Source organism: Paenibacillus xerothermodurans, from assembly GCF_002220865.2.
GTDB lineage: Bacteria > Bacillota > Bacilli > Paenibacillales > NBRC-103111 > Paenibacillus_S > Paenibacillus_S xerothermodurans.
The window spans coordinates 230,686-692,058 of sequence record NZ_NHRJ02000002.1 but is presented as its reverse complement, the minus strand read 5'-3'; the positions used below and the strand labels follow the sequence as shown (position 1 = coordinate 692,058).

Sequence of the window (461,373 nt, the reverse complement as noted above, 5' to 3'; positions counted from 1 at the left end):
AAAAAAAGTTATAGAAGGGAGTTGCGGAGACATGGGCTATGGTGCAGGTGCAGCTGGTGCTTACGGCGGTCTGTTCACTTCCGTCGGTGTGATTTTGGTCCTCTACATTCTTTTGGTGATCATTGCCAAATCTTGGGTCATCTAATCTTGCCAGAGACATCCAATCCTATACGGAACACTGGGCGCTTGTCTAAACGAGGAGCATGTAGAGATGCCTCGTTTTCCAAAGGTTTAAGTGTCAAAGGCGTGAGCTTGGGGGTCACATGGCCCCCCATAGCTCACGCTGTTTGGTGTCTGTAAGGAAACCAAGTACCGCCGTGAAGATGCTTCGCAGCACGTCTTTCATCCCGTTCGGAACGGAGTAGATTAATAGTACGGAAATCAGGCCGTTGGGTCATTCAAATATTGTTTCACTTGCGTTAACACGCGCGATCTAGCAAAAAAGAACGCCTACAAGCTGTCGCTAATCGCTGTCAAAGAAATAATTTGGTCCTGCGCGGCAGTGTCTCTGTCCCAGACATAAACACTGATCGTTTTACCACAAGCGAAAGCAGAGCTGTTAGACGGTTATATTTCTATGGGAAAATGGGGGAGTCTATCATCAATGGGGAATTTAGAACGAAATTCGCCAATAGCATTGACTTGAACTGAATCTAAGTTTAGAATTTATATAAATGAACTATGATTACCGGAGGTCTATTCCATGAGCAGAAAAGGGCAGTTAACCATACAACGCAAAGCGATTTATGATATTTTGCAGGAGAGTGAGGATCACCCGACGGCTGCAGACATTATGGAACGGCTCCGGCAGCGGGACTACAGTTTTGCTTACGCAACGGTGTACAATTCACTTCGCTATTTAACGGAGGAGGGTTTGATCACCGAGCTCAAATTGGATGGGGACGCCAGCCGCTATGATGCATGTACGGAGGAGCATCAGCATATTGTATGCAGGCGCTGCGGCAGGGTGGACGAAGTGTTCACGAAAATTCCCGAGGATTGGCTGGAAGCAGTAGCCAAGGAAGTCGGCTATGACGTTGAACATGAGCGCGTGCTGTTGAAGGGAGTGTGCCCCACATGCAAAGGGAAAACGCAATGAATGGGCTTCGCGGCTCCAGAGTAACGCCGTTTAGGCCGATCGCTCCCGCAAACGACCAAGCGGCGGGGATGTACTGTGCGAGCACCAATCGAATCGTCGTCATTAGTCCGTATCCTTACTCACTTCGGGAGCTCGTGGGTCAGCTCACCGCCAAGTGCTATGACGTTATGGTGTTCCACTATCTGGATGAGGAAGCGTTAGCCAAGCTTGATGTGGATTTGATAATCATAGATCTCACCCAGGAATCACTCGTGACGCCCGGAGCGACCAACCGGCCGCTGCTGAACCACACCCCGGTGCTGCGGCTCGTTAATTCCCGGGACGAGCAGTCCCCGGCGCCGTTCAGTCCGCTGATGCACCATGCCGACTGGTCTTGGACGGAGGACGGAGTGGACGAGGTACTCGAACGCATACGGTCCTTGCTGCTGCACAGCAGCCGTCCGGCTGAGCAAAGGGCGGATCAAGTGTACTTGAAAGATATGCTGGTGGATTACAAGCGAGTCTCTGTGTATGTAGGCGATTCGCGCATTGAGGTGACCAAGACGGAGTTCGATCTCCTCAAAGCGTTGTTGGATGCCGGAGGCAGTGTGTTAAGCCGTCAGGAGTTGATGGATCGTGTATGGGGTGAGCATTACTTCGGAGGCAGCAACACCGTCGATGTTCATGTGAAAAGCCTGAGGCATAAGCTGAAGGACAATCCCAAAGTACCGAAATACATCGAAACCATACGGGGTGTCGGGTACCGCATCGCAGATTGACGCATGAAAACAAGTCCGCAGCCGGTTGCATTATAGCATGCAGTGCTGCGGACTTCTTTGTTTGTGTGGCCGAACCACGCAGATGGGCAGTGTTAACCCGTCAGCCGGACCGGTGAGCCTGCTCCCTCTCTCGGCTTAACAAATTCTTTGCATGGAGTTAACTTCGCGTAAACATGTCCACGCTATCATTGTCATGATGAAAACACACCGATCCGCGCCGCATGCTGGCACACATCGACGTGCTAGGACGGCGGCAAAAAAGAGGGGGTTCCCATGACAAATGCAGGGACAGCGTTGAAGAAATCTATCATTGTTGCCAGTGTCACATTGCTCTTGGCCGTACTCGTCTTCATGGCTGGTCACACGCCGATATCTGCGAAACGGGAGAAAAATCCAAGCTTTCAGTTCGGATTAATTGCGGATGTGCAATACTGCGATTGCGACACAAATAACACGCGATTTTACCGAGAGTCCCCAGGTAAACTGGCGGAAGCGGCAAAATTGTTCAACAAGCATGATCTCGCGTTTACCATCCAGTTAGGTGACATCATCGACCGGGATGCAGCGAGCTTTGAAAAAATTGTGCCTATGTACAACCAGATTAACGGACCGAAGTATCATGTGCTTGGCAACCATGACTTTCCCGTCGCGAGCGATAAGGTGGTCGGCCTGCTTGGCATGACGAAGCAGTACTATGATTTCAGCCGTGACGGTTGGCGCTTTGTCGTGCTGGACACGAACGATATAAGCACTTATGCCAACGCGGAAGGCACGACCAAACACAAGCGGGCTCAAGACGTGTATGATGTCTTAAAATGGGCCGGTGCACCTAACGCGGAAACTTGGAATGGCGGCTTGGGTTCGGAGCAGATGGACTGGTTGCGCGGGGTACTTCAACGGTCGGCACAGGCAGGAGAGAAAGTGGTGGTAATCGGTCATATGCCGATCTACCCTAAAAACATGCACAATGTGTGGAATGATGAAGCAGTACGTCAGCTGTTGGAGTCCTCCCCCAACGTTGTTGCGTACTTCAACGGACACAATCATGAGGGAAATTATGAACGGAAGAACGGAATTCACTATGTAAACTTCCAGGGCATGGTGGAGACGAAGAACACCAATGCGTACTCTATCGTCCGTGTGTTCCCTGACCGGCTGGAGATCGACGGCTATGGCCGGGAGCCGGATCGTGTGCTCGAGCTTCGCAATGACAAAATAGAGATGAATGACCACGCAGATGGGAGCGAAAACGCTGCGGCCCGGCAGCCGGGCAAAGATAACCACTAACAGCAAAATCAAAAGCAATTTTAACCCGACAATCGTTGGGTTTTTTGTTGTTATGCTTACGCAGCATCTTTAGATGGCGGCCACAGGGGCTGCATACAATGCTTCCTCACTTTAGGCACAGCCTTATGCCACCGAGCCTATAGCTATCAGAGCGCCAAGCAGCGCGGTCCCCACTGCGAGACAATATTTGTCCAATGGTTGAAGCACTATTTTTCCGCTGGAATCGCCAATGAGACGTTTCAGTTTATAGCCTCGGGCTTCCAGAGCAAAGGCCAGATCTTCCGCATGCTTCATCATCGAAAGGATGAGCGGAATCATAAATACCGGCATATCTCGCATCCGAATGGAACCTGCCTTGACGTAAGATTTCCCCCTTGCTCTTGTGATTAGAGACATTTTTTCCATCTCGTGGAAGAACATCGGGATGAATTTTAGCAGCAGAGCAGTGGCGAATGTGAAGATGGATACCGGCAGCTTAAACCTCTCCAGTACAGAGAAAGCTTGCTCCAAGCCGCGCTGCATCACTTGTGGCCCGGTGGTCGCTGCGAACAAAACGCCAAGTATCATAATAAGAAGGATTTCGGATAGTTTTTGCACCGTTTGTGCCGCCGCCACGAGTGAAAACTCAAACGCCCTCGGAATCAACGAGTCCGGCTGAAAGCTCAGCGTGACCCCGGAGATGCAGGCCGATATGGCAATAAAGATCAAGAGCGGCTTGCCTGGCTTCAGAATGGTATGGACGGACTCTCGTGACAGTATAAGGCACACCAAGGTAATAACTGCAGCAGCGCCGACACCAGCCCAAGAGTGCTGCAGCAAAATGCCTGCCGAAAGCATCATGTATAGAAGCCATTTGGTGATCGGATGCAGCCGTTGTGCGCTGCTGCCCGCTGCGTTGGCAAGTGTTGTGCCGGCGGATTGTGGCAATGCCGGGGCCTCGCCGTCCGGCACAGATCTCGCAGCGCCAATCTCGCGGGCTGTACCCGTATCGACTGCGTTCGCCGTGCCAGCGGCGGTTGCAGTCCCGGCGGAGGCAGCAGCGCCGGCGCCAGTGCCATCGAGAGGTGTACACGTGGCAGTGTGAGCTGTAGTGGAAGCCGCGCCACCGGACGCTGCATAGTGGGCGCAGTGAGCAGCGCTGGCAGCCGTGACAGTGACGGCTGACGTCTTAGCTAAGTGAGCTGTATTGCCGGCAGACACGTCGGCTGTGGCAGTCGCGATGCCTACGGTCATCGTCGATGCTTGAATTTGCCTGATGATCTCATCAGCCGCGGCTTGCGGAGACACACACGCAGACTGGAGAAACACCTCATGCTCCCGAAGCTCTTGCGCTAACTTTACCGCAGACGGCAGGCCAACGTTCGCCTGAAGCAGTATGTCCGGATTGGCACACAGCTGCTCCGGTGATACATCTGCGGCGAGTTTCCCTTTCGCCAGCACGAGCACCCGGTCCGCTATCGGGAGAAACGTGTCAAGATCGTGACTCACCACGATCACGCCCCCGTCACTGCCGCCTTTGCGGGACTCGAGCATCGTAAGCAGCAGAGGGATGCTGCGTGGATCAATCCCCGCCGTAGGTTCATCCAGCAGCAGCCAGTCCGGTTTCACGGCAAGGGTTGTGGCGGTTGCAACTTTCCGCTTTTGTCCGTCTGACAAAGCGAAAAACGAAGAGTCAAGCAGCCGTTCAGGCAGACGCATTTCATGCATGACCTCGCGAATGCGTGCCTGCTGCTCCTGCTTCGTCAAGCGCAGCGGCCGCAGAGAGTAGGCAAACTCCTTACGGATGCTCTCGGCGAACAACTGTCGTTCAGGATATTGAAACAGCAGGCCGGATTTAAATTTTACCGCATCGTTGACGTGCTTGCCCTTCCACAAACTTTCACTCCCGTATTGAACGGTGCCGGAATGAAGTGGGATGAGACCGGCTATCGAATGCAGCAGCGTCGACTTGCCTGAGCCCGTTTGGCCCACCACCAGCGTAAGAGTTCCGGGGGCACAGACAATGCTGATGTCAGATAAAATAGGAACGTCTGACCGGTTCGCGGGGTATACGGTTAACTGGCTGACAGTGAGCGTCATAACGCTCTCACCGCCTGTCCCAGCTGGGTCGTGGACACCGGCAGCGGATCGAGCTGAAAGCCTTGTTGGAGCAGAGCACGCGCGGTCTGCACCGAATAGGGCGGAACAAAACCAAGGCGCTCACAGCAGCTCGACCACCCATCCCTTGGAAGATGATGAAATTCTGTTGAATCATTGGGCGATGATGTCTCGGCAGCGGCTATGTCTAGGCCGCCCGCATACGATCTATCTGTCCGTTCAGCCCAATCACTGTCGCTAATACTTCCGTAGAAGAACTCCTTTGTCGACCCGTCAAACACAATTCCGCCGTTATGTAGGGCGACGACACGATCGGCATACGCCAGCTCATCGAGCCACTGGGTGATCCAGATGACCGTTTTTCCTTCACGATGCAGCTGCTGAGCCACCGCGGCGATCTTGGTGCGTGCTAGAGGGTCCAACATCGAAGTGGCCTCGTCAAAGAGAACTACCGCCGGTTGGAGTACAAGACAGGCGGCGATGCAAAGCAGCTGCTTTTGTCCGCCCGACAGCTGGGAGACCGGGGCGTCCGCGTGAGCTGCTAATCCCACTTTGGACAAAGCTTCTAATGCTCTTTCTCTCATTATTTCCCTCGAAATCCCGTAATTTTCCATGCCGAAGCAGAGATCCTCATAGACAGTTTCACCGATGATTTGTGCATCCGGGTTTTGAAAAATCAGCTGGATAGGCGGCCGCTCCTGCATATGATAACTGACGGCGCCGCGAGTGGCAGTGAACAGCTTGGCGATTAATTTGGCCAGCGTGCTTTTACCGCTTCCGTTCGAGCCCACTATAGTAACCCATTCACCGCGCTGTATTGAGAGATTAATATCGGTCACAACATCTGTATCGCCCCCGCCGGATGGGTAAGCGAATGAGACATGTTCTAACTCTATCAATGTTTGAGGATGAAAATTCACTGCAATCATACTCTTTTCTATGCCTATTGTTTGTGCTAGAATAGCAATTGTCAACCTTGGTTGGCAATAATAGGTTAACAAATAAAAGGAGAATTTGCAATGAAAATCGATCTTCATCTGCGCGGCGTTGTGTTCAGTGCGCTATTCGCTGCGCTGCTCGCCGCGTCGAGCTATTTCAACATCAATCTTGGCATTTCACCGGTGCCGATTTCGATGCAAAACTTTGTAGTTATGCTTGCCGGAGCCATACTGGGTCCATTGTACGGCTTCTTCAGCATGGCTCTGGTGATAGTGCTGACGGCACTCGGGATTCCTCTCATCCATGGCAGCGGGGGAATTGACTTGATTTTGGGGCCAACCGGAGGCTTTCTGTGGGCTTATCCGTTCGCTGCGCTGCTGATCGGGCTGGCCGCCAAGCGGATCAAGGGTCGGGGCACGGCCGCTTTTGTTGCCATGTTCGTTGCGATGGAACTGTTTGGTTCCCTGCTCCTGTACATAACGGCAGTTCCGTGGCTGGCACATGTAGCAGGTTATTCCATGCAAAAGGCAATGGTACAGGGCTGTTACCCTTTTCTTCCGGGTGACGCGGCGAAGGCTGTGCTTGGTGCGTTAATCGTCTTGCCGATACGTCAGGTTTTTCCAATGGCACGCATTGTCGGCGCCGGCGCGACCAGATCAGCATAATGATTTTGTACAAGGATTCCGGATAGCCGGCATCCTTTTTTTTATCTCACCTTGATCAGATACCCATACCCATGGGTGAAAAACGATATCTTGTGCAATGACAGAAAATTTTTATCATTTGAGGTGAATCTGTTCAGCAGGCCAGGGTGGTATGATAGAAAAGAATTAGCCTCGGGAATGCCATCAGATCTCCCTTTGTGTATGCGCATACAAAGTGCTAATGATATTATTCCGGGTGAAGGGATGGAAGCGGGCAAAAATATTCTGGAGCAGCTGATTGAAAAATGCTCAATTAGCCGCTGAGGAGGACAGGCCTTATTGCCACGATGCCGGGCTGACTGTGGTGTACGCCGATGTCGGACAAGATGTACATATTCAGGGAGGCGATTTCACCAGCGCCATACATGAAAGCATCCGGAAAGGCTACAAGGAAGGGTATCTCCGCAATTCGATTGTGTCGGACCCCCTGCTGCGTAAAAATACAAACGATAACACGCCGGGTGTGATTCACACGAGAATAGTGCCGGGCGAGCAAATGAAGCTCACAGTACTGCCAAAAGGCGGCGGCAGCGAGAACATGAGCGCTATGAAATTTTTGCTGCCGGGAGAAGGCGTCGCCGGAGTGAAAAAATTCGTGCTCGATACGATTATCGCTGCCGGCGGGAGAGCCTGTCCACCGCTTGTCGTCGGCGTAGGCATCGGCCCGCAAGGCCTGGGAGGAACTAATACGGCGATATGGGTCGCGGTTGAAACATACGGCTGTCATATCACAGCTCTTCCTGTCGCGGTCAACATTCAATGTCATGCAGCGCGCAAAACATGTAAGGTGATTTGACAGTTCACACTTGAAAGGGAGGTGTCAGGGCCATGGCCAAAGTAAGTTTGCAAACCCCTTTAACACGAGAGAAGGTCTTGTATGAGCAGGAAATCGCCAAATATAGAAGAGTCTGAGCCTGGACTGGCCTTATCGTAATTCTGCCTAAGCAACAGCCGTGGAGCACAGCGAAACCTCCGGGCGCATTGACTGGATTCACTTGAATGGATTCACCAATTGCGCTCGGAGGTTGTTGTTTTACTTTGGATCGATGCGGCCCAGATTTGCCTAACTGGAGGTGCCGTGGTTGGCACGCTGGTGGATCGCAGTTAGGATGATGTCGGTAGCAGAGTAACGGAGTTAGCATGTATCGGGACATAGGCGCCGGGCTAGTTCATGTCGCTATCCGTGAGAAGTCGCAGGTTACGGCCTCTGCCTGGTTAGATTACCGTGCCGTTGTCTTTTCTGGTACCATAGCCGGCATCATGATAATCGGGGTTTAATAACCGTCCGAGAATCCCCGTCTGTTCAATGTGCCGCTTGGCCTTATCGTCACCCAGCTGATAGATCATGTTATACATGTTCAGCATGTCACTGTTGAAGTCTTCCGTCGCTTTGTCGTGCTCTGCTGACTTATAAGGAATCGGTGCGCGAATGTGTGTGTTCTCTTCGTCATCCAGCACTTTTTGCATCAGCTCGCGGAGCTCGCGGATTTCCTCGTCGTTCGCCCGGATTCGGAATTCATAATCGTCCTGTAAAGCATCGTTCATGGTGGTCTCATCTTGAATCAAGCCGTTGGCGACGGAAACGTAGTACAGCGTTTTAGGCATATCATCGTCCTCCCAAATGAACAGATTAGTAAATATTAACCGCCCTCAAATGGGATGAACCTCAGATGTATGCCGGCATCGCAGTCAAAAACATTCGTAGCATGTACGCTGGATCCGCTAACAAACAGAAAACCGATGCGATGCCCCATATAGGGCAGCGGTCCGTAGGTCTATTATAAGCATCTCGCGCAGCTGTAAATAGCGGATACGTTACGATCTTGGCAGAGCGAACGTAACTGTCTCATCTTTGAACAATCCTTTGCCGTCGGCACCATAGAACGGCCCGAATTCCAAATCGAACTTTTTGAATATTTCGAACTCATCTTTTCGGAACATAAACACGTGATATTTCTCGCCTTGTGCGCCGGCTTTTATGTCTTGCGGTTCGCGTGGCTCAGCCATTCCTTCAGATAGTACGGTGCCACGGTTTTCATCGATACGCAGCTTGGAACCGATATTGTATATACTGATATCCTGTGATGACTGGTTGTCGAGCTTCAGCTTGACCGTCAACGCCACAATTCCGCTGTCCCCAAAGTTGCGATACCGCTCTTTGTTTGCCTCGGTCGGTATGATTTCAGTGTACTGAACGCCGTCCAACGTCACTTTCACGTCGCCCAGCTGTTTCGTTTCATTGATGCCGGTTTTGTCAAAAATCATTTTTTTATCGGCCAAGTTATCGACGGTGAGCCGGTCCGGGTAAAATTGCGGCTGACTGGCGACCTGCTGCTGCTGCTCGGCACTGTATATGAAATCAAAGGAAGCATTGCCTCTGAACGTTCCTTTAAATTCTTTGTTATCGGCAGCGCCGCCTTCGATGATAAATTTGGGCTTCACCGATTTTAAAGCATCGAATTCCTGGTTGGTCAATGTGAATGTGACGAGGCCCGTAACTTTCTCTTCTGCCGAATACTTGGACGCTTCAGTTTCCTGTTTGGATTTGACTTGATCTTCTTTTTTCACGAACGTTTTGTTGCTGTCCGAAGGGATGTAATCCGTGGCATTGCTTAATTGGATCCGATAATTGTTCGTGTAGTACATAGGCTTGCCGGTGGCGTTATCCAGGGTTACCTTGGCGGTTACGACATAGCCGTCTGTCTGATCGTCAAACGGAATCGCAAAGGACTTGCTCATGCCGGTCACTTTACGATCTGATACTCATGTACGGTCACCTTGAAGCCGTTCATATCATGGCTGTACTGCGGGTCCTTGTTCGTGAAGACCACCTGAACATCACCTTCAGATTCTTCAGCGATGGTTGGATTCATTAACTCGCCCACGCCCTCAGACGGTCCCTGCGCCGACGCAGGTTCAGGTGTTGGGCTGGCCGGTTTCTCTGTATTCGGCGCTGCGGCTTCTTCTGTGTTCGTTTTAGGACTGCTGTCGCTTGGCGGGGCTGCAGCCGGCTGATCTTTACCGCATGCAGTAAGAAGCAGCGCCGCCGATAGCATGATAGGCCAGAACAATTTCTTTTTCTTCAATTTTTTTCCCCATCCCTTTTTTTAATGTACGTCGTTCTTATTATAGAAAAAGGGTTTTGTATTACAATGGTTCCAGCGCACGAAATATTGGGCCTAATTTCCAGTTCTGACAGCTGTATTCTTCTGATTCCATCCAAAATTCTGGATTTTATAGGTAAATATTCACAGAGTGCTTGCCAGTTTGCCGTAGCACCGGCGGTGGCATGTGACGGCCTCAGGACCGAGGAGATACAATGGTTGACGAGGGGAGACAGGACAGAAACAGAACGCGACCGAGCGAGCAAGTCCCTGCAGAAATGGACGGTTATTGGAAAAAAATGCAGCTGTCCTCAAACGGAAGAGGAAGCTGCATTGGTCAAAGCAGTTCTAAGTGCGGGGCCGCGCACGATTGGTCGGTGCGGCAGTTAGCGGGTCTTCAGGCCAGTAGTGCTTGGGATAACGGCCTTTTAAATCTTTTTTCACTTCAAAATAAGTATTCCGCCAAAAACTCGCCAAGTCGCGTGTCACCTGTACAGGACGTTGGGCTGGCGAGAGCAGATGCAGCGTAAGCGCAACCTTGCCTCCGGCAATTCTGGGAGTTTCCTGCAGGCCGAACATTTCCTGCAGCCGAACGTGGAGAGCCGGAGCGGCAGGCTCGATGTAGTCGACCGGGATACGCGAGCCGCTAGGGACGACAATGTGTGTTGGAGCGTGGTCATCCAATGTGCGGCGCTGTTCCCATGTGAGCGCCGACTGCAGTACTTCGACCATGGACAGCCGCTGCAGATCGCTTCTGCTCTTCATGCCATAGGCATGAGGCCCGAGCCAATCTTCGAGGGAGGCAAACAGAGCCTCATCGGACACATCCGGCCAGCGGCTGTCATGCAGATGCATAAAACGCAGCCGCTCCCGGTACTGCAGTGCCGCCTTGTTCCACGGGAGCAGCGCCAGTCCTTCCGCTGCGATCCCGTCGAGAAGCGCCGTGAGAGTCTCTTCGGCAGCCGGCGCCGGGAGAGGTACTTCCTGCAGCAGCAGAGCGCCAAGATGGATCTGGCTGCGTCCCCGGACCGCCTGCGCCGTGCGATCCCAAGAGATGATGCGCTGAGTTTGTACTTGCCGCTCAAAGTGGCGCTCGAGCTCCTCGCGCTCCACAGGCGCGGCGAGATAAATACGGCTCTCGGTACCCGTATCGTCCAACTCGGCGGCCACTAAAAATGGTGCAAAGCTGAGCTGCTGCTGACGTGGCAGCACGGCGCCCCGCCCGCCGCTCAGCAAAAAACGCCCGTCAGACCGGCGTTGTCCGATCCGATCGGGGTAGGCGAAGGCGAGCAGTAGGCCGCACTTGTCGACGTCATTTGACATATTCGTCGGCACATGGAGCGCGTGTTTCCATTGGTCTGCCTGCGAGATAATTCGCCTGCACACGCTGATGTCCACCTGTGCTCCCACTGGCTCTGCGTGCTCCCCTGACTTCGCACCTGCAATGCTCCGCAGCACTTCTAACCGCCGCCGAAGATCCGCCTCCGCACCTACGCGGAAGATGTCCCGCTCGTTTAACAACGCGGCCAGCTCGCAGGCCAGCGCTCCTAGCTCCGGGCTCAGCGCGCAGGCTTGCAGCAGCATGTGCGCCAGCCGTGGATGCAGGCCAAGGTCAGCCATTCGCCGGCCTTCCGCGGTAATTGCGCCATCCGTACCGAGCGCGCCGAGACGGCCGAGCAGCTCGCGGGCCTGCGCATAGGCAGCCGCCGGCGGCGGGTCCAGCCACGCGAGCTCGTCCGGATCGGCTGCGCCCCAGGCGGCGAGCTCAAGCGCAAGCGGCGCGAGGTCCGCATCCAGCATCTCGGGCGTGCCGGATGGGGCCAATCGCCGGTCGTCGTGCGCGGTCCACAGCCGGTAGCATACGCCTGGTGCGAGCCGGCCGGCACGGCCGCGCCGCTGATCCGCCGAGGCGCGCGATACCGCGACTGTCTCCAATCGGGTCATGCCGGTTCGCGGTGAAAACCGCGGCACCCGCATCAACCCGCTGTCGACCACGATCCGTACGCCCTCCACAGTCAGGCTGGACTCCGCGATGGAGGTTGCGAGGACGATCTTGCGCACCCCTTCCGGGCTGGCCGCGATAGCCGCATCTTGCGACGCTTGCGGAAGGCTGCCGTGGAGGGGTGCAATCCGTACGCCGCTTCCAAGCTGCATCGCACGCAGAAGATGCTCAGTCCGTCGAATCTCCGGCGCCCCCGGCAGGAATACCAACAGGTCGCCGTTGGCATTTGCAGCCAGCGCTTCCTCAACGCAGCGAGCTGCCGAATGCTCAATGGGCCCGTCCACGCGCCGGTCTAGATAGACGGTGTCTACCGGGAAGCTGCGGCCCTCGCTTCGGACGATCGGCGCATCGCCCATCAGCGCTGCTATTGGCTCCGCATCGAGCGTCGCCGACATGACAAGGATACGCAGGTCGTCCCGCAGCAGTGCTTGTGATTGCAGACATAGCGCAAGCCCCAGATCCGCGTGCAGGCTGCGTTCGTGAAATTCATCGAATATGACCACGCTGACCTGCTCAAGCGAAGGATCGTGCTGCAGCATTCGGGTGAGCACTCCTTCTGTGACCACCTCGATCCTGGTGGCCGGGCCGACCCTGCTGTCCATCCTGACGCGGTAACCGACGGTTTCACCGACTTGTTCGCCCAGCGCTGCGGCCATGAAGCGCGCTGCTGAACGCGCAGCCAACCGCCGCGGCTCAAGCATGAGAATGCGGCCCCCGGCCGACACGGAGTCATCTAACAGCGCGAGCGGAATCCGTGTTGTTTTTCCCGCGCCCGGCGGGGCTACAAGCACTGCGTTTGGCCAGCTGCGAAGCACTCGGAGCAGGTCCGGTAAAACGGCTTCTATTGGTAATTTATTCATTGGCTCACTCCATAGCACATAAATTGTATCGTAATCTACGCCCGATTTCCGAATCGATTCTATGATTGTAGCTTATCGCGCAAGACATAAAATACGCAAAAAAAAATCTCTCTTAATAGAGAGACAAGGCAAGCGTATCTTTTTCGTTATAAGAATGCAGAATCGCCTCACAACCGACGATCTCGATGCTGATTAGTGATGCCAGACATTTCTTGATGGCTTTTCTTCCTTTTACGAGCTTCGCTTCCAATGCTGAAGTTAGTAGATTCAATTTCTTTTTATTTTTTTCGTCTGAATATACAGGTACGGTCTTGTTGTGAACAGTTATAAACAACTTCATTCTCTTCACCCACCTAATAATTGGATATGTTAAATAGTTTATATTACGATTATTAAAATAACATTAAAAATCTATGACAAATTCATAACATCGCAACAATGAACTGCTGAGATTATCATGTCATGTTCACACCATTTTACCCGTAAACCGGTTGTCGCACCAGCCCCCAAAACCATAAATTCTACAAGCATTTGCTGCCGATGCAGTCAACAAAGCGCAATCCAGGAAAAAAATACGTTCTGGCAGATGAGGACGAATATTTCTGGCAGTAAGGGAAAATCCATGTAATTTTTCATGGTGCTTTTAACTGGGACTCATCTCTTCTTAAGGTTGGCGGTTTACACTTGCCTTGCTAAGCCAATCCAACACATAGAGGTGGAAAGAACATGAAAGCAATCGAGAAAAAATTATTAGCCAGTGCGATCGCCGCGAGCTTCCTATTGGGCACTGCCGGTGTGATGACGCAGGCCCAAGCTGCCGACAACGCGTCGGGTGACGAAGTGCGGCCGACAGGCACAGAGCAGCGCGCTGAGTCATCGCACATAGACGGAAGAGCTGACTGGCACCACAAGGTCAACAATGTAGTGGCGCAGACCGCGACCATTCTCGGCGTGGAGCAAGACGTGGTGAAGGAAGCTCTCAAGCAAGGTAAGAGCTTGCTGCAAATCGCGCAGGACAAAGGCATAAACGAGGACACGCTGATGCAAAAGCTGATCGATGCCGAAAAAGAAGCGCTAGCCGCGGCGGTGAGCTCCGGTAAACTGACCCAGGAAAAGGCGGATAAAATCAGCTCGGGCATGGAAGACCGAATTCGCAAACAAGTGCATGGTACCGGTTGGGGCAAAGTGTTTAACGTCGATAGGAAGCACATGCACCAAGGCTTTGCTAAGCATGAGGTAACCCTCGGCCATGATACGGCTGAGATTCTTGGCGTAACACCAGAGGCTGTGAAGGAATCGTTGAAGCAGGGCAACACATTTGCACAAATCGCTCAGGGCCATGGCTTAAGCGAGGCCGATTATTTACAGAAGCTGACCGACCGTCATAGTCAAAAGCTGACGGCAGCGGTTAGTGCGGGTCGCTTGACTGAAGAGCAGGCGGAGCGGATTAAATCGAAGATCTCTGAGCATTTGCAAGAAAGAATCAATCAAGCGAATACTAAGGAGTTTCACCTGGAGAAACGCGGTTTGGCTCATGCCGCAAAACCTGAGGCATTAGCTGAGGCGATTGGCATCTCTGAGGACCAGCTGAAATCAGGACTGCAGGCGGGTAAGAGCCTATCCGAGCTCGCCCAAGAGCAAGGCATTAGCGAAGACCAGCTTATACAAAAATTAAAGGACGGTATGACAGACCAGCTGCGCCAATTCGTCCAGCATAAAAAAGACACTGTAAATTAAAGTGCGGTCATCGTTTATCGCACTGGCCCAGGCAGTGCTATAGCGTTACTGATTATACTCCCAACAATCCTCCCTTTCGTATCTTCTCGATCATTATTTGTGCCGTCCGTCTATCGGGCGGCTTTCTTTTTGGCCGTGTGCCTCGCCGAAGCAGCGTATAACGGCCGCATTGGATCATTCCTCGACCGGCCCCACGGGACGTCAACTTGTCGCACACGCCAGTCCTATCACCCTTGGGACGGCCGACCGCCTCGGCAAGATCGGCAAAGTCTGGCGCACTTTCAGCAATATTGATCGTTTTCATAATACCATTTTGTGCTAGAATAGGTCATGCCGGTCATAGTTTACTAGATCGGCCAAACGTCATAATTCGAGCGCAAATGAGGGTTTCCAATGATAAACATGCTTAACAAAGCATTAGAAAAGTTTATGCCGTTGCTTACGCCAAGCGGGGTCATACTCGGCTTGCTGTTCTCCGCACACCTGCACTCATATAGTTTTTTAGCTGCTTGGATTTTCGCAGGTATGTCCTTCGCGGGAAGCTTAGGTTCAAGTTTTAAGGATTTGGGCAAAGTGCTGATGCATCCGATGCCGATCATAGTCAACTTCGTCATTCTTCATCTGTTTATGCCGTTGTTTGGATGGGCTGCCGGTACCATCTTTTTTCCCGGTGATGATTTGACCCAGACCGGATTTGTGCTGCTGTTCGTGATCCCTACGGGCGTGATCAGCTTGCTTTGGGTGACCTTATACAAAGGTAATATGGCGCTAACGTTAGCTCTGATTTTGTTGGACACGCTGTTATCTCCTCTCGTGGTACCTTTCAGTCTTTCCGTTCTGGTCGGAGCTAAGGTGCAGATGGACGTATGGCACATCATGCAAGGACTGCTGTTTATGGTCGTTGTGCCGTCATTGCTTGGCATGGCCATGAATCAATGGACCAAGGGAAACATCAAAGTGGTATGGGGACCGAGGTTGGCTCCCTTTTCGAAAATCGGCTTATTCATAGTGGTCGCGTTGAACAGTGCGGTCGTTGCGCCATTTTTGAGCGAGATGAATACGAAGCTGATTGCCATCATGCTGCTTGCTCTAGTGTGTGCCCCTATAGGCTACCTGGCCGGGTGGGCGGCATCGGTTGCGCTAAAGTGGCAGCCTGAGGTTACCGTAGCGCTGACGTTCAATTCCGGCATGCGGAATTTAAGTGCGGGCGCTGTGCTAGCAGTCAGCTTTTTCCCACCCCCGGTGGCTCTTCCGGTCATTGCTGGTATGCTCTTTCAACAGATTATCGCCTCGTTGTACGGGCAGCGTTTGGGCAAAACGTATGGGACGGGCAGATTGGCAGTCACAAATGCCGCATGATATCAGTCGTGCCAAGATTTCGCAGCATCATTCAGGCGTTCCGACCTCTCTTGCCAGGGGCGGGACGTTTTTTCGCATTTGCAGGTCAGTCAGAAAACTGGATGTTTTTGTGTTATGACTAGCATTGTGTGCCCTGTGTCCGCTGGCGTGTTGATCTGAGGCGCCAAAACACGGGGCGTGGGTTTTATGTCCGAATTTGTTGTATTATATATAATTAGATACAATCTATAACAAGCTTGATGCAGAGGAGACTAACATAGTGCGAAATTCCAAACATACCGCAACCATCTCGCTTGCTGTGATGGCGGCTGGATTTATAGGGACTTTACTGATAGAAGGGCCGCCATGGGTGCGCTTTTTGCAGACCGGCTTCGAGGCCGGGCTTGTGGGCGGGCTGGCGGATTGGTTTGCCGTCACAGCGCTGTTTCGGCACCCTCTGGGCATTCCGATTCCGCATACGGCTCTACTGCCTAACAACAGGGACAAGGTGGCCAAGGCATTTATTTCTACGATACAAAATGACTTATTGAGCAAGCAAAGTATCACTAACAAGCTCGCTGAGATTCCTCTACTGCCGCGGCTGCTGAGCGCTGTCCAGGAGCAGCTAACGGTTGACAGCACTAAGGCGGCTATTGCAAAAGCGTGCGAGTTTATCATTCGGCAGCTGCCGCTGGATAAGCTAGCGGATTATGCCGAAAAGGAAGCGGCCCGTCTGATCCGTGAGTTGGATATGCGCCAGCTGTTGGAAAAGGGGTTGGCACAGGCGTACGCCAAGGGCTACGACGAGAAAACCTTTGATTTTGCGCTGGATATGGCGGAGAGGCTTGTGAGTAAGACTGAAATCCGTGATCGTATGGGTGCGATGGCAGCGCAAGCACTTACGCATATGAAAACGAACGGGCTCATGCAGTTTGCGATGAATGCCTTTGTGGGATTCTTTAACGAAGAAAAGCTTGGCCAACTCATTCAACAGTTTATTCTGAGCGGAATTGCCGGCATGCGTGACCGGGAGAACCCGAATCGCCAAGCAGTGCTCGAGTCGCTGCGCGGCTGGTTGAACGAGCCTGAACACCGAAGCGGCATCGCGGCTGAATTGGAAGGCTTGAAGGCACAACTGGCAGAGGAAATGCAGCTGAGGGGCAAAATAATGGATTTACTTGTGCGGCTGCAAGAGCAGGCGGTGAAGAGTGTAGGTCAGCCGCTGTTTGTGGACACGCACGTGGTGCCGTTCGTACAACGGCTGATCCAACGACTCGAGAATGATCCTGAGCTGCTCAAACGATTGGAGACTGGTTTGAAGGAGCAAATTGCCCGGTTGATCGAAGCCAACCATCATAGAATCGGCGTGTTGATTAAGGAGAACATCGACCGTTTCGACGATGAAACGCTCATTGAATTGATGGAGGATAAGATTGGAAGCGATCTGCAGTGGATTCGTGTGAACGGGGCTGTTTGCGGGTTTTTGATCGGGCTTGTACTGGCAGGCCTAGAGAGCGTTCTGCGCTGACGTCGGCGGACTAACACAGCAAGTGTAAGAAAAGAACTACGACCTGGTCCCATGACTAGGTCGTTTTGCACTTGCCCGGCACCGCCGCGGCACGCTGGGCGTACAACGCCCGGACAGTGCCCGGACGGTGCGCGCGGTGACAAGCCGAGCACTATGGGGGGTGTGCTGTCGCGCGCGGTAACCGCCGCATCGAGCTGTCGTACGCGCAATGGCTACCGGCCGAACGAGCATACCGTGCCCCGTGGGCTGCTCGTGTCACCACAAGCATGCCGTGCCCCGTGGGCTTCTCGTGTCACCACAAGCATGCCGGGCCCCGTGCGGCTGTTTGTGTCGCCATAAGCATGCCGTGCCCGCGCGGCCCCGACCGAACACATCGGGCGGCCGAGCTCCCGCTGCGCACTGTCGAGCGCGGCAGATGAGCGCGGCGGCTGGCTCACAACTCCGTCTCAGGCCTGCCGTTATCTCTGGGCCATCGACAGGAGGAAAGTCTTGGATCTAGCCAGAATTGTGCCTTTTTCATCTATAACCCGAACTTCCACTCCGAGCTGTTCCGGATTGCTTTGCAGCTCCTTCGGCAGTACAGCCGAGATGGTTTCCTCGCTGTGCCACGTGGTTTCCAGCTCTTTACCATTCACGCATACAACGCTGCCCATCCCGAAACGTCCGCCTGTTACCGTAATGGTGGCTGCCGCTGACTCACCGATATCGAGTGGGGAAGGGGAGACCGATTCGATGACAGGCTCGCCGTAACCAAGAATGAAATTCGCCGAAGCATGAGTCACAGTCGAAGACTCGGAGGCACCTGTGCGTCCGCCGGTTTGGTGTTTGAGACCGGTCCCTACTTCGGCAGGGGCATGCGGGCGATACACCTTTTCATACACGGAACCGGATACGTCCGGGGAACCGCTGTCAGGCACTCCGCCTGGAACCCCACTGGAACCGGCACCGGAATCCGCGCCTGCACCGGTCAAAATGCTCCGCTGCCACGCTTCGTAAGGCGCCAGCTCCGCTGGATTGATTTGCATTGCTTCGTAATACTTTCTCGGCGGTATAACGGGCGTTCGCTGGGACAAGTCTGCTAAGTAATCCGTATAGGCGCTGCCTGGTTTCTTAGCGAGTTGCAGAATATAAGGACTCAAAAAAGATGGGCTTATGTATAAATTGTCCTTGGGCCCAGTCATGTAATTGTTCCAGATAAGCACGGGAACGTTGTACATTTTCGGCAGGAAGTCCGGATCGTTCTCGCTTTCAATGTACTTGGTTTCACGATAAACGTAATAATCTTTCTCTAATTGCGGGAGATGGTCTCCGAAAAACACAAGGATTGTCGGCTCTTTCAACCTGCTGTAATGCTCAACCAGCTGCTGAAGCATGGCGTCCGCGCCGCTAGCCCCCTGGGCATAGGTCTCCAGTATTGCGAGGGCTGCACCGGGCACTTTCCCTTTGATCTGTACCGTGTTATTTTTAAATTTATTAGGCCAGTAATGATAATGGTTCTCCATGGTGTTAGCAAATATAAAATCCGAACCGCCGCTGCGCCTTGTTTCCTCGATAATTCTTCTGGCTACGGCATGATCGCCGATGTATGGCCCCACATATTCATCGGGGTTGAAAAACTCCAAACTGATATATCGGGAAAAGCCAAAACGGCGATACACGTTCGTGCTGTCAAAATACCAGTTATGAAACGGAGTAATCGCCGTTGACGTGTACCCCTGCCGCCCCAATATGCCCGCAAGTGAATCGACGTTATGTTTAACAGCGGTTTCATAAGCAATGTCATCCTCGGGCAAAAAGCGCATTGAGTTGCCGGTTAGCACCTCAAATTCAACATTGGCCGTGCCCCCGCCATACTGCGGAGAAAGCATTGTGCCGCTGGTGTATACCTTCTGCAGAGCATGATACACCGGGATGGGGTCACGGCTGAATTGCAGGCCTGCGATTTGGGTCGGGTCCCAGAACGCCTCGCTCAGCACGACGATCACATTCGGATCGCGCCGCAGTTCCTCCTCAGTCCATTCAAGAGTCGGTGCCATTATAGGTATAACGCTTGTGTCGCTGCCCGGTCCGGCAGATCGCAGCAGCGGGAGCATGAGCACGGCCAACAGAAGTCCGGCCAAGCGCCGTAAAACTAGTTTGTTCACACGCATCTGTGAAACTCCTATTCTGAGGAAACTATGGCCATTATAGCATGGCGCCGCACGGGCTGACATAAGAAAAACGCAGCGAGAGGGAGCGGGCTTGGAGCAACAGCTGCAGTAAAAAAGCCGTTGACGCCTTTGCAGCCATCCACTAAAGTTACAACCAAACGCAATTCGGTCGTTTCACACAGCGAATTACGGGCTTATAGAGAGAATACAAGGGGAGTGAGGGAATTGAACCGGAAAATACCGCTCAAAGAATACGCCGGGCTGCTGCGAAGCTATCTCAAGCCGCAGCGCAAAAGCATCATATGGTTATCTGTCCTATTAATCTCGGGCATTATCATGCAGCTCATTAACCCGCAAATTATAAGATACTTTATCGACACGGCTAAAACGCAGGAAAGCACGACTCCATTAGTGTACGCTGCCGTACTGTTCATTGTGGTCTCGCTGGTGCATCAGGGACTGACGGTCGCAGCCGCATATATCGGTGAGAACGTCGGCTGGATCGCCACTAACAAACTGCGCGGCGACGTTGCGGAGCACTGTATGAAACTGGATATGTCGTTTCATAAATCGCACACGTCGGGAGCAATTATCGAACGTGTCGACGGGGACATCAACAATCTGGCGAACTTCTTTTCGAATTTTGCCGTTTCCCTGCTTAGTAATCTTTTATTAGTAGCCGGTATGCTTGTGCTGCTGTTCCGGGAAGGATGGGCGGTGGGGCTTAGCATGACGGGCTTCATCGTCTTTGCCATTTATGCGATCCAATATATTCGCCGCTTCGCCGTGCCCCACTGGGGTAACTTGCGGGCGATGAGCTCGCGGTTTTACGGCTTCCTGGGTGAACATCTCGAGGGTACCGAGGATACGAGGGCTAACGGGGCGACGGGCTTCGTTATGCAGCGATTTCATTCACTTCTAAGGGAATGGCTCCCTCTGCGCGTTAAGGCTTTTCTCGGCTGGGCTTCGATGTGGATTACTACATTACTGGTGTTTGCCATAGGCAATGCGGTCGCCTTTGCGGTGACGGCTTATTTGTGGAAGCTTGGTTCGATCTCGCTTGGAACGGTTTACATGATCTTCTATTACTCTGAGCTGATGGCCAAACCCATAGAACAAATCCGCACGCAAATGGAAGATCTGCAAAAAGCTGACGCCAGCATCGTCCGGGTGCGTGAGCTTCTGCAAACACAATCGGCCATTCGCGACGGAGTAGGGGTGCCCCTGCCGAGCGGACCGCTGGCCGTAACGTTTGACGATGTCAGCTTCGGCTATGACGATGATTTAACTACGTTAAATCATATCCACTTCCATCTGCAACGCGGAAAAGTGCTTGGGCTGCTGGGCCGCACGGGCAGCGGCAAAACCACGCTGGCACGTATGCTGCTTAGATTTTACGATCCTCGCTCCGGCGCCATCCGGTTGGATGGGATAGATGTACGTGACACGACTCTGCCAGAGCTGCGAAGCCGGGTTGGATTTGTGACTCAAAACATTGAAATTTTCCAAGGCACGGTCCGCGACAACCTGACTTTTTTCCAAGATGACATAGATGATCAGCGTATTATCGCCGTGCTGGAGGGACTCGGTCTCGGACAGTGGTACCAGTCGCTGCCCAAAGGTCTCGACACTCCGCTGGAATCCAACGGCGGCGGGTTGTCGGCCGGTGAAGCCCAGCTGATCTCGTTTGCTCGTGTGTTTTTATCGGACCCCGGGTTGATTATTTTGGATGAAGCATCATCCAGGCTGGACCCTGCCACGGAGCAGAAGCTGGAACATGCAATCAGCCGGCTGCTGGTTGGCCGCACCTGTATTGTGATCGCCCATCGGCTGGCTACCATTCAGCGTGCCGACGAAATTCTTATTTTGGAGGAAGGGCGGATTATCGAGCTTGGCGACAGAGTCCGGTTGGCGGCCGACACGCGCTCCCGCTATAATCAAATGCTGCAGGTCGGGATGGAGGAGGTTTTGGTATGAGCACATTCGCTTTTCTCATGAAGCTGACTCGTTACCGTATCGGATTATATATACTGAACGCAACTGCATGGGCTTTGATTTACCTGGCACCGATAGCCCCGGGCTGGATAACGAAACAATTCTTCGATTCGCTGTCCGGCCATGCCGCATACGGCTTCGATGTATGGTTGCTGATAGCGCTGCTTTTGGCGGCGACGCTGGCGCGCGCTATGATGATTATTTTCGGCTTTATGACCGATGTGCATTCCCGGTTTCGTATCGGCAGCCTGCTGCGCCGCAATATGCTGAGCCATATTCTCAAGGAGCCGGGCGCCAAAGCCATTCCCTGCTCACCCGGTGAGGCGATCAGTAATTTTCGCGACGATGTCGAGCAGATCGAGGAGACTTTCAGCTGGTCGGTGGACGCGCTGGGGATGACTATGTTTGCATCGGTCGCTTTTTACATTTTGTATGACATTCACGCTGCCATGACGATGTGGGTATTTTTGCCGTTGGTGGTGGTTGTTACGGTGGCGCAGATATCGACTACGCTGCTGCAAAAATACCGGGCTGCCAGCCGGCATGCGACAAGCCAGGTGACAGGTGCGATAAGTGAGATGTTCAGCGCTGTACAATCGATTCAGGTGGCGGGCGCCGAGGAGCGGGTTATCGGCCGCTTCAGGAGGCTTAACGATAACCGGAGACAAGCGATGCTCAAGGATAAGCTGCTCACGCAGACGCTTGATTCCGTATTCTCTAACACGGTCCACATCGGTACCGGTTTTATCCTTCTGCTTGCGGCCGGCTCGATGCGCGAAGGAAGCTTTACGGTAGGGGATTTTGCTTTGTTCGTCTATTATTTGACGTTCGTCACTCAATTCATCCAAAATTTTGGAAAGTTTCTCACCTGCTTCAAGCAGAGCACAGTGTCGAAACAGCGCCTCGCTGATTTGCTGCAAGGAGCGGAGACGGAGAAATTAACGGAATACCATCCGCTGCATCTGAGTGCAGCAGTAGAGGAAGCACCGGGGGAAATATCGTCGGATAAAATACAGCGCGGTCACGGTGCCATCACGGCTCACCGCTCCGATGAGCAGCTGCACATGCTGGAGGCGGAGGGCCTCACATATCATTATCCGCAGACGGGCCGCGGTATAGATAATATCAGCCTCCGCGTGCCCCGCGGTTCGTTTACCGTGATCACGGGGAGGATAGGGTCCGGGAAAACAACCCTCGTGCGTGCACTGCTCGGGCTTCTTCCAAGGGAAGCCGGAGAGATCCGTTGGAACGGGCAACGTGTCGCGCAGCCGGGCGAATTTTTCGTGCCGCCGCGGAGCGCGTACACTCCACAGGTGCCTCGGCTTTACAGCGATACGCTAAAGAACAATATTCTGCTCGGCATCAACGCACGCAGGGAGCAGCTCGCCGCGGCCGTGCACGCCGCCGTGTTAGAAGACGACATCGCGCGGTTGGAGCACGGATTGGATACGATCATCGGACCGCGCGGGGTGAAGCTGTCCGGCGGTCAAGCACAGCGGACGGCAGCGGCCCGCATGTTCGTGCGTAACGCTGAACTGCTTGTGTTCGATGATTTGTCCAGCGCTCTCGACGTTGACACCGAGAGCAAGCTGTGGGAGCGGCTGCACGAGACGAGGCAGGCGACCTGTTTGGTGATATCTCACCGCAAAGCCGCGTTGGCGCATGCGGATCACATTATTGTGATGAAGGACGGCTGCATTGAAGCGGAGGGGACACTCAACACACTGCTGCAAACGAGCGAGGAGCTGCGCCATCTGTGGAACCGGGAGGAGACCGGAGGCGCAGCGGCCAACGGTTGAGCAGGTGAAAACGCATTTCCATGCAGCTTAGACCACATGGTCTTCGGCAATTATGCATGCTAAAGAAGCACCTCATCATCCTGCTGTTGGCAGGGATGTTAAGGTGCTTCTCTGTTTCGTTACCTTCGGCACTGTTTGTTCATTTCCCGGGGAAGCGCAAAAGCCGACATGTTTCTACAGCCGCTCAGTTGACGACTCTGAGCAGATTGGTGATTTTGGTTTCCGTTTCGGAGTCCTCAATCGGCGTGTATATACAGCAGCGCAAATCTGCTTGGGCATACACCTGAAACGAAGTAAGCTCGAATCTCATGTTCCCCGCTTGCGGGTGGTTGACTTCACGAATTGTATTGGGATCGGTTGAGGATTCACCCATATGCCATAGCTGGCTGAAATGCGGGCTCGCCTGCTTACAGTGCCGGATGAAATCATCGTACCAGGGATCCCAGCGATACTGTCCTTGGTAATTGCGCAGCATGGTCAGAAAGTCCCCCGCAAAATCCTCCCAGTTGACGACCAATTCCCGGAGCTCCTGCTTCATTAGCGACAACCACACTATGTTGCGATCCTCCCGGATGAGCGGTCCAATCTGGTCCAATATGAGGCCGGCCGCTTTGTTCCAGCCGAGCAGAGTGCAGTAGCGGTCGGCGATGAAGGCCGGGCAGGGATTTAAGTAATCGAGGATGCGCTGCAGCGTAGGATCTATTACCGGCGGCTCGGCATCAAAAAAATGTTCTAAGGTATGTATCCGATCAATGTCGAAATATGCCAAGTCATGTCACTCCAAACATAGTCGTAAGGCTTGATTATAAATTATGCAGGCCGAAAAAACAATCCGTAATCTGATACGTGTTGTTGGCATGCGGTGACAATTCAGTGAAGAGGCGTGCTGAAAGTAAGGATAGAGCAGCAAAATTGGAAAGTTATGGCCCGGCCACATTGCGGGATCGAACAATCCGACATTTTGTGAGTAGGCTCACCGGCTTTTTGGGTAAGGAAATATAAGGAACCAAATGAAGTATACCTATCTGAATAGAAGCAAAGGAGCGATGTGTGATGACTGTGCCAATTCAAGCGTATTTCAGGACGGAAGACGACGCGGAAGCCGTAAAAATACTGCTGCAAACGTATGATGTCCATAATTTGGAGACCGGCAGTGCCGGTACGGGGGAATACGACCGCCGCGGCGCCATAGTGTCCCCTCTAGCCGCGGGGCTCGGTACCTCTGGAACCGGATATGGGACTGATACCACCGACGTGCCCGGGCAAACACGAGGTTTGGCTCCGATCGCAGCGTTAGATGCGATGGATAACGGGGAAGACGACATAACAGATCGCAAACATGTGCTGTCGGTGCAGGTGCATGAGAAGGACTACGATGAAATAGCGCATGTGATCAGGAGAAACGGCGGCCATATTCCCGAGAAAACGGAGTAATGGGTTCGCTGGCGATTAACTTTGCAATCGTCCGGGTGATGGATGCAGCCAGTACCGAACAAAAAGACCAGCAGATCCAAGCCGACGCCGAAGCTGGCGCACGTGTGCGATCAGGCTGGTCTTTCAACATACATGCCAATTTTATATCTAGCCGCTAGACCAACTTATCCGGATTAAGGTTCTCCAGCTCCGGCACGACAAAGCGGCCGTCTTTGCGGATCAACCTGTCGTCGAAATAAATTTCACCGCCGCCCCATTCAGGCCGTTGGATGAGCACCATATCCCAATGTATGCTCGATACGTTACCGTTAAACGCCTCATCATATGCTTGCCCAGGGGTGAAATGCAAGGATCCGTCAATTTTCTCGTCGAACAGAATATCTTTCATCGGCTCTTTGATAAAAGGATTTACACCAATGGCGAACTCACCCACATAACGGGCGCCCTCGTCCGTGTCCAGAATTTTGTTCAGACGTTCCGTATTATTCGCAGTCGCCTCCACGATCCGCCCGTTTTCAAACCGCAATGTCACATTTTCATATACAAAGCCGTTGTATGGGCTGGGTGTGTTGTATGCGATAATCCCGTTTACGCTGTCTTTAACAGGCGCAGTGAACACCTCTCCGTCAGGTATGTTCATCGTTCCCGGGCATTTGATAGCGGGGATACCCTTGATCGAGAAGGTCAGGTCGGTACCGTTTCCTTTGATCTGAACCTTGTCCGTGTTGTTCATCAGTTCGACCAGCGGGTCCATCGCCGCGCTCATTTTGGAATAATCCATCGTGCATACGTCAAAATACAGCTTTTCAAATTCCTCTGTGCTCATTGAAGCCAGTTGGGCCATCGACGGGTTCGGATACCGGAGAACAACCCATTTCGTATTTTTGACCCGGATCATCGAGTGAACTTTGTGGTTGTACAGCTTGTTGTAAAACTTCATCTGCTCATCCGGCACGTCGGACAGCTCATAAATGTTATAGCCGCCGCGCACCCCGATGTAAGCCTGCATCATCTTCATTTGATTCGCGTCATATTCCGCCCATGTCGTAATTTGCTCTTCGGTTGCATCAAGCAGCAGCTCGCGGATCACTTGATGATCGCGCAGATTAACGTACGGCCGTCCGCCGGCCTTATGTACTTTCTGCACCAATGCCCGCACCAGGGCGTTATCGATGCCAAAGGCTTCTATCAACACATTCTCACCGGGCTGAACCTTTGTTGAGTAATTCACAAGCACGTCAGCCAAACGTTCTAATCTTGGATCTAACATTCCACTCACCCTTTGCTTTGGATTTTGTATTATTATATTCCTTTTCGCCGGATAACTCTAATCGCGCGGTGTGTTCCATTTGCGATACTGCAGAGGGGACATGCCGCACAGCGCTTTGAAAATACGTCCGAAATGCGTGCTGCTGTCAAAGCCTACTCTTTCGGTAATCTCGGTCACGGACAAGCGGGTTGTCTTTAGCAGCCGCTGCGCATCCTGCACACGAAGCTGATTCACATATTCGATTACGGTGAAACCGGTGACTTCTTTGTAGATACGGCATAGGTAAAACGAGCTGATATGAAAATGGTCGGCTAACGTCTTCAGTGACAGCGGCTGACGGAAATTTTCGTTAATGTGCTTAACCATATCCGATACTTTGCGGTGAAGCGTGGTAGGATGCTCGGCGATTTTGTTTTTGCGGTCGGTATGGCGGATGTGGCGGCTAATGAGCAGCAGCAGTTCGCCAAGCAGCACCTTGATGTAACCCTCGGCGTCCGGCTCCGCGTGTTTTTGCTCCCAAAGCATTTTTTCCATAATAGATTCGATCATCATCAACTCGCGCGCATCAGGGTGAAGCACAGGCCCTTCTTCAAACACAGTCAACAGTCCCGGGGCCACCTCATCATATAAACCTCGCATGAATACTTCTTTAAAATTGATCAAAATGCGCTCGTGGCTGGGTGAATCCGATTCCATGGTTTTATGCAGGACGTTGGGCGGAATCAGCACCAGATCGCCTCTTTTTACCCAATAGGACCGGTCCTTAATAAAATAAAAGCGCTCTCCGGAACGCATATAGTAGATTTCATACGAGTCGTGAGCGTGATTTTGCGTCATATTAAAAGGCCCGGTGCGTACCGAGTGGTGCAGGTGAAAAGGGTCTGTAGGGGCGAACAGCGCCCGCTGCGGATCCGTCGTGCTCTGTATATCCATCTCAACTACCTCCAGAGTCGGTCTCGTGCGATAGCAATATAAGTAGAATTTGTTGCAATGAAAGCAATTAACGTGCTGTTTTCACATATTTATTGCGGTATACTCACCATAGCATAAAGGAGGAGGTTGAAACAATGTCAAACCGCAAAAAATATGCGCTGATCGGCACCGGCGGCCGGGCAGGCTTCTTTTACAATGCGATCGCCCGTGATTTCAGAGATTCGTCCGAGCTGGTCGCCTTCTGCGACGTGAATCAGACACGGATGGATTTTGCGAATAAATCTGTAGGGGAGTTCGGTGTCGGACCGCTGCCGACATACAAAGCTCACGACTTTGATCGCATGATCGAAGAGACGAAGCCCGATGTCGTCATTGTCACCACAGTGGACCGGACGCACCATACTTACATTATCCGTGCCATGGAGCTGGGCTGTGATGTAATAACGGAGAAGCCTATGACGGTGGATCAAGAGAAATGCCAGGAAATTCTCGATGCGGTAAAAAAGACAGGCCGCAATCTGCGGGTAACATTCAACTACAGATACTCTCCACACAACACCAAGATCCGCGAACTGATCGAAGACGGCACCATTGGAGATGTGCATGCGGTTCACTTTGAATGGCTGCTGAATACGAAGCATGGGGCGGACTATTTCCGCCGATGGCATCGCGACAAGCGCAATAGCGGCGGGCTGCTGGTTCATAAATCCACCCACCATTTTGACTTGGTCAACTTTTGGCTCGGCACACAGCCGGCGACGGTATTCGCATTTGGCGACTTGATGTTTTACGGACGGGAAAATGCGGAAAAACGGGGTGTGACGAGCTTTTATTCCCGCGCCCATGGCAGCGAGCATGCAAAGAACGACCCGTTTGCGCTGGATCTCGCAGCCAATGATAAGTTGAAGGCCATGTATCTTGATGCGGAGCATGAAGACGGTTACTTCCGTGACCAAAGCGTGTTCGGGGACGGTATCAGCATTGAAGACACGATGGGAGTTATGGTGCGATACCGCAGCAAGGCAATTTTGACGTACTCGCTTTACGCCTACGCCCCTTGGGAGGGGTTCCGCGTCGTGTTTAACGGCAGCAAGGGCCGCATTGAGATGAACGTGGTCGAGTCATCGTATGTGAATTCCGGAGGTGAACAAGCATTGGAGGGCGCGGTGAAAGGAAAATCGATCATCGTCCATCCGATGTTCGATGCTCCGTATGAAGTTCAGGTGGAAGAGCGGGCAGGCGGCCATGGCGGCGGTGACCCGGTGCTGCTGAACGATTTGTTCGGCACACCGGAGCCGGACAGGTTCAAACGGGCGGCGTCCCACGTTGACGGAGCTATGTCGATCCTGACCGGCATTGCAGGCAACCGTTCGCTGAAAACCGGTCTCCCGGTGAAGGTTTCTGATTTGGTGCAGTTTTAAGCAGCAAGCCAATGTATCGGTCAGCTTGCAGGGTGAGAGCCGTTCAACGCAGCTTGCGATGGACGGCTTTTTTCACTTGTCCGTTCACATTAACGCGGCTTGGGAGTGAGCAATCTGGGTGTCACCGGCACGGGGATGAAAAGAAAGACCACAACCATGTAAGTAACTCAGATGCCGATGCCGCGCGGGTATTCCGCTGGAATTCGTTTTGCTATAATAAGCACAGTGTTTTAACGTCCGGAAAAGAGGAATCACACCATGAGTCGGATCACGGAAACAATCTGCGTTACTTTTATCGGTGGAGTGCTGTTCACTCTTCTGCATGTACCGCTCAGCTGGATGCTGGGTCCTCTGACCGCTGCGGTTGTGTGGTCGTCGCTGGTCCGCCGCCGGTTGACGTGGCCCGGTGGGCTGCGCAATGCGGGCTTGGCTCTGCTTGGCTACAGCATGGGCCTGTCATTCACGATCGACAGCGTAATCTCTTCACAGCTGCCGCTCATGTTGCTGGCAACTGCGCTCACTCTGGTGTTCAGTCTGGGTGTCGCTTACATCACCGCAAGGCACACTGGCATCAGCGGTGCAAGCAGCGTCATTGGCAGCGTGCCGGGAGGATTGTCACAGATGGTGGTGCTGAGCGATGAAGTAGAAGGCGCGGACACGGCTGTGGTGGCCTTTATGCAGACCATCCGGCTGCTCGCGGTGGTGTTTGTGGTGCCTTTCTTAGCCGTGCACGGTTTGGCTGGGGGTGAAGGTACCGGTTACGCACCTGTAGGGAATGGGGAAGGCGGATACGCTATGCCGCTAGGAGCGCTGCCTGGGGCGGGCGGACACACTGCGATGCAGGGAGTACCAGCCGTGACGGGTGGAGACACTGCGATGCAGGGAGTACCAGCCCTGACAGGCGGAGACAGTGGGCTGCTAAGTTCGCTGGCTGTGGCAGCACACACGGTGGTAGACAGGCCGCTGTTTTGTCTTCTGTTGATGGCGGCCGTGATCGGCGCAGCGTGGATGGCGGGGAAGCTGCGCTTTCCCACGCCTTATTTTCTGGGCCCCATAATTGCGGCTGGAGTGATCACCGTGCTCGGGCTTGATCCGCCGACGCTGCCGCCCTTGGTGGTGATACTCGCACAGTGGTGCCTAGGTGTTTCGATGGGTTTAGGAATCAAGCTCAACAGCTTGAGCAATTGGCGGCGCCTGCTCCCGTATTCACTGCTAGGCAGCATAAGCGTAGTTGCCTTTTGTTGGACTTTATCCTATGCTTTTAGCCTGCTGCAGCCTGTCTCTATGGTCACAGCATTTTTAAGCACCGCTCCAGGCGGTATGACTGAAATGGGCGTGACGGCTACCCTCGTGGGCGCTGACGTGTCGTTAGTGGTCGCATACCAAATGTTTCGCATTTTGTTCATCTTGTTCATTGTGCCCTACGCACTGCGCTGGGGCTTCCGGCGTTACGGCGGCGGTGGCAAAGCCGCCGGCACAACAGCGGACAGGTGACCCTAATCTCGCAGTGATTTATCGCCAGCTAAAACGCCCTGGCTGTCCGTTGAAGCCTTCCTGAACTTCGATCACTAATTGGCGGGGTATGCTCTGCACCGCATCGAAAGCGGCGCCTTGGACATCCCGGAATTCCGACAGCGGGAGACTCGAGGGGCCGCGCGGCACAATAGGGCTGGAGTAGAAGTACTGTTTGTTTAGCGTGATCGAGACATTTTTCCACACGTAGTCGTTTTGGTTATCCACGATAATATGCCGCTTGGTGAACGATATCGATGGGAGCAGGTCCTGCGTTTCAATGGCTGTCGGTTGATGCGTGCAACCGGACACAACAATCGGGCACGCAATGACGCATAACGCGATTAGCAGCGCACGTACAGTTGACAGCTGAGGGTGAGCGCAAGGTGGATGCATGAAGAAACGCGGTCGTACTGCACAAAATTTACTTGTATCCCCGTGAGGTGGCCTTACTGGGTTTAAGCTCATGCTTGAATTCGGCTCCTTTCGCTGACAAAGGTGAGTTGGAGACCGCAATGCACTGACAGCTGGGCACCGCCTTTGTGATAGCCTGATATGGGGCGGTTGGCTGACCTATTTTTTATAAGATAAACTCATGTCAAACCACATCTCCGGAGAGTCCGGGTGGCTCGTATGAACCTCCACTGCTAGCGTGTTCACGCCCGGAACGAGCAAACTCCGGTAGTTCGCGATGGAAATTGTTTCGAAAATGCCCCCATCGTGAGGGGACGCCAGGGAGCGGTGGTCAACCAGACCTGCTTGAATTGAGTCGCGTGCGATTTCCACTCCGTTTAGGTAGGCGACAAAGCCGTCTTCGAACGCTGTATGCAGCAGCCATTCTTTGGCGCCGGTCGCTTCTTGGTCGAGTACGAACGTTTTGCGGAAGTAATACACCGGCGACTGCTGCTGCGGGGGGAGCGGTGTGCGGATATTCCGGCTCCGTGTGCCATCCACGGAGCGGCCGAATGGCGCGCGCGCCCAGTGCCAACCGGAATCATCATATTCCGGGCTGCGCCAGTCCTCGCGCGAGGGGGGGACCTGACTCCGGGCAGGCGTCTCCCCGGTCAGGTCCAGCCCTTGCGGTACCTCGGCGCGGACATCGGGTCCGCCCGCGCGGTACCGCCACATGGCGCCGATGCTAACCGGCGCCTGTTCCTGCACAGCAGCCGTCTGGCGCAGCCCGGCTGCATCAAGCACCAGCCGGTCCGCGTCGCGACCGGCGCTGTCTGCGGGCAGCGACGCCTCCAGGCGGCTGCCCTGGCCGTGGACCATGAGCGGCTGCCCGCCTTGGCTGCCGCTCATGGTCCACTCCGCCCACCCGTGGTGGGCGGAGCTGCGGTAACCGGCCTCCGGCCGCACGGTTACCGCGCTTTCCGGCGCGTACAGACGCGCGCCGATGAGCACCAGATCGGCGCCGCTGGCGGCGAGCCGATCCCAAACCTCCGGCTGCGCCGGCTCCTGCTGGAGCAGCACGATCCGGTGCAGCTGCGGATTGTCCGCGGCGGTGCGATCCAGCCAATCGAGCTGTGCCGATGGCTCCTGTGCCAAACGCGCCGCGTTGAGAAACCAGAACCGCGCTTCGCCGTAGTCGACGAAGTACACGGTTCGGCCATATCCCGGCAGCTGTCCGTCCGGGATATGCGGAAACCGCTGCGCATCCGCTGCACCCGCGCCGCCTCCGTCGAACACCGGAAAGAATGAACGCGGCACTGGCTGTAACCCAACTTCATTTTGCTGCAGCCCCGGCACGGCTCCTGTCACTGCTTGATCCTGCTGCGCTGCATGGTTGACAGAGCCCGCCCAAAAGGAAACATGCGGATGCTGCTCCATTAACGCCAGCAAATGCTGCGTATCATGCGGCACTTGGGCGGCGCCGAGGTAAGCGAATGTCCAAGCGACTGCCGTGTGAGCGTGTTGCCCCCTTTCCATTACGCCGGTCAATGGGGGCTTGGAGACGAGCAGCGTCACACATAGGGCTGCAAATAAGCCGCCGAACAACAAAGTGATCGTATATCTTCGCCATCCTCGTGATTTTCTTCTCCCTTCGCGAGCCGTCATCATACCACTCCCCAATCAGTTCGCGTTATGCGGGCCAGCCGAAGATACGATGATAAACCGGCGGCCAGAGAAGCAGCCACAGGAGCAGCATGGCGCCGATGAAAACATACATCGTGAGCTTTAAATTGAGCTCCACCCGCTTTAAAGCGAAAAACAACACAAGCCAGCTGCCCAGCCATACCACAAGGGCAGCCATTTCTTTGCCTGCGTACGGCCCGATCCGCAGCCCTGCCGGCAGCCACGATCCCCAGCGGAGCAGTGTTGGATTGGCTTGGGCCGGGTCTGCGGCACTCCACCAATGAGCCGCTGTCAGCGCCGCCGCTCCCAGCCATACCGCTGCCAAGGCTGCGACCACTTCCCCGGATTTCGGCTGTTTGGCAGCCGCGGTTCGCCGCGGAGGGGAGGTAATTTTGTTCTCCCGTTCTCCGGATTCGTGTCCGAGCATATGATTTTCCCCCTTGCCTGATCAAACATATCTTATCTTCGCGAAGGCAGGCCTCCGCTCGTCTGCATGGAAACCTTTTTTGGTAGAATCCGCAGAACCCAGTCTCGTTTGGGCGTGGGGTAGCTCCGTCCGGATCCCGGAGTCGTTCGCCCATGGCGGCAGCTCCGTCCGGGTCCCGGAGTCGCTCGGCCATGGCGGTTGCATCACCCACTCAGGTTGCTACGCGAGCTTCCATTTGGCTAAAACCAAACCAAAGGAGAAACCGACAAATAAACAAAACCACATCATTGTGAGCAGCAGACCGATCACCGAACGAATGTGCCATGAGGTACTTGCGCACGCTGCAAATCTGCGAAGCAGTACGCTTGCTGCAATCCCCGGCGGGAAAGCGAGCAAACTGACGAATTCCTTGTATTCCATTATTACCCAATGCCCGGCTGGGGCGTGCAGTTTGAACCACTCCGCCGCTCCTTCCGGAGCTTGGTATCCGATGTAGAGCCAATTGCCTGCGATGAGAGTTGCGAGTATAAGCACATTAGTCATCCACAGGCGCCGCTCAAGTGTCGGCCGTACCGCGTCATTTCCTTTGGCATAGCCGTAATAAGCGTGCCATGTGTAAGTGGCCAGCAATAAGGTAAGAGTAGCCCCGAGACCGTGCAGCACTCCTTCTAACCGGTGAACGCCGGGAGCCAGAGCACTGGACAACGGAATAAGCAGCAGCGACACGAGAGCGATAAGCCCCTGCGCAAAAGCCAAGTCGCGGTAAGGGGAACTCAGCTTCATATTCATCCGCCTTCCTGCAGCCGGTCGTTATTTAACGCCGTACTGTGAATGAATCGATTTCATTTTGCTGCAGATCGTAGGTCTTGAACCTGGCTGTAGCGCCCGCCACATCCACGATCATATAATGATAACTGGCTTTGGGACCGGACAAGACCTGCTTGGTTTCCTTGCTTCCCGCATACAGTGGGGCACCGGCCCCGCCCAGCGTCAATTGATAAATCACGTTTTTAAAATGGTGGCCGCTCCCGTCGAAGTTAGCGTCAATCCGTCTACGGTTGTAATTGTGTTCATGACCGACAAACACCGCCGTCACATTATACCTGTCAAGAACTTCCCATAGAGCGTCGCGGGCGGCCGGATCACCGTCCAAAGAGTTGCCCAAATGTGCACCAACAGGGTACGCAGGCACGTGGACTTGCACGAAATAATGTGTTTTCTCCCGTGATTTGAGCAAACCTTCCAGCCAATCGAGCTGCTCCTTCCTGATTATATATTTGCCGCTTGCGTTCTTCCGGTTAGAGTTGAGAGTGATGAACCGGGCATTGCCGTGATCGAAGAAATAGGCGGTTCTACCGTACCCCTCCAGCTGTTCATTGGGGAGGGTTTGAAAAGCATCGGTAAATATTTTCTCATCATGCTCGTGATTGCCCAACGCGGGAAAGACAGAGGTCATAGGAAAGTAATCGTCTACCGCATTTCTCCACGCAGCAAGCTGGCTGGCGACATCCGATCCGCCCATTACCTGGTCGCCCGTGAACAGCACAAATTCAGGCGCTGGAGACTGCTTTTTGGCCATCTGCATCAACGTGCGCAGAGTGCTGTCATTCAAACCATTGGACAAGCCCCGGCTGTCACCCATCACCGCAAAACGGAACGGTTTGTCCAAAGGCGCCGTTGGCTGCGCAGGCGCGCCCGATCCCAAGCCCGGTAATTGGTCGGAATGCGCCGACCCGGGGGCCGGACGCTGCGGGTCTGCTCCTCCGGGGGATGAGGATGCAGCGTCCTGCCGGGACGTATGCTGTGATCCGGCGGGCGGAGCGCACCCGGCGATGAAGATCGCTGCTGCGATGACCGCCGCCACAGCACCAGTGCTAAATCGGCGGCGCGCTGCGGCAACTGCCACTTTAATCCCTCCTCCGTAACGCCAAACAATATTTTTTTGGCCTATGAGATGAAACTTTCCCGATGTCTACTGCGCCACTGCCGAATTTAGATAGCGCGGTGGTATTCCATGGTCGGGGGGGGTAAGTAAAGAGTAACAAGAAACATATTCAGAGACTACAACCTTAATAACCGAATAGCAGGAAGGACAAACAAATCGAATGTTCAGAGAGGTGAAGAGACTATGAAACGCATACTGAAAGCTTGTTTTTCGTTAGTGTTGGCAGCCGGAATGCTGGTGTCCGCGGGAACAACAGGCAGCGCCGCAGACGCTTCTCCGGAGTGGACCCGGTATCCGTTGATCGCCCATGCCTTGGGCGGAATCGATGGCGTTGACTATACGAACAGCCGGCAAGCTTTTACCCGCAACTATGATAAAGGGCATCGTGTATTCGAGATCGATTTGTCGTTGACAGAAGATGGACAATTGGTCGGACGCCATGACTGGATGCGGTACCTGGCCCAAAAGCTGGATCAGGAGATTCCGCAGGAGAAGCTGGATGAACCACTCACTTTGCGGGAATTCAAAAGCTATAAAATATTGGACAAGTATACTCCTTTATCGTTCAAAGATGTAGCACAGATCTTGCATGAACACCCGGACGTATATTTTATTACCGACACAAAGGAAACGGATCCGGAGCTTGTCAAACAGCAATTCACAATCATTAGGGATACGGTTGAACAAGTCGACCCTGCCATACTTGACCGGCTGATTCCTGAGATATATACGCCGCAAATGATGGACACGGTCAAAGGTATTATTCCATTCAAAAATGTGATCTTCTCCTTGTATTTAACTGAAATGACGCCGGATGAGATTGTGAGATATGTTCAGAACAACCAAATCCGCGTGGTAGCAATGCCTCCGGAGCGGGCACAAAAACAGTTTCTGCAAGATTTGAACAATGTGGGTGCTGTAAATTATGTGCACTCCATCAACGAGGCCGCAGAGGTGAAAAGACTGATGGATAACGGCGTCCACGGGGTTTACACGGATTTCTTGTCCTATCAGGATTTAGGCATCGACCCGACACCTTTGTATGCCGCTGCCGCTAAAGCAGCAAACGACAGCAGCGGCAACGAAGTACAGAAGCTGGACGCTGGCACAGCTGACGCCGGCTCCTCACCGGAGACGCAGGATATAGCGACGGGAGCTCCGCCAACCGTATGGGATAGACTGAAAGGCTTGTTCGCACAACTACTCTACTGACCGGGGGCTGGGTGTCACGCCGCATACCACGGTGAGCGTCTCCGTGATCAACTGCGATGGCGGCGCATCAAAACACCCAGGCGTGTCGCCCGCAAAACGGCTGTGCCCCGGTTACTTCACAAATGAGTGACCGGGGCAAAGCCATGCTCAGCTGTATTACTTCGTATGGAACGAATACACTTCCGACCTGCTTTGTCCGCCATACTGATCCCGCGCCACCGCAAACCAATGATGGGTTTGTCCGGGAGCGAGGCCGTGATACGCAACGGTGGCAGTGCCGCCGCTTGGGATTTCATGCACCTCGCCGATGAGGTCGTGCGTGCGCGAGTAGACGGCTATATAGTCAGTGGCCACTTGCTTTTCAATAGGCTTCAGTGTAATCGGGAGCACGAGCTCATCGTCCTCCGGCTTGAAGAAATTGTGTTTATTCAAGTAAGGGGAGTAGGTGTTGACGAACAACTGGCTGGTGCCCAAGTCAAATTGCAGCAGCCGCATGAAGCCCTGGCCGCCTTCAGGACCATTCTGGTAATCGCTTAACATCTCGAGCACATGACGGTCTCCGATTTTCTTCACATTGTGGGCAACACCGGGATTATGCCCGCCGAGCACCATAAATACGTTTGAGTTCGGCACGACGAGCTCATCCCATATCTGCTGTCCCTGACCGTAATAAGCTTTATTTGGTTTCAGGTATTCATGGGTGGCGATAATAGCGTTGCGGTCGGCATGCTTCTTGAGTACCGCATCCGCCCAGTCGAACGTTTTTTGATCGATCAGCCAGCCCAGATAAATGATGACAAAGTCGTTCCCGTTCACCGAGACCAAATCATAGTGATCCCGGTTATTGTTTAAATCCCCGCTAAAGGTAGGCTGACCTATGAAGCGGTCCCTTCCAAAGTACTTCCAGTAATCATCGTAAATTCCCGCATCATAAGCGACATCATGGTTACCGGCCACCACGCCATATGGAATGCCGGCATCATCCAAGTTACGCATACTTCCGGAGGCTCTTTCCCACTCTTCTTTGCTGTTCCAGTTGTTGACGATGTCCCCGGTATGAATCAGATAGCTCAGCTTTCTCTGCTTCCAATTCGCCACAGCCCATTCGATCATCCGGTCGAAGATGTTTGGATACTTTTCCGCGTAGTATTGAGTGTCCGACATCCATAGAAACGCGAAATCGTAATCTTCAGCGGTTGGAATTCGATCCTGAATCAGGACCTCAACCCGGCCGTTACGTATGAAAGGAGGGGAGAGCTTCCCATGCAGCGTGAAATCCTCGGTTCCTTTGTTCGAGTCCATGTCCTCCCAAACCGACTTATCGTGGTTCCACAAATACATGGTCACCAACCGCTCAGGCAGCGAATGGCCGCTCCAAACGACCTCGTCGTCGCCGGTTAGATTGTCCCCGACCTCTATAGAAAAACGGTGGTACGGAAATCTCTCCTTATCGTTGTTGACCAAATACTGCCCATCCCGGGAGGCCACCAAGCTGCGCTCTGCGGCGCTGAGGGCGTTTTCGCCGTCAAGCACCATCTGCAGCGGCGGTTCTCTGTCAGCGGCATGGGAGAAGGCTGCATGTGCGACTGCTTGCCCGAGATCGAAGCGGCGCGCTTTATAAAAAGACACATCGAGCGCATCGTCGGCGGTGTCACTCACCTGCACGCTCAATTCCGTACGGTCCGCATCCACGACGCTCAGGTCTGCCGGATGCACCGCCAATGGAGGTTTGGGCATCTCGTCAATTACTTGAAAGCTCACGGCAGCCTCTGTTTCATTGCCGGCTTTGTCCGAGGTCATAACCTCCAGTTTATGTGCGCCTGCCGTCAGTTTTTCAGTCAACACCTCCTCCGGCAGCACGATGACTTTGCCGTCCAGCTTCACAACGGTGTCGGCAGTGCCGGATCCCGCGTCATTGACTTTTAACGAAATGTTTACACTGTTTTTGTAGGTGTTGCCTTCTGCGGGTGACACGATCTGAACGCTGGGAGCGGTGTTATCCACCTGCACGGTGACAGCTTTGGATTTTTTGCCCGTTGGTTCATCGGCAATTAATTCCACCTGATGTGCGCCTTCCGGAAGCTGCCGTGTGTCCCAGATATGATAGTACGCACGGAATTTCTCGTCCTTTATCGTAAAAGTGAACCTTTTCTCGAGGGAGTTCGGCAGTCTGGAGGAGGGTGACCCGTCGCCGACCACATAAGTGGTAGATGTGTTATAGGCAGGGGCCTCCAGAACCGTTCCGTCTCCCAACTCGAATTTGAGAGAGCGAAAGCGCCAGTCATCATGCTCCATGGCTTCGTCCTCTGGCGACACCGTGCTTCCTGAGCGCATTATTACCTCGTTTTCGCCGGGCTTCAGCAAGTCTGCCGGAACGGGTATCAGCACTTTGGTGAATGTGGTCATATTTTCATTAAAAGTGTGAATACGCGCGCCGTTAAACCATACTGCATTGACATAACCGTTACCGCTTTCAAGATCACTGACTTCGAGCGTCAACAGTGCCTGCTGCTCCATCACCGGCTTTAATGGCGCTTTTATTCCGTCGATCAGCAATTCCATCTCCTGCTCGGCGGATGAAGCGGTCGCCAGTATCGTTTTTGATCCTTGCACGAAGTCGCCGTCATCCAACGACAGTGAGAATGAGGTGTCCTCGGCTGACAATTGCCGTACCCCGGGTTTATCGAACACGGTCCATCGCACAAGCCAGACAAGCGTGATAACGGAACAAATGACGGCAAGCGTGATCATTAATTTTTGTCCGGTCCGGATATGCTGGGTGTTCATGAAAGCGTTCCCCCTTTTAAAATTAAACGTGATCCTGCGGCTTTTTGTTACAATACTAGACAATTAGGCCACGAAAGACGAAATTCCAGAGCAAAAGCAGAAGAGCTCAGAAGGCAGGGCAAGCCGGCCAACTGGACCGCAGGTGCGGTCTTCGTCACCATTTTGGACCGTCGGTGCTTTGGATTTGTTGGCTGGTTTACCGCGTCACGTTGACATTAACCGTTCCGCTGCCTTTTTCATTAATAACCAATGCTCTGATGCACTAGACCCAAGGATAAGGGTGTATGATTGGTCCACGCTGAGCAGGGTTAATTAAATCATAAGCTTCCGCATTTGCCTGTCGATCAGGATCCACGGAAATGGAGGGTTAACATGCAAACGATATGGAAAGGCGCTATTAGCTTCGGTTTAGTCAACGTGCCGGTGAAAATGTACACGGCTACCCAGGATAACGATATCCCCATGAGGATGCTTCATAAGAAATACAACGTACCGATCCGTTATTTGCGCACCTGCCCGAAGTGCGAGCAGGAGGTCAACTGGAGTGACATTGTGAAAGGCTACGAATATGAGCCGGGGCACTATGTCACCTTTGACAAAGAAGAGCTGGAGAAGCTTGCTTCCGAGAAATCCAGAGAAATCCGAATTCTTGATTTTGTTCAGCTGGAAGAAATCGATCCGATTTATTTTCAAAAAAGCTATTACCTCGCCCCGGAAGAAAACGGCCAGCACGCCTATCAGCTGCTGGTGAAAGCATTGGAGACGACCAAAAAGATCGGCATCGCCAATATCACTTTGCGGTCGAAGAGCAGCTTGGCGGCGATTCGTGTGGTCGACGGTGTGTTAACGATGGCGACGATGTTTTATGACGAGGAGATACGGCCCAAAGAAGAAATTCCGAAGTTCCCGAAGGAGCAGCAGGTGGACGACCGAGAGTTGGAGATGGCCAAGATGCTGATCGGACAGCTGACTACCGAATTTGATCCTGGCAAGTATGAGGATGCTTACCGCGAACGTTTGCTGGACGCGATTGAGGAGAAGGTCGAGGGCAAAGACGTTACCTTCGCTCCGGAAGAAGAAAAAACACATGTTATCGATTTGATGGATGCCCTGCAGGCCAGCTTGAAACAGATGAAAGGCACGACCGACAAAGGGACAGCCCGGAGAGAAGCCAAATCCAAAGAGAAACCGAAGGCCGCAGGCAAATCCTCCGCCAAATCCGCTTCTAAATCCACCGCCCGCAAGCGCGCCAAAAAAACAGGAGCCTAACCAATGCGATCGTTTGTGCCGATGTCCCCTATTTTGACGGACCACCTGCCTGAAGGAGAAGGACATGGGGATACAGTCCGTGCCGAAAACATCGGGGGCGACAGGTGTGCAAATTTTTATACCGGTTACAGAAGCCCAGGGGATGACGCCTCAAGCTGTTAAGATGTCAGGGAAAATCACGTTGTTACAAAGTAAAGGGTGTGAGTATGATGCAACCGACTGTGGAAGCTTCGACCAGTTCGTCCATGCAGCTCACGGAAGGATGGGCAAAGGAGCTGCAAACGCTATATTGCAATGCAATAAAGTATGCCGATGCAGCAGTTTCATTCAAACATCCGGAGGACGTGCACCAAGCGCGAGTGCATATCCGCAAGCTGATGAGCCTTTTGAAAGTCACCGGAGATAGCGTAGTGCGCGACAGCCTGCTTTCTTCGCTGCGGAAGGCGCATAAGCTGCTCGGCCGGATCCGGGATCGGGACGTGCTCATTGCCTCGTTCAAGCAAAGGCGGAGGGCGGCCGTTCACAAGGAGCGTCGTAAGCTGCTGAAAGCGTTCATCCGTCATCAGAAGGACGAGCGCAAGCAGGCGCGCAGCCGGGCGAAGGCGAAGCTCCCCAAACTGACAAAAAAGCGGATTGCAAAGCAATGGGCTGCCTTCGTCAAACATGAATTGGGCGGCTCGCCGCAGCACGAACAAATGAACAACTATCTGCTTCAACTCGAGCGGCAATTCGATGAACACCGTATTCACTATGAGCAGAGCAAGCAGGGCCGGGGGATGACTGACGCCGAGACGCTGGAGGCTCTGCACAAGGTGCGGCTGCAGGTAAAGGAACTGCGCTATTTTCTAAAACATGTGGATTTGGCCGACAGTGTAGATATACAGCGCAAACGCCAGTACTACGAGCAGCTGCAGGAGTCGCTCGGACGGATCAATGACCGCAGGGTGTGGATTGCCCGTTGGAACGACATCGGTCCGCGCAAGCTGGAAGCTGATCCGGCGGCTTACCGCGCAATGGTGAGAGAGCTGGAGGAGGAGCTCACTCAGGAAATAGGGCGGCTGCAGATCGAGCGGCCTGCTATCGATTCGCACACGGCCTGTTACCAGATTAGGGGGGAAACGGATGAGCAGAAGGCTATTGGTTACCGGAGCGAGCGGCAGAATCGGAAAATGTCTGACTGAGGGATTACGAGGCCATGGCTATGAGATCATAGCTGCAGATATAAAGCCCGACCCGGAGCTAGGGGTAGTGGAGCTTGATATCGTTAATGCCGGCAGGCTGATAGAGCTTACCGAAGGTGTGGACACTGTGCTGCATTTCGGCTGGGCCAAGGATGATGAGGATTTTCTCGGCAAAGTGCTGCCGATCAATGTCACAGGCGCGTATAATTTGTATGAGGCAGCTCGGCACAATGGGGTGAAACGGGTTATTTTTGCAAGCTCCAACCATGCCACGGGCTTTTATGAGGTGCGCGATCAAGTGTACCCGGACGAGCCCTGCCGGCCCGATAGTTTTTATGGCTTAAGTAAATGCTACATCGAGCTATTGGGTAGGCTGTACGCGGATAAGTATGGCGTGTCGTCAATCAACATTCGCATCGGCAATTTCTCGGGCGATCACCACCCGCATTCTGAACGTGCGGCGCATATCTGGATATCCCCTCGTGACATGGTGCACCTGGCGGTGTGCTGCATTGAGACCGACAGCCGCATCGATTATCTCACTTTGTATGGTACATCCGACAACAGGGACAATGACTACAACATCCATTATTTAAAAGAAGTCATCGGTTATCAGCCTGTGGATGACGCAGCAGATTTACTGGCACAGGCAAAGCTCCGAAACGAGCGGATTGCGCAGGATGAGACTTATTATCAGGGCGGCGCGATGGTGGATAAAGAGCAGCCGGTCGACCGGTAGAGAGGCTTTCACACAGCTTCGTTTCCTACGAATGGGTAGAAGGACCTCTCCTAACCTGCTATAATGGTGGGTAAAACTGAGGTGAATGCAATGGCTCACAAAAAAAGCCGGGCTCACGCGGCGAAGCCTGCCGCCCAGGAGAAAGCTGCGACACTGAAAGATCTGCTGAACCCTGACGTGCTGAATAAGCTGAAAGAGCAGTCGGAACAATTGAAGACGGAAGAGCAGGGTCGCCGGGAAGCACAAAGGGCGCATGCTGAAGCGGCGCGCAAAGCCGAGCAAAAACGGCTGGACAATGATTTCGAGTATCTGCTTAACAACAGCAACGTTGATTGGCGTAAATATAAATAATTCGGCTGTGCGCTGGGCTGCTGTGCTGGTGACAATGAAATAAGATTGGTGTAAAATCCGCGTATGTAAGCGGATTTTTTTGCGGAGCACGGCAGGTTGTTTGCCCTGTGCTTCGAGGTGATTTGTTTTCCGCACTTGCGATGGTCATCGGAGGCCAGCGGTTAAGCGATGATCCATTGAATTCGTGCTTGTTCGTCCATAGGGAGGGGTATTTCTGACTTGTTCAACTAGAGTAGGCCTGGATGTGGGAGGCACGCTCATCAAAATCGCCTATTACAATAATGAAAAGCTGGAGCTGCTTAAATTTCCAGCTGTACATATGGATGCCGCCGCAGAATGGATTCAACTGCACTGCGCTCACGCAGAGATACACATGACGGGCGGCAGAGCGGAGATGTTCCAAAAGCTGATTCCACACAGCGTGCTGATTATGAATGAATTTGACGCGACCTGCCGCGGAGTATTGCATTTATTGTCCGAGTCTGGTCAAAGCGTCGATTCTTTTATTTTAACCAATGTGGGAACGGGGACTTCGATCCACTACGTGAGCGGTAAGGTGCAAACAAGGGTTGGCGGAACAGGTGTCGGCGGTGGCACTATGATGGGGCTATCCACGTTATTGGCCGGGATTAGCCGGTTCGAGGACATCGTTCGTCTGGCCCCTGAAGGCGACCGCGGCAACATCGACCTGAAGGTCAGCCATATTTACGAAGGCTCCGAGCCTCCGATTCCCGGAGATCTGACGGCCAGCAACTTTGGCCGGGTTGTGCAAGTCCCGACGGCAGAGAGAACCGCGGCCGACTATGTGGCGTCGGTCATAGGACTCATCGGCGAAACGGTCACCACCGCCAGTATTTTCGCCGCCGCCCAGTACAGCGTCTCTAATGTTATTTATATCGGCTCTTCCTTCGTGGACAACGCAATGCTCCAAGAAGTGGTGATCGATTACACCAAACTGAGGGGCGCACAGCCGCTCATATTGACCAACGGCGAATTTAGCGGGGCCATAGGGGCTTTATTGGCATTCAATTAATTCATGCCGTCGCACCATAAGAGAACGTGAGAACTCCTCGCCCAACGTGAGAGCTTTTGGCACGGCCGGGCGAATCAATATTGGGCATGTCACAACTACCAGTTACAGCGAGCGTTTGGTGATTTGGCGTAATCTTGATATCATACAAGTAGACGACGTAGTCCTATAGATGAAAAAACAGTTGCGTGACGCGGCGAACATAAATGCCACGCGGCACTTGACGCAGAGGAGGAAGCGAGAGTATGGAGCAAAATAAATTCGAATTAGCCACATTCGCCGGCGGATGCTTTTGGTGCATGGTGAAACCGTTCGATCAGATGCCAGGCATAATCAAGGTGATTTCCGGATATACCGGCGGACATAAAGAAAATCCGTCGTATGAAGAGGTGTGCGAGGAGACAACGGGGCATGCGGAAGCCGTGCAAATCGTGTTCGATCCCAGCATCATGTCGTATTCCAAGCTGGTTGAGATTTTTTGGCAGCAAATTGATCCCACGGATATAGAGGGGCAGTTTCACGATAAGGGACATTCGTATCGAACCGCTATCTTTTATCATAATGAACAGCAGCGGCAGATAGCGGAAGAGTCGAAGCAGGCGGTCCAGGCAAGCGGAAGATTTGACAAGCCGATCGTCACCGAGATCGTACCGGCAGGCACATTTTACCCAGCCGAGGAGTATCATCAGGACTACTATAAGAAAAACCCTTTACGTTACAAAATGTACCGGAAAGGCTCGGGCAGGGATGATTTCCTCAAACGACATTGGGCTCCGAAGAAAGACGAAGCAGAGCTCAGCAAATTGACTCCTATGCAATTCGAGGTCACTCAAAATAACGGTACAGAGCCGCCCTTCCACAACGAGTTTTGGAATCACAAGGAAGAGGGCATTTATGTCGACATAGTGTCCGGACAGCCGCTGTTTTCTTCGAAAGACAAATTCGATTCGAGCTGCGGATGGCCGAGCTTTACCAAGCCGGTAAAAGAGTCAGCGGTGCAAGAAGAAATCGATTTGACCCACGGAATGGTGCGTACCGAGGTTCGCAGCCAAGAAGCCGATTCACACTTGGGGCATGTTTTTAACGACGGCCCGGGACCTACCCGATTGCGCTATTGCATCAATTCCGCGGCGCTGAGATTTATACCGAAGGATCAGCTGGAAAAGGAAGGCTATGCCGAATACTTAGCGTTGTTCAAATAAATAGTCATATTCAGTCAGCGCCCTTCATCGTCGTAGGGTGCTTTTTTTCATTCGGGGCATTATTGACAACGATGTGGGAGAAAATTATACTCATAATTAGCACTAGATACTAATACTAGGTAATAATTCGAATTGAGGAGTGGACGGACTTGTTCCTGCAGAAAGCGAGCATTACCGCCCTTGGCACCTACGTCCCAGAAAGAAAATTGACCAATTATGATTTGGAAGGGCTCGTCGACACAAGTGACGAATGGATCGTGCAGCGCACCGGCATCCGTGAACGCCGAATTCGCCGGCCGGATGAATATACCAGCGATTTATGCGTGGCTGCGGTGGCCGATTTGGTCCACCCAACTCAACGGAGTCGAGCTCGGCTCCAGCCGATATCTGGTGCAAAATGGCAAGGAAGTGTTTCGATGGGCGGTGCGTACAGTCCCTGACGGCATTCGCTCATTATTAGAAAAAGGCGGACTCACCGCAGGCGAGGTGGATTGGTTTATTCCGCACAGTGCGAATTTGCGGATCATCGAGCCGCTCTGCGAGAAAAGCGGATTTTCCATGGAAAGGACTTTATACAGTCTGGTTCGTTTCGGCAATACGTCGGCGGCAACCACGCCGCTCGCGCTGGATCTCGGGCTTCGTGCCGGCAGAGTCAAGAGCAGGGACCGCGTGCTGCTGTACGGGTTTGGCGGAGGCTTGGTTCAGGCCGGCTTACTGTTGGAGCTGAAACTGCCTGCGCCGGTGAATCCACCTCGCATTTCCTACGAAATTGACTGAGTAAAGCGGGCCCCTCTCGCTTTCAACAAATGAGTTGATGACATGTCTAACTCATGTTTATGTATTTCTGATAGAACAGCAACGCAAACAAGCGCATCGTAAACTGCATTGATGTCCAGGCAGCCGACGATGCGCTTGTTTATTGACCAATTCTTTTATAACATGGAATTCGTACATAAAATAGAAAATATCATAAACAATTCCAAAAATTGCACTTGGAGGCATCATGTCTAATTCGATTTTACTGCTGCTCACGGGAGATATCAGGTCCGTTGATCCCGTGCTGCAGGAACAGGTATATGCTGAGTTTTACCGGTTGGTCATCCTATGATTATGTATGTAGTGAAAGAACATACCGCGGCGGAGGATATCATTCAGGACTCATTTATAGGGATCATCCGCAAATGCCCGCACGATGTGAACCGGGCCCGGCTGAAACCGTGGCTGCGTGCCATCGCCCGGAATACAACGATCAGCTATTTACGGAAAAATAAAAAAAAGCGTGACGAACTCCTTTCCGAGGACGTCTACATGGAAAACGCCATTCCTTTAATGACTGGCCACATAAATTCCACAGAATCTCAAATTGAAGCGAAACTGTTGAAGGAAGCTATCATTCATTATATTCATCAATTGAAACCGATTCACAGGCAGGTTATCCAAATGCGTTGGATCGAACAATTATCCTATAAGGAAATGGCAGAAAGACTGGGTGTGTCGGAGGAGAAAATACGCCAATCATTATTCCGGTCGAGAGAAGCAATTAAGCGAAAAGTGCAGCAGGAATGGAGGGTGGATGACACATGAGCAATTCCGATTTCGATGCCGACTTTGAACGGTTGTTCGATGAAGCGGCCGAAGATAGTGACCGAATGATGCCCTTCGTCATCCCAGAGCCACGCCCTTCTTGGATGGCCTTGCACACGAAACTGCAGAGGGAGTTGCGCACAGCAGCTTGGATTCGAACGGCCAAGTGGGGCACGCCGGGCAGTGGAAATCGAACTGACCGGCGGTGAATTGCTCAAGATGGTGCAACGGCTCGAACGAGCTCCGGTTTTGATTGTGATGACGCGCCCCGCTCAAGAGACATGCTCGATTTTCCAACAGAAAGGTGCTACAGTAAATGATATCCACACGATGTTGACAAAAGGAGACAACAGCTGCAATGATTATACTTTTCATTTTGTTCATCCTGATTATGGGGTCTTTCTACAGCGGGGCAATGCTCACCTTGTTTCAGAAGAAGCACAAGCTCAGCCTTTTGCTTTTTGTGTTAGGCATAATCACGACATTCCTTTTTTATTACGCGATTTTTGCAGGTTGGGTAACGCCTCCGCAGCTAGGCTGAAGCGAGCTTGCCAGCGGAAGCACATTTTGCTTGTTAATGGTCCAAGGCACAACCCTTTCTTCCTCCCGTCACATACAGTATCAGAGACAAGTAGGTTATTGCAGGCGATACCGCTTGAACAAGATTACTGGCAAAGGACTGGGATCTGTATGGAAAAAGGAAGTAGGGCACGGCAGAGTCAAGCTTCCAAGCGTTCATCCAAATACCGAATAAAGGCGAAGCCCGCGCGCATCAACCAACGTCCCGCCGTGAAACGTCCCAAACCGCGGTACGGGGCATCCCCTGAATTTGACGGGCTGTTCAACGTGCCGCCGGAACCGGCATATGATCGCGAACAGGCGAATCTGAGCGCGTGGAACGCGATTTCCACCGGGTGGTCATTTTTCAACGGCATCGGTGGTCTCGACGGGATTATGGCGTGGATGACGAAGGTGCAGAAATTCTATAAGCTGTGTCAGCAGATGGGACCGATGTTCAAATTGATCGGGTTGATCGGCGGGCCGAAGGCACAAACGGCGAGTCTTCGGGCGCTCCCAGCGGCTGCCCGGACGACCGCCGGCAAAAAGAAGACAATCAAAAAAAGAGGCAGCTAATGTGCAACTGAACTGGGTCGTTCAACGTGCACGTTAGCTGCCTTTTTTCCTAATCTGCGGGAGCTCATTGCTGCAAGATGTCTTCGATCGATTGCAGCACGTCGGCCGACAGCTCGATGCCGGATGCGGCACAGTTCTCGATCACTTGTTCCGGCCGGCTCGCACCCACAAGCGCGCTCGAGACGTTAGGCTGTCTGAGGGTCCAAGCTAATGCCAGCTGCGACACTTTCATGCCCAGCTCATCGGCAATACCGGCTAATTTCTCGACTTTGTCCAATTGGTCTGCCGTTAATTTGTCTTCGCCCCAATTTTTGCTCGCAGCGCGGCTTTCTGCCGGCACTCCGGCTCCTTTGCGGTATTTTCCGGTGAGGATACCCTGCGCAAGCGGCGAGAACACGACTTGGCTGATCCCCTTGGCTTCTCCTGTCGGAATGATTTCTTTTTCTATGTAACGGTTAAACATGTTGTATACCGGCTGATTCACGATGATGCGGTCCAACAAGTATTTATCGGCTATCGCGAGCGCTTCCACCATCTGAGCCGCCGTCCATTCGCTCACGCCGACATACAATACTTTGCCCTGCGTGACGAGATCATCCAGCGCGCGCAGTGTTTCTTCCAAAGGCGTTTCAGGATCGAAACGGTGGCAATAGTAAAGATCTACATAGTCGACTCCGAGACGCTGCAAGCTGGCGTTACACTGCTCTATCACGTGCTTGCGCGAGAGCCCGCGGTCGTTCGGTCCTTCGCCCATTGCCCCGAACACTTTGGTCGCCAGCACATATGATTCTCTCGGATAAGCTTGAAGTACCTTGCCCATCACTTTCTCGGCTTCGCCCCGCTCGTACACATTGGCGGTATCGAAAAAGTTCACGCCTAGATCATAAGCTTGCTCGATTGATTTTACCGACCTGTCGTTGTCAACGTATCCGCCGTAAGTCATCCAGCTGCCTAAGCTAATCTCACTTACTCGTAGCCCGCTGTTGCCAAGTTTGCGATACTTCACAGGATACCCTCCAATATACTTGATAGATGTGACGTAGTGCCATTATAGAGAACCGGCAGGTATTTGTTAAGTACTGAAAATTACTTGCCTTACTATCTCACCGGTTCTATCCTTACGCCGGGGTAACTTAATTAACTGATCGTCACTCCTTATATTTTCCATCATTTTTCTATAGAATGGAGACGGTGTGAGACCCAAAGGAGGGAAATGCTGATGCGGTATCGTACGTTGGGGAAAACAGGCATACAGGTATCCAGCTTATGCTTTGGCACGATGTCATTCGGGGGCAATGCAGACGAAGCGGAGTCAATCGCCATGTTCCGACGATGCAGAGAGGCGGGTATTAACTTTTTTGACTGTGCTGATGTTTACAGCAAAGGTCGTGCGGAGGAGCTCCTCGGGCGGTGTATAGCTGATTGCCGGGATGAAATCGTTCTCACGTCGAAAGTGTGCATGCCGATGGGTAAGGATGTCAATGCCCGCGGGGCATCACGCAGGCATATTATGCTCTCTGTCGAACGAAGCCTGAAGCGGCTTGGGACGGACAGGCTGGATTTGTACTTCATCCACCATTTTGATGCCGACACGGCGATAGAAGAAACGCTGCGGGCATTGGACGACCTGCAGCGCCAGGGCAAAATCCTGTATCCTGCAGTCAGTAACTGGGCAGCGTGGCAAATCGCTAAAGCGCTCGGCGTATCGGACAAAGCCGGGCTGGCCCGCTTTGAATGCATTCAGCCGATGTACAATCTCGTCAAACGACAGGCGGAAGTAGAAATTCTGCCGCTTGCGCAATCGGAACAGGTCGGAGTTATTGCGTACAGCCCGCTCGGCGGGGGTCTTTTGACCGGTAAGTATGGCAAACAGAAGAGGCCTGCCCAAGGTCGTCTGGTGGATCAGGAACTGTACGGTAAGCGATACGCAGAGCACATGTACTATGAGGTAGCGGAACGTTTCGCGGAGTATGCGGCGCTGCGGGAGCTGCACCCGGCAACTCTGGCGGTTGCCTGGGTAATGTCTCATCCGGGCGTTACCGCTCCGATTATCGGAGCTCGCAGCATAGAACAATTGGAGCCCTCTCTGGCGGCACTGGAGATTGAGATGTCACCGGACTGGCGCAAGGAGATCGACGCCTTAACGATCGCCCCGCCGCCCGCGACGGACCGGAGTGAGGAAAAATAAGTGTTCCGGGAGGAGAAGTACAATGGAAAAACGAAGGATGGGACGTATCGGCTACAACAGCTCGGTTGTGATGTTTGGCGCGGCCAGTCTTGGACAGGTGACTCAAGAGGAGGCCGATGCTTCCATAGCACATGCTCTCAAGCATGGAGTCAATCATTTCGACACTGCGGCTAGCTACGGCGATGCGGAACTGAGAATGGGGCCTTGGATGCCGCGCATGCGGGATGACATCTTTCTCGCGACCAAAACGGGCGAGCGCACCAAAGACAAAGCCAAGGCAGAGATTTACCGCTCGCTGGAGCGACTTCAGGTCGACGGCATCGACCTCCTGCAGCTGCATGCCGTCGGTACGATCGAGGAATTGGATAAATGCACGGCCAAGGGAGGATCGCTGGAAGCGGCATTAGAGGCGAAAGAAGAAGGGATCGTGAAACACATAGGTATTACCGGCCACGGCCACCAAGCACCATCGACACATTTGGAAGCGCTTGGCCGCTTTGATTTCGACACCGTGCTGCTCCCGCTCAACTACCGGCTGTACTCGCTGCCGGAGTACCGTGATCCGTTTGACCGGCTTCTTGAGGAGACCGGAAAGCGCGACGTCGCCCTGCGAGTGATCAAGGCGATCGCCAAAGGACCGTGGCCGGCGGATGCACAGCGCCCATACTCCACCTGGTATGAGCCCTTTGATAATCAGGCAATCATCGACGCATGCGTCCATTTCGTCATGTCTTTCCCGGGTGTGTCAGGATTCGCTACCGCCGGCGACGTACACTTATTCCCCAAAATCGTGGATGCGGCGCAGCGGTTCGGCTCGATGAGCGACGATGATGCCCATCGCATTTTGAGCGGAATTATTGGATACGAGTCTCCTTTTGGAGCACCGACATCTATAGCCTGATGAGAAAATGGATCAGGATAAGCGGATACCCGATTGTGGTAGCCGCTTTTTTTGCCATACTGTGCACATTATTTTTCATTCTTTCCTTATGATCTCCTATACTTCCACAAACCAAATCCCCGCAACACAGCCGCCGCGCCATTTTTTAACGTGTACTCACTGCAATTCAAAGTAGATTTACCGACACGCTAGCCATATGTAGGTCTAAGGTTTGATACTTATTATGCCACATCTAGTTCTTAAGTTGCTTTTTGTCACACTATGACTGGGTCTACTGTCTTAAATCCAACAGGGTGATCGTAAATTGTTATATGCAACACTGTAAATCGTTAATCACCTGTTATAAAATGAGGTAGACTGACCAATGCTGAACATCAGTAACAATGCACTCTGATTTGGCGGTCGTGCGATACGACTATTTTGAAGAGAAGGTAGGTCGTTGTCATTGAAATACATACAAGTTCAAAAATCAGGCCCGCTGCACGGGACTGTTTCGATACAAGGCTCTAAAAACAGCTCACTTGCCCTGCTGGCCGCTTGTTGTTTGGCTGATGCTGTGGTAACGCTGGAAGGCATTCCGGACATCTATGACTTTCGTGTCATTCGGCAAATAGGCAAAGATATCGGCTTGCATCTGGACCGCTTGCCGTCGGGAGACGTGGTATTGGATCCCCGCTTCCTGCACAGCACGATTATCGATCCTGGCAAAGCTTCCTCTTACAGGGCGTCCTACTATTTCGTCGGAGCGCTGCTGGCGAAGTTCGGCAAGGTCACCGTAGGTTTTCCCGGCGGAGATGATTTTGTGTCACGGCCGATCGATCAGCACATTAAAGCGTTTCGTCTGCTGGGCGCGGAAGTTACCTTTCACAAGGATTATTATGTGGTGGAAGCGAGAGCGCTGCGCGGCGCAGACATTTATTTCGACACCATTACGTCGGGCGCAACAATCAACGCGATGTTGGCGGCGGTGCGGGCGCAGGGCAAAACTCGTTTGTTCAATGCCGCGTTAGACCCGGAAGTCGTGGATACAGCCAACTTCCTCAACCAGCTAGGTGCCAAGATATCGGGGGCGGGGACGGAACAAATACGTGTCGAGGGCGTGCCTTTCTTGGGCGGTGGCTGCTACACGGTCATACCCGACCGGCTCATCGCCGGCTCGCTCCTCATGGCGGCAGGTATTAACGGGGGGAGCATCACAGTGAACAACGTCATCCCCGAGCATATGAGCTCGTGCACCGCCAAATTGCAGGAGATCGGTCTGGAGATCGAGGTAACCGACCAGAGCGTGACTGCACATTCGACAGGGCGGCTGCGGGCAACACGTGTCAGAACGGGCATGTATCCGGGCTTCGCGACGGATCTGCAGCAGCCTTTAACCGCGCTGCTCACGCAGGCACAGGGCAAGAGCATCGTAACGGAGCGGGTGTATCCGCAGCGATTCAACCACTTGCAACAGTTGAAGCGATTAGGTGCCAATGTGGAGCTTCGGAAAGAGAGTGCGTTTATCAAGGGCGGCGCTCCACTCAGAGGCAGCTGGGTGCATGCGACCGACGTAAGAGCAGGCACGTGTCTGCTGCTGGCCGGGTTGGCTACGGAAGGCATTACCCGCATATCCGGTGTTGAACATATCGAACGAGGCTATGACAACGCGATACAACTGTTCCGCTCACTCGGAGCGAAAGTGTCGTTGCATAGCGAAGCGGACAATGCGTACGACGGCAGCCGGAGCCAGCCGCTGTGAGCGGCTTGCCCGGTTAACCCCGTGCCGGAGGCTCTAATGAAGCGGACGCTGCAAGCTATGGTAAAGTTCTACCGCAAATTTATTTCGCCGCTGAAGCCGCCCACCTGCCGCTTTTATCCCACCTGCTCGCAGTATGCGCTGGATGCTTTGGACATCCATGGTTCGGTGAAGGGCACGTGGCTGACTGTAAAACGTATATGTAAATGTCATCCTTTTCATCCGGGAGGCATCGATCATGTTCCGCCTGCGGGTGACCCGCCTGGGAATGCCGACAAATCCGAGCAGGAGTAGCACATTGTGTCGTGTGCCCAGCCGGTACGGAGGTTGCCGAGCTGTCAGACATCGACAGCCGGGCTGACTTGACATAGAGCGGCAATGTCCGCTATATTTGGCTTAACCCTGAATATGGGATAACCGATGAACGGATGAGTACTTCGCAGGGAGTCACACAGAGAGCCGGCATGCTGAGAACCGGCAGGCTGATAGCGGAGGAAGATGGTCCCGGAGGTTACGACGGTAAGCAGTACGAGCGGCATACATCGATGCCGTTTTAATCAGTAAGCCGTCGTCGTGGTTCCGGCGTTAACGGAAAGTCGCTATATGACTGCTGAGCCCTGTCTTCCGTTTTGTGAGGAACAGGGGAAGTTGGGTGGTACCGCGTGGGCACAAGCTCTCGTCCCAAGATGGACAGGGCTTTTTTTGTTTTCTTTTTGACCGATCCATTTTTCGCATTATGTTAAGGAGGAGCGTTTTACATGCCAGAACAACAAAAATCGTTTTACATCACAACGCCGATTTATTATCCGAGCGACAAGCTGCACATCGGACACGCGTATACGACTGTGGCGGGTGATGCCATGGCCCGCTACAAAAGGCTTCGCGGCTTTAACGTAATGTACTTGACGGGCACTGATGAGCACGGACAGAAAATCGAACGCAAAGCTGAGGAAAAAGGCGTCACACCGCAGCAGTTCGTCGATGACATTGTCGCCGGTATTCAAGATCTGTGGAAGAAACTAGATATCTCCTATGACGATTTTGTCCGCACCACTGAGCCGCGGCACAAGGAATCCGTACAGAAAATTTTCGCCCGGCTAATGGAGCAGGATGATATTTATTTGGGTACCTACGAAGGGTGGTACTGTACCCCCTGCGAATCATTTTTCCTGGAAAACAAGCTGGTTGACGGCAATTGCCCGGACTGCGGACGTCCCGTCGAGCTGATCAAAGAAGAAAGCTACTTCTTCCGCATGAGCAAATACGCAGACCGGCTGCTGCAATATTACGATGAAAACCCGGATTTCATTCAACCGGAATCCCGGAAAAACGAGATGATCAATAACTTTATCAAGCCGGGGCTCGAGGATCTGGCTGTGTCCCGCACGACGTTTGACTGGGGCATCAAGGTGCCGAATGATCCGAAGCACGTTATCTATGTTTGGATTGATGCATTGACCAACTACATCACCGCGCTCGGCTACGGCAGTGGAGATGACAGCAAATACCATACCTATTGGCCTGCGGATGTGCACTTGGTGGGCAAAGAGATCGTGCGGTTCCATACTATTTACTGGCCTATCATGCTGATGGCGCTAGGGCTGCCTCTGCCGAAGAAGGTATTCGGCCACGGCTGGCTGTTAACCAAGGACGGTAAAATGTCGAAATCCAAGGGCAATGTAGTCGACCCGGTTAAGCTGATCGATCGCTACGGACTGGATGCGCTGCGTTACTACCTGCTCCGTGAGGTACCGTTCGGTTCTGATGGAGCGTTCACACCGGAGAGCTTTGTTGAGCGTATTAATTTCGACTTGGCCAACGATCTTGGCAACCTGTTGAGCCGGACCGTTGTGATGATTGACAAATATTTTAACGGCGTCATTCCTGCGTATATCGAGGGAGCCACAGAATTCGACGGCGCGCTGTTGGAGACGATCCGGTCGACGACGGCTAAAGTTGAGGAGGCTATGGAGAGAATGGAGTTCTCCGTTGCGTTAAGCTCGATTTGGCAGATGGTAAGCCGGACGAACAAATATATAGACGAAACCCAGCCATGGTCGCTGGTCAAGGATGAAGCGAAACGTCCGGTGCTCGGCTCGGTGCTATACTGTTTGGCCGAATCTTTGCGGATTACTTCGGTGATGCTGCAGCCGTTCTTGACACAGACACCACAAAAAATGTGGGCGCAGCTTGGCACCGCAGACCCTGCTCTCACGGCATGGGAAACGATCCACCGGTTTGGCTTGCTGCCGAGCGGAACGCGGGTTGAGAAGGGCGAAGTGATGTTCCCTCGTCTCGACTTAGAGAAGGAAGTTGCTGCAATCGTAGCTGCGATGGAGGGTACTGCCCCAGCCGCGCCGCAAAATGAGGCAGCCGGCGAAGGGAAGAAAGCCGCTCCGACCAAGCCGGCAGAGGCAGTGGAAGGCGTGCACGAAATCTCTATCGACGACTTCTTCAAGGTTGAGCTGCGCGTAGCGGAAGTGCTGGCGGCTGAACCGGTGAAAGGCGCCGACAAGCTGCTTAAGCTGCAGCTCGACCTCGGTACGGAGCAGCGTCAGGTTGTGTCCGGCATTGCCAAATTCTACACGCCTGAGCAGCTGCTTGGCCGTAAGGTTATCTGTGTGACAAACCTGAAGCCGGTAAAGCTGCGGGGAGAGCTGTCTCAGGGCATGATTTTGGCAGCGTCCCATGGGGATCAATTGACCTTGGCTACGATTTCTGATGCGCTTCCAAACGGATCCGTGGTAAAATAAGGATGCATTGTTCACGTTAACATGAACTGCATGCAATGATCCCATTTTATCAGGAGGTCTCAGCCATTTATGCAAACCAAAGACGGAATGAATTACGCACCGAAGGGCAAGCCGAATCCGGTGGTCGGTCCGGGTGAATTCGCGTTCGCCGCTATCGCCTTGGATCACGGCCACATTTATGGAATGTGCAACGGACTTATCGAAGCCGGGGCGGAATTAACCGCTGTGTATGATCCCGATCCGGCAAAAGTTAAGGAGTTTATCCAGAAATTCCCACAGGTTAAAGCAGTCTCCTCGGAAGAGGCAATTTTAAACGACCCCTCGATTCGACTTGTCGCCGCTGCGGCAGTACCGTCTGAGCGTTGCGCACTGGGACTTCGTGTTATGGAGCACGGCAAGGATTACTTTACTGATAAGACGCCGCTGGTCTCGCTGGAGCAGTTGGAGCAGGCGAAGGCTAAGGTCGAGGCTACCGGGCGCAAATATATGGTGTATTACAGTGAGCGTCTGCATGTAGAGAGCGCCGTTTTTGCCGGCGATCTCGTTCAGCAGGGTGCCATCGGCCGCGTGGTGCAGGTTATTGGCTTTGGCCCGCACCGGTTAAACGCTCCATCGAGACCTGATTGGTTTTTCAAGCATGAAAATTACGGCGGTATTTTGTGCGACATCGGCAGCCATCAGATCGAGCAGTTCTTGTTCTACACTGGCGCGAAAGACGCACAGGTCGTCAGCAGCAAGGTGGCGAACTACAAGAACAAGAACTACCCTGAGCTCGAGGACTTTGGGGACGCAACTTTGATTGCGGACAACGGTGCGACTAATTATTTCCGTGTCGACTGGCTGACACCTGATGGCCTTGGCACTTGGGGAGACGGCCGGATGACCATTCTAGGGACTGAGGGGTACATCGAGCTGCGCAAATATATCGACATCGCGCGTGATCCGCAGGGCGATCACCTGTATTTGGTCAATGGAGAAGGTGAGCGTCATTACTCGCTGCGCGGGCAAGTAGGTTACCCGTTCTTCGGGCAATTGATTCTCGACTGCATCAACCGTACGGAAAATGCGATGACACAGGCGCATGCGTTTAAGGCCGCTGAATTATGCGTCAGGGCGCAGCTTCAAGCGGTCCGAATCGAATAGAACTGACGTATTCATACGCAGTCACTGACCGGTCAGTTGTTTGGCCGGTTTTTGCTTGGTGCTTAATCGTAATAATTATTAAGAGTTGACAGTGTTCACGGGATGGACGTATAATCTTTTACGGAAGTTATTAATAAAAATAATTACGATTAACAATCGGGGAGCTACTGTAACATGAATGTTATGAGGAAACATAAAACTATATTTGTTTTGGCTTTATTGCTGCTCTGCTGCGCAGTGACCGCAGCCGGCTGCTCTAAGCCCCAAGCGGTGCTCGTGCCAGACAAGGTCAATGTGGTGACCAGCTTTTATCCGCTGTATGATTTCACCAAAAAAATCGGCGGTGATCACGTTAACGTGATCAATTTGGTCCCCACTGGTGTGGAGCCGCACGATTGGACACCGAAGGGCCGGGACATGCAAAATATATCCAGCGCAGAGATGTTCGTTTATTTGGGGGCGGGCTTTGAAGGCTGGGTCGAGGATACGATCCAAAGCTTGCCCAAGGATTCGAACGTTACTGTGGTAGAAGCCAGCAGCGGTGTTGAATTGATTCCAGCCGCGGAGGGAGACGGCCATGATCATGGAGCACCCGCCGCCGGGCATGATGGTAAGGAACACGGCGCTGGTGCGCATGGCGCACATTCCAACAAGGCGGATGCGCATGATGAACACTCTAACGAGGCGAACGCACACGAACACGAGGATCACTCTCCAGAGGCACAACCGAACGATGCACAGGCTCAACACGCGGAGGCGGAAGATGCACATGCTGCCAACGCACAAACTAGCGACGCGCATGCCGGCGATGAACATCAGGCGGATACCGCCGAGGGACACATGGATCCTCATGTATGGCTGAGCCCTATTACAGCCAAGCAGCTTGCGCTTAACATCAAAAACCACCTGGTAAAGGTGGATGCAGCACACCAAGCAGATTATGAGGCGAACTTCGACCGTTTCGCGGCACAGCTCGATGAACTTCACAACAAGTATGAGCAATCGCTCAGCGGGCTGCCAAGGAAAGAAATTGTGGTCACACACCATTCGTTTGGTTACCTGGCCAAAGAATACGGCTTGACACAAAAGCCAATTATGGGCTTGGCACCGGACGCAGAGCCGACCTCGAAGGATTTGATGGAGATCAACGAATTTATTCGGACGAATGGCGTGAAGTACATCTTCTTTGAGGAGCTTGTCTCCGACCGTCTTGCCAAGACATTGGCGAAGGATGCTCAAGTGGAGACACTTGTGCTGAACCCAATCGAGGGTGTAACAGAGGAACAAGAGAAAAACGGCGCAGATTATATCCAGATCATGAATAATAATTTGAATAATTTAATAAAAGCATTACAATAGACATAACAGTACAACCCTTTCAAGAAGGAGCAGCATCTATGGATTCTAATGTGAATGCTATCAACGGATGTCATCAAAGCATCGTCACTATTGATGATGTCTCTTTTTTTTACGAGAACAAAAAGGTAATAGAGCGGCTGAATTTCGACATTTATGAGCGCGACTTCGTCGGATTGATAGGCTCGAACGGAGCCGGCAAAACTACACTGCTCAAGATGATAGTCGGCCTGCTGAAGCCCTCGGCGGGGGAGGTTCGGCTGTTCGAGCAGCCGGCAGGAAGCTTCCGCGACTGGGAACGCATCGGATACGTGCCGCAAAAAAACGCCTTCAATCCGCTGTTTCCCGCCACGGTGCGGGAGGTTGTCCTATCGGGATTATACGGCAAGAAAAAGATGCTCCGCCGGTTAACAAAAGCAGATCACCAAAAATGTGACGACGCACTGTATGCGATGCGGATCGAGGATCTGGCAGACCGCCGCATCGGGCAGCTGTCGGGCGGACAGCAGCAGCGTGTGTTCTTGGCGCGTGCGCTGATCAATAACCCCGAGCTGCTTATACTCGATGAGCCCACGGTGGGCATTGATGCCGAAACCCAGGCAGGATTTTTTAATATGATCAAACACATGCATCAGCACCATCATATTACTTTTATCATGGTATCCCATGACATTGATATGGTACAATCTTATATCGGTCCCGAGCCTGCGCAGAAAAGCGGAGGATTATCATTCTATGTGAAACACACGCATGAGCTGCAGGATTGCAAAGAAACGAATTTGACGCATTCCATGCAGCAGCTGCGGGAGACAGCGGAAATGCTCGGATAACGAAGGCTAGAGATTAGGGGAGAATCGGGTGGATATTTTTTCAGAATATTTTTTTCAACGCGCGTTAATCGGAGGCGTGCTTATCGGGCTGACTGCACCGCTCATGGGTGTGTTTCTCGTATTGCGGAGACTGTCCATGATCGGGGATACGCTGGCGCACGTGTCGATCGCGGGTGTCGCTCTAGGATTTTTGATCAACGTGTATCCCATCGGCATCGGCTTGGTATTTGCGCTGTTGGCGTCCTTTGCCATTGAGAGGCTGCGCAAGGCCTACAAAACATATGCGGAATTATCGATAGCGATCATTATGTCGGGCGGCATTGCCCTGGCAACACTGCTGTTCACACTGGGCAAAGGATTTAACATTAACGTGATGAGCTACTTTTTCGGCAGTATCTATACACTCGACAGCTTCGATCTATGGGTTGTGTTTGGCGTGACAGTGCTTGTCGTTGCAGTCATCGCACTAAATTACAAAGAACTGTTCCTCATGTTTTTCGATGAGGATGCTGCGGGTGTGAGCGGACTGCCGCTGCGGTTTTATAACATTGTTATCACGATGCTTACGGCGTTGGTCATTAGCGTCTCGATTAAAATCGTAGGAGCGCTGCTTGTTTCCTCGCTGCTCACGATTCCGGTGGCCTGCAGCTTGCTGGTAGCTAGAAGCTTCCGGCATTCGCTGTTTTGGGCGGTGCTTTTTTCTGAAGCGGCTGTCGTCACTGGCTTGTTTGCCGCAGGCGTGTGGGACCTGGCTCCGGGTGCAACGATCGTATTGGTGCTGATCGGTCTATTGATCGTCAGTATGTTTGCTAAAAGGGGATTGCGGCTGTAAGCGGCCGTGACACACAATATTCAGATTCGAAACAATACTGTGTGTGCCAGTTCGCTATAATAAAGGGTACAAGGCTTAATTCGTTGGACGTAGGAGGCTCTTTATCGTGGAAATTAATTTGTGGATTGCGCTATGGGCCGGCATCGCTTCATTCATATCACCCTGCTGTCTTCCGTTGTACCCTTCCTATTTGTCGTACATTACCGGCATCTCCGTAAGTAAGCTGCAAGACACTGACGCGGGATCAGGTGTGCGCAGCAGAACTGTGTTACACACGTTGTTTTTTACTATCGGCTTTTCCATTATCTTTTACAGCTTGGGTTGGGGAGCCAGCTTTGTCTCCAACCTCTTTGTCGATTACAGAGATTTGCTGCGGCAGGTTGCGGCATTGTTAATTTTAGCGATGGGTCTGTTCCTGCTTGGCATATTTCAACCGCAGTGGCTGCTCAAAGAGCGGAAGCTGCAGTGGAAATGGAAGCCGGCCGGCTATCTCGGCTCGGCATTAATAGGCATGGGGTTCGCGGCGGGTTGGTCTCCCTGCGTGGGGCCGATTTTATCCGCGATTCTTGCGTTGGCGGCGACGGATCCGGACTCATGGATGCCGCTTATCACAGCTTACTCGCTTGGATTCGCAATACCATTTCTCGTCCTATCGTTTTTCATCGGTACGACGAAATGGATCCTGCGCTATTCAGCGCAGATAATGAAGGTCGGCGGGGCGTTAATGATCGTGATGGCGGTCCTGCTGTACACAAATCAAATGACACGAATCACGATGTGGCTGAACGGGATGACTCCGGAATGGTTGAAATTTTAAGCAACCACGCGCAGGGGCCGCTGGGCGGCGTTCGCGTTACTTTCTACTATCTCAGTTCCAGTATGGCCGATCAGCCTGTCAGGTCGTCTACGCATCGTCGCCTTGGTGAGCCGTTACCTAACCACACAAGGGATATGCTTGCGGCACGCCGTCGAGCATATCCCTTTGTTTTTACGTGAAATAATCAATATTGGCTTTCGGGAATTTTTCAAATATTTGCTCCGTGATGAACTCGCGCAGTGCGGTCGCCTGCTCATCAGGATACACATATTTGCCCTGACCCCAACGGCCCCATTTATATTTGCGCTTCGTCTCATCCAGCTCCAATTTGGTTTTGGGGTAACGCTGCTGGATCACCCGCTTTGCCGTTTTGGTGAACCGGTGCTGGATTAGCTCGAATGTCAGGTCGTCCGCGGCTTCCTCGGGCACGGCTTCTTTTAATTTCGCCAGAAGCTCACGATACCCATCCTGCCAGCCCTCGTGCCAAATGATCGGGGCGATGATAAATCCTAGCGGATAGCCCGCGCGTGCGACCTTTCCCGCCGCGCTTATGCGTTCCTGGAAATTGGATGTCCCGGGCTCGAAGTTCTTGATTACATAGTCCGCATTGACACTGAACCGAAAGCGGGTGTGTTTGTTGTGCCGGACGTCGAGCAGCGGCTCGACATGGTGGAATTTGGTTACAAACCGAAGCCTTCCCAGCGGCTGGTCAGCCATAAATTCTATGAGCTCTTTAAGCGACCCGCTAATATGCTCCAGCCCTACCGGATCGGACGTGCAGGCTGCTTCAAAACGGGTAATTTCCGGTGCCCGCTCTTCGATATATTGCTTCGCTGCGCTCAGGATATCGTCGGTATTCACGTAAACACGTATATAGGGTTTGGCGCCCAGAGTGGTTTGCAAATAGCAGTAATGGCAGTGAGCCATACAGCCGGTTGCGATAGGGATGGCATATTCGGCGGACGGCTTCGATGTGTCAAATTTCAAAGTTTTGCGTATACCTACTACCAGCGTGCGTTTGGCAATCCGGTATTTCGCCAGGTCGGTGTCGCCCGGCAGATCGGTAATCCGGTTGTGCGACGTCGTCATGTGAATCGGCAGGCCCTCGGCCTTGGCCCACTCGAGAATTTTTTGCCCTTTCGGATAATTCAGAGCGTCCGGCTCGAAATACACCAGCTCAGGGACGAATACCTGCGTTTGGCGCATGGGAGGCAGGAGTACTTCAGTCGACATCGGCGGACCTCCTTGTTTTTTATGTGACAGCGGGTGCACCGCGGCCAGCCAATAGCGTTCTACGGGTGTGCGGCTGCGAACAGCGGGTAAGCTTGCTTCCCGTGTAAATGCTGTGTTATAGTAATAGGCGCTTATAATAAGGTTATTTTCGCTGGAATACATACATTTTAGTCATGGAAAAAGGTTGTGTGCCGCCATGGCCTATGCAGTTTGATGATTTATGGGAGGAAAGCACAATGGCTACCCCAAGCATGGAGGATTATCTGGAAAGGATCTACAAGCTCATTGACGAAAAAGGCTACGCACGCGTATCCGACATCGCTGAGGGACTTGAGGTGCACCCCTCTTCCGTCACCAAGATGATCCAAAAATTGGACAAGGACAACTATCTGGTATACGAAAAGTATCGCGGTCTCATACTGACATCCAAAGGACAAAAAATGGGTAAAAGGTTGGTCGATCGCCATAAGCTGCTGGAGCAATTTCTGACTTTAATCGGGGTGTCCGAAGATACCATTTATAAAGATGTGGAAGGTATAGAGCACCATCTGAGCGAAGAATCTATCGCCTGCATTGAAACACTAATTGAGTTTTTCGAACGCGATCCGGAGCGATCGCAAGCCCTGATGAGACTGAAAAAAGAATTGGATGAATCCTGATTTATAAAATCAACGCAATCAAGCATTCCATCTGTGCGGATGGGTGCTTTTTTTGTTGCCCTGCGAAAACCGACATACGGCCAAGCCTGCTCCGCATATAGTGCTGTAAGCTATACGGCTCATGCCACTTCTAGCTGGGGGAAGGGATGATGGTGAAAATTAATGCGGTGTTCGAGGGCGGAGGGGTGAAGGGCATTGCACTGGCGGGAGCCGTGCTAGCAGTAGAACAGCGAGGCTTGCAGTTTCATCAGGTGGCAGGCACGTCATCAGGCGCCATTGTGGCATCATTGGTTGCGGCAGGCTACAGAGCTGGGGAAATTCGCTCGGTAATCGAGCAAACCCCGTTCAGAGCCTTTCTTAAGCGCTCCAAGCTGTTTGACACGAAGCTGCTCGGGCCTCTGACTCGTTTGCTGCTGAAAAAAGGACTATATTCCGGGGAAGCGTTGGAGAGCTGGATTTATGCACTTCTAGCGTGTAAAGGGATTCGCACGTTCGGTGATTTGGCGCCCGGGCAGCTGCGCATCATCGCCTCGGACATTTCGCATCGCAAGCTTCTTGTTCTGCCGGATGACATTGAGCAATATGGCGTGGACCCAAAGAAATTCGTCATTGCCAAAGCGGTGCGGATGAGTACGAGCATACCGTATTTTTTCGACCCTGTCATCATCCGAAAAGGGCCCGCGATGCGTAAGGTCGGCGAGTCCTTCGCAGAGCAGTTCGTCTACATCGTAGATGGTGGGCTGCTGAGCAACTTTCCGCTGTGGCTGTTTGATCACGCCTCGGCTCCGGCACTGGATTCAATGATTCCCACGATAGGCTTCCAATTGGTGGGCCGCGGCGCCAACCAACCGAATAAAATTGCGGGGCCGGTAACGATGATGAAGGCGCTGTTCTCCACGATGATGGACGCTCACGACGAACGTTATATCGAGGATGTGAACCGATTTCGAACTGTTAAAATTCCGACATTAGGGGTGACTACCACCCAGTTCGATATAACCGCCGAGCGGAGTCGGGAGCTGTATCAATCTGGTTACCGGGCAGCAGAACATTTTTTTACTAACTGGAAGCGAGCGGACTATAAACAAGGATATGTGCAGCATGTGCTCGCCAATGCAAGAACGCCAAAAGCATGAAAAAAACGGCGATCATATCGCCGTTTCAATGATACTTCGGGGGCTCATCCGAGCCGTCCTTGTTTCCGTCTATCACGCGAAATGAAGCATTTTTGCTCCTGCGCGGCCTCGCGCTGCCTGACGTGCGTCGATTCCTTTTGCCCCACGTGTTGGGAGGGAATTTGTACAGTAAAAAGATCACTCCAAACACCACGATTGGCACAATGAGCTTCGCCGCCTGGGCCGCCACCCCGATGAGCGCCAGTCCCAAAATGATATACACTGCAAGCGGATAACGTCGTTTCATCGAGGATTCCTCCCAAGTTCCATCTGTATACCTGTGCTCGTCACTGCAGTGCGCTCAAACACTTGTTGATCCAGCGCCCTCATACGGTTGAAGGAAGCGATAGAAACTTCCACTTGAGAATCATCGGGCTCTTTGGTGGTCAGCAGCTGCAGCCATAGCCCCGGGTAGCCCAAGACACGCAAAACGGGAACGTCGCGGAGACTGTTGGTGAAACGGAGCACCTCATAGGATACGCCGATGACCAGAGGCAGAAGTACGATCCGCTGCACGATACGCTCGATAAACGAATTGTATTCAAAGAATGAATAGATCACCACGCCGACAAGCACGGTAAACACGATAAAGCTGCTGCCGCAGCGATAATGCAGCGTGCTGAACTTCTGCACATTTTCTACGGTTAGCTCGACGCCTGCTTCGTACGCACTGATGACTTTATGCTCTGCGCCGTGATATTGGAACAGTCTACGGATCATTGGCGTTAAAGAAATAAAATAAATGTATGCAATCAACAGAATAATTTTAATTAGACCCTCCAGCAGATTATGGCCGATTTGACTGACAAAAAGGCGGCCGAACAAGACCTCCTCTATGATAGTCGGTACCAGAGTAAACACGAACTTACCGAATAAAAATGATAAAATTCCGACTACCGCCACGCCAAGTATCAGCGACAGCCGACCTGTCAGCGATTCCTTCTGTTCCGCTTTCGGCGATTCGGCCTCATCCTCGCCCTCTGCGAACGTCTCGGCGGAAAAATTCAAATGCTGTGCGCCTTTGGCGCTGGCTTCTACAATTCCAACAATGCCGCGGATGAGCGGCACCTTCTTTAAGGCTTTGACCCAACCGACCTCGGTTTTCGGCACTTCGAGGAAGTGGATGGAGTTATCTTTTCGGCGGACGGCCGTGACATGCACGGTTTGCCCCGCGAACATTACACCTTCAATCACGGCTTGACCGCCGTATATAGCACATGGCTGTTCATTTTGCGACAACGATTACACCTTCTCTTATAAAATGTATATGTGGATTCCTTATTCTATTGTATAAGATTCAAGCCCGGAAAGCTACCGGTGGGCGGTGAAATAGGTGTGCCAGCGCGAGCGCTGCGCGGCACATGGGTGAGCTGGCCCTAAGTGGCGGTGAACGCTGCGCCGGCATTGTGTGCTGCGGATTCGAAAAGGCGTGGTTTTAGCCTGGCAATAATTGCGCATAATAGCTTGTATCCATCTAGAAAGAATAGACCGATATTCCACGCCCGGACCGCGCGAGTCGACGGTGTCGCCCGCTGTTGCCGGCACACCGCAAGTTCATATAAAAAGAGTTCTCAAACCAAAGAAAGTTATGGTAAAATGTTTTGCATATGCCTTTTTTGGCATGGTTGATTGTGAGGGAAGGGCTGATCTTGTTGCGAATATTGGTTTTAAATGGCCCAAATTTGAACATGTTAGGCGTCCGCGAACCAGGCATTTACGGTTCTTCGTCACTACAGGCGATCGAGGCTGACTTGAACAAATTGGCCGCAGAGCTTGGCGTCGAGCTGGAATGCTACCAATCGAATCATGAGGGAGCACTGATTGATAAGATTCACGCAGCCTTCGGCACCAAGGACGGTATCATTATGAATCCGGGGGCCTTTACTCATTACAGCTATGCCATTCGGGACGCTATCAGTGCAGTGCAGCTGCCAACTATCGAAGTACATATCTCTAATATTCATAAGAGAGAACAATTTCGGCATGTTTCCGTCATCGCGCCTGTCGCTTTAGGGCACATTGCGGGGCTCGGCGCGGAAGGTTATCAACTTGCTCTTCAAGCTATCGTAAGCCACCTCAAGCCGTAGGAGGGAAAGACAATGCAGGAGACACGTTTGGATCGTTTACGCGTCGTGATGGCGGAGCAAGGCTTGACTGCACTGCTGATCACGAACGCTACCAACCGGCAGTATATAACCGGTTTCACGGGCAGCGCCGGCTACGTTCTCATTACCGAGGACGAGGCTTTTCTGCTGACGGATTTCCGGTACATGGCGCAGGCGCCTGCGCAAGCAGCCGGGTTTCAAGTGATCGAGCACGCTCCGAAAGCAATGGAAACCGTGCGTGATCTACTGTTGAAGCACCGTCTGTCCAACGTTGGATTTGAGCAGTTTGATATGAGTTACGGGAGCTACCTGTCCACAGCCGAGGCATTGCAGGGCATCGAACTTATCCCAAGCGGCGGGTTGGTTGAACGTCTGAGAATGGTAAAGGACGATCGTGAGCTCGCGATTATGCAGGAGGCCGCCGACTTGGCAGACCGCACCTTCACGCATATCCTGCCATTTTTGAAACCGGGCGCGGTAGAAAGAGATATCGCATTGGAAATCGAGATTTTCGTTCGCAAGCACGGAGCGGCATCCACTTCGTTTGATACGATAGTAGCCTCCGGCGAACGGTCTGCTCTACCGCACGGCGTCGCAAGTGATCGCGTAATGCAGAACAACGAGTTTGTTAAATTGGATTACGGGGCTTATTATAAAAGCTACTGCTCGGACATCACCCGCACGGTTGTGCTAGGTCAACCGACGGATAAACACAAAGAGATCTACAACATCGTCCTTGAAGCGCAGCAGACGGCCCTCGACCAAATCAAGCCCGGTATGACGGGGCAGCAGGCGGATGCCATAGCTCGCGACGTCATTAAGCGGTATGGGTATTACGAGTATTTCGGTCATGGGCTCGGGCACGGACTCGGCCTCGAGATCCATGAAGCCCCCAGATTGTCCATGCACGGGGATGTGGTTCTGACGCCCGGTATGACGGTGACGGTTGAACCCGGCGTTTATTTGCCGGAATTCGGCGGAGTGCGTATTGAGGATGATATTGTGATCACCGACTCCGGCAACAGGAGATTGACACATTCGAGCAAAGACTTGATTGTGCTTGATTAACATCATATAAATACCAGCAGCGCTTGTGTCGAACAGCATGTCGCTCAAGCCGTCTGCTCAATTTTTTAGGGAGGTTTTTCGCAGTGATTTCAGTTAACGATTTTAAGACAGGTCTGACTATTGAAGTGGATGGCGATCTATTCACCGTGCTAGACTTTCAACACGTGAAGCCGGGCAAAGGGGCCGCATTCGTACGCTCCAAGCTCAAAAACCTCCGTAACGGCAACACCGTAGAGCGCACTTTCCGCGCCGGTGAAAACGTCGGCCGTGCGCATATCGAAAACCGTGAAATGCAGTATTTGTATGCAAGCGGCACGGAGCACACATTCATGGATACCGAAACCTACGACCAAATCAGTTTATCCTCGAAGCAGCTGGAGTGGGAATTGAATTTCCTTAAGGAAAACATGATGATCAATATCATGAGCTACCAAGGTGAGATTCTTGGAATCAACCTTCCGAACAGCATTGAGCTGAAAGTGGTTGAGACCGAGCCGGGAATCAAAGGGAATACTGCGACGGGCGCAACGAAAAACGCGAAACTCGAAACCGGCCTGAACGTTCAGGTGCCACTGTTCATCAACGAGGGTGACATGCTGTTGATCGACACCCGCGACGGCAAATATATTTCCCGTGCGTAAAGCCTGAGATACTTGAGGTGTAGAAAAAAGGATTCACTGCTTTTGGACGAGCACTGCAACCGAACCGGTTGGAGCGGCGTCTGGAGGGGGTGAATCCTTTTTTGCAAGTATAGGGTATTGTGGTAATATATTCCTTGTACCAAAAATTTTAATATAAAGGTGTGGACTGGATTGCCGTCGGCTCTGCGCAAGCAACTGTTGTCTTTAGCAGCATGGATTTCTTTGATCAGTTATTCCTTGTTTATGATGTATTGGCTTTTTATTGGCTTTTCCAGAGAGCACAGGTCGGGATACATGTACAATCTCATCCCTTTCAAAACAATCAACAACTACATAACGGAATATCATCATTACAACTTTCACACGTGGGCCATTAATTTGTTTGGCAATGTTGCTGCGTTCATGCCTTTCGGCTTTCTTGTTCCCCTGCTGTTTCCCCGGTTTGCTAAAGCCAATCGGCTAACAGCACTTTTTTTGCTTGTCTTAGTTCTCATCGAAGCACTCCAATTTGCAGCTCAGGTAGGCAGCTTCGACGTCGACGACATTATTCTGAATATGGTCGGTGTGTGGCTCGGGACAATCCCTCATGTGAAGACGCGACTGAAGAGGAGGCAGGTTAGACCTGAGCAGGGAAGGGGTAATAATACTAAAATACTGTAACCGCTGTCGTTTGTCGGCTGAAAAAATATAGCCCCTCATCGCCGTCACAGATGTAAGATGAGGGAATCAGGCATACAATGAGATTATCGACTAGAGGCGAGGTGAAAGCTCGTGGAAATCATCTTTGTACGTCACGGCGAGGGAGAACATTCGGCACAAATACCTGAGAGCTATCAATTAACGGATCCCGGACTGACGGAACACGGCATACAGGAGGCGAAGCAGTTAACATCGACCCTGCCTCTCTCGGAGACAGATGCCGTGATAGCTAGTCCGACAAGGAGAACGTTGCAGACGGCCCAACTGTGGTGTGCCGGCACGAATGCCGAGAGGTATGTTCACCCTGCGATTGGTCCACGGCAATTTCCTATACGGTATGATTTTACAACGCTTCCTTGTGATACCACTTTTGAGCCGCAGCGGCTGACCAAGCTGTTCGGCGATTTTTTGCTGCCGAATGATGTTCCTGCTTATTTGTGGCTGCAGGGCATTAACACGGTGCCGGCGCTGCTGTTCAACAAATGGGCGGAGCAATTCATTGCATGGTGCAAACGGCTGAACAAGGACAAAGTATATTTGGTCACTCACGACGGCACCATTGCCGCTTACATGGAGTATTTGCAGGGTACGAAGGTTGCCCGCACCGCTCAGTTGAGCCAATCCGGCTGGGTTCCCCTGTCGGTTTAATCGACATTTTCCGCTTCAACCTCACCGGCGCTTGTGCTATAATGAGACATTGTTATGTAAAAGTATCGGTAGGGAGTGAACAGCGTTGTCTCTTAAAGTAATGAAATTCGGCGGGAGTTCCGTTGGTGATCCGGAGCGGATGAAGCGGGTGGCCTCCCGTATCGTGGAGACGCAGCGTGCGGGCGATCAATGTGTAGTGGTCGTGTCGGCGATGGGGGATACCACAGACGATTTGATCGATCTGACCAAACAAATCAGCGACGTGGCACCTCCGGCTCGTGAGATGGATATGCTGCTGACCACCGGGGAGCAAGTTTCTGTGGCTTTGTTGTCGATGGCTATACATAGCTTGGGCCAATCGGTTGTGTCGTACACAGGGTGGCAGGCAGGTATGTATACAGAAGCGGTACATGGCAAGGCGAGAATTACGGATATTCAGCCCAAGCGCATTTTCGATGCGTTGGAGCAGGGGAATGTGGTCATTGTCGCCGGCTTCCAAGGTATGACCGAGGATGGCGAAATTACGACATTGGGACGCGGCGGATCTGATACGACGGCTGTTGCCCTGGCTGCTGCGATTAAGGCTGATGTTTGCGAGATTTTTACTGACGTGGACGGCATTTACTCCACGGATCCTCGTGTGGTGAAATGTGCCCGCAAGCTGCCGGAGATCACCTACGACGAAATGCTTGAACTGGCGAATCTGGGCGCGGCGGTGCTGCATCCGAGAGCCGTAGAATATGCGAAAAATTATAATGTGCTGCTGGTCGTAAGATCCAGCTTTAATCATAACGCCGGTACGAATGTGAAGGAGGAAGCAGCGATGGAGCAAGGGATCGTTGTTCGCGGAATTGCAAGCGATAAGAATGTGGCAAGAATCAGTATCCTCGGGGTGGCAGAAAAACCGGGGCAGCTGGCAAAAGTATTCACCGCGCTGGCGGCAGCGCAGATTGACGTTGACATTATTGTGCAGAGCGGCGTGTTAAACGGCCTGGCTGATTTCTCCTTTACGGTAGCCTTGTCCGACAAGGAAAGAGCCGTGCGCGTGCTCGAAGGTATCCAATCGGAAGTCGGCTTCCGTGAGGTCACCTCGCAAGAAAACCTGGTGAAGGTTTCGATCGTGGGTGCGGGAATGGTGAGCACACCAGGCGTTGCCGCCAAAATGTTCGAAGTCATTTCGGAGTTAGGCTTAAGCATCAACATGGTCAGCACTTCAGAGATCAAAACATCCTGCGTTATCGACAGCGGCCGTCTCAACGAAGTCATTCAGGCGTTGCATACGGCTTACGGCTTGGACACCGATCAGCAGGCATTTGTGGGCGGACCGGCCGAAAGACGTTAATTTTGCCTTGGCGTAACGTGATTTCCATTAACTTGTAATTTATTCGGTCTTATCTGATTTTATCAAAGACAAAAGTGAACAGCTTTAACAAAAATGCGGTAATTCCCGCTGCCATGAGAGGGCCGACGGGAATGCCTCTGAGAAAAATAATACCGAAGATTGATCCAATCACCAGACCCACAATTAATTGTGGGTCTATTTTTAATAGTTCTAACCCTTTCCCATTCATATAAGTGGCGATAGCACCGCCAAGCAGCGCCAATATACCAGGCCATGAAGTGAACACGCTGGTGACATCCTTGACCGAGATTTTTTCGCTCGCAAACGGGACGAGCACCCCCATCGTCAAGAAGAGAAGTCCCAATTCCAGTCCTCTGCGTTCAATGGACGGAAGAAAGCGGTCGAGGCTAATGAGCTTGACAATGAGCAGTACGCAAGCTGCTGTCGTTATGATGTGGGAGCGTCCGATAAGTCCGATAATAATGAGCAGTACGAGTAGTATGTCTCCGTTCATTTGCCAGACCCCTTGTCTCATGGATTTCTTTCTAAGTGTACTGAGGGGGGGCTTGTTTTAGAACCGTTCAAATGAATTGATTGACGGGGATGCGATTAATTTACCGTCCTGCACGATGGGAACCAGACGGATTAAATTCATGCGGGAACAATAAATAATATCCTCAGTGAACCCTAAGCTGCATAACCGCCTTCCGTTCGCGCAATCCAGCAGAGCTTTTGTCATATCGCCCTGCACCTGCCGGAAGGCGTAAAGCATGCTTAGGCCGAAATCGTTAATGTTCAGCTCAACGCCCTCAGCCTGTAGACAATTCTGCAGCTCCTCAACGATCTGCCCCGCGCAGATGCCATCCTCCAGAGAATACACATCCTGTGTACCGGAACATATAATAACGATATTTCGCTTCAATGCGGCAGCTTCCTTGGCGCACGCTTTGCCGTTAAGCAATGAGGCTGCAATGATGGTGCTTGCCTTGAATGCCTTTTGTATGGCCCGAGTGCCGTTCGTGGTGGTCATGATGATGGTTTTTCCGGCAACTTGATCATCCATAAATTCAAACGGCGAGTTACCGAGATCAAATCCCGGGATTTTTTTGCAGCCCCGCTCTCCGCCTAGCAGATAACCAGGCTGTTGAAGCTGTTTCGCCTGCATTACCGTTTCCACAGGGTAGATTGCACTGCACCCGTGCGCCAAAGCCGTCAGCATAGTGCTTGTTGCGCGCAGCACATCAATGACGATGACGGTTTTATTCGCAAGGTTATCCGTGCGCGCCTCATTGACGCTGGGAATTACCATGATGTCCACAAGTTATTACCTCCTAAAACGTTCCCGCAGGAAAATCGATGCCTCACTAAGCCGCCAAGCCATGTTTCGCTAGTTTGACCTCAGCCGCACTCAGTTCAATTCCCGCGAAAAAGGTCGAGTTCGTAACACCGGCCACGCTCCGGCTGTTTGCGCCGTTCACAGCAAAGCCAAGTAGATTGCTCCCCGCTGATCTGCGGCAAAGGGGCAGGGCGTGCTATGCTCAATCAGTCTGCTGCAGCCCCGACAACATCCGAAGCTTCATCGTCAGCCTGCTCCTGCCCGTGCTGGAATCCGAATTGCATGGTGTCCGACCGCAAGCCCCGACGCAGCGCTTCCAGCGAAATCACCTCGTGGGGAGCGATGTTGCCCAGATTGATGTCTGTGCCGAGCATATTCAAGAGATGCACCTGTTGATCTTTGTGCGGAGCCTCCCAGAGCAGCGCATGTTTGCTGGGCACCTGCTGCAGCACTTGCTCGATCGCGTCGTCTTTGCAGTCCCCATTTTCGTCATAGATACCCACACCCTTACCGGACTCCCGTCCTTCGATCGTAATCAGACTCGCGCCCATCTCGGAATCGGTGATCACCGTTTCTATCAAAGCCTCGATCTCGATCGACGATCCCCAGCATTTTTTGCCGTATTCCGTGATCACTGTATAACCTGACTCACAGGCCCTGTCAATCAATTCATTGCGGAGGCTGCGGTCGATTTGAATCGTTCCGTCCGATACTTCAATTCCATTGAAGCCCAAGTATCCGATCATATCAAAGAAAGCGTCTACCTGGCCTTGCTGTATAGCGACCTCGAGGAAGGTGCCGCCGGGGTACACTACAATTTGATGCGATTTCGCCATAGCGATTTTACGTTTCAGCAGATCCGTTTGATACAGAGGGGATGTGCCGAAGCCCATTTTTAACATATCGAGATGATCTCCCGCCGTCTGCAGCAGATCCTCCAGCGCATGGATGCCCAAGCCCTTGTCTATAACCATAGTCTTGCCCAACATTCTTGGTTTGCCTGTGCGTGTGCTTGACGGATCGCTAAGCAGCGGATGCCACTTCAGTTGTGACGTTACCTCCATCTTGTTATCGCCTCGCTGTTTTTTGATTGGATTTCTGTTCATCATATGCAGTTCGAATATGTGGTGTGCCCACCATGCCTAAAATGAGACGGGCCTGCATAGATTGATAGAGAAGCTTGTCATGGCTGTAAAAACGCTGGATTACCGTTCTGGGAGGGAAGAGAAAGTGATTAACAAAATCGTTCTGAGCATGGCGTCGCTGCGGCTAATGTCGGGCAGTATCGAGATCATTGCGGCTCTATTGATGCTGCGCTTCAACCAAATCGATAAGGCACTGATGGTCAACACCGGACTTGCGATGGTGGGTCCGCTGGTTTTACTTACCACGACCACACTAGGGCTGGTGGGGCTGGCGGATAAGCTCTCTTTTAGCAAAATGATTTGGGTATTGGCGGGCGTAAGCTGCATTTTCATCGGCATTGTAAAAAAGTAAATCGTCATAAATATGTCGTCCAAGCATAGACATGTTACAAAGATGGACAGCTTGGAGGGATGAAAAGGATGCAGACGCTTCTCCAGCTTTTTTCTGTCCCGTTGCGCCAAAGACTATTAACTCTACCAACGGAAATTTTACAAGACATACAGGAAATCCGGGTTCGCGAAATGCGCCCCTTGGAAGTGGGTTTCGGCCGGAGTTATGGCTTCGTGCAGTCGGTAGGCGCGGGACTGTGCGCAGAGCCGGAGCGCGCTTACGTGCCGTCACGCGAGGATTGCGCAGTCCTGTTGGAGATGCTCACCCAACACTCTTTATATACATATGAAGAGGAACTGCGCCGTGGTTATATCACGGTGGTTGGCGGGCATCGCGTCGGCCTTGCCGGACGTACGGTGCTGGACAACGGCAAAGTCAAACATCTAAAGGATATCAGCAGCTTCAATATCCGAATCGCGAAGCAAGTAATTGGCACGGGGGAGCGGGCGCTGCCCTATTTGCTGGACGCTCACAGTGGCCCCGGTATACACCACACGCTGATCGTGTCGCCGCCACAGCAAGGTAAAACCACACTTCTCCGGGACTTGGCGAGAATCATTAGCAGCGGGGCATCTGATAATTATACCGGCAGCAGCATTGGCAATGGCGGAAGCGTGGCCGGCAAACATATGGCGATGGGACGGGGCTGCAAGGTGGGAATCGTCGATGAGCGTTCCGAGATCGCAGCCTGCGTGAAAGGTGTGCCACGCTTCGACCTTGGGCCTCGCACCGATGTGTTGGACGGCTGTCCTAAGGCGGAAGGCATGATGATGATGATCCGCTCGTTATCGCCGGATGTCCTGATGGTCGATGAAATCGGCCGCCCGGAGGATGCCGCTGCCATCCATGAAGCGATCCACGCGGGCATACGCGTCATTGCTACGGCCCATGGCCTGCATCAAGAGGATGTCAGACGGCGGCCCGTGCTGAGGGAGCTTCTGGCCGAGGGTGTGTTCGGACGCGTAGTGGTGCTGAACGACCGCGCAGGGTCCGGCTCGTTGGAGGGGGTGTACGATGCTCAAGGGCGCCGGGTTACGCTTGCTGCGGGAGAAGGTAATCATGCCGATGCCGGCCGGAGCTGCTCAGAGGCATCCGGATTAACCGCCGCACCAAAGCCCGATTCGAGCGGCAGTGGCGGACCGAACCGAGTATACCCGGCAGCGGTGATTAGAGGCACACGATGATGAAGCTGTTGGGCGCAATGCTAATATTACTATCCGGCACCTTGTTCGGCTTCTATAAAGCGCAGCAATATTCCCGTCGTCCTAAACAAATGGCGGACGTGATCCGGGGGCTCCAGAGGCTGGAGACGGAAATCGTGTACGGCGCAACCCCTCTGCCTGAGGCGCTGATGCATGTCAGCACAAGTTGTGCGCCACCGGTGCAGCAGTTGTTCCGCTTCGCTGCGGAGGAGCTGGGGCGAGCCGGCGGGAGGTCTGTGCAGTTCATCTGGCGGCAGGCGATTGCTGTGCATTGGAAGCACACCGCAATGCGCAGCGTTGAGCAGGATATGCTAAGCCAGCTCGGCTTCACGCTGGGGCTGTCGGACAGCGCCGACCAAGTGAAGCACATTCGACTGGCGGTCCAACAGCTGCAGGGAGAGATCGAACGGGCGCAAGAGGAGCGCAAGCAGTATGAGGGCATGTGGCGGAGCTTGGGGCTGCTCATCGGAGCGCTCGTCGTGATATTGATGTATTGAACAAGCCGGGCTTTGAACATCTGCGATTAGGTAGACGAAGCCGTCTGGGATGAACTTGTTTGGGAAGCTGTGAAATGGGCAAAGGGCTGCGATGCCGGGGGTGAGGTGCCACGCATGAACGTAGATGTGAACGCGATATTTCAGATCGCTGGGATCGGTATTATTATCGCGATGATACATACCGTACTGAAGCAGATGGGCAAAGAGGACATGGCACACTGGGTGACCGTCATCGGATTTGTTGTGGTTCTGTTTATGGTTGTCAGCCTGCTTGACAGTTTGTTCAAAGAAATCAAAACCATTTTCTTATTCCAGTAGGTGAACTGTCTTGGAGATCATACAAATCGTAGGTCTGGGTCTACTAACCACCGTGCTGGTCCTGATCATCAAAGAACAAAAGCCGATGTTCGCCTTCCTGCTCATCACTTTTACAGGAATTACTATATTTTTGTTTTTGCTGGGTAAAATCTCCTCCGTGATTCAGGTGCTGGAGGATTTGGCCATCAAAGCCAACATCAACATGATTTTTTTAAAAACGATTCTCAAAATTATCGGTATCGCCTATATCGCCGAATTTGGAGCCCAGATTGTGCGGGATGCCGGCCAGGAGTCAGTCGCTGCAAAGATCGAGCTGGCAGGCAAAGTTTTGATCATGGTTATGGCTATTCCGATTGTGTCCGTGATCATTGAAACCGTTATGAAGCTTCTGCCGGCTTAACATTCTATATGTAAAAAGAGGATGCCAGGAGATGACGCTATGACGCCGCTTAAGCTGTGCAAGCCGATCAGCCGATATTGCCGGGCCCGCCCGAAGAAGCCGCACACTGCGCTGAATGCACAAGCCAGACCGCGTTACTTGAAGCTAACGATGCTGCTGTTAATAGCCGTGTACTCTGTGACCTTCGGTTTGCCCGTGTTTAGCGCTGATGCGGATCATCAGGCATTTGCCGCAGCTGCCAGCGGTCCGGTGGAGCAAATCATTCAGGAGCAGGCCGAACGTCTGCAGACGGACCAGGTGGAGCAGTATTGGAATCAACTGATGAACAAATATGGAGGATATTTTCCCGATAGCAAAACCCCGACCTTTGTGGAGCTGCTCACGGGCACCAAAGAATTCGATATGAGCGCGATTTTTTCCGGCATATTGCGGTATTTCTTTCACGAACTGCTGTACAACGGCAAGCTGCTTGCTTCTATCGTTATCCTGACGATGTTCAGCATGGTGCTGGAAACGCTGCAAAGCTCGTTCGAAAAAAATACGGTGAGCAAAGTCGCTTATGCTATCGCCTTTATGGTTCTGATGATTATGGCCATCAACAGCTTCAGTGTTGCAATAGGCTACGCTAACTCAGCGATATCCGACATGATCCATTTTATGCTGGCGGTGATTCCGCTGCTGCTTACCCTGCTGGCGTCGATGGGCAACGTTGTCTCCGTATCGGTGCTTCACCCGCTCATTGTGTTTATGATCCATGCCGTCGGCACGGCAATCTACCTGGTGGTGTTTCCTCTGCTGTTTTTCTCAGCCGTACTGCATATCGTGAGTTCGCTGTCGGACAAATACAAGGTGTCCCAGCTCGCCAATCTGCTGCGGACGGTCAGCATCGGTTGCTTGGGCGTGTTCGTGACAGTATTTCTAGCGGTAATTTCGATCAGAGGGGCGGGCAGTGCGGTAGTGGATGGAGTTACCATCCGGACGGCGAAGTATCTTGCGGGCAACTTTGTGCCGGTGGTAGGACGAATGTTCTCCGAGGCATCGGAAACCGTGATCGGAGCATCGCTGCTGGTAAAAAACGCGGTTGGACTTGCCGGAGTCGTCATCATTATTGTGTTATGCGCATTCCCTGCTTTGAAAATAATGGCGTTAGCCTTGATATACAATTTATCCGCTGCGGTGATGCAGCCGCTCGGGAACAACCCGATCATCACATGTTTGGAAACTATAGGAAAAAGCTTGATCTATGTTTTTGCCGCACTTGCCGCAGTCGGATTGATGTTTTTTCTTGCTCTCACGATCTTGATTACTGCCGGAAATTTGTCGGTCATGATGCGTTGATACTCCAACGCTGATCCAAAGGGGGCGGACAGCAATGGATTGGTTGGCCGGTTGGCTCAAATCGATCATATTGGTCATTCTGCTCGCCACGTTCGTGGATATTCTTCTCCCGAATCAAACGATGCAGCGGTATGTGAAAACCGTCATGAGCCTGTTTATTCTGCTTTGTCTGCTGCAGCCGCTGTTGTCGCTGTTCGAAAAACAAGCCTCGGTCGACCAGCTGATGACGAACGTGGAAACGCTGTTTGAGCGCAATTCCAGCTCCACCGCAATTTCTGCTATGGCCACAGCACAAGGGGCGCAACCCGGTCTGAACACGTTGGCCGGTATACAGGAACAGGCCAAACGATTGAAAGATCAGCACGCGCAGCAGTCCGAGCGTCTGATGCAGCGGCAGATCAGCGATTTGATGAAGCGGGATATTGAGCAGTCTACAGCCGCGGACGTGCTGTCTGTCGAGGTGCAAACAGGCCGGGATGAATCCGGTGAGGTGCAAATCAGGCATGTGCAGGTTGAAGCGGCCGTAAAGGCCCAGCCGGAGGAGGCCGATAAGGCCGCTCCCCAGCCGTCCGCCGTTGAGCCGGTTGTGGTCGAGCAGGTCAAGCCGATACGCATCCGTATCGACCCTCTACCGGAGCCGGCGGCGGCAGGCTCGGGGGACGCCGGGGAAGCAGGCTCCGGGGTGCCGTCGGACGCAGCACAGGAAGCTGCCGCCGAATCCATCGCACAGCAGCAAACGAACATAAAAATGCTTCTGAATAAGCAGTGGCAGGTGCCGCTGGACAGCCTGAGTGTGGTTGTCACAGCCGGCGAACGGTAAACACATGACGAGGGCCGGGGGAGGTGGACTGATGGGCGGTATGATGAAGTGGTTGGAGAAATGGCTTGGCGGCGGGCCGGGCGGAGCAAAGCGCATTTCGACGTTTCGCTGGCTTATGCTGCTGGGTTTGACGGGCGCTGCGTTTATGATCCTTAACTCTTTTATTACGGTAAAAGACGTTGACCCCATTGGTGAGGGCAGGGCTTCCCCGCCTGAAGCTCAGCCGGCTTTCGGCATCACGGGCAGCAAGGAGAAAAGTCTCTTTCGAGACTATGAGGAAGCATACCAAGCGCAGCTAAAGGACATTTTAAGCAAAATTGTCGGCGTGGGTGAAGTGGAGGTCCTGGTGACGATAGATTCGACCGAGCAGGTTACCGTAGAGCGCAACACCAAGGACAGACAGCAGATCACCAACGAAAAAGATCCACAGGGAGCGACCCGTCACATAACAGATGTCGAGCGCAGCGGTGAAGTGGTGCTGTACGAAGTATCTGAAGGCAAACAGCCGCTGATTGTCAACACGATCAAGCCAAAAATCCGAGGGGTGCTCGTTGTTGCCAAAGGGGCCGAAAATTTAACAGTGAAGAAAATGATCACCGAAGCGGTCGCGCGCGGACTGGATGTACCGGCGAGCAAGATTTCGATTCTGCCGAGAAAACAATAGCTTTCGATTACCACCAATCCACATTTTAAGGAGGAAACACGCATGAATTCGAAAAGACAAACAATATGGCTGGTTTCCATGCTCAGTTTAATGGTAGTTCTGTCAGCCTACTATTTGTTCACAGAGGATGTTGACAGCCTTCAGTTCACTTCCACCGGCATCACCGATACCGCTGCTGGCAGCGCCAACGAGATCATCGTAGATACCGGCGATTTGACCGGTGCACCGGCTCCCGCTGGCGCCAGCACCGAAGCTCCCGCCCAATCCAACGCCGATGCGGCAGCCGGCGCTAAGACCGACACTGCAGCAGACGCCAAGACCGATGAGAAGACCAACGCTTCTGTCACACCCGAGGGCAGCGGGCAGCAGACGACACCACAGGCTGCAAGCGGCTCCGAACAGGAAAATACGCCGAAGCCGGACACCGCATCCAGTGCGAAGTCCGATGCGGCTGGGACGGGCGTTTCCAACTCAGCTGACGAGATGAGCGCTGCTGATGCAAAAGTGCTTGAGCAGCTAGCGTCTCAACAGCAGGCGAAGGGCGGAAGCGAATACTTCACCAACCTCGGCTTAACGCGCAATGAAGAGCTGGCCAAACAATCCGAGAAGTGGTTGACTATCATTTCTGATCCTAAGCAAACTGCGGAAGCAGCGGCCAACGCTCAAGCGGAGCTGAGAAAAATACAGGATAATGAAGCCAAAATCACCAGTCTTGAGGAAACATTGACGCAGCAGTTTCCGCAGGCCGTTATTACCGAAGAAGCCAGCAAATGGAGAGTGACGGTTCAAAGCAACAAGCTGGATAAAAGTCAAGCGGTCAACATTGTGGAACAGGTCATGAAAGAAATGGGAGTAGGCCCGGACAAAATCATTGTTCAATATGTGCCTTGAATAAATCAACCGAATAGAGCGTCACATATAAATAGAGTCCAGATTCCTGGGCTCTTTCCATTTCTTTTCTATGTGTTATAATAACAACATTGTTTCACCATCGTTGAAGGAGTGAATGTCGTTGTTTAAACTAAGTGAAATTAAAGAATTGATCAAGCTAGTCGATCAAACTTCTTTACAAGAATTAGAAATCGAGAGTGAAGGCGCGCGACTGTCGATTCGTAAACCTGATAAAACCGACACCGTGGTCGTGAATTCTGCGCCGGTACAGCAGACGTTTGCGCCGCCAACCAATCCGTCCGCTCCGCAACCCGGCGCACAACCATACATACCTGAGCCCGCCGCTGCACCTGCTGCTGTGGAAAAGCCGGTCGCGGCGGACGCCAATTTACATAAAATTGTTTCACCTATGGTAGGAACTTTCTATGAATCTCCGTCCCCGGGGGCGCCGGCGTTTGTTTTCAAAGGCAGCCAGGTTAAGGAAAAATCAATCGTATGTATCATTGAAGCGATGAAGCTCATGAACGAAATCGAAGCGGAAATCAAAGGCGAAATCGTGGAAGTTCTGGTAGAAAACGGGCAGTTGGTAGAGTATGGACAGCCGTTGTTTTTGGTGAAGCCGGAGTAGCTTTGCCGTCGATTTCTCGTTCCGAAGCGGAACCTTATACGTCGTACTTACATATGCCGCCTGCGCTCTGTGACAATTCAGCTTATGCTATCAGAAGCGGGTTAGGGCCGGCGAAACTTTTAGGAGGACACAGAAGTGAAGTTCCAAAAAGTATTGATTGCAAACCGCGGAGAGATAGCCGTTCGCATTATTCGCGCATGCCGTGAATTAGGTATCTCTACCGTAGCTGTATATTCGGAGGCGGATCGGGATGCGCTTCATGTCCGTCTGGCTGACGAGGCATACTGCATCGGACCGACCTTATCCAAGGACAGTTATCTCAATTTTACCAATATTATGAGTGTAGCCACGTTGACGGAAACGGATGCGATTCATCCGGGCTATGGTTTCCTCGCGGAGAATGCGGATTTTGCGGAAATTTGCGAAAGCTGCAACATTACATTCATCGGCCCTTCGCCGGATGCTATAAGCCGCATGGGGGACAAGTCTGTCGCCAAGCAGACGATGAAGGAGGCCGACGTTCCTGTAATTCCAGGCTCCGACGGTCTGGTGGAGGACTTGGATGAAGCTGTACGTATCGGCAGAGAGATCGGTTATCCGGTGATCATTAAGGCGACTGCCGGCGGTGGTGGCAAAGGCATCCGTATCGCGGATAACGAGGAAATGCTGGTTCAGCAGATCACGACGGCCCAGCAGGAGGCACAGAAGGCGTTCGGCAATGCTGGCGTCTATCTGGAGAAATATTTGACAGGTATGAAGCACGTTGAAATTCAAATTTTGGCGGACAAGCACGGTAACGCCGTGCATCTGGGTGAACGTGACTGCTCAGTGCAGCGCCGGCGCCAGAAGCTGGTCGAAGAGGCGCCTTGTCCGATCTTGACCCCGGACATACGTCAGCGCATGGGTGAGGCTGCTGTTCGCGCGGCGAAAGCCGTGAACTACTCCGGGGCAGGCACATTGGAATTTTTGCTGGGTCCGGACGGGCAATTTTATTTCATGGAAATGAATACACGGATTCAGGTGGAGCATCCGGTAACGGAGCTGGTGACACAGGTGGACATCATCAAGGAGATGATCCGGATCGCGGAGGGCGAGCCGCTGTCGTTCAGTCAGGAGGATGTGCGGATCGAAGGCTGGGCGATAGAATGCCGGATCAATGCGGAGGATTCCACGCGCAACTTCATGCCGTCAGCCGGTCAGATTCAATTCTATCTCCCACCGGGCGGATTTGGTGTGCGGGTCGATAGTGCCGCATATCCCGGTTATACCATTTCACCGCACTACGACTCTATGATCGCCAAATTGATCGTGTGGGGCAAAGATCGTGAGGAAGCCATTCAACGTATGAAGCGCGCTCTGTCGGAATTCACGATCGACGGCATTCATTCGACCATTCCGTTTCATCTCAAGCTGATGGAGCATGAGAAGTTCATTGCCGGAGACTTTGACATCAAGTTTATCGAAGAGCATGATGTGAACGACCCTCGGTCATAACTGGTAGTTTGTCATAACAATAGTAAAATGATATAGTATAAACTAAGACAAGTTTTGCGGATTTATGCATATGCATAGAGGGACGCGCGTATTAATCATCATTTTTGCGTTCGTAAAACTTCCAAGGAGGCACGGACTATGACAAGCATTGCTGCCGATTATGAAAAGACGGACATAGGTACGATTCAGATCGCACCCGAGGTTATCGCGATCATCGCAGGCATGGCTACTATTGAGGTCCCGGGTGTGGCGGGCATGAGTGGAGGGTTCGCCGGAGGTATCGCTGAATTTTTGGGACACAAGAATTTATCCAGAGGAGTCAAGGTGGATGTCGGACAGCGTGAAGCTGCGATCGATGTTTCAGTCGTAATTGAATTCGGCACTCGCATTCCCGAGGTTGCATCGGGCGTGCAGCACAATGTCAAGCAAGCCATTGAATCAATGACGGGACTGAGTGTGACCACGGTCAATGTGCATATCCACGATGTGATTTTCAAAGCCCCGGAAAAAGTGGAAGAAACCGAAGTTGTGCCAAATCGGGTGAAATAAAAACGAAATAAAGTTTTGGCTAACCCCCTTCAAAACTGCAAGGGGGTTTCCTTTAATTCGGAAGGAGCCGGTTCCGTGATCAAACTCGTTGACAGATTGCTTCTGTTACTATTTAGCCTAACTGTACTAACCGCATCGTGCATATTGTTAGCGTACGCGCTTGGGTGGATTCCTTTTGAAACTGTCGGCCGGCTCGCGCATGGAGTGTACTATGATTTGGGCACCGCACTCATATTCATTTCTTTACTGATCGTGGTGGCCTTAGTGAGCATTCGTTTTTTATATGTCTCTGTGCGCCGAGGCAGGTCCAGCGCCCCTTCCATCGATCAGCGCACGGATTTTGGCGACATTCGCATTTCCATTGAGACGGTGGAGAATTTATCCTTGAAGGCTGCGCGGCGCACCCGCGGTGTCAAGGATCTGAAGGCGAGAGTGAGGGTTAGTCCGGCAGGACTGGAGATCACCATTCGCGCGATCGTCGATGGGGAAAGCTCCTTACCGCAACTGACGGAAGAGATGCAGTCCGCGGTCAAAACCCATATCGAAGAAATAACCGGCATTCCGGTTGCTGCCGTCAGCGTGTTTATAGCAAACATCCAGCAATCATCTCCTACGTTTAAAAGCCGAGTGGAATAGAGGTGGGTTCCCCTATGTGGAGACAAATCTGGGAACACCTGTGGACCGGGCACCGAGGTAAAACCATTGGCGCAGCTGCCGGTGTTTTGCTTGGGCTGATCTACTTGCTGTGCGGACTCTGGCATATGTTAATTTTTGCCCTAATCGTATATACTGGTTATTATATAGGGAAACGAATAGACCGTGGCCAAACGCCAATTCCCGTTGAAGACATGTTGCGATGGCTAATGGACAAATGGAGATTAAGATGAAATCCCTGGGTCATTCCAAGGATTTTTTTGTTTCATGTACGGTAATGCGTGCGAAGTCAGTTTCGCTTACGCGAAACTAAGCGGATGCTTACGAAGTCAGTTTCGCTTGCGCGAAACTCTTAGGAGGAAAAAAAGAATGAGACGAAGATTGGCAAGGGAGCTGGCGCTACAAAGCCTCTACCAAATGGAAATGAACGGAGTGGACGCCACCGATGCGATCACACACGTAGTAGAAGAGGCACAGACCGACGACGAGGGTCAGCTGAAGCAGTCCAAAGATGTGATAGAACCGGAAGACGTTCGCGCACTGGTACAAGGTACCATCAACAACAAGGACCGCATCGACCAGCTGCTGTTGGATTATTTGAAAGGTTGGCAAATGGACAGGCTGTCCCGGGTTGACCGCGAGGTTTTACGTCTGGCTGCTTACGAGATGGTATATCGGGAGGACGTGCCCCCGAAAGTCGTAGTTAATGAGGCGATAGAGTTAGCGAAGCATTTTGGCACAGAAGAATCGGGAAAATTCGTCAACGGCGTACTTGGTAAAATGATTAAGGAAATCGAGGAGATCAAAGCAAAAAGCTTATAAATTTCGGATGAGGGGGACATCGTCATGCCAGCACAAGTCATTAACGGAAAAGAAATCGTCAGCGCTTACCGCACGGAGATTAAACAAGAAGTGGAACGGTTGACGCAGCAGGGAGTGCAGCCCGGCCTCGCAGTTATTTTGGTCGGTGAAGATCCGGCTTCTCAAGTGTATGTACGCAATAAGGCGAGAGCATGCGAAGAGGCCGGAATCTACTCGGAAGTGCACCGTTTGGCCGCTGCTACTTCGGAAGCCGAAGTGTTGGACCTGATCGGACAGTTGAATGACAATGCGCGAATTCACGGGATACTGGTGCAGTCACCGCTGCCGGCACATATCTCTGAGGAACAGGTGGTGGAGGCAATTGCTGTCGAAAAGGATGTGGATTGCTTTCATCCGGTGAATGTCGGCAACCTCATGATCGGCAAAGACGGCCCTGCACCATGCACACCTGCGGGAGTCATCGAAATTTTGAAAAAAGTCGGCGTCGAAATCGCGGGCAAGCATGCGGTAGTGATCGGTCGCAGCAACATTGTCGGCAAACCGATGTCTATTTTACTTCTGCGTGAAAATGCAACCGTCACGGTATGCCATTCCAAGACGGCCAACATGGCTGAATTTACCCGACAAGCCGATATTTTGGTCGCTGCTGTGGGCAAACCAAAGATGATCAAACGCGAGCACGTCAAGCCGGGGGCCGTAGTCGTCGACGTTGGCATCAACCGTTTGGATACTGGAAAACTCGCCGGTGATGTGGATTTTGACGATGTGCTTGATGTGGCCAGCTATATCACACCCGTCCCGGGCTGCGTAGGGCCGATGACGATCACGATCCTGCTCAGGAACACGCTCGAAGCGGCCAAACGCGCGGCGCAGGCGAAAGCGACTGTGTAATTTATGAAACCAAAAGACATTTACTCGATCAAGGATCTAAACAGATATATCAAAATGCGGCTCGAAAGCGACGGTATCTTACAGGATGTCTGGGTGCGCGGAGAGATTTCCAACTTCACTCATCATTCCAGCGGCCATATGTATTTCACATTGAAGGACGCGGACAGCCGGTTGAAAAGTATTATGTTTAGAACACATAATCAACGGCTGGGCTTCATTCCGAGAGAAGGCACCAAGGTGCTCGCCCGCGGCAACATCTCTGTCTATGAACGGGATGGACAGTATCAATTTTATGTCACCCAAATGCAGCCTGACGGTATCGGCAGTTTGTACTTGGCGTTCGAACAGCTCAAGAAGAAGCTTGAAGGCGAAGGTCTCTTCGCTCTTGCGCGCAAAAAGCCGATTCCTCGGTACCCCAAAGCAATCGGGGTGATCACTTCGCCCACAGGCGCAGCGGTGCGAGATATTATCATCACGCTGCAGCGCCGTCATCCGAATGTACCCGTGCTGCTCTATCCGGTGCTTGTGCAGGGGACTCAGGCTGCTCCATCCATAGTTAAAGCTATTCAGGCGATGAATCAAATGAACGAAGTGGACGTGCTTATCGTCGGACGGGGCGGCGGTTCCTTGGAAGAATTATGGGCGTTCAATGAGGAATCCGTGGCCCGCTCGATTTTCGCTTCAACGATTCCCATCATTTCGGCCGTCGGCCACGAGACGGATTTCACTATCGCCGATTTTGTAGCCGATCTGCGGGCGGCGACACCTACCGCGGCGGCTGAGCTCGCTGTGCCCCACCATCAGGAGCTGCGGCAGCAGCTCACTTATTTGCGTCAGCAGCTGCACAGCGGTTTGACGCGGCAGTTGACCCGCAGCCGTGAGCGGTTGAGCCGGGCGCAGCGGTCGCCGTCTTTGCAGAATCCTCGCCGGCAGCTGCTGCTGCAGCCTACACAAAGACTGGATCGGACCAGGGAGCAGCTGTCATACAAAATGAGAGCCCGGCTAGCAAGGCTGCAGGAACGGAGCATGAAGCTGGATAGGCGGCTATCCGCATTTAATCCGAAGGAACAAACGGTGTTCGCGCGGCGGCGTCTCGGCAGTTCGGTGCGCCAACTGCACCAGGCGATGCAGACGACGAAAAAACATAAGCGGCAGGATCTGCTGGCAGCCATCAGGCAGCTGGACGCGCTAAGCCCGCTCAAAGTAATGCAGCGGGGCTACAGTCTCGTGTATGACGAAAAGGAAAAGCAATTGATTAAATCCATTCAGCAAGTGCAAATCGGGGACGTTTTGAAGCTCAGATTGATGGATGGTAAAGTGGATTGTCATGTGTGGTCAATGGAGGAGAGACAAAATGACAAAGCAGGAAACGACGCCTAGCTTCGAGCAGGCGATGGATAAGCTTGAGGAGATCGTATCGCTGCTGGAGAGCGGGGACGTGCCTTTGGAGCAGGCTATTGAACTGTTTCAAGAAGGCATGAAGCTCTCGCAGCTGTGCGGTCAAAAGCTCGAGCAGGTCGAAAGAAAAATTGAAATATTAATGGAGCAAGAGGACGGCCTTGCCAAGAAACCATTTAACCCCGCATCCGATGAGAAAGGTGAATAGCAATGAGTGCTGGTTTATCGATAGAGCGGTACATTCAAATGAAAGCGGAACAGGTGGACGCGGAATTGCTCGAATCGCTGCCGGGCATCTGGAACGTTCCGGAAACATTAAGAGAATCTATGATGTATTCGCTTTTGGCCGGTGGGAAAAGACTGCGGCCGATTCTTGTCCTTGCCACAGTGGAAGCATTGCAGGGCAGTACGGAAGCGGCGCTGCCGGTAGCTTGCGGAGTTGAAATGATTCACACCTATTCACTGATTCACGATGACTTACCAGCGATGGACAATGATGATTATCGCAGAGGCAAATTGACGAATCATAAGATTTATGGAGACGCTATGGCCATTCTTGCCGGGGATGCTCTGCTGACACATGCGTTTTACTCCATCGTCCAGTCATATCGTTCCTATGGCGTTCCGGCGGATAAAATCGTCGACATTGTCGAGGATCTAGCAAAGCTCGCCGGGGCACCCGGAATGGTTGGCGGTCAAGCGGCGGACATGCAGGGTGAGCAGGGGATAACCAAGCTCGAGGAGCTGGAGTATATACATTTGCACAAAACGAGCGATTTAATCGTGTTTTCGTTGAAAGCAGGCGGCCACCTTGCCGGTGCTACAGCCAAGCAGCTGCAGGCGTTGGAAAAGTTCGGCACAAACATTGGGCTCGCATTCCAGATCCAGGACGATATTCTTGATCTGATCGGTGAAGAAGACAAAATAGGCAAGCCGGTGAAAAGCGACGAAAAGCAGCAAAAGGTTACCTATCCGTACTTTGTCGGCATCGAGGCTTCCAGGGACAAGGTCAATGAGCTGACTGAACAAGGAAAACAGGCTATTGCGGCCGCTCACTTTCCTAATCCGGACAGGTTGCTCGAGCTCGCCGATTATCTGACGCAAAGAGACCATTGACAGGCGACCTTTGACGACTGACGCCGCGTCGAATTGAGACGCCTGTTGGACTGTGCTATAATGGGGAAGATTTCATAGGTATTTGGGCTTCTTATCCAGCAGCTGCACTCCCTTCTGATGAAGGATTGTTATACGGACACATACGGTGGAATGAAGCGCGGATTGCCGTTTTGGTATCCCAAACAAGGAAGCGAGGAAACACAAAGTGCTGCTTGAACATATTAACGAACCAAAAGACTTGAAACGACTGTCCATAGAGCAACTGGAACAACTGGCTTCGGAAATCCGACAGTTTCTTGTTGAAAAGCTTTCGGTCACCGGCGGACACCTCTCGCCTAACCTTGGGGTTGTTGAGCTCACTATTGCATTGCATTACCTGTTTAACAGCCCTCACGACAAATTTATTTTTGATGTGGGGCATCAGTCTTATGTCCACAAAATATTGACCGGACGTATGGACAAATTTGATACCTTGCGGAAATATAAAGGGTTATGCGGCTTTATCAAAAGATCGGAGAGCGAGCATGACGTCTGGGAAGCGGGGCACAGCAGCACCTCTTTATCGGCAGCGATGGGTATGGCCATTGCTCGTGATTTGAAGGGCGATGACAATCGTGTTGTCGCTATCATCGGTGACGGTGCTCTAACGGGCGGCATGGCTCTGGAAGCGTTGAATCACATCGGCCATGAAAAAAAGAATTTGATGGTGATTCTCAATGACAATGAGATGTCGATCGCCCCGAATGTCGGCGCGCTGCACAACTATTTGGGCAAAATTCGCTCGGATAAGCACTACGTTAAAGTAAAAGAAGAAATCGAACATTTAATTAAAAGGATTCCCGCTATCGGCGGCACTCTAGCCAAAACGATGGAAAAGCTGAAGGACAGCTTAAAGTATGCCATCGTGCCCGGTGTGCTGTTCGAAGAGTTGGGCTTTACTTATTTGGGACCGATAGACGGCCATAATCTGCCGGCATTGCTCGAGACGCTCCAGCAGGCGCAGAACGTTGAGGGACCCGTCATGGTGCACGCGCTCACGCTGAAAGGGAAAGGGTATTCGCCTGCTGAGGCTGACTCGCATGCATGGCACGGCGCCAGCCCTTATAAGATCGAATCGGGTAAAATGCTGAAAGCGGTCGGACCGCCCATGTACACAGAAGTCTTCGGCAGTACGCTGATCGAGCTGGCGCGTGAGGACGATCGCATAGTGGCGGTCACTCCAGCTATGCCGGGCGGTTCCGGCTTGCTGAAATTTGCGAAGGAATTCCCGGATCGCATGTTTGATGTGGGGATTGCCGAACAGCATGCGGCTACACTGTGCGCAGCGCTGGCCAGTGAAGGCATGAAGCCCGTTTACGCCGTGTACTCAACATTTTTGCAGCGGGCGTATGATCAAGTGGTGCATGATATTTGTCGTGCTAATCTCAATGTCATGTTCGCTATCGACCGCGCCGGGTTTGTCGGCCCTGACGGAGAAACCCACCAGGGAGTGTATGATATCGCCTTTTTGCGGAGCATCCCGAATATGGTACTGATGATGCCCAAGGACGAGAGCGAGCTGCGGCACATGATGAAAACAGCGCTGTCCTACAATGAAGGTCCGATAGCAGTTCGTTATCCGAGAATTAGCGGACAGGGAGTTCCGATGGATGATACACCACGTGAGATACCAATCGGTACTTGGGAGGTACTCCGCCAAGGAGATAGCGCGGTTGTGCTTGCCGTCGGCCCTATGATAGCAGCGGCTTTGGAAGCCGCCGAACAGTTGAGCAAAGAGGGAGTCCACTTGCGTGTCGTTAACGCGCGCTTCATTAAGCCTTTGGATACGGCAATGCTGATGCAGCTGGCTGACGAGAATATACCGATCATCACAATGGAGGAAGGCGTGCGCTTGGGCGGCTTTGGCAGCAGCGTGCTGGAATACTACGCCAACCAGAATGTGTACGGATTGCAAGTGAAAGTTCTCGGCGTGCCGGACTACTTTGTAGAACACGGCTCTGTCAAGGAACAGAGAACGGAAGTCGGACTGACTGCTGAAGATCTCGTCGCCGAGGTGAAATCGCTCGTGCCGCGTAAGCGGCAGCATGCGTAAGCAGTGGAGCTGAATATAGGAGTAACAGCATATCATGGCAGCAGATAAGGAAAGGTTAGACGTATTGCTCGTTGAGCAGGGTTTCTTTGAGTCTCGGGAAAAAGCCAAGGCCTCCATTATGGCGGGACTTGTTTTGGTGGATAACGAACCGGTAGATAAGGCTGGCACGAAAATCGCCAGATCGGCGCAGATTATTGTTAAAGGGGCCATCCACCCGTATGTGAGCCGGGGTGGATTGAAGCTGGAAAAAGCGCTGAAGCAGTTTTCCATCGACGTGACGGGTGTGACGATGCTGGACATTGGAGCATCCACAGGGGGATTCACCGATTGCGCGCTGCAAAACGGTGCAGCGTATGTGTATGCGATTGACGTTGGTTACAATCAGCTGGACTGGTCCCTGCGCAACGATCCGCGCGTGCGGGTAATGGAGCGGACGAATTTCCGCTTTATGCAGCCCGGGGATTTGCCGGGACCGCAGCCCTCGTTTGCCTCTATCGACGTCTCGTTTATATCATTGAAGCTGATTTTGCCTCCTTTAAAAGGATTACTGTCCGACGCAGGGCAGGTCGTGGCGCTTATCAAGCCGCAGTTTGAGGCCGGACGGGAGAAGGTGCCGAAAACGGGGGTCGTCAGAGACGCGGCGGTGCACACCGAGGTGCTGCACACTACACTCAGCTTCGCGGCCGAGGCCGGGTTCGTGCTGAAGGGGCTGACATTTTCGCCGATCCGCGGCGGCGAGGGGAATGTCGAATTCTTGGCGTACTTCACCTGCAACACGGAAGAACCGCATCCACCGACGGATCTCGTGGAGGAGTGGATCCGAGAGGCGGTTAATGACGCACAAAAGCTGCAAAACTCATCAGGCTGATGAGTTTTTTTGTTTAAACTGGAGGAAATTGACATCGCGTGCTCGAATAAGTAACATATCGAGGTGGTGTGTGCCATGGAGACCGGAGATGGCTTGATCGTCGTGCTTATCGCCCTCGTGTTGGGCGCGTGGCTCTTTATTTATGTGCGGGGCAAACTCAAAGAGTCGCTGTATCCGCTGGGTATTGACATACCGGCGCATGAACCGGTGAACGAGAACGAAGTAACCAATCTGCTCACGGCGCACGGGTATGAAGTCATCAGCGGCAAGCAGCGTATTCCGATAGAAATCACGGTGAACGAGGACGAGCCATTGGGCAGCCGGCTGTTTATAGATTACTTTGCGGAGAAAGACGGAATTTATTATACTGTGAAGATAGCCAAGGAACGCAAGCCGCTGGAGATGACGGGCAGCTCACTGCGAGACCGCCTGTTGATTTATCACTTGGTTTATCCGCAAACGGCGGGCGTGTTATATGTTGAACTGAACCAGCGCAAAATCAATATAATCACCTTCGAGCTGCACGCGGAGGAGGTGGGTTGAACGTAGTGCGCAGGCTGATATAGTAAGTGTGCCTGCAATCATCGCCATATATGCTGTATGAATACGCTTTTCTGCCGGGCAAGTTATGGTAATAGCTGAGATACGCCGCTGCATTGACGAGTGGTATCTATGGGAACTTTTTCAGGGAGGTAAAGATGAAAGGCCAAAGACACATCAAAATCCGCGAGATCATAACCAACAATGAGATAGAGACGCAGGATGAATTGGTGGAGCAGCTTCGTGCCGCCGGTTTTCCCATCACACAGGCAACGATCTCGCGAGATATCAAAGAACTGCATCTCATCAAGGTACCTCTCGATGACGGGCGTTACAAATATTCGATGCCGGCCGACCAGCGATACAACCCGGTGAATCGTTTGAAAAGAGCTCTGAACGACCATTTCGTTCATATCGATCACACGGACAATCTGGTGGTACTGAAGAGCTTGCCGGGAACTGCGAATGCACTTGGGGCATTGATCGACAGCCTGGAGTGGACTGAGATTATGGGAACCATCTGTGGGGATGACACGATTCTTATCATTTGCCGAAGCCAGGAACAGCGCTCCAAGGTCGTTGATCAAATATTGTCTATGCTGAGTTAACGGGAGAGATAGGTATGCTGCTTGAAATGTCTATTAAAAATCTAGCCGTAATAGAATCGGTCCATCTTTATTTTAGAAAAGGGTTTCATGTGCTGACCGGGGAGACAGGCGCCGGTAAATCCATCATTATTGATGCTTTAACATTAATCGCCGGGGGCAGAAGCTCTGCGGATTTGGTCCGATACGGGAGTGACAAGGCATATATCGAGGCATTGTTCCAGATTGAGAAGGGCCATCCCGTGTGGGACACGCTATCGGAATTGGGCATCGATGCGGATTCCGAGGAGCATCTGATTATTCGACGCGAAATAACGTCACAGGGAAAGAGTACCAGCCGGATCAACGGCCAGCTGGTCAATCTCACAGGGCTTAAATCGGTAGGGGAATGGCTGGTTAACATTCATGGTCAGCATGAGCATCAGTCATTATTTAGGGTGGATCAGCACATTCGCTGGCTGGATCTGTTCGGCGACAATGCGATAGGCTCGCTAAAACAAGAATACCGCCAAGCCTTTCAAGACTATACACAAATCCGCAAAAGCCTAAAAGAGTTGGAGGAGACCAGCAAACGGTCGCTGCAGATGTTGGATTTGTACCGTTTCCAGGTGGAGGAACTTACAGCGGCAGATTTAAAATTGGGCGAGGACGAATTATTAGCTGACGAAAAGCGCAAACTATCGAATGCGGAGAAACTGTTCCAAAGCGCCGCCGAGTCATACGATGCCATTTATGGCGGAGGTCAGGGTCTCGACACGATCGGCAAGGTGGTGCAAAAGCTGCAGGATATCGCACCGCTGGACTCGGACAAACTGCAGCCGCTGGTTGAGCAGGTGCAGAGCGCGTTTTATCAGCTGGAGGATGCGGCTTATCAAATTCGGGATTACCGCGATCATATCGAGTTTAATCCGGACAGGCTTGACGCTATTGAACAACGTTTGGATACCATGGCCTCATTGCGCAGAAAATATGGAGAAACCACCGCGGATATACTGGCCTACTTAAATAAAATCCAGCAGGAGCTGGAAATGATAGAAAATAAAGATGAGAAAATGCAGGAACTGAAAAAACAGCAGGAGCAGGCTTTAACGGTTGTCCGTTCTTTGGCGCGCAGGTTGTCAGAACAAAGGGAACGTATAGCTGAGCGGCTGGCCGCTGAAATCGTAGCGGAGCTGAGAGATCTGCATATGGAAAGAACGCAGTTCAAGGTGCAGATCGGCTTCCGTGAAGACGCGCTTACAATTGACGGCGGCAATCAGGTGGAATTCCTGATATCAGCCAATCCGGGCGAACCGCTGCGTTCGCTGAGTAAAATCGCCTCGGGCGGTGAAATCTCCCGCGTGATGCTTGCTTTGAAATCTATTTTTGCGCGTATCGATCGCATTCCCGTGCTCGTGTTCGACGAAGTCGACACCGGAGTGAGCGGCCGAGCAGCGCAGGCCATCGCCGAGAAAATGTCACGGCTGTCCAGCGCCTGCCAAGTGTTCTCGATAACGCACTTGCCGCAGGTTGCATGTATGTCCGACGCGCATTTTCTAATACAGAAAACAACCAACGACGAAAGAACATTCACCCACGTAGAAGACTTGCAGCAGGAAGGGCGAATTCATGAGTTGGCTCGTATGCTGGGCGGGGTTGAAGTGACGGAGACGACGCTCCATCATGCTCAAGAAATGCTTGATATGGCAAACGAAAAAAAGGCAAGGATGTTAAGCTAAGCGTGGGATCATTTGCAGTTATAAAACGAAAGGTGTGGGGTTACCTTAAGTGTACGCAAAAGCGGTACTCTTCATGCCGCTGAGCCAAGGAAGCAAGGGAGCGTGACACCATGAGTGGCAACCAAAGAAAGAGAATCATTGGCTTAATGCTCGTCTTCTTCGTTTGTCTAGGCAGTTTGTCCACACCTTTCCAGAGCTTCGCGTCGTTTCCTGAAGAACTGCGGCTGTTCCCCGGTCAGCAGACGAATCTGCAGTTGTCCATGCCCGTCAATGCACAGCTGACCGTCAATAATCCGGAAATTGTGAAAGTTAACGGATCGGCCAAGCACTCATTCCAGGTAGATCTCCATAATCCGATTTCGTTGGAATCCTACAAAGCAGGCCAAGCTGAAATGAAGCTTAAACTCTTCGGCACCATTCCTCTCAAAACGGTAAAGGTCAATGTCGTCCCCGACCTGAAAATCATACCCGGTGGCCACACCATCGGCGTCAAACTGAAATCTGCAGGAGTATTAGTTGTTGGCCATCATTTGGTTACCATCGCGGAAGACAAGAAGATATCTCCCGGGGAAGACGCCAAAATCCAGCTAGGCGACTTAATCGTCAAAATTAACGGCAAACCGTTAACCGACGTCAACAAGGTGTCTGAGTTAGTGAATGACTCAGGAGAAAGAAAAAAGGCTCTTACGCTGACAGTGAACCGGAACAGCGAGCTTATGGATGTGCAGATCACACCGGCCTACGACGTGGTCGATAAATCGTACCGGCTTGGCCTCTATATTCGTGATTCAGCGGCAGGCGTGGGCACGTTGACGTTTTATGCGCCTGACCAAGGAGTGTACGGGGCGTTGGGCCACATTATCACCGATATGGACACCCAGACGCCGGTGGTGGTCGGTTCCGGAGAAATCGTACACTCGAACGTCACCTCCATCTCCAAAAGCCAGAACGGCGAGCCTGGCGAGAAGCGGGCTCAATTTTCCAAAGAAAGCAAAGTGCTTGGTTCGATCGAGAAAAACACCCAGTTCGGCATTTTCGGTAAAATGAAGGAACTGCCCGAGCACAGCTTCACTGAAGAAGCCCTGCCCGTGGCGTTCGCGGAGGAGATCAAGGAAGGGCCCGCTCATATTTACACTGTCGTGAACGCTCAGAAGGTGGAGCAATTTGAGATTGAGGTTGTGCATGTTGCCAAACAGGAATTTCCCGCGACAAAGGGTATGGTGATCAAAGTGACGGACCCGCAGCTGCTTGCGAAAACCGGCGGCATCGTGCAAGGCATGAGCGGAAGCCCGATCGTTCAGAACGGCAAGGTCATCGGAGCCGTGACTCATGTATTCGTAAATGATCCGTCCAGCGGCTACGGCTGCTTCATCGAATGGATGCTGCAGGACGCCGGAATAATGCTGCGTACCAATGAACCGACCGAGCTGAAGGCGAGTTAACCCGCGCTTTCAGCTTCACTTTTGTTAGTTTGCCACCGGATTTGTCGAAAGATGTATAGTTTTGGGGTAAATTTATTATTATAAAATAAAATAGAAAATAAATCTATAAAAATAATTTTCGACAGAAGGAATTTTATAACAGATGTCGAAAGTATACATGTAGAGATAAAACATGCTAAATTACACTTTGTGCTGCCATCTGAAGGAGGAAAAAACGTTGCAAACGATCGAAGTTTTATTAGCCGACGATAACCGGGAGTTCACTAACTTACTTTCCGAATTTATCGATGAACAAGACGATATGCATGTCGCAGGCGTCGCGTATAATGGGAACGATGTTCTGCGCTTGATTGAGCAAGGTACGCGTGTTCCTGATGTTCTGATTCTAGATATTATTATGCCGCATCTTGACGGTCTTGGCGTGCTCGAAAAGCTGCGTGAGATGGATCTTAATCCGCAACCGAAGGTTATCATGCTTACTGCGTTCGGTCAGGAAAATATTACACAGAAGGCGGTTCAACTCGGGGCGTCCTACTACATATTAAAGCCGTTTGACATGGAGATATTAACAAACCGAATCCGTCAGCTGGTGTCCACAAACCAGAGCAACTCGGTCATGTCGTCCGGCACCAGCTACAGAACGAATGTGGTGCAGCTGCCCAAAGGAAAAAATCTGGACGCCAACATTACCACAATCATTCATGAGATTGGCGTGCCTGCACATATCAAAGGTTATCAGTATCTGCGTGAGGCGATCACCATGGTCTACAACAACATTGAGATTCTGGGGGCGATCACGAAAACGCTTTACCCTGCCATTGCGGAGAAATATAAGACTACCCCGAGCCGTGTGGAGCGTGCGATTCGCCATGCAATCGAGGTTGCCTGGACGCGTGGCAACATAGACAGCATAAGCCACCTGTTCGGTTACACGATCAACATCAGTAAAGCAAAGCCTACCAACAGTGAGTTCATCGCCATGGTGGCGGATAAGCTCAGAATCGAGCATAAAGTCTCGTGAGAGGGTAAGGAGCAGTGAGCTTGGAGTCAGACGCCAGATGTAGGGTGGCGAATGCAGTCAGTTTTTATGGAGTTTCTCCGGCCGTCATGAGGAGATACGCTTGTGCATTAACGTCTGATAAATCGTATTGATTTTCGGGCGTTTTTTTTATGTATGAAGGATAAGGCCTGCGGTAGGAGCATAGGGGCAAGCGGCGCCCCTATGCTTGTTTTGCATGCGGGAAGTGGGAATTTTTGCTGGCCAGTGCGTCAGAGTTGCTGAACCCTGGCCGCCGCGTAGAACGGGTGGTACTAGATGAATTTAGTACTATGCACAGCCAAAAAAAGGATTAAACTATGGTATAAGAAATGAATCACCTGTGAACTGCGCATCTACGCGGCGCCTACACAGTGAAAGTCAGGGATGAGCATATGTGGACATGAAGAAGAGGTTATCCATCTTGCGGAAACACGAAACTGAATGTTATAGTGTGTGCCTGTATTTGCTGCAGTGCGAACGCATGGCGTGCGAAGCGGCAAAGGATGCGCTCTGGCATCTAATGAGGTGCGACTCTTTTTTCGCAGCCGAGAGGAGCGCGCAAAAGCAGTTGCTGCGTGAAGAGTCGATGAGGTCGGCGCTTGAGCAGAGGAAGAAACTTGTATGCACCCGCTGATTGTTGGGCAGATGAAGTGCAGCCTGCACTTCTGAATACTAATTTGCGGACTCGCGCTCTATGCCGGGAATTGTAATAGTGAACGTGGTCCCTCTGTGTTTCTCGCTATCCACCCGCACCTGCCCACGCAGTTCCTTGATCACATTGAAAATAAGCATCATCCCCAGGCCCGTGCCTTTCTCACGCTTAGTTGTAAAGAACGGCGTGCCGAGTTGGCTTATCTCCGCTTGGGTCATGCCGATTCCCGTATCCTTCATGCAGATGACCAGTTGGTCGCCTTGCCGCTGCGAGTGGATAGTTAACAGGCCGCCGGCCGGCATAGCTTCTATGCAGTTTTTGCTGAGGTTGATGAAACATTGGCGCAGCCTTTGCCGGTCGGCATTCACAAAATGCGGCTCCTGTATGTGCACCTGCATCTCCACCTGCTGAAAAAGCGCGTACGGCGCCATGACCGACACGATATAGTTCAATTCGTCAGCTATGTTCAATTTTTCAATTTCACCCTCATGGTCCTTAGCTAGACTGAGATAGTCGGTTATAATCTTCTGTGCGCGCTCTAGTTCAGCCAACGACAATTCAATGAATTGCGTCTTTTTTTCCTCTGTCAGGTCGATACCGCGCAGCAATTGAATAAAGCCTTTGGTGACCGTGAGCGGATTTCTTACCTCATGTGAGACGCTCGCGGCAAGCTCGCTAATGACTTTCAATTTCTCGGATTGCACGATCTGTTCTCGCATTTTGAAATTACGCCGCATCATTTCTACAAAATAAATCGTAAGCCAGACGCTGACCGCGTGGATACTAATGTACTGTAGAGCAAATACGGACAAATCTGCGCTGACACTGCTGTTGGTAACAGTCAACGAACCCAGCACGAGAATAGAATACATGATAGCCAGCAGCGTGCCGTATGAAACTCTTTGTTTCGCATTCCAGGTTCGGTAACGCGCACGCAGCATCATGATCGACACATAGGACATCAACCCCATCATGATGCTTAACAGCAAGCCGTCACCGCCAATGAGCGCACGGTAGCCCAGCAGCGTCACAAGCAGTACCAGGCCGACTCGCAATCCGCCGTAGAGCATGCCTATAATGAAAGGAACATGTCGCAAGTCGAAGAAATATCCTTGGGATGAGATATAGGGGAAGCTCATACACAGCAGCAGAGAAGTAGCCGCCAGTGCGCAAATGAACCACGGGCTCTGGATGTTTCTTTGATAACGGTCCAGCCAAAACATCTGGTAGAGAAAGAGAGGGAAGAGAATGAAGAACAAATTGAGAATAAGTTTGTATGTTATTTCGCTATCCATCTGAAACTCCCCGCTGCTAATAGTATTTTTATTATCAGTGAATTTGGTAATATTAACAAGTAGTATATGTAAGGTAATTATTTACATAGCTGTTAAATGAAAATGCTTACTTATAATTTTCACAATCCTGTCACATTCGTGCGACAAAGTTTTACAACCATTTACACCGTTTTGTTTTATAATGTCCGTAAAAAAACAAGAAACGGAGAATAAACGAATGAAACCGCTCATACTGGAAAAAATCGAAGAATTACGTCTGCAAATGATGGAACAAGCATTGGTGCATGGAGATCTCACAGATGAACACGTGGTTGCCCTCAGCCAACAGTTGGATACATATATTGTAGTCTACCAAAAGTTATAACAGCGGACGCCTATGTTAATGCGGCGCTGGGCAAAAAAAGCCCGCTCGTTAAGGTATACACCTTTCTGAGCGGGCTTTGTTGCGGTCAGCCGGTGACTTGTGCGGATGCGTTGCGGGAGGGAAGAGTGGGAGCGTCATCCGAGTACGATTCTTCGGCCCATTCCAGCCATCCTTCGGGCAGTTGTTCGGCAATGCGCGGACGCAGCTGCGGAAACGAAGCGGCAAGATCATGAATCAGCTTTTCGTAGGTTTGGAGTATGCCATCGAAATCCAGTCCGACGTCCTCCATCAGCAGTTCCCTCAATGCCGTATCGTTGTCCGTAAAGTGGCGATACAGTAAGCCATCATAGATTTCCGCAATCAGACCGTCCTCAATACGAACAATTTTTTGACATGATTTTTGCATTGGACCTACTCCTTACGCTAAGATAGGTCTGATTATAGCACGTGAAAAGTGAATAAAATGTAGAATATTGTAAACTAATCTGTAAAATTTTAATTATTTTGGGAGGAAATATGGTTTTTGATTATGTTGAATTTGACTCAGCCGGTGACAAGGACATTACAATTCTGGTTGGCTGTCGTTTTGCCGATGAGCCTGAAGAACTGTATGTGGTTGAAGTGCGTGCGCTAAAGAACGGACTGCTCAACGACTGGAGGTTGCTGTTTAACGGAATGGACTGCAAGTACGACTTTAAGCCGGACGAACGCGCAGCGGTACGTGACTACTTGCACTCTGTGGTTCCCACTACTGAATATGCGCAATGGTTCGAGGGAAGCTTAACTGTATGATGCGTCGGCAGTTTTAGCAGAGTGGGGGATATGTGCGTGAACACCGGATTATTGAATAAAAAGGTAGATTCGTACAAAATCGGCGTCGGCCGAATGAACGATAATATGCCAAAAATGGTAGATGCTTATCACCATTTTACGGCAGCCTGCTTCGAAGGGGGCGCGCTGTCGGAGAAACAGAAGCATTTGATCGCACTCGGCATAAGCTTGTTCGCGAACAATGAGGTGTGCACGTATTATCATGTGCAGGAAGCCGTTGCCAAGGGTGCTTCCGAGGCGGAGATCATGGAGGCCGTCGCGGTTGCTGCGGCGGTAGGCAGCGGACATAGCATGGCACAAGGTGTCACACGCGTCCAAACCGCATTGGATTCGTTAGGCGTAGCCGCACCCCAGTAGTGGGCGATGGAGAGTTTATGCCATACGGCGCTCCAACAACATTGAGACCATGTCGAGCAATCCGGGACCAATGCCTGTGATTGTTTTTTTGTGTTCCCAGGGATGAATGAGAAAAGCCTTTCCTACAAAAAATAGGGAGCAGCCGGCGGCTACAATTTTACAGGCATAAGAAAGCGAAGTGGTGCTATGGCAGTCAGAAGAAGTGTTGTGCAGGCCGAAATTGCCAGAGGGGTGGCGTACACGGATACGGTGACGAAGCGGCTGCTCCGCCAAATCGTTCCGGAAAGCATCGCAGTTATCCGTCATGACGATCTGGACGATCTGGCAGCGGATGGTTTGCTCCAGGCACGGGTGAAAGCTGTGATCAACGCTGGCTGCACGATGTCTGGTACCATCCCATCAGAAGGGCCACGGCGGCTATTGGAACAAGGCGTTCCCATCGTGGAGATCGCTCCGTCGTATTTTCCCCTGTTGCAAAACGGTATGGAAGTGTGTCTCATGAAGGATAGCATTCTCGCTGGCGGGGCGATAATTCCGAGTTCATTTTTCACCAGGGAGCGCTGGCATACACAATACGAACAAGCCAAAAATGCCCACAACGAGCAGCTTAAGCAATTTATCGATAATACGCTGACTTTCGCGGCACTCGAAAAGGAATTGGTGCTGGAGCCTTTGCGCTGTCCACATCTGAGAACGGTCCTCAAGGGGCGTCAGGCGCTGATTGTGATTCGAGGTAAACGACATCACGAAGATTTGGCCGCGCTCGGCAGCTACATCAGCCGTACACGCCCGGTGCTGATCGGTGTCGATGGCGGTGCGGACGCGCTGCTGGAGCACGGACTGACGCCGCAAATTATTATCGGGGACATGGACAGTGTCTCCGATCGGGCGCTGCGGTGCGGCGCGGAGCTGGTCGTGCATGCATACCGCAGCGGACGGGCGCCAGGATTAACGCGCATTATGGAGCTGGGATTGTCCGCTGTTGTCGTGTCATGCTGCGGCACGAGTGAAGATTTGGCACTGCTTTTGGCCCACGATTTGCATTGCGAACGTATCGTTACGGTGGGACTTCATACCAATATGTATGATTTTTTGGAAAAAGGTCGGAGAGGAATGGGCAGTTCCTTGCTGGTTCGCATGAAGGTAGGCCACAAATTAATCGACAGCCGGGGCGCTGCGGACATCATCAGTCTCCCCGAGTCAATCGTCCGGCCACAGGCTGCGGCGAATGTATTCACTCGCTGGTTCCCATTTATGTTTCGTAAGCTGTTCTCTCAGGTGAGAAATTAAGGAGGCCATTATAATATGAAAACGCACCCTGCGCTGTCCATTATCGTGCCGGCACGCAACGAGGAGCTGCGCATTGCTGAGACACTGGCGGCTGTTCGCAGTGCCAGCCAACAATGGAATGGCTTGTCCTCGATCCCTGAGCTGGAGTTAATCGTCGTCGATGACGGCAGCAGTGATATGACGTATAGAAGGGCCGCCCATTGGGCTGACGTTGTCGTACGCCACCCGACCTGCTGCGGCAAAGGAAAGGCTTTGTCCACCGGTAAGCATGCGGCGAGAGGGAATGTCCTTGTTTTTCTGGACGCCGATCTCGGTGCGTCTGCCCGCTTTTACCCCGAATTAGCTCTGCCGGTGTTGAACGGCCTAGCGGATATGGTTATAGCGCAGCTGGCCGGGGCGGCCCGGCCGGGCGGGCTCGGGCTGGTAAAAAAACTCGCCAAGCAGGGCGTGTATGGCTTGTCCGGATTCAGTGCTTCCGCGCCTCTGTCCGGTCAACGGGCTGTCCGGCGTGAAGTGTTGGAACGAATCGGCCGCTTATCGGGCGGGTTCGGCGTAGAGGTGGGCCTTACCATAGATGCGGTAAAGCTGGGCTACCGGGTACTGGAACAGCCGGTACCGTTCGCCCACCGCGAGACAGGCAGGGACCTTCACAGCTGGCTGCATCGCGGAAAACAATTATGTGCCGTCGGCGGTACGCTGTGGCGCTGGTGGAGGCAGCCCGTATGCTGACAGCAGGCTATGTCATACTGCTTATGATGTCTGTTGCTTTTGCGAGAGCCGCACTTGATCTCGTTCGACGGTTCTTGCAGGATCATGATATGGTGGACCTGAATTTTAGAGGAGAGCGTATCCCGACGGCCTGTGGACTGCTGCTGCCGCTGCTTCTCGCAGCGGAGGTCGCTGTGCGCTTGATTGCGGACCGAGCGGTCACAGCTGGCGGCACGGGACCGACCGTGGCGGCGGCGCAAGATGCAGTGGTGTTTTGGACGTATGGATTGGGGGTTGGTCTGGTGGCTTTCGTGGGGTTTATCGACGATGCGATGGGTGTTAAGCATGTCAAAGGTCTGTCAGGACATTGGAGCGAGTGGCGCGAGCAGCGCGTGATCAGCACGGGTGTGGTGAAAGCAGGCGGTACGGCGATAGCCGCGCTTTGGTTTGTTCTGCCGATCAGCCGGAATGAATCAATTTGGCAGATTGTCTGTCAAATTGTGATGCTTGCGTTGATGGCGAACGGCGTCAATCTGCTTGACGTTCGGCCCGGACGAGCGTTGAAAGTTTTTTTTCTGCTGTTCGCCGCAATCGCAGTGGAGGCTACCGCATCAGGTTATACCAGCTGGTACGGCTGGCAAGGCGCGCTGCCTTATGTACTGCCGGTCCTCGCCGGCGCATGCGCTCTGTTTCGCCCGGATTTGCAAGGCAAGCTCATGATTGGCGACAGCGGTGCGAATGTGCTTGGATTCGCCGCAGGCTGCTGGAGCATCATGTTTTGCAGCGCGGCTCTGCAAATCGCAATGTTGGCCGCATGTGTATTACTGCACGGGCTGGCATGGCGCAGCTCTCTGTCGCATGCCATTGAGCGCCACCCGCTGCTGCTATGGCTGGACCTTCTGGGCCGCGGCAGAACATGAAAAGAACCGTCTTATAATAACAAAGGGAGCCGCATCTCGCCGTGCTGGCTCCTATTGCTTTTTGCGTTTCGCTTTGAACCGGGGGGCGACATAGTTTCGTTTCCGGTCTCGGAAGAAGGTCCAGCCGCCGATGAACGCCGTGCCGGCCAAGAATAGTACGAAGCCGATTATTAATTTTCCCCACTGGATGTGGGGTTCAGTTTCAGCCGCTCCAAATTGGGCGAACCAAGCATCCTTCATCGAGAGAAAACCGTAGGTGGCCATCGCCCCTGGGACAACCAACAGCATCACGGCTACAAACCGCATGAGCGTATTTTTCATAATCATCTCCTTTTTCAACTATACTATCTCGCACCGCACGGAGGGTTATCTCATAGCGCCGCCGACAGTAATACGGCTGTCCAAATAAACTATACACTAAAGCAGCTTTCCAGCGCCAACAGTGAATTCCTGCTGGTTTCGGAAGATGGACTATATTTCTCATAGTAATTAGGGTTACAATAGGAGAATCATAGACTCAGGAGGTTTAAAAGCATGACGCAAGCTTTCGACATCGTCATCTTAGGCGGGGGCACGGGAGGATACATAGCCGCGATCCGCGCGGCACAGTTAGGAAAAACGGTAGCTGTCGTGGAGCGCAGTAAGCTGGGAGGCACATGCCTGCACCGCGGGTGCATACCCAGCAAAACGCTGCTGCGCAGTGCGGAGCTGTACGCCACCATGCGTCAGAGCGAGGATTACGGAATTGAAGCTGATTCCGTCAGGTTGAACTTTGCCAAGGTGCAATCACGTAAGCTCAGCATCGTAGAGCAGCTGCATAAAGGCGTACAATATTTAATGAAGAAACATAACATACAAGTTTATTACGGGATAGGCCGCATCATTGGGCCCTCCATTTTTTCACCGAGAAGCGGGTCTGTGTCCGTTGAGCAGGAAGACGGGGAGATAGTGACGCTAGTCCCTGACAAGCTGATCATCGCAACGGGTTCCAGGCCGAGGGAAATTTCAGGCATGGAGATAGACGGCATACATGTGCTTAGCAGCGATCACGCTTTGGAGCTGGAAGAGCTGCCCGCATCCATGATCATCGTCGGCGGGGGTGTAATTGGTGTGGAGTGGGCTTCGATGCTCGCTGATTTTGGTGCACAGGTAACGGTGATCGAGTACGCTCCGAATATTTTGCCAGCGGAGGATGCGGACATTTCGAAAGAAATGGAGAGGCTGCTGAAAAAACGGGGCGTCCAAATCATGACCAACGCCCAGCTTTTGCCTGAAAGTGTGCGTATCGATGGAGGACAAGTCCTGCTGTCCATTGCAAGCGGGGCAAAAACAAAGCAATTGCAAGCAGATAAAATACTGCTGAGCGTCGGCAGACAAGCGAATGTCGAGGGCATCGGCCTTGAAAGTACGGACGTGAAGCTTGACAATGGGGTAATTCGTGTAAATGATCACATGCAGACGACAGAGTCTCACATTTATGCGATCGGAGATGTGAATGGCGGTCTTCAGCTGGCGCATGTCGCCGGCCATGAGGGGATTGTCGCGGTGGAGCACGCCTGCGGCCTGCGACCTGACGCGTTCGCAGCACACCAGGTGCCTCGTTGTGTCTATACGCGGCCGGAGGCGGCATCCATCGGCTGGACCCAGGCGCAGGCCGAGGCTCAGGGCTACGATGTGAAGATCGGCCGTTTTCCCTTCTCCGCAGTAGGCAAGGCATTGGTGCACGGGGACACCGACGGCTTCGTGAAAGTCATTGCTGACAAACAAACCAACGATATTCTCGGCGTTCATATGATTGGACCACATGTCACCGATTATATTTCGGAAGCGGCACTCGCCCAGCTTCTCGACGCAACCCCGTGGGAGGTCGGGCACTCGATTCACGCTCATCCGACCTTATCGGAAGCGCTGGGAGAGGCAATGCTGGCGGTGGATGGGCGAGCGATCGGCATTTAACGCAAAATAATTGTGTTCATTTCACGATGAGATTATAATATACTTATAGCGGCAAGTATTAGTACCTAGTCATAAGTAGGGATGAAGAATAAGGGGGTTGCACCCATGTCGATCGGCCAGTTAATGAAGCACCGCAAGCTTGGATTGTCGGACGAGCGCGCAGTGGATATGTATAAATACATGCAGAAGGCTAGAAAGTTCGATGAGCGCGGCTTTCTGCTGCAGCGTTCCGGCAAAATTGCTTTTCATGTGTCCGGGATCGGCCAAGAGGCCGCTCAAGTTGCCTCAGCGTTTGCGCTTGAGCAAGGAAAGGATTATTTTTTGCCGTACTACCGGGATTACGGGTTTGTTTTATCCGTGGGTATGACCATGAAGGAATTGATGCTGTCCGTTTTTGCCAAGGCTGAGGATCCGAACAGCGGAGGCCGCCAAATGCCGGGGCATTTCAGTCACAAGAAGCTGAACATTGTGACGGGCTCGAGCCCGGTCACCACGCAGGTGCCGCACGCCGTAGGCTTCGCGCTCGCTGCGAAAATGCGAAAGAAGGATTTCGTTTCGTTCGTTACGTTTGGCGAAGGATCCAGCAACCAGGGCGATTTCCATGAAGGCTGCAATTTCGCCGGAGTACACAATCTGCCTGTGATCATGATGTGTGAAAACAATCAGTATGCAATTTCCGTGCCGATTCACAAGCAAGTGGCGGGGAGTATCGCAGAACGTGCCGTCGGGTACGGTTTCCCTGGCGTGAAAGTAGACGGCAACGATGCGCTCGAAGTGTACCGCGTGGTAAAGGAAGCACGGGAGCGGGCGGTTCGAGGGGAAGGACCTACCTTGATCGAAGCCGTCATGTACCGCGTGTCGCCGCACTCTACTTCCGATGACGATATGCTGTACCGCACAAAGGAAGAAGTTGAAGAGCAGCGTGCTAAGGACGCCATCCCCAGGTACCGCCAGTATTTGGTGAGCTGCGGATTGTGGAGTGACGAGCAGGAGGCGGACCTGCTGGAACAGCTGAAAAAGGAAATTAACGAAGCTACGCAGTATGCCGAGCAGGCTCCTTTCCCTAAGCCGGAGGACACGCTGCTTCACGTGTATGCTGAGGAGGGAGAGACGCGGTAATGGCGGTTATCACTTATTTGGAGGCCATTCGTTCTGCGATGTCAGAAGAGATGGCGCGCGACGAATCGGTTTTTGTGTTAGGCGAGGACGTGGGCAAAGGCGGCGTGCTCAACGCAACCAAAGGGATGCGTGACACGTTTGGCGAGGAACGCGTGATGGATACCCCGCTGGCGGAATCTGCGATTGCCGGTGTGGCGATCGGCGCGGCGATGTACGGGATGAAGCCTATCGCAGAAATGCAGTTCGCCGATTTTATCTTTCCTGCGACGAATCAAATTATAAGCGAAGCGGCACGCATCCGTTACCGCTCTAACAACGATTGGAACTGCCCAGTTGTTATTCGAGCGCCTTACGGGGCGACCGGCGGCGGCGCGCTGTATCATTCGCAGTGCCCGGAGTCGGTGTTTTTCGGTACGCCGGGGCTAAAGATGGTAGCTCCTTCCAACCCCTACGACGCGAAGGGCTTGCTCAAAGCCGCTATAAGAGATGCGGATCCTGTGCTTTATTTTGAGCATAAAAAATGCTACCTCGGCGTGACCGGTGAGGTGCCGGAAGAGGACTACATAGTGGAAATCGGCAAGGCCGATGTGAAACGCGAAGGAACCGATATCACAGTCATTTCATATGGAATTACGGTGCAATATGCCTTGCAAGCTGCGGATGAGCTGGCCAAGGAAGGCATTAGCGCGCACATTCTTGATCTGCGCACCATCCAGCCGTTGGATAAAGAAGCGATTCTGACAGCCGCCGCGAAAACAAGCAAAGTGCTGATCATACATGAAGATAACAAAACAGGCGGGGTTGGCGCCGAAGTGTCGGCGATTATCGCCGAGGAAATGCTGTTCGATTTGGACGCGCCGATCAAACGCCTTTGCGCACCGGACGTGCCCGCTGTCGGCATGAATCCGCCGATGGAGAAGTTTTTCCTGCTGAGCTCTGACAAAATAAAGGAAGCCATGCGCGAGCTGGCACTGTTTTAGCAAGCACTGATGATATACAGCAGAACTCGCTTTCCCTGCAGGGAAAGCCCGTAGGAGGATATGTACATGACACAAAACACCAGGGAAACCGAAGTGGCGGTGCCGCATCTTGCGGAAAGTCTGGTTTCTGCGACTATCGGCAAGTGGTTAAAGCAGCCCGGTGACTACATAGAGGAATATGATGCCTTGTGTGAGCTGATCACAGACAAGGTTACTACGGAAATGCCGTCGCCGGTTGCGGGCCGGCTCACTCGGCTGTTGGTGAGCGAGGGGCAGACTGCGGCCGTCGGCGAGGCGATTTGCGTGGTCGAGGCCGTTGATGGTGCCGATACTCAAAGCGGGAGGGCTGTGGCTGTGGATGGCGCCGCCGCCGTGGACAGCCGTGCGGTTGGACAGGGCGCCGAGTCGGCCGATGAGAGCATGCGAAGCCGATACTCGCCATCGGTACTGAAGCTTGCGGCGGAAAAAGGTATCCGCCTGGAGGAAGTCAGCGGCACAGGCTTAGGAGGACGCATAACACGCAAAGATGTTGAAGCTTATGCAGCAGCCGGACTTGGCCGTGCTCAGGCAGCGCCGAGCACAGGCACCGGATTTCAAGCTGCTGGCGCAGCCAAGAGTGGCACTGCATTGCAGGGTGCTGCGGCGTCGAACGACGGATCAGCCGGCAGCCGCACGCCGGTGGCAGACGCGTGGGCAGCTGAGCAGAGACCGAAAGATGAACCGCTGCGTTCCACAGGTATTCATCTTTCACATAACCCGGCCATCCCTAACATCGAGGTGGAAGGTCAACAGCTGGAGGGCCGCGGGGAATATTTGATCGATGTGACACCCATTCGGAACATGATCGCGAGTCGCATGCGCCAAAGCGTGAGTGAAATACCGCATGCTTGGACGATGATCGAAGTGGACGTGACTAACCTTGTGCATTTACGCAACAAGCTGAAGGACGAGTTCGTAAGGCAAGAAGGAATCAATTTAACCTATTTGTCTTTCATGATCAAGGCCGTCGTCAACGCGATAAAGGATTATCCGATCATCAATTCGGTCTGGGCTGTGGACAAAATCATCGTTAAGCGGGACATCAATATTTCTTTGGCGGTCGGTACGGAAGATTCCGTTGTGACACCAGTCATCAAAAAGGCCGACCAAAAAAATATTGCCGGTCTGGCCCGTGAAATCGAGGATTTGTCACGGAGGGCCAGAGCCGGCAAATTGTCGCTCGATGATATGCAGGGGGGGACTTTCACGGTTAACAACACCGGTTCCTTCGGCTCGATCGCTTCGTATCCGATTATCAACTATCCGCAGGCGGCGATTATCACTTTTGAATCTATTGTAAAGAAGCCTGTGGTAATCCAAGATATGCTTGCGGTGCGGTCCATGGCCAACCTGTGCTTGTCCTTGGATCACCGTATATTGGACGGTGTGATCTGCGGACGTTTCCTTCAGCGGGTTAAGGAGAACCTGGAATCGTATGACGAGAACACAAAATTGTATTAATCACGCGTCTACACGAATAGATTTACGGTAAATAATACTGAGCTCAGCAGCATGGAAGCGATCATGATGTAGATAATAATTTTAAACAACAGCTTGTTTCGCACCGAATTCAACTCCTCTTCATTTCAGTTACTTTTAGTAATATATTAACTTAAAGCGAGCATTGGAGGAAAGAGATGATTCAGGAAAATCGATTGGTACAGGAATTCATCGAATTGGTACAGGTGGATAGCGAAACTGGGCATGAGCAGGAAATCAGCAGGGTGTTGAAGCAGAAGTTTACCGAACTCGGCCTGAAAGTCGAAGAAGATGACGCAGCGGCCAAGACCGGACACGGCTCAGGCAATCTGATTTGCACCTTGGCGGCCACGACAGACCGGCAGGTCCCGAGGCTGTTTTTCACCTCCCACATGGACACTGTCACGCCGGGAAAGGGCATCAAGCCGCAGATCGGTGATGACAAGGTCATTCGCAGCGATGGCACAACGATCTTGGGCAGTGATGATAAGGCCGGTTTGGCAGCCATGTTTGAAGCGATACGGGTGCTGAAAGAGCAGAACATTGAGCATGGCTTGATCCAATTTGTTATCACCGTGGGGGAAGAGGCAGGCCTGAAGGGATCTCGCGCGATGGACGCCAAGTGGCTGCAGGCGGACTACGGTTATGCGCTTGATTCCAACGGTGACATCGGTGACATCGCGGTGGCTGCCCCTACTCAGGCAAAGATTGGCATCACATTCACAGGCCGCTCGGCGCATGCCGGCGTAAATCCTGAGAAAGGCGTCAGCGCCATCACCGTAGCCAGCAAGGCGATATCCAAGATGTCGCTCGGCCGTATAGATAACGAAACGACAGCCAATATCGGCCGATTTGTGGGCGGTGTGAGCGGCGCGACCAACATTGTCGTCGACCATGTCGAGCTGGAAGCCGAAGCGCGCAGTATCGTACAGCAGAAGCTGGACGCGCAGGTCGATGCGATGCGAAAAGCGTGTGAGGACGCAGCTGCTGCGATGGGAGCTACCGTCGATTTCCAGAGCGAAATAATTTATCCTGCCTACATGTTTGATGACACGGCACCGGTCGTGCAGCTCGCAATGGATGCACTGAAAAAAGCAGGCTGCACGCCGCGCACGTTTCACTCAGGCGGCGGCAGCGATGCCAATGTATTTAACGGTCTGGGTGTACCGACAGTAAATCTGGCTGTGGGATATGAGCACATCCATACGACGAAGGAACAGATTGCCATCAAGGATTTGGTGAAGGTCTCGGAAGTTGTGGTGCGGATCGTGCAGGAAGCGGCAAACCAGTCTCAATGAAAATTGGGAATCGTCACAGATTGTGTGGCGATTTTTTATTTGTGCGGCGCATATATCTAAAAGGTATGGAAATGGCGAACTCAAAGAGGTGATATGCGTTGCTCGAGTGGAAGCTCGGAACGGTTCGCAATGCCAGCGATGAATGTGAGGGCGTCGCCATGCAGGAAGCGGAAGTTGTGCTGGACGACGGTACACACGCGACAGCCGCACATTATACAGATGTGCTTCCTCGGCTTGTGTCGGGTGATCGAGTGCTGCTCAACACGACAGCCGTCTCCCTGGGTCTCGGCACGGGCGGAATTCATTTCGTGCACGCAATCCTGCCGCGCACCGGCAACCCTCACGCTGCGGCAGATATCTTTGCTCCTCGTGTGGAGGCTGTCGGCACCGGGGCCGTGCCGCATGGCGCGGCAGGGATACGTCTCCGCCGCACCGGCAGTCAGACAGCCTATCCGCCCAAGCCCTCGGGTGCCGCAAAACGCATAGCCCGTCAGCTGCCAGGGAGTACGGCCGCCTGTGGTACAGCTGCTGCCGGATCTGGCGCGGCTGATAACAGCGCGGTCTCAGACCGCTTTGCCAACAGTGCTATAGATGACCGAGGCGCACAGAGGCGTCACGCGAGGCGGGATTACTTCACGAATCAGGGGCATATCATGAAGCTGCGGTATACCTCCCTGCAGCGGGCGGTGCTGGCTGCCGAGGAGCCCGCGAGCCCGTATCACGGCCTGTTCCGCGCCGACCCGCAGACGTTGGAAGGAATGCCGGTGCTGGTAGGCGAACTTCACAGCATGCTTCCCGCCGCGGTATGCTTCCTCCGCCAACTGGCACAAAAACACGGCAGGCAGTGCCGTATCGCGTACATCATGTCGGACGGCGGGGCACTTCCCATCGCACACAGCAGGCATGCCGCGGCGTTGAAGAAGCTTGGCTGGCTGACGGGAACGGTCACCTACGGCCACGCCTACGGCGGTGATGTTGAAACCGTAAACAAGTTTACCGCTTTGCTCGCGGCTAAGCACGTGCTGCAAGCCGACATAGCTATCGTGGCCATGGGTCCGGGCAGTGTGGGTACTTCCACACGGCTCGGCTTCAGCGGGGCGGAAGTGGGGGAAATTCTCAACGCCGTGGCGCAGCTCCAAGGGCAGCCTGTTATCATACCCCGCCTGAGCTTTGCCGACCCCCGGGAGCGGCATTACGGCATCAGCCATCATACCATCACAGTCCTCCGAGATATAGCCCGCGATGGTATGCTGATAGCGCTGCCACAAGTAATAGCCGAGCAGCACATGCAGCATCTGCAGCAGCAGCTGGCGTTGGCGGGACTGGGCGAACGCCATAAAATCCAATGGATGCGAACAAGCTCCATTGACGAGACCGGTTACATTTTGAGCGCTTATCCGTACGCGATCAGTTCCATGGGGAGGCCTCTTGAGCAGGACCCTGTGTTTTTTGCGGCAATCGAGGCCGCGGCAGCGCTCGCCTGGAAGTTGGCTCCGGAATAATTAAAATGGTACAATGAAAGGAGGCATGAGCCTACCTCGCCTCGTAATCTGGACCTCACACACTGACCGAAGGTATGCGGTGGCCTAACGCTGCGTTAGTCCGCTTTGAGCACTGTAACCGGTCAATTCGGTCAAATACTCTTGTAATTTCATATCTGTATGTGCCCGCTGCCGAGCCAGCGTTAAATACCGCCTAATCTCCCACACACGGCCCACCAAGCGAATTTGGTTGTCGCTAACATATGTTTTCATAGAATATCGCCTCGTTTCATCATGATAAGATCGTTGATATACCTTATTCAATGGCTGGACGAGATATGCTAAGAAATCTATAAACATAGCGTTATATGGTATAATTAAGCGGATGTTACTAGCTTTTACCCACTTTTTTCTATTTTACATGCATAGGAGGCAATAAATTGTCAACACCTATAGATAAAAAATTTGAAGAGATTACCATCTCTTCTCAGCCGATATTTGAAGGGCGCGTCATTTCCGTTCATGTTGATACCGTGCAGCTGCCGAACGGGGCGATGTCAACCCGAGAGATCGTAAGACATCCCGGCGCTGTTGCGGTGCTGGCGCTGCTGGACGACCGTATGCTGGTAGTGGAGCAGTACCGTAAGCCGCTGGAACGAAGTCAGATTGAAATCCCTGCGGGGAAACTGGAGCCGGGGGAAGATCCGGCGGAGGCTGCAAAACGCGAGTTGGAAGAAGAAACCGGTTACCGCTGCGCCAATCTGAAGCATCTCAGCTCGTTCTACACTTCGCCGGGCTTCTCCGACGAGATTTTGCATCTATATGTTGCGGAACATCTCGTGGAAGGTAACATCCATCTGGATGAGGATGAGTTTCTGGAATGCGAAGCGATTACGCTGGAACAAGCTCAGCAGTACATCCGGGAACAACGTATCAGCGATGCGAAAACAGTGGCCGCGGTTTATGCTTGGCAGCTGTACAAGCTCACGGGGAGGTTCTAATTCGTGGAACTGAACCGTTTTTACGCCGACCTGCACATACACATTGGACGCACCGAAGAAGGACAGGCTGTAAAAATCAGCAGTTCCAAAGATTTAACGTTTTATAACATTGCGCATGAAGCCTCGGAACGCAAGGGCATGGAGATGGTGGGCATTGTTGACTGCCAGTCACCGGCCGTGCAGCGCGAAATGATGCACTATTTGGACAAGGGTGAAATGGAGGAGCTGGCCGGCGGGGGCATCCGTTATCATCGTACGACGGTGATTCTCGGATGTGAGATTGAGGTGCGCGATCCGGGCATGGGACCAGCGCATCTGCTAGCTTATTTACCGACGCTCGATGTGATGCAGGACTTCACCGAGTGGCTCAGCAAGCATATGAAAAATGTGAACTTGAGCTCGCAGCGCATTTACGTGCCAGCCAGAGTACTGCAAGCAGAGGTGGTCGGACGTGGCGGTCTGTTGGTTCCAGCACACGCTTTCACCCCTCATAAAAGCGTCTACGGCAGCGGGTCAACCCGGATGGAGCATCTGCTTGATCTGGAGCATATTGCCGGCGTAGAGCTTGGCTTAAGCGCGGATACCGAGATGGCAGGCTACATTTCTGAATTGGATTGCTTCCCTATCCTTACTAACTCGGACGCCCATTCCTTAGCCAAAATCGGCCGGGAATATAATGTCCTTCAACTGGCGGAGCCCACCTTCGAGGAGCTGCGCAAGGCACTGAGCAATCGGGAAGGCAGAGCTGTGGCCGCCAACTATGGCTTGAATCCGCGGCTGGGCAAATACCATCGGACTTATTGCTCGCACTGCAGCTCTATTTTGGATGAAGAGGATACTGCCGTGGAGCTGTGCCTTTACTGCGGCAGTCAACGTATTGTTCGCGGCGTGGTGGACCGCATTATAGCCATTGGCGATCGCCCGAAGGGACAGCCATGTGTACCTGCTCACCGTCCTCCATACTATTATCAGGTACCCCTGCAATACATTCCTGGACTGGGACCTAAAAAGCTGAACGCACTGCTGGAGCGATTCGGCACGGAAATGAATCTCCTGCACAAGGCTAGTCGAGCTGAACTGGCGGAAACAGCCGGAGCAGAAATTGCGGATTATATCGTTCTAGCGCGAAGCGGCTTATTAACACTGCAATCCGGCGGCGGCGGTCATTATGGCAAGGTGACGGGAAAGTGAGGAGCTGGTCATATTTTCCTTGGATTTGTCATATGCTTGTACCAATCGTCCAAGGGAGGCAGCCACATGAAAAGGAACCGTTCGCTGCAGCTGTATATGAAGGAGCATTTGTCGTTGTACATTTTCGTAGGGGTTATTTTCATCACGGGCGTTGTCTTCGGGGCAGTCATGGTGGGCGCGCTTTCACCGGAACAAAAACAGGAGATCCTGCGTTACCTGAGCAACTTCTTTTCCTCTGTAGAACAAGGCGTATTCACCGATGTGAAGTCTTCTTTCCAACAGTCGTTCGCGCTGCACATAAAATGGATATTGATCATATGGGTGCTCGGTATGTCCGTGATTGGGCTGCCGCTGATCCTTATTCTGGATTTTCTCAAAGGAGCATTGATAGGGTTTAGTGTCGGTTATTTAGTCGGCCAATTCTCATGGCCGGGATTGTACTTCGCTCTCGTTTCCGTAGCGCCGCAAAATCTGATCATCATCCCTGCGCTGCTTATCTGCAGTGTGACAGCGATAGCGTTCTCCATACATTTGGTCAAGCATCGTTTTATGGCCCGCAAAGGTACATTTTATGAGCCTTTCATGCGCTATTGCGGGACCGTCCTGGTGTCCGGCATATTGCTGGCGGGCGTGGCACTGTTCGAAGCGTATGTGTCTCCGGTGATGATGAAATGGGTGACTCCGATGCTGATCACCATAGCGTCTTAGTGCACAGTGATCATCCGAACGTTTGACTTTACGGTTGGCCTCCACCTATAATGTTAGTTAAAGCCCAGCAGATGCATTCCTGTCGGGTTATGGAACTGGGCGACAGGCTTACGCAGAAGGTTTTGTATTGTTATCGCAAAACCCGTAGGGGGAGGAACATGGAATCTCGCATCGAAAAAATAAAACAGCAATTGCAATCTCAGGGGTATAAACTTACTCCTCAGCGGGAAGCGACCGTACGGGTCCTGTTGGAGAACGAGGAAGATCATCTCAGTGCGGAAGACGTGTTTATGCTTGTGAAGGATAAAGCGCCGGAAATCGGTTTAGCTACTGTATACAGAACACTCGAGCTGCTGACCGAGCTTCATGTCCTTGAGAAAATGAATTTCGGCGACGGCGTAGCACGGTATGATTTGCGCAACGACAGCAATCATCATCATCATCATCATTTGATATGTGTGCAATGCGGCGCAGTGGACGAAATTATGGAAGACTGGCTGCTGCCGCTCGAAGAGCGATTGGGCAAAGAATATGGCTTTCACGTATTGGATCATAGATTAGATTTCCAAGGGATCTGCCATCGGTGCAGCGGCAAAAGCAAATAATAACAAATGGAACCAAACCTTCACTTCCGCGAAGTGAGGGTTTTTTTGTCTCTTTTTCATGCAAATCCCGCACAATGCAGAAAGTGCCCCCGAAGGGGCACTGCATGATCTGATTGATCAGATTTTGACGCCTAGCACGTGTTCCAGCGGAATGGTACCAATGTTGCGGCTGTCCTTGCTGTTATTCCGGTTATCTCCCATAACAAAAAGATGTTTTTCCGGCACTACGATTTTTTCCGTCGACGTGTAATTCATCCGCTCTTTCAAGTAAGGTTCGTCCACCGGTTCACCGTTGCGATACACCCGGTGGTCTTTGAACTCGAGGACATCGCCGGGCTTGCCGATCACACGCTTGATGTAAAAATGATGATCCGCCTCGCCTCGGAGCAGCGCTATCAACGGGTGTTCCAGCACATCGTCCACGACGCTGCGGTCGCGTGCCACACGGCTGTCAATGACGACGATATCCCCATAATTCGGCTCTTGCTGAAAAGTGTGCGAAATTTTCGAAACAAAAATCCGCTGTTCACTATGCAGCGTGGGATCCATCGAGTGTCCCAGCACATTGGTTGGTTGAATAATGAAAATGCCGATTAATAATGTGCAGAGGAACGCGATGCCAATGGAGCCGGCCCAACTGCGGATTTCACTTATAATTTTGTTCATTGCAGTCCCCTCCCGGCAAGATTCCCCATAAAGTATAGCACGGCGGCTTGCGTCTTTTCAAAGGTTGCAAGGCGATGAAAGGGGCGAATGGCATGGTCAAAGTGTGCACGATCGGTATCCCGAAAGAAATCAAAGAGAGCGAACTGCGTGTCGCATTAACACCCGGCGGCGCCGGCCTGCTGCACCAGCGTGGGCATCAAGTTCTGGTACAGAGCGGAGCCGGCGAGGGCAGTGGTTTCGCCGACGGCGACTACGCCAACGAGGGTGCTGTTGTGGTTGAACGGGCGGCGGATGTATGGTCACAAGCGGATATTGTGATGAAGGTGAAGGAGCCGCTTCCCGCGGAATATGTTTTGTTTCGGGAAGACCTCATCTTGTTCACGTACCTGCACCTGGCGGCGGAGCCAAGCCTCGTCGAGGCATTGGTAAAAAGCAAAGTGACGGGCATCGCCTATGAAACGATACAGCTGCCGGGCGGCAGCCTCCCGCTGCTGACTCCGATGAGCGAGGTGGCGGGCAGGATGTCCGTCCAGGTCGGGGCGCACTTTCTCGAGCGCTTTTATGGCGGCAGGGGCATTCTATTGGGAGGTGTGCCCGGCGTGCCTCCGGCGGATGTAATCATTGTCGGAGGGGGTACGGTCGGCACGAACGCGGCTAAAATGGCGCTCGGACTTGGTGCGAACGTCGTTATTATCGATCGCAGCGCAGAACGTCTGCGTTACTTGGACGATTTGTTTCACGGTCGTGTCAGAACGCTGATGGCTAATCCATACAACATCGCCAGCGCTGTGCAGAAGGCTGATTTACTCATCGGGGCGGTGCTTATACCCGGTGCCAGAGCGCCGAAGCTCGTCACCGAGGAAATGGTGAAGCAAATGAAGAACGGCGCGGTGATTATCGACGTGGCTGTAGACCAGGGCGGCTCCATAGCGACAGTTGACAGGGTGACTACGCACAGCGACCCGGTCTATGAGAAGCATGGCGTAATGCATTATGCCGTGGCGAATATGCCTGGAGCTGTGCCGCGGACTTCCACTCTGGCGCTAACTAACGCGACCTTGGATTATGCTGCTCAGCTGGCGGACAGGGGTATAGTTTCCGCGTTGGCTGGCAGCCCGGAGCTGCGGCTCGGCGTGAATACCTATCAAGGTCATGTTACCCATCCGGCGGTAGCGGCCGCGGTCGGTCTGCCTTATACAGCCATAGAAGCTCTGCAGCCCACTGCCGAAGATTGACACATAAAGCCCGTCTGACAGTCATAGTCTAACTATTAGGAGGCATGTCAGCTCCGAAGAAGGAGGCCATGCCATTGTGGTGCGACTTGATATGAGGAGGGGATTCCATGGTCTTGTATGTTCGCAGATGGGTGGAGTGGAGTAAGTACGTGATTTTGTTTGTCGTGTTCACCTACGCGCTCTATCATATGCTTATAACGGTGAGCCAGTGGATAGAGCCAACTGAACGTTACAAAGAGCCGACGGGGAGAGCGGTGAAGGTATTCAACAATCATCTCTCGCTCTCCGATCAAGGTAGCATGGGGGATCGTTTGAAATTATTTTATTGGCTCGGTGAATAACGTTTGATGCTGGCAGGATTCTGCCCTTGCCATGTTGAAATTCTACTATAAGGATTCGCCAAGTTTGGCATAGCTGAGTGGAATGAGATAGGAAGGGAAATCAGCATGAATAACGAATTACAGCGGTTTAATCAATTTTTGGTTAACGAACGGGGACTGTCCCCCAACACATTGGAGTCCTATGAGCGGGATATTGCCCAATACCTCGCTTTTTTGAAACAGCAGGATATACAATCGCTCAAAGACACGAAGAAATTACATATCTCGAATTATCTGATTCATCTAAAACAACTGGGCCGGGCAGCGGCAACACAGTCGAGAACCATGGTGTCTATTCGTGCATTTTACCAATACCTAGTGCGCGAGCGGCTGCTGGAGCATGATCCTTCGCTGTATATGGAGACGCCGAAATTGGAAAAACGCGTACCCACGGTTCTTACGATCGGCGAAGTGGAAGCACTGTTAGATGCGCCTCACACGGAAACCCCCAACGGCATGCGTGATAAGGTGATGCTTGAGGTGCTGTATGCAACTGGCATTCGGGTGTCTGAGCTCATTTCGTTGAACGTCGATAACCTAAATTTGGATATGGGGTTCATTCGTTGTGCGGGCAATTCATTGAAGGAGCGGATCATACCGTTAGGTGGGATCGCGGCGGACTACGCTGCGGCCTATCTGAAGACGATGCGGCCAAGGCTGCTGAAGCCAGACAAGGCTGAAGATGCTCTTTTCATCAATCACTTGGGTACACGGATCACACGGCAGGGCTTCTGGAAAATTATCAAGCGGTACGCCGCAGACGCACAGATCACAGCGGAGATCACACCGCACACGATACGGCATTCATTTGCGGCCCATTTGCTGGAAAATGGTGCCGACTTGCGCTCGGTGCAGGAAATGCTGGGACACGCGGACATTTCCACAACACAAATCTACACACACGTCACCCGCAGCAAAATGAAGGAAGTGTACGACAGCTCCCATCCGCGTGCAAGGCGTAAAATAGTTGAGCAGTGACGGAAGAAAGCATCCGTCAGCCTGCAAAGCCGCGGAAACGGGCACGAGGCATTCATTGCCACAGCCCGGGAGTTGGGCAGGCGACTTCATCCCCCTTTTAGCAGCGGACATGCAGCATAAAAAAGCTGTCTGCGCCGCTGAAAAGGGGCTTTTTCACATTGTCGTGTTTTTGGTCCTCCCAGTCCTCCCAGTCCTCCCATCTCCTCGCACGCTTGCCAAACCACCAACTGCCTACTTATTCTATCCCATCATCTCGCTGTCGCCAGTGCTCAATGAAGTCGCTCCAATGATTCTCTCCGGTATAGTGTAAACATTGCAAAAAAGTGCAAATTCCCGTTTGCGTATGGACAAAAAAGTGTCATTGTTTACAAGCCTGCCTATGCTATACAGTCAAAGAGGAGAAGAAGAAGACTGTGAAAAGCATAACGGGAGGACTGTCCAAATGAACATGCAGCAGTTTGAAAACCCTTCAGCTGAGTATCGAATTCATCCTTTTTGGTTTTGGAACGGGGCAATGGAGGACGACGAAATTCGCCGGCAAATCGCGGAAATGTCTGACAAAGGGGTGGGCGGCTTTTTCTTGTGCGCGCGGCAGGGGCTGACGATCCCTTATTTATCACAGGCCTGGTTCGAAAAGGTACGTATGGCGGTCGAAGCCGCTAAGTCTCACAACATGCATGTATGGCTTTACGACGAATATCCGTATCCGAGCGGCATTGCCGGAGGCGAGGTGATTTTGCAGCATCCTGAAGCGAAGCACGTGACGCTCGAGCATCGGACTGTGCGTGCCAAAGGCGGCGAGAGGCTATCCATCGAGCTTCCGTGGGGGCGGGTGCTGTATGCGAAGGCGGCGCCAGTTCAGGCGGACGGCGCGATAGCCTGGCAGCAAGCGATCGACATCGCATCGCACATAGGTAATATTCAGGCGGACCCCGTATTCCAGAAAACAGGCTTGACCGCGTACACGCAGAAGCGCTTTTTTACATACCGGACCGTGCTGCAGCTCGTTTGGGAAGTGCCTCCAGGCGAATGGGAAGTAACCGTTTTTCAGGAAAAAGAAATCGAAGATTTCAAATATTACGGCACGTTCGTCGATCCGTGCAACCGCGAAGCGATGGAAACGTTTATCCGGCTCACCCATGACCGGTATGTTCCGGTTGTCGGCGATCATTTTGGGGATACCGTTAAGGGCATGTTTACCGATGAGATCGGGCTGCTCGGGCGAATTCCGTGGTCTCCGCACATTGCTGCCGAGTTTGAGGCGCGAAACGGCTACAGCTTGCTCGCGCAGCTGCCGGCGCTTGTCGACGGTTCTTATGGCGACGCGGCGAAAGTCCGCTACGATTACTATCAGACCGTCCATCTGCTGCTGAGGGAGGCGTATCACGAAAAAGTACACGACTGGTGTGAGCGCAACGGACTGGAGTATGTCGCCGAAGTGCCGGCGGTCCGTCTGACGACCCAGAAGCACAGCCATGTGCCGGGCGGCGACTCGGCCCACGAAAAGCTCGGACGTTCGCTCGATTGGGTGCTGCGCAAATATTATGGCAGTATCCGGGCTAACCCTAAAATGGTGAGTTCCTTAAGCCGCCAGCTTGGTCGCACGCGCAATCTGATCGAATGCTTTCACAGCGTCGGTTGGTCGATGACGCTGCAGGACGCGCGCTGGATGATCGACCGGTTGGCTGCATTGGGCACCAATTTTTTCAATTTTCACGCATTCTATTATACGATGGACGCATTGGCCAAGCATGATGCGCCGCCATCGCAGTTTTTGCAAAATCCGTATTGGAAGCATTTTCGACTGCTGGGCGATTACACCGGTCGGCTCAGTTACTTGATGAGCGTGGGCAAGGCGGATGTGCGAATCGCGCTGCTCGATCCGGTCACCTCGATGTGGACGCACATGGGCAACCCGTTCCACAGCTTTGACTACAGCGGCAATGATGGCGATGAAAAAAGCCGCCTGGAGCTATTGAAGCGCGACTGGGCGGATATAGGTGTCGGCCTGCTCAAGCACCGCTTCGATTATGACCATCTCGACCCCGAGCTGCTGGCCGAGGCCGATGTGACGGGAGGAACGATCGCGCTCGGGCATGCCGCATATACGGTGCTGATTATCCCGCCCGTCACCAATCTGGAAGCGGCGGCTTGGCAAACCATCCGCGCGTTTCTGGAGGCGGGGGGAACCGTGATAAGCGTCGGGTTGCTGCCGTATGACGTGATCGAGGCCGGCAGCCCCGACGAGACGGAAGGGATGCTTGTGTTCGGCGTCGCGCAACCGCCGGCAAGTGCATACTGGGCGGGGACCCGCGCAGCAGCTGCTGGCGAAGCAGACGCAGCCGCTCAGCAAGCGGCAGCACAGGGGCCCTCCGGCGGAGCATACTTCCTGCCGGTGTCAGCCGAATGCGGTGTGGCAGGCCTGCTGCCGCCGCTGGTAGCGCTGCTGGATGAGGTGGAGCCCCGCCCCGTCACTGTGGACGCCGAGGCAGATGCGCAGTGCTTCCTGATGCAAACGCGATTGATGGGCGACGGCTCGGCGGTGGTGTTTATCAGTAACCAGGAGGGAGCCGAGCAGCAGGTGTCGATTACAGTGGCTGCCGAGCGGCTATTCAGCAAGGAAGCCGCCGCCGGCTGCTCCGGCCTGCGTGCCTCGCTGCTGGACTTGGAAACCGGCGGCTCGCATCCGCTTTCTGTGCAGCGGTGCGCAGCAGACGCGAGATGGCAGGCCAAACTCACGCTCGCGCCGTATGAAGCGCAGCTTGTGAAGCTGGAGGCTGATAGCGGTGACGCAGCCTCCGCTCCATCCACGGACAATACCGCTGTGTCGTCCGCATGGCAGTTGCGCATCGACGCGGCCGCCGCTTGGGACATTTCCCCCGAAACGAAAAATGTGGTGAGATTCGATGATTTTTTGCTGTCGACCGGGGAGAACGGGGAAGGGCCGGAATGGCCGGTCAAAACGAAAACGTTTATCGATCAATGCTCCGATCTCGCCGAGAACCGTTCGTTCGCCGTCCGCATGCAGCAGACGTTCGGTACGCCGATGCGGGTGAACATGGCGTATCCAGTGTCCTGCATCTACCGTGCCGAGTTCGTTGCGGGGACGGTGCCGGCCGACTGTGAGCTGTTTATGGACCAAAGCGCAATCGCCGGCGATTGGTTATTGTACATCAACGGTGAGCAGGTAAACCGTGACCGGTTTGCGGCAGCCGAAGTCTATGATCATCGTAACATCGCCGCCCCGATCGCGGATTTGCTGCGCACGGGGACGAACGAGATAAAGGTGCAGGTGGTCATTGCGCACGATTGGGACGGGGTCACGGACCCGCTGTATATTCGCGGCAGCTTCGGCGTGTCCTTCGGGAACGACGGCGGACCGGTGCTCGTTGAAGCTCCTCGTAAGGTGAACGCTATTGAAGGCGATCCGGTGATTGGGTATCCGTATTACGCCGGCCAGCTGTCCTACCGCCGAATGATTGAGGTCCCCGAGAAGCCCGATACGGAGCGGTTCGAGCTCGTTTTCGGCGGATGGGACCCGCATTTTCACGATTGCATGGAGGTGCTGATCAACGGACGCTCGTTGGGCGTACGGCCGTGGACGCCATACCGCTGGACGGGAGCTGTGGAATGGCTGCGCGAAGGCAGCAACGCCTTGGAGGTCCGTGTGACCAACACGCTCGTTGGCTTGCTGGACGGAACTACTTTTGACTATCGCTCTCACACGCTAAAACCGTTTGTGGAGGCCGCGCAGTCAGGCGGTGGTTCTCCCGCGCACGTGCGCTAGGCAGCAGCGCCGCAGCGGTAATTATCCGGGTAATACAAACTCTGCAAAAAAGTGCAAAGCGGAAGGAACCGCGGCGGTGAACGCCGCTCCTCCCGCTGCAAAAAAATATAATTGTTTTGCAAGGTTACGATGCTTTACGGTTAGAACATCCAAGACAAGGGAAGGAGGAGCAGCCATGACCAACAATAACCGAAACCAAGCGTCGCACATGATGGCGGACTCGCCAAATGCCGCACAATCCGTCGGCCGCAAGCCGCGGCTTTGGCTCGATCTGCGAAGGGACAAGTATTTGTATCTATTGGCGCTGCCCGGCCTGTTGTTCTTTCTCGTCTTCAAATATGTCCCGATGTGGGGCGTGCTCATCGCCTTCCAAAACTATTCGCCGTACACCGGGATGATGGAGAGCGAGTGGGTGGGCCTCGAGCATTTCGTCGAGTTTTTTTCCAATCCGGATTTCACGCAGCTTTTCCGCAACACGATGGCGATCAACCTGCTCAACCTGTTTCTGTTTTTCCCCCTGCCGATCCTACTGTCGCTGCTGCTGAATGAGCTTCGCATCGAAGCGTATAAACGGTTCGTGCAGTCCATCGTTTACATGCCTCATTTTCTATCCTGGGTCATTATTGCCGGATTAACCTTCCTTATGTTCGCCAAAGGGGAAGGGCTGGTCAACAAGCTGCTGGAAGCGCTGGGGTTCGCACGAATCGATTTTTTAACGAACCCGGATTTGTTCTGGCTCAATCTGACGCTGCAGTCGATCTGGAAGGAAACCGGATGGGGGACGATTATTTTTCTAGCGGCCATCGCCGGCGTTGACCCGCAGCTGTATGAAGCGGCTAAAATGGACGGTGCCAGCCGGATTCGCCAGATGTGGCACGTCACATTACCGGCCATCCAAAACGTAATCGTTATTTTGCTCATTTTGCGGCTTGGACATATGATGGACGTAGGCTTCGAGCAGGTGTTCCTGATGTACAACGGCGCTGTGTCGCAGGTTGCCGAGGTGTTCGACACCTATGTGTATCGCGTGGGCATCCAGCAGGGGCAGTTCAGCTTCAGTACGGCAGCCGGTTTGTTCAAATCGCTGGTCGGGCTGCTGCTCGTGGTTATCGCTAATAAGCTGGCCAAAAAATTTGGCGAGGAAGGCGTGTACTAGAGTTGTCACAGTGTACTAGCCGTGACTTTAACAGCAAGCAAGGAGGAGGGTGATACCATTGAGAATGTCATTGGGAGATCGAGTATTTAACGTGATGAACATTGGGTTTCTCGGGCTTGTCGCGCTGATTACGTTTTTTCCGATCTACTATGTGTTCATCGTGTCGTTTACGGATTCGACGGAATATCTGACCAAACCGTTCGTGCTCTTTCCGGAAAAATGGTCGCTTGACGCGTATCGTTACTTATTGTCAACGGATGCGTTCGTCCGTTCGATCGGCAACAGCGGATTTTTGGCTACGGTCGGCACCATGTGCAGCTTGGCCGTGACAGCAGCTCTGGCTTACGCTTTGTCCAGAAAGCGCTTACGGGGTCGGAAAACGTTTCTGATGCTCATCTTGCTGACCATTCTGTTTAATCCGGGCATTATCCCGAACTATTTGGTGGTGCGCGAGCTGGGGTTGCTGAACAGCATTTGGTCACTGATTATTCCGGCGTTGGCCAGCGGATGGAACGTGATTTTAATGAAAGGTTTTTTTGATAGCATTCCGGTTGAACTGGAGGAGTCGGCGGCGATCGACGGCTGTAATGACATCTCCATCTGGTTCCGCATCATTTTGCCGCTATCCTTGCCGGCTCTGGCCGCCTTCGGTTTGTTTTATGCGGTCGGGTTCTGGAATCAATTTTTTAACGCACTCTTGTATTTGAATGATCCGGAAAAATGGCCGATTCAGGTTCTGCTGCAAAATCTGCTGATTTCTTCGTCCAACAGCGAGCTGACGTCGGACTCGTTCATACAAGCGCCTCCTACGGAAACGCTGAAAATGTCCGCTGTCATTATCGCCACGGTCCCGATTCTGATCGTGTATCCGTTCCTGCAAAAGCACTTCGCCAAAGGTGCGATGGTGGGTTCGGTCAAAGGATAAAGAGCGGCGCACACTTTTAACAATTTGAAAAAAAGGGTGGGGTATTACATGAAGTACACAAAACAATCCCTTTGCGCAGTGTTGGCGTTATCTACCCTGCTTGCCGCGTGCAGTAGCGGAGCGGGCACCGATCAAGCCGGACAAAGCGCGGGAGAAGCCGGGCAGGAAGCACCGCTTGAAGTTAGCGTCATGGTGCACTTTTTGAACCAGCAGCCGGCGGCGGACGACAATCCGGTGAAGCAGCTGATCGAGAAAGCGACGAATACGAAGCTGAAAATCCAGTGGGTGTCGTCCAACAACTATAACGATAAGCTCAATGTGATGCTGGCCTCCGGCGATTTTCCGGATCTGACTTTTATCAGCGACCCGTTCACACCGGTATTCCGCAATACGGCTGCCCAGGGTGCATTCTGGGAGATCGGGCCGTACATCAAGGATTATCCGAACCTGGTGAACGGGATCAGCAAAACGGCCTGGGATCTGACCAAAATGGCCGACGGCAAAAACTACGTCATTCCGCGGCCCCGCCCTTCCGAAGCAGACTCTTTTTTCGTCGTGCGAAAGGACTGGCTGGATAAACTGGGCATGAAGGTGCCCGCTACCACCGATGAATTGTACGAGGTTATGAAAGCGTTTGTCGAAAAGGACCCCGACGGCAACGGCAAAAACGACACAATCGGCTTGGCCGCCAATACGGACCCGAACAATCAGGCGAGCCCCATCGGCACGCTTGGATATATCGAGAACTCGTTCACCGGAGTGAACGGTAAATGGAAATGGATGGACGGCAAAATGGTGCATACGTCGCAGCTGCCCGAGATGCGTAAGGCGATAGAGTACATGGCCAAGGCGTATCAGGAAAAGCTGATACCGGCCGACTTCGCATCGCTAAAGGGTACTCAGGTCCGTGACATGTTCGACGCCTCCAAAGCCGGAATCAGCGTGGAAAAAGCCGGTACGATGCGCGATCACTATGATCGGATCATTAAAATCGACCCCAACTTTAAGGAAACTGAGTTCTATCCGGTGACGAATATCAACGGCTTTAATCCGAAGGGACCGGGCTTTGCCGGTGCGCTCGCGATTTCCAAAAAGGTGCCGGAAGCAAAAATGAAACGGATTCTCAAGATGATCGATACTTGGATGAAGCCGGAAGTCTTTGATTACCAGCAATATGGCATCGAAGGCGTGCACCATACGGTAAAAGACGGAGCCAAGGTCGTAAATACGGAAAAGTACAACGCCGACAGCATTTCGGACTTCAACCAGATCGTCTATGTCGCCGATCCTTACGCGAGCTCGACCAAGCATTATTTCAGCAAGCAAGCGAACGAGTTGTACAAACAAATTCAGGACGAGCGTGCCAAAACAAGCGTTGCCGACATCAGCACGGGCCTGTTTTCGCCGACCGCACAAAAATCACTACCGGAGCTTGAGAAAAAGCTGGCTGATTTGAAAACGAAAATCATCCTTGGACGCGAGCCAATGACCGCGTGGGATGACATGGCGGCCAAGCTGAAAACCGATCCGGATTTGACCAAAATGAGCGAAGAGCTCACAGCAGCGTACAAGAAGCGCAATGGCCAATAGAGTACAGCACCTCACCAGCCGGAGGCAGGGTCATTTATCCCTGCCTCCGGCTAAGGTATTTTTTGTCACGGAGAGGCCGCTCATTCTCGAGCGGCCTCGGCTCGTTTTAGTTTACTCTGCACATGAAGGACAGGAAACCGGAGTCCGCTGACGAATACATTTATGACAAATCGTAGGGAGGGGGAGGGCTGTGGGCGAAAAGACCGATGGTTGGAAGCGCTTTATCAGGACAGAGAGGTATGCCCGCAAATTTTTTCGGCAAAGCCTAATCATGTTCTTATTAGTGACTAGTATTCCGGGATTGTTCACGGGTCTCATCATCTACTGGGCGTCAACCAGCCAAATCGAGCGGGAGCTGCAGGCGCTGCATGAAAAACAGATTATGCAGCGGGCGGAAAACATCGACGATCAGCTGTCATATTTGGAGCTGATGTTTTCCCAATGGTCGTTTGACGCTGAGTTTGACGACAGATTGAAGTATTTGGATTTTGTGTACGACTACGAGAAGGTTCACGCGATCTATCGGAAGCTTCTGGTCATGACGGGGTCTCATCCGTTGATCGACCGGGTGGAATTGTATTTGAATTCGCCTCGGCCGCTTGTATTCACGAAGGACATTTATACGTTTGTGGACGAGCGAGCTGGGGCCGAGCGACATGCAGGCCTGCTGCAGCACAAACAGCTGGAGTTCTGGCACGGCTCGTGGCGCAATGACAGCAGATCCCAGAAGGGCAGCGACGAGCCGGCTCTGTCGCTCGTCAACAAGGTGCCCAGGGGAAGCACTGAGCCGTTCGGCTACATTGTGGCCTTAGTGAATAAGGAACGGCTGGTCAACTTGTTGCAAACGCTAACACCGTATAATGAAGGCTCCACCTTCCTTCTGTCCGAGGACGGCGAGCCGATCGTTAGCAGCAGCGGTACCGTCTCCTCGGAGCTCGACCACGCGCTGCTGGAGGCTTACGTTCGACAGGGCGGCGAAGCCGCATCGTTTTTGTTGGACTACAAGCAAACCACCTATTCGGTGTCGGCCGGACATTTTTCCCGTCTGGGCCACGAATGGACTTACGTGTCCGCCGCCCCGCTGACAGCAATCACCGCGCCGGTACTGCTCATCTCGAAGCTCATTGTGTGGATCAGTGCCAGCGGGCTCGCCCTTGCGTTGATCATGTCCTGGCTTGCCTCCAACCGGCTGTATAGGCCTGTGGCGCGGCTCGTCGGGCTGCTGTCCAAGGAGCGGGAACCGCTGGACGCGGCGGACAATCGCGATGAGTTCGAGTTGATTCAGCGGAATTGGCAGGAGGTAACCAGCGAACGGCAGCTGCTGAGCAACCGACTTGAGGAGCATTTGCCTTTTATGCGCGAAGGATTCCTGCTGCAGCTCGTTCAGGGCTACCTCTATTCGCTGACCGAAAAAGAAATACGCGACCGGCTGCGCCATTACGGCTGGGACACCGATGGGCTGCAGTTTAGCGTGGTGCTGGTGCAGCTGCACGGCTTCTCCAACCTCGAGGGGCGGTTCTCAGTGGGCGACGAAGATTTGGTCACCTTCGCTTCGGCGAACATCGTGGCAGAATTGACGGAGCAGCACTTATCTCGGTTCCAGGTGCTGAACTTTCATGACTTGTCGTTCGGTCTGCTGATTGCAATTCCTGAGCGGGAGTCGGGCAGCGAGTTTCGGGCCGAACTGCGTCAGCTGTGCGCTGAGTGGTTTTATGCCGTCGCTCGTGTGCTGAAAATGCAGATGACGGTGTCGATCAGCGGCACGACGGAGCAGGCACGGCATATTCCGTTTCTGTTTGACGAGACGCGCCAGGCGCTGAACTACAGCGATTTGAAGGGGAGCAGTCAAATCATTGACCCGGAGCGACTGTCCGACAGCGAAGCAATGCATAAGTTCAGCTATCCGTTCGCCCTGGAGAAAGAAATTATTCACGCCGTGCGGATCGGGTCTGAAGAGCAGGCCGGAGCGCTCATCGAGCGGTTTCTCGATACGCTCACAGCGGGCGGTCCGGCAAAGCTGGTCGTGCAGCAGGGGATGATGCAGCTGCTCGCCAGCCTGCAGCACGCGATGCTGCATTCCGGCACCAATCCGCTGCAGCTGTTTGCGGGCATGAATCTGTTCGAGCAGCTGTCCGGTATTCACGATCCGTCCGATATGAAAACTTGGTTCCGTCAAAAGGTGATCGGACCCTATGTGCGCGAGTTGATCAGCAGGCAGGACCACCACCTGAAGCAGATGGTGGAGAAAACAATCATTTTACTGAACGAAAATTACACGAGCGTTGATTTGTCGCTGGAAGCATGCGCCGATCAATTCGGCACGAGCGCGTATACACTAAGTCGGGCGTTCAAACAAATTACGGGCGTCAATTTCATCGACTACCTGACCAATCTGCGCATCGAGAAAGCCAAGGAACTGCTGCGCGAAACTGCAATGAAAATCAGCGACGTCGCCAGCAAGGTCAGCTACCAGCACACCTATTTTAACCGCATTTTCAAAAAGTACGAAGGCGTCACGCCCAGCCAATACCGTGAGATGAGCCGTGCGAGGTCATGACGGTCCATTCGTCACACCCTATGTATTTTTCGCTGCAAGACAGATCGTTCGTGCTGTGTGGACGGTGCTCTGTCTGATTTGAAAATACGGGCTCGTGTCGTGCAGAGTTACTTTGCAAACGACTCAACGTTTTGCGATAATAGCGAAAGATGGATTTTACCAACAGGGGGTACAACGCATGACATTTCAACGCGTATGCTTGATTGTTCTCGACAGCGTAGGAATCGGCGAGCTGCCTGATGCGCCTGCATTCGGAGATGCCGGGGCTCATACGTTAGGCCACATTGCACAGAGCAATGCGGGATTTGCTCTTCCGAATTTGGCGCGATTGGGGCTCGGAAATATAGAGCGGCTCGAGGGTATCACAGCTGTGGAGGACCCGCTTGCGAGCTTTGGAAAGATGGCCGAGGTGTCAGTTGGCAAGGATACGATGACAGGACATTGGGAGATTATGGGCTTGCGGGTGGAAACTCCGTTCAACGTATTTCCGGAAGGATTTCCGCCGGAGCTGATTGAACGTTTCGAGAGAGAAACGGGCCGCAAGGTGATCGGCAATAAACCCGCATCCGGCACGGAGATACTGGATGAACTGGGCGAGGAACAAATGAAGACCGGCGCATGGATCGTTTATACGTCGGCCGACAGTGTGTTTCAACTGGCAGCGCATGAAGAAGTAATTCCTCTGGAGGAGCTTTATAAGGCATGCGAAATCGCCCGTAAATTAACTCTAGAGGATCCATACGTGGTCGGCCGGGTAATTGCACGTCCATATCTGGGACGTCCGGGGGCGTTCAAGCGCACGCCGAACCGGCATGATTACGCAGTATCTCCTCCGGCACCGACGGTGATGAACTACTTGAAGGATGCCGGACTCGCCTGTATCGCAGTGGGCAAAATCAACGATATTTATTCCGGTGAAGGGGTCACCCGTGCACGCACGACAAAAAGCAATCTGGACGGGATTCAGGCCACGATCGAATTTTTGAAAGAGCCGTTTCATGGGCTGTTATTTACGAATCTCGTTGATTTCGATGCTGTGTACGGTCATCGGCGCGACCCTGTAGGCTACGCAAACGCACTGAAGGAATTTGACGAGTGGCTGCCTCGCATTATGGAACAAATCGGGCCGGATGACCTGCTTATTATAACGGCGGATCACGGGAACGATCCGGTTCACGCCGGCACGGACCACACGCGCGAGTATGTTCCGCTGCTGGTATACACGCCTCGAATTAAAACCGGCGCATCGCTTGGAACTCGACGGACGTTTTCCGATGTCGGCGCAACGATAGCCGCTAATTTCGGCACGGGCAACACAGGGAACGGCAGCAGCTTCCTTAGCCAGCTTAAAGTGTGAAATCTTAATTAAATTCATGATCACAACGTCAAGAGGGGGAAAACGAATGGAACAGCAAAGCGTACTAACCAAGATCAAAGAGGCGGCGGCTTACATACGTTCGAAGTATACGGCGGCACCGGAAATCGGTCTGATCCTCGGTTCGGGCCTTGGTGTGATTGCTGATCTAGTGGAACAAGCGACGGTGATCGCCTACAACGACATTCCGCATTTTCCGGTGTCCACGGTAGAAGGACACGCCGGCGAACTGCTGCTGGGCACGATTCACGGCAAACATGTGCTGTTAATGAAAGGCCGTTTTCACATGTACGAAGGGTACGGAGTCGATGTTGTCTCGTTCCCCGTCCGTGTCATGAAAGAGTTGGGTGTCAAGACTCTCATCGTTACTAATGCTGCGGGAGGGGTTAACACGTCGTTCGAAGTTGGCGATTTAATGTTGATCAAAGATCATATCAACTTCACTTTCCGCAACCCGCTGATCGGACCTAACTTCAATGAATTGGGAGTACGATTCCCGGACATGTCCGAAGCTTACAGCCGCAGGCTGCGCGACACGGCCCGTGCGGTGGCTGCCGAGCAGGGGATCAAGCTGCAAGAGGGTGTGTATATCGGGCTGCTGGGTCCTACCTACGAAACGCCGGCGGAAATCCGCATGATGCGTACATTGGGCGCTGACGCAGTCGGTATGTCCACGGTGGCGGAAGTTATCGTTGCCCGCCATGCAGGCATCGAGGTATTGGGCTTCTCTTGCATCAGCAATATGGCTGCGGGAATCCTAGATCAACCGTTGTCCCATGAAGAGGTGATGGAAACCACCGAGCGTGTGAAGCCGAAGTTCCTTCAACTGATTCTGGGAATCGTCGCAAAGCTCGACTAACTGCACCTATAATTGGAAGGGGATCGAAAGAGTGGAAACCAATTACATACAACAGATTCAGGAAGCCGCCGAGTGGATTCAGCAGCGTTTGCAGGGAGCAGAAGCTCCGCAGATCGGTCTCATTTTGGGTTCGGGATTGGGCGACATGGCCGATCAGGTGGACAACGCGACTCGCATTCCATATAATGAAATCCCACATTTTCCTATATCTACCGTAGAAGGCCATGCCGGCCAATTTGTTATCGGCACTTTGGAAGGGAAATCTGTCATCGTCATGCAGGGCAGATTTCATTACTATGAAGGATACTCGATGCAAAAAGTAGTTTTTCCCGTGTATGTGATGAAACAGCTGGGCGTGCGCTCGTTGGTTATCACGAATGCCGCTGGCGGCATGAACCGCAATTACGAACCCGGCGATTTGATGTTGATTGCGGATCATTTGAATATGACGGGCGCCAACCCCTTGATCGGCCCGAATCATCCTGAGCTGGGCGTGCGCTTCCCGGACATGTCGGAGGCGTACAACCGGGAGTATCGGGCGTTGGCGAAAGAAATCGCACAGGATATGCGCAGCGTGGGCACGGACATCCGACTGCAGGAAGGTGTGTACAGCGGGATTACAGGTCCAAGCTATCTGCCTCCGGCAGAACTGACAATGCTGGCGAAGCTCGGCGGAGACGCGGTCGGTATGTCGACCGTCGGTGAGGTAATTGCAGCGAGACACGGGGGGCTCAAAGTGCTCGGAATCTCCTGCATCACCGACATGGCGATTGGCGAAGAGCTGGAACCTCTTACGCATGAGCAGGTCGTGGCGGTAGCCAATCGCACCAAGCCGATGTTCATAGAGCTGGTGCGGCAGTTCGTTCGCCGGGTGGCGGTTTAGAGCGCCGACAGCTATTGCTTTGCAGATGAAGCCGCTCCAACGAGCGGCTTTTGTTGTGCCGCCAACACACGTGTGGCAATGGGAATGCTGTTACGGCATACGGCTGGACAAGCTTTAGTGACCATGGCGTTGGCTTCGTTTTGTTTAAAACTGTGGCAAGATGGCTAAGAAAATTATACCGGATTAGTAAAATGTCACAAATTTTTCACTGTCAGGCAGAAAAAAGGAATAGGTAAAGCTCGTCTCTTTATGTACAATGATAGAGTACTTTGGATGGAAATAACAGTAAGGGGGATGACCGCATGCAAAAGTGGATTATGTTTAGTTTGTTTATCGTAGCCTGTCTGTTAGGGGCCGGGGTGCTGTTCGACACCATCAGCGAGCGACAAGCCCAAATGGCATCGGAAGCCAAGGCTGGACCGCAGTTGAAATTCGTGGCATCGAACTTTAAGTTTGATCAGGCTGAATATACAGTGAAAGCTGGCGAAACGGTGACGGTATCTTTGAACAACAAAGAAGGAATGCACGCGATGGAGATCGTCGGCTTGGGTGTGCACTTGGACAACAACACAAAATCAGCGGAAGTCAAATTCGATAAACCAGGCACTTATGATGTGATATGTGTTCTTCCTTGCGGTCCCGGTCATGCTGAAATGAAATCCAAACTGATCGTGCAGTAAGAACCCTTATGGGACGGCCTCCCGGCCAAAATCCGACTGTTGGGCGACGCTCAGCGGTCTTTTTTATCGAGCTCATGAGAGCTGTCGGGCAACAGGGTGCCGCAATCGGCGCCCGTATGCCCATACTTTCGCACGCTGAAACATGTAGATCATGACCCCGTATCGACCTCGCGAAAGCCAGAGCCGGTGATCACATGCAATCAATCCGGTTTAATCAAACCAGCCCTTGCTGCGAAACCACCAATACATACCGAACCCAGTCCCGATCATAAGCAGCAGGGCCCCGAAATACCCCCACCGCCAGCTGAGCTCCGGCATGTATTCGAAATTCATGCCATAAATACCGGCGATAAAAGTGAGTGGCATGAAGATGGTTGTGATTACAGTCAGTGTTTTCATGATTGTATTCATACGATTCGCGTTGAGGGAAATATAACTGTCCCGGATGTCCGCGGTCATCTCGCGGTTGGACTCTATATTCTCTGACAACTTCAGCAGATGATCATAAATATCGGTGAAATAGAATAGCTGCTCCTTTATGCCGGGGATTTTGTCGGTATTCATGATTCGATAGAACAGATCGCGCATGGGCACAATCGTTCTGCGAAGCTTCAACAGCTTGCTCCTGATTTCAAACACCTCATTCATCACTGCGTGGATGGAGGTACGCTTGCCTTTTACTTCTATTTCACTCAGCTGATCTTCTATTTGATGCACGCTCGGAAAATATTCATCCACCAGCTTGTCCATCACGAGATACGCGGCATACACGTGCCCTTTGCCCCGCAGCTCACGCGTCTCCGCCATGCGGCGCCACGCTTCATCGATCTCCCTACTCGGCGACGTATGAAATGTCACTATGTAATTCGGCCCCCAAAACAGATCAATCTCTGCCGCAGTAAACGTGAATGGATCCATTGCATGCAGCACGAAAAAATGAATATTATCATAATGGTCCAACTTCGGCCGCTGCAGCAAATGGAAGCAGTCTTCGATAGCTAATGGATGGAAATGAAAATGAGTGCCTAACAGCTCAGCCTCCGTCTCGGACGGCTGGTCGAAGTCGACCCAATACCACAGGACATCAGCATTGGCATCAAGCTTTTGCAGGTCGGAGACAGGTATGACGCTAAACTCCCGGTCTACGGCTAATATTCTAATCAATGACATTCGCTCCCCCTATGTATAAATTATATTCATAAAGCGGAGCGTGAGGCAACCAACGCCAACGCCCACCGTCTGCCTGCGGACTCGAGTGACCCACGGCAGTTTCCGCGCCCCCGACGCCCGCCTGCTGTGACCAGATCTGCTCCCCGACCGAGCTCCCATCACTCGAGTACCGGAGCACACCGGCAACCGAGCTGCGCGCGTGAACCATGCGCACGCATTTGCCGCCCTTACGCCCGCCTGCTCTGACCCTAGCCGCGCCCCCAACGCCCGCCTGGCGGCAAAGCCGAAGGGTTTGTGGTAATATAGAAACTAAATGGAAATACCTAAGTAACCGATCAGCTTGCTTTCCAATTCAACGGATGTGGGGTGGCATACATGAGAACAGTAGATCTAATACAAAAAAAGCGCGATGGCAAAGCGTTAACTACAGACGAAATTGAATTCTTAATACGAGGTTACAGCACAGGCGAAATCCCGGATTATCAGATGTCGGCGTGGGCGATGGCGGTTTTCTTCAACGGGATGACGGCGAAAGAGACCGCGGATTTGACATTAGCGATGGCACGCTCCGGCGACCAGGCCGATTTGAGTCCCATCGAAGGCATTAAGGTGGACAAACACAGTACAGGCGGAGTGGGTGATACCACTACATTGATTCTCGCTCCGCTAGTCGCTGCAGCGGGAGTCCCGGTTGCGAAAATGTCAGGGCGCGGTCTGGGGCACACGGGTGGCACCATCGATAAGCTGGAATCAATCGCAGGATATAGAGTGGAGCTGAGCAAGGAGGACTTTCTGCGGCAGGTGCAGCAAATTGGCGTTTCCGTAATCAGCCAATCGGGCAACATTACACCTGCCGACAAAAAGCTGTATGGTCTACGCGATGTCACCGCAACAGTGGAATCCATTCCACTGATCGCCAGCTCCATTATGAGTAAGAAAATAGCCTCCGGCACTGACGCGATCGTGCTGGATGTGAAAACCGGTGGCGGCGCGTTCATGAAGTCGCTGGACGAATCGATCAAACTCGCTCAAGCGATGGTCGAGATCGGGGGTCAAGTAGGCAGAGAAACGGTGGCAGTCATCACCGACATGGAGGAGCCGCTTGGCTTAGCGGTGGGCAATGCATTGGAAGTACGCGAGGCGATCGACACACTGCGCGGTGAGGGTCCCGCCGATCTGACTGAGCTGTGCTTAGTGCTAGGAGCGCATATGGTACGGCTCGGCGGTAAAGCCGCTACCTATGAAGAAGCGAGGAGCATCACCGAGGAGCTGCTGCGCAGCGGAGCGGCTCTGGACAAGCTAAAGGAGTGGTGGCAAGCTCAGGGAGGAAACCCTGAAATGGCAGATCACCCTGAATTACTGCCGACCGCGGAGTACCAGGTGCCGGTCGCCGCCGTGGACGACGGTGTCGTATCTGCGATCGATGCCGAGGCGCTCGGCGTGACGGCGATGATGCTGGGTGCGGGCCGCGCCAAGAAGGATGACGATATCGATCTTTCCGTAGGCATCCTCCTTCGCAAAAAAGTTGGAGATCGCGTGACCGCCGGCGAAACGATAGCCGAGCTTCACATGAACAGCAACGAGCCGATGTTCACAGAGGACATGACACAGCGCACTCGCGAGGTTTTTACGTTTGCTGCGGGTGAGATGCCGAAAGCGCCGCTGATCTACGCGGTTGTCACTAAGCACGGCGTCGAGCGAATTCATACGGACTAGACGGGGGAAAAACATAGCTGCAACTACGCCCAAGCCGAGGGATGGCGACATCCCCGGCTTTTTCTTTTTCCTCCTTGAAATGGAATAATTTACTTTCATCCCGTCAACACTGAATAGAAGCAATATAACCGTATCTATGGAGGGGTAGAAAGGTATGCTCAACAAGATCATCAAGGTGTTTGTTTCCATTCAGCTGTTGACAGCTCTGGTGGTGCCGCTGGCGTTCGCTGAAGAGGAGAAAGCGTCTGAGCCGCAGATTGATATGGCCCCAAACGCTGCGTCTGCAATCGTAATGGATGCGGACAGCGGAACGGTTATCTTTGAGAAAAACAAGGATGCCAAACTGCCTCCCGCAAGCATCACAAAAATTATGACGATGCTGCTGATCATGGAAGCGCTGGATCAAGGCAAAATCAAGATGGACGAAATGGTGAGAACCAGCGAATACGCTGCATCTATGGGCGGATCACAGATTTTCCTGGAAGCCGGTGAGGAGATGACGGTGCAGGATATGTTGAAGGGCATCGCAATGGCATCGGGCAACGACGCATCCGTTGCAATGGCTGAGAAGATCGGCGGCTCTGAGCAGTCGTTCGTACACATGATGAACCAACGCGCGAAGGAGCTCGGGCTGAAGAACACTCATTTTGCGAACTGTAACGGACTGCCTGCGGAGAATCATTACTCCTCAGCGCACGATATCGCTGTGATGTCCAGGGAACTGCTCAAGCACGAGGGGGTCACCCAATTCACAGGTACGTACCAGGACTACTTGCGCAAAGACACAGCGAATCCGTTCTGGCTGGTTAACACGAATAAGCTGGTCCGCTTCTACAGCGGCGCCGACGGGTTGAAAACCGGCTATACCAGCGAAGCGAAATTTTGCTTATCGGCTACTGCGAAAAGGGATAATTTCCGGGTGGTTGCTGTGGTGATGGGAGAACCTAACACAAAAACACGCAACGCTGAAGTATCCAGCTTATTCAACTATGCCTTTGCCCAATACACCAATCACTCCATCTATAAAACAGGGGATGCGTTGGGCGAATTAAAAGTGAGCAAGGGAGATCCGGAAATTGTGCCTTTGACGGCTAAACATCCGTACAGCATTTTGCTGAAAAAGGGCGAAGCAGGCGACGGCATCCGCCACGAAGTGCAGCTTCTGCCGGACCTGAAGGCCCCTGTCGCGGTGGGTCAGTCCATTGGTAAAATCGTCGTATACAAAGGAGATCAGGTGTTATCCGAGTTCCCTCTGGAATCGTCGGTCGAGGTCAAAAAGGCCGGATGGTGGATGCTGATGAAGCGGACAGCCAAACATTTGTTTTTCATTGATTAAAAGTGGTCAGTAAACGACTCGAAGCGCACACTTAGCAAGCAGTCTGTCGCATTTCTTCTTTTTCTAGCGCATTTCTTCTAGTTTTGTCGGGTGGCAGGAAAAGGTAAATCCCGTGTAGAAATGAGTGTGCATGAAAGGGAAGGAGTGAACAGCTTTGAGTCTTCACATTGAAATAGCGCAAGAACGCAACGTATTGGTCGTCCGTCTGAAGGGTGAATTGGATCATCATACCGCTGATGCGGTCCGGGTCCGCATGGAAGACGCGTTGGAGAGCAGCGATGTGAGCCACATTATCCTGAGTCTCAAAGAGCTGTCTTTTATGGATAGCTCGGGGCTTGGCGTTATTCTCGGGCGTTACAAGCAAGTCACAGCAAGAGGCGGCAAGATGGTTGTTTGTGACGTCAATCCGGCTGTGCATCGGCTGCTGGAACTGTCGGGGCTATTTAAAATATTGTCCATTCAAGATAGCGAATCCCAGGCTTTGAGCAGTTTGGAGGAAGTATCATGAGTGTACGCAATTTTATGGCTCTACAGTTTGCCAGCCGTTCAGAGAATGAAGCCTTCGCCCGGGTGACCGTGGCCGCGTTTGTCTCCCAGCTCGATCCGACGCTGGAGGAGTTAACTGATCTCAAAACCGTGGTCTCTGAGGCGGTCACGAACGCGATCATTCATGGCTATGATAATAGTCCGGACGGGGTCATCAGCATTCAAGCGGAAATCGACAGTGATACCGTCTACCTGACCATAGAAGACCAAGGCTCGGGGATCGAGAATGTGGAACAGGCCAAAGAGCCGTTGTTCACAACCAAACCGGAGCTCGAGCGCTCAGGCATGGGATTTACCATCATGGAAAATTTTATGGATGAAATCGAAGTGACCACTGCCGTCGGGGCTGGGACAAAAATCAAAATGAAAAAGCGAATTGAATCTAAAAAAGCTTTGTTCAATTAGGGGTCTGATCATATGGATGTCGATTTGAAACATGCCTCCCACAGCTATTTGGATGACACCGAGGTGAAGCGGTTAATCGCTTTAAGCCAATCCGGGGATGCGCTTGCCAGAGACACATTGGTTAACTGTAACATCCGTTTGGTTTGGTCTGTTGTACAGAGGTTTTTGAATCGGGGCTACGAGGCGGAAGATCTTTTTCAAATAGGCTGCATCGGTCTGCTGAAATCAGTAGATAAATTCGATCTGTCGTATGATGTGAAGTTTTCTACTTACGCGGTGCCGATGATTATCGGTGAAATTCAACGGTTTTTGCGTGATGACGGCACGCTCAAAGTCAGCCGCTCTTTGAAGGAATTGGCTAACAAGATCCGGAAGACGAAGGACGAGCTGTCGAAGCGCCACGGCCGGCTTCCCACGATTAATGAAGTTGCCGAGGAACTGCAAATCGCCCCCGAGGATGTTATCTTCGCTCAGGAAGCGAACAAGCCGCTGTCCTCTATACACGAAACGGTGTTTGAAAACGATGGAGATCCAATCACATTAATGGATCAGATATCCGATGAAGGCCAAGACAAATGGTTTGATAAGCTGGCTCTCAATGAGGCCATCGGAACGCTGAGCGAGCGTGAGCGGCTAATTGTGTACCTGCGGTATTTCCGAGATCAGACGCAGTCCGAAGTAGCTAGCAGGTTAGGGATTTCACAGGTGCAGGTATCCCGGCTGGAGAAGAAAATATTGCAGTCCATTAAGGAACAGATCGCGCAATGATACCGCCCTGGCAGGTGCCCGCCGTGTTGACAATTGACGGAAGTAACACAAAAAACAAGCCCCCGGTGAGGTTGAACCGAGGGCTCTTTGTGTCCAGCAGCCCGTGCGATAATTAATCACGGGTCACGTCAACCGAGGCGTACGCTTTATCGCCGTTGGGTATAAGCGCCGTTAGCGTGAACTTGTTGACATTACCGCGGATATGGACGGCGCCATCAGCTTCTACTGTTACGGTTCCAGCACTGCCGGCATCGGGATCACCTGTGATGTCTTCCGCGTAAAACATCGTGCCGAGAGCAAAATTATATTGTTGAATCTCGTTTACTTCGTATTCGATGCCGTAGTTATCCGTGATTTTCAAATCCATTTTCTCATATGCATTGAAATGGCTGGAATACACACCGCCGGTTACCGTCAAAGAGTGTTCGATTGAGGATTCCCCAGCTTCTATCATGTCAGCGGCTACGTTGACATCTTTCACAGTGACAGGTATCGTCATTTGCTTGGTTGCGCCGTTTACGGCTGTATAAACAATGCTGACTGCAGCCGTGCCCGCCTTGTTTCCAAGTACGAATCCTTTGCGATCTGACGAAACGGCAGCTTTCACGACGGCTGTATTCGATGAGCTGATCGATTGAATGATGCCCGGTATAGCGACCTCTTCTCCCGACGAGGTCGTTGCGGTTAATTCAATTTCTTTCGCGAATTTGCTCAACGTCGGGTCTTCGGCTTGAGCCTGTGTCACGTACCCTTGGGTGCCGGTCGCGGACGCGGTCAGCCCGCTGTCGATGACATTGCTCACCTCGTATAACTCCGTTACCGCATAAGTGATATTGCCGCTCTCAGCAGATGTGCCAATCGTGACCGTGCCGGTAGCGCCTTTGATCTGCGAGCCTGCCAGGCCGCCCAAGGTGACCGCATAACTGCCGCTTGAGAGCTTGGCGCCGACCGGCAAGGTTAAGACAGCCGATTTCCCATCCGCGGACCACGTGGTTGTGGCTGCGACAGCGGCGCCGTCTTTGGTCAGTGATAGTGTTGCTTTTGAGGTGTCGACCGCGTTGTCCAACAGCACTTGCACCGTGTGATCGCCTGTGGCTTGCACGGAGGAGATCGATACCTGTTCTTGTTGCTCAGCAGGTTGCGTAGGTTGAGCAGCTTGTAACGCTGCATAGGCACTCAACACCAAGTCGGCGCGGCTCGCTATCTCATCACCGGACTTGTTTGCCGGATGGATGCTTAATTGTGTCGCTTGTATCACCGCGTCCGCATACCACGGGCTCGCCGCGCCATTGACTTTTTTACCCAGGCCTTTCACGAGAACCGTGTCCAGCTGCCCAATGCTGACATGGTCACCTGGTGCAAACGTGGTGTCCGTTATCCCGTCAATCAGGCCGGCGCGCTTTGCTGCTTCGATATATGGGATCGCCCAGCTATTTGCCGGATCATCAAAACGCACATCGGAGAAGCTGGTGGTCGGGATCGTACTATCTACCGGCAGTCCAAAAACCAAACAAGCCACTTTTGCGAATTGTGCTCTAGTTATAGGTTGTGAGATTCCGAAACTGTCGTCCGACACGCCTTCAAACACGCCTTTGGCCAGCAGAGCATCAATTTTGGTTGTCAATTCTGAGTTGACCCCTGTCAGGTCGGCGTAGTCGGATGCAGTCTTTGTTGTGCCCGCCAGGGTTGTGGGTGCAAGTAATGACAACGCCACAGCTGCAGCGGCAAGCAGGGTGCAGCTTTTGTTCATAGCATATGCCTCCTAGAGCCAATTTAGGATGAGTCTACCAATTCAATCATACTACTAGTCTGACGTGAATGCCATCGTTCCGGCGGTATAAATAGGCCACGGCATGCCGTTTTGCGTGGAACGCTTCTCGAAGGCCCACGGGTGACCGGCCAACTCAACTTGAATTCATGCCACGGATCATTTTTACCAGGAAACGGCTGACTATCAGCATCACTTTTATTTCATACTATGGGTTAAATAACAATGGAAGTGATCGGGATGCAGCAGGCTACCAGCCCAACTTTGTATATCCGCTTACGTAAACGCGTAAGTGTTCGTCCCGGACAATCCGTACATCTCGGTCAAATCGCCCAGCTGCTGGTGGATGCGGAGTATGAACCTGCCTTGCGTCAGCTGTGGGTGCACAAACCTGAGGCACACGAGGGCAACATTATTCTGATCGATATGCTCATGATCGTGAAAAAAATAAAAGAAATGTACCCATTCCTGCAAATCGAGCATTTTGGCGACCCCCACTGTCTAATAGAAGTTGTAGAAGAACGTAAACCCCCTAACCTTCTGGTGATCGGTGTGGTTTGGCTGCTGCTTTTTACCGGATCCGGATTGGCAATTATGAATTTTCATGCAGATGTGAGTATGGCTGAGGTGCATCAACGCATTTATCAGCTGCTGACGGGGCATCGGGTGGAGCATCCTTTACTGCTGCAGATTCCATATTCATTAGGCATCGGCCTGGGGATGATGGTGTTTTTTAACCATTTGTTTAAGAAGAAATTCAACGAAGAGCCGAGTCCGCTTGAAGTGGAAATGTTTATGTACCAAGAAAATGTCAATTATTACGTCATTATGGAGGAGTACGGGAAAATGCACGAAAAGGAGAATAAGCATGACTGAGTGGTGGAGCATCCCGGCCCAGATGTTTATCGGCGTGGCCGCCGGCATTGCAGTCGGCAGCGGGATGGTCGCTTTCCTTGTCGTATTGGACCTGATTCCTCGTCTCGCGCAGATCTCCAAAACTTATCATATGATCCGTTGGTACGAGGGGGCCGTGGTACTCGGCTCGCTGTGCTTCACGGTAATTGATCTGTTCGACATTTCGTTTCCGCTTCTCCCGCTCTCGTCCGCCGTGTTCGGCCTGTTTGCCGGCTGCTTTGTTGGGATGCTGGCCGGCGCCTTGACGGAGGTGCTGAATGTGTTGCCCATTTTGGCGAAAAGAATTGGTATGGGCTCCTATATGATTTGGTTGTTGATGGCAATGATCTTTGGCAAAATCATCGGCTCTTTGTTCGATTGGCTGCAATTTTCGAAATGACCTGCTCGGGCGGCAGCATGGGGGAGCGCGGAAGCTGCAGGTGAGCGTATTGTCAGCAGCTACCGCGATGTGGTACTTTAGAAGTAATGTTTACGGGAAGAGGGAAGGCGAACAATGTACCTACATGGAACTAGTACTATAAATGATAGAGGACACTTGCAAATCGGCGGATGCGACACGACCGACTTGGTCGCTCAATTCGGCACCCCGCTGTATGTGATGGATGAAGCTTTAATACGCCAAAGATGCCGCGAGTACATGGATGCATTCCGCGCCTCGGGCTTGAAATTCCAGGTTGCTTACGCCAGTAAGGCGTTCTGTGTGATGGCGATGTGCCGCATTGTGGAGGAAGAGGGCATGTCCCTTGATGTCGTCTCGGACGGCGAGTTGTATACCGCACTGCAAGCCGGTTTTCCTGCGGAGCGAATTCACTTTCACGGAAACAATAAGACGCCGCATGAGATTGCGATGGCGGTCGACGCACGGATCGGATGCTTTGTGGTGGATAATCTCGTTGAGCTGCATATGCTGAATGCGGTTGCCGGGGAGAAGCGTCAAAAGGTGAACATTCTTTTCCGTGTGACACCGGGCGTTGAGGCCCATACACATGAATATATCTCCACCGGCCAAACGGACTCCAAGTTCGGTTTGGATTTGGACAACGGTTCCGCTTATCAGGCCATCCGCGAGGCGTTGGAGTTGCCCAACATTCAATTGTTAGGGCTGCACTCGCACATTGGTTCGCAGATTTTTGAAGTAGAAGGCTTTAAACTGGCGGTGGACAAAGTTGTCAATTTCGCAGCCAAAGTGCGCGACGAGCTCAATGTCGTCTTCTCCGTGGTCAATTTGGGAGGAGGCTTCGGCATTCGTTATGTGGAGGGCGATGCACCTCTGCCCGTTGCCAGCTATGTGCAGGCGATCACGGAATCCGTCATCGGCAACTTCAAGAAGCACAACTATCCGACACCGGAAATTTGGGTTGAGCCGGGCCGCAGCATAGTGGGCGACGCAGGCACGACGCTGTATACAGTGGGAACGTACAAGGATATCCCGGGGGTACGCAAGTATGTGGCTGTAGACGGCGGCATGACGGACAATCCGCGCCCTGCATTGTACAACTCCGTATACGAGGCGATGCTGGCGAACCGGGCCGACGAGCCTGAGCAAGAGGTGGTGTCCATCGCAGGTAAAGCTTGTGAGAGCGGCGATATGCTGATTTGGGACTTGAAGCTGCCTGAAGTGCGGACAGGCGATGTGCTGGCGGTGTCCTGTACCGGCGCATATAATTATGCAATGGCGAGCAATTATAACCGGATTCGCCGGCCGGCGGTTGTGTTCGTGAAGGACGGCGAGGCAGACGTGGTGGTGCAGCGTGAATCCTATGAGAACATCATCAGCAATGACGTGGTTCCTAATCGGATGAAGCAGGTAAGCAGAACTACGAAATAATGCGCAAACGTAGCGAGCTGTCGGCACGGCGCGGTTTACCGTCGCCGGCTTTTTTTGTTTGAACGATTTGTGCCGGATGGTCGGATATAGTACAATGAAACACATTGAACGATAAAAGGAGTGTACATATAACAATGGCTAAACAAGCACATATCAAAATGGAAAACGGCGGCGAAGTAGTTATTGATTTGTTTGAAAAAGATGCACCGAATACGGTTGCAAATTTCGAAAAGCTCGCTAACGAAGGTTTTTACAACGGACTGGTGTTCCACCGCGTCATCCCCGGCTTCGTAGCCCAAGGCGGATGTCCTCAGGGCACAGGTACGGGAGGCCCCGGCTACCAAATCAACTGCGAGATCAATCCGAACAAGCACGAGCGCGGTTCACTCGCTATGGCACATGCGGGACGCAACACAGGCGGCAGCCAATTTTACATCTGCTATCAGCCGCAGCCGCACCTGGACGGACAGCACACAGTGTTCGGCAAAGTCGTTTCCGGCATGGAGTTTGTAGACGAACTCAAGGGCAGAGACAAAATGGAGTCTGTCAAAGTGGTTGAGGTGTAATTTTCGCGTGTATATGTTGGACAAGCAGCCAGCCTTCTTACTAGAGGGTTGGCTTTTTATTATGTTTTGCCATCTGCCCACGCAGGTTCTCCCCTGCTGTGAAAGGCCGCAAATTTTTTTGCTTTAGCCCGCCGATGATTTTCGGTTGCCCGCACCTCACTTAAATATATCTACTAAATAAAAGTATGTAAAATCCCTTGCTTTTTGTCAGGCTGGGTGGTACAATTTTTGAATCAATCAGCTTAGTACTCTTACTAGTGATACAGTAAAAGAATAAGATTTCCTTCGGGGCGGGGCGAAATTCCCCACCGGCGGTGATACAATGCGAATTCTCGCGCGTTGTTCAGTCCGTGACCCGGCCGCGGCAGCATCTGGCGCATCCGGTGGACTCGGTGTGATTCCGAGACCGACAGTATAGTCTGGATGGGAGAAGGAAACGAGGACGGCGTTTTTCGCCGCAGGACTCAATTGGCACGCGCATGCATATTTTTTCACAATCGGTCATTCGATCGCTTAATTTGTGCTGCCCGTATCATCATATCCTGTAGAGCTGCGGAATTCTGCGTTTTTTCGTATACCTATCAATTTCAACAAGCCCCTTTTCTAACAGGAAAAGCGGCTTTTTTTATTGCATAACAACTAAGTAGCGGCACCGCTATGAGTGAACCTTGGGGGGATGGACATATTGCAGCTATTGAATGATGAGTATTATATGCAGCTGGCGATCCAACTCGCCCAGGGCGCGACCGGCCAAACTGGCATCAATCCGGTGGTGGGCTGCGTGCTGGTGAAGGACGGCCGTATTATCGGCATGGGCGCACATCTAAAACGCGGTACGCCGCACGCGGAAATTCATGCGCTGGATATGGCGGGAGCGGATGCCGCGGGCAGCACGGCGTACGTGACGCTCGAGCCGTGCAGTCATTATGGCGCCACGCCTCCGTGCAGCGACAGGCTTGTCCGCGAGCGGGTGAAGCGGGTTGTGGTAAGCTGCACCGATCCGAATCCGCTTGTGGCGGGAACGGGAATCGCCAAGCTAAGGCAGCATAGCGTTGAAGTCAGTGTGGGGCTGCTCGCAGAGCACGCCCTCCGGTTGAATGAAGTGTTTAATCACTTTATCTTGACACGCCGGCCGTTCGTTACATTGAAGACTGCCAGTACGCTGGACGGCAAGATCGCGTCGCGCACAGGCGACAGCAGGTGGATAACAAGCGGCGAAGCGCGGCAGTTTGTCCATACGCTGCGGCACCAGCATCAAGCGATTATGGTTGGCGTGGACACGGTACTGGCTGACGACCCTCAGCTGACCACCCGACTGGACGTGCCGGCACTGCATCCGATCAGGGTGATCGCAGATTCCCGGCTCCGACTCTCCACGGGAGCAAGGGTGGTGACAGAGCCTTGTGCAGAAACCATAGTTTTGACCACCGCAGAGGCGTCGCAGGCGAAACGTGCGGAGTTGGAGGCGGCGGGCGTCACGGTGCTCGACTGCGGGCCTGGTCCGCGGGTAAACCTGACGAAAGCGATGGAGCTCCTCGGCCAGCGGGACATCGCTTCGATTCTGCTGGAAGGCGGCGGCCAGCTAAACGGAGCGATGCTGGAGGCCCGTCTGATAAATAAAATGGTGCTGTTCTATGCGCCGAAAATTATCGGCGGCGGCGCGAAAGCTCCGGATAATTTTCAGTTCGGGGGCTTTGAGCGGATGAACGACGCGATCCGGTTGGAGCGCACCGAGCTGCAGCAGTTCGGTGATGATATTTGCATCACCGGGTATCCGCATTATAGGAACGAGGTGTAGGTGTGTTCACAGGCATTATAGAAGAAGTTGGCGTCATGCGGCGGATAACGAAACAAGGGCAAGCGATGGTGCTTACTATCGCGGCCAAACGCATACTGGAGGATGTCCATCTAGGCGACAGTATCTCGGTTAACGGTGTGTGCTTAACAGTCACACAATATGACGGGTCGTCTTTTACAGTCGATGTGATGCCGGAGACGTATCGTAAAACCACCTTGCGGACGCTGCGCATCGGCGAGCATGTTAACCTGGAGCGAGCCATGGCTGCAGGAGGACGGTTTGGGGGGCATATCGTGCAGGGGCATGTCGACTCTGTCGCAACGATCACCGGCCGCGCTCCGGAGGACAATGCCGTTGTATTTCACATCGAACCGCATGATAGTGCTATTTTAAAATATATGATCCCGCACGGCTCGATCACTGTTGACGGCATCAGTTTAACGCTGGTTGCGGTATCCGACTCTGGGTTTACGGTTTCCATCATACCGCACACACTGGCGCAAACCGTGTTGCAGCATAAGCAGCCGGGGGACACGGTCAATCTGGAGGCCGACGTGCTTGGCAAATATATAGAACGTTTGTTAACCTATCCCGACGGCCGTGATTCCAGCCGTAAGTCCAGCGGTTTAACGGAAGCTTTCCTCGCAGATAACGGATTTATTTAACATAGAGATGAGAAAGGCAGGGAGTGAGATGACCGTACCTATGAAGTTTCATCGGATCGAAGAAGCGATATATGATCTGATGCTCGGTAAAGTTATAATAGTCGTGGATGATGAAGATCGCGAAAACGAGGGCGATTTTATCGCCTTGGCTGATAAAGCAACACCCGAAGTGATTAATTTTATGATTACAGAAGGCCGTGGGCTTGTCTGTGTGCCGATCACCGAAGAACGGGCTAGAGATCTCGACTTGCCTCCGATGGTGTCCGAAAACACCGACAATCATGGCACGGCTTTTACCGTCTCGGTGGACCATGTTGAGACCACCACCGGGATTTCAGCATCAGAGCGGTCGCGAACGATACGCGCGCTGATAGATCCTGCTGCAAAGCCGCTTAGCTTTCGCCGACCCGGGCACATTTTTCCACTGATCGCCAAAAGAGGCGGCGTCCTGCGCAGGGCGGGACACACGGAAGCAGCAGTGGACCTGGCCCGTATGTGCGGTTCTTACCCTGCGGCTGTTATCTGTGAAATTATCAAGGAAGATGGAGAAATGGCCCGTGTGCCGGAGCTGATGGAGATCAGCCGGAAGCATGACATTAAAATTATTACCATTCGGGATCTCATCCAATACCGCAACACGAAGGAAAAGCTGGTACAGCGAGAGGTGGAAGTGAAACTGCCCACTGACTACGGAGTTTTCTCCGCGATTGCCTATACCAACGTCGTTGACAACAAGGAGCATGTTGCTCTGGTGAAGGGAAAAATCGACAGTTCGCTGCCCACGCTCGTGCGCGTCCATTCAGAGTGTTTGACCGGCGACGTGTTTCATTCTCATCGATGCGACTGCGGTCCCCAGCTGGATGCCGCGTTGAGGCAAATCGACGAAGCCGGTGCGGGCGTACTGTTGTATATGCGTCAGGAAGGGCGCGGTATCGGTTTAATTAACAAATTGAAGGCCTACGTGCTGCAGGAGCAGGGATTGGATACCGTGGACGCGAATTTGAAACTAGGGTTCGCTCCCGATCTGCGCGATTATGGCATAGGTGCTCAAATCCTGAAGGATTTGGGTGTCTCCAAAATCAGATTATTGACTAACAATCCGCGCAAGATCAAGGGTCTCGAAGGTTATGGCTTGGAGGTCGTGGAGAGGGTACCGATTCAAATGGCAGAGAATGAATCCAATTCCAACTATTTGCACACTAAACAGGCGAAGCTGGGTCACATGCTTGATTTTCACATTAAATCATAAGAATTCGGAAGGATGTTGAGAGACGATGGCGAAAGTATACGAGGGACATTTAATTTCCACCGGCCTGAAATACGGCATTGTTGTGGGTCGATTCAACGAATTTATTACAAGCAAACTTCTTGGCGGTGCGTTGGACGCGCTGAAGCGTCACGGTGCGACGGATGATGAAGTAGAGGTCGCGTGGGTGCCGGGGGCGTTCGAGATTCCGCTGATCGCACAAAAAATGGCCGAAAGCGGCAAATATGACGCCGTTATTACGCTGGGCACCGTCATCCGCGGTTCCACACCGCATTTTGACTATGTCTGCAGCGAAGCTGCCAAAGGGGTAGCCGCGATCAACTTAAAAACAGGGGTACCGACCGTATTCGGCGTGTTGACCACGGACTCGATTGAGCAAGCAGTGGAGCGCGCAGGCACGAAAGCAGGCAACAAGGGTTGGGAAGCGGCCGTGACAGCGATCGAAATGGCCAACCTGACCAAACAGCTGTCTTAAATCGCGCGGGCAAGCGGGCTTTTCCACCGAAAAGCCCGGCGCTTGCGGGCCAGGCAGACTGCTGCTAAAGCGAAACTCTTAGGGGGAACCGCAAGGTGGACAAAGTTACATACAAACTCGATACGTTCGAAGGCCCCCTTGATTTGCTGCTGCATTTGATAGATACATCGGAGATAGACATTTACAACATCCCGATCAAAGAAATCACCGATCAATACATGGGGTTTCTGGACGCGATGCAGGAATTGGAGCTGGAAGTGACCAGTGAGTTTTTGGTGATGGCCGCAACACTGCTTTCGATCAAAAGCAAGATGCTGCTCCCCAAGCCTCCTGTTATCGAATTGGATTACGATCACGATTATATGTTGGACGATGAATATGATCCGCGCGCGGAACTCGTGGCGAAATTGATCGAGTACCGCAAATACAAGGCTATTGCAGACCATTTACGGGATAAAGAGCTCGAACGCAGTCTAATCTACACACGGGAGCCGGAGGATTTGACACCGTATGCGCCGAAAGTGATCGAAAATCCGGTACGAGGGCTTCAGGTGGCGGATCTGGTGTACGCATTTCAGCGGGCTTTGCGCCGCATGACCAGCCGAAATATGGTGACGAAAATCCGCAAGGATGAAATATCCGTTAAGGGCAGGATGCAGGAAGTCGTTCGCTGGCTCGAGCGAGCGGGGGGCAAAGTGCTTTTTTCCAAATTGGTCGATGAGGACACGTCCCGTGAGGGCATCGTCACCACATTTCTCGCGTTGTTGGAATTAATGAAGGTTAAAGCGGTGGTGTGCTTTCAGCACCGGCTGTTTGAAGATATTGTGATTCAAGCAAGAGAGGAAGGCTTAGCGCATGGATTTACGGCAGATGAAATCAGTTATTGAAGGGCTCCTGTTCGTGGCGGGCGACGAAGGACTTGACGCCAAGCAGCTGGCTGAGGTGCTCGATCAGAGTGCTGATTTCATCAGGGAACTAGTGCTGGATCTGCAGGCCGATCTGCGCCGCGCCGAACGAGGCTTGCAAATCGTCGAGCTCGCCGGAACTTATCAGCTGACCACGCTGCCGGCTCATGCGCCATATTTCGAGCGGCTGGCTTATTCACCTTCCCGGTCATCCTTATCGCAAGCGGCACTGGAAACTCTGGCCATTGTCGCGTACAAGCAGCCCATCACGCGTGTGGACATCGAAGAAATTCGCGGTGTGAAGTCGGATCGGGCGCTGCAAACGCTGGTGGCGAAAGATCTAATACAAGAGGTGGATCGCGCGGACGCGCCGGGGCGGCCAATTTTGTATGGCACGACCAAATCTTTCCTTGATCATTTCGCATTGGCGAGCATCGATGAGCTGCCGGAATCGTCGTTATTCCATGACGAAGACAACTTGGAAGAGGAAACGCGGCTGCTGTTCGATAAGCTGGGCGGTACTGACAACCAGCTGACATTCGAGGATGTGACGGACACCGAGTAAGCTTGCCAAAGAGTCCCAGCGCATGTTTTACCATTATAGGGCTATACTAACTCCTGAACGAAGGAAGCGGTGCTTCTTTCATCAGGGGTTTTCTTTTTGTGGCGTGCCGCCTACGCGAGACGTGCGGCACAGCACAGGAAATGACAGCGGAGGGATGAACATGGTGTTTGCTTGGATTGCAGGTGTGCTGGTCGTTGGATTCATAATACTGCTTTCCAGCAAAGTGGAATGTCGGATTTCAGCGAGTCGGGAAAACAAAAACGATGAGATTTTGATTGACGTCCACGCACTCTACGGTTTAGTGAAAAAGCGGCTCGCAATTCCAATTATGAACTTTATCAGCTTGTCGGAAGGTCTTGGCGTGAAGTCGCAATTCATTGACAAATCGGAAAACCAGCTGCTCCTTGAGCTCAACAGGAACATCGATAAACGAACCATCCAGCAGCTTTTTGACAATCTTCGGCAGCTGTTGACACACTGCGTCCGGTTCGACCGGTGGTTGTCAGATACGCTTGGCCACGTGCATTGCACGCGCATGTACTGGAAAACGGAACTGGGCGTGGGCGATGCCGCGGAAACGGCGATGACCACCGGCATGGTGTGGGGGTTGAAATCATCGCTATTAGGGGTAGCTTTTCGATTCATTAAACTTCATGCGCGTCCTGAGCTGCTCGTGCAACCACATTTTAACGGAACAAAATTCACTACCGAGGTGACTTGTACAACTCATATTCGGTTGTTTTACGTCTGTGTCGCCGGACTCCATTTGGTGTATCGGATCTTCAAAGTAAAGAACGGGTTACGCACATGGCAGCGTGTCTTGTTCAAGGTATAGTGTACGCACACCCGCGGAATTCGGCTATGTTAGTTTTTGGCAGGTGGAGGCCTGGAATATGGCCCATGCTTGCAGGGAACTCTAACAATGCTTAAATAGAAAGATCATCAATATAAGGTCGAGGAGGACATCAAAATGACTGAGCATCCGATACAAGGTTTAATGAAAACCGCAATGGAAAATATCAAAGAGATGGTGGATGTCAATACTATTGTCGGCGATCCCGTGGAAACGCCGGATGGCAGTGTCATCATGCCGATCTCCAAGGTGGGCTTTGGCTTCGCTGCCGGCGGAAGTGAATTCGGCACCGAGGACACGACTGGCGTCGCCACTCGCACTGATGCTATGAATGCCAAAACTGCGCTTCCTTTTGGCGGCGGTAGCGGCGGCGGCGTGTCCATCACACCGATTGCATTTTTGGTGGTAGGAGCGCAAGGGGTTAAAATTGTGCCGCTCGATAACCAAACCCATCTGTTTGAAAGACTTATTGACGCCGCACCGAACGTAGTGGATAAAATCCAGAGCATGATCTCTGGCGGCATGAGCTCGATGGGTATGATGGGTGCCACCAGTGCGATGGGAACCACACCGCCTCCCGCAACAAGCACCACCGGCACTACAAGCGCCACAACGCCGACAACCAGCAGCAGCCAGAATTTCATTGTTTGATGTCCCTGGCAGGCATAAGTGGAATATATTGCTTCTTTTACCAGAAAGACTTCATATACACAGGGGAGTTTTTGTTTCATACTGATAAAGGAAGCAAACAGACATACTATAGAGATATGAAGGTTAGGTTACGGGCTGCTCAATTTTTTGGGCAGCTTTACCTATTTATCCGGCAGACAGGGTGGATCTAAACCATCGGCACGGGCGTGAGCGCAATTTGCGTTTGAAATACCGATTGGATTCTCCTATATTTAAGATAAAACTGCCCGGGCGACAGATGCCGGTTTCAACCGACCACGTTATGCCTGCCCGGACACCCATGGGTGATTGATTATGTGTGGACGTTATACCATAACCGTTTCTTACGAGGAGCTTGTTCTGCGTTTTTTGCTGCGCCGGGGTACGTCCGAGCTATATGCGCCGAGATACAATGTCGCACCTGGGCAATGGATTCCTGCCGTTGTCGATGGTACGAATGGTGACGGCGGCATAACGCACGGCAGCAGGTTCGGCTCTCTGCAATGGGGCCTCGTCCCCAGTTGGGCGTCGGGGGACAAGAGCGGCCCTCGTCCGATTAATTTGCGCTCGGAGACGCTGGCGGACAAGCCCGGGTTTCGCAAGCTCCTTTCCCGGAAAAGATGCCTGATCCCGGCCGACGGATTTTACGAGTGGTACCAAGCAGACGGCAAAAAAAAGCCTGTGCGCTTCACCCTGCGCGACCACTCCTTGTTCGGGATGGCGGCGGTGTATGATACTTGGTCCGGGGCTGACGGAAACAAGCTCCATACGTGCGCGATTATAACGGTGCCTGCGAATGAGACCATGGCGCACATACATCACCGCATGCCTGCTATCCTTACCGCCGAGCAGGAAAGCATCTGGCTGGATCGGACGGTCACGGAACCAGAGAGACTCCTGCCGCTGCTTGCTCCCTACACCGCGAAGCCAACTACTATTTACCGGGTGAGCACCAAAGTAGGACATGCTGCATATGATGCACCGGATTGCATCGACTCCATAGAGGACCGTGATTAACCTGCTGCAGCGTGGCTGCAGCAGGTTTTTTCGTGTGGACATAACTGAGGTGGATAAGCATATACATGTACAAGACATTGTTGAACCTGTGGGAGGATCATATGAGAAGAATCGGTTTGCTGTTCATCGCGGTGGCGCTGCTGGGGTCGGTGCTCCATTATCCGTTCAGCGTACAAGCCGCACCGCCCATTGCCACACATGCAGAGGCGGCCGCTTTAATCGACGTGCAATCAGGCAGACTGCTGTTCAGCCGGCAGGGAGACAAAACCATGCGTGTCGCAAGCCTGACAAAAATAATGACAGCGATTGTAGCCATCGATCACGGTCGGCTGTCGGACCAAGTGAAGGTTAGCAAAAGTGCATACGGCAAAGAGGGGTCGAGCATTTATCTCAAGCTGGGTGAGGAGATGAGCCTGAAGCATCTGCTGTACGGCATGATGCTGCGATCAGGCAACGATGCGGCTACGGCGATTGCGGAGCATGTCGGGGGCTCGATAGACGGGTTTGCCTATTTGATGAATGAAAAGGCACGTATGATCGGTATGGCCAACACCAGCTTTAAAAATCCGCATGGGCTGGATGAACCCGAGCACTATTCTACAGCCAATGATATGGCCAAGCTTACGGCGTATGCGCTGCGTAATCCCGTCTTTCAAGAAATCGTCAAGACGAAGGTCAAAAAAGCTCCTAATCCAAACGAAGCCTGGGACTATACCTGGTTTAATAAAAACAAAATGTTGAACCTGTATGAAGGCTCGGACGGTGTCAAAACGGGCTACACAAAGCTTGCCAGACGCTGCCTGGTGTCGTCGGCGACGCGCAATGGCCAACAGTTGGCCGTTGTGACGCTCAATGATCCCGATGACTGGTCGGACCATGCCAAACTACTCGATTACGGATTTAAACATTTTCCTCTGGCGGATCTGATACAAAAGGGAGAGCACGTACCGGGCACACAGTATGTGGCGGGGCTGAGGTTTAGTTATCCGATGCTGGCGAATGAGAGAAGTCAGATAACCACGAAAATAGAGCTCCACGATGCGAATTCCGTTCATTCTCGGCTGGGCGAGGCGGGCAAGCTGCACTATTTATTGAATGGCAAGGATATTGGAGATGTACCCCTTTTTATTGAGGGAAGCTCGAGATTACGCCTCCCCGACCGCTCGACATTTTCATTCAATGAAACACGGCAAGGCGAGATGACGTGGCCGGAAAAATGGCTTTACATCTTACAGTTTGTCGTCCGTGATTTGTTCATGGGGCGCACCACATAGCAGCAAGCACCGCCAGAGGAGGGTCATGACAATATGGTAAATTTCATTTGGCTGTTTTTTATTGTGGCAGGGTTTGTTGTTGCGGCCGCCCAAGGTAATATCGAACTGGTGACCCAGGCTACCTTCGACGGGGCGAAAAGCGGTGTGACCGTTTGCTTCGGTCTGATCAGCATTATGGTTTTTTGGCTGGGGATGATGCGTATCGCCGAGGATGCGGGGCTGCTGCAGCTTCTGTCATCTTGGCTCAGTCCTGTGGTCCGCTTTCTGTTCCCGAGCGTGCCGAGGAATCATCCGGCGTTGGGCTATATCACCTCCAACATGGGCGCCAACATTTTGGGGTTGGGCAATGCCGCTACACCGATGGGGATCAAAGCAATGCAGGAGCTGCAAACCTTGAATCCCAACAAAGAGATCGCGAGCCCGGCCATGTGCACATTGCTCGCGTTGAATACCGCCAGCATCACTCTCATCCCAACCACTCTCATTGCGATACGCATGAATTTCGATTCAATCAACCCCACAGAGATTGTTGGAACAACACTGCTCGCTACTTGTGTTTCAACGATTGCGGCAATCGCGGTGGACAAATGGTACAGGCGCCATCATACGATCAACATCCGGCCAGCGAAACATAATCCGAAAGGGAAAGGATGAACCGGATTGTACTCTTTAGTAAACCTGATCTCTGCGTGGGCGATTCCCGTGATTATCGTTTTCATCCCGCTATATGCTGCTTACCGTAAGGTGCCGGTTTACGAATCGTTTGTGGAAGGGGCAAAGGACGGCTTCGACACCGCCATACGCATCATTCCGCATCTTGTAGGCATGATGGTGGCCATTAGCGTGTTCAGAGCCTCGGGCGCCATGGAGCTCACGATCGGATGGGTGCGTCCGCTGTGCGACTGGATTGGTATACCAAGTGAGGTGCTGCCGCTCGCGATCTTGCGCCCGTTAACCGGCGCCGGCTCGCTGGCCTTTACGACGGATTTAATGCAGCAGTTCGGTCCCGATTCAATGATCGGCCGCATCGCTTCCACGATACAGGGCAGCACCGATACGACACTTTATGTTATTACCGTTTACTTTGGGGCCATCGGCATACGTAAAGCAAGCTATGCTTTGAAAGTCGGACTGATTTCCGATGTGGTCGGTTTTGTCGCTTCCATCCTTGTATGTTACTTAGTGTTCGCCTAACACCCTCGCTGCATTCCACTCATATACTGTACCAGCTAACGAATAGAGGTGAGCTGCGTGCAGTTTTTCGGTATCGTCATCCATCATTCCGCGTGTCCCGCGATCAACGGCAAAGGGTTTGATTTTTTTATCTCCCGCAGCGGCGGTATCACCCCATCTGCCGAGCCAACCGACTCGTTGTTCATTCATATCTGCCTGGAGGGAAACTTTCATGAGCGGCGTGCCACCTACACGGCGGAGGAAATGGAGCAGCTGTTTTTGCTGCGCAAACTGGCGCTGCGCTTAGCTGAGAGATTTCATTTCGAACCGGACGATTTTTTTCCTCACACACCGACCTGCCCAGGCGCTTTTTTTCCATGGTCCCAACTTGTGATTTCATCTGCGGATGGGTATCATTAGGTTTGAGGTGAATGGAGACTAATGGAGCGATTACAGAAGGTATTGGCTGAAGCGGGAGTAGCCTCCCGTCGAAAATGTGAAGAATTAATAACTGCTGGCCGTGTGCAGGTGAACGGAGAAGTAGTAACGGCGATGGGGGTAAAAGTCGATCCTACGCAGGATGTGATCCTGGTTGAGGGCAAACCGATCCGCCAGCAGAAAAAGGTATATGTGCTTTTCCACAAGCCTAAGGGTGTGATAACGAGCGCGTCCGATCCGGGCGGACGGAAAATCGTGACCGATTATCTGAAGGACATCAGCGAACGAATTTACCCGGTGGGACGGCTCGATTACGATACTGAGGGGCTGCTGCTTCTCACTAACGACGGCGATTTCGCAAATCTGCTTACTCATCCCAAGCACCATGTGCCGCGCACCTACCATGCCACTGTGAAAGGTGTGCCGCACGGAACATTGCTGGACAAGCTGCGAAACGGGATTGAGCTGGAGGACGGGATGACCGCGCCTGCCGAAGTGGAGTACCACGATATTAATCCGGAGAGCAACGAAACCGTTGTGTCGATTACGATCTACGAAGGCCGCAACCGGCAGGTACGGCGAATGTTCGACGCGATCGGCTTCCCCGTGGTCAGGCTGAGACGTGTGATGTTCGGTCCGCTGGCATTGACCGGCGTAGGCCGCGGCAGATATCGTCATTTAACCCCGCAAGAAGTAAAAGAATTGACGGATGATGCACGCAAGACACATAAAATTCAAAAAGGCAAATAAGATCAGCCGGCAAACTTCGATATAATGAAGCGAGAGAAGACATAAGTTTGAGGTGTCAACCAATGGGACAACATAGACGGTGGGTGCAGTTGACCATTTTTACCTGCGTACTGCTTCTCGGCGTCTGGACGCTGTGGAGCAGTTTGTATGCGTCCGAGGAGAAGCCGGTGGAAGGGAGTAAAGCACCGGATTTTACACTGGTCGGATCAGACGGCCGGCAGCATAAGCTGTCCGATTACAAAGGCAAAACAGTGATGGTCAATTTTTGGGGCACATGGTGTCCTCCTTGCAAACAGGAGATGCCGGCCATACAGAGTCAGTTCGAAAAGCATAATCCCGACAACGTCGCATTTCTCGGTGTGAATATTGGGGAAAGCCCGATTACCGTGCAAAATTTCATGCAGCAGCATAAATTAACTTTTCCCATTTTGTTTGACGATAACCAGGAAACGCGCCAGCGGTATGGCGTTATGAATTATCCGACAACATTCTTCATCGATGCCGAGGGAAACATTGCGAGAATTTGGGTGGGCGAAATGAATGAAGATTTCATAGAGCAGACTATCGCCTCTATCTCCGGCACGAACTGACTGCTATGGGCCTCATTAATAGATCATAGGACTACTGAGGTACAGGCTCAGCTAAGGTGACGATGCACAGCCGACCCGAGCGCGGGTCAACCGCGCCGGGCGGGGGCACGGCTGCTTCGGGCACGGCACACCGGTTTCGAAACGACGGTTCAGGAGGTACACATGATTCAAAATACAAAATGCGAGTGCGGCCACCAGAATCATGTCGGCACCGTGCTCTGCGAATCCTGCGGCAAGCCGTTGTATGCAGAGGAGGGCACCGCCCCGCTTGAAATGCGCTACGATGGAGTGGCAAGACGGTCGCAGAAAACGGACCCTAATCTGATAGACAGGGTGTGGAATTTTTTTTCCTCTGTTAAAATCGCCATCTACTTAATTATCATCACTCTGCTAGGTGCGGCTCTCGGTACCATTTATCCGCAAGAAAATACCTTTATCAATTTCGATCCATCCACTTACCATAAAGAAACATACGGGACGTTGGGCGAGATTTATTACATGCTCGGTTTATCACATACCTTTGAATCGTGGTGGTTTATCGGACTTTTATTTATGATCGGAACCTCTCTGGTGGTGTGCAGCTTGGACCGGGTACTCCCCTTATACCGTGCTCTAAGCAAGCAGCAGATCCGCAAACATCTCAATTTCATTCTGCGGCAAAAAGTATCGTATAACGGGCCGCTGTTTACCCGGCAGCACGCTGAACCCGGGCAAGCGCATGGCTCGACCGAGCAAGTCTGGGTCAATAACGCAGCCCAGCTTTTCAAGAAACGACATTACAAAGTGTACACTGACGGCACAGCACTGCTCGCAGAGAAACACCGTTTCAGCCGGTGGGGGCCTTATATCAATCATATCGGTCTAATCATATTTCTTATGGCTGTTTTGATGAGAAGCATCCCGGGATGGCATATGGACCAGCATATCGCGTTCCCGGAAGGTCAAATTGTGAAAATTCCTGAGACATCGTACTATTTGAAAAATGAGAATTTTACGGTTGAATATTACAGCGAGCAGGAGATGTCGGAAGAATTCAGGGACAAGCAGCAGATCGTTCCGAAAATCTACGAAACTCAGGCCGTCTTATATGAATGCACTGCTGATTGCGGTGCCATGTCCAAGGCTCCTCAGCTGAAGGAAGTTCACCGGCAAAACATCATAGTCAATGCTCCTCTTGAATATAAGGGCCTAATGGCCTACCAATTCGATTTCAAAGAGTCGCCGATGCTCATTTCAGTGAAGCCGACATTCAAAAACAAGCTTACCGGCGAAGCCTACGGCACGTTCGAGCTGTCGATGACAAGACCTGAACCGGAGTACCAATCAGGGGCTTACACTTTGAAGCTGAAGGCATACTTTCCGGATTTTGGTTTGGACGAGAAGGGTGTGCCGACAACGAAATCAAATGAGCCTAAAATGCCGGCTTTCATTTTCTCCATCACGGGCCCTGATCTGGCGCCGGAAGGAGAGCCTTATCTGTACTTCCCGCGGCAGGTGGACAAAGTGGCATTTCAACAGGACACAATTAACGGCGCGCTCGCGCAAAAATTTGACATATCCGTCAACTCCATGGCAGATGTACAGTTCTCGGAGTATACCAGCTATCTAAATATTCGCGTTGACAGGGCGATGCCGTACATATGGGTGGGCGCGGCGATTTCGATGATCGGGTTGGTGATGGGTTTTTATTGGCACCACCGTCGGGTATGGCTGCGGATTGACAACGGCGTTCTTGCCTTAGGCGCACACACGAATAAAAATTGGTTCGGGATTCGTAAGGAAGTCGCGGATATATTGCGAAAATCCGGCATAGAAGTGGAACCTAAATCGCTGGAAGCAGGAGTGGTGAAATAGTGGAGAGCAGCTTGTTTCTGTTAATAGCCTTTATCGTATATAATGCGGCATTTTTGACGTTCGTGATCTCCATCGTCGGGAAAAAATGGGGACAGCGTGATCCGCAAGCTCACTCTGCCAAGTGGGGTAAGATTGGGATTGTCATGTCTATTATAGGCTTTCTCGCCCATCTCACGTTCTTTTTCACTCGATGGGCGGAGGCTGGCCACATTCCTACCAGCAACATGTATGAATTTATGACATTTCTCGGCATGATGATCATTCTTGCTTTTATCATAGTTTACTTTATTTACCGGGCGCAAGTGCTGGGTGTTTTTGCGCTGCCCGTTGGGATTATCATTATTGCTTACGCTTCCGTGTTTCCCAACGAAGTGCAGCCTCTCATCCCGGCGCTGCAAAGCTATTGGTTGAAGATTCATGTAACGACCGCAGCAGCGGGCGAGGCGTTTTTCGCCGTAGGCTTTGCGGCCGGACTTATGTATTTGCTGCGCACGGTCAATTTCAACAGCAAAGAACCAGTGGATCGAAAGGAACAAAAAGGTGTTGAGTTCACTTTATTTGTTCTAGCAATGATTATTGCGTTTGTCGTTACGATTTTCGGTTTCAATGCCGCGGGATACCACGCGAAGTTCGTGAACGGCGTGGTTATAACCGATGAAGACGGCGTGGAGCAGACAGTCCAGCAGCCTGTGAATTACGTGCTGCCGCCGTTGGTAAAGCCTTATCAAGGAGAGCAGATTGAGATGGTGCCGTTCCTGGGCATGAGGCAGGCACCGTTTGAGGCGCCTTCTTGGATGGAGGGGGCTAACGCCGGACGGAAGCTGAACACAGTGATATGGTCCATTATCGGCGGCTTGATACTGTACGGCTTGCTTAGAGTCATTGCCCGCAAGCCGCTGGGTGCGGCGCTGAGTCCGCTCATGAATAACGTGGACAGCGAAGACATTGATGAGATCAGTTACCGTGCAATTGCGATCGGCTATCCAGTGTTTACGCTCGGTGCACTGGTGTTCGCTATGATCTGGGCAGCAGACGCCTGGGGACGCTTCTGGGGCTGGGATCCCAAAGAAGTATGGGCCCTCATCACGTGGTTATACTATGCGGCCTATCTGCATCTGCGCATGTCGCGGGGCTGGCAGGGCAAAAGGTCGGCGTGGCTGTCCGTGGTCGGATTTATGGTTGTAATGTTTACATTGATCGGAGTCAATCTGGTCATCGCGGGATTGCACTCTTATGCCGGCGTTTAATTTAGTTGGGAGAAGGGGTTGAGGATTCGATGTTGGATGTGAAAATGACGATCTTGGTGGTGGATGACGAAGAGAGGATACGGCGTCTGCTGCGGATGTATTTGGAAAAGGAAAACTTTGCTATAGATGAAGCCGAGGATGGGGAAACGGCTCTGAGAAAAGCTCTGGACACGGATTATGATCTAATTCTGCTCGACGTTATGCTGCCCGGCATGGACGGCAATGAAGTGTGCGCCAGACTGCGCCAGGTAAAATCGACGCCGGTTATCATGCTGACGGCAAAAGGCGAAGAGATGAACCGAGTGCAGGGCTTCGAAATGGGAGCGGATGACTACGTGGTCAAGCCATTCAGTCCCCGCGAAGTCATTTATCGGGTAAAAGCGATTTTGCGCAGGTCGTCAGTCACGGCATATTTGTCGAAAGAAGTTAACACAAGCAATAATATTGTTTTTCCTAATCTTGTTATCGAACACGATGCACATCGCGTCACGGCCGGCGGCCAAGAAGTGGCTTTAACACCGAAGGAATACGAGCTGCTCCACTATCTGGCGGTGTCTCCCGATAAAGTATTCTCCCGGGAGGAGCTGCTGAAGGATGTATGGAATTACGAATTTTTCGGTGATCTGCGCACAGTGGACACTCATGTGAAACGGCTTCGCGAGAAACTGAACAAGGTCTCACCGGAAGCAGCCGCCATGATCACAACGGTTTGGGGAGTAGGATACAAACTAGAGGTGCCAAAATAGCGTGTTCATATTTAGAAGCGTTGTAGGCAAACTGTGGCTCACTATCATTGGCTTGGTGGCGGTGGTACTGGTCGCGCTCAGCCTGTTTCTCGGGCAATACATTGAAACATCATTCCCCAAATCGCAGGAACAAACGGAAAACTTGCGGAAGCTGGGCGCCAAAGTCACGAGCGGCATCTCCATCAACGGGGAAGACGACCGCTACATCCAATTGGTCAATGACTTGCTCAGCGCTCAGGAGGCCAGTGTGTTCATTATCGACACGAATTTCCAGCAGATCAGCAGTCCGTTGGATAATTTGAGCATGGGCGATTTGCATTACGATGATTTCTTTACCAAGCAGACACTGAGTCACGTATTCGCGGGAGAAACGATTGATAACCAAGTGCTCGGCAAATCAGGAGCAAAACAGCGAACTAACAACCTGTATTCCGCGGTCGCGGTGCCCTTGCGCGATACAGCACAGCAGAACATTATCGGTGCAACGATTCTATATCAATCGACGCAATCAGTGGAAGCAACACAGGCCTTTGTCAAACGATTATTCGGCTACGTCGCCATCATCGGATTCTTAATTACCACGTTTTTTGCCTTTTTTCTCTCATCCCGAATTACGCAGCCTCTCCTGCGGTTGAAGAAGGCGGCAGATCTAATATCACATGGGGAGTACGGTACCCGGGTGCCGATCACTTCGTCAGACGAAATCGGCGAATTGGGTCGTACCTTCAATCGAATGGGCGAGGAGCTGTCGGAGACGATCAAGGCGCTGAACCATGAAAAAGAGCATTTGGCGAGCGTGCTCCGGAGTATGACCGACGCTGTGGTGACATTCGATGCTGAAGGCCACGGGATTTTGACCAACCCGCAAGGAGATAAAATCATTAGGGAATGGAACCAGATCCACTGGGACGCAGAGGAGTCCCACAGTTCAGACGGCCGGAAGACGGATGTGAACAAGCTCACCATTCCGGAGCCGATGCAAATGTTATTCGATCAAGTAATCAGTGGGGCCAAACAGATGTCATCCAAGGTACATGTGCACAACGAGGTGTGGTCTGTGGTCATGGCTCCGCTTTACTCCAGAGATGCCGTGCGGGGTGTAGTCGCTGTGCTTCGGGATGTTACGGAGGAGTTCAGACTGGATAAGCTGCGCAAAGACTTCGTTGCGAACGTGTCTCATGAACTGCGAACTCCGTTGTCGATGCTGCAGGGCTATAGTGAGGCCTTGTTGGATGGCATCGCAGCCACGCCCGATGAACGCCAGGAGCTGGCACAAGTCATACATGATGAGTCACTTCGCATGGGCAGACTTGTAAGGGATTTGCTAGATTTGGCCCGGATGGAGACAGGTAACCTGCAGCTCCATTTCCGGCAGGTTGATCTAATCAGCTTCGTTAAACGAATGCACCGCAAGTTTGCAGTCTTATCCAAAGAACAGGGGATCGCGATGACATATGAACTGCCGGACCGGGCGCTGATCCTGCAGCAAGCGGATGAGGACCGGCTGGAACAGGTTATGACGAACCTTTTGGATAATGCGATTCGGCACACTCCGCCTAACGAGGCAATTCGGATACGCGCAGACCGTATCACATTTAAGGGCAAGGATGCAGCAATCATTGAGGTGATTGACAGTGGTCATGGCATTCCGAGTGCGGATTTGCCTTACGTATTCGAACGATTCTACAAGGCCGATAAGGCTCGTACGCGGGCCGCAACCGGGGGCACCGGCTTAGGCCTCTCCATCGTTCGCAATCTTGTAGAAGCTCACCAGGGCACTGTTCAGGTGAAAAGCAAGGAAGGGCACGGTACGACATTTTCCGTTATTGTTCCGGTTAAAATTACGCCCAGCTGACAAAGAGAGCCTCCGATTTATGCATCGGAAGCTCTCTTTTTGTTGAATTAACCGTTATTATCTTGTTGTCCGTGAAACATACACCGATTATCTTAATGAAGTGCGAGTTCGTTGACTTTGGTCAGCTCAGGCAGTTGTTCTAGCTCGGCGAGTACGGCCTGCGGAGTTTGCTTGTCAGTGGTCAATACCATGATCGCTGAGCCGCCGATGACCTTACGACCAACCTGCATCGTCGCGATGTTTACGCCATTGCTTCCGAGCAGTGTACCTACCTTGCCGATGATACCTGGTTTATCGTTGTGTGAAATGAGGAGCAGATGCCCGCTTGGAGTGATATCCACAGGGTACTGATCGATCTGCACGATACGTTCACCGTAGCCCGCCAGCAGTGTGCCGGCGACCACGCGCTCTTCGTTCTTTGTTTTAACCGTGACGGACACCAGGTTGGTGAAGGTCTTGGAAGCAGCCGACTGAGTAGTCACCACATTCACGTCACGTGCTTTCGCCAAATGCATGGCGTTGACGATGTTCACACCTTCGAGCTGATTGGACAGAATGCCTCTCACGATATAACGGGTGAGGGGAGTGGTATCCACGTCCGCCAAATCGCCGGAGTAGCTCACTACGATTTCTTTTACGGCGCCTTCCGTTGTCTGTCCGATGAATAGTCCAAGCTTTTCACCCAACGAGAAATATGGCTGCAGCTGGTTCAGTACCGCCGCCGGCACCGGAGGCATATTCACCGCGTTTTTGAAAGGCTGGTCGCGTAATATATGCAGAACTTCCGCCGACACGTCGATGGCCACGTTCTCTTGGGCTTCGACAGTAGACGCACCTAGGTGTGGGGTGACGATGATCTTCGGATTGTTCAGAAAAGGATGATCGGGCTGCGGCGGCTCCTGCTCGTATACGTCAAAAGCGGCTTCTGCTACGATGCCCGCATCGATCGCTTCCACCAACGCCATCTCATCAATGATGCCGCCACGGGCACAATTGATGATGCGTACGCCTTTTTTCATGATTTCAAACTGCGGCCGGGCGATCATGTGCCGTGTCTCGTTCGTGAGCGGAGTATGTACCGTGATAAAATCAGCTTGTGCAGCGATCTCGTTCACGGTGCCCAATTTTACGCCGAGCTTCTCGGCGCGCTCCTCGGTCAGGAATGGATCGTAGCCAATAACCTCCATACCAAACACTTTCGCGCGTTTTGCGACTTCGCTGCCGATACGGCCCATGCCCACGACTCCGAGCACCTTGTTACGCAGCTCCACACCTACGAATGTTTTGCGGTCCCACTCACCGCTCACGGTTTTCTTATATGCTTGGGGAATGGAACGCGCGACAGCCATCATCATCGCGAAAGTTAGCTCACATGTTGCGATAGTGTTGCCGTCCGGAGCATTGATAACAACGATACCGCGTTGTGTGGCCGCCTCCAGATTGATATTGTCCACGCCTACTCCGGCGCGTCCAACCACTTTCAGTTTCGGAGCAGCTGCCATAATTCTGTCAGTTACCTTCGTCTGGCTGCGTACCATCAGCGCATCGTACTCGGCAATGATTTCGATTAACTCATCTTCAGTTAAGCCGATTTTTTTGTCCACCGTCACGTCCGGGGAATCATTCAAAAGCTGAATGCCCAGATCGCTTATTCCATCCATAACCAACACTTTAAACATTTGTCTCTTCCTCCAATTTCGAATAATATCGCACAGAAAGCAAATAAAAAAACTCCTCATCCCCATACGTTAACCGTATGCAAGGGACGAAGAGTTAATCTCGTGGTGCCACCCTAATTCGCTGCAAGCTCGCACCAGCAGCCTTATGGGTCCCGAAGACCCGGAAATGTAACGGTTTCTACCCGGCTGCGCCTACCGGCAGTTGACTCCGCAATGCAGCAGATCCGCCATTCAACGCAACAACTCTGGAGTGCTCCGTGCAAAACATAACGTCCGATTCGCACCTTCCATCGGCTCTCTGCGCGTTACCCGTTCTCACTGTCTCCGTCAATGTTTTGTTTCAAAATGAAATTTTTCATAAGCGTAACATGAGCTCCAACCTCTGTCAATACATGAAGAAGCCTGTCAGCACTGTACAGCTCCCTGCTGTGCACGTAGCATATTTTATGGCACTAGCGGCCGGAATGCAATGGTTTTCCCTTGATCAATTGTGAATTTTTCGTTATTGTTCTATCTATGAAATCGTCAGGCGATCATAATCGTGAGGAGCGGATTACGAATGGAGCGTATGCAGGCCATTTCCCCGGAAGATTTTGTCGAAAAATTAAACAACAACGAGCTCGAGCACTCGGCGATTATTGACGTACGCGAGCCTGTGGAATGGGATTACTATCACCTGAACGAGGCACAATTGATTCCAATGCAGTCCATTCCCACTCGGCTGGAAGAGCTGCCTAAAGACAGGGATCTGTACATTGTATGCGCTCATGGCGTACGAAGCACCCATGTGTGTTACTTTTTGCGCGAACAAGGCTTTAATAACGTGATCAATGTGAACGGTGGGATGGCGGCGGTAGCGATGCTGCTTGGCTTCCAGTACGACTAACCTGGCGAAGCAAGCAGGAGTGAAAGGCTTATACAGCTTATTAGCAGCCATCACATTGCTGATATAATCATTTTTCACTTAAGGCTTAGCGCACTCCACTCGGCCGTGGTCAGCGGCTGATTTACATCCGCCTGTTTCAACTGCGGATGACCGGCTTCATTTGTAAAATTCCATGTAGGGCTGATCAATGGTATGATATAAGATAGCGAATGCTGCTGATGATACGCGGAAGAGCCGCTGGCTTGCTCATGTTGGTTGAACAGAAGCTCTTCTTAGTGCGCGGCAGCACGTTCCTGTCCCATTCTGAGGCCAAAGAAAGCAATCTGATCGGGATAGCCGGTTGTTCATAACTAATTAGACGCCTCATTGTTATATTTTTCTATTTTTCAGTATAGGTGATTTTGTCGAAAAAAAGGAATAATTTGATGAAAAAATTTAATTTCAAATCGCTCAAATTTCGAAAACTGGACATAGCCGACATCGATGAGCGCTATCTTCTGCTTAACTTATATATCACTCAGTTGATTGTTTTTATTCTTGGCAGCTGCATCATGCTGTTGCAGAGGCCGTCTTTGCGGCAGCTTTTATCGTTTGAGCCCGGCTGGCTGATTGTGATTTGGGGCGTCGGCTTCGCCGGTGCGGTGCTGATCGTGGATTTGTTGATTTCGCGTTGGGTGCCTCCTGAGGTAACGGACGACGGCGGAGTCAATGAAAAAATTTTTAGAAACCGCCCGTTATGGCATATCGCAGTCCTATCATTCATTGTGGCAGTGTGCGAAGAGTGGTTGTTTCGCGGCGCCATTCAGCCATTTCTTGGACCATATTGGACGAGTATACTATTTGCGGCGATTCATATACGTTATCTTCAGCATTGGTTGATGACGGGGCTCGTCTTTAGCATCAGCTATGGGCTGGGGTGGATTGCTGTTCACACCGGCACACTGTGGACGCCGATCGCGGCACATTTCTTGATTGACTTTATTATGGGCTGCATTATTCGTTACAGGAGAGAGGAACAATGAATGACAGGACACGTGCTGTAAACGAGCACAACCAAAAAGAAGCGGCGCCCGATGAGAAGGACGACACCTTCCTGCCCCCGCGCAGAGCGGTACACCCGACAGAGAAGGAAACGTGGCTTCGTATGTTTTACCGATCCCTGTTGTGGCTGTTCATTATGTTGGTCACAGGCTTGCTGGTGTGGGGTTGGCAATCAGTGAGTATGGCATCATAAAGATGTATTATTCAGGGGTTATTGCAACTTAACATCTATCGTTGCGGGATCTACAAACCCGTACTGCTTTTTTCAACTGTGTGAGCAGTGAATCTAAAGCCTCAGCAGTCCACGGCAGCTCGTGCAATAGAATATTGCTGCCAGGCCGCAGCTGCTGCAATACATTGGCGACCACCTTTGCGGGGTCATTTTTTTTATCTGTCATTTCCCAGTCGAGCGAGCCGTTGGACCAAGTCATGTAAAGCATGTTCGCTTCTTTGACCACCGCTTTCCAATTCATCATGCCGGAACCGAATGGAGGGCGGAAAAATCGAGGTGCCTTGCCGGTGCTGTCATGCACGATCTTTTGTACATCGCCGACCTGCTGCTCCAGCTTCTTCCTGCCCACTTTTTTTCAGATCGATATGGTCCCAACAATGATTACCTATCGCGTGTCCGCGATCCACTATAAGCTTGAGCAAATCGGGGTTTCGCTGTACCAGATAACCATTGACGAAGAAGATCGCTTTAGCCTCGTGCTCGTCCAATGTTTTCAACAGCGATTCCAGTACCTCTTTGCTTCTTGGCGCATCATCGAACGTCAGGAGGACCACTGTATTATTGGTCGCCGTGGTGTCAATCGGCACGACGCGTAGTTTTCGGGACTTATTTTATACAGCTTACGCACGGTCTCGGGAAAATCTCGCTGATCCGGCTGCGGCTCTTGTGTCGGCACAGGCTGAGGCGGCGGCGGAGTCTGCGTTTGAGCTTGTGCGCCTGTGCCGTTCTTAGACGCCATGGTCTGTTCGGTTGGCGCCGTTGTTGGAGACGCCGACGGCGCGGAACAAGCTGATAAAGCCATGAATGTGCAAGAGGTGAGCGCTAACGCCCATTTTTTGTTAAGATTCAATATTTTCAAGCTCCCACGCTGTAATGTTTCCTAATATTATCATGTATGTTCGGTACTTTCCTAGCAAAAAATATCACGAAACCAAAAACGGATGGAGGTATCAGCATGAGATTAGGAGCTTTTTTGTTTGGCGGATTGTTAGGTGCCGCGGCCGTGATTTATTTGAATAACAAGAACAGGTCCATGATACTGGAGATGATGAGCAGCAACAATCAATCGTTGGGCGGGATGATGAACAAAGCGCAGAATAACATCGCTGACACAATGGGTAACAACAACCAAACCATGACAGCTGGCAGCTCGGCAGCGGCCACCGACAATATTGCGACAACCGGCAAGAAGAACCAGAAGGGTGCGAGCCTGGAAAGAGTGGAAGACATAGTAAGAGAAAATCCTGAACTAAAAGTTACCGTGGGTGAGATTCTCGCGAAAAACAACCAGAAAAAGGAGGTTCAGGAAATTCTTCAGCCGCATTAATTGGTACTTAAACGAATAAAAGGCTGGATATGGGCAGAAACTTGCTTATGTCGGCCTTTTTTTGATTGTGCGATAGATTTATTGTTATGATGTGATATAATAATCATATAAATTAAATACAAGCTGTTAAGCTTACTCACCTTTTTAACCTTACTTCATAAGCTGTTATTAACGTGACGGCAAGGGAGGAATCCTGTATGAAAATGGAGCGTTTAAGTCAAGACAAAATACGGATTTTCCTCACATTCGATGACTTGACGGAGCGAGGCATTCAAAAGGATGACATGTGGAGAGAGATTCCGAAGGTTCATGAGCTTTTCAGCGATATGATGGATCAAGCTTACACAGAATTAGGCTTTGACCCCTCCGGACCACTGGCCGTTGAAGTCCTGGCGCTTCCCGCTCAAGGAATGGTCGTCATTGTGACTCGCGGCAACATCGATTTCCACCACTCCAGCTCCTACGACGAGGACGTCGAGGAAATGTATGAACTGGAGGTCACACTCGAACAGACCGACCAGATTTCGTATGTCTTCCATGATTTTGAAGATCTGCTGCGCATGGCGAAAGTGCTTCTGCCACTGGTGACAGATGGCGGCATGTTGTTCTCGTATAAGGATAAGTGGTTTTTCCAAATGGATGCTGCGGAGATGGATGAAAGCCGGTACCAGGCTATCATCGCCGTGCTGTCCGAGTTTGGTGATGCTGCTTCCGTGACTCGGTCTATACTTGAGGAATATGGCAAGACGGTTATTGCAGCCGATGCGGTACAGGTGCTTTGTACGCATTTCAAATAGTTCGCATCAATACTTCAATCTCGAACGTTCAGAGCATTCTCAAAAACAGCGTTGTTTTTGTGAATGCTTTTTTTGCTGCTCATCGAAGCACCCACAGACCCGGTCGCGCGCTCTAGGTGGTTGAATACGCTTAGAACGGGCCCCAGTGTACCACAAACGGTCACGGCGCCGCAGATGAGGATGGCGAACAGATGGTAAAATGGCTATAATGTTGACCATATGGCATTTTGCCCCGAGCAAACCCAAACAGAATGGAGGTGACACGTTGAGCTTGTTGTCAGTGTTGACGGCGGCGGTAGCGCCAGGTGTCGCTCTGTTGGCTTACTTTTATCTAAAGGACCGTTACGACACGGAACCGATTCATCTCGTGGTGAAGATGTTTATTTTTGGAATATTATTGGTATTTCCCGTGATGGTGCTGCAGCGTGCCTTTGTGCACGGGCTGGGAGAGGATCCGTTTGTCTTTTCATTCATTATCTCGGCCGGTTTGGAAGAGTTTCTCAAATGGTTTTTAGTCTATGTCGTGATTTACCAGCACGCTTCCTTCGACGAACCTTATGACGGCATAGTGTATGCGGTGGCGGTGTCGCTGGGTTTTGCCACTCTGGAGAACGTGATTTACGCATTCCTCAACGCCTCCTCCATCACATCGCTGTTATACCGAGCCCTGCTGCCTGTCTCCGGACACGCATTGTTCGGGGTGATCATGGGATACCATCTGGGAAAGGCCAAATTCGATCGTGTGCATAAAAAGCGATATTTGCTATATTCTTTAGCTCTCCCGATTTTTTGGCATGGCGCTTATGATTATTTGTTGTTAACGGCGGAGACCTACTGGCTGTGGTGTGCTCTTCCGCTTATGGCTGTTTTATGGATGCGCAGCATTTGGAAGGTAAACCGGGCTAACGCGAAATCTCCTTTGCGCGTCATTCAAGGCGAGGAACAGGTTAAAACGTAACAGAGTTGTCTATACTGGTTAGTACTTTTCACTCACCGGGAGGTACTAATGGCAGAGAATGCGCGATTCAAGGTCACCATACGCTGTAAGCAGTGCGGTGAACGCTTTGTGTTAAAAGCGAAAAGAGACAAGGGCAGGATAGATACCGGCTTCAGGCAATGTATTTGCAGTAACGAGACCGACTTTGATATCGAACCCAACGTATGAGGAGAAGCCGTGACGGGCTTCTTTTTGTATGCATAAGATCTCCGGCTCCAGCAAAAGCTAGAACCAAGTTTGGCTGATGAAGGGAGATCTGACGAGTATGTACAAGAGAATGAGCGCCATAGCGTTCCCCATTCTGCTGATAGCGTTGTTTGGTACCGGCGTGTGGGGATACATGGAACACAGAGACAAAAACTCCATATTGGTGAAGGCTGAAACAGCCTATCAGCGGGCTTTTCATGATCTGTCATTTCATGTGGATAAGCTGCATACTGAACTGGGCAACACGTTGGCGCTGAATACCGACTCCCACTCGAGCTATCGCAAAGGTCTGACCAACGCATGGCGCATAACGAGTGAGGCGCAGAACGAAGTGAACCAGCTGCCGCTATCGCTGATGCCCTTTCACCGGACCGAGGAATTTTTGGCGAACACGGCTAATTTCGCTTATCGTGCGGCAATGCGTGACTTAGGCAAGCAGCCGTTGACGCAGGATGAGCTGGGCACACTGAATGCTTTATATAAGCATTCCGCTGAGATTTCTGCGGATTTAAGGGATATGCAGGCCAAGGTGCTGCAAAACAATTTGCGCTGGATGGATGTAGAGACCGCTCTCGCCACGCACAGGGAGCCTCTCGACAATACCATCATCGACGGCTTTCAGACAGTCGACAAAAAAGTGGCGGAATATGCGGACGTCAGATGGAGCCCGTCGCTGCTAAACGCATACCAGACACGGAATATGAGCTCGCTGTCCGGCAAAGACGTGACACCGGAAGAAGTACGGCAAAAATCCGCTCAATTCTTGGGCATCCAGGACCCCGCGCAGATTCAGGTAGTTGAAAGTGGAGCCGACACCGATTACCGAGTGTACACTGTGACAGCTCCTAAAGCCAATGCGCCGGACGGCGCTCAGATGGATTACAGCAGCAAAGGTGGACAGCTGCTATGGTTTTCCGCCGACAGGGGCGTGGGCAACCGGCAGCTCGATCTGAGGCAGGCGAGGGACAAAGCCGCTGAATTTTTAGATACTCACGGTTACAAAAACATGACGGCAATTAGCTACGATGAATATGGCAATGCCGTGAACATTACTTTTGCCACCCGCAACAATGATGTCATTAACTACCTGGAAAAAATGGCGGTACGCGTGGCTATGGACAATGGTGAAGTGCTCGGGCTGCAGGCGAACGATTACGTGTTCGAGCATAAGGATCGCCAATTCAAAGAACCCGCGATCAACGTGGCGGATGCACGCAAAGTGCTGAACAGCAATTTTCAGGTGCAGCGTGAGCAAGTAGCTTTGATCCGGAACGATGTGGATGAAGAGGTGCTGTGCCACGAGTTTACCGGCCGAATTAACGGAGGCATGTACCGGATCTACATTAACACCGAGACGGGCACAGAAGAGAAAGTGGAACGTCTGCGGGAGCTGGAGCAGCAGATCGACCAAACGGCCGTAGACGGCTGATGTGATCGCCATTCCATTAGGGGCACGTGCGTGCATACTTTTAGGAGACTTCTGGAAAGTCTCCTTTTTACTTTATATCTTACTCGATCGTGCTATAATACTTGCTAGGGTGTGGTATCCGGGAGCCATCTCTAAAGAACAACACGGGAGGTACAGATTTCTGCCATTGAGTCAGATTTTACATAGCGAGGGGAGCGCGCAGCACAGCTGTGATACTCCGGTCGCCTGTCAGGAAACTTTTTTACTATCCCGTCTGAACCCCTGCAGGCGAGCCGAGTACATACGTATGCGGCTGGTTGAATGGAGGTTTTTTTACTTGCCTTACCGTGGTGATACACCGCTGATGCGGCGTTATGTAAAGCGAAAAGCAGCAGCGCATGGTTTATCAAATTTTGGAGAAACTATGGTCCAAATTTAGTGTTTGGAGCTGTCGAAGGAAACATGAAAAACGCAGAAAATCGAAACAGGTACGAAGACTTATTTATAGAGCTGTCGACATGGGTAGAAAGGTGGGTGGTGCGGGCGCTCATCTGCTTGGCGGTCGTGCTGCTAATCGCCCAAACTCTGCTGTTATGCCCAGTAATTCGCCATTCGATGGTAAAGGTGGAGCAGCTGGAAGGGACACCCTTCGCCCGTTTTCCCTGATACAAAACGGATGAAATTGTCGAGCCTGCTCGCGCTGTGTTTTGCAATCCTTCTTTCACCTATGGTATAATTTGCAAAGATCACAGGCATAGGCCTGGTTATTTCAAGCTCTACCGTTCATTTCTTTTTTTATTGCTGGGAGGCCCACGTTTTGGATAAGTTTAATATTGCTATAGATGGTCCAGCGGGAGCGGGGAAGAGCACGATTGCCCGGCTAGTCGCAAACGCACTAGGATTTGTCTATGTGGATACAGGGGCCATGTATAGAGCTGTGACTTGGAGAATTTTACGCGCGGGTCTAACTCCAGAGCAGCAGGCGGAAGTGATCGCTCTGACCGAACGGATGGACATCCGGCTCGCGCCGGGCGAGAACGGTCAGCAAGTGTTTGTGGATGGTAACGATGTAACGACGGACATACGTTCCGCGGAAGTTACGAATAATGTATCTCCGCTTGCTCGAATCGCTGAAGTACGCCGCATTTTAACTGTGAAGCAGCAGCAGATGGCCGCAGCCAAAGGAGTTGTAATGGATGGCCGGGACATTGGCAGCCATGTACTGCCGGACGCGGAACTGAAAGTTTTTCTGACGGCCAGCGCGCGAGTCCGAGCCGAAAGGCGTTTTCAAGAAATCAAAGACGAACGCACAGACGTAACGCTCCGCCAGCTGGAACAAGAGATCGTTGCGAGGGACCGGATGGACGAGCAGCGGGAAACCGCCCCTTTAATTCAAGCGTCGGATGCCATTTTATTGGACACAACCGCCATGACCATCCTCGAGGTGGTCGATCGCATCTTGGATCTATGCAGAACTAAAGTGGGCGGAGGGAAGTAGTTATGCTGTATTCCACACTGCGTGCTCTATTTTATTTTATCTTCCGCACGCTGTTCCGTCTTAAGGTGGTTGGTGTGGCAAACGTGCCGCACGGACGGCCGGTGATCTTATGTGCGAACCACATAAGCAATCTCGATCCGCCGCTGCTGGGCAGTCCATTAGTCGGCCGGAGAGTGCATTACATGGCCAAAGCGGAGTTGTTCCATGTGCCTGTTCTGGGTTGGATTCTGCCCAAAATTAGCGCATTCCCGGTTAAAAGGGGCGGCGTGAGCAAAGAATCCATCCGCTTGTCTTTGAAATTGCTCGAAGACAATAAGATTATAGGTATTTTTCCCGAAGGCTCGCGCAATAACGCCGGTGGAATCGGCAAGAAAGGCGCTGCCAGCCTGGCTTTGAAATCCGGTGCTGTTGTCGTTCCTTCCGCTATAGTGGGATCATACAAACCTTTTAAACGAATGACGCTGGTATACGGTACGCCGGTGGACATAAGCGAGTTTGCCGACAGCGGAACGGAAGGTTTGGAGCAGGCTACCGATAAAATCATGGCCACCATAAGGCAGATCGTGAAAGAATACGAATCGAAATGATAAAATGTGGAATACTTTATACAAACAATTAACCGCGTATCTTTTTGCGCCGGTAAATTATATATGCACCAGCAATTGTAACTAATCACTTATTGGTTGAGGTTGCTAATCGAGGAGGGTATTGAACCATGTCAGAAGAAACAAAAGTAGATCAAAACTTAGAAAGCCAGGATACGCAGCAAGAGCTGTCCCAGGAGGAATCCATGGCGGATATGGCTGTGCTGAAAAAAGGCGATACCGTAAAAGGAACAATCATTAAAGTCGACGAGGATCAAGCGATCGTTGACGTAGGTTATAAGTACGATGGCGTGATTCCGGTGCGTGAACTTTCCGCCGTACCTGTAGGGAGTGCCGCGGATAGCGTGCAGGTTGGTCAAGAAGTAGAGTTAAAGGTGCTGTCCATTAACGATAGCAAAGAAAAGCTAGAGCTTTCCAAGCGTGTGGTAGACAGCGAGAAAGCGTGGGAGCAGCTGCAAGCGGATATGGACAACAAAACCATCATAGAGGCTAAAGTTGCCGAGGTAGTGAAGGGCGGCCTTGTAGTTGATGTTGGTCTGCGCGGCTTCGTTCCTGCCTCGATGGTTGAGCGTACTTTCGTAGAAGATTTCAGTGACTACAAAGGACGCACTCTTCGCTTGCGAGTAAAAGAAATGGACCGCGAGAAAAACAAAGTGATCCTTTCTCAGAAGGATGTTTTGGATGAAGAGTTTGAGGCGAAAAAGAAAGAGGTCATCTCCCAGCTGTCTGTTGGGCAAGAGCTCACAGGTACGGTGCAGCGCTTAACACAGTTCGGAGCCTTTGTGGATATCGGAGGCGTGGACGGATTGGTGCATATCTCCGAAATGGCTTGGCATCATGTAGAAACTCCTTCAGAAGTTGTGAAAGAAGGCGATCAAGTTAGAGTTCAAATTCTCAAGCTGGATCCCGAGAACGAGCGTGTGAGCTTGAGTATCAAAGCGACTCAGCCCGGCCCATGGCAGCAGGTGTCCGACAAGTTTAACGCCGGCGATATCATTACCGGTACCGTCAAGCGCTTGGCCCCATTTGGAGCGTTCGTGGAAGTTGCGCCCGGTGTGGAAGGTCTAGTGCACATTTCACAAATCGCCCATCGCCACATCGGCACACCATCGGAAGTGTTGGAAGAAGGGCAAGAGGTGCGCGTAAAAGTGCTGGATCTGAATGTTGACGAGAAGCGTATTTCCTTAAGCATCAAGGAAACAGAGGAAGCGCCTGCGGCGCCGGAGCGTGCGCCAAAGTCTGATCGTCCTCAAAGACAGCAGAAGGATGCAAAGATCGCAGATGAGTACCAGAATCAAGGTCTGAATCTGACACTTGGTGAGAGGTTTGGCGACAAGCTGAGCAAATTTAAATAAGCGGATCTGCTTATTGAAATGAGGAGTTACGGTGCGTATACCAAGGAAAATGGAGCATGTGCATCATGCTCTAGCGCTTGGACAGAGTGGAGAGCAAGGCTTCTCCGACATCAAGTTTATACCCAACTGTCTCCCGGACACCTCAGTTGAGCGTATCTCATTGCAAACCCTAATCGGCGAACTCTCTATGAGCTCGCCGATTATTATTAATGCGATGACCGGCGGGGCTCCGGAGACGGCGGATATTAACCGCGATCTTGCAATAGCCGCGAGAGAAACCGGGCTGGCGATGGCTGTGGGTTCCCAGATGTCGGCGATAAAGCATCCCGAGGTTGAGTATAGCTACCGTGTGGTACGTGAGGTTAATCAACATGGCATCGTCTTCGGTAATTTAGGTAGTGAAGCCACTCTGGAGCAAGCCGAACGTGCGGTCGACATGCTCCGTGCGGATGGTCTGCAAATTCATTTGAATGTGATGCAGGAGCTGATCATGCCGGAAGGCGATCGAGACTTCACCGGCATGCTCGAGCGAATCGCAGGCATAGCCCAGCACTTGGGGGTCCCCGTAGTTGTAAAGGAAGTAGGTTTTGGGATGGCTCGAGAGAGCGTCGCAGCATTGCTGCAAGCCGGTGTGCAAGCGTTTGATGTCGGCGGAGCAGGTGGAACTAATTTTGCGGAAATAGAGAATGCAAGACGGTCTAATCCAATGATTTGGCTCAATGATTGGGGAGTAAAGACCGCGGTCACGCTGCTCGAGTCATTGCATGCTGTCGAGCAATACAGAAACAGCGGGCTAGGCGAGGCATTCATCATAGGGTCGGGCGGCATACGCAGCGCATGGGAAGCATGCAAAGCGCTTACGTTGGGTGCATCGGCGGTTGGTATGGCCGGCGCTTTGCTCAGAACTGTCCGCACAGAGGGAGTTGCCGCGCTGATCGAACAAATCAACGAGACTCATCAGGAATTGAAGCTGTTGATGGCGGCGCTGGGCGCGCGTACGATACAAGATTTGTGGCAGCGACCTATTGTTATTTCAGGTGAAACTGCACATTGGTGTGACGTCAGAGGAATATCGATTCACGCTTATGCAGCGAGATCCGGATTGATAAAAATTACATAAACCAGCCATACTAAGATACGACAAGCATAGTAAATCCTTGTACACGATTTGAAGGTGGTACAAATGAACGCAGGATACTTATCGCTGTTGTTTCTCGTCGTATCGTTGATTTTGCTTGCCAGCGGCTGGAAGGATCTGCTTGTGAGAGGTATAACTACAAAGGTCATACTTCTTTTTTTTGTCTGCTGGATCGCTAGTATGCAGCTGTCGCTGGTGCTGCCTGGCGCCAGGATCGGTTTATGGGTTGTGGTGCTGTTCGCAGTGATCGCGTGTGTAGTCTATCGGTGCAGAGGCAGGCTGCTGAAATTAAACATTTTGTCTGTCGGCATGCTGCTGGGCTCGGTGTCCTTCTTTTTGTTGGAAACCATACATCTTTTGCCGTCTATCATGATTGGCAGCACTGAACTTTCCATGGCACTGCTGATTGGTCTGTTGGTTAGTGCGATTTTTAGAAGTGCATCGGTACAGATCGCGGTAGTGTCGTTGGGTCTGCTCATTGGCGAATCTCTGTTTCGGCTGGCACACAGAGAGCACATGGCTTTTCATCTGGGGAGTGCCGTTCTTCAGGATCGCTGGTGGTTGACAATTTATACTACACGCGGAATCTCTCTGCTCATCGCAAGTGTTGTGCTCGTTCTGACCAGAAGTGTTCATTGGGCCGCGGCAGGCATCAGGAAACGCAGGAATAACGGTGAATAGAAAGGACCGATGCTTATGTTAAATTGGCTGGCCGAGCAAGAGCATACCATAGGCATCGTGCTTGGTGTTCTGTTCGGGCTCATTGCCCGGCTTACCATGCTTCGCACCGATTACCGCCAATATCCGACGTATCCCCACGGCCGCATCATCCACGTGGCGCTGGGTGTGATCGCCGCCGGCCTGGGCTCTGTCGCCGTGCCGTCATTGATAGAAAGAGACTACACCGCGGTCACGTTTTTGTCCCTTGCCGCACAGCAATTTAGGGAAGTTCGGAACATGGAAAGGGAAACGCTGGGAAACATCGACGACATGGAGTTGGTCCCCCGCGGGTCGGCCTATATAGAAGGCATCGCAATGGTATTCGAGGGGCGCAACTACCTGGTCATTTTCGTAGCTTTCGTAACAGCGTTCTTCAGTATAGTGCTGGGTTGGTATTGGGGAATTGCGGCTGGCGCCGTCTCTGTTTATCTTGCTAACCGATTCAAAACAGGCAAAAGCATTCGGCATATCGCTACCGTGCACAGTGCGGAAGTACGCGTGGAAGGTCCAAACCTGTGGGTGGACGACGTCTATATCATGAACGTTGGTTTAGAAGAGACGCGCAAAACGATACGCGAACGCGGAATGGGTTTAATTTTGGTGCCAAAAGATGCAGACTGCCGTGTCACACTGGCCAATCTGGGGCAGCGGCAAGCGCTGCTGCACGATGTTTCGACGTTGTTGGGAGTCCACCGGGACGAAGGTGAACCGGCATTGCTGCCGCTCACCAAATTGGATCTCAACGATGGCCGATTGGCTTTATTTTTGCTGCCGCAAGAACAGGACATGCAGCGGGCCCGAAGCATCATAGAGGGGGCGCCCGTGCTGGAGAGCGCAATACGAATGCCTACGGAAACGCATTTGCGTCCCGCGGGGAAGGAAGGTGCTTGAGCCATGGGCAGAATTATGGCCATTGTGGCCTTCGACAGTAATCAGGTGGCAGGTGGAGAGCCCATTTTTATTACGAAGGATAAAAGTGAGCAGCAGAAAGTTGCGTTTTTATTAGAAAAAATTTTGGATGCCGCTGCGCATGATCTGGAGAATGGTGTTATGATTTTGGTGGATCACAGCGACTCCGACAAATAATGGCAGTTGGGAGATTGCATTGCTTTACTAAATAGCTAATGCTATGATGTAGATTGTGAAATTTTTCATGTTGCGCTTACATGTGGCGGCAACGAAAGGATGAAGCTTATGGCAAGGCCTATTGTGGCCATCGTCGGCCGGCCGAATGTGGGTAAATCCACCATATTTAATCGGATGATCGGTGACAGGCTTGCGATCGTGGAGGATATGCCGGGAGTTACCAGGGACCGTCTGTACGGCATCGGTGAATGGCTGAATCATCAGTTTAGCGTGATAGATACGGGTGGAATAGAAATCGACGGAGATGACGCCATCCTCAAATCGGTGAGGGCGCAAGCCGAATTGGCCATCGATGAAGCCGACGTTATTGTGTTCATGGTGGACGGCAAGGCAGGCGTTACAGCGGCCGATCAGGAAGTGGCCGAATTATTGTTTCGTTCCAAAAAGCCGGTCGTGCTGGCCGTAAATAAAATAGATAATATCAAGCGGCAGGATGATATTTATGAGTTTTATAGCCTTGGATTCGGCACGCCGTTCGGTATCTCCGGAGCGCACGGTACCGGGCTGGGCGACCTTTTGGACGAAGTGGTACAGCATTTCCCTGCGGACACGGAAGATGATTACGGAGACGAGGTCATACGCGTCGCATTAATCGGCCGACCTAACGTGGGAAAGTCATCTTTGGTTAATACGGTGCTTGGTGAGGAACGAGTCATAGTCAGTGATGTCGCCGGCACAACTCGTGATGCCATTGACAGCCCATTTGAGCGCGACGGGCAGCCGTATGTGATTATCGATACAGCCGGGATGCGCAAGAGAGGCAAGGTCTATGAAAACACAGAGAAATATAGTGTAATGCGTGCGATGAAGGCGATCGAGCGTGCGGACGTGGTGCTCATCGTTATCAATGGCGAAGAGGGTATCATCGAGCAGGACAAACATGTCGCGGGATATGCGCACGAAGCAGGTAAAGCTTCCGTGTTCGTCGTCAACAAATGGGATGTCGTCGAGAAGGACGAAAAAACAATGCAGAACTTCACTCAGAAGATCCGCGATCATTTTCTGTTCATGACATACGCACCAATCTTGTTTTTGTCCGCGAAGACGAAACAGAGGGTACATAAACTGCTGCCGGTTGTCAACCATGTAGCGGAGCAGCATGCAATGCGCATTCCTACACACGTGTTGAACGACGTTATCTCGGATGCAGTAGCCATCAATCCGCCTCCGACAGATAAGGGCAGACGTTTAAGAATCAACTATGTTACGCAAGTATCGGTCAAGCCGCCGACCATAGTTTTGTTCGTGAATGACCCCGAGTTAATGCATTTTTCCTATGAACGTTATCTGGAAAATAAGATCCGGGGCGCCTTCGGCTTCGAGGGTACCCCGCTGCGAATCTTGACCCGCAAAAAATCGGATGATGAATAGGAGAGATGACAGGTGTGGTTTGTCATACCCATCCTGCTCGGGTATTTGTTAGGCTCGATCAGTTTTAGCTATTTGGCAGGGAAGCTGTTGAAAGGTATAGACATCCGCGATCACGGCAGCGGCAATGCAGGAGCAACCAACACGTTGCGGGTGCTCGGCGTGGGTCCGGCCATCACCGTATTGGTGTTGGATGCGGTGAAGGGCCTGGCCGCGGTCAAGATAGGGCAGTGGCTAGGAGACGGTAGCGCGCTGCTGCTGGTGCTTTGCGGGATTGCCGCTATTATTGGACACAACTGGCCGATATACTTCGGCTTTCGCGGCGGCAAAGGAATCGCGACTACCATCGGCGTTATGGTCACACTAGCCCTCGTCCCCGCGTTATGCGCCGGTGTATTTGCCATTCTGGCGATTGCAGTCACTCGCTACGTCTCACTCGGATCGTTACTGTTTACGGCACTTATACCTGTTTTTATATGGTTTATGGACCTTCCGATTGAAACATTTGTGCTAAGTGTGCTCGTATTCGCGTTCGCTTTGTTCAAACACCGGACTAACATTGCGAAGCTTATTAAAGGTCAGGAAAACAAAATCGGTGTAAAAAAATAGCCGGAGGCGAGGATCATGTCCAACAAAGTGTCCGTGCTTGTGGCCGGCAGCTGGGGCACGGCTATTGCTTCGGTGTTAGCTGACAATCATCTGGATGTCGTTTTATGGTCCCGCAATGAGCAGCAAGTGACGGAAATAAATATGGAACACCTCAATCATCGTTTTCTCGGAGATGTCAAATTGTCTGAGCGCATTCGCGCAACTACCTCAATAGCAGAAGCTATCACAGACGCGAAGGCAGTTTTCGTCGTAGCACCTTCGGCAGCTATGCGTGACGTGGCGGCACAGATGCGACCACATCTGTCCCGGGACACACTATTGATCCACGCGACGAAGGGCTTCGAGGCGACGACCTTAAGCAGGATGAGCACCGTGCTGGCAGAAGAGCTGCCCGAGTACGATGCTGCTTCCATCGTAGTATTGTCCGGACCCAGCCATGCGGAAGAAGTGATTAAGCAGTCTCCGACCACGGTGGTGGTGGCGGCGGAGGATAGCACCGCGGCGGAAGCGGCGCAGGATCTGCTTATTAACAATTATTTTAGAGTGTACACGAATACGGATGTCATCGGTGTTGAGGTAGGTGGCGCGCTGAAAAATATTATCGCTCTCGGCGCCGGGTTGACCGACGGGCTCGGATATGGCGACAACGCCAAAGCCGCATTGTTGACGCGCGGTCTAGCGGAGATTTCTCGGCTTGGCACCGCGATGGGCGGCTCATCCCTCACATTTGCAGGCTTGGCCGGGGTCGGAGATTTGATCGTGACCGGCACCAGCAAGCACAGCCGCAATTGGCGCGCGGGTTACCTGCTGGCCCAGGGGCTGCCGCTTCAGTCGGTCCTGCAGCAGATGGGCATGGTGGTTGAGGGGATCAAAACGACCCAAGCGGCTCACACGCTATCTCGTAAGTTTGGCGTCACTATGCCCATCACGGACGAGCTATACGCTGTGCTCTTCGAGGGCAAGACTCCGGCATCCGCGGTGGAGGATCTGATGGGGCGGGGCAAAACGCAAGAAATTTAAGCGTCAATTTCTTATTAAACAAAATCACTCATGTAAACAGCCGCCTACACGGGTGCACCCCCTTGTTCATAAACTACCTTATAGTCTGCTCCGGCATTGAGGAGTGGTGAGGAGAAGGAGGGACAGGGGAATGGGCAACAAGAATATGTCCAAAGAAGTGCTCAACGTGGTCAAGAAAAAAACCGGGAAAAGTGTAAGTGAGAAAGATATATATAAACTGGCTAGCGGAGTGAAGCCATCCACAATGCAAAGCGACGCTCAGCTCCGGCAGTTGATCAAGCAGGTAGCGAGTCTGGTGAATGCTCCCGTATCCGATTCGACGATGAATGAGCTGATATCAGCAATCAAGAGCAGCCAAATCAATGCGAACAATATGGAGCAGTTGATGAAAATGATAGAAAAAAAATAAGACAGTTCGATGGCATAAGCTGCCTGATCAGGGCGCTTATGCTTTTTTTGTGTTATAATAGCGAATGGAATTTGCGGATTCCTTCGCATTCGACACGAAAGCCGCGTATGTCTCACACACAGCGAACAGTCGTTACATCATTCACAGTAAGGAGCCGTTTTTATGAGTCCAATGGATAAAATGTGGGCTTCGTTTGTTGCTATCGGCTTGATGGCGGGGGCTTCACTTTTGATTACTTTCGCCCGACACCGCACGTCCGGTATCATTAGGATTATTCTCTCTACCATAGCGTTTCTCATGTTCGTTCCTATACTGCTTTATATGCTTGTTTCCATTTTTTAACCGGAGGTTTCACATCGGATGATCATCTTACAGGGACGTAGAATACATAAAGAGATTACCGGGGAACCCGGGCTCAGTATACTGGATTTAGCGCTTAAGCACGAGGTGGATTGGGGATTTTCTTGCACGCGCGGCACATGCGCGCGCTGCCGTTGCTTGGTGAGTGACGGAGCAGAATATTTGAACGCTCCGACCGACGCCGAATTGGACCGGCTGGAGCCTGAAGAAATTGAAGAAGGCTATCGGCTGGGCTGTCAAGCTGTCTTAAAGCAGGATGGACCTGTGACGGTCATCAATAAGCCTTATTTTTAGCTGGAGGACGAGAAGCGCTTTCCAACCGCAAGATGGGCCAAAAGGGGATGAATGTGTTGGAAGGTATGAAGAAGCTACTGTTCGCTCTCGGACAAGCAGAGCATCTGCTTCGCAATGTCAGCGATCCATGGCTTCTTGGTGGCAGCTGCGGGTTGCTGCTGCAAGGTGTGCCGCTGCAGAAGACACCCCGAGACCTGGATCTGTATGCGGATGTTTCGGGCGCGAAAGAAATACATGATCGATTATCAGCGTACTCTATCGACGAACCTGTTGACGATGAGTCCGGTATTTATCGTTCCGTTTTGAGCCACTATGACATACACGGCATCATCGTGGAACTGGTTTCGGGGTTCGAGGTAATCGCATTCGACAGCTGTTACAAAGTAGAAGCCGCGTTTTTGCACTCGTATCATGCGCATGAGTTGGTGTTGACAGATGCATTAAGCAGCGGGGAGCAAGATTCCCCAGCGCCAGTGCGGCTGAAAGTGATGCCATTAGAGCATGAGCTGTTGTTTAATATTCTGCGTGATCGTCCGGATCGTTACACAGCAATCGCTGAAGAGCTAAGAGAGCGCAAGGGCGGGGTGACACCGGCCATGCGTGATTTGCTCGCCCGAAACGCAATCAGCGGGAAGGTACAGCAGAAAGTTCGGGATCTCCTTCTCAGGGGATGAGGAAGGAAGTGCAAGCAAGTGAAAGCACAAGTGACGTTCTTGCCCCACGGCAAACAGATTGAGGTGCGGCCTGGCACGACCATTCTTGCCGCCTCGCGCAAAGCACGGGTACAAATACGCACACGATGCGGCGGCAAAGCCGGATGCTTGATGTGCAAGGTGATAGTGGACGATTCAGCATGCACGGGCCTCGCCCCGATGAATCAGAACGAGCGGCTGAAGCTGGGAGAGCTGGCGGAGCAGGGCTATCGTTTGGCCTGCCAAGCCCAAATCACCGGCGACGTGCACGCTACCGTGCCTGAAGATCCGTTAAAAGCGGCGGTACGCCGGCAATTAGAGAGGCAGCGAGAGGAAGACGATTTATGAAGTGGAATGGAGTACCACGCACAATAACGCTGATTTTCGTCGTGCTGTGCTTATGCCTATCGGGTTGTATGTACCCAGACGAAATGCGCAAAGAGAATCAGCTGGCCACTGGGGAATCTGTGGTTGTCGTACAAAATGCGGTAGATCAGTTTAAGAACGGGACGGGGGTACTGCCAATTAAAAATAGCTGGGAAACCACCCCGCTCTATGAGAAATATCCGGTTGATTTCAAGAAACTGAAGGGACGGGGAATATTAAGCAGCGTGCCCTCCAACGCCTTTGAAAACGGCGGTACAGCGATCTACGTACTGGTTAACGTTGAGACAGCCCCTACTGTAAAAATGATGGATTTGACTTCTTATCAAGCCACAGTGGAGGTGCAGCAGCTTGTGGATGACTACCGTGCCAGAACAAAGCAGCTGCCCAAGGGCGACACCGTAGCACCTTCGTTTTATCACATTAATTTCGCCGCGATGGATAAGACACCGATAAGCGTACGCAGTGTGTACACTCATCAGGTAAACCTTCCATTTATTATGCATGAATCAGGGCAGGTGGCGATAGATTACGCGGAAGAGATAATGCGTTTAATTGATAAAAAAACACTCCGCTCCGGCCTAACCGCATCCGAGGATCTGCGCGAGCTGCTGGTTGAGGAATGGTTATATGTCCCAGCGCGCTCATACCCCTATCATTGGTTAAACGGAGAGCCGGTGCCGGTTGCTCTAGCGGAGCGATAGTATCCGAAGGGCTCCCCTTGCGTACAAGCCTCCTATCCCATCCGCATCGTCTCAACTGTGAACCTCTATGAACCGTTCTGGCATAGAGGTTTTTTTGTTGCTTCTAGCATATCCCTCCTGTGTTCTTCATATATTCACTTAGAGATCATTGGCGCGGCTGCGGAAGCCGACTCGAGCAGGGAGTGATTACATATCAATTCTCTGAACAATTCAGCATAATCTGCCAGCCAGTACATATATTTTACTAATCCATTAGTAGTGTGTACGTGTTTCGTCTTAAACCACCTGTAGGAGGGATTCTCATTGGAAAAAGTAGATATCTTTAAGGACATTGCAGAGCGTACTGGCGGGGATATTTACCTTGGGGTCGTTGGAGCGGTTCGTACGGGAAAATCAACGTTTATCAAACGTTTTATGGAATCCGTCGTGCTTCCTAATATTCAAAATGAGGCAGACCGCGCGCGAGCTACGGACGAGTTGCCGCAAAGTGCAGCGGGCCGCACGATCATGACTACTGAGCCGAAGTTTGTGCCGAATACTGCGGTACAGCTGCATGTCGCGGAGGGGCTGGACGTGAATGTGCGTTTGGTCGACTGTGTCGGCTATGTGATAGATGGCGCCAAAGGATACGAGGATGAAAACGGTCCCCGTATGATCAACACGCCCTGGTTTGAAGAAGCCATCCCGTTCCAGGAAGCGGCTGAAATCGGTACCAGAAAGGTCATTCAGGAGCATGCTACATTGGGAGTGGTCGTGACCACCGATGGCACAATTGCGGAAATTCCTCGTGAATCTTATGTCGAAGCAGAGACGAGAATAATTAATGAGCTGAAGGAAGTCGGTAAGCCATTTATCGTGATCGTCAACTCGACCAAACCAAACGGTGAGATCGCGCAGGAGCTCCGCAGTTCACTCCAGGCACAGCATGACATTCCAGTAGTAGCCATGAGTGTTGCTAACATGGATGACGACGATATGACCGCCGTACTGCGTGAAGTACTGTACGAGTTTCCGGTTCATGAAGTAAATGTGAATCTGCCGAGCTGGGTAATGGTGCTTGAGGATAGCCACTGGCTGCGCTCGCATTTTGAAAACTCTGTTCGTGAGACGGTACAGGACATCCGCAGATTGCGCGATGTTGACCGTGTCGTGTCCCATTTTGAGGAATATGAGTTCATTGACAAAGCTTCGCTAGCTGGCATGCACATGGGGCAAGGTGTCGCCGAAATCGACCTGTATGCGCCGGATGAGCTCTACGATCGTATCCTGATGGAGGTTGTGGGGGTTGAAATCCGGGGCAAGGATCATCTACTGCAGCTGATGCAGGAATTCAGCCACGCCAAACGTGAGTACGATCACTTCGCCGAAGCATTGGAGATGGTGAAAACGACAGGCTATGGTATTGCTCCACCGACTTTGGAGGAGATGGCCTTGGATGAGCCGGAACTGATTCGCCAGGGCTCACGTTTCGGCGTGCGGCTGAAAGCTACAGCGCCTTCCGTCCACATGATTCGCGTCGATGTCGAATCCGAGTTCTCTCCGATCATAGGTACTGAGAAGCAGAGCGAAGAGCTGGTCCGTTATCTGATGCAAGACTTCGAGGATAACCCGCTAAAAATTTGGGAATCCGACATTTTCGGCAGATCCTTGCACTCGATCGTGCGTGAAGGGATACAGGGCAAATTGGCGATGATGCCGGACAACGCGCGCTACAAATTGCAGGAAACACTGGGCCGAATCATCAACGAAGGCTCTGGTGGATTGATCGCCATTATCTTATGATTGTTGTCACAATTTCGGGCAAAAATGCACTCCCTGGGTGCATTTTTTGCATTTTCACTTGAAAAACAGGCTTTGGTATATTAATATGGTCTTGTTTGCTTGTTTTCCCTGAATTATATGTATAATTTTAAACAATTCGGTAAACAAAGGGTAATATGATACATGTTGGGGGGAGGTGAATGGCATGAATAAATCTGAATTGATCAACAAGGTTGCAGAAACTAGCGAACTGTCCAAGAAGGACGCGACTAAAGCGGTAGAGGCTGTATTTGAAGCAATCTCCGAAGCGCTGCAATCCGGTGATAAAGTGCAGCTCGTAGGATTCGGAAACTTTGAAGTTCGTGAACGTTCCGCTCGAAAAGGACGTAACCCGCAGACTGGCGAAGAGATCGATATCCCTTCCAGCAAAATTCCCGCTTTCAAACCGGGTAAGGCCCTGAAAGAAGGAATTCAGTAGAACTCAGTTTTTTCTACATATCAAATAACTCCAGTTAAACCAAGCACCTGAATCGCTGCCGATTTGGGTGCTTTATTTAGCCCGGCACTTTACAAGACAGCCCGTTTGATTTTATAATAAGTACGTATCGGGGTATGGCGCAGCCTGGTAGCGCGCACCCTTGGGGTGGGTGAGGTCGCACGTTCGAATCGTGTTACTCCGACCATACATATCTATGCCGCGGTTGTCCGCGTTGAATTTTCTTTCCCAGTCAAGGGCCATCCTTCTTGTTGTGTGTACTTCAGATAGTCAAGGAGGGTGGTTTTTTGCTATCTGCATAAAAGGCCGACCAATCTCCTGCCTAGTGTCGTCTTTCCTCGACGTGATTTACCATATTTCGTTTACTACGAGAGAAAAGGACAACATTTTTTGTGTCGGGACGCTGCCTGACGGTCCAGGAGTTTGCTTTTTGTTTTAGCGGAGATATGATTGACATCACCTCTATTTTTCTGCATCATACTAGTAGCAGGCTAGACTTATCCGGGAAGGAAGAGAATGATGGATGCGAACCAAAACCCTACGCAGGGTGATTATTTTGTTATAAAAGCCAAGGAAAACGGGGTCCAAGTCATCGGTTTGACCCGCGGCCACGACACGAAATTTCACCACACTGAAAAGTTGGACAAGGGTGAAGTGATGCTAGCCCAGTTTACAGCGCACACGTCGGCTGTGAAGATCAGAGGCAAAGCGATCGTGATGACGAAGCATGGGGTGCTGGACACGGAGGAATAAATTTCAGTATGGCAGGCATAGCCTGCTTTTTTTCGTTGTAGAATGAAAAGAGCACGGATTTCGGTCAAGCATTCACAGAATGTGTGGAGGAGGAATTGTCCGATGCAATGGTTGCCCCGGTTTCTTGTCACACTGCTGTTATCCGTAGGCGTGGCTATGCTGCTTTCATATCTGCCCCGATTGGAGAATGGAGCGACGTCGCCTTTGTATCGCGCGGCTAAAGCTGAATCCGTTTCGGACGCCAATATTGTGGATGTGATGAGTGGCATGCGGCTGAATGAGCGCATCCGCAGGGTAGAAGTGACCCACGCCATCGTATCTGTCGACGTACTCGCCTCGTCTTCTTCGACAAAAGAAGAAATCATGGGAGATGTGCATATGATCACACAAACACTGTTTCGCCGTTCCACGAATATCAATCAGGTTTTGATTCGGGTATTGAACGGTTCCACGGGCAGAACCGGCCCGACATTACTTCTTGCGGCAGATGCCGCACGCGACAAGTGGGAGCGCAGTGGTGCGGACGCCGACCAACTGACTCCTAGGGAAATGGAGCAGTATCTGCAGTCGAGCTTGCGCATGACGTATACTCCGCTATGGAGGGAGCTTTTCGACATAAAAAGTTAGCTCGGATTATGCGTCTCGGCAGCGGTTATGATATAATAATTTAGATATGTTCACGCTATTCTTCTCACCCGTTCGGAGGCTAATTATGAATTGTTATCGGATTCCGGAAATGGCCAAAAAATACATAGAATATGATATGATCCAAAAACATACCGAGTTGCCGTTGTTTCCGGAATTTCGCACCAGGCTGTTGTATGCATTTTTGAGTAAACACAGCACGCTTTCCGGCCATAGTGAGTTATTTGGCTTGGTCACTTCATTGGTCCAAATCGGATTGGATACGCATGATATGGTCAGCGTGACGAACCAAGCTAAGGAAATGCGAGCGGCGAGATCCCGACAGTTAAAAGTGCTCGCGGGTGACTATTTTAGCAGCCGCTTTTACTTTTTGCTCGCCCATGCAGGGCAAATCGAATTAATCGGCGTCATTTCACGGGCTATTTGTGACGTGAACCGGCTGAAGATCAACTTGTATCAATTGATGAAACAGTTGAAGCTATCGGCAGAAGATTACATAAAGCAGTCCGTTGAAGTCAAGACACAGCTGTATCTGGCATTTTCTAAACTTATGGAGGGCACGGTACGCCGTAAATGGTCGGAAATATTGCAGCTCTTCACATGCTGTGAGGTGCTGCTTCTGGAGATATCCAAATCGGAAAAAGTGCAGCAGCATCGGGAAAGCTGGGGGTTTTGGCATGTTTTTCAGCAGGCGACGAAGGAAGAGCGGAGGCATCTTCAGCTGGACGATCCCGATCCAAGCAAAATCCGTGCCATGTGGCTGAAATATAAAGTGACGACACAATTGTACCAAATGCTTGACGCCGCTGTGAAACAATTGCAGGAATACCTGCAATCGCTGGAACCGAAGGAGCTGGGCAAAGAACTTCTCCTAGTCGGAGAGCCGTTCAAGTTATACCTATCGAGGCCTAAAGCGTCGGAAGAAATTTGAGGTGAATGCAGATATGCAGCAGACGAAGTCGAAGGAAGAATTTGTTCACTCTGTTTTTGAAAACATCGCGCCCAAGTATGATTTTATGAATGACGTTTTGAGCTTTCGCCGGCATAAGGCGTGGCGGAAGTTCACCATGAATAAAATGAAAATAGCACGGGACAGCACTGCGATTGACCTTTGCTGCGGCACCTGCGATTGGACGATCGATTTGGCGACGCACAGCGGCACAGGCAGGATCGTTGGTCTGGATTTCAGTCAGAATATGCTCGATCACGGTGCAGTAAAAGTCCGGGAAAAGGGCTTGGACAAACAGATCACATTAATACGCGGCAATGCCATGCAGCTTCCTTATGACGATAATACATTTGATTATGCGACGATCGGGTTCGCGCTGCGGAATGTACCTGATCTGGTGACAGTCATCGAGGAAATGCAGAGAGTTGTGAAACCTGGCGGTATGGTGGTTTCGTTGGAGCTGTCCAAGCCAACCTGGCAGCCGTTCAAAGCGCTGTACTATTTTTATTTTCGAAACATTTTGCCGCTGCTGGGCAAAGTGATTGCGAAACGATATGAGCAGTACAAATGGCTGCCCGAGTCGTTGATCAACTTTCCGGATCATAAGCAGCTGGCCGACATTTTCAGACAGACAGGGCTCACCCATGTGCAAGCTTATCCGCTCACCGGAGGTATCGCCGCAGTTCATATCGGTATGAAGAAGCAGGAAGCGGAGTAACGGAATGGAGTTGGAGTCGACGTGCTATTGAGAAAGTCCAAAATTTTTTTGGAAATGATAAAATTTGAGCATACGTTGTTTGCTCTGCCGTTCGCATTTATGGGTGCGTTGGTCGGTTCCATGGTGGTGACCAGCGAACTGCCTGGCTGGGCGCAGATAGGGTGGATCATTATGGCTATGTTCGGTGCCCGCAGCGCTGCGATGGGCTTGAACCGTGTAATAGACAAACTGTACGATGCACGGAACCCACGTACCGCCGTCAGAGCCATCCCGGCCGGCTTGATTTCTTCTAACGCAGCTATCATTTTTATTGTGATTTCATTCACATTATTATTTTGGGCTACCTGGAACTTAAGCCTGTTGTCGATGAAACTGCTGCCGATTGCAGTATTTCTCCTTGTTTTTTATTCTTATACGAAAAGATTCACGTGGGCTTGCCATATCATCCTGGGCATGACGATCGGACTTGCCCCGCTGGGCGGCTGGGTGGCTGTCACGGATGACATATCGTTGGCGGCAATCGTGTTTTATATATCCGTCTCCCTTTGGGTTGCAGGCTTTGATGTGATCTACGCTTGTCAAGACGTGGAGTTTGACCGTGAGGAAGGTCTTCACTCGATTCCGCAGCGGTTTGGTGTGGCTCGCGCGCTGCAAACTGCCAGATGGTTTCACGCCGTAACCGCTGTCGGATTGTTTACTTTATTTTACTTGGCGAATTTAAGCTGGCTGTACCTGGTTGGCATTGTGATTGCTACTGTGCTTTTGTTTTACCAGCACAAAATTGTCACGCCGCACAATTTAAGCAGGTTAAACACAGCCTTCTTCACTCTAAACAGCGTGTTGAGCGCGGTCGTGTTTCTTTTTACCCTGGTCGATTTGGTGGTGTTGAGCAAATGAACAAGCCCTGGGTGGTTGGAATTACCGGAGCAAGCGGTGCGGCGTATGGCGTGCGGCTGTGTCTATATCTTCTTTCGCAAGGAGAAGATATTCATCTGCTTGTGACAGACGCCGGCTGGCGGGTGCTGAAAGAGGAGCTCGGCTGGGACGCGGCTCGACGCAAAGAAACGCTGGACGCTCAGTTCGGATCCGCGCCTGGTACATTGCGGTATCATCCCATTCAAGACATCGGAGCAAGTACGGCTAGCGGCTCTTTTCAGACTCGGGGCATGATTATTATTCCGTGTTCAATGGGAACCTTGTCCGGCATCGCGCACGGTGCTTCCGATAATTTACTCGAGCGTACGGCGGATGTGATGCTGAAAGAAGGTCGTCCGCTCATCATCGTGCCGCGGGAAACTCCACTGCATGCCATACATTTGGAGAATATGCTCAAGCTCGCTCGAATGGGAGTTCGCATCATTCCAGCTATGCCGGCTTTTTATCAAGGTCCGCAAACCGTGTCGGATATGGTTGATTTCCTGGTAGGCAAAGTGTTGGATAGTATAGGTGTGGAACACGAATTATACAAAAGATGGGGTATGCCGGATGCGCAGCACGGAACAACCGATCCAAATCAGCCGCAGTGATTGCACTGCCGCAACCGTCCTTCTGATTCGATCGGGAGTGGTAGTAGGGGGGCAGCTCACCCGGGAGCCCGGCTCCTATCGCTATAAAGGCGCCTATGCAATGATGGGAATGACAAAACTGTGACACAGGTGACAGAATGAAACTGATCGATTTGTATGCCAAAATGAAAAAGGATATTTCTTACATAGAGAAAGAATTGGAACGAAGCATCGACTGCGACAATGTGCTGCTGCGGGAGACCTCTCTGCATCTGCTGAAGGCTGGCGGTAAGCGGATTCGTCCCGTGTTTGTGCTTCTTGGCGCGAAGTTCGGCACTTATGATCTCGAGCGCATCAAACATGTTGCCATCCCGCTTGAGCTTATTCATATGGCTTCATTGGTACATGATGATGTGATAGATGACGCCGCGACGAGGCGGGGGCAGCCCACGGTCAAGTCCAAATGGGATAACCGGATCGCGATGTATACGGGAGATTACATATTTGCGAAAGCGTTAAGTGTTGTCACGCAAATGTCCAATCCCGCCATTCATCAAATCATGTCAAAGGCGATTGTGGAGATGAGTATCGGAGAGATGGAACAAATACGCTTGTTTTTCAATACGGAACAAAGCGTCAGGGATTATCTTCTCCGAATTAGGCGCAAAACGGCGCTTCTGATCGCAATCAGCTGTCAGCTTGGTGGAATAGCGTCCGGAGCTAGCGAGGCGGTCGCCAGAAGCCTATATGCGTTTGGCTACAACGTAGGCATGGCGTTCCAAATTCGGGATGATCTGCTTGATCTATGCGGTACGGAGAAGGAGATAGGCAAGCCGCCGGGCAGCGATATACGCCAGGGTAACATTACTATACCGGTCATTTACGCACTGCAGAACGAGAGACTGCGTCCTCGTCTGCTCCAGGAGATCCAGCGCATTCAGGAGATGAACGGACAAACCGATATCAGAGATTTTATCCAAGCTCTCCTTAGCAGCGGCGCGGTCCGTCGGGCGGAGGCGCTAGCATCCCGATACGTTGATAAAGCAATAGCAGCGTTAGACCGATTGCCGGACATCCAGGCAAAAAAGGATTTCACCGGCATCGCTCATTTTATCGGTGACAGGTCTTACTAGACAAGGTTTATAATGGCATCATATTATAACAATGAGGGGGAATGTATCATGGAACGCACTTTTGTAATGGTTAAGCCGGATGGGGTGCAGCGCGGACTGATTGGAGAGATCGTGCAAAGGTTCGAGCGGAAAGGTCTTCAGCTGGTGGGTGCGAAATTTGTCCAAATCACCAAACAGCAGGCCGAAACGCATTATCAGGAACATCATGGCAAAGATTTTTATGAAAAACTTGTTGCGTTTATCACATCGGGTCCGGTATTTGCGATGGTATGGCAGGGAGACGACGTCATAGCCCTATCACGGCAAATGATAGGCCGTACCAGTCCTTTGGACGCTGCGCCCGGGACAATTCGGGGAGATTATGCGGCTCATACGAATTTCAATCTCATACACGGCTCGGATTCCCCTGAAAGTGCCAGCCGAGAAATTGCAAATTTTTTCGGCACCGATGAACTGGTTACATACAACAAAGCGATACAAACGTGGATTTAGGTGGCGATGAAAGCATGGAAGATCAGGATTTTCTACTCTTCATTAAAAAAATCAAGGATTATACATGCATCGACTTAGCGCAATACAAGGAAGCTCAAATGAAACGCCGTCTGACCACTCTTCGGATGAAAAAAGGATATACCACGTTCGTCTCCTTTTTCGATGCTATGACAAAGGACAAGGAACTGTTTTACGAGTTTCTGGATAGAATGACCATCAACGTGTCCGAGTTCTGGCGCAATGCAAATCGCTGGCAGGTGTTGGAAAAGACGTTTTTGCCGGAGATGCTGCATAAAAGCCGCAAGTTGAAATGCTGGAGCGCCGCTTGTTCTACCGGGGAGGAGCCGTACACGCTGGCCATGATCCTGGCTGAGCTGGGCGCGCTGAAGGACGCCCAACTGCTGGCTACAGACATCGATGACGGAGCTCTGGGAAAAGCCAAACAGGGTATCTATTCGGATCGTGCGATTAGGGATGTGCCCAGAAATTATTTGTCAAAGTATTACAAGCAAGAAAATTTAACTTATTTGGTGTCCGATCAACTCAAAAAAGGGATTCGGTTTCAGAAGCAAAATTTGTTGACGGATACATTCGACACCCAGTTCGATTTAATCATCTGCCGGAACGTAATGATTTATTTTACCGAGGAAGCCAAGCAATTACTGTATCATAAATTTGCAAAGGCGTTGAAGCCGGGCGGCATTCTGTTCGTAGGCAGCACAGAGCAAATTTTCTCTCCCACACAATATAAACTGGAGCCGGCGGAAACGTTCTTTTACCGTAAGCAAGCATGATGTCCCTTGCAATGTATTTTATTTTCCATTATTCCCCATACTTAATGTGTGACTGCTCATGGCCGGAACGTAGAGCTGGTCTGGAATTTATACTTAGGAGGGGCCAGGGTGGACAAACGTAAAGTGATCGCCGCATATCGCAGGGGTATCATCTCCATCCATGAATGTGCGCAAATTTTGGGTATCGACTCTTTGAAAGTGATGGGCTTGGTGAACGAGGACGAGCAAGTTGACATATCCCACACGGCAAAGAAGCATTCCATCACCTCTTGATGCCTCCTCAGCAGATCTAATCATTTTACACTTAAGGATGCACCACAGCTTGGATAGCTGCACGGTGTGTCTTTTTTGTGTTACGGTTTCTTGTCAAACGGTGACGCCTATACTATAATTAGCAGAAGATTAGTACATAAAAGCGTTAAAGTGCTGCTAGTTTCGGCAGCAACTGCGTTTTTTTGGGATAGGACGAAAGGGGACAACGTAAGTGAGATATTTGACGGCAGGGGAAACGCATGGTCCGCAGCTGACAGGAATCATCGAAGGGTTTCCAAGCAATGTGACCATTGATTTTGAAGAAGTGAATTTTCAACTAGCTCGTCGTCAGAAGGGCTATGGGCGCGGCCGTCGTATGCAAATTGAGAAGGACACCGCCAAATTTGTGGGTGGCGTTAGACATGGGAAAACCACCGGAGCGCCAATCGCTTTGCTCGTCGAAAACAACGACTGGAAGCATTGGACGTCCGTGATGAATATTGAGCCAATTGAGGGCAATGACGAAACAAAACGGAGAGTAAACCGCCCTCGGCCTGGTCACGCAGACTTGAACGGCGGGTTGAAATACAATCAGAAGGATTTGCGTAATATTCTCGAGCGCTCCAGTGCCAGAGAAACCACTATGCGTGTTGCAACAGGCGCCGTAGCACGTCAATTGCTTGCCGCGTTCGGGATTAAGGTTGCCGGTCAAGTGATCCGCATCGGAGATGTCGCCGTTCAGCGTAAAGAGATGCCCATGGACGAACTGATCCGTATTACAGAGGAATCTCCGCTGCGTGTGACGGACAAAGACGCCGAAGCCCGCATGATTTCTGCTATTGATGCTGCGAAAGAGGATGGCGATACGCTGGGCGGCATCGTGGAATGTATCATTGAAGGCGTTCCCGTTGGACTAGGCAGTCACGTGCAGTGGGATCGCAAGCTGGACGGACGCATCGCACAAGCCGTTCTATCCATTCAGGCATTCAAAGGATGCGAGATTGGTATCGGCTTTGAAGCAGCGGAGCTCAGAGGCTCCAAGGTGCACGACGAGATCATGTATGAGGAAGGCCGCGGTTTTTACCGATCGACAAACCGGGCAGGCGGCTTGGAAGGCGGCATGACAACCGGTGAGCCGATCGTAGTGCGCGGGGTGATGAAGCCTATCTCTACGTTGTATAAAGCACTACAAAGCGTTGACATCGATTCCAAAGAGGCGTTCACCGCTCAGGTGGAGCGTTCCGATACATGTGCGGTACCCGCTGCCGGCGTAATTCTTGAGAATGTCGTGGCATGGGAAGTGGCCAATGCATTTTTGGAGAAATTCGGCGGTGATTCGATAGAAGAGATCCGCAGAAATTATGAGAGCTATTTGGAGCAGGTTAAAAATTACTAATACGGATGGTCAAACTCGGTTTTCTGGCCGTCTCTCAAAGAGTGGGGGACATGATTCGCATGAGAGAGCTAACAGTAGATTTAGGTGAACGGTCTTATCCTATTTATATCGGGCATGGCATTTTGGCGCAGGCCGGTGAACTGTTTGTGAAGCATGGGATAGGCAAAGGCTCGCCCTTGCTGATCGTTACGGATGAACATGTGGCCAAGCGGCATCTGTCGAAGGTATCCGATACGTTGGAGAAGACCGGTTATTCGACCGTTTCGTATACGGTGGCCGCTGGAGAGAGATCCAAATCGCTGCGCGTTCTGGAAGAGGTGGTCACAGCAGCTCTGCAGGCGGGACTGGACCGAAAGTCCACTGTCATCGCGCTGGGTGGCGGGGTCGTTGGAGACCTCGCCGGATTTGTGGCCGCCAGCTACATGCGGGGCATTCGGTTCGTGCAGATACCAACCACAATTTTGGCGCATGACAGCAGCGTCGGGGGCAAGGTAGCCGTCAACCACCCGTTGGCAAAGAATATCATCGGAGCATTTCATCAACCCGAAATGGTTCTGTATGATACGTCCACACTCCAAACCTTACCGGACCGTGAGGTTCGGGCAGGTCTAGCGGAGATGGTTAAGCATGGTTTGATTTGGGATGCCGAATTCACCACTTGGCTGGAAGAGAACGCGCAAAAGCTGGTTTCCCTTGATGCAGCGGCTTTGGAACACGGCTTATATCAAGGGTGCAAAGTGAAGTCTATCGTAGTGTCTCAGGACGAGAAAGAAAATGGTCTGCGTGCTATTCTCAATCTTGGGCATACAATTGGCCACGCGCTGGAAGCTGTCGCTCAGTACAATGAGCTGCTGCATGGAGAAGCGATCTCCATCGGTATGATGGGCTCCGCAAAACTAGCGGTAAAGCTCGGCTATTCCGAGCATATCTACACCGCCACCAAACGCATTCTGCAGGCATTCGGCCTGCCGACCAGGCTGCCGGCTCATCTTGACACCGATGCCATAATGAGCGCGATGATGCACGATAAGAAGTTTTCCGAAGGTAATATGGTGTTCATCGTGCCTACGGCTATAGGCAAGGTGGAAATTAATAAAAATGTGTCCGCGGCGTGGGTGAGAGACGTCGTGGATGAATTGAAACAGGAGGCCTGAGTCCATGTTCGTTCGGGGTATACGCGGCGCAACCACAGTTGAGCACGATGAGGAAAATGAAATTTTATCGGCAACGACGGAGCTTTTAAATCAAATTATTGCAGACAATGGTATTGTGCCTGAGGAAATTGCCAGTGTGTTCGTGACAGTAACTCACGATATAACCGCTACCTTCCCCGCGCGCGCGATTCGTGCGATGGCCGGCTGGGAACTGGTCCCGCTCATGTGTGCTCTGGAAGTGCCTGTTGAGGGCAGTCTTCCGAAGTGCATTCGTTTAATGGTGATGGTGAACACAGAGAAGCAGCAGCATGAGATTGTGCATGTGTATCAAAAAGAGGCAATGCGTCTCCGTCCTGATCTTTCGAAATTGACAAAAGCATAAGTTCAATTGTATAGTTGTAGTAGTTGAAAGCAAGATCGTCTGAGCAGAGCAGAGTAGTTGGACCAGAGCAGAGTAGAGATGAGCCGAGTGTAACACCGACGTCCCGTGCAAGCCATCGTTGTGCTTGCTGATATTTATTTGATATTGCCATTTTTTCGGCGCGGGAGTCTACGGTAATGATCATCTGCCAAACCACCTCTACTTTGACGTAGAGGTTTTTTTATTTTATACGCGCGAACCAAGCTGGTTAAGATCAATTGAGCTGAGTAGAGGAGAGAGTGAACCATGTATACGCCGGAAGCTAAGGAAGTTATTCGTCTGTCAAAGCAGTACAATTTGATCCCTGTGATGCGTACTTTGATGGCCGATACGGAAACCCCCATCCGGGTATTCCAGCACTTTTATCAGGAGAACCGGGCGTTTCTGCTGGAAAGCGTGGAAGGTGGTTTAAAATGGGCGCGCTATTCCTTCATTGGGACGGATCCGTTTCTGATGATTACGGCAAAGCACGGTGTGACCACGATAGAAACCCAGACTGGGACTAAACGGTCGGCTGAGAAACCGATCGACGTGTTGAAAGGCTATCTGCGCAGTTACACCAGCCCTGCCCTGCCGGATTTGCCAAGATTCACAGGCGGAGCAGTAGGTTTTTTCGGGTACGATTTGCTGCAATATTATGAAAAGCTTCCTGCCCACAGCGTAGACGATCTGCAGATGAATGATATCCAGTTCATGTTCTGCGATCAAGTGATCGTATTCGATCATTTTAAACAGCAGCTGAAGGTAATTGCGAACGTCCATGTGCCGGACCACGGCACAGATGCACAGATCGCAGCTGCATACGAAGCCACCTGTGCAAAAATTGAGGCAACCATTGAGCGGCTGAAGCGTCCGCTGCCGGCACTGTCCATATCACACCAGCAGATTCCGGATGACGTGGAGCTCGATGATATTCAGTCCAATGTTACGAAGGAGCAATACATCGCGAACGTGGAACGGGCTAAGGAGTACATTCGTGCAGGCGATATTTTTCAGGTAGTGCTGTCACAGCGTTTTGCGATTGAGACGGATGTCTCTCCACTGCATGTGTATCGGATTTTACGCACCATGAATCCTTCCCCGTACATGTACTGCTTGAAAATGGATGATGAAGTCATTGTGGGCACATCTCCCGAGCTGCTCGTGCGGGTCGAAGATGAGAAGGTGGAGACCATGCCGATCGCAGGCACGCGTCCTCGCGGAAAGACTGAGGAAGAGGATGAGGCGCTGGAGAAGGAATTGTTGGCGGACGAAAAGGAAAGAGCGGAACATTTAATGCTGGTTGATCTGGGCCGCAACGACATTGGGCGGGTATCGGAATTCGGCACGGTGCATTGTGATAAATTGATGGAGGTCGTCCGCTATTCTCACGTTATGCACATCGTGTCCAACGTCTCGGGCAAAATCGCGAAGGATAAGGATTTCTTTGACGCTTTTATTTCGTGTCTGCCAGCCGGGACTGTCTCCGGCGCACCGAAGCTGAGGGCAATGGAGATTATAGCAGAACTGGAAAATGAAGCGCGCGGAGCTTATGCCGGTGCAATCGGATATTTGGGTTTTTCGGGAAATATGGACTCGTGTATTACGATTCGCACGATCATATTCAAGCACGGTAAAGCTTACGTTCAAGCGGGAGCTGGTATTGTATGGGATTCCGTTCCAGAAAAAGAGTATGAGGAGACGGTGAATAAGGCGAAGGGGATGCTGAAGGCGATTCGTACCGCTGAACTGGTTTTCGCGCCGAGACCGTATGCGCATGCGGTGATTAACCATGATTATTATCAATGATAAGATTTTGTTATAGCTTACTTGATCTTGGGGGAGGCAGTTGGCATGGAAACGAAGCTGAGCGTTCAACAGGCGATTCAGAAGGTGATCGCCGCCCAACATTTGACACGCGCAGAGGCTAGAGGTGTGATGGCCGACATGATGGACGGTCTGGTGACGCCAGTGCAGATCGGCGGTCTGTTGACCGTACTGCGCATGAAGGGGGAAACGATCGAGGAGATCACAGGCTTTGCCGAGGCGATGCGGGCGCGGGCCAACCGTGTCCACACGGAGCAACGCGATTTGCTGGATACATGCGGTACCGGCGGCGATGGGGCGAACACGTTTAATATCTCGACCACGGCGGCCATCGTTGCGGCTGCCGGCGGATTACGGGTGGCAAAGCATGGTAACCGGGCTATGTCGAGCAAGAGCGGTAGCGCCGATGTACTGGAAGCCCTGGGCGTCAACATTGGGTTGAATCAGGCTCAGGCAGCGCAATGCTTAAGTGAAGTGGGCATCTGCTTTATGTTCGCGCAGTTGTATCACCAATCAATGAAGCATGCGGCGGTGCCACGCAAGGAGTTGGGGATCCGCACCGTTTTCAATCTGCTCGGACCGTTGACCAATCCAGCGGGTGCTGATCGCCAGGTGCTGGGAATCTTCGACCGTGCAAAAACGGAGACGATCGCCTATGTGATGCAGGCATTGAATGTGAAAAGGTCCCTTGTCGTAGCCAGCTACGACGGTTTGGACGAGATCAGCATTTCAGATGCCACGCAGGTCACCGAATTGAAAAACGGCGATATCACGACTTATGACATAACCCCGGACGCACTCGGCTTGCGCTCATATGACATGAAAGAGGTGGTAGGCGGGGATGCCACGGTCAATGCGGAGATCGTGCGTGATATATTCCGAGGCGCCCCCGGAGCTTGTCGTGATATTGTGTTAGCGAATGCCGGCGCTTGCTTCTATGTGACCGGAAAGTGCGGCACCCTACAGGAAGGCGTGAAATACGCGGCTCACGTGATTGATTCGGGCCAAGCCGCCGCCAAGCTGCAGCAACTAGTCCAATGTACGGGAGAACTCAGCTATGTTTCTTGATAAAATCGTAGTCACTAAACAACAAGAAGTGAAGGCGTTAAAAGAACGCACTACAATCAGTGAAATGGAAAAAGCAATCGTGTCGCTCCCCCCATGCCTTGGGTTCGAGCGGGCGTTGACCGCCAATCGCAGACGTGCTATGGGGCTCATCGCGGAAGTGAAAAAGGCGTCGCCTTCCAAGGGATTGATCCGTGCAGATTTCGAGCCGGTACAGCTCGCCAAGGCGTATGAGGAGGCAGGGGCGGATTGCCTGTCGGTACTCACCGATGTGGACTATTTTCAAGGGTCCAATGAATTTTTAAGTCAGGTGAGACAATCTGTGGCACTGCCCATCCTTCGTAAGGATTTCACCATCGATTTACATCAAATCTATGAAGCACGATTGATTGGGGCCGATGCGGTGCTGCTGATTGCCGCGATTTTGACCACGCAGCAGTTGAAGCAGTTTTCGGAGACCGCCAAAAGCATTGGTCTGGACGTTCTAATCGAAGTGCATAACAAACAAGAGCTGGCCCGCGTGTTGGAGCTGGATGCGACCCTGATCGGGATCAATAACCGCAACCTCCACACATTCGTGACCGACATAAAAACGACCGAGGAGCTTATGACTCACATGCCTAAAGGTATCACAGTGGTAAGCGAGAGCGGTATTTCCAAACCGTCAGAGATCGAATACTTACATTCTGTCGGCGCCCGCGCGGTCCTCATCGGCGAACACTTCATGCGACAGCCGGTGGTTGGGCGAGCTGTGCACGATTTAATGGGCGCCTATACGTCAAAGGAGCAGTGACCACCCATGAGCACCGTCAAAATTTGTGGATTGCAGCAGACGGAGATGGTCAGGGCCGTGCTGCACCTGCCGATCGACCATATCGGTTTCGTGTTCGCTCCCAGCAAACGGCAGGTGACGCCGGAGCGGGCGCGTGAGATGATACGGGTATTGGTTGAGCGACGAGAAGCCGGTATGCCTGTGCCATTGACCGTGGGCGTCTTCGTGAATCCAACGCAGTGCGATCTGACAGAGGTGATGGAAAAGGCGCCTTTAGATGTCATACAACTGCACGGGCAGGAAAGCCCGGAACAGTGCCGTTGGGTGAAAGATGCGTTCCCAGCTGTACGTGTATGGAAAGTGGTTTCAGTAGCGCAGCTGCAAGTCGAGTCTGACAGGCGGACGCCGGGAGAACGATCTCACACAGTGAGCGGTGCTGCTGAAGTGTCAAGTGTGGCCACATGCGCGACAGCAGATGTGGCAGCCGCAGTTTTAGAACCATATCGCCACGCGGTGGACGGGATTGTGTTAGACACGTTTGACCCGGTGTATGGCGGCGGCTCCGGCAAAACATTCGCTTGGGACGCTATTCCGCCATATCAGGAGTGGTGCCGGGCGAACGGCATTGAACTGCTTGTCGCGGGCGGACTTCAGGCTGGCAACGTGGGTGCGCTTCTTGATGCTTACGCGCCCGATGGAGTAGACGTGTCGAGCGGTGTGGAGACGGATGGAGTAAAGGATTTGAACAAAATTATCAGCTTTGTCGAAAGGGTGAAGCAGCATGTACAATGCACCGGATGAACAGGGACGGTTCGGTAAATTCGGCGGACGGTATGTTCCTGAAACGTTGATGAATGCTCTGATTGAACTGGAAGACGCCTATAAAAAGTACGTGAATCAAGACAAATTTCAGGAGGAGCTGAAGTATCTGCTGCATCGGTACTCCGGCAGACCTACGTCGTTGTTTTATGCGGAGCGGCTGTCCGCGCATTTGGGCGGGGCGAAAATTTATTTGAAGCGGGAAGATTTGAACCACACCGGTGCGCACAAAATCAACAATGCATTGGGACAGGGCCTGCTGGCCAAATGGATGGGCAAAAAGAAAATCATCGCGGAGACCGGCGCCGGCCAACACGGCGTAGCCACGGCCACTGTTGCCGCTTTGCTCGGCTATGAATGCAAAGTGTTCATGGGCGAAGAGGACATGAAGCGTCAGCAGCTAAACGTGTTTCGGATGAATCTTCTAGGCGCGGAGGTCGTGCCTGTCACATCCGGCACAAGAACGCTCAAGGATGCCTGCAACGAAACGCTGCGGTATTGGGTGAGCCACGTCGATGACACGTTCTACATCCTCGGCTCTGCAACGGGACCCCATCCGTATCCTATGATGGTTCGGGATTTCCAGCGTGTGATCGGCGATGAATCCCGCAAGCAGATTCTCGAGCAGGAAGGCCAGCTGCCAAATGCGATTGTCGCCGCAGTCGGCGGCGGAAGCAACGCAATCGGCATCTTTTACCCGTTTATTGGCGATGAGAAAGTGCGTCTGATCGGTGCTGAGGCTGCGGGGAGAGGAATTGAGACCGAGCAGCATGCAGCAACGATGACCAAGGGCAGCCACGGGGTATTCCAAGGCTCCATGAGCTATTTGCTGCAGGATCAGTACGGCCAAGTTCAAGAGGCTCACTCGATCTCGGCGGGTCTCGATTACCCCGGCATTGGACCGGAGCACTCATATTTGAAAGATGCGAATCGTGCGGAATATTATCCGATCACAGACCAGGAGGCATTGGAGGCGCTGCAGCTTCTAAGCCGCACAGAGGGCATTATTCCGGCATTGGAAAGCGCACATGCCATTGCACAGACGATGAAAATCGCTCCAACTATGGCCAAGGACGAAGTCATCGTTGTGAGTTTGTCCGGACGCGGAGATAAAGACGTGGAGGCAATCATGAAATATTTGGGAGGTGCGCCGAATGAATCGCATTGATGCTGTTTTCGCCGACTTGAAGGCGAAGAACAAACCGGCGTTTATTCCTTTTCTTACAATCGGCGATCCGGACGTTCGCACCTCGGTCGAGATTATCAAGGTGTTGGAGAAAGCTGGTGCCAGTATGGTGGAACTAGGCGTCCCTTACTCCGATCCGCTTGCCGATGGACCAGTCATTCAGCGCTCCTCGATGAGGGCGCTAAAGAATAATCAAATTTCCATCTATGATTGTTTGCAAGCTGCGAAGCAGGCAAGAAGTGAAGGCTCCGAGCTTCCTTTTATTTTGTTCACTTACTATAATCCGGTACTGCAGCTCGGGCTGGATAAAATATTTTCGCTGCTTCAAGACAACGATATCAGCGGTTTGATCATTCCGGACCTGCCGATGGAAGAGGACGGCGAGGTGCGGGAGTTGGCCGGCCGTCATGGTATTCATTTGATCCCGCTGGTTGCTCCCACCTCGAACGACCGGATCAAGCGAATCGTATCGCGGGCAGCGGGCTTTGTATACTGCGTGTCCTCATTGGGTGTCACAGGAGCAAGAACGGAGTTTCACAGCGGCATCAATGAGTTTCTTAGCACCGTCAAACAGTCGACTGCTCTGCCCATTGCTGTAGGCTTTGGCGTCTCGACCAACGAGCAGTTCAAACGATTCTCGCAGTTGTGCGAGGGGGTTGTGGTCGGCAGCGCACTGGTTCGCCAGGTGGAAGAAGTGCTGCCTTTGCTTGAAAAGGAAGAAACGCGTACGCAGGCACTCTTGCAAATTCATGATTTTGTGCGACAATTGATTAGTGATTGACCATTGAGACGCAAAGGGAAATACCAATTATTCGAGTGGGGTGAACCATTGTGCGGCCTAAAAAAAATATTGTCCACCTGCCGGTTTACAAACCAGGCAAACCGATGGAAGAAGTGAAGCGTGAGCTTGGATTAACAGACGTAATCAAATTGGCATCCAACGAGAATCCGTTCGGGTGCTCGCCGAAAGCCAAAGAAGCGATTATCGCTCATGTTGATCAGACAAGCATTTATCCTGACGGCGGTGCAGTGGAATTAACGGCTGCGATTGCAGAGCATTTTAACGTTGAGACAAACCAAGTGATTTTCGGCGCGGGCTCCGACGAAATTATTATGATGCTAGCCCGGGCCTTTTTCGAGCCAGGCGACCAAACGATTATGGCAGAGACTACCTTTCCACAGTACAAACATAACGCGGAAGTCGAAGGCGCAGTTTGCGTGGAAGTGCCTCTGAAGGATGGAGCGCATGACCTGCCGGCGATGCTTGCAGCTATCAACGGTCGGACCAAAATTGTGTGGCTGTGCAATCCTAACAACCCGACAGGAACCATGCATTCACACAATGAAGTGGCGGAGTTCTTGCAGCAGGTGCCTCCTCATGTGATGGTAGTGTTGGATGAAGCATATGCGGAGTACAACGTGAGCGGCGAATATCCCGACAGTGTCGGTTTGGTTAACCAATACAAGAATGTGATTATCCTTCGTACATTTTCGAAGATTTACGGTTTGGCTACTTTGCGGATCGGCTACGGCATAGGTCATCCGGATGTTATCCGCTCGATCAATCAGGTGCGTGAGCCGTTCAACACTACTGGTTTCGCACAAAAAGCAGCACTTGCCGCACTTCAGGATAAGCAGTTTATTACGGACTGCCGTGAGGCGAACGCCGAAGGCATCCGGTACTTGACCGGCGAGCTTGACCGCTTGAATGTCTCTTACTATCCGGCACATGGCAACTTCATCATGGTCGATGTGCAGCGTTCCGGTGCTGCGGTGTTCGAATCGTTGCTAAGAAAAGGTATTATCATTCGTCATGATTCAGGGTGGAAACTGCCAACTATGATTCGGGTGACAGTGGGAAGCCAGGAGCAAAATGAGAAATTCATCGGCGCCCTCGAGCAGGTATTGGACGAAGTGGCTGTCGGAGTCTGATGATCGCTGCGATGCTCGCCTCAGCGCATGCACAGACGTCTGAAGATACAAAAGGCGAGCCTGTCGTACGTCACAATGAGATAGAAGGAAACTATTCATGATAAAAATAGCTATCTTTGGCGTTGGCTTGATCGGCGGTTCCCTGGCGCTCTGCTTCAAGGGCAAGCCGGGCGTGACCGTTGTAGGTCATTCCAACAACCCGAAGTCGGTGGAAAAATACATTAAACGTCAAGTCGTAGATCATGCTACAACTTCTATGGAGGAGGCGGCAGCGGATGCCGACTTCATCTTCTTATGTGTGCCTGTCGGTAACTTGGATGATTATTTGATCCAATTGTCCGGCCTCCCGCTCAAACCAGGCTGCGTCATTACCGATGTAGGCAGCACCAAAGCCTCGATCGCCTCTTGTGCGAAGAAGCTCAATTTCAAAGATGTGCATTTCATCGGCGGACATCCGATGGCGGGCAAAGAAAAATCGGGTGTGGAAGCTGCCACTTCATACTTATTCGAGAATGCGATTTACGTGCTCACACCGGATTCGTCAACGCCTGCGCACGCTTATGACCGGCTGGTAGAGCTGCTGCAACGGACTCGTGCTCTGTTGATCAAGGTTGATCCGCTGGTGCATGACGAAGTGGTGGGAGCGATCAGTCATTTACCACATATGATAGCAGTGGCGCTGGTCAACCAAATCGCCGGATACAATGAGTCGAACAGCTTGTATCAGCAGCTTGCGGCAGGCGGCTTTCGAGATATTACGCGTATTGCATCGAGCGATCCAGTCATTTGGCGTGACATCCTGGTCAATAACAGGGATGTGGTGCTTAGACTGCTGCATGATTGGAATAAGGAAGTATCACGATTCATCGAGCTGCTGGAGCAGCGGGATGGCGAAGGCATTGCGGCACAATTTGCCAAAGCAAGTGAATTCCGAAACAGCTTGCCAGAACGACGGAAAGGTGTGCTGACATCCGTGTACGAGATCTACGTGGATGTGCCGGATCATCCGGGAATGATTGGGCAAATCACAACGCTGCTGGGCAACCACCGCATCAATCTTAGCAATATTCATATCATCGAAAGCCGTGAGGATGTGCCGGGTGTGCTGAGACTAACGTTTCGCGACGAGCGCCAGATGGACAGAGCGTTTGAACTGCTTACACAAGAGAACTACACTATCCACGTGTAGTTCTTTTTCGCACCAAAAAAGGTATAAAGCGTTTACAAAAAAACATTGACAGTTTGTAAACGTATACATATAATAAAAGTACAGTATGGTTTCTCTCCACTCCTATCCGAATAATGTGCACACTGTGCAGCCGCCTTTTATGAAAAGGCGGTTTTTTTTTATTTGCCAGCTATTTTTTTCTTTATCAAAAAGTATACTTATTCTAGGTACTTGACCTATTTTTGGAAACTTTTTGACAGATGTCGCATAAGCAGGAATTTTGGCTTCTTTTACCGAATGTTATAGTTTAAAGAAATATTTGCTAAATATTTTCACTTTTGCGCAACTTTTTTACTCCCGTCCAGTACAACTTTTTAGTATCGCTGGGAGTAAGCTAGGAATCACAAGGAGGGTCGTATTGAATGACCGATTCCCAGTTGATCAGAGAGATCAAGGACGGTAACGTCCAGCTATATGACGATTTAATGCGACGTTATGAACGTAAAATTTTAGCTTTCATTTATCACATGCTGAAGAGCGCACAAATGGACTCGCTGGCGGAGGATTTGTGCAATGAGACGTTTTACAAAGCGTATCGCAGTCTGCACTCCTTTCGGGAGGTGGAAGCGACGTTTTCTACGTGGCTGTATACGATTGCCAGAAACACGGTGCTGAGTGAACTGCGCAAAAACAGGAACACTAGCGTATCTTTGGATCAAAGCGGTCTTGAGCCTCATGCCGGAACGGACGCGATGCCGGAGATGAGTGCCTTGCGGAATGAGAAAGTTTCGATGGTTCGCAATGCGATCAATAATCTTCCCGAGAAACAACGTTCTGCCCTCATTCTGCGTGAGTATGATCAACTGGATTATCAGGAAATTGCCAATATTCTTGGGCAAACGGTGAGCTCGGTGAAATCCTTGCTCTTTAGAGCGCGCGCAAGCGTCAAACTCCAGCTGGAACCATACTTTCTTGATCCGATTTCTGAGGAGTATGAAGGGATGAAACAAGGATGAAATGTGATGACATACAAGAGCGGCTCGGCATTTATTGGGATTTGCCTGAGCATGATATAAATAGACAGGTTGTAGATGAGCATATTACACATTGTAAAGTTTGTGCGGCAGAGTTCGAGATATGGCTGGAAAGCACGGCGCTGATTAAATCCGTTGCTGAGAATGAAATTCCGCTCAGACCAACGTCGATTTCAAAAAGCGTGATGGAGCGGATTTACAAAGATGAATCATGGAAAGTGCCGGTGGTTGAGAGAATATACGCTTTCTCCTCTCAATTCCGGAGAAAAGTGGCAGCGGTGACCGCATGTTGTTTGGCATTGTTTGTATTTTGCTTTCTGTACTCGGTCTCGTATGAACAACACGGTGCAACGGTAGCTGTCGCCCCGGAACCCTCAGTGTTTGGCACCATCGGTGACCCGGTAGTGGTGACGGCGTCTAGCGGCGGCGAGCCGCAAGCGATGAACATAAGGACGATGCCTTCCGCTGTAGCGAGCTTGCAAGGTTTTAATGAGCCTTTTATGTATCAGGCCACATCGGTGCACACCTACAAGGACTACTTGCTGTTCCTGTCACTCATCGGTTTCACCTCGGCGCTTTTGATCATGAACTGGCTGTCCCGGACAAGATCATAGTATGCCTAAGGCCCCGTTATCGGGGTCTTTTGAATTCAACTAAGGAAAGCGGTGCTGCGCAGTGATTACTTTAGGATTTATACGGCATGGAACGACGGAATGGAACCTTGCCGGCCGGATGCAAGGGCAGATGGATACGGAACTGGCTGAAGTTGGAGTTAGGCAGGCTCACGAGCTCGCTAATCGTCTCAAATCTGAGTCTTGGGACGGTATCGTGTCCAGTGATTTAATACGTGCGAGACAGACAGCGCAAACAATCTCCGATGTGACGGGCATACCGTTTATCGGCGTTGACGCGAGGCTGAGGGAGCGACGTTTCGGTGAGCTCGAAGGCACGACGTTACAGGAGCGCGTCGACCGCTGGGGTGAGAGTTGGAGAGAGCTGGATCTGGGGATGGAAAGCGACGCGGATTTGCTCAAGAGGTGGGTAACGTTTATAGAGGAGCTTGAGGAACAGCATGGCGGCAAGCGCATTTTGCTGGTGAGCCATGGGGGCTACATCGCTCCGGTATTGGAATTCATGATTGGTGAGCCACTCACCTCCCACATCAATAACACCTCCCTGACCGTAATGGAGCGCGATATTACCGCATGGAGATGTCTTCTTTTAAATTGCACCGCGCATTTGGAGCAAACATGATGCTTAGGCTCGCGTATACCGCGGGTCTTTTTTTTGCAGGAAAATGTTTTTTCAAGCCCCCCGTTTAAATTCAGCGTATCTTCCTATAATGGTACTAAGCAAGTTCGGGGAGGTACAATGCCATGAATCTAGCTGATATGTTGAGTTACGCGGACATTCACGATTTGGGAAGGATCGCGGTCACATACAACTGTGAATGCAATGGGCATTCCAAGAATGAGCTCATCCAATCGATTTTGTCTACGATCAGCCGAAGAGAAGTGTTCGAGCGTCAGGTCACTGACTTGTCGATAGAGGACATACGTTTCTTAAACTCTCTTATCTTTGATAAGCGCGGCACGTTCAGTCTTGAGGAATTGATTGCGCGGGTTCAGCAAAGCCGATTTGTCAAGGATGACAATGTGGCATGGAACCCGCGGGACATGATCGCCAGGTTTAAGCAGCGGGGGTGGTTGTTCAACGGATATTCCCGGGACACACGTTTTGTGTTCCAAGTGCCGGCGGACTTAAAACGCCGTTTTAGCGAAGCGCTGGGCAACCAGTTGAAGCAGCAGTTGGAATTCACCGACGAACCTGAGATTTATCGGGATGAACAGAAGCTGATTATTGACGATATCTATTTTTTTCTGGAATTCGTGCACCACAATGAGACGCTGCTCACCGCTGAACATTACATGTACAAGCGTTACCTGCAACAAATATTGAATCGTTTGTCTGTAAAGGAAGAACCTGTGCGGAAGACGGCGTGGCGTTTCGGCTACGGCCGCATGTTCAAGGAGTATCCCAACCGTTTCTCGTTCATCTACGATTATTGTTACTACCACGATTTAATAACGGAACATCATCAGGTGCTAGCTTTGAGCAGCAAAGGCAAGGAACGGCTGGACGGCGGGCAAAAGGAAGATTTGCTTCAAGTGTACCGCTTCTGGTTAAGGTTGTATAAAGGGGCCATCCCGAATCTGCAATCTCTTGTTTTTTGGCTGGAGAAGCTCACCCGTTCTTGGGTCACCATTGCCTCCATACATACAGCTTTACACCCGTTAGTCCGTCCTTTCTATTACGACACGCCGGACTCGATACTAGAACAGCGCATCTTGCGGATGATGATGCATCTCGGTTTACTACGAATCGGTGAAAAGGAGGAGAAAGGGGCAGTAGTTCAGTTGACCAAACTTGGCAGCAGTATCATTCAAGGTACCTATGTCGCAGAAGACGATCTCATCGTACTTCCGATGGAAAAACGCTAAGGCACTTATCCGGTACAACACGGGATCGTCGATCCTTGGATCGGTCCTAGCAGCGGTATTCAGGCCGATTGGATCGGCCCTGACGGCAAAAATTAGCCGCTCATAACTGAGAGGCAGAAGCGTCTGAGGGAGATGCAGCTAGTATTAAGGCCACTTAGTAGGTAGAGGCACATTCGTTAGCATCGGGGCAGCAGTACTTCACGGCGCCGATGTCGATGAATATGCTTTAACAGGGGCAGATTCTTTGGTGGCAGAGAATGAGCAGCTCACTTCTAGAGCCCTATCATTAGGTTCTTTGGCCAGAGTGATGCGTGAAGTAGCAGAAGTTGATTTCTAGCGCAATCGCAGCGAACATTGGAAGGGTGCGTATAGCACACGCCAGCAAAAGAATAGCAAGCTTAATGCTGGCAAGGTGATAACGATAATCTGGAGAATGACCCGGCTTGGAGGTAGGTGCTATGGGCAAAATGAACGTTTCCCATGATATGATGTTAAGCTTGTTTGCAGAAATGGTATTGGATGAATCAATACGCAAGTATAAGGAACAGGTTTTGTACGAAGAGATAGATCTGGCTCTTGCCAAGGGGGACGAGGATAAGTTTATTGCCCTCACCACAGAACTCAAATCACTTAGGCTCGCATAGTCGATAAACTTGTCTCCCGGGACCTTAGGCCAAGATAAAAATGGATAAAGGGCATATGAACATTGTTCATATGTCTTTTTTTCTGTGTTAAAGTAGATGAGGTGATAAAAGGAGGAAGAGAGTATGAAATTCAGTGATGTAGCCCAATCGGAATGGGAGAGCTTACGGCCATACGTAGACACATGCTTGCTGCCGGTGACTGGCTTAACAGGCAGTGAAGCTCCGTGGGAAGCAACGCAGGCGCTCGAGCATCTTAGAGATGCGCTGGATTGCTTCGAGATTCCTTATAAAGGCAGAATACTTACCTATCCCGCATTTCATTTCGTAAGTCCAGAGGAAGACTCGTCACTATTAAAGCAGGTGTGTACGAGACTGAAGGACAACGGCTTTGCTTTTGTGGTTGTGGTGACCGCGAAAGCGGAACTGGGGCATTCGTTAAATACGGTAGGCGCCGATCTCTCATTCGCGTTGCCGCCTCAGGTGCTAAATAAATCATTGCTACAAGTACAGCAGCAAATCTCCAGGAAGCTCCAGCATATGTGGTCTCATAGAACGCAGGAATAAATGTTTGTTAACCGGGGCGTCGCTGCCAGATCTATGCACAATATGTATTTTCTGTTTCGGTAAACAGATGTGACAATTTAGTTAAAACTTACCACACGTACGGGCTTGCGGGTTTTGAAAGGGTGTCCAAAATTCTTGACGCACCCTAACTCCTAATATATTATTAATTATGTCCTAGTAATTGTTGTAAAGTAATGTCGAACGACGTGATATATGTTGGCAAAAGGGGGTAGATCGAGAATGAGTGAGCACAAGAAGCAGGATGCGCAGCATCAGGGAGAATTCCCGGTCAGACGTCGCGAGATGTCAAGACGGCAATTTCTCTCCTATACCCTGGGTGGAGCAGGAGCGTTTATGGGCGCCGGAATGATTGTTCCTATGCTTCGCTTTGCCGTAGATCCGGTCCTTCAACCAAAAGTCGAAGCGGCATGGGTGAAGGTTGTGGAGGCGGCCAAAATTACCGAAGTACCAACATCCTTTAAGTTCAAAGTGCACCAGGTCGATGGCTGGTATGAGAGTGAGCCTGAGTTGGAAGCTTGGATTTCCAAGGACAAAGAAGGCAACATTTTCGCCTTGAATCCAACCTGTAAGCACCTTGGATGTACGGTGAACTGGAACGGCAGTCCCGAGTTTAAGGATCAATATTACTGTCCATGCCATGGCGCGCATTACACCGCGGATGGAAAAAGCCTCGCTGTTGCACCAGCGCCTTTGGATCAATATGACCTGAAGGTAGAGAACGGTTTCGTGTACGTTGGACAGCTTGGTCCGAACAAAAGGGTATAATAAGGAGGCGTAACATCAGATGTTTAAAAATATGTATAACTGGATTGATGAACGTCTAGATATCACGCCGATGTGGAGAGATGTAGCCGATCATGAAGTACCTGAGCACGTGAACCCGGCACACCATTTTTCCGCATTTGTCTATTGCTTTGGTGGCTTGACGTTTTTCATTACAGTTATTCAAATTCTATCAGGCATGTTCCTGACGATGTATTATGTGCCAGACATCAACAACGCATATGCCAGTGTCGACTATCTGCAGCACAAGGTAGCGTTTGGTGTGATCGTGCGCGGTATGCACCACTGGGGAGCCAGCCTCGTTATTGTCATGATGTTTTTACATACTTTACGCGTGTTCTTCACAGGCTCTTACAAAGCCCCTCGGGAAATGAACTGGGTTGTTGGGGTGTTGATTTTCCTGGTGATGTTGGGTCTCGGTTTCACCGGCTACCTGCTGCCGTGGGACAACAAAGCCTACTTTGCTACTCAAGTTGGTATTAAGATTGCCGCTTCCGCACCTTATATCGGTGAGTATATCAAAACCTTCCTGCAAGGCGGCGAAATCGTAGGAGCGCAAACGTTGACTAGATTCTTTGCTTTACACGTATTCTTCTTGCCAGGTGCACTGCTGGCACTGTTGGCAGGACACTTCTTTATGATTCGTAAGCAAGGTATTTCCGGTCCGCTATAAGAGAAAGCAAGGAGGTGCGTCTGGTGGCACATAGTAACAAGTCTGACGAAAAAATTGTTTATGTAGGAGATTCTCGTATACGGGCAAGAACCTCACGTTTGCCCCAACCTGATTTCTCAGCTTATCCGGGCAAATCGGAAGTATTTATTCCTAACTTTCTACTAAAAGAATGGATGGTAGCGGTTGTAGTGCTCGTCGGCATTTGGACACTGGTCATCTCTGAGCCAGCTCCTCTCGGTTATCCTGCCGATCCGACCAACACACAGTTTATTCCGATGCCTGACTGGTATTTTCTCTTTTTGTACCAGCTGTTGAAATATCCTTATGCATCCAATGACTTTGTCGTTCTTGGTACCGTTATCGTACCGGGGATCATGTTCGGCGCCCTTGCGCTTGCTCCTTTCCTTGATACCGGCAAAGAAAGACGTTTCTACAGACGTCCGATCGCATCGTCCTTGATGATTTTGACATTGATTGCGTGTACATACCTCACGGTAGTATCCTGGAGCCACTATCAGCACGAATTGGAGTCGAAGAACATTATACCGGAACACATCAAGCGTGAGGAAGAGATGCACGCGAGCAAAGCCGAGGGCGGTGGCGGCGGCGCAGCCAAAAAGCCCGCTGGAGCTCCAGCGATCGTGGCCGCTGATGATCCAGGCGCTGAGATCTACAAGAAAGCGACATGTGTAACATGCCATGGCACGGATCTTAAAGGAATTCCGTCCTCAGGAATCCCAGCACTGCGCGGCGTAGGTGATGAGCACGATGCTGCCTCGATTCTTGGGATCATCAAGAACGGCCAAGGAACCATGGAGCCCCAATATGACGAGAACATCAAAAAAGGCTTGACTGATGCGGACATAACTAAATTGTCAGAATGGTTAGGAATGCAAAAATCTCAATAAAGTACGAACCTGGCCGTATGTACGGTCAGGTTTTTTCAATACAGGACGGGAGGAGCTTCCTTGTTACCTACAACTAGTAGAGCGTTCTTTTCAACAGAGTTTTTAGCAACCCGTTTTATGCTTTGGAGCTTATTTTGGGTCAATTTACTTGGCACAATATATGGATACATGTGGTATGGCAATCAGTTGGTTTTCACTGTCCGTGAACTGTCTCCCGCATATTTACCGTTCGTGCCGGACAGCCCCACGGCGAGCCTCTTTTTTACACTAGTGCTACTTTTTCTACTCCTCGACTCATATCGTGGCCGCGCCCAACATCAAGCTGCCGATTGGTTTCGGGGCTGCGTGGAAGCGCTGGCCGTGATTACCTCGTTCAAATATGGCATTTGGGCAGTGAGCATGATATGGGCCGGCGCGTACCAAGGGGACCATGTTGACTGGGCGGGGTGGATGTTAACCTTGTCACATCTGGGGATGGCGGCTGAGGTGTTGTTGTATATGCGCCTGTACACGTATCGCACACTGCCGATCATTATCGCTGGACTATGGACATTGTTGAACGATTTTATGGACTATACGGTCGGAGTTTATCCTTGGCTTCCGGATGAGCTGAACGATGATTTGTCGATGGTAGCCGCGTTTACAGTGGAGTTGAGCTTTGTTAGTATAATCATTGCGTTCGTCATGATGAAGCTGCGCACCATTCTGACTAAACGGCAGGTCTAAATGCGGACATCCCCCCATACCATGATGGTATAGGAGGGATGTCCGATGTTTTTTTATGTAAGGCGGGCAGGGATCGGAATGCTGTTGGCAGTGCTGATTTGCGCAGGTCTGCTGGCAGGCTGCGGTGCCATAAGTGAATCCGCACGAGAGCCCGCTGTGGCGGAGCCAAGTGAGGAGCAGCTGCGGCAAATGGCGATGTTAAATCAAACGGCGGACGACATGTACCAAAAAGTGATGCAGGGCGATGTAGCCGGCGGACGAGCTGTGTTACAGCAGTTGGGCGATCAAATACCGCAGCTCAGTTATGCAGGCATAACTTCTATTGAAGGAATGAACGCTTTGACGTCTGCCGTCACCGAAGCGAAGCGGGTGTTCAACGCGGTAAATTTAGCGCCGGACGCGGTACAAATTTCAGCCGCGCAAATCCGGCTGGCAACAGACGCTCTGACACACAAGGCTCAGCCGATGTGGCTGCAGTACTATAAGCTTATTCAGGAGGATATTGAACGCCTGTCGGCAGCGTCCACGGCACATGATAAAAAGCTGGCACAGAGCGCCGCAGCTCAGCTCGGACTTAGAATTTCAGTTATCCATCCGAGTGTGGCCATTAACCGCGACCCGAGCGATGTGGAGAAGCTGGATTCGCTCATCAGCTTTATTTCGAATCAGGCAAAGTTACCGCAGGTGCCGTTCACACAAATCAACAATGTCTTGCCCGAATTGCGGCAGCATATCGATAAGCTGTTTTTAAGACAGGAGGCCACGGCTTACCTTCCCATTATCGATGAACAGAGCCCTATCCTGTGGATAGTGGCAATCGGATCGGCCATCGTAGCGGCTCTCATCTTTGCGGGTTGGCGTCTTGCGAAAAAGGACGGGGGGATGGTACCGGTCCGTAAAAAAGACGATGCCTAACTTCCTTATTCCGGTCTAAAGCCCTCTCCCAGCACATCGTTAACTTCATTTATGATCACAAACGCATGCGGGTCAATGGATCGCGTAATATCTCGCAATCTCCTCATCTCCTGCCTATACACCACGCAGTAGACTACATTTTTTTTCGCTCCGCTAAAACCTCCGACTGCGGGGATAATAGTAGCCCCCCGGTCGGTTTCCCGTGAGATCGCTGCTACCATCGCTTCCGCGTGGTCGGTGATGATCGTGAACGCACGCGCCGCGTATGCACCCTGGATGATGATATCAATTACCCTGCTTGCGATAAACACCGCCACGAGCGTGTACAATATCTTTACTATCGGAATGAAGAATAGTGATGCGCCGATCACACACACATCAAATAACAAAATCACTTGCCCCATACTCCAACCCTTACGCTGCTGGCCGATTCGGGCTATAATATCCACGCCTCCTGTAGTGCCTCCGTAACGAAACACCAATCCTAATCCAACGCCCAAGCTCACTCCCGCGTACGCGGCAGCCAGGAAAAAATCCTGCTCCGTATGAAACGGAGTCAGCCAGCCGTTTTTGATGAACCTTTCAATCAGCCACAGAAAAAAAGATAACGCAAATGTCCCGATAATAGTGAAAAACATCGGCTCTTTGCCGAGCGCTTTCCAACCCACAACAAACAGCGGCACATTGAGGACTAGGGTCGTGATTGAAGGAGGAAAACCGAATATATAATTTAAAAGCAGAGCAACCCCGGTAAGACCACCCTCCATCAATTGGTTCGGGATGACAAAAAAGTGCAGGCCAAACGCATATATAGCGGTTCCTAGCAGGATTGCGGGAAGCGATTGCAATCTTTCTGCGGTTAATCGAAATGCCATAAGAAGTATACCCCCGTTCTCTCGTTTCGCATGTTCGTGTCCACTGCCATGCGCTGTCGGTCAACTGATATCTGTAAGTAGTATGCCTGATTTTGTGTCAAAAAAAATTTGTCATCCCCACACGTTTGCGTTAACATGATAAGAAAGGTTAACACTACGTTTATTCCGCCAATTGGGGCGGTTAAACGGATAGGTTGGTGACAATCTCCATATGACAAAGAGATCGCTACAAGAACTCCAGTTGGAAGTAGATCAGTACATATCGCAGTTTAAAGAAGGCTATTTCAGCCCGCTGGCCATGCTGGCGCGAATGTCCGAAGAAGTTGGAGAATTGGCCAGGGAGGTCAATCATGAGTTCGGTGAAAAACCTAAAAAGCCCTCGGAAGAAGCCAATTCCATTGAGCTGGAGCTGGGAGATATTTTGTTTATCACCATATGCTTCGCCAATTCCCTCGGCATTGATTTGACGGAAGCGCATGATAAAATAATGCATAAATTCCGCACACGGGATGCGGACAGATGGACCAAAGTGAACACCGAGGAAGCGAAGTAAACATATGCTGTACCATCACCTTTTTTGCGGGAGGGATGGGCATATGGATGGGGAACAAGAAATCAAGAAGGCTTACGCGTCCATTCTGATGAATGACTTTGAACAGGCCGTCGAGTGGTTCGAGCAGGCTATCGCGATCGCCCCGTGCAACGCCGACTTTCACCATAAGCTTTCGATCACTTACGCGAGAAGCAATAAATTGAAGCCGGCGGTGGAGCACGCGAGCCTCGCTGTCCGTCTGGTACCGGGTGAGGAGCAGTACCGGCATCACTTGCAGCATTTGCAGGCCAAAGAACTGATTCAACAGGCCGAGAAATATTTGGAGGAATCTGAGCCCCGGCTATGGGAAGCGATCAGTTCACTCAAACAAGCGGTGGCGCTTGACTGCTTGTCAACGGACGCCTGGTTGATGCTTGGATTAGCATACGACCGGCTGCGGGAATATGATCAAGCCGTGCTAGCGCTGAAAGAACTGCTCAGGTTGGATCCGCAGCATGAAATAGGCATCACGCTGCTCAGACAATTTACAGAAAAGCTAAGCAGCATATGAACTCCTAAAAATATATTACCCAAACGTTAAGAGATGAAAGGAACAGACCACACATATGAGTCGAATTCGAGTGGCAGTAGCAGGAGCAAGCGGACGAATGGGCCGCGAAGTAGTAAAAATGGTTCTGAATGATGATGAGCTGGAACTGGTGGCAGCGGTAAATTATTCTTCCGGGCTTGAAGTGGACGCGGGTCGGTTTGTTGGGTTGGAACCATGTGGCGTGACCATGAGCACAGACTTGGAGCTTGCACTCGTAGAGGGAAAACCGGATGTGCTGGTTGACTTCACGACACCTCATTCTGTCGTAGCCAACACAGCATTAGCCATCAAGCATAAAGTACGTCCGGTGATTGGCACCACGGGCTTCACGCCGGAAGATATTGAACACTTTGACAGGCAGTGCAAGGAGCAGGGGATCGGAGGACTGATCGCACCGAATTTTTCGATCGGCGCCATCCTCATGATGAAATTCGCGGCGCAAGCTGCCAAGTATTTTCCTCATCTCGAAATTATCGAATACCATGGTGACCAAAAGCTGGATGCTCCATCCGGCACGGCGGTGAAAACGGCGGAATTGATAGCACAACATCGGGAAGAGCTGCGGCAAGGAAACCCCAGGGAGCAAGAAACTATTGAAGGTTCCCGCGGTGGGCTATACAATGGGTTCAGAATACATAGCGTTAGGCTGCCGGGTGTATTTGCACAGCAAGAGGTGATCTTTGGAGCCTTCGGCCAATCATTAAAGATTCGCCATGATTCATACGATCGGGCCGGATATATGCCGGGTGTCAAGGTGGCCATCCAAAAGGTGATGGAATATACCGGCATTGTGTACGGTTTCGAGCATTTTATAGATTAGAAGCAAGGGAGTCGGGCAGTGCGTTTAGCCGGCGCTCGAAGCCCCCGCGTTCTGAGAAACATAAAGGAGTTTGGGTGAGAGACTATGAATATTGCTTTGATCGCGCATGACCGCAAAAAGGACGAGATGGTGAATTTTGTTATCGCTTATGAGCCGGTGTTTGAGCAGGGGCACCAGCTGTTTGCAACGGGTACCACAGGAACGCGAATTATGGAAAACACCAAGCTGCGGGTTCACCGGTTCATGTCGGGCCCGCTGGGAGGAGACCAGCAGATCGGTGCTATGGTTGCTGCTAATGAAATGGATCTAATTATATTTTTGCGTGATCCGCTGATGGCACAGCCCCATGAGCCTGATATCACTGCGCTGCTTCGCCTTTGCGACGTGCAGGGCATTCCGGTAGCGACCAATGTTGCGACAGCTGAAATTTTGGTAAAGGCGCTCTATCGCGGTGACTTTGCCTGGAGAGAGCTGGTACATAAATATAAGCCGGGCATAGAAGAATGAGCGAGCGGTTAGACATTCTTATTTTTGGCGCGCACCCGGACGATGCCGAAATCGGCATGGGGGGCACCATCTGCAAGCACACTTCGGCCGGCTCCCGCGTCGGCATTTGCGATCTAACCTACGCGGAGATGTCATCAAACGGAACGGTTGAACTGCGGCAAATGGAAGCGGCGGCAGCCTCGCAAACACTAAGATTGGCCGTACGGTCCAATCTGGGTTTGCCGGATAGAGGGTTGTATATGACACCGGAGGCAATAAAAAAAATTGTTCTGGAGATTCGGAAGTATAAGCCGCGAGCTGTGTTCGCACCTTATTGGGAAGACAGACATCCGGATCACATCGCATGCAGCAAGCTGGTGCAGGAGGCATTATTTAACGCCAAGCTGCGCCGCTACGAACCGGATACGGAAGCACACAATGTGGAACAGTCCTATTATTATTTCATTAATGACGTGTATGAGCCGGATTTATTGGTTGATGTGACAGAGGTGCACGCAAAAAAAATGCAGGCACTGCAAGCGTACCGCACTCAGTTTGAAGCGGCCGGAGCCAATAATGATTTCGTCAATACCCCGTTGAATCAAGGATATTTATCACGCGTAGAGGCGAAAGACCGCATGCTTGGCCAAAAGCGGATGATCTCGTATGCGGAAGGGTTTGTGAGCAAGCTTCCTTACGTAATCGATTTGTTTTGACGTCGGGGGCGTACATTAAAACAAGGGAGGAAGCCGCGTGAATGATCGGTTGAAGATCGGCATTACCTGTTACCCGACTCTGGGCGGATCGGGCGTGGTGGCAACGGAGCTAGGCAAACTGCTCGCCGAAAAAGGCCACGAAGTCCACTTCATTACACACAGCATGCCGTTTCGCTTGGGAAAGTTCGACAAAAACATTTTTTATCACGAGGTCGAAGTAAACGACTACTATGTGTTCAAGTATCCTCCTTATGATCTGTCGCTTGCCAGCAAGCTGGCGCAGGTGGCCCAGCTGCAGGACCTTGATTTACTTCATGTGCACTATGCCATACCGCATGCGGTATGTGCCATTCTCGCCAAACAAATGGTAGGCGACCGGTTGAAAGTCGTGACCACTCTGCATGGTACGGACATCACCGTGTTAGCGCAGGATGAATCGCTGAGTGACTTGATACGGTTTGCAATCAATCAGAGTGACGCGGTGACGGCGGTCTCGGATGATTTGATCCAAGAGACTCGTAAACTGCTGGCTATCGACAAGCCAATAGACCTGGCCTACAATTTCGTCGACAAGCGTGTGTATTACCCTCGTGAGGTGGTGGCTCTGCGTAAGGAATTCGCCCACCCCGATGAGAAAATACTAATACATATCTCGAATTTCCGTCCGGTCAAGCGGGTAACCGATGTCGTCGACATTTTCGCTCGAGTGAGCGAGGATGTCCCTTCGAGACTGCTGTTTGTCGGGGAAGGTCCTGAGCTGTCGAAGGTGCTCTGTAAAGTGAAGGAGAGAGGTCTGCTTGACCGCGTCACGTTCTGCGGTAAGCAGGATGATGTGGCACAATTATTATCGTTGTCCGATGTGATGTTGCTGCCCTCAGAGAAGGAGAGCTTCGGCCTAGTCGCCTTGGAAGCGATGGCCTGTGGCGTACCGACTGTAGCATCGCGAGCAGGCGGTATTCCGGAGTTGATCACGCATGGTGAGAGTGGATTTCTCGCGGAGATCGGCGATGTGGAGCAGATGGCGCAATACGCAAGAGCGCTGCTTACCGATCAGCCGTTGTACGATAAGATGCGGGAGGCCTGCTTGCACCGCGCTCGGTTCACGTTCTGCAATGATGTAATTACACGCCAGTATGAGGAGATTTATTATCGGGTACTGGAACGGCCTCTGCCGGAAGAATTAAAATTGAAACCCGTGAATTGTTAAAAGGTGACCGAATGACGAAATCGCTGGTGAGCGGAGCAAAGTTAATTATTGAAACATTGCTGGACCACGGGTTTGAGGCTTATATGGTGGGCGGCAGCGTCCGTGACATGGTGTTAAAACGCAATGTGAAAGATTATGATATTGCGACCTCGGCCAAACCAGAGCAGGTACAGCAGCTCTTTACGCACACGATCCCCACGGGGCTGCAGCATGGCACTGTAACCGTCGTTTGGGGCGGCCATGTATACGAAGTCACGACGTATCGCAAGGAGTCGGGCTATGAGGATTTCCGGCGGCCGTCCGAGGTGGAGTACATCGATAACCTGTACGAGGATCTGCGCCGGCGTGACTTCACGATGAATGCAATGGCCATGTCATTAGAAGGGGAAATCATCGATCCGTTCAATGGTATGGCAGACATAGACGACAAGGTGCTGCGCTGTGTTGGTGAGGCCCCAGAACGGTTTCACGAGGATGCTTTGCGAATGCTTCGCTGCATCCGTTTTGCTGCGGAATTTGAGCTGCATATTGAAGAGCAGACCTGGGCGGCATTGCTGGCTCAGGCGCCGCTGCTTAACCATATCGCCATGGAACGGGTGAGAATGGAGCTCGAGCGAATGGTCGCGGGCGCTAATCCGGAAAGAGCTGTTAAACTGCTTGCATGCAGCCGCCTATTAGCCTTAACTAAAGAAGCCCTATTGCTCGCGCATCTACCGCAAGAGCAGCTATCACCCGGTTGGGGACATCTCCCGGAACCAGCAGTCAAGTGGGCGTATCTCTATCTGCTTGTGCGAGTTACACCGGTTCAGCTTGAGCAGGAGTTGCGGAAGCTGACCTTCGCGAAGCAGCGGGTGGAAGAGATTCGCAGAGTGGTAGCAGCTGTCTATGAGCTGGCCGGTCAGCCAGGCCAATCTGACGTACGCTCAGCTCAGGCTGCGGGCGGTCAGCCGGTGGGGACCACCGGTGAGTCACAGGCGGTGGCCTTGACGGAGACGGCTGCACCGCTTGAACGTGGATGGAAGCTTGCCGCGCTCGAGTATGGTGCAGCAGCTTTGGGCTCGGTTATAGAATTAGCACGGCGCGTGCCGCAAGTGCTGCAGCTGTCAGGGATAAGCGCGGAAGCCTGCAAGCTGATCTCGCAGCATGGAGCCGATTGGCTGCAGGAAATGCCGGTGCAACGAATCGACCAGCTTGATGTGCGCGGCAAGGAATTGCTGTCTCACATCGGACAACCAGCCGGTCCGTGGGTCGCGCAGGTGCTGCAGCACCTGCTGCGCGAGACAGCTCTGCAGCGCCTTGCTAATGATAAGCCTGCGTTGTTGGCGGAGGCGGAACGAATTGCAAAAACGTTAAACACAGCCCAGTGAAGCCAAACGGATCACGCTGCGAACTATGCTTCATATACGGGCTTGTACTAACTGCAGCGGGAAAGCGGTTGATATGAACATAAATAAGCAGTTGCTGCGTTTGTTTGAACAAAAAGCCGGCGGCTTTGTGTCCGGCGAAGAACTGAGCGATACGTTGCAGTGCAGCCGTACAGCCATTTGGAAACATGTTGAACGGCTGCGTAAAGAAGGCTATGTGTTCGAGGCGGTGCCGCGCAAAGGCTATCGTCTCTTGGAGGCGCCGGATAAACTAGACATCCCGGGTTTACTTGCGCGGCTGCGTACCCAAGTGCTGGGCCGTCAGATCCGGTACTATGACCAGATAGATTCGACGCAAATTAAAGCACATGAGCTGGTCGACCAAGGTGCGGAGGAAGGGGTGCTGGTCGTAGCCGAGCAGCAGACTGCCGGCCGCGGCCGCATGGGCCGCAAATGGCATTCACCCCAAGGCAAGGGCATATGGATGAGCCTGGTGTTGAAGCCTCGCATACCACTGCATTTCGCTCCTCAATTGACACTGTTGGTCGCGGTTGCGCTGTGCCGTACAATCCGCAGGGTGACGTCACTGCCCGTAGGCATAAAGTGGCCGAACGACTTGCTGGTCGACGGCAAAAAAGTGAGCGGCATTTTACTGGAGTCCAGCGCGGAGGAAGAGAAGCTGCAGTATGTCATAGTTGGAGTTGGCATCAGCGCAAATTTGCGGGAACAAGACTATACGGACGAGCTGAAGCCGATAGCGACCTCCCTGAGCATCGCATCGGGCCGCACGATCGACCGTACTGAGCTGCTGTCCGAATTTTTGTATGACCTGGAAAAACTATACGAGCTCTACCATGAAGCCGGTTTTGGACCTATCAAAACCTTGTGGGAACAGTTGAGCGTCTCGCTTGATCGTGAAGTGCGAACCCAAACTTCGCAGGGTCCGTCCGAAGGGACCGCCATCGGATTGGACGATTCAGGCGCGCTGATCGTGCGTATGAAGGACAATTCCGTCACCAAATGGTATTCCGGCACCGTTGAATTTGCCAACCCTCCTCACAACCAGATTAATAGAAGAAGTATGCCACTATCGCGTGAATGAAAAGTTTGGTATAATAGCACTAATACGAGGCGGTATCCGTTTAATGGAGTTGCACTCGTTGCTGTTAAGCTGTCATTACGTGTAATCGAATATTCACTTGAAAATATGTCGGATTCTGCTCAGAGCCTAACGGACCGAGACAGAAGGATCATATGATGACTTTGCCATGTGAACCTTTTTGCTCCCCGTGGGCGAAAAGGTTTTTTGTTTGACTTATTCGGAAAACATATATTTGAGATCCTCGGAAAGTCGGTGCAGGTATGGAAAAGCGTAAAGCGGCGACCATCGCGAAGTTTAAAAAAATGAAAGACAATGGAACACCAATATCCATGATCACTGCCTATGATTACCCCTCCGCACAGCTTGTAGAGGAAGCTGGCGTCGACGTCATTCTGGTGGGCGACTCGCTCGGTAATGTCGTGCTCGGATATGACTCAACGGTCCCGGTGACGCTCGATGATATGATTTATCATTCTCGTGCGGTAGTCAGAGGGGCGCCGTCCACGTTTGTGGTCACGGACATGCCCTTTATGACCTATCACGGAAGTATGGATCTGACACTGCGTAACGCGGCCCGTATTATGCAGGAAGGACTCGCGAAAGCAGTCAAGATGGAGGGTGGCCGGGAGATCGCCGACGCTGTCCGTGCCTGTGCCAAGGCGGGAATTCCGGTTATGGCCCATATCGGGCTGACTCCGCAGTCGATCCACCAGATCGGCGGGTACAAGATCCAGGGCAAAACCCGGGCGCAGGCCGATAGGCTTTTAGATGACGCTAAAGCGCTACAAGAGGCTGGCGCGTTTGCTGTCGTACTTGAGCTAATGACAGAACAGCTCGCTGCGTACATTACAGAACAGCTCTCGATTGCTACCATTGGTATTGGCTCCGGTCCGCGCTGTGACGGGCAGGTGCTGGTATATCATGATGCTCTCGGCTATAATACTGACGCATCTCCAAAGCGGTTTGTCAAAATGTACGCAGACGTCGGCAGCACGATTCGGGAAGGGCTCAAACAATATGTGCATGAGGTGAAAAGCCGCAGCTTTCCGACTGCCGATCATGCTTTTCATATGGAGGATGAGGTGGCCACCGGATTGTACGGCGGCAACAAATAGGAGGATCACGCGATGCAAGTTATTCATCATATATCCGAGCTGCGCGCTGCTATCAGGCTTGCCAAAGCAGAGCAAGGCCGAATCCGTGTCGGTTTGGTTCCAACGATGGGATTCCTTCACCGGGGACACGCCAGCTTGCTGGAGAGCGCACGTCGTCAGTGTGATCTCGTCGTTTTGAGCATATTCGTCAATCCGCTTCAATTTGGTCCAAATGAAGATTTTGAGCGGTATCCGCGCAACGAGGAACAGGATCTCGCGCTGGCGAAAGCAGCGGGAGCCGATATAGTATTTTTACCTTCCGTAACGGAGATGTATACGCGGCCGACCAAAACAACAGTTTCCGTCGCGGGTGTGACAGAACCCCTCTGCGGTGCCTCACGGCCCGGTCATTTTGACGGAGTGGCGACGGTAGTGACCAAGCTGTTTAACATCGTACAGCCGGACGCCGCTTTTTTCGGGCTGAAAGACGCTCAGCAGGTGGCTGCGATCACACAGATGGTTGACGATTTGAATATCCCGGTCGATATCGTTCCGTGTCCCATCGTGAGGGAAGAAGATGGTTTGGCGATGAGCTCGCGTAATGTGTATCTGCAGCCCGAGCAGCGCAGGCAAGCTCTTGTCTTGTTCTCCGGCTTGCGGTTGGCCGAACGGCTCATTCGAGAACATCACGGTGAAATGGAAGCCGCGGTAGTGAAGGAAGCTCTGGTCAAGCACATCTCCGAGGCGCCGCTCGCGGAAATAGATTATGTGGAGCTGCTGACTTATCCTTCGCTCGAGCCCGTAAACAGGATTGCCGCTGAGGCTGAGATCATTATTGCTGTTGCCGTACGGTTCGGCGCCACGAGGCTCATTGACAATGCCATTATACAAATCCCCAAGCGCAATGATATGAAATAGGCCAGGAGGTCATCTTATGTTTAGAACTATGCTGAAATCTAAAATTCATCGTGCCACCGTCACCGAGGCAAATCTGAATTATGTGGGAAGTATCACGATCGATGAGGATTTGCTCGATTCAGTCGACATGCTCCCTAACGAGAAGGTACAGATAGTAAACAATAACAACGGAGCGCGATTTGAAACCTACATCATTCCAGGGCCGCGCGGATCGGGCGTGATTTGCCTCAATGGAGCAGCAGCGAGACTGGTCCACGTTGGCGATACGGTGATCATTTTATCATATGTCATGTTGTCCAATGAGGAAGCCAAGACGCATCAGCCCCAAATTGCTATCATGGGCGAAGACAACAAAGTGATTAGCGTGCTGAAAGAAGAAATTCATTCCACAGTGCTGTAACGCATGAAAAAGGCCCGCCGGACACAAAATGAGGGTACCTCAATGTTAGGTGGGATGCAATCATGTTTAAACATTTATTTGCCTCCATGAACGAAATGTTAGATGACATCGTGCAGCGGTACCATACGGCGTCCGGCGCTGAAAAGCAGGAGCTTGAAGCACAGCTTCATACGTTAAAAACTATGAGTGATACGTTCATTGAAGAGTGGCTTTCGTTTGAAGAGAAGCTGGCCGGTTTTTATCAATCGCCTGACGGCGCGGCGACGGTGATCGATTTGTTGGATCCGGAGTTGGCTGGTAAGCGCACGGACGAGTTTGTAAGAGGGCAAGGATTTTATCAGCTGTTTATGTATGATGAGGCCATTCAGGAGTTTTCCCGTATTCTGTTGCAGAGCCCCGATTTCACCTTGGCGCGTATTTATTTAGCTATGAGTTACCTGCACAAGGGTGACATGGCCGAAAGCTACCGTGAGTTTCATTTTCTTTCGCAGTTAACGGATAACAGCAAAATGAAGGCCATTGCCTACAATGCCTTGGGCTGTATTCAAATGCTGCACCAAAACCTGGACAAAGCGCTGGAGTATTTCTCGCTGGCGTATCAGAGCGATCCGTACAGCGTGAATCCGCTGGTTGAAATGGGCGTATGCAGTGATAAGCAAGGAAAATTGGAGTACGCGAGTTGGCCGGCACGCACCTAATGCTGCAGCACAAGCAGGTTGAAGTTTACTATTCCCTTTTCCGGGCAGTATTGGTATGCTAGAAGAGAGTGGGAATGAAGGGATTGACAAAAGGGGAATGAAATTCGCCGTTTTGGATTTTGAAACGACCGGGAGCCAATCTACGGACCGTATCATCCAGGTTGGCCTCGTCATTATAAATGATGATCAAATCATTGACAGGTATACCTCCCTTGTGAACCCGGGGCTGAGTATACCTTCTTCTATAACTGCACTAACAGGTATTGACGATGATATGGTCCGGGACGCGCCGCCGATCGAAAGCGTCACTGGCGACATTGTGCCCATGCTGCAGGATTGTGTACTGGTCGGCCACAATGTAGCGTTTGATTTGGGATTTTTGCAGCGTGCGTTAGACGAGCAAGGCTATTTTCCGTTTGACGGAAAAGTATTGGATACGATAGACGCGCTGCGCGTGCTGTATCCTTCACTATCCAGCCTGCAGCTGACACTCGTGTGCCATGCATTTGGCATCGCACACGAAAGGCCGCATCAGGCGGACAGCGATGCGGAAGTGACTGCGCTGCTTTGGCTGCAATGTGTTCAGCGGTTCCAGCGGCTGTCGCTGCTCACGCTGCAGCGTCTCGGCCTGATTTTCGATCACGTCACCAGCGACTTCGGTTGGTTTGTGCATGAAATGAAAGCGTATAAGGAGACGTTCGCCGCACTTGATTCCAACGCGGACCGATATTTCCGGCAGTTCGCTTTAAACGTCGACGACTGGGGAGAGGAAGAGCCAGTGCGCCACCACAGCGACGTAAATGGAATGCCGGACACATTTGCGGAATTTTACGAGCAGCTGAAGCAGGCGCTGCGTGCTCGGTTCAAGAGCTATGAAGACCGCGAAGCCCAAGAGCGGATGCTTGAGGAAGTGGAATCTGCGTTTCAGCAGGGGCAGCATCTGATGATCGAAGCGGGAACGGGAACAGGCAAGTCTCTTGGCTATTTAATCCCATCCTTGTATTATGGCTTAAAACAGGATAAAAAGGTTGTGGTCAGCACACATACCATCAACCTCCAGGAGCAGATCAGGGAACGAGATATACCGCTGCTGCAGGATTTATTTCCCGTAGGGTTTCGCGCGTCTGTGTTGAAGGGAAGAAACCATTACCTATGTCTGCGCAAATTCGAGTCTAAAATCAATTTGCAGGATTTTGAAAACGGGCGAGACGACCGGATTACCGCGGCACAAATGGTGGTATGGCTCGGAGAAACCGAACGCGGCGATGACGAGGAATTGTTTTTCTCGAATAAAGGCCAGCAATTCTGGCATTCCGTGTCAAGCGATGCGGATTCCTGCCTGAACCGGAGCTGCCCATGGTTTAAAAAATGCTTCTATCATAGGGCCAAACACCAGTCCAACACAGCGGATCTCGTAATAACTAACCACTCTTTGTTATTTACCGATATGAAAGCCGAGAACCGCCTGCTGCCGAGTTACAAAAATCTGGTGATCGATGAGGCGCACCATTTCGAAGAGGTTGCCAGCAAGCATCTCGGTATCGAATTGTACTATGGTGCATTCGTCAGCACGCTGTCGTGGCTGTACAAGGACAGCCGCAGCGGCCAGTTATCGCTGCTTCGCGGCAAGCTGCAAAGAGATGAGCGAGAGCAGGCGCAGGCGTGGTGCGAGAAGATCGACGCGATTGCGCCGAAGCTCATCCGCATAAAGGATGAATGGGATGAAATGATGGAGCTGTTGTATCAGGTACTGGCATCCCGAACCGACCCGGCGCAAAGCGAGGTCGGCCAGTTGGTATACCGTATTAAAAAGGAGCACGTCCCCGTCGGTTGGGATAAGCTGATGGTGTTAGAAGACAACCTGTTTATACAACTGAGTGATGTGCTGAAACAAATGGATAAACTGTTTGGCGAGTTGAAGGAGATGCAGGATGAACTGGATATGCAGAGCTTGCTTACCGATGTGAGCGGGACTCTCAAGGAACTCTACGCACATCGTGATCACCTGCACTTTTTTATGACAATGCCGGACGATAATTATGTATATTGGCTGGAGGCCGGGAGCGGCAAGAGCAAATCCCTGCAACTGGTTAGTGTGCCAATAGACGTCAGCGGCATGCTGCAGCAGTACTTTTTTGACGTGAAGGATAGCGTAGTGATGACCTCCGCCACGTTGTCTGTCGGGAAATCGTTTGACTACACCTGTGAGCAGCTGGGACTACGTCCGGAGGACGAAGAGGGTAGGCTGAAAACTTTGCAGCTGCCGTCGCCTTTCAATTACAGGAAGCAGGCACTGGTGGCAATTCCACGGGACTTCCCTAGCATTCGTGGAACTGCCGGCGAGAAACAGTTCGTGGAACATTTAAGCCAATCGTTGGCTGAAGTTGCGTTGGAGACGAAGGGGCGCATGCTCGTGCTGTTTACGTCCAACCGAATGCTGAAGCAGGCGCATGCCGCGTTGAAGGACAAGCTTCAGCCGTTCGGCATCCAGGTTCTGGGACAAGGCGTGGACAGCGGCAATCGCAGCAAGCTCACACGCTTATTTCAGAGCAGCCCGGCGAGTATATTGCTCGGCACCAGTAGTTTTTGGGAAGGCGTTGACATACCTGGCGAAGCTTTAAGCTGTCTGGCGATCGTGAGGCTGCCTTTTCAACCGCCGAATCATCCCTTGGTGGAAGCCAAGACGGAAAATTTGAAAAAACAAAATTTGAATCCGTTTATGAAGCTGTCTGTGCCGCAGGCAGTCATCCGCTTTAAGCAGGGGTTTGGGCGGTTGGTTCGGACGGCCAAAGACAGAGGGATTGTTATCATATACGACACGCGGGTGATTGATACCACCTACGGCAAGTATTTTTTGTACTCCCTGCCCGGTCCCAAAATCGAACATATGCCAACCAATCAATTGGTGCCAAGAATCAAGGAGTGGATGGGGGAGAACGGGGCATGAAAAACATGAAGATTTCCGATGCGGTGGTGCGAAGGCTGCCGATTTACTTGCGATTCCTGAATGAATTGAGCAAAAGAAACGTACACACGGTCTCCTCGCAAGATTTGGGCTATAAGTTAGATTTGAACCCGGCGCAAATTCGCAAGGATCTGGCTTACTTTGGTGAATTCGGCAAAAAGGGAATTGGCTACGATGTCGATTACTTGATTGAAAAAATCCGACAGATTTTGAAGCTGGACAAAGTCATCCCGGTAGCTCTGGTCGGGGCCGGCAATCTTGGTAGAGCTTTATGCAACTATAACGCATACCTCAAAGACAATATGAAAATTGTAGCAGTGTTCGATTCGATGGCTGCAAAAATCGGGGAATCGATTAATTACCTAAAGGTGCAGCCGATGAACGAATTAAAGCAAACGATTCAACAACTCAACGTACGCATCGGTATAATCACTGTGCCGGCGGTAGAAGCACAAAGTGTGGCTGATCAGTTTGTCGCCGGCGGGGTAGAGGCGATTCTCAATTTCGCTCCGATCATTATCAAAGTTCCTAATGAGGTCCGCATCCACCACGCGGATTTCACTACAGAACTGCAAAGTTTGGCTTACTATTTAGATTGAAAAGGATACAAGAAAAGCCTGCATGCCCATGCAGGCTTTTCTTGTCCATTTTTCTTAGAAAAAAAGAAACACGACCTGGTATATTAAAAATGCGAACACCATACTGATTGGAATGGTGATAAACCAAGTCATTACCATTCTCGACACGGTGGCCCATTTGACATCATGGAATCTCATAACTGCTCCCGTACCTATGATGGAGGACGAGATGACATGAGTTGTCGATAACGGCATCCCCATTGCAGTCGAGGTTTGAATGACAATGGAGGAGTTTAAATCTGACGCAAAGCCGTTAATGGGTTCGATCTTGATCAGCTTTTTACTTACCGTCTTAATAATGCGCATGCCTCCAACCGAAGTGCCTACACCCATCGCAGTAGCAGCGGCTAGCATGACCCATAGGGGAACATCCATATCCGTTTGGTAACCCATCGCAACCAAGGCAAACACGATGATGCCCATTGCTTTTTGCGCGTCATTACCACCATGCGAGAAAGCCAACAGGCCGGCGGAGAAGATTTGAAAAAAGCGGAAAGACCGGTTCAGCTTGGATCTGGAGCGGTTGCCGCCCAGAACAATGAGCTGCCGGGTAAGCCACATAATGATGAATGCTGTAGCGAACGCCACGATCGGGGACAAAATGAGTATCAACACAATTTCCCCAAAGCCTCCCCAATTCACGCCGGTCAGTCCAGCACCGGCAATGACGGCACCCGCCAAAGATCCGATTAGGGTATGGGATGAAGAGGAGGGTATACCGAAATACCAGGTAAGCAAGTTCCAAATAATCGCACTAATCAGAGCCGCAATGACTATGGGAACACCATTCGCTATGGTGGCCGGATTAGCTACACTGCCGCCGACCGTTTTGGCTACCTCGGATGAAAATAGCGCGCCGCCGAAATTCAATATGGCTGCATAGAAAATAGCAATTCTCGGAGTGAGTGCTCTGGTGGATATTGACGTGGCTATTGCGTTAGCAGTGTCGTGAAATCCGTTAATGAAGTCAAACGCCAGCGCCAACGCAATAACAATGAGCAAAGTAATTAACATGGTTTCCTCCTACTCATAGACGCTGCTTAGGAATAGCGCAGTACGACACTTTCTAATATATTTGCCACATCTTCACAGGCATCTGTTGTTTGTTCCAAACGCTCGTACAATTCTTTGATTTTAAAGTCATGGTAAGGATCCTTAGGGTTCAGGAAAATCTCACGTATGCCTTCCCTCATCAAGCGGTCGGCTTCGTTTTCCAAGCTGTTGATTTGCACAGTGTGCTCGGTCATCTGCATGTATTTTTTCTTGGCGAGCAATTTGAAGGCGTCCAACATATGCTGACAGCTGGCCACCAGCACACCGGAAAATTCCTTCATATAGTTATCGCTGAACGTGATGTTTAAGTAATCGAATCTAGCAATGGTCGCTTCAATTCCGTCAAGTACGTCGTCGACCTTCGAGGCGAGCTCCAATATGTCCTCGCGATCGATAGGTGTGATGAACACCTTATTGAGACCTTTGAAAATTTGATGCGTGATCTGATCTCCCTTGTGCTCAATGTCCTTGAGCTGTGGAGAAAAGGAGGCCGGCGGTTGGTCACTCATCATGGCGTTCCGAAACATTTGAGCTGCATTAAGTGTATTTTCGGAAGCTTTAATTAGTAGCAGCAAGAAATCCGTGTCATTTTTTTTGGCAAAAAGCATGTGTCACTCTCCTTCGGGTTTTATGTTACCAAAATTGTAACGAATATTTTGGCTGATATGTAGAAATATGACGAGAATTTAAGCGCAAAGTTAAAAATAACACAACCGATTAACCGTTGCAATTAGTTTATCCCAAACAGGCATATGATCATCACCTTATTATTATGTGACACTAACAAGCTGCATAACAGAGTGTTGCTTGCTTTTCGTGGAGTGAACATGTAGAGTTAAAATTGATTGTATTGCATGCGAAGGGATATGAGAAACAGTGAGTAAAACGATCATCACAAATGGTGTATTTCTTACGTTGGATGAGACACAGCCTGTTATAGAAAAAGGCAGCATGGTCATAGAAAACAACCAGATTACATACATCGGCGATGCCCCGCCGCTGCCGCTCGAACAATATGACGCAAACATTGACGGCTCAAATAAGTTATATATGCCGGGCTTGGTCAACACGCATAATCATGCGGCCATGTCACTGCTTCGCGGCTTTGGGGATGATCTAGCGCTGCAGGTTTGGCTGCAGGAGAAAATGTGGCCGATGGAGGCCCGGTTCAGCGCGGAAGATGTGCGCTGGGGCTCGCTGCTTTCTATCCTGGAGATGGTCAAGGGCGGCACAACAACATTCGTCGATATGTATGACCATATGAATGAGGTGGCTCGTGCTGTGGAAGAGAGCGGTATACGAGCTTGCTTAACACGTGGTGTGATCGGTTTGTGTCCCCCAGACGTGCAAGATGCGAAGTTGGCGGAAGCACGTCAGTTCGCACAGGACTGGCATGGCAAGGCAAACGGCAGGATCACGACCATGATGTCTCCTCATGCGCCTTACACGTGCCCTCCGGATTACATTGAGAAATTCGTGCAAGCAGCGCATGATTTACAGCTTCCGATCCATACGCACATGTCGGAAACAGCTCGCGAGGTGCAGGATAATGTAGATCAATACGGTGCCCGACCGGTAGCACACTTGGCGAAGCTCGGCGTGTTTTCAAGGCCTGCGTTAGTTGCGCATGCCGTTCATCTGACGGATGAGGAAATTGATGTTTTGGCACAGTATGATGTTCGTGTCTCACACAATCCGGGCAGTAACTTAAAGCTGGCGAGCGGTGTCGCCCGGGTGCCGGAATTGTTACGCAAGGGAATTAAGGTGTCGCTGGGCACCGATGGTCCGGCAAGTAATAATAATCTCGACATGTTCGAAGAGATGCGGCTTGCTGCGTTGATTCACAAAGGCGTTACCGGGGATCCCGTGGCAGTGCCGGCCGAAGCAGCGCTTCGGATGGGTACGTTGGACGGTGCGCGATCCATCTGGTTGGATGATGTAGGCGCCCTCAAATCGGGCATGAAGGCCGATTTCATCGCCCTAGACATCGATCAAGCACATTTTTACCCGAAAACCAACTATATCTCGCACGCGATCTACTCGGCGTCCGCAAATGATGTAGCGGATGTGTGGATTGACGGCCGTTTGATTGTGGATAATGGCGAATGTCTTACTTTGGACCAGGAAAAAATTCTTTTCGAATCACAGCGCTGCTTTGAGCGGCTAGTGGGACAACTGTAGCGCGGGCAGGAGGCTGAACCCGTGAAGATCAGAATTGCCGCCGCCGCTGTTGTCATTACCTCGCTGCTGCTGTTTTTCAGCATACGTTTTGTCAATTCTGTGCAGGAGGATGAGTGGAAAATCCAACGCACAGCCGTACTGACCGCCTACGAGAAAACGATTTTGACCAAAGTGAATAAGGTGGAAAGATTTGTCGGCGAGAAGCCGTACACTGTCATACAAGGCGAAGATAAGATCGGGCACAAAATGATAGTATGGGTGGGCGAAGACAGCCTTCATACGCAAATGGCCTCCGAAGGGCTCGCTGTAGAGAACGTCGAGCCGCTTGTTCTCGCCAGGCAGCCTGGAGCGGAAGTATTGAGGTCCACACCTGGTATCCTTAACGGCATGTTCGTGTGGGAGGTATTTTATAACGTCAGCTCCGAGGAGTCGGGCGATGACCGGTATTATTATGATTACTACAATTTTAAGGACGGCTCCCACATCGATACGTACCGTTTAAGTATCCAATAATGCATAGAAGCGCTGCTGCTCAAGCTGAAGGATGAACCTATGGCTGATTTCGCGGGCGCTTCTTTTGTCACCGCGCCCATCATGCAAGCCCAGCCATATTTCTGAAACATCATAGGTCTTTACTACGTCTGATTTAATGTCTCGCGGAAAAAAAGTCGAAAAAATCTGTTACTTTTCACACACTTTCCACACTTTGCATCAGCATTGGTATATATCTTATGATATACTAATTGTAGACTGAAATTGATATATTCATAGAAAGGGGGACGATAGCTCTATGAAGTTACGTCTCTTGCCAATTGTACTAAGTGTTGCTATATCGGCAATCGTGTTGTTTGGCGGTTGGTTCGTATATCAAAGTGTTGCTATGGAAAATCCTCTGACGGAAGTCATTAATAATACACCGGGTGTGGAATTGGTGAATACACACATTACAAACGGCAAAGCCGAGCTGGAATTGAAGCTTCAGCCGGGCACCAACTTACGGGAAGTGTACAGCCGCATTCAAAAAGAAGGGGCTGAGATTTTGGGTGACCGGGTGTTCGCTGTGAAAGTGGTCAATGAATCCTCTCCGGAAATCGACTCCTGGTGGTCGTCGGCACTGTTCGACGTAGCGCAATCGATGGAAACGAGACAATATGCTGAAATCCCGAAAAATTTGCAGGAGCGGGCAGCAGCGTCCGGCGGTAGCATAAACGTGTCTACGGAGATGGATGACAAGTATGTGTACATTGCGTTAACCGATGGCGAGAAAAGCAAGTATGTAATGCTGCCCAGAACGCCTACATTAATGGGGGTATGGCCTAATGAGTAAAATCTATAAAGAGTTATTTATCGGAATCACTCCGGTAGTTTTTATATTTTTGTATTTCATCGGCATTGATATGATGCCGCTGGTGTTTATGACCGTAATTTTAACAACTATATTTTTAATGACGCGCATGCGGGCCGGCGGAGGTTTTCGCGGATCGGACCGCAAAGCGAAAAGTGCCTCCCCCAGTTATATGACGTTTGACGATATTGGCGGGCAGCTGCGCGCTAAGGGCGAGTTGAAAGAGGCCCTCGATTTTCTCATTAAGCATGCAGATATTCAAAAGCTGGGCATTCGTCCGTTAAAAGGTATTTTGCTGACAGGCCCTCCGGGCACAGGGAAAACGTTGATGGCTAAAGCGGCGGCACACTATACGAACTCGGTGTTCATGGCCGCGGCGGGCAGTGAATTTGTTGAAATGTATGTCGGGGTCGGGGCGAGCAGAATCCGCGACATGTTCAAAGAAGCACGGGCTCGGGCTGTGAAAGAGAATAAAGAGAGCGCAATTCTGTTTATCGATGAAATCGATGTGATCGGCGGCAAACGCGACGGCGGTCAGCACCGTGAGTATGATCAGACTCTCAATCAGCTGCTGACTGAGATGGATGGGATTCATACAAGCGAATCACCGCGCGTGTTAATTATCGCTGCCACCAACCGAAAGGAAATGCTCGACAGTGCGCTGCTCCGCCCTGGGCGTTTCGACCGTCACATCGAAGTTGACCTGCCCGATAAAAAAGGCAGACTGCATATTTTAAATATTCATGCGAAAAACAAACCGTTGGCGAAGGAGGTCAATATGGAGCAGATCGCCCAAGAAACATTCCATTTCTCCGGCGCACAATTGGAAAGCGTAATGAATGAAGCTGCAATTTACGCGATGCGCGAAGAATTATCCCTGATAGAACAGCGGCATCTATCGCAAGCTGTCGATAAGGTCATGATGGGCGAGAAAACGGATCGCGAATCTACCAAAGAAGAACGCGACCGCGTTGCACTGCACGAATTAGGTCATGCGATCGCAGCCGAAGTAGTGCGGCCGGGCTCAGTGTCACAAGTGGCGCTAAGTCCGAGAGGCAAGGCGCTGGGGTATGTCAGACACAATCCTCAGCAGGACCAGTACTTATATACCAAAAAGCATTTGGAAGATCAGATAATGATTGCGCTGGGCGGTGCTGTGGCTGAGGAGATGTTCTATGGGGGACGTAGCACTGGCTCCCGAAACGACTTCGAGCAGGCGCTGCATCTGGTAAGGACTATGATGGATTCCGGTCTTACGAATCTAGGTATTATCGATCGGGAAATGGTGACCAAAGAAGAGCTGATGAAAGAAAATGCAGCTATTCTTCAGCAATTGACAGAGCGTACGAGAGAGACACTGGAAAGCCATCGTGCTGTGTTCGAGCAGTCGCTGCACATCTTGATTAAAGAGGAAGTACTGTCCGGAGATCAGTTCCGGGCGCTGCTGGAGCAATCTCGTCTAGTTCAGATCGCGTAATTAATCAGCCGTTGGGGCCTACCGGCCGCTAACGGCTTTTTTGTATACATATAGCCCCGTGAGAAACTATTGGATTAAACAAATGACAGTTTACAAGAGTCTAAACCGCAGCTTATGCGACTTTAGGCTCATTTTGTCATTTCTCGAAACTTTTTTGTTTTCTGGTAGTCTAACTATATGGCAGAATTCGCCACTTAACGCATACCTACTAATTACTTTCTTTTGTTAATTCTAATATATACCAGAGCTGAGGTGTACGATGAGAGTTTTAACTGCATTGATTTCTTTGTTGCTGATGTCCATCCTAGCGCTCCCCGTAGTTGTTTTCGGGGCTGAGCAGCCGATCCAGCTGTTCCTCAACGGCAAACAATTGTCCGCCGAGGTAGCGCCGCGAATTATAAAGGACAATACAGTTGTGCCGATTCGTATTATCGCAGAGTCTCTCGGATCGAAAGTAAAATGGGAAGAAAAAAGCCGCAAAGTGACAGTAGCTAAAGCCAACACTACCATCCAGCTTTATATTGACAAAAAGGATGTTACCGTCAACCAAAAATCCTACAAACTAGAAACGCCACCAACAATTGTGGAGGGGAGCACAATGCTTCCCCTGCGATTCATAGGCGAGCAGTTGGGGCTGGACGTGACCTGGGATGATTTAACCCGTTCGGTGTTTTTGAAGGAACCAGACAACGCAGAGCGCGAAAGACTGGCTGCGGCCTCTGAAGATCGTGAGGACACGGCCGGCGAAGCAACGCCAGCGGACGGTGAAGACGATGCAGGTGGGGCCGATTCCGGCAAGAACATTACGACCGGGGCAGCGTCCGCAAAATCCGAGGACAAGAAGCCTGCCAGCAGCATTGCTGCGAACCCCGGTGCGGTTGATGGCGATCGCGCACCGATCGGTGCTGTATTCAGCTCTCAGACGACAACAGGAGAAGCCAAAGCTGGCGCCAGTGCCTCCGCGGACAAGCCTGCCAACACCGCAGCTGCAGCCGGTCACAATTCTGATGATGCCAATGAGGCAGAAGATGTGCAAGCGGCACTCAGTACGGTGCACTCTCTGGCCGTAGCGGGTGACCGATTCGTAGTGAATACGAGCGGTGGGAAAGCCATTCCAGAATTGTCTTATGAATCAGAACCACACCGTGTTGTCATTAATATTCCGCACGGTCAGCTGGATCCCGAACTGAAGCTCGGCGACAACGGCCAGGGCACCATAAAGATCGATTCCGAAACGGTGTCACAAATTCGCTATTCACTATTTTCAAAAGAGCCTTATACCGTTAGAATAATAGTAGATTTAACCAAAAAGGTAGTGTTCAAGCCTGTGGTAGACGTAACAGGGACGCAGCTGGCATGGACTTTAATCCCGCCCAAAGACAAGTACAGGGTCGTGATCGACCCTGGCCACGGCGGCAAAGACACAGGGGCTATCTCCGTGAATGAACGGCGTGAGAAGGATTTTGTACTGTCGTTGGGCCTAAAGATTGAGAAGCTTCTGCAAAAGGAACCGAAGATTGAAGCGTTGTTGACACGCACAGACGACACGTTCGTCGAATTGGCCGACCGTGCCGCTTTTGCTAATGATAGAGAAGCGGATGTATTCGTCTCTGTGCATGGCAATGCTGCTGCCAAAGAATCGGTGCGGGGTGTGGAGACGTATTATTATACGGAGCAAAGCATGCCATTTGCTAGCATTATACACGAGCATCTGCTCGAGGCGACAGGTTTTCCTGACCGAAAGGTAAAGCAGTCGGGATTCTACGTGGTCAAGAACACAACCATGCCGTCAGTTCTGCTAGAAGTCGGCTTTCTCTCCAATCAAACAGAAGAAAGTATCATGTACCAGGACGCTTTTCAAAATAAGGTTGCCGCATCCATCGTCGCTGCCATCAAACAGCAGCTGAAGATCGGCTAAGGAGAGGGTAAGATGCACTATCGTCTGCTGAATGCAGCAGTACTGAGCGTTGCGATGCTCGCACTGTTGTCCGCTTGTGGACAGGTAAAAGACCCGGCGGGAGACAGTTCGACACCAGAGCCGACACAGATGAATGGATCACGGACGCCACCGGCATCTGCCGCCGCGCAGCACCACAGACAAATGAACGTCAAAGTCTACTATGGCGACGTGGACGCAGAGAGATTGATAGAGCACGAAACGACTATCTCTTACCAGGAAGATACAGACAAGTATGCTTACGCCATTAAGCTGCTGGGCGAGAGCGATGACAGCGAACGGGTGGCTCTGTTCAAAGGTTTTACCGTGAAATCGGCCCAGTTCAAAGATGGACTGCTCACCGTCGATATGAGTATGGCCCCCGAAGCCAGAGTCGGTTCGGGGGGCGAGGCTTTATTGTTAGATGCATTGAAGAAAACGGTGTTCCAGTTTTCAGAGGTGCAAAGCCTGGAACTTTTGATGGACGGGCAAGCTGTCGAAAGCTTAATGGGGCATGTGGAGCTGCCTCATCCGATACAGCGCGGCACTTGACCTTGTGCAACGCCGATTTAACGTATAAATACCGGGGGGAACAAGAGGAATGAACAACAAGCGCAAACAAGCACGGAAAATAGCTGCGGCTGTGGTTGCTTTATCTCTAATGCTGAGCAGCCCTGCCTTCGCCGCCGAAGCCCCGCCCAAGCAAGAAGCAGGGGCTGACACCCCAGCCAAGTCTGCGGCCGACAGCGGGCAGGTGACTGGTTCGGATGCATCCGCACTGTTTAAAGATGTGAGCCCCCAGCATTGGGCAATCAAGCATATTACGAAGTTATCAGCGCTTGGAATTATCGAAGGCTACGAAAAAGGCGAATACCGTCCGGAAGCTTCGGTTTCTCAGCAAGATGTACTCATCATGGCTATTCGTATGATGGGATTGGAAGACGAGGTGCTGAAAAGCAAAACGGAGACTGTGCTCCCTTTCACTGTCGACAACTACGCAAAGCCTTATGTCGCATATGCATTTGATGTGGGACTGATCACCACAAATGAAGAAACTGAGAGCACCGGCGTCACAGCAAAAACCGCATGGGGCTCGCGTCCCGCTACCAGAGAATGGGTGGCGAAGTTGGTCATCAGGGTGATTAACAAGCAGGATCTCGCTGAAAAGGAAGCTTCGACTCCTTCGGCGTTCAAAGACGCCAAAGACTTTTCCGACTGGGCCGTGGGTTTTGTGAATGCAGCGGTCTCGTTGAAAATCGTTGACGGTGTGGACGACAACAACTTTCAACCGAAAGGCGCGGTCACCCGGGCACAAATGGCAACATTTTTGAGCCGGGCCGACAAAGAATTAACCACCCGTTCCAACAAGGTTGCAACTGGCTATGTTCTTGAGCTCAGAGATGAAAAGCTTACGATCCAAAACGAACAGGGTCATTCCCAGGCGTTTACCTTAACCCCGACAACAGTCATCTATCACGGCAGGGATGACAGTCGTATACCATCGTCCACACTGAAAGAAACGCACGAGGTGTACATTATTGCGAAGCAAGGCACGGCGACTTACATAGAGCTGACAAACGATGAGGAGAAAATGGGATCTATCGAGGGTACGCTCAAGGACCTGTATCTAAACAATATGCAGATCGCTGTCACACAAGGAAACGGTGTCGAATTAAAAGAACTGGCACCGAATGTTACCGTGACAGATAAGGACGGAAGAGGACTTAGCATCGGTTCTATCCCGCCTGCCAGTATCATTGAATTGAAGTGGAGCCTGCTGAAGCCGGAGGCCAAAATCAGCCAAATTATCGTGAAACAAATGCCTGTCAGCAAAACGGCGGAAGGTACGGTAGACAGCATTCAGAAGGACCAAAACAGCGTTACTTTTGTGGAACAATCAAGCGGCCAGAAGGAGACGTACACGCTAGCCGCGTTGGTACCTGTTAGCTTGCCTGACGGTGCCGCTTCTGATATAAGTAAGCTGCGTGTAGGTGATGTGGTCACTTATGAGGTAAAGGCCAATCAACTTGTCAACCTGACGCTTCGAAAGCAGGCGGACGTGAACGCAACCGTGGAAGGGACATTAATGAGCATCAGCGATGACAAGAAGAGCATGACGATCAACATTAACGGCAAGAGCTTGGGAGCTTATTTTATTGCAGATAACGCAATTGTTGAGATCGATGGGCTTAGCAATGCCGGTTTTTTCGATCTCGAGATAGGTGACCAGCTTAAGCTGGAGCTGCTCAACGAAAAAATTGTCCACGCAGCGGTGACAAATCGGTCGATCAAGCAGATGACTTTTGCTACAATCAGCGTGTACGATCCAGACACGCAGCTTCTCGCTGGAACATATGAGAACGGAGAAACGTTCGCGTTCAAACTGACGGAGGATACCGCGTTAAAAGAGGGAGAGACCACGGTCCCGCTGAAAAACTTCTCTGCCAAGTTTGAGAAGGGCGACAAGATTGACCTCACGGTGTCCAAAGATAAGGTCATCACGCTAGCGTTGACGAAACGCGTTGAAGGCACGCTCACACAGGTGAACAGCACTTCCGATGAGGTATCGATCAGAACCGCCAGCGGACAAAATATTACCTTTGATGTCGATGAAGGGGTGCCGGTATCGGTGTGGGGCAAGGACAACGCAACACTGTCCGATTTACAGGTAGGAGATATCGTAGTGGCTGAATTAAATGGGTCGCAGGATGAGCTCATGAATATCTCGCCTACCAAAACAGCAGTATACAAGACGTTAGCGGCTAACGCAGACACGAGACAGGTGAGTGCGAAAGACGAGAATGGCGGCTTGTTTACATTCAAAGTGGACTTGAGTGACAAGATCTCAAGCCCTGGCAAAAGTGCGGCGAAATTCGACGATATCGTGCAGGATGAATATATAAAGGTGACTTATGTAGGTAATACCGTAGATAAAATTGTCCTGCTGAATTCCGTCCGCGGTAAATTGACCGGCATCGACACTGCGGCCGGCACAGTCACTGTGGAGGACTATAACAATGGCGTGCAAGTGGTGCCTGTCGGTGAGCAATTTGTCATCAAGCACAATGGGAACGCTTCGGCCGCTTTGACTAACCTGAAGCCTAACGATCGAGTAGAAATCATCAAGGACGCAGGCGACAAGACAACGATTTCTGTGGCAACCCCATCAAAACGTACGGTGTCGTCCTATGACACGCTATTGAACCAACTGGTATTCAAAGCCACCGCGTCCGATGACAAAACGGCCTTTAATTTTTTCCCCAAAGCATATCTGCATAAAGGGACCGAGACCGTGACGGCAAATGCGTTTACCGAAAACGAAGAAGTCACTATTTATGTGTTAGATGGTAAAATTGTCGAAATCGAAAAGTAGATATTTGTTGGTGCAGCTGTAACCTTTGGCTCCAAATGACCGTCTAGAGGGTGAACTGGTAGTTCTCGCCTTTCTAGGCGGTCTTCTTTATTAACTATTGATTAAAGTTAACTAAATTTTCTTCAAATGTTCGCATTTTGTCAGGTCAAGTCATTGATTCCTTTCCGCGGATTAGGTAAACTGAATCTCATACAACCGGAAAGAGGTAACCTCGCATGAACAAGAAACAGGTTCGCACCATATTAGACACCATGGGCGACATGTTCCCCGACGCACACTGCGAGTTGAACCATACTAATCCTTTTGAACTGACGATAGCGGTACTTCTGTCGGCACAATGCACTGATGAAACAGTGAACAAAGTGACGGCCACCCTATTTCAGAAGTACAAACGCCCGGAGGACTATCTAGCGGTCCCTCTGGAGGAATTGGAACAGGACATACGACGAATTGGACTTTTCCGTAACAAGGCCAAAAATATACAGGCTTTGTGCGCCCTTTTGTTAGACAAGTATGGAGGGGAAGTTCCTCAACTGCATGAGCAGTTGGTCGAACTGCCCGGAGTAGGCCGCAAGACGGCGAACGTTGTAATATCGAACGCCTTCGGCGTGCCGGCTATTGCCGTCGATACTCACGTGGAACGTGTCTCCAAACGGTTAGGAATGGTTAACCTAAAGGATTCCGTGCTGGAAGTGGAGAAAAAGCTGACGAAATTAGTGCCCAAAGAAGAATGGACATTAACACATCATAGGCTTATTTTTTTCGGAAGGTACCATTGCAAGGCTCAGAACCCGCAGTGTGCCGCATGCCCGTTGGCAGATGTATGCCGGGAAGGAAAAAAACGTATGAAATCCGCCAGCCATAGGAAACCTATAATATGAAATATTTACCACAAAGAGCAGATGAAGGATGGGATCTACAATGAAATGCATTTCCGTTTACACAAATGATTTTGAAGTGTTTTCCGATATTTATGAGAAGGTGCTGAATACCCCGTTCGAGGAGAATGAGGAGAAGCAGGTGGAAGGCGTTACGGTAATGGAATCGGGCGATGTGCCGGATAACTATCTCGACCGTATGAAAACGAAGCCTGAAGTGGTCGTAATGAAAGTACGCGACCGCGACATAACCATTTTACAGCACAAAAATTTGTTTGAAATCTTCATTCCGACTAATGAAATTGTGGTACACTGAAAACCGAAGAGATTCGGTTTTTTTCTTTGTTGACAGTTACCTTACTACGAGGAGATTGGTATGAGCAACGCAAGTGTACTCGGGGAAACGTTAGGAGAGGCGATCCGCTCGCTGCTGCAGCAGGTGACGGACGCCGGTGACGCTGAAAACGGCAACAAAATAAGACAGCTGCTGCAGAAAGCGGAAAGCGGCCATTTGTATATTGCTTTTTGCGGCCATTTTTCGGCCGGTAAGTCAAGCTTGATCAACAAGCTGGTGGGGTACCCGCTGCTGCCATCCAGTCCAATTCCAACTAGCGCAAACATCGTGAGTATAAGCAACGGGGAAGCAGGCGCGTCGGTGGTGCACCGGACAGCTGCAGGCACCGAAGATACACAGGTACGCAGCGTGCCCTTGTCGGAGCTTGCGGCCTATTGCCAGGACGGTGAAGCGATCGAAACGGTGGCATTGCAGTATCCGATCCCTTTTTTGGGCAAGCATGCGGCGCTGTTGGATACGCCGGGAATCGATTCAACCGACGATGCGCATCAGCTTGCGACCGAATCGGCCTTGCATCTGGCGGATGTCGTTTTTTATGTGATGGATTACAACCATGTCCAATCAGAGATTAATTTTGCATTTACGAAAAAAATGAAAGAGTGGGGCAAGCCTCTCTACTTAATTATAAATCAGGTGGATAAGCACAGGGATCAAGAACTGTCATTTTCCGCTTATCAGTCAGGGGTGCAGGAGGCCTTTGAGAACTGGCACGTTCAGCCGGACGGCATTGTCTATACCTCCGTGAAATCGCCGGATCATCCGCACAGCGAATGGAGCAAGCTGGATTGGCTGCTCGAGCGGCTGATCGAACAGCGGGATCCATTAACTCTGCTCAGCTTGGACAAGTCAGCCAAGCATTTGGCTGTGGCACATGCCGATCGTATGGCGGAGCGAAATGACCCGGTGAAGGATGATCTGCGTGCCCGGCTGGCTGCTCATGAGGGTGTAGAGTCCGCGCAGAGCCAGTGGGCGGAGTTAAGCGAAGCCATAGCACAGGCGGAGGCCCGTCCTGAGGTGCTGCGGGCGGCTTTGCGCAAGGAGACGGTTACGATATTGGAGAACGCCAACATTACGCCTGCAGTGACGCGGGATCTGGCGCATGAGTATTTGCAGAGCCGTAAGCCTGGTTTCAAAATTGGGCTGTTCGGCAGTGCGGCCAAGACCGCGAAGGAAGTGCAGCGGCGTTTGGAAGCGTTCCACTCCGATTTCGCCGGACAAGTCGCCTCGCAGGTGGAACGGCACCTGCAGCAGACATTGCTGAAAGCGACGGATGAAGCGGCTTCGGTCGATCCGGAGCGCGTAAGGGAAGGCGCGGAACGGATTCAAGTGCATGTGCAGCCGGAATGGTTGGCGGCACAGGTGAATGAAGCGGCTGTGTTCGGCGGCGAGTACACATTAAATTACGCGAAGCAGATTGCCGCTGAAGTGAAGCAGCAGTACCGCAAGCGCGCTTTCGAGGAAATCGACGCGTTCGCGGATGTGCTTGCCGCAGCGCTGCAGCCGCAGCTGCTCGCCTGGCGCGGGCAGCTCGAGGCGCTGCAGGGCCGCCTGGCCAGCCTGCGCGAGCTCGAGCGGCTCGCCGCCGCAGAGGCGGCTTACGCGGCAGCGCTCGCTGCGCCGCTCGCGGCCGTGCGCGCGCCGCAGCCGGCGCTGCCGGACCCGGCCGCCGCAGGCAGCGCCGCCGCCGCGCAGCCGGCCGCGCGCAGCGCCGCTGCCGGCGCCAGCGCCGTGCTCGACGCTGCGCGCGGCGCGCTCGCGGCCGTGGCCGCTGCGACGGGCGGCGCCCCGCGCGCGGGCGCAGCGCCGCTCGCGCAGGGCGGGCAGCGCGCCCGCCTGCGCGAGGCGTCGGCGCAGCTGGCCGCCGGCGCCCGCGAGCTCGCGGGGCTCGMGCCGCTCGCGAGCGTCTGCCGCGCGCTGCAGGAGAAGGTCGAGCGGCTCGAGCGCAACCGCTTCACCATCGCGCTGTTCGGCGCATTCAGCGCGGGTAAGTCATCGTTCGCTAACGCGTTAATCGGCGAGCGTATACTTCCTGTGTCGCCTAATCCAACGACAGCGGCGATTAACAAAATCATGCCGCCGGAGCCGGAGAACGGCTGGCCGCACGGTACAGCGAAAGTGTTGATGAAGAGCAAGGAACGGCTGACCGAGGACGTCATTTATTCGCTGGAGATGCTTGGCGTCTCTGCATCTGACCTGCAGAGCGCGCTCGCCGCGATTCGTCGCCTTTCCGCCGATCAGGTATCGGCAAAGGGCAAGCCCCACTATACGTTTCTCAAGGCTGTGGAAAGCGGATGGGATGACGTTGAACGCGAGCTGGGCGCGGAGCTTCGCATCGACGCCGAGCAATTCGGTGCATATGCCGCGGATGAGCGCAAATCTTGCTTTGTGCATCTGATCGAGCTGTACTATTCCAACCCGCTCACCGAACAAGGCATTGTACTGGTCGACACGCCGGGAGCGGATTCCATTAATGCGCGTCATACGGGTGTTGCATTTAACTATATTAAGAACGCTGATGCGATTCTTTTCGTCACTTATTATAATCATGCTTTTTCCCATGCGGATCAGCAGTTCCTGCTGCAATTGGGCCGGGTGAAAGACAGCTTCGAGCTGGACAAAATGTTCTTCATCGTCAATGCTGCTGACTTAGCTGCTTCGGCAGAAGAGCTGGACGGTGTCGTGGCCCATGTGAGGAGTAACCTGCAGCAGCACGGCATCCGTCAGCCGCGAATTTATCCGCTGTCGAGCTACTACGCCTTGGAAGCCAAATTGGCAGGTGACGAAGAGACGATCCAGGCGTCGGGCATTGCTGCGTTCGAGCAAGACTTTGTCCGCTTTAGCCTGCAAGAGCTGACTGAAATCGCCATACGTGCCGGTCAAACCGACCTGCAGCGTGCCGCTGATGTGCTGGAGCAGTGGATATCCGCCGCACAATCGGATGAGACCGCACGGCAAAACCGCGCATCCGCCATACGGCGCACACTGGAGAGAGCACTGTCCAGCCTCGGCGATCTGTCGTTGGAGCCGGAAGAACGTGAGCTGCGCAAAGAAATTGATGAGCTGCTATACTACGTAAAACAGCGGGCGACCTACCGCTTTGGCGAACTGTTTTTGCACGCCTACAATCCGGCTCTGTTCCGCGAGCAAGGCCGCGACATCAAAGCATTGATGCAATCGGCTTGGGATGACCTGCGTAAGATGATCGCTTTCGATCTGTCCCAAGAGGTGCTCGCCACCACACTGCGCGTCGAAAATTCGCTTCATCGCCAGGCTAGCAAACGCAGGCTGCAGTGGATTCAGTCGTTTGGGAATGAACTGGCAGGCTTTGAACCTTCCGCCTACGCTGCCAATCCGTTTGCCACACCGGAAGCAGAGGCTCCATTTGCCGCCGATGCCGTGCAGCTGAAATGGTTGACCGGGTTCTATAAAAATGCGAAGCAATTTTTCGAGGGCGATGGAAAAGAGCAGCTTCGCCGGGAACTTGAGGCCAAATTGAACGAACCGCTGACCGTCTACGTGCAATCCCAAGCGGACAGGCTGTATGCAGCGTATAGGCCGCAGCTGCACGCATGGTATACGCAACTGGCCCAGCAGCTTCGGATCGAGCTCCAGGAGTATGCCGCAGGCCAGCTCGACGCATTAACAATGCAAGTGGATACAGCTGAACTTCAGTCCAAGCAGGCAAAATTACAGCAATACTTCGTTTAAATTGTTATCATCTCACGTCGGCACAGCCGGTTGTCCCCTAGTTGGATGGCCGGCTGTTTGTTTTTTTGATAAAATGCTTTCCAAACCGCAGGCATTCGCATTATGTGCGTATAAAAGATGGATTGGAGCAGCATTTCGGGGCAATCTGCGAAATTACCTTGTTAAAAGGGTAATTATGGCAACTCATTTTGTTGCCGCTCTTTATGGTAGATGATACGATTCAACAAAAGCGAACGCTTTCGGAGGGACCCCCTTCGGGAGCAATTTTTGCTTTTACGGCCAATTTTCAGCTGAACCTGGCATATAGAGTTGGCTGTAGAAACCCAATTTTTGAGGAGGTTTTTATGGAAGTTTTCAGGCAGCTGAAGCAGTTTTATTGGCCCGAGAGAAAGTATTTGTTTGCGTCGGTCGTATCCCTCATGATTGCTACAGCTCTGGGATTGGTGTATCCGAACCTGCTTCGGTACCTGATCGATGAGATCATAACCAAGGAACAATTTGCGTTGGTGCCCTCTCTCGCGCTGGTGGTGGTCGGCGTGGTCAGCTGTAAGGCGCTGTTTCAGTTTCTGCATGGTTTTTCGAGCAGCAGACTGGGCAACAAAACCGCTTATCACCTACGCAACGCCTTATACGAGAAGCTGCAGTATCTGTCGTTTCAGTACTATGATAAGGCGCGAACGGGGGATTTGATGTCACGGCTGACAGCAGACTTACAGGCTGTGCGTGACTTCATCGGCTTCGGCTTTGTGCAAATTCTCAATGTGCTGATGATGTTCACCTTTGGCACGGTCATGCTGCTCATGATCAACTGGCAGTTGACGCTGATGACGATGATTTCAATGCCTTTTTTAGTGTTTACGGCAATCCGTTTCGAAGGTAAAATCCATCCTGCGTTTCGGTCTATACGCCAATCTATGAGTTCTATGACAACCTCCGTACAGGAAAATATCACTGGCGTGCGTACCATCAAATCATTCGCACGTGAGCCGTATGAAATTGAGAAATTTGCCGACCGCAACGAGGATTACCAAGTCAATAACGTAACGACCTCGGGAATTTGGGCGCGCTATTTTCCGTTAATGGAGCTGCTTGCGAATTTAAGTGTTGTGATCCTTCTCGCGACAGGCGGCTATCTGGTTATCACAAAGTCGATCACATTGGGTGAGCTTGTTGCGTGCTTCAGTTTGATTTGGTATATTATCGGACCGCTGTGGCAGATTGGCTTTCATATTAACAACTACACTCAATCGAAGGCAGCAGGCGAACGGCTTCTGGAAGTGCTGCACCACTATGTGCATGTGAAAAACAATGAGAACGCGATAGTGCTGGAACCTGACCGAGTGAAGGGCCATGTGAGATTTGAAAGCGTTACATTTGCTTATCCCGAGCAGCAGCCGGCCCTGCATCAGTTTGATCTTGATGCGAAAGCGGGCTCTGTTATAGGGCTGTTGGGTGGAACCGGGTCAGGTAAATCAACGTTGATTCAGCTGCTGCTGCGGGCCTACAATGTCAAAGAAGGGTCCATCACGCTGGACGGCGTTGATATTCGCGACATTTCCCTTGAAAGTCTGCGGGAGCAGATGGCGATTGTTTTTCAGGAGACGTTTCTTTTCTCATCCACTATTCGGAACAATATCGCATACGGTGTTCAGGATGTGACGATGGAGCAGATCGTGCAGGCGGCGAAGCTGGTCAAAGCACATGATTTTATTATGGAGCTGCCGATGGGTTATGACACCATTGTGGGAGAGCGTGGCTTGGGGCTGTCGGGAGGGCAAAAGCAGCGGATTGCGATTGCCAGGGCATTGTTGAAAAACCCGAAAATTTTAATCCTGGATGACGCCACCAGCGCGGTCGATATGGAAACGGAGCATGAGATTCAGCTGGGCTTCCAGGAAGTAATGAAGGATAGAACGACATTTATTATCGCTCACCGCATCTCGTCTCTCAGGCACGCGGATGAGATCATCGTGCTGGATCACGGCCGCATCGTGCAGAGAGGTACGCATGAACAGCTTATGCAGCAGGAGGGGCGATATTTGGAAACATATAAAATTCAATTCGCCGACCAAGCGGATGCAGTACAGCTGCCGGGGATGGAGGCACTTGTGCCATTCGCGCGTGAACGACAGGCCGGTTGGCACGGTGCAGCAGGCTATTCGGACAGAGGCGGGAGGTACATACAGTGAGCTTATCCACCAAACAAAGTGCGCAAAGCGGAGGGCAACAGTCAGGACGACGGTTTGTGTACCAGGATGACGAACTGCTGGATAAAGGCTTTGATTGGCATCAGGTAAAACGGCTTGGTCACTATCTCAAACCATACAGCAAGCAAATACTCCCGGTCATCGGGATCATGATGGTGGTCGGCGCGTTGACGAAGTTGTTGAATCCACTGCTTATTGCGTATGCGATCGACCATGTGCTGCGGGAAGGCGGGTCGCATTACGGCGATATGACGCTGCTGGCTCAGTGTGTGGCGGCGATGCTGGCTCTGTATGTCATACAGTGGGCGGCAAACAATTACCGAATCCGTTTTACGAACAAGATCGGACAAAAAGTGATCTATGATCTCCGGCACGATTTGTTCCGCAACATCCAAAGCTTATCGTTCCGCTTTTTCGATAAGCGTCCGGCCGGGTCGATTTTGGTAAGAATTACGAATTACGTTAACTCCCTGCAAGAGCTGTTCACTAACGGAGTTGTGAATCTTATGATAGATTGCGTGCAGCTGTTCGGGATCGTGTTCATCCTGCTGTTTTACAATGTCAAGCTTGGCACTGCGATTATCGTCACCGTCCCGATTATGTTTTTGGTATCCACCAAGCTGCGGGTTATGATCCGCCGTTCCTGGCAGGTTGTGCAAACGAATCAATCCAGAATCAACGCGCACCTGAACGAGTGCATCCAGGGTATCAAGGTGACGCAGGCGTTTACGCAGGAAAAAGAAAACATGGCATTCTTCGAGCAAATGAATACGGACAACTATAAAGCGTGGAACCGTGCTGCTTCCTTAAACCAGGCGTTCCATCCGATTATCGAAGTGACCGGAGCGATAGGCTACTGTATTCTGTTTTGGTTCGGTGCCTACCTCATCCAGCAGCAGGAAATCACTGTTGGCTTGCTTGTCGCCTTCGCTACCTACATTGGACATTTCTGGGAGCCGATCAACCGCTTGGGGCAGATGTATTCACAAATGTTGATTGCAATGGCATCCTCGGAGCGGATTTTTGAGTTTATCGACGAGCGGCCCAGTGTAGCTGAAGCAGCGAACGCGAAAATTTTGCCGACGGTGCAGGGCAATATTGAGCTGTCGCAGGTAGAGTTCGAGTATGAGCCCGGACGCCCCGCGTTGAAGGGAATCAATCTGAATGTGAAAGCGGGACAGTCGATCGCACTTGTTGGCCATACCGGCTCCGGCAAAAGCACGATTATTAATTTGCTGTGCAGGTTTTACGACATCAGCAATGGCACCATCACCATTGACGGGCACAATGTCCGCGATGTGTCTATCTCCAGTCTGCGTTCGCAGATCGGTATCGTCTTGCAGGACACCTTCATCTTCTCAGGCACGATTCGCGAGAATATCCGATTCGGACGGCTGGATGCCACAGATGAGGAAGTGGAGTTTACCGCAAAGGCGGTTCGGGCACACGATTTCATCATGCAGCTCCCGCAAGGCTACGATACCGAGGTGCAGGAGCGCGGCAGCATGCTTTCGATGGGGCAGCGGCAGCTCATTTCTTTTGCGCGCGCTCTGCTGGCCGACCCGCGCATATTAATTCTGGATGAGGCGACGGCGAGCATCGATACGGAGACCGAGCTGAAAATTCAGGAGGCGCTCAAAACATTGCTCGCCGGGCGGACATCTTTTATCATCGCTCACCGGCTGTCCACGATCCGAGGCGCTGACAAAATTGTGGTCCTGGAGCATGGTGTGATAAAGGAACAAGGCACTCACGAGGAGCTAATGCGGGAGATGGGCATCTACCACGGGTTGATCCAAGCGCAGTACCGTTTCTTGCGGGAGGTCGGTTGATCTTACCGACCGGCCGCGACCACCCTGGCTGCAACCATTTGCGGTTCAATCGCTGCTTTTGTCGAATTAGACGTCCTTACCAGGGGGTGAGCTCGTGGAGTAAGTGCCTCATCGCTGGAAGTAACACAATACTTTCTCCACACTCTTAACGTCCTTATAGGGCGTTTTTTGTGTACTACCGGGCTGATTCGATGAATAGACTGTTGAAAAGGTTGTATACTTTCCACCATTACACCGCTTTATGGGAGGTACAAGTGGATTACACAACAAGTTGGATGAAGGAAAAGAGATGGATTATCAGCTGCGGCAGTTTGGCGGTCCTCGCCCTGATATTTTCTTTTGTCTATATGTATATGCTGCACCACACTGTGACACGTTACCGGGTGGTCGCGGGAACGGAAGCTATAGGCGCGGTGAGCAATCCCGATGTTGTGTGGCAGTGGCTCGAACGCAAGAAAACTGAGGTTGCATTGGCACATCCCAGCGTGCAGGCGGAGGTGAAGCTTCCGGACCTGCAATTTGTGCGCGAACGTGAGTACGAAGCGTGGTATGATGATGCACAGGCGATTGCGGCGTTAAACAAAAGGGCACGAATTCAAATGAACGGTGTACAAATTCGTATCGAGGGCAAACCAATCGGATTTGTCAGGGATGAAGCAGCGGCAGTGGCGTTACTGGATCAGGTGAAGCAGAAATACATGGGCGGCGCCGCCAACGGAAATAGCAGCATTTTGGCTCGCACAGCAGAAGGAACAGTTCAGGCGCCCAACGCAGCGGCCGCGCAGCAGCATCAGCAGCCGCCTGCAGCCGACAGCGGTCCTGTCATCGAATCCGCGGAATTTGTGCAACAGGTCGAGTTTGCAACGATGGAGGTAACGCCATCGGATATATCCGACACGGGCACACTGTTCAATACGATTGAAACAGGCCATGTTCAGCCAGTCAAATATACGGTTCAAGCCGGAGACTGCATTTCATGTATCGCATACAAATTTCAAATAAGCAGGCAGGCGATCTATGACAATAATCCATCTGTCAAAAACAACATCATCCGGGCCGGAGACGAATTAGATCTTACGGTGAGGCAGCCGCTTCTGTCCGTGAAAACAAGGGAAAAACATACGGTCACCGTAGAGGTGCCCTATGAAATTACATATATCGATGATCCTACATTAAGGGCTGGCGTAAAAGAAACCAAGATCCCCGGGGCGAACGGACTGAAGGAGGTCACTTATGTGACAACCAGGATCAATGGCGAATTTCAGGAACAGTCCGCAGCCAACGAAACACTGCTCCGTCCGATGACGGCAGCCGTGATGCGCAAAGGCACTAAGGTCATTCCAGGGGTAGGCACCGGCACGTTCGCTTGGCCGGTCTACAGAGCGAAATTAACCAGCGTCTACGGAAAAAGGTGGGGCGGGTTCCATCCGGGCACCGACATGGTATCCGACCACACTGCCATTATGGCAGCAGACCATGGAAAAGCGGCATACGCCGGCTGGAAAAAAGGCTATGGTAACTGTATCATTATCGATCACCAGAATGGATACAGTACGCTGTACGGACATCTGAGCAAAATACTGATCAGCAAAGGGGATGCCGTTGAGAAGGGCGATAAGATCGGAGTGATGGGGACTACCGGCAACTCTACCGGCGTGCATCTGCATTTCGAGGTGCGAAAAGGAGATGAACAGCAAAATCCGCTCAAATTTTTGACTGACAGTCAATAGAAGACCTGGCCCGCCGGCGAGGGATGCAGTAGAGCAGGCTGGAAGCATAGCGCTTCCAGTCTGTTTGCATATGCAGTTTGCAAAATCACTTTGGAACCGCTACTCTAAATGATAGACTGGAGCTCTGTCGAAGCACGGGAAGGGGAGGGTTTGATTTTGTTTTCCACTCGCTTTATATGGCGCACGGTCGGTTTGGCTGCGCTGCTGTCCACGCTGATTTGTATATTTGGATTTGTCTATGCCGTTAATCAGATCATTTATCCGAAGCCCGCCGTTTCTACTGAAACGCAAGCTCCTGCAGAGACGGAAAAGCCCGACTCGCCGCCGATGGCGGATAAAGACAAAATCAACATTGTGGCGCTGGGCGATTCACTTACCGCAGGTACAGGGGATTTAACGGGACGCGGCTATGTGGGCCAGACCAAAGAAATGCTGGCGGACCGGCTCGGCAAGCCGGTATACGTTCTGAACAACTTCGCCATACCCGGATATCGCACCACGGATCTATTGAAAGACATGGATGCGAACAAAGGGATCGGTACCGCGGTGTCGGAGGCCGATATCGTACTGTTGACCATAGGTGCTAACGATCTGTTTCAAGGAGGACAAGACATATTCTCCGGAGAATCCGATGAGGGCTTCAATCCGGGTGCGGGCGTCGGCCGGATGCCTGCAGCCATGCAACGTTTGGAACAGATCATTGACCGCCTTCACCAGTACAATCCGAACGCAATCATCTGCTATGTCGGCTTATATCATCCGTTTCTGGACATTGATACGAAACGGGATGGCGGGCCCATAATCCAGCAATGGAATTCTGAGGCATTCCAGCTGGCGAATCGCTACAGCCATGTCATCGTTGTTCCCACGTACGATTTGTTTGAACTGAATCTAAGCAGATACTTGTATACCGACCACTTTCATCCTAATCAGGACGGTTATGCGCGCATAGCCGAACGCATCGCACAAATTGTGCATTGATGAACTTATAATTTCATTTTTTACAGCCGGGGAGAGATGATTCTACCATGGGAGATGAAAGAGACATCGTATTGTCGGTGAAAGATATAAAAAAAACGATAAAAGGCAAAGAGATTATAAAAGGCATTTCATTCGATGTATACGGCGGGGAAATATTCGGCTTTCTCGGGCCGAACGGCTCCGGTAAAACCACGACAATACGAATGCTTGTCGGCTTGATCGCACCTACCGCCGGCTCCATCACGATTTGCGGCTGCGATGTCCATAAGCAGCACAATGAAGCACTGCAGCACATAGGGTGCATCGTCGAAAATCCGGAGCTATATTCTTATCTGAGCGGATGGGAGAACTTGGAGCATTTTGCGCGCATGCTGCCCGCGGTCACCGACCAGAGGATTCAAGAAGTTGTAGACATCGTAGGTATGGACGCCCGAATTCACGATAAGGTGAAAACATATTCGCTCGGTATGAGGCAGCGGCTCGGCATCGCGCAGGCGCTGCTGAACAATCCTAAGCTGCTCATCCTGGATGAGCCCACTAACGGCTTGGATCCACAGGGGATCAAAGAGATGCGGGAGTTCATCCTGCAGCTCGCGAAAACCGGTCTGAGCCTGTTCGTGTCGAGCCATTTGCTGAGTGAAATTCAGCAAATGTGCGACCGGGTAGCGATCATTAGCCATGGGGAAGTCATCACGGTAGGCGAGGTCGATGCGCTGATCGACGAATCGGCGAGCCGCGTCGTTTGGCGGGTGGCGCCACTTCAACAGGCGCTTTCGATGCTTAATGAAGAGCCGGATGTTCAGGTGCTGTACGCCGAAGAGGGCACGGCGGAACACCATACAGCAGCGCACGTGGTGACCCAGCTGAGCCCAGAGGCTGTTCCCGATGTGACCCGGCGATTAGTGGAATCAGGTATTCACATATTTGGCGTGGAAACGAAAAACCCCACACTGGAGGATCTATTCTTGAGCTTAACGGAGGGGAAGCGCATTGGTTAGTTTATATCCTTTAGTGCAGAACGAGTGCATCAAGATTGTCAAAAAGAGACGCCTGTTTGCCGTTCTGCTTATTTTAGCCACTCTCATCCCCATGTTCACATATGCGCAAATGAAGGTGGCGGAAGAAAACCTGAAACGATTCGGTACAACTGATTGGCGTGCTGAACAGCGCGAAAAGATTAACGATTACACACGCAGCATTGGCAGTGCACGAGTTCCGGAGGAATGGAAGCAGTTCCGGCGGGTGCAAGTGCAGCTGGCGCAATACTATTTGGATAAAGATGTGAATCCTGCAGCTCCTAACGGGGTAACCTTTACTAGAGAATTCATGAAAAACGCGGTCGGACTCTTTATTCCGCTCATGGTTATGGTCATAGCCTCCGATCTCGTATCTTCCGAGCATTCGACCGGGACGATCAAGCTGCTGTTGACGAGGCCTGTCAGCCGGTGGAAGATTTTAATGAGCAAATTGATCAGCTTGATATTGTTCACATCGCTTATTGTCATATGCACCGCACTGCTCTGTTATCTGATATCCGGTGTCGTGTTCGGTTACGGCGGTTGGGATATGCCGGTGTTCTTTGGTTTTCAAATCAGCGGCACGGAAGTAGACACCAGTTTCGTCCGGCCGATAGAGCAATGGCTGTACCTTCTAATGGAGTTTGGTTTGGTGTGGTACTCGGCTTTGATAGTTGCTGTTATGTCGCTGATGGTATCTGTGCTGATTCGCAGTACCGCCGCGGGCATGGGCGTGATGCTGGCGGTACTTATATCGGGAACGATCTTAACCAACATGGTATCCTCGTGGGAAACCGCTAAATACTTATTCATGGTCAATCTGCAGCTTACCGATTATTTAACGGGCAGCCTTCCGCCGATCAAGGGCATGGATTTAGGGTTTTCTTTGGCTGTTCTTACGGTCTGGGGTATAGCCTCGATTATCGCGTCCTTTGCAGTCTTCACGAAAAAAGATATATTGAACTAGCAGCGCAAGATGTTTATAATGCACAATAGAAACTAGAGCTTCAGCTTAAGGGAGGCTGCAATGGCCGAGCAACTTGATTTGTTTGCCAGTAAGACAACCACGCGGACGGATTATGGCGCCGACGATATACAAGTATTGGAAGGGCTTGTGGCAGTTCGTAAAAGACCGGGTATGTACATCGGAAGTACCAGTACTTCCGGACTCCATCATTTGTTATGGGAAATAGTCGATAATGCTGTCGACGAACATTTGGCTAAGTTTTGTTCCAAGATCGATGTAATCATTCAGAAAGACAACTCCATCACGGTGCAGGATAACGGTCGCGGTATTCCGACGGGGATGCACAAGACAGGGATTCCCACCCCGCAGGTGGTGTTCACGATTCTCCATGCCGGAGGCAAGTTCGGCGGCGGGGGCTATAAAAAGTCCGGGGGCTTGCACGGCGTGGGCGCCTCCGTAACCAATGCACTCTCCGAGTGGCTGGAAGTGACAATCTACCGTGACGGCAAAATCCATCGCCAGCGGTTTGAATACTGGGTGGACGAGCAGGGTGTCGAACATGTCGGGGAGCCTGTGACAGGGCTTGAAATAACCGGAAATACAAGACAGACCGGAACCAAGGTCGCTTTCAAACCGGATAAGCGCGTCTTCCAAGGCGGCATTGCGGTAAATTACGATACGCTGCTCGAGCGCTTGCAGGAAATTGCATTTCTGAATTCCGGGCTGCAGGTAACGGTGAAGGATGAGCGCGCGGGTAAACAAGAAGTGTTCCAGTACGAAGGCGGGGCCAGCCAGTTTGTCAAGTTTTTGAATGAAGAAAAAACGGTGCTGCACGATGTGATTCATTTTACCGCGGAGAAAGATGACATCGAAGTCGAAGTTGCACTGCAATACAACGACGGCTACACGGAAACCATCGTTTCGTTCGTGAACGCAATCCCCACGCGGGGGGGCGGTACGCATGAGACGGGGTTTAAAACGGCATATACCCGCGTGATGAATGATTACGCCCGGAAAACGGGTATTTTGAAAGAGAAAGATAAAAATCTCGATGGCCAGGACTTGCGCGAAGGCATGATGGCCGTGATTAACATCAAAATGGGCGAGGTTGAATTCGTCGGACAAACGAAGGATCAATTAGGCAGCGCATCAGCGCGGAGCATAGTGGATTCGATCGTGTCTGAGAAAATGGCGGTGTTCTTGGAAGAAAATCCGCAAGTCGCCCAGATGGTGATGAAAAAAGCGGTGCAGTCTGCCAAAGCCAGGGAGGCGGCGCGCAAGGCTCGTGAGGAGGTGCGGAGCGGCAAGAAAGGCAGAAGCGAGAGCTCCAACCTTGGCGGAAAGCTCACGCCTGCTCAGTCTAAGGATTACAGCAAAAATGAGCTGTTCATTGTAGAGGGAGACTCTGCCGGCGGCTCGGCAAAGCAGGGGCGTGACTCGAAGCATCAGGCGATTTTGCCGCTCAAAGGAAAGCCGATGAATCCGGAGAAGGCCAAGCTGGCCGATATTATGAAGAACGATGAATATAAGGCGATCATATCCGCGATAGGCGCTGGAGTCGGCCCCGAGTTTGACGTAAGCGAAAGCAATTATGCGAAGATTATTATTATGACGGACGCCGATACGGACGGTGCTCACATTCAGGTGCTGCTTCTGACCTTTTTCTACCGCTACATGAAGCCGCTCATTGACGCAGGCAAGGTGTACATAGCCCAGCCGCCGCTTTACAAAGTAACGAAAAAGGCCGGCAAAAACAGCTCGGTCAATTATGCTTGGACGGATGACCAGCTGGCTGCACTCACAAAAAAGCTGGGCAAAGGCACCGAGCTTCAGCGTTACAAAGGTTTAGGCGAGATGAACCCGGACCAGCTATGGGAAACGACTATGGACCCGAGCACCCGCACTTTGCTGCAGGTGCAGATTGAGGACGCGGCCAAAGCCGAACGGCGTGTGTCGACGCTAATGGGGGACAAGGTCGACCCCCGCAAGCGTTGGATCATCGAGAATGTCGACTTTACCGAGTTCGAGGAGTAGATAAATCGTGACGATATTGGAAAACTTTTTGCCTGCATTTTTAGAAGAGGTGGTTGGCGACCGCTTTGGCCGCTATTCCAAATATATTATACAAGACCGGGCTATTCCCGACGTACGTGACGGGTTAAAGCCTGTGCAGCGGCGGATCCTTTATGCGATGTACGACGCCGGGAATACGCCCGACAAACCGTATCGGAAATCCGCGAAAACGGTCGGTGATGTCATGGGCAATTACCATCCGCACGGCGACGCGTCCATTTATGAAGGCATGGCGCGGATGGCCCAGCCGTGGAAGATGGGGCATATGCTAATAGACGGTCACGGCAACTGGGGCTCTATCGACGATGATCCAGCCGCGGCGATGCGCTACACCGAAGCGCGTTTGTCGGACATCGCGATGGAGCTTTTGCGTGATATTGAGAAACGCACGGTGCAGTTCAAAGACAACTTTGACAATACAACGAAAGAGCCGGTAGTATTGCCGGCCCGTTTTCCTAATTTGCTTGTCAACGGTGTCAGCGGAATTTCCTCGGGCTTCGCCACGGAAATTCCACCGCACAATCTGCGCGAGGTGATCGATGCTTGCGTTGCCTTGATCGACCGTCCGGCCATGGAGCTCGATGAACTGATGCAAATCGTGAAAGGCCCCGATTTTCCGACAGGCGGAATCATCATGGGCTCAGACGGAATCCGCGAGGCTTTTCGCACCGGCAAGGGCAAAATTTACCTGCGCGCACGCACCTCGATCGAAAGTGTGCGCGGCGGGCTGCAGCAGATCGTCATCACGCAAATCCCTTACCAGGTTGTGAAATCGAGACTTGTTACGGCGATGGAAAATATCCGCCTGGAGAAGAAGATTGAAGGTATTTCTGTCGTACGCGATGAAAGCGGCCGGGAGGGTATGCGGATTGTTGTCGAGCTGAAAAAGGACGCCGACGCCCAGGGAATACTGGCTTATTTGTTTAAAAAAACCGATCTTCAGGTGACTTACAACTTCAACATGGTGGCGATCGTCAACAAAACGCCGCAGCAGCTGGGAATCCAAGAAATTCTGTCAGCCTATATTGAGCATCAGAAGGAAGTCGTGACGTATCGCTCACGGTATGATCTTGAAAAGGCGGAGGATCGCGCGCACGTGCTGGAGGGCTTGGCTAAAGCGCTGAACATCCTGGATGAGGTGATCGCGGCGATCAAAGCTTCCAAAAACCGGCAGGACGCGCAGAACAATTTGGTAGCTCAATTCGGCTTTACGGAACGTCAGGCGGACGCGATTTTGACTTTGCAACTGTACCGACTGACCAATCTGGAAATCCATGCGATTGAAAAGGATCTGAAGGAAGTTCAGAAAACGATAGACTATTTGCGCGCCATCTTAGGCAGCGAGAAAAAGCTGCTTGCAGTGATCAAGCAGGAAATGACTGAAATCCGTAACAAATATGGCATAGATCGTCGTTCCGAGATCCAGGACGAGGTGGAAGAGCTCAAAGTGAACCTCGAAGTCATGGTGACGGCCGAGGACGTCTACGTCACATTGTCCAATCAGGGCTACATTAAGCGGACAAGCAAACTGTCCTTTGCCCGGTCGGGCGGCGAAATTGAGACGACGGGACTCAAAGAGGGCGATTATGTACGATATTTATTCGAAGTAAATACGCTTGAGAATTTGCTTATTTTTACGCAGAAGGGGCAGTATTACTTGCTGCCGGTGCATCAGGTGCCGGAATACAAATGGAAAGATAACGGTACGGCAATCGTTAATGTCATTCCTATATCGAGAGATGACCGTATCGCCACTGTCATCCCGGTGAAGGACTTCGACGAGCCTGGGAAGTCGCTTGTTTTTATAACCAAACGTGGTCAAGTGAAGCGCACGGAGCTCAAAGAATACATGACCAACCGGTCCAGCGGTATTGTAGCTTGCAAAGTTGCTGACAATGACGCTGTCATCGATGTCCATGTCAGTATGAACGATCAAGACATCATGTTGGTCACTAAGGCAGGGATGGCGATCCGATTCCAGGAAAACGAAGTGAATCGCATGGGACGGGCCGCAGGCGGTGTCCGCGGCATCCAGCTCAAAGACGGCGATGAGGTAATCAGCGCACAATGGATCAAAAGCGAAGAAGGGGAGCTGCTGGTCATTTCTGACCTCGGCTACGCCAAGCGTTCTCTGATTCTCGATTATCCTGTCCAGGGCCGAGGCGGCAAGGGCATCGTAACATTCGAATTCCGGGACGGCAAGAAGGCCAAAGCCAACGGCAATGAGCTGGTGAAGGCTTACATCGTGAAGGAAGAATTGATTCTGTCCGCTATTCTGCAAAGCGGAGAACGGGTGTCCTTTTCTTCTGAGAAAACACCGATCGAGCAGCGCAAATCCACAGGCAGGCAAGTGATTTCGGTCCCGAAATCAGATGCGATCACGAATGTGATGAAACTCGATTAATCGTAGCTGTTGTATTGCGTTTCAAATTTCTCTGCGAACTTCACCAATATATCTAATACGGCCCACACCGGCATCGAGTCGTCCAACTTGTCGAGCCACTGTGGGTCGTTTATAATTCCGGCCTTTAGTGCCTGTTCCCCAATTACTTTCTTCCATTCTTCCATTTTTTGCATCTCCCCCCTGCGCATTATGACAAGCTCTGCATTTGGGCTCGTGCCCATAGAGCAATATATGTTGAACGGCGTCTAATGTTCCTCGTTTTTAGCGATTAATGTCTTAAAATATTTATGTAGTTAACCTTTTTTCCGCACAATCGGAGTGCTATAATCAGTTGCATGAACGTTGAAAATAATGGGATAATCAGGAGTGATGTTTACATGGTTACTCAAGAATTCGCGAAGCTCTGGCGGAAGCTGTCCAAAGACTTGCATACCCATATGGATACGGCGTTGGCGCCTTCGTTGACCGAAGGGCAGTTGACCGTGCTTGAGCTGTTGACGGGACAAGAGCGCATGAAGCCGTCTGACTTTATCAGTCATCTGGCAACGACTCCCGCTGCAATTACGACGTTATTGGACCGGATGGAGCGCGCGGAATTGGTAACCCGGGAGCGGGATGCTAAAGACCGGCGGATCGTGTGGGTAAAGGTGTCCGAGAAGGGAAAAGCGGAATGTGCACGAGGTCTGCAAATTCGCGAAAACTTCCTGCAAAACTATCTCAGCCGCATATCCGCACATAACCAGCAGTTGCTGGTGTACTTATTAGGTAAGGTGGCGAACACCTGAGCAGCACGATTTGCATGCATAAGGAGAATAATTTCCTTACAGCTGCGTTACACTAAGCTAAAATAAGGTGACCCTGGCAAAGGCGGCCATATTAGACTGTTGATGACGCTGAAGCGACGGCGCCTGAGCAACCGGCTGGCGAATAAAAGTCACATATACTGTCATAGCAAAGGAAAGGGACAGTGCCCTTGCCTTTGCTATTTTTAAGTCCAGCACTTCAGGAAGGAGCGGGATTGTGAACCACACTCCCATATTGGAAATAGATGATCTGCAAAAAACGGTGTTGGAGAATGAACAGCGGCGCTATCTATTCACCAATGTATCGGCAAAGATAGAGGAGCCCACAATCGTTGCGTTAATCGGCGCGTCGGGGCAGGGCAAAAGCACCCTGCTGCGTGTTATCGGCATGCTTGACGCTGCAGATCACGGAACGATCCGCTACCGCAATACATTGGCCGATGACTATGCCCCTCGGCATTGGCGCATGAAAGTCAGTTACGTAGCGCAGCAGCCGGCCATGCTGGATGGATCGGTAGATGATAACCTTCGCTTGGTAAGCAGGCTTCATCGGCAGGCCTTTGATGATAAATTGGCGCACAAACTAATGGAGGCCGTAGGTTTGGGCGCGATGGACCGGAGCAAGCGCGCTGCGGATCTATCCGGCGGGGAAAAGCAGCGGATAGCGTTGATAAGAACACTTCTTCTCAAGCCGGAAGTGCTGCTGCTCGATGAGATCACCGCAGCACTCGACCCGCAGAGCAAGGAGGCGGTCGAACAGCTGCTGTTGGATTGGCATAAGCGAGAGGCTGCCACCATGCTGTGGGTGACCCATGACCGCGAGCAGGCTCGGCATACGAGCCAACGTGTATGGTTGATGGCTGAACACACGCTGCAGCAGCAAGCCGATACGACACGTTTTTTTGAGAATACAGCTTCCGGCTCCGACGGCGGTCTCGCATACAGCAACGCCGGGGAGGGATAACGGGAGAATGAACAATTTAGCGCTGGGTTTCACGGTCGCATTTGTCGCTGTGGCCATAGTTCTTTCCATGTGGCAGAGGTTGGGATTGGAGCGGGAGATTCTGGTCAGCACCGTCCGGTGTGCGGTGCAGCTGTTGTTAGTCGGCTATGTGCTGCACTATGTTTTTCAGTCTCGCAATCCGCTCCTGCTGCTATTGATACTGGGTATTATGACGACAGTGGCCGCCTGGAATGCCGGCCAGCGGGCCAAAGGGCTCGCTGGCATCCGTTGGAGAGTATGGCTCGCGCTCGTCGTGACGGAAACGGTCACCATGAGCATGATGGTGGGGCTTGATATCATCGAGCCGGTACCGCAGTACATCATTCCGATAAGCGGTATGATCATCGGTAATGCTATGGTGGTGTCGGGGCTTCTGCTGAATCAGATGAAACGCGAGGTCGAAGCGTCGAAAGGGGAGATCGAGACACTGCTGGCACTTGGCGCGACGGCTCGTCAGGCCATTCAGAGGTCTCTAAAGCGCTCTGTGCGAGCCAGTATGATTCCCACTATCGATGCGATGAAAACAACCGGATTGGTGCAGCTGCCTGGCATGATGACCGGTATGATTATCGCCGGGGCCGATCCGGTCGAGGCCGTACGTTACCAGATTTTGATCTTGTTCACCATCACCGCATCAGCCGCCATCACAAGTATTATTCTAAGCACACTCAGCTACAAGCTTTGGTTTACTGAGGATGAGCGTCTGCTCCCAGCCGGATGAGAAAAAGCCCGCGGCTCCTGTTAGGAACGCAGGCTTTTTCACGTTGGTCCCGCTCCCATGCCGCCAATGGTGAACATGTTGATTGAGGTTTGGCACCGCCAATGTCGGCACAGACATCGGGAATTACAGCCACCGCTCCTCCCACAAAAACCATGGGAACGCTTTGGGCGGTGTGGAGGTGAACGTTAACATCTCCTTGGTGACAGGATGCTCGAAGCTGAGCTTCGTTGACCAGAGGGCGATTTGCTGCCCGGGCTTGGTCAGATGCATGCCGTACCGCTGATCTCCTACCAGCGGACAGCCGATGGCGGCAAACTGCACACGGATTTGATGGGGGCGTCCGGTGTGCAGCTCTACTTCAATCAAAGATAGACCGTCGGCATGATCCAGCAGCCGGTAATCTAAAATCGCCTCTTTGCCTCCGGCTTTGCTCTCAGGCACCACGCATACCATATTAGATTTCGTATCCTTAAGCAGATAGTGCCGGAGCGTGCCTTGCGGCTGCTTGGGCTTGCCGTGGACGACGGCCGTGTACCGTTTGCCGATCGAGCGGGTGCGAACCGCATCGGACAGGCGGGACGCCGCCTTGGACGTCTTCGCGAATACCATGACACCGCCGACCGGCCGGTCCAGCCGATGCACAAGCCCCAGATACACGTTACCAGGCTTGTGGTGTCGTTGCTTCAAATCCTGCTTGATCAGTGTCAACAGATCAGGATCCCGCGAATCGTCCGCTTGGGTCGGGACGTTTACAGGCTTCACTACCACGATCACGTGGTTGTCCTCATACAGCACGGGCACCTCCGGCAGTGAGGCTTGCGGCATACGTTAAGCCTCCCAGCGAGCGAGGATGCCGCAGGGCAGCATCAGCTTTGACGCGGTTATGGGCAGACCGATTTCACCGCACGTGATATTACCGCCATACCTCGTCCCAAGCGACATGGCCAATATATTTTTGAGCACCGTAGCGGATATGCCGGTGGTGTATGAGTTGATCAGCATAAACAGCGGCCTGTCGGACATGATCTCCATGCACGATTCGACGAACGGAAACAAGTTCGTTTCAAGCTTCCAGGTTTCTCCGCCGGGACCACGGCCGTATGAGGGCGGATCCATGATGATTGCGTCGTATTTGCTTCCGCGGCGCTGCTCACGCTGGACGAACTTAAATACGTCATCCGTGATAAACCGTACCGGCCGCTCTCCGAGTCCGGAAAACTGCAAGTTCTCCTTCGCCCACTGCACTACTCCCTTGGAGGCGTCGACATGAACCACATCCGCGCCGGCGAAGGCACAGGCAACGGAGGCGCCCCCTGTGTATGCGAATAAATTTAATACACGAATCTTGCGGCCGGCGCCTTGGATTTTCTCCATCATCCACTTCCAATTGGCCGCCTGCTCCGGAAACAAGCCGGTATGCTTAAAATTGGTGGGCTTGATGTGAAAACGCAGTTTATCGTAACCGATAGTCCAGCGTTCCGGTAAATCCTGCTTATATTCCCATTGGCCGCCGCCGCTTGAGCTCCGGTGGTAGTGAGCGTCCGGGTTTCTCCAGCGCCCCGTTTCTTTCGCTATCGGCCAAATGATCTGCGGATCGGGCCGGCGCAGGACAATGCTGCCCCATCTTTCCAGCTTTTCTCCGTCGCCTGTATCGATAACCTCATAATCCTTCCAATCGTGTGCTGCAAACATTACGGTACCTTCCTTCTGTCTTTTTCCCCTAATTTCCATGAGCTGATAATCCCCTCATATTGTACACGAAATTGCTTGGATTAAAAAGTTGGGCTCACACCACAGTTTTTCGCCCGCATCAAACATATATTTAACGTTCCTGAATATACTTCAATCGGTGTCCCATCGGCCAAAATGCAATTATATGAAAAACAGCATTTAAATGGCAGTGTACATTCCTGCTTCTGTGGGTAATAGAGAAGTGGAGTGCGCAGCACTTTTTATCCACATCATCAACAAATTTCAAGCAAAGCAGGAATTTACAGGGGCATGTAGTATTTTTTAGGATAGGCAGATAATTTAGAGAATAGGGGATGAAACCATCTATGTTAAGCACAATCCCCGGTCCGGAAGATCTCTTCTTGTTTCACGAAGGCAGCCTGTATCACAGCTACCGGGTACTGGGTGCTCAAGTGATGAAACAAGGCGATGTGCGAGGCGTGCGGTTCGCCGTGTGGGCGCCGCATGCTTTGGAAGTACGCGTAATCGGCGACTTCAACGGGTGGGACGGTACGGAATACAGCATGCGCAAGATCAGCACCTCGGGTGTATGGAGCCTGTTTGTGCCAGGCATAGATGAGGGCGGCTTGTACAAGTACGAAATTGTTACGCGGTATGGAGAAGTCATCCGTAAAGCGGACCCGTACGCATTTCAATCCGAACTGAAGCCGGGCACCGCATCACGAATTGCTGCCTTAGAAGGATACCAGTGGCATGACGACGATTGGCAGCACAGCAAGTCCGCGAAGCCGGCCTACAACCGCCCGATGAATATCTACGAAGTTCATATGGGCACCTGGAAAAAGAAGCCGGACGGTGAGTATTACACGTACCGTGAACTCGCCGATGAGCTGGTGGACTATGTGGTTGATATGGGCTACACGCACATTGAGCTGCTCCCGCTTGCGGAGCATCCATATGACCGGTCATGGGGCTACCAGGCGACCGGATATTATTCGGTGACCAGCCGGTTTGGTACGCCCAAAGATTTTATGTATTTCGTCGACCGATGCCATCAGGCCGGAATTGCCGTCATTCTGGATTGGGTTCCCGGCCACTTTGTGAAAGATGCGCACGGTTTAAGGCAATTCGACGGCGAACCTCTGTATGAATATAACGACCCGCGGCTCGCGGAAAAACCGGAGTGGGGAACACTTTCATTCGATTTTTCGAAGCCTGAAGTCATCAGCTTTCTAATCTCCAACGCTTTGTTCTGGATGGATATGTATCATATCGACGGTCTGCGGGTGGATGCCGTGGCCAGTCTGCTTTATTTGAATTTCGGCAAGCCTGAGTTGCACTGGACCAAGAACGAGCACGGCGGTGACGAAAACACCGATGCGATAAATTTCATCAAAAAGCTTAATCAAACCGTGTTCGCTCACTACCCCGATGCGCTGATGATGGCGGAGGACTCGACGGACTGGCCGCAGGTGACCGCTCCGGTGCACGACGGGGGACTGGGCTTCAATTATAAGTGGAACATGGGCTGGATGAATGACATGCTGCGTTATATGGAAACCGACCCGTATTTTCGTTCCGGCAGCCACAATCTATTAACCTTCTCGTTTATGTACGCTTTTTCCGAAAATTATGTGCTGCCGTTGTCCCATGATGAGGTTGTGCACGGCAAAAAGTCTTTGTTAAACAAGATGCCCGGCGATTACTGGCGCAAATTCGCGAATCTGCGCGTGCTGTACGGCTATATGATGAATCATCCCGGCAAAAAACTGCTGTTCATGGGTGGCGAGTTCGGACAATTCGATGAGTGGAAGGACCTGGAGGATCTCGATTGGGAGATACTCGAGTACGACAGCCACCGCTCGATGCATCAGTATGTCCGCGACCTTAACCGGTTGTATTTGCAGGAGAAATCATTATGGGAACTTGACCATCAGCCGGAAGGTTTTGCCTGGATCGATCCGCATGATAGCGGGCAGAGCATAGTAACTTTTATGCGGAAGTCGGCCGATCCGGACGATTTTTTGGTTATTCTCTGCAACTTCACTCCACAGACGTTCAATACGTACCGTATCGGAGTGCCTTTTGCCGGTGTATATCAGGAATGTTTTAACAGCGATCTCCCTGCCTACGGCGGGTCAGGGCTCATAAACCGCGGAAAGCTCAAAACAGAGGCCTTTTCATGGCATTCACAGCCGTTCAGTCTGCAGATAGTTGTCCCACCGCTGGCGACCATCGTACTCAGGCCGGTGCAGATTGGGCGGAAAGCAAGCAGCACCAAGAAAACGAGAGGGGATCGTGTTGATGCGTAAAAAGGAAACGGTAGGCATGCTGCTTGCAGGCGGCGAGGGAAGACGGCTCGGGGCGCTGACAAGTAAGCTCGCGAAGCCCGCGGTCCACTTTGGCGGGAAATACCGCATCATTGATTTCACGTTGAGCAACTGCACAAATTCGGGCATCGATACGGTCGGCGTGCTAACCCAGTATCAGCCTCTCGTGCTGAACAATTATATCGGCATTGGCGCACCTTGGGACCTTGACCGGCAAAACGGCGGAGTCAGCCTGCTGCCTCCATACATGGAGCAAACGGGCGGCGCATGGTACTCCGGCACAGCCAATGCGATCTATCGCAACATTTCCTTCATCGAACAATACGACCCGGAATATGTGTTGGTTATTTCCGGCGACCATATTTATAAAATGGATTACGATGTGATGCTGAATTTTCACAAATCAACGGGCGCGGACGCGACGATCGCTGTGATTGGAGTGAAGTGGGAGGAAGCGAGCCGTTTCGGCATCATGAATACCGACCCATCGCATCGCATCACTGAATTCATCGAAAAGCCGAAAGAACCCCAAAGTAATCTCGCTTCCATGGGCATTTATATATTCAACTGGCAGCTGCTCAAGGACTACTTGATCAAGGATGAACGCAATCCTGAATCCAGCCACGATTTTGGCAAAGACATCATTCCCTTAATGCTGAGGGAGCAGAAGAAGCTGATGGCTTATCCGTTCCAAGGCTATTGGAAGGATGTAGGCACGATTGACAGCCTCTGGGAAGCCAGCATGGACCTGCTGGAGGATGAGCCGGAGTTCAACCTGAATGACCAGGAATGGCGCATTTACTCGGTGAACCCTTGTCAACCCGGACAATACATCGCCCCTACGGCACAAATCCGGCGGTCACTGGTGAACGAGGGATGCAGCGTGTTTGGCCAAGTGGATCATTCCGTGTTGTTTTACGGTGTGGAGGTTGGTGAAGGGAGTCTGATTAAAGATTCCGTTATTATGCCCAACGTACGCATTGGAAATAACGTGCAAATATATAAATCTATTATCGGGGAAGGTGCTGTAGTCAAGGACGGTTCCATTGTCGGAGCGCCAGGCGAGCAGCAGACCATCACTTTGATAGCCGATGGCGAGATTATCACTCCACTAAAGGCCGAGATGAGAGGATGAGTCCTATATGAAGCGTATGATGGGCGTTATTAACTTAGTGAATGAGCCGGACGAATTGGAAGAGTTGACCTATACCCGCTGTGTGGCCTCCGTGCCGTTCGGCGCCAGATACCGGTTGATCGATTTCGGGCTGTCAAATATGGTGAATTCCGGCATCGATAACGTGGCGGTATTTACACAGCACAAGTACCGCTCCTTGATGGACCATTTGGGCTCGGGCAAAGAATGGGATCTCGACCGAAAGCGCGGCGGATTGTTTACTTTGCCGGCGGTGCTGCAGGAGACGACGGGCATGTCTCGGGGCGATTTATTCCAATTTTATAGTCATCGTGATTATTTCTACCGTGCCCGTGAGGAGTATGTGGTCATATCACGGAGTCACATCATATGCAACTTGGACTTCAATGACGTACTGGACTATCACCTGCAGAACCATGCTGATATCACGGTCGTGTACAAAAAGGCGGAAGAGGAGGAATTCGGCAGATCTCGCCGACTCGCCGTCACGGATGATGGCAGAGTGACGATGATACAGGATCAGAGCGGACGTCTTCGTACGGACAACATCTCCATGGAAATGTATGTGATAAGTAAGGAACTCTTGCTTGATATGGTGGAGTCGTGCCTGGCCCAAGGCTATGACCATCTGGTACGTGACGGTGTCATGAAAAATATAGAGACACTGAACGTTTACGGCTATCTGCACGACGGTCACACAGGAACTGTCAATACAATCCAAAGCTATTATAAACACAGCATGCAGCTGTTAAATCCTAGAATCTGGCGCGAGCTGTTTTTTCAAAAAAATCTGATTTACACGAAGGTGAAGGATGAGCCGCCTGCCAAGTATACAGAGTCATCGCATGCGCGCAACGCGTTAATCGCCAACGGCTGCGTGATAGAAGGCAAGGTGGAGAACAGTATTTTGTTCCGCGGCGTCAAAATTCGCAGAGGCGCATATGTGAAAAACAGTATCATCCTGCAAAACTGCGAGATAGAAGAAAATGTGATCATCGAAAATGCTATTTTGGATAAGGACGTGTTTATCAGCAGGGGACGTGTGCTCACTGGGGACAAACAAGCACCGTTTATTGCTTCCAAAACGAAAGTGATTTAACGGCGGTGCCCGGTTGCTCAGTGCATACGCGAGACGGGTGCGTTTTGCTGCTCAAGCCAGCTGACGCACCTCAGGAGTGACAAGCGGTTCCCTTTTAGAAAAAAAGGAGTGGTGGAAAGCGATGAAAGTGTTATTGGCCGCATCGGAAGCTGTTCCATTCGTCAAAACCGGAGGTTTGGCTGATGTCATCGGGTCGCTGCCCAAAGAGTTGGCCAAGCAGGGGCAAGATGTTAGAGTCATGCTGCCAAAATACGAAGGCATACCGGCCCATTATACCGAGCAGATGGAACGTGTGGCCGAGTTCACTTTGCAGATGGGCTGGCGTCAGCTGTACTGCGGGATTCTGAAGCTCGTGCACGAAGGGATTATTTTCTATTTCGTTGATAATGAATATTACTACCGCAGAAGCGGCTGCTATGGCTATGGCGATGACTCGGAGCGCTTTGCATTTTTTTGCAGGGCTGTGCTGGATTCACTGCCGCACATCGATTTCATGCCGGACGTGATTCATTGCCATGATTGGCAGGCGGGGATGATTCCGGTGCTCTATAGGGCACATTTTAGCTGGCAGCCCCATTACGCCAATATCAAAACTATCATGACAATTCATAATCTCAAATACCAGGGTGTTTTTAGTAAAGAGCAGTTTAAGGATTATTTCGCGTTGGGTGACGAGCATCTTGGCGGTTACGCCTTGGAGATGTACGGGGGAGCGAGCTTTATGAAAGGCGGTCTGGTGTACTCCGATGTGATCACAACCGTTAGCCCTACCTATGCGGAGGAAATTCAAACGCCTTATTATGGAGAATATTTGGACGGACTTTTGCGAAGCCAACGGCATCGAATGTGCGGTATATTGAATGGCATTGATTATGCGGAGATGGATCCGATGACGGACCCCCATCTGGAGATCAACTATCGGGACTCCCATACGAAAAAGCAGCTGAACAAAGTCAAGCTGCAGGAGCGGCTCGGACTGCCGATCAACAAGGATGTGCCCATGATCGCTTTGGTGACGCGTCTTGTGGATCAGAAAGGCTTGGCTCTGGTCGACCGTATGATCGAGGAGCTGCTGCGAATGGATGTGCAGTGGGTAATACTGGGTACCGGCGAGCACAGATATGAGCAGTTGTTCCGTTGGGCTGCTGACGCTTTCCCTGACAAAGTGTCAGCGAACATCATGTTCGACGAAGGCTTGGCCCGGCAAATTTACGCAAGCTCCGACATGTTCTTAATGCCTTCGCAGTTCGAGCCTTGCGGAATCGGGCAGCTGATTGCGATGCGTTATCGTTCGGTGCCCATCGTGCGAGAGACGGGCGGGCTGAAAGATACCGTGATGCCGTATGATGAAGCCACGGGAGAGGGGACAGGCTTCAGCTTTGCGAACTACAACGCACATGACATGCTATACACGATTGAGCGCGCCGTGGCGTTTTATCACAGCCCCAGTGACTGGAGCAGGATTCTGGCCAACATCAAGAGAAAAGATTTTAGCTGGCGCAAATCCGCGTCGCAGTATGCAGCTTTGTACAATCAGCTCGTGAAGCCTAGCACAGAGCTCGTCAAATAAACCAACACCTTCGGTGTTGGTTTATTTGAATGCGCAGTTTGCTGCCGCACACGGTCGGCAGGTGCAATGAAACGGCGAAAGCCGAGCTCTCGCGAGGCTCAGCTTTGCGCTTGCAGCTCGTCACGCCCCGCTGTTGGCATGATTGGATGTAGGATCATCATAATACATCGTTTCAGCATTGAAGGCACGGTTGATAGCCAAAAAGGCATGCATGAGCTCAAACAATTCCGTTTGGCCTATTTGCAGTGTTACCGGCTCGCGGTTCTCTTCCTTCGAGATCACGTGCAGCCGAATGATTTTGTAGTCCGGGTTGACTTGAATCTCCCAACGCTCTTTTTGCAGCACACTCTCCCACATGTCTTGCACCTATCCTTCTCTCTATAATATTAGTCTAAATACTGCATACGAGAAAGATTATATGCACCGCATACATGAATTATGTTTACAACATGCGTGACGTGAAAGAGCACGGTAGAGTGATTTACCACCAACTAGGGCACACGCTGCCGGACATCGTAGGAATGTGAAAAAACCTGTGAGCAGGTAGTTGCTCGGATAAAAAAAGGGGTGCCGTGGTTCAGCCCCGTGAGGCCGACCGACACCCGCTTTGCATCTCCATATTATCTGCTATAAATCAAGTCCTCGGCCAAGCTTGTGAATACCTCGCCAATAGGCGAATCTTCATCATACACGGCCGCGCCCACATTTTCCTCCGGCTGCGCGAACGGGACTCTCGCTACGACTTGAGTTTTCAGCTGTGCAGCGAGCGTGTCACCGCCGCCTTTGCCAAAGAGGTACGTTTTGTTTCCGTCTTTGTCCTCATAGTACGACATATTTTCGACCACGCCGACAATGTCATGTTTGGTATGCATGGCCATTGCACCGGCTCGCGTAGCAACAAAGGAAGCCACGTTATGCGGCGTAGTGACAATGATTTCTTTTGCCTGAGGAATCATGGCAGCGACGTCAATCGCAACATCGCCCGTGCCCGGAGGCAGATCCAGGAGCAGGTAATCCAGATCACCCCAATGGGTGTTCACAAGAAAATTCCGGATCCATTTGTTTAACATCGGACCGCGCCACATCACTACATTGTTCTCCGGTGCGAAAAAGCCCATCGACATCACTTTCACACCATGGCTGACCGGAGGCACTGCCGTTTGGTCGATCATTGTGGGCTTCTCGCGGATTTGCATCATGGCCGGCACACTAAAGCCATAGATATCGGCATCCAGAATACCGACTCTTTTACCCATGCGTGCTAATGCGGCAGCCAGGTTGATGGTCACGGTAGACTTGCCCACGCCTCCTTTTCCGCTCGTCACAGCGATAAACGTCACACCGGACTCCGGCCGCAGCATCTTCGGCATGCCCGTGTCTGTAGTCGCTTCTTTTTTCAGAGACTGTGTCAGGGCGGCACGTTCTTCCGCGGTCATGGCGCCGAAAGTCAAGGCTACGTCTGAAGCACCGATCCCGCGCAAAGCTTCTTCGATATCTTGCTGAATTTTCGCCTTCAGCGGACAGCCTTGGATGGTCAGTACCACCTCCAGCTGAACGCGGGTGCCGTCAATCCGGATGTTTCTTACCATGTTCAATTCAACAACGCTTTTATGAAGCTCCGGATCCTGCACATGCTTAAGAGCCTCCAACACTTGTTGGTTTGTTATCATCACGTTCATTCCTTTCTAATGCCACTGCGTGGCTGTATTTACCATTATGGACAAACTGCCCCAAAACAAAAACTGCTGCAGCTTCCGCCGTCCACTGAAACGAAATGCATTTGCACAATCTTATTTATGAAAGGAACCTTTCAGCCTGTTTGAGACGAAAGGTTCCTTGCACTAATTATTCTTCTTTTAATCCTTTACCCAGACCTTTCATAAAATGAATACCGAAACCGATAGCGCGGTTAATATCCGGATCGTTTAACACTTTTACCAGGTCCAGTACACTGATTTTTTTATTGCTCTGAAGGTGCTTGTTGCCTTCGTCGACGCCCGTTGACACACCGCTAAGCAGCCTGTTCGTGAACTCAGGGTCAAGGCTGGTGAGGGCAGCAGCAGCGCCCATCAGATTATTGATTAGATTGGTTACCGGCTCACGTGTGACCTGCCCGAGAGCGATTTTTGCAATCTGCTCTTTAGCTTTTAGCATGGAGTCCGCAGCCTCAAGCACACCGGTGTCGTGCAGCTCGCCAACAATGTCAAATATTTTATTCAATGCTTGTTCGTTCTCGGCGAGCAAACTGCTTAATGCTTCCAGCTTTTGCTGTTTCAGTTCTTCTTCACTTGGTTTATATTTTTTTATCGATGCGATAGGGGATGCCATTGTGCAATCCTCCTTTTAATTATTAGTTAAGTGAACATAGCCCGGACGATTCCATTTTCGCTGAACCTCAACGCCATTTTGCGGGTGACGTTTTTTGTAGCGAGGGTTAGTCAGCGGCAGCGGATTTTCTCCGTCGGTGCTGAGAACTTCCAAGCGAACCTTTGTCTGCTTATATGCAGGCGTATTCGTACGGCGATCGACCGCGGGACCTGTCAAGAAGTTGATGGCAGAGTTTTTGTCCGTCGAGTTCATCGGCAGGAACAATTCATTTGCTTGCACGCGATTTGTCACAAGCGCCGGCAGCTTCAGCGCTCCGAACGGAGACACCAGCCGTACAAGTGCGCCATTTTTAAATCCGCGTGCTTCGGCCAACTCCGGCGACACTTCAACGAAAATCTCAGGAACTTTCGCTTGAATACCGTTCGATTTGTTCGTCATGTTTCCTTCGTGGAAATGCTCCAGCATACGGCCATTGTTGATGTGAAGGTCATACTCTTCCGGGAATTCGGCAGGCTCTACCCAGTCGGACAGGGCGAAGCGGGCTTTCTTATCCGGGAAGTTAAAGCCATCCACATAAAGCAGTGGTGTGCTGACCCCCTCATGGCTGCCCCACAGGAAGCTGTTCCAGCCTTCCAGCACTTCATAGTTCGCTCCGCTGAAGATTGGAGACAGGCTCGCCATTTCAGCATAGATTTCACTTGGATGGCTGTAGTTCCAGTCGGCACCCAGGCGGTTAGCGACTTGCTGGATGATCCACCAGTCCGGCTTGGAATCTCCGAGAGTAGGAAGTGCTTGGTACAGTCTCTGTACACGGCGTTCCGTATTCGTGAAGGTTCCGTCCTTTTCAAGAGAAGGAGTCGCAGGCAGAATCACGTCGGCGTATTGAGCCGTTTTGGACATGAAAATATCCTGAACTACAAAGAACTCCAGGCTGGATAAAATGTCATGCACATGATTCGCGTTGGAGTCCACCAGTGCCATATCCTCACCGACCAGGTACATGGCTTTCATTTCGCCTTCTTCGATCGCGTGCAGCATCTGAATGTTGTCGCGGCCCGGTTTGCTATCGATTTTCACGCCGTACGCCTTTTCAAACTTGGCACGGGCTACGTCATCAGTGATGTGCTGATAGCCTGGCAGCCAGCCTGGCAACGTGCCCATATCGCAAGCACCTTGCACGTTGTTATGACCGCGCAGCGGATAGGCACCGGCACCCGGACGACGGTAGTTGCCTGTTGCCAGAAGCAGGTTGGAGATGGCGGCGGAGGTGTCGGAACCACCTGTGTTCTGAGTGACGCCCATACCCCACAGGATACAAGTACCGTCCGCATCGCGAATCATTTCGGCGATTTGAATGAGCGTATCTTTGGAGATACCGGTGATCTCTTCCGCATAACCGAGCGTATACTTTTCAAGAACAACATTGAAATCCTCGAAGAAGTTGACATTTTCATCGATGAATTTTTGATCATGCCAGCCTTGATCGATCATATATTTGGTTACGGCCATCAACCACACTTGGTCTGTGCCTTGTTTTGGTCTGATGTGAATGTCTGAACGTTCCGCCATTTCGTTTCTGCGAATGTCTGCAACAATCAGCTTCTGGCCGTGCAGCTTATGTGCGCGCTTGACACGGGTAGCCAATACAGGGTGGCCTTCCGCCGGATTCGCACCCACAACAATAACCAAACCTGCTGCAGCGATATCTTTGATGGTTCCCGCGTCACCGCCCATACCTACCGTGCGGAATAAGCCGTCAGTAGCTGGTGATTGACAGTACCTGGAGCAGTTGTCCACGTCGTTTGTTTCAAATACTTGACGGGCTAATTTTTGGATCACGTAATTTTCTTCATTGGTAATCTTAGAAGAGGAGATAAAGCCGATAGAACGGTTGCCGTGTTGTTCTTTAATCGAGCCCAATCTGCTTGCCACCAGGTCGAGCGCTTCGTCCCAAGTGGACTCGACGAACATACCGTTTTTGCGGATCAAAGGCTTGGTGATACGTTCTTCGGAGTTCACGAAATCCCATCCGAACTTACCCTTCACACAGGTGGAGATTGCGTTAACCGGTCCTTCGGAAGGTTGAACTTTCAAGATCTTGCGGCCTTTTGTCCACACTTCAAAAGAACATCCTACGCCGCAGAAGGTACATACTGTTTTCGTCTTTTTGGTGCGGGTGTCGCGCATTGCCGCTTCCACTTCGGAAACTGCAAAAATACCGCTGTAGCCCGGCTCTACTTCTTTAACCAGATCGATCATCGGCTCAAGCATGTCAGGCTTCAAACCGGTCATAAATCCGGCTTCGCCGAGCATCGATTTCTCCATCAACGCATTACAAGGGCACACCGTGACGCACTGGCCGCAGCTGACACAGGAGGAATCGTTGATTGCCGCTCCGTCATCCCAGATAACCCGGGGGCGGTCCGCTTCCCAATCGATGGACAATGTCTCATTGACCTGCAAGTTCTGGCAAACCTCCACGCACTGGCCGCAGGCGATACATTGGTTAGGGTCGTAGCGGTAAAATGGGTGGGACATGTCGACGTCGGTCAAGTCCACTTTCGGCGAGTACGGGTATTTCTGATGCTCAATTTCCATCATCTCTGCTGTATTGTGCAGTTTGCAATTACCGTTGTTGTTATCACAAACAGTGCAGTACAGCAGGTGATTTTCCAACAAGCGGTCCATGGCTTCGGTTTGAGCTTCTTTCGCGCTCTTCGACGACAGCTGAACATTCATACCGTTCATAGCGATCATGGAACAGGACCGTGCAAGCTTTCCATCGACGTCTACGATACAGGTATCGCATGTCTGAATCGGATCGACTTCCGGTACGTAACAGATCTGAGGATGCTGGATCCCGTTCTGATTAATGATCTCCAGGATCGTTGAGCCCGGCTTGGCTGAATAACTTTTACCGTCGATAGTAATATTAACCATGTTGTCTTTCATGGTCGTACCTCCTCTGAGAGAATAAAAAAAATCCACCACACAGCCACAAACCTCTGAGGTACGTGACAATTGTGGTGGAATAGTTTATTAGCACATCTTGCTAATATACCAATCCATTGCTCCATGGAACGAAAATTGATAGAACCACAACATATGTATACCATGATTCCATCGCAAACATTTTTATTATAGCGCCCGTTGTTAAAATAAACAATATAAATTATAAAACTCATGTCTTGGGTACTTTTGCCTAACCCGAAAAATAGCTTTTCGCTTTTTTTTCACCTGAGGTTGATTTATTATTAAAAGATTGTAATGTAAACATAGAGGCAGCTTCAACTGTCTTTCTATATCTGGGGGAATTTCATCATGTCAAAAATGGTACATGAATTCAATGACATTATTCGTAAGCTGCGCAAGGATTTGTTCGGCAAAGGACCGGAAAGAATTCACACTGTGTTCGTCGAAAATATGGCAATCTCGACGCTGTATGGGAATTTAACTCCGACGGAGAAGTTCATCGCCAGCAGTCCGGAAGGAACAGATATGGTGCATGTGGCTCGCACAAAAATGATACAAAATCTGTATTCCGTCAAGCCTCCGGAAGGTTTGGAGGAGCTGGTGGGGGCGAAGCTTGTGCATCTTTTTTCGGATATGAAGGTCGAAGAGGATATCGCAGTGTCCGTGTTCGTCTTTGATAAAAATATAGCGGTGGACAGGGGATGATGAAATGAATCCGACAGAGGTAAAGCGCGAAATCATCCGCTTTGAGAACGGGCAGATCAAGCGTGCCGAGGACACCATAGTAACGGAATTCGCTGTGACCGTCAAAATCAACGGACAAGAATTGATGACGATGGTATGCACACCGGAGCACATCGAAGATATGGTGGTCGGTTATCTTGCGTCCGAGGGCATGATTCGAAGATATGCGGATATCGATGAGATATGGGTGCAGGAGAAGGAAGGCTTCGTCCATGTGAAATCATCCAAAATCAATCCATTCTCCCGCGAGCTGCAGAGCAAACGGTACATCACCTCATGCTGCGGGATGAGCAGGCAAGGATTCGTATTTGCCAATGATGCATTGACCGCCAAAAAAATGAACGACATCAGGGTGAACGTGTCCCTAGACGATTGCTTCCGTCTAATGTCGGAGATGCAGCAGTCTGCAGCGACATTTCATAACACAGGTGGAGTGCATAATGCCGCGCTATGTGATGTGAACGGTATTGTACTGAGCCGGATGGACATAGGCAGACACAACGCGCTGGACAAAATCTACGGGCACTGCCTGAAAAACGATATTTCCATCGGGGATAAAATTATCGTTTTCAGCGGCCGTATATCCTCTGAAATTTTGCTGAAAGTCGCTAAAATCGGTTGTGAAGTGATTTTGTCAAAATCGGCTCCGACGGAGCTGGCATTGCAGCTGGCCGAGGAATTGGGGATCACCACCGTCGGATTCATTCGCAACCGGTCATTGAACGTATACACCCATCCGCAACGAATAGTCAATATTGATTAGTCGCCCTCGTACGAATCGCAAAACAAACAAGAAGTGAGGGATCAACATGGAACATGTTGTCTCGGACAAATTGCGGCGCCCGCTAAGGGATCTTCGCATATCGGTCACCGACAAGTGCAATTTTCGTTGCCGGTACTGTATGCCGGAAGAGATTTTCGGCCCGGGGTATGCTTTTTTATCGAATGATAAAATTTTGTCTTTTGAAGAGATAGAACGACTTGCACGGATTTTTGTCTCATTGGGTGTACAAAAATTGCGTATTACAGGGGGAGAGCCGCTTCTCAGAAGAGATCTGCCCAAGCTCATCGAACGGCTGTACCAGATCGACGGAGTAGAAGATATTGCGCTCACAACCAACGGGTCGCTGCTGAAGAAGTTCGCGGCTGCGCTACATAAAGCCGGCTTGCCGCGCGTGACAGTGAGCCTGGACTCGCTCAATGAAGAGCGTTTTGCCTACATGAACGGCAACAAAAGCAGTGTGAAGACGGTGCTGGAAGGCATAGAGGCCGCCGCGGAAGCAGGCATGCAGGTAAAGGTCAATATGGTGGTGCAAAAGGGCAAGAATGACCAGGATATCGTTCCTATGGCACAATATTTCAAAGAGAAGAAGCATATCCTCCGGTTTATTGAGTATATGGACGTGGGCAATTCCAACTCTTGGAAGCTGGATGAGGTTGTGTCCAAGCGTGAAATCTACGAGACCGTGAATGCGGTGATGCCATGCAAGCCGATAGAAGCGAATTACACTGGGGAAGTGGCGAGCCGTTATCGTTACACGGACGGTGATCAGGAGATGGGCATCATCTCATCGGTGACCGATTCGTTTTGTTCGACGTGCACTCGAGCCCGGATTTCGGCTGAAGGCAAGCTCTATACGTGCTTGTTTGCTTCTGACGGATATGACCTGAGACAGCTGCTGCGCGCAGATAAAACCGATTCGGATATTTACAATGAGATCCTAAAGGTTTGGAATAACCGGTCGGACCGCTACTCTGACGAACGGTTGAGCGGCACACATACACAGCTGTCACGCAAAGTTGAAATGTCCCATATCGGCGGCTGAGTGCATGAGTCGACAAAATAAGGATTGCCAGTCCGAAGTTTATTTGATATGATGAGCAGCGATTAAGCACTTAGCGTTCATATACATGTGGAAATGGAGAGTATGCACGTCCTGTAGACTTTCTCTTCCAAGGCAAAAGTGATGATGATTTGGTCTCCCTGTAAAGAAAGTGCGGGGAAATTAAGCGGCATTCGCAAACCCTTGATCCATCAGGGGTTGTTGATGCTGCTTTTTTATATGTCAAATAGGTGGAGGGATTTCTAATGTCGTTTCACAAGCCGGCAGACATTGCCGGAATCGCAATTGAGGCTGGTGTCCAAAAAACTAAGTTGTCATTATCTCAGCTGCTCATGCTCGGTTTTTTGGGCGGAGCGTTCATTTCAATCGGGTTTTTGCTTGATATCCGGGTGATCGCCAACCTGCCGGCAGAATGGGGGAGTCTGGCAAACTTTTTGGGCGGGGCCGTGTTTCCGGTAGGTCTTATGTTAGTTGTCCTCGCGGGAGGGGAACTAATCACCGGCAATATGATGTCGGTAACCATGGCGTACTATGCCCGGAGGATTTCGCTTACCAGAGTACTGAACAATTGGGTTTGGATCACTTTAGCGAACCTGGCCGGCGCTTTGTTCGTGGCTTTTTTCTTCGGACATGTTGTCGGTTTAACGGAGAGCGGCCCATATTTGGCTAAAACCGTAGCCATCGCACAAAGCAAAATACAAGAGTCCTTCGTTCAAACTCTAGTATCTGGGATAGGGTGCAACTGGCTGGTCTGCCTCGCGATTTGGATCTCTTACGGGGCTAACGATGTGGCAGGTAAAATTGCGGGCATATGGTTTCCTATTATGGCATTCGTTGCCATTGGATTCCAACACGTAGTAGCCAACATGTTCGTCATTCCAGCAGCGATATTTGCAGGCCATTTCACATGGATTGATTTTGCCGGCAACGTCATCCCGACCTTCATCGGCAATGTTATCGGCGGAGCGCTGTTCGTCGGATTTATATATTTTGCTTCTTTTACCAAAGTCGGGCGCACCGAAGCAGTAATAAAAAAGGCATCATAGCAATGATATATGATTAGCATGATATGATTAATGATTGTCACTGTTGCGTGGGGGGGGAAATCCATGAATAACCGGGTTATTAATGGGTTCCAATATATACTGAATGGGTCCCTAATTATTTTAGGTATTATGTTAACTTTATTGATGATACGAGAGCTAGGTATTATACTGCTGTCAACGCTGGCAGTGTCACTCGACATTCATCGGGTTTTACAGGACGTGCTCGCTTTTTTCCTCTACTTTGCGTTTCTGTCCATGATCGTAAAGTATTTCCGGGAGGATTACCATTTTCCCATCCGGTATCTTCTGTACATCGGAATCACCGGTACGCTGCGGTTCATAATCGTACACCATGAAAATCCAGTGGACAATCTTATTTTGTCGTTCGTCATTCTGGTGCTCATGGTCGCTTATTCGTTGAAAGTATCCTGGTCCAGGCATTGAAGGGCCGACACAGCAAAAAGACGCTACCGAGGGGTAGCGTCTTTTTCAACTAGCAGCCATCTGCTGCAAGTGGAGTTTCTTAAAATGTGAGCTGTGTCGGTGGAACCAAGTTTTTCTCAATCCCCAAGGCGAGCTCAAGGTCTATTGCGTGTTCTTGCTCCGTCACCACGATATCCCTGATTTTTTGTGCCGAGTCATACATACCTACCGCTTCAAGTTGGTGGATTCGCTGCAAATAGCGCCGAATTGCATCGTATTCACCTTGCAGATCTTGCCGCAGCATTTCATTATTGTCCATGGAAACGGCAACAGGGGCGACTCGCGTTGTAGGAATGCCACCTAGATACTGAATCAATTCATTTAACACGATGGCGTGACCAAACTCATCCTTTGAATGCTCCTGCAATTCTTCCGCGACCGCAAAGTAAGCGGCACCTCTTAACAAGCTTGCATGTTGGGCATATTGAATGCCTGCTGCATATTCCCACGCCAGGTCGAGATTGAGTCCATGCACAATTTGTTCTAACGCCTGTTGATTTGCCAAATTCACACTCCATCCTCTCCATACAACAAATTTAATACATTGTATGCAACATGGGCGTGTGTGACACAAATCAAGGTCTAACTGAAACTGCGTGATCCATAAATAATGCAAGTGGATGCCAACAAGTTCAATACAGAAAAAGTGAACCGCCGGGATGCAATCATCCTGGCGGTTTTTTGCCATAGTTGGTATCTCCTGTAAATTTTTCTGATGACCGCTGGTCCTTAATTCAACTATCTCCGCCGTTTTACCCGTCTGCTCGACAGGCGGCGTAAGATAGTAGGCGCGATCCAGACGGTTGTGGGGTGGTTGTTGTGAACGACAGACTTCGTTTTGTTGGGGCTAATGAACATTGGGCGCATCATCTCATGGTCTTCATGCTCCAGAATGTGGCAGTGCCACACATATTCGCCGGTAAACGGCCCGAAGCGGGCAATGATGCGGGTTACCTCGCCGGGATTGGCTCTCACCGTGTCCTTTAATCCCTTTTCATTCGGATCAGGCGGCCTGGAAGGTCCCGTGAACATAAGTTTCCCATTGGCGTTGAACTGAGCAACATCGAACGGCTGTCTGTTAACTATCTGGAAGTGCACAAGGTGGAGATGGATGGGATGCGTATCCGGTGTGGTATTAATTAAGTTCCATACCTCCACGCTGTTCAATCGTGGTTTCTCCGTGATCGGGTCATCCCATCTCTTGTTATCCAGTAGCAGCATCAACCGTCCGAACCGATCAGTAGATTCCACCAGAGGCAGGTTCCTGACTCTGCTTGCTTGGTGAGGAAATAGCGGAGCTATGCGGTTTAACCGGACGGGAACCCTGCTGTTATCCTTCTGCTTCAGAGGTTGGGTCACCCGAAACTGCATAACCAAACCGGTCGTTTTGGGATCTACCGGATCGCCATTTGGAAATGGTGCCCGTGCGTTGTTTTTTAGCGTAATGGTTTGGCCCTTGTACTTGGAAAAATCCACGATGACATCCGCACGTTCCGCGGGACCCAGAATGAGCTTTTTCACGAGTACGGGCTTCGGCAGCAGTCCTCCATCCGTTCCAATTTGAATGAATGGTTGGCCAGACGTGAACGATAACGTATAAAATCGTGCGTTGGAACCGTTTGCCAGGCGTAGCCGATATTTGCGGGGTTGTACCTCAAGGAAGGGCCAAACCTTTCCATTCACCAGGATCGTATCACCGAAAAATTCCGGGACGATGGACGGAGTTGGACTTTTGGGAGGAGCGGGTGTCGGCTTTTTGGGATAAAATAAGGATCCGTCCTTATTAAATGACCGGTCTTGAATGAGTAACGGAATTTCGAATTTCCCTTTGGGCAACTGCAAGGATTTTTCATGCTTATCGCGAAGCAGATAAAATCCCGCCAATCCGGCGTACACATTCAACCTTGTGATACCTAGCGCATGGTCGTGGTACCACAGGGTCGTCGCTTGTTGACGATTGGGGTAGCGCGAAATTTTCCGTCGGAAGTACGGTCCTGTCTGCTTGAACCCCCTGGTAAACCATGCTTCCGGATGACCGTCGCTGTCGGGTGGAGAAACTCCATCATGAACATGTACCACGGTTCGTACTTCCGGAGCCCCGTGGTTGGCGCCATGAATGGTTTTATCCACGGGCAGAAGATGGCGGCTGGGGAGTTTATTAAGCCATAATACTTTGATCAATCTGTTTTTGTGAGTCTCGATCGTGGGGCCTGGGTATTTGCCTTCATAGCCCCACAATCGGGTGGGGGGAAGATCGCGGTGTAGCTTTTGTCTAAACTCTGTCATTCTCACTATATAATTGGTGCTGATGCGATTTTGCGACACCGGCTTAAGCACCCTGGGTATGGGCAGTCTATCCACGAACGGGATAAGACCACTAAGTGGCATTCTGCATCTCCTCTCTTCGTTCATTTGACGTTACAAAAACATGTTTATGTGTTACTGACCGTCCCTGCTTGGACTTATGCCCTGGGGGTGAGCTGCGATTGATAAATAACAAAAATGAGGAGAACCCGATGAATGTCCTAGTTTGATCCGGCTGCACATAATCCTGTGGATTTGCATTGAGCGATAAACTGATTGTCTGCCGCTTGAGAAAGTACGTTATCTGATTAATTTGCCGTCAAGTAATACAAAAACCAAACGGCGTGGTTTTGTTCGTCTGCCGAAGCACGGCGGAATGTTTCTCTAATGTATGGTTGATTCGTTCTATCAGCAATATCAAGATAAAAGTCCGTTGTCATTTGTTCATCCTTGAACGCGGCCCTTAGACCTGCTTCATAGTGTGCCTCGCATTGTTCGATTATTTGGGGAGTAGGCTGTCTGCCAGTTAATGACGCATAGATTTGTGAGAAAGATTTATAATGATTGATTTCATCATCTCGAATTTCAAGAATTTGATTTCTTGCTTCCTCGTTAGGTGCAGATTTCGCTAACTGCGCATAACAGAAAATCGCACTATATTCTCCGTTGATTGCTTTGGCAATATCCGCAATTAAATGCATATTGGCCGATGTGTGCGCGGAAAACAGATTGTTGTCATACATCGTCGGAATATCTCCCTTCGTGTAGCCGTGTCTGACCAACTCATACCATGGTCGAATAGGCATTTTACATTGGTACTTCATCGTTCAATACATTGTATACAATATCATGGGCGAATGTGTCACAGAGGACGTGCAAGCGTACCGGGCGACGGCTGCTGCCAGCAGTGGAGGTATCTACTCCTCCGGTCGGGGTGCAACTGCAGCAAAAAGCCCGAGGCACTCCAGCTAATACAACTGGGTGGTTCGGGCTTATACGTTCTACTTTTGCTGAATCATCATCTTCCACAAATGTGCCGAATCATAGCCAAGCCTCCATGCGGCGACCCCGGCAAGATCGTACTTTTTGGCAATATCCAAGCGGGCTTTCACCGTCTTCTCATCTTCCAACCAAAATACGAATTGGTTGCCGTTTTGAGTATATTCCACCTTGTTCTGTCCAAATCTCGCGTCATAGGTGATCACTGCGTTTGTGCTTGCGATCAACGCAGGCACATCCTTCAGCAGTACCGCGCGATTGCCGATGAGCTTTCCGGTGCTGTCTATTTGCCATTCACGCACATAAAACGGAATACCTACGATTAATTTGTCTCTTCGGATGCCGTAGGAGAGAAACTCTTTTACACCTTCCTCAACCCACTGCAGACCTGCCACAGAGCCCGGTGCCGTACTGCCTTTCCAATGCTGGTCATAGGCCATGATGATCATGTAATCTACTATTGAGCCTAGTTTTTCGTGGTCGAAGGCGGTTTGAGCGTTCCATTTCACACTGCCCCGCGGCAGGTCGATGGAGATGAGCAGCTGCTTCTCATGCGCCGCATTTGTTAAGTTTTGCACAAAGTTGGTGAAATTGGCCCTGTCTTTACCCGCAAGACTCTCGAAATCGACGTTGATACCATCCACGCCAAGGGCCGCACATTTGTTCACTAGATCCTGGATGAATTTGGCCTGAGCCTGCGGATTCGCCAGAAACTGTGTAGTGAGTGCAGCGTTGAACTGATTGTTTACCAGCGGCATAACTTGATGCCCTTGTTTCTTAAGCCAATCCACCGTTTCCTTGTTGGATGTATCGGTGATGGTACCGGTGCTGTCTGCCAACACAAAATAAGTGGGTGAGACGGCATCTAGGCCCAATGTGTTGTTTACCTGACTTTGTATGGTGCCGTGATTCGAGCTTCCGTTCCAACCCCAAAATTGCAGATTTCTAAAATTATCCCAAATGATCGTGCCGCTGTCCGAGAGACGAATAGAGGCGTTGCTGTAGCCCTTGGCATAATTCAATGCACTAGCAACATCAGAATATTCAGAGATCCAGTTTTCATTTTGAAAAACCTGATAGTATGGGTAATTGGACCAAATGCTCCGATTGGCATGGGAGGACTCAGAATCATAAATGTTCGTGTGCGCATACAGCTCAGCGTACGCTATGGCTTCGTCGACACTCATAAAAGAGCCGATCAACGTGCTATTTTGATAGACTTTATACCTTTGGGTATTGGAAAAAACCACCTGATTGCCCTTCTCTTTGTTGACCACAGTCGAGTTGGCCCATTTTAGCGATTCGTTGATAGCATCCTCCAGATATCCGAATGCCCATGCGTCCGTGGTGTAGGTACCTTGATATACTTGATAGATTTTCGAGCGCGAACGCTGTTTCGCTTCTTCCGATGAGGTGATATTATCCCATACCCACGCATGAGTGCGAAGGTCGATTATATGTGCGTTGCCCCATTTGCGCGCCTCCACGATGGCCTCAGACAGGGTAGCGAACTTCCAATAATCCAGCGTTATGTCCCTTTGATAGACACGATAGTTCGGATAGTTATCCCACACCCAGCCTCCCGATTGTAGATCACGTACGCTGGCGTGCGACCAGTTGGCTGCCTCGCGAATCGCTTCACCGTAAGTGGCAAATTCCCACGCAGAGCTGCTGTATCCGTTTTGATACACTTTGAAGCGGGGATAATTGTGCCACAGCCATTGGCGGGAACCGATTTCTTCGACATAGCTGCTCTTAAATTGCCTCGCGTAGTTCTCAGCAGTTTTATAATCGGATGTTTCTAGGAGAATATGGTTATCCTGGTAGACACGGTATTTGGATGTTTTGTCCACCGCCATAACGGTACCGGATGAGGAGATGAACAGCGCCAAAACGGACGCGATAAGTGCGGTCTTGCGATTCAACAGGTATCAGCCTCTTTCTACTAATCTACCTATTAAACGCAAAATCTACGTAGAAGTTGCATTCGAAAAATAGTAGAATAGGCATTTTGCTTGAAATAATATGTGGGCGGGATACACCGATGGAAAGGGCCGCAAATAAAAAATCCCCCGCAACCGGCACGATACCGGTCACGGGGGATGCTGTCATAATATTCTCAGGTCAAGACGTCAATGAATATCCGCTACGATTTCTTCTTCCAGCTTCAAATGGATTTGATCCCGAAACACGCGCGTATTGAGTTGGTTCAACGCGTAGCGCTCGATTGCCTCCAAAATGTTGGCCGCCACAATGATCTGACTGCGGCCCTCGGTGAACACTTCGGCGGAAAAGCCGTACTCTTCGTCCCACATCAGTTCGACCTCGACTTGGTTCGGCTGCAATTGTTTCCGCTGGGCGATATTCAGGCAAATCGCGTTAATAATTTCCTGCTCGGATAGTCTCATGATTAAACGACCTCATCAATCAAAATGGATTAGTAACGTCTTGGTTGATCGTTGAATTTGCGTCTGTTTTTGAAGAACTGAACCAATTTCACTGCCAGAACGATAATCGCCATAATCGCCATTACGTTCACGAGCAGACCAAGGATGCTTCCGAGCACGCCCATGTTAGCAAACAAGCTGCCGAACAACAAGCCTGCCAAACCGCCCACCAGCATACCCTTCATAAAACCGCCGGCAGAGAAGCCGGGTTTGGTCGCAGCAGCAGGATTAGTAGCGCCTGGGGCTTTTGTCGCAGCATTCGGCTGATTCTTGTCAATGCCGCTGTTTGGCGTCTGCGTAGTGGAGTTGCTTGGAGCGTAGCTCTTCTTCGACGACGAATATGAGGACTTCGGCTTCGCGTCCACCACATCTGCCGCACTGAACGAAAAGGCGATAGCACACGCCATCATGAGAAGCGATAATTTTTTGAACATTTGTTCTTCAGCCTCCATTTAGAATAGTTGTGTTGGAAGTATACTATGATTACTACGAATAATCTAGTCAAAGGTTTCAGTTTTTATTCCTTCTTGTTACAATATGAGTAACCATTTTCCGAATAAGCCAAACGTGCCGATAAAGTAAATATGATGAAGAGGCGGGAAATCATGTCGCACTATCCACAGGCTTTTATAGATTATCTTATCCATTTCCATGCGGAAAGGGACTTTTTTGAATGCCATGAAGTGTTGGAGGAGTACTGGAAGGAGCATCCCGATGACCCCCTGAATAAAGCGTATGTCGGCTGTATCCAAGTGGCCGTGTCGATGTATCATCAGCGGCGGGGCAACCTGGCGGGGGCGGTGAAATTGCTGAGGAACGCGTTGGGCAACCTGACGGATGAAGATATGCACAGGCTGGGGATCGAAGCAGCGGCGTTTCGGGAGAGATTGCAAGAAAGGCTCAGGGAGCTGAATAAGCCGGATTTTCAATACCGGGATTTAAATATCCCTTTAGCCGATCCTGATCTTCTCAGCTTGTGCCGGGAACGGTGTGCAGCGACGAATCTCACATGGCAGTGCCCAAGCAATTTTGACGATACGTATCTGATTAATAAGCATACTTTGAGGGACCGCAGCGGAGTTATCGCGGAGCGGGAACGCAGCCGGCATGCGAAAACAGCTGCAAGGAAGGTCCGCGAATGAACCACGATGCCAAACTGGGCAAGATTGTCGTTGTTGACGACGAACCCAATATTGTCGAGGTCATCCGTTTATATTTGGAGCACGCGGGTTATGATCCGATCATAGCGTGGAGGGGAGGCGAGGTACTGCAGGCACTGCAGGAACATAGCCCGGATTTGCTGCTGTTGGATGTGATGCTCCCCGATTACTCCGGTTTTGAGCTGTGCGGTCAAATTCGCAGCGAAACGGGCGCGTTGGCACAGACGCCGATTATTTTTCTCACAGCCAAAGGTGAATCGATCGACAAGCTGCGTGCGTTCAATCTGGGGGTAGACGACTACATTGTCAAACCATTTGATCCGAACGAGCTTATCGCGAGAATTAAGGCGGTGCTGCGCCGGACCAGGAATCAAACTCCCACCGGCAGCGCCTTGCCTGGGTCCCATCGCCAATCGTTAAACATTGGAGCAATGACGATCGACCCCCTGCAATATAAGGTGACCGTTAACGGTCAAAGGATAGATGTCACTCCCAAAGAAATTGAACTGCTCTATTTTCTCGCGTCCAATTCCGGCAGGGTTTATTCTCGTGAGGACCTTCTCGGTTACGTATGGAATTTTGATTTTAGAGGCGGCACCCGTACGGTTGACGCGCATGTGAAAAATCTCCGCAAAAAACTAGGCGCAAGCCAGGAATGGTCCATTCAGACGCTGTGGGGAATCGGATATTCGTTTGAGGTAACTCGACATGCTTAAACGATGGCTGAAAAGCTTTTACATCAAAATCTTTCTTTCATTCCTCGTAACCTGCATTCTATTTTTCGTTGGTCTGGCGTTATTTTGGAACGCCTACTTTACGGACTTATTCTATATGGATAAAAAAGAGCTGCTCGCAGCCCGGTCCGCAGAGGTCGCCAAGCTGCTGCCGTCTGTGCAGGAGGGGACCATTTCGACCCGCGAGCTCCGCTTTGGCATCAGGATTATCGCACGCAGCATCAATGGAAGTGTGTGGTTGGTCGACGCCAAAGGGAACGTACTGAACGGCTCCTCAGAACGAGACGGGACAGTTATTCCGAAAACGATGGACGCGTTGTTTATCGAGGGCTTGAAAGGAAACACCGGCTTTGTCGCGGCACCTTACAAGCTCGACGAGAATGCCATGGAAGGCTTCCTTACGCATTATGCCCCCGCACAGCTGAACGGACAGCCTGTCGTGATTTTCCTGCACGTGCCTGCAGTCGAGGTGAGCGAGGCACTCGCCGCAGTGCGTTGGAATATCGTCGTACCGCTGCTGTTTTCACTGCTCACCGTAGGAATTATTCTGTACATCTTATCGCGCAAGCTGGCCGGGCCACTGCAGCAGATAAACAGGGCCGCGTTGGAGCTCGCCGCGGGTGACTTCTCTGCACGGGTGCCGGTAGGCTCGAATGATGAAGTCGGGCAATTGGCCAAGAGCTTTAATTTCATGGTGACCCAGTTAAACGAATGGGAGGATACGAGACAGGAATTTCTCGCCAACGTTTCACACGAGCTGCGATCCCCGCTCACTTCACTGCGCGGATTGATTATCGCTATGAATGACAAGGTGATACCCGCGGATAAGTACGGCCATTATTTGAAAATATGCGGTTTTGAAGTACAGCGCTTACAGCGCTTAGTCAATGATTTATTGGATCTGGCACGCATTCAGAACGGCATGGATGTGATCCGGCTGCGCCCGTTGGTGTTGAACGAAGCGATTGCCGAGACTTTGGAATTGCTCAGCACGATAACGCGGGAAAGGAGCCTGATATTGGAGGCTCGCGTGCCGGACCCCGCTTTGCAGCTGCTTACAGCTGAGCTGGATCCCGACCGGTTCGCACAAGTGCTGCAGAACCTGCTGTATAACGCAATCCAGTTTACGCCCGGAGGCGGAACCATAACGGTCGAATTACGTGCGCAAAGCGAAAATGCAGTAATCCTGGTGCGTGATACGGGAATTGGCATGCACGAGCATGAACTGCATCGAATTTGGGACAGATTCTACAAGGTGGAGCACGCACGTACCCCTTGCTCCGAGGGCACAGGCTTAGGACTTACGATTGTGAAGCATCTCGTGAGCGGTATGAAAGGAAGCATATCGGTTACCAGCCAGCCAGGGGCCGGCACGGAGTTTATGCTGGCTTTTCCGCTGATTCCGGTAGGGAGGTAGGGGCATGAACAAAACGCAATCAGTGGCAGCAATTTTGTTGGTAATCATCGGTTTGAGCGGATGTGGCCATCCCAAATCTATAGCGGAGCCGGCCAAGGCTGCTGAGACAGCAAAAGATGAAGTCCAGAGCGTGAGTGAACGAGAAATGGTCATATTGTTTCAAATTTTGATTCGAATGGATAAGCACAACCATCTAACGCTGACGGCCGTACAGGCGGAGCAGCTGCTGCCGCTGATTCAGCGCAACAGCCGGGAAGGTGAAATGACGCCGCTGCATGAGCAAGAGATTCTCTCTCTGCTCGACACCAGGCAAAAACAGTTTGTCCTGGACTGGCAAAACCGAGCGCACCGCCGCATTGAAGCTTTTGAGGAGTTTAAGGGAAGGCAGGATATAACGCCCGAGCAGCGCGACGCTATGATCAGCGAATTCCGGTCCCGGCGCAGTCAAGAGAGGGCGGGACATTTTACACCGCAGCTCTCGCCAAGCCATAGGGAAGATCACGATGCACTGGATAACGGGGCAGTGCCCGCCAGGGGCGGCGTCAATTTGGAGCGTGAGTTGATGGCTCTGCTGGAGGGCAAGCTCCGGTCGGGTGAGAACAAATAACATAGGCGTCCGCTGAATCGTGCATACCGCAGAAAAAGGACTACGTGCCGCCGTAATCGCGGGAACGTAGTCCTTTTGCATCGTTCATTGAACTATGATTTGTAACCGTTGTCTATGATATCCAATCGTCCGGTTTCGGGATGAATCAACAGACCGTGTACCGGCAAGTTATTAGGAAGGAGGGGGTGCTTGCGGATCAAATCAACGCTTCTCACTACTCCATCGTGCACGAATTGAAACCCCGTCAAAAAGTTATCCAGGTTCACGCCGGCATTCCCCAAAGTGGCAATAACATCTTCGCTCACGCCACGGCTTTTCGCTTTCTCCAGCACCGACTGCGGGTTCAGCCCCGTCATGCCGCATTCGTGGTGCCCTACGACGAACACTTCCTCGGCCCCAAGCTCATATACCGCTACGATAATGCTGCGCATGACGCTGCCGAACGGATGGGACACGATGGCGCCCGCGTTTTTTATAATTTTTGCGTCGCCGTTGCGCAAATTCATCGCTTTCGGCAGCAGCTCAGTTAATCTCGCGTCCATGCACGTGACGATCACCATTTTTTTATCGGGAAACTTGGTTGTACGGAACTGCTCGTATTCCTTTGTTTCTACGAAATCCTGGTTATGTTCGATAATGGTATTGAGTAAAGACAACATTATTCCCCTCCGTCTCTGTTTTCCGGAATCTCCTATCCCGTAATCTTAGTGTTGCTGACGTTTGTCCACTAGGCGCATTTTGGCGTTGTAGATTTGCCCCCTGCTCTTCAGCACGAAATCACCACGCGACGGCTCGTAGTCGAGCGTCATGCGATCTTCGAAGTAAAGCTCGTGGTGTTTGTCGTACCAAACCGGTATTGGAGTACCCTCTGCGCGCACATCCTGCTTGTTCGGCCGGTCAGTAATCCATAGAGTTGGCACGCCGGTTACCGCGCAGCCGCAGTCTTCGGTGTCGAATGCCAGTTTCAGTTCTCCGTCGCCAGCGGGAAGCTTGTTTTTGATCTGTTCCACGGCTCCATCTGTCATCGTGATTTGCATTGGTTTTCACCCCTTGAAGCTAGTTTACCACAAATCTCAACAAATTTGCTTCTGTTTGGCAGACGCAGTATGATCAAAGCAATACGTTTGAGAGGAGTGTATGATATGCCGAACACGAATTTTGAGCAAAAGCTTTCACAATTCAAGACCTATTTGAAAAAAATGAAGAGCTATGATGAAGCTATTGGATTGATGTATTGGGACATGCGCACCGGAGCGCCGAAGAAAGGTATTGCGATCCGTTCTGAAGTTGTAGGTGTACTGTCCGGAGAGCTGTTTCGGATGTCGGTGTCCGATGAAATGGGAGAAATGCTTGGATACTTATCGGAACCGGAGCAACTCAACAAGCTGAGCCATATCGAACAGCGAAGTGTCACAGAATGTAAAAAAGATTATGATCGCAGCAAACGCATCCCGGCGCAAAAATACGAAGAGTACGTTGTTTTGACCTCGCAAGCGGAATCTGTGTGGGAAGAGGCCAAAGAAGAGGCGGACTTCGCGAAATTCCGACCGTATCTCGAAAAAATAGTAGCCACAAATCTGGAATTCATCGACTTATGGGGTTATAAGGGCCACAAATACAACACACTGCTAGATATGTATGAGCCTGATATGACGGTCGCAAAGCTGGATCAGGTGTTCGGCGCCCTTCGGGAGAAGGTTGTGCCGCTGCTCGCGGCGATCCAAGATTCGCCCCACCAGCCGAACACCGGCTTCCTGAAGCAAACGTTTAATAAGGAGCAGCAGAAAACATTCAGTTTGTTCATCTTGAAGCAAATGGGCTACGATTTCGAAGCAGGACGTTTGGATGAAACGGTGCACCCGTTCGCGACGGGACTCAATCCGGGCGATGTCCGAATCACAACACGGTATGTGCTGAATGATGTGAACAGTGCCCTGTTTGGCACGATTCACGAAGGCGGGCATGCCCTGTATGAGCAAAATATTTCTCCAGATCTGGTCGGCACGCCGTTGGCAACAGGGGCATCTATGGGGATACATGAGTCACAATCCCGCTTCTGGGAAAACATGATCGGACGCAGCCGTCCGTTTTGGAACCGGTATTACGGCGATCTGCAAAAGGCCTTCCCCAGCCAGTTAGATGCCGTGTCTGTGGACGATTATTACAAAGCCACTAACGAGGTCAGACCTTCGTTGATCCGTACTGAAGCGGATGAGTTAACGTACAATTTGCATATCATGGTGCGCTACGAGATCGAGAAGGAATTGTTCAGCGAGCAAGTGCGCGTCTCGGATCTGCCGGAAGTGTGGAACCAAAAATACCGGGATTACCTTGGAATTGCTCCGACGAACAACGGGGAAGGGGTGCTGCAAGATGTGCATTGGGCAGGCGGCTCGTTTGGCTACTTCCCGTCGTACGCTCTGGGCAATATGTATGCGGCACAAATCAGAAGAACAATCCGCCAAGAATTGCCTGATTTCGACAGTCTGGTTGAAGGTGGCAATCTGCTGCCGATCAGGGATTGGCTCACTGAAAAAATCTACCGCCATGGAAAATCACTCACCCCGGCGGAGATCATCACTCAGGTGACGGGAGAAGAGTTGAACCCCGACTATCTGGTTCAATATTTCAATGACAAGTTCGGTGAACTTTATAAGCTCTAGGCTTAAAGATGATTTTCTCACCCTCCGCTTTTTGCTGACGGTTTCGGCACATGGGGCAAAATTGCTTTTCCACTCGCCGCGCAGCGTTTCGACAGACACAGCAAAATACGGCTCCGCCGCGCGGTGACCAACCTCCGCGGTGGAGCCGTATTTCGCTTTTCAGCTCATGCTGGGTTACTGTCTGCCTTTAAACCAACCGAGCGCCTTTTCCGCTGTGTCCTTATCTTCGGGACCTTTATTGAATTGTTCTACCAGCTTGTCAAGCCGTCCGATCTGATAACAATAATCATACATGGCTGCAGCCACAATTGATAATCGAAGCTGCCCGTCGTGTCCCTCGTTGTACCCTTCAATCATGGTGCGCATGAACTCTTCGTTCGCTTCTTCCATCCGCTGTGCTTCTTCGTGCTCAGGCTTTAACTTATCGTCAAACTTAAGCATCACATGCTCATGGTATTTGGTGAGCCGTTCCAGATAGTTGTCAAAATACCTGTCCATGTCAGGTGTGTGCGCCGATTGGAAGTAATGCTCCTCCACCGCTTCCAACACCGCAATGCCTTTTCGGACAGTGCTCAACATTTGCTTGTATACGACGAGATGCCGAATTCTGCTGTATTTGGGACGCTTGAGCTTTTTGAGCTCTTCCTCGAATAGATTGTACTTCTGTGCCAAGGAGTTATAAGCGTTGTCCAGGCTCTCCTTCTCATCGCGGAACACGTTTTCTTTTATCTCGTCCGAAATAAAGGTCCTTAAAAGCAGGGACAGCTTAGAGAAAACACCCTGCACTTGGCTGACAAACTGCTCCTTGGGCTTTGGCGGAATGAATAAAATGTTGATCAAAAAGGCCGAACCAATCCCGATCAAGCTCAAAATAAACCGGCTTAGCGCAAACTGCCACTGCCCGGACGCCTCCATCACCGCAATAACCGTGACCAAGGTCAGACCGATGGTTTCTTCCATTTTCAGCTTTAGACAAATCATGATGACCAATACACATACAAGTCCGATGAAGAATGGGTCATTGGAGAATAGACTGCCGGCCACCATAGCCAGTGTAGCTCCGAGTGTGTTGGTCTGAATCTGGTCTATAAAATAGCGCCATGATCTATAGATAGACGGCTGCATGGCAAAAATGGCTGCCACGGCAGCGATGACTGGCGCCGTAAATTCAAGCAGGCTGCATACATACAGCGCTAGGGCAACTGCTATCCCCGTTTTTAATACTCTGGCGCCGAAAGCCAAGCGCACCCCTCCTCTGAGCGATAATTTTGCTGTTCTCATAATACATAACAACGGCCTTGCAATGCAAAGTTTTCGCCGCGCCGGTCATGCATACCGCGACTGGCCCTCAGCCAAGTATGATGCCCCCGTGTGAAGCCTCACACACCTTACTATTGCATTAACCCTTTTTCGAGCTACTGCATAGTCTATCACAGCAAAGCAAGCTCAATGGATCGGGGGACGTGCCCATGTTCAGACGCAGATGGAGCGTTATCGTCACGGGATTGTTAATATTGTGTTTAATTATACCCGCGTGTTCGCCGAGCAGCATGCAGGAAACCGCGAAGGTGCGAATCGGAGAAGTGACGAGATCTGTATTCTATGCCCCGCAGTACGCCGCGATTACCAAGGGCTATTTTCAGGAACAGGGGCTCGATGTGGAGCTCACCACAACGCCTGGCGGCGATAAAACAATGACCGCGTTGTTATCCGGTGGTATCGACATCGCTTTGGTGGGTTCGGAAACGTCCATTTATGTACAACAGCAGGGCAGCGGCGATCCCGTCGTCAATTTTGCTCAGATGACGCAGACGGACGGAACGTTTCTGGTATCACGCAACAAGGTCGAGGGCCCATTCGACTGGAGCAGTTTGAAGGGAACCACATTTCTCGGCCAGCGCAAAGGCGGCATGCCGCAGATGGCAGGGGAATTTGCACTGAGAAAGAACGGCATAGACCCGCACAAGGACTTAAACCTGATACAAAACATTGACTATGCCAACATTGCTACCGCGTTTGCGTCCGGAACAGGGGAATATGTACAGCTATATGAGCCGACGGCCACTGTGTTCGAGCAAGAGGGCAAAGGTTACGTCATCGCTTCCTTCGGTGTAGAAAGCGGGAAACTTCCTTATACAGTATTTATGGCCAAGAAAAGCTTCATCGATAAAAACGGCGTAACGATTGAAAAATTCACCAATGCGCTGCAGAAAGCGCAGAATTGGGTGCAAACGGCGAGTATTGAGGAGATTGCGGATTCCATTGCGTCTTATTTTCCCGACACCAAAAAGGAAGTAATTATGGGCTCCGTTCAACGTTATAGAGACCAAGGCTCTTTCGCCACTGACGGTATCGTCGACGAGGCGGAATGGAACAATTTGCTCGACATCATGCAAGGGGCAGGCGAACTGCAGCAGCGCGCCGACTATAAGACACTTGTGAACAATGAATTTGCTCAAAAAGCGAAGGAATCGGTGAAATAGAACGTGCAAGCCGGCAGATGACACGTGGAAGAATGTGTTAGCCATAGATACGGAGCGGGAACCGGCGTCGGTTTCCGTTTGGTCTTTTTTCTGTGAGAAGGAGGGAATTATCCATGCGAGCGAGCGCGGCGGTAGCGGTGGAACTGGAAGGGGTTTCTCACGTGTATGTCAACAGTCGGGGTGCGTTCCCCGCTCTGGAAGAGATTAGTCTACAGGTGGCTCAGGGTGAATTCGTGAGCTTGATTGGGCCGAGCGGATGCGGTAAAACGACACTGCTGTCATTGATCAGCGGGCTATTGACACCGACAGCCGGACTCGTCCGTGTGGCCGGCGAGCCTATCGAGTATCCAACTTCCAGAGTAGGCTACATGCTGCAGCAGGACTACTTGTTCCCCTGGCGCACTATTTATGAGAATGCCTCACTGGGACTTGAATTGATGGGGAAGCTCGATTCGGCCGCGAAAGAGCTAGTCCTCGAGCTGCTCCACGACATGGGACTATCCGAATTTGCAGATAGATATCCGCATCAACTGTCAGGCGGAATGCGCCAGCGTGTTGCGCTGGTGCGCACGCTTGCCACGGAACCGGACATATTGCTGTTGGATGAACCGTTCTCCGCTTTGGACTACCAGACCAAGCTGCAGCTGGAAGATTTGGTAGCGATCACGTTGCGGATGCGCAATAAAACAGCCATTCTAGTGACGCACGATATCACCGAAGCGATTGCGATGAGCGACCGTATCGTAGTGCTGCAGCCCAACCCCGGGCGGATCAAGGCCTTTGTGGATGTGCCGGCCGCGATCCGAGAAACACTGCCCTTTCAAGCGCGCGAGAAGCCCGGATTTCACGATTTGTTTCATAAGCTGTGGGGCTTTTTCCATGAGATGGATGTGAGAGGAGAGACCGCTAATGGATAAGGAAGGCAATGCCGCTTCTTTCCACGCCGGTAAGAACCGTGAGCGGGAGGCGGGGTCCGCCGTTGAATTGTTGGCACGGCGGGAATACGAGCGCTACTTAACCTTCGAACGCAAGGACACCTTCCGAGTTCGCCTGACGCAAATCGCAATATTTGTCGTATTTCTCTCTCTGTGGGAGGTCGCGGGGCGGCTGCAGTGGATTGATGCGCTGTTATTCAGTTTTCCAAGCAGAGTGTTCCACCTGCTCTATACCAAAATTATTGATGGTTCACTGTTTATTCACGTTGAAGTCACTCTTCTGGAGACTATAGTTGGATTTGCGCTTGGCACGCTGATCGGTACGGCTGTTGCCACTTTAATTTGGTGGTTTCCATTTTTGTCGAAGGTGTTGGACCCTTACATCGTGGTTCTCAATAGTCTGCCTAAAGTGGCGTTAGGTCCTCTGTTCATCGTCGCCCTCGGTCCGGGTCTGTTGTCAATCATCGCCACTACGCTCTCCTTAACGGTGATCATTACCATTCTAGTGGTGTATAATAGTTTCAGACATGTCGATCCGAATTTTGAGCGCGTCATCAGGCTGTTCGGAGGACGCCGAGCGCAGGTGTTTCTAAAGGCGATCCTGCCAGCCACCTATCCTACCATTGTTTCCACCCTGAAAGTGAATGTCGGCCTGTCCTGGGTAGGCGTAATTGTTGGGGAGTTTCTGGTTTCCAAGCACGGGCTGGGCTATTTGATCATCTACGGCTTCCAGGTCTTTAATTTCACGCTTGTCATAGGCAGTGTGATGCTGATTGCGGTATTCGCCACGTTCATGTATCAGGCTGTCGCGTATCTTGAATGGAAACTGATTTCCAAAAAATAAGCAAATAGTGAAAGGTTAGAAATGTGTTGGAGCTTTTGCTGCGTTTGTTTTTTTCTAAGGTGAAACAGGACAATCCTCTTAACCCTGCGCAGGGGCTTAAAAATAACTCGAATTTTGTTGTGAGCCGAATGCCGAACAGCTAAAATAGGATTACACAACTTGTGAAGAGGGACAAAATATGGGAATCCGCATCATAAAAACAGCTGCTGCCGTGATTGTTGCTATCTCGTTGGCACAAGCGCTCGGTCTGCATTCGCCGCACTCCACCGGTCTTTTGGCAATCCTTGGGGTGGATGTCACGAAGAAAAGAGGGCTCCGTACCTCGTTTCAACGGCTTGCCGCCTCACTGCTGGGGCTGCTCCTGGCAGCGTTTTTATTCTGGTGGTTCGGTTTTTACTTGTGGGTTGCCGGCTTGTACATACTTCTTTTATTTTCACTGTTGGCACGGCTTGATTTGAAAGACGGCGCCGTTACCGGATCGGTAGTCATGTTTCATCTGTTCGCCGCGCAACAGCTTAGTGCGGAACTCCTGCTGAACGAGGTTGCGCTGCTGGTGATCGGGCTAGGCACAGCGACATTAATCAATATCATTTATATGCCGAGACAGGACAAGCATCTGCTTGAACTGAGGGAAAGGTTGGAAAGCTGCTTTTCTACCATCTTCAGCGAAATTGCCACGCATCTGAAAGATACCAAACACATATGGAGCGGAAGTGAGCTGCTTGAGGCAGGCGATATTATTCAGCGAGGACTCCGCGGCGCCCAGCGGTCCGAAGAAAACGCACTGTTTGGCGAAGATACGACATGGGCGGTATATTTTTACATGCGGCGCCAACAGCTGGATTCGATTAATAGAATGGTTCAATGCGTGGCGCAGGTGTATGAAACATTACCGCACGGTGAGCGTCTGGCCGCAGTGTTTGACGAGTTGAGCGAGGACGTCAAGGGGGGCGACTGTACGGGCCGTGCGGCAAAAACATTGGACGCATTGGAACGGGAATTTAAGCTAATGCCACTGCCGGCCACTAGGGAGGAATTCGAAGTGCGTTCCGCGCTGCTGCAGCTGTTGGTACAGTTAAAAACTTATTTGGCTGCGGCTGCACAGGACAAAGAGCAGACGGATTCGTGAGAGAATCAATCTGCCCAACAAAATGACTGCTCTGTGAAAATATTTGTCACCCTAGACGAATGTCCTGCATACAATTTTAATGAATGATTGTATGGAGGAGGTTGAACAGGATGTCATTAGATAAAGATTTGCAGTGCAGAGAGATCTATACGAAGGCTGTCTGTGGCAAAGGACGGAAATTCTCACAAGTAACGAACACGGTCACTCCGCCTCATGCTCCAACGAGTATTTTGGGTGCGTGGATTATCAACAACCAGTACGATGCGGTGAAATCGGGAGATCACGTGGAGATCGTTGGCACCTACGACATCAATATTTGGTATTCTTATGACAAAAATACCAAAACCGATGTGGCGAAAGAGACGATATCTTACGTGGAGTCGGTCGAGCTTTCCTATTTGGATAAGAAGCACAGACCGTCCACATCTGAAGTGTCGGCTGTCGCCACGCAGGAGCCAAACTGCGTGGAAGCGAACATCTCCCATAATGGTAACACAGTCATTATCCGGGTGGAACGTGAATTCAAAGTCGAAATGATCGCCGAAACAAAAGTATGCGTTGTGGTATGCCCGAACGGATGCGATCATTACGACGATAAGGACGTTGACTTTGAACAGGCGGATGAAGGTGACTACGAGGATCTTGATACCGATCTGTTTGATGAAGAATTGAGCTGATCTCTGCTTACAGTATATGTCGAAAAGTTCGTTTCGGCAGGGGGCGTTAGCCCTCTTTTTTGTGTATAACGCAGTTTTTTTCATAACGCCGCTATGAAACAATGATCGGAAACGAACGGAGGTGTAATATTTGGACCGTATGGCTGTATGGCTGCTTCATTCAAACGAACCGACACTGCATTTGCTGCTGGAACGCTTGGCCTTGCCTCATGGCAACCACTATCCTTCACTCGGGCAGGATGTGGTGTGCATTCATTGGGGCAGTGGCCACAAGGATAGCCCTGGACGTCGTGTGCTTCAGCCTGTTGACAGTATAGTTAGAGCCGAGGCCCCCCGAACGCTCAAGCGAATACTGCGGCTGCACGGCGTCAGCTTCAGCGCGGCGCCTGACAAGCTGCGCCTCACTCACGAGTATTTGATCCCCGTGTTTCATCTGCAGGCTCTTGCGCTGTTCAAGAAAGCCGCCGGCGTGTTCTACGGCGCTCTGAATCCGTTCCAGCCTAAGGGAAAAACTGAATTTGAGGAAATGAACGTGGAAACGCCGCCCTATCACGCGGCTCGCGCGAAGCGGGAGGCGGTGAAGGCGATTTACGCGCTCGGGCTCGATTACGGTGTCGTGCGCATCGGAGTGCGGCCGGAAGGGGAGCTGGTCGTATTGGAGCTGCAAGCCGTACCGATCCTGACGCCGCGGCTGGCGGAACTGTTTGCAGATGCGATGCGACGCTTCGCAGAGGAGCTGGCAACGCTGCCGAAGCAGACAGACGCGATGCTCGGCGCGGACCCGGAATTTGTGCTGCGGGATGAGCGGGGCAAAGTAGCTTTCGCTTCGCGTTTTATGGAGAGAGCCGGGCCGGTCGGCTGCGATGCAATAGTGCTTCCAGGGTTTCGCAAAGTGTACCCGCTGGTGGAGCTTAGACCCGAGCCAAGCCGGGAGGTTGGCGAACTGGTTGCCAATTTGCGGCATACGATGAAGCTCGCTCGCTTAACGATACCGGATACCGGTCTCGCATGGCTGGCCGGCGGCATGCCTGTGCATGGTTTTCCGCTCGGCGGGCACATTCATTTCAGCGGTGTGTGGTTGAACGGCGAGCTGCTGCGAGCCCTGGACAATTATTTGGCACTGCCACTAGTGTTGTTGGAGAATACTACCACTGGACTCAGGAAACCGAAGTACGGCTTCCTCGGAGACTTTCGGCGGCAGTCGCATGGCGGCTTCGAGTACCGTGTCCTGCCGAGCTGGATGGTATCGCCAACGCTGGCACACGGTGTTCTGGCCCTAGCAAAGCTGGTGGCTGATCACTATTCTCTTCTGTCTGCCCGGCCGTTAAACCAGATTCGTCTGCAGAAAGCATATTACTCGGGCGATAAAGCGTTCATTCGGCCGCTGGTTCCTTCACTGTTGTCAGATGTACTGAGGCTTTCCGATTATCATCGCTATAAGAAGTACATCGCTCCGCTGCAGACGATGCTGATGCGAGCGGAAGCGTGGAATGAGCAGGCGGACATACGTGAGCAGTGGGCGATAGGGCCTTTTGCGAGAAAAGAAGAATCGTCTAATCGTTTCTGATATAATAGAGGAACACGGCTGGTGCTGTCGAGTATAGTAGAAGGAAGACGGCTGGCAAGAGAGGCAAAACAGCGCCATCAGCGCTTAGCCGGCTGACGGGCCACAGCGGATATGCTGTCACCGGTCGACCGCCGCTCGCTTGAGCGCACGCATGATAGCCGGTAAAACATGAGAGAAAAGACTGGGATTACGCGGCGGCAGGCCCACTTGCTGGCTTGCCGCCAAAGCCGTGCCGCCAGCTGCTTCTGGCCAGCTTAGGCACCTTTTTCATGCGGTACTGCAGGCAATTGCACATAGTTTTCAAAGTTTTACACATAGTATGCAAGCTGGAAGCACTAATTATGGTTAATAGATTGATAGAGCACAGCAGTTGGAGGTTGGATTCAGGCATGGCAACTTATACGCCGATGATCGAGCAATACCTTGCCATCAAGGCGGAAGTACAGGATGCTTTTTTGTTTTTCCGTTTGGGCGATTTTTACGAACTGTTTTTTGACGATGCGATACAGGCTGCAAAAGAGTTGGAAATTACATTGACAGGACGGGGAGGGGGAGCGGACGAGCGAATACCGATGTGCGGCGTCCCCCATCATTCGGCGGATAATTACATAACCCGACTGGTAGAGAAAGGATTTAAGGTTGCCATCTGCGAGCAGGTGGAAGACCCGTCTGCCGCGAAAGGCGTGGTGAAGCGAGAGGTTGTCCGTATTGTAACGCCGGGAACGGTGATGGACGAGCGCTCGCTTGGGGAAAAAAATAATTACATTGTCTCGGTGGTGGAAGCCACAGACGGCAGTTTTGGCTTTGCGGCGTGTGATATTTCCACGGGAGAGCTGTTCGTCACCAGGCTGGACGGTACACTCACACTTGTCATCGATGAGATGAACGTGTACCATCCGTCGGAGCTTGTGGCTGCGCCAGAGCTGCTGCAGCGGGTACGTGAATATGCCTCTGGCTGGGCAGCTTCGATTGTGATGACCCCCAGGGCGGGGGAAGACGGCACAGCCCCGCTAACGCTGCGCGAGTACTTCTCCGACGACGAACTGGCCGCTCTGCCCGCTGGCGCCGAGGCGTGCCTCCGGCAATTGATGGCCTACCTGATCGAGACACAGAAGCGATCGTTAGGGCATATCACACATGTCCGCGTTTATGAACAGAAGCAATATATGATCATGGACCCGTTTACCCGCCGCAACTTGGAGCTGGTCGAAACCGTCAGGGACCGCGCCAAGAAAGGGAGTCTGCTGTGGCTGTTGGATCGAACCGTGACCGCGATGGGCGGCAGGCTGCTGCGCCGGTGGATCGAGAAGCCGCTCATGAGTGCCGGGGCGATTGAAGAGCGGTTGGAGGCGGTGGACAGGCTGTACCACCAGCTCATCATCCGCGACGAGCTGAGGCAGTCGCTGAAGGAAGTGTACGACCTGGAACGGCTGGTGGCGCGAATTGCCTATGGCAGCGCCAACGCACGTGACCTGGTCGCGCTCAAGAGCTCGCTTCAGCAGGTGCCGGCGCTGAAGCAGGTGTGCGAGGCGTCGGGCTCCACGACGCTGCAGCAGCTGGCGGCACGGATGGACGCGTGCCAGGATGTCATGGCGTGGATCGAGGACGCCATCGTGGACGAGCCGCCCGTCTCGGTGCGGGACGGCGGTATGATTAAGGCGGGCTACCACGCCTATCTGGATCAGCTCCGGGAGGCCGACACGAGCGGTAAGCAGTGGATCGCCGAGCTGGAGCGGCAGGAGCGTGAGCGTACCGGCGTGAAGTCGCTGAAGATCGGCTATAACAAGGTGTTCGGCTATTACATCGAGGTGACCAAAGCGAACCTGTCCTCACTGGAGCCAGGGCGCTACGAGCGCAAGCAGACGCTCGCCAATGCGGAACGTTTTGTGACGCCGGAATTGAAAGAGAAAGAGGGTCTCATCCTCGAAGCTCAGGAGAAGATGGTGGATCTCGAATATGAACTGTTCATCCAGCTGCGGGACAGGCTGTCCTCCCACATTCTGCGGCTGCAGCAGCTGGCTGAGCAGATCGCGTCAGTGGATGTGTATCAGTCGCTGGCGTCCGTCAGCGCCGCCAACCGGTACAGCCGGCCGCAGATCGGTGATTTTTTTGAGCTTCATATTGAGGAAGGCCGCCATCCTGTGGTCGAGGCTGTGATGGCAGACAGCGCATTTACCGCCAACGAGACGAGACTGAGTCCGCAGGACGGCAGCATGATGCTGATCACGGGGCCCAACATGGCTGGCAAAAGTACATACATGAGGCAGGTGGCAATTATTTGCCTGATGGCTCAAATCGGCTGTTTCGTTCCCGCTGCCAAGGCGTGCGTGCCGATCCTTGACCGGATTTTTACGAGAATCGGAGCAGCCGATGATCTCATCGGCGGGCAGAGTACGTTTATGGTAGAAATGATGGATATTCAAGTGATGACCGAGAAGGCAACCTCAAAAAGCCTGGTCATCATCGACGAGCTCGGCCGTGGTACGTCCACCGGGGAAGGTATGGCGATCGCGCAGGCGGTGATCGAGTATCTGCATGACGAAGTGGGCTGTAAGACATTGGTTTCCACCCATTTTCATGAATTGGCGCATTTGGAACAGACGCTCGGTTCACTGCGAAATTACTGCATGGCGGTAAAAGAAAGCGGTCGGCAAGTGACATTTCTCCGCAAGCTGGTGCCCGGGGCGGCCAGCACGAGCTACGGCATCTACTGCGCGCAAATTGCCGGGTTACCGGCGGACATCATTGACCGCTCGTACGAACTGCTAACCGCGTTTGAAGCCCGCGCGGAACGGATCGCGGAGGAGCGGTCGACCGCCGGTCAATTGGACGCTCAGTCCAATCGCACCGCATCGCACCAGGACACTAGTGCAAACATGCAGTCATCGTTGCCTCGGGCCGATTGGCTGGGACAGGAGCGGCCGGCGTCCGCACAGCCGGATATAGCGCCGGATCACGCCGCATTGCACCCGGACGAGGTCACCAACATGCAGTCATCGCCGGCGGGCGCACTCGTGTCGGCGAACACGCCGGACAGCTTGGACCGCGTGGCCGAATCTCTGGCTGAGGCGGCAGAGCAGAGCACCGGTTTGGGCCTTCACAAACGCTCCTCTGAGCCACCGCCGGAACAGGTGAAGGAGGACGCCGTCGTCCAGCTCAGCTTTTTTCAAGAGAAGGAGCCCGTTGCCGCACGCCCGAACAAAAAAGAAGACTCCCGCAGCGAAAAACTGCTGGAGCAGCTAAAAGCAGCCGACTTAATGAACATGACACCGATGATGGCGATGAATTTTTTGTTCGACTTGAAAAAGCAATTGTCTTAAGTCATTCATTACAACGCTCTTTTGAGATGAAAGGAACAACATTATGAAATCACATGGCCACCCGGCAATATGGCGGCGCACTGCTGCCGTTGTACTTAGTTTTACACTGCTTTTTCCGCCTGCGTCCTCTTCCATCGCGGCTGTCGCAGCGGATACCGAGTCGGCGCGCATTGAGGAGGTAATGAATCTGCTTCAGCAGAATCATGTGGCTAATCCTAACCCGGAGCGCTTGGCGGACGTTGCCATCCAGTCCATGGTTCAATCATTGAATGATCCGTATACAGTGTACTTCTCCGCAGAGGAGCTGAAAAAGTTTGAGGGCTCTTTGCAAAATAACTACGTCGGCGTGGGAATCCGGGTACTCGAGCAGCCTGACGGCGTATATGTGTCTGAAGTATTTGACGGCCCCGCACAAAAAGCGGGTATGCAGGTGGATGATATGATTACCGCAGTGAACGGGGAGCCGGTCACAGGGTTAAACATCGACGAGGTGACGAACAAAATAATCGGTCCCGAAGGTACTCCGGTCTCCGTCACCGTGCAGCGGGGTGCACAGCGCGTGGTTCTCGAGATGACGCGCCAAACGATCCAGCTCCCCGTCGTAACACACAAAAAGTTCGATCCTGGCATTGGTTACATCCGGGTAACTAGCTTCTCATCCGATGCGGACGAGTTGACGGCTGCGCAGCTGGCAGAGCTTAAACAGAGCGGCATCAACAGCCTTATTTTGGACTTGCGGTACAATCCCGGAGGAATCGTGGACACGGCCGTCAATATGGCCCGGCTGTTTGTGAAGGAAGGCATTTTGATCCATACCAAGGATAAAGATAACGTGGACCATCCTGTCAAATTTGCCGATGGAACGACACAGCCGTTTCCGGTGTACATTCTGGTGAACGAATACAGTGCCAGTGCTTCCGAGGTTTTAACGGGTGCGCTGCAGGACTACAACGCCGCAGCGAAGGTCATCGGTATGAAGACATATGGCAAAGGAAGCGTGCAGACCTTGTTTCCCCTCACCGGTGGGGGCGCGCTGAAGATTACGATCGAAGAGTATTTAACTCCAAACATGCGTAAGGTCAATAACGTCGGAATAGCGCCGGACATAGAAGTTGACGGCGAAGTGCCGCAGTTGGTGACTGCGCTGCAGCAGGCGGGAATTGGCAAGGTCAGCCTGGTGGTGGATGAAAGAGGAGTAAAAGTCAACGGTATCGCGGTGGATGATGAGATGAACGTGGTGCGGGAGAACGGCGTGTACATTCCCTCGCGCGTGCTAAGCGCACTGCTGGGCGGGACAATTGCTTGGAATGAACAAGCCCAAGCGATTGATCTCGCTGCGGCCGGCGCTGCACATACGTTCCAGCAGGCCACCGGCGACCTGCTGCTGAAGGATGGCATAAGCTACGTCAATATGGCGAACGTCAGCGCCAGCTTTCCACAGCTGCAATGGTCAGACAACGAAGGACAGCTCGCGTTAACGGTGTCCTGATAAGGAGCGGTTTTATGGGAAAAATCAGGGTTTTGGATGAGCACATCGCCAATCAAATAGCGGCAGGGGAAGTGGTGGAACGCCCTTCCTCCGTTGTCAAGGAGCTCGTAGAGAACGCAATTGACGCAGGAAGTACTCGGATCGATGTCATGATCGAGGAAGGCGGCCTGGGATTAATTCGGGTCATCGATAATGGCAGCGGTATGGAGCGGGATGATTGTGAGGCCGCTTTTTTTCGCCATGCGACAAGTAAAATTGCGAGCAGTCAGGATTTGTTTTCCATTCGTACCTTAGGCTTCCGCGGCGAAGCACTGCCGAGTATTGCAGCGGTGTCCAAAGTGACTTGTGTCACGTCCGCCGAACAGAGCGGGCTCGGCCATCGGCTGGTGATGGAGGGGGGTGCGGTAAAAACGTGTGAAGACACGGCCGCCCAACGGGGCACGGATATTCAGGTGCGCGATCTTTTCTTCAACACGCCCGCAAGGTTGAAATACATGAAAACCGTGCAAACCGAGTTAGGCCATGTGTCGGATTATATTTACAGGCTCTCGCTCGCTCACCCCGACATCGCCTTCACGTTGAAGCATAACGGCAACCTGCTGATTCAAACTCTTGGGAACTCGGATATGCTGCAGGTCATTGCTGCTATTTACGGCTCCGCGGTTGCGAAATCGATGCTGCCAATCGAAGGAGAGCATCTCGATTATTCGATCAGCGGATTCATAGGTAAGCCGGAGACGACCCGCGCCAACCGCAACGGCATTTCAACCGTGATCAACGGACGTTATATCCGCAACTACACAGTGATCCACGCGCTGTTGCAGGGATACCATACCTTACTGCCGATCAACCGTTTTCCGGTAGCGGCGGTTCACGTCCGCATGGACCCCACGCTGGTCGACGTCAATGTGCATCCTGCCAAGCTGGAGGTTAGATTCAGCAAGGAGCAGGAGCTGATTCAGTTTGTGGAGCAGCAGGTGCGGCGTGTGTTGAACCGGCAAGTTCTGATTCCCGGCATGGGCGAGAAAACGAAGCAGCAGCCGTTGATCCAGGAACAGATGGAGCTTTACCGCCCCGACGCGCCACAGACTGCCACGGCTGCGGGGCTCGCATCGGCGAACCTTCCCGCATCTCCTCATCAACCGGCGGGAGACCGCTCGGCTGCGAGCGCACGCAGTACGGCCGACGAGACGGCAGCCGCAGCCGGCAGCGGCAGTCATCCGAATAGCACGGCGGCTGACGAGAGAAGCTTGTTTGACAGCTATGGCGGCCGCCCGGGAGATGCTGGCTCCGCAGCGGGAACCGACGATGCGGCACGACTCGCAGACTATCGCACAACAGGCGGCAGCGAGCACCGAAGCAGCAGTACTTCCGCCGACGCCCGAGGCTCTCACAGTGTCGATGCGCGTGCACGCGCGGAGCGGGAAAGAAGCACGCCAAATCGGGCGGTAGCCGGCGAGGAGGTGGTGCGCGCGCTCCATGTGAGCGGGGAACGGGACACGCCTTCACTGCCGGCGTTTCCAAGGTTGTCTGCGATAGGACAGATGCATGGGACTTACATTATCGCGCAAAACGAAGAGGGATTGTTCCTGATCGACCAGCATGCTGCGCATGAGCGAATCAATTATGAGTACTACTATGAGAAGTTCGGTCAACCGGCAGAAGCGAGCCAGGAGCTGCTTGTGCCGATTACAGTTGAGTTCACCCCTTCCGAGGCGGAGCGATTGAAGGATAAGATAGCGGTGCTCCAGCAGGCAGGAGTATATATGGAACCGTTCGGAGGCAATGCTTATTTGGTCAGGGCGTATCCGCACTGGTTTCCGCCAGGAGAGGAAAAAGCGTTAGTGGAGGAAATGATCGAGTGGCTGCTAACCGAGCGTAAAACAATTGATCTTGGAAAGCTCCGCGAAAAGGCTGCGATTATGTGCTCCTGCAAGGCCTCGATCAAGGCCAATCAGGGCTTGAGTACGCTGGAGATCGAGGCGCTGCTGGACCGGTTGGCAGCCTGCCGCAATCCTTATACATGTCCTCATGGGCGCCCTATTGTAATCAGCTTCTCCACCTACGAGCTGGAAAAAATGTTTAAAAGGGTGATGTAGTTGCTGGTAACAACTTCCTATGATCCGGGCCCCGAGCAGGTGGCACTAGCTGAATGCCTGGTGCGGCAGCTTAGGGAATTACCGGAAATAGCGGAACCGGTTCGCCCTGTGGCACGCAGGCGGCAATCGCTTTCCCGGATCAGCGAACGATATGATGACACAAGCATCCTGCTTGTATCCAAGGAGCGAATAGAGTATTATCAGGAGCAGCAGCCGGTGCTGTTTTTTCATCCAAGCCTTGCGGCCATCCGGGTGAAACGGCTGCTGAACGGCGAACCGGACACATTGATTGAGCTGTCTCGGCTCAAATGCGGCGACCGCGTGCTGGATTGTACGGCGGGACTCGGTTCCGATGCGATTGTTTATTCCTTTGCACTGGGGAGCAAAGGAGAGGTAGTCGCGTTGGAAAGCCAGGCGATCCCTTACCTGCTGCTTCAGCATGGCCTAAGCGCATATCACTCCGATATTCCCGGCATGAACGAGGCTATGCGTCGAATTCAAGTACAGCAGGCGGATCATTACGATTTTTTGCGGAAACAGCCTGACAAGGCGTTTGATGTGATCTACTTTGATCCAATGTTCCGCAAGCCTATCCAGGAATCGAATTCGATCGGTGCCATACGAGGGCTGGCTGATCCCAGGGCGGTGTCTGAAGCCACCATTCGTGAGGCTGTGCGGGTTGCGCGGCGAACGATTGTGTTGAAGGAACACCGCGACAGCAAAGAATTTGCACGCTTGGGCGTCACTGAAGTGCACCGGTCCACCACGAAAATAGCGTACGGAGTGATACGACTGTGACACAGGCTTTGGACAAGCCGCAGCTGCTTGTTTTGGTAGGCCCTACCGCGGTAGGAAAAACACGGCTCAGCCTTGAATTGGCGGAAGAGTATGATGCGGAAATCATCTCAGGTGATTCCATGCAGGTGTACCGGGGGATGGATATCGGTACGGCCAAAGCAAACCTCCAGGAAAGAGAGCGGGTTCCGCACCATTTGATTGATATCCACGATCCCGATTATCCGTTTTCGGTCGCTGAATTTCAGGAACGTGCCCGCGAGTGTATTCTGGACGTTCATGCCCGTGGCAAACTGCCCTTTCTTGTCGGAGGTACCGGGCTTTACGTTGAATCCGTATGCTACGGCTTCGAATTTAGCGAAGTGGGCTCGGATGAGGGGTTCCGGGCAGAACAGCTGCGCTACGCCGAGCAATTCGGCCCTGACGCGCTGCTCGAGAAGCTGCGGAAGATTGATCCAGAAACAGCGGAGAGGCTGCATGCCAATGATCAGCGGCGCGTCATCCGGGCATTGGAAATTTTTCACTTAACAGGAAAATCACTATCTGAGCGGCTCAAGGTACAAAAAAAGCAATCACCCTACGAACTATGTATTATCGGGTTGACAATGGATAGAGCTTTACTATATAAACGAATTGAAGAGCGCATCGATCAGATGATCGGGGAAGGTTTGGTCGAAGAAGTGGAGGGCCTGCTCCAGAAGGGCTACGGCAAAGACTACATATCTATGCAGGGGCTCGGATACAAGGAAATAATCTACTATCTGGAAGGCCTTTTGTCATGGGATGCTGCGGTGCAACTGCTTAAGCGGGACACACGCCGATTTGCCAAACGTCAGCTGTCCTGGTTTCGTCACATGAAAGAAATCCAGTGGGTAGATGTTAGTGAACTGGGGAATTTTTCTGCCCATTTGAAAGAAGTTCATGCTATAATAGCAGATAAGTTAAACATCGAACGCTAATTCATTGAGGGGGCCCATGATGAACAAATCGATCAATATCCAGGACACATTTTTGAACCAGCTTCGCAAGGAAAACATTCCCGTGACCGTCTATTTGACGAATGGTTTTCAAATCCGGGGGGTCATCCGCGCGTTCGATAATTTCACCATCATCATCGATAGTGAAGGCCGCCAACAGATGGTTTACAAGCATGCGATCTCGACCTTCACTCCGCAGCGATCAGTCTCGCTGATGCAGCAGGACAGCGGCACTGAAAGCTAGGCGGCCGCGCGGTTTTAACTTCTTGCGAAACCTTTGCGATTCATTTTACGTCTAATCAAATATGATCCGCAAGAGCAACCCCGTTTATTAGGGTTGTTCTTTTATTGTAAAGAGAAAAAAGGGGTGACGGAGATGTCTACTGTCAAGAAAGCAACGACGGGCAAAACCACGACCAAAAAGAAGAAAAAAATGGGCGTGGGGAGAGCGCTCACGTTGGCATTTGTAGCTGCCTTGGTTGCGTTGATCTGCGCGCTCGGGGTCTATATCTTTATCATCATCAGCGGTAATAAGATTTTGAATGAAAATTGGAATAAGCTGGATATGGATCAAGCTTCCCATGTGTATGACGGCAGCGGGGCCGAATTAGCGTTATTGCACGGTGAATATGAGAACCGGGAAATGGTAACGACGGAGCAAGTGCCTGAGAAGCTGCGGCAAGCCTTTATAGCAACAGAGGACCAAAGGTTCGAGCAGCATGCGGGGATCGATTTCTTGGGCATCGGCCGCGCACTGGTCAAAGATATCGTAGCGCGCAGTGCGGTGGAAGGCGGAAGCACGATCACTCAGCAGCTGGCTAAAAATTTATTTCTGAGCAATGATAAAACATTCTTTCGTAAAGCCACCGAGATGTCCATCGCCGTTGCGCTGGAAGACAAGTACACTAAAGACGAGATTCTAACTATGTATATGAACCGCATATTTTTCGGCCAACGGGCTTATGGTGTCAAAGCTGCAGCAAAAAGATATTTCAATGTTTCCGATCTGCAGCAGCTAAAAGTGTGGCAAATGGCGACTCTCGCCGCTATTCCGAAGGCACCAAGCGTTTATAATCCGATCTCCAATCCCGAGAAATCCAAGGAGCGCCGCGCGGTTGTGTTGCAGCTGATGCTGGACCAAGGGTACATCACAGAGCAAGAGCGTGCTGAGGCCGCCGCTGTGGACTATCAGCCCCCTCAGACGACGAGCGGCAACAAAAATTATTTAGCGTTCATCGATTATGTGATTAATGAAGCTAACGAAGTGCACGGCATTTCTGAGGATGAGGTGCTGCGCGGCGGGTATAAAATTTACACTACTATGGATGCCAACGCGCAAAAAATTATGGAACAAACCTTTGCGAATCCGAAGTTTTTCCAAAAGGACGGACCGCAGCAAAAGATGCAGGGGGCCATGGCTATCATCAACCACAAAAACGGCGGATTAGTCGGGTTGGTGGGGGGACGCGATTATGTGGCTACCGGACTTAACCGCGCAATGATCATGCAGCAGCCGGGCTCTTCCATCAAGCCGATTCTAGTGTATGCTCCTGCTTTGGAAACCGGTAAATATACGCCTTACAGTATGCTGCCGGACACCAGGGAAAATTACAACGGCTATTCGCCGCGAAATTACGATGGTGTATATAGAGGCCAGGTGACGATGTACGACGCTGTGAAAAGGTCCATTAACGCACCTGCGGTCTGGCTATTGAACGAACTTAATGTGAGGAATGGCATCCAGTTTGCTGAAAAACTGGGCATCCAGTTTGACAAAGCGAAGGATAACCATTTGGCGATTGCATTGGGTGGTATGACACATGGAGCCACGCCGGTACAAATGGCGGCTGCCTACGGTGCGTTCGGCAATAACGGTTACTTCAACACGACACACTCTATTGCCAAAATTGTAAATAGAGACAACGAAACCGTGTTTGAATTTAACGAACAGAGCAAGGAACCGGTGATGAGCGCTAAAACGGCGTACTACATGACGCATATGATGCAAGGCGTGGTGGAGCCGGGCGGCACAGGTGCAGCAGCGAAGTTCAACCGTCCTGTGGCGGGCAAAACCGGTTCAACACAAAATGTGATCAAGGGTCTGGAGAAATACAACCGTGACTTGTGGTTTACCGGTTATACGCCAGAATGGAGCGCGGCGGTGTGGCTTGGTTTTGACAAGCCCGATGCGAAGCACTATGTTTCCATGAACAGCGGTGCGCCTGCCGTGATTTTCAAGGAGGTTATGTCCAAGGCACTCGCCAAGCATGAGATGACCGAGTTCACGAGGCCGCAAGGCGTGAAGGAACCGGTGCCTCCTCCAAAAGGGGTAACTGATCTAAAGGCGGAATATGTGGAAGGGCCAAGCCCGGCCGTGGCGTTAAGCTGGTCCCCCTTGAGCGAAGGCACAAGCTATCAGATTTTGCGTAAGGAGGAGCAGGAGGCGGAATTCTCCACTGAACCTCTTACCACGACGGAAGCTACAAATGTAAAAGATATCTTGGTGACACCGGGCGTTACTTATCAGTACGCGGTGGTACCGATCGATCGCAATAGCGGCGAACCTGGCGACAGATCTAACCTCGCAACGGTGACGGTGCCTGCTATAGAAGGAACCGATCCCTTGCAGCCTGGAGAAACACCAGGCGAGTTCCCAAGTGAAGGTGAACTGCCGGGCGAGGGCCAGGTTCCGGGTGAAGGCGAAGACCTGCAGCCGGGTCAGATGCCGGGCGACGGAGATCCCGGCCATCTGCAAGGCCGCGATGGGGAAGGCCGCGGGACGCCAGGCCAAGACACGCCGGAGCCGGGTGACCGGCGCGGCGGTGCTGGACCGGGCGGGGCGACCGCGCCCGGTGGAGACCCTCGCGGTACCGACGGCGCCGGTACCGAAGATCCCGGTACCGCAGCGCCTGGCGGCGGTACCCGTGAGCCCGCTGCCGGACGGGGCAGCGGCAGCGACGCAGGGTCAGGTGCTTCGCAACCTGCACCTGCGCCACAGACGGGGTCGCCTTCGGGCACGACCCCGTCAGGACGCACCACCCCGGGCACGGGTGGTGGAGTTCCTGTCACCGGGCAGAGCGCCGGTGACAGAGGGACGGATCCCGCGGCTGAGCCGGGATCCGGTGCCGGCACGCGCTAGGCCGTAGGGGGCTGTCGGCCCCCGGCCCTGCACCGTGACATCGCCCTTGCCCGCACGACGCGGCAAGGGCTTTTTTTTATGTTCTAGCGTGCGGCATTTTGTTATATAGCACTTCGCCGTAGTATAATAATGGATATGGCTTGGTCCATAAATCAGAAAGTATATGGAGTTGAAGTCTGGATATGATAGCAGCAATTGCAGTGAAAACGGCGAAATGGGCCGTAGTGGCGGCCGCTTGTGTACTTCTGCTTTCAGCTTGCGGCACGAAATACGCGGAGCAGGGCGCGGCAGCGTCGAGCGGACAAGGAGGCACCTCAGGCAGCGCGCAAGGACAGTCCGGCGTACAAGGTAGCACGTCAGCAGGCGATGCGGCGCCGTCCAATCCAACCGCGAACCCAGGCGCGCAGAAATCGTGGACAACCCCTCCTGAGATGCAAATTGACCCGAACAAATCTTACCAGGCGACTGTCACAACAAACAAAGGGACTTTCACGATCGATTTATTCGCCAAGGATGCGCCCAAAACGGTAAACAACTTCGTATTCTTAGCCAAGGAAGGCTTCTACGGGGATATTATTTTTCATAGGATTATATCGACGTTTATGGTGCAGACCGGCGATCCGACGGGTACCGGCACGGGCGGTCCGGGATATAGGTTCGAGGATGAGCTGAGCTCGCCGCATAAATACGAACCGGGCATAGTCGCGATGGCCAATGCGGGACCGAATACGAACGGTAGTCAATTCTTCATCTGCACTGGCAAAGACAGTATATCGCTCAACAAGATACCGGACTACACTATCTTCGGCAGAGTGTCTGAAGGGATGGACGTGGTACGGCAGATCGCAGCCACGCCGGTGTCTCTTGACGATAGGCCGACGGAGAAGGTAGCTATTGAATCTGTGACCATCACAGAGGAATAATTCAGCCGTTTGCAAACAAAGGAGGATTCGCATGTCATCAGGTCACTTAACAGAGTTGGATCGCTATCGGGGATGCTTGCTCGGATTAGCTGCGGGCGACGCGTTGGGAACAACATTGGAATTTAAAGCTCCGGGCACATTTGCGCCGGTCACCGATCTTATCGGCGGCGGCCCGTTTCAATTAGATGCGGGACAATGGACGGACGATACATCGATGGCGCTCTGTCTGGCGGAGAGCTTGCTGGCATGCGAAAAGTTTCATCCTTATGATCAAATGCAGAGGTATGTCAGGTGGTATCGTGAAGGTTATTTGAGCAGTACCGGCACCTGCTTCGATATCGGTAACACTGTGCGAGATGCCCTGGAGCGCTTCGAACGCACTGGGGAAGCATTCAGCGGTGTAATTAACCGGACGGCATCAGGTAATGGCGCGCTGATGCGCCTTGCGCCTGTACCGCTGTATTTCGCGCGAGACCCGGAAGAGGCGATCATCCGTTCCGGTGACAGCTCGCTGACGACGCATGGCTCAATATTGTCAGTGGATGCCTGCCGCTACTTTGGCGGATTGATAATAGGAGCATTAAGTGGCGTTCACAAGACGGAGCTGTTGTCTGAGCGCTACTCGCCGGCACCTTCTTTCATGGAGAAGCGTGGGTTCGTCCCGGAGATCGATGCCATCGCGTTGGGCTCTTTCAAGCAGCTGCATCCTCCGGACATACGGGGAACGGGGTATGTGGTGCAGTCACTGGAGGCGGCGTTGTGGGCGTTTTATCACAGCGGCAGCTTTGCGGAGGGCTGCTTGATGGCAGCCAATCTAGGAGATGACGCGGACACGACTGCAGCGATATACGGCCAATTGGCCGGTGCCTACTATGGCGTTGACGGCATTCCCGCTGCATGGTTGGATAAGCTTGCTATGCGAAGCTTCATAGATGACACGGCGGTTAAGCTGTATCATGCCGCAGGAGAGGAGTCCCGCTGTGGATAACAAACAATGCCTTTTGCTGCATGGCTTTACCGGCGGGCCTTATGAGGTAACACCACTGGCGGACCACCTCGCAGAGCTGGGGATGACTTGCCATGTTCCGGTTCTGCCCGGCCATGATCCGGAGCTTCGTACGTTGGGACAGGTCAGCTGGCGTGATTGGCTGGAAGGCGCTTCACAGGAAGCTGATCGGTTGACCAAGCGGCACGGACGCATCGACTTGGTTGGCTTTTCTATGGGCGGACTATTAGCGGCCTACTTGGCTAACCGGTTTCCTGTACGCAGACTGGTTCTGTTAAACGCGGCCGTATTTTATTTTAGTCCCCAGCGCTTCATCAAAGACATCCGGCGGCGCATAAAGCTGCGCGACTGGGCCTTCTGGGACTGGAAGATCAAAAAAACTCCACTTCCGGCCACGCTGCAGTTTGTAACATTGAATAGGCGTATGCGGCCGGAGTTATCGAAGATCGAGGTGCCCACACTGATCGCACAAGGCGCACGGGATCCAATTATCCATCCGAAAAGCGCCATATATTTGTACCAACACGTAAAGGGAGAAAAGGAGCTGCACGTGTTTCCAAACACGCGTCACATGATTTGCCTTGAGCCGGAAGCGCCGATTGTTTTTGCTGCGGTTGCACAATTTTTGGATAAGCCGTGATGGCGCGACGGTGGCACGTTTGCGGAGATTCTCGCGCTACGAATGATGTAGTCTACTTGCCTAATTGCTGGATTAGGCTGACGACGCAATCAGTCTACAACGTCTTTGGTGGAGCAGCGTGCCGGTCATTGTGGCGACGTGGGCAACTGTTGTCGGATGAAAAGCGGTGGCCGTTTTCGAGGCTTTGCATGGCGGACACCAATCATACTAACTTCAAAAGGGCTGACTGGACATATGAACAAATATGAGGCTGAATTCAGTAATTTAGTGCGAACCTTTCGCAAATCGCAAATGGGCAAAGGCCCGGAGAAGATCGTGACGACGTTTTGTAAGAACTGGGCGATTTGTGAAATGGAGGGGAACTTATCACCGGTCGAGAGGTTTATTGCTGGTGCTGATCAAGGCAAACAGATGGTACGGGCAGCGAGAACGGAAATGGTCAAGCAAACGTACAAAGACAGCCCACCGGTCGAAATGGAAGACCTGCTCGGTGCGCGGTTTGTCGATCTGTTCGTGGACATTGATATTGACAGAGATTTTGGGATGTCCGTCTTTGTCTTCGATCGAAACATCGAGGAAAAATTTAGCGTGAAGCATTAAACTAGGACTCAGTGATAGCTGACATCTAGCCCGAGGTGATTTAATGGATGAGTACGGGATGGAGTTGAAACTGTCTCGATTCAATGCTAGTCAATTCGCTGAAAACAATCCAAGGAGAGGATACGAAAGTATATTACTTGGGGAATATTGTTCCGTACTCATTCACATTAAATCCGCCGGCGTCTGCCAACGCATTCGAGCAATGGAAGAAGAACTGATGATGCACCGAGTCCATGCTAAAAGCCGTCGCCCTACCAAGGGGAGATAACCGACGGCTTCTTATCATTGGGGAGAGGCAGTCGGTGGCGGCGTCTCGAGTTGTTAAAGAAAGCTCCAGATGCAGGATATTTTAGGTAGCTCGAAGGGTTTCAACATGGCGGTCAAATGAATATTTTATCCATTATTGAGGATAGTATCTTAAAACATTCATGGAGGTTTCGACATGCCGTTAGTGCCTTTTGAACCGTTCCGCCAGCTTGACAACTTTAGACGGGAATTGGACCGCTTTTTCAACAATGACGCGGCACTTTTTCAAACAGGAACGCTTGGGTTCGGGAATTTCAATGTTGATGTATATGAAACAGAGGGCGAGGTCGTCGCCAGATGCGATATTCCAGGCTTACAGAAGAGAGAAGATGTAAGTATTGCTATAGACAACAACGTGCTTTCCATCAATGGCTCGGTGCATAGGGTGAACGAAGTGAGGGCGGAAAACATGCACAGGCAGGAACGTTTCACTGGTCGTTTTCAGAGAGCCGTCGCCTTGCCTGCAAGCGTGTCTCCTGAAGGTGTCAAGGCGACATATAAGAATGGAGTGCTCGAAGTACGGATGAAGAAGTCACCGGTGAATTCCCAGAGACGAATTGACGTTGAATTTTATTAAGCAACAATTCATTGCCTGACCACCTCGTGGCCGCCGACGAAGTTGATAGAAGCACCCAGTGCACGTGCAATCGACTGCATGCCACTCACTGTTATTGCTTTGGACTCAAGCGTGACAATTGGGCATGCTCCCGTCAATTGCAATCAAATAGTTAGCGCTATTATTTCCCGGCGCGGCGTTGACAGACCTCAGCAGCCATTGCTTCTGAGAAATTGAAGGCCTAGCAGAATAATTTAAAGCGTTTGTCCTGCAGATGGAGCTCAGGACATTCGCTTTTTTTGTGCTTGAAGCCGCGACCATGGTACCAACAAGCTCTTATTCGTAATGAATACTGTTTACAAAAGCGAGTGGATCGAGTATCATATGTTTTGTAATTGTAATTATTACAATTAAACATACATATGAGGAGCGAATGTAATGGCTAACGCAGACAGCAAGATTCCCGTCACCGTGCTAAGCGGATATCTGGGTACCGGTAAAACTACGATATTAAACCATGTGCTGAACAACCGCGAGGATATCAGAGCCGCCGTGATTGTCAACGATTTAAGTGAACTAAACATAGACGCAGACCTGATCAAAAATGGCGGGGGCTTGTCACGTACCGAAGAGAAACTCGTGGAGATGTCCAACGGCTGCATATGCTGTACGCTGCGTGAGGATTTGCTGCGCGAGGTGGAGCGGCTGGCACAGGAGGGCCGGTTCGATTACATCCTCATTGAGTCGACCGGCGTGGGCGAACCCGTTCCGGTAGCTCAGACATTCTCTTACATAGATGAAGAGCAGGGCATTGATCTCACCCGGTACTGCAGATTAGATACGATGGTTACTGTCGTGGACGCTTATCGGTTTTGGCATGATTTTTCCAGTGGCGAAACATTGGTAGAGAGACAGCAGTCGGTGGGTGAGGACGACACGAGGGATGTAGTTGATCTGCTTATCAGCCAAATCGAGTTTTGTGACGTGCTTGTACTGAACAAATGCGATCTTGTAGATGAGAACTCTCTCAGCCAGTTGGAGCAAATCCTTCGCAAGCTTCAGCCGCGGGCGGCCTTGATCCGCACTACGAACGGGCGTGTTGACCCACGGGCAATCCTCAATACCGGTCTTTTTAATTTTGAGGAAGCGAGCACATCTGCAGGGTGGATGCAGGAGCTGGAGCAGGAGCATCACACCCCGGAGACGGATGAATACGGGATCTCATCGTTCGTGTATGAGCGACGCAAGCCGTTTCATACGGAGCGGTTTACGGAGTGGATGGCGGAATGGCCGGAGCAAGTGGTCCGTGCAAAAGGAATCGTATGGCTCGCAACGAGAAATGAGCTGGCTCAAAGTTTGAGTCAAGCGGGCCCATCCATTCAATTCGGTCCGGCCGGGCTATGGGTTGCCGCGCTGCCGGCGGCCGATCGGCAAGCCGCACTGCGTGAGGAGCCGGAGCTGCAAGAGCTGTGGGATGAGACATACGGTGACCGAATGACGAGGTTTGTGCTAATCGGCCTAGACCTGGATAAAGAATCGATCATTGCACAGCTCGATCAATGTCTCCTGACCGACGAAGAAATGAGCTCTGATTGGAGTGCGATTCCAGACGAGCTGCCCAACGTATCTCCCGAGCAGATCGAGCTGCTTTTGTCCGGTGCGGCCGAATAACACTGCTTGGCTGCTCATCGCTAATGTCGCCTACGACATCATCGCACGTGTTTTTATCACTAGTGGAAAGGGGGAGAGACTATGCGTGTTATCGTAACGTTAGCCTGCACGGAAAGCGGAGACCGCAACTACACGACCACCAAGAACAAGAAGACGCATCCGGGGCGGCTCGAGCTAAAGAAATATTGTCCACGCCTAAAAAGAGTCACCCTGCACAGAGAAGTTCGTTAAGTCTACTGCCACAGCAGCGGGCTGAACAGGATACGCTGCCTTCAATCAGTGCGCTGCTAGTTGCGGCGCTGTCTTTGCCCTTGACCTGGCTTCGGCCAGGTTTTTTCTTATGCCAGCGGTGCGCTGTACAGCATAGCGTTGGAGATATTGGGACAGCATAACATTGCTGAAATGTGGGATTGTGGCCATAAGATAGGAGGACAAAGACATATGAAGTCTGACGTTAACATTCCGTCCATTTATCCGTACACCGAATGGAGTATTCGCGAAGACGAGTTTCTAATACAGAATAATATGCGCAACGAGGCCGTGTTTGCCGTCGGCAATGGCTATATCGGCATGAGGGGAAACTTTGAAGAAGAATACCGCGGACCGGAGGGCACCAGTATCAGCGGTACATACTTGAATGGGTTTTACGATTCGGAGCCGATTCACTATCCGGAAGATGCCTACGGCTACGCGCGGAACACACAAACCATGCTCAACGTCACGGACACAAAAATCATAGACGTCCTTTTGGATGGCGAACGGTTTAATCTGTTCACTGGCAAAATTCTAAACTATCGGCGTGAACTGCACATCAAACGCGGCCACTTGACGCGTGAAGTGGAATGGGAATCTCCTACCGGTAAGAGAATCAGCATCAAGGTGCGCAGGATCGTCTGTTTGCAGCGTAAACATGTCGCAGCGATCCATTACGAGGTCACACCGGTAAACTTCGACGGGCACGTTACCTTTGAATCGATGATCAACGGGGAGGTGACCAATCTTGGCGGCAAGGATGATCCCCGTCTTGGTGCGGCGTTCGCTGAACAGGCGCTCAGAACAGAAGAACTGGATGCGCAAGGCACGCGGGCATGGATACGTCATAAGACAAAAAACACAGGCTTTACGTTAGTCGCCGCAATCGATCACGACGTGTTATCCTGGGAGCCGTATAATTTATCGGTTACCACCGAGGCGCAAAAAGTAAAGATGTCATTTCAAGTTCCCGCCAAACAGGGTCATACAGTCGCACTCACAAAGTTTATTACATATCATACCTCCCGGGATATTCCGGTGAAAGAAATTATGCGGCGCGCCAATGATGACATGGACGAAGCCAAACGCACCGGATTCCCCAATTTGGAAACGGAACAGCAGGAATTTCTCGATCGTTTCTGGCATAGGGCCGATGTGCAAATTGAAGGCGACCCGGCGCTGCAGCAGGGAATCCGTTTTAATGCGTTTCAGCTGCTGCAGTCGGCAGGCAGGGATGCGAAGACGAACATCGGGGCGAAAGGCTTGACCGGAGAAGGCTACGAAGGCCATTATTTTTGGGATACGGAAATCTATGTGCTGCCGTTTTTTACGTATACCAACCCGGAGATAGGCAGGGGCTTGCTGGAATATCGCTATAGCATTTTGGATAAAGCGAGAGACCGCGCCCGGGAGATGTCGCAGAATGGGGCTCTGTATGCGTGGAGAACGATTAACGGGGAGGAGACCTCAGCATACTATCCCGCAGGCACCGCGCAGGTACATATCAACGCAGATATTATTTACGCAGTGCAAAGATATGTCAATGCCACCGGAGATGAACAGTTTCTGCTTGAAAAAGGGGCGGAGATGGCCTTCGAAACCGCAAGGTTCTGGGTCGATTTCGGCTATTTCAATCCGCGGAGGAACGGTCTCTTCTGCATAGACGCCGTCACTGGGCCGGATGAATACACGGCTATAGTGAGCAACAATGCCTATACGAATCTGATGGCGCAGGAAAATCTGGCGTTCGCATATAACACGGCCATACGGATGCAGGAGCATTTCCCGGAGCAATTCAGACTACTGAGTCAGCGAATTGATCTAGGGGTGGATGAGATCGAGCAATGGAAGCTGGCGGCAGACCGCATGTACGTTCCCTACGATGAGGAATTGGGGATCACGGAGCAGCACGAGGGATTTCTCGACAAGGAAAAGTGGGATTTTGCAAACACGCCCAAAGAGAATTATCCGCTTTTGCTGCATTACCATCCGCTCGTCATCTACCGGCACCAAGTGTTAAAACAGGCAGATGTGGTTTTGGCGTTGTTTTTGCAAAGCGATCATTTCACTCTGGCAGAGAAAATCAGGAACTACCGCTACTACGAGGCGATCACGACTCACGATTCCTCGCTGTCGCCATGTATTCACAGCATCGTGGCTGCCGAAATCGGGCTGGTCGAGCAAGCCTATGATTATTTTCACCAGACCGCCCGGATGGATTTGGATGACATCAACCAAAATGTGAAGGATGGCCTGCACACGGCCGCAATGGCCGGCGCTTGGCTGTCCATAGTGCACGGATTCGGAGGGATGAGAGACTTCGGCGGCGAACTGCATTTTGATCCGGTACTGCCAGAGCAATGGACCGGGTGCGGTTTTCGCATCAGCTACAAGGGCCGCTTGATCGATATCCATATTTCGCGTGACACAGCGGCGTACACCTTGCTCGAAGGAAGCGCAATGGACATCGTGCATCGGGCATCGAAGGTTAGTTTACTTCCCGGCCGCACGCACCAGGTCAGTCTGCTTAAGCGGTTGGAGGCTGCTATCTTTGACCTGGACGGCGTGATCACGGACACAGCGGAACTGCACTATTTAGCCTGGAAAAAGCTTGCCGACGAGCTCGGCATCCCGTTTGACCGCCAGGTGAATGAACGTTTGAAAGGCGTAGGCCGTATGGGCTCGCTGGAGCTGATTCTGCAGAACGGCGGGGTCACTGTGCCGGATGAGCAGAAGAAAGAATGGGCCGCGCGGAAAAACGAGTATTACAAAAGCATGATCCAAACCATAACCCCTGACGACCTGCTTCCGGGTATCCTACCCTTGCTGGAGGAGTTAAAGGCTGAGGGCATAAAAATGGCCATCGCCTCCGCGAGTGAGAATGCACCCGTCGTGCTGGACAAATTGGGCGTGCGGGATTACTTTATCGCGGTGATCGATCCGAAGGCGCTGCCGAAGGGCAAGCCTGAACCGGATATTTTCTTGGCGGCGGCTGATCAGCTCGGGATTGAACCCGGCAATTGCGTTGGCATTGAAGATTCGTCGGCAGGGATAACCGCTATCAAAACCGCCCAGATGAAAGCAGTGGGGATCGGCAGCGGCAATGGGTTGGCGGAAGCGGACATCGTGCTGGACGGCACAGAGAAGTTGAATTTGGCAATGCTGCGCAAGTTATTTGAGTAGTTCCGATACGCTGCTCGCTCAGCGGGGTTACACGCAACGCCGGCATGGTCACCGAAAGGGCGGTCGAACGTTTTCGTTCACCGCTCTTTTTGTCAAGCCATCTGTCTTGCGTCACACTGTGTGGCTGCAGATGCACAAAAACCGCTTTTTATGTTATAACCTGATTTGTAATCGACATGCAGACGTGGTACGTTATGTTTCTATGCAAATTATTTTTTACCATGCAAGCACGCGCGAGCTGTTTTATATTTAGATAGGTTGATCTGAAAAAAAAGCACATTCATCTGGGCCTCCTGCGTATACTGCTAACACCAAGTAAAGAGGTGATGCGCATGAGTGGACGTGTCGTGACGACAGATCAAATTCATATAACGAAGAATGCCCACCAAATCAATGTGGTTTTGCGTAATCCGGAAGTGAATACGCACTCTGACGCGGAGCCTCATTTTCATGGAAAGCCCTTGTCTCAGCAGGGCCATTTCGGAGAAATCATGAAGGAGCTTGACCGCATGGTCGGCTTGGATAATGTAAAGGAGCTTGTGTTCGAAATCTATGCGCTGCTGCGTGTGGCAGGGCTGCGGGCGGAGGTTGGGCTGACCGCGAAAACTCAGGTGTATCATATGATTTTCAAAGGAAACCCCGGGACGGGCAAAACTACGGTAGCACGAATTATAGCCAAGCTGCTGCAAACCATGGGCGTGCTGACTAAAGGACATTTGATTGAGGTCGAGCGTGCAGATTTGGTGGGTGAATACATCGGGCATACAGCATTGAAAACCAGAGAGCTGGTCAAAAAGGCCATTGGCGGCGTGTTGTTTATCGATGAAGCATACAGCTTGGCGCGCGGCGGTGAGAAGGATTTCGGCAAGGAAGCGATCGACACATTAGTGAAGGCTATGGAGGATCATAAAAATCAGTTTATACTTATTCTCGCGGGGTATGGCGAGGAGATGGAACGGTTTCTGCAAACTAATCCGGGGCTGCCGTCACGTTTTCCTATTCAGCTGGATTTTCCCGACTATACGGTGGATCAGCTGATGCAGATTGCAGAGATGATGGTTAAGGAAAGGGAGTACGCCTTAATTCCGCAAACTGAGATAAAAATCCGACAGCAGATTATAAGCGAGAAGCAGCAGGCCGAAGCGGAGACCTCTTTCAGCAACGCACGATATGTGCGGAATCTCATAGAAAAGGCAATGCGCAATCAGGCGGTCCGACTGTTGAATCAGGGCTCTCAGCAGCCGAGCAAACAGGATTTGATGATACTGCGTCCGGAGGACGTGAAGCTGGAGCGAAAAACGGCAAAGGAGACATTTAAAACTTTATGAAACCAACCACACATACCATTGAACACGAGCAGCCGAGGGCTGTATTAGTGAGTTTGGTCACCCAAGAGCAGAAACGGCAGGAGGCGTACGAGGCGGAGCACTCATTGGCTGAGCTGGTGAGCTTATCGGAAACGGCGGGTGTTCAAGTTCTGGCCACTATGAGTCAAAACAAAGAGACTGTAGACTCAAAATGGTTCATCGGCAAGGGAAAAGCCGAAGAGTTGAAACAGTTGATCGAAGAGCGCGGTGCGAACACTGCTGTTTTCGATCAGGAGCTTTCCGGCGCTCAGGTGCGCAACTTGGAAGAGTTTTTGGATGTAAAAATCATCGACCGCACCCAGCTGATATTGGATATTTTTGCACAGCGGGCCAAGACGAAAGAGGGCATCATACAGGTCGAGCTCGCGCAGCTGAGCTATCTTTTGCCGCGTCTGTCGGGACAAGGCAGGAACTTGTCACGGCTTGGGGGCGGCATCGGCACGAGGGGCCCCGGGGAAACGAAGCTGGAAACGGACCGCAGACATATCCGCAATCGGATCACTGAACTGAAGCACCAGCTGCAGGAGGTAGTCAAGCACCGGACTCTGCATAGAGAGCGCAGAAAGAAAACCGGTGTCTTTCAAGTGGCTTTGGTGGGCTACACCAATGCTGGCAAATCGACATTGCTCAGGCAGCTGACAAATGCTGATGTCTATGTTGAGAATCAGTTGTTTGCGACACTGGATCCAACCTCGCGCAATTTCGAGCTTCCAAGCGGTAAGCAAATTGTGTTGACCGATACGGTAGGCTTTATTCAAAGCTTGCCTCATGATCTTGTTGCCGCCTTCCGTGCCACGTTGGAGGAGGCAAACGAAGCGGATCTCATACTGCACGTGGTAGATGGTGCATCGGACATGATGGCGACGCAAATGCGTGTGGTCGGGCAGGTGCTTGAGGAGCTGGGCGCACATAAAACGGAGCAAATCACACTGTTTAATAAAGTGGACCTGTGCTCGGCGGAACAGGTTGACATGCTAACCACGGGTGGCGAATGTATGCGGATATCCGCATACAATGAAACTGATCTGGAACGCCTCAGTGAACGTATCGAGGCTAAGCTCATGGGCGAATGCAAAACCTTCCGCGTGCCGGCTGAAAAAGGCGACGTAATTTCGCTGCTGTATCGTGTCGGCGAAGTGCTGGAAAATGAAGTAGAAGGCGGCGATATGCTTATTCAGGTAAGGGTTAACAACAAAGAATACGATAAGCTGGGGTACCTGCTGGCTCATTATGCCATGGATCAGCGGGAGAATGAGGGAGAGAATACGGAACATGTTTAACGAACGCATCACCGCGTTGATGGAGCAAGCTGAACAAATAATCGAGGGCAGGGTTAAACAATTAGACCGGCTGGTCGACCACAATCAATGGAAGGTCATCCGTGCGTTTCAGAAGCATAAAGTTAGCGATTATCATTTTACCGGATCGACCGGCTACGGGTATAATGACCGCGGCCGTGAGGTGTTGGATTTAGTCTATGCCGATGTGTTCGGAGCGGAGGCCGCCTTGGTGCGGCCGCATTTTGTGTCCGGGACACATACGATTGGTACGGCGCTATTCGGTGTGCTGCGTCCCGGCGACGAGCTGCTGATGATTACCGGAACGCCTTACGATACGCTGCATAAGGTGATTGGCACACCGGGCGACGGCAAGGGCTCTCTGCAGGACTGGGGTGTCACGTACAACGAGGTCGCGCTGCTGTCCGACGGCACACCGGATTACGAACGAATACGTGCCGGCATTTCACCTGATACCAAAGTGATCGGTATCCAGCGCTCCCGGGGATATTCCTGGCGGCCGTCGTTCTCAGTCGCGGAAATCGGAGAAATGGTGCGCTGCGTGAAAGATGTGAAGTCCGATGTCATCGTGTTCGTAGATAACTGTTACGGGGAATTCACCGAGACACAGGAGCCTACACAGGTGGGCGTGGACCTGATGGCCGGGTCACTGATCAAAAACCCGGGCGGAGGCATCGCCGCGACAGGCGGCTACATAGCGGGTAAACAGCAGTATGTGGAGCTGGCCGCATACCGGCTGACTGCACCTGGCATCGGCGGCGAAGTGGGCGCCATGCTTGGGACCACCCGTTCGATTTACCAAGGGCTGTTTTTGGCTCCGCACTTAGTCGGACAAGCTGTGAAAGGATCTATCTTTGCGGCCGCTGTGTTTGAGCAGCTTGGTTTTGTAACGCATCCCCAGTGGAACGATCCGCGTACCGATTTAATCCAAGCCATCCAATTCACCAGCGACAGACATTTAATCGCGTTCGTGCAGGGCATCCAGCAAGCGGCGGCTGTCGACGCCCACGTCGTGCCGGAGCCGTGGGATATGCCAGGGTATCAGCATCCGGTGATCATGGCCGCAGGCACGTTTATTCAAGGGGGAAGCTTGGAGCTGTCCGCTGACGCCCCTATCCGCGAGCCATATATCGCCTACATGCAAGGCGGCCTCACTTATTCGCACTGTAAGCTCGGAGTTCTCACAGCTCTTAACAATATGTTGGAGCAAGGCTTGTTGTGACTTATTCTCACATTGAAACTCCATTAAAACCTAACATCACTTGACATGTTTTTGTAGGGAAGTTACAATATAAGTAGGTTTCAAGTCTACAGAGGTGATGGGTCATGACGGATGAAATTCGCCGCAATATGGCGCTTTTCCCGATTGGAATTGTGATGAAATTGACTGATTTAACAGCAAGACAAATCAGATACTACGAACAGCATGAGCTTATCATACCGGCGAGAACCGCAGGTAATCAGCGGCTCTATTCTTTTAATGATGTTGCACGCCTGCTGGAAATCAAAGATTTGATCGAAAAGGGAGTTAACATCGCCGGCATCAAGCAGGTGCTGCTGCCTGTTTCGAAGGACTCTGAAGACGCTACTGTGATGAACGAGCAATCCGAGGTTAAGCGCCGCGAGATGACCGACACTCAGTTGCATCGCATGCTTAAGCAGCAATTATTGGGCGGAGGCAAGCGGCCGGGTCAGGTTTCTCTGATTCAAGGCGAGCTTTCCAGATTTTTTAAGAAGTGAGCGTGCCCTGACTGGTTGGGGGATGTTTTCCAAACCGGCAGGGCTATGCTTGTTTTCAATTTGAGGAGGGATTTAGGCAGTGACGGTCAACAATTACACTAAAGAGGATATTTTGCGCATTGCTGAGGAAGAGAATGTACGGTTTATTCGCCTGCAGTTCACCGATTTGCTCGGTACGATCAAAAATGTGGAAATTCCGGTCAGTCAGCTGGAGAAAGCGTTGGATAACAAAATGATGTTTGACGGTTCTTCTATTGAAGGGTATGTCCGCATTGAAGAATCTGATATGTACTTATACCCCGATTTGAATACTTGGGTTGTTTTTCCTTGGGTGGCTGAAGACCGTATCGCGCGTTTAATATGTGATGTTTATCTGCCGGACGGAAAGCCGTTCCCAGGGGATCCTCGCGGTATCCTGAAGTCTGTTCTGAAAGAAGCAGAGGAGATGGGTTTCACGTCGATGAATGTCGGTCCGGAACCGGAATTCTTCTTATTTAAGACCGATGACAATGGGTCTCCAACCATGGAGCTGAACGACCAAGGCGGATATTTTGACCTGGCTCCAATGGATTTGGGCGAAAACTGCCGCCGCGAAATTGTGTTGACTTTGGAGGAGATGGGCTTTGAAATCGAAGCATCTCACCATGAAGTTGCACCCGGCCAACATGAGATCGACTTTAAATATGCCGACGCGATCAAAGCAGCCGATCAGATTCAGACTTTCAAACTAGTAGTCAAGACCGTTGCAAGACAACACGGTCTACACGCGACCTTCATGCCGAAACCTTTGTTTGGCGTAAATGGATCGGGCATGCACTGCCATCAGTCCTTGTTTAACGGCAGTAGCAACGTCTTCTACGATGAGAGCGATAGCCTCGGCCTAAGTGACACCGCAAGGCAATACATGGCTGGCATACTCCGCCATGCCCGTGCATTTACGGCAATCACCAATCCGACTGTCAACTCCTATAAGCGTTTGGTGCCCGGATATGAAGCACCATGCTATGTAGCATGGTCTGCGAGCAACCGCAGTCCGATGATCCGGATTCCTGCTTCCCGCGGACTTAGCACACGTGTCGAAGTGAGAAACCCCGATCCTGCGGCAAACCCGTACCTGGCGTTAGCTGTTATGCTGAAAGCTGGTTTGGACGGCATTAAGAGTAAAATGCAGCTGCCGGCGCCGACGGACCGGAACATCTATGTGATGACCGAAGACGAACGCGAAGAGCAAGGTATTCCTAGTCTTCCGGATGATCTGAAAACTGCGTTGGACGAGCTGCTGAGAGATGATGTCATTTGCGACGCCCTCGGAGAGCACGCGCTTGCTCACTTCGTCGAACTGAAGGAAATCGAGTGGGACATTTATCGAACACAAGTACATGCTTGGGAACGTGACCAGTACCTGACGTTGTATTAAAAATGCGCCAGTGTGGGCTGGTGCGACGAGCCTAGCACTGAGCTGTTCCGAACACGGCAGCTCCTGTCTACTGAACTTGCGTTCATCGGTAGGGGCTGTTTTTCATTTTCAATCACTGATTGCGCTGCGGTGATTTTCAGCAGTAAGCGGGAATACAAAAAACAAGAGCCAATGATCACGTGCCACGTGATTATTGGCTCTTGCTCGTTCTCACTGACTCCGAATACTGCTAAGCAATTTGCTTGTTACGCCTTTAATGGATGTCCCGAAATAACCCTACCACCCGGCCAAGAATAGTGACCTGCTTCAGCAGTATCGGTTCCATCGCAGCATTCTCCGGCTGCAGCCGGATGTGGTCCTTTTCCTTGAAAAAACGTTTAACCGTAGCCTCATCATCCTCCGTCATGGCGACCACGATGTCTCCATTGTTTGCCGATTGCTGTTGGCGTACGATAACATAGTCCCCGTCATGGATACCGGCGTCTATCATACTGTTGCCTACCACACTAAGCATAAATACATTATAATCTCCAACGTAGTGGCTCGGGAGCGGAAAGTAATCTTCAATGTTTTCCGTGGCCGTGATGGGGATACCGGCTGTGACACGGCCGATCAAAGGCACTCTCGCGACGGTAAGATCAAATTCACCACCCTCGGCGAGGGTGCCGTCGGTGATCTCTATTGCGCGCGGTTTGGTAGGATCGCGTCGAATAAGTCCTTTTTTCTCCAAACGTTCCAAATGTCCGTGTACTGTTGAGCTGGATGCTAGGCCCACGGCTTCTCCGATCTCACGCACGGAAGGAGGGTAGCCCTTGTCTTTCACTTCATGCTTGATAAAATCCAGTATCGCCAGCTGCCGGCTGGACAATTTGCTCATCAGTATCACTCCAATATTGGTAATAATTATTTGAAAGTATAACACAGAACCGGAGTTCGTACAAACATAAGTTCGAGAGGATGATTGACACAAACAAATGTTCGTGTTAACTTAAAAACAAGAACACTTGTTTGGGGGATTGATTTTACATGTTTATGAATGAACAACTGTTACATAAGTCTACACCATCAGCGAAAGCAATGGGTGCGATGCGCCGTCGTCTCTCCGCGCCATCGATAGGCACGTCTGGCCATAGCGGTACCAATCATAGTCTTATGCGCGTTTTTGGCTTGCTTGGAGCGTTTGTGATTATTGTGATTCTGACGGTCTGCCTCGCATTCGTGGGCGTTGAGCAGGACGTTCACGCAGCGGCCGACGAAAGCGAAATGTCACGGACGGTCGAGGTAGTGCCGGGAGACACATTGTGGGATATCGCAAACGAGAATGTAGAACAAGGACAAAATGTCCGAGACTATATGAATGAAATCAGAACACTGAACGACTTAGCCTCCAGCACACTACAGATAGGGCAGATTCTAAGGCTGCCGTGACCCGCGTGGAGGCTGTGCGCCTCTTGACAATAGCATGTGGGAATGTCAAAGTAGAATGTGGTGTTCTGACTACCGATTTGGCGTTGAGCACCGTGTTAAGCGGTATAGGTTCGATAACCGGGAGGATCGTATGAGTAATGAAACGCAACATGAGCAAGATGTAAAACGTATTAATGAACTGGCCCGTAAGGCCAAAGCCGAAGGCTTGACCGAGGCGGAGTTGGAAGAACGCGCTGTGCTGCGAAAGCGGTATATCGAGGGCTTCAAAACGTCGGTCCGTGACCAGTTGGATAACATCACTATCGTTGACGGGGACGAGAAGCGTAAGTAGGGGTGAGAGGGAGCTCTATGCATTTTCGGGTGTTAGGTAAAAGCGGGATTGCCGTGTCTGAGCTTTGTTTGGGTACCATGACTTTCGGCAAAGCCACCAATGAAGCGGATGCAACAACGATGATACACAGGTTTTTGGACGCTGGCGGTAATTTCTTGGACACGGCCGACGTATATGCTGGCGGCCGCTCTGAAGAAATAGCGGGACAAGCTATTCGCGACCGGCGGTCGGATGTTATCTTGGCCACCAAGGTTCGCTTCGCCACGGGAGATAATATCAATCACGCGGGATTGTCACGAAAGCACATTTTAGATGGCGTTGAAGCAAGCCTGCGTAGATTGAAGACTGATTATATCGATTTATATCAGGTACATACATGGGATCACATTACGCCAATAGATGAGACATTGCGCACATTGGATGATCTGGTGACATCTGGAAAGATCAGATACATTGGATGCTCCAATTTTTTGGCGTATCAATTGATGAAAAGCCTGAGTCACAGTGATTTCAATCGTTATACCCGTTTCATTTCCATTCAACAGCAGTACAGTCTGGTGAGCCGGCAAATGGACAGTGAACTTCTACCTTTATGTGTCGAGGAAAACGTGGGAGTTATTCCGTGGGCCCCAATCGGCGGCGGATTTTTGACAGGTAAATACGTGCGCGGCGAGAAGCCATTGCATGGCAGACTGTCAGTGGACGCAGGGGAAAGCAGCTGGCAGCGGCGCGGCACGGAGCGGAATTTCCGCATCCTTGATGAGGTTATATCTGTGGCAGAGGACATTGGTAAAACACCTGTTCAAGTTGCACTGAATTGGCTGATTCACCAACAAGGTATCACCTCCCCAATCTTTGGAGCAAGCACTCTAGAGCAGTACGACGAGAATATGGGAGCCGTTGGTTGGAGGCTAACCGACGAGCAATGGCATCGCTTGGATGCGGTCAGCGCGTTGGAGTACGACTACCCGAACCGTTTTATCGATAAGTTCAAACGGCGGATATAACACACAATAAATAGCTGCGAGGAGACAAGCTATGTCACGTAAGTGGGAACGGATGGTACAGAAGAACACTAAAACCATCAACAAAAGCAGGAAAAAGCACGGCCGGCCGCTATTGAGTGAAACGGTGTCAGATGCATCGGTGACGATTAAGGGACGCAGTTGGACGCTGCCTATCTTTTTAATTGCTGTCGGCATATTTTGCTTTGTGGCGCTTCGGGGCACGCAACAGGATGCGACTTTGTATTGGCTGACAGGCGGAAGTTATATCCTGCTGGGATTGTTCATTTTTTGGGTTCGTCGGCCGTTTCTACAAATTGGTAAAAATTTTCTGATAACGCGCCGGTTTACAGGCAATAAGAGAGTGGAAGCCGCGGACATTCAAGAGATTTCGATAGGCAGAGATTCCGCGCTCATTTCACTGCGCGGCAAAGGCGGGAATTGGGTGTTCTCGCGTTTTTATCATCGTATGGACATTCATGCTCTGGCTGAACGGTTGAAGGAGTTTGCCGAGCGGAACTCGGTTACGTTTAAATCGGAACGCTAGCCGGTGCCGGGATTATTGGCGCATGACCACGCAGGAAGCAGCATTTCATAGGAGAAGAGGACGGACACAATGAGTATTCAAGCACTGTTATTTGATTTGGATGACACACTGCTGTGGGATGAACGTAGCGTAAGAGAGGCTTTCAAAGCTACATGTGAAGAGGCTGCAACGCATGTGTCGGTCGACCCTGTCGCTTTGGAACAGGCTGTGCGCAGAGAGGCAAGAGCACTCTACGAATCGTACGAGACATTTCCGTTCACCCAGATGATAGGGATTAATCCGTTCGAGGGTTTATGGGCGAATTTCACAGAAGGCCACGATGAGAATTTTCGTGAGCTGCAGCGGCTGGCGCCGGCATACCGCACGGCTTCGTGGACGCAGGGGCTGACAGCTCTTGGCGTTGACGATCCGGAGTTAGGTTATCGTCTTGGCGAGCTGTTCCCGGCAGAACGGCGGAAGCGGCCGATCGTATACGATGAAACGTTCGAGGTGCTTGAGCAACTGAAGGGTCGGTATAAATTACTGCTGCTCACGAACGGCTCACCTGATCTGCAAAAGGAGAAGCTGGCAGGCGTGCCACAGCTGGCCCCTTACTTCGATCACATTGTGATCTCCGGCAATTTCGGCGAAGGCAAGCCGGCTGCTTCTATTTTTCATCATGCTATGGCGTTGTTGGGTATTACATCGGACGAGGGTGTTATGGTGGGGGATAAACTGACTACTGATATCCTTGGTTCCCATCGTGTGGGCATGAGGAATATATGGATTAATCGCCACGGCATGCAGCACACCGGTGATGTCATACCAGCACACGAAATCACGGATTTGCGGGAAATTGAAGCAATTATTGCGGCAGTGAATTAGCTCCTAAAATGAAAAACCCGTCACCCCTATTATGAACTATGCCAAATAAGTCGGACACGTTTAGCAATGTGCCTGCTTACAGCGGCTGTTCACCACTTGTGGATGCCGGGTTTTTTGTCATCTGTGAGCTATGCGTTTTGGAATGAAGGGTCGGTGAATGGGTGTGCAATCCAGCCTTCTGTTTCGATGAACAAACGCACCGCAACAATCTTACGGTTTTCCATCAGTGTAAAGAAGTGTGGTTTGTGCTCGGGCACCGAGATCACGTCACCGGCCTCCAATTCGACATCGAAGTATCCGACGTCATCAGTACCTTTAATAATAAAAATGCCTTTGCCGGCAGTGATCGCACGCACTTCATCTTCCGTGTGAGTGTGAACCTGCTCGAATTTTTTCAGCAGCTCGTCAAGATTCGGTGTCGCGTCGGACAGGGCGATGACGTCCCAAGTCAGGTAGCCGCGGCGGCTTGCCAAATCTCTGATTTCATCGTCATAGGTAGCTAGGATCTCCGCTTTTTCCTCGTCAGTTAATACAAATTTCTCTTTTAATGCATCAGGCAGCTTGTTGGCATCCCAGTGCTCGTACAATACCTCTTGTTTCTCTAAAAATGCTTTGACATTGTCTTCGCCAGAGATGCGAGCGTTGGTGTGACGAATGCGAATTTCAGCCATTGTCATCCCTCTTTCCAATAATTATATGAGTTCTAACCTGTATTATAGTGGAATACACATCGTCTGTCGATGCATAAATATGATAATTCCGATAGGAATTATGATACCGGCCGCTAGAAAGCGTTAGGATTACCTTTTCAGGAGTAAAGGTTTCTGTTACACTTAGTTTTACATTTATCTCATGTATTCGTGGAGTCATTGGACGGATGTCGTTGAAAGGAAGAACGCTTATGATTAAACCTTCATTGCAAGAACAATTACAAAAAAAGATCATGATTTTGGACGGCGCAATGGGTACCATGATTCAACAGGAAGACTTGACCGCAGACGATTTCGGCGGACCGGACTGGGAGGGATGCAATGAAATCCTGGTTGTCACTCGTCCGGACGTTATTTCAAAAGTACACGAAGCTTACTTTGCCGCCGGTGCGGATATGATCGAGACCAATACATTTGGCGCCACAAGTGTAGTTCTGGCAGATTACGATATACCGGAGCGTGCAAGAGAGCTGAATCTCGCAGCTGCCCGCTTGGCTGTTGAAGCAGCCAACAGATTCAGCACACCCGAGTGGCCCAGATACGTCGCCGGTGCGATGGGGCCTACGACGAAAACGCTGTCTGTCACAGGCGGTGTTACCTTCGATGAACTGACCGACAGTTATTACGAACAAGCAATGGCGCTGATAGAAGGTGGTGTGGACGCGCTGCTGCTTGAAACATCTCAAGATACGTTGAACGTGAAGGCAGGCAGCATAGGAATTCGGAGAGCGTTCGAAACCTGTGGTGTCGAGCTGCCCATCATGATTTCGGGGACGATAGAGCCTATGGGTACGACGTTGGCGGGGCAAACCATTGATGCATTCTACGTATCGTTAGAGCACCTGAAGCCAATATCCGTCGGACTCAATTGCGCCACAGGCCCGGAATTTATGCGTGATCACATCCGCAGTTTGTCTGATCTGGCGGACACTGCGGTAAGCTGCTATCCCAACGCCGGACTGCCCGACGAAAACGGGAAGTACCATGAGTCGCCGGAGTCGCTGGCTAAGAAGCTTGCCGGTTTCGCCGAGCAGGGTTGGCTGAATATCGCAGGCGGCTGCTGCGGAACGACCCCTGAACATATTCGGGCGATGGCGGAGACGCTGTCCTCTTATCAGCCGCGTCGGCAGGCTGAGCCGCATCTGCCTGCGTTGTCAGGCATTGACGCGGTGTTCATAGAAGAAGCGAACCGCCCTTATCTGGTCGGAGAGAGAACGAACATTTCAGGATCGCGGAAGTTCAAGCGTTTAATTAAGGAAGGGAAATTCGAAGAAGGCTCCGAAATTGCGCGTGCACAAGTCAAAAATGGAGCCCAGATCGTGGACATTAACCTGCAAGACACCGACATAGATGAAGCGTACGCCATGGAGAGCTTTTTGAAAGAAGTGGTGAAGAAAGTAAAGGCTCCGCTGATGGTTGACTCTACCTATGACCACATCATCGAGCTTGGTCTTAAATATTCTCAAGGCAAAGCAATTATCAACTCGATTAACCTCGAAGACGGTGAAACGAAGTTCGAAAAAATTGTCCCTCTCATCCACAAATACGGTGCGGCGGTCGTCATGATCCTGATTGATGAGCGGGGACAGGCTGTATCGCGGCAGGCCAAAATGGAAGTGGCGGACCGTGCGTACGATTTGCTTGTGAATAAGTATGGCTTGAAGCCGCATGATATTATTTTTGACCCGAACATGTTCCCTATAGGTTCCGGTGATCCCCAGTATATCGGTTCGGCCGTTGAAACGCTTGAGGGCATCCGCATGATCAAGGAGAAATACCCTGAGTGCAAGACGATACTGGGCTTAAGCAATATCTCCTTCGGACTTCCACCGGCGGGCAGAGAAGTTTTAAACGCCGTATATTTATATCACTGCACCAAAGCCGGTCTGGATTACGCTATCGTGAACACTGAGGCGTTGGAGCGCTATGCGTCTATTCCTGAGGAAGAGAGAGTGTTGGCGGAAAACCTCATCTATAACACCAACGATGACACATTGGCCGAATTTGTCGCTCACTTCCGTGTGAAAAAGGTCGAAAAGAAAGAGAAGATTTCGAATCAAACGCTGGAGGAACGGCTGGCTGCCTATGTGGTGGAAGGCACGAAAGAAGGCTTGATTCCTGATCTTGATGAAGCGATGAAGAAGTACGCGCCTTTGGCAATTATCAATGGTCCATTAATGCAAGGGATGGAAGAAGTCGGCCGTCTCTTTAACAACAATGAGTTGATCGTAGCAGAGGTGCTGCAAAGCGCTGAAGTGATGAAAGCTTCAGTTGCGCATCTCGAGCAATTTATGGAGAAGAATGAATCAGCTGTAAAGGGCAAGATCATTCTGGCCACCGTAAAAGGCGACGTCCATGATATCGGGAAAAACTTGGTAGAAATCATTTTATCCAATAATGGGTATCAAATTATCAATCTAGGTATCAAGGTGCCGCCGGAGCAGCTGATTGAGGCGTTCAGACAGGAGCAGCCGGATGCTATCGGCTTATCCGGATTGCTGGTCAAGTCGGCGCAGCAGATGGTAATCACCGCCCAGGATTTGAAAAACGCAGGCATCGATGTGCCGATCCTCGTCGGCGGGGCCGCATTAACCCGCAAATTCACTAAGACCCGCATCGCGCCTGAATATGAAGGCATGGTGCTGTACGCGAAGGATGCCATGGACGGTTTGGATATCGCTAACAAGCTAAGTGATCCTGCGCAACGGGAGCAGTTGATTAAAGAACTGCGTGACAGCAAGGAATCCGATGTCATGGAAGCGGGTAAGAAGGAGCGGAGCATGCCGACGCTTACTCGGGTAAAATCCTCCTCTGTCGACAGAACTGTGCCGGTGCAGACGCCGCCTGACTTGGAGCGCCGTGTCATTCGGGACTACCCGATCAGTCATATAATGCCGTATATTAACATGCAGATGCTGCTTGGTCATCATCTGGGCTTGAAGGGGAAAGTGGATAAGCTGCTCGCCGAGCAGGATCCAAAGGCAGTCCAACTCAAGGAAACAGTGGATGGAATTCTCGCTGAAGCGCAAAAAGAGGGCACTATCCGTGCGCACGGGATGTACCGCTTTTTTCCGGCTCAATCGTCCGGTAACGATGTGTTGGTGTATGAACCGTCTGAGCCCTCTAAGGTATTGCAGACATTTTCCTTCCCGCGTCAGGAGACGGAACCATATTTGTGTTTGGCGGATTATTTGAAATCCGTAGACAGCGGAGAAATGGACTATGTCGGTTTCTTGGTGGTTACTGCCGGACATGGCATCAATGAAAAAGCCAGGGAGTTACGGGAGAACGGGGACTACTTACGCTCGCATGCACTGCAGTCTACCGCATTGGAGATAGCCGAGGCGTTAGCCGAACGGGTGCATGAAATGATGCGTGACGTTTGGGGCTTCCCTGATCCGGCTAGCATGACCATGCAGGAACGGTTCGGTGCGAAATACCGCGGCCAACGTTTTTCCTTTGGCTATCCAGCCTGCCCTGATCTAGATGATCAGCAGCAGTTGTTTGCGCTGTTACAGCCTGAGGACATTGGCGTGGAGTTAACCGAAGGCAGCATGATGGAGCCGGAGGCATCCGTATCCGCCATAGTTTTCGCCCACCCGGAAGCGAGATATTTTAATGTAGACAAAAGTTAGGCATGCTATGACAGAGTGGAGCGCCACCGCCTCCACTCTTTTCCTTGTATTAACGAAACAGATCATAGAACGGAGACGATGTGTCTTGGAACTTTACTTTCTTGGCACCGGAGCAGGAATGCCATCCAAGGAACGGAATGTGACATCAATCATTCTGAATCTGTTGGCCGAGCGCAACACATATTGGATGTTCGACTGCGGGGAGGGCACACAGCATCAGGTGCTGCGGTCTCCCGTGCGCGTCAGTAAGCTGGAAAAAGTGTTTATCACTCATCTGCACGGCGACCATCTGTATGGTTTGCCTGGGCTGCTAAGCAGCCGTTCTTATCAAGGCGGCGAGACGCCGCTCACGGTATACGGCCCCAAAGGGACGGAACAGTTTGTTCGGACCGCGATGGAGATCAGCCAATCCCATTTGATTTATGAAATCATTGTTCATGAATTTGATGCCAAAGAAGAAACGATTCTGTTGGAGGACGAGCAATTTCAAGTGAGTATCGCCCCCCTGGTACATCGGATAGAGAGCTACGGCTACCGCATTGCGGAGAAGCCGCAAAAAGGCAGGCTGCAGGTGGAACGGCTCAAAGAGCTAGGCATCACATCGGGTCCTCTATTCGGCAAACTCAAGCAGGGATTGGATGTCTCGCTGGAAGATGGTACGCTGCTCAAAGCAGAGCAATACATAGGACCGGCTTATCCTGGGCGGGTCGTCACGATTCTCGGGGATACCCAACCGTGTGAGAACTCCGGCAAGCTCGCACGCGGCGCCAACGTGTTGGTGCACGAGTCTACTTTCGCAGAGCAAAAAAAACAATTGGCTGTGAAGTACGATCACTCCACGGCTATGGATGCGGCTCGTACAGCTAAAGAAGCAGGGGTAGAGACGCTAATTCTGACGCATATCAGTTCGCGTTACCAGAAGGAAGATGCGGATTTGTTAGTTCAGGAGGCGCAGCAAATTCATCAGGATACTTATCTGGCCCGCGATCATTGGAGCTTTCAAGTACCAAGGCGGAAAGGCAAGTGATATATGCGCCGATAGCAGGTTATACAAAATCCCCATCAATAGATGGGGATTCAGGTAACTCAGCGTCACCCGCAGCTGCGTGGAAATGGCACGGGATTTACGATGCCTGTGTTATTGATTGCGTATAAATGCCGCTTCATCCTGGATCTCTTCGCGGTAAGATTCAAGGCTTGCCTCGCGGCGTTCATTTCTGTCGACGATGTCCTGCGCGGCTTCAGCGGTAATTTCATCGGCATGTGCCTCCAAATACTCTTCGGCCTCGTTGTGATTTTCGATAGTATGGTTTATTGCGCTTTGAATGTTTTCCACATTATCCGCACGGTTGTCCGGTTTTGGCATGGGAACAGCTCCTTTTTGTTGGAATTGGGGTGCATCGGCATGTGTGACATACCATATTTACGTTTCCCACATCCATGGAACTAATATGCATGCACGGAGGCGGTCGTGCTCAGAACACGGCGTGCACCAGTGCATTGGAGTTAAGGCACAGGAGGGAATGCACTTGCTTGGGTTTGCTATTTTAATTGGATTCTATTTGCTGGGGATTATTTTACACACCACGTTACATATCCCCGTACCGGCCAACGTGATCGGCCTCATTTTATTTACAGTTTGTCTTTTTTTGAAGTGGATTAAGTTGGAATGGGTTGAGACCACGGGCCAATTTTTAATCCGACATATGCTTTTGCTCTTTGCCCCGTTCGTCGTCGGTACCATGGTGTTTTTTTCTTATATCGGAGAGCATGCGCTCGAGTTATTGGTGAGTTTGTTTGCCAGCACATTCGGGGTGCTGCTGTTAAGCGGGTGGTCCGCCAAGCTCCTGACAGGAAAGCGAAAGGAGCATGAGCGTCATGAATCTTCATAACATTACGGAACAACCGGTGTTTGGCCTGACACTATCTGTGGTTAGTTATACCGTGGCATTATACTTGTCCCGAAGATGGTCTTGGCTGCATCCGCTGTTTGTTTGTTCTGGTTTGATTGTGCTGTTTTTATTCGTCAGTGGCATCCCGTATGAGGCATATCGTAACGGCGGCGAGATTCTCGTGCTGCTGCTGGGCCCCGCTACGGTTGCATTAGGGATCCCCTTATACAAAAATGCCCGGCGTATCAGTAACAGCTTATTATCGATATTGGGAGGCATGACCGTTGGTTCTATCAGTGCTCTGCTGCTGTCAGCGGTGTTTGTGTGGGCATTGGGGGGCAGCAAGGAGTTGATGGTGACCATGATGCCGAAGTCGGTGACTTCACCGATAGCGTTGGAAATATCCCGCCAGGCGGGCGGCATTCCTGAACTTACAGCCGTTCTCACGGTGCTGACCGGATTGATCGGCAGTATGTTCGGCCCGGGGCTGCTGCGTTTATGCGGTGTAAGGGACGATATATCCATCGGCACGGCGATCGGCACGGCATCCCATGGCATCGGCACCGCACGCATTATCAGGGACTCCGAATTGCAGGGAAGCGTCGGCAGCTTTGCGATGGGCGCTGCAGCCATTGTCACTTCGTTTTTGTTTATTCCACTCTACATATGGCTGCATTAATGTATAAATGTGGCCGCAGTGGGGTAATATAGATGTAAAAGAAATGCTGCTCACAAGGGGGACTGCGGTATGGATTTTACTAGTCAAGATATCGCCGTAATCGAAAAGGCTTTGCGTTTGGCCATGAATACCGTGGGAACGGATTCCCAGGCCCGCCATTTTGGTGAGGTTCTGGTCAAGCTGCAAAAAAACGCTGCGGTGCCTTTGACGGGAACGTATCGTCGGACCTTATTCAACGGTGGAGTTTGCTACGATTATGATGATTCGTCAGAAATGCTGTAACCCTGCGCGGCCAGAGACAGGGCCTTTGCTTTAGTCGGTTGACACACGCGGCCTTGGTCAGACAGCCGACACATATCGGCCAGCAGATATAAGTAACTAAAAAAATATATACACGCCCTGATGGTATACACCGATCAGGTTTTTTTGCCGTGCTCATGCCGAACTGCCGAAGTGGGGCTTCCAGAGCATACCGTGCGCTCAGATATAAGCAAACTTAGTTCAAACCTCGCACGCATAAGCGATTGAAATGCGAACATGCATTCGATATAATAGAATAAGTGAAATTGTGTGCAACAATAAGGAGTTTGAGTTTATGAACAGATTAACCGGAAAAGTTTCCACGATTGATGAAATGATAGAGCTTGTCAAATCCACTCCTGAGCTTATGTCTCAGGTCACATATTGGCATACGATCCCGCCCCGTGATGCGTCTTATGAAGCTTTTCCGGATGGCGTGCATCCACTGCTGCAATCTGCGTTGTTGGAGAAGGGAATAGACCGATTATATACCCACCAAGCCGAATCCTTCCGCGAAGTCGCGGACGGACGGCACATCGTGACAGTTACGCCAACCGCATCGGGTAAGACGCTATGTTACAACCTGCCGGTGCTGCAGGGCATATTACAAAATGACAGTGCGCGCGCGTTGTATCTGTTCCCGACGAAGGCACTCGCACAGGACCAGGTGTCTGAGCTCCAGGAGACGGTCAACCGCATGGGAGCCGACATCAAAACGCATACATATGATGGGGATACTCCGCCCACGGTGCGCCAGGCCATTCGGAACGCGGGCCATATCGTTGTCACCAATCCGGATATGCTGCATTCCGCGATTTTGCCGCATCATACCAAATGGGTTAAACTGTTCGAAAACATCCGCTATATTGTCATCGACGAATTGCACTCGTACCGCGGTGTGTTCGGCAGCCATGTAGCGAATGTAATTCGCCGCTTGAAGAGGATATGCCGTTTTTATGGCTCGTCGCCCCAATTCATCTGCGCGTCGGCCACGATCGACAACCCCAAAGAGCACGCCGAACGGTTGATCGGCGAGCCCGTGACGCTAGTGGACCGCAATGGGGCTCCGGCCGGGGAGAAACACTTCGTCTTCTACAACCCGCCTGTGGTGAACCAACAACTTGGCATACGCAAAAGCAGTGTTCTGGAGACGCGGAAAATCGCTGGTATGCTGCTCAAGCAGGGTGTGCAGACGATAGTGTTTGCCCGCAGCAGGGTGCGCGTAGAGATTCTGCTCACATATTTGCAGGAATTAGTGCCGCATGAGTTGGGCACCAAAACCATTCGCGGCTACCGCGGCGGCTACTTGCCGCAGCTGCGCCGTGAGATTGAGCGAGGTCTGCGCAGCGGTGAGATCCGCGGCGTGGTCAGCACAAACGCGCTCGAGCTCGGCATCGATATCGGACAATTGCAGGCGTGTGTGCTGAACGGCTATCCGGGCACGGTAGCCAGCACCTGGCAGCAATCGGGACGCGCGGGGCGCCGGCAAGAAAGCTCTATCACGTTTCTGGTTGCCAGCAGCAACCCATTGGATCAATACATGATCCAGAACCCGCGTTTTTTCTTTGACCGTCCGCCTGAACAGGCATTGATTCATCCCGATAATCTGATAATTCTCGTCGACCATGTGAAATGTGCGGCTTATGAACTGCCTTTCGAAGAAGGTGAGACGTTCGGCGGGGAAGAGTTAAAGGATGTTCTGGAATTTTTGACAGAGGAAAGAATTCTGCATTATGTGAAAAACCGCTATTATTGGATGGAGCAGTCGTTCCCGGCTCACGATATTTCGCTGCGATCGGCCGCACAGGAAAACTTCGTAATTATCGATATGACTAACGGCAGCCGGGTAATTGGGGAAGTCGACCGTTTCAGCGCTCCGACGATGATACACGAGGAGGCCATCTACATCCATGAAGGGGTTCAGTTCCAGGTGGAAAAGCTCGACTATGAAGAGAAGAAGGCTTTCGTCCGCGAGGTGAATGTCGACTATTTCACGGATGCCAGCTTGGCGGTACAGCTAAAGGTGCTTCATGTGCATAGAGAGGCGGAGGACATGGGGCTCCTGCGGCAATACGGTGAAGTCACGGTCAACGCTAAGCCGACAATCTTCAAGAAGATCAAATTGAGAACCCATGAGAATATCGGCTCAGGTCCTATTCATCTACCGGAAGAGGAGCTGCATACCAGCTCATACTGGTTCACATTTTCCGATGAGGTGGCCGCAACCATGACCACCAATGATATGCAGTTCGCATTATTGGGTCTCTCCAACGTGCTTGTGCATATCGCTCCGCTATACTTGATGTGCGATCCGCAGGATATCAGGGTTGTCCCGCAGGTAAAGGCGGTGCACAACAAAAAGCCCACGCTGTTTTTCTACGACCGCTATCCGGGTGGGGTCGGACTAAGCGAGCGTCTGTATGATGTGCATGGAGAGCTGATCGCGCAAGCGAAAAGCCTGATCGCCACCTGCGGCTGCATGAGCGGCTGCCCAGCCTGCGTCGGACCGATTGAAGAGGTCGGTCTCACCGGCAAGCAGCTTTCGCTGCGGCTGCTTGAGCAGCTGGAGGCAGATCGATGAGCGGGCTGCGCGAAAGGCTGCTGAGGCACAAAAAGCCGATAGGGGAACGCGCTGCCGGGGCGCCGGAGGCCGCGGAGGCTGCCGCCGCCGGTGCTGCCCGCGAGGCGGAGGATCAGGAGTGGGCGGCGATCGGCGCCCATATGGAGCAGGGCGAGTGGGGCGCATTTGTGATGCGGCGCCGGGAGTATGACACAGCCGCCTGCCACGGCCGGTATGCCTTAAATGAGCTGATAGGGCAGTCCGATCAGCTCCATGTGCTGCTGGCGCGACCGGGCACAGACTCAGACCCGACGGAAGGCCAACTGCCGCACGACAAGCTGCTCTTTGTCGACACGGAGACCACAGGCCTCGGCATCGGAGCGGGGAACGTGCCATTTATGATCGGCATTGGATTTTACACACACGAGCGCTTTGTGGTTGAACAAATGTTTATTCGTGATCCCGGAGAGGAAGTGGCCATGCTCCATTATTTGCACAGCAAACTGCAGAGTCATCCATACCTCGTATCCTACAACGGGAAAACGTTCGATTGGCCGATCATTAAAAATCGCTACATAGTTAATCGAATGCCTGTGCAGCCGGACATAGCCGGGCATTTGGATTTTTTATATCCGTCCCGCAGCCTGTGGAAGCATACGCTGCCTTCTTGCCGCCTGGGCAAGGTTGAAGAAGAGCGTCTCGCTGTGATTCGACAGGATGACGTGGCGGGATCGCTTGCACCTGCTTTGTATTTTCAGTATTTGGCTGAACGGAAGGCTTTGATCGTTCAAGGCGTGTTTGTTCACAATGAGCTCGATATCTTATCTTTGGCAGGCTTGTCCATTCATTTTGCGGGCGCATTGAACGGTAAAAGCAATCTGGAACAGATGGATTTGGAAGAATTATACCGGCTCACGCTATGGTTCGACAAACTCAATCAGCCATCTCTGGCGGCTCCGGCAGTGCAAATGCTGACGGAGCGAGTTTGTCGCGAAGAAACCGAACACGCTTCCGAGTATCTACTCCCGCTGGCCCAGTTGTACAAGCAGCGGCATTGTTTCACTGATGCTTGCAAGCTGTGGACGCTATATATTCAGCGCAGGGGTGCGCGCAGTACGGCTGCACTTGAACCGTATATTGAGCTATCGAAGCATTATGAGCACAAACTGAAGAAGCTGGAACAGGCGCTGGATTATGCTGAACAGGCTTTGCTCAAAGCACGGCAGCGGCAGGTTTTAACGCGCTCGTACGGGACGGCGGGCTCAGGCTTAGCAGGCCGGTCTGCCGCAGCACGGAAGAATACCAAAGACTACGAGCAGCTTGTCAGCCTGGAACAACGTATTCAGCGGCTGCAGCTGAAGCTTTATCGCTCATCGGCGAAGTCAAAGCCTACGCGAGGCACCCAACGTCCCCCGCGAAAGCAAACCTCATCTGCGGCGCAAGCCAGTGCGGGCTATGTGATGGATAGCTTAATTTGATAAATATGCTGCTGATGCTGCTCACCGGATGGGATAAAGCGGCGCTAATCTGGTGAAATATAGAGAGACAACGTCTGCCAATCAGCTGCAACCTGCTTGGGAGTTTTTGTTTTTTATTTTGCGCGGAGGAGCTATCACCATGCCGGAACTGCCGGAAATGGAGAACTACAGGCTACTGCTTAGCCCTAGAATCGTAGGAAAACCGATCACGGGCGTGGCCGTGACTCGGGAACGTTCGGTGAATGTCCCTGTGGATTATTTTGAGCAGCACGTATTAGGTACGTCAGTCCGTTCTATCAAGCGAAGGGCAAAACATTTGCTGTTTTATTTAAGTAGCGATAAAGTTCTGGTGCTGCATCTTATGTTGGGTGGCATGTTGTTCTTTGGCAGATCTGAACAGAGGCCCGAGCGTTCCATTCAAGTTACATTAAGTTGGCACGGAATGCATCTCTATTTTATTGGTTTAAGGCTTGGTTACCTGCACATACATGAGTCGGCGGATATAGACCGCGTAATGCAAAAGTTGGGTCCGGAGCCATTGCAGCCGGGCTTTACGCCCAGCATGTTCAATCAACTCCTGCGGCGTCAGCGGGGGACATTGAAATCGACACTAGTGAATCAGAGAGTGATATCCGGCATTGGTAATTGTTACTCTGATGAAATTTGCTTTGCAGCCGGGCTGCTGCCCGCTCGACGGTGCTCGGAACTGGAAGAAGAGGAATTAACTCGTCTCTATGGGGCCATTCGCCATGTGCTGGGAGAAGCAATCCGGTACGGAGGGTACATGGAAATGCCGCTGTTTGTAGGCGACTCTCTCACCGGCGGATATGACGAACGGTGCGCAGTGTACGATTGCGAAGGAGAGCCCTGTGTCCGCTGCGGTAATCCGGTGGTGCGAAGGGATGTGGCATCTAAGAAATCGTTCTGCTGCCTAAATTGTCAACGCTAACCAGCTAACTACACCAGGCAGAAAATGATCTGGGATACAACGCTAATTTTCGACTGATAAATGCGTTATTTTAGCGGCTCACCGCGATAGACGACGTGTGGGGGGAGATTGCAATGAGAGTAGGTTGTCACATCAGCATCCGTAAAGGTTACGCAGAGGCGGCCAGAACAGCCCTCCAGCTTGGGGCGGGAGCGTATCAGTATTTTCCTAAAAATCCACGCAGCTTAACCGTAAAACGATACGATCCCAAGGACACAGATGCGTGCGCGGAGCTGTGCCGGAAGCACGGTATTCTTTCTATTGCCCATTCCCCATATCCAACCAATCTGGCGGCAGATGATCCCAAGATGCGCGAGGCAAACATCAGGTCATTGCGTAACGACTTGGAAATCGCCGATGCTTGCGGCTCCGTCGGCGTAGTGGTGCATTTCGGCAAATATAAGGGGCGGGACCCGTTACAAGGTTATAAAAATATTATACAATGTTTGCATGGCGTGCTCGTTGACTGGGAGGGACAAGCCAAGCTTTTGATCGAAAATCAGGCGGGCGAAGGTATGAGCATGGGTACTACATTAGAGGAACTCATGCAGATCCGGAATTTGTCGGAATTCAGAAACCATATCGCCTTTTGCTTTGACACCTGCCACGCTTACGCAAGCGGTCTTTGGAGTACCGACGCGGGTGGCTGGAAGCAGCTGTCCGACAAAGCCGAGGCGCTCGGTTACTTCGAACATTTGAGGGCAGTTCACTTGAACGACTCGATGTATCCCGGAGGCATGGGCAAGGACAGGCACCAGAATATCGGCCAAGGTCACATCGGCGCAGACAGGTTTCGTGAACTGCTGCAGTCATCGGCGGTGCGTGCGCTGCCGCTGGTTTTGGAGACGCCTACGCCAGCGAATGGGTCGCATGCTTCGGAAATAGATTATGTCCGCACTCTAGCCGACAGTTGAACCGGCGTGAGCAGACGGCTTCGGACAGGCACTTCACATGGACTAGGACGGTGATCTTCATCATTCATGTTTATTTGGACGATTTAAGACCTTGCCCTCAGGGGTTTGTTCCCGCGCGAAGCGCAGATGAGTGCGTTTTGCTGCTGCAGGAATGCGAGGTCGGTGTGCTGTCTCTTGATTTCGATTTAGGGTGGGGAGAGCCTGACGGTTTACAAGTCGTACGATACATGGTGGCGGCCGAGCGGTTCCCGAAGGAGATATACATCCACACTTCCAGCGACAGCGGCAGGTCAACAATGTACCAAATGCTGTATCAAAGTAAGCCGGATTATGTGAAGCTTGTCAACAGTCCTATGCCATATGACATACTTCAACAGATTGCAAATAATGTAAAAGAATAGGTTGTGATCCCCCGTATGCAGGTCTTATCACTAGAAAATATTCATTTTATAAGGGAAGAGCGTTCCATTTTGTCCAACGTGGAACTGCAAGTAAAGTCCGGCGAGCACTGGGTGATACTTGGCAAAAACGGCTCGGGTAAAACGACCATCCTCGAGCTGATCAACGGATACCAGTTCCCTAGCCGCGGCCAGGTCAAGGTGTTGGATCATATATATGGTAAGTGTGATGTCAGAGAAGTACGCAAACATATCGGATATATCAGTCAGTCATTGTATGAAAAGCTGAACCCAGCCGATCAAGTGTGGGAAGTTGTTGCCACGGGCGAGTTTGCTTTCTTGCGTTTTTACGAGGAAATTCCGGAAGAGGTGCGGGGCAAAGCGTTGGAAAGGCTGAAAGACGTGCGTTTGTCTCATCTGGCTGATCATCCTTTAGGCTCATTGTCGCAAGGTGAACGCAAGAAGGTCATGCTGGCACGGGCGCTGATGACCAACCCGTCCATACTGATCATGGATGAACCGTGTTCCGGCTTAGACTTGTTTGAGCGTGAACGGCTGCTGGAGTCGGTGAATGGTTTGAGCCGGCAAAACATTACGGTATTATATGTCACTCACCACATTGAGGAGATTATGCCCATGTTTACGCATGTGGCACTAATAGACGACGGCCAATTGATTGCCTCCGGAACAAAAGAGGAAGTGCTCACACAGGATAATTTATTCAAGGCGTTCCAGGTGCCGGTTGTATTGGAATGGTATCAGGGCCGTCCATGGATTAAGGTGCTCCAATGACAGCATCCGAATACACAACACAGAGCTTGTTCATAGGTACGGCCAATCATGGATATGCACAGCAGGCGCAGGAGGAGATTCGGCGATTATTCGGCACCGGTACGTTATTTAACCAACTCACGCCGGCTGAAACTTATCTCTTCCAGCTGCCTGTGGAGAAGTCTGAAGCCATTCGTGTCATTTTGGCTCAGGAGCCCATGTTTCTTCGCCATATGCAGCCGGTGGATGCGGAACTGGAGTGGGACGGCACGTTAAAGGCGGTGCAATACTGGATCGTACGGGAGTTTTCTTTCAGCTTAAATACCAAACTCGCGATTCAAGTGCGGAAAACGGAGCATGCCGCACCTGCGATTTCCACAGGCACGTTGAAGCAAGCACTGGACTCAGTGCTGGTTGAGGCTTACTCGGTAGAGCCTGTGACTAAGGAGGCAGACTTCATTCTGTCTGTGTATCTGACGGCCGGCAAAGTTTATGCTGGTCTTTCCAAACCGGAGCATAATTTGTCCGATTGGTCTGGCGGAGCCATCCGTTTCCGCAAAGAAGCGGGACAAGTGTCGCGCGCCAAATTCAAGCTGCTTGAGGCAGAGCAAGAGTTTGGGCTGGATTTTGCGCAGTATCGGTCTGCTATCGACATAGGTGCCGCGCCGGGTGGTTGGACTTCGCTCCTGTTAGAGCGCGGCGTCAAAGTGACCGCAATCGACCCCGCTAAGCTGGACGCATCGCTGCTGAAGCATCCTAACCTCACTTATTTGAAGAAAAATGCAGGCGATGTCAGGCTGAACACGGATGCATACGATTTGCTCGTTTGCGACATGAGCTGGAGCTCGCGGCAGATGGCCAAGCTGGTAAAGGGGCTGTTGCACTCGCTGCAAACCGGTGGCACAGCGGTGATCACCGTAAAGCTGATGCACAAAAAGCCATTTCAAGCAATGCGTGAGCTGGTGGAAGACTTAGCGCCGGAGTTAGCTTTGCAAAAGGCGAAGCAGCTTTTCCATAACCGTGACGAGCTGACTGCATTTTTCATCAAAAATTAAACGATCTGAATCATGGCCGCGGGTTAAGGGGATGAGAGTTATTAGAGGCTTTTTAGTGGTGCGCGTGCTTGTGCCAGTTGCTTTGTTCGCAGCAATTTCTCTTCTGGCTGTCCTTTTTTTGCATACCGAACACTCTACTGGTGATAATTCTGTGTCAGCGCCATTCAGGCGAGGCATTTGAACTATACAATCTAAATTGTCGCTAGTTGGCATGCTGAGCGTTTCTCGACGCTGCTGTGAAATGCTGGTATGATGAAGATGTCGATCATGTCGATCATATGGTGTGACTACGGGGAGGCATAGTAATGAAAGCCATTTACGCCGGCAGCTTCGATCCAATTACGTTAGGTCACTTGTCCGTTATTGAACGGGCACTCAAGCTGTTCGACAACGTACATATAGTTATTGCTAATAACCGTGCAAAACAGCACCACTTTTCTCTGCAGCAGCGAACGGAATTGGTCAAAGCCTCTCTTGAGGACGGCTATGAGAGCCGGACCAGCATAGTTCCCTACGAAGGGGTTGTGGCGGATTATATCAATCTGCACGAAATCGATGTAGTAATAAGGGGAATCCGTAATGTCACGGATCTGGATTATGAGCTTCAAATGGAGCAGTTCATTCGCAATACGACACGTGCAGACACAATATACCTCTCGCCTTACACACCGGACATGCTCACTAGTAGTTCGCTGGTCCGTATGTTTTTCCAGTCGCGCAAATCCGAGCTGGCGCAGAAGTATATGCATCCGCAAGCTTATGCTAAAGCGATGGACTATTTGAAGCAGACATTGCACCAGAAGGCATAGCGTCCCTATGGCACAGTGGTTCATTGTTTGCGCCAACGTCTCCTCCAGTATTGCATTGCTGGTATTTCTAACAAAATCATAGTTGATATTTCCATTTTATGTGCTATAATACATTCTATATATAATTGCAGATCAGGCGGAAGCACCGCTGACCAAGATGAATTCTTGTTCAGACGGTGCTTTTTTTGCGTTCTCTGCAAGGGAGGTGTGGCTGAATTACAAATCAATGGAAGGTTGCCGTTCTGCTGACTATTATGTCTGCGGCATTGGTCATTGGAGGAGTTTTGCAGCTAATGTCAGGAGTGTGACTGTCGGTACAACATCAACATGAATATTTTTGAACGAAAAAAGGGAGGTGACATTGATTTATCATGAGTAAAATGCAATTGGTTCTGCTGGAGCAGGATGCATATTTCATAGATATGTTCTCAACGTACGTTCGAAGCTCCGAGCAAGCGGAACGATTCGCTATGACTGTGTTCACGTCAAAGGAGCAAGGGTTTGAGTTCATCAACCGCAGCCGTGAAACGTACATACTGCTGGCTCACGAAAGCTTTATGCCTCTTCCCGAACGGGCGTTTCAACATGGCTGTTTGATCATCCTAAGCGAGACGCCGGTCAGCATAGATATGCTCGAATATCCCGTGCTGTGCAAATTCCAACCGTTAAACCAGCTATTGTCTCACGTGGTGTCGCATTTCAACGAATACACATCTAGCCGGATGCTGACAGGGAACCGAAAATCTGAAGTGATTGCCGTTTATTCGGCGGTGGGCGGCTGCGGCAAAACGTTAACTGCGGCACATCTTGCACGGGAGCTGGCGTACCAGGGAAAGCGGGTTTTTTATTTGAGTTTCGAACAGCTGCCCTCGGCAGCCTGGATGGAGCCGAGCGCAGCAGCTGACGAAAACTACTTTTCCCGTATGCTCTACTATGGAAAAACCGATGCCCGCGTGCAGACAGCCAAAGTGGAGTTGTACAAACGTCGGCATGGAATCATGGGGTTTGATTACTTTCCGGGTGTATCCGAGCCGACTGAAATGGATGAGATGACGGCGGAGGATACCAATTCGTTAATCCAAGCTGTGCTCGCGACAGGGGGCTATGATACCGTGATGCTAGATTTGGAGTCATCTCTGCATCCGCGAGTGACAACTGCGCTGCGGCTCAGCGACCATGTGCTATGGCTGGCCGTGGATGACCGGATTCATTTAGACAAAACCAGGATGCGGCTTAAACAAATGACGGCTGTCAGCCAGGACCAAGAGATGATCCACAAAATGCAGTTCATCATAAATAAGTACAGCGGATCCATGAGTAACGCTGCTGACTCGTTGCCGCTCCCAGTATCCGGTTTCCTGCCTTATATTCCGGAGTGGAAAACTTTCAGCTCCGTAGAATCGCTGCAAGTGCGAGGGGAATTCAGTGAAAGTTTAGCGGCGCTTTTCCGGATTAGCGTGTCTGCAGCGGAGGCGGATAACCTTGTGGTCGGATGAAGTCGTACAAGCCCTGAAGGGCAGCATCAAAGAAAAAATTGATTTGAGCTTTTCCGTTACGGACGGTCAACTCATGGAAATGATTGAGCAGGAAGTATTTGGTTATCCGTTTGACACCTACTTGACAGCAGGGCAGAAACATCAGCTCGTAGTTAGGTTGTTTCACTCTTTTCGCGGACTCGATGTACTCCAGCCGTTGGTTGACGACCCTAGCGTGACTGAAATCATGATCAACCGTTATGATCGTATTTTTATAGAACGGGACGGCCAGGTCAGGCTGAGTGACGTACAGTTTGAAAGCAAAGAGAAGCTCGAAGACGTTATTCAGGCCATCGTCGCTCGCGTGAACCGTGCGGTAAACGAATCGAGCCCGATTGTTGATGCAAGACTATTGGATGGCTCACGCGTTAATGTGGTGCTTCCACCGATTGCTCTGGAAGGCCCTACGATGACCATCCGAAAGTTCCCGGAATCTCCGATGACACTCGCCGATTTGGTCGCCAAAGCCGCTATATCCGAGCAGGCAGCCGAATTTCTCACCAGACTAGTGCGGGCGAAGTTCAACTTGTTTATCGGTGGCGGAACGGGCTCGGGGAAGACTACGTTTCTCAACGCATTATCCCAATTCATTCCGGATGGTGAACGGATCATCACAATTGAGGATTCGGCAGAGCTGCAGGTCCGCACCGTGCCCAATCTCGTCAGGATGGAGACCCGCAACGCTAACACGGAGGGCAAAGGGGAAATTACCATTCGAGATTTGATCCGTTCCTCACTGCGTATGCGTCCCAACCGAATTATCGTCGGTGAAGTGAGGGGGGCGGAAGCATTGGACATGCTGCAGGCAATGAATACCGGACATGACGGCTCGCTCTCCACCGGGCACGCGAATTCCACGCAGGATATGCTCAGTCGGCTTGAAACCATGGTTTTGAGTGCAGCTCCGCTTCCCGTAGAAGTGATACGAAAACAGATCTGTTCGGCGATAGATGTAATGATTCACTTGACACGGCTGCGGGACTCCTCACGGCGCGTGACAGAAATCGCCGAAATCATCGGTTTCATAGACGGTGAAGTACAGCTCAACCCACTGTTCCAGTTCGTGGAGACAGGCGAAGATGAGTACGGCAGGGTGATTGGAGAGCTGCGAGCCACAGGCAGCGACTTGCAGTGTATTGATAAGTTAGCCATGGCAGGGATCGCAGTGTAGGGCAACGATGGGTGTATGTGGCAACAAATGAGTCGCAAGAGTCTCGCATTTAGGACTTAATCGCATACTTGGGTGGTGTTTAGACTGTCATTATCTGTTTTCAATAGCAGCCAACAGGCTGCAAATCAGCAGGCTGCAGGTCAGCAGGCTGCAGGTCAGCTAGGTCAGCAGGCTGCAGGTCAGCAGGCTGTCAGACAACAAGTAGGACAACCCGCCGGTGATCGGCGCAAACTCGGTTGGAATGGTATGCTGCAGCGGCTGACGACTTCCGCGGGCACTCGGGTCCATGCCAGTCCGGTACTCATCAACTATGACGAATACGTCATGTCGATGACTCAGATTGTGACCGCGGCAGCTGTTGCATCAGGGGGCCTGGCGATTGTCGGTTATATTTTTTACAAGCACGTGTTCGGTGCGCTGCTGATGTCGCTGGCAGGATTGTACTTTCCGGTGATGCGTAGGAAAGAATTGATCCGCAAGCGTAAAAACCAGCTGCAGCTGCAATTTAAACAAGTGCTCGCTTCTTTGTCCTCCTCGCTGGGGGCAGGAAGATCAGTGGAAACCGCATTCAGTGAAACGCTGTTGGATTTGCGTTTGCTATACCCGGATCCACGCGCGCTTATAGTACGTGAACTGGAAACCATCAACCGGCGTATCGAGAACGGGGAGACCGTGGAGGCGGCACTAAAAGATTTGTGTGAACGGGCGGGACTGGAGGATATTCAGCAGTTTACTGACGTCTTCGTGGTATGCAAGCGGACAGGCGGTAATCTGGTACATGTGATGCGGCGCACCGCTGCGATCATCCAAGAAAAACTCGACATCCAACAGGACATTCAAGTGTTAATGGCTCAAAAACGCTTTGAATCTCGGGTGCTTGCCTTCGCGCCTTTGGTCGTTATAGCGATTCTCAGCTTCAGTTCGCCGGATTATATGGAACCATTGTATAGGGGCGCGGGCGTTTTAATCATGACTGTCGCGCTGCTGGTACTGATTGGCTGCTTCGCAATTACAAAAATGATAATGGACATTAGGGTGTGAGTGGCATTTGGCTATGCTAGTACTGCTTGGATTTGAATTACTGTTAGTGGTCTTTCTGTTGTCACTCGCTTCTGCGAAATACAAGGGATTTGTGAGGCAGCATCGGCAGTACATAAAGATGTCGGTTCTGGCGCCCTGCTCCTTTTGGCTGATGGATCGACTCAGATTGACAGATCATCTGTCAGACACGCTGGCTCGGATTCATCAACTGATGGTAGGTCTACATGGCAGTAAAACTGCGCTGGCCCGGACTAAATGTTTTGCGGCTCACGTGCTGTCTCTCATCATGGTGGCGCTCATCGGCAGTACGTTACTTGCATGGGCATCCGAAGGCGGCGTCGAGACATTGCTGTATTGCTGCATTCTAATCTCGCTTATGCCATTCGTGTTATTCAAAGAGCTCACAGGGCGGCTGCAGAAGAGAAAGAGATCGATGCTGCTCGAGCTGCCGGAGATGTTAAATCAAATCGTTTTGTTGGTGAATGCGGGAGAAACGGTCCAAAAAGCGCTGCTGCGCTGCGTCGAGAGTCGGGCAAGTGTGGCGGACAGCCCGCTGTTCACCGAGCTTGCACAAGCTGCACATGAAATTGGCATGAACGCGTCGTTTGCGAAGTCGATGGAAGACTTTAATAAACGCTGTGGTGTGCAAGAGGTGTCGTTATTTACAACTACTTTGCTGCTGAATTACAAAAGGGGCGGCGATGAATTGGTCATGTCGTTGAAGGAGCTATCCTTCACTCTATGGGAGAAGCGCAAGTCGCTCGCCAAGACGCTCGGAGAAGAAGCATCGTCCAAGATGGTTTTTCCAATGGTGCTTATATTTCTGGTGGTCATGGTTGTCGTAGCCGCCCCTGCGGTATTGATGATGGGCTAACAATAAATTTGATCGGAGAGTGCGAATGATGTTGCAACAAATCAATGAGGTAGTGCGGAAGTTCTGGGAGGAAGAGGACGGATTAGGTACGCTTGAAATTTTGTTGATCGTGGCGGTGTTAGTGATCATTGCCATAGCCTTTCGTAAGTGGATTATGCAGTGGGTGGAAGGGTTATTCACAAATGCGAACACTGAAATCACCAACCAGTCCGGCAGCATTAAAGGCGATGCGGACTCAATCAGCCCTCAGACTCCATGATCTGGGCAATACTTTGATGTTGAAGAAGTTCAAATGGTTCCGTGATACACAAGGCAGTTTTACCATTGAAGCAAGCTTCGTGCTGCCCACCATACTGCTTAGCACAATCGCACTGCTGTTCCTGGCGGTGTATGTCTTTCAAACGGCGTCCGCGTATCAATCAGCCGGTCTCGCTGCTGACAGGGCGGCATTCGTATGGGACAACAGCAAAAAAGACCCTATCACCGGAGCTTTCGCCTTGGGCGAGGACGATGGACTGTATTGGCGGCTGCATAATGACAGCGTGTCCGATCTCTTTCGATTTGTCATTCCGAATCGCGCTGCGGAGATTTCCCTGCCTGCCAAAGGACCGTCCGGCGGGACAGGGCCGGAGGGCAAATTGCAACGGGCGGCTGCGGTACTTGCGTCAGAGTGGCAAGGTCTGATGCGCTATCGTAACAGCGGAATCATGCGTGAAGTAAGCGTGGACCTGACGAAACCTTTCCACTCTCCAACCTACGTGGAGAACAAGCTGGCTAAGGACGTGGAGTCCAACGCACAAGCACAGGTGGTGGACCCGGTGGAAACCATCCGCTTAGTGGATCTCACACGCACATTTATTCAGGAGATTCAAGGCCGCATTGAACCTGCAGCTGCACTGCAAACAATGGTGGAGCCCCAGACAGTACCTGAGGCACCGGTGGTTATAAATAGTCATAACAGTGCCGCCCGATATTTGCAGACGCTGGTCACCGGCACCGAGCAAACGGTGCAGGTCAATCCCACCACGCAGCGTGTGGTAGATGCGCTCGACGGTAATGCTGTGGCGCACCAAGCATTTTATACGTTCAGCGAAAGTCAACTGCGAGGCGAACAGCTACCTAAAGACAAGGAACTGCTCACCAACGGTGCGGTGAAAGGGGTTGTGTGGCATTTTTTTAAACAATCAAAGCACACACAGGTGAAGCTGTCTGCAGGCTTACGCCAGGAATTGGAGCGCCAGGGCATTGTGATCGTCGTACATGAATAATTGTTCGGGTGCCCGCAGGAAAACAGACGGCAAAGGAGGAGCTAGTCTGAAACGGTTGAAAGCATTCGTGACTGAACAACACGGCGCCGTCTCGCTCTATTTGATTATGATTTTGGTTCCGATATTTCTGTTCTGTGCTCTGCTGATCGATTTTGCCCGTTTGAAGGTGGCAGAGAAGGAGTCTGAAAATGCGGTAAAAGCCGGCGTCCGATCGACACTTTCCGCTTTTTCCCCCGGGCTGCAGCAGTATGGTCTGTACGCGCTGGATCAGGGAGATGAAAAAACGAAAGAAATGTTTGTTAAGACCGTGTCTGAGAACATGTCCGGATCGGTCGCCGCCGAACATTTCGGCTTTATCGACCAGCGTGTAGAGCCGAGTAATACGAGCATTACATCGATGTACTCTCTTGCAAACCACATGGTCCTAAAAAAGCAAATATTGGAGGAAATGAAATACCGGGCACCGATGATTTATTCGCTTGAAATCGCTGATAAATTCAAGAAAACAGGACTGGCCACGAACCTGCGGCAAGCTTCTGACTATTCGAAAAATGCTGTGAAAATTGAAGCTCTTCTGGATGAACGGAACGGCCATCTGGACCGCGCATGGAGGGAATGGAAAAATATTCATGCCAAGGCAGCTGCGGTGCATCCTTTTTATCAAAGCCATCTGGCCGAGCTGAACGAGCTTAGCGCCAGAGTCGGCATTCACACGGTCGCGGAGGTACGGCAATCATTGACCGCTGCCAAGGCAGATCTCACAGAGTTGAAACAACAGCTGGAAAAGACGAACGATAAGATCGCTGATTTAATCGCGGCGGGCAATGCATCAGCTGCTGCTTTAGGCAGATTACGGGACACTAAAGATGCCCTAAAAACCCAGATGTCTGATCTGACGGATAAGATCAGCGCTTTGGATCAGCTGCTCGAGGACGTCATCAAGTACACTGAATTGCTGGCTATGCTCAAATTGAAATCCACTGGAGACCTGAGTGACTTAAAGGCGCACCTGACTGCATTCGACGAAGCTATTAACAAGGCTAAGACAGCGAACGATCAATTGAACACAGAATTGCGTACCGTTCAAACCCAAAACGCTTCAACCGGAGCCTACAAGCCGAACGAAGTGTTCCAATCTATCGACATCATACAACGGCAGGAATTAGACGAGTATGGCAGCGAGGCGGCATCTGTCGTGGCGCTCTTCTCCGGACTCCAAGCGCAGCTTGGCAGCGTCCTGCTCTTTGACGCACAGAACTACCAGAATGCAGATGGAGCTATTCAGTCATTTTGGCAGAAGGCAAATGATCTGTTCGTTAGACAAGGACAAAAGGAGAGTCAGCGCACAAATAAACAAACCGCTGCTAATAGTTCCAAGAGCGAGCAGCGGCAAAAGGCGCAGCCCTATCTCGACCAAGTAACACGGGTTATGGGCGTTTGCAGCTTAGTGAATGCGGCGGACCCGTTCAAAGAGCACTACACCGCGCTGCAGGGCGATCCGGCGGCAGGAAGCACAGGTTTCTACCAAGCTTACATGACCTTGAATAAAAGCACAGACATGGCTCAGCCGGTGCCGGAAATAAATGTGGAAGACGCTGATAAAGCCGGGGCAAGCGCGATGAATCTAGTTGCATCATTGGAGGGGCTGTTGACCGAAGTACGGGATGAATTTTATGTGGATGAGTATGCCATTAGTAAGTTCAGCTATCGAACCTTAGGATTAGAGAAGGACGCGTCAGGACAAGCGAAACAGTCCAAAGAACTGTCCCAACCAGAGAGTCACGCCCTGGTTAATCAGGAGCTTGAATATCTGCTATACGGGGCGAGCTCTTGCGCCGGCAACTATGCGGCTGCGTATGCGGAAATGTTCGCCTTTCGACTTGCTGTGGGCACGGCAGAGGCGCTTACCGAGCCGCATATTCAAGCTATGAACGTGGGTTCCCCGCTCGCGATGCTTTTGGCCGCTGTCGCGGAAGGCGCCATGCAAGCGCACATGGACATGACTAAGCTGATTGATGGTGAGGCTGTGCCGCTATCGAAGAAGTTAGGAAGTGCGATCAGCTTATCGTACAAAGATTACTTGCGCGTTTTCTTGTTGCTCCACAGTCGAGATGCGGTGATGCTGTCGAGACTGCAGGCGTTGATTCAGTTGAACACGGGCACTTCATTGGAGCATGGCACCACTTATCTGTCGGGCACTGCCGCCTCGTCAGTGAAACTATGGTTTCTGCCCAGCGTGATGAAACTGCTTGGCGCTTCCGGGTTGTACTCGTGTCAAGTGGTGAGTGACCGCTGCCATATGACCAAGACTGGAGTTATGGCCTATTAACCAGTGATTAGAAAAAACGGTGTGAAGAGGAGGCTGCGCGTGAAAATAATACGTGACGACGAAGGGGGTATTGTACTGGAGGCAGCGTTGGTGCTGCCTTTATTTCTCTCCTTCATATTAATGCTTATAGCATTCATTCAAATTTCGCTCGCCGAGATGGCGCTGCAGTCCGCAGTATCAGAGACGACCAAAGTTCTGGCAGTCAACATGTACCCCGTCGATTTGCTTTACGCGCAAGCGAAAAATCAATGGGATCAAAGCGCCGTCAGCGTATGGCTAGATCAAGCGATAGGCCGGGTTAAGGCTGTGAATCAAACAGCCGCAGACACTGAACAATTTGTTCAGGACTATGAGCAGTGGATACCGGAGCCGTTAGTAAAAGTAATGGGGTGGGAAAAAACGCATCGACAGCAGCTGGAAGCACTGAGCCAATCCGGTACGGAAGAAGCCAAGAAACAGGTGAGGGATGCCTATCAGCCTATTTTGAATAGCACTTTTGCACCTTTGGTTGGAGTGTATGCGAATAAGACGAGGTTGAATATGGATCGGCTGAAGGTAACCAATGTCATACTGCCCGACTTGAATAACACGGAAGAGGCGTTCGTCGGCGTTGAGGCGCAGTATGAACTCCCGCTGCATGTGCCGTTCTTTCGCAAGACAGTGATCATCCGCAAGAAGGCTTATGAACGGGCATGGGTGGGTGCAGCAGGATGATCTTTCACATTGTAAGCGGAGCACTCCTGGCGTTAGCCTTCGTCACGGATATAACCAAACAAAAAATACCCAATTATCTGACCGCTTCAGGTTGTATCATAGGTGTGCTGCTACACTGGTGGCTTGCGGGTATATCCGGAGCGGCATATGCGTTATTGGGCACCGCGCTGGGCTTTATCCCCTTGTTCATTTTATATCTTATTAACGCTGTAGGAGCAGGGGATGTCAAGCTGTTTGCAGCGCTAGGAGCGTTAGTAGGAACCGAGTTTGTGTTGCAAAGTGTGATGTACTCGTTGATCTATGCAGCTTTGATCAGCTGTGTGATTCTTCTGTGTCGCTGGGAATGGGAAGAGCGGGGGCTGGCGATCATGAGATTCTTCTCTGTGTTATTTCTTGTCAAAGACAGGCGGCTTCTGAAATCGCTCACGAACTCCAAGGAGCATCTTAGATTCCCGTTCATGTGGGCGGTGGCTCCAGCAGCGGTAACTGCGTACCTGCAATCTATTTAAACGAAAGGAGGGAGACCAATGAATGCACATGTCTACGGCTTAGATATAGATTTTGTCACCCGGAACGGTCATTTTATGGTGGTTACATCTCCAAGCGGAATGCACAGGTCGGAGCTGTCGGCCTTTCAGGTGAATATGATGGTAAGTAATAAAATACCTCACCTGCTCGAACTTCAGGTAGAGGAATGGGATCAAAACATGAAGCTCTACTACAACATTACCGGAAAGCGGATGCTGACTCACTGGATGCGCTTTAACCACTTTACGATCAAGCAATTTTTTTCGTTTATGTATCAGATCGTTGATATCGTTGCAGCGAGTAATGTGTACATGCTGCAGGAGAGCAGGTATATACTGCAAGAGGATTATATTTATTGCACTGAGGACGGTAGCGATCTTCAGCTCACATATATACCTATGGAAGTGCTGCCGGAAAAGAAGCCCCTGCCGGCAGAACTGCAGGAACTGGCTTCCCGCCTTGTGCATAAGGTGACCGAACTAACAGGAAATGGCTATCAGGAATTGATGAATTACTTAATGGATGATTCCTTCAATCTACCTGTGCTGAAGCAGCTATTACTGAAACACATGACTCAGCTGGCAGCGGGGAACTACTCCGCGGGAATTCATCCCTCTCACACGGAATCGGGGCGAATAACCGGTCGCGCGAGACAGCCGCAGATGGCTGATGAAGGTGTGAACGGTTCACATTCCAAGCGAATTGATAATTTTATCGTGCCACAAAACCTGAATACAACAGGTGCCCAATTTCTGTCGGTCGCGCCGGCACCTGCTGGTGCGATGGCTGCACGGCCACCGGACCACACACCTTACACGCCAACGGACACTTCAACAGTTGCAAGAGGGCTACACGCAAAGCCGTATGCTACGGCGCCAGAAGACGCACCAGCCGCGCCCAAAGCAGAAGCCCAGCCATTCGCCCCCCCGGCAGCTGGGTACGCTCAATTGAAGCCGGGTGCTATAGACGAGCCGATGGCGGATGAACCGGCTGACAGTGTGGATCAGCATCAGAAGTTAAAACTCCCTGTGTTGTTGATGGGGGTACTTGCTTTATGTCTGATTTGGAAGCTGTATTTGGATCAGAGCGGCGAGCCGTGGTTGCTTATTTGCTCCGGTTTAACTGTGTTGGTGGTGAACTTGGCTTTCATTGTGTTGTGGATTTGGAAACCGCCAATGCCGGAAGAGGATGATCAAGCGTTTTGGCAGGCTTTCGGGGGAGGACACAGCGAACCGGATACTCTCGGCCACCGTAATCAGAGAGCCGATGTGGTGCCTTTCTTCACCCCCGCACAACCTAAACAAGCTGCGGTTCCAAGCGCGGCGGCTGTGCTCGATCGCCATGGCAGGGATCTGTCGCATTCTCGATTGGACAGCAAGCTGAGCGAGCGTGCAGCGTCCGTGTTTGAGGCTGCACCAGCCTATTACCGCAGTCTTGAGCAGCGCACCACGGTACTAACTCCGCCCGACAGCACTGTATTGTTGAGCCAAGCCGCAGCGAAAAACGAAGCCGGAGCACTACCACCCTATTTGCAATGGACAACAGCAGGTGAGCTGCAGAAATGCGAAATCACCAAGGCCTCCTTTGTCATTGGCAGAGCTGGACAAAACGTCGATTTGCAGCACAACGTCGAAGGTGTTTCGCGGATTCATGCGGAGATCGTAAAAGAAGATAATATTGTGCACATAAAAGATCTTGGCTCCCGCAACGGCACCGATCTCAACGAAGAAGCATTGGTGCCGTATCGGATATATCCCTTGCAGGCGGGCGATATTATTCGGATCGCGAATACCGAATTTATTTTTAAAACGGGGAAAGTGACGCCTCATAAAGCTGATAAGGAAGCTCCCGGCGACCGAACGCACAGCCCGGTAGTCTCTCCATAAGGTTACTATGCCACACGCCAAATGGGCAGAAGCGATGCTTCTGTCCGTTTTTTGCGTTATGCATGGCTGATAAGCTGCTAGATTGTGGCAGCGTTTGCGTGATGCAACAGATTGTGGGGAAAGTAACAAAATGGTCGTAATTTGATTTGTTGTATAGTAAAATGTTACAAGTAAGCCTGAGAATATCTAGTTTATCCGCCATACGATTTAGCTCCATGCATGGCCTCTGTTAACCTTTCCGGGTCATGTATGAGATACCAATATAATTGTTATATTAATAGAGAAATAAGAGCACCTATGGATAAGATTGTGATTTAGTGAGGATCAGTGATGCTTAACAATTTCAGCGATCAGGAACTTGTAGACGTTTACACGAAATGTTTACTCGAGAATTTAAGCGATGACTTCAAAGCAATATTGGAAAAAGAATTGAAAAAGCGGAAGTTATTTGTCACTGTTGAGCAGGAGTTGATCTCTTTGGCCTTTGGAAAATCAAATTTGGATTTTTACCAACTTGTGAAATACTCATTGGATAGCTGCTTCGTCCTGCAGGACGACAAGGTGATTTACATCAATCAGGCAGGATTCGATCTGCTTGGATTAAAATATCCCGAACAGGTAATAGGCGAAGCCTTCAGCCGTTTTTTACATCCTGACTTTCATGGGATACACAAGAAGCGGCTCGAGACGGCTCTCAATGGCGAAGTCACGGAGTTGATGGAGCAAAGGATGCTGAAGAGCGACGGAGAGACGATCGATGTTGAGGTTATGGCGGCCCCTTATGCTATGGACGGTCAAAACCTGGCACAGATCATTGTCAGGAACATTACTCAACGAAAGCAGACCGAAAGACGGTTACATAATCTAGAAAAACTATCCTCGATCGGCCAAATGGCGGCGGGTATAGCACACGAAGTAAGAAACCCTCTGACCGCGGTAAAAGGGTTCGTGCAGCTGCTGGAAAAGGAATTGGTTCACCCGTATTTACCCATTGTTGTAGAGGAGCTGGATAACGCTATTAAAACGTTAAACAATCTTCTTCAAGTAGCGAAGCCGGATCTGAACAATGAACCGGACGTCATGATAAATCTCTGCTCCGAGTTGGAATCGCTGATCTTCTTATTTCAAGAGCAGCTTTACAAAGTCACAGTGAACAAGCACTTTCAAAATTGTGATAAGGAGTTCCGGGGAAAAAAGAACTTAATACTAAAAGCATTTTTCAATCTACTAAAGAATGCGATAGAAGCCATAGATGGCAAAGGTGAAATTACGTTAGAACACTTTTACAGAAACAATATGATACATATCAAAGTGAGAGATACGGGTTCCGGTGTGCCGGCGGCTAAAATCAAATTGCTGGGGACACCGTTCTTTACGACAAAAGAAGACGGAGTCGGGATGGGGCTTACCCAGGTGTTTACCACGATTCATGAGCATGGCGGTCATATCCATGTGGAGAGCGAGGAAGGCAAAGGCACAGAATTTCACATTCAGCTGCCTGCGCCTGTGTAATTCGTCTTCCTCGGTTATGCTGGCCGGGCCATGATAAGACGCTGCAGTGACGTCTGGCGGCCGCTTTTTTCCGCCGCGTACGCCTATCTATGTGCTCTTCCGCTGCCACTGCGCCCGCAGCTCGGCGGAGACACTAATGTGATTTTTCGTGTGCGGGCGTTTGTTCTTCCGCGCCGGTCCCCGCACATTCCCCGTCAATATGAGTCGTGCGACCCTGACTAGCATTATTCTGCACTGCCTGCTCTAAGATGTTTTACCGAAAATCGGTGTCAAAAGCATGATAGAGTTATTACGGCCGAATGCAGTGGGACAAGCCTGCATTTCTCCTATCGACCATTCTTGTCTGCGAGGCAGTGCAGCGTGCGGAACGCACACGGTTCTCACGAAAAGATGCGGATCGAGTTGCCCAACAATACTTTCGTCTTGTGAGAACGGCGGACTGCCGATCACCGTTAATCTGCGGCTGTCCAGGCGAGGTTTCTTACCGATGCGAAAATTTTTACATGCTATTCCCTGCACACTGGCAACAGTGATATAATAAACTGTCATACTGTCATACTGTCATACTGTAATACTGTCATACTGTCATAGTTTCAGGTCATAGTTTCATACGTCCATAATGGCAGTTCTCATGTGTTATGCATCACATTAATCGGATATGCTAGTTTTGTAGTAGGTTGAACTTCTATAACTGGTCAGTCCATTTATTATATAAACATGAAATCACATATAAAATCACATATACGGATAGGGGATAATAGAACAGCAATGAGTTTGTTAACAGTAGAAGACTTAAGCCATTCATTTGGTGGCAGGGTGTTGTTTAAAGACGTCTCATTCCGGCTGCTGGCTGGCGAGCACGTCGGTTTGGTAGGAGCTAACGGGGTAGGCAAATCAACGTTGATGAATATTTTAACCGGCCAGCTTTTGAAAGACAGCGGTAAGGTGGAGTGGACTCCGCGTGTAAATTATAGCTACTTGGATCAGCACACGAAGCTCACGCCAGGCAAAACGATTCGTGACGTTCTAAAGGATGCGTTTTTGCCGCTGTTCGAAGAGGAGCAGGAGATGATTCGCATCACCGAACAGATGGCTGACGCCGATCCGGAAAAGCTCGAGCTGCTGCTGGAACAGATGGGGGAAATTCAAGACCGATTGGAAAACAGCGGATTTTATTTGCTGGACGTAAAAATAGAGGAAATGGCCAATGGACTTGGCTTGGATGCTATCGGTCTGGATCGTGACGTAGCACAGCTGAGCGGTGGGCAACGCACCAAGGTTTTGCTCGCCAAGCTGCTGCTGGAGCAGCCCACGGCACTGCTGCTGGATGAGCCGACGAACTATTTGGATGTAGAGCATATCGCTTGGCTGACCAACTATTTGCAAAATTATCCGTACGCATTCATATTGATCTCTCACGACACGGAGTTTATGAATAAGGTCGTCAACATCGTGTACCATTTGGAGTTTTCAAAATTGACACGGTACGCCGGCAACTACGAGAAGTTTCTGCAGATGGCGGATATCAACAAGCAGCAGCACATCGACGCCTATGAAAAACAGCAGGAATACATTAAGAAGCAAGAGGATTTTATTCAACGCAATAAGGCTCGTTACTCGACGTCCGGCCGGGCGAAAAGCCGTGAAAAGCAGCTGCAGCGCTTAGAACGTATTGATCGTCCTGACACGGCGGCAAAGCCAACGTTCCAGTTCAAGGATGCGAGGGCAAGCGGCAAGACTGTTTTCGAAGGCAAAGATTTGGTCATCGGTTACAACCGTCCGCTGCTGCCGAAAATGAACATGACGATCGAACGTGGTGAGAAAATTGCGATTGTGGGCTGCAACGGGGTCGGTAAATCGACATTGCTCAAAACGATCATCGGGAAGATCGCGCCGTACAGCGGTAACACATATCTGGGAGACTTTCTGTTCCCCGCTTATTTCGAGCAGGAAGTGAAGGCGCCGAGCATGACGCCGATTGATGATGTGTGGAATGAGTTTTCTCACATGAATCAGCACGAAGTACGTGCTGCGCTCGCCCGCTGCGGATTGACGAACGAGCATATTACCCGCCCGATCAGTATGTTGAGCGGAGGAGAGCAGGCCAAGGTGCGTTTGTGCAAGCTGTTAATGCGGGAAAGCAACTGGATCGTATTTGACGAACCGACGAATCATTTGGACGTGGTTGCTAAGGACGAGCTTAAGCGCGCGTTGAAAGAATTCAGAGGCACTATTCTGCTTGTTTGCCATGAACCCGACTTTTACGAAGATTGGGTCACCAAAGTGTGGGACGTAGAAGAGTGGTCTAACCAGGCGGTAGGCAGTTGACAGGAAAGAACAAAACCGGCTCGGGTGAACATATTCACCACAGAGCCGGTTTCATTATCATCAGCCACAGCATGAGAAACAGGATAAACAAATAAATATACAGCGCGCGTGCGAGCTTGTTGATTAAAGCCGTATCCGGTGCATCAACCTGCCGCAGATGGTGAATCGTGGGAGAAAAGGCGCGTGCCATAAAGAATACAGAGCCGATAAGGACAAAGAATGTCGCGGCGATCCATGGTGTGTTCCACGGCCACCCTCCTAGCCAGAGCAGTAAAAGTCCCGAGAGTACCAGCACATGTCCGGAATGCTTGCATAAACGAACAACGAATTGGAAAGTGTCCAGGTAAGAATGAAGCAGGCTGCCTTCCGCGGTTCTGAGCTTAGATAGTAAGGGGATAAGAACGATAAAAGGGCCAATGGAGACCAGGGCGCTCACCACGTGAATGAAAACGAGTGAGGGATACAAAGCGGTGGGCCTCCAGACTTGAAAAGGTATATGAAACAGTGTAGCATCATTTTAATGAAAACTACACTGTTTTTCGTTCCGAATAGGTTGTGTCTGAATCAACAGATTAAGTTAGACCGCGCGGAACTCGTGCACCCACACCTTCATCTGCGGCAGCCATGGCATGCCGGCATGCATGGATAAGATATAATTTTTGTAGCTGTCGAGGCTTTCGTAACCTTCGGATTGCACCGCTTCGTCGGTCAATTCACCAAGTGGCTGCTGGTACACGTTATAAACCTCGAATCTGTGGCCTCTCAACTCCATGATCTCACCGATGTCGGCGTAACGACCGTTCCGGCGCGTTGCCGTTTTTTCGCCGCGCATGACTTTTTCGACATCTTCTTCTTTCGTGATCAGTCGGTCGATGGTACAGGTTTTCGGCGGCAAAATTTCAGACATTAGGTAACAACCTCCTTCTAATTATTCATTCGTAAGCTTACATGAAAATTTTGCCCGAATCAAATAAGGGGATGAATACATTGAATATATTGACGATAGAGAATTTTCATAAAAGTTACGGCGAAAAGATATTATTCGACGATATCTCCTTCCAAATCAACGAGCGGCAGCGCATTGGCTTGGTTGGGGTGAACGGCACCGGTAAATCCTCGCTTCTGAAGGCTATCGCAGGCTTGGAACCTGTGGATTCGGGTAAGCTGGTGCACGCGAATCATTTTCGTGTTGAATATCTTCCGCAAAATCCTGAATTCGAGCCTGATTCTACGGTGCTTGAACAGGTGTTTTTTGGCGATACGCCACTTATGCAAGCCCTACGCGATTATGAGCAAGCCTTGTCATCACTGCAAGAAGCGCCCGAGGACGAGAAACGGCAATCCCGTTTGTTCGCGGCACAGCAGCAGATGGATACGCTGAATGCCTGGGATGCCAGCACGTTGGCGAAAACTGTGTTAACCAAACTAGGGATACACAACTTTACACAGAAGGTTGGTGTATTGTCCGGCGGACAGCGTAAACGCGTCGCTATGGCGAGAGCCTTGATACAGCCAGCGGATTTGCTCATTCTTGATGAACCCACCAACCACATAGACCATGATACGGTCGAATGGCTGGAGGAATTTTTGAGCAAATGGAAGGGAGCTTTACTGCTTGTCACGCACGATCGCTACTTTCTTGATCGCGTAACGAGTCGCATTATCGAGCTGGACCGGGGTAAGCTCTACAGCTACGACGGTAATTACGCCGTGTTTCTTGAGAAAAAGGCGGAGCGGCTGGAGCGCGAAGCGGCCGAAGAGGACAAGCGGCAGAATCTGCTGAGGCGCGAATTGGCGTGGCTGCGCCGCGGCGCAAAAGCACGAACAACGAAGCAGAAGGCTAGAGTCGAACGGGTTGTCGAGCTGCGAGACCGCGAGCTGGATGGCCCGTCCACACAGATGGACATGGCGCTGGGCGCCAGCAGGCTGGGCAAAAAGGTGATGGAGCTTGAAAACGTGTCCAAGTCGTTCGACGCTCGCACGATTGTCCGCGATTTCAGCTACATCGTTATGCCTGATGACAGAATCGGCATCATCGGTCCCAACGGGAGCGGCAAGTCCACGTTTCTTAACATGCTTGCCGGCACATTGCAGCCTGACCAAGGAACGATCGATGTCGGAGCTACGGTCAAGCTGTCTTATTATACACAGGAAAGTGCTGAGATGGACGACAAGCAGCGCGTTATCGAATATATTAAGGAAGCCGCTGAAGTGATCCGAACTGCCAATGGAGATACGATCACCGCCGCACAAATGCTCGAACGGTTCTTGTTCCCTCCTGCGCTGCAGTGGACGCCGATCGGTAAGCTGTCGGGTGGAGAGAAGCGGAGATTGTATTTGCTTCGTACCTTGATGGGCGAGCCTAACATGCTGCTGCTGGACGAACCGACGAATGATTTGGATATCCAGACATTGACCATCCTCGAAGAGTATTTGAACGAGTTTCCGGGCGCTGTCATCACCGTATCGCATGACCGTTATTTCCTGGATCGCACGGTGGATCATCTGTTTGCGTTTGACAACGGTGAAGTTCGACGGTTTCACGGTAATTATTCGGAGTATCTGGATGCGGCTCGTGCATCAGAGCAGGCGGAAGCAGACGAGCGTAAGCGGCAGTCGGCAGAACAGTCCAAGCAAAACCACGCGGCGGCACCTGCAGCAGGCGGTGACCATCGCGGAGCCAATCGGCCCCGCAAGCTGACGTTCAAAGAGCAGAAGGAATGGGACGAAATCGAAGGGAAGATTGCCGGGTTGGAGGAACGCTTAGCCAAGGCGCGGCGGGACATAGAGCTCGCTGGCAGTGATTACGGCAAAGTGCAGGAGCTGTACGCCGAAGAGCAGCAGTTGAGTGAGCTCTTGGAACAGTCGTTGGAACGCTGGAGTGAGCTATCCGAGCTGGTCGAGCTGATCGACCAGAGCAAGTAGCAGCTCAACTGCAGCCCTTAGATAAATTTTTCCAGATACGCATAATAACATTAGGAAACACATGCTTATTTGTGTTATAATTAATGTTTGGAAGCGCTGGATGCATCCTCGGATTACTTTATGAGAGTAGGGAATAACGATGATTACAGTATCTAATGTAACTTTGAGATATGGCAAGAGAGCGTTATTTGAAGACGTAAATATTAAATTCACTCCAGGCAACTGCTATGGTTTGATCGGCGCGAACGGCGCAGGGAAGTCAACGTTTTTGAAAATACTATCCGGTGAGCTGGAGCCAAACAAGGGCGAAATCAGCATCACGCCGGGGGAACGAATGGCGGTTCTGAAGCAAAACCATTTCGAGTACGATGAAGTGGAAGTGCTTCGCACGGTAATGATGGGCCATACGCGTTTGTTTGAAATCATGGAGGAAAAGAATACGCTGTACGCTAAGCCGGATTTCTCCGAGGAAGACGGAATGCGTGCTGCTGAGCTGGAAGGCGAATTTCAGGAGCTCGACGGCTGGCAGGCGGAATCCGATGCCGCCGAATTATTGATCGGACTGGGCATCGGCAAGGATTTGCATGAGATGAAGATGAAGGATCTCGGCGGTAACGAGAAGGTCCGCGTTTTGTTAGCACAAGCGTTGTTCGGCAACCCGAACATTTTGCTGCTCGATGAGCCGACGAACCATTTGGACATTGAATCCATCGACTGGCTGGAAAATTTCCTCGCCAAATTTGAGGGCACCGTTATCGTTGTTTCCCATGACCGTCACTTCCTGAACCAAGTCTGCACGCACATCGCCGATATCGACTTCGGTAAAATTCAGCTGTATGTCGGCAACTATGATTTCTGGTATGAATCGAGTCAATTGGTGCTGAAGCTAGCCCGCGAAGCAAACAAGAAAACCGAGGAAAAGCGTAAAGAGCTCGAAGCCTTCATACAGCGCTTCAGCGCCAACGCATCCAAGTCCAAGCAGGCTACGTCGCGCAAAAAACAGCTTGAAAAGCTCACGCTCGAAGACATCAAACCTTCGACGCGCAAATACCCGTTTATTAAGTTCCAACCGGAGCGAGAAGCTGGCAAGCAGCTGCTGACGGTGGAGAAGCTGACAAAATCGATCGACGGAGAATTAGTGCTGAATAACATCAGCTTTACGTTGAACAAAGGCGATAAAGTAGCGTTGGTAGGCCCGAACGGTCACGCGAAAACGACATTGTTCCAGACATTGATGGGTGAGTTGACTGCTGATTCCGGCGAATATACTTGGGGTGTGACAACAACGCAAGCATACTTCCCAAAAGAAAACTCAGCGTATTTTGACTCCGACTTGACGTTGGTAGATTGGCTGCGCCAGTATTCGAAGGATCAGGATGAATCGTACCTGCGCGGATTTTTGGGCCGCATGCTGTTTTCCGGTGAAGAGGCGCTGAAGAAAGCTAGTGTCCTGTCCGGTGGTGAGAAAGTGCGCTGCATGCTGTCAAAAATGATGATGAGCGGAGCGAACGTACTGCTGCTGGATGAGCCAACGAACCACTTGGATCTGGAGTCCATCACAGCACTGAACAATGGTATGGTCGATTTCGACGGCACTATGCTGTTTGTTTCGCACGACCATCAATTCATCCAGACAGTCGCCAACCGTATCATTGAGATCACGCCGAACGGAATGATCGACAAGATGATCACGTACGACGAGTATCTACAAAACGAAGACATCAAGAAACAGCGCGAACTGCTATACGCATAAGCTGGTGAACACCAAAGAAAAAAGGATGAGCTTTTTTGCAGCTCATCCTTCTTTTTAACTACCGCCGGTGCGGCGCCGTTGATTGTTCGGCTTCTTGTTATGTTGGCTTTTCATCACTGCACTGTCACCGCCGCGAAGCTGTGGATTTGACTGTGCTGCGGCTTGTTCTTGTTTCTTTTGGGCAAGCTTGTTTTTAATGGCGTCTGCCAGACTGATTTTTTTAGGCTGCTGCCCTTCCGTATTCGTTTCGTCGGCCATGCGTCTGCACCTTCCCTGCGTCTAGATGCTTTTATTGTACTGATTTGTCCAAGCCTAAGCAAGCGAAAAAATAATTATACATAACATACGGACTAGGAGAGACATCATGTTTGACCCAACTGTTTTTGATAATTTGAGGGTTGTCTTTGAAGGCGCGATGTATGATTTGGATCTCAATGGTCCGGTCCAAATTACACAGCGCATAGACCGTGTCGAGTTAGCGACAATGTCGCGAAGCTTCGCGATGGAAGCGATGCGCAAAGATGGCGGTATCACAAAGGGAAGCTTCATGCTGACCGCTTCACTCGCTGATTTATCCGCGGAGATTTTAGCTGAGGCAGGCAAGCAGCCAGGTTGCGCATTGGAGCTGCGATTTGAATTTCCCATCCGGGAGTTCGAACGCGATTGCGCTCTGGCTGCGGAGAGGATCGAAGCAGTGTGGGGGACGGAGCATAGCACCGCGCAAACCGTGAGCCGGGATTACGGGCGGGCACCGTCGGATTTAACGGATATACTGCGAATTCGTTTTGCACAAAAACTCGACGAGCGGCATATCGATGATATTCCCAGGCTGCTGGAACATCTGCTGCTGAGCTTGGAGCGGCTGGATGATGCTTTTGCTGTTTAATCGGGGTGTTTTTACATAAAAGCTCTGCTATGCTTAAATGGGAGGGGAGCGATGTGACAGAGTGGACGGAACGTGAGCTGCAGCAGTGGTGTAATGAAGCGTCGGAGCGCACATTTGTGTACTTTTACACTCCCTTTTGCGGGACGTGCCGGGTGGCGGAACGCATGCTTCAGGTGATTCTAACCATTAAACCAACACTGCCTATCGTGAAATGCAATATTAATTATTGTCCCCAGGTCGCGCAAAATTGGCAAATAGAAAGTGTGCCCTGTCTGGTGGATGTGGAGGCTCAGAGCGTGTCACGCAAGCGGTATCGGATGCAGGATGTGAATGAGCTGCTTGCTTGGTTTCAGAGCGGCACGGACTGATTGTGAAAAAAAGGAGGAGACAATGTGAGTAACCAATTGCAAGTAGGTACCAGAGTGACCGCACAATACAAAACCGGGGAGTATGTCGGAGAGGTGGCGGAGGTGTCCCCGTCCGGCAAAATAGCTGTTAAAATCCTCGCAGTGATAAAGCATCCAACCCAGGGCGATCTGCACAATCCCATGGATCCGCATGTGCCCTTCTTTCACCAGCGCCGTGCATTAGCTTACCAAGAGATTGCGTTAATTCCGCCTCATACGGTCAAGCCGTTTCACGCGACGGTTCAGGATTATCGCGAATCGCTGGAACAGGCGCTGCAGTCGCAAATGAACTCGCTTAGACAGACGGCGGATTGGGCGGAACGCAGCCTGCGGGAGCTGCAACTACTCAAACAGGAGTATAATCTTTAATAGATCCGCGAAGGCAGGCTGGGACAAATCCGCTACAATAGGTATAATGTGTAATTGTAAAGCTTTATCACCATTATGCTGTTTTGAACGGAAGTGCCCGATACGATGTTGTTTGTACTGATTGGTTTGTGGACGATCGGCTTGCTGCTGCTAATTACGGACCCAAAGCGTTCCACCACCCGCTGGATAGCGAGCATCGCTTTCACCGGCGGGGCGGGGGCCCTGTCGGCTGTGATTCATGATCATTTTACGCCTTACTTGTTAGAGCGGCAGCTCTTAAATGACACCGTGATGATCGCGCTCGGCGCGGCGGAGTCGGCGTCTTCACTCGTGTGCTATTATGGCTTGCCTTATACGTTTCTCATGTTCTGTGTTATCTATCATCCGCAGGCTGCGCAGTGGCGATGGAAGCGAGCGCTTACCTGGATTCTGCTCGTCCCCGCCGGGCTGTCCTTCGCATTTGAACCGGAGGCCGGCAGGCCGATTCCATATCATTTTGTTACATACTGGACCGTTCCCTATATATTGCTGGGAATTGGACTGCTGCTGCATGCCGCATTTAAGGAAAGGAATTCATTCCTCCGCAAACACCGGATGCTCACCACGCTTGCAGCCGCGCCGACGTTATTTTTTGCAGTATTCACCCTATACGTGCTGCCAACTTTTTTCGGACTTTACGAGTCATGGCGCTATAACGCGCTCGTTATCGGGTTTACATTGGCGGTCATTTTGTTCTCCAGCTTCCGATACGGTTTTATGGGGCTGCAAATTTCCATCCATAACCAAAAATTGGATTACACACTCCGTGCGATCACGTCAGGTACAGCCATATTAAACCATGCCATCAAAAACGATGTAGGCAAAATACGGCTGTTCAGCGAAAAGATCAAATCGGAGGCTGGCCGGAACGACCCAGCGCAGTTGATAGATGATATCGACGTGATTATGAATGCCTCTCAGCATATCTATGACATGATTTATCGTATACAAGGACAGACACAGGAAATCGACATTCGGCCTGAACCTCTGGAGCTGGGGCCATTGTTGGAGCGGTGTATTACCATGCTGGAACCGGCTCTCGCGGATATCTCTGTTGTCAAGGAGTTTCATAGCGAGGGGCGAATGTCCGGCGACAGGGCACAATTGGTCGAGGTACTCACTAATGTGATGACGAACGCAATAGAAGCTATGCCCCATGGCGGAACGCTCACGGTAAAACTCACAGAGACCAAGCGAAATCTAGTGGTGGAAATTAAGGACACGGGCAGTGGTATGGACAAAAAACAGCAAAAGCGCGTCTTCGATCCGTTCTATACGACGAAGTCTGGCAAGAAGCTCAACTTCGGGCTCGGCTTATCATACTGCTATGCGATCGTGCAAAAGCATAAAGGTTCGATGGAGCTTCACAGTCAGCCGGGGCACGGCACATCGGTGTTCATCAATTTTCTCAAACGAAAAGGCGGTGCAGCAATATGAGTCGAATCCGTGTCGTCATCGTGGAGGATGACAAGGATTGGCTGCGGGGGCTGAGCAGCTATCTTGGCAAGGAAGAGGATCTGGAGATTGTAGGAAGCGCATCATCCGGACGATCGGCGGTCGAACTGTTGGAGCGGGTTGAAACGGACGTCGTGCTGATGGATATTATGCTGTCGGAGAGTCCGGAAGGAATCTGGGCGGCGGCGGAAATCGTCCAATGCACAGGTGCTAAAGTAATCATGCTCACCTCGATGGAAGAGAACGAGCTCATCTTCGAGGCGTTTAAGGTGGGAGCAGTTGACTACATGGTGAAGTCCAATTTCACCGAGATTCCTCAGGCGATACGTAACGCCTACGCCAACCGCAGCGCCATTCATCCCAGCGTAGCAGCGAAAATGCGCGAAGAATTCCGACGGCTAAAGGACTTGGAGCACGAGGTCCGGGTGAAGGAGCTGCGCAGCCTGCTTACGCCAACAGAGGTTCAGGTACTCGATTTGATCGAAAAGGGGCACACCCAGACGCAAATCGCAGAAATCTTTGTAGTTTCGATTCGAACAATTAAAGTGCACGTGGGCAACATCTTGCGCAAGCTCGGGGGCAAAAGCAGTAAGGAAGCAGCCCAAAAGGCTAAAGATATGGGCATTTTGTAGCGGTCTTCGCGTCTCGCGGCGCATGAAGGCCGTTTTTTCATTGGCGCGGCTTTCACGCTTTATGGTATATTATGTTCAGTTTGTACTTACTCAGACGAGGAGGACGATAGACCATGAGTGTGAATAATATCATTCAGATTGGCGTCATTGGGGCCGGTAATATCGGTAACGTACATATTCATGAGTTCAAAAAAATACGTGAGGCTGCAATCGCGGCTGTCACCGATGTGTATTTACCCCTGGCCGAATCCAGAGCCAAGGAACACGGCATACCGAAAGTTCACGCTTCATATGAGGAAATGCTGCAGGACCCGAGTCTGGATGCGGTAATTGTAGCTGTGCCGAACGAGATGCATGCCCCCATCGCGATACGTGCCTTGGAGGCCGGAAAACACGTACTTCTCGAAAAGCCCATGGCAATCAACGGCACCTCGGCAAAACAAATCGTGAAGGCGCATCGCGCTTCCAATAAAATTTTAATGATTGGACACCAAATGCGTTGGGAATCCATCAACCTACAGGTGAAGGAGCAGATCGACAAAGGCGCACTCGGACAAATTTACAATGTAAAAGCCGGTTGGATGCGCCGCAAGGGCATTCCTGGCTGGGGAACGTGGTTTACGCAAATGGCGAAGTCGGGCGGCGGCCCCTTGATTGACATTGGAGTGCATATGCTCGATCTATCGCTGCATCTGATGGGCAGTCCGAGACCTGTTTCTGTATTCGGCACTACCTACGCCGAATTCGGGCCGAAGCGCAAAGGTATCGGAACTTGGGGAAAGCCGGACTGGAACGGCACCTATGACGTGGAAGATTTGGCTACGGCCTTGATCAAGATGGACAACGGCAGTACGCTCACACTGGATGTAAGCTGGGCTGCACATAGCGACATGCTGGACAACCAGCCTTACATTTATGTTATGGGCTCCGAAGGAGGAGCTACCTTGCGCGGCAAACACGGCAGACTGTTCACTGAGCTCTTCGATAGGACGGCGGAAGTTGAATTGAGTGTGCCTGACAACGACGAAGGGGCTCGTGTCCGATTGAGCCGTCATTTTGTGGAATGCATTTGCGAAGGAAAGGAACCGATTACATCTGCACTGTCGGGCTTGTCGAACAATTTGGTGCTGGAAGCAATTTATGAGTCTTCGCGCACCGGCAGTGTCGTGACGTTAGATTGGAACATTTGATATAAACCATGGACTTATTGGAGCTTAATTTACAATTATTCAGCATCATAGGTACGGTAGCTTTCGCCATTAGCGGCGCGGTCGTTGCTATGGAGGAAGAATACGATATTCTTGGCGTTTTTGTTCTGGCTCTCGTAACCGCATTCGGGGGCGGCGTCGTCCGCAATTTGCTGATCGGCGTACCTGTCACCACACTATGGGAGCAGGGCATGTATCTGAAAACCGCGTTAATTGCAGCAGGACTGGTATTCATTGTCCCGGTGAGTTGGATTCGCAGGTGGAAAACCTGGGAATCCCTTTTCGACGCGGTTGGATTGGCCGCGTTCTCGATCCAGGGCGCGCTGTACGCAACCAATATGAATCATTCGATCAGCGCAGTGATTGTCGCCGCAGTAATGACCGGAATTGGCGGTGGCATCATCCGGGACGTGTTGGCTGGTCGCAAGCCTCTTGTTTTACAGGACGAAATTTATGCGGTGTGGGGAATGTTGGCCGGCCTCATGGTCGCGCTCGGCTGGTTCCAGGGCTCTGTGTATTTATTAGTATTATTCGTAATTATTGTGGTGATGCGAATGCTTTCGGTTTTGTTCAAATGGCGTTTGCCGCGCCGCTCATTAAAGCTGGCGGATGCCTGCGCGGCCATGTATGCCACCGCAGACAACAGCAGAGAGAGCAAACGTAGCGATAGCATGTGACAGAGAGGAGGAACGGGCTATGGATGTATCGTTCTCGGAATTAAAGCGGGTTCCATCCCATGTGCTGCAGCAGCGCTTGGAAACCGTGAAGGAATTGAAAAACGATCCGTTAGAGATGTATGAGGTGGCCAAGGATAAACTGACGGGCGAACACTATCTACACTATGCCTACTTGCACAAGCAGGTGGCTGCTATCGGACCGCAAAGCACAGGCGAAGAAATATTCCACCAGCTGCTGCCGCTGGACACTGATGATGTGCTGGGAATCATCGTCGGCGATGAGGCATACATCTATCCGGAGGCTTGGGATCGCGCGTTTCTGCGCAACGGACCTGAAGGAGATTATGTTTGGTTCGATCCGGCTTACACCGAAGATGAGACACAGAGCGAACTGATTGGACGAAGAATACAGGAGACGCTGCTGCGTTTCAAACAATCTGCCGAGCTGTCGCCCCAAGCCGTGCAAAAGCTGATGGAGGAGCTTGACCGCGCGCGCCGGCGTGATAACAGCGAATAGTAGCAGCTAATAAAAAAACTCCTGCAGATCATGCCGGCTGCCGCAGATCTGATGAGGAGTTTTGGTGACGGTTTTTCCCATCGTCGATCTGCGCAGGAGCGCGCCCGTTCTGGCGGCCAGCTGCCGCATGCTGAACGGTTTACATAAGTAATCGTCCGCACCTATGACAAGTGCTTTCACACCGTTCGGAAACCTCGCTTTTACCGGAGATCATCTTGATCGGAACAGAGGATAAGGCACGGAGCTGCCGGCACAGATCAATTCCATTCGTGTCAGGGAGCATCACGTCCAGCATGATTAAGTCCGGCTGCCCGGTGGCAAATAATTGTTTCCCCTGGCGTCCGTCTGCGGCCCAAACCACTGTGTAATCTTCCTCCGACAAGTAAATGGAAATCATATCCGCGATACTTTGATCGTCTTCAATCAGTAATACTTTAGACATGAGTTCCTCCTCCGATGGCAAAAATATGCTCGTCTTACTGCTGTAACGTAAAATGTCAACCCAGACAAGCCGTCTTAACCAATACTTATGTGCTTTGCATCCGAGGAGGAATATGCCCATGTACTTTTTCCGTGCAATTCGAATCAGCAATATATAACCACGTGCAAGAGCTGCAGCGTCTGATCTCGGCGCAAGGTAAAGCTCTCACAGAGCCCGAAGTGGCCGCCACTAGTATGGAGTTGGACTTACTGATTCTTACGGCAATGCGCAGCCAAAAAAAAGCTTTCTGCAAAACGAAGCTTCTGAAGTAAAATAGTTATGTACATAGACGATCTGCCATAGACCGTCTTTTTTTATTATTCATGTTGCACCTGGGGAAGAACAGTTCGCGTGCCAGCTGAGTTTGAGTTGTTCTGCATAGTGAGAGCTTTTATCCGGCTAAGAGTAAGTTTTGCATGGTGTTTTGTAAAGCGGTCAGCGGACTCGAGGAGACTGTGCCTGCGGTCGGCGGTTTATTCGCTTCCCCGCACCTTCGAGTCGTCACACTCCACCTGCAGCCAATTGTCGCCCCACTGCTGTACGGCTTGCATGACGGGCTGCAGCGCTAGCCCCTTTTCCGTTAATTCATATTCGATGCGGACCGGTGTCTCCGGATATACATGGCGATGAATAAGACCGGCTGCCTCTAATTCTTTGAAACGCTCTGCGAGCATCCGATCGCTCATGCCGGGTATCATTTCTGAGATATCCTTAAACCGTCTCGGGCCATTCAGCAGCGAATGGATAATCAGGCCTGTCCAACGCTTTCCCAAAATTTCAAAAGCAGCTTCAAACTTAGGACAAAGCTGTTGATCGCTCATAGCGCTCATCTCCTTCTTTTTATCATTGTAACATAAGTAACTTGACAAAAGTAAGCCCTTTTGTTTCAGCAGTGCGTTGGCAGCGTATACACAAAGGACTCGCTCAACGCGCGAGATAGATGCGAAAGAAGAGCAAGTAAGCTATAATTTTTTATGAAAATACTGTATACAGCAAATATATACCTCAGGGAGGAATTATAACACATGTATGGCGCGCCATTGTCAGGACAAGCCAAAAAAATGCTGCTGCTCGGATCAGGGGAGCTTGGCAAAGAAGTAGTGATCGAGGCGCAGCGGCTCGGAATCGAAACGGTAGCAGTGGATCGCTATCCGAATGCTCCGGCGATGCAGGTCGCTCACCGCTTTTATGTCATCAATATGCTGGACGAGGCGCAGCTACGGGAATTGATCGAGCGGGAACGCCCGGATTGGATCGTACCGGAGATCGAGGCCATCGCCACAGACGTGCTCATTCAGCTGGAGCAGGAGGGCCTTCGAGTGGTACCGACGGCAGCCGCCGCCCGGCTTACGATGGACAGGGAAGGCATACGACGTCTAGCGTCTGAAACGTTGAAGCTGCCAACGGCCAAATATGCTTTCGCGGACAATCTCTACGAATTGAGGACGGCAGTAGCGGCAATTGGTACACCTTGCGTCATCAAACCGATTATGAGCTCCTCCGGGAAGGGGCAAAGTGTATGCCGTTCCATAGAAGACGCCGAAGCTTGCTGGGCTTACGCTATCGAAGGCGGCCGAGCGAAAAACAGCCGGGTCATCGTGGAGGAGTTTATTGAGTTTGACTCTGAAATCACACTGCTGACGGTTCGTTCGGTATCCGGTACAACATTTTGCGCGCCAATCGGGCATGTGCAAAAAGACGGTGATTACATCGAATCCTGGCAGCCGCATGCAATGAGTGATGAGCAGATCGAGCAGGCACAAGCTATCGCCAAAGCCATAACCGACGCACTTGGAGGTACGGGCATTTATGGAGTGGAGCTGTTTCTCAGCAAAGACCGGGTGTATTTCAGTGAAGTGTCCCCACGGCCGCATGATACCGGTATGGTCACCATGATTACACAGGATCTATCCGAGTTCGCACTTCATGTCCGTGCGATCCTCGGTTTTCCAATTCCAACGGTACGCCTGCTCACACCGGGGGCATCGCATACATTGAAGGCTTCCGAGGAGGCACAGGTTTATGAGGTGGGCGGTGTGTCGGAAGCACTGGCGCTGCCCAACACGCAGGTAAGAGTGTTTGGCAAGCCGGAGACGACGGTCGGCCGCCGCATGGCAGTGGCTCTAAGCTCCGCCGATGACGTGGAACAAGCGCGGCGAGCGGCAGCCACGGCGGCAAGCCGATTGACACTGCACTATAAGCGGTAACACGGGCCGCAGAGACTATGGAAATATGCTCATTCGCGGCGGTATGATATACTTAGGGAAAAGGAGGGTATACCTGGCATGAACGCACATGAGATCGATTATGAAATTCACGGATCGGAAATGCAATATGTCGAGATCGAGCTCGATCCGCAGGAAAGTGTGATCGCTGAGGCCGGCAGCATGATGATGATGAGCGCGAGCATCGACATGCAGACCATCTTTGGAGATGGCAGCGAGGCTAACAAAGGCCTTGTGGGCAAGTTATTCGGTGCGGGCAAACGTCTGCTGACCGGCGAGAGCCTGTTTATGACCGTGTTTACGAACCGCGGTGCGCGTAAGGAGCGCGTTGCATTTGCGGCACCGTATCCCGGCCGGATTCTGCCGATGGATTTGTCCGAGCTGGGAGGAAGAATTATCTGTCAGAAGGATTCCTTTTTGTGCGCTGCCAAAGGTGTATCGGTCGGAATCGCTTTCCAAAGAAAGCTTGGTGCCGGTTTCTTCGGCGGGGAAGGCTTCATTATGCAAAAAGTCGAAGGCGACGGTTTGGCGTTTGTCCACGCGGGCGGTACGATTTGCGAGAAAGTGCTGCAGCCTGGAGAAGTGCTTCGTGTCGACACCGGGTGTCTTGTTGCGATGACGCAGGAAGTCGACTACGACATTGCGATGGTCAAGGGCATCAAGACCGCTGTCTTTGGAGGCGAAGGACTGTTTTTTGCAACACTGCGCGGCCCCGGTCGTGTGTGGATTCAGTCATTACCGTTCAGCCGCTTGGCGGACCGCGTTCTTGCCGCGTCCCGCGGTGGGGGCAAAGAGGAAGGCGGCGTCCTTGGCGGCTTGGGCAGATTACTTGACGGCGATAAGTAAAACAAGCTATTATTCAAGATACGTGTGACAGGAAGACACTGCTTTCTGCGAACTAGTGACGTTACCGGGAAGCTGGAAGACATTTAGATATAAAGAGAGGTGCTGAAACAATGGCATATCAACCACAGGTTGTGGACGCCAAGCTTGTCAGCAACAACCCGAAAAACGGATTGTTTGAGCTCGTGGTGACTTTGAAAGACCGTACTTCATGCAGATTAATTTATGAGACCGACGCGGCAAGCGGCGCGAAGAATGCGACGCATATTAACCGTCTGCAGAATGAGCCTTGCCCAATCTGCCGAAAAGACTTCCTTTGCAACTGCATGTCCAAATTCAAAGATGAGATTTCGACGCAGGCGATGGCAAAGGTCGAAACGCCATAGTACATCAACAAGAGACCCGTGGGCACGAGCCCATGGGTTTTTTTCCAACAAAGAAGGAGGCGCAAGACGTTGCGGATTGGGGTCGTGTCTGACACACATATGTTTCCCAGAGCCAAGCAGCTGCCGCAGGCACTGCTAGACGGTCTGCAGGGCGTGGATATGATCCTGCATGCCGGCGACTGGCAGGAGGAGCGGGTGGTCGCCTTATTTGAGCGTATAGCACCTGTCGATGGAGTGGCGGGTAACAATGATGGCAGCGCCATACTCGATCGGTTCGGGCGGTGCAAGGTGCTGCGAGTGGCTGGCTATCAGGTAGGATTAGTACATGGAGACGGGGCACGGAAGACGAGTCTGGATCGTGCTATCGATGCTTTTCGAGATGCAAGCGTCGATGTAATTGTATTCGGACATTCTCACATTCCTTACCGCGGGATGCACGATGGCGTGTTGGTATTAAATCCCGGTTCGCCTACGGACAAGCGCCAACAACCGCAATACTCATACGGGATACTGCAGTTGGGAGAAACGATAGAAGCGGCAATCCATTATTATGACAGTAAGCTATGAGAAAACATAAATACATACTTGGAGGCATCGGCCATGGCTCAATGGAGAGAAATTACCAGCAATGAAGAATGGAACCAGTTATTCGAGGGCAGCGTGAATAAACCTGTGGTGGTGCTCAAACACAGCACGACATGTCCGGTGAGCGCAAATGCACTACACGAATTCGACAACTATTTGAGCAAAACGCCTAACGCGGATGTGGAGTATGTTCTGGTTAAGGTAATCGAGTCTCGTCCGGTTTCCAATCAGATCGCCGAAAACACTGGTGTGAAGCATGCCTCACCGCAGATTCTATATGTAAAAAATAAAGAAGCGGTTTGGAATACGTCGCACTGGTCTGTGACGCAAGCCCACATTAGTGCTGTGCTGGATTAGACAAAACGGCAAACTGGAGGTATTGTATGAGCGTCCGACCGCACTCTTTTTTTTCAGCCGCATTGTATGCACGCACATCTTGTTTTGTGTATCTGCCGCAGGGCTATGATGATTCCGAACGGCGCTATCCGGTCATTTATCTGCTGCATGGTTTACACGGTGCGGAATCCAGTTGGCTCGTCAAAGGTGAAGCCGAGCAGACCTTGGATCGTATGATGTCATCGGGAGAGCTCCGGCCCAGCATCGTGGTGATGCCTAGCGACGGCGGATACGGGCACGGGACATTTTATGTCGACTGGTATGACGGGAGTGGAAATTTTGAACAGTATTTCCTGTACGACCTGATACCCGAGATCGATCAGAAATACCGGACCGTTGCGAATCGTTCGCATCGCGCGGTATGCGGCCTGTCCATGGGAGGATTCGGCTCGTTCTCTCTGACCCTGCGTCATCCTGACACGTTCGGCGCGGCGGCGAGTTTGTCCGGTGCCTTGATATCAAACCATTTTGTCTCGGAGCAGGTGGCGCAATCTGAAGCCGCCAGGATTATCGGCCCGCCTCGAGGACAGCATGCGTTGAATTATGATTTGTACGTTCGCGCCAACGAGCGGGTGAATGAGCCAGATCAGCCGCAGCTGTACTTTAGTTGCGGAACAAGTGACTACTTATACTCATTGAACACCGCGTATCATCACCATTTGGATGCGATAGGTTACGCGCACGTCTACGAGGAGTTTGACGGGGCCCATACTTGGGAGTATTGGACGGAACATTTGCCGGATGCTTTGCGGTTTATCGAGTCCTACTTGAACGGGCGCCCAGTGCAGGATTAAAACAAGCTGCAGCCGCGCCTGTGGCACAAATAGAATCCTTACGACCAGTGTGAGTGGAGCGTACTCCTCACGTGCCGCCGGATTCCGCGGCAGGCTTCGCGTGATCCCTCTTTTTGCCGGGGAAGCCCTTCACGCTCTGGTGCTGAAGGGTTTTATTTGTGCTTTTCATTTATAAAAAAATATGTTTATATAGTAATGCGTTCAACAGACACCAGTGAAAGAGAGGAACCAGAGGATGAAAATTGCCATAGCTGGCGGTTCTGGTTTTGTCGGCCGGCATTTAACCAAATATTTCCTTGATCGTAAGTACTCACTCATCCTTATCTCCCGTGCCAAACACAATTCCAATCATCCGTTGATCCGGGACACCACTTGGTCTGAGCTCAGCAAAGATGTCGCGCTGATGGAGGGAACGGATGCTATCGTCAACCTGGCAGGTGAATCGATAAATCAACGGTGGACGAATGAGGCCAAGCAAAGAATTCTTCAATCCAGATTGGATATCGTTGCTCAAGTAGCGGATATTGTCAAGCGTATGGCTGCAAAACCTGCGGTTGTTGTTAACGCGTCTGCGGTAGCAATCTATGGCACCTCGACGAGGGAATCATTTGTTGAGCACAGCGACCCTCGTGTGATGGACTTTTTGTCCGGCGTCGTAGAGCAGTGGGAACGGGCCATGGATGAAATACAGAACACACGTATAGTTAAGCTGCGTCTGGGAATTGTACTTGGCAGGGACGGTGGTGCTCTTCCTAAGATGATGACGCCTTACAAGTTCCGAGTGGGAGGCAGGATTGGCAGCGGCCGGCAGGTACTGTCATGGATACATATTTTGGATTTATGCCGTTTAATCGAATTTTGCATCGAAAACGAAGATATTATCGAACAAATTAACGCCACAGCGCCTCAGCCTGTGACGAATGACGAATTCGGCCGTGCTCTCGCCGCGGCGATGAACAGTGCTCATTGGCTGCCTGTGCCGGCGTTCATGATGAAGCTCATATTCGGGGAAATGTCCACCTTGCTGCTGGACGGTCAACGTGCGCTCCCGATGCTTGCAACAGATTATGAGTTTCAATACAAGTTTCCTTTTATTGAACAAGCGGTGAAGGATCTGGTAAAAAAATAACCACAAGGCTGGGTGCCAGCCAATGTGATCCAGAATGAGGTGTGACATGATTCAATATGGAGCTGTAGAGAGCGTGGACCTAAAGTTTGAAAACTTCAGATTTATGATCGAACCGAGAGAGTCCCAGTGGATCGACGTGGTGTTAAGGCCGCAATTAAGTCGGGGTTCCAAGCTGCCAGCCGACATTGAGGAGTTAACCGCGCTTTTAATTTGTGCCTACTCCGGTGAGATCGTACAATTCGTGCCGCAGGACGAGGGGCGCGATTGCGAATATCAGTTCACGCCGTCCGAAAAGGAGCAGCTGCGCCAGTTTTATGATGCTCATGTGCGACCTCTGCTGCTGCAGCAGATTAGCGCCGGCGACACAACATAAACGGCATACAAAAACAGAGGAGAAGGCCTGATGCCTTACTCCTCTTTTTGTTTTTGCATTGCGGCTTGCAGCGCGTCCGCCAGGCTTGAGCTGACGGTCGTGTTATCGCTGTACTGCCGGATGAGTTGGGAGGCGTTACGCTTCGCTGCTTTGCCGCCTTGCCGCGGGCCGTCACCCAGCATTTCAATCACGTTACATTGACGGCATTGCGCGAATTTTCCTGCCTTACCGGTTCGGATTTCCATTTTTTTATGGCACTGAGGACAACGCTTATTCGACAATTGAGGCTCAGCGGCACGCTTGTAACTGCAGTCCCGGTCGATGCACACCAGCATTTTTCCCCGTTTTCCTTTGATTTCCTGTAGATTCTTCCCGCATTCCGGGCATTTGGAATGGGTCAGATTATGAGGTTTATACTCGATGCTGCTTTGTTTCACCAGCTGAACCATTTCGGTCGTCTGCTGACGAATCGCTTGGATAAATTTTTTCATGCTGCCCTTACCCTTCGCGATGTCCTCCAGCTCTTGTTCCCAGTGTGCCGTCAATTCCGGAGAACGCAGCGCAGGGACTACCAGATCGATTAGTTGGGAGCCTTTGCCGGTTGGCTGCAGAACATTCATCTTACGCTCGATCGTATCTGTTTGCAGCAGCTTCTCGATGATGTCCGCCCGCGTGGCAGGTGTTCCGAGCTTATGCTTCTCCATCACCGACAGGAGTGCTGCTTCCGTGTAGCGTGAAGGCGGCTTGGTCGCGAACTTCTCCAAGCTGCAGCGGGTGCTTCTCAGCACATCTCCCACATTCAGCTGAGGAAGCGTTTGGCTCCCGTGTGCAGCGTCCTCATGCCTATCATCCTCATCATCTTCCGACTTCATTGCTATAGTGTCTGCGCCGTATACCGTTTTCCACCCGTTATCCCTGGTCACGCGGCCTTTGGCAAAGAAGTTTTCTCCACCTAAGTCTATTGTGACGGCAGTCTCATCATACCGGTAAGCCGGATAGAAGAGGGCGATAAACCGCCTCACGATCAAATCATACAGCTTGCGCTCATCCGCACTTAAAATATGCAGCAGTGGGGCCTGCTCGGTAGGGATGATCGCATGGTGATCGGATACTTTGCTGTCATCCACGATCCGCTTGGTGACATTCAGTGCTTGCCGCAGCAGAGGTTTCACCAGCGCGGCGTAAGGCTGCACACTCAGGCTGTCGAGGCGGCCCTTAAGCGTGGACACCATGTCCGAGGTGAGGTAACGCGAATCGGTTCGCGGGTAGGTGACAAGCTTATGCTGTTCATATAACCTCTGCAGCACGTTGGAGGTTTGCTTGGCCGAGAAGCCATATTTGCGGTTGGCGTCCCGCTGCAGTTCGGTCAGGTCATATGCGAGAGGCTGTGGCTCACTCTTTTCCGTGACTTTCAGCTGTGATACCTTGGCTGTCATGCTCTGCAGCCTGGCTGCCAGTGCCTCCGCCGCAGCTTTATCGAACAGCCGTCCGTCCGGGTTTTGCTTGCTTCGCCATACGGCATGGAAGCTACCCAACTGTGCCTTTAACATCCAATAGTCTTTGGACTGAAAAGCGCGGATCTCCTGCTCGCGCTCCATCAGCATTGCCAGGGTAGGCGTCTGTACCCGTCCTGCCGCCAGCTGCGCGTTGTACTTGCACGTCAGTGCACGGGTGATGTTGAGACCGATCAGCCAGTCGGCTTCGGCGCGGCATACGGCTGACTCGAACAGCGCGTCATACTCGCGGCCGGGCTTAAGCTTCGCGAATCCGTCCCGGATGGCCTTATCCGTCTGCGACGAAATCCATAGGCGGCGAAACGGCTTGCGCCAACGGATTAGCTCCATGATCCAACGGGCCACCAACTCGCCTTCACGGCCTGCATCCGTTGCGATAATCAGCTGATCGAGATCTGCCCGATTAGCCAGCTGGGATATCGCGCGAAATTGCGGAGTCGTTTCTTTTATGACCTTGAGTTTCATTTGATCGGGTAACAACGGCAGGTCTCCGAGCTCCCAAGTCTTGTATTTCACATCGTAATCTTCCGGCTCGGCCAGCGTGACCAAATGGCCCAGCGCCCAAGTGACAACATAGTTCGGACCTTCTATATAATGTTTCTGTTTTTGATTGCAGCCTAACACCCGGGCGATTTCTTTGGCTACGCTCGGCTTTTCGGCTAGTACCAGTGATTTCATAAACACTCCTTGAATATATATAATTTATTGGCACACAAATTAGTGCTCAGCAAGAATGCTACATTTACATTACTGGAAAAAGGGGCTGATGTCCATTGCACGCACTCGTATCGCAAGCAGGGAGGCATCAGATGCGGTCGGTGCCTGCAGCTTACAATGATGTACGTGTGTACGTAATACGGAGTATCGCGAAAAAGCTGCTATTTTCAATTCCGAAATTGTTTCATATAATTAGCAGTGAATCCGCATTCATTTGCGTCAAAAAAGGAGTGGTAGATAAGATGGCACAACGTAAGCTGCGCTGGGGAATTCTCGGCTGCGCCAATATTGCGAAGCGGGCGGTCATCCCCGGCATTCAGCAATCTGCGACCGGTGAGGTCACAGCCATCGCCAGCCGTAACGAGAGTACCGCCCGAGCAACGGCGGATGAGCTCGGCATACCCACCGCATACGAGAGCTATGAACAGCTGCTTGCCGATGACAATATCGACGCGGTGTACGTACCTCTGCCGAACCATTTGCACAAGGAATGGACAATCAAGGCGGCCGAGGCGGGAAAGCATGTGCTGTGTGAGAAGCCCATTGCGTTGAATGCGTCGGAGGCGGAGGAGATGGCCGAGGCATGTGCTCGAGCAGACGTGAAGCTGGCGGAAGCTTTTATGTATCGCCATCACCCGCGGTATGCGATGATCAAAGACATCATCAAGTCCGGTGAAATCGGCGAAATTCGCGGAATTCGTGGGGCATTCACGTTTAACAGCGCACGCAGCGGAGAGAACGTCCGTTTTCATCGGACCATGGGCGGAGGCGCGCTGTATGATGTGGGTGTATATCCGATCAGTGCGGCCCGCTTTGTGCTCGAGCGGGAGCCGGAAGCGGCCACCGTACATGCCTTCTTCTCGCCGGAACACGACAACGTGGACATGATGGCTGCAGGAGTGCTGGAATTTTCGGGCGGCGTAGCTTTAACCTTCGATTGTGCCATGTGGGCGGCGGGCCGCAACGTGCTGGAAGTGTTGGGCACCGAGGGCCGCATCGAGCTGCCAAGTGCATTCGTGAGCAAGCTGAACGAAGAGGATCATTTGTCTGTCACAGTGGGCCGGGAACGCAGGGAAGTAATCGTGCCTTACGTGAACCAGTATGCGCTGCAGGCGGACGATTTCGGACGGAGTATTTTGCAGGGCACCCCGCTGTTGTTTGAACCGTCGGATGCGGTGCTGAATATGCGAGCGGTTGATGCGTGCCTGAAGTCTGCACGGGAACGGGTAAGAGTCGTTTTATAAAAAAGGAGTGCTGAATCCATGGAAACCATCCGCATTCAAGGACTTTCAATACCTGTGAGCAAATTGATACAGGGCTCGGACTTTTTTACGCATGACAGATATGAGCAAGTATGCGACGTATTGGATCGCTTTCGCGCGCTTGGCGGAACCACGATTGACACGGCCCACATCTATTGCCGCGGACAGAGTGAGGAGACGATCGGACGTTGGATGAAGGAGCGCGGCAACCGGGCGGAGGTAGTCATCCTGACGAAAGGTGCCCACCACAATGCCGACGGCCCACGGGTCAATCCTGAAGCGATTGCCAGCGACTTGAATACGAGCCTGGAAAGACTGGAAACCGATTACATAGATTTGTATGCGCTTCATCGCGATGACACAGCGGTTCCAGTGAGCGTCATCATGGACGCGTTGAATGAGCATATAGACGCAGGCAGGATTCACGCGATCGGCGCTTCGAACTGGTCGTATCAGCGCCTGCAGGAAGCTAACGATTATGCGGCTGAGCGGGGACTGGTCGGTTTTAGCTTCAGCAGCCCGAATCTTAGTCTGGCCAAGCCGAACGAAGCCAGGTGGGCGGGATGTATCTCTGCCGATGGTGAAACCTGCGCTTGGCACGAGCGGAATCAGATGCCGCTGCTATCCTGGTCCTCGCAAGCAGGGGGCTTCTTCACTGGCAGGTTCGCTCCGGACATTCTCGACAACAAGGAAATGGTGCGAGTGTACTACAGTGACGCCAACTGGCAGCGCCTAAACCGTGCGGAGCAGCTGGCGAAGCAAAAAGGTGTGACTACCGTGCAGATTTCTCTGGCGTACGTGCTGAATCAGCCGTTCCCGAGCGCAGCACTTGTCGGAGCGCAAAACGAAGGAGAACAGCTGTCCTGCTATGAGGGTTCGAAGCTCAAGCTAACTGCCGAAGAAGTAAATTGGCTCGAACACGGTTGATTATGGTTCTGCAGTACCCTCCTTCTCACGTCCGCGCGTGCATTCGGCGTTGCCGACAGTCGGACTTAGAGTAATGTCATAATTATCGTGTGTGATGGGCTGCAGTTGCGATGCAGGGGCGTGGCGTCCGCTGTCAAAATCGAAACGTTGTGATGGAATTGATGATAGCCGTGAACAAGCGAAGAAAATGTGAGGTGCGCGAGCTTGCCAAAGAGCTCAACGTATTTGCCTGCACGATTATGCGTGATCTGCAGGAGTTAAGTGCAACTCGGCATCCCGCTGTACGCGGAATATGGTCCGCATGGCGGCTGGTGGTTCCTCCACCCCAAGTGGCGGCGAACATAAAAGAGACGGTGCAGCGCATGGCGCACGCCTATGGTTTCTCGTGAACCCTGGGCGGCGCCATGTTTTTTGCACCGGCTAATACGTAGAGTTCTGTTTCACTTCACCTAGCGCCTCATACAGCGATTGTGCTCCAGCACCGGACATTGGCAGCACGGGATGGCGCTCCTGCCAGGCCTATCGGCTGATGACAGCCGCTGTGGTTTGCTCGACATCCGGCTGCATGTTGCATCTTCCTTTCAAGAGAGATGTAAGGCCACGGCCGACTTCCAAGCCTGAGTCTACGATTTTCCAGCAGGATAGTTTTATTGGTTGGCAGATGTTATAATATCTGCACTAAATAGTCATGAATAGGCAAAGGGCTGATGCGCATGGATCCCCGGGAGTTGTTCGGTGATATGGATATATATTTGTTCGATCAATTGTTAAAGGGTCGAATCCCCAAGGATAAGCGCATACTCGACGCCGGCTGCGGGTCGGGCCGTAATCTGGTGTATTTCTTCAGGACCGGCTATGACGTTCACGCGGTGGACAGGTCCGCTGACGCAATCCGGGACGTGCGCATGCTGGCCCGCAAACTGGCCCCACATTGGCCCGACGACCACGCCCGCGTCGAATCCATCGAGAAGCTGAGCTTCGCCAACGATAGCTTTGACGTAGTTATCAGCAATGCCGTACTGCATTTTGCAGCAAGCGAAGCAAATTTCCATCAGATGGTACATGAGATGTGGCGAGTGCTGCGGCCCGGAGGCTTGTTATTCGTCAGGCTCGCTTCGCGCATTGGCATGGAAGACAAGATAGAGGTGCTTGGCGGCGAACATTATAAGCTTCCGGATGGGAGCATACGGTTTCTTGTTGATGAGGCCCAACTGCATAGAACGGCCGAAAAACTGCAGGGCATACTGCTCGAGCCGATCAAGACGGTGAATGTTGGGAATCAGCGGTGCATGACGACTTGGTGCTTGAAAAAGCCGCATATTTTGTTCTTCGATCCGATTGAAGAGATTCAGCCGGACGGCGAGCATAGCAGCCATCAAGCAACCTGGCCGGAAACATGATCAACCAAAACAAGCGACGGCAGGAGGAAAATAATGAAACTGAGAGTATCTGCGGTCCAGTACCATTTGCATACGATCCACAATTTTGAGGAGTTTGCCGCTCAGGTCACTCACTATGTGAAAACAGCAGAAGAATTCGAAGCCGATTTCGTACTGTTTCCCGAGTTGTTCACGACGCAGCTAATGTCTATCGGAGGCGGCCGTAATCATCCGGCTGCGCTGACAATTGATGAATTGCCGCAATATACGGAGCAGTATAAACAGTTGTTTGTCTCCCTCGCAAAAAGCACGGGAATGCATCTGATCGGAGGTACGCACATCATAGAGGAAAACGGACGGTTGTATAATACGGCCTTTCTCTTCTATCCGGACGGCTCCGTTGGCGAGCAGCGCAAGCTGCATATCACTCCGACGGAAGTGAAAGAGTGGAGTATGGCTCCCGGAGACGCACTCCATGTGTTCGATACGGCCAAAGGGCGGATCGCGATACTGATATGCTATGATATCGAATTCCCTGAAATCGTCCGGATGGCACGTGCGCGTGGCGCTGACGTGATTTTTTGTCCGTCCTGCACGGACGATCGCCATGGCTTCCACCGTGTCCGTTACACTTGCCATGCGAGAACAATTGAGAATCAGGTGTATGTGGTGACCACCGGCACTGTGGGCTCATTACCTACGGTCGACTTTATGAGAGGCAATTATGGGCAGGCCGCAGTGATCACGCCAAATGATGTGCCGTTTCCGCCTGCAGGCGTGATGGTCGAAGGGGAAATCAATCACGATATGGTTGTCACCGCAGATTTGGATTTAAGCCTGCTGCAGCAGGTCAGAGATAAGGGCTCCGTAACAACATGGCGTGACCGGCGTACGGATTTGTATACCGATTGGTCATAAAAAGGGGGCGGAGCGGTTGTACGTTAAGCATGTGTACGTGTTTGACCGGGATCGGCCGATGAAAGCAATCGTGCGATCGTATTCGCGAAGCGATTTCGAAGATCTCATCCGCATTCAACAGGAGAGCTTCCCTCCGCCTTTTCCAGCGGACCTTTGGTGGAACGAGGAGCAGCTCACCAATCATATCACGCTGTTCCCGCAGGGAGCGTTGTGTGCTGAAATCGACGGGCGAGTCGTCGCGTCAATTACCGGGCTGCTGGTCGATTTTAATCCCGAGCATGCGGAGCATACGTGGGAGGAAATGACGGATAACGGCTACATTCGCAATCACAATTCCTCCGGAGATACTCTCTATATCGTTGATATCAGCGCTCTGCCGGCTTATCGCAAGCTCGGCCTGGGCAAGCTGCTGATGAGCTCGATGTACGAGGTGGTGGTGGAGCGACGGCTAAAAAGGCTGCTCGGCGGCGGACGAATGCCCGGTTATAATCGTCATGCGGATGCAATGACCGCTGAAGAGTATACCACGGCTGTGTTGTCAGGCGCTTTGCACGATCCTGTGCTTACCTTTTTGCTGCGCTGCGGTCGGATGCCCGTGAAGTTGGTTCCAAACTATCTTGATGATGAGGAGTCAAGAAATTACGCGATGCTGATGGAGTGGCGCAACCCGTTTGTAGAGCAAGCATGACTGTTTGGCATATGAAGGTTTAGCTGTTCTCCAATGGGCAACACTGACAGGTGTTAGAGTTACATTATCCAATGGAGGACGAGCAAGATGAAAATCGTAAACCGAGCAGCCGTGGTGTTCAGCGTAATGCTGCTCTTGTCTGCGTGCGAGTGGTCAGCAGAGCCGGCCACCGGCACGCATCAGGTCGGGGACAGCGGCATCGAGCACACTCAACACGGATCGTCGCCGACGGCAGAGGAAGCCGCCAATGATACCGTGACTGATATGAAGCGAATCGACATCATCGATAGCCAGGGCACTAAGGTTGGAAGGGCCGCGTTAACGGAGACAGTGGAAGGCGTGAAACTGCAGGTGGAAGTGTCAGGTTTGCCGCCGGGCAAGCATGGACTGCACTTTCATAGCGTCGGAGCATGCGTCGCACCGGACTTCAAAACAGCGGGCGCGCACTTTAATCCGGAGACCAAAAAGCACGGCTTCGACAATCCGGAGGGCCATCACGCCGGCGATTTGCCTAACCTCGAAATCGGCTCCGACGGCGGAGGGAAGGCTGAGTTTATCAACAAGAAAGTGACATTGGCGCGAGATAAAGCCAACTCCCTGGTTAAGCCGGGCGGAACCTCGCTGGTGATTCATACGGGTCCGGACGATTACAAAACCGACCCTACCGGCGAGTCCGGCGGCCGTATCGCCTGCGGCGTAATCAAGTGAGCGCTCCCTCTCGCATTGAGCATTGCCGCGTATTTCAACCTGTGTTACGATGAATCAACACCCGCCTTAGCGGCTTTCGAAGCCTATGGGGTGGGTTTTGCTTTGTCATAGGCCTAATTTATACGCATACACAGGGGAGCTGTACACACAATGAATTTTGAAGTGGAATACATATCTTTTTTCGTAATTCAGGTGGAGGGTGATGAAGCGCAGGGAGCAAAGCGCTGCAAGCATTACCAGACATTGGACGGTGAGGATTACGTTGACAGTGAGTTGAGTTCGTTTCTGGGCGGTGAATTTAAGAAAATCGCAAAGCGGACCGCCGAACGCAATCCGAAGGCGGAGCAAGTGCCGACCAAGATCGGTCGCTTCACCGTGGAGCCTGGCTACGATCTCGACAGCAATCCAAATTACAATTTGTTCGCCCGCCTTCGGATGTCGGAATCCATGGAGCAGTACATGGAGAATGCCGAGTCCTTGGTCCAGGCTTACATGGACGCGAGCGGCATCAGAGGCGGGGCCATGTTTGTCGTGCGGGCCAGGCATACCAAGCTGTTCGACGAGCCGTTTATTTTTGTGCTGAAATGCGATTTTGAGCAAAAGATCGCCCGGGTCACCGATGAACGCAGCCTTTTAAATAAAGTGGAGATGGCAATTAACGCCAAGAATATGAAATCGATTATGTATCCTCACATGCCGGAGGAAGGGATGCTGGAGCCATGGGAGATCAAGATCCATCAATCTTCCCATGCCCGTTATTTTGAGGATTTTTTGAAATACGTCGAGTACGAAAAGTCGGTGCCCGAAATTATGAACGAGCAGGTGCTCGGATTTGTACATCAATATATTGAACAGGCGTATGAAGATAACCCGGAAGAGCGTGAGAAAGAGATGGAGGACGTGGAGCTGTGGGCGCACAGCGAACAGAGGGAACTGCAGGAGAAGTGGTCTCATGAGCAGGTGATGGAAGCAGCCTCCATTATGATCGAACAAAAGCCGGACATCGAGCTCAAGCTAAAGGTAGGTCATATGTCGGTAAAAGCTCTGCTCGCCGATTTCGGGGACAGGCTGCATATAGCGAAAGTGGCTGGCCGTTATGTGGTTGTCATTGAAGGCGAAGGTCTGCTGTTTGACAAAGGTATCCTGCCGGTTGAGCTGCTGCAGCCGGAGCCGTTGGAACAGATTGTGGATAAAATCAGCCGCAAAACGGAAGAAGAATTATATTGATCATTTTGAATGTCGCCTGAACGACCCAACCATTGTGAGATCTGGGTAAGTGCCGTGCTCGGCCAACAATGAAACAGAGCGACCTGCGGTCGCTCCCAGATTGAAGACAAACTCCCTTTTTTATCATCATTATGTTTGCCTGGAAATTGATCCGCTCGGTGCCGTTACCCAATCTTTAATTAGGACTTTTTTTGTCCCGGTCCGGCGGATGTTGGGTATTCCATTTTTCGGCTTGAGGTTCGATGCTCTGTCCCTTTTGCCGTTTTCGCTGCTGTTCTGGTGATTCCGTTTGGCGCTCGGCTTCGGTCTTCTGCTGTCGCATGTTTTCACTTGGCATGTGAAGTCCTCCTTTCCCGGTGTAATAGTTACTACCCGCCGGCCTCAACTAATAAACAGAGCTGTCATCTTACGCAGACAAAATCGACTCTCATCCCACATGAAACTTGCATTTGCAAATGCAGCCCGCAAGTTTTATACCGCCCCTCTTTCGTGCTATGATAAGTTCAAATGAGATAGGAGGGTTCACATGTCATCCATTTATGATATTTCCGTAGAGACTGCGGACGGTAGCACCAAACAGCTCAGTGAATACAAAGGAAAGGTGCTGCTCATCGTCAATGTTGCATCCAAATGCGGATTCACGCCACAGTATGCCGGATTGGAGCAGCTGCACCAGGCTTGGAAGGATCGCGGTCTCGTGATACTTGGCTTCCCGTGCAATGATTTTGGCGGACAAGAGCCGGGAACCACGGAGGAAATCCAACAGTTTTGCCGTATGAATTATGGAGTAACGTTCGAGGTAATGGGTAAAGTTGAGATCCTCGGCGATAACAAACATCCTTTGTACAAGCTGTTGACACAACAATCGGCGCCGCCAGGTGACGTCAAATGGAATTTTGAAAAGTTTCTCATCAACCGGGACGGAACTGTAGCCGCCCGTTTTTCGAGTAAAGTGGCACCGCAGGACGGCGAATTAATACAAGCGATCGAACGGTTAATTTAAGCGGGCAATTGGCTCATGCTGACGGCAAGGATATTGCATACATACACACCGGGGCAGGCGAGATCCAGCAGGTTGTGATCCACGGCCTGCTTGCCCGGCTTCTTCCTGATATCACTCATGAGGCATGATTTGCGGAACGTTGTGAAAACGCTTAATATTTATTTCCGGATCTGAGCGTCATCCTCTTTTTCAGTGGCAAAAAAAGGTCTATAATAGAGAAAGTTTTGTACGAACGAGCGATTGACGAGAGCTGGGGAGGAATTATGATGGAAACCATCGAACAAAAATATGCTAAACTCGGTGACATACTTAAATCGATGGAGAAGGTTGTCGTAGCTTTCTCCGGCGGTGTTGACAGCGCTTTTTTGTTAAAGGCGGCTTTAGAATATCTCGGACCGGATCGCGTGCTGGCCATCACCGCCGATTCGGAGACATATCCCGCACGGGAAAAACAAGAGGCGATCGCGCTTGCGCAGGAGCTGGGCGCAACGCATGCCGTCATCCACACCAGTGAATTGGATATTCCCGGCTATGCAGAAAATCCGACGAACCGCTGTTACTTTTGCAAAAATTCACTATTCGATCATTTAATCCCAATTGCCCGGAAGCGCGGTTATCAGCATGTGGTGTTTGGCGCCATAGCGGATGATCTCGGCGAACACCGGCCCGGTTTGCAGGCTGCCCATGAACAAGGCGTTCGCGCTCCGCTGCTGGAAGCGGGCATCAAAAAATCGGAAATACGTCACTTGTCGAGGCAATTTGGGCTGAAGACGTGGGATAAACCTTCCTTTGCGTGCTTGTCTTCCCGGATCCCTTACGGTGAGGCGATTACAGCGCAAAAATTGTCGATGATCGATCAAGCGGAGGATTTTCTCATTCAATTAGGCTTTAGACAAGTCAGAGTGCGGCAGCATGACAACTTGGCTCGCATAGAGGTGCCCGCTTCGGATTTGGCGGAGGTGTTGGCAGTTGCAGATACAGTTCATGCGAAACTAAAACAGATCGGATATGCCTACGTTACGATGGATTTGAAAGGGTATCGTTCCGGCAGCTTGAACGAAGTGTTGAACCCTGAACAGCAGGCGGTGCACTCAGAAGCGGTACAATAATGCTGGAGTTGGAGGAGCAAAAGTGTCAACTAAACCGAAAATTTTTTCAAACCGGCCATTGCCGGAAGTCGTTTTATCTTATTTGAACGAACATTGCGAGTGCACAGTATGGGATTCGGAGACCCCCCTGTCACGTTCGGAACTGTTGGAGCACATCCACGAGTATGAGGGATTGATCATGACCGGCGTCCCGGTCGATGCGGAGCTGCTGGAGCGTGCGGCAAAGCTGCGTGCCGTGAGTACGGTTTCCGTGGGCTACAACCATTTTGACTTGGAAGTGATGCAGGCTAAAGGCATTATCGGAACGCACACCCCTCATGTGTTGGACGATACGGTAGCAGACCTTGTCATGGCGTTAATTCTAAGCGCGGCCCGACGAATCGCAGAGCTTGATGCCTACGTAAAGCAGGGGAGATGGACATCAGGCAGGATTAAAGAGGATGAGTGGTTTGGAATGGACGTTCATCACGCTACGCTTGGCATTATCGGATTGGGCAGAATTGGAGAGGTGATCGCCAAACGTGCCGTCCGCGGCTTCGATATGGAGCTGCTGTATCATAACCGAAGCCGTAATCTGGAGGCGGAAAAGACGTATGGAGCACGCTATTGCTCTCTTGAGCAGCTGCTTAGGGAATCGGATTTTGTGCTGTTGATGGCTCCGCTCACTCCCGCTACCGTGAATTATATTCGTCAGGAGCATTTTGAGATGATGAAGTCCAGCGCGTTTTTCATCAATGCGTCGCGTGGGCAGACCGTGGATGAGCAGGCATTGATCGAGGCGCTGCGCAATGGGGCTATACGTGGCGCCGGTCTCGATGTATTCGTACAAGAGCCGGTGGCGGCCGACAATGCACTGCTAACACTTCCGAATGTGGTGACCGTGCCGCATATCGGTTCCGCCACGGCAAAAACGAGAACGGACATGGCTATGTTAGCCGCACAAAATCTGGTCGGCGCATTGACCGGAGGGAAAGCTCACGTTGTACCGGAATTGCAGGCGCTGGTCCAGTCGAAGTAACACAAACGCGGGGACATGTGTGTGACAGTCGCACCACAGAAAATAATCTTGCCCCGATGCACCATGATGCTGCTCCAACCAGGTGATTGGGGCACAGTGAAGCGGAACGGGATGCTTACTGCAAGGGCATCTCCGAGCCAAAGATGAGCAAAGTGCGATATTCCAACCCAAACGCCGTCTCCGGCGACAGCGGAGGCGGTTTTTTTGTGCCTGCATACACGATAATGCTGCTCAACCGGCATATTGCCAGATGTCACAGGTTACAAAGCGATGGCAGATATGCTGAGAATTGACGCGAAACCGAAAGGTTTCCACCAATAGAATATGAAACAAAAGGGTTTCTAATTATTGTAGATGGGAGGATACATAATGTCAGATAATATGACAAGCGACCTGCCGGATATTCGTCACACGCTCGTGTTAAACGCAGCAATCGACAAGGTGTGGGAGGCCGTCCTACGTCAGAAGGCATCGCGGCATGGCTTATGCCGAATAATTTTGTACCTGTCACGGGCTTCGAGTTCATACTCCGCTCCCCGTACGGCGATTCGCCATGCAAAGTCACCGAGCTGGACGCGCCTCATCGATTGTCATTCTCATGGGGGAAGGACTGGCAGGTGACGTTCGAGTTAGAAGAGCAGGGCGGCCAAACCAAGCTTACTCTCGTTCATTCCGGTTGGTCAACCGGCACAGCAACGGAAGCCGGGGAGTCGCACTCGGTAGTTCGCGACAGAATGGATCATGGTTGGGAGAAGCGTTCTGCCTAAGCTGCGCGAGCAGGTCGAGGGTTAAATGTCGGCCACACCACCGAAGCACGATGTTTTTCACGCAATTGCCGATCCGACCCGCCGCAAGCTGATGCAGCCGCTGATTGACCAGGAGATGTCGGTGACCGCGATTAGCGGACATTTTCCGATTAGCCGTACGGCTGTGTCCAAGCATTTGCGCGTACTATCCGATGCAGGTCTCGTGCGGGAGAAGAGAGTCGGCAGGGAGACACGATACAGCCTCCAGCCAGAGCCGCTGTTGGAATTAAGACAATGGTTGTCGTACTACGAGCGATTTTGGGAAATAAGCTATCTGCGTTAAAAGAATTCGTCGAGAGTCGGCTGCCGGGCGGCGAAGTAAACGCTGGACGACCTTCCGAATGATCACAAGCCCCGCATGCAACGGCTAACCGGGGTGTTTTTCACATGCATGCATAGTTCTTACACCTTTTCCCAATAATATGAGGGACAAAAAGGGAAGCAGGGTGAATTATGGATACAGTTGACTTAGCGAGGGCCTTGTTCGGATCATCCATGGCGTTCCACATCATTTTTTCGACGCTTGGGGTGGGTATTCCGGCAATGATTGTGGTGGCTGAGCTTTTATATCATGTGAAAAAAGATTCTGATTACTCACTGATGGCTCAGCGATGGACCAGGGGATTGGCCATACTGCTCGGTGTTGCGATTCCATCCGGCACAATTGTCGGGGTTATGCTAACCTTGCTATGGCCGGGATTTATGGAATACGTTGGCGAAGTTATTGCACTGCCGTTTCAGATCGAACTCTGGGCGTTCTTTCTCGAAGCTTTATTTCTCTCGATATACGTCTACGCTGCGGACAGGCTGCCCCCGGTCATGCGGATAGTCAGCGTCGCGTTTGTCGCGTTCGGGGCAGTGGCGTCGGCTGTGCTTATCACTGATGCCCACTCCTGGATGAATACGCCGCGGGGCTTTAGCGTGGTAAACGACCAGATCACGGACGTGAATCCGTTGGCGGCTGTGTTTAACCCAAGTGTATGGACGACAACCAATCATGTGGTGACGTCGGCTTATATGACAGGCGCGTTCACGATTGCCTCGGTGGCTGCTTACAAGATGCTGAGTCGGCGGCTGTCAGAGCGAGAGTTTGCCTATCACGGTAAAGGCTTGTTCATGTCACTGCTCATCGGCGGTGTCATGGCGGTGTTGACAGCGGTCGACGGCCATTCTACGGCGCAGATGCTGCATCATCACCAACCGGAAAAGCTGGCGGGAGCCGAGGGGCTGTTCGAGACAACTGCCTATGCTCCGCTAGTTATCTTTGGAACAGTGGATCCGGAGATTCAGGGCGTGCGGGGCGGCTTAGAGCTTCCTTGGGCATTGAGCTTCCTTGCCACGAACAGGTTCTCAGGCGTAGTCCGTGGGTTGAACGAATTCCCGCCTGAGAACTGGCCGCCTCTGTACATCCATACATTGTTCGATACGATGGTCATGATCGGTTCCATCTTGATCGTGATGGGGTTCGTGCCTTTGGCATATCGGATGTGGTTTAAGAAACCGTACCCGAGGTGGATGACCATGGCATTAGTCACGGCAGGACCCCTCTCAATGCTTGGGATCGAAACGGGATGGATTTTCAGCTGCACGGGACGGCAGCCGTGGACCATCTATCATGTTCAGCGTACTGCGGAGGCCGCGACTAGAGCGGGAGGGCTTGGCGCACTGCTCGTGATGTTTGTCTCCATTTATGTGATATTGCTGGTAACGACAGCGGTGGTGATGCGGCATTACTTCAATAGACATCCTGTCGGTCCGGAGCTGACACAAGACGGGAGTGTGTCTTCACGATGAGTTATGCTATCGTAGCGGCTAGTATCATATGGGTATTCGTGTTTATGTATGCGATTCTCGGCTCTATCGATTTTGGAACGGGCTTCTGGGCGATGGTGTTCGGTTACAACAAAAAACATAAAGTCGCGGATATCGCAAATTTGTATCTGTCCCCGACATGGAAGGTAACGAATGTGTTTTTGGTGCTGCTCGCGGTGGCGCTGGTTAACTTCTTTCCAAGGGCAACGTATCTGCTGGGCTCCATCTTGGTCGTGCCGGTGTGTTTGGCGCTGATCCTGCTGCTTATTCGCAGTGCGTTCATGGTATATTCTCATTCCGTGCGCAGACACAGCCGAACTCTCACACTCGTCTCCGGCATCACCGGCTTGTTGATCCCGGGATTGTTAATCAGCATACTGCCAGTGACCTTGGGAGGATTTGTCACCGTCGAGGACGGCGTACCCATATTGGAATTGACGAGACTGTTCACTTCGCCGACCGAGTACGCACATTTGGCTTTCGGGCTGACGACAGAGTTATTCCTGTCCGCTTTATTTCTGGCCGATTATTCACGCGAGGCTGGCGATGAATCCGCATATTACACTTTGCGGCATTTGGCCATCACGTTCGGTCCCACCACGTTTGCTTTGGCCATTATGACCACGCTTGTCATGGCTCCAGAGGCGCAGTGGATTGTGGAACGCTTCCGTGAGCTCTGGGTGTGGTTCGCTCTTTCGGCAGCGGCTTTCGTTATTGGATTGAGCGCCCTGTGGTGGCGCAGGCCGGACGGCAAAATAGGCTATCCGCGTGTCGCGGTAATTGCCGTGGTCATCCAATACGCACTGGCAAGCTATGCCTACGGGAGGGCTCATCTGCCTTACTTGGTGTACCCGTATTTGACCATCGAGGAAGGTGTAGTGAATCCGGCGATGTTTCGCTCGCTGATTATCTCGTATGCGGTGTGTACCGCCATTCTAGTGCCTGTGTTCATTCTGTTTTGGCGGCTGTTCCTCAAGGATAAGAGGTATCTGAAACCTGAATAGGTGAAAACAGTACACCTGCTGCCTCTCTCGGCAGCAGGTGCTTTTTTTCGAGCATGTCAGGTTGAGCTGTGCCTGCTGACAAAGTCTCCCGCAATGTCGGCGATCAAAGGGGAGGCTTCGCCGCTGTACCACAGCTGCAAGTCATGCAAAGCACGCGTACAGGCCACGTAGAGGAGCTTGGCATCCCGAGTGCTGGCAGGATAATGCTCTGAATCCGCATCGACCACAATCACCGCATCGAACTCAAGCCCCTTCGCCATAAACGCGGGCACAACCGTAATCCCGCCCTCATAGCGCTCGTGGTCAGCGCCGATCAGATTTGCTCGCAATCCTCGCGCTTGCAGCTGTGTGTGCAGCTGCTTGCACCGCTCGCCAGTGCGGGCCAAAATAGCAACGGTTTCAATTGAGCCGGCAAGAAGCCTGTTGATTGCAAGATGAAGTGAGGAGACGAGGTCTGAGTGGTCCGTCTGTGCGATGCGGACCGGAGCTCCACTTCGAAATACGGGGACAGCCAAGGTCGCCGGCTGCTCCGGGGCATTTCTCAGAACTTCGTTGGCAAAGTAAATGATCTCCATTGTCGAACGATAGCTCCGGTTCAATTGGAAATACGCTGTTTTATCGGCACCGAATAGATCAGTGAACTCATTCCAAGCCCTAATGCCCTGATATTCGTGAATGCCCTGCGACAGATCGCCCAATATGGTAAAAGACTGGCTGCGCGTATGCATGTTAAGCAGTGCAATCTGGAACGGCGAGAAGTCTTGCGCTTCGTCGATCACGGTATGGTCGAAAGTCAGCTCGCCATGAATACCGTAGAACTTTGCGCGAATGTATAGAAGCGGCGCCAAATCCTCCTGCAGCACCCGCTTTTTCTTAAGATAGGCTGCCGTAGCAGAGAGCAGATCTTCTGGAAGCCGGGACCGGAGTTCCTGCGACAGGAAAGACGGCAGTGAGCCGGCTTGGAACAGCTCCCGGTAAAAGCCCAGCGGAGAATATTCCTTCCACAGCTTTGTATACTGCCGGAGCCGTGCGGCGCCCTTTTTCTTGCATTCTTTCTTTAGCTGCGCCGCCCAAACCTTATCCGACTGCATGTCCATCCATCGTTTGATACGCGCGATCACCCGCTCACGCCGTTTCATTAACGGCTCGTGCTTATTTTCAACGTCATACCATTGGCGGATCATCTGTGCCCGCAATGTGTCGGCTCCATCCCACGGTGTGAAATCAGAATCCGGCACTGCCATCCGTTCATACTGGCCCAATACCTCGTCCAGCCAATGCAGAAAGCGGGTTGAGCCTTTCCAGCGCCCGGGTGCGGTGTCATCGATCACCGGCCTGTGGGCACCCGTCTGGAACCAATATCGCAGCCGTTCGGCCTGATCGGCCAACTCGGGCTCATGATCGAGCAGATCGAGTGCCCAATCGGCGAACGTGGTCTGTTGGATGTGTCCCACTCCAAGCTCAGGCAGAACGCTGGAAATATAATCGAGGAACATCCGGTTGGGCGCGAAAATAATCATACGTTCTGCACGCACCTGATCGCGGTAGTGGTAGAGCAAATAAGCAAGCCGGTGCAGAGCTACAGTCGTTTTGCCGCTGCCCGCCACGCCCTGAATGATTAATGCGCTGTTCTTCACCGCCCGGATGATCGCATCCTGCTCCGATTGAATTGTGGACACAATATCCCGCAGCTTGTTGTCCTTATTCTCGCCCAGGCGGTAAAGCAGGAATTCGTCTGTCACCGCCATACTGTCGCCTGAGCGGTCGAATGTATCGACGACCCGCTGTAAAATTTGTTTGCGGATCACCAGGTTGCGCTTTAAATAAACAAGCCCCTCGACGAGTCCGTCAGGGGAATCATACTGCACCGGGTCGGATCCGCCCGTGAACGAGTAAAACAAGCTCGCCACAGGGGCGCGCCAATCGATCACCATCAGCTCCTGTGATGCGTCCTTTTCAACACCCACCTTGCCTATATACAGGGGGGCAGGTGAGGTCTGTCCTTTTTCCTGAAAATCCAATCGGCCGAAATACGGTTCAGATTGCGCTGCGGCTAAGCTGCGGCGCCGGGATTCACGGACCGATTCAAGCACCTGCTCCGTGTGATCAGTGCCTGTGTAAGGCGGGATCTGTTGGAGTACGGCCAGCTGCCGATCGATCTCGGCGAACGTTTGTTCCAATCGCCTCATTTCTTCCTCATACGCGGTTTGCATACTGGATTCCAACTAAGAACCTCCGTTCAGGCAGTGGATTCAATCAATTTTTGGAAAAACAAATATATCATAAATGGTTTGGGAATTGCAACCAGATCAGGATGGCTGATACAGCGTCAAGAATGGCGTTCACATGATGGCTAATTGAGTGATGATGTACTACAATAAAGATGATGAAAATATTCGTATATTAGCAAGGAGTATGAACGATGAGAACAGACAATCAAATCAAAAGGAAGCTCAATGAGCTGTTAATCAGCAGGCAGTCGATCGCGGCGAGATACACCGGCTTGACGGAGACCAACCCGGATAACGTGGAGCAGGCCAAAGCATTGCAATCCCAGCTGGACCGGCTCGATGAGTCCATTTCTCTGCTGCAGTGGGTATTGGACGAACCGACGGGGACGTATCACGCTTAACATTTTGAAATAACTGCAAAAGATGCGGTGGGTGGATGCTTATGGTATTGCGTGTCGTGATTTTGATCGCATTCGGCTTCCAGGTGATGATTAACCTGACGAGACCGGTGATCACTTTATATGCTTCCGGTATGGGGGCCTCCGCGTTAGATATCGGGGTGTTAACGGCGACCTATGCATTTTTCCCGCTTATTTTCGCAATCCATATCGGCAAAATCGCTGACATGGTGGGTGATCGTCTTCCGACCTTGCTAGGAACGATAGGTATGACCATCGGTGTCGCGTTTCCATTTGTTTTTCCTGCCATGTGGTCCTTGTACGTGTCGCAGGCAATCGTTGGAGTGTCGCAAATTTTCATTAACGTTTCTCTGCAAAATGTGCTGGGGCACGCGGCTACGAAGGAGACTCGTGATTACTATTTCAGCATGTGGGGCATGTCGGTCGCGCTTGGCAGCGTGATTGGTCCGGTACTGGGCGGGTATCTCGCTGATCATTACTCCTACTCGTTCGCTTTTCTCACTGCTTCACTGGCCGGAGTGCTTCCCATTGCGGTCTCGTTTTTCGTGCCGAATGCAGCACGTCAAAAAGCTGCTTCCAATGAAACTGTACACCAGGGCTCCGCATTCGATTTATTGAAAATACCGATGCTGCGAAAGGCATTGGCCTCGAGCGCGTTAGTGCTGTACTCCCGCGATATATATGTCGCGTATTTCCCGCTGTTTGCGAGCGGGCTCGGCTATTCGACGGCGACGATCGGATGGATCATCACGGTGCAGGGCGTTGCTATGGTTACCGTGCGATTCTTTTTAGCGAGGTTGTCGACGAGGCTGGGGCGCGGCCACGTATTGATGGGCTCGATCTTGTTGGCGGGCTGTGCGTTTTTGTTCATGCCTTTCTCGGGGCACGCTTATGTGTTTGCGTTGTGGAGTGCCTTGATGGGAGCGGGCTTGGGGTGTGGGCAGCCGCTGTCGATGACGACGACGTATAACGCCTCGCCAAAGACGAGAACCGGAGAGGTGCTTGGCCTACGGTTGGCATGCAACCGGTTATCGCAAATGATTGCGCCGTTGTTTTTCGGTCTGGTCGGCTCTTGGGTTGGGCTGGTGTCTGTGTTTTACGTCAGCGGCCTGTTTCTCATCGGCGGTGCCTTTTTGACAAGATCAACAGACAAAACCGACCGGCCCGTAGAAACGTCGATGTGATCCAATAAGGCGGCAGACACGCCGTGGACGTAAGATCTTGTTTGCGCTGGTCGAGCAGCGCCGCAATACTAGATATTCTTTCGGCATTTTTGATAAGATGGAAACTAGGTTTAATTATGCGGATAAAGGAGAATGGGCGATGGATTTGGGATTGGCAGGCAAAGTGGCACTCATCACCGGAGGAAGTAAAGGGATTGGTTTTGAAACCGCTTTAACATTGGCTGGAGAAGGAGCGCGTGTCGCTATAGCAGCCCGCGCTAAGGAGTCCTTGGACGTGGCGGCTGCAGCCATCGCTACGGCCACCGGCTCCGAGCCGCTCGCCATTCAAGCGGATGTTACTGTACAGGAGGATTGTCAACGCGCGGTCACGCAAACCGTTGCACGTTTCGGTCGACTGGATATTTTGGTCAACAATGCAGGCGCATCTGCGGCACATCCGTTTGACAAGGTGGATGCCGATCTCTGGACGGGTGATTTGAGCTTAAAGCTGTTCGGGGCGATCCATTGTTCCAAGGCCGCGGTACCGCACATGCGCCAAGCAGGCGGAGGGGCCATTGTGAACATTGCTACGTCGTCCGCCAAAACCCCTCCGGCGGGATCGCTGCCGACTACGGTGAGCCGCGCTGCAGGATTGGCGCTAACCAAGGCGATGAGCAATGATTTAGCGGCCGATGGCATCCGTGTCAACGCGGTATGTATCGGGCTTATACGGAGCGATCAGATCGAGAAAAAATGGCAGCGGGAAGCTCCGGAGCTCACATGGGATGAGTACGCGCAGCAGCCGCGGCACCAGATTCCGCTTGGTCGTATCGGCAAAACGGAGGAAGCGGCCCGAGTCATCGCATTCCTCGTGTCGAACGCAGCATCTTACGTCACAGGCACCGCGGTAAATGTCGACGGCGGCAAAGGAGCGGCACTGTAGATGCGGCCCGCAGACGCTACTTGGGGGGCGCGGCGCGGCATATAGGACGGCACTGCGCGAGCGCACTGCCGAAGCGACACCGGAGAGTAATTGGGGAAAGAAGTGACAAGGCATGGCTGAGATTTATGGAGTACATATGAGTCGTCCGCCGCGCAGCGGCGAGGTAGAATACATGTTGTCTAACGTATCGGAAGAGCGACGCGCCAAGGCTCAAAAGTACGTGAAGCCGGATGACGCCCACCGGTCGTTAATCGCAGAGTATTTGATTAGAGCTGTTATCCGCAGCAAGCTCCATCTGAGCAATGCAGAAATCAGCTTTGTATCGGGACCATACGGAAAACCTCGCGTCGGAGGCATTCCATCGTTTCATTTTAACATCGCACACTCCGGAGCCTGGATCGTCTGTGCCGTAGATAGTGCACCTGTCGGTATCGACGTCGAAGAGATCAAGCCTATGAGTTTTGACGTCGCACAATTTTTTTCCGAGCAAGAGATTAGATGGCTGATGTCGCACCAAGAAACGGCACGCACATCGTGCTTCTATGACCTGTGGACGTTGAAAGAGAGCTACATCAAGTGGGTCGGCACAGGATTATCTTTGCCGCTCAACTCATTTTCAATCATGTTAGACGGGGATGCCCCGGTTTCGGTACAGCCTGCTGAGCTGCACGGCCCTTGTTTTTTGCGACAGATGGACATCGCTCCCGGTTACAAAATGGCGGTTTGTTCAACCAAGGACGCCGCAGCCGAACAAATCATCATCAGATCCGTCGATGAGCTCCTGGCAGGACCATAAGGTTTACAAAACGGTCGTTTTTCGCTACGATTGCGAATGATGACCTTTTTTATATATGGCAGGGAGCGAGACCGTGAAAACATTAGTCATAGCTGAAAAACCCGACATGGGGCGCAACATAGCGGCGGCGATCGATCCAAAGGCTAAGAACCACCGGACTTATATAGAAGGCGAGCAGTATATTATCACGTGGGCGATTGGCCATTTGATCGGACTAGCCGAGCCGGATGCATACGACGTAAGGTACAAAAAATGGAATATAAATGACCTTCCTATCATCCCCGGGAAATTTAAATTGACTCCAAATAAAAAAACAATAGATCAACTGCACGTAATCGCAGATTTAGCTAAGCGCTGCAACCTGTTGATCAACTCATGCGACGCGGGGCGAGAAGGGCAGTATATCTTTTCGCTGGTCCAGCGGTATCTCAAACTGACGCAGCCGGTGAAGCGGCTCTGGATCTCAGACTTGACTCCGGAAACGATTCGAAAAGGCTTCGCTGAGCTCAAAGACGGTGCCGAATATGAAAACCTGACGAAAGCCGCACAGGCACGGAGCGAGGCGGATTGGCTGATCGGTATGAATGGTTCGCGTGCCTTCACCACCAAACATAACGCACTGCTGTCCGTGGGAAGAGTGCAGACTCCGGTGCTGGCTTTAATCTATGACAGACACAAGCAAATCGAGGCGTTCTCATCTTTGAAGTTTTTCGAAGTCGAAGGGCATTTTACGCAGGGCAGCTTAAGTTACAAAGGGATGCGGCAGGGTGAACGGATCATCGAGCAGTCGCAAGCGGAAGCATTGGCTGCCAAAGTAAAATCCAAACAGGGCCGCGTCGCCTCGTACGAGGTCAAGGAAACTAAAGAATATCCGCCAAAACTGTACGATCTGACTTTGCTGCAGCGTGAGGCGAACGGCAAGTATGGTTTCTCCGCCAAAAAAACATTGGACACCGCGCAAGCACTGTATGAGAAACATAAGGTCATTTCATATCCACGGACGAATTCGAACTATGTCACCGAGCAAAACATACCCGAGATGCATAAAACGTTATCTACACTGCAGGGTACCGCGTACGATGAACTCGTCAAGGGAGCAAGCCGGAGCTTGGTTCACAAGGGCAATAAATTCATTTGCAATCCCGGCAAGGTAGAAGATCATCATGCGATCCTGCCCACCCACCGCAAAGCTTCCGGGTTAAGCAGCGACGAGCAAAAGCTGTACGATCTGATCGTGCGGAGATTTCTTTCACAGTTTTATCCTGCGGCTGAGTACAAAATTCATACCGTAATGACCGAGGTTGAAAACGAGCTGTTTAAAACGACCGTGAAAGAGCTGCTAAGCATAGGCTGGAAGGTTATCACCGCTGACCAGAAGAAAGAAAGGGCGAAAGCATCGAAGGGAAAAGACGAGAAGGAGGCGGATGAAGAGGAGATTGAAGTGAACGAGCCTTTCTCCGTTGCATCCAATGCTGAAGTTATCTGTGCCGACGCGATCGTGAAAGAGAAGGACACACAGCCGCCCAAGCATTATACGGAGGGTACCTTACTGAAGGCGATGGAAAGCGCCGGCAAGCAAATCGAGGATGATGAGCTGCGTGACGCTATGAAAGACTCTGGGCTCGGTACGCCGGCAACTCGCGCGGCCACAATTGAACGGTTGAAAAATGTCGGCTACGTGGAGATGCAGGGCAAGAAAATTCAAATCACACAAAAGGGCCGCACAGCAATCGAATTGATTCGTGGCGCGGGCGTAGAACTGCTAACCTCGCCGGAGATGACAGGGCAATGGGAACGCCGCTTGAACGAGATATCCCGGGGCACTGCTTCCGACAAACAATTTATGGAGAACGTGAAAAAATTTGCGACCAAAATTGTCGAACAGGTCCGTGTGCAATCTCGCGCTGCCAAGACATCTTTTGAGAGTTCAGCTAATTCTAAGTCGGGCCCTAGTCATGCCCGAGGTAAGTCCGCACGCCAAAGCTCAGGGACAAACGGCACGGCAAAGAGCAGCAGAGCGACTAGTACGGCGAATTCTGTGGCTGGTACGGCCACTGTGACTGCTGCGGCTGCGACCAGGGTCAGAGTCCGGAAAGCAGCAGGCGCCGAGTCCGCCACCGTGCCCCCGAATATGATCGCCACGTGTCCACGCCCGGGCTGTGGAGGCACGATTTTCATGGGGCGGAAGGGTTACGGCTGCAGCCATTACAAACAAGGCTGTAAATTCGTCATCTGGAAAGAGAACTACGGGCGCAAGTTGACCGATACCCAAGTCAAAGCGCTGATTGAAAAAGGCAGGACCGGCAAATTGAAGATGACACTGGCAGATGGATCTACGCAGGACGCTAAGCTGCGGCTGCAGAACGTGGAAACCGGAGAATTAACGGTTGAGTTGGTGTAGTGTGAGAGCGGTGAGAAGCAGTTACAACTGAATACACAGAGTCAGATAAAGCAAGCGCCCGATCATCGTTGGTACAGGCCGTCTACCGGCACTGTCCTGGTCGGTGCTTGTTTTTGCTGCCTGTGCAGCCGGCAGTGAAGCACGGTGTTTTATCTGCCTGTGCAGCCGGCAGTGCGGCGCGGTGTTTCATCTACCTGTGCTGCCGACGTGCAGGCGCTTCTTTTTTTGCTCTGGCTATTCTACCGTGATCAAGCACGGCTGCGCCGCTTCGTTTGCCTGCCGCTCCGGAAACAGCCATAGTTTAGGCGTATCCGTGATCTTACCTATCCACAGGTCAAACCTGCCACTTGGAAAACACTCACTCTCCAACAACACGGTGTTGCCATCCACTTTTACCACATGAATTGTACATTGCACTTGCGGCTCGCTGTCCCTCATGATCCGGTAATTACTGGCCAACCCCGCAGTCTCTGGATCAACCCTCTTTTGGAAACAGACTACCACCCGTTGTGAACCCTTACGCTTCGCCTGCACTGCGACCGGCGGCTCTGTGTACATATATTTTCCCAAATGATACTCATATGCCGTCCATGTCGAGTAGCCCAATGCTTCCGCCGCTGAAGCGAAGTCCTGCAGCCAGCCTCGGCTGCGCCGCATCGGCCGAAGTGAGCCTATATCGGTCTGCAATCCCAAAGGGATGCTCGGATGCATCGCGCGTATTTTCGCCACAAATGGCGTATACCGCTTGGCATAATCGGCCGGCAGGCGCCAGCGCATCCAATCAGGCCAGTGGGTTTGGATGAAATGCATCTCAGGCCTGACCACGGAAATCATTGCTGCCGCATCCAGCCCCTGAAACTCCCGGAGCTTCTCGACCGAATCAGCGCCTGCATCGACAGCCAATGACCACGTGGCGATGGGAAGTCCGGGCCTAGCCGCCCGTACACCGTCCTGCCCATTGATCAGCTCGAACAGAAACCGGTTCACGGCCGACACCCTGAACTCCATCCACTGCCGGTACAGGATAGGATTATTTTTGTAGTACTGCTTTGATGATTTATGTTTGAAGTCCGGAATATCGGAGCCGTATTGCTGCTTGAAGGCAGCTCTCGCGTATGGGCCTACGTCACCATACACGCCTGTGGAAAGACCGTTCCACTCGGGGAAATAAGGCTCGGCCACTTCCAAACCGTCGAATGGATAGGATGTCACCAGATTCGCCAGAGCTTTCTTTTTCCACGCGACATAACGATAGCTGAACGGGGATAGACGATAGTAGCCATCGTTCACAGGTTTCAACAGCGTCATCTGCCAATCCGGCCAATCTTTGGGTAAATGATCCGTGATGTAAGTGCCATTTCCGAACACGGTCGCCCATACTTTGAAACCTCTGGAGTGAAGTTGGTCGAGCAGTTTCTGATTGACCCTGGTTTCATCGGTGACAAACAAGTGAACCACCCTAACACCTGTGCACTCCAGCTCGTCCACAATGCTCTGCTCGGAGCGGTGCTGATAGTAGGGGAAGGCGGGGTCGATCTGAATAGACGGTCCAAGCAAGTTCTTCATACAACCTTAGCCTCCTGTATGATGTGATACTGATGCTTGCAATCTCCATTGTAACAAAATAGAGGAAATAAGCTTTATGCATTTTTCGGGCAGCGTCACCTGCTGATAATGCTGCAACCACGGTCAGAAGATTAATAGTAAGAATTACTCTTAAGTTTGACTTTCTTACTGTAGCAAGCTACAATTTTCTACATATTCATTTTTTAACTGCTGTCGGGGAGAGAATTTACTATGAGAAAAGTCGTACCTGTCCATATATTATCCGGTTTTTTGGGGAGCGGCAAAACAACGCTGCTTACACAGGCCATCGAGTACTACAAGCTCAGAGGCAAAAAACCGGCTGTGCTGATGAATGAGCTCGGCGATGTCAATTTGGACGGCATGCTGGTGGAGGACGGGGTACCGATGACCGAAATGCTCAGCGGCTGCATCTGCTGCACGATCAGAGGAGATCTCGGTATGGAGCTGCGTGAATTGATATTGGAAAACGATCCGGATGTCGTGCTGGTCGAATGCACAGGGGCGGCGAATCCTATCGAAATCATCGATGGTGTCACCGACGCCTCCCTGTTAACTGAGCTTGAGCTTGCCTCTGTGATTACGGTTATAGATGCGGCTGTGCTTCTGGAGCGCCACCGTGCGGGTCAGGGAAAGACTTACCGTCTGATGAAAGAACAGATACGGTGTGCGAGCCAATTAATCTTGAATAAAGTGGATCTAGTGGAGCCAGCTGAATTACATGAACTCCAGCAGGCCGTTCGAAGCTGGAACCCGGTAGCTCCTCTAACGGCGACGGTGCGCTGTGACATCGACTTCACGTTGTTTGACCGGTTGGGAGCTGCACCTGGCAAATCGTTAACAGCGCTTGAGAATATTGCCGCAGCCGACGCTGTTGCCGATGCGGAACGACATCTGCAGGACGGCCACCATAACCGCGAGCAACACGATGCCAAGCACGAATCCGAGCGCGAATCGGAGCATAGGCATCGCACAGATGGTCGTACCCATGGTCACCACGCTGATCATCAAACTGATGATTCTCCGCGGCATTCCTCAGACCACGAACGCAAAGAGGATGATCACACTGCAGCCGCGCATCACTCGCACGATCATGTGATGGTGTACACGCATTATTTCGAAAGTGCTATTGATAGTGAACAATTTGAATCGCTTATCGGCCGGCTGCCGGCGAACATATACCGTGCCAAGGGAATACTGCGGTTTTCCGACACAACGAGTCCGTTCATGTTTCAGTACGCTTACCGGGAAGCGGATTTTATGAAAATCACTCCTAAGCAGGAGGTTCCCAATGTGGCGGTGTTCATTGGCGAGCATTTTTCCAAGCAGCAGCTGGCCGCAGAGCTGTCTGCGTTGGAGTCGGCGGGCGAGCGGTCACATTGACGCGGCGCACAATCTAAGGCATTATGAACTTAAGATTATATGCAATAGAGGGATAAAACATGGAAAATCACGAGCATAGCGTACAAGAAGCGGTACAGGAAATGGTACAAACCATGGCCAGCAAAGGCTGGAGAATCACCGATCAACGGAGAAGTCTGGCAGCGCTGTTCGCAGAAGCACCGGGCTACTTATCTCCGAAAGACGTCTATGAATCGATGCGCCAGAAGTATCCGGGCGTAAGTTTTGATACGGTATACAGAAATTTGCGGTTGTTAAGCGAGATGGGCGTGCTGGAACAATTTTATTTGAATGACGGTCTGAAATTCCGGGCTCGCTGTCACTCGCACCATCATCATCATATGATTTGCCTTCAATGTGAAAAAACAATGCCGTTTGAGTTTTGTCCGATGAAACAGCTGTCTCATCTGCCCGATGATTTTCAAATAGTGAATCACCGTTTCGAGATTTTCGGTTATTGCCCAGAATGCGCCGGAGAGCGCGCGGCTACTACCTGATCTGCCTAGCCCGGACACCACACAAAGCCTGGTGCTCCGGGATTTTTCTTGTTGTCAGCTTGGCCATAATCCAGCTGTAAAATTCATTGACACATATCTCCACGGGTGGTACTATACTGACTATATAACAAAGTAAACACATCGGAATTAAGTGAAATTCGCGCTGCAACCACGCTAATTTTTTTTGGCATAATACCAAGTGTTCTGATAAGGATAAAATGAATTAAAATTGGAGGGAAGAGTTGGCATGGAACATCAGATTACAATACGGAGCGACCAAGAAGAACTTGCTGCGACTCTTCATTATCCCGCTCGCACCGGTGCTAAGAACCCTATCATCATTATAGCGCACGGCTTTGTCGGCAGCAGGATCGGGGTTGATCGGCTGTTCATCAAGGCTGCGCGCGAGCTCAGCCGGCAGGGGTACATGGTATTGCGCTTTGATCACGGGGGCTGCGGAGAAAGCACCGGCGAATATGGAGCGGGAGGATTGGACGCTATGATTGATCAGACCAGGCATGTGATTGATTATGCGCTCAGTATCGACTGCGTTGATCCCGCTCGGGTGGTACTGCTTGGCCACAGCTTAGGCGGCGCGGTTGCGGTTCTCACAGCTGCAAGAGATAAACGGATTAAATCTCTTATTTTGTGGTCCGCTGTCGCACATCCATTTAACGACATTGTGAAAATTATGGGGAAACAGCGGTATGAACACGCGGTGCAAGTCGGCAGTGCTGATTACTTGGGCTATACGTTCAAGCCGTCTTTTTTCGATTCATTGACCCGGCATCAACCGTTGGAGCAAACGCGCAGATTTAATGGAGATGTGCTTGTTATTCATGGCACGAATGATGATGTGATCCCGGTGGACTACTGTCTTTTATATCAGAAATTATTCTGGCTGCGACCCCAGGGACAATGCGACAAAGAGATCATCTTCCAAGCGGATCACACTTACTCCTCGCATCAAGCTTACACAAAGCTGGTCGGCACAACCGTGCAGTGGCTGCGCTCGATCGAGCAGCGCAAAAGTGATTGGCATGATTGGTCGATTTAGATGGACGCGGACTTGACGTTTACTGGTTCGGGAAGTCTTTTCTTTTGGCACTGAAATCAACTGGCCGAGCACGTGGGGAAACACGGCGCATAGGCAGGCTGGAATTATCGTCGTTCAACCTCTGTGGTCTACGCGTGGCTCGGCTGTTCCACAGCACGCTCGAATTCGGCCCGCACCGCCGACAGCAAATCCGGACTGGCCATCACGTCATAAGCGGTGTAGGCGAGAGCCTTCGCTGCCAGCAGCATGCTTGAAAAGGCATGATCGGTCATAGCCATGTCGCGGAACTCCGGCGTATGCAGCAGGTATTTTTGTTCCATAATTTTTACATATGGGTGTATGGTTGGGCATCGCCGTGATACGTTACCCAAATCCAGCGAACCGTTGTCTTTATCTGATTGAATGTCACTATCTTTGACGCCCAAGCTGATCAGATTGGAAGAAAACGTCTCGGACAGCGGGTTATTTGTCAGCAATTCATCATAGGAGTACTCGTAGTTGGTTATTTTCAGCCTGCACCCGGTTTGTAGCGCCGCACCCTCCGCAGCACGCAGTACCTTTTGCACGACACCATCCGTATACGGCCTATTTCCCGAACGAATGTAAAACTGCGCTGCCGCGTATTCAGGAATAATGTTAGCTGCTTTGCCGCCATCGGTGATAATACCGTGAATCCGCGTGTGACTCTGCAGCTGCTGCCGCAAACTGTTGACGGCGTGAAAGAGGAGCAGAACGGCATCCAGCGCGTTGACGCCTTCGTCCGGGTTCGCGGCGGCATGCGCCGCCTTACCGAAATATTCGAACTGCACGGCATCCATCGCCAGAGAGCTTCCGGATTTTTCGTACGCGTGATACGGGTGGGCCATCAAGGCGAAATCCACATCGTCGAACAAGCCGGCGGCTGACATCGGCACTTTCGCTCCGTTAGTCTCTTCGGCGGGCGTGCCATATACACGGATGGTGCCCCCGACTTCGTCAATCACTGACTTCAGACCGATCGCAGCCGCCGCGCTCATCGTACAAATCAGATGGTGCCCGCAGGCGTGGCCCAGATCCGGAAGGGCGTCATATTCGCACAAAAAAGCTACGGTCGGACCAGGCTTGCTGCTCCGATAGCTGGCGATAAAAGCGGTACTCAGGTCCAATACGGGGTTTTGCATGTCGAAGCCATTGGCGATCAATAGTTGCATGAGGCGTTCCGACGCCAACCATTCTTCGTTGCCGAGCTCCGGGTGCTCTCCGATATAGCGTGCAATGTCAATATACTCGTCAGAGCGGGCGTCTATGGCCGCACCTATGTTTTCTTTCAGAGTAATCAGCTCCTGACTATGGTTGAGTTATTGTCATTATATATAAAAAAACCTTTGGCGCTCAATTTGGGCCGGCAAAGGTTTGTGGCAATCGTGTATGTTATTGGAAAGACTGGCGGTTAGGCTCATGAATAAACTCATGGTCCAGAGATTTCTTGATTTTTTGCATTGCTTTGACTTCCAACTGGTGGTTGTGAGGGAATTTAACCCCCGTCAATGCTAAAGCCTCATTGAACGTCAATTCGACTGAGATCTTTTTCTCTGATACGTTCGGTGTCTCGTAGTTCATATTTCATCGCTCCTTTGCTTATGATCGTTGGCTGACCAAGAGGCGGGAACAGTTGCTGCGAATGAACTGCTGAATTAGCGGAAACCCTTGATTTTGCTTGGTTTAAATATAACATAAGGTGTAACGTTACGCAAGAGCGTGAGACGAAATTGGCGTATTTTTTTGGCAAAAAAATAGATGCAGGTTGACTGAAGCGAAGTGGCCGACCGTGAAGGGTCACACAGATTTATCCTCACTTTGCTTCATCATCAATCGCTGCATCGCGATAATGACATCATCGATTTCCTGGCTTAATTGTATCACTTGCGGATTGACAAAGCTCCCGGTCTGCTCGACCAAACGATACAGGCGATCCTGCATTCGTTCCATATGTAATTTGAGTTCTGTGTCCTTCATGTGAACATAACCCCATTCGATAATCATATTTCTTGGACGCTGTGCCATTATAATATGAATCTTTTATAAAATATGTAACTTTTTGTCGATATTAAATATAAAATTTTTGTGACAGACGTAGAATGTTGGCATTGCGTGGTGAAAACACGCGTAGTGATACCCCAGGGCGCGCAATGTCCGACAACCAGCCGAGCCGGTGCGGAGCAATACCGGCTTTTTCCCGTGCCTGTAGACTTGCCGTTTTCTGCCATGGTACTATTCTTATGTTCATAGAATTTCAATTGCTAGAATGGAGGAGACAGACATTTCAATACGTTCAACATCGAGCACGATCAGATCTGGTTTACCTTATTTCGACATGGAGGAGTTTACACGCATATGCATCGATTATTCACAAACTGGAAAGCGTCCGGCGCGATATTGAGCTCCGCCTTGGCCATCGGACTGCTTGCACCTCACAGCGCTGCCGCAGTATCCATGTCGCCCATGACGCTTCAGCTGACAGCCGGCGCCGCAGAGGGTGCGATCAACGGACATACAGTGCAGCTCGACGAGCCGCCAGCTGTTGTTAACGGCAAATTTTATGTGCCCGCCAAATGGGTGGCAGACGCTCTCGGCTTAGCCATGGAATGGGACAATGCGAGCTCAACGATTCGCTTCCTCGCTGATAAAGCTTATATAGAGTTCATACCCGGCCGAAACATCATTACTGTTAACGGCAGCGAGCTGTCGTTTCAGTCGGTGGCTGAAATCCGAAATGGCCGTCTGCTCGTCGACATCGAATGGCTCTCACAGTATGCAGATATAACATACCGTTTTAACGCTGAGACAAACTCTGTACAGCTGAATTACATAGGCCGGCCTGCCGGGCCGTACGAGGAGTCCACGCTGGTGAAAGACGAGGCACAGCCGAATTCGCGACCGGTGGCGCTGTTTGCTACGGGTAAGCAGACTTACCGCTTGGGCGAGCCTGTGGACTATGTGGACTTGAGCTATGATCCGGACTCAGAGGGACTGCCCGTCTATGATTGGACAGGCAAAGAGGACTCCTTCTTCACACCGGGCACGCACACCGTCACGCTAACAGTGAAGGACGGCAAAGGTAATGTCAGCGCACCGTTTTCGCGCACGATCAACGTAACTGACGAAGTTTTCGTCAGTGAAAATGAATATCCGTTGTATTTCAAGCCGGCTGGTACACTGTTAAACAAAAGCAGCCTGCAATTAGCCACACCAAGCTTGGTGACGCCCAAGCCTGCAGAGCGCTTGAACAGCTCCGACCACCCGGCGCAGGCGCGCTCCTTGCTGCTCGGCAGCAGCAGGGAGCCGGTCACGCAAAAGGGCTTCCTTACACATGGTCCTGTTGACGGACTTACACGCTTATACCCGCAATACGTCAATGGTACAGATAGTGCGGTCCAATTTGCTATCCTACTCAGGAATACGGATGTGAGCAGCCCGGTCACCGTCAGTACGTCTCGTGCAGCCGAGGCGCCAATCTCTGTATACACTTCCGTGCAGCCACATCGTATAATAGAAGACTTTTTAGGCGCGGAGGGCAGCGCCATAGCGGATATGACGGTACAGCCGGGACAGGCCGTGTTTTATAAACTGAGCAGTGATGTCGCGCCTGGGCAGGCATTCCACGGCATCTACGACATATCTGTAAGCGGCCCGCTCGAAGCTTCTTATGTCATGATCTCCCCGGGCGAGCAGCCATACGATCTAGGCAAGTACGACAATGCCCTGCTTTCGGGCAACGTGAAGGGCACCACCGCCTCTGCGGACGTCGACTTGGAGGTGGATGCGCGCTACGCCGCCGCTCCGTTGGCTGTCGGCTTAGGCGCGATTACACCGACGGATGAAGCAAGCAGCGGCGCAGGTCAGCCGTCATCAGGCGAGACGCCGGGGACAGATGCAGACGGCAGCTTGCCCGCAGATAGCCGCTCAGGCACCGGCGCACCGACCGCGGATGGCAGCTTAGATGTGACGGCAGGCGTGCGCTATCGTCTCGGAGTTGACACCACCCGCAGCACAGCGGTACTGTTGAGCCCAAGAGACGGCTATTTTCAAGGGGCCGCGAAGGTGAACGGCAACATGATCATTTTGCCAGCGGGCGGTCTTACTCCAAAAGATGCAATACTCCTGCATCGGACCGAGCCGACAGACACATTCGTTGATATTGAGCTAATGTCAGCAGGGGATACCAGCACTGTGTTGGATGTGCTGATCGTTCCGCTCGAAAATAAACAGTAAACGTGGCATTCTTTCTGCCTCATAAATAAAGGAGTATTCATCAATGGATTGGAACAACAAATGGTTGGTCGGCCTCTTAAGCCTGGTGTTCGCTGTCGGCTCGGTTACAGCAGTGCCGGTCAGAGCGGCAGCGCCTGAAAGCACGTCTGCACTGATGTATTACGGCGACTTGGAGGGCTATGTGAACGGGGAGAAAGTGACGCTGCCCGCACCGGTAACACAAATAGATCATAGAACGTACTTACCTGCCGCCGCGCTGCCGGATGTGCTGGGAATCCCGGTGAAGTGGGAGCCGGCAAACAGCAGTGTGCAAATCACGACACCGGCCGCTTTTTTGTCTTTTGATATAGCTGCGAATAAGCTCAGTGTTAACGGCGAAAATGTGAGCTCCGAGGACGCCGCGATTATCCTGGACGACCGGTTATATCTCGAGCTGACATGGCTGAACCGCTATATTAGCTATAAAGCGACGGTGAACGAGGAATTGCAGCGCATTGAACTGCTCTACATTCACCATGGCAGCACAGGGTTTCACAATGACACTATGCCAAATACGAAGCCTGTTGCTAAGTTTACGGTGGATAAGCAAAAATACCGGCTCGGAGAGCCGATCCGGTACACGGATCTGAGCTATGACCCCGATGGCGACACGTTGACGAACGTGGAATGGACGGGTAAAGCTGAGGCCATTTTTGAGCCAGGCCTGTTCAAAGTGTCTTTGCAGGTCACCGATAGCAGAGGGACTGTGAGCGAGGTCTATTCGCATAATGTGGAGATTGTGAACGAGCCGTTTCTTGATCCTTTTCAGTACAAGATATATCATGAGCCGGTCGGAACTTTTGTGAAGGAAGAGGAAGCGACACTGCGTAAATATTTGCGCGGCATTCCACAACTTCATAAAGAGGTCACTGTACATGACGACCGTCCGCTAATCGTGAGCGACAGTCCCGAGACATTTGAGAGCAAGGGCTATCTCTACCAGGAAAAAGTCAACGGAAAGGCACGGCTCTATGCGGATCATGTGAATGGAATGAAGGAAAAGGTGCAGTTTGCAATCGTTGTGCGTAACCCGAATCCGGATAAATCGGTCACCATAAAAACGACCCGGCACGGCGAGGTGTATCCGTCTATTTATGCCAACTTGATCGGTAATGAAGCATCTGTCGAGTTTCTGCAAGGCGAACAAAAACCGGATACTATGGTGGTCGGCCCAATGCAAACCGCTTATTACAAAAAAATGCCGGAGTTTTTCCCCGGGCAGGGCATGAACGTGATCTACGATGTGGAGACGGACGGCGAGGTATACTTCTCATTCGTGGCAATGGACGCGGGAGCGGGGCTCGACTCGATCGGGTCGTATCCACAGCTTGAGTATAACGGGCATGTCAGAGGTACGTTTGACAGCTCAGACGTGACTTGGAACGTGTATGCCTCATCTTTTGACCAGCCGTCCAGCTTGGCGATTGGAGATGGCATCACCGATACATTTGTTACCGGAACCGACTTTTTCATGAAAAAGGATTCATTGAACTTAGGCAATTATGGTGTGGTGTACAACATACACATTGACAATCCTCGTAAGATGGCCATACTCCTTCTGCCGCGCGGAGGCGTGTTCAGAGGGCCGTTCGAGATCGACGGTAAAATTGTGCTGGCGCCGCCTTCTGGCATCATGATGGATTATCAAGGATATACCATTCTGGCGCGCACCGACGGCACCGAGCCGGCGCTCGACATCGAGTTCACGCCGCCCGCAGGCTCCGCCTTCCCGGTGGACGTGATCTTCTATCCGTTAGAAAATAAATAATGGTATATCACAGCAGGAGAGAGCCGCCGGGTGGCGGTGTCTCTCTTTTTTCTGGATTTCAAGCAGTTGCCCACGGAGTAAGCTATACCCGGAAACTGAGATGTCTATAATAGTAGGCAGTGAGGAACAAAGGTGAGAGGAAGAAGGTATCGGATGATCATTGTACGCAATCTATCGAAAACGTTTCCACCTAACCAACCAGTTCTATCCCGGATCAGCTTTCAAGCCGATGAAGGGGAACTGGTTGCTCTCCTGGGAAGCAGCGGCAGTGGTAAAACGACCCTGTTTCGCTGCCTGATGTTGAAGGAAAAGTGGGACGACGGCCAATACATATATGCCGGTCACGATATTTCCGGTGCAGGCGTAATTGAGAAGTTGAAGCTGCGGAGAGATTGGGCGTTTCTCGAAGAAAAACCGAAGTTGAACCCTAAGAAGTCAGCACTGAAAAACGTGCTGAGCGGCTTATTTTTTCATAAGGCATGGTGGCGCATCCTCAGTGGGACGACATCCAATGAGGACCATATGACCGCTATGGATTATCTGGACAAGGTGGGCCTGTTGGACAAAGCACATGAGCCCGTAGAACGCTTGAGCGGGGGCGAACAGCAGCGTGTGGCAGTTGCTCGAGCTCTGATACGGGGCGCGAAAGTTATTTTCGCCGATGAGCCCGTGTCAGGCCTAGATCCGGCTGCGGCGGCGCTAGTGATGGAGGATCTAAAAACCATCTGTCAGCGTACTAAAATCATAGTGTTCTGCAGTTTGCATCAGGTAGAGTTGGCGGAAAGGTTCGGTTCGCGAATTTGGGGGCTAGCCGGCGGTAAGCTGGTGGTCGATATCGCCGGCCGAAGGTTGACGCATGTCGAGAAAGAAAAGATTTTCTAAATGAGAAACACGATCATGGCGGTGAGCGGCATGGATCGTGTTTTGTTGTGTGCTGCCTTGTCTTGCGAGACAGCGCGCCTATGAGGTGCTATCGGCCTTGCCGGCGATGTGCCGTGCGATTTTCCCGCCATGTAGACGGCCGGTCTCAATGAACACCTCGTTAGCGTTACTGCCTGAGGCGGCCACCCCCGCGATATATAGTCCAGGCACAGTAGTCTCCATGGTGTCAGGATCATGCACCGGCGCCGTGGATTCCTCATTGATACGCGCACCGGCAGACACCAGCATTCGCCTATCGGGACGAAACCCTGTCAGTGCGAGAACGAAATCATTGCTGATCTCACGCTCGACGCCGTTGTGCCGAATCGTGACTGAGCGTTCATCAATTCGGATTACTTGGGACTGAAAGTGCATGTTGATACGCCCTTTGTTCACCATACTTTCAAAGATAGGCAGAACCCAAGGCTTAATATTGGGTGAATAGCCCTCTCCACGGTAAACTACGGTGACCTCGGCTCCAGCCCGCATGAGATCCAGCGCCGCGTCGATTGCTGAGTTGTTCCCCCCGATGATAACCACCTTCGTGCCTGTGTATGGATGTGCTTCACGGTAATAATGGGTCACCTTCGCGAGTTCTTCACCGGGTATACCGAGAAGGTTGGGATGGTCGAAGTAGCCTGTTGCCACAATAACATATCGCGCCTTAACCACCGACGCCTCTCCGGTCCGGCTGGTGACTTCAAGCGAAAACGTTCCATCGGCCTGCTTCGCGATGTCGTTTACGGTATGGTAGGGCTGGATTCTCAGTGCGCTGTGTGAAGCGGCGTTGCGGTAATAATGGAGCGCCTCGAGCCGGGTTGGCTTTTCATTAGGCGTTGTGAACGGGATGTCTCCGATTTCCAACAGCTCCGGGGTGCTGAAAAATTGCATATACGTCGGATACAAATAGATGGAATGAGCAACGACTTGCTTTTCAATGATTAAAGGCTGAATGCCAAGCCGCTGCAGTTCAATAGCAGCTGACAGTCCGCAGGGTCCGGCCCCCACGATAATTATTTCTTCCAATGCGCACACCTCGTTCGTCGATTACAATTCGAGCGCCAAGGCACTCACTTTTATATAGTAACCGATTCGGGTGGGCGAAATCTACACTGTAACGGCTCGCAGATATCTTCATTATTTTTTCCGGCAGACATATACGAAAGCGGGCGGCACATTAAGCATCACGAATCGGATCGACTCGACATGAAACAATTCGCTTAACTGTTTTTTCATCTGCAGCGAGTATTGGAAAGCAATGAAATGACCGCCCGGCTTCAATGATTTTACGATCTGTGACATCAACTCGTCCCGTATCAGTTGAGGAAAGTTGGCAAAGGGGAGACCGCTGATGATGCAGTCCAGCTGTCCGATGCCTTGCTTTTGAACAACGCGGTGCAAATGCTTCGCGTCAGGGTATGTATCATAGCCGGGATATTGAGCGCGTATCTGTGCCCTGAGATAGCTGTCTCTTTCAAATAATAACACCTTGGTGTCAGGGCGCGCGGCGTCTTTTATCGCCCCGGTGATTACGCCGGTGCCGGTTCCCAGCTCGGCCACGCTGTTCACGTCATGCCACGGCACCGCTTGAATCATCTTGCCGGTTAAAAAGCGGGAACTTGGTGTGACACTGCCGATGCTTTTAGGCGTTTTAATAAATTTATATAGAAACAGTACTTTTGCCATAGCCGAGGTGTGGTTTGCGCTCAAGCCAATTCCCCCTTTTAATGTGATGCTATTCCTAATCTTAGCGGTGGAACCTTAAAAACAGCTAAGTTTTTTATTAAAATTTTCTTTAATTGGTAAGATGCACCCAGCCGGGTGAACACGTACTGGAAGCTCTGGCGCCTTTCTGCTATTATTGCCCCGCGTTTGTGTCATTATGCCGTTTAGCTTAATCTAGCAGCGCATGATTTCCCTTTTTGATTCATAGAGTATATTGCTAGCGCTGTATCACACTATGTTTGAAAATGGAAAAGGGGCTAATCCGAAAAGGTTAGGCCGTGATCGAGCGGTGGATGGTATTTTTCTCGATGGCGACGGCTCTGGTCAAATGCGCCTCCCTCAACAGCAGCTGGCGGGTGATTCACGGGAGGTGTATCAAATGATTGCATTAAAGAAGACATAATATACTCCTGATACACAATAGCAAAAAAGTTCCCGCTGGCGAACGCGGCGCTACCGGAGTCTATACACAAAAACTAGTAGAAACATGCACGGAAACAGGCTATCATAATTTATGTTATCGCTTGCATTGTGACATTGTCAAAGAAAAATATGGGTGAAGGATGGATGAATAGATGTCGGTCAATTTTTGCTCGTCTTGCGGCCATGCTATGGAAAATCGGCTGGTGGACGGCGTGGAACGCCGCGCATGCACAAGCTGCACATGGGTGCACTGGGGGAACTACAGTGTTGGCGTAGGTGCTCTGGTGGTGAAAGATGATAAGGTTCTGCTCGTACGAAGAGCCCAGGAGCCGGGGAAAGGAAACTGGACCAATCCCGGAGGATACATCGAGCAGCTGGAGCCGATTGAACAAACCATAGTACGCGAGGTATTGGAAGAGGCGAACGTGCAAGCCAAGGTGAAGCGGGTTGTCGCCCTGCGCGACCAGCCGCGTGCGATACATAACATCTACATCGCGTTTGAAATGGAATATGTGGACGGAGAACCGCAACCGGATGGTTTTGAGGTGGACGCAGCAGGTTTTTTTTCACTGGAGGAAATGCGTACGATGCAGGTGGCGAACTTTACCCAGTGGCTTGTAAACATCGCTTTGAACGGTAACGGCACAGGCCTGGAGCCGGATTTGGAGCCGATTGTCAATTTGCCCGGCTATGGATTGTTCAAAATTTCGTAACAATTTTTATGCGTGCAACAGGAATTTGTCATTCAATTCAGAATATAAATAGTATTTGAAGAAATAGAATGATTTCGGGCTTCTTCCCTTTGATGCAGGGCATCATGTATGCGCAAGCGGGAGTATCCACGCTGCAGTGTAATCTCGAAAGGAGTCGAGCAATGGTTACGTTACCTAAAACTAACGAACTGGGCTTTTTTGAAATTCGGCTGGAATCCATAGGGGGCCTTGGAGCCAACTTGGCCGGCAAGATGCTGGCGGAAGCAGGAGTAGAGGGCGTCGGTTTGAATGGCGTGAGCTTCTCGTCGTATGGCTCGGAGAAAAAAGGCTCGGCCGTGAAGGCACACATCCGCTTCTGCGATATCGCCACGAATATCCGTGATACCTCTCCGGTCGAGCGGCCACATGTGGTAGGCATCTTCCATGAGGCATTATCCAAAACGGTCAATGTGATCAGCGGAATTTACGAGGACAGTCTGGTACTGGTCAATTCGACCAAATCGCCGGAGGAGTTAAAGCAGAAATTGAACATGAAAGCGGGAACCATTGCCGTCATCGACGCCATCGGCATTGCATTGGAAGAGAAGAACCGCGTGAATATGGCCATGCTTGGCGCATTGTTCCGGCTATGCCCTTTTTTGAACCCGGACACCATGAAGAACGTCATCCGAAAGTCGCTCGAAAAGAAGTATCCACTCGCCGTGCAGCCTGCACTCAACACTTTTGAAAGGGGTTACAATGAAGTGATATTTCAAAGCTTTGAGCTGCCTGCAGGTGACCAGATGCCAAGCTTTATCCGCATGGATACGCCTGTGCTGGGTTTTGCAACCCAACCGATGGGCGGCACAATCACGAATCCCGGCAACAGTATTTTGAAAGATTTAAGTATTTCGCGGGCGGGCATGATGCCTCATTTTGAGGAGGACAAATGTATCCATTGCGCGGCGTGTGATACCGTATGCCCGGATTTCTGCTTCGTCTGGGACGAGCAAGCGGATAAAAAGGGGCGGCCGCAAATGTTTTTGCAGGGAATTGATTACCAGTATTGCAAAGGCTGTCTGAAGTGCGTGCAGGCGTGTCCGACGGAAGCTCTGTCAAGTGAAAGGGAGGCGGACGGCTACGCCGAGGCTCACCGTGTGCCGCATCGTTTTGACTTGTCTGTGCAGTAACCACGCAAGCAAATCTAAGCTCAGGCAAACTGAAAGGTGGAGTTCCAGTTGGCAATCGAGATGAATAAAGAGGTTTCGCAGGGTAAAGTGGAGCAGCGTATTGTTTACGAGTCGGGCAACGAGATGGCGGCATATGCCGCGCACCAAATCAATTATCATATTATGGGTTATTTTCCGATTTCACCGTCGACGGAGGTTGCCCAATTTCTGGACTTGATGAAAGCTAACGGTCAGCATGACATTACACTGATTCCGGCGGACGGCGAACATGGATCTGCAGGCGTGTGCTACGGCGCTTCTACAGCAGGCGGGCGTGTGTTCAACGCGACCAGCGCCAACGGATATTTATACATGCTCGAACAAATGCCGGTACAATCCGGTACCCGCTTTCCTATGGTAATGAATCTGGTCTGCCGTTCCGTCTCCGGCCCTTTGGATATTCACGGCGACCATTCCGATCTCTATTACGCGCTCAACACCGGCTGGCCGATTCTAATGTGCCGCGACCCGCAGGCGGTCTATGATATGAACTTGATGGCGTTAAAGCTTGCGGAAGATCCGGAGGTTCGTTTACCGGTGTTGGTGGCGTCGGACGGCTATTTCACCTCCCACCAAAAGCGCCGCGTGCAAACCTTCGCCAAACGGGAAGATGTTCATGCATTCGTAGGTGCACAGCCCCCGGCAGGCTTCCCCGATACGCTGGACCGGAACAATCCGATCACGGTAGGGCCGTACATGAATGAACCGGACTACATCAATAACTGTTACCAGCAGTCTGCCGCTATGTATAGCGCGGAGCGTGTGTATGATCGGATTCGCCAAGAATATGCCGAACTCACCGGCCGGGATTACCCCATTCTTGACCTGTACCGGATGGACGATGCCGACGTAGCAGTGTTCTTGCTGAACTCGGCATCGGAAATTATCAAGGACGTGGTCGATCAACTGCGCGAAAAGGGAATTAAAGCGGGTTCGATCGCACCCAACATGATTCGTCCTTTCCCGCAAAAGGCGATCGCCGACGCATTGAAAAACGTGAAGGCCCTGACCGTGGGCGACCGCGCGGATTCATACGGCGGCCATGGCGGCAATATGGTGAACGAGATCAAAGCTGCGCTGTTCACCCACGGTAATACCAACACAATGGTGATCAGCCGTATTTACGGTCTCGGGGGCAAAGATTTTTATGCGGAAGACGGTCACAATCTATTCCAATTCGCACTAGATGCGGTCGCTAAAGGCGGAGTCGACGTTCCGTTTGACTATTACGGGCACACTGCGGGTGATCCGGCGAAGGCGCCGAAGCGGGTGCTCAATCCGATGAAATACGAGGATTTGAAAAGCGGCTTGATCACGGTGAAGCAGGATGAGACAACAGGCAAGCTCAATGTCCGAATTCCGCCGCTGCGGGCGTTAACGAAAAAGCCGAAGCGGATCGCACCGGGCCACGGCGCTTGTCCGGGCTGCGGTATTTTCTCCGGCCTGGAGCTCTTTTTCAAGGGAATCGAAGGGGATATCGTCGCATTGTTCCATACCGGCTGCGCCATGGTCGTCACGACCGGCTATCCTTATTCCGCGCATAAGGCGACGTATATTCACAATCTGTTCCAGAACGGCGCGGCTACACTGTCAGGCGTTGTGGAAATGTTCTGGGAACGCAAGCGCAGAGGCGAACTGGCTCACTTGAATTTGCCGGACGATTTTACGTTCGTCATGATTACCGGGGACGGTGGGATGGATATTGGCATGGGTCCGGCAATCGGAGCTGCACTGCGTAATCACAAGATGATCATTCTGGAGTATGATAACGAGGGCTACATGAATACAGGCGCGCAGTTGTCCTATTCTACCCCGATGGGACACAGAACCTCCACGTCTAACGTAGGCACGAAACAGGGAGGTAAAGTGTTTCATCATAAGGATACCGCACAAATCATGGCCGCAACCCATATTCCATACGTGTTTACCGGTTCTGAAGCGTTTCCCCAGGACTTGGTGCGAAAGGCGGCGAAAGCGCAGTGGTTTGCGCAAAACGAAGGGTTAGTCTACGGCAAAATTCTTATAGCATGCCCGCTGAATTGGTTGTCCGAAGATCAGCAGGGCTCTAATATCGTGGGCGCCGCGGTGGACTCCTGTTTCTTCCCGCTATATGAAGTGGAGCACGGGGTGACTACCATCACCTACAATCCGGAAGACAAGAGCAAGAAAATCCCTCTGTCCGACTGGTTGAAGACGATGGGCAAAACGAAGCACATGACCAAGCCGGGATATGAAGAGTCGTACAAAATGTTTGAAGCGGAAGTGGAGCGCCGCTGGAACATGCTGAAGGCAAAGCACGAGAGCCCTTATCTCTGATATAAAGGCCACGCCAGGCGGGGGCCATGCCGGGGTGACGGATTTGTTCACTTCTCAAGGTAACAGCAGTGCTGCCAGATAACAGAAAGGCACCATCTCCACAGGGAGATCGTGCCTTTTACTTTGTGATATAGGAGAGGAACGCATGCCATTTGTTTTGAAGCATCGCACCACATCGCAAATATACACCTGCACATTGGTGAACAGTTATCGTTTACCCTATTATGGAACGAAATACTGGGATCACGAAGAAGACGCGGCCGCGGAAAAAACGGCTTTTCTGCAGTCACAATCGGTCGGCTCTCCCGAGGAATGGAGCTTGTTCGAGCTCTCAGACAATCAGCTGAAGCTGTGCAATGTCAAACTCAAGAACGACTCGCGTCTACTGCTGCGCTGGGAGCAGGAGAATCAGAGGCCGGGTGTAAGTGCTTCTCCGTCAGGATCGTAAGCAGCTGAATTCCGACTTCGTTATGTCCGCCTTCCGGTATGATGATATCGGCATACTTTTTGGACGGCTCGATGAACGCTTCATGCATTGGCTTGACTGTAGATAAATACTGATCGTATACAGATTGGATGGAGCGGCCTCGATCCTGAATATCCCGCAGTACACGCCGTAAAATGCGGACATCCGGATCGGTGTCCACAAATACTTTTATATCGAGCACACCACGAATCTGCTCGTCCGACAGCACGTGTAAGCCTTCCAGTATGACAATGCGTGTTGGTCGCAGCTCTATCGTTTTTGCGGAACGGGAATGGGTCGCGAAATCGTACACCGGCGACTGCACACTGTGATGATTTTTTAGCTGGATTAGATGCTGCAGCAGCAATTCGTTGTCGAATGCGAGTGGGTGGTCATAGTTGATCTTCTCCCGCTGGCTCAGCTCCATTTGGTTATGATCTTTATAATAGTTGTCTTGGGAAATGAAAGTCACTTGGCTGCTTCCGAGCTGTTCGATCACCGAACGCGCTACCGTTGTTTTGCCAGATCCAGTGCCTCCTGCGATACCGATGATAAGCATACCGATATTAGAACCTCCTGCTCAAACTTTTGTAAAATCGTATTGTAGCATAAACGGCGAACCAACACGAGGAGCAACCGGCAAAACGTTCTTCACGTCTCCCGCGACCGGGCTGAATGTAGTTCGTCCGACGGCTGCGGCGTGATTGGGGCTTTTCTTGTATGTACCATAGTTTCCGGCCGCGGTTTATGGTATGCTCTGTGACAAGCAGCGCGATCCCACAGCTGTGTGTGAAAAGGAGGAGCCACCGTGAATGAAAATTTCATTTCAATCAAAGCGATTGACGGAGATCTGAAAATTTCCCACAAGAAAAGGGATTTCGGTATCACCGTATCGACCAAGGAGCTCATTTACCAAAAGCCTCATGCCAACTATCATATTAAGCTGGAAGATATCTTGAGTATTGTGCCGTTTGATACCGCTGGCGTCAAGGCCGTGACGTTCCATAACCGCCGTGCTTCCGGCGAGGAAATTATAAATATGTCCGCGGGGATTCCACATTACCGTGTTTATGCGCGACAAGCCGTGCTGCATAACCGCAGCGGCCTGTTTCCTATGGGCGGCACACAGCTTATCTTGCCCATTCTAAAGGATTTACTGCTGGCCATTTCCAAATACGGCGGATTAAATGCGGTGACCTGAGGACCACGAATAACGATCGACTCATTTCATGCAAACATTCATGCAAATGGGTCTTTTTTTGCGGCGGATATGGTACTCTTGGTTCATGTGTAAAAAATTTCATAAAATGACGTCAAAGGAGGCATTGAAGTGTCAGTTGAAACGGCAAAGGCGGTAACAGTAACCGCTAAAAGCAAGCTGCCCGTTATGGTCAGTATCGTCTTAGCCATGCTGGTCGCGTCGATGGACACTACCATTGCCAATACGACCATGCCCGTCATTGCGCAGGAGCTTGGCAATTTTGAGCTGTACGCCTGGAGCTTCGCGTCGTATATGGTTATGTCGACAGTCGTGTCTCCGGTGGCTGGACGCATATCGGACATTTATGGGCGTAAAAAGATATTTGCGATCGGCATTATTTTGTTCCTGTTTGGCTCATTGTTGTGCGGCTTCGCGAATTCGATGCTCCAGCTTGTTATTTACCGGGCGGTACAAGGAATTGGAGCCGGGGTTATGATGCCATTTCCTGCGATTATCGCCGGGGATCTGTTTTCTGTGGAGAAAAGAGGCAAAATTCAGGCTTTTTTTACCGCTATGTGGGGGTTGTCCGCTATACTGGCGCCTATGCTGGGCGCGCTGTTCGTGGAGTACGCTAGCTGGCGGTGGATTTTTTTCATTAACATTCCCATTTGCATCGTTTCAGTGGTGCTCCTTGCCGCGTACCAGGAAGCGTATGAGCCGAAAAAAGCTAAGGTAGATATATTCGGGGCGCTAATTTTCGCCTTGGGAGTAGGGTTGCTGCTTCTTACTGCCGTTGTTCAACAGTATGCTGTATGGTACGGGGCAGCCGGGGCAGTCGCTCTCTGCGTTTTCTATGTGTTTGAAAAGCGGCATGTTTCACCGATTGTGCCGTTGTCACTGTTCCGTAACCCTCCGATTGCCTGGATGATTGTCAATTCGTTTCTCGCGTGTCTGTCTCTCTTCGGTGTATCCAGCTATATTCCAATGTTTTTGCAAAAAGAGGGCTATTCGTTAATTGCGAGCGGTGTGGCGCTGCTTGGCATGTCGTTCGGCTGGATGGCCGTGGCTGTGCCGGCGGGCAAATGGATTATGCGATGGGGATACTCCAAATTACTCATTACCGCAAATATTATTCTGGTTGCTTCCGGCATGATGCTGCTTGCGCTAAAACAGGGCACCGGCTTCACGTATATTTTCGCCGCAATGATCGCACAAGGCTTAGCTTTTGGGTTGATATCAACTGTATCCACGATCGGCTCGCAGCAGCTGGTCCAGCCGCATGAGAAAGGGATTTCCACTTCACTGCAGCTGTTCTCCAGAAATATCGGAACGGCCGTCGGAGTAACTATTATGGGTGCGATTCTAACAAAAACAAGTGATTTCTACGTCGGCTTTCACTCCTTATTTTTATACGGATGCATAGTCAGTTTGTTCGCTTTCGCTTCTTCATTTATGATACGGCGGGTGTAATGTTTTGCGGTTCATTTCATTGAGATGAGAAGGGCGGCCTGCCTTTCACTTTCCAAGGGAGAGATGAGGATGGCTCACCACATGAGCACCGCACTGACGGAAGGCCCCATCGGCAAACGGTTAATATGGTTCGCCCTGCCGGTGTTGATGGGCAACGTGCTGCAGTCGCTGAACGGTACTATTAACGCCATTTGGGTAGGCAACTACCTGGGTGAGAGCGCTTTCGCAGCCACATCGAATGCGAATAACATCATGTTCTTCCTGCTTAGTCTCGTCTTTGGCCTCGGTATGGCGGCGACCATACTGATAGCGCAGAGCGTGGGCGCAAAAGATGAACGGCAGACGAAGAGGGTGGTTGGGACCAGCGCTTTGTTCTTCATAGGGATTGCTATAGTGATTACGGTGCTCGGGTTATTTTTGTCGCCCTACATTTTGCAGGGCATGCATACACCTCCCGATTCGCTGGGCTACGCAACATCGTATTTACGTATAATTTTTATCGGTTTGCCGTTCATGTACGGCTATAACGTTCTGATGATGGTTATGCGCGGGGCGGGAGATGCAAAAACCCCTTTTTACTTTCTGCTAATTTCGACGGCGCTTGATATCGCTTTGAATCCGCTGCTCATCTTCGGGCTCGGGCCGGTGCCGGCTTTCGGTATTGCCGGGTCCGCTATGGCTATGGTAATTGCCCAGTTCGTCAGCCTAAGCTGCCTGATCGCGTATTTGTACATGAGAAAGCATTTCCTCCGGCTCACCCGGGCTGAACTGCACTACGTGCGGTTCGATCCTCAAATCATTGGCGCGCTGGTGAAAAAGGGACTGCCCATGGGAGTGCAGATGTTAATTGTGTCAACTAGTGCTTTGGCTATCATTAATCTGGTTAACAGCTTCGGCTCCGTCGCCACTGCCGCTTTTGGAGCGGCGATGCAGCTGTCAAGCTACATTCAAATGCCGGCGATGGCCATCGGAGGCGCGGTATCCACGGTTGCGGCGCAAAACGTGGGGGCCGGAAACTGGGACCGTGTGCACAAAACAACTATTATTGGTATTATGATCAATTTCATCATGACGGGGTTGCTGGTAGGGTTGATCTATTTGTTCAACCGGGAAGCGCTGAGTCTATTCCTGCAGGAGCAGGAGGCGATTGAAATCGGGATGCGGATCAACTCGATCACCTTGTGGGCGTTTATCCTGTTCGGCGTGACATTCGTGGTGTCGGGCGTTGTTCGGGCGACCGGCGCGGTGATGGTACCGCTATTGACAACCTTTTTGGCGCTCTGGTGCGTGCGGATTCCGCTGTCTTATTACCTTGGAGCGGAATACGGCTTGGACGCCATCTGGTGGAGTTTTCCGATAGGTTTTAGCATCGGGATCGTGTTGTCGATCTGCTATTACGTTTGGGGGAACTGGCGGGAGGCGAAGATGATGGAGAGCAAGAGCGCTTGAAATACGGAGCCGTCGTATCAGAGAAACCGTCTCGTTGGAGGCGGTTTTTTGTTGCTGCGGTCCTGTGTGCGCTGGATTCACCTCAGCATAAGAATATATGTTCGCCTAAAGGTGGAAAATGTGGTATGATATTTATTAAAAGGGATTGTGCTCCGTGCCCTAACTCATCGGAAAGGATGTACATTGACGCATGATGGGAAGAACGCACTTGATCGTGAGTTCGGGTATGACCCTGTCTATCCTTAGTCTCACGGGGCAGGGCATCACCCTGCCTTCTGCAGCCGTAGCCATAATCAGCTCCCTGCTGCCCGACATTGACGAACCGAACAGTTTGCTGCTGCAGAAGACCATGCCAAAAGGGCTGTTGAGCAAACTCAAGCTGCTTTTGGTGGCGTTCGGCGTCGGCTTTTTGGCTTATTCCTATTATCGGTCATTTTACACCCCGTACAGCTACGGCCTTGGTGTAATGATGATCGCTGTATGTATAGTGCACCAACGGTTGTTCCGACAGCTGCTAATGGCATCCATAGGCGGGCTGCTGCTTTACATAGGCTTCGCCCTCAGTCCGTGGTGGTTAACGATAGGAGCGCTGCTGATGGTATGCGCTGTGCTGCCGCACCGGGGATTAACCCATTCGATGTATGGGGTGTTGATTTGGGGCGGGTTGCTGTATGTGGCGTCCGGCCGGCTCGGCCATTCGTTCTGGGCATCCGGCGTGATCTCATATTCGCTGCACCTACTGTGCGATGTTCTGACAAAACAAGGGATTCAACCATTGCCTCCGTTGAAATGGAAGTGGCGTGTACCGTTGATGAGCACCGGTAAGTTTAGCGGGTTTTTGGTTGAGAGCATATGCATCAGCTTGACTTTCTTTCTCATGTGGACCGCGTTTGTCTCGCCCGCGGGTGCAGAGGCTCTATCACTGCTTGAGGGTTTCCGGGAAAGAGTGAATGCGGTATGGGCCAGAATATAAAGACGTGAGGGAAACGCATCACTCTTTGCATGGTAACTCGTTCGTGGCGGCCAGGATGTGTGAAAGCGAATCAATGTACGTGCCCGAACGACGTGTGTGGTGTCTGCTATTTCCCGCCGATGCTACATTTCCCGGGCAACCGCAAGAGTCGATAGGAACGGAATTGTTTCGACATACGAAACTGAAGTGTGGCGTACACACCATGGGAGAGACGTTGTACGGTGTCGAACACTCGGGCTTTTTACAGGACACCCCGGGCTAGCGCTCGTTAAGAACCGACATCAGTTACCATGGTTTGAATTTTTTGCAGTCGTAGATATTCATTTTTCTCCAGACCCGGGCGAAAATAACTGTACAAATAGGCCGCCTCACCAAAGGAAAGACCGGGATGGCACACTACTTCGTGGATCGTGTACGGGTTATCGAGTATCACCTGCCACTCGCCGTCCCGATTCTCTTTTGAAATCGTGCGCATTATGCGGGACTTTATCGCTAGCATCTGTTCCAATTCTGTCCAGATGTGCAGCCATGAAGGGCTGAATGCACCGGGGTCCGGAAACAGCCGTCTGGCCGTGGCTAACTGCCGCTGCAGCTGTTCCACCTCGTCATCTTGCATTTCTTTCAGGGATCGCTTGCATCCCTCGAGCAGTAGATGAAAAGCCGAGTATCCGCCGGCGCGTACGTCGTTTTGCAGCTCCACCAGCTCCTGCTCGGATTCCGCTTGTGCTAATCGTACCCATGGGTTGTTAACCATTGATTCTATCATCCCTTATCAAAGAGTAAAAAAGCTCGGGCTTGTGTTGTATTAGCATATTTGTTAGAACGAAAAAAATAGCAGCCTATGGCGGCAGTGTTAGTCCATGACTCGAGTGGTGCTGGGGTTCGGTGCCGCTTTTAACGCCCGGTTGCTGGCATACACGCCAGCGAGAACTAGCGCGGCTCCGAGCAGGTGGTATAGATGTATTCGCTCACCGGTGAACGTTAGCGCGAAAATGGCGCTGAACAAAGCAATTAGGTTCAGGAAGCCGGCGCAGCGAGACGGTCCGATCATGGCGATCGCCTGGTTCCACGCGGTAAAGGCAACAAGTGAGGCGAGTACACCGATGAACAGTAAGCCCGAGATGAGCCCCACGGAGAAATGCAGTTCCGGTTGACGTACTACAGTCTCAATAACTGCTGCGGGCAGCAGAACAATCACGGCCACCACAATCTGCCAAAAAAACAATGCATTCGCTGAGAATTTACCGGCGGCTTTCTTCATACCGACCGAATAAAATGACCAGCAGATCACGGCAGCCACCATCCATAAATCACCTGCGTTGAACGTTAAGTTGGTAAAAGCCTGCCAGCTTCCCCGGCTGATAATCCATAGCACACCCACTATTGATAACAGGATAGGAGGAATTACAGTCGCGCTCACCCTTTCGCGCAGCACCGCCATTGAGATAAGAATGATTAAAGCGGGTGTTGCGGCATTCATCAGTGAAGCATTGATCGATCCTGTGTACTGCACCGCTACATATGTAAGTGTGTTGAACCCAGCCACACCGGTCAGCCCTAAAAATAACACCGTTTTCCAATGAGCAGTCATGATCTTACGCTGTGACCACATCGCGCGACCCCAGAAAGGCACCAACGCCAACAGAGCGATGCACCAGCGTATAGTGGCTAATAGAATGGGAGGCACTTCAGTGACGAGTACTTTTCCCACCACGAAATTACCGCCCCAGAGACAGGTAGCAGTGACTAGTAAAACATACGGGGATCGCAAATTCATAGGTAAAATTCTCCTTATCTGGTGCTTAATCTTCTCAGTGTACATGGCAGTACAGCACGAAATCAAGATATGTTTTACTTTACATGTTAAAATTTTAATGTGTATAAATAGATACAATGCTAACGAATTGGAAGTCATTTAGCACTCAGGCTTTGACTTTAAATCTGTGCATGTGTACCATTTAAGGTAGCTAGTTTATTCCAACTTCCACATATTCAGAATATGAGAGGAGATGTTATGTATGTATGAAATCGTTATCATCGGGGCTGGTCCGGCAGGGGCGAGTGCAGCGTTATTTTTGGCGAAAGCGGGCAAGAAGACATTGGTAATCGACAGTGATCAAAGCATGACCCGACGAGCATGGATGGAGAATCATTACGGGGTCGCAGAAATATCAGGTCCTGATCTATTGGAAACGGGGCGCAAGCAGGCTGCAAAATTTGGCGCTGAGTTCGTCCAGGGAAAGGCGACGCAAATCTCACGCACCGCACAAGGCTTCACCGTATCCACCGAAGCAGGCAGCTATGAAGGGAAATATATCATCCTTGCAACCGGTGTTTTAACTGATCTGGCGGAGTCTATTGGAGTGGCGACAAAGCCGGGGACCGAGCCGAGGATCAAAACAATTTATGACGTTAATGCTGAAGGCAAAACTTCCGTAGATGGCATTTGGGCAGCAGGCACAGCGGCGGGAGTGAGTGTGCACACAATCATCACTGCGGGTGACGGTGCCAAGGTTGCGGTTAACGTAATCAGTCAATTGAATGGTGAGCGATACGTAGATCACGATGTTTTGAAGTCCTAATCCGCTTACTTAGAGTTTTCTGGAGAAGTCTTTCCTGTGAGCAGGGTGTTGTTTATCGATATGACAGATGCGAAAGAATAATCCTGGAGTAAAAAAATCGGAGCCGCTGAGCGGCTCACTTTTTGCCTGTAGTGTGGTGCCCTATTAGCGCACCAACCGGTAAAACAACCAGCACTAATGGTACCGATGAAAAAAGCAACATCTGCTCCTTTGATTATTAACGTGCTAAATAGTCGACTAGACTATGCTCGGCATGACCTTGATACCTGCGTCCAGTTTGGAGAGGAAAATGAAGCTGGGATTAAACGTGAAGATTCGTTTGATCCGGTGTGTGATGAGAACCACTGCAGTCAATGCCTCACTGAGCGATAAGCGAAGGTCGGGGCAGTCGGTGAGCAAGCGACGTGACTCCTGTTCATATTCAGGGCAACCGGAAATGATGGTCAGCGTATTTTTGGCTAACGCTTTCTCGAGTGTGTCCAGAAAGAATTGTGCGTGCTCATAGCCACATTGATTTTTCAACCATTGATGGGCATCCACTAAAACATAATTGGTGGTAATTAGCGGTCTTTCCAGATCATCTAAATCCAAAAATAATGAGCGGGCCTTCGCGTAATACGGGTCCGTGGGGTCCATAAATGACGCGAACGCGGTTTCGTCGACGAATACGGCTTGTTCATACTTCAATTGTTCAAGATTGTTCATATTGGGTCTCTCCAAACGGTTTGAGTTCTCGCTGCGTCAGCGCATCCAACAAGAATAAGGGATTACGATCCATTTGCTCGCGGGATATCATCGTAGGAAGCTCATTGTTCTTCTTCAGCCAATGTTGTTCCAAAATTTCATTCACAATGTGGTTGACCGTCGTTTGCCGTTCTTCCGCTGCCAGGCGGCATTTGTCAAGTATGGCAGGGTCAAGTTCGATGCTGTGGCTGGTTTCCTCCGAGCCGGAAATGAGCTGACTCGCCATCTGCTTCCAGCGCTCCAGCTTATTTTGCAGGTTTACTTTGGTAATGCTCATTTGTTGCACCTCCATCACGAAAAACCATGATACAAGAAAAATGAATGATCCGTTACAATATTCGTGTATTTTCGGCATTTTCAGGGGTTCTACGCCAAAATTCAGCCCGTCTCGTACGCCCTTTGGCGACGCAGGTGTCTTAGCCACATGCGCTATTGCCGGCCAAGCGCTGCTCACGCGATCTATTAGCGCGGGTCGGCGGCGTGCAACGAAAAACTGCGAGCACGGCGTCTGCCTGCACTCGCAGATTGATAAAGGTTGCCGCTCACGCGCTGCTCTCCACGCCTCCATAGCGCGGGTCGGCACCGTGCGATGAAACGCTGCGCATGGCGTCTGACTGCACCCACAGTTCATAATCACTTTTTCCGCTTATCAATTGCTTCAGCCATTGTTTTGTCGGTCAAATGGGCATATATCTGTGTTGTTTCCGGTGAGGCGTGGCCAAGCTGCTCTTGTGTTTTGTACAAATCGTTGCGCATATAATAATCGGTCGCAAACGAATGCCGCAGCTTATGTACGGACAAGTAAGGTTTGCCGAATCGCTTTGCGTACTTGATGACCATCTCCTGGATCGCCCGCTTTGTCATGCGCTCACCTTCTTGTTTTCCGTTGGCGATGGCGAGAAAGAGTGCTTTCTCCTTTTTCGGCGCCTTATATTGCACGCTGCGCAGTTCCAGGTATCTGGTTAAATCCCTCACAGCTTCCTGTCGAAAGTATACCGGTGTTTTGAATGACTCGTCATTTTTACCCTTCCGATAAACGTGGGCGAGATGCTTTTTCATGTCAAGGTCGTCTATATTAAGATTTACAACTTCTGAGACGCGCAGGCCCGAATTCAGAATCAGGCTAACAATACAGCAATCCCGGATTCTATTTTTATGGTACGAATACAGCGCCTGCTTGTTATTTGATACATCCGCACCGTAGCCTATGCGAACATATTGCAAAAATTCACGGATTTCGTTGTCCTGCAGCAGCTTTCCTTCCAGCTTCGCCGCGGTGTCCTTTGGTTTATAAACGCGCTTGATTTCAACCTTGGCCATCACGTTGCGCTTCAGCAAGGGGTAGAAGTTCTCATCCTCAGCAATTTGGCTAAGATAATGGAACAGCGAACGGAGGGAAGACAGTTTGCGGGCAACGGTAGTTTTACTGTTTGCATTTGTTTTACGGGTCAACAGAAACATACGAAAGTTATCTATGCTCTCCATATGCAGCTTCTCCAAGGCTTCAATCGGTATTTCCTTCAAGGAGTCTGCTTGAGCGAGCCCTTCGGCCAACAGCCACGAGAAAAACATCTCGTAATCGCGCAAATATTCCAACAAAGAGGAAGGAGACAAGTCGGGCAGTTTATAATTGATGAATTTTTCAACGTACCATGGCATCAACGGAAGTTTTTTGTCCAGTTCTTGGCGGTCTTTCACTTTTAATACGTTCACAGCTTCAGCACCTCGGGTGAAATGATTGCGACAATAAGCGCACAGTTTTATTATAAAGCAGGGGCCACTGGATGGAAAGTTGTGCTACTCTGCATGGAGCTTGGCCAATGTGATGTGGTGCAGTGCACGAGAAGGCATCTGGTAGGATGCCGTTTGCGGCGGGTGGACGGACACACACTTGGATGCCGATGTCGCGAGGTGGAGATGGAGAGAGAATAGCCGGATGACGATACGGTTACGTGGAGCCACGGCCATACAGCTGGATGCCGGACGAGGAGATGGAGAGAGAAAGCAGCCAGCCGGATGACGATATGGTTACGTGCAGCCACAGCCATACAGTTGGCTGCCGAGGTGGAGTGAGAGAGAGAAGAATAGCCGGATGACGATACGGTTACGTGAGCCACAGCTATACAGCCGACGCCGGCGATGCTTACGGGTGGTATGGTTGCAGAAATTATGTGTGTGGGCAAAATATGGATGAGCGTAGGCACCAGTCACATGCGTCGGAGGGATTACAGTTCCGGTCAGGACGACATAGACAATGCTCGGATGACGCAGACTAAGCGTGGAGATTGTGAGCTTGCTTGGCGGTCACGCATGTATTTAGCAGAAAGGATGTGTTAGGGAAATGATCTCAGTATTGAATGCAGGTATGGAGCACAGCAAAGAGGATGGTTACATAGGACGAGTGGAGTTTACGGTGGAGAATCACAAGCAGCCATACGAAATCACTTTATACAGTAAAAATGGAAACAATTGGTCATACAGCCTGAATTTTTTAAACGAGTCCGGCGGCGAGGAAGAGATTGATCAAGTCGAAGAAATACTGGAGGAAGACGACGAACAGTATGAGAAGATAATCAGCGCTGCAAAAAGCCAATTAAGGACCTAACACTGCGAGTGAGAAAATGAAAATGAATGAAAACGATTACTTGTACTGTTCATGCGGCGAATTGTGTTGTAACATGTGGATATACGCGAGACATCATCTGCCGAACAGCCTGTAGTTAAAGGAGGTAGAGCAATGAGAGTACACGAGATCCAAATTTATCAGGACTTGCCGGCGCAGTACGTACAGGAAATCGCTTTGAAGGCAGGCGCTTTCCGCTCGGACATCAAGATTAAATTTGAAGAGCAGGATATCCAACTTGACGCAAAAAGTATTCTTGGCATGCTGCTGCTCCCCTTTCGCACCGGAACAAAATTGAGAATTCAAACCAAAGGCACAGATGAAGAAGAGGCGATTGCTATGATGTGCGACCTACTGGAGATGAAAACGGTCCAGGAGTAGCGATCCTGCGGTATACGCTTCAAGCTAAGGGGCCGTCCCAAAAGTAGTGCTTCACTGCAATTGGTCGCCCTCGTCTTTCGAAGTTTTAAGTGACAAAGGCGTGAGCTTGGGGGAACATGGCCCCTAAGCTCACGCTTTTTGGTTCATCATCGCCCACATGAGCAGTTTATGGGCCAGTGAACGCCACCCGAACATCGAGACTCAGTTTGCGTAAGTCGCGAAGCAGAAATCGCCGGAAGTTTCGGTTGCCGTTCATTTGTCCAAACACACGCTCCGGTTCAATCATTCGGCGAACAGAAAGTAGGTACCCGTCGACAGATTCATGCTCCAGCTCACGTACCCGGCTTCTATAAGGAACCGAGTAGCCGGTACAAACTTATGGTACTCGTTTCAGTCGCGCATCAAGTACGAACGTACCGAAAGGTATGAGCGAGGCGATGATAGCACCAACCACGCGCACCACGGACCAACGTTGGGCAAAGCTCACATGCGCTAATGTCAGCATGAACAAGATAAACAGCACACCATGCAGCATGCCAACTACTTTTACAGCTATCGGCCAGCCTGCAAAATGTTTTAACGGCATCGCAATCCCAAGTAACACCAGAAACGAAATCCCTTCATACAGTGCTACGAAACGAAAGCGTCCCAGCGGCGTCGTGAACATAGGCAGATTCCTCCTTGTATGTATGAAATTGATATATAACCCATTATACATGAAATCCATGAATTCGCCGCAGGTACAATCCTGCTTTTTACTGTGATGGCGGATGATTGTGCACTTGGTAACGAAAAGTTCTTTGGTTTTGGCTCGTTGGCATGGTATTGTTGTAAAGGAGGTAGTTGCTTATGAATTATATTGTTATGGATCTCGAATTTAACGGCAGAAAACATTATGATATCTATCCAATGGAAATCATCGAAATCGGTGCGGTTAAATTGGATAGAAATTTGAATATTATAGATACCTTTCAGAGCTACATCAAACCGAAGTTTGAAGTCAACCGTTTTGCTTTGAAATTCTGCGGCATCGAAAAAGCCACGCTGCAAAAGAGCGACTGTTTTACCGACGTCATAAGCCGTTTTATTGATTTCTGCGGCGATGACTACAAGTTGTTCGCCTGGGGCGGCAGTGATTTTTTTAATCTGTTCGTGGATTGCAAAGTGAACAGCTTGGACAATCAGTGGCTTAACCGCCTGATCGATTTGACTCAGTTTTACGACGGCGGTCTGCAGCAGGCGTTGGAAGCTCACGGCCTGACGGCGCTTGGTCAACACCACTCTGCTTTGGATGATGCTCTTAACGCGGCGCAATTAGTAAAATTGAAGCCGGAAATCCTTGAATCGGAGCAGTATTTCATGCCAAATGAGTTCAAGATCTGCACCGGAGGCATCAAAAAGTGGATTTCCATGTCGATTGACAAAGCGGTAAAGGACGGTACGCTGTTGACGTGGCAGCAGTTCCGCAGGAACCCCAAGACAAACGCCTATCTCTCGATCATGAACTTGAATCCCGCTGAGGTAGGAATGGTTGAAACGTTGTTCAACAAATTTTGGTCGCAAAAATACGGACGTAAGCTCAAAAAATTGCAGCTCGCCTGATCTACCGGGAGAGCTGCTTTTTGTATGTACATAATTATCTGTGCAAAAGGCCATTATAATATCTACCAACTTGACAGGGGAGGTCCGCTGCATGGAAAAAGATACGCTGAAATTCGAAGAAGAGCATGATCAAGTCGACTCAGTTGTAGAGGAAGACATTGAAGCTCATGACCGTCCCGGTCTGAGAATCGATGATAACAGTGAGCATGTCGATTTGGACGAGCGCGGACATATTCAAACCCATGACCATCAGGATGTCTGGACCTGACTGCGCGCTGGCAACGAACTTCGATTGAGGCACCCTGTCCGCGCCACAAGTATTGAGTGGGGCAATGGACAGGGGTCTTCGATTTTATTTTAAGAAGCGCTTTGCAATATTTTTGCTTCCAGGTTAGCACGGATCATACCAATTCTCTGTCGCACGTAGAAGTCGTACGCCGCGCCTCGCAGGTCGCTGAGAGATAATTGCAGATCCGTGTGGTTATCTATGATGGTCATCGATCCGTTCTCGAAAAATTTAAAAGTCAAATCAGCCCACGTGTAAGAAGTTGTATCTAAAATTTTGTCAATTTGGCTTTCTGTCATCTCTTCGCTGTTGGTCATCATTAAATGTTTATAGTAATCGCGCTCAATAAACCTCATATTTGTTACCCGCAACGGTCTACACCCCTCTCACATAATACGAACATTAGTTCTGTATGTTTAATTATACCAAACATTTGTTCGTAGTCAAGTAATAGTTTCCAAAAAATCCCCTACCGACCATGAATTAGACTGGAGTGGCAGTCCACGGCCAGAATGACTCAGATGCCGGAACCACGCGCGCCACATAGAACAGCTGACATACTCGGATGTTCACGCGCTGATGCTGTCCGGACGCAGAAGAGCGCTGCTTCACGCGAGCATCGGTGCCTTCGCAGCTGTTTAGCGTCCGAGCGTCCACACTCTGTCGAACATTCACGCATCGTCTTAATGACGCGCCTAAAGTGCAATCGCCCGCCCGGTCGTGGCCGGCAGAAGGCCCAAATAACGGCTGATATGCTATAATATATGGAAATGCTTTCAACGCTGAATAGCGAATAGGGAGGGGTCAAGCCGAGGTGTATGTAGTTACATCAAAGGAAATGAGAGAAATGGACCGTTATACCATTGAGCAGATTGGTATTCCTGCACTGGTACTAATGGAAAACGCAGGCAGGGCTGTCGCTGAGGAAGTGCTATCTTACAACCAACCAGCTCTGCAAAGGGTCGCAATTCTGCTTGGCAAGGGCAATAACGGGGCTGATGGGATCGTGACGGCCCGGCACTTGTTGGACGCAGGGCGCGAGGTTAGGTTGATCTACGCCGTCGATCCGGCGGATTTGGCCGGCGATGCGGCGGTTCAGCGCGCCATTGCTGAGAAATTGAACATCCCCTTCGATATCTATGATTCTGACTCGATGATGCATTGGGATGATTTTGACGGCATCATAGATGCTTTATTGGGCACGGGCAGCCGTGGAACGCCCCGAGACAATATCGCGTCGCTAATACGGGCGGCGAATGCTAGCGGGCTGCCGATATTCGCGATTGACGTCCCAAGCGGGCTAAATGCAGATACTGGTGCCGTGCATGATCCATGCGTTCACGCGACTATAACTGTCGCCTTGGGTTTCACTAAGAGGGGTATTGAGCAGCAGCCCGGCGCAGCGTACGCGGGACAAGTTGTGGTGCGTTTTATTGGTATTCCTCGGGACACAGCTGCCAGAGTAGGCGTTTCTACGTTCCGGACCAATGAACGTTTGCTCACAGACAAACTGCACGTGGATAGGCACTGGGCACGGAATGCCAATGCGCACAAAGGCTCTTATGGGCATGTGCTGGTAGCGGCAGGCAGCAGGCCCATGGGCGGAGCCGGACTACTGTGCGCTATGGCGGCCCTGAGGGCGGGCAGCGGGCTGGTCACGTGGGCGCTGCCGGACAAACTGCTCGATCCGATGCTCGGACGATTGCCTGAGGCCATGCTGCGGGGACTGCCCGACGGCGGGCTAGGAGATTGGCGGGAAGTCCGTGCTGAGCACCTGACTGAACTGGCGGCGGGCAAATCCGCCATGGTGTTCGGTCCGGGAGTTGGACGCTGGGAGAACGATTCGCATTGGCTGCGTAAGGTATGGGAGACAACGACATGCCCGTTAGTGCTTGACGCAGACGCTTTGAACATGATCAGCTCCGCACAGGATTTTGGCCGTTGGCCGGCCCGCACAGCTCCGGTCATTTTAACGCCGCATCCGGGCGAAATGGGGCGTCTCGCCGGCAAGGAGACCGCTGAAGTTCAGCGGGACCGTATTGATATCGCACGCCAGTATGCAGAGAGGCATAATGTCACGCTTGTGCTGAAAGGTGCCCGGACGGTGGTAGCCACGCCGGAGGGAGAAGTGTTCATCAACCCGACCGGCAACCCGGGTATGGCTACTGGCGGCACGGGAGATGTATTGGCCGGTATGACGGCGGGCTTGTTGGCGCAAGGCATGTCATCGGCTCAAGCGGCCGTGCTGGGCGTGTATTTGCACGGAGACGCGGGCGACCGGGCGGCCGCCGCCAGACGCTCTGCGGCGTCGCTCGTCGCCAGCGACATTTTAAACTATTTATAATCGAGCTAATCAAATCAAATATAACATGACCAAAAGCAGGGCGTAGGCGGAAGGTTGATCGAGCTTGCACTGAAAACAGCGGCAGATCTAGGATACGGTGTGCTCCTGCTGATTGGGGCACCGGGTTACTATCCCAAATTCGGATTTCTCCCCGCGAGAGCTCACGCACTGGACCTGCAACAGTTTAAAGTGCCCGACAATGTGTTTATGGTTCGCGAGATTCGGGCGGGGCAGCTTGCTCAGATAAAAGGGCGAGCTAACTTACCCACCGGCGTTTTTTGACAGCTGACAATGTAACTAAGGAGCGTGTGTGGAATGGAATACGGCAGATTGGGCCGCAGCGGCTTACGGATTTCTAAAATTAGTCTTGGTTGCTGGAATTTTGGCAGTGCGCATCCCCGTTATGGCATTCCCGGCAAAGTCACTCCCGAGAATCGATCCGGCTAATCCACCACGCCTATGACCTTGGGATCAATCTCATTGATAACGCGAACCGGTATACCGGCGGTGTAGCGGAGGAGATTCACGGCAGGGCGATGAAAGGCCGGCGCACCGACTTTGTCGTGGCCACGAAGCTGGTGAAGCGTGTCGGTCACCGCCCGAATGATGAGGGACTGTCACGGGTACATATCATGCAGGAAGTGGAAAATATTTTGCGGCGGCTTGATACCGATTATGTAGATCTGCTGCAGGCGCATGATTGTGGACTGGGGCACGCCGCTGGAAGAAACGCTGCGTGCTTGTTGACGACTTGATTCGTCAGGGCAAAGTGCGCTACATCGGATGTTCCAATTTTCCGGCTTGGATGCTGGCGAAGTCTCTGTGGGTCAGCGATGTGAAAAACTTATGCAGCTTTATCTCAGTGCAGCCCAAATACAATCTTATCAGCCGTGAGGCAGAAAAGGAGCTCCAGCCGCTTTGCGTGGATCAAGGTGTTGGCATGATCATTTACAGTCCGGTGGAAGGCGGGATTCTGACAGGTAAATACGACTGTGGGATACCGGCGGGCAGCCGGGTGGATGAGAGCAATCCGCAGCTGCTGGATCGGGCCGCCAAAATGCGGTTGCACGTCCAACGATTGCAACAGCCGCTGCGAGTGCTCAGGGAGGTGGCAGACGAGCTTGGCAGAACCCGGTCACAGGTCAGCTTAAACTGGCTGATCAACCGGCCTGCCGTATCATCCGCGATCATTGGTGCAACGCGCCCGGAACAGATTGAGGAAAATGTTGGCGCGACAGGTTGGACGATGCCTCCGGAGCTGGTCAAAAAGCTGGAGGATGCGTTTGAGTTATGAAGGTCCTTCTGTACGGCTGCTTGTTACATACCCACTTCGCCCGGCACCGAGTCCCACGGCTAGCAGCAGAACGCTTACGATAACAAGGGTCATCAGCGGAACCGCCCAAGCCTGGGTTAAATCATGGAAAAAGCCGAATGAAATAGGGCCGAACGCTGCCAGCAAATAGCCGATCGATTGCGCCATGCCCGATAATTCTGACGCTTGCTGGGCGCTGCGTGTTCGCAGACCGAAGAAAGCGAGCGCCAAGCTGATGCTCGATCCGACCGCAATACCGATGCAGATAATCCAGACCCACACAAGTGAGGTGTTGCCGCTTAGCAGCCCTAGATAACCTATCAGATGAAACAACACTGTCACAATCACGATGCCTCTTTGGCTGGCTCTGTGCGCCGCGAGAATTGGAACGATAAACGAGGTTGGCAGGCTGACGAATTGCATTGCCGACAGCATCCAACCCGCCTCTGCGACGTTCATACCCCGTTGGTGCAAAATTTCGGGCAGCCAAGTGGCGTTGATGTAAAACAACCACGACTGCAATCCCATAAACAAGGTCACCTGCCATGCCAAGGCAGAGCGCCAGATCGAGCCGCCGGCAGCCGAGGCGTAAGATGTATGGCGTGCCCGAAGCTGCGGCAGCCAACATAGTATGGCCAATCCGCCAAGCACCGCCCAGCTTGCGAGGGAACCGCGCCAACCGAGTCCGGCCCCGACCGACAGCGGAACACTAATGCCAGAGGCTAGGGCGCCGAATATATTCATCGACACGGAGTATGCACCGGTCATCGCCCCCACATGTCCGGCGAAATCCCGTTTGATCAGCCCCGGAAGCAGCACGTTACCAATCGCGATAGCCAAACCGATAATGAATGTGCCAATGAATAAGGTCAATACCGTCGGATACGAGCGCATTAAAATACCAAGCGTTAAAACTATCAAGCTTGCGAATAATGTCTTCTCCATGCCGATCCGTTGAGCGATTTTGGGCGCGATTGGGGACAGTGCGGCGAAAGCAAACAGCGGCAGAGCAGTGAGCATGCCGGTGATCGCATTCGACAGATCCGTGTCCGCTCGAATCGCTTCCACTAAAGGCCCGAGTCCGGTGATGGCAGCCCGCAGATTGGCAGCTACCAACAAAATACCCAATACCAGCCATGCAGTCTTAATTCTAGAACGGACTGGCTGGCTGGTTTGAGCTTCATTAACAATCATATAGAAGACACCCGCTTTCTTGTAAGAAACAAACGATCTCTTTATCATATAAAAAAAAGCTAGAGCGGGCAAGGTAAGGACAGACAGCAGGTCAATCAGTGGCCGCTGTTTTTTGTGCTATGGCATGGACTGGATTTTTTCGAATGAACTGTGCAAAAATAGAGGGGTTACGTTGCAACTAGCCGCAAACTCGGCTTTATTCCCAATCAGGAGGTATTTTTGCAGCATGAATATGAAGTGGCAGTTCACTGCAGCCTTTCTCGTAAGTCTCGCATGCGCGGTTGGCTTCGGCCTGGTAGCTCTTCTCGTTGACGCGGAGCGGCTGGCACAATTCGATGCAGTCGTGATGAGCTGGATCCAAGGGTGGCGCTCACCTGCTCTGACAAGTGTGATGAAGTTCTTTACCTTCATTGGTGCAGGGCTGCCTGCGGTGGTCATCTCCGGATTTATCATGTTTATTCTTTATACGCTGCTTGGGTTTAGACGAGAGTTGATCTTTTTCTTATGGGTGACCGTAGGTTCGGCGCTGCTCAATGTGGCGCTTAAGTCGATCTTTCAGAGAACGAGACCTGATATAAACCGTATCATTGACGCCAGTGGTTACAGCTTTCCAAGCGGACATTCCATGGCAGCGTTCAGCGTGTATGGTGTTGTTACTTTCCTGCTATGGAAGCATATTCACAATAAGGCGGCACGAGTGGCACTGCTGTGTGCGGCGGCTGCCATGATCCTGGTGATCGGCATCAGCCGTGTTTATTTGGGCGTACATTACCCCAGTGACGTGGTAGGAGCCTATTTGGCAAGCGGCTTTTGGCTTACCTTCTCGGTGTGGTTTTTTCAACGGTATGAGCACCGGCGGGGGCGCTGACTGAGATGAAGGCGGTGAGCCCTTTAAAGCTGCCGCACAAAAAGTGGTCAATTCCCAGACAGGTTAGGCAGTGTCGGCATAGTATACATAGATCAGCGAACATCTCTTGTCGATTCCCCAACCGTGAGGTGATAACTTTGCGTATTTTGATGGTCGCTCCCGAACAGATCCCCGTTCCTGGCAGCGGTTCGGTGGAAATATGTATACTTGCCATCGCGAGGCGCCTCGCCCAAAAGCATGAGGTAACGATTGTGAGCAGACAATCGCCTCATTTGAGTGGAACAAGCCGGATTGGCAATGTGACTATTATTCGCGTGCCGACAGGCACCGAGGAGAAATATACCGCTTCTGTACTGGAGTATATAAGAGACAAGACGTTCGACGTCATTCAAGTGGATAACCGGCCTCATTGTATGGCGCAAGTAAAGTCGGCTGCACCGCACACCCCGGTAGTTTTATTTCTCCATTCATTAACGTTTGTGCCGCGGAGACAGAAGGTTGCCGACAGCTTGCGGCACGCCGATTTGATCATTGCCAACAGCCGGTCGCTGAAGCAAAATTTAAGCCGAATGTTTCCAATCTGCCGGCATGTCATACGTACGGTCCATCTCGGGGTAGATCTGGCGAGGTTCAGCACACCTACGACGCAGCAAAAATGGCGAAGTAAACGAACCTATAAGGTGCGCCGCTCGTTCACCGTGCTGTTCGCCGGAAGAGTGATTCCACGCAAAGGTGTGAATGTGCTGCTCGACGCGATGAGCATAGTGCGAAAGGTGGTACCATTCGCGCGGCTGTTGATAGCGGGTAGGGGCAGTAGGAGTTATGTCGGCAGCTTGAAGGCCCACGCCCGACGCCTGCGTGTTCCGGCAAGATTCATGGGCAAAATCCGACATGACAACATCCACCGCATTTACCGCGCAGCGGATTGTTTCGTTTGCCCTTCGCAGAGGCATGAAGCGTTTGGCCTCGTCAATGTGGAGGCCATGGCTACAGGTGTGCCTGTTATAGCGTCCAATATCGGCGGCATCAAAGAAATTGTAAAGCATCGGCAAAACGGCTATCTGATCAACGACTACCGGAATCCGCTCAAGTTTGCGCTCCCTATCATCGAGCTTGCGAGGAACCGGAGGGCGGCGAAAAAAATGGGCGGCGCAGCCCGGCGCACGGCACTCAGCCGGTTCAGTTGGCGCAGAACGGCTGCCAAATTGGAAAAATTATATGCCCGGTTCTAGAGCCCATCACTGGGCTCATTTTATCGCGGCGGCCGCCAGCGGCTGCTGTGGAGCCGCGGCAACTTGCCGGCGGTAAGGCACATACATTTCGACTTGTGTGCCAACGCTTGGAACCGCTGTGATGTTGAAGTCAATCTCATTGTTATAAGCGAGCAGAAAACGGCGGTATACATTGTAGATGCCGGTGTGCTTCTGAAAATAGGGATCAATAACTTCACCTTTTGACTGTATCAATGGTGTCAGCTTTGCCAGGATGTCTGCGGGTATACCGCCCCCCGTATCGCGGACCGCAATATACAATAAATCCCCTTTGAGCTCGGCTTGGATCGTGACCAGGAACTCATCGACACTCATGCTCGGGCTCCAGCCGTATTTAATGGCGTTTTCGACAAACGGTTGAATGCTTAGTTTCATAACCGGAATGTCCAAGCACGCCGGGTCCACCAGGAATTCGGCGTAGACATCGCTGCCGTTGCGGTAGTAGTGAATCTTCAGGAAGTTCTTAATATATGAGAGTTCATCTTTTAGGGGGGACCATCCGCCGTCGTTCCTGACATTGTATCTCATCATTTTGGAGACCGACTGCACCATCTCTCCGACCGCTTCACCGTTATTACGAGCGGCGTATGATTCAACCGTTTCCAGCGTGTTGAACAAAAAATGCGGATTAATCTGGGCTTGCAGCTGCAGCAGTTCGCGCTCTTTTTCTTTTAATTTGCTTTGGTAAACCTCTTGTTCCAGCCTTTGTAATTCCACCAGTGTCTGATTGTAGCGTGTGACTAGAAAGCCGATTTCATCGTTGCTGTGTTTAATATCGATGGGGGAGTAATCCCCGCAGCTGAGGCGTCTCATGCCTTCTTTTAATTTGTACAAGGGCATCAGAACAAATTTCATGACCGGAAACGCGATGACCAGGGCGGCCGCAAGACTGGCCAGCGCAATCAGCAGCGTAAGATGATACGATTGTTCCACGCCTTTATTGATGCTGTTCAGAGGAGCTAGCCAGACAAGCTTCCATCCGCCGTACGGAATATCGGTGAATGTAGCTTCATACTCAACATCCTGAGAGGTGAAGATCACCTCTTCGTTACGAGGCGATTGCCTATCCAAGGCGTAACGGAGCTTTTGCAGCAGTTCCGGCTGGACGCTCGTATGCGACACTGAAGTCCCTTTTGTATCATGGTATAATAACAGCTGGCCTTCTTGTCTATATGTGGTTCCGTTTGCGCTGAGCATGTTTTTGATGGCGTCTTCGCGGATCTCGATGATAAACCATGCAGTGATTTGTCCGTTATTTAAGTTGACCACAGGTCTCACAAAGGAAAATACGTTTTCCTGACTGGCAAGCGTGTAACCCATAGCGTGAGGCGCGGTCAATTCAGGTTTCCGCGTCAAGAGTGCCGACTTGTACAGAGGGTCTGCGGCAAACGAGTAATTTGGATTAAGTTGTTTTTGATATGAGTAAAAATAATGTTTTCCTTTTTGATCAAGGTACAAAACACCCAATATTTCGTGGTGGAACGGCAGTGTTTTTTTGAGAATTGGTTGAAACTGAATGATGTGGTTGGCCTGCGCCACCAAGTCGTCCGCCGGAGTGTCAAGAAATTTTTGGAAGTCAGCGTTAGTGAAAAGTTCATCGAATGACCGGCTTAGCTCCTGCAAATAGTTATCGATATCCTGGGAGACGAACTCCACATACTGCGATGATATGGACGCTGAATGCTCCGTGCTGGAACGAAACATGAAATATTGGGAGCTATAACCAACTACCATGGTGGGTATGATAGAAATGGTTGCTAATATGACAAAAAGCTTCTGTTTCAAAGATAGGTTTGCCATGTGGCGTCTTACTGCATTCAGAATTTGCCGCACGATTCATCTCACCTCGTACATAGAAGGATTGCTTGTCCGTATCAGAGATCTATTACTGGAAGCGTGTTAGGAGAAAGACGCTATGAAAATATGTATTGTCGACGATGAAAAGGAAGTCCGTTTGAGCATCATTCAAAAGTTGAAAACGTTATTTCCGCTGGCAGAGATTTTTGACGCGGGTTTCGGTCGTGACGCTTTGGCACAGATCACGGTGGTACAGCCGGATCTCGTCTTCATGGATATTCGCATGCCGGAGATGGACGGCCTGGCCATATTGCGTGCGCTGAGACCGCTGTACCCCGACTTGCAGGTTGTCATACTGTCCGGCTACGATGATTTCGAATACGCCCGGCAAGCATTGCATTTGGGGGCGACAGGATATTTGCTCAAGCCTGCCGACCGAGATGAATTAAGAGACATTGTACACAAAGTACAGTTGGACATGCAGGACCGATTTATGAAGGAAATAGAGGGCCATCTGCGCAGGCTGTCGGCCCAATATATATTTGTTCACGATATTCTCTGTTATAACACAAGCTTGTGGTTTGACGAAAGGCGATACAAGGCGATTTATTTTGGGAATACCGATGCACTGCGCAAGCGATGGCAGGAAAATGCGGGTGACATACTGGCCACCTTTTCGATTAACTTCGATTATGGGGGTGCTATTGTACAACAACAACCGGGCGCCGGCTCAGCAGGCTTTCGCGCGAAGGAGGACTTTGCAACTGCTTTGATTGCCGGCATCGAGAGATGGGAAAGTGAGCGTTTTTTCGATGGCGTCCGGGAGGACTCGCTTGCTAGAGGTAAAGCCCGCAAAGATGCGCACAAGCAGGCTGCACAGCGTCGTCAAGACATACTCGCTGCTGCGAAAACCGGCAATTACGAGCAGCTTAAGTCCGCTCTAGAAGAGTGGCTCGGGTACCTGGAAGACTTGGATTTCACCTCGCTGAGGAAAGAATGTGTCAATTTGATGGCATTGCTCGATGAGGGGCTGTCAAAGCCGGATGTGGTGTTTTTGGAGGAAGAAAAAATTCACTATTGGTGGCAGTGGGTCGCCAAGCATAAAACCTGGGTCGAGCTGCGGGAAAGAATTCGGCACTTTGTGTTGGATGGGATATACGCTGTGCTCCGCCTCGAGAGCCAGCCGAGTTTGCATTGGTTCGAGCAGGCGCTGCAGCTGGTGGATACATCGCACGACGCCAATCTCAGCCTGGAGTCTGTCGCTGAAGTAGTCGGAGTTCATCCTGTGACGTTGAGCCGGATTTTTAAGCAGCAGACCGGAGTCAATTTCGTCCGCTATATTGTCCGGCGCAGAATGAAACACGCACAGTACATGCTGCTGAATACAGATAAGAAAATCAATGAAATTGCTGAAGAAATCGGGTATGTAGACCATCGTTACTTCAGAACGTTGTTTAAGAAAGAATTCGGACTGACGCCGTCGGAATTCCGAAAACAGCACGGCAATAGTACTGCAGATGAAGCGGATTGACTTGGGAGGTTAAAAATTTCTCCCCCCAGGTTAAATTATTCCGCTTATTTGGCGTTTCATGAATTCTTATACTGTGTGTAAGGCAGCTGATGAAGTTACTTCTTAGACTGTGAGATGAAAGGAAATAGCGCTATGAACAAGATCAAAGTTGGAATCATCGGAACCGGATTTATCGGACCCACCCATATAGAGGCAGTGAAACGGCTGGGTTTCGTGGAGGTGGTGGGAGTGGCAGGCCGAACCAGGCAATCCGCCGAGAAGACGGCGGCAGAGCTTGGTATTCCGAAAGCATATGACGATCATCACCAGATGCTGGCCGATCCTGAGATACAAGTAATTCACAATTGTACTCCGAATCATCTTCATTTCTCGATTAACAAGGAAATTATTTTGGCGAGCAAGCACGTGCTATCGGAAAAACCGCTGGCGATGTCGTCGGCTGAGACAGCGGAGCTGCTTGCAATGGCCCGCCGGCACAAAGTTGTGCATGCTGTGAATTTCAATTATCGCCAATATCCGCTCGTGCAACAGCTTAGTGCGATGATACAAAATCAGCAGCTCGGCAAGGTGAACTTGATACACGGCAGTTATTTGCAGGACTGGCTGCTGTACGAAACGGACTATAACTGGCGGCTGGCTCCCGAAGCAAGCGGCCGGTCTAGAGCGGTAGCAGACATCGGTTCGCACTGGTGCGATACGGTGCAGCATGTAACCGGGAAAAAAATAGTGAAAGTGTTTGCGGATCTAGCCACGGTTTTACCTGTCAGAAAGAAGCCAAAAGGCAGCGCTGCAACGTTCGAAAGCATGCCAGACCAAGCTGAATTCGAAGACGTTGCGATAAACACTGAAGATTATGCCTCCGTTCTGCTGCACTTTGATGACGGCGCAAGAGGGCATTTCACCGTGTCCCAAGTAAGCGCAGGCCGCAAAAATAGACTGAGCTTCGAGGTGAACGGCAGTAAAAGCTCAGCGTACTGGAACCAGGAGGAGCCGAGCAGGCTGTGGATCGGTCATCGGGATAGGGCCAACGAAATACTTCTGGCAGACCCCGCTTTGCTGTCACCGGACGCAAGAGGCTTCATCCATCATCCCGGCGGACATAACGAAGGCTGGCCTGATGCTCTAAAGAACATGATGTTTAATTTTTATCATTTTATCCGGGAGGGCAAAAATCCTCTCACCGACAGAGCTCCTTTTGCCACGTTCGAGGATGGCCACATCTCGATGTGTATTACGGATGCGATTTTGGAAAGCAGCGAAAAAGGTAGCTGGGTCAGCGTCAACAGGTAAGCTCGAATTGGAGAATATGGACAGACGACAGTCGACCAAAATGGAGGGATTCACATGAGTACTATGAAGGGCGTCATTTTTCCAGGAGATAAACGAGTCGAAATTAAGGAGTTTCCGATCCCGACACCGGCTCAGGGTGAAGTATTGGTGAAGTTGAAAGCGTCGGCAATCTGCAGAAGCGATATGAGTTTGTATTACGGGAACGGACAAGCGGTCGTTGGAGGCGACGCAGCCAAGACCGGCGCGATCATTCCCGGGCACGAGCCGGCAGGTGTGGTCGAGCGAGTTGGTGATGGTGTGAACAGCATTAAGGAGGGAGACCGGGTAGCAGTTTACTTGGCTGACGGGTGCGGTGAATGCGCTCACTGTAAAAGCGGTTATATGATGTTCTGCAAATCATGGCAATGCATCGGGTTTGACCGGCATGGAGGAGACGCGGATTACATCGTCGTACCTGAGAAGAATTGCATGAAACTGCCGGATGGTTTGAGCTATGCGGCTGCTGCGGTATCGACGGATGCTGTTGGAACTTTGTATCACGCGCAAAAAAGATTAGGTATCTCCGGCAGAGACACGTTGGTGATCTTCGGTCTGGGGCCAATGGGTGGGGCAGGCATACTTGTAGCTAAAGCGCTTGGTGCAACCGTTATCGCAGTGGATATGATCGACGAACGGTTGGAGCTCGCTAAGGAGCTGGGCGCCGACTTCACCTTAAACGGAAAACATGTGAAGGTTGTCGAGGAGATTATGGCCATCACAAACGGCAGAGGGGCCGACGCTGCAATTGACTGTTCCGGGAACACACATGCGGAAAATCAGGCTCTGGATTGCGTACGGCCGCATGGGCGGGTCGCATTCGTCGGAGAATGCAAGGAATCGACCATCCGTCCGAGCGAGCAGCTGATTCGCAAACAAATTACGCTCATTGGCTCATGGTACTTCCCGATCCAGGAGTTCGATGAAATCACGGAATTGATCGTGAGAAAAAATATTCCGGTTGAGAAACTCATCACCCATACATTCCCGCTGGAAGAAGCGGCGACCGCATTCAGGCTGTTCGATGAACGCAAAACTGAGAAAGCAGTATTTATTTGGGAGTAACCATCACACTGACAGGAGGACGATCAACAATGAAAGGTATTTCATTCAATACTTGGGTGTACAGCTCTTTTCCTACTTGGGTGCCATCGTATCCGCTTGACGAAGTTATCAGAAGATTATCCCGTATGGGTTACGATGCGATAGAGATCGGCTGCGCCAGCCCTCATGCTTGGCCGGATTATGTGTCCGCCGAGCGCCGCAAAGAGATTGCAAAGTGCTTGCGGGAACATAACCTGGCAGTGTCCTCCATGCTTCCTGCGCCAGGGGGCGGACCGGGGAACAATCCCAGCTCTCCGCTGAAAGAGGAAAGGGAGTTTACGATCAAGCATTACAAAGACATCGTTCGATTGGCCAGCGATTGGGAATGCCCGACAGTCATGTGGATCGCCGGCTGGGTGGTGTACGGTATGAAGCAGACGGATGCATGGAATTACTCGGTGGAGGCACTCACGGAGGTCGCGCGTTATGCGAAAGAGTTGGGCGTCACGCTGGTGGTGGAGCCAACGCCGACCGACAGCAATCTGGTTGAGACGGCTGATGATGCGCTCATCATGAGCGAGCAGTCGGGTGAGTCCAATGTGAAAGTTATGTTTGATACGTTCCACGCATTGTACAGAAATGAAGTGCCAAGCGATTATGTTTACCGGATGAAGGACAAGCTCGGACATGTGCACATCAGTGATATCGACCGGCTGCCACCTGGGCAAGGCACATGCAACTTTGACTCCACGCTGAAAGCGTTAAAAGAAATCGATTACAAAGGCTATTTGGCGATGGAAGTCGGGTTCCACACCCGCAAGGCCGATCCGGACTGGTACGCGCAAACATCGATAGATTATTTGAAGCAAAAAATCACAGAAATTGGATGGAAGCAGCCGCTAGCAAGATAACATGACACAACGCCTTCGCCGCATGTCAACGTTGCGGCAGGCACAGGCGTTGTGTTGCACACTATCAGACAATTTGGGGTGGTAAAATGAACGCGCTTACGGGCAAGGAACGCAGTCTGTTCGGTCTGCCGATGCCGCTGATTTGGGGATATATCGCGACGCTAATTTTTATGGTGGGTGACGGGCTGGAGCACGGTTGGCTGTCTCCGTACCTGGTTGAGCAAGGGCTAACGATTCAACAATCGGCCACTCTGTTTACCGCCTATGGCGCCGTGTTGGCTGTCGCGTCTTACTTCTCAGGAGTACTGACGGAGGCTTGGGGACCGCGAAAGGCCATGATATTAGGTCTGGTGATATGGTTGGTCGGTCAAGTACTGTTCATCAAATTTGGATTAGAACAGCATAATTACGCAGTCATGCTGCCGACTTATGCGATACGCGGTTTCGGTTATCCGTTGTTTTGCTACTCGTTCTTGGTATGGGTCACTTACCGGAGTCCGCAAAAAGTGCTCGCAACCGCGATCGGAGTATTTTGGGCGGCCTGGATTGCAGGCTTGTACGTGGTGGGCAGTTACTTCCCGGCATACATGATTCCCAAAATCGGGTACATCGGCCTGCTATGGAGTGCTGTAGCTTGGGTTGTAGTCGGCGGTTTGATCGGAATCTTGGTGGTCAAGGGTGAGGTTGGCGAGCGTTCCACTAAGCCTAAGGAAACGTTCAAGAGCTTGATCAGCGGCCTTACCATTTGCGTGGAAAATCCCAAGGTCGCCATAGGCGGGATCGTTCGCACAATCAACACCACAGGTATCGGTGCTTTGCCAATATTTTTCCCGCTGTATTTGAATTCGCAATATGGATTCACCACCGAAGAATGGCTGCAGATGTGGGGAACAATGTGGGTTGCCAACATTGTATTTGACATAGTTATCCCTTGGATTAGCGACAAATGGTTGGGTTGGCGCAAGACAGTCATGTGGATCGGCAGCTTCGGCTGCGGCGTAATGACATTGGTTATGCTGTATACTCCGCAAATTTTTGGCCACAACTTCTTGATGTTAACGATCGCAGGCATGCTGATGGGTGCGGCGCTGACCGGATATGTGCCTATCTCCGCACTGGTCACGTCGCTGGCGCCTGACAAAAAAGGCTCCGCGATGGCCGTTGTCAACTTCGGTGCAGGCCTATCCTACTTCATAGCGCCGGCCCTCGTAGGCGCATTTATCGCTAGCATTGGTGTGCACGGAGTTATGTGGGTATTCGCGATCCTGTATTTTATCAGTGCGATTTTGATGCACTTTATGAAACTGCCTGCTGAAGAAAAACGGGAACAAGCTGGCGGGCTGGCTGGGAATTTGGCTGGCTCGGCGAAAGGATAACATTTGAAGTAGAGCTGCCGGGAGCCAGTCCGGCAGTTTTTTGTTGCACCTCCGGTGGCGACAATTCCCCCTTTGTTTTCAGCACAAGCATCTCATATACTCTTAATTAGAAGGCGACAGGGGGGATATCCAAGTGAAAAAAATGACAGTAAGTATACTGCTTTCACTATCCCTGATGCTGTTGTTAGCAGGCTGCGTCGGGAGCACACCTGATAACCGAGCGGAAGGCGGCGGCAGCGCGAGCGCTCCGTCCGGTGATGCTAAAAGGGTGCTTCGGATACTATACGCGACAGGTGAGGCGGGCTCGGAAGCGATCGCAGACGCCGTACAAAGCTATGAGAAGAAAACCGGCTGGAAAATCGAGGTGCATACTTTTCCATATAATAACCTGCAGGCCAAAGTGTTCTCCGAGTTAGCTGAGCAGAGTGGGCATTATGATTTGATCGCCATCGACACACCATGGGTGCCGAGAATTATCCAACACTTGGAGCCTATGACCTCTTACATCCGGACCTCACAAGCGCCGGACGCGATACAGCTGGAGGATTTCATCGCGAAAGCGTTTTTGGACACCTCCGTGTTCAAAGCAGATTCCCCTCAGACTAATCCTCCGCAGATGGATGAAATTAATTTAGAGCATATTGTGTCATCGGGTTTTGACATCTGGAGCCTACCGGTGCAGTCCAACGTGTTGACCGTCAGCTACAGAAAAGATTTGTTCGACAATCCGGCCAACAGGGAACAATTTAGGCAGCAGTTTCACCGTGAGTTAGCCGTGCCGCAAACACTGGATGAATATCTGGAAATTGCCAGGTTTTTCACGCGCGACACCAACAGTGACGGGACGGTGGACATGTATGGCACCACTTTAATGGCAGATATGAGTGAGGCGAACTTTGTTGATTTCAAATCATTTCTCAGCAGCTATGGGGGCACCATTTTCGATGATAACTTAAAACCGGCATTTAACAGCACCGAAGGTGTCCGCGCCTTGGAAACGTATGGAAGCTGGATTAACCAGCACAAAGTAACACCTCCGGGTGCGCTAACGTATACGTGGGAGGAAGTCTCAATCGTGTTCAACTCGGGCCAAGTGGCTATGGGCATGAATTATCACGATATGAAGCTGGACCCTAAGGTCGGCGGGCAAGTAGGCTACTTTCCTTTTCCGGGTGTAAAAATGGGGGAGCGCATCGTGCGCGGGCCGCATTTTGGTTCTTGGGGCATCGGCATAAACAAATACTCGAACAATAAACAAGCAGCCTACGATTTGGCGCAAACGCTGGCAAGCCCTGCAGCGCAGAAAGACTACTTAAAGTTTTACCAGCATGTCACGCGAAAATCGGCGTTCGACGCGGCTCGGTCTTTGCCAGATGCCAGCACCAGAGAGTACTACCAAGCGCTGGGTGAATCTCTCGAAGTCGGGGTGGGCCGACCTCGGATCACGAACTATGACCAGGTGTCGCAAGCCGTACAAGCTGCTGTCAACGACTATTTGACGGGCAAAAAAGATGCACAATCCGCTCTGAACGACGCAGCGGCCGAAGTCGATCAGTTGATGCAGCAAGCTGGGTATTAGCTGCGGACGAAGCGATGAAACAAGCCGGGGTTCAACCGCAGCCTAGCAAAGGTTTAACTGTGGTGAGAGCGTTGGGACGCGACCGCCCATCTATATTGGTAATGCATGTGAAAAGTCAGGTCGGTTGGCAGCAGGATTGTCAATTGGCTGGTGGATACGGACAGACAGTTAGTTGACGGTGGAAGCTTAGTCGGTTAGCGGTGCGCGGAACATAGTCGGTTAGTCGCGCGTCGGATGCGCACGTGACTATGGCGTGAGAGGTGCAGGGGGCTAGCAGTTAATTCTCATGATGAAAATAGTCCATGACAAATTGCAAAAAATGTTTGGCCGAGGGAGACAGATATCTTTCTTTGACCCACGCGACACCGATGATTCGTTGGCAGTGGGGCCAGATCACGGGTATCTTCACCAGGTTATGATTATTTACGCCTTTGACATCCGGTATCAGAGCAACGCCAAGCCCGGCTGCGACAAGCCCTGCCACAGTGGGCACTTCTTCTCCTTCAAAAGCGATCTTCGGCGTAAACCCGGACACCATACAGAGTCTGTCGATGATTTTCCGCAGTCCATAGCCGTTCTTGAACGAGACCATCGGCTCATCGGCTATCTCTTTCAATGCGATCGATTCGCGCTGCGCGAGCGGGTGGTCGATGGGCACAAACACGAACAGCTCCTCGCTCCATAATTCCTTCCATTCCACCCGCGCCGCCTCTGATGGAGATGAGAGCAGACACAGGTCGAGCGAACCGTTGACGAGCTGCTGCAGCAGCGATGAGCTGTTGTTCTGATTGAGCTGAAAACGCACATTCGGCAGTTTCTCACGGAACGCTACGATCAAATCCGGTATCAGATGGGAGCCAAGGGTATGCAGGAATCCCAAAGTGATCTCTCCCGCTTCCTCATCGAGCAAATTTTGAATTTCCAGCCTGCCCTCGTCATGTTCTTTTAAAATACGCTGCACCCGCTTGAGAAACAGCTGGCCGTAGCGGTTAAGCGTGATGGATCGGCCCTCGCGATGAAAGAGCGGAACACCCAGCTCCTGCTCCATGCGTGCGATAGAACGGCTTAGTGCTGACTGCGAGATAGACAAAAATTGAGCGGCCCTCGTCATATGCTCCATGTGGGCCACGGTCTGGAAATACTCGAGCTGCTGCCACTCCATTTGGAAATTCACCATCCTGTTTGATCTGAATTTTGTAAACTTAGTCCTAGTATACCACGGCGATGCAAGAGAACATTAGAATGAGATACTTTCACGGAGATACTTTGCGACGCTTGATTATTAGCTCCGGGTTCGTGATTCAAGGAAATATGGCTGGTACGATGGAACGCCTGTTGAGGCGGGGGGCGAGCACATATTCGTCTGCGCCAAAGCGTAGCCGTGTGGCTCATAGTTTACGTTCGCAATGGCAGCGCTGCGGGCAGATTGGATTTGGTTAAATTACACCTCAATATGTTAAAATAAACCTATCTCGCGTCAAGGAGGAATATGGCAATGGTTGATTTTAATGAAAAATTAGAAAAATACGCTGCTTTGGCAGTGCAGGTCGGAGTCAACGTTCAGCCAGGGCAAACCCTGGTTGTCACCGCGCCTCTAGCGTCTGCTGCATTCGTCCGCATGATCGCCAAAAGGGCTTACGCGGCAGGTGCGAACAACGTACATATTGAATGGTATGACGACGAAATCACCCGCATCAAATACGATATGGCCCCGGCAGAAACCTTTAAGGAATATCCGATGTGGCGGGCCAGAGGCTGGGAGGAAATGGCTGAGAACAATGCGGCATTTTTGTCCATCGTGGCGTCAAATCCGGATTTGTTAAAGGGCGTGGATCCGCAGAAGATCGCTGACGCCAATAAAGCTGCCGGGCAAGCGCTGCAAAAATACCGGAGTTATGCCATGTCGGATAAAATTAGCTGGTCGATTGTGGCGGTGCCTTCTGAAGATTGGGCGGCCAAGGTGTTTCCCGATGCAGACGAAAATCTTCAGATGGAGTCGCTATGGAACGCAATATTTGACGCGACTAGAATTAACACGGAAGACCCGATCGCCGCGTGGAGGGAGCATACGAAAACACTCGATGCCAAGGCGGCACGCTTAAACGAAAAGAATTACCGCGCGCTGCACTATCAAGGCGAGGGCACTGATCTAACTATTGAGCTGCCGCAGGGGCATCTGTGGGTAAGCGGCGGAAGTGAGAACGCGAAGGGAACTCCGTTCGTAGCAAATATGCCGACGGAAGAAGTGTTTACAGCTCCGAAGAAGGATGGAGTAAACGGCACGGTCCGCAGCACGAAGCCGCTTAGCTATGGCGGGAACTTGATCAAAGACATCTCGGTTACGTTTGACAAGGGAAAGATTGTCGACATACAAGCGGCAGAGGGACTGGATGTGCTGAAACGCTTGATTCAAACCGACGAAGGCGCGGCTTATTTGGGCGAAGTGGCGCTCGTTCCGCACCGTTCTCCGATCTCGGAAACGAATCTAGTGTTTTACAACACACTGTTCGACGAAAATGCTTCCAGCCATTTGGCTATCGGCAATGCCTATGCCTTCTGTCTCGCCGGCGGCAAAGAAATGTCTGAGGAAGAGCTGACGCAAAAAGGGTTAAACTCCAGCATTGTGCATGTCGATTTCATGATCGGCTCGGCAGATATGAATATTGACGGCGAGCTGCCGGATGGCACGAAAGAAGCCGTGTTCCGCGAGGGAAACTGGGCTTTTTAAGCGCAATCGCGCAAACGCGGTACCATCGAACTCCGGTCCAATTCTGACGTTAGCAGTGTATCAGTTGCATATGATCCCTTCGTGGACGGTTGGCCAGTAATAGAGTGCAGTGTCACATTGCACCGTATGGGCTTCTACTGCGAGGGGATTTTTTGCGTGCTAGGAGGCGGATCGTCCGGTGTTGGTAGGGCTGGGGGAGTTCACCGCTTCCCTCGGCCGGAGGTGGGATCGGCGGCGAAGTTCACGTTCATCTGAGCAGCGTCGGTGGACAGGGGGTGGACGTCAGAGCCATCCCGGCGGCGCCGTCCATTCCCGCTGTCCTGCTTACCTTGGCGCCCAGCGCTTCTTGCTCAGGTCTGGCCGAAGGCGGAGTAAAATTGCAGTATGACAGCGTTCTGAGCGCCCGCCAATGGAGAGCGCTTTCTTCAGACTGCCGGCCGAGTGGCGACTGTGCAGCAAATTTGGGAAGGGTGAGCACAGCCCCATGCGGCCGTTGCGCTTACGTTAACCTCGCTTGTCCCACAACCGTTCGATTTCTTCCAGTGATTTTCCTTTTGTCTCAGGCACTATGGTCGCACAGAATATAACGGCAATAACAGAAATGACCGCGAACAACCAGAATGTCGTGGTCGGTCCCAGGCTCTCGATGAGCATCGGGAAAAATTGTGAGACCATAAAGGTGGCCAGCCACAAGCTGAATGCAGCCACGGCTGTCGCCCTGCCCCTGACACGAGTCGGAAAAATCTCTGACAGCATCACCCAGACGACCGGTCCGAAGGACACGGCAAAGGCAGCCACATAGAGGAGGATAAACAGCAGTATCATAAGTCCCGCATCGGCTCCTGTGTAAAAGCCGTAGCCAACGGCAAACAATGACACCGCCATGACGCTGCCCCCGGCAACCAACAGTGCTTTTCGCCCGACTTTATCGATCAGCCAGAGCGCGAGCAAAGTAAATACAAAATTGACGACACCGATCCAAATGGTTTGCACAAGTGCGGCATTGGTACCGATACCCGTTTCCTCAAAAATTTCAGGCGCGTAATACATGATTGCGTTAATACCGGTAATTTGCTGAAGCACAGCGAGAACGATCCCGATAAACAGCGGCATCCGAAGCGACGGCGCTAAAAGCTCCCTGAGCGTGGCTGCATCCGTTTCTTTTAGCTTCAGCATTTCCTGCAACTCCGATTTTGCCGCATGTTTACCGTTCATCCGTTCCAAAATATCCAAGGCGCGAACTTCTTGGTTTTGCTTCATCAGCCAGCGGGGAGATTCCGGAATAAACATGAGAAGCACCAAATATAGAACACCCGGCACCACGCCGAACGCGAACATCCACCGCCACGCGTATTCAATGTCCCAGGGGTCGTCGCCGAAGCCGGCGATAAAGGCATTCACAAAAAAGGTGACGAAAATGCCTGTCACAACGGCCAACTGATAAATCGATACCAGCCTGCCGCGGTAGGCGGCGGGAGAGATTTCGGCGATGTACACAGGAGAGAGTGTGGATGCCATTCCTACACCGATTCCGCCAATGATACGGGCAATGACCAGCCCGGCCGTGGTATTCGGCAGTGCGGAGCATACTGCGCCGACCGTGAACAGCGCTGCGGCCGCAATGAGAATTTTTTTTCGCCCGAATCGGTCACTGAGCACGCCGGTTACTGCTGCCCCGCAAGCCGCCCCAAGGATCAAGCTTGACACGGTCCATCCCAGCATAGCGGCTCCCAATCCGAAACGGACTTCAATAAAGCCGATTGCCCCTGATATGACCGCCGTATCGTATCCGAATAAGAAGCCTCCGATCGCGGCCATGGTCGCGTAAAATGTTACATACCAGGAAAACGGTCTTCTGTGTTGCAATTCTTTGGCCATACATGTTTCACTTCCTTGCTTGCGTGATAAACCAGCTTTGCCAGCCATGGAAAGTCAAGGCGTGCTGTCATAAAATGTGTATTTGCGCGGGGGTTTATGCTAATCTCGAGTATTTTTTTACTGTGTTCAGCTGTTGTATGGCAGCCCAAACGTCGCTGAATGCCTACTGTTTCCTGTCGCGTGGGAGGAGCCCTTCGGTTTGGTGATGGTTGAAGCGATGGCGTGCGGTACACCGGTGCTCGCGTTGCGAAAGGGAGCGGTGCCGGAAGTGCTCCGTGGCTTCCCTCAGCTGATTTGCAGATCGCTGGACGAAATGGCCCGCAAGGTAGAGCAGCGCCGATTTCCAGCTCCAGAAGCATTGCGGAGGTATGTAAAGCGGCGGTTCACCAACGCGAAGATGACCGACGGTTACTTAAAGGTATACAGACAAGTGCTGAGCTCCTGGGAGAGGACAACGTTTTCCGGCACAAAAAATCCTCCCAAGCTGTGCAGCGCGTTGCCCGCAGAAGAGCTTGAAAGGATTTTGTGCCTACCGTGAAAGTGACACGATCTATTCGTTCGACAATTTCAACATCTCCAACAGCTTGAAGAACACACTGAGCACGATCGTAACGACAGTAGCGAGTGCCATTCCTGTGAGCTCAAGATATCCAAACTTGAATGTAGCGCCGCTAAGGCCGATAACGAGCACTACGGTGGTTAAAATCAGATTGACCGGCTTGTTGTAGTCAACTTTGGATTCCACCAGCATCCGGATGCCTGAGACGGCAATGACGCCGAAAAGCAGCAGTGAGACGCCTCCCATTACGGGTGTTGGTATGGTTTGAATCAGCGCTGATATTTTGCCGATAAAAGATAGTACGACGGCAAGCACCGCGGCTCCTCCGATCACCCATACGGAGTATACACGGCTGATCGCCATCACTCCGATGTTTTCGCCATATGTAGTGTTCGGTGTGGAGCCCACTACAGCAGACAGGGTGGTGGACACGCCGTTGCCCAGCAGAGATCTACTGAGGCCGGGATCTTTGGACAAATCCTTCCCCACCATATTCCCTGTCACGATCAAATGGCCGATGTGCTCGGCGATGACGACCAAGGCGGCGGGTGCGATCATTAAAATACTCGGTATATGGAAGCTTGGGGCGTAGAAGGTGGGCCGCCTAAACCATTCCGCCGCCTCCAGCGCTTCTCCGACATGCACCAGCCCCATCCAAGCCGCGAGCACATAGCCTGCCACGATCGCTACCAAAATTGGAATGACCTTGAGCAGCCCGCGAAACACGACGGTACCGATCACCCCAACCAAAAAAGTGAAGATGGACACCGTGACGGTCGCCGGATCGGGAGACCAGTCTGGTGCCGCATCGCTCGGGGCCACGAACCCGGCCATTTCTGCGGCAGTCGGCACCAGCTCGAGTCCAATCACCGCAACTATGGCGCCCATAGCGGCCGGCGGAAACACAACGTCAATCCATCGTGTTCCAGCTACCCGAATCAGAAGAGCAACGATGATGAAGATGAATCCGACCACAATAAAACCGCCCAATGCCGTGCTGTAACCGTATGAAGCCAGCACAGCGAGCACCGGGGACAGAAAAGCGAAGCTGGAGCCTAAGAAAGCGGGTATTTTTCCTTTGGTGATATAAATGTAGAGCAGAGTGCCAAGCCCATTCATTAACAGGATTGTTGCCGGATCGACCTCAAACAAAATCGGTACGAGCACGGTTGCTCCAAACATGGCGAATAAGTGCTGCAAACTGAGCGGAATGCTCTCCCCGATGGAGGGGCGTTCATCTACTTGAATGGTGCGAGACACGGTGAGACCTCCCTTGATTAACTTCCCGTACGATATCTTACCATAATTCAGATGTAAGCCAAGCAAAAATCTGCAGTATGCGATCCTTTCCGACATTTTGTGCGGAGCGCCCGACAAATAAAGCGTTTTCATAATCAAGTCTTTTATACTATAATAGATTTTGTGTGATCAGACATTTCATAGAGGGAGAGACTAGAGATGAACAATGCGGCATGGAAGAAACTTATCGGCTCCGGCGCGGTGCTTGGCATGCTGGCACTGACCGCGTGTGGGGCGGGCGGCGGCAGCACGGCCACGGGTGGGGCTGACGCGCCCCAAGGCCAGAAGCAGGAGCCGGCGGCAGCGCAGGGCAAGCCGGATTTTCCAAAAAGACCCGTCACTTTTATCGTTCCCTACGCAGCTGGGGGCGGAACGGACGCTACCGCCCGTGCGTTGGCTAAAGCTGCCGAGCAGAAGCTGGGCCAATCCATTGCGGTGGTGAATAAGACAGGAGGAGGCGGCGCTGTCGGATTCAGTGAGGGAGCGAATGCGAAGCCGGACGGGTATACGGTGACAATGGTGACGGTGGAGTTGGCCACACTGCACCATCTAGGCCTCGCACCAATCACATATAAGGAATTCAAACCGATAGCGCAGATCAACTTTGACCCGTCGGCAATCTCCGTGAAAGCGGATTCAAGATGGAGCACGGCGCAGGAATTTTTAGACTACGCCAAAGCGAACCCTGGTCAAGTAAAGATGGGCAACTCCGGTCCCGGCTCTATATGGCATTTGTCTGCCGCGGCAATTGAGAAGGCAGCCGGCGTCAAGTTCAACCACGTACCCTTTGACGGTGCAGGACCTGCGGTAACGGCTTTGATGGGGGGCCATATCGACGCTGTTCCGGTGAGTCCCGCTGAAGTGAAGACGCATGTGGAAGGCGGCAAATTGAAAACCTTAGCAATTGTCGACGCGAAGCAGTCTGAGGCGCTTCCCGGCGTCAAGACGCTGGAAGAGGAAACCGGCCTCAAACCGAGCTACTTAGGGCCATGGAGGGGCGTTGCCGCCCCGAAGAACACTCCGGACGACGTCGCCAAGGTGCTGGAGGAAGCGTTCATGCAAGCCGCGGAGGACCCTGAGTTCAAGGATTATATGAAGAAGAACGGTCTGGGCCTGGTCGTCAAAGACAGCCAAGGATTCGGCAAGCTGTTGGAGGACAGCGACATGTCCTTCGGCGAGCTCATCCCAACGCTTGGCATTGCGAAAAAATAGCCGGCAGCGGATAACCGCGTAAAGGAAGTGATTTCTTGAAAAATGCAGGGCTCTGGTTTGGTGTATTCGTGCTCGTACTGGGCTGTGTGTTCATGTGGCAGTCCTTATCGCTTGATTACAGCAGCTCCATCGGGCCGGGACCGGGCTTGTTCCCGCTATGGTTGAGCGGCATACTGATTGGCTTGTCGCTGCTCTACATCATCGATTCCATCAGAAAAAATGTCATTCACATCACCAGCATTATGCCTAGGGGCAAAGGGCTGGGAAATGTGGTGACGATCCTGCTCTCCATCGTCATCTTCATGATTGTGGTCTCGTTCGCCGGCTTTGTAATTGCGGGAACCATTCTCATTTTCATGCTTCTGGTGCGTGAGTACAAATGGTACAGGGCGCTGGGGCTCTCTGTCGTCATAGCTCTTTTAACGTTTTTCGTGTTCCAAACCTTGCTGGATGTACCGCTGCCTGTCAATGAACTTGGTTTTTAGGGGGACGTAGAATGGAGCAATGGTTATCAGGATTTGCCACTGCGCTGACGTTGTGGAATTTGCTGTATTGCTTGATCGGCGTCACCATCGGCATGCTGGTCGGGGTGCTGCCTGGGCTGGGTCCTACCACCGGCACCGCAGTACTGCTTCCGATAACTTTCGGCATGGAGCCCGTGTCGGCCATTATCATGCTGTCAGGCATATACTACGGCGCCATGTACGGGGGAACGATCACTTCGGTGTTAATCAATACGCCTGGTGAGGCCGCGTCGGTGATAACCTGCTTGGATGGACATCCTTTGGCAAAGCAGGGACGCGCTGGAACTGCTCTTGGCGTGGCCGGCATCGGATCTTTTATCGGCGGCACTGTATCCTTGTTAGGCTTGGCTTTTGTCGGTCCGCCGTTAGCCAGCTTTGCATTGAAGTTTGGGCCCCCGGAATTTTTTGCTTTAATGGTGTTGGGTTTGACGATGGTCATCGGGCTGATGGGCAAATCATTGATGCGCGGTATGATCTCAGCGGTCATCGGCCTGAACCTGGCGCTCATCGGTATGGATCCGGTGTCCGGAGCCTTGAGGTTCACATTCGATGAGCCCCACCTGATGAGCGGGATCGATTTCGTCACTGTTGCTATGGGCTTATTCGGCTTGTCCGAAATACTAATCACGGCGGAACAAAGCTACAAATCGGAAACAGTTCCGGCGGTGAAGGGCGTTTTACCCAATCGCGAAGAGTTAAAGCCAACGTTTAAGGCTATCGGCCGAGGCAGCATCTTAGGCTTTTTTATCGGCTTGATTCCGGGGGCCAATTCGGTCATCCCGGCAATTCTTTCCTATTCGCTGGAGAAAAAGCTGTCAAAAGATCCATCCCGGTTCGGCAAGGGAGCAATCGAAGGCGTTGCCGGGCCTGAAACGGCAAATAACTCATACTGCGGCGGCGCGCTCATTCCATTGTTCACGTTAGGCATTCCAAGCTCGCCAACCATTGCGATACTTCTCGGGGCATTCATCATGCACGGGCTGACGCCCGGACCGACGCTTTTTCAGAACAATCCGGATTTTGTATGGGCCATCATAGCGAGCATGTTTATTGGGAACGCACTGCTATTGATCATGAATCTGCCGATGGCCGGCCTTTGGGCGAAGGTAGCGACGGTGCCGTTCAAGCTGTTATTTCCAATCATCTTAATTATTTCGGTAGTAGGCGCATACACAGTTAGTAACAGTCTGTGGGATGTCGGAGTGATGGTCGTATTCGGAATATTGGGCTATGTCATGAAGAAGATCGACATACCGATGGCCCCGATAGTGTTGACTTTTGTGTTGGGGAAAATGATGGAAAGCTCATTGCTCCAATCTTTGACGATGTTTCAGGGCAGCTTTTTCGCCATATTTGAGCGCCCAATCGCAGGCACCCTGTTGGCACTGTCCCTTGTGATCATCGTGGTCAGCTTTATCGCAGGTCTGCTGAAAAAGAAGGGAATACTTGCGGCCGATGTCGAAATGTAGGCCAGCTGAACAACCAAAAATCAAGAGTGGGAGATGCGGGGATGACTTTTAGACAGGTGGCAGTTGTGACCGGCGGATCTTCAGGTCTAGGTCTTGCGGTGGTGCAGCGCTTTGCCGCGAAAGGTATGACCGTTGCCGTGGTGGATATTTCTGAGGAGCAAGGCAAGCTGCAAAGTGATGCATTGAACGCGGCTGGTTACGACGTACGCTTTTTTCAAGCGGATGTGTCCAATCAGGAGAACGCCAGGCAGGTGACTGCGGAAATTTCGGATAGCTTGGGCGTGATCAACAAGTTGGTCAACGCAGCCGGAATTATCAGACGTACTCCCAATGTGCAGGTGGCCGACACTGAGTTTGAGGCTGTGTTAAATGTCAATTTACACGGAACCGTTTACATGTGCCAAGCGGTGCAGCCGACCATGGCTGCGAGCGGCGGGGGAGCTATTGTGAATTTTGCGTCTATGCTCGCGCATTACGGCAGTAAAAACTTGTTGTCGTATGCAGCGTCAAAAGGCGGGGTAGTGCAAATCACCAAATGCTTGGCTGTTGATTGGGCCGAGCATCAGATTCGCGTGAACGCCGTAAGCCCCGGTTATATCGAAACACCGCTGTCGTCCGGTGCGACAAGGGATCCAGCGTTCAAGGAAAGGATTCTGTCGAGAACACCGCAGCGCCGCTTCGGCCGGCCGGACGAGGTCGCAGCGGTGATAGACTTCTTAGCATCAGATGATGCGAGCTTTATTACAGGCGTTGTGCTGCCGGTGGACGGTGGACTTCTGGCAGGCGATCCTTCGTTGTTTCCACCTGCGTAACCAAACACAAATAGGAGGCGATTACAATGACAAACGCATTAAATGAATTTACGAAAATGGTTGGACTGCCGGATCAGGCGATCGATATCGACGATATTCCTTGGGTGCCTCAATCGGATCGCGTGTGGTTCAAACCGGTGCGCTTTGACCTGGCGTCCGGACAATGGATCAATCTGCTCAAGGTAAAGCCCGGAGGCAAAGTCAACCGCCACCGCCATACTGGCGGGCAGGTAATGGCTTTTACGATACAAGGGCAGTGGCACTATCTGGAGAGAGACTGGGTTGCCAAGCCCGGCACGTTCGTCTATGAGCCGCCCGGCGACATTCATACGCTGGTGGTGGATGGCGAAGAGGAAATGATCACACTCTTTATTCTAGAAGGCACAGTTCAATACTTGGATGATCAAGATCATGTCTTTTATCAGGATGATGTATTTACCAAACTGAAGCTGTACCAGGAGTACTGCGAAGAGCACAATATTCCGATGAGAGATCTGAAGTATTAGAAGCAGCATTATTCGCTATCCCAGCTTTCGGAGTCGGCAGATCCTTCATCCCGGACACCTCATTCATTGAGGTGTTCTTTTTTCGGCGCCCTGGCCTGGTGGGATAACATTATGTGCGGGTTGGAAACATAAGGTTACGCACAGCATTCACCTAGCAGGGAAGGGTAAAGACAAAAATGGATTTTATCATTGGTTTAGTCTGGGCGATCGTGGCCCTGGTCCTGGTTCTGGTCGGACTTATTGTCTTCCGCCGCCGGCGCAGACCTCCCGGGAGAGATCTCGCTCGAGTGAAGTCGTCCTCGGGCAGTACCAAGAAGGTCATACTCATTGTTGTCGATTCCTTGCTCGCCAATTCATTGCAGGATGGGATCAGACAAAACCGGCTGCCCACTTTTAAATATTTGATTGATCATGGACAGTATTACACCGGCTTCGTCAGTTCTTTTCCCACCATGTCGGTCACCATTGACAGCACCTTGCTGACAGGGACGCATCCCGACCGCCACCACGTGCCCGGGCTAATTTGGTATTGTGCAGAAAAACAACAGTTGATTAACTATGGGACTGGTCCGATGGAGATATTGCATCAGGGACTAAATACCGTGCTATTAAGCTCGCTCGTGGACCTCAATCAACGGCAGTTGAGTAAAAATACACCGACCATATACGAGGACCTCTCTCAGATGGGCCTCACGTCTGGCTCGATCAACGGCATGATCTACCGTGGGGCAGCGGAGCATAAAATGTACTTTCCCGCTTGGTTGAGCGGATTTACCGCATTGCCCGAGAAACTAACAGTCAAGGCTCCGGATTTTTTTGCGTTCGGCTCATTTTCGAACCCGTTGAGAGGCATTGTCGACTTGGCCGACGGTTTTACCGTCCGGCTCGGGCTGAACAGCAAATTCTCTGCGGCGACGGCAGAGTATCTGATTAGGCACAATAAGCTGCCGGATTTCTTGTATATTTATTTGCCTGATATCGACAAGCCGCTGCACAACAATGGCCCTTCTGATCTGACATACGTAGAACAGGCTGACGGGCAGCTACATAACCTGCTCCAGGCGTTCGGCTCGCCGGAACAAGCCAAGCAGCAGGCGATTTTTGTCGTAATGGGCGACAGTGGCGTGGCTGCCATCGTATCGGGCCCCGAGCGGGCGATGATCGACTTATCCGCGCAGTTAAGCGGCTACAAGGTGCTGCGCACAGGAGAAAAGGTGAGTGACGACACCGAGCTGGTTTTGGCTGTCAATGAGACCATGGCTTATGTTTACAAGCTTAAGGCACGCCAATCGTTCCGTGAAGTCGCAGACGTGATTCGGCAGGACGATCGAATCGATCTGATCGCATGGCAGGAGAAGGGCTGGATTCATGTCCTCACAGCCGCTCCACAGCTGGAGATGAAGTATCAGCGCGGCGGCAGCCTGACTGATCGGTACGGTCAAGCCTGGACAATCGAAGGGGATCCCGCTGCGCTTGACATCACGGTGATGGGCGACCAGCTCGAATACGGTAATTATCCGGACGGACTGGAGCGGCTGCGAGCTGCTCTGTATTCTCACGCAGGGGATCCGATGGTGGTCACAGCGAAGCCGGGACACGAGCTAACGGACAGATACTCGCCCAAGCACTACGGGGGAGGCGCCCACGGTTCCTTACATAGAGCGGAAACCGACCTTCCGCTGATTGTTTACGGCACGGAGCGGAAGCCGAACACGAATCGTATGGTCGACCTAAAATCCTACCTGCTAAGCCTTATCACGGAGCAGAAGACTTCTTAGCTTGGCCAGCCATGCCTCCGCGGCGTGTTTAATTATCTTGCCAACGGGTAATTTTCTAAGGAAGCCATCTTGAATACCAGGAGGTAACTGCTATGAACAAAAAGCTAATGACTGCGTTAGGAATGGGAGCCGCTTATCTGTTAAAGAACAAAGAGTCACGCCAAAAAATAATGAACTTTATTCAATCTGCTGTAGGCTCAGCTAAACGGACAAACATGAAACCGTAATAATTCAGTGTATCAGCTGGCACCGACTCCCGGTGCCGGCTTTTTTCATGCGCGTGGGCTCGCTGAGTGTATATGGGAAGGGTCCAGCCGCTGGCTAAGCTGGAAAGCAATTGCCGCTGCTGAGAGCTCATAGCCGGCGTCACAACAGGTCAACCTATCTAGTATTAATTTCTGCGGCTGAGGAGAGTCTTTCGGTGATGGACCAATGAAAACGCTGGGAAGAGGCAAATATGTCGTTGGCTTGATCATTTTTATACTCCTGTTAGCGGTTGGACTTGACCAGACAGGCACCGCTATGGATGCCGAACAGGTGGGCACTGCTTTACGCAGCGTGCGGCAGGCCGAGTCCAGCGCGCCCAATGCCGGCCGGTTCGTGGTGCCTGATCCGCCCATACCGGATACCCCGCCGGACGGCCCCAGTATACTGCCCGACCGGCTGCGCATCCCGGCGATCAAATTGAACGCCCCAGTTGAGCCAGTGGGTGTGCTAGCGAATGGCAGCATGGGTGTGCCGGCAGACGATAGGAAGGCGGGCATACTTTCGCCGTGGACGAGGCCCGGTCAGAAGGGCAACGCCGTTATTTCCGGCCATCTGGATAACCGAACAGGTCCGGCGGTGTTCTTTTATTTAAAGCGGTTGTCGCCTGGCGACAGGGTTTTCGTCTCCGATGTGCGCGGCCGGGAGTTTACCTTCGTGGTCAAATCGGTAGAGGCTTTTAAAACGGCGGAGTCTCCGTTAGAGCGAATTTTTGGTCCGGCAGATACACCGAACCTGAATATGATTACGTGCACCGGCCGATACAACAGAAAGACCGGTGACCACGAACAACGGCTCGTTGTGTTCACTGAGCTGCTGGCACGCGACACGATGGCGCCGCGATCACGCTAGCATGGTCAGGTGTGTCAATTTGTGCGATTTTTTTGATAGCAATCGATGTAATAATTTGCTTCAAAAAGGACAATATAACAATGGCTTCACGAAAGATGTTTCACAGCGCGTAACCAGAGAAGGAGGTGAAACTCACATGAAAAAGATTCTCGCTTTAGCAATCGCAACATGCGTGGCATTCTCCGTAGTGCCAATGGCGTTCGCTGACCAACAACCTCCTCAAGGTGGTGGCGGCGGTGGCGGTCAAAACGGCGGTGGTGGCGGCGGTGGCGGTCAAAACGGCGGTGGCGGTGGCCAAGCCGGCGGCGGTGGCGGCCAGCCAGGCATGCCTCAGACAGGAATGGGTGGAACAAGCAAGTAATGTTTACGCAAGTGCAGGAAATTCCTCGTGGATTTCCTGTTTTTTATTGGGACGATGGCATATCGGGGAGAGGCATAAAGGCCGCGTCAATTGGGCATCCATAAATGGAACGGAACTGGCACATACATTTCGATATAGGGGAGAAAAATGATGACTGGTTTAGAAATAAAAGAAGCTGCGGCGCACACGGACTGGGAAAGCGTGAAATCCCTGTTTAACCTGACTCCCGACTACATCCATTTGGGTGCAGCGCAATTTATCGCTTCCCATCCTAAACCTGTACGCGAAGCCATCGAACGTTATCGCAGGGCATTGGACGCAGATCCGGTGTATTTCGTTCTGGATCACGAGAATCAATACTCCCAGTCGGTTCGTATTGCGGCTGCACGCTACTTAGAGATGGAACACCCGGATCACATTGCGTTGACGGACAGTACGACGATGGGTCTCGGGTTGGTATATACCGGGTTGATGATGAAGCCGGGCCAGGAAATCTTAACTACCGAACATGACCATTACTCCCATCAGGAGGCGATCCGCTTAGCGTGCGAGCGGGCAGGCAGCCAGCACCGGCAAATCTCTCTGTTTAAGGATTTGAAAACTGCGACGGAAGATGAGATGGTGGACGCGCTCATCCGAGAAGTGAGGCCTACCACCAGAGCGGTGGGGCTGACCTGGGTGCATTCCAGTACGGGTCTCAAGCTGCCAATTAAAAAGTTCGCTGACGCGCTCGCCCGCCTGAACAACGAACGCGAGCATATCGACAAAGTGTTACTCGTCATTGACGGCGTTCACGGATTCGGCATCGAAACGGAATCTTTCGCCGAAATGGGCTGCGATTTCTTTATTGCCGGCTGCCACAAATGGCTGTACGGGCCGAGAGGCACCGGAATCATAGCAGGAACGGCTGAAGCATGGAAGCATGTCATACCCGTCATTCCTACATTTACGTACGTTATGGACGCCGTGACCTTCGGAATGCCGCGGCCAAAAGAGTTTGACGGCAGACAAATGACACCGGGAGGCTTTCATTCGCTGGAGCACCGCTGGGCGTTAAAGGATGCGTTTGATTTTATACACTCGCTTGGGAAACAGCGGATAAAGGACAGGGTGTATGAGCTTACCCGTCAAGTTAAAGAAGGATTGGCTGAATTGCCACACGTGAAGATCCACACCCCGATGGACGCGACCTTGTCGGCAGGGATCGTGGCATTCGAAGTGGACGGATATACGACGGAGCAAGTGGTGAGCCGCTTGAAGCGGAAAAACATCATATCTACGTCATCACCCTACCTGAAAAGCTATGCACGGTTTACACCGGGGCTGTACATTTCACCCGATGATGTGAAGCGTGGGTTGGAGGCAGTGGCTTCACTTGGAAAAGGGTGAACATAGCACAAGGCAACCGCACATACACATCGCGCAGTTGCCTTTTTTTCGTCGGCACACATTCATGCCATAGGTGTCTTACACTTTGCCTGGGTCAGGCCTGCT

448 protein-coding genes, 1 tRNA gene, 5 pseudogenes and 1 riboswitch (1 of these 455 only partly in view) are annotated in these 461,373 nt (G+C 51.6%); of the genes and pseudogenes, 370 read left to right on the top strand and 84 right to left on the bottom strand.

Features of this window, described 5'->3' with window-relative positions:
* Positions 1 to 31 precede the first annotated feature (31 nt).
* From CBW46_RS06950 to CBW46_RS06935, 4 genes are all read left to right on the top strand, one after another.
* Positions 32 to 145, top strand: a complete 114-nt coding sequence (locus CBW46_RS06950) for a sporulation protein YjcZ (RefSeq protein ID WP_089199260.1) — start codon at positions 32 to 34, stop codon at positions 143 to 145.
* Positions 146 to 703: 558 nt separating this feature from the next.
* On the top strand, positions 704 to 1,099 hold the full coding sequence (locus CBW46_RS06945) for a Fur family transcriptional regulator (RefSeq protein WP_089199259.1): 396 nt from the start codon (positions 704 to 706) through the stop codon (positions 1,097 to 1,099).
* Positions 1,078 to 1,857, top strand: a complete 780-nt coding sequence (locus CBW46_RS06940) for a winged helix-turn-helix transcriptional regulator (protein WP_089199258.1) — start codon at positions 1,078 to 1,080, stop codon at positions 1,855 to 1,857. Before CBW46_RS06945 ends, CBW46_RS06940 begins: the two co-directional genes overlap by 22 nt.
* A 273-nt stretch (positions 1,858 to 2,130) precedes the next feature.
* Positions 2,131 to 3,144 (top strand): metallophosphoesterase, encoded by a 1,014-nt coding sequence (locus CBW46_RS06935; protein WP_207802249.1) that lies wholly within the window; start codon positions 2,131 to 2,133, stop codon positions 3,142 to 3,144.
* Between the two features lie 123 nt (positions 3,145 to 3,267).
* Here the strand turns inward: CBW46_RS06935 and CBW46_RS06930 are convergent, their stop codons facing one another.
* Both CBW46_RS06930 and CBW46_RS06925 read right to left on the bottom strand, forming a co-directional pair.
* Positions 3,268 to 5,223, bottom strand: coding sequence for an ATP-binding cassette domain-containing protein (locus CBW46_RS06930; RefSeq protein ID WP_089199257.1), 1,956 nt, complete (start codon positions 5,221 to 5,223; stop codon positions 3,268 to 3,270).
* Positions 5,220 to 6,161: an energy-coupling factor ABC transporter ATP-binding protein gene (locus tag CBW46_RS06925; RefSeq protein ID WP_165842212.1), complete on the bottom strand. Its 942-nt coding sequence runs from the start codon at positions 6,159 to 6,161 to the stop codon at positions 5,220 to 5,222. Before CBW46_RS06925 ends, CBW46_RS06930 begins: the two co-directional genes overlap by 4 nt.
* A 99-nt stretch (positions 6,162 to 6,260) precedes the next feature.
* Between CBW46_RS06925 and CBW46_RS06920 the strand changes: the two genes are divergently transcribed.
* Together CBW46_RS06920 and CBW46_RS06915 are read left to right on the top strand one after the other, a co-directional pair.
* The gene (locus CBW46_RS06920; RefSeq protein WP_089199255.1) at positions 6,261 to 6,845 is read left to right on the top strand and encodes a biotin transporter BioY; all 585 of its coding nucleotides are present in this window, start codon (positions 6,261 to 6,263) and stop codon (positions 6,843 to 6,845) included.
* 277 nt (positions 6,846 to 7,122) lie between these two features.
* Positions 7,123 to 7,680 carry a fumarate hydratase gene (locus tag CBW46_RS06915; protein WP_207802248.1) on the top strand — a complete coding sequence of 186 codons (558 nt, stop codon included), beginning with the start codon at positions 7,123 to 7,125 and terminating at the stop codon, positions 7,678 to 7,680.
* Positions 7,681 to 8,099: 419 nt separating this feature from the next.
* Here CBW46_RS06915 and CBW46_RS06910 read toward each other — a convergent pair whose 3' ends face one another.
* The 4 genes and pseudogenes from CBW46_RS06910 to CBW46_RS06895 form a co-directional block, all read right to left on the bottom strand.
* Complete coding sequence (locus CBW46_RS06910; RefSeq protein WP_089199254.1) at positions 8,100 to 8,489, bottom strand: hypothetical protein; 390 nt, start codon at positions 8,487 to 8,489, stop codon at positions 8,100 to 8,102.
* Positions 8,490 to 8,699: 210 nt separating this feature from the next.
* Positions 8,700 to 9,757: pseudogene (locus CBW46_RS06905) on the bottom strand (DUF5068 domain-containing protein).
* A 579-nt stretch (positions 9,758 to 10,336) separates the two neighbouring features.
* Positions 10,337 to 12,850 carry an ATP-dependent helicase HrpB gene (gene hrpB, locus CBW46_RS06900; protein ID WP_089199253.1) on the bottom strand — a complete coding sequence of 838 codons (2,514 nt, stop codon included), beginning with the start codon at positions 12,848 to 12,850 and terminating at the stop codon, positions 10,337 to 10,339.
* Positions 12,851 to 12,962: 112 nt separating this feature from the next.
* A complete protein-coding gene (locus tag CBW46_RS06895) occupies positions 12,963 to 13,190 on the bottom strand; it encodes a 3-dehydroquinate dehydratase (RefSeq protein ID WP_089199252.1) in 228 nt (75 codons plus the stop codon).
* Between the two features lie 386 nt (positions 13,191 to 13,576).
* Between CBW46_RS06895 and CBW46_RS06890 the strand changes: the two genes are divergently transcribed.
* The 3 genes from CBW46_RS06890 to CBW46_RS06880 all read left to right on the top strand — a co-directional run bounded on the left by CBW46_RS06890 (position 13,577) and on the right by CBW46_RS06880 (position 17,453).
* Entirely contained in the window at positions 13,577 to 14,587 is a 1,011-nt protein-coding gene (locus tag CBW46_RS06890; RefSeq protein WP_089199251.1) for a hypothetical protein, read from the top strand.
* A 393-nt stretch (positions 14,588 to 14,980) separates the two neighbouring features.
* Positions 14,981 to 15,946: a bile acid:sodium symporter family protein gene (locus CBW46_RS06885; RefSeq protein WP_089199250.1), complete on the top strand. Its 966-nt coding sequence runs from the start codon at positions 14,981 to 14,983 to the stop codon at positions 15,944 to 15,946.
* A 259-nt stretch (positions 15,947 to 16,205) separates the two neighbouring features.
* A complete protein-coding gene (locus tag CBW46_RS06880; protein WP_089199249.1) occupies positions 16,206 to 17,453 on the top strand; it encodes a DUF445 domain-containing protein in 1,248 nt (415 codons plus the stop codon).
* Positions 17,454 to 17,911: 458 nt separating this feature from the next.
* On the opposite strand, the gene CBW46_RS06875 is transcribed toward CBW46_RS06880, so the two are convergent.
* Positions 17,912 to 19,603: an LTA synthase family protein gene (locus tag CBW46_RS06875; RefSeq protein WP_243633193.1), complete on the bottom strand. Its 1,692-nt coding sequence runs from the start codon at positions 19,601 to 19,603 to the stop codon at positions 17,912 to 17,914.
* Positions 19,604 to 19,819: 216 nt separating this feature from the next.
* Between CBW46_RS06875 and CBW46_RS06870 the strand changes: the two genes are divergently transcribed.
* A complete protein-coding gene (locus CBW46_RS06870; RefSeq protein WP_089199248.1) occupies positions 19,820 to 21,580 on the top strand; it encodes an ABC transporter ATP-binding protein in 1,761 nt (586 codons plus the stop codon).
* The gene (locus CBW46_RS06865) at positions 21,577 to 23,397 is read left to right on the top strand and encodes an ABC transporter ATP-binding protein (protein ID WP_089199247.1); all 1,821 of its coding nucleotides are present in this window, start codon (positions 21,577 to 21,579) and stop codon (positions 23,395 to 23,397) included. The genes CBW46_RS06870 and CBW46_RS06865 overlap by 4 nt, the downstream gene beginning before the upstream one ends.
* A 184-nt stretch (positions 23,398 to 23,581) precedes the next feature.
* Here the strand turns inward: CBW46_RS06865 and CBW46_RS06860 are convergent, their stop codons facing one another.
* Positions 23,582 to 24,166 (bottom strand): MmyB family transcriptional regulator, encoded by a 585-nt coding sequence (locus tag CBW46_RS06860; RefSeq protein ID WP_089199246.1) that lies wholly within the window; start codon positions 24,164 to 24,166, stop codon positions 23,582 to 23,584.
* Between the two features lie 284 nt (positions 24,167 to 24,450).
* Here CBW46_RS06860 and CBW46_RS06855 point away from each other — a divergent pair, with 284 nt between their 5' ends.
* On the top strand, positions 24,451 to 24,831 hold the full coding sequence (locus CBW46_RS06855; RefSeq protein WP_243633192.1) for a RidA family protein: 381 nt from the start codon (positions 24,451 to 24,453) through the stop codon (positions 24,829 to 24,831).
* 154 nt (positions 24,832 to 24,985) lie between these two features.
* Here the strand turns inward: CBW46_RS06855 and CBW46_RS06850 are convergent, their stop codons facing one another.
* On the bottom strand, positions 24,986 to 26,101 hold the full coding sequence (locus tag CBW46_RS06850; RefSeq protein WP_089199244.1) for an aminopeptidase: 1,116 nt from the start codon (positions 26,099 to 26,101) through the stop codon (positions 24,986 to 24,988).
* 57 nt (positions 26,102 to 26,158) lie between these two features.
* Positions 26,159 to 27,034, bottom strand: coding sequence for an AraC family transcriptional regulator (locus CBW46_RS06845; RefSeq protein WP_089199243.1), 876 nt, complete (start codon positions 27,032 to 27,034; stop codon positions 26,159 to 26,161).
* Between the two features lie 134 nt (positions 27,035 to 27,168).
* Between CBW46_RS06845 and CBW46_RS06840 the strand changes: the two genes are divergently transcribed.
* Together CBW46_RS06840 and CBW46_RS06835 are read left to right on the top strand one after the other, a co-directional pair.
* Complete coding sequence (locus CBW46_RS06840) at positions 27,169 to 28,455, top strand: Gfo/Idh/MocA family protein (protein ID WP_089199242.1); 1,287 nt, start codon at positions 27,169 to 27,171, stop codon at positions 28,453 to 28,455.
* A gap of 258 nt (positions 28,456 to 28,713) precedes the next feature.
* The gene (locus CBW46_RS06835; RefSeq protein WP_089199241.1) at positions 28,714 to 29,949 is read left to right on the top strand and encodes an AbrB family transcriptional regulator; all 1,236 of its coding nucleotides are present in this window, start codon (positions 28,714 to 28,716) and stop codon (positions 29,947 to 29,949) included.
* An 18-nt stretch (positions 29,950 to 29,967) separates the two neighbouring features.
* On the opposite strand, the gene CBW46_RS06830 is transcribed toward CBW46_RS06835, so the two are convergent.
* The 5 genes from CBW46_RS06830 to CBW46_RS06810 all read right to left on the bottom strand — a co-directional run bounded on the left by CBW46_RS06830 (position 29,968) and on the right by CBW46_RS06810 (position 34,376).
* Positions 29,968 to 30,195: a hypothetical protein gene (locus tag CBW46_RS06830; RefSeq protein WP_165842211.1), complete on the bottom strand. Its 228-nt coding sequence runs from the start codon at positions 30,193 to 30,195 to the stop codon at positions 29,968 to 29,970.
* 345 nt (positions 30,196 to 30,540) lie between these two features.
* Positions 30,541 to 32,028, bottom strand: coding sequence for a hypothetical protein (locus tag CBW46_RS06825; protein WP_133253934.1), 1,488 nt, complete (start codon positions 32,026 to 32,028; stop codon positions 30,541 to 30,543).
* 22 nt (positions 32,029 to 32,050) lie between these two features.
* Entirely contained in the window at positions 32,051 to 32,470 is a 420-nt protein-coding gene (locus CBW46_RS06820; RefSeq protein WP_089199238.1) for a hypothetical protein, read from the bottom strand.
* Positions 32,471 to 32,689: 219 nt separating this feature from the next.
* A complete protein-coding gene (locus CBW46_RS06815) occupies positions 32,690 to 33,253 on the bottom strand; it encodes a hypothetical protein (protein ID WP_243633191.1) in 564 nt (187 codons plus the stop codon).
* A 31-nt stretch (positions 33,254 to 33,284) separates the two neighbouring features.
* Positions 33,285 to 34,376 carry a metallophosphoesterase family protein gene (locus CBW46_RS06810; protein ID WP_243633190.1) on the bottom strand — a complete coding sequence of 364 codons (1,092 nt, stop codon included), beginning with the start codon at positions 34,374 to 34,376 and terminating at the stop codon, positions 33,285 to 33,287.
* 222 nt (positions 34,377 to 34,598) lie between these two features.
* Between CBW46_RS06810 and CBW46_RS06805 the strand changes: the two genes are divergently transcribed.
* Complete coding sequence (locus tag CBW46_RS06805; protein ID WP_089199236.1) at positions 34,599 to 35,627, top strand: phosphatidylinositol-specific phospholipase C/glycerophosphodiester phosphodiesterase family protein; 1,029 nt, start codon at positions 34,599 to 34,601, stop codon at positions 35,625 to 35,627.
* 156 nt (positions 35,628 to 35,783) lie between these two features.
* Here CBW46_RS06805 and CBW46_RS06800 read toward each other — a convergent pair whose 3' ends face one another.
* Positions 35,784 to 38,414 (bottom strand): metallophosphoesterase, encoded by a 2,631-nt coding sequence (locus tag CBW46_RS06800; protein ID WP_089199235.1) that lies wholly within the window; start codon positions 38,412 to 38,414, stop codon positions 35,784 to 35,786.
* 372 nt (positions 38,415 to 38,786) lie between these two features.
* On the opposite strand from CBW46_RS06800, the gene ku reads away from it, so the two are divergent.
* The 10 genes and pseudogenes from ku to CBW46_RS20975 all read left to right on the top strand — a co-directional run bounded on the left by ku (position 38,787) and on the right by CBW46_RS20975 (position 46,904).
* A complete protein-coding gene (gene ku / locus CBW46_RS06795; protein WP_089199234.1) occupies positions 38,787 to 39,683 on the top strand; it encodes a non-homologous end joining protein Ku in 897 nt (298 codons plus the stop codon).
* A gap of 206 nt (positions 39,684 to 39,889) precedes the next feature.
* Positions 39,890 to 40,864, top strand: coding sequence for a CHAD domain-containing protein (locus CBW46_RS06790; protein WP_089199233.1), 975 nt, complete (start codon positions 39,890 to 39,892; stop codon positions 40,862 to 40,864).
* Positions 40,806 to 41,603 carry an NAD-dependent epimerase/dehydratase family protein gene (locus CBW46_RS06785; protein ID WP_089199232.1) on the top strand — a complete coding sequence of 266 codons (798 nt, stop codon included), beginning with the start codon at positions 40,806 to 40,808 and terminating at the stop codon, positions 41,601 to 41,603. Before CBW46_RS06790 ends, CBW46_RS06785 begins: the two co-directional genes overlap by 59 nt.
* Positions 41,604 to 41,693: 90 nt before the next feature.
* Positions 41,694 to 41,954 (top strand): YqkE family protein, encoded by a 261-nt coding sequence (locus tag CBW46_RS06780; RefSeq protein ID WP_089199366.1) that lies wholly within the window; start codon positions 41,694 to 41,696, stop codon positions 41,952 to 41,954.
* Positions 41,955 to 42,168: 214 nt separating this feature from the next.
* Positions 42,169 to 42,987: a type II pantothenate kinase gene (gene coaW, locus CBW46_RS06775; RefSeq protein ID WP_089199231.1), complete on the top strand. Its 819-nt coding sequence runs from the start codon at positions 42,169 to 42,171 to the stop codon at positions 42,985 to 42,987.
* 242 nt (positions 42,988 to 43,229) lie between these two features.
* The gene (gene msrA, locus CBW46_RS06770) at positions 43,230 to 44,186 is read left to right on the top strand and encodes a peptide-methionine (S)-S-oxide reductase MsrA (protein WP_089199230.1); all 957 of its coding nucleotides are present in this window, start codon (positions 43,230 to 43,232) and stop codon (positions 44,184 to 44,186) included.
* A gap of 149 nt (positions 44,187 to 44,335) precedes the next feature.
* Positions 44,336 to 44,963 (top strand): annotated as a pseudogene (locus CBW46_RS06765) (3-oxoacyl-[acyl-carrier-protein] synthase III C-terminal domain-containing protein).
* Positions 44,964 to 45,290: 327 nt separating this feature from the next.
* Positions 45,291 to 45,770 (top strand): RNA polymerase sigma factor, encoded by a 480-nt coding sequence (locus CBW46_RS06760; protein ID WP_089199229.1) that lies wholly within the window; start codon positions 45,291 to 45,293, stop codon positions 45,768 to 45,770.
* A complete protein-coding gene (locus CBW46_RS06755; RefSeq protein ID WP_089199228.1) occupies positions 45,767 to 45,979 on the top strand; it encodes a hypothetical protein in 213 nt (70 codons plus the stop codon). The genes CBW46_RS06760 and CBW46_RS06755 overlap by 4 nt, the downstream gene beginning before the upstream one ends.
* Positions 45,954 to 46,904: a hypothetical protein gene (locus CBW46_RS20975; protein ID WP_133253932.1), complete on the top strand. Its 951-nt coding sequence runs from the start codon at positions 45,954 to 45,956 to the stop codon at positions 46,902 to 46,904. The genes CBW46_RS06755 and CBW46_RS20975 overlap by 26 nt, the downstream gene beginning before the upstream one ends.
* Before the next feature lie 64 nt (positions 46,905 to 46,968).
* Here the strand turns inward: CBW46_RS20975 and CBW46_RS06740 are convergent, their stop codons facing one another.
* A complete protein-coding gene (locus tag CBW46_RS06740; protein WP_089199225.1) occupies positions 46,969 to 47,910 on the bottom strand; it encodes an aldo/keto reductase family protein in 942 nt (313 codons plus the stop codon).
* A gap of 213 nt (positions 47,911 to 48,123) precedes the next feature.
* Here CBW46_RS06740 and CBW46_RS06735 point away from each other — a divergent pair, with 213 nt between their 5' ends.
* The 11 genes from CBW46_RS06735 (at position 48,124) to CBW46_RS06690 (ending at position 59,462) form a co-directional block, all read left to right on the top strand.
* The gene (locus tag CBW46_RS06735) at positions 48,124 to 49,092 is read left to right on the top strand and encodes an aldo/keto reductase (protein WP_089199224.1); all 969 of its coding nucleotides are present in this window, start codon (positions 48,124 to 48,126) and stop codon (positions 49,090 to 49,092) included.
* A 22-nt stretch (positions 49,093 to 49,114) separates the two neighbouring features.
* Complete coding sequence (locus tag CBW46_RS06730) at positions 49,115 to 49,993, top strand: aldo/keto reductase (protein WP_089199223.1); 879 nt, start codon at positions 49,115 to 49,117, stop codon at positions 49,991 to 49,993.
* 445 nt (positions 49,994 to 50,438) lie between these two features.
* Positions 50,439 to 51,734: a UDP-N-acetylglucosamine 1-carboxyvinyltransferase gene (gene murA, locus CBW46_RS06725; RefSeq protein ID WP_089199365.1), complete on the top strand. Its 1,296-nt coding sequence runs from the start codon at positions 50,439 to 50,441 to the stop codon at positions 51,732 to 51,734.
* Between the two features lie 36 nt (positions 51,735 to 51,770).
* Positions 51,771 to 52,025, top strand: a complete 255-nt coding sequence (gene yidD, locus CBW46_RS06720) for a membrane protein insertion efficiency factor YidD (RefSeq protein WP_089199222.1) — start codon at positions 51,771 to 51,773, stop codon at positions 52,023 to 52,025.
* A gap of 134 nt (positions 52,026 to 52,159) precedes the next feature.
* Positions 52,160 to 52,288, top strand: coding sequence for a hypothetical protein (locus CBW46_RS22030; protein ID WP_279386454.1), 129 nt, complete (start codon positions 52,160 to 52,162; stop codon positions 52,286 to 52,288).
* Between the two features lie 201 nt (positions 52,289 to 52,489).
* A complete protein-coding gene (gene metG, locus CBW46_RS06715; RefSeq protein ID WP_089199221.1) occupies positions 52,490 to 54,484 on the top strand; it encodes a methionine--tRNA ligase in 1,995 nt (664 codons plus the stop codon).
* A 69-nt stretch (positions 54,485 to 54,553) separates the two neighbouring features.
* Positions 54,554 to 55,627 (top strand): Gfo/Idh/MocA family protein, encoded by a 1,074-nt coding sequence (locus tag CBW46_RS06710; RefSeq protein WP_089199220.1) that lies wholly within the window; start codon positions 54,554 to 54,556, stop codon positions 55,625 to 55,627.
* A gap of 174 nt (positions 55,628 to 55,801) precedes the next feature.
* A complete protein-coding gene (locus tag CBW46_RS06705; RefSeq protein ID WP_089199219.1) occupies positions 55,802 to 56,986 on the top strand; it encodes a metal ABC transporter solute-binding protein, Zn/Mn family in 1,185 nt (394 codons plus the stop codon).
* A 38-nt stretch (positions 56,987 to 57,024) separates the two neighbouring features.
* Positions 57,025 to 57,813: a metal ABC transporter ATP-binding protein gene (locus tag CBW46_RS06700; RefSeq protein WP_089199218.1), complete on the top strand. Its 789-nt coding sequence runs from the start codon at positions 57,025 to 57,027 to the stop codon at positions 57,811 to 57,813.
* 28 nt (positions 57,814 to 57,841) lie between these two features.
* Positions 57,842 to 58,645, top strand: coding sequence for a metal ABC transporter permease (locus CBW46_RS06695; protein ID WP_089199217.1), 804 nt, complete (start codon positions 57,842 to 57,844; stop codon positions 58,643 to 58,645).
* Positions 58,646 to 58,748: 103 nt separating this feature from the next.
* Positions 58,749 to 59,462 carry a cytochrome c biogenesis CcdA family protein gene (locus CBW46_RS06690; RefSeq protein ID WP_089199216.1) on the top strand — a complete coding sequence of 238 codons (714 nt, stop codon included), beginning with the start codon at positions 58,749 to 58,751 and terminating at the stop codon, positions 59,460 to 59,462.
* A gap of 171 nt (positions 59,463 to 59,633) precedes the next feature.
* On the opposite strand, the gene splB is transcribed toward CBW46_RS06690, so the two are convergent.
* On the bottom strand, positions 59,634 to 60,695 hold the full coding sequence (splB, locus tag CBW46_RS06685) for a spore photoproduct lyase (RefSeq protein WP_089199215.1): 1,062 nt from the start codon (positions 60,693 to 60,695) through the stop codon (positions 59,634 to 59,636).
* Between the two features lie 236 nt (positions 60,696 to 60,931).
* Here splB and mntR point away from each other — a divergent pair, with 236 nt between their 5' ends.
* Both mntR and CBW46_RS06675 read left to right on the top strand, forming a co-directional pair.
* The gene (gene mntR / locus CBW46_RS06680) at positions 60,932 to 61,354 is read left to right on the top strand and encodes a transcriptional regulator MntR (protein ID WP_089199214.1); all 423 of its coding nucleotides are present in this window, start codon (positions 60,932 to 60,934) and stop codon (positions 61,352 to 61,354) included.
* A 152-nt stretch (positions 61,355 to 61,506) separates the two neighbouring features.
* Positions 61,507 to 62,490, top strand: a complete 984-nt coding sequence (locus tag CBW46_RS06675) for a patatin-like phospholipase family protein (protein WP_089199364.1) — start codon at positions 61,507 to 61,509, stop codon at positions 62,488 to 62,490.
* A gap of 25 nt (positions 62,491 to 62,515) precedes the next feature.
* On the opposite strand, the gene CBW46_RS06670 is transcribed toward CBW46_RS06675, so the two are convergent.
* Both CBW46_RS06670 and CBW46_RS06665 read right to left on the bottom strand, forming a co-directional pair.
* Complete coding sequence (locus CBW46_RS06670) at positions 62,516 to 62,776, bottom strand: hypothetical protein (protein ID WP_243633188.1); 261 nt, start codon at positions 62,774 to 62,776, stop codon at positions 62,516 to 62,518.
* Positions 62,773 to 63,708 (bottom strand): DUF1385 domain-containing protein, encoded by a 936-nt coding sequence (locus CBW46_RS06665; RefSeq protein WP_424446079.1) that lies wholly within the window; start codon positions 63,706 to 63,708, stop codon positions 62,773 to 62,775. Before CBW46_RS06665 ends, CBW46_RS06670 begins: the two co-directional genes overlap by 4 nt.
* A 470-nt stretch (positions 63,709 to 64,178) precedes the next feature.
* On the opposite strand from CBW46_RS06665, the gene aroQ reads away from it, so the two are divergent.
* From aroQ to CBW46_RS06635, 6 genes are all read left to right on the top strand, one after another.
* On the top strand, positions 64,179 to 64,616 hold the full coding sequence (gene aroQ, locus CBW46_RS06660) for a type II 3-dehydroquinate dehydratase (RefSeq protein WP_089199362.1): 438 nt from the start codon (positions 64,179 to 64,181) through the stop codon (positions 64,614 to 64,616).
* 12 nt (positions 64,617 to 64,628) lie between these two features.
* On the top strand, positions 64,629 to 65,702 hold the full coding sequence (locus CBW46_RS06655; RefSeq protein ID WP_089199212.1) for a M24 family metallopeptidase: 1,074 nt from the start codon (positions 64,629 to 64,631) through the stop codon (positions 65,700 to 65,702).
* Between the two features lie 83 nt (positions 65,703 to 65,785).
* Positions 65,786 to 66,343 carry an elongation factor P gene (efp, locus tag CBW46_RS06650; protein WP_089199211.1) on the top strand — a complete coding sequence of 186 codons (558 nt, stop codon included), beginning with the start codon at positions 65,786 to 65,788 and terminating at the stop codon, positions 66,341 to 66,343.
* A gap of 171 nt (positions 66,344 to 66,514) precedes the next feature.
* The gene (locus CBW46_RS06645) at positions 66,515 to 67,003 is read left to right on the top strand and encodes a VanZ family protein (RefSeq protein ID WP_089199210.1); all 489 of its coding nucleotides are present in this window, start codon (positions 66,515 to 66,517) and stop codon (positions 67,001 to 67,003) included.
* A gap of 111 nt (positions 67,004 to 67,114) precedes the next feature.
* Positions 67,115 to 67,690, top strand: coding sequence for a histidine phosphatase family protein (locus tag CBW46_RS06640; RefSeq protein WP_089199209.1), 576 nt, complete (start codon positions 67,115 to 67,117; stop codon positions 67,688 to 67,690).
* An 85-nt stretch (positions 67,691 to 67,775) separates the two neighbouring features.
* Complete coding sequence (locus CBW46_RS06635) at positions 67,776 to 69,032, top strand: aspartate kinase (protein WP_089199208.1); 1,257 nt, start codon at positions 67,776 to 67,778, stop codon at positions 69,030 to 69,032.
* 49 nt (positions 69,033 to 69,081) lie between these two features.
* Here CBW46_RS06635 and CBW46_RS06630 read toward each other — a convergent pair whose 3' ends face one another.
* From CBW46_RS06630 to comA, 3 genes are all read right to left on the bottom strand, one after another.
* Entirely contained in the window at positions 69,082 to 69,546 is a 465-nt protein-coding gene (locus CBW46_RS06630) for a DUF441 domain-containing protein (RefSeq protein WP_089199207.1), read from the bottom strand.
* A 57-nt stretch (positions 69,547 to 69,603) separates the two neighbouring features.
* Positions 69,604 to 70,341 carry a 2-phosphosulfolactate phosphatase gene (locus CBW46_RS06625; protein WP_341538174.1) on the bottom strand — a complete coding sequence of 246 codons (738 nt, stop codon included), beginning with the start codon at positions 70,339 to 70,341 and terminating at the stop codon, positions 69,604 to 69,606.
* 233 nt (positions 70,342 to 70,574) lie between these two features.
* Positions 70,575 to 71,432 (bottom strand): phosphosulfolactate synthase, encoded by an 858-nt coding sequence (gene comA / locus CBW46_RS06620; RefSeq protein WP_089199361.1) that lies wholly within the window; start codon positions 71,430 to 71,432, stop codon positions 70,575 to 70,577.
* 166 nt (positions 71,433 to 71,598) lie between these two features.
* On the opposite strand from comA, the gene CBW46_RS06615 reads away from it, so the two are divergent.
* The 26 genes from CBW46_RS06615 to spo0A all read left to right on the top strand — a co-directional run bounded on the left by CBW46_RS06615 (position 71,599) and on the right by spo0A (position 93,872).
* Complete coding sequence (locus tag CBW46_RS06615) at positions 71,599 to 71,865, top strand: YqhV family protein (protein ID WP_089199360.1); 267 nt, start codon at positions 71,599 to 71,601, stop codon at positions 71,863 to 71,865.
* A gap of 68 nt (positions 71,866 to 71,933) precedes the next feature.
* Positions 71,934 to 73,088, top strand: coding sequence for a stage III sporulation protein AA (spoIIIAA, locus tag CBW46_RS06610; protein WP_089199205.1), 1,155 nt, complete (start codon positions 71,934 to 71,936; stop codon positions 73,086 to 73,088).
* The gene (gene spoIIIAB / locus CBW46_RS06605; RefSeq protein ID WP_089199204.1) at positions 73,085 to 73,603 is read left to right on the top strand and encodes a stage III sporulation protein SpoIIIAB; all 519 of its coding nucleotides are present in this window, start codon (positions 73,085 to 73,087) and stop codon (positions 73,601 to 73,603) included. The genes spoIIIAA and spoIIIAB overlap by 4 nt, the downstream gene beginning before the upstream one ends.
* Positions 73,604 to 73,717: 114 nt before the next feature.
* On the top strand, positions 73,718 to 73,921 hold the full coding sequence (spoIIIAC, locus tag CBW46_RS06600; protein ID WP_089199203.1) for a stage III sporulation protein AC: 204 nt from the start codon (positions 73,718 to 73,720) through the stop codon (positions 73,919 to 73,921).
* A 10-nt stretch (positions 73,922 to 73,931) separates the two neighbouring features.
* Positions 73,932 to 74,321, top strand: a complete 390-nt coding sequence (gene spoIIIAD / locus CBW46_RS06595) for a stage III sporulation protein AD (protein WP_089199202.1) — start codon at positions 73,932 to 73,934, stop codon at positions 74,319 to 74,321.
* A gap of 150 nt (positions 74,322 to 74,471) precedes the next feature.
* Positions 74,472 to 75,659 carry a stage III sporulation protein AE gene (gene spoIIIAE, locus CBW46_RS06590; protein WP_089199359.1) on the top strand — a complete coding sequence of 396 codons (1,188 nt, stop codon included), beginning with the start codon at positions 74,472 to 74,474 and terminating at the stop codon, positions 75,657 to 75,659.
* A gap of 34 nt (positions 75,660 to 75,693) precedes the next feature.
* Positions 75,694 to 76,479, top strand: coding sequence for a stage III sporulation protein AF (spoIIIAF, locus tag CBW46_RS06585; protein WP_089199201.1), 786 nt, complete (start codon positions 75,694 to 75,696; stop codon positions 76,477 to 76,479).
* 31 nt (positions 76,480 to 76,510) lie between these two features.
* Positions 76,511 to 77,143 carry a stage III sporulation protein AG gene (spoIIIAG, locus tag CBW46_RS06580; RefSeq protein ID WP_089199200.1) on the top strand — a complete coding sequence of 211 codons (633 nt, stop codon included), beginning with the start codon at positions 76,511 to 76,513 and terminating at the stop codon, positions 77,141 to 77,143.
* A gap of 42 nt (positions 77,144 to 77,185) precedes the next feature.
* Positions 77,186 to 78,034 carry a SpoIIIAH-like family protein gene (locus tag CBW46_RS06575; protein ID WP_089199199.1) on the top strand — a complete coding sequence of 283 codons (849 nt, stop codon included), beginning with the start codon at positions 77,186 to 77,188 and terminating at the stop codon, positions 78,032 to 78,034.
* Between the two features lie 121 nt (positions 78,035 to 78,155).
* The gene (accB, locus tag CBW46_RS06570; RefSeq protein ID WP_089199198.1) at positions 78,156 to 78,662 is read left to right on the top strand and encodes an acetyl-CoA carboxylase biotin carboxyl carrier protein; all 507 of its coding nucleotides are present in this window, start codon (positions 78,156 to 78,158) and stop codon (positions 78,660 to 78,662) included.
* 135 nt (positions 78,663 to 78,797) lie between these two features.
* Complete coding sequence (gene accC / locus CBW46_RS06565) at positions 78,798 to 80,156, top strand: acetyl-CoA carboxylase biotin carboxylase subunit (protein ID WP_089199197.1); 1,359 nt, start codon at positions 78,798 to 78,800, stop codon at positions 80,154 to 80,156.
* 138 nt (positions 80,157 to 80,294) lie between these two features.
* Positions 80,295 to 80,705: an Asp23/Gls24 family envelope stress response protein gene (locus CBW46_RS06560; RefSeq protein ID WP_089199196.1), complete on the top strand. Its 411-nt coding sequence runs from the start codon at positions 80,295 to 80,297 to the stop codon at positions 80,703 to 80,705.
* Between the two features lie 75 nt (positions 80,706 to 80,780).
* On the top strand, positions 80,781 to 81,341 hold the full coding sequence (gene amaP, locus CBW46_RS06555) for an alkaline shock response membrane anchor protein AmaP (protein WP_089199195.1): 561 nt from the start codon (positions 80,781 to 80,783) through the stop codon (positions 81,339 to 81,341).
* Between the two features lie 14 nt (positions 81,342 to 81,355).
* Entirely contained in the window at positions 81,356 to 81,592 is a 237-nt protein-coding gene (locus CBW46_RS06550; RefSeq protein ID WP_089199194.1) for a DUF2273 domain-containing protein, read from the top strand.
* Between the two features lie 136 nt (positions 81,593 to 81,728).
* Positions 81,729 to 82,181: a transcription antitermination factor NusB gene (gene nusB, locus CBW46_RS06545; RefSeq protein WP_089199193.1), complete on the top strand. Its 453-nt coding sequence runs from the start codon at positions 81,729 to 81,731 to the stop codon at positions 82,179 to 82,181.
* 24 nt (positions 82,182 to 82,205) lie between these two features.
* Entirely contained in the window at positions 82,206 to 83,072 is an 867-nt protein-coding gene (gene folD, locus CBW46_RS06540; RefSeq protein ID WP_089199192.1) for a bifunctional methylenetetrahydrofolate dehydrogenase/methenyltetrahydrofolate cyclohydrolase FolD, read from the top strand.
* A 3-nt stretch (positions 83,073 to 83,075) separates the two neighbouring features.
* Positions 83,076 to 84,452 (top strand): exodeoxyribonuclease VII large subunit, encoded by a 1,377-nt coding sequence (gene xseA / locus CBW46_RS06535; protein WP_089199191.1) that lies wholly within the window; start codon positions 83,076 to 83,078, stop codon positions 84,450 to 84,452.
* The gene (gene xseB, locus CBW46_RS06530; protein ID WP_089199190.1) at positions 84,427 to 84,678 is read left to right on the top strand and encodes an exodeoxyribonuclease VII small subunit; all 252 of its coding nucleotides are present in this window, start codon (positions 84,427 to 84,429) and stop codon (positions 84,676 to 84,678) included. The genes xseA and xseB overlap by 26 nt, the downstream gene beginning before the upstream one ends.
* 2 nt (positions 84,679 to 84,680) lie before the next feature.
* A complete protein-coding gene (locus tag CBW46_RS06525; RefSeq protein WP_089199189.1) occupies positions 84,681 to 85,586 on the top strand; it encodes a polyprenyl synthetase family protein in 906 nt (301 codons plus the stop codon).
* Between the two features lie 205 nt (positions 85,587 to 85,791).
* Positions 85,792 to 87,678, top strand: coding sequence for a 1-deoxy-D-xylulose-5-phosphate synthase (dxs, locus tag CBW46_RS06520; protein WP_089199188.1), 1,887 nt, complete (start codon positions 85,792 to 85,794; stop codon positions 87,676 to 87,678).
* Between the two features lie 34 nt (positions 87,679 to 87,712).
* The gene (locus tag CBW46_RS06515) at positions 87,713 to 88,546 is read left to right on the top strand and encodes a TlyA family RNA methyltransferase (RefSeq protein WP_089199187.1); all 834 of its coding nucleotides are present in this window, start codon (positions 87,713 to 87,715) and stop codon (positions 88,544 to 88,546) included.
* Between the two features lie 75 nt (positions 88,547 to 88,621).
* Entirely contained in the window at positions 88,622 to 89,089 is a 468-nt protein-coding gene (locus CBW46_RS06510; protein ID WP_089199186.1) for a hypothetical protein, read from the top strand.
* A gap of 155 nt (positions 89,090 to 89,244) precedes the next feature.
* Complete coding sequence (gene ahrC, locus CBW46_RS06505) at positions 89,245 to 89,694, top strand: transcriptional regulator AhrC/ArgR (RefSeq protein ID WP_089199185.1); 450 nt, start codon at positions 89,245 to 89,247, stop codon at positions 89,692 to 89,694.
* Positions 89,695 to 89,708: 14 nt separating this feature from the next.
* Positions 89,709 to 91,409: a DNA repair protein RecN gene (recN, locus tag CBW46_RS06500; RefSeq protein ID WP_089199184.1), complete on the top strand. Its 1,701-nt coding sequence runs from the start codon at positions 89,709 to 89,711 to the stop codon at positions 91,407 to 91,409.
* A 110-nt stretch (positions 91,410 to 91,519) separates the two neighbouring features.
* The gene (gene spoIVB / locus CBW46_RS06495) at positions 91,520 to 92,851 is read left to right on the top strand and encodes a SpoIVB peptidase (protein ID WP_089199183.1); all 1,332 of its coding nucleotides are present in this window, start codon (positions 91,520 to 91,522) and stop codon (positions 92,849 to 92,851) included.
* A gap of 217 nt (positions 92,852 to 93,068) precedes the next feature.
* The gene (gene spo0A, locus CBW46_RS06490; protein WP_089199182.1) at positions 93,069 to 93,872 is read left to right on the top strand and encodes a sporulation transcription factor Spo0A; all 804 of its coding nucleotides are present in this window, start codon (positions 93,069 to 93,071) and stop codon (positions 93,870 to 93,872) included.
* A gap of 690 nt (positions 93,873 to 94,562) precedes the next feature.
* On the opposite strand, the gene CBW46_RS06480 is transcribed toward spo0A, so the two are convergent.
* Entirely contained in the window at positions 94,563 to 95,837 is a 1,275-nt protein-coding gene (locus tag CBW46_RS06480) for a sensor histidine kinase (protein WP_089199180.1), read from the bottom strand.
* A 217-nt stretch (positions 95,838 to 96,054) separates the two neighbouring features.
* Here CBW46_RS06480 and CBW46_RS06475 point away from each other — a divergent pair, with 217 nt between their 5' ends.
* Positions 96,055 to 96,201 carry an aspartyl-phosphate phosphatase Spo0E family protein gene (locus CBW46_RS06475; protein ID WP_117434370.1) on the top strand — a complete coding sequence of 49 codons (147 nt, stop codon included), beginning with the start codon at positions 96,055 to 96,057 and terminating at the stop codon, positions 96,199 to 96,201.
* 85 nt (positions 96,202 to 96,286) lie between these two features.
* Here the strand turns inward: CBW46_RS06475 and CBW46_RS06470 are convergent, their stop codons facing one another.
* Positions 96,287 to 96,607 carry a hypothetical protein gene (locus CBW46_RS06470; RefSeq protein ID WP_089199178.1) on the bottom strand — a complete coding sequence of 107 codons (321 nt, stop codon included), beginning with the start codon at positions 96,605 to 96,607 and terminating at the stop codon, positions 96,287 to 96,289.
* A 110-nt stretch (positions 96,608 to 96,717) separates the two neighbouring features.
* Between CBW46_RS06470 and CBW46_RS06465 the strand changes: the two genes are divergently transcribed.
* The 5 genes from CBW46_RS06465 to CBW46_RS06445 all read left to right on the top strand — a co-directional run bounded on the left by CBW46_RS06465 (position 96,718) and on the right by CBW46_RS06445 (position 100,307).
* Positions 96,718 to 96,993 (top strand): hypothetical protein, encoded by a 276-nt coding sequence (locus CBW46_RS06465; protein WP_089199177.1) that lies wholly within the window; start codon positions 96,718 to 96,720, stop codon positions 96,991 to 96,993.
* A gap of 93 nt (positions 96,994 to 97,086) precedes the next feature.
* Positions 97,087 to 97,389, top strand: coding sequence for a carboxymuconolactone decarboxylase family protein (locus CBW46_RS06460; protein ID WP_243633214.1), 303 nt, complete (start codon positions 97,087 to 97,089; stop codon positions 97,387 to 97,389).
* 186 nt (positions 97,390 to 97,575) lie between these two features.
* Positions 97,576 to 98,679 carry a putative cytokinetic ring protein SteA gene (steA, locus tag CBW46_RS06455; RefSeq protein ID WP_089199175.1) on the top strand — a complete coding sequence of 368 codons (1,104 nt, stop codon included), beginning with the start codon at positions 97,576 to 97,578 and terminating at the stop codon, positions 98,677 to 98,679.
* A 15-nt stretch (positions 98,680 to 98,694) separates the two neighbouring features.
* Positions 98,695 to 99,408: a glycosyltransferase family 2 protein gene (locus CBW46_RS06450; protein WP_089199174.1), complete on the top strand. Its 714-nt coding sequence runs from the start codon at positions 98,695 to 98,697 to the stop codon at positions 99,406 to 99,408.
* Entirely contained in the window at positions 99,402 to 100,307 is a 906-nt protein-coding gene (locus CBW46_RS06445) for a hypothetical protein (protein WP_165842210.1), read from the top strand. Before CBW46_RS06450 ends, CBW46_RS06445 begins: the two co-directional genes overlap by 7 nt.
* Before the next feature lie 51 nt (positions 100,308 to 100,358).
* On the opposite strand, the gene CBW46_RS06440 is transcribed toward CBW46_RS06445, so the two are convergent.
* Positions 100,359 to 100,628, bottom strand: a complete 270-nt coding sequence (locus CBW46_RS06440; protein ID WP_089199172.1) for a DUF2627 domain-containing protein — start codon at positions 100,626 to 100,628, stop codon at positions 100,359 to 100,361.
* 213 nt (positions 100,629 to 100,841) lie between these two features.
* On the opposite strand from CBW46_RS06440, the gene lpdA reads away from it, so the two are divergent.
* From lpdA to CBW46_RS06420, 4 genes are all read left to right on the top strand, one after another.
* Positions 100,842 to 102,263, top strand: a complete 1,422-nt coding sequence (lpdA, locus tag CBW46_RS06435) for a dihydrolipoyl dehydrogenase (protein ID WP_089199171.1) — start codon at positions 100,842 to 100,844, stop codon at positions 102,261 to 102,263.
* A 105-nt stretch (positions 102,264 to 102,368) separates the two neighbouring features.
* On the top strand, positions 102,369 to 103,382 hold the full coding sequence (locus tag CBW46_RS06430; protein WP_089199170.1) for a thiamine pyrophosphate-dependent dehydrogenase E1 component subunit alpha: 1,014 nt from the start codon (positions 102,369 to 102,371) through the stop codon (positions 103,380 to 103,382).
* The gene (locus CBW46_RS06425; protein WP_089199169.1) at positions 103,382 to 104,362 is read left to right on the top strand and encodes an alpha-ketoacid dehydrogenase subunit beta; all 981 of its coding nucleotides are present in this window, start codon (positions 103,382 to 103,384) and stop codon (positions 104,360 to 104,362) included. The genes CBW46_RS06430 and CBW46_RS06425 overlap by 1 nt, the downstream gene beginning before the upstream one ends.
* A gap of 66 nt (positions 104,363 to 104,428) precedes the next feature.
* Positions 104,429 to 105,862: a dihydrolipoamide acetyltransferase family protein gene (locus tag CBW46_RS06420; protein ID WP_089199168.1), complete on the top strand. Its 1,434-nt coding sequence runs from the start codon at positions 104,429 to 104,431 to the stop codon at positions 105,860 to 105,862.
* Positions 105,863 to 105,870: 8 nt separating this feature from the next.
* On the opposite strand, the gene prli42 is transcribed toward CBW46_RS06420, so the two are convergent.
* A complete protein-coding gene (gene prli42, locus CBW46_RS21220) occupies positions 105,871 to 105,966 on the bottom strand; it encodes a stressosome-associated protein Prli42 (protein ID WP_165842209.1) in 96 nt (31 codons plus the stop codon).
* 72 nt (positions 105,967 to 106,038) lie between these two features.
* Here prli42 and CBW46_RS06415 point away from each other — a divergent pair, with 72 nt between their 5' ends.
* A complete protein-coding gene (locus tag CBW46_RS06415) occupies positions 106,039 to 107,178 on the top strand; it encodes a M20/M25/M40 family metallo-hydrolase (protein ID WP_089199167.1) in 1,140 nt (379 codons plus the stop codon).
* Positions 107,179 to 107,276: 98 nt separating this feature from the next.
* Positions 107,277 to 108,680, top strand: a complete 1,404-nt coding sequence (locus CBW46_RS06410; protein WP_089199166.1) for a DUF3866 family protein — start codon at positions 107,277 to 107,279, stop codon at positions 108,678 to 108,680.
* An 84-nt stretch (positions 108,681 to 108,764) separates the two neighbouring features.
* Here CBW46_RS06410 and mciZ read toward each other — a convergent pair whose 3' ends face one another.
* Complete coding sequence (gene mciZ, locus CBW46_RS06405) at positions 108,765 to 108,932, bottom strand: Z-ring formation inhibitor MciZ (RefSeq protein ID WP_165842208.1); 168 nt, start codon at positions 108,930 to 108,932, stop codon at positions 108,765 to 108,767.
* Positions 108,933 to 109,099: 167 nt separating this feature from the next.
* On the opposite strand from mciZ, the gene CBW46_RS06400 reads away from it, so the two are divergent.
* From CBW46_RS06400 to fur, 4 genes are all read left to right on the top strand, one after another.
* Complete coding sequence (locus CBW46_RS06400; RefSeq protein ID WP_089199164.1) at positions 109,100 to 109,660, top strand: NUDIX hydrolase; 561 nt, start codon at positions 109,100 to 109,102, stop codon at positions 109,658 to 109,660.
* Between the two features lie 3 nt (positions 109,661 to 109,663).
* Positions 109,664 to 110,851 (top strand): endonuclease Q family protein, encoded by a 1,188-nt coding sequence (locus CBW46_RS06395; protein WP_089199163.1) that lies wholly within the window; start codon positions 109,664 to 109,666, stop codon positions 110,849 to 110,851.
* A gap of 66 nt (positions 110,852 to 110,917) precedes the next feature.
* Positions 110,918 to 111,559: a stage II sporulation protein M gene (spoIIM, locus tag CBW46_RS06390; RefSeq protein WP_089199162.1), complete on the top strand. Its 642-nt coding sequence runs from the start codon at positions 110,918 to 110,920 to the stop codon at positions 111,557 to 111,559.
* Between the two features lie 158 nt (positions 111,560 to 111,717).
* Positions 111,718 to 112,164, top strand: coding sequence for a ferric iron uptake transcriptional regulator (fur, locus tag CBW46_RS06385; protein WP_089199161.1), 447 nt, complete (start codon positions 111,718 to 111,720; stop codon positions 112,162 to 112,164).
* A gap of 117 nt (positions 112,165 to 112,281) precedes the next feature.
* Here fur and lepB read toward each other — a convergent pair whose 3' ends face one another.
* The gene (gene lepB / locus CBW46_RS06380; protein WP_089199160.1) at positions 112,282 to 112,830 is read right to left on the bottom strand and encodes a signal peptidase I; all 549 of its coding nucleotides are present in this window, start codon (positions 112,828 to 112,830) and stop codon (positions 112,282 to 112,284) included.
* Positions 112,831 to 112,904: 74 nt separating this feature from the next.
* Here lepB and ald point away from each other — a divergent pair, with 74 nt between their 5' ends.
* The 12 genes from ald (at position 112,905) to CBW46_RS06315 (ending at position 129,235) form a co-directional block, all read left to right on the top strand.
* Entirely contained in the window at positions 112,905 to 114,065 is a 1,161-nt protein-coding gene (gene ald / locus CBW46_RS06375; RefSeq protein WP_243633186.1) for an alanine dehydrogenase, read from the top strand.
* 107 nt (positions 114,066 to 114,172) lie between these two features.
* Positions 114,173 to 114,406 (top strand): DUF4227 family protein, encoded by a 234-nt coding sequence (locus CBW46_RS06370; RefSeq protein WP_089199159.1) that lies wholly within the window; start codon positions 114,173 to 114,175, stop codon positions 114,404 to 114,406.
* A gap of 105 nt (positions 114,407 to 114,511) precedes the next feature.
* On the top strand, positions 114,512 to 115,423 hold the full coding sequence (xerD, locus tag CBW46_RS06365; protein ID WP_089199158.1) for a site-specific tyrosine recombinase XerD: 912 nt from the start codon (positions 114,512 to 114,514) through the stop codon (positions 115,421 to 115,423).
* Between the two features lie 442 nt (positions 115,424 to 115,865).
* The gene (locus CBW46_RS06355; RefSeq protein WP_165842207.1) at positions 115,866 to 119,210 is read left to right on the top strand and encodes a glycosyl hydrolase; all 3,345 of its coding nucleotides are present in this window, start codon (positions 115,866 to 115,868) and stop codon (positions 119,208 to 119,210) included.
* 211 nt (positions 119,211 to 119,421) lie between these two features.
* Complete coding sequence (locus CBW46_RS06350) at positions 119,422 to 120,366, top strand: ABC transporter permease (protein WP_243633213.1); 945 nt, start codon at positions 119,422 to 119,424, stop codon at positions 120,364 to 120,366.
* 58 nt (positions 120,367 to 120,424) lie between these two features.
* Complete coding sequence (locus CBW46_RS06345; protein WP_424446027.1) at positions 120,425 to 121,291, top strand: carbohydrate ABC transporter permease; 867 nt, start codon at positions 120,425 to 120,427, stop codon at positions 121,289 to 121,291.
* A 48-nt stretch (positions 121,292 to 121,339) separates the two neighbouring features.
* Positions 121,340 to 122,881 (top strand): extracellular solute-binding protein, encoded by a 1,542-nt coding sequence (locus CBW46_RS06340; RefSeq protein WP_089199155.1) that lies wholly within the window; start codon positions 121,340 to 121,342, stop codon positions 122,879 to 122,881.
* A 190-nt stretch (positions 122,882 to 123,071) separates the two neighbouring features.
* On the top strand, positions 123,072 to 125,438 hold the full coding sequence (locus tag CBW46_RS06335) for an AraC family transcriptional regulator (RefSeq protein ID WP_089199154.1): 2,367 nt from the start codon (positions 123,072 to 123,074) through the stop codon (positions 125,436 to 125,438).
* 178 nt (positions 125,439 to 125,616) lie between these two features.
* Positions 125,617 to 126,795 (top strand): phosphopentomutase, encoded by a 1,179-nt coding sequence (gene deoB, locus CBW46_RS06330; RefSeq protein WP_089199153.1) that lies wholly within the window; start codon positions 125,617 to 125,619, stop codon positions 126,793 to 126,795.
* A 46-nt stretch (positions 126,796 to 126,841) separates the two neighbouring features.
* Positions 126,842 to 127,672 carry a purine-nucleoside phosphorylase gene (locus CBW46_RS06325; protein WP_089199152.1) on the top strand — a complete coding sequence of 277 codons (831 nt, stop codon included), beginning with the start codon at positions 126,842 to 126,844 and terminating at the stop codon, positions 127,670 to 127,672.
* A 31-nt stretch (positions 127,673 to 127,703) separates the two neighbouring features.
* Positions 127,704 to 128,555 (top strand): purine-nucleoside phosphorylase, encoded by an 852-nt coding sequence (locus tag CBW46_RS06320; protein WP_089199151.1) that lies wholly within the window; start codon positions 127,704 to 127,706, stop codon positions 128,553 to 128,555.
* A 302-nt stretch (positions 128,556 to 128,857) separates the two neighbouring features.
* Positions 128,858 to 129,235: a cupredoxin domain-containing protein gene (locus CBW46_RS06315; RefSeq protein WP_089199150.1), complete on the top strand. Its 378-nt coding sequence runs from the start codon at positions 128,858 to 128,860 to the stop codon at positions 129,233 to 129,235.
* Positions 129,236 to 129,445: 210 nt separating this feature from the next.
* Here CBW46_RS06315 and corA read toward each other — a convergent pair whose 3' ends face one another.
* On the bottom strand, positions 129,446 to 130,399 hold the full coding sequence (gene corA, locus CBW46_RS06310) for a magnesium/cobalt transporter CorA (protein WP_243633212.1): 954 nt from the start codon (positions 130,397 to 130,399) through the stop codon (positions 129,446 to 129,448).
* 381 nt (positions 130,400 to 130,780) lie between these two features.
* Here corA and CBW46_RS06300 point away from each other — a divergent pair, with 381 nt between their 5' ends.
* From CBW46_RS06300 to sigF, 5 genes are all read left to right on the top strand, one after another.
* A complete protein-coding gene (locus tag CBW46_RS06300; protein WP_089199147.1) occupies positions 130,781 to 132,121 on the top strand; it encodes a pyrimidine-nucleoside phosphorylase in 1,341 nt (446 codons plus the stop codon).
* 154 nt (positions 132,122 to 132,275) lie between these two features.
* Positions 132,276 to 133,457 carry a D-alanyl-D-alanine carboxypeptidase family protein gene (locus CBW46_RS06295; RefSeq protein WP_089199146.1) on the top strand — a complete coding sequence of 394 codons (1,182 nt, stop codon included), beginning with the start codon at positions 132,276 to 132,278 and terminating at the stop codon, positions 133,455 to 133,457.
* Between the two features lie 154 nt (positions 133,458 to 133,611).
* Positions 133,612 to 133,965 carry an anti-sigma F factor antagonist gene (gene spoIIAA, locus CBW46_RS06290; RefSeq protein ID WP_089199145.1) on the top strand — a complete coding sequence of 118 codons (354 nt, stop codon included), beginning with the start codon at positions 133,612 to 133,614 and terminating at the stop codon, positions 133,963 to 133,965.
* On the top strand, positions 133,962 to 134,408 hold the full coding sequence (gene spoIIAB / locus CBW46_RS06285) for an anti-sigma F factor (protein ID WP_089199144.1): 447 nt from the start codon (positions 133,962 to 133,964) through the stop codon (positions 134,406 to 134,408). The genes spoIIAA and spoIIAB overlap by 4 nt, the downstream gene beginning before the upstream one ends.
* A gap of 12 nt (positions 134,409 to 134,420) precedes the next feature.
* A complete protein-coding gene (gene sigF, locus CBW46_RS06280) occupies positions 134,421 to 135,176 on the top strand; it encodes an RNA polymerase sporulation sigma factor SigF (RefSeq protein WP_089199143.1) in 756 nt (251 codons plus the stop codon).
* A gap of 112 nt (positions 135,177 to 135,288) precedes the next feature.
* Here the strand turns inward: sigF and CBW46_RS06275 are convergent, their stop codons facing one another.
* Positions 135,289 to 136,926, bottom strand: coding sequence for an S-layer homology domain-containing protein (locus CBW46_RS06275; RefSeq protein WP_089199142.1), 1,638 nt, complete (start codon positions 136,924 to 136,926; stop codon positions 135,289 to 135,291).
* Positions 136,927 to 137,184: 258 nt separating this feature from the next.
* Here CBW46_RS06275 and CBW46_RS06270 point away from each other — a divergent pair, with 258 nt between their 5' ends.
* The 23 genes from CBW46_RS06270 (at position 137,185) to CBW46_RS06160 (ending at position 158,394) form a co-directional block, all read left to right on the top strand.
* On the top strand, positions 137,185 to 137,820 hold the full coding sequence (locus tag CBW46_RS06270; RefSeq protein WP_089199141.1) for a stage V sporulation protein AA: 636 nt from the start codon (positions 137,185 to 137,187) through the stop codon (positions 137,818 to 137,820).
* Positions 137,813 to 138,238: a stage V sporulation protein AB gene (locus CBW46_RS06265; RefSeq protein WP_089199140.1), complete on the top strand. Its 426-nt coding sequence runs from the start codon at positions 137,813 to 137,815 to the stop codon at positions 138,236 to 138,238. Before CBW46_RS06270 ends, CBW46_RS06265 begins: the two co-directional genes overlap by 8 nt.
* 114 nt (positions 138,239 to 138,352) lie before the next feature.
* The gene (lysA, locus tag CBW46_RS06260; protein ID WP_089199139.1) at positions 138,353 to 139,687 is read left to right on the top strand and encodes a diaminopimelate decarboxylase; all 1,335 of its coding nucleotides are present in this window, start codon (positions 138,353 to 138,355) and stop codon (positions 139,685 to 139,687) included.
* A 134-nt stretch (positions 139,688 to 139,821) separates the two neighbouring features.
* Positions 139,822 to 140,253 (top strand): peptidylprolyl isomerase, encoded by a 432-nt coding sequence (locus CBW46_RS06255; protein WP_089199138.1) that lies wholly within the window; start codon positions 139,822 to 139,824, stop codon positions 140,251 to 140,253.
* A 277-nt stretch (positions 140,254 to 140,530) separates the two neighbouring features.
* Positions 140,531 to 140,692, top strand: a riboswitch (FMN riboswitch).
* A 237-nt stretch (positions 140,693 to 140,929) separates the two neighbouring features.
* Entirely contained in the window at positions 140,930 to 142,051 is a 1,122-nt protein-coding gene (gene ribD, locus CBW46_RS06250; RefSeq protein WP_207802247.1) for a bifunctional diaminohydroxyphosphoribosylaminopyrimidine deaminase/5-amino-6-(5-phosphoribosylamino)uracil reductase RibD, read from the top strand.
* 2 nt (positions 142,052 to 142,053) lie between these two features.
* The gene (gene ribE / locus CBW46_RS06245) at positions 142,054 to 142,716 is read left to right on the top strand and encodes a riboflavin synthase (protein WP_089199137.1); all 663 of its coding nucleotides are present in this window, start codon (positions 142,054 to 142,056) and stop codon (positions 142,714 to 142,716) included.
* A 28-nt stretch (positions 142,717 to 142,744) separates the two neighbouring features.
* Positions 142,745 to 143,965, top strand: a complete 1,221-nt coding sequence (locus tag CBW46_RS06240) for a bifunctional 3,4-dihydroxy-2-butanone-4-phosphate synthase/GTP cyclohydrolase II (protein WP_089199136.1) — start codon at positions 142,745 to 142,747, stop codon at positions 143,963 to 143,965.
* Between the two features lie 25 nt (positions 143,966 to 143,990).
* The gene (gene ribH, locus CBW46_RS06235) at positions 143,991 to 144,458 is read left to right on the top strand and encodes a 6,7-dimethyl-8-ribityllumazine synthase (protein WP_089199135.1); all 468 of its coding nucleotides are present in this window, start codon (positions 143,991 to 143,993) and stop codon (positions 144,456 to 144,458) included.
* 95 nt (positions 144,459 to 144,553) lie between these two features.
* A complete protein-coding gene (locus tag CBW46_RS06230; RefSeq protein ID WP_089199134.1) occupies positions 144,554 to 145,345 on the top strand; it encodes a segregation and condensation protein A in 792 nt (263 codons plus the stop codon).
* Positions 145,314 to 145,928 (top strand): SMC-Scp complex subunit ScpB, encoded by a 615-nt coding sequence (gene scpB / locus CBW46_RS06225; RefSeq protein ID WP_089199133.1) that lies wholly within the window; start codon positions 145,314 to 145,316, stop codon positions 145,926 to 145,928. Before CBW46_RS06230 ends, scpB begins: the two co-directional genes overlap by 32 nt.
* A 160-nt stretch (positions 145,929 to 146,088) precedes the next feature.
* Positions 146,089 to 146,763 (top strand): DUF2953 domain-containing protein, encoded by a 675-nt coding sequence (locus CBW46_RS06220; protein ID WP_165842206.1) that lies wholly within the window; start codon positions 146,089 to 146,091, stop codon positions 146,761 to 146,763.
* A gap of 135 nt (positions 146,764 to 146,898) precedes the next feature.
* Positions 146,899 to 147,432, top strand: a complete 534-nt coding sequence (gene ytfJ, locus CBW46_RS06215; protein WP_089199131.1) for a GerW family sporulation protein — start codon at positions 146,899 to 146,901, stop codon at positions 147,430 to 147,432.
* Between the two features lie 333 nt (positions 147,433 to 147,765).
* Positions 147,766 to 148,467 carry an SOS response-associated peptidase gene (locus CBW46_RS06210; protein WP_089199130.1) on the top strand — a complete coding sequence of 234 codons (702 nt, stop codon included), beginning with the start codon at positions 147,766 to 147,768 and terminating at the stop codon, positions 148,465 to 148,467.
* Between the two features lie 65 nt (positions 148,468 to 148,532).
* Positions 148,533 to 149,741, top strand: a complete 1,209-nt coding sequence (locus CBW46_RS06205; RefSeq protein ID WP_424446014.1) for a D-alanyl-D-alanine carboxypeptidase family protein — start codon at positions 148,533 to 148,535, stop codon at positions 149,739 to 149,741.
* A 33-nt stretch (positions 149,742 to 149,774) separates the two neighbouring features.
* Positions 149,775 to 150,395, top strand: coding sequence for a nucleoside recognition domain-containing protein (locus CBW46_RS06200; protein WP_089199129.1), 621 nt, complete (start codon positions 149,775 to 149,777; stop codon positions 150,393 to 150,395).
* A 6-nt stretch (positions 150,396 to 150,401) separates the two neighbouring features.
* Entirely contained in the window at positions 150,402 to 150,935 is a 534-nt protein-coding gene (locus CBW46_RS06195; protein ID WP_089199128.1) for a spore maturation protein, read from the top strand.
* Between the two features lie 57 nt (positions 150,936 to 150,992).
* Entirely contained in the window at positions 150,993 to 151,334 is a 342-nt protein-coding gene (locus CBW46_RS06190; RefSeq protein ID WP_089199127.1) for an N-acetylmuramoyl-L-alanine amidase, read from the top strand.
* Positions 151,335 to 151,355: 21 nt separating this feature from the next.
* The gene (locus CBW46_RS06185; RefSeq protein WP_089199126.1) at positions 151,356 to 152,102 is read left to right on the top strand and encodes a pseudouridine synthase; all 747 of its coding nucleotides are present in this window, start codon (positions 151,356 to 151,358) and stop codon (positions 152,100 to 152,102) included.
* Positions 152,103 to 152,164: 62 nt separating this feature from the next.
* Entirely contained in the window at positions 152,165 to 152,692 is a 528-nt protein-coding gene (locus tag CBW46_RS06180; protein WP_089199125.1) for a redoxin domain-containing protein, read from the top strand.
* Positions 152,693 to 152,854: 162 nt separating this feature from the next.
* Positions 152,855 to 154,546: a cytochrome c biogenesis protein ResB gene (gene resB, locus CBW46_RS06175; protein WP_089199124.1), complete on the top strand. Its 1,692-nt coding sequence runs from the start codon at positions 152,855 to 152,857 to the stop codon at positions 154,544 to 154,546.
* Positions 154,546 to 155,793 (top strand): cytochrome c biogenesis protein CcsA, encoded by a 1,248-nt coding sequence (gene ccsA / locus CBW46_RS06170; protein WP_089199123.1) that lies wholly within the window; start codon positions 154,546 to 154,548, stop codon positions 155,791 to 155,793. Before resB ends, ccsA begins: the two co-directional genes overlap by 1 nt.
* Positions 155,794 to 155,822: 29 nt before the next feature.
* On the top strand, positions 155,823 to 156,539 hold the full coding sequence (locus CBW46_RS06165) for a response regulator transcription factor (protein ID WP_089199122.1): 717 nt from the start codon (positions 155,823 to 155,825) through the stop codon (positions 156,537 to 156,539).
* 1 nt (position 156,540) lies between these two features.
* Positions 156,541 to 158,394 carry an ATP-binding protein gene (locus tag CBW46_RS06160; RefSeq protein ID WP_089199121.1) on the top strand — a complete coding sequence of 618 codons (1,854 nt, stop codon included), beginning with the start codon at positions 156,541 to 156,543 and terminating at the stop codon, positions 158,392 to 158,394.
* A gap of 92 nt (positions 158,395 to 158,486) precedes the next feature.
* On the opposite strand, the gene serA is transcribed toward CBW46_RS06160, so the two are convergent.
* On the bottom strand, positions 158,487 to 160,073 hold the full coding sequence (gene serA / locus CBW46_RS06155; protein WP_089199120.1) for a phosphoglycerate dehydrogenase: 1,587 nt from the start codon (positions 160,071 to 160,073) through the stop codon (positions 158,487 to 158,489).
* A gap of 559 nt (positions 160,074 to 160,632) precedes the next feature.
* Here serA and CBW46_RS06150 point away from each other — a divergent pair.
* The 3 genes from CBW46_RS06150 (at position 160,633) to CBW46_RS06140 (ending at position 162,193) form a co-directional block, all read left to right on the top strand.
* On the top strand, positions 160,633 to 160,959 hold the full coding sequence (locus CBW46_RS06150; protein ID WP_089199119.1) for a rhodanese-like domain-containing protein: 327 nt from the start codon (positions 160,633 to 160,635) through the stop codon (positions 160,957 to 160,959).
* A gap of 425 nt (positions 160,960 to 161,384) precedes the next feature.
* Positions 161,385 to 161,981 (top strand): type II CAAX endopeptidase family protein, encoded by a 597-nt coding sequence (locus tag CBW46_RS06145; RefSeq protein WP_089199118.1) that lies wholly within the window; start codon positions 161,385 to 161,387, stop codon positions 161,979 to 161,981.
* Complete coding sequence (locus CBW46_RS06140; protein ID WP_089199117.1) at positions 161,978 to 162,193, top strand: hypothetical protein; 216 nt, start codon at positions 161,978 to 161,980, stop codon at positions 162,191 to 162,193. The genes CBW46_RS06145 and CBW46_RS06140 overlap by 4 nt, the downstream gene beginning before the upstream one ends.
* A 28-nt stretch (positions 162,194 to 162,221) precedes the next feature.
* On the opposite strand, the gene CBW46_RS22145 is transcribed toward CBW46_RS06140, so the two are convergent.
* Both CBW46_RS22145 and CBW46_RS22140 read right to left on the bottom strand, forming a co-directional pair.
* Positions 162,222 to 162,581: a polysaccharide deacetylase family protein gene (locus CBW46_RS22145; protein WP_341538173.1), complete on the bottom strand. Its 360-nt coding sequence runs from the start codon at positions 162,579 to 162,581 to the stop codon at positions 162,222 to 162,224.
* Positions 162,526 to 162,819, bottom strand: a complete 294-nt coding sequence (locus CBW46_RS22140; RefSeq protein WP_341538172.1) for a polysaccharide deacetylase family protein — start codon at positions 162,817 to 162,819, stop codon at positions 162,526 to 162,528. The genes CBW46_RS22145 and CBW46_RS22140 overlap by 56 nt, the downstream gene beginning before the upstream one ends.
* 368 nt (positions 162,820 to 163,187) lie before the next feature.
* Between CBW46_RS22140 and CBW46_RS06130 the strand changes: the two genes are divergently transcribed.
* From CBW46_RS06130 to CBW46_RS05860, 57 genes are all read left to right on the top strand, one after another.
* Entirely contained in the window at positions 163,188 to 163,559 is a 372-nt protein-coding gene (locus CBW46_RS06130; protein WP_089199116.1) for a hypothetical protein, read from the top strand.
* A 197-nt stretch (positions 163,560 to 163,756) separates the two neighbouring features.
* On the top strand, positions 163,757 to 164,356 hold the full coding sequence (locus tag CBW46_RS06125) for a genetic competence negative regulator (protein ID WP_089199115.1): 600 nt from the start codon (positions 163,757 to 163,759) through the stop codon (positions 164,354 to 164,356).
* A gap of 265 nt (positions 164,357 to 164,621) precedes the next feature.
* Positions 164,622 to 165,314, top strand: coding sequence for a glutamic-type intramembrane protease PrsW (prsW, locus tag CBW46_RS06120; protein ID WP_089199114.1), 693 nt, complete (start codon positions 164,622 to 164,624; stop codon positions 165,312 to 165,314).
* Positions 165,315 to 165,362: 48 nt separating this feature from the next.
* Positions 165,363 to 165,521: a hypothetical protein gene (locus tag CBW46_RS21215; RefSeq protein ID WP_165842205.1), complete on the top strand. Its 159-nt coding sequence runs from the start codon at positions 165,363 to 165,365 to the stop codon at positions 165,519 to 165,521.
* Between the two features lie 97 nt (positions 165,522 to 165,618).
* On the top strand, positions 165,619 to 166,989 hold the full coding sequence (gene ypeB, locus CBW46_RS06115) for a germination protein YpeB (protein ID WP_089199113.1): 1,371 nt from the start codon (positions 165,619 to 165,621) through the stop codon (positions 166,987 to 166,989).
* A gap of 441 nt (positions 166,990 to 167,430) precedes the next feature.
* Positions 167,431 to 167,634, top strand: a complete 204-nt coding sequence (locus CBW46_RS06110) for a hypothetical protein (RefSeq protein WP_089199112.1) — start codon at positions 167,431 to 167,433, stop codon at positions 167,632 to 167,634.
* A 151-nt stretch (positions 167,635 to 167,785) separates the two neighbouring features.
* Complete coding sequence (gene cmk / locus CBW46_RS06105; RefSeq protein ID WP_089199111.1) at positions 167,786 to 168,466, top strand: (d)CMP kinase; 681 nt, start codon at positions 167,786 to 167,788, stop codon at positions 168,464 to 168,466.
* A 2-nt stretch (positions 168,467 to 168,468) separates the two neighbouring features.
* Positions 168,469 to 169,053: a lysophospholipid acyltransferase family protein gene (locus tag CBW46_RS06100; RefSeq protein ID WP_089199110.1), complete on the top strand. Its 585-nt coding sequence runs from the start codon at positions 168,469 to 168,471 to the stop codon at positions 169,051 to 169,053.
* 128 nt (positions 169,054 to 169,181) lie between these two features.
* Complete coding sequence (gene rpsA, locus CBW46_RS06095; RefSeq protein ID WP_089199109.1) at positions 169,182 to 170,426, top strand: 30S ribosomal protein S1; 1,245 nt, start codon at positions 169,182 to 169,184, stop codon at positions 170,424 to 170,426.
* Positions 170,427 to 170,457: 31 nt separating this feature from the next.
* Complete coding sequence (fni, locus tag CBW46_RS06090; protein ID WP_089199108.1) at positions 170,458 to 171,546, top strand: type 2 isopentenyl-diphosphate Delta-isomerase; 1,089 nt, start codon at positions 170,458 to 170,460, stop codon at positions 171,544 to 171,546.
* Positions 171,547 to 171,609: 63 nt separating this feature from the next.
* Complete coding sequence (locus tag CBW46_RS06085) at positions 171,610 to 172,245, top strand: hypothetical protein (protein WP_089199107.1); 636 nt, start codon at positions 171,610 to 171,612, stop codon at positions 172,243 to 172,245.
* A 15-nt stretch (positions 172,246 to 172,260) separates the two neighbouring features.
* Positions 172,261 to 173,175, top strand: a complete 915-nt coding sequence (locus CBW46_RS06080) for a YIEGIA family protein (protein WP_089199106.1) — start codon at positions 172,261 to 172,263, stop codon at positions 173,173 to 173,175.
* A 3-nt stretch (positions 173,176 to 173,178) separates the two neighbouring features.
* Positions 173,179 to 173,370, top strand: a complete 192-nt coding sequence (locus CBW46_RS06075) for a capping complex subunit for YIEGIA (RefSeq protein ID WP_089199105.1) — start codon at positions 173,179 to 173,181, stop codon at positions 173,368 to 173,370.
* Between the two features lie 108 nt (positions 173,371 to 173,478).
* On the top strand, positions 173,479 to 174,801 hold the full coding sequence (gene der / locus CBW46_RS06070; protein ID WP_089199104.1) for a ribosome biogenesis GTPase Der: 1,323 nt from the start codon (positions 173,479 to 173,481) through the stop codon (positions 174,799 to 174,801).
* Positions 174,802 to 174,813: 12 nt separating this feature from the next.
* Positions 174,814 to 175,407: a glycerol-3-phosphate 1-O-acyltransferase PlsY gene (gene plsY / locus CBW46_RS06065; protein ID WP_243633185.1), complete on the top strand. Its 594-nt coding sequence runs from the start codon at positions 174,814 to 174,816 to the stop codon at positions 175,405 to 175,407.
* Positions 175,408 to 175,422: 15 nt separating this feature from the next.
* Positions 175,423 to 176,427 (top strand): NAD(P)H-dependent glycerol-3-phosphate dehydrogenase, encoded by a 1,005-nt coding sequence (locus CBW46_RS06060; protein ID WP_089199103.1) that lies wholly within the window; start codon positions 175,423 to 175,425, stop codon positions 176,425 to 176,427.
* A 130-nt stretch (positions 176,428 to 176,557) separates the two neighbouring features.
* Positions 176,558 to 176,836, top strand: coding sequence for a stage VI sporulation protein F (locus CBW46_RS06055; protein WP_089199102.1), 279 nt, complete (start codon positions 176,558 to 176,560; stop codon positions 176,834 to 176,836).
* Positions 176,837 to 176,998: 162 nt separating this feature from the next.
* Entirely contained in the window at positions 176,999 to 177,178 is a 180-nt protein-coding gene (locus CBW46_RS06050) for a DUF2768 family protein (protein ID WP_089199101.1), read from the top strand.
* A gap of 18 nt (positions 177,179 to 177,196) precedes the next feature.
* Complete coding sequence (locus CBW46_RS06045) at positions 177,197 to 177,490, top strand: 2Fe-2S iron-sulfur cluster-binding protein (RefSeq protein ID WP_089199100.1); 294 nt, start codon at positions 177,197 to 177,199, stop codon at positions 177,488 to 177,490.
* A 65-nt stretch (positions 177,491 to 177,555) separates the two neighbouring features.
* Complete coding sequence (locus CBW46_RS06040) at positions 177,556 to 178,164, top strand: nucleotidyltransferase domain-containing protein (RefSeq protein ID WP_133253929.1); 609 nt, start codon at positions 177,556 to 177,558, stop codon at positions 178,162 to 178,164.
* An 18-nt stretch (positions 178,165 to 178,182) separates the two neighbouring features.
* A complete protein-coding gene (locus CBW46_RS06035; protein ID WP_089199098.1) occupies positions 178,183 to 178,530 on the top strand; it encodes a 2Fe-2S iron-sulfur cluster-binding protein in 348 nt (115 codons plus the stop codon).
* Positions 178,527 to 179,270 carry a hypothetical protein gene (locus tag CBW46_RS06030; RefSeq protein ID WP_089199097.1) on the top strand — a complete coding sequence of 248 codons (744 nt, stop codon included), beginning with the start codon at positions 178,527 to 178,529 and terminating at the stop codon, positions 179,268 to 179,270. Before CBW46_RS06035 ends, CBW46_RS06030 begins: the two co-directional genes overlap by 4 nt.
* Before the next feature lie 303 nt (positions 179,271 to 179,573).
* Positions 179,574 to 181,052, top strand: a complete 1,479-nt coding sequence (spoIVA, locus tag CBW46_RS06025) for a stage IV sporulation protein A (RefSeq protein ID WP_089199096.1) — start codon at positions 179,574 to 179,576, stop codon at positions 181,050 to 181,052.
* A gap of 184 nt (positions 181,053 to 181,236) precedes the next feature.
* A complete protein-coding gene (locus CBW46_RS06020) occupies positions 181,237 to 181,509 on the top strand; it encodes an HU family DNA-binding protein (RefSeq protein WP_089199095.1) in 273 nt (90 codons plus the stop codon).
* A 128-nt stretch (positions 181,510 to 181,637) separates the two neighbouring features.
* Positions 181,638 to 181,714: transfer RNA gene (locus CBW46_RS06015), tRNA-Pro, on the top strand.
* Between the two features lie 329 nt (positions 181,715 to 182,043).
* Positions 182,044 to 182,280 (top strand): trp RNA-binding attenuation protein MtrB, encoded by a 237-nt coding sequence (gene mtrB, locus CBW46_RS06010; protein WP_424446001.1) that lies wholly within the window; start codon positions 182,044 to 182,046, stop codon positions 182,278 to 182,280.
* 102 nt (positions 182,281 to 182,382) lie between these two features.
* The gene (locus CBW46_RS06005) at positions 182,383 to 182,907 is read left to right on the top strand and encodes a hypothetical protein (protein ID WP_089199093.1); all 525 of its coding nucleotides are present in this window, start codon (positions 182,383 to 182,385) and stop codon (positions 182,905 to 182,907) included.
* An 85-nt stretch (positions 182,908 to 182,992) separates the two neighbouring features.
* Positions 182,993 to 183,856 (top strand): heptaprenyl diphosphate synthase component 1, encoded by an 864-nt coding sequence (locus tag CBW46_RS06000; RefSeq protein ID WP_089199092.1) that lies wholly within the window; start codon positions 182,993 to 182,995, stop codon positions 183,854 to 183,856.
* Between the two features lie 13 nt (positions 183,857 to 183,869).
* Positions 183,870 to 184,592 (top strand): demethylmenaquinone methyltransferase, encoded by a 723-nt coding sequence (locus CBW46_RS05995; RefSeq protein WP_089199091.1) that lies wholly within the window; start codon positions 183,870 to 183,872, stop codon positions 184,590 to 184,592.
* Between the two features lie 54 nt (positions 184,593 to 184,646).
* Positions 184,647 to 185,489 (top strand): UbiA-like polyprenyltransferase, encoded by an 843-nt coding sequence (locus tag CBW46_RS05990; RefSeq protein ID WP_089199352.1) that lies wholly within the window; start codon positions 184,647 to 184,649, stop codon positions 185,487 to 185,489.
* Positions 185,486 to 186,118 carry a UbiX family flavin prenyltransferase gene (locus CBW46_RS05985; protein ID WP_089199090.1) on the top strand — a complete coding sequence of 211 codons (633 nt, stop codon included), beginning with the start codon at positions 185,486 to 185,488 and terminating at the stop codon, positions 186,116 to 186,118. Before CBW46_RS05990 ends, CBW46_RS05985 begins: the two co-directional genes overlap by 4 nt.
* A 137-nt stretch (positions 186,119 to 186,255) precedes the next feature.
* The gene (gene hepT / locus CBW46_RS05980; protein WP_089199089.1) at positions 186,256 to 187,230 is read left to right on the top strand and encodes a heptaprenyl diphosphate synthase component II; all 975 of its coding nucleotides are present in this window, start codon (positions 186,256 to 186,258) and stop codon (positions 187,228 to 187,230) included.
* Between the two features lie 48 nt (positions 187,231 to 187,278).
* Entirely contained in the window at positions 187,279 to 187,722 is a 444-nt protein-coding gene (gene ndk, locus CBW46_RS05975; RefSeq protein ID WP_089199088.1) for a nucleoside-diphosphate kinase, read from the top strand.
* Positions 187,723 to 187,736: 14 nt separating this feature from the next.
* A complete protein-coding gene (locus CBW46_RS05970; protein WP_089199087.1) occupies positions 187,737 to 188,516 on the top strand; it encodes a CheR family methyltransferase in 780 nt (259 codons plus the stop codon).
* A 108-nt stretch (positions 188,517 to 188,624) separates the two neighbouring features.
* A complete protein-coding gene (locus tag CBW46_RS21210) occupies positions 188,625 to 188,789 on the top strand; it encodes a hypothetical protein (RefSeq protein ID WP_165842204.1) in 165 nt (54 codons plus the stop codon).
* Positions 188,790 to 189,000: 211 nt separating this feature from the next.
* Positions 189,001 to 190,164, top strand: coding sequence for a chorismate synthase (aroC, locus tag CBW46_RS05965; protein WP_089199086.1), 1,164 nt, complete (start codon positions 189,001 to 189,003; stop codon positions 190,162 to 190,164).
* 59 nt (positions 190,165 to 190,223) lie between these two features.
* Positions 190,224 to 191,318 carry a 3-dehydroquinate synthase gene (aroB, locus tag CBW46_RS05960; protein ID WP_089199351.1) on the top strand — a complete coding sequence of 365 codons (1,095 nt, stop codon included), beginning with the start codon at positions 190,224 to 190,226 and terminating at the stop codon, positions 191,316 to 191,318.
* A gap of 4 nt (positions 191,319 to 191,322) precedes the next feature.
* Positions 191,323 to 191,700 (top strand): chorismate mutase, encoded by a 378-nt coding sequence (gene aroH, locus CBW46_RS05955; protein ID WP_089199085.1) that lies wholly within the window; start codon positions 191,323 to 191,325, stop codon positions 191,698 to 191,700.
* Positions 191,701 to 191,985: 285 nt separating this feature from the next.
* Complete coding sequence (gene trpE, locus CBW46_RS05950) at positions 191,986 to 193,527, top strand: anthranilate synthase component I (protein WP_089199084.1); 1,542 nt, start codon at positions 191,986 to 191,988, stop codon at positions 193,525 to 193,527.
* Between the two features lie 45 nt (positions 193,528 to 193,572).
* Complete coding sequence (trpD, locus tag CBW46_RS05945; RefSeq protein WP_089199083.1) at positions 193,573 to 194,613, top strand: anthranilate phosphoribosyltransferase; 1,041 nt, start codon at positions 193,573 to 193,575, stop codon at positions 194,611 to 194,613.
* A complete protein-coding gene (gene trpC, locus CBW46_RS05940; protein WP_089199082.1) occupies positions 194,603 to 195,403 on the top strand; it encodes an indole-3-glycerol phosphate synthase TrpC in 801 nt (266 codons plus the stop codon). The genes trpD and trpC overlap by 11 nt, the downstream gene beginning before the upstream one ends.
* A gap of 6 nt (positions 195,404 to 195,409) precedes the next feature.
* Entirely contained in the window at positions 195,410 to 196,183 is a 774-nt protein-coding gene (locus tag CBW46_RS05935) for a phosphoribosylanthranilate isomerase (RefSeq protein ID WP_089199081.1), read from the top strand.
* Complete coding sequence (trpB, locus tag CBW46_RS05930) at positions 196,164 to 197,369, top strand: tryptophan synthase subunit beta (RefSeq protein ID WP_089199080.1); 1,206 nt, start codon at positions 196,164 to 196,166, stop codon at positions 197,367 to 197,369. Before CBW46_RS05935 ends, trpB begins: the two co-directional genes overlap by 20 nt.
* On the top strand, positions 197,356 to 198,168 hold the full coding sequence (trpA, locus tag CBW46_RS05925) for a tryptophan synthase subunit alpha (RefSeq protein WP_089199079.1): 813 nt from the start codon (positions 197,356 to 197,358) through the stop codon (positions 198,166 to 198,168). The genes trpB and trpA overlap by 14 nt, the downstream gene beginning before the upstream one ends.
* Positions 198,169 to 198,218: 50 nt before the next feature.
* A complete protein-coding gene (gene hisC, locus CBW46_RS05920) occupies positions 198,219 to 199,319 on the top strand; it encodes a histidinol-phosphate transaminase (RefSeq protein ID WP_089199078.1) in 1,101 nt (366 codons plus the stop codon).
* A gap of 97 nt (positions 199,320 to 199,416) precedes the next feature.
* On the top strand, positions 199,417 to 200,508 hold the full coding sequence (locus tag CBW46_RS05915; RefSeq protein WP_089199077.1) for a prephenate dehydrogenase: 1,092 nt from the start codon (positions 199,417 to 199,419) through the stop codon (positions 200,506 to 200,508).
* Between the two features lie 401 nt (positions 200,509 to 200,909).
* Positions 200,910 to 201,503: an RNA polymerase sigma factor gene (locus CBW46_RS05910; protein ID WP_089199076.1), complete on the top strand. Its 594-nt coding sequence runs from the start codon at positions 200,910 to 200,912 to the stop codon at positions 201,501 to 201,503.
* Positions 201,500 to 202,135, top strand: coding sequence for an anti-sigma factor family protein (locus CBW46_RS05905; RefSeq protein WP_089199075.1), 636 nt, complete (start codon positions 201,500 to 201,502; stop codon positions 202,133 to 202,135). Before CBW46_RS05910 ends, CBW46_RS05905 begins: the two co-directional genes overlap by 4 nt.
* 61 nt (positions 202,136 to 202,196) lie before the next feature.
* Complete coding sequence (locus CBW46_RS05900) at positions 202,197 to 202,775, top strand: histidine phosphatase family protein (protein WP_089199074.1); 579 nt, start codon at positions 202,197 to 202,199, stop codon at positions 202,773 to 202,775.
* 122 nt (positions 202,776 to 202,897) lie between these two features.
* Complete coding sequence (locus tag CBW46_RS05895) at positions 202,898 to 204,022, top strand: hypothetical protein (protein ID WP_089199073.1); 1,125 nt, start codon at positions 202,898 to 202,900, stop codon at positions 204,020 to 204,022.
* A 443-nt stretch (positions 204,023 to 204,465) separates the two neighbouring features.
* Positions 204,466 to 204,666, top strand: a complete 201-nt coding sequence (locus CBW46_RS05890) for an IDEAL domain-containing protein (protein WP_424445991.1) — start codon at positions 204,466 to 204,468, stop codon at positions 204,664 to 204,666.
* A gap of 123 nt (positions 204,667 to 204,789) precedes the next feature.
* On the top strand, positions 204,790 to 205,230 hold the full coding sequence (locus CBW46_RS05885) for a DUF2487 family protein (protein ID WP_089199071.1): 441 nt from the start codon (positions 204,790 to 204,792) through the stop codon (positions 205,228 to 205,230).
* Positions 205,231 to 205,470: 240 nt separating this feature from the next.
* Positions 205,471 to 206,016 (top strand): Rieske (2Fe-2S) protein, encoded by a 546-nt coding sequence (locus CBW46_RS05880; RefSeq protein WP_089199070.1) that lies wholly within the window; start codon positions 205,471 to 205,473, stop codon positions 206,014 to 206,016.
* Between the two features lie 19 nt (positions 206,017 to 206,035).
* Positions 206,036 to 206,707 carry a menaquinol-cytochrome c reductase cytochrome b subunit gene (gene qcrB / locus CBW46_RS05875; protein WP_089199069.1) on the top strand — a complete coding sequence of 224 codons (672 nt, stop codon included), beginning with the start codon at positions 206,036 to 206,038 and terminating at the stop codon, positions 206,705 to 206,707.
* 23 nt (positions 206,708 to 206,730) lie between these two features.
* On the top strand, positions 206,731 to 207,615 hold the full coding sequence (locus tag CBW46_RS05870; protein ID WP_089199068.1) for a menaquinol-cytochrome c reductase cytochrome b/c subunit: 885 nt from the start codon (positions 206,731 to 206,733) through the stop codon (positions 207,613 to 207,615).
* Positions 207,616 to 207,675: 60 nt separating this feature from the next.
* Complete coding sequence (locus CBW46_RS05865) at positions 207,676 to 208,341, top strand: DUF1405 domain-containing protein (RefSeq protein WP_341538171.1); 666 nt, start codon at positions 207,676 to 207,678, stop codon at positions 208,339 to 208,341.
* A gap of 45 nt (positions 208,342 to 208,386) precedes the next feature.
* Positions 208,387 to 209,256 carry a sporulation protein YpjB gene (locus tag CBW46_RS05860; protein ID WP_243633184.1) on the top strand — a complete coding sequence of 290 codons (870 nt, stop codon included), beginning with the start codon at positions 208,387 to 208,389 and terminating at the stop codon, positions 209,254 to 209,256.
* Between the two features lie 5 nt (positions 209,257 to 209,261).
* Here the strand turns inward: CBW46_RS05860 and CBW46_RS05855 are convergent, their stop codons facing one another.
* Positions 209,262 to 210,131, bottom strand: coding sequence for a YitT family protein (locus tag CBW46_RS05855; RefSeq protein WP_089199067.1), 870 nt, complete (start codon positions 210,129 to 210,131; stop codon positions 209,262 to 209,264).
* 211 nt (positions 210,132 to 210,342) lie between these two features.
* On the opposite strand from CBW46_RS05855, the gene CBW46_RS05850 reads away from it, so the two are divergent.
* The 14 genes from CBW46_RS05850 to CBW46_RS05785 all read left to right on the top strand — a co-directional run bounded on the left by CBW46_RS05850 (position 210,343) and on the right by CBW46_RS05785 (position 223,642).
* The gene (locus tag CBW46_RS05850) at positions 210,343 to 210,684 is read left to right on the top strand and encodes a nucleotide pyrophosphohydrolase (protein WP_089199066.1); all 342 of its coding nucleotides are present in this window, start codon (positions 210,343 to 210,345) and stop codon (positions 210,682 to 210,684) included.
* A gap of 43 nt (positions 210,685 to 210,727) precedes the next feature.
* A complete protein-coding gene (locus CBW46_RS05845) occupies positions 210,728 to 211,234 on the top strand; it encodes a tetratricopeptide repeat protein (protein ID WP_089199065.1) in 507 nt (168 codons plus the stop codon).
* Between the two features lie 55 nt (positions 211,235 to 211,289).
* Complete coding sequence (gene dapB, locus CBW46_RS05840; protein ID WP_089199064.1) at positions 211,290 to 212,093, top strand: 4-hydroxy-tetrahydrodipicolinate reductase; 804 nt, start codon at positions 211,290 to 211,292, stop codon at positions 212,091 to 212,093.
* A gap of 84 nt (positions 212,094 to 212,177) precedes the next feature.
* The gene (locus CBW46_RS05835; RefSeq protein WP_089199063.1) at positions 212,178 to 212,600 is read left to right on the top strand and encodes a methylglyoxal synthase; all 423 of its coding nucleotides are present in this window, start codon (positions 212,178 to 212,180) and stop codon (positions 212,598 to 212,600) included.
* On the top strand, positions 212,597 to 213,295 hold the full coding sequence (bshB1, locus tag CBW46_RS05830; RefSeq protein ID WP_089199062.1) for a bacillithiol biosynthesis deacetylase BshB1: 699 nt from the start codon (positions 212,597 to 212,599) through the stop codon (positions 213,293 to 213,295). Before CBW46_RS05835 ends, bshB1 begins: the two co-directional genes overlap by 4 nt.
* 37 nt (positions 213,296 to 213,332) lie before the next feature.
* Positions 213,333 to 214,502 (top strand): N-acetyl-alpha-D-glucosaminyl L-malate synthase BshA, encoded by a 1,170-nt coding sequence (gene bshA / locus CBW46_RS05825; RefSeq protein ID WP_089199061.1) that lies wholly within the window; start codon positions 213,333 to 213,335, stop codon positions 214,500 to 214,502.
* 11 nt (positions 214,503 to 214,513) lie between these two features.
* On the top strand, positions 214,514 to 215,869 hold the full coding sequence (locus CBW46_RS05820; RefSeq protein ID WP_089199060.1) for a CCA tRNA nucleotidyltransferase: 1,356 nt from the start codon (positions 214,514 to 214,516) through the stop codon (positions 215,867 to 215,869).
* A gap of 73 nt (positions 215,870 to 215,942) precedes the next feature.
* Positions 215,943 to 216,968: a biotin--[acetyl-CoA-carboxylase] ligase gene (locus CBW46_RS05815; protein ID WP_089199059.1), complete on the top strand. Its 1,026-nt coding sequence runs from the start codon at positions 215,943 to 215,945 to the stop codon at positions 216,966 to 216,968.
* Between the two features lie 260 nt (positions 216,969 to 217,228).
* On the top strand, positions 217,229 to 218,083 hold the full coding sequence (gene panB / locus CBW46_RS05810) for a 3-methyl-2-oxobutanoate hydroxymethyltransferase (protein ID WP_089199058.1): 855 nt from the start codon (positions 217,229 to 217,231) through the stop codon (positions 218,081 to 218,083).
* A 12-nt stretch (positions 218,084 to 218,095) separates the two neighbouring features.
* Positions 218,096 to 218,980 carry a pantoate--beta-alanine ligase gene (gene panC, locus CBW46_RS05805; protein ID WP_089199057.1) on the top strand — a complete coding sequence of 295 codons (885 nt, stop codon included), beginning with the start codon at positions 218,096 to 218,098 and terminating at the stop codon, positions 218,978 to 218,980.
* 16 nt (positions 218,981 to 218,996) lie between these two features.
* A complete protein-coding gene (gene panD / locus CBW46_RS05800; protein WP_089199056.1) occupies positions 218,997 to 219,380 on the top strand; it encodes an aspartate 1-decarboxylase in 384 nt (127 codons plus the stop codon).
* A 62-nt stretch (positions 219,381 to 219,442) separates the two neighbouring features.
* Entirely contained in the window at positions 219,443 to 220,078 is a 636-nt protein-coding gene (locus tag CBW46_RS05795) for a tetratricopeptide repeat protein (RefSeq protein WP_089199055.1), read from the top strand.
* 97 nt (positions 220,079 to 220,175) lie between these two features.
* Positions 220,176 to 223,025 (top strand): ATP-dependent DNA helicase DinG, encoded by a 2,850-nt coding sequence (dinG, locus tag CBW46_RS05790; RefSeq protein WP_089199054.1) that lies wholly within the window; start codon positions 220,176 to 220,178, stop codon positions 223,023 to 223,025.
* Positions 223,022 to 223,642, top strand: coding sequence for a redox-sensing transcriptional repressor Rex (locus tag CBW46_RS05785; RefSeq protein ID WP_089199053.1), 621 nt, complete (start codon positions 223,022 to 223,024; stop codon positions 223,640 to 223,642). Before dinG ends, CBW46_RS05785 begins: the two co-directional genes overlap by 4 nt.
* 54 nt (positions 223,643 to 223,696) lie before the next feature.
* On the opposite strand, the gene CBW46_RS05780 is transcribed toward CBW46_RS05785, so the two are convergent.
* On the bottom strand, positions 223,697 to 224,695 hold the full coding sequence (locus CBW46_RS05780; protein WP_089199052.1) for an inorganic phosphate transporter: 999 nt from the start codon (positions 224,693 to 224,695) through the stop codon (positions 223,697 to 223,699).
* A gap of 26 nt (positions 224,696 to 224,721) precedes the next feature.
* Positions 224,722 to 225,342, bottom strand: coding sequence for a DUF47 domain-containing protein (locus tag CBW46_RS05775; protein ID WP_089199051.1), 621 nt, complete (start codon positions 225,340 to 225,342; stop codon positions 224,722 to 224,724).
* A 268-nt stretch (positions 225,343 to 225,610) separates the two neighbouring features.
* Between CBW46_RS05775 and CBW46_RS05770 the strand changes: the two genes are divergently transcribed.
* The 18 genes from CBW46_RS05770 to gyrA all read left to right on the top strand — a co-directional run bounded on the left by CBW46_RS05770 (position 225,611) and on the right by gyrA (position 253,197).
* Positions 225,611 to 226,915, top strand: a complete 1,305-nt coding sequence (locus CBW46_RS05770) for an amidohydrolase (protein WP_089199050.1) — start codon at positions 225,611 to 225,613, stop codon at positions 226,913 to 226,915.
* 21 nt (positions 226,916 to 226,936) lie between these two features.
* Positions 226,937 to 227,428, top strand: a complete 492-nt coding sequence (locus CBW46_RS05765) for a cell wall elongation regulator TseB-like domain-containing protein (protein WP_089199049.1) — start codon at positions 226,937 to 226,939, stop codon at positions 227,426 to 227,428.
* A gap of 277 nt (positions 227,429 to 227,705) precedes the next feature.
* Positions 227,706 to 228,242 carry a hypothetical protein gene (locus CBW46_RS05760; RefSeq protein ID WP_089199048.1) on the top strand — a complete coding sequence of 179 codons (537 nt, stop codon included), beginning with the start codon at positions 227,706 to 227,708 and terminating at the stop codon, positions 228,240 to 228,242.
* Positions 228,235 to 229,737, top strand: coding sequence for an AAA family ATPase (locus CBW46_RS05755; protein WP_089199047.1), 1,503 nt, complete (start codon positions 228,235 to 228,237; stop codon positions 229,735 to 229,737). Before CBW46_RS05760 ends, CBW46_RS05755 begins: the two co-directional genes overlap by 8 nt.
* Before the next feature lie 259 nt (positions 229,738 to 229,996).
* Positions 229,997 to 231,655 (top strand): N-acetylmuramoyl-L-alanine amidase family protein, encoded by a 1,659-nt coding sequence (locus CBW46_RS05750; RefSeq protein WP_089199046.1) that lies wholly within the window; start codon positions 229,997 to 229,999, stop codon positions 231,653 to 231,655.
* Between the two features lie 12 nt (positions 231,656 to 231,667).
* Complete coding sequence (locus CBW46_RS05745; protein ID WP_089199045.1) at positions 231,668 to 232,225, top strand: GerMN domain-containing protein; 558 nt, start codon at positions 231,668 to 231,670, stop codon at positions 232,223 to 232,225.
* 49 nt (positions 232,226 to 232,274) lie between these two features.
* A complete protein-coding gene (locus tag CBW46_RS05740) occupies positions 232,275 to 235,046 on the top strand; it encodes an S-layer homology domain-containing protein (protein WP_089199044.1) in 2,772 nt (923 codons plus the stop codon).
* A 215-nt stretch (positions 235,047 to 235,261) separates the two neighbouring features.
* Positions 235,262 to 235,927 carry an endonuclease III gene (nth, locus tag CBW46_RS05735; protein WP_089199043.1) on the top strand — a complete coding sequence of 222 codons (666 nt, stop codon included), beginning with the start codon at positions 235,262 to 235,264 and terminating at the stop codon, positions 235,925 to 235,927.
* A gap of 40 nt (positions 235,928 to 235,967) precedes the next feature.
* Positions 235,968 to 236,240: an NAD/NADP transhydrogenase alpha subunit gene (locus tag CBW46_RS05730; protein ID WP_089199042.1), complete on the top strand. Its 273-nt coding sequence runs from the start codon at positions 235,968 to 235,970 to the stop codon at positions 236,238 to 236,240.
* A 60-nt stretch (positions 236,241 to 236,300) separates the two neighbouring features.
* Complete coding sequence (locus CBW46_RS05725) at positions 236,301 to 239,987, top strand: dynamin family protein (RefSeq protein ID WP_089199041.1); 3,687 nt, start codon at positions 236,301 to 236,303, stop codon at positions 239,985 to 239,987.
* Positions 239,988 to 240,331: 344 nt separating this feature from the next.
* Positions 240,332 to 242,176, top strand: a complete 1,845-nt coding sequence (locus tag CBW46_RS05720) for an ABC transporter ATP-binding protein (RefSeq protein WP_089199040.1) — start codon at positions 240,332 to 240,334, stop codon at positions 242,174 to 242,176.
* Positions 242,173 to 244,026, top strand: coding sequence for an ABC transporter ATP-binding protein (locus CBW46_RS05715; RefSeq protein WP_089199039.1), 1,854 nt, complete (start codon positions 242,173 to 242,175; stop codon positions 244,024 to 244,026). Before CBW46_RS05720 ends, CBW46_RS05715 begins: the two co-directional genes overlap by 4 nt.
* A 254-nt stretch (positions 244,027 to 244,280) precedes the next feature.
* Positions 244,281 to 245,756: a LysM peptidoglycan-binding domain-containing M23 family metallopeptidase gene (locus tag CBW46_RS05710; protein ID WP_165842203.1), complete on the top strand. Its 1,476-nt coding sequence runs from the start codon at positions 244,281 to 244,283 to the stop codon at positions 245,754 to 245,756.
* 156 nt (positions 245,757 to 245,912) lie between these two features.
* Positions 245,913 to 246,737 carry a GDSL-type esterase/lipase family protein gene (locus tag CBW46_RS05705; RefSeq protein ID WP_089199037.1) on the top strand — a complete coding sequence of 275 codons (825 nt, stop codon included), beginning with the start codon at positions 245,913 to 245,915 and terminating at the stop codon, positions 246,735 to 246,737.
* Between the two features lie 47 nt (positions 246,738 to 246,784).
* Positions 246,785 to 247,735 (top strand): ABC transporter ATP-binding protein, encoded by a 951-nt coding sequence (locus CBW46_RS05700; RefSeq protein WP_089199036.1) that lies wholly within the window; start codon positions 246,785 to 246,787, stop codon positions 247,733 to 247,735.
* The gene (locus CBW46_RS05695; RefSeq protein ID WP_089199035.1) at positions 247,728 to 248,720 is read left to right on the top strand and encodes an ABC transporter permease; all 993 of its coding nucleotides are present in this window, start codon (positions 247,728 to 247,730) and stop codon (positions 248,718 to 248,720) included. Before CBW46_RS05700 ends, CBW46_RS05695 begins: the two co-directional genes overlap by 8 nt.
* Positions 248,721 to 248,780: 60 nt before the next feature.
* Complete coding sequence (gene parE / locus CBW46_RS05690) at positions 248,781 to 250,754, top strand: DNA topoisomerase IV subunit B (protein WP_089199034.1); 1,974 nt, start codon at positions 248,781 to 248,783, stop codon at positions 250,752 to 250,754.
* Between the two features lie 7 nt (positions 250,755 to 250,761).
* The gene (gene gyrA, locus CBW46_RS05685) at positions 250,762 to 253,197 is read left to right on the top strand and encodes a DNA gyrase subunit A (RefSeq protein WP_089199033.1); all 2,436 of its coding nucleotides are present in this window, start codon (positions 250,762 to 250,764) and stop codon (positions 253,195 to 253,197) included.
* Here gyrA and CBW46_RS21205 read toward each other — a convergent pair.
* Positions 253,194 to 253,361: a hypothetical protein gene (locus CBW46_RS21205; protein ID WP_165842202.1), complete on the bottom strand. Its 168-nt coding sequence runs from the start codon at positions 253,359 to 253,361 to the stop codon at positions 253,194 to 253,196. The genes gyrA and CBW46_RS21205 overlap by 4 nt on opposite strands.
* Positions 253,362 to 253,574: 213 nt before the next feature.
* Here CBW46_RS21205 and CBW46_RS05680 point away from each other — a divergent pair, with 213 nt between their 5' ends.
* The 3 genes from CBW46_RS05680 (at position 253,575) to CBW46_RS05670 (ending at position 255,724) form a co-directional block, all read left to right on the top strand.
* Positions 253,575 to 253,982 (top strand): MarR family winged helix-turn-helix transcriptional regulator, encoded by a 408-nt coding sequence (locus CBW46_RS05680; RefSeq protein ID WP_089199032.1) that lies wholly within the window; start codon positions 253,575 to 253,577, stop codon positions 253,980 to 253,982.
* Between the two features lie 235 nt (positions 253,983 to 254,217).
* Entirely contained in the window at positions 254,218 to 254,964 is a 747-nt protein-coding gene (locus tag CBW46_RS05675) for an ABC transporter ATP-binding protein (RefSeq protein WP_165842201.1), read from the top strand.
* Positions 254,965 to 254,971: 7 nt separating this feature from the next.
* A complete protein-coding gene (locus tag CBW46_RS05670; RefSeq protein ID WP_089199030.1) occupies positions 254,972 to 255,724 on the top strand; it encodes an ABC transporter permease in 753 nt (250 codons plus the stop codon).
* Between the two features lie 123 nt (positions 255,725 to 255,847).
* Here CBW46_RS05670 and CBW46_RS05665 read toward each other — a convergent pair whose 3' ends face one another.
* Complete coding sequence (locus CBW46_RS05665) at positions 255,848 to 256,549, bottom strand: RluA family pseudouridine synthase (RefSeq protein WP_089199029.1); 702 nt, start codon at positions 256,547 to 256,549, stop codon at positions 255,848 to 255,850.
* Between the two features lie 3 nt (positions 256,550 to 256,552).
* Positions 256,553 to 257,416, bottom strand: a complete 864-nt coding sequence (locus CBW46_RS05660; protein WP_089199348.1) for a class I SAM-dependent methyltransferase — start codon at positions 257,414 to 257,416, stop codon at positions 256,553 to 256,555.
* 365 nt (positions 257,417 to 257,781) lie between these two features.
* Between CBW46_RS05660 and glgB the strand changes: the two genes are divergently transcribed.
* From glgB to glgA, 4 genes are all read left to right on the top strand, one after another.
* Positions 257,782 to 259,728, top strand: a complete 1,947-nt coding sequence (gene glgB, locus CBW46_RS05655; protein WP_089199028.1) for a 1,4-alpha-glucan branching protein GlgB — start codon at positions 257,782 to 257,784, stop codon at positions 259,726 to 259,728.
* Positions 259,721 to 260,881: a glucose-1-phosphate adenylyltransferase gene (locus CBW46_RS05650; RefSeq protein WP_089199027.1), complete on the top strand. Its 1,161-nt coding sequence runs from the start codon at positions 259,721 to 259,723 to the stop codon at positions 260,879 to 260,881. Before glgB ends, CBW46_RS05650 begins: the two co-directional genes overlap by 8 nt.
* A gap of 7 nt (positions 260,882 to 260,888) precedes the next feature.
* Positions 260,889 to 261,998: a glucose-1-phosphate adenylyltransferase subunit GlgD gene (gene glgD / locus CBW46_RS05645; protein WP_207802245.1), complete on the top strand. Its 1,110-nt coding sequence runs from the start codon at positions 260,889 to 260,891 to the stop codon at positions 261,996 to 261,998.
* A gap of 121 nt (positions 261,999 to 262,119) precedes the next feature.
* Positions 262,120 to 263,568, top strand: coding sequence for a glycogen synthase GlgA (gene glgA / locus CBW46_RS05640; RefSeq protein ID WP_089199026.1), 1,449 nt, complete (start codon positions 262,120 to 262,122; stop codon positions 263,566 to 263,568).
* A 120-nt stretch (positions 263,569 to 263,688) separates the two neighbouring features.
* Here glgA and CBW46_RS05635 read toward each other — a convergent pair whose 3' ends face one another.
* The 4 genes from CBW46_RS05635 to fdhF all read right to left on the bottom strand — a co-directional run bounded on the left by CBW46_RS05635 (position 263,689) and on the right by fdhF (position 268,848).
* Positions 263,689 to 263,934 (bottom strand): hypothetical protein, encoded by a 246-nt coding sequence (locus CBW46_RS05635; RefSeq protein WP_133253927.1) that lies wholly within the window; start codon positions 263,932 to 263,934, stop codon positions 263,689 to 263,691.
* A gap of 254 nt (positions 263,935 to 264,188) precedes the next feature.
* A complete protein-coding gene (locus tag CBW46_RS05630; protein ID WP_089199346.1) occupies positions 264,189 to 265,241 on the bottom strand; it encodes a P-loop NTPase in 1,053 nt (350 codons plus the stop codon).
* 172 nt (positions 265,242 to 265,413) lie between these two features.
* Positions 265,414 to 265,896, bottom strand: coding sequence for a helical membrane plugin domain-containing protein (locus CBW46_RS05625; RefSeq protein WP_089199024.1), 483 nt, complete (start codon positions 265,894 to 265,896; stop codon positions 265,414 to 265,416).
* A 15-nt stretch (positions 265,897 to 265,911) separates the two neighbouring features.
* Positions 265,912 to 268,848, bottom strand: a complete 2,937-nt coding sequence (gene fdhF / locus CBW46_RS05620; RefSeq protein ID WP_089199023.1) for a formate dehydrogenase subunit alpha — start codon at positions 268,846 to 268,848, stop codon at positions 265,912 to 265,914.
* 369 nt (positions 268,849 to 269,217) lie between these two features.
* On the opposite strand from fdhF, the gene CBW46_RS05615 reads away from it, so the two are divergent.
* The 5 genes from CBW46_RS05615 to CBW46_RS05595 all read left to right on the top strand — a co-directional run bounded on the left by CBW46_RS05615 (position 269,218) and on the right by CBW46_RS05595 (position 272,947).
* Positions 269,218 to 269,574 carry a Na-translocating system protein MpsC family protein gene (locus tag CBW46_RS05615; protein ID WP_089199022.1) on the top strand — a complete coding sequence of 119 codons (357 nt, stop codon included), beginning with the start codon at positions 269,218 to 269,220 and terminating at the stop codon, positions 269,572 to 269,574.
* A 4-nt stretch (positions 269,575 to 269,578) separates the two neighbouring features.
* Entirely contained in the window at positions 269,579 to 270,376 is a 798-nt protein-coding gene (gene fdhD / locus CBW46_RS05610) for a formate dehydrogenase accessory sulfurtransferase FdhD (protein ID WP_089199021.1), read from the top strand.
* A gap of 46 nt (positions 270,377 to 270,422) precedes the next feature.
* Positions 270,423 to 271,439: a GTP 3',8-cyclase MoaA gene (moaA, locus tag CBW46_RS05605; RefSeq protein WP_111361060.1), complete on the top strand. Its 1,017-nt coding sequence runs from the start codon at positions 270,423 to 270,425 to the stop codon at positions 271,437 to 271,439.
* 263 nt (positions 271,440 to 271,702) lie between these two features.
* A complete protein-coding gene (locus CBW46_RS05600; protein WP_089199019.1) occupies positions 271,703 to 272,503 on the top strand; it encodes a formate channel in 801 nt (266 codons plus the stop codon).
* A gap of 63 nt (positions 272,504 to 272,566) precedes the next feature.
* Positions 272,567 to 272,947, top strand: a complete 381-nt coding sequence (locus tag CBW46_RS05595) for a phosphate-starvation-inducible protein PsiE (protein WP_089199018.1) — start codon at positions 272,567 to 272,569, stop codon at positions 272,945 to 272,947.
* A gap of 79 nt (positions 272,948 to 273,026) precedes the next feature.
* Here the strand turns inward: CBW46_RS05595 and CBW46_RS05590 are convergent, their stop codons facing one another.
* The 6 genes from CBW46_RS05590 to CBW46_RS05565 all read right to left on the bottom strand — a co-directional run bounded on the left by CBW46_RS05590 (position 273,027) and on the right by CBW46_RS05565 (position 279,170).
* Complete coding sequence (locus tag CBW46_RS05590) at positions 273,027 to 273,674, bottom strand: ferritin-like domain-containing protein (protein WP_165842200.1); 648 nt, start codon at positions 273,672 to 273,674, stop codon at positions 273,027 to 273,029.
* 50 nt (positions 273,675 to 273,724) lie between these two features.
* On the bottom strand, positions 273,725 to 275,374 hold the full coding sequence (locus CBW46_RS05585; protein ID WP_089199017.1) for a multicopper oxidase family protein: 1,650 nt from the start codon (positions 275,372 to 275,374) through the stop codon (positions 273,725 to 273,727).
* Positions 275,375 to 275,598: 224 nt separating this feature from the next.
* Positions 275,599 to 276,033, bottom strand: coding sequence for a ferritin-like domain-containing protein (locus CBW46_RS05580; RefSeq protein ID WP_089199016.1), 435 nt, complete (start codon positions 276,031 to 276,033; stop codon positions 275,599 to 275,601).
* A 258-nt stretch (positions 276,034 to 276,291) separates the two neighbouring features.
* Positions 276,292 to 278,214, bottom strand: coding sequence for a glycosyl hydrolase family 18 protein (locus tag CBW46_RS05575; protein ID WP_089199015.1), 1,923 nt, complete (start codon positions 278,212 to 278,214; stop codon positions 276,292 to 276,294).
* A 207-nt stretch (positions 278,215 to 278,421) separates the two neighbouring features.
* Positions 278,422 to 278,697 carry a YxcD family protein gene (locus CBW46_RS05570; RefSeq protein ID WP_089199014.1) on the bottom strand — a complete coding sequence of 92 codons (276 nt, stop codon included), beginning with the start codon at positions 278,695 to 278,697 and terminating at the stop codon, positions 278,422 to 278,424.
* Between the two features lie 29 nt (positions 278,698 to 278,726).
* The gene (locus CBW46_RS05565; protein ID WP_089199013.1) at positions 278,727 to 279,170 is read right to left on the bottom strand and encodes a hypothetical protein; all 444 of its coding nucleotides are present in this window, start codon (positions 279,168 to 279,170) and stop codon (positions 278,727 to 278,729) included.
* A gap of 171 nt (positions 279,171 to 279,341) precedes the next feature.
* Here CBW46_RS05565 and CBW46_RS05560 point away from each other — a divergent pair, with 171 nt between their 5' ends.
* Genes CBW46_RS05560 through CBW46_RS05545 form a run of 4 tightly spaced genes read left to right on the top strand, consistent with a single transcriptional unit; the run spans position 279,342 to position 282,654 of the window.
* Positions 279,342 to 279,878: a DUF309 domain-containing protein gene (locus CBW46_RS05560; RefSeq protein WP_089199012.1), complete on the top strand. Its 537-nt coding sequence runs from the start codon at positions 279,342 to 279,344 to the stop codon at positions 279,876 to 279,878.
* Positions 279,875 to 280,612, top strand: coding sequence for a response regulator transcription factor (locus CBW46_RS05555; protein WP_089199011.1), 738 nt, complete (start codon positions 279,875 to 279,877; stop codon positions 280,610 to 280,612). Before CBW46_RS05560 ends, CBW46_RS05555 begins: the two co-directional genes overlap by 4 nt.
* Complete coding sequence (locus CBW46_RS05550) at positions 280,605 to 282,047, top strand: sensor histidine kinase (protein ID WP_089199010.1); 1,443 nt, start codon at positions 280,605 to 280,607, stop codon at positions 282,045 to 282,047. The genes CBW46_RS05555 and CBW46_RS05550 overlap by 8 nt, the downstream gene beginning before the upstream one ends.
* 4 nt (positions 282,048 to 282,051) lie before the next feature.
* The gene (locus CBW46_RS05545) at positions 282,052 to 282,654 is read left to right on the top strand and encodes a hypothetical protein (protein ID WP_089199009.1); all 603 of its coding nucleotides are present in this window, start codon (positions 282,052 to 282,054) and stop codon (positions 282,652 to 282,654) included.
* A 92-nt stretch (positions 282,655 to 282,746) separates the two neighbouring features.
* Here the strand turns inward: CBW46_RS05545 and CBW46_RS05540 are convergent, their stop codons facing one another.
* The gene (locus CBW46_RS05540; protein WP_089199344.1) at positions 282,747 to 283,310 is read right to left on the bottom strand and encodes a beta-class carbonic anhydrase; all 564 of its coding nucleotides are present in this window, start codon (positions 283,308 to 283,310) and stop codon (positions 282,747 to 282,749) included.
* A gap of 48 nt (positions 283,311 to 283,358) precedes the next feature.
* The gene (locus tag CBW46_RS05535) at positions 283,359 to 283,691 is read right to left on the bottom strand and encodes an iron-sulfur cluster biosynthesis family protein (protein ID WP_089199008.1); all 333 of its coding nucleotides are present in this window, start codon (positions 283,689 to 283,691) and stop codon (positions 283,359 to 283,361) included.
* Positions 283,692 to 283,796: 105 nt separating this feature from the next.
* Between CBW46_RS05535 and CBW46_RS05530 the strand changes: the two genes are divergently transcribed.
* On the top strand, positions 283,797 to 285,317 hold the full coding sequence (locus tag CBW46_RS05530; protein ID WP_089199007.1) for a carboxypeptidase M32: 1,521 nt from the start codon (positions 283,797 to 283,799) through the stop codon (positions 285,315 to 285,317).
* Between the two features lie 174 nt (positions 285,318 to 285,491).
* Here the strand turns inward: CBW46_RS05530 and CBW46_RS05525 are convergent, their stop codons facing one another.
* Complete coding sequence (locus tag CBW46_RS05525) at positions 285,492 to 286,559, bottom strand: FUSC family protein (RefSeq protein WP_089199006.1); 1,068 nt, start codon at positions 286,557 to 286,559, stop codon at positions 285,492 to 285,494.
* A gap of 227 nt (positions 286,560 to 286,786) precedes the next feature.
* On the opposite strand from CBW46_RS05525, the gene CBW46_RS05520 reads away from it, so the two are divergent.
* The 26 genes from CBW46_RS05520 (at position 286,787) to glnA (ending at position 319,730) form a co-directional block, all read left to right on the top strand.
* Entirely contained in the window at positions 286,787 to 287,800 is a 1,014-nt protein-coding gene (locus CBW46_RS05520) for an ABC transporter substrate-binding protein (RefSeq protein ID WP_089199005.1), read from the top strand.
* Between the two features lie 113 nt (positions 287,801 to 287,913).
* Positions 287,914 to 288,717, top strand: coding sequence for an ABC transporter ATP-binding protein (locus CBW46_RS05515; protein WP_089199004.1), 804 nt, complete (start codon positions 287,914 to 287,916; stop codon positions 288,715 to 288,717).
* On the top strand, positions 288,710 to 289,579 hold the full coding sequence (locus CBW46_RS05510) for an ABC transporter permease (protein ID WP_089199003.1): 870 nt from the start codon (positions 288,710 to 288,712) through the stop codon (positions 289,577 to 289,579). Before CBW46_RS05515 ends, CBW46_RS05510 begins: the two co-directional genes overlap by 8 nt.
* Before the next feature lie 178 nt (positions 289,580 to 289,757).
* Complete coding sequence (locus CBW46_RS05505) at positions 289,758 to 290,708, top strand: aromatic acid exporter family protein (RefSeq protein ID WP_089199002.1); 951 nt, start codon at positions 289,758 to 289,760, stop codon at positions 290,706 to 290,708.
* 110 nt (positions 290,709 to 290,818) lie between these two features.
* Positions 290,819 to 291,385, top strand: coding sequence for an outer spore coat protein CotE (locus CBW46_RS05500; protein ID WP_089199001.1), 567 nt, complete (start codon positions 290,819 to 290,821; stop codon positions 291,383 to 291,385).
* A 139-nt stretch (positions 291,386 to 291,524) separates the two neighbouring features.
* Positions 291,525 to 292,952 carry a putative amidoligase domain-containing protein gene (locus CBW46_RS05495; protein ID WP_089199343.1) on the top strand — a complete coding sequence of 476 codons (1,428 nt, stop codon included), beginning with the start codon at positions 291,525 to 291,527 and terminating at the stop codon, positions 292,950 to 292,952.
* 389 nt (positions 292,953 to 293,341) lie between these two features.
* Positions 293,342 to 296,272 (top strand): DNA mismatch repair protein MutS, encoded by a 2,931-nt coding sequence (gene mutS, locus CBW46_RS05490; protein ID WP_089199000.1) that lies wholly within the window; start codon positions 293,342 to 293,344, stop codon positions 296,270 to 296,272.
* A gap of 43 nt (positions 296,273 to 296,315) precedes the next feature.
* Positions 296,316 to 297,761, top strand: coding sequence for a S41 family peptidase (locus CBW46_RS05485; protein WP_089198999.1), 1,446 nt, complete (start codon positions 296,316 to 296,318; stop codon positions 297,759 to 297,761).
* A gap of 14 nt (positions 297,762 to 297,775) precedes the next feature.
* Complete coding sequence (gene mutL / locus CBW46_RS05480; RefSeq protein ID WP_089198998.1) at positions 297,776 to 299,860, top strand: DNA mismatch repair endonuclease MutL; 2,085 nt, start codon at positions 297,776 to 297,778, stop codon at positions 299,858 to 299,860.
* The gene (locus CBW46_RS05475; RefSeq protein WP_089198997.1) at positions 299,861 to 300,658 is read left to right on the top strand and encodes a class I SAM-dependent methyltransferase; all 798 of its coding nucleotides are present in this window, start codon (positions 299,861 to 299,863) and stop codon (positions 300,656 to 300,658) included.
* Positions 300,655 to 301,614: a tRNA (adenosine(37)-N6)-dimethylallyltransferase MiaA gene (gene miaA, locus CBW46_RS05470; protein ID WP_089198996.1), complete on the top strand. Its 960-nt coding sequence runs from the start codon at positions 300,655 to 300,657 to the stop codon at positions 301,612 to 301,614. The genes CBW46_RS05475 and miaA overlap by 4 nt, the downstream gene beginning before the upstream one ends.
* 19 nt (positions 301,615 to 301,633) lie before the next feature.
* A complete protein-coding gene (gene hfq, locus CBW46_RS05465; RefSeq protein ID WP_089198995.1) occupies positions 301,634 to 301,876 on the top strand; it encodes an RNA chaperone Hfq in 243 nt (80 codons plus the stop codon).
* Positions 301,877 to 302,008: 132 nt separating this feature from the next.
* Positions 302,009 to 304,771, top strand: coding sequence for a PBP1A family penicillin-binding protein (locus CBW46_RS22025; protein ID WP_089198994.1), 2,763 nt, complete (start codon positions 302,009 to 302,011; stop codon positions 304,769 to 304,771).
* Between the two features lie 182 nt (positions 304,772 to 304,953).
* Positions 304,954 to 305,694: a peptidylprolyl isomerase gene (locus CBW46_RS05455; RefSeq protein WP_089198993.1), complete on the top strand. Its 741-nt coding sequence runs from the start codon at positions 304,954 to 304,956 to the stop codon at positions 305,692 to 305,694.
* Positions 305,695 to 305,725: 31 nt separating this feature from the next.
* The gene (locus CBW46_RS05450) at positions 305,726 to 306,682 is read left to right on the top strand and encodes an ADP-ribosylglycohydrolase family protein (RefSeq protein WP_089198992.1); all 957 of its coding nucleotides are present in this window, start codon (positions 305,726 to 305,728) and stop codon (positions 306,680 to 306,682) included.
* On the top strand, positions 306,675 to 307,340 hold the full coding sequence (locus tag CBW46_RS05445) for an alpha/beta hydrolase (RefSeq protein ID WP_243633183.1): 666 nt from the start codon (positions 306,675 to 306,677) through the stop codon (positions 307,338 to 307,340). The genes CBW46_RS05450 and CBW46_RS05445 overlap by 8 nt, the downstream gene beginning before the upstream one ends.
* A 234-nt stretch (positions 307,341 to 307,574) precedes the next feature.
* Positions 307,575 to 307,940, top strand: coding sequence for a Na-translocating system protein MpsC family protein (locus tag CBW46_RS05440; protein ID WP_089198990.1), 366 nt, complete (start codon positions 307,575 to 307,577; stop codon positions 307,938 to 307,940).
* Positions 307,941 to 308,382: 442 nt separating this feature from the next.
* Positions 308,383 to 308,823: an Hsp20/alpha crystallin family protein gene (locus tag CBW46_RS05435; RefSeq protein ID WP_089198989.1), complete on the top strand. Its 441-nt coding sequence runs from the start codon at positions 308,383 to 308,385 to the stop codon at positions 308,821 to 308,823.
* Positions 308,824 to 309,240: 417 nt separating this feature from the next.
* Complete coding sequence (locus CBW46_RS05430) at positions 309,241 to 310,473, top strand: GTP-binding protein (protein WP_089198988.1); 1,233 nt, start codon at positions 309,241 to 309,243, stop codon at positions 310,471 to 310,473.
* An 81-nt stretch (positions 310,474 to 310,554) separates the two neighbouring features.
* Positions 310,555 to 310,704, top strand: coding sequence for a 50S ribosomal protein L33 (rpmG, locus tag CBW46_RS05425; RefSeq protein ID WP_089198987.1), 150 nt, complete (start codon positions 310,555 to 310,557; stop codon positions 310,702 to 310,704).
* A 210-nt stretch (positions 310,705 to 310,914) separates the two neighbouring features.
* Positions 310,915 to 313,908 carry a beta-phosphoglucomutase gene (pgmB, locus tag CBW46_RS05420; protein WP_089198986.1) on the top strand — a complete coding sequence of 998 codons (2,994 nt, stop codon included), beginning with the start codon at positions 310,915 to 310,917 and terminating at the stop codon, positions 313,906 to 313,908.
* 332 nt (positions 313,909 to 314,240) lie between these two features.
* Positions 314,241 to 315,236 carry an AAA family ATPase gene (locus tag CBW46_RS05415; RefSeq protein WP_089198985.1) on the top strand — a complete coding sequence of 332 codons (996 nt, stop codon included), beginning with the start codon at positions 314,241 to 314,243 and terminating at the stop codon, positions 315,234 to 315,236.
* Positions 315,233 to 316,555 carry a GTPase HflX gene (gene hflX, locus CBW46_RS05410; RefSeq protein WP_089198984.1) on the top strand — a complete coding sequence of 441 codons (1,323 nt, stop codon included), beginning with the start codon at positions 315,233 to 315,235 and terminating at the stop codon, positions 316,553 to 316,555. Before CBW46_RS05415 ends, hflX begins: the two co-directional genes overlap by 4 nt.
* Entirely contained in the window at positions 316,548 to 317,795 is a 1,248-nt protein-coding gene (locus tag CBW46_RS05405; protein ID WP_089198983.1) for a methionine gamma-lyase family protein, read from the top strand. The genes hflX and CBW46_RS05405 overlap by 8 nt, the downstream gene beginning before the upstream one ends.
* 104 nt (positions 317,796 to 317,899) lie before the next feature.
* Positions 317,900 to 318,313: a MerR family transcriptional regulator gene (locus CBW46_RS05400; RefSeq protein ID WP_089198982.1), complete on the top strand. Its 414-nt coding sequence runs from the start codon at positions 317,900 to 317,902 to the stop codon at positions 318,311 to 318,313.
* A 79-nt stretch (positions 318,314 to 318,392) separates the two neighbouring features.
* Positions 318,393 to 319,730 (top strand): type I glutamate--ammonia ligase, encoded by a 1,338-nt coding sequence (glnA, locus tag CBW46_RS05395; protein WP_089198981.1) that lies wholly within the window; start codon positions 318,393 to 318,395, stop codon positions 319,728 to 319,730.
* Between the two features lie 253 nt (positions 319,731 to 319,983).
* On the opposite strand, the gene lexA is transcribed toward glnA, so the two are convergent.
* Entirely contained in the window at positions 319,984 to 320,607 is a 624-nt protein-coding gene (lexA, locus tag CBW46_RS05390) for a transcriptional repressor LexA (protein ID WP_089198980.1), read from the bottom strand.
* Between the two features lie 149 nt (positions 320,608 to 320,756).
* On the opposite strand from lexA, the gene CBW46_RS05385 reads away from it, so the two are divergent.
* From CBW46_RS05385 to CBW46_RS05365, 5 genes are all read left to right on the top strand, one after another.
* Positions 320,757 to 321,158, top strand: a complete 402-nt coding sequence (locus CBW46_RS05385) for a LysM peptidoglycan-binding domain-containing protein (protein WP_089198979.1) — start codon at positions 320,757 to 320,759, stop codon at positions 321,156 to 321,158.
* A gap of 130 nt (positions 321,159 to 321,288) precedes the next feature.
* Entirely contained in the window at positions 321,289 to 321,489 is a 201-nt protein-coding gene (locus tag CBW46_RS05380) for a DUF896 domain-containing protein (protein ID WP_089198978.1), read from the top strand.
* Positions 321,490 to 321,506: 17 nt separating this feature from the next.
* Entirely contained in the window at positions 321,507 to 322,496 is a 990-nt protein-coding gene (locus tag CBW46_RS05375; RefSeq protein ID WP_089198977.1) for an aldo/keto reductase, read from the top strand.
* A 31-nt stretch (positions 322,497 to 322,527) separates the two neighbouring features.
* Positions 322,528 to 323,040, top strand: a complete 513-nt coding sequence (locus CBW46_RS05370) for a hypothetical protein (RefSeq protein WP_089198976.1) — start codon at positions 322,528 to 322,530, stop codon at positions 323,038 to 323,040.
* A gap of 69 nt (positions 323,041 to 323,109) precedes the next feature.
* Complete coding sequence (locus tag CBW46_RS05365; protein ID WP_089198975.1) at positions 323,110 to 323,904, top strand: HAD family hydrolase; 795 nt, start codon at positions 323,110 to 323,112, stop codon at positions 323,902 to 323,904.
* Between the two features lie 128 nt (positions 323,905 to 324,032).
* Here CBW46_RS05365 and CBW46_RS05360 read toward each other — a convergent pair whose 3' ends face one another.
* Positions 324,033 to 324,575 (bottom strand): 1,2-dihydroxy-3-keto-5-methylthiopentene dioxygenase, encoded by a 543-nt coding sequence (locus tag CBW46_RS05360; RefSeq protein WP_089198974.1) that lies wholly within the window; start codon positions 324,573 to 324,575, stop codon positions 324,033 to 324,035.
* A gap of 230 nt (positions 324,576 to 324,805) precedes the next feature.
* On the opposite strand from CBW46_RS05360, the gene metH reads away from it, so the two are divergent.
* Together metH and rnz are read left to right on the top strand one after the other, a co-directional pair.
* On the top strand, positions 324,806 to 328,249 hold the full coding sequence (gene metH / locus CBW46_RS05355) for a methionine synthase (protein WP_089198973.1): 3,444 nt from the start codon (positions 324,806 to 324,808) through the stop codon (positions 328,247 to 328,249).
* Between the two features lie 85 nt (positions 328,250 to 328,334).
* Complete coding sequence (gene rnz, locus CBW46_RS05350) at positions 328,335 to 329,276, top strand: ribonuclease Z (protein WP_089198972.1); 942 nt, start codon at positions 328,335 to 328,337, stop codon at positions 329,274 to 329,276.
* 111 nt (positions 329,277 to 329,387) lie between these two features.
* Here the strand turns inward: rnz and tlp are convergent, their stop codons facing one another.
* Positions 329,388 to 329,615, bottom strand: a complete 228-nt coding sequence (gene tlp, locus CBW46_RS05345; RefSeq protein WP_089198971.1) for a small acid-soluble spore protein Tlp — start codon at positions 329,613 to 329,615, stop codon at positions 329,388 to 329,390.
* 157 nt (positions 329,616 to 329,772) lie between these two features.
* Here tlp and CBW46_RS05340 point away from each other — a divergent pair, with 157 nt between their 5' ends.
* From CBW46_RS05340 to CBW46_RS05230, 23 genes are all read left to right on the top strand, one after another.
* Positions 329,773 to 330,141 carry a CidA/LrgA family protein gene (locus CBW46_RS05340; protein WP_341538170.1) on the top strand — a complete coding sequence of 123 codons (369 nt, stop codon included), beginning with the start codon at positions 329,773 to 329,775 and terminating at the stop codon, positions 330,139 to 330,141.
* Entirely contained in the window at positions 330,128 to 330,820 is a 693-nt protein-coding gene (locus CBW46_RS05335; protein ID WP_089198969.1) for an LrgB family protein, read from the top strand. The genes CBW46_RS05340 and CBW46_RS05335 overlap by 14 nt, the downstream gene beginning before the upstream one ends.
* A 69-nt stretch (positions 330,821 to 330,889) precedes the next feature.
* Positions 330,890 to 331,102 carry a hypothetical protein gene (locus CBW46_RS05330; RefSeq protein WP_089198968.1) on the top strand — a complete coding sequence of 71 codons (213 nt, stop codon included), beginning with the start codon at positions 330,890 to 330,892 and terminating at the stop codon, positions 331,100 to 331,102.
* A 313-nt stretch (positions 331,103 to 331,415) separates the two neighbouring features.
* Positions 331,416 to 333,701: a DEAD/DEAH box helicase gene (locus CBW46_RS05325; protein WP_089198967.1), complete on the top strand. Its 2,286-nt coding sequence runs from the start codon at positions 331,416 to 331,418 to the stop codon at positions 333,699 to 333,701.
* Complete coding sequence (locus CBW46_RS05320; RefSeq protein ID WP_089198966.1) at positions 333,698 to 335,158, top strand: ribonuclease H-like domain-containing protein; 1,461 nt, start codon at positions 333,698 to 333,700, stop codon at positions 335,156 to 335,158. The genes CBW46_RS05325 and CBW46_RS05320 overlap by 4 nt, the downstream gene beginning before the upstream one ends.
* Positions 335,159 to 335,297: 139 nt before the next feature.
* Positions 335,298 to 336,107, top strand: coding sequence for an Fpg/Nei family DNA glycosylase (locus CBW46_RS05315; protein WP_089198965.1), 810 nt, complete (start codon positions 335,298 to 335,300; stop codon positions 336,105 to 336,107).
* A 113-nt stretch (positions 336,108 to 336,220) separates the two neighbouring features.
* Complete coding sequence (locus CBW46_RS05310) at positions 336,221 to 337,060, top strand: deoxyribonuclease IV (RefSeq protein ID WP_089198964.1); 840 nt, start codon at positions 336,221 to 336,223, stop codon at positions 337,058 to 337,060.
* Between the two features lie 50 nt (positions 337,061 to 337,110).
* Positions 337,111 to 337,461 carry a cyclic-phosphate processing receiver domain-containing protein gene (locus tag CBW46_RS05305; protein ID WP_341538169.1) on the top strand — a complete coding sequence of 117 codons (351 nt, stop codon included), beginning with the start codon at positions 337,111 to 337,113 and terminating at the stop codon, positions 337,459 to 337,461.
* Positions 337,462 to 337,476: 15 nt separating this feature from the next.
* A complete protein-coding gene (locus CBW46_RS05300; protein WP_089198963.1) occupies positions 337,477 to 338,250 on the top strand; it encodes an ABC transporter ATP-binding protein in 774 nt (257 codons plus the stop codon).
* On the top strand, positions 338,247 to 339,284 hold the full coding sequence (locus tag CBW46_RS05295; RefSeq protein WP_089198962.1) for an SAM-dependent methyltransferase: 1,038 nt from the start codon (positions 338,247 to 338,249) through the stop codon (positions 339,282 to 339,284). Before CBW46_RS05300 ends, CBW46_RS05295 begins: the two co-directional genes overlap by 4 nt.
* Positions 339,285 to 339,589: 305 nt before the next feature.
* Positions 339,590 to 340,093: a pantetheine-phosphate adenylyltransferase gene (coaD, locus tag CBW46_RS05290; RefSeq protein WP_089198961.1), complete on the top strand. Its 504-nt coding sequence runs from the start codon at positions 339,590 to 339,592 to the stop codon at positions 340,091 to 340,093.
* 371 nt (positions 340,094 to 340,464) lie between these two features.
* Positions 340,465 to 341,589: a nucleotide-binding protein gene (locus tag CBW46_RS05285; protein ID WP_089198960.1), complete on the top strand. Its 1,125-nt coding sequence runs from the start codon at positions 340,465 to 340,467 to the stop codon at positions 341,587 to 341,589.
* Positions 341,576 to 342,799: a TadA family conjugal transfer-associated ATPase gene (locus CBW46_RS05280; RefSeq protein ID WP_243633182.1), complete on the top strand. Its 1,224-nt coding sequence runs from the start codon at positions 341,576 to 341,578 to the stop codon at positions 342,797 to 342,799. The genes CBW46_RS05285 and CBW46_RS05280 overlap by 14 nt, the downstream gene beginning before the upstream one ends.
* 72 nt (positions 342,800 to 342,871) lie before the next feature.
* Positions 342,872 to 343,840 carry a type II secretion system F family protein gene (locus CBW46_RS05275; protein WP_243633181.1) on the top strand — a complete coding sequence of 323 codons (969 nt, stop codon included), beginning with the start codon at positions 342,872 to 342,874 and terminating at the stop codon, positions 343,838 to 343,840.
* 13 nt (positions 343,841 to 343,853) lie between these two features.
* A complete protein-coding gene (locus tag CBW46_RS05270; RefSeq protein ID WP_089198959.1) occupies positions 343,854 to 344,714 on the top strand; it encodes a type II secretion system F family protein in 861 nt (286 codons plus the stop codon).
* Between the two features lie 25 nt (positions 344,715 to 344,739).
* Entirely contained in the window at positions 344,740 to 344,973 is a 234-nt protein-coding gene (locus tag CBW46_RS05265) for a Flp1 family type IVb pilin (protein WP_341538168.1), read from the top strand.
* The gene (locus tag CBW46_RS05260; protein ID WP_089198958.1) at positions 344,942 to 345,982 is read left to right on the top strand and encodes a TadE/TadG family type IV pilus assembly protein; all 1,041 of its coding nucleotides are present in this window, start codon (positions 344,942 to 344,944) and stop codon (positions 345,980 to 345,982) included. Before CBW46_RS05265 ends, CBW46_RS05260 begins: the two co-directional genes overlap by 32 nt.
* 55 nt (positions 345,983 to 346,037) lie before the next feature.
* Positions 346,038 to 348,311, top strand: a complete 2,274-nt coding sequence (locus tag CBW46_RS05255) for a hypothetical protein (RefSeq protein ID WP_243633180.1) — start codon at positions 346,038 to 346,040, stop codon at positions 348,309 to 348,311.
* A 39-nt stretch (positions 348,312 to 348,350) separates the two neighbouring features.
* Positions 348,351 to 349,025 carry a TadE/TadG family type IV pilus assembly protein gene (locus tag CBW46_RS05250; RefSeq protein WP_089198957.1) on the top strand — a complete coding sequence of 225 codons (675 nt, stop codon included), beginning with the start codon at positions 348,351 to 348,353 and terminating at the stop codon, positions 349,023 to 349,025.
* Positions 349,022 to 349,534, top strand: coding sequence for an A24 family peptidase (locus CBW46_RS05245; RefSeq protein WP_165842199.1), 513 nt, complete (start codon positions 349,022 to 349,024; stop codon positions 349,532 to 349,534). The genes CBW46_RS05250 and CBW46_RS05245 overlap by 4 nt, the downstream gene beginning before the upstream one ends.
* Before the next feature lie 18 nt (positions 349,535 to 349,552).
* Positions 349,553 to 351,439, top strand: a complete 1,887-nt coding sequence (locus tag CBW46_RS05240) for a DUF6382 domain-containing protein (RefSeq protein ID WP_089198955.1) — start codon at positions 349,553 to 349,555, stop codon at positions 351,437 to 351,439.
* Between the two features lie 330 nt (positions 351,440 to 351,769).
* Complete coding sequence (locus CBW46_RS05235; RefSeq protein ID WP_089198954.1) at positions 351,770 to 352,951, top strand: ATP-binding protein; 1,182 nt, start codon at positions 351,770 to 351,772, stop codon at positions 352,949 to 352,951.
* Between the two features lie 768 nt (positions 352,952 to 353,719).
* Positions 353,720 to 355,279: an ABC-F family ATP-binding cassette domain-containing protein gene (locus tag CBW46_RS05230; RefSeq protein ID WP_089198953.1), complete on the top strand. Its 1,560-nt coding sequence runs from the start codon at positions 353,720 to 353,722 to the stop codon at positions 355,277 to 355,279.
* Between the two features lie 34 nt (positions 355,280 to 355,313).
* Here CBW46_RS05230 and CBW46_RS05225 read toward each other — a convergent pair whose 3' ends face one another.
* Positions 355,314 to 355,745: a hypothetical protein gene (locus CBW46_RS05225; RefSeq protein ID WP_089198952.1), complete on the bottom strand. Its 432-nt coding sequence runs from the start codon at positions 355,743 to 355,745 to the stop codon at positions 355,314 to 355,316.
* Between the two features lie 111 nt (positions 355,746 to 355,856).
* Positions 355,857 to 356,186 (bottom strand): ASCH domain-containing protein, encoded by a 330-nt coding sequence (locus CBW46_RS05220; protein ID WP_089198951.1) that lies wholly within the window; start codon positions 356,184 to 356,186, stop codon positions 355,857 to 355,859.
* A gap of 71 nt (positions 356,187 to 356,257) precedes the next feature.
* On the opposite strand from CBW46_RS05220, the gene CBW46_RS05215 reads away from it, so the two are divergent.
* Both CBW46_RS05215 and CBW46_RS05210 read left to right on the top strand, forming a co-directional pair.
* Positions 356,258 to 358,204 carry an ABC-F family ATP-binding cassette domain-containing protein gene (locus tag CBW46_RS05215; protein ID WP_424445951.1) on the top strand — a complete coding sequence of 649 codons (1,947 nt, stop codon included), beginning with the start codon at positions 356,258 to 356,260 and terminating at the stop codon, positions 358,202 to 358,204.
* Positions 358,205 to 358,343: 139 nt separating this feature from the next.
* Positions 358,344 to 359,957 (top strand): ABC-F family ATP-binding cassette domain-containing protein, encoded by a 1,614-nt coding sequence (locus tag CBW46_RS05210; RefSeq protein ID WP_089198949.1) that lies wholly within the window; start codon positions 358,344 to 358,346, stop codon positions 359,955 to 359,957.
* Positions 359,958 to 360,011: 54 nt separating this feature from the next.
* Here CBW46_RS05210 and CBW46_RS05205 read toward each other — a convergent pair whose 3' ends face one another.
* Positions 360,012 to 360,215: a hypothetical protein gene (locus tag CBW46_RS05205; protein ID WP_089198948.1), complete on the bottom strand. Its 204-nt coding sequence runs from the start codon at positions 360,213 to 360,215 to the stop codon at positions 360,012 to 360,014.
* A 106-nt stretch (positions 360,216 to 360,321) separates the two neighbouring features.
* Between CBW46_RS05205 and CBW46_RS05200 the strand changes: the two genes are divergently transcribed.
* From CBW46_RS05200 to CBW46_RS05165, 8 genes are all read left to right on the top strand, one after another.
* Positions 360,322 to 360,843 carry a hypothetical protein gene (locus CBW46_RS05200; RefSeq protein ID WP_089198947.1) on the top strand — a complete coding sequence of 174 codons (522 nt, stop codon included), beginning with the start codon at positions 360,322 to 360,324 and terminating at the stop codon, positions 360,841 to 360,843.
* A gap of 53 nt (positions 360,844 to 360,896) precedes the next feature.
* Positions 360,897 to 361,211: a thioredoxin family protein gene (locus tag CBW46_RS05195; RefSeq protein ID WP_243633179.1), complete on the top strand. Its 315-nt coding sequence runs from the start codon at positions 360,897 to 360,899 to the stop codon at positions 361,209 to 361,211.
* Positions 361,212 to 361,235: 24 nt separating this feature from the next.
* Positions 361,236 to 361,619, top strand: coding sequence for a kinase-associated lipoprotein KapB (gene kapB, locus CBW46_RS05190; protein WP_089198946.1), 384 nt, complete (start codon positions 361,236 to 361,238; stop codon positions 361,617 to 361,619).
* Positions 361,620 to 361,724: 105 nt separating this feature from the next.
* Positions 361,725 to 363,095, top strand: a complete 1,371-nt coding sequence (locus CBW46_RS05185; RefSeq protein ID WP_089198945.1) for a sensor histidine kinase — start codon at positions 361,725 to 361,727, stop codon at positions 363,093 to 363,095.
* A complete protein-coding gene (locus CBW46_RS05180; protein WP_089198944.1) occupies positions 363,092 to 363,745 on the top strand; it encodes a response regulator transcription factor in 654 nt (217 codons plus the stop codon). Before CBW46_RS05185 ends, CBW46_RS05180 begins: the two co-directional genes overlap by 4 nt.
* 113 nt (positions 363,746 to 363,858) lie before the next feature.
* A complete protein-coding gene (locus tag CBW46_RS05175) occupies positions 363,859 to 364,935 on the top strand; it encodes a Gfo/Idh/MocA family protein (protein WP_089198943.1) in 1,077 nt (358 codons plus the stop codon).
* 8 nt (positions 364,936 to 364,943) lie between these two features.
* Positions 364,944 to 365,630: a trimeric intracellular cation channel family protein gene (locus CBW46_RS05170; RefSeq protein WP_089198942.1), complete on the top strand. Its 687-nt coding sequence runs from the start codon at positions 364,944 to 364,946 to the stop codon at positions 365,628 to 365,630.
* A gap of 19 nt (positions 365,631 to 365,649) precedes the next feature.
* The gene (locus CBW46_RS05165) at positions 365,650 to 366,147 is read left to right on the top strand and encodes a hypothetical protein (protein ID WP_089198941.1); all 498 of its coding nucleotides are present in this window, start codon (positions 365,650 to 365,652) and stop codon (positions 366,145 to 366,147) included.
* A 139-nt stretch (positions 366,148 to 366,286) separates the two neighbouring features.
* On the opposite strand, the gene CBW46_RS05160 is transcribed toward CBW46_RS05165, so the two are convergent.
* Both CBW46_RS05160 and CBW46_RS05150 read right to left on the bottom strand, forming a co-directional pair.
* Positions 366,287 to 366,589, bottom strand: coding sequence for a response regulator (locus tag CBW46_RS05160; protein ID WP_243633178.1), 303 nt, complete (start codon positions 366,587 to 366,589; stop codon positions 366,287 to 366,289).
* Positions 366,590 to 367,101: 512 nt separating this feature from the next.
* A complete protein-coding gene (locus CBW46_RS05150; protein ID WP_089198939.1) occupies positions 367,102 to 367,449 on the bottom strand; it encodes a winged helix-turn-helix transcriptional regulator in 348 nt (115 codons plus the stop codon).
* Positions 367,450 to 367,653: 204 nt separating this feature from the next.
* Here CBW46_RS05150 and purT point away from each other — a divergent pair, with 204 nt between their 5' ends.
* The 8 genes from purT (at position 367,654) to CBW46_RS05110 (ending at position 373,359) form a co-directional block, all read left to right on the top strand.
* Positions 367,654 to 368,835, top strand: coding sequence for a formate-dependent phosphoribosylglycinamide formyltransferase (gene purT / locus CBW46_RS05145; RefSeq protein WP_089198938.1), 1,182 nt, complete (start codon positions 367,654 to 367,656; stop codon positions 368,833 to 368,835).
* Positions 368,836 to 368,913: 78 nt separating this feature from the next.
* Positions 368,914 to 369,699, top strand: a complete 786-nt coding sequence (locus CBW46_RS05140) for a TIGR00266 family protein (protein WP_089198937.1) — start codon at positions 368,914 to 368,916, stop codon at positions 369,697 to 369,699.
* A 110-nt stretch (positions 369,700 to 369,809) separates the two neighbouring features.
* Positions 369,810 to 370,082: a hypothetical protein gene (locus tag CBW46_RS05135; RefSeq protein ID WP_089198936.1), complete on the top strand. Its 273-nt coding sequence runs from the start codon at positions 369,810 to 369,812 to the stop codon at positions 370,080 to 370,082.
* Positions 370,083 to 370,151: 69 nt separating this feature from the next.
* Positions 370,152 to 370,649, top strand: a complete 498-nt coding sequence (locus CBW46_RS05130) for a metallophosphoesterase family protein (protein WP_089198935.1) — start codon at positions 370,152 to 370,154, stop codon at positions 370,647 to 370,649.
* Positions 370,650 to 370,682: 33 nt separating this feature from the next.
* Positions 370,683 to 371,024 (top strand): bacillithiol system redox-active protein YtxJ, encoded by a 342-nt coding sequence (ytxJ, locus tag CBW46_RS05125; protein ID WP_089198934.1) that lies wholly within the window; start codon positions 370,683 to 370,685, stop codon positions 371,022 to 371,024.
* A gap of 26 nt (positions 371,025 to 371,050) precedes the next feature.
* Positions 371,051 to 371,857, top strand: coding sequence for an alpha/beta hydrolase (locus CBW46_RS05120; protein WP_089198933.1), 807 nt, complete (start codon positions 371,051 to 371,053; stop codon positions 371,855 to 371,857).
* A gap of 235 nt (positions 371,858 to 372,092) precedes the next feature.
* Positions 372,093 to 372,986 (top strand): TIGR01777 family oxidoreductase, encoded by an 894-nt coding sequence (locus CBW46_RS05115; protein ID WP_089198932.1) that lies wholly within the window; start codon positions 372,093 to 372,095, stop codon positions 372,984 to 372,986.
* A gap of 46 nt (positions 372,987 to 373,032) precedes the next feature.
* Entirely contained in the window at positions 373,033 to 373,359 is a 327-nt protein-coding gene (locus CBW46_RS05110) for a hypothetical protein (RefSeq protein WP_089198931.1), read from the top strand.
* A 35-nt stretch (positions 373,360 to 373,394) separates the two neighbouring features.
* Here CBW46_RS05110 and CBW46_RS05105 read toward each other — a convergent pair whose 3' ends face one another.
* Entirely contained in the window at positions 373,395 to 375,551 is a 2,157-nt protein-coding gene (locus tag CBW46_RS05105) for a DNA topoisomerase III (RefSeq protein ID WP_089198930.1), read from the bottom strand.
* Between the two features lie 281 nt (positions 375,552 to 375,832).
* Between CBW46_RS05105 and CBW46_RS05100 the strand changes: the two genes are divergently transcribed.
* The 8 genes and pseudogenes from CBW46_RS05100 to CBW46_RS05065 all read left to right on the top strand — a co-directional run bounded on the left by CBW46_RS05100 (position 375,833) and on the right by CBW46_RS05065 (position 382,699).
* A complete protein-coding gene (locus CBW46_RS05100; RefSeq protein ID WP_089199336.1) occupies positions 375,833 to 376,834 on the top strand; it encodes a Gfo/Idh/MocA family protein in 1,002 nt (333 codons plus the stop codon).
* 18 nt (positions 376,835 to 376,852) lie between these two features.
* Positions 376,853 to 377,779, top strand: a complete 927-nt coding sequence (locus CBW46_RS05095; RefSeq protein WP_089198929.1) for an aldo/keto reductase — start codon at positions 376,853 to 376,855, stop codon at positions 377,777 to 377,779.
* Positions 377,780 to 377,909: 130 nt separating this feature from the next.
* Positions 377,910 to 378,100, top strand: a pseudogene (locus tag CBW46_RS05090) (helix-turn-helix transcriptional regulator); the annotation flags it as partial.
* A 419-nt stretch (positions 378,101 to 378,519) separates the two neighbouring features.
* A complete protein-coding gene (locus CBW46_RS05085; protein WP_243633177.1) occupies positions 378,520 to 379,179 on the top strand; it encodes a class I SAM-dependent methyltransferase in 660 nt (219 codons plus the stop codon).
* 33 nt (positions 379,180 to 379,212) lie between these two features.
* Positions 379,213 to 380,076 carry a carbon-nitrogen hydrolase family protein gene (locus tag CBW46_RS05080; protein WP_089198926.1) on the top strand — a complete coding sequence of 288 codons (864 nt, stop codon included), beginning with the start codon at positions 379,213 to 379,215 and terminating at the stop codon, positions 380,074 to 380,076.
* A 16-nt stretch (positions 380,077 to 380,092) separates the two neighbouring features.
* Complete coding sequence (locus CBW46_RS05075; RefSeq protein ID WP_089198925.1) at positions 380,093 to 380,764, top strand: GNAT family N-acetyltransferase; 672 nt, start codon at positions 380,093 to 380,095, stop codon at positions 380,762 to 380,764.
* Between the two features lie 87 nt (positions 380,765 to 380,851).
* Positions 380,852 to 381,472, top strand: a complete 621-nt coding sequence (locus CBW46_RS05070; RefSeq protein WP_243633176.1) for a superoxide dismutase family protein — start codon at positions 380,852 to 380,854, stop codon at positions 381,470 to 381,472.
* A gap of 150 nt (positions 381,473 to 381,622) precedes the next feature.
* A complete protein-coding gene (locus CBW46_RS05065) occupies positions 381,623 to 382,699 on the top strand; it encodes a DUF3900 domain-containing protein (RefSeq protein ID WP_089198924.1) in 1,077 nt (358 codons plus the stop codon).
* 175 nt (positions 382,700 to 382,874) lie between these two features.
* Here the strand turns inward: CBW46_RS05065 and CBW46_RS21200 are convergent, their stop codons facing one another.
* On the bottom strand, positions 382,875 to 383,036 hold the full coding sequence (locus CBW46_RS21200; protein WP_165842198.1) for a hypothetical protein: 162 nt from the start codon (positions 383,034 to 383,036) through the stop codon (positions 382,875 to 382,877).
* A gap of 189 nt (positions 383,037 to 383,225) precedes the next feature.
* On the opposite strand from CBW46_RS21200, the gene CBW46_RS05060 reads away from it, so the two are divergent.
* From CBW46_RS05060 to CBW46_RS05025, 7 genes and pseudogenes are all read left to right on the top strand, one after another.
* Positions 383,226 to 383,702, top strand: a complete 477-nt coding sequence (locus CBW46_RS05060; RefSeq protein WP_089198923.1) for a glutathione peroxidase — start codon at positions 383,226 to 383,228, stop codon at positions 383,700 to 383,702.
* A 266-nt stretch (positions 383,703 to 383,968) separates the two neighbouring features.
* Positions 383,969 to 384,811, top strand: a complete 843-nt coding sequence (larE, locus tag CBW46_RS05055) for an ATP-dependent sacrificial sulfur transferase LarE (RefSeq protein ID WP_089198922.1) — start codon at positions 383,969 to 383,971, stop codon at positions 384,809 to 384,811.
* Between the two features lie 22 nt (positions 384,812 to 384,833).
* Positions 384,834 to 385,829 (top strand): 2-hydroxyacid dehydrogenase, encoded by a 996-nt coding sequence (locus tag CBW46_RS05050; RefSeq protein WP_089198921.1) that lies wholly within the window; start codon positions 384,834 to 384,836, stop codon positions 385,827 to 385,829.
* A 369-nt stretch (positions 385,830 to 386,198) separates the two neighbouring features.
* Positions 386,199 to 386,621 (top strand): annotated as a pseudogene (locus CBW46_RS05040) (SRPBCC family protein).
* A pseudogene (locus CBW46_RS05035) lies at positions 386,622 to 386,980 on the top strand (ArsR/SmtB family transcription factor).
* Between the two features lie 108 nt (positions 386,981 to 387,088).
* Entirely contained in the window at positions 387,089 to 388,429 is a 1,341-nt protein-coding gene (locus tag CBW46_RS05030) for a cytochrome ubiquinol oxidase subunit I (RefSeq protein ID WP_089198919.1), read from the top strand.
* Positions 388,426 to 389,451 carry a cytochrome d ubiquinol oxidase subunit II gene (locus CBW46_RS05025; protein ID WP_089198918.1) on the top strand — a complete coding sequence of 342 codons (1,026 nt, stop codon included), beginning with the start codon at positions 388,426 to 388,428 and terminating at the stop codon, positions 389,449 to 389,451. Before CBW46_RS05030 ends, CBW46_RS05025 begins: the two co-directional genes overlap by 4 nt.
* A gap of 56 nt (positions 389,452 to 389,507) precedes the next feature.
* On the opposite strand, the gene CBW46_RS05020 is transcribed toward CBW46_RS05025, so the two are convergent.
* Complete coding sequence (locus tag CBW46_RS05020) at positions 389,508 to 391,676, bottom strand: HelD family protein (RefSeq protein ID WP_089198917.1); 2,169 nt, start codon at positions 391,674 to 391,676, stop codon at positions 389,508 to 389,510.
* 197 nt (positions 391,677 to 391,873) lie between these two features.
* Between CBW46_RS05020 and CBW46_RS05015 the strand changes: the two genes are divergently transcribed.
* The 5 genes from CBW46_RS05015 (at position 391,874) to CBW46_RS04995 (ending at position 397,404) form a co-directional block, all read left to right on the top strand.
* The gene (locus tag CBW46_RS05015; RefSeq protein WP_089198916.1) at positions 391,874 to 392,083 is read left to right on the top strand and encodes a hypothetical protein; all 210 of its coding nucleotides are present in this window, start codon (positions 391,874 to 391,876) and stop codon (positions 392,081 to 392,083) included.
* A gap of 41 nt (positions 392,084 to 392,124) precedes the next feature.
* The gene (locus CBW46_RS05010; RefSeq protein WP_089198915.1) at positions 392,125 to 393,285 is read left to right on the top strand and encodes an MFS transporter; all 1,161 of its coding nucleotides are present in this window, start codon (positions 392,125 to 392,127) and stop codon (positions 393,283 to 393,285) included.
* Between the two features lie 139 nt (positions 393,286 to 393,424).
* The gene (locus tag CBW46_RS05005; protein WP_089199334.1) at positions 393,425 to 394,207 is read left to right on the top strand and encodes an SDR family NAD(P)-dependent oxidoreductase; all 783 of its coding nucleotides are present in this window, start codon (positions 393,425 to 393,427) and stop codon (positions 394,205 to 394,207) included.
* Positions 394,208 to 394,319: 112 nt separating this feature from the next.
* Positions 394,320 to 395,003 (top strand): 4'-phosphopantetheinyl transferase family protein, encoded by a 684-nt coding sequence (locus CBW46_RS05000; protein ID WP_089198914.1) that lies wholly within the window; start codon positions 394,320 to 394,322, stop codon positions 395,001 to 395,003.
* A gap of 73 nt (positions 395,004 to 395,076) precedes the next feature.
* Positions 395,077 to 397,404 carry a type IA DNA topoisomerase gene (locus CBW46_RS04995; RefSeq protein WP_089198913.1) on the top strand — a complete coding sequence of 776 codons (2,328 nt, stop codon included), beginning with the start codon at positions 395,077 to 395,079 and terminating at the stop codon, positions 397,402 to 397,404.
* 234 nt (positions 397,405 to 397,638) lie between these two features.
* On the opposite strand, the gene CBW46_RS04990 is transcribed toward CBW46_RS04995, so the two are convergent.
* Positions 397,639 to 398,970 (bottom strand): N-acyl-D-glucosamine 2-epimerase, encoded by a 1,332-nt coding sequence (locus CBW46_RS04990; RefSeq protein WP_089198912.1) that lies wholly within the window; start codon positions 398,968 to 398,970, stop codon positions 397,639 to 397,641.
* A 231-nt stretch (positions 398,971 to 399,201) separates the two neighbouring features.
* On the opposite strand from CBW46_RS04990, the gene CBW46_RS04985 reads away from it, so the two are divergent.
* From CBW46_RS04985 to CBW46_RS04975, 3 genes are all read left to right on the top strand, one after another.
* Positions 399,202 to 400,371: a CobW family GTP-binding protein gene (locus CBW46_RS04985; RefSeq protein ID WP_089198911.1), complete on the top strand. Its 1,170-nt coding sequence runs from the start codon at positions 399,202 to 399,204 to the stop codon at positions 400,369 to 400,371.
* Between the two features lie 59 nt (positions 400,372 to 400,430).
* On the top strand, positions 400,431 to 400,886 hold the full coding sequence (locus tag CBW46_RS04980) for a Fur family transcriptional regulator (protein ID WP_089198910.1): 456 nt from the start codon (positions 400,431 to 400,433) through the stop codon (positions 400,884 to 400,886).
* Between the two features lie 247 nt (positions 400,887 to 401,133).
* The gene (locus tag CBW46_RS04975; RefSeq protein ID WP_089198909.1) at positions 401,134 to 401,943 is read left to right on the top strand and encodes an alpha/beta hydrolase; all 810 of its coding nucleotides are present in this window, start codon (positions 401,134 to 401,136) and stop codon (positions 401,941 to 401,943) included.
* A 128-nt stretch (positions 401,944 to 402,071) separates the two neighbouring features.
* On the opposite strand, the gene CBW46_RS04970 is transcribed toward CBW46_RS04975, so the two are convergent.
* The 3 genes from CBW46_RS04970 to CBW46_RS04960 all read right to left on the bottom strand — a co-directional run bounded on the left by CBW46_RS04970 (position 402,072) and on the right by CBW46_RS04960 (position 403,938).
* Positions 402,072 to 403,253, bottom strand: coding sequence for a M20 family metallopeptidase (locus CBW46_RS04970; RefSeq protein ID WP_089198908.1), 1,182 nt, complete (start codon positions 403,251 to 403,253; stop codon positions 402,072 to 402,074).
* A 100-nt stretch (positions 403,254 to 403,353) separates the two neighbouring features.
* Entirely contained in the window at positions 403,354 to 403,542 is a 189-nt protein-coding gene (locus tag CBW46_RS04965; RefSeq protein ID WP_089198907.1) for a hypothetical protein, read from the bottom strand.
* Between the two features lie 216 nt (positions 403,543 to 403,758).
* Entirely contained in the window at positions 403,759 to 403,938 is a 180-nt protein-coding gene (locus tag CBW46_RS04960) for an aspartyl-phosphate phosphatase Spo0E family protein (protein WP_089198906.1), read from the bottom strand.
* A gap of 378 nt (positions 403,939 to 404,316) precedes the next feature.
* Here CBW46_RS04960 and CBW46_RS04955 point away from each other — a divergent pair, with 378 nt between their 5' ends.
* From CBW46_RS04955 to CBW46_RS04945, 3 genes are all read left to right on the top strand, one after another.
* Positions 404,317 to 406,194, top strand: a complete 1,878-nt coding sequence (locus tag CBW46_RS04955) for a stalk domain-containing protein (RefSeq protein ID WP_089198905.1) — start codon at positions 404,317 to 404,319, stop codon at positions 406,192 to 406,194.
* 43 nt (positions 406,195 to 406,237) lie between these two features.
* A complete protein-coding gene (locus CBW46_RS04950) occupies positions 406,238 to 408,001 on the top strand; it encodes a copper amine oxidase N-terminal domain-containing protein (RefSeq protein ID WP_089198904.1) in 1,764 nt (587 codons plus the stop codon).
* 153 nt (positions 408,002 to 408,154) lie between these two features.
* Complete coding sequence (locus CBW46_RS04945) at positions 408,155 to 408,883, top strand: phosphonate ABC transporter ATP-binding protein (RefSeq protein ID WP_089198903.1); 729 nt, start codon at positions 408,155 to 408,157, stop codon at positions 408,881 to 408,883.
* Between the two features lie 78 nt (positions 408,884 to 408,961).
* Here CBW46_RS04945 and CBW46_RS04940 read toward each other — a convergent pair whose 3' ends face one another.
* Together CBW46_RS04940 and CBW46_RS04935 are read right to left on the bottom strand one after the other, a co-directional pair.
* On the bottom strand, positions 408,962 to 409,948 hold the full coding sequence (locus tag CBW46_RS04940) for a YpdA family putative bacillithiol disulfide reductase (protein WP_089198902.1): 987 nt from the start codon (positions 409,946 to 409,948) through the stop codon (positions 408,962 to 408,964).
* A 111-nt stretch (positions 409,949 to 410,059) separates the two neighbouring features.
* Positions 410,060 to 410,608, bottom strand: a complete 549-nt coding sequence (locus tag CBW46_RS04935) for a class I SAM-dependent methyltransferase (RefSeq protein ID WP_089199333.1) — start codon at positions 410,606 to 410,608, stop codon at positions 410,060 to 410,062.
* 614 nt (positions 410,609 to 411,222) lie between these two features.
* On the opposite strand from CBW46_RS04935, the gene CBW46_RS04930 reads away from it, so the two are divergent.
* From CBW46_RS04930 to CBW46_RS04920, 3 genes are all read left to right on the top strand, one after another.
* Complete coding sequence (locus CBW46_RS04930) at positions 411,223 to 411,783, top strand: NUDIX hydrolase (protein ID WP_089198901.1); 561 nt, start codon at positions 411,223 to 411,225, stop codon at positions 411,781 to 411,783.
* 161 nt (positions 411,784 to 411,944) lie between these two features.
* A complete protein-coding gene (locus CBW46_RS04925) occupies positions 411,945 to 412,952 on the top strand; it encodes a 2-oxoacid:acceptor oxidoreductase family protein (protein WP_089198900.1) in 1,008 nt (335 codons plus the stop codon).
* Positions 412,953 to 413,000: 48 nt separating this feature from the next.
* A complete protein-coding gene (locus tag CBW46_RS04920) occupies positions 413,001 to 415,307 on the top strand; it encodes a thiamine pyrophosphate-dependent enzyme (protein WP_089198899.1) in 2,307 nt (768 codons plus the stop codon).
* A gap of 365 nt (positions 415,308 to 415,672) precedes the next feature.
* Here the strand turns inward: CBW46_RS04920 and udk are convergent, their stop codons facing one another.
* Positions 415,673 to 416,332, bottom strand: coding sequence for a uridine kinase (udk, locus tag CBW46_RS04915; protein ID WP_089198898.1), 660 nt, complete (start codon positions 416,330 to 416,332; stop codon positions 415,673 to 415,675).
* A 249-nt stretch (positions 416,333 to 416,581) separates the two neighbouring features.
* Here udk and CBW46_RS04910 point away from each other — a divergent pair, with 249 nt between their 5' ends.
* The 4 genes from CBW46_RS04910 to CBW46_RS04895 all read left to right on the top strand — a co-directional run bounded on the left by CBW46_RS04910 (position 416,582) and on the right by CBW46_RS04895 (position 420,866).
* Complete coding sequence (locus CBW46_RS04910) at positions 416,582 to 416,974, top strand: hypothetical protein (RefSeq protein ID WP_089198897.1); 393 nt, start codon at positions 416,582 to 416,584, stop codon at positions 416,972 to 416,974.
* Positions 416,975 to 417,160: 186 nt separating this feature from the next.
* The gene (locus CBW46_RS04905; protein WP_089199332.1) at positions 417,161 to 418,444 is read left to right on the top strand and encodes an MFS transporter; all 1,284 of its coding nucleotides are present in this window, start codon (positions 417,161 to 417,163) and stop codon (positions 418,442 to 418,444) included.
* Between the two features lie 81 nt (positions 418,445 to 418,525).
* Positions 418,526 to 419,893 carry an MATE family efflux transporter gene (locus CBW46_RS04900; RefSeq protein ID WP_243633175.1) on the top strand — a complete coding sequence of 456 codons (1,368 nt, stop codon included), beginning with the start codon at positions 418,526 to 418,528 and terminating at the stop codon, positions 419,891 to 419,893.
* Between the two features lie 190 nt (positions 419,894 to 420,083).
* Complete coding sequence (locus CBW46_RS04895; protein ID WP_089198895.1) at positions 420,084 to 420,866, top strand: metal-dependent hydrolase; 783 nt, start codon at positions 420,084 to 420,086, stop codon at positions 420,864 to 420,866.
* Positions 420,867 to 421,134: 268 nt separating this feature from the next.
* On the opposite strand, the gene CBW46_RS04890 is transcribed toward CBW46_RS04895, so the two are convergent.
* Positions 421,135 to 421,620, bottom strand: a complete 486-nt coding sequence (locus tag CBW46_RS04890; protein ID WP_089198894.1) for a hypothetical protein — start codon at positions 421,618 to 421,620, stop codon at positions 421,135 to 421,137.
* A 99-nt stretch (positions 421,621 to 421,719) separates the two neighbouring features.
* Complete coding sequence (locus tag CBW46_RS04885; RefSeq protein WP_089198893.1) at positions 421,720 to 422,643, bottom strand: DMT family transporter; 924 nt, start codon at positions 422,641 to 422,643, stop codon at positions 421,720 to 421,722.
* Between the two features lie 241 nt (positions 422,644 to 422,884).
* On the opposite strand from CBW46_RS04885, the gene CBW46_RS04880 reads away from it, so the two are divergent.
* On the top strand, positions 422,885 to 423,448 hold the full coding sequence (locus CBW46_RS04880) for an FAD-dependent oxidoreductase (protein ID WP_089198892.1): 564 nt from the start codon (positions 422,885 to 422,887) through the stop codon (positions 423,446 to 423,448).
* A gap of 237 nt (positions 423,449 to 423,685) precedes the next feature.
* On the opposite strand, the gene CBW46_RS04875 is transcribed toward CBW46_RS04880, so the two are convergent.
* From CBW46_RS04875 to xerS, 3 genes are all read right to left on the bottom strand, one after another.
* Entirely contained in the window at positions 423,686 to 424,153 is a 468-nt protein-coding gene (locus CBW46_RS04875) for a type II toxin-antitoxin system VapC family toxin (protein ID WP_089198891.1), read from the bottom strand.
* A complete protein-coding gene (locus CBW46_RS04870) occupies positions 424,140 to 424,469 on the bottom strand; it encodes a hypothetical protein (RefSeq protein ID WP_089198890.1) in 330 nt (109 codons plus the stop codon). Before CBW46_RS04870 ends, CBW46_RS04875 begins: the two co-directional genes overlap by 14 nt.
* Positions 424,470 to 424,825: 356 nt before the next feature.
* The gene (xerS, locus tag CBW46_RS04865) at positions 424,826 to 425,905 is read right to left on the bottom strand and encodes a tyrosine recombinase XerS (RefSeq protein ID WP_089198889.1); all 1,080 of its coding nucleotides are present in this window, start codon (positions 425,903 to 425,905) and stop codon (positions 424,826 to 424,828) included.
* A 628-nt stretch (positions 425,906 to 426,533) separates the two neighbouring features.
* Here xerS and CBW46_RS04860 point away from each other — a divergent pair.
* Complete coding sequence (locus CBW46_RS04860; RefSeq protein WP_089198888.1) at positions 426,534 to 426,797, top strand: hypothetical protein; 264 nt, start codon at positions 426,534 to 426,536, stop codon at positions 426,795 to 426,797.
* Between the two features lie 132 nt (positions 426,798 to 426,929).
* Positions 426,930 to 427,196, top strand: a complete 267-nt coding sequence (locus CBW46_RS04855) for an HPr family phosphocarrier protein (protein ID WP_089198887.1) — start codon at positions 426,930 to 426,932, stop codon at positions 427,194 to 427,196.
* Positions 427,197 to 427,572: 376 nt separating this feature from the next.
* Here CBW46_RS04855 and CBW46_RS04850 read toward each other — a convergent pair whose 3' ends face one another.
* Positions 427,573 to 427,863, bottom strand: a complete 291-nt coding sequence (locus CBW46_RS04850) for a DUF3817 domain-containing protein (protein WP_089198886.1) — start codon at positions 427,861 to 427,863, stop codon at positions 427,573 to 427,575.
* 182 nt (positions 427,864 to 428,045) lie between these two features.
* Here CBW46_RS04850 and CBW46_RS04845 point away from each other — a divergent pair, with 182 nt between their 5' ends.
* Together CBW46_RS04845 and CBW46_RS21195 are read left to right on the top strand one after the other, a co-directional pair.
* The gene (locus CBW46_RS04845) at positions 428,046 to 428,798 is read left to right on the top strand and encodes a 3'-5' exonuclease (RefSeq protein ID WP_089198885.1); all 753 of its coding nucleotides are present in this window, start codon (positions 428,046 to 428,048) and stop codon (positions 428,796 to 428,798) included.
* Between the two features lie 91 nt (positions 428,799 to 428,889).
* Entirely contained in the window at positions 428,890 to 429,066 is a 177-nt protein-coding gene (locus CBW46_RS21195) for a hypothetical protein (protein WP_165842197.1), read from the top strand.
* 89 nt (positions 429,067 to 429,155) lie between these two features.
* Here the strand turns inward: CBW46_RS21195 and CBW46_RS04840 are convergent, their stop codons facing one another.
* Positions 429,156 to 429,455, bottom strand: coding sequence for a hypothetical protein (locus CBW46_RS04840; RefSeq protein ID WP_243633174.1), 300 nt, complete (start codon positions 429,453 to 429,455; stop codon positions 429,156 to 429,158).
* A 443-nt stretch (positions 429,456 to 429,898) separates the two neighbouring features.
* Here CBW46_RS04840 and CBW46_RS04835 point away from each other — a divergent pair, with 443 nt between their 5' ends.
* The 3 genes from CBW46_RS04835 (at position 429,899) to CBW46_RS22015 (ending at position 432,722) form a co-directional block, all read left to right on the top strand.
* A complete protein-coding gene (locus CBW46_RS04835; protein ID WP_089198884.1) occupies positions 429,899 to 431,428 on the top strand; it encodes an NAD(P)H-hydrate dehydratase in 1,530 nt (509 codons plus the stop codon).
* A gap of 371 nt (positions 431,429 to 431,799) precedes the next feature.
* Positions 431,800 to 432,183: an aldo/keto reductase gene (locus tag CBW46_RS22020; RefSeq protein WP_089198882.1), complete on the top strand. Its 384-nt coding sequence runs from the start codon at positions 431,800 to 431,802 to the stop codon at positions 432,181 to 432,183.
* Positions 432,165 to 432,722, top strand: coding sequence for an aldo/keto reductase (locus CBW46_RS22015; protein WP_165842196.1), 558 nt, complete (start codon positions 432,165 to 432,167; stop codon positions 432,720 to 432,722). The genes CBW46_RS22020 and CBW46_RS22015 overlap by 19 nt, the downstream gene beginning before the upstream one ends.
* On the opposite strand, the gene CBW46_RS04815 is transcribed toward CBW46_RS22015, so the two are convergent.
* Positions 432,717 to 433,934 carry a CynX/NimT family MFS transporter gene (locus tag CBW46_RS04815; protein ID WP_089198880.1) on the bottom strand — a complete coding sequence of 406 codons (1,218 nt, stop codon included), beginning with the start codon at positions 433,932 to 433,934 and terminating at the stop codon, positions 432,717 to 432,719. The two genes, CBW46_RS22015 and CBW46_RS04815, sit on opposite strands and share 6 nt — an antisense overlap.
* A 226-nt stretch (positions 433,935 to 434,160) precedes the next feature.
* On the opposite strand from CBW46_RS04815, the gene CBW46_RS04810 reads away from it, so the two are divergent.
* A complete protein-coding gene (locus CBW46_RS04810) occupies positions 434,161 to 434,802 on the top strand; it encodes a phosphatase PAP2 family protein (protein WP_089198879.1) in 642 nt (213 codons plus the stop codon).
* 149 nt (positions 434,803 to 434,951) lie between these two features.
* Entirely contained in the window at positions 434,952 to 436,034 is a 1,083-nt protein-coding gene (locus tag CBW46_RS04805; protein WP_243633210.1) for a glycosyltransferase family 4 protein, read from the top strand.
* 15 nt (positions 436,035 to 436,049) lie between these two features.
* Here CBW46_RS04805 and CBW46_RS04800 read toward each other — a convergent pair whose 3' ends face one another.
* Positions 436,050 to 437,906, bottom strand: a complete 1,857-nt coding sequence (locus CBW46_RS04800) for a cache domain-containing sensor histidine kinase (protein ID WP_243633173.1) — start codon at positions 437,904 to 437,906, stop codon at positions 436,050 to 436,052.
* Positions 437,907 to 437,988: 82 nt separating this feature from the next.
* Between CBW46_RS04800 and CBW46_RS04795 the strand changes: the two genes are divergently transcribed.
* From CBW46_RS04795 to CBW46_RS04770, 6 genes are all read left to right on the top strand, one after another.
* A complete protein-coding gene (locus CBW46_RS04795) occupies positions 437,989 to 439,401 on the top strand; it encodes a response regulator transcription factor (RefSeq protein ID WP_089198877.1) in 1,413 nt (470 codons plus the stop codon).
* A 132-nt stretch (positions 439,402 to 439,533) separates the two neighbouring features.
* Complete coding sequence (locus CBW46_RS04790) at positions 439,534 to 440,691, top strand: Gfo/Idh/MocA family protein (RefSeq protein ID WP_089198876.1); 1,158 nt, start codon at positions 439,534 to 439,536, stop codon at positions 440,689 to 440,691.
* Positions 440,692 to 440,745: 54 nt separating this feature from the next.
* A complete protein-coding gene (locus tag CBW46_RS04785; RefSeq protein ID WP_089198875.1) occupies positions 440,746 to 441,792 on the top strand; it encodes a zinc-dependent alcohol dehydrogenase family protein in 1,047 nt (348 codons plus the stop codon).
* A gap of 29 nt (positions 441,793 to 441,821) precedes the next feature.
* The gene (locus tag CBW46_RS04780; protein ID WP_089198874.1) at positions 441,822 to 442,682 is read left to right on the top strand and encodes a sugar phosphate isomerase/epimerase family protein; all 861 of its coding nucleotides are present in this window, start codon (positions 441,822 to 441,824) and stop codon (positions 442,680 to 442,682) included.
* Positions 442,683 to 442,768: 86 nt separating this feature from the next.
* The gene (locus CBW46_RS04775; protein WP_089198873.1) at positions 442,769 to 444,058 is read left to right on the top strand and encodes an MFS transporter; all 1,290 of its coding nucleotides are present in this window, start codon (positions 442,769 to 442,771) and stop codon (positions 444,056 to 444,058) included.
* A gap of 142 nt (positions 444,059 to 444,200) precedes the next feature.
* Positions 444,201 to 445,637: an ABC transporter substrate-binding protein gene (locus CBW46_RS04770; protein WP_089199329.1), complete on the top strand. Its 1,437-nt coding sequence runs from the start codon at positions 444,201 to 444,203 to the stop codon at positions 445,635 to 445,637.
* Positions 445,638 to 445,914: 277 nt separating this feature from the next.
* On the opposite strand, the gene CBW46_RS04765 is transcribed toward CBW46_RS04770, so the two are convergent.
* Positions 445,915 to 446,799 carry a LysR family transcriptional regulator gene (locus tag CBW46_RS04765; protein WP_089198872.1) on the bottom strand — a complete coding sequence of 295 codons (885 nt, stop codon included), beginning with the start codon at positions 446,797 to 446,799 and terminating at the stop codon, positions 445,915 to 445,917.
* A gap of 333 nt (positions 446,800 to 447,132) precedes the next feature.
* Between CBW46_RS04765 and CBW46_RS04760 the strand changes: the two genes are divergently transcribed.
* Positions 447,133 to 448,365, top strand: coding sequence for an aminopeptidase (locus tag CBW46_RS04760; RefSeq protein ID WP_089198871.1), 1,233 nt, complete (start codon positions 447,133 to 447,135; stop codon positions 448,363 to 448,365).
* Positions 448,366 to 448,869: 504 nt separating this feature from the next.
* On the opposite strand, the gene CBW46_RS04755 is transcribed toward CBW46_RS04760, so the two are convergent.
* A complete protein-coding gene (locus CBW46_RS04755) occupies positions 448,870 to 450,243 on the bottom strand; it encodes a sugar porter family MFS transporter (RefSeq protein ID WP_089198870.1) in 1,374 nt (457 codons plus the stop codon).
* A gap of 133 nt (positions 450,244 to 450,376) precedes the next feature.
* Here CBW46_RS04755 and CBW46_RS04750 point away from each other — a divergent pair, with 133 nt between their 5' ends.
* Positions 450,377 to 450,781, top strand: coding sequence for a glycosyltransferase (locus CBW46_RS04750; RefSeq protein WP_424445931.1), 405 nt, complete (start codon positions 450,377 to 450,379; stop codon positions 450,779 to 450,781).
* Between the two features lie 12 nt (positions 450,782 to 450,793).
* Here CBW46_RS04750 and uraA read toward each other — a convergent pair whose 3' ends face one another.
* Complete coding sequence (uraA, locus tag CBW46_RS04745) at positions 450,794 to 452,062, bottom strand: uracil permease (RefSeq protein ID WP_243633172.1); 1,269 nt, start codon at positions 452,060 to 452,062, stop codon at positions 450,794 to 450,796.
* A 198-nt stretch (positions 452,063 to 452,260) separates the two neighbouring features.
* On the opposite strand from uraA, the gene CBW46_RS04740 reads away from it, so the two are divergent.
* The 10 genes from CBW46_RS04740 to CBW46_RS04700 all read left to right on the top strand — a co-directional run bounded on the left by CBW46_RS04740 (position 452,261) and on the right by CBW46_RS04700 (position 461,268).
* The gene (locus tag CBW46_RS04740) at positions 452,261 to 453,313 is read left to right on the top strand and encodes a tripartite tricarboxylate transporter substrate binding protein (protein ID WP_243633171.1); all 1,053 of its coding nucleotides are present in this window, start codon (positions 452,261 to 452,263) and stop codon (positions 453,311 to 453,313) included.
* A 35-nt stretch (positions 453,314 to 453,348) separates the two neighbouring features.
* Positions 453,349 to 453,798, top strand: coding sequence for a tripartite tricarboxylate transporter TctB family protein (locus tag CBW46_RS04735; RefSeq protein ID WP_089198868.1), 450 nt, complete (start codon positions 453,349 to 453,351; stop codon positions 453,796 to 453,798).
* Positions 453,799 to 453,809: 11 nt separating this feature from the next.
* Positions 453,810 to 455,306 (top strand): tripartite tricarboxylate transporter permease, encoded by a 1,497-nt coding sequence (locus tag CBW46_RS04730; protein ID WP_089198867.1) that lies wholly within the window; start codon positions 453,810 to 453,812, stop codon positions 455,304 to 455,306.
* 41 nt (positions 455,307 to 455,347) lie between these two features.
* The gene (locus CBW46_RS04725) at positions 455,348 to 456,118 is read left to right on the top strand and encodes an SDR family NAD(P)-dependent oxidoreductase (RefSeq protein WP_089198866.1); all 771 of its coding nucleotides are present in this window, start codon (positions 455,348 to 455,350) and stop codon (positions 456,116 to 456,118) included.
* A 26-nt stretch (positions 456,119 to 456,144) separates the two neighbouring features.
* A complete protein-coding gene (locus tag CBW46_RS04720) occupies positions 456,145 to 456,624 on the top strand; it encodes a 2,4'-dihydroxyacetophenone dioxygenase family protein (RefSeq protein WP_089198865.1) in 480 nt (159 codons plus the stop codon).
* 176 nt (positions 456,625 to 456,800) lie between these two features.
* Positions 456,801 to 458,402 carry an alkaline phosphatase family protein gene (locus tag CBW46_RS04715; RefSeq protein ID WP_089198864.1) on the top strand — a complete coding sequence of 534 codons (1,602 nt, stop codon included), beginning with the start codon at positions 456,801 to 456,803 and terminating at the stop codon, positions 458,400 to 458,402.
* 92 nt (positions 458,403 to 458,494) lie between these two features.
* Complete coding sequence (locus tag CBW46_RS22010) at positions 458,495 to 458,629, top strand: hypothetical protein (protein ID WP_279386453.1); 135 nt, start codon at positions 458,495 to 458,497, stop codon at positions 458,627 to 458,629.
* A 205-nt stretch (positions 458,630 to 458,834) separates the two neighbouring features.
* On the top strand, positions 458,835 to 459,518 hold the full coding sequence (locus CBW46_RS04710; RefSeq protein WP_089198863.1) for a class F sortase: 684 nt from the start codon (positions 458,835 to 458,837) through the stop codon (positions 459,516 to 459,518).
* 136 nt (positions 459,519 to 459,654) lie between these two features.
* Complete coding sequence (locus tag CBW46_RS04705; protein WP_089198862.1) at positions 459,655 to 459,879, top strand: hypothetical protein; 225 nt, start codon at positions 459,655 to 459,657, stop codon at positions 459,877 to 459,879.
* A gap of 147 nt (positions 459,880 to 460,026) precedes the next feature.
* Positions 460,027 to 461,268, top strand: coding sequence for an aminotransferase class V-fold PLP-dependent enzyme (locus CBW46_RS04700; protein ID WP_089198861.1), 1,242 nt, complete (start codon positions 460,027 to 460,029; stop codon positions 461,266 to 461,268).
* A 78-nt stretch (positions 461,269 to 461,346) separates the two neighbouring features.
* Here the strand turns inward: CBW46_RS04700 and CBW46_RS04695 are convergent, their stop codons facing one another.
* Positions 461,347 to 461,373 carry the 3' end of a phosphatase PAP2 family protein gene (locus CBW46_RS04695; RefSeq protein WP_111361059.1) on the bottom strand. It continues 906 nt past the right edge of the window, so 27 of the gene's 933 nt are visible here — the last part of the coding sequence; the start codon falls outside the window, past its right edge — the gene reads right to left on this strand; its stop codon occupies positions 461,347 to 461,349.

What these genes read in the sequence shown, in the direction of transcription:
- CBW46_RS06950 (WP_089199260.1), top strand. Translation starts at nt 32, where the DNA reads ATGGGCTATGGTGCAGGTGCAGCTGGTGCTTACGGCGGTCTGTTCACT.
- CBW46_RS06945 (WP_089199259.1), top strand. Translation starts at nt 704, where the DNA reads ATGAGCAGAAAAGGGCAGTTAACCATACAACGCAAAGCGATTTATGAT.
- CBW46_RS06940 (WP_089199258.1), top strand. Translation starts at nt 1,078, where the DNA reads ATGCAAAGGGAAAACGCAATGAATGGGCTTCGCGGCTCCAGAGTAACG.
- CBW46_RS06935 (WP_207802249.1), top strand. Translation starts at nt 2,131, where the DNA reads ATGACAAATGCAGGGACAGCGTTGAAGAAATCTATCATTGTTGCCAGT.
- CBW46_RS06930 (WP_089199257.1), bottom strand. Translation starts at nt 5,223, where the DNA reads ATGACGCTCACTGTCAGCCAGTTAACCGTATACCCCGCGAACCGGTCA.
- CBW46_RS06920 (WP_089199255.1), top strand. Translation starts at nt 6,261, where the DNA reads ATGAAAATCGATCTTCATCTGCGCGGCGTTGTGTTCAGTGCGCTATTC.
- CBW46_RS06910 (WP_089199254.1), bottom strand. Translation starts at nt 8,489, where the DNA reads ATGCCTAAAACGCTGTACTACGTTTCCGTCGCCAACGGCTTGATTCAA.
- hrpB (WP_089199253.1), bottom strand. Translation starts at nt 12,850, where the DNA reads ATGAATAAATTACCAATAGAAGCCGTTTTACCGGACCTGCTCCGAGTG.
- CBW46_RS06895 (WP_089199252.1), bottom strand. Translation starts at nt 13,190, where the DNA reads ATGAAGTTGTTTATAACTGTTCACAACAAGACCGTACCTGTATATTCA.
- CBW46_RS06890 (WP_089199251.1), top strand. Translation starts at nt 13,577, where the DNA reads ATGAAAGCAATCGAGAAAAAATTATTAGCCAGTGCGATCGCCGCGAGC.
- CBW46_RS06885 (WP_089199250.1), top strand. Translation starts at nt 14,981, where the DNA reads ATGATAAACATGCTTAACAAAGCATTAGAAAAGTTTATGCCGTTGCTT.
- CBW46_RS06875 (WP_243633193.1), bottom strand. Translation starts at nt 19,603, where the DNA reads ATGCGTGTGAACAAACTAGTTTTACGGCGCTTGGCCGGACTTCTGTTG.
- CBW46_RS06865 (WP_089199247.1), top strand. Translation starts at nt 21,577, where the DNA reads ATGAGCACATTCGCTTTTCTCATGAAGCTGACTCGTTACCGTATCGGA.
- CBW46_RS06855 (WP_243633192.1), top strand. Translation starts at nt 24,451, where the DNA reads ATGACTGTGCCAATTCAAGCGTATTTCAGGACGGAAGACGACGCGGAA.
- CBW46_RS06850 (WP_089199244.1), bottom strand. Translation starts at nt 26,101, where the DNA reads ATGTTAGATCCAAGATTAGAACGTTTGGCTGACGTGCTTGTGAATTAC.
- CBW46_RS06845 (WP_089199243.1), bottom strand. Translation starts at nt 27,034, where the DNA reads ATGGATATACAGAGCACGACGGATCCGCAGCGGGCGCTGTTCGCCCCT.
- CBW46_RS06840 (WP_089199242.1), top strand. Translation starts at nt 27,169, where the DNA reads ATGTCAAACCGCAAAAAATATGCGCTGATCGGCACCGGCGGCCGGGCA.
- CBW46_RS06835 (WP_089199241.1), top strand. Translation starts at nt 28,714, where the DNA reads ATGAGTCGGATCACGGAAACAATCTGCGTTACTTTTATCGGTGGAGTG.
- CBW46_RS06825 (WP_133253934.1), bottom strand. Translation starts at nt 32,028, where the DNA reads ATGATGACGGCTCGCGAAGGGAGAAGAAAATCACGAGGATGGCGAAGA.
- CBW46_RS06820 (WP_089199238.1), bottom strand. Translation starts at nt 32,470, where the DNA reads ATGCTCGGACACGAATCCGGAGAACGGGAGAACAAAATTACCTCCCCT.
- CBW46_RS06815 (WP_243633191.1), bottom strand. Translation starts at nt 33,253, where the DNA reads ATGAAGCTGAGTTCCCCTTACCGCGACTTGGCTTTTGCGCAGGGGCTT.
- CBW46_RS06805 (WP_089199236.1), top strand. Translation starts at nt 34,599, where the DNA reads ATGAAACGCATACTGAAAGCTTGTTTTTCGTTAGTGTTGGCAGCCGGA.
- CBW46_RS06800 (WP_089199235.1), bottom strand. Translation starts at nt 38,414, where the DNA reads ATGAACACCCAGCATATCCGGACCGGACAAAAATTAATGATCACGCTT.
- ku (WP_089199234.1), top strand. Translation starts at nt 38,787, where the DNA reads ATGCAAACGATATGGAAAGGCGCTATTAGCTTCGGTTTAGTCAACGTG.
- CBW46_RS06790 (WP_089199233.1), top strand. Translation starts at nt 39,890, where the DNA reads ATGATGCAACCGACTGTGGAAGCTTCGACCAGTTCGTCCATGCAGCTC.
- CBW46_RS06785 (WP_089199232.1), top strand. Translation starts at nt 40,806, where the DNA reads ATGAGCAGAAGGCTATTGGTTACCGGAGCGAGCGGCAGAATCGGAAAA.
- CBW46_RS06780 (WP_089199366.1), top strand. Translation starts at nt 41,694, where the DNA reads ATGGCTCACAAAAAAAGCCGGGCTCACGCGGCGAAGCCTGCCGCCCAG.
- msrA (WP_089199230.1), top strand. Translation starts at nt 43,230, where the DNA reads ATGGAGCAAAATAAATTCGAATTAGCCACATTCGCCGGCGGATGCTTT.
- CBW46_RS06760 (WP_089199229.1), top strand. Translation starts at nt 45,291, where the DNA reads ATGATTATGTATGTAGTGAAAGAACATACCGCGGCGGAGGATATCATT.
- CBW46_RS06755 (WP_089199228.1), top strand. Translation starts at nt 45,767, where the DNA reads ATGAGCAATTCCGATTTCGATGCCGACTTTGAACGGTTGTTCGATGAA.
- CBW46_RS06735 (WP_089199224.1), top strand. Translation starts at nt 48,124, where the DNA reads ATGCGGTATCGTACGTTGGGGAAAACAGGCATACAGGTATCCAGCTTA.
- CBW46_RS06730 (WP_089199223.1), top strand. Translation starts at nt 49,115, where the DNA reads ATGGAAAAACGAAGGATGGGACGTATCGGCTACAACAGCTCGGTTGTG.
- yidD (WP_089199222.1), top strand. Translation starts at nt 51,771, where the DNA reads ATGAAGCGGACGCTGCAAGCTATGGTAAAGTTCTACCGCAAATTTATT.
- CBW46_RS22030 (WP_279386454.1), top strand. Translation starts at nt 52,160, where the DNA reads ATGAGTACTTCGCAGGGAGTCACACAGAGAGCCGGCATGCTGAGAACC.
- metG (WP_089199221.1), top strand. Translation starts at nt 52,490, where the DNA reads ATGCCAGAACAACAAAAATCGTTTTACATCACAACGCCGATTTATTAT.
- CBW46_RS06710 (WP_089199220.1), top strand. Translation starts at nt 54,554, where the DNA reads ATGCAAACCAAAGACGGAATGAATTACGCACCGAAGGGCAAGCCGAAT.
- CBW46_RS06705 (WP_089199219.1), top strand. Translation starts at nt 55,802, where the DNA reads ATGAATGTTATGAGGAAACATAAAACTATATTTGTTTTGGCTTTATTG.
- CBW46_RS06700 (WP_089199218.1), top strand. Translation starts at nt 57,025, where the DNA reads ATGGATTCTAATGTGAATGCTATCAACGGATGTCATCAAAGCATCGTC.
- splB (WP_089199215.1), bottom strand. Translation starts at nt 60,695, where the DNA reads ATGTCGACTGAAGTACTCCTGCCTCCCATGCGCCAAACGCAGGTATTC.
- mntR (WP_089199214.1), top strand. Translation starts at nt 60,932, where the DNA reads ATGGCTACCCCAAGCATGGAGGATTATCTGGAAAGGATCTACAAGCTC.
- CBW46_RS06670 (WP_243633188.1), bottom strand. Translation starts at nt 62,776, where the DNA reads ATGAAACGACGTTATCCGCTTGCAGTGTATATCATTTTGGGACTGGCG.
- CBW46_RS06665 (WP_424446079.1), bottom strand. Translation starts at nt 63,708, where the DNA reads ATGTTCGCGGGGCAAACCGTGCATGTCACGGCCGTCCGCCGAAAAGAT.
- CBW46_RS06655 (WP_089199212.1), top strand. Translation starts at nt 64,629, where the DNA reads ATGCAGGAGACACGTTTGGATCGTTTACGCGTCGTGATGGCGGAGCAA.
- CBW46_RS06630 (WP_089199207.1), bottom strand. Translation starts at nt 69,546, where the DNA reads ATGAACGGAGACATACTACTCGTACTGCTCATTATTATCGGACTTATC.
- CBW46_RS06625 (WP_341538174.1), bottom strand. Translation starts at nt 70,341, where the DNA reads ATGGTAATTCCCAGCGTCAATGAGGCGCGCACGGATAACCTTGCGAAT.
- comA (WP_089199361.1), bottom strand. Translation starts at nt 71,432, where the DNA reads ATGGAGGTAACGTCACAACTGAAGTGGCATCCGCTGCTTAGCGATCCG.
- spoIIIAA (WP_089199205.1), top strand. Translation starts at nt 71,934, where the DNA reads ATGCAGACGCTTCTCCAGCTTTTTTCTGTCCCGTTGCGCCAAAGACTA.
- spoIIIAB (WP_089199204.1), top strand. Translation starts at nt 73,085, where the DNA reads ATGATGAAGCTGTTGGGCGCAATGCTAATATTACTATCCGGCACCTTG.
- spoIIIAC (WP_089199203.1), top strand. Translation starts at nt 73,718, where the DNA reads ATGAACGTAGATGTGAACGCGATATTTCAGATCGCTGGGATCGGTATT.
- spoIIIAE (WP_089199359.1), top strand. Translation starts at nt 74,472, where the DNA reads ATGCTGCTGTTAATAGCCGTGTACTCTGTGACCTTCGGTTTGCCCGTG.
- spoIIIAF (WP_089199201.1), top strand. Translation starts at nt 75,694, where the DNA reads ATGGATTGGTTGGCCGGTTGGCTCAAATCGATCATATTGGTCATTCTG.
- spoIIIAG (WP_089199200.1), top strand. Translation starts at nt 76,511, where the DNA reads ATGGGCGGTATGATGAAGTGGTTGGAGAAATGGCTTGGCGGCGGGCCG.
- CBW46_RS06575 (WP_089199199.1), top strand. Translation starts at nt 77,186, where the DNA reads ATGAATTCGAAAAGACAAACAATATGGCTGGTTTCCATGCTCAGTTTA.
- CBW46_RS06560 (WP_089199196.1), top strand. Translation starts at nt 80,295, where the DNA reads ATGACAAGCATTGCTGCCGATTATGAAAAGACGGACATAGGTACGATT.
- CBW46_RS06550 (WP_089199194.1), top strand. Translation starts at nt 81,356, where the DNA reads ATGTGGAGACAAATCTGGGAACACCTGTGGACCGGGCACCGAGGTAAA.
- nusB (WP_089199193.1), top strand. Translation starts at nt 81,729, where the DNA reads ATGAGACGAAGATTGGCAAGGGAGCTGGCGCTACAAAGCCTCTACCAA.
- folD (WP_089199192.1), top strand. Translation starts at nt 82,206, where the DNA reads ATGCCAGCACAAGTCATTAACGGAAAAGAAATCGTCAGCGCTTACCGC.
- xseA (WP_089199191.1), top strand. Translation starts at nt 83,076, where the DNA reads ATGAAACCAAAAGACATTTACTCGATCAAGGATCTAAACAGATATATC.
- xseB (WP_089199190.1), top strand. Translation starts at nt 84,427, where the DNA reads ATGACAAAGCAGGAAACGACGCCTAGCTTCGAGCAGGCGATGGATAAG.
- CBW46_RS06525 (WP_089199189.1), top strand. Translation starts at nt 84,681, where the DNA reads ATGAGTGCTGGTTTATCGATAGAGCGGTACATTCAAATGAAAGCGGAA.
- CBW46_RS06515 (WP_089199187.1), top strand. Translation starts at nt 87,713, where the DNA reads ATGGCAGCAGATAAGGAAAGGTTAGACGTATTGCTCGTTGAGCAGGGT.
- CBW46_RS06510 (WP_089199186.1), top strand. Translation starts at nt 88,622, where the DNA reads ATGGAGACCGGAGATGGCTTGATCGTCGTGCTTATCGCCCTCGTGTTG.
- ahrC (WP_089199185.1), top strand. Translation starts at nt 89,245, where the DNA reads ATGAAAGGCCAAAGACACATCAAAATCCGCGAGATCATAACCAACAAT.
- recN (WP_089199184.1), top strand. Translation starts at nt 89,709, where the DNA reads ATGCTGCTTGAAATGTCTATTAAAAATCTAGCCGTAATAGAATCGGTC.
- spoIVB (WP_089199183.1), top strand. Translation starts at nt 91,520, where the DNA reads ATGAGTGGCAACCAAAGAAAGAGAATCATTGGCTTAATGCTCGTCTTC.
- CBW46_RS06480 (WP_089199180.1), bottom strand. Translation starts at nt 95,837, where the DNA reads ATGGATAGCGAAATAACATACAAACTTATTCTCAATTTGTTCTTCATT.
- CBW46_RS06475 (WP_117434370.1), top strand. Translation starts at nt 96,055, where the DNA reads ATGAAACCGCTCATACTGGAAAAAATCGAAGAATTACGTCTGCAAATG.
- CBW46_RS06470 (WP_089199178.1), bottom strand. Translation starts at nt 96,607, where the DNA reads ATGCAAAAATCATGTCAAAAAATTGTTCGTATTGAGGACGGTCTGATT.
- CBW46_RS06465 (WP_089199177.1), top strand. Translation starts at nt 96,718, where the DNA reads ATGGTTTTTGATTATGTTGAATTTGACTCAGCCGGTGACAAGGACATT.
- CBW46_RS06460 (WP_243633214.1), top strand. Translation starts at nt 97,087, where the DNA reads ATGAACGATAATATGCCAAAAATGGTAGATGCTTATCACCATTTTACG.
- steA (WP_089199175.1), top strand. Translation starts at nt 97,576, where the DNA reads ATGGCAGTCAGAAGAAGTGTTGTGCAGGCCGAAATTGCCAGAGGGGTG.
- CBW46_RS06450 (WP_089199174.1), top strand. Translation starts at nt 98,695, where the DNA reads ATGAAAACGCACCCTGCGCTGTCCATTATCGTGCCGGCACGCAACGAG.
- CBW46_RS06445 (WP_165842210.1), top strand. Translation starts at nt 99,402, where the DNA reads ATGCTGACAGCAGGCTATGTCATACTGCTTATGATGTCTGTTGCTTTT.
- CBW46_RS06440 (WP_089199172.1), bottom strand. Translation starts at nt 100,628, where the DNA reads ATGAAAAATACGCTCATGCGGTTTGTAGCCGTGATGCTGTTGGTTGTC.
- lpdA (WP_089199171.1), top strand. Translation starts at nt 100,842, where the DNA reads ATGACGCAAGCTTTCGACATCGTCATCTTAGGCGGGGGCACGGGAGGA.
- CBW46_RS06430 (WP_089199170.1), top strand. Translation starts at nt 102,369, where the DNA reads ATGTCGATCGGCCAGTTAATGAAGCACCGCAAGCTTGGATTGTCGGAC.
- CBW46_RS06425 (WP_089199169.1), top strand. Translation starts at nt 103,382, where the DNA reads ATGGCGGTTATCACTTATTTGGAGGCCATTCGTTCTGCGATGTCAGAA.
- CBW46_RS06420 (WP_089199168.1), top strand. Translation starts at nt 104,429, where the DNA reads ATGACACAAAACACCAGGGAAACCGAAGTGGCGGTGCCGCATCTTGCG.
- CBW46_RS06415 (WP_089199167.1), top strand. Translation starts at nt 106,039, where the DNA reads ATGATTCAGGAAAATCGATTGGTACAGGAATTCATCGAATTGGTACAG.
- mciZ (WP_165842208.1), bottom strand. Translation starts at nt 108,932, where the DNA reads ATGAAAACATATGTTAGCGACAACCAAATTCGCTTGGTGGGCCGTGTG.
- spoIIM (WP_089199162.1), top strand. Translation starts at nt 110,918, where the DNA reads ATGAAAAGGAACCGTTCGCTGCAGCTGTATATGAAGGAGCATTTGTCG.
- fur (WP_089199161.1), top strand. Translation starts at nt 111,718, where the DNA reads ATGGAATCTCGCATCGAAAAAATAAAACAGCAATTGCAATCTCAGGGG.
- lepB (WP_089199160.1), bottom strand. Translation starts at nt 112,830, where the DNA reads ATGAACAAAATTATAAGTGAAATCCGCAGTTGGGCCGGCTCCATTGGC.
- ald (WP_243633186.1), top strand. Translation starts at nt 112,905, where the DNA reads ATGAAAGGGGCGAATGGCATGGTCAAAGTGTGCACGATCGGTATCCCG.
- CBW46_RS06370 (WP_089199159.1), top strand. Translation starts at nt 114,173, where the DNA reads ATGGTCTTGTATGTTCGCAGATGGGTGGAGTGGAGTAAGTACGTGATT.
- xerD (WP_089199158.1), top strand. Translation starts at nt 114,512, where the DNA reads ATGAATAACGAATTACAGCGGTTTAATCAATTTTTGGTTAACGAACGG.
- CBW46_RS06355 (WP_165842207.1), top strand. Translation starts at nt 115,866, where the DNA reads ATGAACATGCAGCAGTTTGAAAACCCTTCAGCTGAGTATCGAATTCAT.
- CBW46_RS06350 (WP_243633213.1), top strand. Translation starts at nt 119,422, where the DNA reads ATGGCGGACTCGCCAAATGCCGCACAATCCGTCGGCCGCAAGCCGCGG.
- CBW46_RS06340 (WP_089199155.1), top strand. Translation starts at nt 121,340, where the DNA reads ATGAAGTACACAAAACAATCCCTTTGCGCAGTGTTGGCGTTATCTACC.
- deoB (WP_089199153.1), top strand. Translation starts at nt 125,617, where the DNA reads ATGACATTTCAACGCGTATGCTTGATTGTTCTCGACAGCGTAGGAATC.
- CBW46_RS06325 (WP_089199152.1), top strand. Translation starts at nt 126,842, where the DNA reads ATGGAACAGCAAAGCGTACTAACCAAGATCAAAGAGGCGGCGGCTTAC.
- CBW46_RS06315 (WP_089199150.1), top strand. Translation starts at nt 128,858, where the DNA reads ATGCAAAAGTGGATTATGTTTAGTTTGTTTATCGTAGCCTGTCTGTTA.
- CBW46_RS06300 (WP_089199147.1), top strand. Translation starts at nt 130,781, where the DNA reads ATGAGAACAGTAGATCTAATACAAAAAAAGCGCGATGGCAAAGCGTTA.
- CBW46_RS06295 (WP_089199146.1), top strand. Translation starts at nt 132,276, where the DNA reads ATGCTCAACAAGATCATCAAGGTGTTTGTTTCCATTCAGCTGTTGACA.
- spoIIAB (WP_089199144.1), top strand. Translation starts at nt 133,962, where the DNA reads ATGAGTGTACGCAATTTTATGGCTCTACAGTTTGCCAGCCGTTCAGAG.
- sigF (WP_089199143.1), top strand. Translation starts at nt 134,421, where the DNA reads ATGGATGTCGATTTGAAACATGCCTCCCACAGCTATTTGGATGACACC.
- CBW46_RS06275 (WP_089199142.1), bottom strand. Translation starts at nt 136,926, where the DNA reads ATGAACAAAAGCTGCACCCTGCTTGCCGCTGCAGCTGTGGCGTTGTCA.
- CBW46_RS06270 (WP_089199141.1), top strand. Translation starts at nt 137,185, where the DNA reads ATGCAGCAGGCTACCAGCCCAACTTTGTATATCCGCTTACGTAAACGC.
- CBW46_RS06265 (WP_089199140.1), top strand. Translation starts at nt 137,813, where the DNA reads ATGACTGAGTGGTGGAGCATCCCGGCCCAGATGTTTATCGGCGTGGCC.
- lysA (WP_089199139.1), top strand. Translation starts at nt 138,353, where the DNA reads ATGTACCTACATGGAACTAGTACTATAAATGATAGAGGACACTTGCAA.
- CBW46_RS06255 (WP_089199138.1), top strand. Translation starts at nt 139,822, where the DNA reads ATGGCTAAACAAGCACATATCAAAATGGAAAACGGCGGCGAAGTAGTT.
- ribD (WP_207802247.1), top strand. Translation starts at nt 140,930, where the DNA reads ATGGACATATTGCAGCTATTGAATGATGAGTATTATATGCAGCTGGCG.
- CBW46_RS06240 (WP_089199136.1), top strand. Translation starts at nt 142,745, where the DNA reads ATGACCGTACCTATGAAGTTTCATCGGATCGAAGAAGCGATATATGAT.
- ribH (WP_089199135.1), top strand. Translation starts at nt 143,991, where the DNA reads ATGGCGAAAGTATACGAGGGACATTTAATTTCCACCGGCCTGAAATAC.
- scpB (WP_089199133.1), top strand. Translation starts at nt 145,314, where the DNA reads ATGGATTTACGGCAGATGAAATCAGTTATTGAAGGGCTCCTGTTCGTG.
- CBW46_RS06220 (WP_165842206.1), top strand. Translation starts at nt 146,089, where the DNA reads ATGGTGTTTGCTTGGATTGCAGGTGTGCTGGTCGTTGGATTCATAATA.
- ytfJ (WP_089199131.1), top strand. Translation starts at nt 146,899, where the DNA reads ATGACTGAGCATCCGATACAAGGTTTAATGAAAACCGCAATGGAAAAT.
- CBW46_RS06210 (WP_089199130.1), top strand. Translation starts at nt 147,766, where the DNA reads ATGTGTGGACGTTATACCATAACCGTTTCTTACGAGGAGCTTGTTCTG.
- CBW46_RS06205 (WP_424446014.1), top strand. Translation starts at nt 148,533, where the DNA reads ATGTACAAGACATTGTTGAACCTGTGGGAGGATCATATGAGAAGAATC.
- CBW46_RS06200 (WP_089199129.1), top strand. Translation starts at nt 149,775, where the DNA reads ATGGTAAATTTCATTTGGCTGTTTTTTATTGTGGCAGGGTTTGTTGTT.
- CBW46_RS06185 (WP_089199126.1), top strand. Translation starts at nt 151,356, where the DNA reads ATGGAGCGATTACAGAAGGTATTGGCTGAAGCGGGAGTAGCCTCCCGT.
- CBW46_RS06180 (WP_089199125.1), top strand. Translation starts at nt 152,165, where the DNA reads ATGGGACAACATAGACGGTGGGTGCAGTTGACCATTTTTACCTGCGTA.
- resB (WP_089199124.1), top strand. Translation starts at nt 152,855, where the DNA reads ATGATTCAAAATACAAAATGCGAGTGCGGCCACCAGAATCATGTCGGC.
- CBW46_RS06165 (WP_089199122.1), top strand. Translation starts at nt 155,823, where the DNA reads ATGTTGGATGTGAAAATGACGATCTTGGTGGTGGATGACGAAGAGAGG.
- serA (WP_089199120.1), bottom strand. Translation starts at nt 160,073, where the DNA reads ATGTTTAAAGTGTTGGTTATGGATGGAATAAGCGATCTGGGCATTCAG.
- CBW46_RS06150 (WP_089199119.1), top strand. Translation starts at nt 160,633, where the DNA reads ATGGAGCGTATGCAGGCCATTTCCCCGGAAGATTTTGTCGAAAAATTA.
- CBW46_RS06145 (WP_089199118.1), top strand. Translation starts at nt 161,385, where the DNA reads ATGAAAAAATTTAATTTCAAATCGCTCAAATTTCGAAAACTGGACATA.
- CBW46_RS06140 (WP_089199117.1), top strand. Translation starts at nt 161,978, where the DNA reads ATGAATGACAGGACACGTGCTGTAAACGAGCACAACCAAAAAGAAGCG.
- CBW46_RS06130 (WP_089199116.1), top strand. Translation starts at nt 163,188, where the DNA reads ATGAGATTAGGAGCTTTTTTGTTTGGCGGATTGTTAGGTGCCGCGGCC.
- CBW46_RS06125 (WP_089199115.1), top strand. Translation starts at nt 163,757, where the DNA reads ATGAAAATGGAGCGTTTAAGTCAAGACAAAATACGGATTTTCCTCACA.
- CBW46_RS21215 (WP_165842205.1), top strand. Translation starts at nt 165,363, where the DNA reads ATGGCAGAGAATGCGCGATTCAAGGTCACCATACGCTGTAAGCAGTGC.
- ypeB (WP_089199113.1), top strand. Translation starts at nt 165,619, where the DNA reads ATGTACAAGAGAATGAGCGCCATAGCGTTCCCCATTCTGCTGATAGCG.
- CBW46_RS06110 (WP_089199112.1), top strand. Translation starts at nt 167,431, where the DNA reads ATGAAAAACGCAGAAAATCGAAACAGGTACGAAGACTTATTTATAGAG.
- CBW46_RS06100 (WP_089199110.1), top strand. Translation starts at nt 168,469, where the DNA reads ATGCTGTATTCCACACTGCGTGCTCTATTTTATTTTATCTTCCGCACG.
- rpsA (WP_089199109.1), top strand. Translation starts at nt 169,182, where the DNA reads ATGTCAGAAGAAACAAAAGTAGATCAAAACTTAGAAAGCCAGGATACG.
- CBW46_RS06085 (WP_089199107.1), top strand. Translation starts at nt 171,610, where the DNA reads ATGAACGCAGGATACTTATCGCTGTTGTTTCTCGTCGTATCGTTGATT.
- CBW46_RS06080 (WP_089199106.1), top strand. Translation starts at nt 172,261, where the DNA reads ATGTTAAATTGGCTGGCCGAGCAAGAGCATACCATAGGCATCGTGCTT.
- CBW46_RS06075 (WP_089199105.1), top strand. Translation starts at nt 173,179, where the DNA reads ATGGGCAGAATTATGGCCATTGTGGCCTTCGACAGTAATCAGGTGGCA.
- der (WP_089199104.1), top strand. Translation starts at nt 173,479, where the DNA reads ATGGCAAGGCCTATTGTGGCCATCGTCGGCCGGCCGAATGTGGGTAAA.
- CBW46_RS06060 (WP_089199103.1), top strand. Translation starts at nt 175,423, where the DNA reads ATGTCCAACAAAGTGTCCGTGCTTGTGGCCGGCAGCTGGGGCACGGCT.
- CBW46_RS06055 (WP_089199102.1), top strand. Translation starts at nt 176,558, where the DNA reads ATGGGCAACAAGAATATGTCCAAAGAAGTGCTCAACGTGGTCAAGAAA.
- CBW46_RS06050 (WP_089199101.1), top strand. Translation starts at nt 176,999, where the DNA reads ATGAGTCCAATGGATAAAATGTGGGCTTCGTTTGTTGCTATCGGCTTG.
- CBW46_RS06045 (WP_089199100.1), top strand. Translation starts at nt 177,197, where the DNA reads ATGATCATCTTACAGGGACGTAGAATACATAAAGAGATTACCGGGGAA.
- CBW46_RS06040 (WP_133253929.1), top strand. Translation starts at nt 177,556, where the DNA reads ATGAAGAAGCTACTGTTCGCTCTCGGACAAGCAGAGCATCTGCTTCGC.
- CBW46_RS06030 (WP_089199097.1), top strand. Translation starts at nt 178,527, where the DNA reads ATGAAGTGGAATGGAGTACCACGCACAATAACGCTGATTTTCGTCGTG.
- CBW46_RS06020 (WP_089199095.1), top strand. Translation starts at nt 181,237, where the DNA reads ATGAATAAATCTGAATTGATCAACAAGGTTGCAGAAACTAGCGAACTG.
- mtrB (WP_424446001.1), top strand. Translation starts at nt 182,044, where the DNA reads ATGATGGATGCGAACCAAAACCCTACGCAGGGTGATTATTTTGTTATA.
- CBW46_RS06005 (WP_089199093.1), top strand. Translation starts at nt 182,383, where the DNA reads ATGCAATGGTTGCCCCGGTTTCTTGTCACACTGCTGTTATCCGTAGGC.
- CBW46_RS06000 (WP_089199092.1), top strand. Translation starts at nt 182,993, where the DNA reads ATGAATTGTTATCGGATTCCGGAAATGGCCAAAAAATACATAGAATAT.
- CBW46_RS05995 (WP_089199091.1), top strand. Translation starts at nt 183,870, where the DNA reads ATGCAGCAGACGAAGTCGAAGGAAGAATTTGTTCACTCTGTTTTTGAA.
- CBW46_RS05990 (WP_089199352.1), top strand. Translation starts at nt 184,647, where the DNA reads ATGATAAAATTTGAGCATACGTTGTTTGCTCTGCCGTTCGCATTTATG.
- CBW46_RS05985 (WP_089199090.1), top strand. Translation starts at nt 185,486, where the DNA reads ATGAACAAGCCCTGGGTGGTTGGAATTACCGGAGCAAGCGGTGCGGCG.
- hepT (WP_089199089.1), top strand. Translation starts at nt 186,256, where the DNA reads ATGAAACTGATCGATTTGTATGCCAAAATGAAAAAGGATATTTCTTAC.
- ndk (WP_089199088.1), top strand. Translation starts at nt 187,279, where the DNA reads ATGGAACGCACTTTTGTAATGGTTAAGCCGGATGGGGTGCAGCGCGGA.
- CBW46_RS05970 (WP_089199087.1), top strand. Translation starts at nt 187,737, where the DNA reads ATGGAAGATCAGGATTTTCTACTCTTCATTAAAAAAATCAAGGATTAT.
- aroB (WP_089199351.1), top strand. Translation starts at nt 190,224, where the DNA reads ATGAGAGAGCTAACAGTAGATTTAGGTGAACGGTCTTATCCTATTTAT.
- aroH (WP_089199085.1), top strand. Translation starts at nt 191,323, where the DNA reads ATGTTCGTTCGGGGTATACGCGGCGCAACCACAGTTGAGCACGATGAG.
- trpE (WP_089199084.1), top strand. Translation starts at nt 191,986, where the DNA reads ATGTATACGCCGGAAGCTAAGGAAGTTATTCGTCTGTCAAAGCAGTAC.
- trpD (WP_089199083.1), top strand. Translation starts at nt 193,573, where the DNA reads ATGGAAACGAAGCTGAGCGTTCAACAGGCGATTCAGAAGGTGATCGCC.
- trpC (WP_089199082.1), top strand. Translation starts at nt 194,603, where the DNA reads ATGTTTCTTGATAAAATCGTAGTCACTAAACAACAAGAAGTGAAGGCG.
- CBW46_RS05935 (WP_089199081.1), top strand. Translation starts at nt 195,410, where the DNA reads ATGAGCACCGTCAAAATTTGTGGATTGCAGCAGACGGAGATGGTCAGG.
- trpB (WP_089199080.1), top strand. Translation starts at nt 196,164, where the DNA reads ATGTACAATGCACCGGATGAACAGGGACGGTTCGGTAAATTCGGCGGA.
- trpA (WP_089199079.1), top strand. Translation starts at nt 197,356, where the DNA reads ATGAATCGCATTGATGCTGTTTTCGCCGACTTGAAGGCGAAGAACAAA.
- CBW46_RS05915 (WP_089199077.1), top strand. Translation starts at nt 199,417, where the DNA reads ATGATAAAAATAGCTATCTTTGGCGTTGGCTTGATCGGCGGTTCCCTG.
- CBW46_RS05910 (WP_089199076.1), top strand. Translation starts at nt 200,910, where the DNA reads ATGACCGATTCCCAGTTGATCAGAGAGATCAAGGACGGTAACGTCCAG.
- CBW46_RS05905 (WP_089199075.1), top strand. Translation starts at nt 201,500, where the DNA reads ATGAAATGTGATGACATACAAGAGCGGCTCGGCATTTATTGGGATTTG.
- CBW46_RS05895 (WP_089199073.1), top strand. Translation starts at nt 202,898, where the DNA reads ATGAATCTAGCTGATATGTTGAGTTACGCGGACATTCACGATTTGGGA.
- CBW46_RS05885 (WP_089199071.1), top strand. Translation starts at nt 204,790, where the DNA reads ATGAAATTCAGTGATGTAGCCCAATCGGAATGGGAGAGCTTACGGCCA.
- CBW46_RS05880 (WP_089199070.1), top strand. Translation starts at nt 205,471, where the DNA reads ATGAGTGAGCACAAGAAGCAGGATGCGCAGCATCAGGGAGAATTCCCG.
- qcrB (WP_089199069.1), top strand. Translation starts at nt 206,036, where the DNA reads ATGTTTAAAAATATGTATAACTGGATTGATGAACGTCTAGATATCACG.
- CBW46_RS05860 (WP_243633184.1), top strand. Translation starts at nt 208,387, where the DNA reads ATGTTTTTTTATGTAAGGCGGGCAGGGATCGGAATGCTGTTGGCAGTG.
- CBW46_RS05855 (WP_089199067.1), bottom strand. Translation starts at nt 210,131, where the DNA reads ATGGCATTTCGATTAACCGCAGAAAGATTGCAATCGCTTCCCGCAATC.
- CBW46_RS05850 (WP_089199066.1), top strand. Translation starts at nt 210,343, where the DNA reads ATGACAAAGAGATCGCTACAAGAACTCCAGTTGGAAGTAGATCAGTAC.
- CBW46_RS05845 (WP_089199065.1), top strand. Translation starts at nt 210,728, where the DNA reads ATGGATGGGGAACAAGAAATCAAGAAGGCTTACGCGTCCATTCTGATG.
- dapB (WP_089199064.1), top strand. Translation starts at nt 211,290, where the DNA reads ATGAGTCGAATTCGAGTGGCAGTAGCAGGAGCAAGCGGACGAATGGGC.
- CBW46_RS05835 (WP_089199063.1), top strand. Translation starts at nt 212,178, where the DNA reads ATGAATATTGCTTTGATCGCGCATGACCGCAAAAAGGACGAGATGGTG.
- bshB1 (WP_089199062.1), top strand. Translation starts at nt 212,597, where the DNA reads ATGAGCGAGCGGTTAGACATTCTTATTTTTGGCGCGCACCCGGACGAT.
- CBW46_RS05820 (WP_089199060.1), top strand. Translation starts at nt 214,514, where the DNA reads ATGACGAAATCGCTGGTGAGCGGAGCAAAGTTAATTATTGAAACATTG.
- CBW46_RS05815 (WP_089199059.1), top strand. Translation starts at nt 215,943, where the DNA reads ATGAACATAAATAAGCAGTTGCTGCGTTTGTTTGAACAAAAAGCCGGC.
- panB (WP_089199058.1), top strand. Translation starts at nt 217,229, where the DNA reads ATGGAAAAGCGTAAAGCGGCGACCATCGCGAAGTTTAAAAAAATGAAA.
- panC (WP_089199057.1), top strand. Translation starts at nt 218,096, where the DNA reads ATGCAAGTTATTCATCATATATCCGAGCTGCGCGCTGCTATCAGGCTT.
- panD (WP_089199056.1), top strand. Translation starts at nt 218,997, where the DNA reads ATGTTTAGAACTATGCTGAAATCTAAAATTCATCGTGCCACCGTCACC.
- CBW46_RS05795 (WP_089199055.1), top strand. Translation starts at nt 219,443, where the DNA reads ATGTTTAAACATTTATTTGCCTCCATGAACGAAATGTTAGATGACATC.
- dinG (WP_089199054.1), top strand. Translation starts at nt 220,176, where the DNA reads ATGAAATTCGCCGTTTTGGATTTTGAAACGACCGGGAGCCAATCTACG.
- CBW46_RS05785 (WP_089199053.1), top strand. Translation starts at nt 223,022, where the DNA reads ATGAAAAACATGAAGATTTCCGATGCGGTGGTGCGAAGGCTGCCGATT.
- CBW46_RS05780 (WP_089199052.1), bottom strand. Translation starts at nt 224,695, where the DNA reads ATGTTAATTACTTTGCTCATTGTTATTGCGTTGGCGCTGGCGTTTGAC.
- CBW46_RS05775 (WP_089199051.1), bottom strand. Translation starts at nt 225,342, where the DNA reads ATGCTTTTTGCCAAAAAAAATGACACGGATTTCTTGCTGCTACTAATT.
- CBW46_RS05760 (WP_089199048.1), top strand. Translation starts at nt 227,706, where the DNA reads ATGAAGTTACGTCTCTTGCCAATTGTACTAAGTGTTGCTATATCGGCA.
- CBW46_RS05755 (WP_089199047.1), top strand. Translation starts at nt 228,235, where the DNA reads ATGAGTAAAATCTATAAAGAGTTATTTATCGGAATCACTCCGGTAGTT.
- CBW46_RS05750 (WP_089199046.1), top strand. Translation starts at nt 229,997, where the DNA reads ATGAGAGTTTTAACTGCATTGATTTCTTTGTTGCTGATGTCCATCCTA.
- CBW46_RS05745 (WP_089199045.1), top strand. Translation starts at nt 231,668, where the DNA reads ATGCACTATCGTCTGCTGAATGCAGCAGTACTGAGCGTTGCGATGCTC.
- CBW46_RS05740 (WP_089199044.1), top strand. Translation starts at nt 232,275, where the DNA reads ATGAACAACAAGCGCAAACAAGCACGGAAAATAGCTGCGGCTGTGGTT.
- nth (WP_089199043.1), top strand. Translation starts at nt 235,262, where the DNA reads ATGAACAAGAAACAGGTTCGCACCATATTAGACACCATGGGCGACATG.
- CBW46_RS05730 (WP_089199042.1), top strand. Translation starts at nt 235,968, where the DNA reads ATGAAATGCATTTCCGTTTACACAAATGATTTTGAAGTGTTTTCCGAT.
- CBW46_RS05720 (WP_089199040.1), top strand. Translation starts at nt 240,332, where the DNA reads ATGGAAGTTTTCAGGCAGCTGAAGCAGTTTTATTGGCCCGAGAGAAAG.
- CBW46_RS05700 (WP_089199036.1), top strand. Translation starts at nt 246,785, where the DNA reads ATGGGAGATGAAAGAGACATCGTATTGTCGGTGAAAGATATAAAAAAA.
- parE (WP_089199034.1), top strand. Translation starts at nt 248,781, where the DNA reads ATGGCCGAGCAACTTGATTTGTTTGCCAGTAAGACAACCACGCGGACG.
- CBW46_RS21205 (WP_165842202.1), bottom strand. Translation starts at nt 253,361, where the DNA reads ATGGAAGAATGGAAGAAAGTAATTGGGGAACAGGCACTAAAGGCCGGA.
- CBW46_RS05680 (WP_089199032.1), top strand. Translation starts at nt 253,575, where the DNA reads ATGGTTACTCAAGAATTCGCGAAGCTCTGGCGGAAGCTGTCCAAAGAC.
- CBW46_RS05670 (WP_089199030.1), top strand. Translation starts at nt 254,972, where the DNA reads ATGAACAATTTAGCGCTGGGTTTCACGGTCGCATTTGTCGCTGTGGCC.
- CBW46_RS05665 (WP_089199029.1), bottom strand. Translation starts at nt 256,549, where the DNA reads ATGCCGCAAGCCTCACTGCCGGAGGTGCCCGTGCTGTATGAGGACAAC.
- CBW46_RS05660 (WP_089199348.1), bottom strand. Translation starts at nt 257,416, where the DNA reads ATGTTTGCAGCACACGATTGGAAGGATTATGAGGTTATCGATACAGGC.
- glgB (WP_089199028.1), top strand. Translation starts at nt 257,782, where the DNA reads ATGTTAAGCACAATCCCCGGTCCGGAAGATCTCTTCTTGTTTCACGAA.
- CBW46_RS05650 (WP_089199027.1), top strand. Translation starts at nt 259,721, where the DNA reads ATGCGTAAAAAGGAAACGGTAGGCATGCTGCTTGCAGGCGGCGAGGGA.
- glgD (WP_207802245.1), top strand. Translation starts at nt 260,889, where the DNA reads ATGAAGCGTATGATGGGCGTTATTAACTTAGTGAATGAGCCGGACGAA.
- glgA (WP_089199026.1), top strand. Translation starts at nt 262,120, where the DNA reads ATGAAAGTGTTATTGGCCGCATCGGAAGCTGTTCCATTCGTCAAAACC.
- CBW46_RS05625 (WP_089199024.1), bottom strand. Translation starts at nt 265,896, where the DNA reads ATGGCATCCCCTATCGCATCGATAAAAAAATATAAACCAAGTGAAGAA.
- fdhF (WP_089199023.1), bottom strand. Translation starts at nt 268,848, where the DNA reads ATGAAAGACAACATGGTTAATATTACTATCGACGGTAAAAGTTATTCA.
- CBW46_RS05615 (WP_089199022.1), top strand. Translation starts at nt 269,218, where the DNA reads ATGTCAAAAATGGTACATGAATTCAATGACATTATTCGTAAGCTGCGC.
- fdhD (WP_089199021.1), top strand. Translation starts at nt 269,579, where the DNA reads ATGAATCCGACAGAGGTAAAGCGCGAAATCATCCGCTTTGAGAACGGG.
- moaA (WP_111361060.1), top strand. Translation starts at nt 270,423, where the DNA reads ATGGAACATGTTGTCTCGGACAAATTGCGGCGCCCGCTAAGGGATCTT.
- CBW46_RS05600 (WP_089199019.1), top strand. Translation starts at nt 271,703, where the DNA reads ATGTCGTTTCACAAGCCGGCAGACATTGCCGGAATCGCAATTGAGGCT.
- CBW46_RS05595 (WP_089199018.1), top strand. Translation starts at nt 272,567, where the DNA reads ATGAATAACCGGGTTATTAATGGGTTCCAATATATACTGAATGGGTCC.
- CBW46_RS05590 (WP_165842200.1), bottom strand. Translation starts at nt 273,674, where the DNA reads ATGGCAAAAAACCGCCAGGATGATTGCATCCCGGCGGTTCACTTTTTC.
- CBW46_RS05585 (WP_089199017.1), bottom strand. Translation starts at nt 275,374, where the DNA reads ATGCCACTTAGTGGTCTTATCCCGTTCGTGGATAGACTGCCCATACCC.
- CBW46_RS05580 (WP_089199016.1), bottom strand. Translation starts at nt 276,033, where the DNA reads ATGTATGACAACAATCTGTTTTCCGCGCACACATCGGCCAATATGCAT.
- CBW46_RS05570 (WP_089199014.1), bottom strand. Translation starts at nt 278,697, where the DNA reads ATGAGACTATCCGAGCAGGAAATTATTAACGCGATTTGCCTGAATATC.
- CBW46_RS05565 (WP_089199013.1), bottom strand. Translation starts at nt 279,170, where the DNA reads ATGTTCAAAAAATTATCGCTTCTCATGATGGCGTGTGCTATCGCCTTT.
- CBW46_RS05560 (WP_089199012.1), top strand. Translation starts at nt 279,342, where the DNA reads ATGTCGCACTATCCACAGGCTTTTATAGATTATCTTATCCATTTCCAT.
- CBW46_RS05555 (WP_089199011.1), top strand. Translation starts at nt 279,875, where the DNA reads ATGAACCACGATGCCAAACTGGGCAAGATTGTCGTTGTTGACGACGAA.
- CBW46_RS05550 (WP_089199010.1), top strand. Translation starts at nt 280,605, where the DNA reads ATGCTTAAACGATGGCTGAAAAGCTTTTACATCAAAATCTTTCTTTCA.
- CBW46_RS05545 (WP_089199009.1), top strand. Translation starts at nt 282,052, where the DNA reads ATGAACAAAACGCAATCAGTGGCAGCAATTTTGTTGGTAATCATCGGT.
- CBW46_RS05535 (WP_089199008.1), bottom strand. Translation starts at nt 283,691, where the DNA reads ATGCAAATCACGATGACAGATGGAGCCGTGGAACAGATCAAAAACAAG.
- CBW46_RS05530 (WP_089199007.1), top strand. Translation starts at nt 283,797, where the DNA reads ATGCCGAACACGAATTTTGAGCAAAAGCTTTCACAATTCAAGACCTAT.
- CBW46_RS05520 (WP_089199005.1), top strand. Translation starts at nt 286,787, where the DNA reads ATGTTCAGACGCAGATGGAGCGTTATCGTCACGGGATTGTTAATATTG.
- CBW46_RS05515 (WP_089199004.1), top strand. Translation starts at nt 287,914, where the DNA reads ATGCGAGCGAGCGCGGCGGTAGCGGTGGAACTGGAAGGGGTTTCTCAC.
- CBW46_RS05510 (WP_089199003.1), top strand. Translation starts at nt 288,710, where the DNA reads ATGGATAAGGAAGGCAATGCCGCTTCTTTCCACGCCGGTAAGAACCGT.
- CBW46_RS05505 (WP_089199002.1), top strand. Translation starts at nt 289,758, where the DNA reads ATGGGAATCCGCATCATAAAAACAGCTGCTGCCGTGATTGTTGCTATC.
- CBW46_RS05500 (WP_089199001.1), top strand. Translation starts at nt 290,819, where the DNA reads ATGTCATTAGATAAAGATTTGCAGTGCAGAGAGATCTATACGAAGGCT.
- CBW46_RS05495 (WP_089199343.1), top strand. Translation starts at nt 291,525, where the DNA reads ATGGCTGTATGGCTGCTTCATTCAAACGAACCGACACTGCATTTGCTG.
- mutS (WP_089199000.1), top strand. Translation starts at nt 293,342, where the DNA reads ATGGCAACTTATACGCCGATGATCGAGCAATACCTTGCCATCAAGGCG.
- CBW46_RS05485 (WP_089198999.1), top strand. Translation starts at nt 296,316, where the DNA reads ATGAAATCACATGGCCACCCGGCAATATGGCGGCGCACTGCTGCCGTT.
- mutL (WP_089198998.1), top strand. Translation starts at nt 297,776, where the DNA reads ATGGGAAAAATCAGGGTTTTGGATGAGCACATCGCCAATCAAATAGCG.
- hfq (WP_089198995.1), top strand. Translation starts at nt 301,634, where the DNA reads ATGAACAAATCGATCAATATCCAGGACACATTTTTGAACCAGCTTCGC.
- CBW46_RS22025 (WP_089198994.1), top strand. Translation starts at nt 302,009, where the DNA reads ATGTCTACTGTCAAGAAAGCAACGACGGGCAAAACCACGACCAAAAAG.
- CBW46_RS05455 (WP_089198993.1), top strand. Translation starts at nt 304,954, where the DNA reads ATGATAGCAGCAATTGCAGTGAAAACGGCGAAATGGGCCGTAGTGGCG.
- CBW46_RS05450 (WP_089198992.1), top strand. Translation starts at nt 305,726, where the DNA reads ATGTCATCAGGTCACTTAACAGAGTTGGATCGCTATCGGGGATGCTTG.
- CBW46_RS05440 (WP_089198990.1), top strand. Translation starts at nt 307,575, where the DNA reads ATGAACAAATATGAGGCTGAATTCAGTAATTTAGTGCGAACCTTTCGC.
- CBW46_RS05435 (WP_089198989.1), top strand. Translation starts at nt 308,383, where the DNA reads ATGCCGTTAGTGCCTTTTGAACCGTTCCGCCAGCTTGACAACTTTAGA.
- CBW46_RS05430 (WP_089198988.1), top strand. Translation starts at nt 309,241, where the DNA reads ATGGCTAACGCAGACAGCAAGATTCCCGTCACCGTGCTAAGCGGATAT.
- rpmG (WP_089198987.1), top strand. Translation starts at nt 310,555, where the DNA reads ATGCGTGTTATCGTAACGTTAGCCTGCACGGAAAGCGGAGACCGCAAC.
- pgmB (WP_089198986.1), top strand. Translation starts at nt 310,915, where the DNA reads ATGAAGTCTGACGTTAACATTCCGTCCATTTATCCGTACACCGAATGG.
- CBW46_RS05415 (WP_089198985.1), top strand. Translation starts at nt 314,241, where the DNA reads ATGAGTGGACGTGTCGTGACGACAGATCAAATTCATATAACGAAGAAT.
- hflX (WP_089198984.1), top strand. Translation starts at nt 315,233, where the DNA reads ATGAAACCAACCACACATACCATTGAACACGAGCAGCCGAGGGCTGTA.
- CBW46_RS05405 (WP_089198983.1), top strand. Translation starts at nt 316,548, where the DNA reads ATGTTTAACGAACGCATCACCGCGTTGATGGAGCAAGCTGAACAAATA.
- CBW46_RS05400 (WP_089198982.1), top strand. Translation starts at nt 317,900, where the DNA reads ATGACGGATGAAATTCGCCGCAATATGGCGCTTTTCCCGATTGGAATT.
- lexA (WP_089198980.1), bottom strand. Translation starts at nt 320,607, where the DNA reads ATGAGCAAATTGTCCAGCCGGCAGCTGGCGATACTGGATTTTATCAAG.
- CBW46_RS05385 (WP_089198979.1), top strand. Translation starts at nt 320,757, where the DNA reads ATGTTTATGAATGAACAACTGTTACATAAGTCTACACCATCAGCGAAA.
- CBW46_RS05380 (WP_089198978.1), top strand. Translation starts at nt 321,289, where the DNA reads ATGAGTAATGAAACGCAACATGAGCAAGATGTAAAACGTATTAATGAA.
- CBW46_RS05375 (WP_089198977.1), top strand. Translation starts at nt 321,507, where the DNA reads ATGCATTTTCGGGTGTTAGGTAAAAGCGGGATTGCCGTGTCTGAGCTT.
- CBW46_RS05370 (WP_089198976.1), top strand. Translation starts at nt 322,528, where the DNA reads ATGTCACGTAAGTGGGAACGGATGGTACAGAAGAACACTAAAACCATC.
- CBW46_RS05365 (WP_089198975.1), top strand. Translation starts at nt 323,110, where the DNA reads ATGAGTATTCAAGCACTGTTATTTGATTTGGATGACACACTGCTGTGG.
- CBW46_RS05360 (WP_089198974.1), bottom strand. Translation starts at nt 324,575, where the DNA reads ATGGCTGAAATTCGCATTCGTCACACCAACGCTCGCATCTCTGGCGAA.
- metH (WP_089198973.1), top strand. Translation starts at nt 324,806, where the DNA reads ATGATTAAACCTTCATTGCAAGAACAATTACAAAAAAAGATCATGATT.
- tlp (WP_089198971.1), bottom strand. Translation starts at nt 329,615, where the DNA reads ATGCCAAAACCGGACAACCGTGCGGATAATGTGGAAAACATTCAAAGC.
- CBW46_RS05340 (WP_341538170.1), top strand. Translation starts at nt 329,773, where the DNA reads ATGCACTTGCTTGGGTTTGCTATTTTAATTGGATTCTATTTGCTGGGG.
- CBW46_RS05335 (WP_089198969.1), top strand. Translation starts at nt 330,128, where the DNA reads ATGAATCTTCATAACATTACGGAACAACCGGTGTTTGGCCTGACACTA.
- CBW46_RS05330 (WP_089198968.1), top strand. Translation starts at nt 330,890, where the DNA reads ATGGATTTTACTAGTCAAGATATCGCCGTAATCGAAAAGGCTTTGCGT.
- CBW46_RS05325 (WP_089198967.1), top strand. Translation starts at nt 331,416, where the DNA reads ATGAACAGATTAACCGGAAAAGTTTCCACGATTGATGAAATGATAGAG.
- CBW46_RS05320 (WP_089198966.1), top strand. Translation starts at nt 333,698, where the DNA reads ATGAGCGGGCTGCGCGAAAGGCTGCTGAGGCACAAAAAGCCGATAGGG.
- CBW46_RS05315 (WP_089198965.1), top strand. Translation starts at nt 335,298, where the DNA reads ATGCCGGAACTGCCGGAAATGGAGAACTACAGGCTACTGCTTAGCCCT.
- CBW46_RS05310 (WP_089198964.1), top strand. Translation starts at nt 336,221, where the DNA reads ATGAGAGTAGGTTGTCACATCAGCATCCGTAAAGGTTACGCAGAGGCG.
- CBW46_RS05300 (WP_089198963.1), top strand. Translation starts at nt 337,477, where the DNA reads ATGCAGGTCTTATCACTAGAAAATATTCATTTTATAAGGGAAGAGCGT.
- CBW46_RS05295 (WP_089198962.1), top strand. Translation starts at nt 338,247, where the DNA reads ATGACAGCATCCGAATACACAACACAGAGCTTGTTCATAGGTACGGCC.
- coaD (WP_089198961.1), top strand. Translation starts at nt 339,590, where the DNA reads ATGAAAGCCATTTACGCCGGCAGCTTCGATCCAATTACGTTAGGTCAC.
- CBW46_RS05285 (WP_089198960.1), top strand. Translation starts at nt 340,465, where the DNA reads ATGAGTAAAATGCAATTGGTTCTGCTGGAGCAGGATGCATATTTCATA.
- CBW46_RS05270 (WP_089198959.1), top strand. Translation starts at nt 343,854, where the DNA reads ATGCTAGTACTGCTTGGATTTGAATTACTGTTAGTGGTCTTTCTGTTG.
- CBW46_RS05265 (WP_341538168.1), top strand. Translation starts at nt 344,740, where the DNA reads ATGATGTTGCAACAAATCAATGAGGTAGTGCGGAAGTTCTGGGAGGAA.
- CBW46_RS05260 (WP_089198958.1), top strand. Translation starts at nt 344,942, where the DNA reads ATGCGGACTCAATCAGCCCTCAGACTCCATGATCTGGGCAATACTTTG.
- CBW46_RS05245 (WP_165842199.1), top strand. Translation starts at nt 349,022, where the DNA reads ATGATCTTTCACATTGTAAGCGGAGCACTCCTGGCGTTAGCCTTCGTC.
- CBW46_RS05240 (WP_089198955.1), top strand. Translation starts at nt 349,553, where the DNA reads ATGAATGCACATGTCTACGGCTTAGATATAGATTTTGTCACCCGGAAC.
- CBW46_RS05235 (WP_089198954.1), top strand. Translation starts at nt 351,770, where the DNA reads ATGCTTAACAATTTCAGCGATCAGGAACTTGTAGACGTTTACACGAAA.
- CBW46_RS05230 (WP_089198953.1), top strand. Translation starts at nt 353,720, where the DNA reads ATGAGTTTGTTAACAGTAGAAGACTTAAGCCATTCATTTGGTGGCAGG.
- CBW46_RS05220 (WP_089198951.1), bottom strand. Translation starts at nt 356,186, where the DNA reads ATGTCTGAAATTTTGCCGCCGAAAACCTGTACCATCGACCGACTGATC.
- CBW46_RS05215 (WP_424445951.1), top strand. Translation starts at nt 356,258, where the DNA reads ATGAATACATTGAATATATTGACGATAGAGAATTTTCATAAAAGTTAC.
- CBW46_RS05210 (WP_089198949.1), top strand. Translation starts at nt 358,344, where the DNA reads ATGATTACAGTATCTAATGTAACTTTGAGATATGGCAAGAGAGCGTTA.
- CBW46_RS05205 (WP_089198948.1), bottom strand. Translation starts at nt 360,215, where the DNA reads ATGGCCGACGAAACGAATACGGAAGGGCAGCAGCCTAAAAAAATCAGT.
- CBW46_RS05200 (WP_089198947.1), top strand. Translation starts at nt 360,322, where the DNA reads ATGTTTGACCCAACTGTTTTTGATAATTTGAGGGTTGTCTTTGAAGGC.
- CBW46_RS05185 (WP_089198945.1), top strand. Translation starts at nt 361,725, where the DNA reads ATGTTGTTTGTACTGATTGGTTTGTGGACGATCGGCTTGCTGCTGCTA.
- CBW46_RS05180 (WP_089198944.1), top strand. Translation starts at nt 363,092, where the DNA reads ATGAGTCGAATCCGTGTCGTCATCGTGGAGGATGACAAGGATTGGCTG.
- CBW46_RS05175 (WP_089198943.1), top strand. Translation starts at nt 363,859, where the DNA reads ATGAGTGTGAATAATATCATTCAGATTGGCGTCATTGGGGCCGGTAAT.
- CBW46_RS05170 (WP_089198942.1), top strand. Translation starts at nt 364,944, where the DNA reads ATGGACTTATTGGAGCTTAATTTACAATTATTCAGCATCATAGGTACG.
- CBW46_RS05165 (WP_089198941.1), top strand. Translation starts at nt 365,650, where the DNA reads ATGGATGTATCGTTCTCGGAATTAAAGCGGGTTCCATCCCATGTGCTG.
- CBW46_RS05160 (WP_243633178.1), bottom strand. Translation starts at nt 366,589, where the DNA reads ATGTCTAAAGTATTACTGATTGAAGACGATCAAAGTATCGCGGATATG.
- CBW46_RS05150 (WP_089198939.1), bottom strand. Translation starts at nt 367,449, where the DNA reads ATGAGCGATCAACAGCTTTGTCCTAAGTTTGAAGCTGCTTTTGAAATT.
- purT (WP_089198938.1), top strand. Translation starts at nt 367,654, where the DNA reads ATGTATGGCGCGCCATTGTCAGGACAAGCCAAAAAAATGCTGCTGCTC.
- CBW46_RS05140 (WP_089198937.1), top strand. Translation starts at nt 368,914, where the DNA reads ATGAACGCACATGAGATCGATTATGAAATTCACGGATCGGAAATGCAA.
- CBW46_RS05135 (WP_089198936.1), top strand. Translation starts at nt 369,810, where the DNA reads ATGGCATATCAACCACAGGTTGTGGACGCCAAGCTTGTCAGCAACAAC.
- ytxJ (WP_089198934.1), top strand. Translation starts at nt 370,683, where the DNA reads ATGGCTCAATGGAGAGAAATTACCAGCAATGAAGAATGGAACCAGTTA.
- CBW46_RS05120 (WP_089198933.1), top strand. Translation starts at nt 371,051, where the DNA reads ATGAGCGTCCGACCGCACTCTTTTTTTTCAGCCGCATTGTATGCACGC.
- CBW46_RS05115 (WP_089198932.1), top strand. Translation starts at nt 372,093, where the DNA reads ATGAAAATTGCCATAGCTGGCGGTTCTGGTTTTGTCGGCCGGCATTTA.
- CBW46_RS05110 (WP_089198931.1), top strand. Translation starts at nt 373,033, where the DNA reads ATGATTCAATATGGAGCTGTAGAGAGCGTGGACCTAAAGTTTGAAAAC.
- CBW46_RS05105 (WP_089198930.1), bottom strand. Translation starts at nt 375,551, where the DNA reads ATGAAATCACTGGTACTAGCCGAAAAGCCGAGCGTAGCCAAAGAAATC.
- CBW46_RS05100 (WP_089199336.1), top strand. Translation starts at nt 375,833, where the DNA reads ATGGCACAACGTAAGCTGCGCTGGGGAATTCTCGGCTGCGCCAATATT.
- CBW46_RS05095 (WP_089198929.1), top strand. Translation starts at nt 376,853, where the DNA reads ATGGAAACCATCCGCATTCAAGGACTTTCAATACCTGTGAGCAAATTG.
- CBW46_RS05085 (WP_243633177.1), top strand. Translation starts at nt 378,520, where the DNA reads ATGGATATATATTTGTTCGATCAATTGTTAAAGGGTCGAATCCCCAAG.
- CBW46_RS05080 (WP_089198926.1), top strand. Translation starts at nt 379,213, where the DNA reads ATGAAACTGAGAGTATCTGCGGTCCAGTACCATTTGCATACGATCCAC.
- CBW46_RS05070 (WP_243633176.1), top strand. Translation starts at nt 380,852, where the DNA reads ATGAAAATCGTAAACCGAGCAGCCGTGGTGTTCAGCGTAATGCTGCTC.
- CBW46_RS05065 (WP_089198924.1), top strand. Translation starts at nt 381,623, where the DNA reads ATGAATTTTGAAGTGGAATACATATCTTTTTTCGTAATTCAGGTGGAG.
- CBW46_RS21200 (WP_165842198.1), bottom strand. Translation starts at nt 383,036, where the DNA reads ATGCCAAGTGAAAACATGCGACAGCAGAAGACCGAAGCCGAGCGCCAA.
- CBW46_RS05060 (WP_089198923.1), top strand. Translation starts at nt 383,226, where the DNA reads ATGTCATCCATTTATGATATTTCCGTAGAGACTGCGGACGGTAGCACC.
- larE (WP_089198922.1), top strand. Translation starts at nt 383,969, where the DNA reads ATGGAAACCATCGAACAAAAATATGCTAAACTCGGTGACATACTTAAA.
- CBW46_RS05030 (WP_089198919.1), top strand. Translation starts at nt 387,089, where the DNA reads ATGGATACAGTTGACTTAGCGAGGGCCTTGTTCGGATCATCCATGGCG.
- CBW46_RS05025 (WP_089198918.1), top strand. Translation starts at nt 388,426, where the DNA reads ATGAGTTATGCTATCGTAGCGGCTAGTATCATATGGGTATTCGTGTTT.
- CBW46_RS05015 (WP_089198916.1), top strand. Translation starts at nt 391,874, where the DNA reads ATGAGAACAGACAATCAAATCAAAAGGAAGCTCAATGAGCTGTTAATC.
- CBW46_RS05010 (WP_089198915.1), top strand. Translation starts at nt 392,125, where the DNA reads ATGGTATTGCGTGTCGTGATTTTGATCGCATTCGGCTTCCAGGTGATG.
- CBW46_RS05005 (WP_089199334.1), top strand. Translation starts at nt 393,425, where the DNA reads ATGGATTTGGGATTGGCAGGCAAAGTGGCACTCATCACCGGAGGAAGT.
- CBW46_RS05000 (WP_089198914.1), top strand. Translation starts at nt 394,320, where the DNA reads ATGGCTGAGATTTATGGAGTACATATGAGTCGTCCGCCGCGCAGCGGC.
- CBW46_RS04990 (WP_089198912.1), bottom strand. Translation starts at nt 398,970, where the DNA reads ATGAAGAACTTGCTTGGACCGTCTATTCAGATCGACCCCGCCTTCCCC.
- CBW46_RS04985 (WP_089198911.1), top strand. Translation starts at nt 399,202, where the DNA reads ATGAGAAAAGTCGTACCTGTCCATATATTATCCGGTTTTTTGGGGAGC.
- CBW46_RS04980 (WP_089198910.1), top strand. Translation starts at nt 400,431, where the DNA reads ATGGAAAATCACGAGCATAGCGTACAAGAAGCGGTACAGGAAATGGTA.
- CBW46_RS04975 (WP_089198909.1), top strand. Translation starts at nt 401,134, where the DNA reads ATGGAACATCAGATTACAATACGGAGCGACCAAGAAGAACTTGCTGCG.
- CBW46_RS04965 (WP_089198907.1), bottom strand. Translation starts at nt 403,542, where the DNA reads ATGAACTACGAGACACCGAACGTATCAGAGAAAAAGATCTCAGTCGAA.
- CBW46_RS04960 (WP_089198906.1), bottom strand. Translation starts at nt 403,938, where the DNA reads ATGAAGGACACAGAACTCAAATTACATATGGAACGAATGCAGGATCGC.
- CBW46_RS04955 (WP_089198905.1), top strand. Translation starts at nt 404,317, where the DNA reads ATGCATCGATTATTCACAAACTGGAAAGCGTCCGGCGCGATATTGAGC.
- CBW46_RS04950 (WP_089198904.1), top strand. Translation starts at nt 406,238, where the DNA reads ATGGATTGGAACAACAAATGGTTGGTCGGCCTCTTAAGCCTGGTGTTC.
- CBW46_RS04945 (WP_089198903.1), top strand. Translation starts at nt 408,155, where the DNA reads ATGATCATTGTACGCAATCTATCGAAAACGTTTCCACCTAACCAACCA.
- CBW46_RS04935 (WP_089199333.1), bottom strand. Translation starts at nt 410,608, where the DNA reads ATGGCAAAAGTACTGTTTCTATATAAATTTATTAAAACGCCTAAAAGC.
- CBW46_RS04930 (WP_089198901.1), top strand. Translation starts at nt 411,223, where the DNA reads ATGTCGGTCAATTTTTGCTCGTCTTGCGGCCATGCTATGGAAAATCGG.
- CBW46_RS04925 (WP_089198900.1), top strand. Translation starts at nt 411,945, where the DNA reads ATGGTTACGTTACCTAAAACTAACGAACTGGGCTTTTTTGAAATTCGG.
- udk (WP_089198898.1), bottom strand. Translation starts at nt 416,332, where the DNA reads ATGCTTATCATCGGTATCGCAGGAGGCACTGGATCTGGCAAAACAACG.
- CBW46_RS04905 (WP_089199332.1), top strand. Translation starts at nt 417,161, where the DNA reads ATGGTCAGTATCGTCTTAGCCATGCTGGTCGCGTCGATGGACACTACC.
- CBW46_RS04900 (WP_243633175.1), top strand. Translation starts at nt 418,526, where the DNA reads ATGAGCACCGCACTGACGGAAGGCCCCATCGGCAAACGGTTAATATGG.
- CBW46_RS04895 (WP_089198895.1), top strand. Translation starts at nt 420,084, where the DNA reads ATGATGGGAAGAACGCACTTGATCGTGAGTTCGGGTATGACCCTGTCT.
- CBW46_RS04890 (WP_089198894.1), bottom strand. Translation starts at nt 421,620, where the DNA reads ATGGTTAACAACCCATGGGTACGATTAGCACAAGCGGAATCCGAGCAG.
- CBW46_RS04885 (WP_089198893.1), bottom strand. Translation starts at nt 422,643, where the DNA reads ATGAATTTGCGATCCCCGTATGTTTTACTAGTCACTGCTACCTGTCTC.
- CBW46_RS04880 (WP_089198892.1), top strand. Translation starts at nt 422,885, where the DNA reads ATGTATGAAATCGTTATCATCGGGGCTGGTCCGGCAGGGGCGAGTGCA.
- CBW46_RS04875 (WP_089198891.1), bottom strand. Translation starts at nt 424,153, where the DNA reads ATGAACAATCTTGAACAATTGAAGTATGAACAAGCCGTATTCGTCGAC.
- CBW46_RS04870 (WP_089198890.1), bottom strand. Translation starts at nt 424,469, where the DNA reads ATGAGCATTACCAAAGTAAACCTGCAAAATAAGCTGGAGCGCTGGAAG.
- CBW46_RS04860 (WP_089198888.1), top strand. Translation starts at nt 426,534, where the DNA reads ATGATCTCAGTATTGAATGCAGGTATGGAGCACAGCAAAGAGGATGGT.
- CBW46_RS04855 (WP_089198887.1), top strand. Translation starts at nt 426,930, where the DNA reads ATGAGAGTACACGAGATCCAAATTTATCAGGACTTGCCGGCGCAGTAC.
- CBW46_RS04850 (WP_089198886.1), bottom strand. Translation starts at nt 427,863, where the DNA reads ATGTTCACGACGCCGCTGGGACGCTTTCGTTTCGTAGCACTGTATGAA.
- CBW46_RS04845 (WP_089198885.1), top strand. Translation starts at nt 428,046, where the DNA reads ATGAATTATATTGTTATGGATCTCGAATTTAACGGCAGAAAACATTAT.
- CBW46_RS21195 (WP_165842197.1), top strand. Translation starts at nt 428,890, where the DNA reads ATGGAAAAAGATACGCTGAAATTCGAAGAAGAGCATGATCAAGTCGAC.
- CBW46_RS04815 (WP_089198880.1), bottom strand. Translation starts at nt 433,934, where the DNA reads ATGATTGTTAATGAAGCTCAAACCAGCCAGCCAGTCCGTTCTAGAATT.
- CBW46_RS04810 (WP_089198879.1), top strand. Translation starts at nt 434,161, where the DNA reads ATGAATATGAAGTGGCAGTTCACTGCAGCCTTTCTCGTAAGTCTCGCA.
- CBW46_RS04805 (WP_243633210.1), top strand. Translation starts at nt 434,952, where the DNA reads ATGGTCGCTCCCGAACAGATCCCCGTTCCTGGCAGCGGTTCGGTGGAA.
- CBW46_RS04795 (WP_089198877.1), top strand. Translation starts at nt 437,989, where the DNA reads ATGAAAATATGTATTGTCGACGATGAAAAGGAAGTCCGTTTGAGCATC.
- CBW46_RS04790 (WP_089198876.1), top strand. Translation starts at nt 439,534, where the DNA reads ATGAACAAGATCAAAGTTGGAATCATCGGAACCGGATTTATCGGACCC.
- CBW46_RS04785 (WP_089198875.1), top strand. Translation starts at nt 440,746, where the DNA reads ATGAGTACTATGAAGGGCGTCATTTTTCCAGGAGATAAACGAGTCGAA.
- CBW46_RS04780 (WP_089198874.1), top strand. Translation starts at nt 441,822, where the DNA reads ATGAAAGGTATTTCATTCAATACTTGGGTGTACAGCTCTTTTCCTACT.
- CBW46_RS04775 (WP_089198873.1), top strand. Translation starts at nt 442,769, where the DNA reads ATGAACGCGCTTACGGGCAAGGAACGCAGTCTGTTCGGTCTGCCGATG.
- CBW46_RS04770 (WP_089199329.1), top strand. Translation starts at nt 444,201, where the DNA reads ATGACAGTAAGTATACTGCTTTCACTATCCCTGATGCTGTTGTTAGCA.
- CBW46_RS04765 (WP_089198872.1), bottom strand. Translation starts at nt 446,799, where the DNA reads ATGGAGTGGCAGCAGCTCGAGTATTTCCAGACCGTGGCCCACATGGAG.
- CBW46_RS04760 (WP_089198871.1), top strand. Translation starts at nt 447,133, where the DNA reads ATGGTTGATTTTAATGAAAAATTAGAAAAATACGCTGCTTTGGCAGTG.
- CBW46_RS04755 (WP_089198870.1), bottom strand. Translation starts at nt 450,243, where the DNA reads ATGGCCAAAGAATTGCAACACAGAAGACCGTTTTCCTGGTATGTAACA.
- CBW46_RS04740 (WP_243633171.1), top strand. Translation starts at nt 452,261, where the DNA reads ATGAACAATGCGGCATGGAAGAAACTTATCGGCTCCGGCGCGGTGCTT.
- CBW46_RS04730 (WP_089198867.1), top strand. Translation starts at nt 453,810, where the DNA reads ATGGAGCAATGGTTATCAGGATTTGCCACTGCGCTGACGTTGTGGAAT.
- CBW46_RS04725 (WP_089198866.1), top strand. Translation starts at nt 455,348, where the DNA reads ATGACTTTTAGACAGGTGGCAGTTGTGACCGGCGGATCTTCAGGTCTA.
- CBW46_RS04720 (WP_089198865.1), top strand. Translation starts at nt 456,145, where the DNA reads ATGACAAACGCATTAAATGAATTTACGAAAATGGTTGGACTGCCGGAT.
- CBW46_RS04715 (WP_089198864.1), top strand. Translation starts at nt 456,801, where the DNA reads ATGGATTTTATCATTGGTTTAGTCTGGGCGATCGTGGCCCTGGTCCTG.
- CBW46_RS22010 (WP_279386453.1), top strand. Translation starts at nt 458,495, where the DNA reads ATGAACAAAAAGCTAATGACTGCGTTAGGAATGGGAGCCGCTTATCTG.
- CBW46_RS04710 (WP_089198863.1), top strand. Translation starts at nt 458,835, where the DNA reads ATGAAAACGCTGGGAAGAGGCAAATATGTCGTTGGCTTGATCATTTTT.
- CBW46_RS04705 (WP_089198862.1), top strand. Translation starts at nt 459,655, where the DNA reads ATGAAAAAGATTCTCGCTTTAGCAATCGCAACATGCGTGGCATTCTCC.
- CBW46_RS04700 (WP_089198861.1), top strand. Translation starts at nt 460,027, where the DNA reads ATGATGACTGGTTTAGAAATAAAAGAAGCTGCGGCGCACACGGACTGG.